The sequence below is a fragment of the Sorangium sp. So ce204 genome, from assembly GCF_051526795.1.
Classification (GTDB): domain Bacteria; phylum Myxococcota_A; class Polyangia; order Polyangiales; family Polyangiaceae; genus Sorangium; species Sorangium cellulosum_B.
Genome location: NZ_CP150317.1, coordinates 9867732 through 10329104, shown reverse-complemented (window position 1 = coordinate 10329104; position 461373 = coordinate 9867732). Strand labels below are relative to the sequence as shown.

The 461373-nt window shown below is 70.8% G+C and carries 344 protein-coding genes, 1 tRNA gene and 1 pseudogene (2 of these 346 running past the window's edge); 179 read left to right on the top strand and 167 right to left on the bottom strand.

Annotation, left to right across the window (positions count from 1 at the left end; genetic code table 11):
* Nucleotides 1-18090: the 5' portion of a hypothetical protein gene (locus tag WMF22_RS38735; RefSeq protein ID WP_438033017.1), read on the bottom strand. The gene continues 522 nt to the left of window position 1, outside the view; the window shows 18090 of its 18612 coding nt (coding positions 1-18090); its start codon is at nt 18088-18090; its stop codon lies off the left edge, out of view.
* A gap of 1306 nt (nt 18091-19396) precedes the next feature.
* Here WMF22_RS38735 and WMF22_RS38730 point away from each other — a divergent pair.
* Complete coding sequence (locus WMF22_RS38730) at nt 19397-19747, top strand: hypothetical protein (protein ID WP_437294974.1); 351 nt, start codon at nt 19397-19399, stop codon at nt 19745-19747.
* 514 nt (nt 19748-20261) lie between these two features.
* Nucleotides 20262-21389, top strand: a complete 1128-nt coding sequence (locus tag WMF22_RS38725; RefSeq protein ID WP_438033016.1) for a DUF4419 domain-containing protein — start codon at nt 20262-20264, stop codon at nt 21387-21389.
* Nucleotides 21390-21455: 66 nt separating this feature from the next.
* On the opposite strand, the gene WMF22_RS38720 is transcribed toward WMF22_RS38725, so the two are convergent.
* Nucleotides 21456-23792 (bottom strand): AAA family ATPase, encoded by a 2337-nt coding sequence (locus WMF22_RS38720; RefSeq protein ID WP_437294972.1) that lies wholly within the window; start codon nt 23790-23792, stop codon nt 21456-21458.
* Nucleotides 23793-24194: 402 nt separating this feature from the next.
* Between WMF22_RS38720 and WMF22_RS38715 the strand changes: the two genes are divergently transcribed.
* Nucleotides 24195-25979, top strand: a complete 1785-nt coding sequence (locus WMF22_RS38715; RefSeq protein WP_438033015.1) for a hypothetical protein — start codon at nt 24195-24197, stop codon at nt 25977-25979.
* A gap of 28 nt (nt 25980-26007) precedes the next feature.
* Here WMF22_RS38715 and WMF22_RS38710 read toward each other — a convergent pair whose 3' ends face one another.
* Nucleotides 26008-26553, bottom strand: a complete 546-nt coding sequence (locus tag WMF22_RS38710) for a hypothetical protein (RefSeq protein ID WP_438033014.1) — start codon at nt 26551-26553, stop codon at nt 26008-26010.
* Nucleotides 26554-26809: 256 nt separating this feature from the next.
* Here WMF22_RS38710 and WMF22_RS38705 point away from each other — a divergent pair, with 256 nt between their 5' ends.
* On the top strand, nt 26810-29320 hold the full coding sequence (locus WMF22_RS38705; protein ID WP_437294969.1) for a PAS domain-containing protein: 2511 nt from the start codon (nt 26810-26812) through the stop codon (nt 29318-29320).
* Nucleotides 29321-29335: 15 nt separating this feature from the next.
* Here the strand turns inward: WMF22_RS38705 and argF are convergent, their stop codons facing one another.
* From argF to WMF22_RS38690, 3 genes are all read right to left on the bottom strand, one after another.
* Nucleotides 29336-30271, bottom strand: a complete 936-nt coding sequence (argF, locus tag WMF22_RS38700; protein ID WP_438033013.1) for an ornithine carbamoyltransferase — start codon at nt 30269-30271, stop codon at nt 29336-29338.
* Between the two features lie 144 nt (nt 30272-30415).
* Complete coding sequence (rtcA, locus tag WMF22_RS38695; protein ID WP_437294967.1) at nt 30416-31435, bottom strand: RNA 3'-terminal phosphate cyclase; 1020 nt, start codon at nt 31433-31435, stop codon at nt 30416-30418.
* Nucleotides 31436-31487: 52 nt separating this feature from the next.
* Nucleotides 31488-32714: an RtcB family protein gene (locus WMF22_RS38690; RefSeq protein WP_437294966.1), complete on the bottom strand. Its 1227-nt coding sequence runs from the start codon at nt 32712-32714 to the stop codon at nt 31488-31490.
* A gap of 204 nt (nt 32715-32918) precedes the next feature.
* Between WMF22_RS38690 and rtcR the strand changes: the two genes are divergently transcribed.
* From rtcR to WMF22_RS38675, 3 genes are all read left to right on the top strand, one after another.
* Nucleotides 32919-34571 carry an RNA repair transcriptional activator RtcR gene (rtcR, locus tag WMF22_RS38685; RefSeq protein ID WP_438033012.1) on the top strand — a complete coding sequence of 551 codons (1653 nt, stop codon included), beginning with the start codon at nt 32919-32921 and terminating at the stop codon, nt 34569-34571.
* Between the two features lie 484 nt (nt 34572-35055).
* Nucleotides 35056-38208, top strand: a complete 3153-nt coding sequence (locus tag WMF22_RS38680) for a hypothetical protein (RefSeq protein ID WP_438033011.1) — start codon at nt 35056-35058, stop codon at nt 38206-38208.
* 14 nt (nt 38209-38222) lie between these two features.
* Entirely contained in the window at nt 38223-39281 is a 1059-nt protein-coding gene (locus WMF22_RS38675) for a formylglycine-generating enzyme family protein (protein ID WP_437294963.1), read from the top strand.
* On the opposite strand, the gene WMF22_RS38670 is transcribed toward WMF22_RS38675, so the two are convergent.
* Nucleotides 39274-39459 (bottom strand): hypothetical protein, encoded by a 186-nt coding sequence (locus tag WMF22_RS38670; RefSeq protein WP_438033010.1) that lies wholly within the window; start codon nt 39457-39459, stop codon nt 39274-39276. The two genes, WMF22_RS38675 and WMF22_RS38670, sit on opposite strands and share 8 nt — an antisense overlap.
* A gap of 182 nt (nt 39460-39641) precedes the next feature.
* Between WMF22_RS38670 and WMF22_RS38665 the strand changes: the two genes are divergently transcribed.
* The 3 genes from WMF22_RS38665 (at nt 39642) to WMF22_RS38655 (ending at nt 43696) form a co-directional block, all read left to right on the top strand.
* Entirely contained in the window at nt 39642-40979 is a 1338-nt protein-coding gene (locus WMF22_RS38665) for a GDSL-type esterase/lipase family protein (protein WP_438033009.1), read from the top strand.
* Nucleotides 40980-41248: 269 nt separating this feature from the next.
* Nucleotides 41249-41845, top strand: a complete 597-nt coding sequence (locus WMF22_RS38660) for a TIGR00725 family protein (RefSeq protein WP_437294961.1) — start codon at nt 41249-41251, stop codon at nt 41843-41845.
* A gap of 72 nt (nt 41846-41917) precedes the next feature.
* Entirely contained in the window at nt 41918-43696 is a 1779-nt protein-coding gene (locus WMF22_RS38655) for a protein kinase domain-containing protein (RefSeq protein WP_438033008.1), read from the top strand.
* A gap of 37 nt (nt 43697-43733) precedes the next feature.
* Here the strand turns inward: WMF22_RS38655 and WMF22_RS38650 are convergent, their stop codons facing one another.
* Nucleotides 43734-44513 carry a nucleotidyltransferase domain-containing protein gene (locus tag WMF22_RS38650; RefSeq protein ID WP_438033007.1) on the bottom strand — a complete coding sequence of 260 codons (780 nt, stop codon included), beginning with the start codon at nt 44511-44513 and terminating at the stop codon, nt 43734-43736.
* Nucleotides 44510-45829: a DNA polymerase beta superfamily protein gene (locus WMF22_RS38645; protein ID WP_437294958.1), complete on the bottom strand. Its 1320-nt coding sequence runs from the start codon at nt 45827-45829 to the stop codon at nt 44510-44512. The genes WMF22_RS38650 and WMF22_RS38645 overlap by 4 nt, the downstream gene beginning before the upstream one ends.
* Before the next feature lie 303 nt (nt 45830-46132).
* On the opposite strand from WMF22_RS38645, the gene WMF22_RS38640 reads away from it, so the two are divergent.
* Nucleotides 46133-47053, top strand: coding sequence for a transposase (locus WMF22_RS38640; protein WP_437294957.1), 921 nt, complete (start codon nt 46133-46135; stop codon nt 47051-47053).
* 501 nt (nt 47054-47554) lie between these two features.
* Here the strand turns inward: WMF22_RS38640 and WMF22_RS38635 are convergent.
* Nucleotides 47555-49099, bottom strand: coding sequence for a hypothetical protein (locus WMF22_RS38635; RefSeq protein ID WP_438033006.1), 1545 nt, complete (start codon nt 49097-49099; stop codon nt 47555-47557).
* A 954-nt stretch (nt 49100-50053) separates the two neighbouring features.
* Between WMF22_RS38635 and WMF22_RS38630 the strand changes: the two genes are divergently transcribed.
* The 3 genes from WMF22_RS38630 (at nt 50054) to WMF22_RS38620 (ending at nt 53383) form a co-directional block, all read left to right on the top strand.
* Nucleotides 50054-51040 (top strand): TOMM precursor leader peptide-binding protein, encoded by a 987-nt coding sequence (locus tag WMF22_RS38630; protein ID WP_438033005.1) that lies wholly within the window; start codon nt 50054-50056, stop codon nt 51038-51040.
* A complete protein-coding gene (locus tag WMF22_RS38625; protein WP_438033004.1) occupies nt 51037-52428 on the top strand; it encodes a YcaO-like family protein in 1392 nt (463 codons plus the stop codon). Before WMF22_RS38630 ends, WMF22_RS38625 begins: the two co-directional genes overlap by 4 nt.
* Nucleotides 52429-52552: 124 nt before the next feature.
* Nucleotides 52553-53383, top strand: a complete 831-nt coding sequence (locus tag WMF22_RS38620; protein ID WP_437294953.1) for a SagB/ThcOx family dehydrogenase — start codon at nt 52553-52555, stop codon at nt 53381-53383.
* Here the strand turns inward: WMF22_RS38620 and WMF22_RS38615 are convergent, their stop codons facing one another.
* Nucleotides 53384-54277 carry an SDR family oxidoreductase gene (locus tag WMF22_RS38615; RefSeq protein WP_438033003.1) on the bottom strand — a complete coding sequence of 298 codons (894 nt, stop codon included), beginning with the start codon at nt 54275-54277 and terminating at the stop codon, nt 53384-53386.
* 99 nt (nt 54278-54376) lie between these two features.
* Here WMF22_RS38615 and WMF22_RS38610 point away from each other — a divergent pair, with 99 nt between their 5' ends.
* From WMF22_RS38610 to WMF22_RS38580, 7 genes are all read left to right on the top strand, one after another.
* On the top strand, nt 54377-55288 hold the full coding sequence (locus tag WMF22_RS38610; RefSeq protein WP_438033002.1) for a LysR substrate-binding domain-containing protein: 912 nt from the start codon (nt 54377-54379) through the stop codon (nt 55286-55288).
* A gap of 185 nt (nt 55289-55473) precedes the next feature.
* Nucleotides 55474-56622: a PAS domain-containing protein gene (locus WMF22_RS38605; RefSeq protein WP_437294950.1), complete on the top strand. Its 1149-nt coding sequence runs from the start codon at nt 55474-55476 to the stop codon at nt 56620-56622.
* Between the two features lie 444 nt (nt 56623-57066).
* Entirely contained in the window at nt 57067-57711 is a 645-nt protein-coding gene (locus WMF22_RS38600; RefSeq protein WP_438033001.1) for a DUF2267 domain-containing protein, read from the top strand.
* Nucleotides 57712-57964: 253 nt separating this feature from the next.
* Nucleotides 57965-58264 (top strand): hypothetical protein, encoded by a 300-nt coding sequence (locus tag WMF22_RS38595; protein ID WP_438033000.1) that lies wholly within the window; start codon nt 57965-57967, stop codon nt 58262-58264.
* 32 nt (nt 58265-58296) lie between these two features.
* Complete coding sequence (locus WMF22_RS38590) at nt 58297-59037, top strand: phytanoyl-CoA dioxygenase family protein (RefSeq protein WP_438032999.1); 741 nt, start codon at nt 58297-58299, stop codon at nt 59035-59037.
* 115 nt (nt 59038-59152) lie between these two features.
* Nucleotides 59153-61903 carry a hypothetical protein gene (locus tag WMF22_RS38585; RefSeq protein WP_438032998.1) on the top strand — a complete coding sequence of 917 codons (2751 nt, stop codon included), beginning with the start codon at nt 59153-59155 and terminating at the stop codon, nt 61901-61903.
* Between the two features lie 130 nt (nt 61904-62033).
* A complete protein-coding gene (locus WMF22_RS38580; RefSeq protein ID WP_437294945.1) occupies nt 62034-62906 on the top strand; it encodes a DNA-formamidopyrimidine glycosylase family protein in 873 nt (290 codons plus the stop codon).
* A gap of 13 nt (nt 62907-62919) precedes the next feature.
* Here WMF22_RS38580 and WMF22_RS38575 read toward each other — a convergent pair whose 3' ends face one another.
* The gene (locus WMF22_RS38575) at nt 62920-64953 is read right to left on the bottom strand and encodes a hypothetical protein (RefSeq protein ID WP_438032997.1); all 2034 of its coding nucleotides are present in this window, start codon (nt 64951-64953) and stop codon (nt 62920-62922) included.
* A 419-nt stretch (nt 64954-65372) separates the two neighbouring features.
* On the opposite strand from WMF22_RS38575, the gene WMF22_RS38570 reads away from it, so the two are divergent.
* Together WMF22_RS38570 and WMF22_RS38565 are read left to right on the top strand one after the other, a co-directional pair.
* Entirely contained in the window at nt 65373-65639 is a 267-nt protein-coding gene (locus tag WMF22_RS38570) for a hypothetical protein (RefSeq protein ID WP_438032996.1), read from the top strand.
* A gap of 65 nt (nt 65640-65704) precedes the next feature.
* Nucleotides 65705-66211, top strand: a complete 507-nt coding sequence (locus tag WMF22_RS38565; protein WP_438032995.1) for a LamG domain-containing protein — start codon at nt 65705-65707, stop codon at nt 66209-66211.
* A 183-nt stretch (nt 66212-66394) separates the two neighbouring features.
* On the opposite strand, the gene WMF22_RS38560 is transcribed toward WMF22_RS38565, so the two are convergent.
* A complete protein-coding gene (locus tag WMF22_RS38560) occupies nt 66395-66802 on the bottom strand; it encodes a hypothetical protein (protein WP_438032994.1) in 408 nt (135 codons plus the stop codon).
* A gap of 869 nt (nt 66803-67671) precedes the next feature.
* Between WMF22_RS38560 and WMF22_RS38555 the strand changes: the two genes are divergently transcribed.
* From WMF22_RS38555 to WMF22_RS38545, 3 genes are all read left to right on the top strand, one after another.
* Nucleotides 67672-71652: a protein kinase domain-containing protein gene (locus tag WMF22_RS38555; RefSeq protein WP_438032993.1), complete on the top strand. Its 3981-nt coding sequence runs from the start codon at nt 67672-67674 to the stop codon at nt 71650-71652.
* A 274-nt stretch (nt 71653-71926) separates the two neighbouring features.
* Entirely contained in the window at nt 71927-72727 is an 801-nt protein-coding gene (locus WMF22_RS38550; protein WP_437294939.1) for a hypothetical protein, read from the top strand.
* A gap of 195 nt (nt 72728-72922) precedes the next feature.
* A complete protein-coding gene (locus tag WMF22_RS38545) occupies nt 72923-74917 on the top strand; it encodes an SIR2 family NAD-dependent protein deacylase (RefSeq protein ID WP_438032992.1) in 1995 nt (664 codons plus the stop codon).
* 14 nt (nt 74918-74931) lie between these two features.
* Here WMF22_RS38545 and WMF22_RS38540 read toward each other — a convergent pair whose 3' ends face one another.
* The gene (locus WMF22_RS38540) at nt 74932-79329 is read right to left on the bottom strand and encodes an FHA domain-containing protein (protein ID WP_438032991.1); all 4398 of its coding nucleotides are present in this window, start codon (nt 79327-79329) and stop codon (nt 74932-74934) included.
* A gap of 492 nt (nt 79330-79821) precedes the next feature.
* Here WMF22_RS38540 and WMF22_RS38535 point away from each other — a divergent pair, with 492 nt between their 5' ends.
* Nucleotides 79822-80724 carry a LysR family transcriptional regulator gene (locus WMF22_RS38535; RefSeq protein WP_438032990.1) on the top strand — a complete coding sequence of 301 codons (903 nt, stop codon included), beginning with the start codon at nt 79822-79824 and terminating at the stop codon, nt 80722-80724.
* Here the strand turns inward: WMF22_RS38535 and WMF22_RS38530 are convergent.
* The gene (locus tag WMF22_RS38530) at nt 80705-81022 is read right to left on the bottom strand and encodes a putative quinol monooxygenase (protein WP_437294935.1); all 318 of its coding nucleotides are present in this window, start codon (nt 81020-81022) and stop codon (nt 80705-80707) included. The genes WMF22_RS38535 and WMF22_RS38530 overlap by 20 nt on opposite strands.
* On the opposite strand from WMF22_RS38530, the gene WMF22_RS38525 reads away from it, so the two are divergent.
* The 3 genes from WMF22_RS38525 (at nt 81021) to WMF22_RS38515 (ending at nt 83329) form a co-directional block, all read left to right on the top strand.
* The gene (locus tag WMF22_RS38525; RefSeq protein WP_437294934.1) at nt 81021-82211 is read left to right on the top strand and encodes a hypothetical protein; all 1191 of its coding nucleotides are present in this window, start codon (nt 81021-81023) and stop codon (nt 82209-82211) included. The genes WMF22_RS38530 and WMF22_RS38525 overlap by 2 nt on opposite strands.
* A gap of 88 nt (nt 82212-82299) precedes the next feature.
* On the top strand, nt 82300-82821 hold the full coding sequence (locus tag WMF22_RS38520; protein ID WP_437294933.1) for a hypothetical protein: 522 nt from the start codon (nt 82300-82302) through the stop codon (nt 82819-82821).
* Between the two features lie 268 nt (nt 82822-83089).
* Nucleotides 83090-83329, top strand: coding sequence for an MbtH family protein (locus WMF22_RS38515; protein WP_012239717.1), 240 nt, complete (start codon nt 83090-83092; stop codon nt 83327-83329).
* A gap of 976 nt (nt 83330-84305) precedes the next feature.
* On the opposite strand, the gene WMF22_RS38510 is transcribed toward WMF22_RS38515, so the two are convergent.
* A complete protein-coding gene (locus WMF22_RS38510; protein WP_438032989.1) occupies nt 84306-85148 on the bottom strand; it encodes a PfkB family carbohydrate kinase in 843 nt (280 codons plus the stop codon).
* Between the two features lie 491 nt (nt 85149-85639).
* Between WMF22_RS38510 and WMF22_RS38505 the strand changes: the two genes are divergently transcribed.
* A complete protein-coding gene (locus WMF22_RS38505; protein WP_438032988.1) occupies nt 85640-87028 on the top strand; it encodes a M23 family metallopeptidase in 1389 nt (462 codons plus the stop codon).
* A gap of 187 nt (nt 87029-87215) precedes the next feature.
* Nucleotides 87216-88691, top strand: a complete 1476-nt coding sequence (locus WMF22_RS38500; RefSeq protein WP_438032987.1) for an ATP-binding protein — start codon at nt 87216-87218, stop codon at nt 88689-88691.
* An 87-nt stretch (nt 88692-88778) separates the two neighbouring features.
* Here WMF22_RS38500 and WMF22_RS38495 read toward each other — a convergent pair whose 3' ends face one another.
* Both WMF22_RS38495 and WMF22_RS38490 read right to left on the bottom strand, forming a co-directional pair.
* Nucleotides 88779-89678, bottom strand: a complete 900-nt coding sequence (locus tag WMF22_RS38495; protein WP_438032986.1) for an MBL fold metallo-hydrolase — start codon at nt 89676-89678, stop codon at nt 88779-88781.
* On the bottom strand, nt 89675-90859 hold the full coding sequence (locus WMF22_RS38490) for an acetyl-CoA C-acyltransferase (protein WP_437301660.1): 1185 nt from the start codon (nt 90857-90859) through the stop codon (nt 89675-89677). Before WMF22_RS38490 ends, WMF22_RS38495 begins: the two co-directional genes overlap by 4 nt.
* 581 nt (nt 90860-91440) lie before the next feature.
* Here WMF22_RS38490 and WMF22_RS38485 point away from each other — a divergent pair.
* Nucleotides 91441-92064: a peroxiredoxin gene (locus tag WMF22_RS38485; protein ID WP_437294928.1), complete on the top strand. Its 624-nt coding sequence runs from the start codon at nt 91441-91443 to the stop codon at nt 92062-92064.
* Nucleotides 92065-92359: 295 nt separating this feature from the next.
* Nucleotides 92360-94501, top strand: a complete 2142-nt coding sequence (locus tag WMF22_RS38480; protein WP_438032985.1) for a glucan endo-1,3-beta-D-glucosidase — start codon at nt 92360-92362, stop codon at nt 94499-94501.
* Between the two features lie 184 nt (nt 94502-94685).
* Here the strand turns inward: WMF22_RS38480 and WMF22_RS38475 are convergent, their stop codons facing one another.
* The 5 genes from WMF22_RS38475 to WMF22_RS38455 form a co-directional block, all read right to left on the bottom strand.
* A complete protein-coding gene (locus WMF22_RS38475; RefSeq protein WP_437294926.1) occupies nt 94686-96431 on the bottom strand; it encodes a class II glutamine amidotransferase in 1746 nt (581 codons plus the stop codon).
* A 23-nt stretch (nt 96432-96454) separates the two neighbouring features.
* Nucleotides 96455-97492, bottom strand: a complete 1038-nt coding sequence (locus tag WMF22_RS38470) for an alpha-E domain-containing protein (protein ID WP_437294925.1) — start codon at nt 97490-97492, stop codon at nt 96455-96457.
* On the bottom strand, nt 97489-99117 hold the full coding sequence (locus WMF22_RS38465; RefSeq protein ID WP_437294924.1) for a circularly permuted type 2 ATP-grasp protein: 1629 nt from the start codon (nt 99115-99117) through the stop codon (nt 97489-97491). The genes WMF22_RS38470 and WMF22_RS38465 overlap by 4 nt, the downstream gene beginning before the upstream one ends.
* Before the next feature lie 80 nt (nt 99118-99197).
* Nucleotides 99198-99665, bottom strand: coding sequence for a response regulator (locus WMF22_RS38460; RefSeq protein ID WP_012239707.1), 468 nt, complete (start codon nt 99663-99665; stop codon nt 99198-99200).
* 328 nt (nt 99666-99993) lie between these two features.
* A complete protein-coding gene (locus tag WMF22_RS38455; protein ID WP_437294923.1) occupies nt 99994-101892 on the bottom strand; it encodes a chloride channel protein in 1899 nt (632 codons plus the stop codon).
* Nucleotides 101893-102223: 331 nt separating this feature from the next.
* Here WMF22_RS38455 and WMF22_RS38450 point away from each other — a divergent pair, with 331 nt between their 5' ends.
* The gene (locus WMF22_RS38450) at nt 102224-102592 is read left to right on the top strand and encodes a hypothetical protein (protein ID WP_437294922.1); all 369 of its coding nucleotides are present in this window, start codon (nt 102224-102226) and stop codon (nt 102590-102592) included.
* Between the two features lie 103 nt (nt 102593-102695).
* Complete coding sequence (locus WMF22_RS38445; protein ID WP_437294921.1) at nt 102696-103082, top strand: hypothetical protein; 387 nt, start codon at nt 102696-102698, stop codon at nt 103080-103082.
* A 43-nt stretch (nt 103083-103125) separates the two neighbouring features.
* Here WMF22_RS38445 and WMF22_RS38440 read toward each other — a convergent pair whose 3' ends face one another.
* The gene (locus tag WMF22_RS38440) at nt 103126-103830 is read right to left on the bottom strand and encodes a hypothetical protein (protein ID WP_437294920.1); all 705 of its coding nucleotides are present in this window, start codon (nt 103828-103830) and stop codon (nt 103126-103128) included.
* A 463-nt stretch (nt 103831-104293) separates the two neighbouring features.
* Here WMF22_RS38440 and glgC point away from each other — a divergent pair, with 463 nt between their 5' ends.
* From glgC to WMF22_RS38415, 5 genes are all read left to right on the top strand, one after another.
* Nucleotides 104294-105562 carry a glucose-1-phosphate adenylyltransferase gene (gene glgC, locus WMF22_RS38435; RefSeq protein WP_438032984.1) on the top strand — a complete coding sequence of 423 codons (1269 nt, stop codon included), beginning with the start codon at nt 104294-104296 and terminating at the stop codon, nt 105560-105562.
* 196 nt (nt 105563-105758) lie between these two features.
* The gene (locus WMF22_RS38430; RefSeq protein ID WP_438032983.1) at nt 105759-106454 is read left to right on the top strand and encodes a metallophosphoesterase; all 696 of its coding nucleotides are present in this window, start codon (nt 105759-105761) and stop codon (nt 106452-106454) included.
* A 123-nt stretch (nt 106455-106577) separates the two neighbouring features.
* Nucleotides 106578-107531 carry a 50S ribosomal protein L11 methyltransferase gene (locus WMF22_RS38425; protein ID WP_438032982.1) on the top strand — a complete coding sequence of 318 codons (954 nt, stop codon included), beginning with the start codon at nt 106578-106580 and terminating at the stop codon, nt 107529-107531.
* Nucleotides 107528-108286, top strand: a complete 759-nt coding sequence (locus WMF22_RS38420; protein ID WP_012239699.1) for an RsmE family RNA methyltransferase — start codon at nt 107528-107530, stop codon at nt 108284-108286. The genes WMF22_RS38425 and WMF22_RS38420 overlap by 4 nt, the downstream gene beginning before the upstream one ends.
* A complete protein-coding gene (locus tag WMF22_RS38415; protein ID WP_438032981.1) occupies nt 108286-109260 on the top strand; it encodes an alpha/beta hydrolase in 975 nt (324 codons plus the stop codon). The genes WMF22_RS38420 and WMF22_RS38415 overlap by 1 nt, the downstream gene beginning before the upstream one ends.
* A 148-nt stretch (nt 109261-109408) precedes the next feature.
* Here the strand turns inward: WMF22_RS38415 and WMF22_RS38410 are convergent, their stop codons facing one another.
* Nucleotides 109409-110605, bottom strand: coding sequence for an endo-1,4-beta-xylanase (locus WMF22_RS38410; RefSeq protein WP_438032980.1), 1197 nt, complete (start codon nt 110603-110605; stop codon nt 109409-109411).
* Between the two features lie 245 nt (nt 110606-110850).
* Here WMF22_RS38410 and WMF22_RS38405 point away from each other — a divergent pair, with 245 nt between their 5' ends.
* Together WMF22_RS38405 and WMF22_RS38400 are read left to right on the top strand one after the other, a co-directional pair.
* Nucleotides 110851-111075 (top strand): hypothetical protein, encoded by a 225-nt coding sequence (locus WMF22_RS38405; RefSeq protein WP_438032979.1) that lies wholly within the window; start codon nt 110851-110853, stop codon nt 111073-111075.
* 93 nt (nt 111076-111168) lie between these two features.
* The gene (locus tag WMF22_RS38400) at nt 111169-111603 is read left to right on the top strand and encodes a hypothetical protein (protein ID WP_438032978.1); all 435 of its coding nucleotides are present in this window, start codon (nt 111169-111171) and stop codon (nt 111601-111603) included.
* Between the two features lie 300 nt (nt 111604-111903).
* Here WMF22_RS38400 and WMF22_RS38395 read toward each other — a convergent pair whose 3' ends face one another.
* From WMF22_RS38395 to WMF22_RS38380, 4 genes are all read right to left on the bottom strand, one after another.
* Nucleotides 111904-112914, bottom strand: a complete 1011-nt coding sequence (locus tag WMF22_RS38395) for a hypothetical protein (RefSeq protein WP_438032977.1) — start codon at nt 112912-112914, stop codon at nt 111904-111906.
* Nucleotides 112915-112933: 19 nt separating this feature from the next.
* A complete protein-coding gene (locus tag WMF22_RS38390; RefSeq protein ID WP_438032976.1) occupies nt 112934-114343 on the bottom strand; it encodes a DUF4150 domain-containing protein in 1410 nt (469 codons plus the stop codon).
* Nucleotides 114340-115413: a DUF2169 family type VI secretion system accessory protein gene (locus tag WMF22_RS38385; RefSeq protein ID WP_438032975.1), complete on the bottom strand. Its 1074-nt coding sequence runs from the start codon at nt 115411-115413 to the stop codon at nt 114340-114342. The genes WMF22_RS38390 and WMF22_RS38385 overlap by 4 nt, the downstream gene beginning before the upstream one ends.
* Nucleotides 115414-115637: 224 nt before the next feature.
* Nucleotides 115638-117548, bottom strand: coding sequence for a type VI secretion system Vgr family protein (locus WMF22_RS38380; RefSeq protein WP_437294910.1), 1911 nt, complete (start codon nt 117546-117548; stop codon nt 115638-115640).
* 256 nt (nt 117549-117804) lie between these two features.
* Here WMF22_RS38380 and WMF22_RS38375 point away from each other — a divergent pair, with 256 nt between their 5' ends.
* Nucleotides 117805-119958, top strand: a complete 2154-nt coding sequence (locus WMF22_RS38375; RefSeq protein ID WP_438032974.1) for a DUF2169 family type VI secretion system accessory protein — start codon at nt 117805-117807, stop codon at nt 119956-119958.
* Nucleotides 119959-119982: 24 nt separating this feature from the next.
* Nucleotides 119983-120165, top strand: coding sequence for a hypothetical protein (locus WMF22_RS38370; protein WP_437294908.1), 183 nt, complete (start codon nt 119983-119985; stop codon nt 120163-120165).
* 42 nt (nt 120166-120207) lie between these two features.
* Here the strand turns inward: WMF22_RS38370 and WMF22_RS38365 are convergent, their stop codons facing one another.
* Together WMF22_RS38365 and WMF22_RS38360 are read right to left on the bottom strand one after the other, a co-directional pair.
* Entirely contained in the window at nt 120208-121380 is a 1173-nt protein-coding gene (locus WMF22_RS38365) for a hypothetical protein (RefSeq protein WP_437294907.1), read from the bottom strand.
* 62 nt (nt 121381-121442) lie between these two features.
* Nucleotides 121443-121763, bottom strand: a complete 321-nt coding sequence (locus tag WMF22_RS38360; RefSeq protein ID WP_437294906.1) for a hypothetical protein — start codon at nt 121761-121763, stop codon at nt 121443-121445.
* A 427-nt stretch (nt 121764-122190) separates the two neighbouring features.
* Between WMF22_RS38360 and WMF22_RS38355 the strand changes: the two genes are divergently transcribed.
* Nucleotides 122191-124437, top strand: coding sequence for a DUF3160 domain-containing protein (locus tag WMF22_RS38355; protein ID WP_437294905.1), 2247 nt, complete (start codon nt 122191-122193; stop codon nt 124435-124437).
* A gap of 45 nt (nt 124438-124482) precedes the next feature.
* On the opposite strand, the gene WMF22_RS38350 is transcribed toward WMF22_RS38355, so the two are convergent.
* The 3 genes from WMF22_RS38350 to WMF22_RS38340 all read right to left on the bottom strand — a co-directional run bounded on the left by WMF22_RS38350 (nt 124483) and on the right by WMF22_RS38340 (nt 126847).
* Nucleotides 124483-124953 carry an SRPBCC family protein gene (locus WMF22_RS38350; protein WP_437294904.1) on the bottom strand — a complete coding sequence of 157 codons (471 nt, stop codon included), beginning with the start codon at nt 124951-124953 and terminating at the stop codon, nt 124483-124485.
* Nucleotides 124950-125570, bottom strand: a complete 621-nt coding sequence (locus WMF22_RS38345) for a TetR/AcrR family transcriptional regulator (RefSeq protein WP_437294903.1) — start codon at nt 125568-125570, stop codon at nt 124950-124952. Before WMF22_RS38345 ends, WMF22_RS38350 begins: the two co-directional genes overlap by 4 nt.
* Nucleotides 125571-125914: 344 nt before the next feature.
* Nucleotides 125915-126847, bottom strand: a complete 933-nt coding sequence (locus WMF22_RS38340; protein WP_438032973.1) for an AraC family transcriptional regulator — start codon at nt 126845-126847, stop codon at nt 125915-125917.
* A 206-nt stretch (nt 126848-127053) separates the two neighbouring features.
* On the opposite strand from WMF22_RS38340, the gene WMF22_RS38335 reads away from it, so the two are divergent.
* Nucleotides 127054-128145, top strand: a complete 1092-nt coding sequence (locus WMF22_RS38335; protein ID WP_438032972.1) for an MBL fold metallo-hydrolase — start codon at nt 127054-127056, stop codon at nt 128143-128145.
* A 173-nt stretch (nt 128146-128318) separates the two neighbouring features.
* Here the strand turns inward: WMF22_RS38335 and WMF22_RS38330 are convergent, their stop codons facing one another.
* Nucleotides 128319-130721 carry a pyridoxal-dependent decarboxylase gene (locus tag WMF22_RS38330; RefSeq protein ID WP_438032971.1) on the bottom strand — a complete coding sequence of 801 codons (2403 nt, stop codon included), beginning with the start codon at nt 130719-130721 and terminating at the stop codon, nt 128319-128321.
* 303 nt (nt 130722-131024) lie between these two features.
* A complete protein-coding gene (locus tag WMF22_RS38325; RefSeq protein ID WP_438032970.1) occupies nt 131025-131267 on the bottom strand; it encodes a hypothetical protein in 243 nt (80 codons plus the stop codon).
* A gap of 266 nt (nt 131268-131533) precedes the next feature.
* Between WMF22_RS38325 and egtD the strand changes: the two genes are divergently transcribed.
* Genes egtD through WMF22_RS38305 form a run of 4 tightly spaced genes read left to right on the top strand, consistent with a single transcriptional unit; the run spans nt 131534 to nt 136093 of the window.
* Nucleotides 131534-132499 carry an L-histidine N(alpha)-methyltransferase gene (gene egtD / locus WMF22_RS38320; RefSeq protein WP_437294898.1) on the top strand — a complete coding sequence of 322 codons (966 nt, stop codon included), beginning with the start codon at nt 131534-131536 and terminating at the stop codon, nt 132497-132499.
* Nucleotides 132496-133785: an SUMF1/EgtB/PvdO family nonheme iron enzyme gene (locus tag WMF22_RS38315; protein WP_438032969.1), complete on the top strand. Its 1290-nt coding sequence runs from the start codon at nt 132496-132498 to the stop codon at nt 133783-133785. Before egtD ends, WMF22_RS38315 begins: the two co-directional genes overlap by 4 nt.
* Entirely contained in the window at nt 133782-134576 is a 795-nt protein-coding gene (locus tag WMF22_RS38310) for an ATP-binding cassette domain-containing protein (RefSeq protein WP_438032968.1), read from the top strand. The genes WMF22_RS38315 and WMF22_RS38310 overlap by 4 nt, the downstream gene beginning before the upstream one ends.
* A complete protein-coding gene (locus tag WMF22_RS38305) occupies nt 134573-136093 on the top strand; it encodes a glycine betaine ABC transporter substrate-binding protein (protein WP_438032967.1) in 1521 nt (506 codons plus the stop codon). The genes WMF22_RS38310 and WMF22_RS38305 overlap by 4 nt, the downstream gene beginning before the upstream one ends.
* A 103-nt stretch (nt 136094-136196) precedes the next feature.
* Here the strand turns inward: WMF22_RS38305 and WMF22_RS38300 are convergent, their stop codons facing one another.
* The 3 genes from WMF22_RS38300 to WMF22_RS38290 form a co-directional block, all read right to left on the bottom strand.
* Nucleotides 136197-136409, bottom strand: a complete 213-nt coding sequence (locus WMF22_RS38300) for a hypothetical protein (RefSeq protein WP_437294894.1) — start codon at nt 136407-136409, stop codon at nt 136197-136199.
* Between the two features lie 229 nt (nt 136410-136638).
* Nucleotides 136639-137529 (bottom strand): RNA polymerase sigma factor, encoded by an 891-nt coding sequence (locus tag WMF22_RS38295; protein ID WP_438032966.1) that lies wholly within the window; start codon nt 137527-137529, stop codon nt 136639-136641.
* Entirely contained in the window at nt 137523-137780 is a 258-nt protein-coding gene (locus tag WMF22_RS38290) for a sigma factor (RefSeq protein WP_438032965.1), read from the bottom strand. Before WMF22_RS38290 ends, WMF22_RS38295 begins: the two co-directional genes overlap by 7 nt.
* 190 nt (nt 137781-137970) lie before the next feature.
* Here WMF22_RS38290 and WMF22_RS38285 point away from each other — a divergent pair, with 190 nt between their 5' ends.
* The 3 genes from WMF22_RS38285 to WMF22_RS38275 all read left to right on the top strand — a co-directional run bounded on the left by WMF22_RS38285 (nt 137971) and on the right by WMF22_RS38275 (nt 142435).
* Entirely contained in the window at nt 137971-139200 is a 1230-nt protein-coding gene (locus WMF22_RS38285; RefSeq protein ID WP_438032964.1) for a hypothetical protein, read from the top strand.
* Between the two features lie 221 nt (nt 139201-139421).
* Complete coding sequence (locus WMF22_RS38280) at nt 139422-140864, top strand: hypothetical protein (protein ID WP_438032963.1); 1443 nt, start codon at nt 139422-139424, stop codon at nt 140862-140864.
* A 38-nt stretch (nt 140865-140902) separates the two neighbouring features.
* Nucleotides 140903-142435 carry a hypothetical protein gene (locus tag WMF22_RS38275; protein WP_437294890.1) on the top strand — a complete coding sequence of 511 codons (1533 nt, stop codon included), beginning with the start codon at nt 140903-140905 and terminating at the stop codon, nt 142433-142435.
* 44 nt (nt 142436-142479) lie between these two features.
* On the opposite strand, the gene WMF22_RS38270 is transcribed toward WMF22_RS38275, so the two are convergent.
* The 4 genes from WMF22_RS38270 to WMF22_RS38255 form a co-directional block, all read right to left on the bottom strand.
* A complete protein-coding gene (locus tag WMF22_RS38270; RefSeq protein ID WP_438032962.1) occupies nt 142480-143586 on the bottom strand; it encodes a hypothetical protein in 1107 nt (368 codons plus the stop codon).
* Nucleotides 143583-144323, bottom strand: coding sequence for a hypothetical protein (locus tag WMF22_RS38265; RefSeq protein WP_438032961.1), 741 nt, complete (start codon nt 144321-144323; stop codon nt 143583-143585). The genes WMF22_RS38270 and WMF22_RS38265 overlap by 4 nt, the downstream gene beginning before the upstream one ends.
* A complete protein-coding gene (locus WMF22_RS38260) occupies nt 144320-144859 on the bottom strand; it encodes a hypothetical protein (protein ID WP_438032960.1) in 540 nt (179 codons plus the stop codon). The genes WMF22_RS38265 and WMF22_RS38260 overlap by 4 nt, the downstream gene beginning before the upstream one ends.
* A 261-nt stretch (nt 144860-145120) precedes the next feature.
* Nucleotides 145121-145420 (bottom strand): hypothetical protein, encoded by a 300-nt coding sequence (locus WMF22_RS38255; RefSeq protein WP_438032959.1) that lies wholly within the window; start codon nt 145418-145420, stop codon nt 145121-145123.
* A 149-nt stretch (nt 145421-145569) separates the two neighbouring features.
* Between WMF22_RS38255 and WMF22_RS38250 the strand changes: the two genes are divergently transcribed.
* From WMF22_RS38250 to WMF22_RS38210, 9 genes and pseudogenes are all read left to right on the top strand, one after another.
* Nucleotides 145570-147450, top strand: a complete 1881-nt coding sequence (locus tag WMF22_RS38250; protein WP_437294885.1) for a cytochrome c3 family protein — start codon at nt 145570-145572, stop codon at nt 147448-147450.
* 6 nt (nt 147451-147456) lie between these two features.
* Nucleotides 147457-147579, top strand: a pseudogene (locus tag WMF22_RS38245) (IS3 family transposase); the annotation flags it as partial.
* A gap of 353 nt (nt 147580-147932) precedes the next feature.
* The gene (locus WMF22_RS38240) at nt 147933-148955 is read left to right on the top strand and encodes a pentapeptide repeat-containing protein (RefSeq protein ID WP_437294884.1); all 1023 of its coding nucleotides are present in this window, start codon (nt 147933-147935) and stop codon (nt 148953-148955) included.
* 26 nt (nt 148956-148981) lie between these two features.
* Nucleotides 148982-149689: a DUF3540 domain-containing protein gene (locus tag WMF22_RS38235; RefSeq protein ID WP_438032958.1), complete on the top strand. Its 708-nt coding sequence runs from the start codon at nt 148982-148984 to the stop codon at nt 149687-149689.
* 5 nt (nt 149690-149694) lie between these two features.
* A complete protein-coding gene (locus tag WMF22_RS38230) occupies nt 149695-150099 on the top strand; it encodes a DUF4150 domain-containing protein (RefSeq protein ID WP_437294882.1) in 405 nt (134 codons plus the stop codon).
* A 24-nt stretch (nt 150100-150123) separates the two neighbouring features.
* Nucleotides 150124-152442, top strand: coding sequence for a type VI secretion system Vgr family protein (locus WMF22_RS38225; RefSeq protein ID WP_437294881.1), 2319 nt, complete (start codon nt 150124-150126; stop codon nt 152440-152442).
* 14 nt (nt 152443-152456) lie between these two features.
* Nucleotides 152457-154769, top strand: a complete 2313-nt coding sequence (locus tag WMF22_RS38220; protein WP_438032957.1) for a type VI secretion system Vgr family protein — start codon at nt 152457-152459, stop codon at nt 154767-154769.
* Between the two features lie 21 nt (nt 154770-154790).
* Nucleotides 154791-157622 (top strand): type VI secretion system Vgr family protein, encoded by a 2832-nt coding sequence (locus WMF22_RS38215; protein WP_438032956.1) that lies wholly within the window; start codon nt 154791-154793, stop codon nt 157620-157622.
* 40 nt (nt 157623-157662) lie between these two features.
* Nucleotides 157663-160314 carry a DUF2169 domain-containing protein gene (locus tag WMF22_RS38210; RefSeq protein WP_438032955.1) on the top strand — a complete coding sequence of 884 codons (2652 nt, stop codon included), beginning with the start codon at nt 157663-157665 and terminating at the stop codon, nt 160312-160314.
* Between the two features lie 6 nt (nt 160315-160320).
* Here WMF22_RS38210 and WMF22_RS38205 read toward each other — a convergent pair whose 3' ends face one another.
* Complete coding sequence (locus tag WMF22_RS38205) at nt 160321-161037, bottom strand: hypothetical protein (protein ID WP_437294877.1); 717 nt, start codon at nt 161035-161037, stop codon at nt 160321-160323.
* Between the two features lie 78 nt (nt 161038-161115).
* Between WMF22_RS38205 and WMF22_RS38200 the strand changes: the two genes are divergently transcribed.
* Nucleotides 161116-161916: a 2OG-Fe(II) oxygenase gene (locus WMF22_RS38200; RefSeq protein WP_438032954.1), complete on the top strand. Its 801-nt coding sequence runs from the start codon at nt 161116-161118 to the stop codon at nt 161914-161916.
* A complete protein-coding gene (locus WMF22_RS38195) occupies nt 161901-162644 on the top strand; it encodes an SDR family NAD(P)-dependent oxidoreductase (RefSeq protein WP_438032953.1) in 744 nt (247 codons plus the stop codon). The genes WMF22_RS38200 and WMF22_RS38195 overlap by 16 nt, the downstream gene beginning before the upstream one ends.
* Before the next feature lie 2 nt (nt 162645-162646).
* On the opposite strand, the gene WMF22_RS38190 is transcribed toward WMF22_RS38195, so the two are convergent.
* Both WMF22_RS38190 and WMF22_RS38185 read right to left on the bottom strand, forming a co-directional pair.
* Nucleotides 162647-163624 carry a hypothetical protein gene (locus tag WMF22_RS38190; RefSeq protein ID WP_438032952.1) on the bottom strand — a complete coding sequence of 326 codons (978 nt, stop codon included), beginning with the start codon at nt 163622-163624 and terminating at the stop codon, nt 162647-162649.
* Nucleotides 163625-163692: 68 nt separating this feature from the next.
* Nucleotides 163693-164241, bottom strand: a complete 549-nt coding sequence (locus WMF22_RS38185) for a TetR/AcrR family transcriptional regulator (protein WP_437294873.1) — start codon at nt 164239-164241, stop codon at nt 163693-163695.
* Nucleotides 164242-164540: 299 nt separating this feature from the next.
* On the opposite strand from WMF22_RS38185, the gene WMF22_RS38180 reads away from it, so the two are divergent.
* The 6 genes from WMF22_RS38180 to WMF22_RS38155 all read left to right on the top strand — a co-directional run bounded on the left by WMF22_RS38180 (nt 164541) and on the right by WMF22_RS38155 (nt 171214).
* Nucleotides 164541-165611: an NAD-dependent epimerase/dehydratase family protein gene (locus WMF22_RS38180; RefSeq protein WP_437294872.1), complete on the top strand. Its 1071-nt coding sequence runs from the start codon at nt 164541-164543 to the stop codon at nt 165609-165611.
* Nucleotides 165612-165667: 56 nt separating this feature from the next.
* Nucleotides 165668-166216 (top strand): hypothetical protein, encoded by a 549-nt coding sequence (locus tag WMF22_RS38175; protein WP_438032951.1) that lies wholly within the window; start codon nt 165668-165670, stop codon nt 166214-166216.
* The gene (locus WMF22_RS38170; protein WP_438032950.1) at nt 166213-167148 is read left to right on the top strand and encodes an MBL fold metallo-hydrolase; all 936 of its coding nucleotides are present in this window, start codon (nt 166213-166215) and stop codon (nt 167146-167148) included. The genes WMF22_RS38175 and WMF22_RS38170 overlap by 4 nt, the downstream gene beginning before the upstream one ends.
* Nucleotides 167149-167533: 385 nt before the next feature.
* Complete coding sequence (locus WMF22_RS38165) at nt 167534-168001, top strand: hypothetical protein (protein WP_437294869.1); 468 nt, start codon at nt 167534-167536, stop codon at nt 167999-168001.
* 92 nt (nt 168002-168093) lie between these two features.
* Entirely contained in the window at nt 168094-169653 is a 1560-nt protein-coding gene (locus WMF22_RS38160) for a hypothetical protein (protein ID WP_438032949.1), read from the top strand.
* Between the two features lie 37 nt (nt 169654-169690).
* Nucleotides 169691-171214 carry a hypothetical protein gene (locus WMF22_RS38155; protein WP_438032948.1) on the top strand — a complete coding sequence of 508 codons (1524 nt, stop codon included), beginning with the start codon at nt 169691-169693 and terminating at the stop codon, nt 171212-171214.
* A 38-nt stretch (nt 171215-171252) separates the two neighbouring features.
* Here WMF22_RS38155 and WMF22_RS38150 read toward each other — a convergent pair whose 3' ends face one another.
* From WMF22_RS38150 to WMF22_RS38130, 5 genes are all read right to left on the bottom strand, one after another.
* Entirely contained in the window at nt 171253-172347 is a 1095-nt protein-coding gene (locus tag WMF22_RS38150) for a hypothetical protein (protein ID WP_438032947.1), read from the bottom strand.
* A complete protein-coding gene (locus WMF22_RS38145; RefSeq protein WP_438032946.1) occupies nt 172344-173099 on the bottom strand; it encodes a hypothetical protein in 756 nt (251 codons plus the stop codon). Before WMF22_RS38145 ends, WMF22_RS38150 begins: the two co-directional genes overlap by 4 nt.
* A gap of 405 nt (nt 173100-173504) precedes the next feature.
* Nucleotides 173505-174266: an ATP-binding protein gene (locus WMF22_RS38140; RefSeq protein WP_438032200.1), complete on the bottom strand. Its 762-nt coding sequence runs from the start codon at nt 174264-174266 to the stop codon at nt 173505-173507.
* Nucleotides 174263-175750 carry an IS21 family transposase gene (istA, locus tag WMF22_RS38135; RefSeq protein ID WP_438032199.1) on the bottom strand — a complete coding sequence of 496 codons (1488 nt, stop codon included), beginning with the start codon at nt 175748-175750 and terminating at the stop codon, nt 174263-174265. Before istA (WMF22_RS38135) ends, WMF22_RS38140 begins: the two co-directional genes overlap by 4 nt.
* Before the next feature lie 604 nt (nt 175751-176354).
* Nucleotides 176355-176717: a hypothetical protein gene (locus WMF22_RS38130; RefSeq protein WP_438032945.1), complete on the bottom strand. Its 363-nt coding sequence runs from the start codon at nt 176715-176717 to the stop codon at nt 176355-176357.
* A gap of 762 nt (nt 176718-177479) precedes the next feature.
* On the opposite strand from WMF22_RS38130, the gene WMF22_RS38125 reads away from it, so the two are divergent.
* The 5 genes from WMF22_RS38125 (at nt 177480) to WMF22_RS38105 (ending at nt 183119) form a co-directional block, all read left to right on the top strand.
* Nucleotides 177480-177674 carry a hypothetical protein gene (locus WMF22_RS38125; RefSeq protein WP_438032944.1) on the top strand — a complete coding sequence of 65 codons (195 nt, stop codon included), beginning with the start codon at nt 177480-177482 and terminating at the stop codon, nt 177672-177674.
* Between the two features lie 1271 nt (nt 177675-178945).
* Nucleotides 178946-179590, top strand: coding sequence for an RNA polymerase sigma factor (locus tag WMF22_RS38120; protein ID WP_437294861.1), 645 nt, complete (start codon nt 178946-178948; stop codon nt 179588-179590).
* A complete protein-coding gene (locus tag WMF22_RS38115; RefSeq protein WP_438032943.1) occupies nt 179583-181058 on the top strand; it encodes a tetratricopeptide repeat protein in 1476 nt (491 codons plus the stop codon). Before WMF22_RS38120 ends, WMF22_RS38115 begins: the two co-directional genes overlap by 8 nt.
* Nucleotides 181055-182293: a hypothetical protein gene (locus tag WMF22_RS38110; RefSeq protein ID WP_438032942.1), complete on the top strand. Its 1239-nt coding sequence runs from the start codon at nt 181055-181057 to the stop codon at nt 182291-182293. Before WMF22_RS38115 ends, WMF22_RS38110 begins: the two co-directional genes overlap by 4 nt.
* 106 nt (nt 182294-182399) lie before the next feature.
* Nucleotides 182400-183119 (top strand): DUF4215 domain-containing protein, encoded by a 720-nt coding sequence (locus tag WMF22_RS38105; RefSeq protein ID WP_438032941.1) that lies wholly within the window; start codon nt 182400-182402, stop codon nt 183117-183119.
* 45 nt (nt 183120-183164) lie between these two features.
* On the opposite strand, the gene WMF22_RS38100 is transcribed toward WMF22_RS38105, so the two are convergent.
* The 4 genes from WMF22_RS38100 to WMF22_RS38085 all read right to left on the bottom strand — a co-directional run bounded on the left by WMF22_RS38100 (nt 183165) and on the right by WMF22_RS38085 (nt 188101).
* Nucleotides 183165-184106 (bottom strand): hypothetical protein, encoded by a 942-nt coding sequence (locus tag WMF22_RS38100; RefSeq protein WP_438032940.1) that lies wholly within the window; start codon nt 184104-184106, stop codon nt 183165-183167.
* 119 nt (nt 184107-184225) lie between these two features.
* Nucleotides 184226-184711, bottom strand: a complete 486-nt coding sequence (locus WMF22_RS38095; protein ID WP_438032939.1) for a hypothetical protein — start codon at nt 184709-184711, stop codon at nt 184226-184228.
* A gap of 10 nt (nt 184712-184721) precedes the next feature.
* The gene (locus WMF22_RS38090; protein ID WP_438032938.1) at nt 184722-185474 is read right to left on the bottom strand and encodes a hypothetical protein; all 753 of its coding nucleotides are present in this window, start codon (nt 185472-185474) and stop codon (nt 184722-184724) included.
* Complete coding sequence (locus WMF22_RS38085) at nt 185471-188101, bottom strand: TonB family protein (protein WP_438032937.1); 2631 nt, start codon at nt 188099-188101, stop codon at nt 185471-185473. The genes WMF22_RS38090 and WMF22_RS38085 overlap by 4 nt, the downstream gene beginning before the upstream one ends.
* A 208-nt stretch (nt 188102-188309) precedes the next feature.
* Between WMF22_RS38085 and WMF22_RS38080 the strand changes: the two genes are divergently transcribed.
* The 7 genes from WMF22_RS38080 (at nt 188310) to WMF22_RS38050 (ending at nt 194196) form a co-directional block, all read left to right on the top strand.
* A complete protein-coding gene (locus tag WMF22_RS38080) occupies nt 188310-188726 on the top strand; it encodes a hypothetical protein (RefSeq protein WP_044966617.1) in 417 nt (138 codons plus the stop codon).
* Nucleotides 188727-188818: 92 nt separating this feature from the next.
* Complete coding sequence (locus WMF22_RS38075; RefSeq protein WP_437294853.1) at nt 188819-189628, top strand: ParA family protein; 810 nt, start codon at nt 188819-188821, stop codon at nt 189626-189628.
* Complete coding sequence (locus WMF22_RS38070) at nt 189603-190448, top strand: hypothetical protein (RefSeq protein ID WP_438032936.1); 846 nt, start codon at nt 189603-189605, stop codon at nt 190446-190448. The genes WMF22_RS38075 and WMF22_RS38070 overlap by 26 nt, the downstream gene beginning before the upstream one ends.
* Nucleotides 190445-191362 (top strand): hypothetical protein, encoded by a 918-nt coding sequence (locus tag WMF22_RS38065; protein WP_438032935.1) that lies wholly within the window; start codon nt 190445-190447, stop codon nt 191360-191362. Before WMF22_RS38070 ends, WMF22_RS38065 begins: the two co-directional genes overlap by 4 nt.
* Nucleotides 191359-192666, top strand: a complete 1308-nt coding sequence (locus tag WMF22_RS38060) for a hypothetical protein (RefSeq protein ID WP_438032934.1) — start codon at nt 191359-191361, stop codon at nt 192664-192666. Before WMF22_RS38065 ends, WMF22_RS38060 begins: the two co-directional genes overlap by 4 nt.
* Before the next feature lie 109 nt (nt 192667-192775).
* A complete protein-coding gene (locus WMF22_RS38055; RefSeq protein ID WP_437294849.1) occupies nt 192776-193366 on the top strand; it encodes a Uma2 family endonuclease in 591 nt (196 codons plus the stop codon).
* A gap of 224 nt (nt 193367-193590) precedes the next feature.
* Complete coding sequence (locus WMF22_RS38050) at nt 193591-194196, top strand: HAD family hydrolase (protein ID WP_438032933.1); 606 nt, start codon at nt 193591-193593, stop codon at nt 194194-194196.
* Nucleotides 194197-194253: 57 nt separating this feature from the next.
* On the opposite strand, the gene WMF22_RS38045 is transcribed toward WMF22_RS38050, so the two are convergent.
* The 4 genes from WMF22_RS38045 to WMF22_RS38030 form a co-directional block, all read right to left on the bottom strand.
* Nucleotides 194254-195651 (bottom strand): MFS transporter, encoded by a 1398-nt coding sequence (locus WMF22_RS38045; protein WP_438032932.1) that lies wholly within the window; start codon nt 195649-195651, stop codon nt 194254-194256.
* Nucleotides 195652-196028: 377 nt separating this feature from the next.
* A complete protein-coding gene (locus tag WMF22_RS38040; RefSeq protein ID WP_438032931.1) occupies nt 196029-197834 on the bottom strand; it encodes a fatty acyl-AMP ligase in 1806 nt (601 codons plus the stop codon).
* Complete coding sequence (locus WMF22_RS38035) at nt 197831-198097, bottom strand: acyl carrier protein (RefSeq protein ID WP_012239660.1); 267 nt, start codon at nt 198095-198097, stop codon at nt 197831-197833. The genes WMF22_RS38040 and WMF22_RS38035 overlap by 4 nt, the downstream gene beginning before the upstream one ends.
* A 104-nt stretch (nt 198098-198201) precedes the next feature.
* Nucleotides 198202-199200 (bottom strand): helical backbone metal receptor, encoded by a 999-nt coding sequence (locus WMF22_RS38030; protein ID WP_438032930.1) that lies wholly within the window; start codon nt 199198-199200, stop codon nt 198202-198204.
* Between the two features lie 192 nt (nt 199201-199392).
* Here WMF22_RS38030 and WMF22_RS38025 point away from each other — a divergent pair, with 192 nt between their 5' ends.
* On the top strand, nt 199393-200799 hold the full coding sequence (locus WMF22_RS38025) for a serine/threonine-protein kinase (RefSeq protein WP_437294844.1): 1407 nt from the start codon (nt 199393-199395) through the stop codon (nt 200797-200799).
* 233 nt (nt 200800-201032) lie between these two features.
* Here the strand turns inward: WMF22_RS38025 and WMF22_RS38020 are convergent, their stop codons facing one another.
* The gene (locus WMF22_RS38020) at nt 201033-201632 is read right to left on the bottom strand and encodes a DUF2231 domain-containing protein (protein WP_438032929.1); all 600 of its coding nucleotides are present in this window, start codon (nt 201630-201632) and stop codon (nt 201033-201035) included.
* A gap of 472 nt (nt 201633-202104) precedes the next feature.
* Here WMF22_RS38020 and priA point away from each other — a divergent pair, with 472 nt between their 5' ends.
* Nucleotides 202105-204573, top strand: a complete 2469-nt coding sequence (gene priA, locus WMF22_RS38015; RefSeq protein WP_438032928.1) for a replication restart helicase PriA — start codon at nt 202105-202107, stop codon at nt 204571-204573.
* A 50-nt stretch (nt 204574-204623) separates the two neighbouring features.
* On the opposite strand, the gene WMF22_RS38010 is transcribed toward priA, so the two are convergent.
* Complete coding sequence (locus WMF22_RS38010) at nt 204624-205205, bottom strand: hypothetical protein (protein ID WP_437294841.1); 582 nt, start codon at nt 205203-205205, stop codon at nt 204624-204626.
* Nucleotides 205206-205565: 360 nt separating this feature from the next.
* Here WMF22_RS38010 and WMF22_RS38005 point away from each other — a divergent pair, with 360 nt between their 5' ends.
* Nucleotides 205566-206012, top strand: coding sequence for a helix-turn-helix domain-containing protein (locus WMF22_RS38005; protein WP_012239654.1), 447 nt, complete (start codon nt 205566-205568; stop codon nt 206010-206012).
* A gap of 12 nt (nt 206013-206024) precedes the next feature.
* On the opposite strand, the gene WMF22_RS38000 is transcribed toward WMF22_RS38005, so the two are convergent.
* Entirely contained in the window at nt 206025-206666 is a 642-nt protein-coding gene (locus tag WMF22_RS38000; RefSeq protein WP_438032927.1) for an RNA polymerase sigma factor, read from the bottom strand.
* A gap of 541 nt (nt 206667-207207) precedes the next feature.
* On the opposite strand from WMF22_RS38000, the gene WMF22_RS37995 reads away from it, so the two are divergent.
* The 3 genes from WMF22_RS37995 (at nt 207208) to WMF22_RS37985 (ending at nt 212057) form a co-directional block, all read left to right on the top strand.
* The gene (locus WMF22_RS37995) at nt 207208-208125 is read left to right on the top strand and encodes a prephenate dehydratase (protein ID WP_437294839.1); all 918 of its coding nucleotides are present in this window, start codon (nt 207208-207210) and stop codon (nt 208123-208125) included.
* A gap of 287 nt (nt 208126-208412) precedes the next feature.
* Nucleotides 208413-210506 (top strand): PPC domain-containing protein, encoded by a 2094-nt coding sequence (locus WMF22_RS37990; protein WP_438032926.1) that lies wholly within the window; start codon nt 208413-208415, stop codon nt 210504-210506.
* A gap of 426 nt (nt 210507-210932) precedes the next feature.
* A complete protein-coding gene (locus WMF22_RS37985; protein ID WP_437294837.1) occupies nt 210933-212057 on the top strand; it encodes a hypothetical protein in 1125 nt (374 codons plus the stop codon).
* 201 nt (nt 212058-212258) lie between these two features.
* Here the strand turns inward: WMF22_RS37985 and WMF22_RS37980 are convergent, their stop codons facing one another.
* The 3 genes from WMF22_RS37980 to WMF22_RS37970 form a co-directional block, all read right to left on the bottom strand.
* Nucleotides 212259-214253 (bottom strand): bifunctional metallophosphatase/5'-nucleotidase, encoded by a 1995-nt coding sequence (locus tag WMF22_RS37980; protein WP_438032925.1) that lies wholly within the window; start codon nt 214251-214253, stop codon nt 212259-212261.
* 91 nt (nt 214254-214344) lie between these two features.
* Nucleotides 214345-215628: a diaminopimelate decarboxylase gene (locus WMF22_RS37975; RefSeq protein WP_438032924.1), complete on the bottom strand. Its 1284-nt coding sequence runs from the start codon at nt 215626-215628 to the stop codon at nt 214345-214347.
* A gap of 202 nt (nt 215629-215830) precedes the next feature.
* Complete coding sequence (locus WMF22_RS37970) at nt 215831-216751, bottom strand: protocatechuate 3,4-dioxygenase (protein ID WP_438032923.1); 921 nt, start codon at nt 216749-216751, stop codon at nt 215831-215833.
* A 763-nt stretch (nt 216752-217514) separates the two neighbouring features.
* On the opposite strand from WMF22_RS37970, the gene WMF22_RS37965 reads away from it, so the two are divergent.
* Nucleotides 217515-217922 carry a response regulator gene (locus tag WMF22_RS37965; protein WP_437294833.1) on the top strand — a complete coding sequence of 136 codons (408 nt, stop codon included), beginning with the start codon at nt 217515-217517 and terminating at the stop codon, nt 217920-217922.
* A gap of 63 nt (nt 217923-217985) precedes the next feature.
* Nucleotides 217986-218882, top strand: a complete 897-nt coding sequence (locus tag WMF22_RS37960; RefSeq protein WP_438032922.1) for a dienelactone hydrolase family protein — start codon at nt 217986-217988, stop codon at nt 218880-218882.
* A 58-nt stretch (nt 218883-218940) separates the two neighbouring features.
* Here WMF22_RS37960 and WMF22_RS37955 read toward each other — a convergent pair whose 3' ends face one another.
* The 4 genes from WMF22_RS37955 to WMF22_RS37940 form a co-directional block, all read right to left on the bottom strand.
* Complete coding sequence (locus WMF22_RS37955; RefSeq protein ID WP_437294831.1) at nt 218941-219816, bottom strand: Uma2 family endonuclease; 876 nt, start codon at nt 219814-219816, stop codon at nt 218941-218943.
* 124 nt (nt 219817-219940) lie between these two features.
* On the bottom strand, nt 219941-221209 hold the full coding sequence (locus WMF22_RS37950; protein ID WP_437294830.1) for a hypothetical protein: 1269 nt from the start codon (nt 221207-221209) through the stop codon (nt 219941-219943).
* On the bottom strand, nt 221206-225522 hold the full coding sequence (locus WMF22_RS37945; protein WP_438032921.1) for a VIT domain-containing protein: 4317 nt from the start codon (nt 225520-225522) through the stop codon (nt 221206-221208). The genes WMF22_RS37950 and WMF22_RS37945 overlap by 4 nt, the downstream gene beginning before the upstream one ends.
* 631 nt (nt 225523-226153) lie before the next feature.
* Nucleotides 226154-226348 carry a hypothetical protein gene (locus WMF22_RS37940; RefSeq protein WP_437294828.1) on the bottom strand — a complete coding sequence of 65 codons (195 nt, stop codon included), beginning with the start codon at nt 226346-226348 and terminating at the stop codon, nt 226154-226156.
* A gap of 1210 nt (nt 226349-227558) precedes the next feature.
* Between WMF22_RS37940 and WMF22_RS37935 the strand changes: the two genes are divergently transcribed.
* The 9 genes from WMF22_RS37935 (at nt 227559) to WMF22_RS37895 (ending at nt 237774) form a co-directional block, all read left to right on the top strand.
* Nucleotides 227559-228314: a hypothetical protein gene (locus tag WMF22_RS37935; RefSeq protein WP_438032920.1), complete on the top strand. Its 756-nt coding sequence runs from the start codon at nt 227559-227561 to the stop codon at nt 228312-228314.
* 331 nt (nt 228315-228645) lie between these two features.
* Nucleotides 228646-228909, top strand: coding sequence for a hypothetical protein (locus WMF22_RS37930; RefSeq protein WP_437294826.1), 264 nt, complete (start codon nt 228646-228648; stop codon nt 228907-228909).
* 199 nt (nt 228910-229108) lie between these two features.
* A complete protein-coding gene (locus WMF22_RS37925; RefSeq protein ID WP_437294825.1) occupies nt 229109-229306 on the top strand; it encodes a hypothetical protein in 198 nt (65 codons plus the stop codon).
* A 470-nt stretch (nt 229307-229776) separates the two neighbouring features.
* Nucleotides 229777-231030, top strand: a complete 1254-nt coding sequence (locus WMF22_RS37920) for a PAS domain S-box protein (RefSeq protein ID WP_437294824.1) — start codon at nt 229777-229779, stop codon at nt 231028-231030.
* Nucleotides 231031-231113: 83 nt separating this feature from the next.
* Nucleotides 231114-231500, top strand: a complete 387-nt coding sequence (locus tag WMF22_RS37915) for a hypothetical protein (protein ID WP_438032919.1) — start codon at nt 231114-231116, stop codon at nt 231498-231500.
* Between the two features lie 259 nt (nt 231501-231759).
* On the top strand, nt 231760-233385 hold the full coding sequence (locus WMF22_RS37910) for a S28 family serine protease (protein ID WP_438032918.1): 1626 nt from the start codon (nt 231760-231762) through the stop codon (nt 233383-233385).
* A 210-nt stretch (nt 233386-233595) separates the two neighbouring features.
* A complete protein-coding gene (locus tag WMF22_RS37905; RefSeq protein ID WP_438032917.1) occupies nt 233596-234972 on the top strand; it encodes a hypothetical protein in 1377 nt (458 codons plus the stop codon).
* A 370-nt stretch (nt 234973-235342) separates the two neighbouring features.
* On the top strand, nt 235343-236044 hold the full coding sequence (locus tag WMF22_RS37900; RefSeq protein ID WP_437294820.1) for a thermonuclease family protein: 702 nt from the start codon (nt 235343-235345) through the stop codon (nt 236042-236044).
* Between the two features lie 389 nt (nt 236045-236433).
* Nucleotides 236434-237774 (top strand): cytochrome B6, encoded by a 1341-nt coding sequence (locus tag WMF22_RS37895; protein ID WP_437301659.1) that lies wholly within the window; start codon nt 236434-236436, stop codon nt 237772-237774.
* Between the two features lie 270 nt (nt 237775-238044).
* On the opposite strand, the gene WMF22_RS37890 is transcribed toward WMF22_RS37895, so the two are convergent.
* Nucleotides 238045-238947 carry an SGNH/GDSL hydrolase family protein gene (locus tag WMF22_RS37890; protein WP_438032916.1) on the bottom strand — a complete coding sequence of 301 codons (903 nt, stop codon included), beginning with the start codon at nt 238945-238947 and terminating at the stop codon, nt 238045-238047.
* A gap of 394 nt (nt 238948-239341) precedes the next feature.
* Between WMF22_RS37890 and WMF22_RS37885 the strand changes: the two genes are divergently transcribed.
* Nucleotides 239342-240217: a helix-turn-helix domain-containing protein gene (locus tag WMF22_RS37885; protein WP_438032915.1), complete on the top strand. Its 876-nt coding sequence runs from the start codon at nt 239342-239344 to the stop codon at nt 240215-240217.
* Between the two features lie 55 nt (nt 240218-240272).
* Here the strand turns inward: WMF22_RS37885 and WMF22_RS37880 are convergent, their stop codons facing one another.
* From WMF22_RS37880 to WMF22_RS37835, 10 genes are all read right to left on the bottom strand, one after another.
* Complete coding sequence (locus WMF22_RS37880) at nt 240273-241403, bottom strand: polysaccharide deacetylase family protein (RefSeq protein ID WP_438032914.1); 1131 nt, start codon at nt 241401-241403, stop codon at nt 240273-240275.
* A 67-nt stretch (nt 241404-241470) separates the two neighbouring features.
* A complete protein-coding gene (locus WMF22_RS37875) occupies nt 241471-242796 on the bottom strand; it encodes a glycosyltransferase (RefSeq protein WP_438032913.1) in 1326 nt (441 codons plus the stop codon).
* A 744-nt stretch (nt 242797-243540) separates the two neighbouring features.
* The gene (locus WMF22_RS37870; RefSeq protein ID WP_437294815.1) at nt 243541-243948 is read right to left on the bottom strand and encodes a hypothetical protein; all 408 of its coding nucleotides are present in this window, start codon (nt 243946-243948) and stop codon (nt 243541-243543) included.
* Nucleotides 243949-244260: 312 nt separating this feature from the next.
* Nucleotides 244261-245334 carry a cyclase family protein gene (locus tag WMF22_RS37865; RefSeq protein ID WP_437294814.1) on the bottom strand — a complete coding sequence of 358 codons (1074 nt, stop codon included), beginning with the start codon at nt 245332-245334 and terminating at the stop codon, nt 244261-244263.
* Between the two features lie 201 nt (nt 245335-245535).
* Entirely contained in the window at nt 245536-246819 is a 1284-nt protein-coding gene (locus WMF22_RS37860; protein ID WP_438032912.1) for a PAS domain-containing protein, read from the bottom strand.
* 44 nt (nt 246820-246863) lie between these two features.
* Nucleotides 246864-247184, bottom strand: coding sequence for a hypothetical protein (locus WMF22_RS37855; RefSeq protein WP_438032911.1), 321 nt, complete (start codon nt 247182-247184; stop codon nt 246864-246866).
* A gap of 343 nt (nt 247185-247527) precedes the next feature.
* Nucleotides 247528-249192: an IS66 family transposase gene (tnpC, locus tag WMF22_RS37850; protein ID WP_438032196.1), complete on the bottom strand. Its 1665-nt coding sequence runs from the start codon at nt 249190-249192 to the stop codon at nt 247528-247530.
* Nucleotides 249189-249611: an IS66 family insertion sequence element accessory protein TnpB gene (tnpB, locus tag WMF22_RS37845; protein WP_437294488.1), complete on the bottom strand. Its 423-nt coding sequence runs from the start codon at nt 249609-249611 to the stop codon at nt 249189-249191. The genes tnpC and tnpB overlap by 4 nt, the downstream gene beginning before the upstream one ends.
* On the bottom strand, nt 249605-249934 hold the full coding sequence (tnpA, locus tag WMF22_RS37840) for an IS66 family insertion sequence element accessory protein TnpA (protein ID WP_437294489.1): 330 nt from the start codon (nt 249932-249934) through the stop codon (nt 249605-249607). Before tnpA ends, tnpB begins: the two co-directional genes overlap by 7 nt.
* Before the next feature lie 51 nt (nt 249935-249985).
* Nucleotides 249986-251491 (bottom strand): hypothetical protein, encoded by a 1506-nt coding sequence (locus WMF22_RS37835; protein ID WP_438032910.1) that lies wholly within the window; start codon nt 251489-251491, stop codon nt 249986-249988.
* Nucleotides 251492-252089: 598 nt separating this feature from the next.
* Here WMF22_RS37835 and WMF22_RS37830 point away from each other — a divergent pair.
* Nucleotides 252090-252389 carry a hypothetical protein gene (locus tag WMF22_RS37830; protein ID WP_438032909.1) on the top strand — a complete coding sequence of 100 codons (300 nt, stop codon included), beginning with the start codon at nt 252090-252092 and terminating at the stop codon, nt 252387-252389.
* A 33-nt stretch (nt 252390-252422) separates the two neighbouring features.
* Here the strand turns inward: WMF22_RS37830 and WMF22_RS37825 are convergent, their stop codons facing one another.
* Entirely contained in the window at nt 252423-252749 is a 327-nt protein-coding gene (locus tag WMF22_RS37825) for an MYXO-CTERM sorting domain-containing protein (RefSeq protein ID WP_438037317.1), read from the bottom strand.
* Complete coding sequence (locus WMF22_RS37820; RefSeq protein ID WP_438032908.1) at nt 252652-253032, bottom strand: right-handed parallel beta-helix repeat-containing protein; 381 nt, start codon at nt 253030-253032, stop codon at nt 252652-252654. Before WMF22_RS37820 ends, WMF22_RS37825 begins: the two co-directional genes overlap by 98 nt.
* A 154-nt stretch (nt 253033-253186) precedes the next feature.
* On the opposite strand from WMF22_RS37820, the gene WMF22_RS37815 reads away from it, so the two are divergent.
* Nucleotides 253187-253576 (top strand): hypothetical protein, encoded by a 390-nt coding sequence (locus tag WMF22_RS37815; RefSeq protein ID WP_437294808.1) that lies wholly within the window; start codon nt 253187-253189, stop codon nt 253574-253576.
* A gap of 333 nt (nt 253577-253909) precedes the next feature.
* Nucleotides 253910-254509 carry an HdeD family acid-resistance protein gene (locus tag WMF22_RS37810; RefSeq protein WP_437294807.1) on the top strand — a complete coding sequence of 200 codons (600 nt, stop codon included), beginning with the start codon at nt 253910-253912 and terminating at the stop codon, nt 254507-254509.
* Between the two features lie 39 nt (nt 254510-254548).
* On the opposite strand, the gene WMF22_RS37805 is transcribed toward WMF22_RS37810, so the two are convergent.
* The 5 genes from WMF22_RS37805 to WMF22_RS37785 all read right to left on the bottom strand — a co-directional run bounded on the left by WMF22_RS37805 (nt 254549) and on the right by WMF22_RS37785 (nt 260301).
* Nucleotides 254549-255364 carry an HAD hydrolase family protein gene (locus WMF22_RS37805; protein WP_438032907.1) on the bottom strand — a complete coding sequence of 272 codons (816 nt, stop codon included), beginning with the start codon at nt 255362-255364 and terminating at the stop codon, nt 254549-254551.
* Nucleotides 255361-256755 (bottom strand): glucose-6-phosphate dehydrogenase, encoded by a 1395-nt coding sequence (zwf, locus tag WMF22_RS37800; protein ID WP_438032906.1) that lies wholly within the window; start codon nt 256753-256755, stop codon nt 255361-255363. The genes WMF22_RS37805 and zwf overlap by 4 nt, the downstream gene beginning before the upstream one ends.
* Before the next feature lie 174 nt (nt 256756-256929).
* Nucleotides 256930-257322 carry a hypothetical protein gene (locus WMF22_RS37795; RefSeq protein ID WP_438032905.1) on the bottom strand — a complete coding sequence of 131 codons (393 nt, stop codon included), beginning with the start codon at nt 257320-257322 and terminating at the stop codon, nt 256930-256932.
* Between the two features lie 26 nt (nt 257323-257348).
* Nucleotides 257349-258500, bottom strand: a complete 1152-nt coding sequence (locus tag WMF22_RS37790; RefSeq protein ID WP_438032904.1) for a zinc-dependent alcohol dehydrogenase — start codon at nt 258498-258500, stop codon at nt 257349-257351.
* Nucleotides 258501-258729: 229 nt separating this feature from the next.
* A complete protein-coding gene (locus WMF22_RS37785) occupies nt 258730-260301 on the bottom strand; it encodes a sigma-54 interaction domain-containing protein (RefSeq protein WP_438032903.1) in 1572 nt (523 codons plus the stop codon).
* Between the two features lie 197 nt (nt 260302-260498).
* Between WMF22_RS37785 and WMF22_RS37780 the strand changes: the two genes are divergently transcribed.
* The 8 genes from WMF22_RS37780 to WMF22_RS37745 all read left to right on the top strand — a co-directional run bounded on the left by WMF22_RS37780 (nt 260499) and on the right by WMF22_RS37745 (nt 269580).
* Nucleotides 260499-261734, top strand: coding sequence for an RtcB family protein (locus WMF22_RS37780; protein ID WP_438032902.1), 1236 nt, complete (start codon nt 260499-260501; stop codon nt 261732-261734).
* Entirely contained in the window at nt 261731-262390 is a 660-nt protein-coding gene (locus WMF22_RS37775; RefSeq protein ID WP_438032901.1) for a peptide chain release factor-like protein, read from the top strand. The genes WMF22_RS37780 and WMF22_RS37775 overlap by 4 nt, the downstream gene beginning before the upstream one ends.
* Nucleotides 262391-262562: 172 nt before the next feature.
* Complete coding sequence (locus WMF22_RS37770) at nt 262563-263939, top strand: sensor histidine kinase (RefSeq protein ID WP_438032900.1); 1377 nt, start codon at nt 262563-262565, stop codon at nt 263937-263939.
* On the top strand, nt 263936-264502 hold the full coding sequence (locus WMF22_RS37765) for a response regulator transcription factor (RefSeq protein WP_438032899.1): 567 nt from the start codon (nt 263936-263938) through the stop codon (nt 264500-264502). The genes WMF22_RS37770 and WMF22_RS37765 overlap by 4 nt, the downstream gene beginning before the upstream one ends.
* Before the next feature lie 246 nt (nt 264503-264748).
* Nucleotides 264749-266191 (top strand): c-type cytochrome, encoded by a 1443-nt coding sequence (locus WMF22_RS37760; protein WP_438032898.1) that lies wholly within the window; start codon nt 264749-264751, stop codon nt 266189-266191.
* Nucleotides 266192-266225: 34 nt separating this feature from the next.
* On the top strand, nt 266226-267542 hold the full coding sequence (locus WMF22_RS37755; protein ID WP_438032897.1) for a c-type cytochrome: 1317 nt from the start codon (nt 266226-266228) through the stop codon (nt 267540-267542).
* 318 nt (nt 267543-267860) lie between these two features.
* Nucleotides 267861-268352, top strand: coding sequence for a cytochrome c-type biogenesis protein (locus WMF22_RS37750; RefSeq protein ID WP_438032896.1), 492 nt, complete (start codon nt 267861-267863; stop codon nt 268350-268352).
* A gap of 241 nt (nt 268353-268593) precedes the next feature.
* Nucleotides 268594-269580 carry an MbnP family copper-binding protein gene (locus WMF22_RS37745; RefSeq protein WP_438032895.1) on the top strand — a complete coding sequence of 329 codons (987 nt, stop codon included), beginning with the start codon at nt 268594-268596 and terminating at the stop codon, nt 269578-269580.
* Here WMF22_RS37745 and WMF22_RS37740 read toward each other — a convergent pair.
* Complete coding sequence (locus tag WMF22_RS37740) at nt 269492-270313, bottom strand: ATP-binding protein (protein ID WP_438031925.1); 822 nt, start codon at nt 270311-270313, stop codon at nt 269492-269494. The genes WMF22_RS37745 and WMF22_RS37740 overlap by 89 nt on opposite strands.
* Nucleotides 270313-271899 carry an IS21 family transposase gene (gene istA, locus WMF22_RS37735; protein WP_438031926.1) on the bottom strand — a complete coding sequence of 529 codons (1587 nt, stop codon included), beginning with the start codon at nt 271897-271899 and terminating at the stop codon, nt 270313-270315. The genes WMF22_RS37740 and istA (WMF22_RS37735) overlap by 1 nt, the downstream gene beginning before the upstream one ends.
* A gap of 267 nt (nt 271900-272166) precedes the next feature.
* Between istA (WMF22_RS37735) and WMF22_RS37730 the strand changes: the two genes are divergently transcribed.
* The 4 genes from WMF22_RS37730 (at nt 272167) to WMF22_RS37715 (ending at nt 274713) form a co-directional block, all read left to right on the top strand.
* Complete coding sequence (locus tag WMF22_RS37730; protein ID WP_438032894.1) at nt 272167-272436, top strand: hypothetical protein; 270 nt, start codon at nt 272167-272169, stop codon at nt 272434-272436.
* 1 nt (nt 272437) lies between these two features.
* Complete coding sequence (locus WMF22_RS37725) at nt 272438-272971, top strand: hypothetical protein (RefSeq protein WP_437294796.1); 534 nt, start codon at nt 272438-272440, stop codon at nt 272969-272971.
* Nucleotides 272968-274107: an MbnH family di-heme enzyme gene (locus WMF22_RS37720; protein ID WP_438032893.1), complete on the top strand. Its 1140-nt coding sequence runs from the start codon at nt 272968-272970 to the stop codon at nt 274105-274107. Before WMF22_RS37725 ends, WMF22_RS37720 begins: the two co-directional genes overlap by 4 nt.
* Nucleotides 274108-274197: 90 nt before the next feature.
* The gene (locus WMF22_RS37715; protein WP_438032892.1) at nt 274198-274713 is read left to right on the top strand and encodes a TetR/AcrR family transcriptional regulator; all 516 of its coding nucleotides are present in this window, start codon (nt 274198-274200) and stop codon (nt 274711-274713) included.
* Between the two features lie 84 nt (nt 274714-274797).
* Here WMF22_RS37715 and WMF22_RS37710 read toward each other — a convergent pair whose 3' ends face one another.
* Entirely contained in the window at nt 274798-275403 is a 606-nt protein-coding gene (locus tag WMF22_RS37710) for a sigma-70 family RNA polymerase sigma factor (protein ID WP_438032891.1), read from the bottom strand.
* Between the two features lie 192 nt (nt 275404-275595).
* On the bottom strand, nt 275596-276681 hold the full coding sequence (locus tag WMF22_RS37705) for an RNA polymerase sigma factor (protein WP_438032890.1): 1086 nt from the start codon (nt 276679-276681) through the stop codon (nt 275596-275598).
* A gap of 351 nt (nt 276682-277032) precedes the next feature.
* On the opposite strand from WMF22_RS37705, the gene WMF22_RS37700 reads away from it, so the two are divergent.
* From WMF22_RS37700 to WMF22_RS37690, 3 genes are read left to right on the top strand one after another with little or no spacing between them, the layout of a single operon-like run.
* The gene (locus tag WMF22_RS37700; RefSeq protein ID WP_438032889.1) at nt 277033-278025 is read left to right on the top strand and encodes a PEGA domain-containing protein; all 993 of its coding nucleotides are present in this window, start codon (nt 277033-277035) and stop codon (nt 278023-278025) included.
* Nucleotides 278026-278055: 30 nt separating this feature from the next.
* Nucleotides 278056-279690 carry a hypothetical protein gene (locus tag WMF22_RS37695; RefSeq protein WP_438032888.1) on the top strand — a complete coding sequence of 545 codons (1635 nt, stop codon included), beginning with the start codon at nt 278056-278058 and terminating at the stop codon, nt 279688-279690.
* 37 nt (nt 279691-279727) lie between these two features.
* Complete coding sequence (locus WMF22_RS37690; protein ID WP_437294789.1) at nt 279728-281257, top strand: hypothetical protein; 1530 nt, start codon at nt 279728-279730, stop codon at nt 281255-281257.
* A gap of 197 nt (nt 281258-281454) precedes the next feature.
* On the opposite strand, the gene WMF22_RS37685 is transcribed toward WMF22_RS37690, so the two are convergent.
* The gene (locus WMF22_RS37685; RefSeq protein ID WP_438032887.1) at nt 281455-282558 is read right to left on the bottom strand and encodes a hypothetical protein; all 1104 of its coding nucleotides are present in this window, start codon (nt 282556-282558) and stop codon (nt 281455-281457) included.
* A 612-nt stretch (nt 282559-283170) separates the two neighbouring features.
* On the opposite strand from WMF22_RS37685, the gene WMF22_RS37680 reads away from it, so the two are divergent.
* The 6 genes from WMF22_RS37680 to WMF22_RS37655 all read left to right on the top strand — a co-directional run bounded on the left by WMF22_RS37680 (nt 283171) and on the right by WMF22_RS37655 (nt 289898).
* Nucleotides 283171-284208, top strand: a complete 1038-nt coding sequence (locus tag WMF22_RS37680; RefSeq protein WP_438032886.1) for a deoxyhypusine synthase family protein — start codon at nt 283171-283173, stop codon at nt 284206-284208.
* Between the two features lie 53 nt (nt 284209-284261).
* Entirely contained in the window at nt 284262-285305 is a 1044-nt protein-coding gene (locus tag WMF22_RS37675) for an NAD-dependent epimerase/dehydratase family protein (protein WP_438032885.1), read from the top strand.
* 62 nt (nt 285306-285367) lie between these two features.
* A complete protein-coding gene (locus WMF22_RS37670; protein WP_438032884.1) occupies nt 285368-286255 on the top strand; it encodes a phosphotransferase family protein in 888 nt (295 codons plus the stop codon).
* A 438-nt stretch (nt 286256-286693) separates the two neighbouring features.
* Nucleotides 286694-287947, top strand: coding sequence for a polysaccharide deacetylase family protein (locus WMF22_RS37665; RefSeq protein WP_438032883.1), 1254 nt, complete (start codon nt 286694-286696; stop codon nt 287945-287947).
* A gap of 161 nt (nt 287948-288108) precedes the next feature.
* On the top strand, nt 288109-288903 hold the full coding sequence (locus WMF22_RS37660) for a hypothetical protein (protein WP_438032882.1): 795 nt from the start codon (nt 288109-288111) through the stop codon (nt 288901-288903).
* Nucleotides 288900-289898, top strand: a complete 999-nt coding sequence (locus WMF22_RS37655; protein ID WP_438032881.1) for a HupE/UreJ family protein — start codon at nt 288900-288902, stop codon at nt 289896-289898. Before WMF22_RS37660 ends, WMF22_RS37655 begins: the two co-directional genes overlap by 4 nt.
* Before the next feature lie 72 nt (nt 289899-289970).
* Here the strand turns inward: WMF22_RS37655 and WMF22_RS37650 are convergent, their stop codons facing one another.
* Nucleotides 289971-291146, bottom strand: coding sequence for an SUMF1/EgtB/PvdO family nonheme iron enzyme (locus WMF22_RS37650; protein WP_438032880.1), 1176 nt, complete (start codon nt 291144-291146; stop codon nt 289971-289973).
* Between the two features lie 271 nt (nt 291147-291417).
* Here WMF22_RS37650 and WMF22_RS37645 point away from each other — a divergent pair, with 271 nt between their 5' ends.
* The 6 genes from WMF22_RS37645 to WMF22_RS37620 all read left to right on the top strand — a co-directional run bounded on the left by WMF22_RS37645 (nt 291418) and on the right by WMF22_RS37620 (nt 301205).
* Nucleotides 291418-294111: a penicillin acylase family protein gene (locus WMF22_RS37645; protein ID WP_438032879.1), complete on the top strand. Its 2694-nt coding sequence runs from the start codon at nt 291418-291420 to the stop codon at nt 294109-294111.
* Between the two features lie 266 nt (nt 294112-294377).
* The gene (locus WMF22_RS37640) at nt 294378-296255 is read left to right on the top strand and encodes an ABC transporter ATP-binding protein (RefSeq protein WP_438032878.1); all 1878 of its coding nucleotides are present in this window, start codon (nt 294378-294380) and stop codon (nt 296253-296255) included.
* A 137-nt stretch (nt 296256-296392) separates the two neighbouring features.
* Nucleotides 296393-297025: an RNA polymerase sigma factor gene (locus WMF22_RS37635; protein WP_438032877.1), complete on the top strand. Its 633-nt coding sequence runs from the start codon at nt 296393-296395 to the stop codon at nt 297023-297025.
* Nucleotides 297016-298347 carry a FecR domain-containing protein gene (locus tag WMF22_RS37630; protein WP_438032876.1) on the top strand — a complete coding sequence of 444 codons (1332 nt, stop codon included), beginning with the start codon at nt 297016-297018 and terminating at the stop codon, nt 298345-298347. Before WMF22_RS37635 ends, WMF22_RS37630 begins: the two co-directional genes overlap by 10 nt.
* A 98-nt stretch (nt 298348-298445) precedes the next feature.
* Nucleotides 298446-299507 carry a hypothetical protein gene (locus WMF22_RS37625; RefSeq protein ID WP_438032875.1) on the top strand — a complete coding sequence of 354 codons (1062 nt, stop codon included), beginning with the start codon at nt 298446-298448 and terminating at the stop codon, nt 299505-299507.
* 75 nt (nt 299508-299582) lie between these two features.
* Entirely contained in the window at nt 299583-301205 is a 1623-nt protein-coding gene (locus WMF22_RS37620) for a hypothetical protein (RefSeq protein ID WP_438032874.1), read from the top strand.
* 30 nt (nt 301206-301235) lie between these two features.
* Here WMF22_RS37620 and WMF22_RS37615 read toward each other — a convergent pair whose 3' ends face one another.
* Nucleotides 301236-302288, bottom strand: a complete 1053-nt coding sequence (locus WMF22_RS37615; protein WP_438032873.1) for an amidohydrolase family protein — start codon at nt 302286-302288, stop codon at nt 301236-301238.
* Between the two features lie 194 nt (nt 302289-302482).
* Here WMF22_RS37615 and WMF22_RS37610 point away from each other — a divergent pair, with 194 nt between their 5' ends.
* Entirely contained in the window at nt 302483-303283 is an 801-nt protein-coding gene (locus WMF22_RS37610) for a hypothetical protein (RefSeq protein WP_438032872.1), read from the top strand.
* A gap of 26 nt (nt 303284-303309) precedes the next feature.
* Here the strand turns inward: WMF22_RS37610 and WMF22_RS37605 are convergent, their stop codons facing one another.
* From WMF22_RS37605 to WMF22_RS37590, 4 genes are all read right to left on the bottom strand, one after another.
* Nucleotides 303310-303960, bottom strand: coding sequence for a LolA family protein (locus tag WMF22_RS37605; RefSeq protein ID WP_012239600.1), 651 nt, complete (start codon nt 303958-303960; stop codon nt 303310-303312).
* Nucleotides 303961-304007: 47 nt separating this feature from the next.
* Nucleotides 304008-306509, bottom strand: coding sequence for a cytochrome c peroxidase (locus WMF22_RS37600; RefSeq protein ID WP_438032871.1), 2502 nt, complete (start codon nt 306507-306509; stop codon nt 304008-304010).
* Nucleotides 306510-306892: 383 nt separating this feature from the next.
* A complete protein-coding gene (locus WMF22_RS37595; protein WP_438032870.1) occupies nt 306893-308353 on the bottom strand; it encodes a C45 family autoproteolytic acyltransferase/hydolase in 1461 nt (486 codons plus the stop codon).
* A 1-nt stretch (nt 308354) separates the two neighbouring features.
* Complete coding sequence (locus tag WMF22_RS37590; RefSeq protein WP_438032869.1) at nt 308355-309179, bottom strand: glycosyltransferase family 2 protein; 825 nt, start codon at nt 309177-309179, stop codon at nt 308355-308357.
* Between the two features lie 12 nt (nt 309180-309191).
* Here WMF22_RS37590 and WMF22_RS37585 point away from each other — a divergent pair, with 12 nt between their 5' ends.
* Together WMF22_RS37585 and WMF22_RS37580 are read left to right on the top strand one after the other, a co-directional pair.
* Nucleotides 309192-310529 carry an MFS transporter gene (locus WMF22_RS37585; RefSeq protein WP_438032868.1) on the top strand — a complete coding sequence of 446 codons (1338 nt, stop codon included), beginning with the start codon at nt 309192-309194 and terminating at the stop codon, nt 310527-310529.
* 12 nt (nt 310530-310541) lie between these two features.
* Nucleotides 310542-311525 (top strand): phosphotransferase enzyme family protein, encoded by a 984-nt coding sequence (locus WMF22_RS37580; RefSeq protein WP_438032867.1) that lies wholly within the window; start codon nt 310542-310544, stop codon nt 311523-311525.
* Nucleotides 311526-311988: 463 nt separating this feature from the next.
* Here WMF22_RS37580 and WMF22_RS37575 read toward each other — a convergent pair whose 3' ends face one another.
* On the bottom strand, nt 311989-313683 hold the full coding sequence (locus tag WMF22_RS37575) for an adenylate/guanylate cyclase domain-containing protein (RefSeq protein WP_438032866.1): 1695 nt from the start codon (nt 313681-313683) through the stop codon (nt 311989-311991).
* Nucleotides 313684-313840: 157 nt separating this feature from the next.
* Nucleotides 313841-314632 (bottom strand): hypothetical protein, encoded by a 792-nt coding sequence (locus WMF22_RS37570; RefSeq protein ID WP_438032865.1) that lies wholly within the window; start codon nt 314630-314632, stop codon nt 313841-313843.
* Nucleotides 314633-314973: 341 nt separating this feature from the next.
* Here WMF22_RS37570 and WMF22_RS37565 point away from each other — a divergent pair, with 341 nt between their 5' ends.
* Both WMF22_RS37565 and WMF22_RS37560 read left to right on the top strand, forming a co-directional pair.
* On the top strand, nt 314974-325296 hold the full coding sequence (locus WMF22_RS37565; protein WP_438032864.1) for a SpvB/TcaC N-terminal domain-containing protein: 10323 nt from the start codon (nt 314974-314976) through the stop codon (nt 325294-325296).
* A 13-nt stretch (nt 325297-325309) separates the two neighbouring features.
* On the top strand, nt 325310-325696 hold the full coding sequence (locus WMF22_RS37560) for a hypothetical protein (protein ID WP_438032863.1): 387 nt from the start codon (nt 325310-325312) through the stop codon (nt 325694-325696).
* Nucleotides 325697-325839: 143 nt separating this feature from the next.
* Here the strand turns inward: WMF22_RS37560 and WMF22_RS37555 are convergent, their stop codons facing one another.
* The 3 genes from WMF22_RS37555 to WMF22_RS37545 all read right to left on the bottom strand — a co-directional run bounded on the left by WMF22_RS37555 (nt 325840) and on the right by WMF22_RS37545 (nt 327932).
* Nucleotides 325840-325980: a hypothetical protein gene (locus tag WMF22_RS37555; protein WP_438032862.1), complete on the bottom strand. Its 141-nt coding sequence runs from the start codon at nt 325978-325980 to the stop codon at nt 325840-325842.
* 514 nt (nt 325981-326494) lie between these two features.
* Nucleotides 326495-326659 carry a hypothetical protein gene (locus WMF22_RS37550; RefSeq protein ID WP_438032861.1) on the bottom strand — a complete coding sequence of 55 codons (165 nt, stop codon included), beginning with the start codon at nt 326657-326659 and terminating at the stop codon, nt 326495-326497.
* Between the two features lie 187 nt (nt 326660-326846).
* Nucleotides 326847-327932 (bottom strand): DUF885 domain-containing protein, encoded by a 1086-nt coding sequence (locus WMF22_RS37545; protein WP_438032860.1) that lies wholly within the window; start codon nt 327930-327932, stop codon nt 326847-326849.
* Between the two features lie 402 nt (nt 327933-328334).
* On the opposite strand from WMF22_RS37545, the gene WMF22_RS37540 reads away from it, so the two are divergent.
* Nucleotides 328335-329564: a phospholipase C gene (locus WMF22_RS37540; protein ID WP_438032859.1), complete on the top strand. Its 1230-nt coding sequence runs from the start codon at nt 328335-328337 to the stop codon at nt 329562-329564.
* Between the two features lie 136 nt (nt 329565-329700).
* Here WMF22_RS37540 and mscL read toward each other — a convergent pair whose 3' ends face one another.
* Nucleotides 329701-330150: a large conductance mechanosensitive channel protein MscL gene (gene mscL / locus WMF22_RS37535; RefSeq protein ID WP_437294743.1), complete on the bottom strand. Its 450-nt coding sequence runs from the start codon at nt 330148-330150 to the stop codon at nt 329701-329703.
* A 328-nt stretch (nt 330151-330478) separates the two neighbouring features.
* On the opposite strand from mscL, the gene WMF22_RS37530 reads away from it, so the two are divergent.
* Together WMF22_RS37530 and WMF22_RS37525 are read left to right on the top strand one after the other, a co-directional pair.
* Complete coding sequence (locus tag WMF22_RS37530; protein ID WP_437710847.1) at nt 330479-331084, top strand: 5-formyltetrahydrofolate cyclo-ligase; 606 nt, start codon at nt 330479-330481, stop codon at nt 331082-331084.
* A 16-nt stretch (nt 331085-331100) separates the two neighbouring features.
* Nucleotides 331101-333638, top strand: coding sequence for a hypothetical protein (locus WMF22_RS37525; protein WP_438032858.1), 2538 nt, complete (start codon nt 331101-331103; stop codon nt 333636-333638).
* A gap of 314 nt (nt 333639-333952) precedes the next feature.
* Here WMF22_RS37525 and WMF22_RS37520 read toward each other — a convergent pair whose 3' ends face one another.
* Entirely contained in the window at nt 333953-334282 is a 330-nt protein-coding gene (locus WMF22_RS37520) for a PilZ domain-containing protein (RefSeq protein ID WP_437294740.1), read from the bottom strand.
* Nucleotides 334283-334484: 202 nt separating this feature from the next.
* Between WMF22_RS37520 and WMF22_RS37515 the strand changes: the two genes are divergently transcribed.
* Together WMF22_RS37515 and WMF22_RS37510 are read left to right on the top strand one after the other, a co-directional pair.
* On the top strand, nt 334485-334661 hold the full coding sequence (locus WMF22_RS37515; RefSeq protein WP_157907138.1) for a hypothetical protein: 177 nt from the start codon (nt 334485-334487) through the stop codon (nt 334659-334661).
* Nucleotides 334662-335493: 832 nt separating this feature from the next.
* Nucleotides 335494-337311, top strand: coding sequence for a hypothetical protein (locus WMF22_RS37510; protein WP_438037316.1), 1818 nt, complete (start codon nt 335494-335496; stop codon nt 337309-337311).
* A gap of 350 nt (nt 337312-337661) precedes the next feature.
* Here the strand turns inward: WMF22_RS37510 and WMF22_RS37505 are convergent, their stop codons facing one another.
* The 3 genes from WMF22_RS37505 to WMF22_RS37495 form a co-directional block, all read right to left on the bottom strand.
* Nucleotides 337662-339716, bottom strand: coding sequence for a M3 family metallopeptidase (locus WMF22_RS37505; RefSeq protein WP_437294738.1), 2055 nt, complete (start codon nt 339714-339716; stop codon nt 337662-337664).
* 129 nt (nt 339717-339845) lie between these two features.
* Nucleotides 339846-340982 (bottom strand): acyl-CoA dehydrogenase family protein, encoded by a 1137-nt coding sequence (locus WMF22_RS37500; RefSeq protein ID WP_437294737.1) that lies wholly within the window; start codon nt 340980-340982, stop codon nt 339846-339848.
* A gap of 82 nt (nt 340983-341064) precedes the next feature.
* Nucleotides 341065-341622, bottom strand: a complete 558-nt coding sequence (locus WMF22_RS37495; RefSeq protein WP_437301658.1) for a CAP domain-containing protein — start codon at nt 341620-341622, stop codon at nt 341065-341067.
* A 401-nt stretch (nt 341623-342023) separates the two neighbouring features.
* On the opposite strand from WMF22_RS37495, the gene WMF22_RS37490 reads away from it, so the two are divergent.
* Nucleotides 342024-343214 carry a hypothetical protein gene (locus tag WMF22_RS37490; RefSeq protein WP_437294736.1) on the top strand — a complete coding sequence of 397 codons (1191 nt, stop codon included), beginning with the start codon at nt 342024-342026 and terminating at the stop codon, nt 343212-343214.
* A 94-nt stretch (nt 343215-343308) separates the two neighbouring features.
* Here the strand turns inward: WMF22_RS37490 and WMF22_RS37485 are convergent, their stop codons facing one another.
* Nucleotides 343309-344352, bottom strand: coding sequence for an AraC family transcriptional regulator (locus tag WMF22_RS37485; RefSeq protein WP_438032857.1), 1044 nt, complete (start codon nt 344350-344352; stop codon nt 343309-343311).
* Nucleotides 344353-344429: 77 nt separating this feature from the next.
* On the opposite strand from WMF22_RS37485, the gene WMF22_RS37480 reads away from it, so the two are divergent.
* Complete coding sequence (locus WMF22_RS37480) at nt 344430-345455, top strand: Rieske 2Fe-2S domain-containing protein (protein WP_438032856.1); 1026 nt, start codon at nt 344430-344432, stop codon at nt 345453-345455.
* 186 nt (nt 345456-345641) lie between these two features.
* On the opposite strand, the gene WMF22_RS37475 is transcribed toward WMF22_RS37480, so the two are convergent.
* The 6 genes from WMF22_RS37475 to WMF22_RS37450 all read right to left on the bottom strand — a co-directional run bounded on the left by WMF22_RS37475 (nt 345642) and on the right by WMF22_RS37450 (nt 351288).
* Nucleotides 345642-346112 carry a response regulator gene (locus tag WMF22_RS37475; protein WP_437294733.1) on the bottom strand — a complete coding sequence of 157 codons (471 nt, stop codon included), beginning with the start codon at nt 346110-346112 and terminating at the stop codon, nt 345642-345644.
* Nucleotides 346113-346540: 428 nt separating this feature from the next.
* The gene (locus WMF22_RS37470) at nt 346541-347923 is read right to left on the bottom strand and encodes a sigma-54-dependent transcriptional regulator (protein ID WP_438032855.1); all 1383 of its coding nucleotides are present in this window, start codon (nt 347921-347923) and stop codon (nt 346541-346543) included.
* Nucleotides 347924-347925: 2 nt separating this feature from the next.
* Entirely contained in the window at nt 347926-348063 is a 138-nt protein-coding gene (locus WMF22_RS37465) for a hypothetical protein (protein WP_437294731.1), read from the bottom strand.
* On the bottom strand, nt 348060-349535 hold the full coding sequence (locus WMF22_RS37460; RefSeq protein WP_438032854.1) for an ATP-binding protein: 1476 nt from the start codon (nt 349533-349535) through the stop codon (nt 348060-348062). Before WMF22_RS37460 ends, WMF22_RS37465 begins: the two co-directional genes overlap by 4 nt.
* A 131-nt stretch (nt 349536-349666) precedes the next feature.
* On the bottom strand, nt 349667-350668 hold the full coding sequence (locus WMF22_RS37455) for a flavin-nucleotide-binding protein (protein WP_438032853.1): 1002 nt from the start codon (nt 350666-350668) through the stop codon (nt 349667-349669).
* Nucleotides 350665-351288, bottom strand: coding sequence for a glutathione S-transferase family protein (locus tag WMF22_RS37450; RefSeq protein WP_438032852.1), 624 nt, complete (start codon nt 351286-351288; stop codon nt 350665-350667). The genes WMF22_RS37455 and WMF22_RS37450 overlap by 4 nt, the downstream gene beginning before the upstream one ends.
* Nucleotides 351289-351435: 147 nt before the next feature.
* Here WMF22_RS37450 and WMF22_RS37445 point away from each other — a divergent pair, with 147 nt between their 5' ends.
* A complete protein-coding gene (locus WMF22_RS37445; RefSeq protein ID WP_437294727.1) occupies nt 351436-352338 on the top strand; it encodes a LysR family transcriptional regulator in 903 nt (300 codons plus the stop codon).
* Between the two features lie 41 nt (nt 352339-352379).
* On the opposite strand, the gene ahpF is transcribed toward WMF22_RS37445, so the two are convergent.
* Nucleotides 352380-353942 (bottom strand): alkyl hydroperoxide reductase subunit F, encoded by a 1563-nt coding sequence (gene ahpF / locus WMF22_RS37440; protein WP_438032851.1) that lies wholly within the window; start codon nt 353940-353942, stop codon nt 352380-352382.
* Between the two features lie 95 nt (nt 353943-354037).
* A complete protein-coding gene (gene ahpC / locus WMF22_RS37435; protein WP_012239567.1) occupies nt 354038-354601 on the bottom strand; it encodes an alkyl hydroperoxide reductase subunit C in 564 nt (187 codons plus the stop codon).
* Nucleotides 354602-354733: 132 nt separating this feature from the next.
* Between ahpC and WMF22_RS37430 the strand changes: the two genes are divergently transcribed.
* Both WMF22_RS37430 and WMF22_RS37425 read left to right on the top strand, forming a co-directional pair.
* Nucleotides 354734-355699 (top strand): hydrogen peroxide-inducible genes activator, encoded by a 966-nt coding sequence (locus WMF22_RS37430; protein ID WP_437294725.1) that lies wholly within the window; start codon nt 354734-354736, stop codon nt 355697-355699.
* A 140-nt stretch (nt 355700-355839) separates the two neighbouring features.
* Complete coding sequence (locus WMF22_RS37425; RefSeq protein WP_438032850.1) at nt 355840-356670, top strand: EI24 domain-containing protein; 831 nt, start codon at nt 355840-355842, stop codon at nt 356668-356670.
* Between the two features lie 66 nt (nt 356671-356736).
* Here the strand turns inward: WMF22_RS37425 and WMF22_RS37420 are convergent, their stop codons facing one another.
* The 4 genes from WMF22_RS37420 to WMF22_RS37405 all read right to left on the bottom strand — a co-directional run bounded on the left by WMF22_RS37420 (nt 356737) and on the right by WMF22_RS37405 (nt 361418).
* Nucleotides 356737-358644: a PAS domain-containing protein gene (locus WMF22_RS37420; protein ID WP_437294722.1), complete on the bottom strand. Its 1908-nt coding sequence runs from the start codon at nt 358642-358644 to the stop codon at nt 356737-356739.
* A gap of 124 nt (nt 358645-358768) precedes the next feature.
* Nucleotides 358769-359554, bottom strand: coding sequence for an ABC transporter permease (locus WMF22_RS37415; protein ID WP_437294721.1), 786 nt, complete (start codon nt 359552-359554; stop codon nt 358769-358771).
* A gap of 5 nt (nt 359555-359559) precedes the next feature.
* On the bottom strand, nt 359560-360366 hold the full coding sequence (locus WMF22_RS37410; protein ID WP_437294720.1) for an ABC transporter permease: 807 nt from the start codon (nt 360364-360366) through the stop codon (nt 359560-359562).
* Nucleotides 360363-361418 (bottom strand): ABC transporter ATP-binding protein, encoded by a 1056-nt coding sequence (locus tag WMF22_RS37405; protein ID WP_437294719.1) that lies wholly within the window; start codon nt 361416-361418, stop codon nt 360363-360365. The genes WMF22_RS37410 and WMF22_RS37405 overlap by 4 nt, the downstream gene beginning before the upstream one ends.
* Nucleotides 361419-361533: 115 nt before the next feature.
* Here WMF22_RS37405 and WMF22_RS37400 point away from each other — a divergent pair, with 115 nt between their 5' ends.
* A complete protein-coding gene (locus tag WMF22_RS37400; RefSeq protein ID WP_437294718.1) occupies nt 361534-363924 on the top strand; it encodes a protein kinase domain-containing protein in 2391 nt (796 codons plus the stop codon).
* Between the two features lie 92 nt (nt 363925-364016).
* Here WMF22_RS37400 and WMF22_RS37395 read toward each other — a convergent pair whose 3' ends face one another.
* Nucleotides 364017-365198 carry an FIST signal transduction protein gene (locus tag WMF22_RS37395; RefSeq protein ID WP_438032849.1) on the bottom strand — a complete coding sequence of 394 codons (1182 nt, stop codon included), beginning with the start codon at nt 365196-365198 and terminating at the stop codon, nt 364017-364019.
* Nucleotides 365199-365331: 133 nt separating this feature from the next.
* Between WMF22_RS37395 and WMF22_RS37390 the strand changes: the two genes are divergently transcribed.
* Together WMF22_RS37390 and WMF22_RS37385 are read left to right on the top strand one after the other, a co-directional pair.
* Nucleotides 365332-366087, top strand: coding sequence for a PP2C family protein-serine/threonine phosphatase (locus tag WMF22_RS37390; protein ID WP_272104357.1), 756 nt, complete (start codon nt 365332-365334; stop codon nt 366085-366087).
* Between the two features lie 33 nt (nt 366088-366120).
* Nucleotides 366121-366438, top strand: a complete 318-nt coding sequence (locus WMF22_RS37385; RefSeq protein WP_012239557.1) for a hypothetical protein — start codon at nt 366121-366123, stop codon at nt 366436-366438.
* 66 nt (nt 366439-366504) lie between these two features.
* Here the strand turns inward: WMF22_RS37385 and WMF22_RS37380 are convergent, their stop codons facing one another.
* Both WMF22_RS37380 and WMF22_RS37375 read right to left on the bottom strand, forming a co-directional pair.
* Nucleotides 366505-368562 (bottom strand): PrkA family serine protein kinase, encoded by a 2058-nt coding sequence (locus tag WMF22_RS37380; protein WP_012239556.1) that lies wholly within the window; start codon nt 368560-368562, stop codon nt 366505-366507.
* Nucleotides 368563-368841: 279 nt separating this feature from the next.
* Entirely contained in the window at nt 368842-370035 is a 1194-nt protein-coding gene (locus tag WMF22_RS37375) for a YcbK family protein (protein WP_438032848.1), read from the bottom strand.
* A gap of 290 nt (nt 370036-370325) precedes the next feature.
* Between WMF22_RS37375 and WMF22_RS37370 the strand changes: the two genes are divergently transcribed.
* On the top strand, nt 370326-371810 hold the full coding sequence (locus WMF22_RS37370; RefSeq protein WP_438032847.1) for an IS4 family transposase: 1485 nt from the start codon (nt 370326-370328) through the stop codon (nt 371808-371810).
* Between the two features lie 105 nt (nt 371811-371915).
* On the opposite strand, the gene WMF22_RS37365 is transcribed toward WMF22_RS37370, so the two are convergent.
* On the bottom strand, nt 371916-372914 hold the full coding sequence (locus tag WMF22_RS37365; protein WP_438032846.1) for an L-threonylcarbamoyladenylate synthase: 999 nt from the start codon (nt 372912-372914) through the stop codon (nt 371916-371918).
* A 223-nt stretch (nt 372915-373137) separates the two neighbouring features.
* Nucleotides 373138-375057 carry an ATP-binding protein gene (locus WMF22_RS37360; RefSeq protein ID WP_438032845.1) on the bottom strand — a complete coding sequence of 640 codons (1920 nt, stop codon included), beginning with the start codon at nt 375055-375057 and terminating at the stop codon, nt 373138-373140.
* A 708-nt stretch (nt 375058-375765) separates the two neighbouring features.
* On the opposite strand from WMF22_RS37360, the gene WMF22_RS37355 reads away from it, so the two are divergent.
* Complete coding sequence (locus tag WMF22_RS37355) at nt 375766-376605, top strand: hypothetical protein (RefSeq protein ID WP_437294713.1); 840 nt, start codon at nt 375766-375768, stop codon at nt 376603-376605.
* Nucleotides 376606-376728: 123 nt separating this feature from the next.
* Here the strand turns inward: WMF22_RS37355 and WMF22_RS37350 are convergent, their stop codons facing one another.
* From WMF22_RS37350 to dnaB, 3 genes are read right to left on the bottom strand one after another with little or no spacing between them, the layout of a single operon-like run.
* Nucleotides 376729-379518: a CehA/McbA family metallohydrolase gene (locus tag WMF22_RS37350; RefSeq protein WP_438032844.1), complete on the bottom strand. Its 2790-nt coding sequence runs from the start codon at nt 379516-379518 to the stop codon at nt 376729-376731.
* Between the two features lie 44 nt (nt 379519-379562).
* On the bottom strand, nt 379563-379991 hold the full coding sequence (locus WMF22_RS37345) for a hypothetical protein (protein WP_437294711.1): 429 nt from the start codon (nt 379989-379991) through the stop codon (nt 379563-379565).
* A 15-nt stretch (nt 379992-380006) separates the two neighbouring features.
* Nucleotides 380007-381509 carry a replicative DNA helicase gene (dnaB, locus tag WMF22_RS37340; protein WP_437294710.1) on the bottom strand — a complete coding sequence of 501 codons (1503 nt, stop codon included), beginning with the start codon at nt 381507-381509 and terminating at the stop codon, nt 380007-380009.
* A gap of 505 nt (nt 381510-382014) precedes the next feature.
* Between dnaB and WMF22_RS37335 the strand changes: the two genes are divergently transcribed.
* A complete protein-coding gene (locus WMF22_RS37335) occupies nt 382015-382935 on the top strand; it encodes a PfkB family carbohydrate kinase (RefSeq protein WP_437294709.1) in 921 nt (306 codons plus the stop codon).
* Nucleotides 382936-383114: 179 nt separating this feature from the next.
* On the opposite strand, the gene rplI is transcribed toward WMF22_RS37335, so the two are convergent.
* The 6 genes from rplI to WMF22_RS37305 all read right to left on the bottom strand — a co-directional run bounded on the left by rplI (nt 383115) and on the right by WMF22_RS37305 (nt 387205).
* Nucleotides 383115-383567: a 50S ribosomal protein L9 gene (gene rplI / locus WMF22_RS37330; RefSeq protein WP_012239547.1), complete on the bottom strand. Its 453-nt coding sequence runs from the start codon at nt 383565-383567 to the stop codon at nt 383115-383117.
* A gap of 10 nt (nt 383568-383577) precedes the next feature.
* A complete protein-coding gene (rpsR, locus tag WMF22_RS37325; protein WP_272104372.1) occupies nt 383578-383898 on the bottom strand; it encodes a 30S ribosomal protein S18 in 321 nt (106 codons plus the stop codon).
* 3 nt (nt 383899-383901) lie between these two features.
* Nucleotides 383902-384441 carry a 30S ribosomal protein S6 gene (rpsF, locus tag WMF22_RS37320; protein WP_437294708.1) on the bottom strand — a complete coding sequence of 180 codons (540 nt, stop codon included), beginning with the start codon at nt 384439-384441 and terminating at the stop codon, nt 383902-383904.
* Between the two features lie 108 nt (nt 384442-384549).
* On the bottom strand, nt 384550-385221 hold the full coding sequence (pth, locus tag WMF22_RS37315) for an aminoacyl-tRNA hydrolase (protein ID WP_437294707.1): 672 nt from the start codon (nt 385219-385221) through the stop codon (nt 384550-384552).
* Nucleotides 385222-385345: 124 nt separating this feature from the next.
* Nucleotides 385346-386029: a 50S ribosomal protein L25/general stress protein Ctc gene (locus WMF22_RS37310; protein WP_437294706.1), complete on the bottom strand. Its 684-nt coding sequence runs from the start codon at nt 386027-386029 to the stop codon at nt 385346-385348.
* A 213-nt stretch (nt 386030-386242) separates the two neighbouring features.
* Entirely contained in the window at nt 386243-387205 is a 963-nt protein-coding gene (locus tag WMF22_RS37305; RefSeq protein ID WP_437764627.1) for a ribose-phosphate pyrophosphokinase, read from the bottom strand.
* Between the two features lie 155 nt (nt 387206-387360).
* Here WMF22_RS37305 and ribF point away from each other — a divergent pair, with 155 nt between their 5' ends.
* From ribF to WMF22_RS37290, 3 genes are read left to right on the top strand one after another with little or no spacing between them, the layout of a single operon-like run.
* Nucleotides 387361-388362, top strand: coding sequence for a riboflavin biosynthesis protein RibF (gene ribF / locus WMF22_RS37300; protein WP_438032843.1), 1002 nt, complete (start codon nt 387361-387363; stop codon nt 388360-388362).
* Nucleotides 388363-388393: 31 nt separating this feature from the next.
* Nucleotides 388394-390571, top strand: coding sequence for a hypothetical protein (locus tag WMF22_RS37295; RefSeq protein ID WP_438032842.1), 2178 nt, complete (start codon nt 388394-388396; stop codon nt 390569-390571).
* 58 nt (nt 390572-390629) lie between these two features.
* On the top strand, nt 390630-391607 hold the full coding sequence (locus tag WMF22_RS37290; protein ID WP_438032841.1) for a hypothetical protein: 978 nt from the start codon (nt 390630-390632) through the stop codon (nt 391605-391607).
* Nucleotides 391608-391651: 44 nt separating this feature from the next.
* Here WMF22_RS37290 and WMF22_RS37285 read toward each other — a convergent pair whose 3' ends face one another.
* The 3 genes from WMF22_RS37285 to WMF22_RS37275 all read right to left on the bottom strand — a co-directional run bounded on the left by WMF22_RS37285 (nt 391652) and on the right by WMF22_RS37275 (nt 394867).
* Nucleotides 391652-392656, bottom strand: a complete 1005-nt coding sequence (locus WMF22_RS37285) for a hypothetical protein (protein ID WP_438032840.1) — start codon at nt 392654-392656, stop codon at nt 391652-391654.
* Nucleotides 392657-392697: 41 nt separating this feature from the next.
* A complete protein-coding gene (locus tag WMF22_RS37280; RefSeq protein ID WP_437294701.1) occupies nt 392698-394104 on the bottom strand; it encodes a protein-disulfide reductase DsbD family protein in 1407 nt (468 codons plus the stop codon).
* A gap of 64 nt (nt 394105-394168) precedes the next feature.
* The gene (locus WMF22_RS37275) at nt 394169-394867 is read right to left on the bottom strand and encodes a tetratricopeptide repeat protein (protein ID WP_437294700.1); all 699 of its coding nucleotides are present in this window, start codon (nt 394865-394867) and stop codon (nt 394169-394171) included.
* Between the two features lie 620 nt (nt 394868-395487).
* On the opposite strand from WMF22_RS37275, the gene WMF22_RS37270 reads away from it, so the two are divergent.
* From WMF22_RS37270 to WMF22_RS37250, 5 genes are all read left to right on the top strand, one after another.
* Entirely contained in the window at nt 395488-395763 is a 276-nt protein-coding gene (locus WMF22_RS37270; protein ID WP_437990576.1) for a hypothetical protein, read from the top strand.
* Nucleotides 395760-396095: a hypothetical protein gene (locus WMF22_RS37265; protein ID WP_437294698.1), complete on the top strand. Its 336-nt coding sequence runs from the start codon at nt 395760-395762 to the stop codon at nt 396093-396095. The genes WMF22_RS37270 and WMF22_RS37265 overlap by 4 nt, the downstream gene beginning before the upstream one ends.
* Nucleotides 396096-396329: 234 nt before the next feature.
* Nucleotides 396330-397448, top strand: coding sequence for a hypothetical protein (locus WMF22_RS37260; protein ID WP_438032839.1), 1119 nt, complete (start codon nt 396330-396332; stop codon nt 397446-397448).
* Nucleotides 397449-397614: 166 nt separating this feature from the next.
* A complete protein-coding gene (locus WMF22_RS37255) occupies nt 397615-399216 on the top strand; it encodes a DUF2254 family protein (protein WP_437294696.1) in 1602 nt (533 codons plus the stop codon).
* A 195-nt stretch (nt 399217-399411) separates the two neighbouring features.
* The gene (locus tag WMF22_RS37250; protein WP_438032838.1) at nt 399412-401043 is read left to right on the top strand and encodes a serine/threonine protein kinase; all 1632 of its coding nucleotides are present in this window, start codon (nt 399412-399414) and stop codon (nt 401041-401043) included.
* A gap of 75 nt (nt 401044-401118) precedes the next feature.
* On the opposite strand, the gene WMF22_RS37245 is transcribed toward WMF22_RS37250, so the two are convergent.
* The 3 genes from WMF22_RS37245 to WMF22_RS37235 form a co-directional block, all read right to left on the bottom strand.
* Entirely contained in the window at nt 401119-402651 is a 1533-nt protein-coding gene (locus tag WMF22_RS37245; protein ID WP_438032837.1) for a helicase HerA domain-containing protein, read from the bottom strand.
* 250 nt (nt 402652-402901) lie between these two features.
* Complete coding sequence (locus WMF22_RS37240) at nt 402902-403540, bottom strand: FxLYD domain-containing protein (protein ID WP_438032836.1); 639 nt, start codon at nt 403538-403540, stop codon at nt 402902-402904.
* A 199-nt stretch (nt 403541-403739) separates the two neighbouring features.
* On the bottom strand, nt 403740-403916 hold the full coding sequence (locus WMF22_RS37235; protein WP_437294692.1) for a hypothetical protein: 177 nt from the start codon (nt 403914-403916) through the stop codon (nt 403740-403742).
* A gap of 922 nt (nt 403917-404838) precedes the next feature.
* On the opposite strand from WMF22_RS37235, the gene WMF22_RS37230 reads away from it, so the two are divergent.
* From WMF22_RS37230 to WMF22_RS37220, 3 genes are all read left to right on the top strand, one after another.
* The gene (locus WMF22_RS37230; RefSeq protein WP_438032835.1) at nt 404839-406602 is read left to right on the top strand and encodes a DUF1592 domain-containing protein; all 1764 of its coding nucleotides are present in this window, start codon (nt 404839-404841) and stop codon (nt 406600-406602) included.
* A gap of 19 nt (nt 406603-406621) precedes the next feature.
* Nucleotides 406622-408253 carry a DUF1552 domain-containing protein gene (locus tag WMF22_RS37225; protein WP_437294690.1) on the top strand — a complete coding sequence of 544 codons (1632 nt, stop codon included), beginning with the start codon at nt 406622-406624 and terminating at the stop codon, nt 408251-408253.
* Nucleotides 408254-408449: 196 nt separating this feature from the next.
* Complete coding sequence (locus WMF22_RS37220) at nt 408450-409223, top strand: FxLYD domain-containing protein (RefSeq protein WP_437294689.1); 774 nt, start codon at nt 408450-408452, stop codon at nt 409221-409223.
* Between the two features lie 86 nt (nt 409224-409309).
* Here the strand turns inward: WMF22_RS37220 and WMF22_RS37215 are convergent, their stop codons facing one another.
* Nucleotides 409310-409876, bottom strand: a complete 567-nt coding sequence (locus WMF22_RS37215; RefSeq protein WP_437294688.1) for a hypothetical protein — start codon at nt 409874-409876, stop codon at nt 409310-409312.
* Nucleotides 409877-410476: 600 nt separating this feature from the next.
* On the opposite strand from WMF22_RS37215, the gene WMF22_RS37210 reads away from it, so the two are divergent.
* The 4 genes from WMF22_RS37210 to WMF22_RS37195 all read left to right on the top strand — a co-directional run bounded on the left by WMF22_RS37210 (nt 410477) and on the right by WMF22_RS37195 (nt 417901).
* Nucleotides 410477-412546, top strand: coding sequence for an O-linked N-acetylglucosamine transferase family protein (locus WMF22_RS37210; protein WP_438032834.1), 2070 nt, complete (start codon nt 410477-410479; stop codon nt 412544-412546).
* Between the two features lie 163 nt (nt 412547-412709).
* On the top strand, nt 412710-414344 hold the full coding sequence (locus WMF22_RS37205; RefSeq protein ID WP_437294686.1) for a DUF1552 domain-containing protein: 1635 nt from the start codon (nt 412710-412712) through the stop codon (nt 414342-414344).
* 468 nt (nt 414345-414812) lie between these two features.
* A complete protein-coding gene (locus WMF22_RS37200) occupies nt 414813-416291 on the top strand; it encodes a DUF1592 domain-containing protein (protein ID WP_438032833.1) in 1479 nt (492 codons plus the stop codon).
* Between the two features lie 14 nt (nt 416292-416305).
* Nucleotides 416306-417901, top strand: a complete 1596-nt coding sequence (locus WMF22_RS37195) for a DUF1552 domain-containing protein (RefSeq protein ID WP_438032832.1) — start codon at nt 416306-416308, stop codon at nt 417899-417901.
* A gap of 169 nt (nt 417902-418070) precedes the next feature.
* Here WMF22_RS37195 and WMF22_RS37190 read toward each other — a convergent pair whose 3' ends face one another.
* Complete coding sequence (locus WMF22_RS37190; protein ID WP_437294683.1) at nt 418071-418322, bottom strand: hypothetical protein; 252 nt, start codon at nt 418320-418322, stop codon at nt 418071-418073.
* A gap of 778 nt (nt 418323-419100) precedes the next feature.
* Here WMF22_RS37190 and WMF22_RS37185 point away from each other — a divergent pair.
* Nucleotides 419101-419973, top strand: coding sequence for a sulfurtransferase (locus WMF22_RS37185; protein WP_438032831.1), 873 nt, complete (start codon nt 419101-419103; stop codon nt 419971-419973).
* 6 nt (nt 419974-419979) lie between these two features.
* On the opposite strand, the gene WMF22_RS37180 is transcribed toward WMF22_RS37185, so the two are convergent.
* The 6 genes from WMF22_RS37180 to WMF22_RS37155 form a co-directional block, all read right to left on the bottom strand.
* Nucleotides 419980-421098, bottom strand: coding sequence for an arginase family protein (locus tag WMF22_RS37180; RefSeq protein WP_437294681.1), 1119 nt, complete (start codon nt 421096-421098; stop codon nt 419980-419982).
* A gap of 22 nt (nt 421099-421120) precedes the next feature.
* Nucleotides 421121-421789 (bottom strand): histidine phosphatase family protein, encoded by a 669-nt coding sequence (locus WMF22_RS37175; protein ID WP_437294680.1) that lies wholly within the window; start codon nt 421787-421789, stop codon nt 421121-421123.
* A 15-nt stretch (nt 421790-421804) separates the two neighbouring features.
* Entirely contained in the window at nt 421805-422572 is a 768-nt protein-coding gene (locus tag WMF22_RS37170) for an adenosylcobinamide-GDP ribazoletransferase (protein WP_437294679.1), read from the bottom strand.
* Complete coding sequence (gene cobT / locus WMF22_RS37165; protein ID WP_437294678.1) at nt 422569-423657, bottom strand: nicotinate-nucleotide--dimethylbenzimidazole phosphoribosyltransferase; 1089 nt, start codon at nt 423655-423657, stop codon at nt 422569-422571. The genes WMF22_RS37170 and cobT overlap by 4 nt, the downstream gene beginning before the upstream one ends.
* A 96-nt stretch (nt 423658-423753) precedes the next feature.
* A tRNA-Ala gene (locus WMF22_RS37160) sits at nt 423754-423826 on the bottom strand.
* A 121-nt stretch (nt 423827-423947) separates the two neighbouring features.
* The gene (locus tag WMF22_RS37155) at nt 423948-425117 is read right to left on the bottom strand and encodes an acyl-CoA dehydrogenase family protein (protein WP_437294677.1); all 1170 of its coding nucleotides are present in this window, start codon (nt 425115-425117) and stop codon (nt 423948-423950) included.
* Between the two features lie 348 nt (nt 425118-425465).
* On the opposite strand from WMF22_RS37155, the gene WMF22_RS37150 reads away from it, so the two are divergent.
* Genes WMF22_RS37150 through WMF22_RS37140 form a run of 3 tightly spaced genes read left to right on the top strand, consistent with a single transcriptional unit; the run spans nt 425466 to nt 430345 of the window.
* Nucleotides 425466-426518 carry a RimK family alpha-L-glutamate ligase gene (locus WMF22_RS37150; protein ID WP_437294676.1) on the top strand — a complete coding sequence of 351 codons (1053 nt, stop codon included), beginning with the start codon at nt 425466-425468 and terminating at the stop codon, nt 426516-426518.
* A complete protein-coding gene (locus tag WMF22_RS37145) occupies nt 426515-427270 on the top strand; it encodes an enoyl-CoA hydratase/isomerase family protein (protein WP_437294675.1) in 756 nt (251 codons plus the stop codon). Before WMF22_RS37150 ends, WMF22_RS37145 begins: the two co-directional genes overlap by 4 nt.
* Nucleotides 427271-427282: 12 nt before the next feature.
* Nucleotides 427283-430345, top strand: coding sequence for an ATP-binding protein (locus WMF22_RS37140; RefSeq protein ID WP_438032830.1), 3063 nt, complete (start codon nt 427283-427285; stop codon nt 430343-430345).
* A gap of 27 nt (nt 430346-430372) precedes the next feature.
* On the opposite strand, the gene WMF22_RS37135 is transcribed toward WMF22_RS37140, so the two are convergent.
* Together WMF22_RS37135 and WMF22_RS37130 are read right to left on the bottom strand one after the other, a co-directional pair.
* Nucleotides 430373-431176 (bottom strand): Uma2 family endonuclease, encoded by an 804-nt coding sequence (locus tag WMF22_RS37135; protein ID WP_438032829.1) that lies wholly within the window; start codon nt 431174-431176, stop codon nt 430373-430375.
* Between the two features lie 105 nt (nt 431177-431281).
* Nucleotides 431282-432412 (bottom strand): AAA family ATPase, encoded by a 1131-nt coding sequence (locus WMF22_RS37130; protein WP_437294672.1) that lies wholly within the window; start codon nt 432410-432412, stop codon nt 431282-431284.
* 182 nt (nt 432413-432594) lie between these two features.
* Between WMF22_RS37130 and WMF22_RS37125 the strand changes: the two genes are divergently transcribed.
* On the top strand, nt 432595-433209 hold the full coding sequence (locus WMF22_RS37125; RefSeq protein ID WP_438032828.1) for an RNA ligase family protein: 615 nt from the start codon (nt 432595-432597) through the stop codon (nt 433207-433209).
* Here WMF22_RS37125 and WMF22_RS37120 read toward each other — a convergent pair.
* On the bottom strand, nt 433198-433806 hold the full coding sequence (locus WMF22_RS37120) for a hypothetical protein (protein ID WP_437294670.1): 609 nt from the start codon (nt 433804-433806) through the stop codon (nt 433198-433200). The genes WMF22_RS37125 and WMF22_RS37120 overlap by 12 nt on opposite strands.
* A 215-nt stretch (nt 433807-434021) precedes the next feature.
* On the opposite strand from WMF22_RS37120, the gene WMF22_RS37115 reads away from it, so the two are divergent.
* From WMF22_RS37115 to WMF22_RS37090, 6 genes are all read left to right on the top strand, one after another.
* Nucleotides 434022-436520: a beta-glucosidase gene (locus WMF22_RS37115; protein WP_438032827.1), complete on the top strand. Its 2499-nt coding sequence runs from the start codon at nt 434022-434024 to the stop codon at nt 436518-436520.
* A 244-nt stretch (nt 436521-436764) separates the two neighbouring features.
* Entirely contained in the window at nt 436765-438510 is a 1746-nt protein-coding gene (locus WMF22_RS37110) for a protein kinase domain-containing protein (RefSeq protein ID WP_438032826.1), read from the top strand.
* Nucleotides 438511-438517: 7 nt separating this feature from the next.
* Nucleotides 438518-439498, top strand: a complete 981-nt coding sequence (locus tag WMF22_RS37105) for a hypothetical protein (protein WP_438032825.1) — start codon at nt 438518-438520, stop codon at nt 439496-439498.
* Entirely contained in the window at nt 439495-440460 is a 966-nt protein-coding gene (locus tag WMF22_RS37100; RefSeq protein ID WP_438032824.1) for a hypothetical protein, read from the top strand. Before WMF22_RS37105 ends, WMF22_RS37100 begins: the two co-directional genes overlap by 4 nt.
* A 127-nt stretch (nt 440461-440587) precedes the next feature.
* The gene (locus tag WMF22_RS37095; protein WP_438032823.1) at nt 440588-441532 is read left to right on the top strand and encodes an alpha/beta hydrolase; all 945 of its coding nucleotides are present in this window, start codon (nt 440588-440590) and stop codon (nt 441530-441532) included.
* Complete coding sequence (locus WMF22_RS37090) at nt 441529-442947, top strand: pyridoxal phosphate-dependent decarboxylase family protein (protein WP_438032822.1); 1419 nt, start codon at nt 441529-441531, stop codon at nt 442945-442947. Before WMF22_RS37095 ends, WMF22_RS37090 begins: the two co-directional genes overlap by 4 nt.
* 42 nt (nt 442948-442989) lie before the next feature.
* On the opposite strand, the gene WMF22_RS37085 is transcribed toward WMF22_RS37090, so the two are convergent.
* From WMF22_RS37085 to aroA, 15 genes are all read right to left on the bottom strand, one after another.
* Nucleotides 442990-443559 (bottom strand): PDZ domain-containing protein, encoded by a 570-nt coding sequence (locus WMF22_RS37085; protein WP_437294663.1) that lies wholly within the window; start codon nt 443557-443559, stop codon nt 442990-442992.
* A gap of 293 nt (nt 443560-443852) precedes the next feature.
* On the bottom strand, nt 443853-445406 hold the full coding sequence (locus WMF22_RS37080; protein WP_437294662.1) for an FAD-binding oxidoreductase: 1554 nt from the start codon (nt 445404-445406) through the stop codon (nt 443853-443855).
* Nucleotides 445407-445519: 113 nt separating this feature from the next.
* The gene (locus WMF22_RS37075) at nt 445520-447079 is read right to left on the bottom strand and encodes a SulP family inorganic anion transporter (protein ID WP_437294661.1); all 1560 of its coding nucleotides are present in this window, start codon (nt 447077-447079) and stop codon (nt 445520-445522) included.
* A 107-nt stretch (nt 447080-447186) separates the two neighbouring features.
* The gene (locus WMF22_RS37070) at nt 447187-447855 is read right to left on the bottom strand and encodes a carbonic anhydrase (RefSeq protein ID WP_437294660.1); all 669 of its coding nucleotides are present in this window, start codon (nt 447853-447855) and stop codon (nt 447187-447189) included.
* A gap of 658 nt (nt 447856-448513) precedes the next feature.
* Nucleotides 448514-448939, bottom strand: a complete 426-nt coding sequence (locus WMF22_RS37065; RefSeq protein ID WP_437294659.1) for an HIT family protein — start codon at nt 448937-448939, stop codon at nt 448514-448516.
* Between the two features lie 189 nt (nt 448940-449128).
* Nucleotides 449129-450070 carry a hypothetical protein gene (locus WMF22_RS37060; RefSeq protein WP_437294658.1) on the bottom strand — a complete coding sequence of 314 codons (942 nt, stop codon included), beginning with the start codon at nt 450068-450070 and terminating at the stop codon, nt 449129-449131.
* Between the two features lie 189 nt (nt 450071-450259).
* On the bottom strand, nt 450260-451210 hold the full coding sequence (locus WMF22_RS37055; protein WP_437294657.1) for a hypothetical protein: 951 nt from the start codon (nt 451208-451210) through the stop codon (nt 450260-450262).
* Between the two features lie 138 nt (nt 451211-451348).
* Nucleotides 451349-452803, bottom strand: coding sequence for an AI-2E family transporter (locus WMF22_RS37050; protein ID WP_438032821.1), 1455 nt, complete (start codon nt 452801-452803; stop codon nt 451349-451351).
* A complete protein-coding gene (locus WMF22_RS37045) occupies nt 452800-453351 on the bottom strand; it encodes an HIT family protein (protein WP_437294655.1) in 552 nt (183 codons plus the stop codon). The genes WMF22_RS37050 and WMF22_RS37045 overlap by 4 nt, the downstream gene beginning before the upstream one ends.
* A 112-nt stretch (nt 453352-453463) precedes the next feature.
* On the bottom strand, nt 453464-453850 hold the full coding sequence (locus tag WMF22_RS37040) for a YfiM family protein (protein ID WP_438032820.1): 387 nt from the start codon (nt 453848-453850) through the stop codon (nt 453464-453466).
* A 189-nt stretch (nt 453851-454039) separates the two neighbouring features.
* Nucleotides 454040-456142: a 30S ribosomal protein S1 gene (locus tag WMF22_RS37035; protein WP_438032819.1), complete on the bottom strand. Its 2103-nt coding sequence runs from the start codon at nt 456140-456142 to the stop codon at nt 454040-454042.
* On the bottom strand, nt 456025-457176 hold the full coding sequence (locus tag WMF22_RS37030; protein ID WP_438032818.1) for a hypothetical protein: 1152 nt from the start codon (nt 457174-457176) through the stop codon (nt 456025-456027). Before WMF22_RS37030 ends, WMF22_RS37035 begins: the two co-directional genes overlap by 118 nt.
* 166 nt (nt 457177-457342) lie before the next feature.
* Nucleotides 457343-458323: a hypothetical protein gene (locus WMF22_RS37025; protein ID WP_438032817.1), complete on the bottom strand. Its 981-nt coding sequence runs from the start codon at nt 458321-458323 to the stop codon at nt 457343-457345.
* On the bottom strand, nt 458307-459119 hold the full coding sequence (cmk, locus tag WMF22_RS37020; protein WP_438032816.1) for a (d)CMP kinase: 813 nt from the start codon (nt 459117-459119) through the stop codon (nt 458307-458309). Before cmk ends, WMF22_RS37025 begins: the two co-directional genes overlap by 17 nt.
* A 26-nt stretch (nt 459120-459145) precedes the next feature.
* Entirely contained in the window at nt 459146-460531 is a 1386-nt protein-coding gene (gene aroA, locus WMF22_RS37015) for a 3-phosphoshikimate 1-carboxyvinyltransferase (protein WP_438032815.1), read from the bottom strand.
* Between the two features lie 167 nt (nt 460532-460698).
* On the opposite strand from aroA, the gene WMF22_RS37010 reads away from it, so the two are divergent.
* Nucleotides 460699-461373: the 5' portion of a nucleotidyltransferase domain-containing protein gene (locus tag WMF22_RS37010; protein WP_438032814.1), read on the top strand. Its footprint extends 228 nt past the window's final position; 675 of the gene's 903 nt are visible here — the first part of the coding sequence; it begins with the start codon at nt 460699-460701; its stop codon lies off the right edge, out of view.

The window sequence follows — 461373 nt, the reverse complement described above, 5'->3', positions numbered from 1 at the left end:
CTGGAAGCCGCCGGGGACCTTCGCGAGCTTGTTCACCTCGCTGGGCAGCGGGAAGATGAACTCCACGCCCTCGTCGACCTGGATCTTCGTCGTCTTGCGGACCGTCCGCTCGCGCGGGTTGACGGGCGTCATCCTGTCGCGATTGAGCTCGAGGAAGAGGTTCATCAACGCCGGCGTGAAGGTGAAATTGAACCGCTTGCAGTAGCCGTCGAAGACGAGCGTATAAGGCGTTGTGTGCTGCCCCGCGTGCCTGCTGGAAGACGGCCGCGTCCAGCGCAGCACGGCGCGCGACGGCCCTGGGCTCCCGGCCTGCGCGCCGTGCGAGGCGGCCGCGTCCGCCGCGCTGGGCACCGCGCGCACTCCCCACGTCCCGAGCGATCTCTCCGCCGGACCGGGGTCCCACGACTGGAAAGCCCTCCCGTCGAGCTCCGACAGGTTGAGGGTGGCGACGAGATCCGAGGGCGAAAGCGGCTGCTGGAGCGGCTGGCCTTCGAGCGTCTCCCTGAACAGGCGGCGCGCCACGTCCTCGGGTCCGCGCTCGCCGGCTTGCCTGGGCGCTGCGCCGATGTCGGGGTGATCGTGCAGCCTGGCGATGTGGTCCATGCTCGCAGGGGTCAGCGGCATGGCGGCGATCGAATCGAGATCTCCCAGCGTCGGCAGCGCCAGGCTCAGGTCGCGGCGTGAGCCGAGGATCTTCTCGACCTCGGTCGCGGTCGGCGCGTGGTTGAACTCGCTGGCCAGGGATTCTGCAAGCTGCTCCTCGGTCGTCGGGGGCACGCCGAACCCGCTGAACATCTGCTCGCCGGACCCGCCGCGGCGCCCCAGGTACATCGCGTTCTCTCCGCTCCAGAAGCCCTCCGGGTGGCGCCTGACATAGAGCTCGTGGTTCTTGATGTAGTACCAGCCGCCGCGCTTCGCGGGGCGGGAGCCCGGCGCGTTGCGCATGTCCGCCTCGCCGTCGCCGGTCATCTCCGCCCGCTCCTCGTCATCCAGCGTCGCGGCCTCGGGCGCGAAGAAGCGCTGCAGGGGGTTCTGGGCGCTGAAGTCGCGCTGCAGCATCAGGCGGTCCTCGCTCGGGACGCTGGAGCCCTCGCCGCCGAACCTCCTGTCGAAGTCCTCGTCTCCGACCGCGCGCAGGAGGGTGCGGTAATTGATCGCCTGCATCGTCGTCCCGCACTCGGCGATGGTGAGGTGCTCCTCGGGGTCGAAGAACTCCCGCAGCGCCTTGCTCGCGCTCACGCCGGGCTTCAGGCGCCAGGTGAAGCTGCTCTGCTTCTCGAAATGGTCCGGGTTGAGGAAGCCGGTCCGGGCGTCCGCGAGCTCCTCCTGGACGCCGGCGTTCCGCGCGACCGCCGTGAGCGCGTTCAGGCGCGCGCTCGGCACGTTGAACGAGTAGTGGACCTTGCCCGCATGGTGGAGCTGGTCCATCCCCTGGACGTTGGCGCGCGCCAGCCGCGCCGGCTCGGACATCTCCGCGTCGGCGTCCCCGGACTCCGATCGTCCGGGCACGGCGTCCTCGGGCTCTGACGGATCGCCGTCGAGCTGCGCGCGCGCCCACTGGTCGAACTCGTCCTGCGCGCTCTCCCACGCGTCGAGCTGGTCATGGAGGCCGTGGAGCCGATCCAGGTCGAGCGATCCAGCGTCGGACGCCTCGCCCTCGCTCCGGACCTGCTCGACCGCCTCGAGCTCGGACAGGAGCTCGACCTCCATCAGCTCGGTATCGGACGGCTCGGATTCCGAGAGCCTCTCCAGCACCTCGTTCAGCCTGCGCGTGTCGTTCATGCGGAAGCGGCCGAGCCGGCGCAGCTCGACGCGCGCTGTCTGTGGATGGTCGTCGTAGAGCCGGAGCAAGAGCCTCGCGGCCTCGGGGGAGAGCACGTCGATGGCCCCGCGCAGATCGTGGGGCTGCCGGATGCGGTGGATCTCGCCGAGCCAGGGGCGCACACCCTCGTTGAAGCGGCGCCAGTCCGCCCGGCTGTCGAAGTCCTGCACGCGGGGGGCCATGCCGGTCAACGCGTCATCCGCGCCGCCCGGGGCCTGCGAAATCACCTCGGCGGAGGCGCCCGTCTGCGGTGTTCGCGCCGGGGGATACGTGCCATAGGCGAACGCCGCGAAGAGCTTCGGCATGTCCTGCGTGGCCACCCGCACGGGGAACGCTCGCCCCCAGGACTGGATCGGCACGATGAAGGAATCGCCGTGGATCGTGATCGGCCCGTCGATCGCGACCAGGTGGGGGCTCGAGGTATCAACCTCGGCGAGCCGCGGGATCGTCTCGGGATCCCGGGGCGCCGAGGCGCTGGCCTCGTGCTTCGCCGCTTGCTCCCACAGCGCCTTGCCGTTCATCACGGTCGCGAGCGCGAACCCCGCCTGGTCGGTCTTCCCGAGGGCCTCGTTGATGCGCGCGACGTCGTAGCCCCCGGGGGAGTCGGTGGTCATGAGCTTCGCGTTCGCCCCGAGCGCATCGTTCATGAGGGCCGCGGTCGATCTCGCCGAGACCAGCAGATCGCCTTGCGCCGCGGCGACGCCGGGCTCCTTGGCGCCGTCGGTCTGCTTCTCGAGCGCCGCGACGGCCGTCTCCCCGAGCAGCTCGACGAGCCCGCGGGCGAGCAGGTGGTCGAGGAGGTGGCCGTCGAGCTCCTGGGTGGCTGCGCCTTGCCCCTTCAGGCGGTCGCGCTTGGCCCTGGCGGTCTTGAGGCCGTTGAGGAGCGGTCTGTTCGGCGTCGGCCCGTGCGCTGGCAGGACGTCTCCCTTCATCTGGCTCAGGAGGAGCTCCAGGCCGTCGCTGAGCGCCCGAGAGCGCGAGCCTTGCTGTCCGAAGGTGCCGGCGCCGGGCGCGCCCGCGAGCCGGCCGAGCGGCCTGCCGGTGAAGAGCGCGACGACCAGGTGCGATGCCGAGGCGAGGTCGTTCTTGAGCGTCGTGTAAAGGACGCTGTGCAGCGCGCAGTTGGTGAAGGCCGATTGCGACAGCGAGGCAGGGTCCTTGATGAGCGTGCTCAATCGTTCGACGACGGAGCTCCTCACGCCCTGCGCATGGAGCAGCTGGCTCAGGAGCTGGGCGGCCTCCTCCCTGTGCTCGCCGTCCGCCGGGCGCGGCCATGTGCTGCTCTGCTCCTCGATCGTGCGGATCAGATCCTCGACGGTGCGCGCGTTCTTGGTCGTCTCGTCGCCGATCTTGTCCTGCTTGAGGCCGCCGGCGCTGGAGATGGGGTTGGCGGTCTTCTCCGGCTCTCCCTCGATCTCGTCGGTCTGCGGCGGCGGGGCCGCTGCATGATCGCCGCTGCTCGAGGCGTTGTACCCTGCCAGCATGTCCTCCGGGGCATTCCGTGAGGCGCTCGCGGCGGGGTTGAAGCCGGTGGTGATGGCGCTCGGGCTCGCTGCGCTCGCGGCAGGCGGCGTGCCGGTCCCCGCCGTCGCCGTGTCGGCGCTGCCAGCGGCGTCTGCCGGCGTAGCCTTCTTCTCCTGGAGGTCGATACCGAACCCGCTGTCCGCGGAGACGATCCGCCAGCGGGTACCCGCCTTGTCGCGAACCACGATCTCCTCGGAGTAGGGGAGATTGTCGACGTGACCGAGGATCTCGTCGGCCGCGGCTTCGCCGAATTGATCGACGATTTTCGGTCGTTGGTCGACCTGGAAGGACACCTCTTTCGGCTTCGCGTAGAGCTTCTCCTTGATGCGCTGGGACGCTCTTTCGAACACGGCGTCGAGCTCGCGCGGCGGAAGCACTGTGGGCGTCACCTCGACCTCGCGGAAGCGCTTGCCGTCGTGCTCGCGGTCGGTGACCCTGGTGATGCGCATGCGCGAAGGCACCAGGAGGACCTCTTTCTGCGCCTGATTGTAGGCGATCGGGTCCCCGTCCCGCTGCTGGTCGGGGTAGGCGAACATGACCGTCGGGTAGTGGCTCGTGGTGTTGATCTTCATGACGAGCCCGCCGTCCTTGACCCATTGATTCAAGGCCAGATCGGGGGTCCATGAGGTCGAGCTCGGGAGGATCTCGTCGAGCGTGCCGCCCTCGCTCAACGCGCTGGTGTCGAGACCGTTGATGACCCTGTAGAGGGTGATGTCCTCTTCCTTCAGATCCTGGGTCGCTGTGAGCAGGCCTTGAGCGACGCGGGAGAAGTCGCCGATCTTCTGGCGAAGGGTGGTAAGCTCGTCCGGCCGCAGGTCGGAGCTCAGCTCGCCGTCTTCGCCGCGCTTGCTGGTGAACGCCCCTCCGCCGGGGATCCCCCGCATCGTCTGCGCTTCCGGGGTCGTATTCGACATGTTGCGCATCAGGTCGTGGAGCGCGTCGATGTGCCGGGACGCCAGCAGGCCGGCGCCGCTCCTCTCGGGCGCGGGCTGCGACGAAGACGAAGAGGAGGGCTGCCCCGCATTCTTGGCTCTCTTGGAGCTCGCCGGGGCGTCTTGCTCGTCGTCGCTCTGCGCCTGCTGGGCTGTCCGCTTCCTCGCGCTCTCGGGCGCGGGGGTCTCGTCGGGCAGCATTCCGGTGACGCTCGCGGCCTGATCCTGGGCTGAACCGGACGCGGCGGGCGCCGTCGTCTGCCCTGGCGCCGTGGTGAACGAGCCGTAGGTAACGACGGTGAAGAGCTCCGGCATGACCTCCTTCTTCACGTCGATGGAGAAGGTCTGCCCCCAGGAATAGATGGGCACGGTGTAGTGCGTGCCGCTGTCCGTGATCATGCCGTTGATGACGACCTGGTGCGTGCTCGACGCGTCGAACGTGCCCGCGTCCTCGAACGGCCTGGACTTCGTTGGATCCTTCGCGAACTCCTTCGCACGTTCGGCGAGCGCCTTGCCATCGAGGACCGTGGCCAGGGCGAACGGGGCCTGGTCGGGTCGCGAGAGCACGTCGTTGATGCGGCCCACGTCGTAGCCGGCACCGGCGACCATGGTCTGGGCGTCGCCGCCCAGGATGTCGTTGAAGAGCGTCACCAGCGAGTTGGCCGACAGCAGCAGATCGCCGCGCTTCTTGGACGGACCGGTGGCGTCCTTGGGCCTCGTGGCTGCCTTGTCGAGGTAGCCGGGGATGGCGCTGGCGGTGTTCTCGGCGTCGGCCTTGTATTGCTCCGGGGCGAGCTTGCTGAGCATCTTGCCCATGCCCCGGGCGAGGAGGTAATCGAGGACGTGCTTGTCGGAGAAGGCGCCCCCCTTGCGCTCGACGTCAGCGCGCTTGGCCCCGGCCTTCTTGATGCCGTTCTGGAGCAGCTTGTTTCCGATCGGGGCCTGATCCAGCGGGATCTCTCCGCGGAGGACACGCTGGATGGGATCGGCGATCTTCGGGCTCGTGGCAGCGCCGTCTTCGCCCTGCGCAGGCAGCGAGAAGTCGGCGCGCAGCTTGCCTTTGCGATCGAAGAGCTTGCCCGAGAACTCGGCCGCGACCACGCGCGCGAACCCGCCCAGATCGGAGGTGAGCAGCGCGTGGAGCACGCCGTTCAGCGCGCAGATGGCGAACTGGGACTGGGAGAGGGAGCCGGGGTTTTCAATGAGCTCCGCGAGCCGCTCGATGAGCGACTCATCCACGCCCTGAGCTCGCATGAGCTCGCCGAGCAGCGCCGCGGCCTCCTGCTTGTTGTCGTCGGTGGCCGGATGGGACCATTGAGCGCTCTTCTCGTTCAGCGCCTTGAGCTGCGCGTCGATCGACGTCTTGCCGTCGGTCGCGGGGGTGCTGCCTGTCGCGGCGAGGCCGTCGGCGGCCGCGGAAGCGGCGGTTTTGCCTGGAGCTGCGCCTCCGGTGAGAGCGGCACCCTGATTCGCCGTGCTCGGAGCGCCTCCGAGCTGCTTGGTGGTGGCGGCGCTGTCGACCTGGGGGGGCGCGTCGGTCCAGCTGGGCCCCGGGGCCCCGGTCACCGTATCGGCGCTGCCCGCGGCGGCGTCCGCCTTCTTCTCCTGGAGGTCGATACCGAACCCGCTGTCCGCGGAGACGATCCGCCACGGGGTACCCGCCTTGTCGCGAACCACGATCTCCTCGGAGTAGGGGAGATTGTCGACGTGACCAAGGATCTCGTCGGCCGCGGTTTCGCCGAATTGCTCGACGATCTTCGGTCGTTGGTCGACCTCGAAGGACACCTCTTTCGGCTTGGAGTTCTGCTTCTCCTTGATGCGCTCGGAGGCTCTCTCGAACGCGGCGTCGAGCTCGTGCTTCGGGAGCCGTGTGGGCGTCACCTCGATCTCGCGGAAGCGCTTGCCCTTGTGCTCCCGGTCGGTGACCCTGGTGATGATCATGCGCGAAGGCACCAGGAGGACCTCTTTCTGCGCCTGATTGTAGGCGATCGGGTCCTCCTCCCGCTGCTGGTCGGGGTAGGAGAACATCACCGTCGGGTAATGGCTCGTGGTCTTGATCTTCATCACGAGCCCGCCGTCCTTGACCCATTGATCCAAGGCGAGCTCGGAGGTCCATGACGTCGAGCTCGGGAGGATCTCGTCGATCGTGCCGCCCTCGCTCAACGAGCTGGTGTCGAGATCGTTGATGACCCTGTAGAGGGTCAGATCCTCTCGGGGCAGGTCCTGGGTCCTTGTGAGCAGGTCCTGCGCAACGCGGGAGAAGTCGTCGACCTTTGGGCGAAGGGTGGTAAGCTCGTCCAGCCGCAGGTCGGCGCGCAGCTCGCCGTCTTCGCCGCGCTTGCTCGTGAACGCCCCTCCGCCGGTGATCCCGCGCATCGTCAGCCCTTCAGGGCTCGTGTCCGACATCTGCATCAAGTCGTGGAGCGCCTTGATGTGCCGGGACGCCAGGAGGCCGGTGCCGCTCCTCTCGGGCGGGGACTGAGCCGCCTGCGACGAAGACAAGGACGGCCCCGAATTCTTGGCTCTCTTGGAGCTCGCAGGGGCGTCTTGCTCGTCGTCGCTGTGCGCCTGCGCGGCTGTCCGCTTCCTCGCGCTGGAGGGCGCGGGGGGCTGCAGGTCGCCCGCATCGTCCTCGCCGTCCAGAGCTGGATTGTACCCTGTCGGTACGTCCGCCGGCGTCGCCTTCTTCTCCTGAAGGTCGATACCGAACATGCTGTCCGCGGAGACGATCCGCCAGCGGGTACCGTCCTTGTCGCGAACCACGATCTCCCGCTCGCTGGGGTCGGGGAGCTTGTCGACGTGACGAAGGATCTCGTCGGTCACGGTATCGCCGAATTGCGCGGCGATGTCCGGTTGTTCGTCGAGCTCGAAGTGCTTCTCCTTCGGCTTGGTGTTCTGCTTCTCCTTGATGCGCTCGGAGGCTCTTTCGAACACGGCGTCGAGCTCGCGCGGCGGGAGCTGTGTGGGCGTCACCTCGACCTCGCGGAAGCGCTTGCCGTTGTGCTCCCGGTCGGTGACCCTGGTGATGGTCATGCGCGAAGGCACCAGGAGGACCTCTTTCTGGTCCTGGTTGTAGGCGATCGGCTCTCCGTCCCGCTGCTGGTCGGGGTAGGAGAACATGACCGTCGGGTAATGGCTCGTGGTGTTGATCTTCATGACGAGCCCGCCGTCCCTGACCCATTGATCCAGGGCCAGATCGGGGGTCCACGAGGTCGAGCTCGGGAGGAACTCGTCGATCGTGCCGCCCTCGCTCAACGCGCTGGTGTCGAGATCGTTGATGACCCTGTAGAGGGTCAGATCCTCTCGGGGCAGGTCCTGGGTCGCTGTGAGCAGGTCCTGAGCGACGCGGGAGAAGTCGCCGATCTTCTGGCGAAGGGTGGTAAGCTCGTCCAGGCGCAGATCGGCGCTCAGCTGGCCGTCCGTGCCGCGCTTGCTGGTGAACGCCCCTCCGCCGGGGATCCCGCGCATCGTCTGCGCTTTCGGGGTCGTATTCGACATGTCGCGCATCAAGCCCTGGAGCGCGTCGATGTGCCGGGACGCCAGGAGGCCGGCGCCGCTCCTCTCGGGCGCGGGCTGAGCCGCCTGCGACGACGAGGAGGGCTGCCCCGCAGGCTTCGCTCTCTTGGAGCTCGCCGGGGCGTCTTGCTCGTCTTCGCTCTGCGCCTGCGCGGCTGTCCGCTTCCTCGCGCTGGAGGGCGCGGGGGTCTCATGGGGCGGCATTCCGGTGGCGCTCGCGGTCTGGTCCTGGGCTGAACCGGACGCGGCGGGCGCTGGCGCCTGCATCCCCGTGGTGATGGCCGCGGGGTCCACGGGGCGCCCCGCGGGCGTCGCCTTCTTCTCCTCCAGGTCGATACCGAACCTGCTGTCCGCGGAGGCGATCCGCCAGGGGGTGCCGTCCTTGTCGCGAACCACGATCTCCCGCTCGCTGCGGTCGGGGAGCTTGTCGACGTGACGAAGGATCTCGCCAGCCACGGTATCGCCGAATTGCTTGGCGATGGCCGCTCGATCATCGGCGTCGAAGCTCTTCACCTGCGGCTTCGCGTTCAGCCTCTCCTCGATGCCCTGGGACGCTCTCTGGAACACGTCGTCGAGCTCGCTCGACTCAAGCTCTCTCGGCGTCACCTCGACCTCGAGGAAGTCCTTGCCGTTGTGCTCCCGCCGGGTGACCTTGGTGATGGTCATGCGCGAGGGCACGAGGAGGACCTCCTTCTGGGCCTGATTGTAGGCGATCGCGTCCCCGGGCCGCTGCGCGTCGGGGTAGGAGAACATGACGGTCGGGTATTTGCTCGTGGTGTTGATCTTCATCACGAGCCCGCCGTCCTGGACCCATTGATTCAGGGCCAGGTCGGAGGTCCATGAGGTCGAGCTTGGGAGGAGCTCGTCGATCGTGCCGCCCTCGACCAGCGAGCTGGTGTTGAGACCGTTGATGACCCTGTAGAAGGTCAGATCCTCTTGAGGCAGGTCCTGTGTACGTGTGAGCAGGCGCTGAGCGACGCTGGAGAAGTCGTCGACCTTCTGGCGAAGGGTGGTAAGCTCGTCCGGGCGCAGATCGGTGCTCAGCTTGCCGTCCGTGCCGCGCTTGCTGGTAAACGCGCCGCCTCCGGGGATGCCCCGCATCGTCTGGGCTTCAGAGCTGGTGTTGGACATGTCGCGCATCAGGCCATGGAGCGCGTCCATGTGCCGCGACGCCAGGGCCCTCCCCGGCGCGGGCGGCGCCGGCTGCGACGAGGACGAAGAGGATGGCTCCCCCGCATTTTTCGCTCTCTTGGAGCTCGCCGGGGCGTCTTGCTCGTCGTCGCTCTGCGCCTGCGCGGCTGTCCGCTTCCTCGCGCTGGAGGGCGTGGGGGTCGCATCGGGCAGCATTCCGGCGACGTTCGCGGCCGGGTCCTGGGCTGTACCGGAAGCGTCGGGCACCGGCGCCTGGCTCTGGGCGGGGTCGTTCGCGGCCGGCGCTTGCGATGGGAGATAGGTCCCATACGTGAAGACCGGCAAGAGCGACGGCAAGACGTCCTTCTTCACCTTGATGGAGAAGCTCTGCTGCCAGGTGTGAAGGGGCACGACATAATGATCGCCGTCCTCGGTGATCTTGCCGTTGATGACGACCTGGTGCGTGCTCGACGTGTCGATCGCGCGCGCATCCTCGAACGGCCTGGGCTTCGTTGGGTCCTTCGCGAACTCCTTGGCACGCTCGGCGAGCGCCTTGCCGTCGAGGATGGTGGCCAGGGCAAACGGCCCCTGGTCGGGCCTCGCGAGGGCGTCATTGATGCGGCCCACGTCGTAGCCGGTCCCGGCGACCATGGTCTTGGCGTCGCCGCCGAGTATCTTGTTGAAGAGCGTCACCAGCGAATTGGGTGACAGCAGCAGATCGCCGTGCTTCTTGGACGGACCGGTGGCGTCCTTGGGCCTCGGCGTCGTCTTGTCGAGGTAACCGGGGATGGCGCCGGCGGCATTCTCGGCATCGTCCTTGTATTGCTCCGGGGCGAGCTTGCCGAGCATCTTGCCCATGCCCCGGGCGAGGAGGTAATCGAGGATGTGCTCGTCGGAGAAGGCGTTGCCTTTGCGCTCGCGGTCGGCGGATCCGGCCTTCGCCTTCTTGATTCCGTTGAGGAGCAGCTTGTTGCCGAACCCGGCGTTCTGCGCCGGGAGCTCGCCCCGGAGGACACGGTGGATGGGATCGGCGACCTGCGCGCTGACGGCGGCGCCGTTTTCGCCCTGCGCGGGCAGCGAGAAGTCCGCGAGCAGGCCCCCCTGGCGATCGAAGAGCTTGCCCGTGAACTCGGCCGCGACCACGCGCGCGAACCCGCCCAGGTCGGAGGTGAGCAGCGTGTGGAGGGCGCTGTTCAGCGCGCAGATGGCGAACTGGGACTGGGAGAGGGAGCTCGGGTCGTCGATGAGCTCCGCGAGCCGCTCGACGAGCGCCTCATCCACGCCCTGAGAGCGCATGAGGTCGCCAAGGAGCCTCTTGGCCTCCTGCTTGTTTGCGCCCGTGGCTGGATGAGACCACTGGGCGCTCTTCTCGTTCAACGCCTTGATCGTCGCGTCGATCGAGGCGTTGCCGCCGGCCGCCGGCGGGCTCTGGGTCGCGGCGAGGCCGTCTTTGGTGGTGGAAGCGCGGGGTTCACCTGGAGCGGGACCGTTCGGCGTCTGGCCTGTCGCCTGCCTGCCGAGCTCTGTCGCTGGGCGCCCGGGCGAGGCTCCGGTCACCGCCTCGGCGCTGCTCTCGGCGACGTCAGCGGGCGTCGCCTTCTTCTCCTGAAGGTCGATACCGAACCGCTTGTCCGCGGAGACGATCCGCCAGGGGGTGCCGTCCTTGTCGCGAACCACGATCTCCCCCTTGCTGGGGTCGGGGAGATTGCCGACGTAACCAAGGATCTCGTCGGCCACGGTTTCGCCGAATTGCTCGACGATCTCCGGTCGTTGGTCGACCTCGAAGGACACCTCTTTCGGCTTTGCGTTCAGCCTCTCCTCGATGCGCTGGGACGCTCTTTCGAACACGTCGTCGAGCTCGTCGGACTCGAGCTCTCTCGGCGTTACCTCGACCTCGAGGAAGTTCTTGCCGTTGTGCTCCCGCGGGGTGACCTTGGTGATGGTCATGCGCGAGGGCACCAGGAGGACCTCTTTCTGGGCCTGGTTGTAGGCGATCGGCTCTCCGTCCCGCTGCGCGTCGGGGTAGGAGAACATGACGGTCGGGTATTTGCTCGTGGTGTTGATCTTCATCAGGAGCCCGCCGTCCTGGACCCATTGATTCAGGGCCAGATCGGAGGTCCATGAGGTCGAGCTCGGGAGGAGCTCGTCGAGCGTGCCGCCCTCGACCAGCGAGCTGGTGTCGAGATCGTTGATGACCCTGTAGAAGGTCAGATCCTCTTGAGGCAGGTCCTGGGTACGAGTGAGCAGGCGCTGAGCGACGCTGGAGAAGTCGTCGACCTTCTGGCGAAGGGTGGTAAGCTCGTCCGGGCGCAGATCGGTGCTCAGCTCGCCGTCGGTGCCGCGCTTGCTGGTGAACGCGCCGCCTCCGGGGATCCCGCGCATCGTCTGCGCTTGAGGGCTGGTGTTGGACATGTCGCGCATCAAGCCATGGAGCGCGTCCATGTGCCGGGACGCCAGGGCCCTCCCCGGCGCGGGCGGCGCCTGCTGCGACGAAGAAGAGGAAGAGGATGGCTCCCCCGCATTCCTCGCTCTCTTGGAGCTCGCCGGGGCGTCTTGCTCGTCGTCGCTCTGCGCCTGCGCGGCTGTCCGCTTCCTCGCGCTGGCGGGCGCGGGGTCCTGGATGGGCGCCATTCCGGTGACGTTCGCCAGCGCGCCTGCATGGTCCGTGGAGGCGCCGTCGACCTGGGCGTCCGCGTGGACCGGGTTGTGCGCCAGGGCCCCGGTTACCGCCTCGGCGCTGCTCCCGGCGGCGTCAGCGGGCGTCGTCTTCTTCTCCTGAAGGTCGATACCGAACCGCTCGTCCGCGTCGACGATCCGCCAGGGGGTACCGTCCTTGTCGCGAACCACGATCTCCCGCTCGCTTGGGTCGGGGAGCTTGCCGACGTAACCCAGGATCTCGTCGGCTATAATTTCTCCGAATTGCTCGACGATCTCCGGTCGTTGGTCGACCTCGAAGGACACCTCTTTCGGCTTCGCGTTCAGCCTCTCCTCGATGCGCTGGGACGCTCTCTGGAACACGTCGTCGAGCTCGCTCGACTCAAGCTCTCTCGGCGTCACCTCGACCTCGAGGAGGTTCTTGCCGTTGTGCTCCCGCCGGGTGACCTTGGTGATGGTCATGCGCGAGGGCACCAGGAGGACCTCCTTCTGGGCCTGATTGTAGGCGATCGCGTCCCCGGGCCGCTGCGCGTCGGGGTAGGAGAACATGACGGTCGGGTATTTGCTCGTGGTGTTGATCTTCATCACGAGCCCGCCGTCCTGGACCCATTGATTCAGGGCCAGGTCGGAGGTCCATGAGGTCGAGCTCGGGAGGAGCTCGTCGAGCGTGCCGCCCTCGACCAGCGAGCTGGTGTTGAGACCGTTGATGACCCTGTAGAAGGTCAGATCCTCTTGAGGCAGGTCCTGGGTACGAGTGAGCAGGCGCTGAGCGACGCTGGAGAAGTCGTCGACCTTCTGGCGAAGGGTGGTAAGCTCGTCCGGGCGCAGATCGGTGCTCAGCTCGCCGTCGGTGCCGCGCTTGCTTGTAAACGCGCCGCCTCCGGGGATCCCCCGCATCGTCTGCGCTTGGGGGCTGGTGTTGGACATGTCGCGCATCAGGCCATGGAGCGCGTCCATGTGCCGGGACGCCAGGGCCCTGCCCGGCGCGGGCAGCGCCTGCTGTGACGAAGACGAAGAGGATGGCTCCCCCGCATTCCTCGCTCTCTTGGAGCTCGCCGGGGCGTCTTGCTCGTCGTCGCTCTGCGCCTGCGCGGCTGTCCGCTTCCTCGCGCTGGCGGGCGCGGGGGTCTCATCGGGCGGCATTCCGGTGGTGCTCGCGGCCTGGTCCTGGGCTGAACCGGACGTGGCGGGCGCTGGCGCCTGCATCCCGGTGGTGATGGCGGTGGGGTCGACGGCGCGCCCCGGCGGCGCCTTCTTCTCCTCCAGGTCGATACCGAACATGCTGTCCGCGGAGGCGATCCGCCAGCGGGTGCCGTCCTTGTCGCGAACCACGATCTCCCGCTCGCTGCGGTCGGGGAGCTTGTCGACGTAGCCAAAGATCTCGTCGGCCACGGTATCGCCGAATTGCTCGGTGATGGCCGATTGTTCTTCGATCTCGAAGTGCTTCTCCTTCGGCTTGGCGTTCTGCTTCTCCTCGATGCGCTGGGACGCTCTCTCGAACACGGCGTCGAGCTCGCGCGGCGGGAGCTGTGTGGGTGTCACCTCGACCTCGACGAACCGCTTGCCGTCGTGCTCCCGCGGGGTGACCTTGGTGACGGTCATGCGCGAGGGCACCAGGAGGACCTCTTTCTGGTCCTGATTGTAGGCGATCGGCTCTTTGGCCCGGCGCTGGTCGGGGTAGGAGAACATGACCGTCGGGTAATGGCTCGTGGTGTTGATCTTCATCACGAGCCCGCCGTCCTTGACCCATTGATCCAGGGCCAGATCGGAGGTCCATGAGGTCGAGCTCGGGAGGATCTCGTCGATCGTGCCGCCCTCGCTCAGCGAGCTGGTGTCGAGATCGTTGATGACCCTGTAGAGGGTCAGATTCTGCTGGGGCAGGTCCTGGGTACGTGTGAGCAGGTCCTGAGCGACGCGGGAGAAGTCGTCGACCTTCTGGCGAAGGGTGGTAAGCTCGTCCGGGCTCAGATCGGCGCGCAGCTCGCCGTCTTCGCCGCGCTTGCTGGTGAACGCCCCTCCGCCCGGGATCCCCCGCATCGTCTGCGCTTCAGGGGTCGTATTCGACATGTCGCGCATCAAGCCCTGGAGCGCGCCGATGTGCCGGAGCGCCAGGAGGCCGGTGCCGCTCCTCGGCGCCGGTTGCGCCTTCTGCGACGAAGACGAAGAGGAGGGCTGCCCCGAATTCTTGGCTCTCTTGGAGCTCGCCGGGGCGTCTTGCTCGTCGTCGCTCTGCGCCTGCTGGGCTGTCCGCTTCCTCGCGCTCTCGGGCGCGGGGGTCTCGTCGGGCAGCATCCCGGTGACGCTCGCGGCCTGGTCCTGGGCTGAGCCGGACGCGGCGGGCGCCGTCGTCTGCCCTTGCGCCGTGCTGAACGAGCCGTAGGTAACGACGGTGAAGAGCTCCGGCATGACCTCCTTCTTCACGTCGATGGAGAAGGTCTGCCCCCAGGAATAGATGGGCACGGTGTAGTGCGTGCCGCTGTCCGTGATCTTGCCGTTGATGACGACCTGGTGCGTGCTCGACGCGTCGAACGTGCCCGCGTCCTCGAACGGCCTGGACTTCGTTGGATCCTTCGCGAACTCCGCCGCACGTTCGGCGAGCGCCTTGCCGTCGAGGACCGTGGCCAGGGCGAACGGGGCCTGGTCGGGCCGCGAGAGCACGTCGTTGATGCGGCTCACGTCGTAGCCGTCACCGGCGACCATGGTCTGGGCGTCGCCGCCAAGGATGTCGTTGAAGAGCGTGACCAGCGAGTTGGCCGACAGCAGCAGATCGCCGCGCTTCTTGGACGGACCGGTGGCGTCCTTGGGCCTCGTGGCTGCCTTGTCGAGGTAGCCGGGGATGGCCTGGGCGGTGTTCTCGGCGTCGGCCTTGTACTGCTCCGGGGCGAGCTTGCTGAGCATCTTGCCCATGCCGCGGGCGAGGAGGTAATCGAGGACGTGCTTGTCGGAGAAGGCGCCCCCCTTGCGCTCGACGTCAGCACGCTTGGCCCCGGCCTTCTTGATGCCGTTCTGGAGCAGCTTGTTTCCGATCGGGGCCTGATCCAGCGGGATCTCTCCGCGGAGGACACGCTGGATGGGATCGGCGATCTTCGGGCTCGTGGCAGCGCCGTCTTCGCCCTGCGCGGGCAGCGAGAAGTCGGCGCGCAGCTTGCCTTCGCGATCGAAGAGCTTGCCGGAGAACTCGGCCGCGACAACGCGCGCGAACCCGCCCAGATCGGAGGTGAGCAGCGCGTGGAGCACGCCGTTCAGCGCGCAGATGGCGAACTGGGACTGGGAGAGGGAGTCGGGGTTTTCGATGAGCTCCGTGAGCCGCTCGATGAGCGACTCATCCACGCCCTGAGCGCGCATGAGCTCGCCGAGCAGCGCCGCGGCCTCTTGCTTGTTGTCGTCGGTGGCCGGATGAGACCACTGGGCGCTCTTCTCGTTCAGCGCCCTGAGCGTCGCGTCGATCGAAGCCTTGGCATCGGTCGTGGGGGTGCTCTGGGTCGCGACGCCGTCGGTGGTGGTGGTGGTGGTGGAAGAGCCGGTGTCCCATGGAGCGGGGCTTCCGGTGACGGTTGCACCCTGGTTCGTGGCGCTCGGATCGACCCCGAGCTCCATGGGTGCCCCGGACCGCTGTTCGACACCCCTGCCGTCCCCCTCGGAGTCGTCATCGGAGTCGTCATCGGAGTCGTCATCGGAGTCGTCCTCGGAGTCGTCCTCGGAATCGTCATCGGAGTCGTCCTCGGAATCGTCCTCGGAGTCGCCCTCGGAGTCCTCCTCGGAGTCGCCCTCGGAGTCCTCCTCGGAGTCCTCCTCGGAGTCGCCATCGAAGTCGTCCTCGGAGTCGCCGTCGTCACTGCTCTGGTCCTCGTTGCCCGAGTCCTGCGCGTCTGCGTCCTGCGCATTGTTACCGAAGAACTTCGCGTCGACGCCACGCTGGATGTCATCGAGGACGGCCTGGATTCCATCCTCGATGAACATCGCTTGCTGCTCCGGAGTGAGCTGCTCGAAGTGCTCTTCCCGCCGGGTCCTCGCCTGGTCCTCCATGGCCTGCAGCCCATCGTGGTAGGCACGGGCTTCGTCTTGATTGAGCGTCTGCCTGAAGCGCTCCAGGTTGACGAGCTCTGACTGGTAGCCCAGCACCTCGAGCGCCGCCTTCTGCTGCGCGAACGCGGTCTCATGCCGATCTCGCTTGCTCGGTGGCAGGCGATTGAAATCGGCCTCTTTGCCTTCGAGGTTGATGAGCTTGAAGGAGTCGTACTGGTTGGCATGAGAGAGCTCATGGGCGATGGTGAGCACGACGCGCAGCTCGACGAGCTCCGGCGGCAAGGTGACGGGCACTCCAAGGCCGGCCGGGACGACGGTGCTCTCGAAGGGCCCTCGGCCGATGTCCGGGTCCTCGCCCGGTTTCGTGAGCCCATCGGTGGGGAGATCGTCCTTGAAGGAGACGAAATAGTCGAAGTTCCAGCGTTCGAGGATGCTGTCGATGCCGTCTTGCGATGGCCTGGGGCTCACGAGGGGGCGTGGCACGTTCTCCAGGGCGAGCGTCACCATCGAGCCATGCACGTACTCGTCGGGGAGCGCGGTCACGACCAGATCGGAGGTGCTCTCGATGTCCTCCTCGTCGCTTCCGTCATCGAGCGACGACAGTGTCCCCGGGTTCGGGGTCGCGGAGGCTGCCGCGGAGCCCTGCGCGCTGGCCGCGGGCGAGCCGGCCTGCGCGATCATCCCGGTGGTGATGGCCGTCGGGTCCACGGGGCGCCCTGCGGGCAGCTGCGGGGCCGCCTCCGGCCGGGGCTGGCCGGGTCTCTCCGGCGCCTTTTCTTGGGCGCCCTGCGTCGGCGAAGCGCCCGGCTGAGGACTCGAGGCCTCCGGCGCCTTGGCTGTCATCTGCGTCGGGGCAGCACCGGGCCGCTCGCGCGGCTCGTTGTCCTTGGGGGCTGGCTCTGCCCCTCGCTTCGGCTGCTCGGGGGCGCGCCGCTCGGGGTCCTCGGCATCGTCCTTCGGTGACGACGCGCGATCCCCGGGCGGATCGCGGGGCTCGCCGTCCCGCGGCTCCTGATCGGGCCCTCCCGACCGCCGCTCGGAGGCACGCTGATCGGTGTCCTGGATGTCGTCCGGCGGCAGGGTGCGCGGGCCGACGAGCTCGTCGATCGCGTCTTTGCCCCTCTCCGCCAGGTCACGCTCGAACCTCTCCGCTCGGTCCTTGAGCACCCCGGCCCAGTCGTCGCCGAGCTTGCCCAGGTCGACGGTGCGAGCATTCTTGATCTGGTCGTCGCCGATCTTGTCCTGCTTGAGGCCGCCGACGCTGGAGATGGGGTTGGCGGTCTTCTCGGTGGAGCGCCAGTTGTGGATGTAGCCGACGGTGCTGGGCGCGCCCGGCCCTGTCGTCTCGATGCCGATCTGGAGGGCGCCCGGCTTGTCCGACCTGGGCGGCCGGTGGCCGATGAAGATGTGGCCGTGAGCGCCGTCTGGCAGGATGACGTCGCCGTTGAAGTCCTTGAGGCCGAGGCCGCCGATGGCGAGGTTCATGCCGTAGAGCTCGGTGTCGTCGAGCTTGGACTTGATGGCGGCGACGTGTCCTCCTTCCTCCTTGAATTTGCCCTTGCTGAGCGCGATGTGGTGCGTCCCGAAGGCGCGCGGGAACACGCCGGCCTTCGGGTTGCCGTGCCCGTCGGTGATGCCGAGGAGCTCGGTCACCGCGTACGGAGGCGTGCCCGCGGGGATCTGGATGTTGACCCGGCCGCCGTGCGACAGGAGCTTGGCGACGGGGACGTCGCGGAGCGGGACATGGCTCTTTGCGCTGTCGTCGTAGATCTCGGCGCCTTCCTGGAGCAGGTGAAAGATGTTCGTGAGCACCTCGATCGACTGGTTGTACCTGTCGAGGACATCGTCGTTCGAGAGGGTGCCGCTTCCCGTCGGGTTCGGCACGGCGCCTTGCGTGATGGCCTTGGTCGCGTCGTCGTTGGGCGTGGTGTGCTCGAGCGTCTTGGCCCATTCTGCCGCGATGCCCTGATCGATCTCCTGCTCGAGCTCCTTCTTCCTCGCCGGGTCGGTCGTGTGCCTCGCCTCCATCGACAGGGCCACCGCGGCCGGAGGCGTGCCCTCGAAGCGCTGCCCGCCCTCGCCGCTGTTCCTCTGTCGCGAGACGTAGCTCGCGAGGACGACCTTGCTCGGCTTGTGGAGCTGGTGGAAGCCGCGAAATTTCTCGGGATTGTCGTCCTTGTCGTCCGACAGGTACTGCTTGACCTGGTCGAGCGTGAGCATGCCGGAGGCGTTGAGCCAGCGCTGTCCCTGAGGGGTCGAGGAGAGCTGCTCGAAGGCGTTCCACTCGGCTTCGTTGAACAGCGGTCCTTTGGGGAAGCGCTTCCCGAGCTCCTTCTTCGCCTGCGCGGGATGGGCGGGGAAGCCGCCGCTGGTCAGCTGGTCGGCGATGCTCGGGAGGCCTCGCTTCGCCTTCTTGCGGCTGCCTCTACTCGTCGGAGTCCGCCATTTGGACTTCTTGACGGCCTTGTCCGCGATCCATGTCACCTTGCCGTCCTGCGCCGGGTCGGCCGTGGTGGACGAGCTTCCCGGCCCTGGTCCCGAGCCGCCGGGCCCCGGTTGCTGGGAGCCCTGCCCCGCGGGCTGTGACGTCGAGGCGGAGGGCTTGGCGGGCGCGGGCTCCGCGGTGGAAGCGGGTTTACCGGTGGGGGCGCTCTTCGCGCCGGTCTCGCCCGTCTTGGGGGAGGTCTGAGCTGACGTGCTGTCCTTTGCGACGGTCTCCTTCGGGGGCGTCCCTCCGGGCACCTCGCCCCCCTTGGGAGCCGTGCTTCCTGGCGCTGTTGCCTTGGTGTTCCCTTGGGGACCCTTGCCGAGGCCCGGAGATGGCTGGTCGGCAGGCTGTGTGGAGCCCTTGGGAAGGCCGCCATCGGCGGAGCGAGGCCTGACGATGGGCTCGGTGGTCTGAGGCTGTGTGGAGCCCTTGGGAAGGCCGCCATCGGCGGAGCGAGGCCTGACGATGGGCTCGGTGGCCTGAGGCTGTGTGGAGCCCTTCGGGGGGCCGCCATCGGCGGAGCGAGGCCTGACGATGGGCTCGGTGGTCTGAGGCTGTGTGGGGGCCTTGGGAAGGCCGCCATCGGCGGAGCGAGGCCTGACGATGGGCTCGGTGGTCTGAGGCTGTGTGGGGGCCTTGGGAAGGCCGCCATCGGCGGAGCGAGGCCTGACGGTGGGCTCGGTGGTCTGAGGCTGTGTGGGGGCCTTGGGAAGGCCGCCATCGGCGGAGCGAGGCCTGACGGTGGGCTCGGTGGTCTGAGGCTGTGTGGGGGCCTTGGGAAGGCCGCCATCGGCGGAGCGAGGCCTGACGGTGGGCTCGGTGGTCTGAGGCTGTGTGGGGGCCTTGGGAAGGCCGCCATCGGCGGAGCGAGGCCTGACGGTGGGCTCGGTGGTCTGAGGCTGTGTGGGGCTCTTGGGGAGGCCGCCATCGGCGGAGCGAGGCCTGACGGTGGGCTCGGTGGTCTGAGGCTGGGTGGGGAGGCCGCCATCGGCGGAGCGAGGCCTGACGGTGGGCTCGGTGGTCTGAGGCTGGGTGGGGCTCTTGGGGAGGCCGCCATCGGCGGAGCGAGGCCTGATGGTGGGCTCGGTGGTCTGAGGCTGGGTGGGGAGGCCGCCATCGGCGGAGCGAGGCCTGACGGTGGGCTCGGTGGTCTGAGGCTGTGTGGAGCCCCTGGGGAGGCCGCCATCGGCGGATCGAGGCCTGACCGGATCCTGCAGGTTCCCGGCGCTGGAGAGCGGCGGCCTCGGCGTCGCGGTCGGGGAGCTTGGCGCGCTGGTGGGTGCTCGGCCGACATTGGGGCTGTTGTTGCCGGTCGTCGTGCTCCCGAACTGGCTCCCTGATGGACTTTGCGGCGCGGCCGTCGTCGTGGTCGTCGGGCCGGGCGAGCTCGGTTTGCTTGTGCTCTTCCGCGTGACCGGATCCCAGCCGGAGAAGGGGTCTGGCTTCGGGGTCGGGCTGGGCGCCGCGGCCTGGTTCACGGCGCTGGGCGCGGCCGCGCTGCTCGACGTGCTGCCGGCGTCGGTCAGGGGATGCGCGAAATTGCCCGAGCTCTTCACCTGGGCGCGCAGCCCGGAGCGGACCCCTGTGGCTTTCGACGGCGAAGGCGAACGGCTGCGCGAGGAGCTGCGCGAGGAGGGCATGCGCCATGAATGACGCGAAATTCATGCGCTGCCAAGCGCCTCGATCCTCGCTTTCAGGCGGGATATGCCGTGCCATGTCGCTCAGCTCGGGGCCAACCGCGAATCTCTCCGGATCCGCCCTGTGGACCGGGAGATCCCGCACGTTCGCGCCATTGTGGCGCTCCCCGCCGGGGCCGAATCCGCGCATGCATCCAGGGCGACGCGGCGACAAGCATCGCGATTGCCGTCGGTCCGCCGAGCAGGTAACCTGGCGCTCTCATTGCACGCACGGATGTGTCAGTTTTACTGGAATGTTCCGCTGTGGGTGAGCGCTTGCTGCCCCTCCGCTCCCGCGTCCGGCGCGCGGCCTTGCGTCGGCGCGCCCGACGAGGTCGAGGTGCTGCCGAGGCGATTCCAGCGTTGAGCCCGCTCGCTGCGCGGCTGCCGCCGGCGCGAGTTGTCTCGCGCGGCGCGCTTGTGTACGAGGTTCCATCTACGGCAGCGCTGGCCCATGAAGCCGTCGCGCAGGGCCAGGAGGACGAGGAGCCATGAGCGTCACGACGATCGACGTTGCCGAGGTCGCGCCTTCGACGGCGCCGCTGCCCGCGTTCGACGAAGAAGCTTCGGTGCAGAGCCTGCTCGTCTCGCCCGTCGAGGCCGCCTACCGCCATCGCCTGCCCCTCGTCGGACGCACCGATGTGCACCCGCTCGTCCAGGCGGCCTATATGGCCTTTACGCAGCGTTATCCACTCGTGCTCTCGCCCGACGTGATCTGGTTCTGCCTTGCCCGGGGGTTCACGCTCCACGTTGCCGCGAACGAGGAGCAGCGGCGTCAGTTCCTCGTCGAGGACAGCGACTTCGAGCTGAAGATCGATGGGCCGGATTTCACGCTGGGTCACGTCAACCCGTGGCCCGTCGTGTTCCCGGATCTCTCCACCCAGATCGCCGCGCGGGTCGGCCGCCTGCGAGAGCTCGTGACCGCCAATTTCTCGACCACGGGACCGGTGGAGCGCGTGGCGTCGGAGCTCACGGTGATGACGCCGTTCGCGCCGCACTTCGCGTGGCAGCCGCCCTTCCCCGCGGACATGAGCTTTCCGGATCGTGGGATCCCGCGCATCTACCTGTTCGGCACGGCGGACGACTGGCGCTGGGTGCGCCACCGCGCGGCGGCGTTCGGCCCCTTCAGGGCGGAGCGCTGGGCTCACGCCCTCCTGCCGGTGCTCGACCAGATCGTCGCTTCGGCGGAGGGCCGCCAGGATCCAGCGTTCTGGCGCGCCTTTTTCCGGTACGAGAACGCCGCGGATGAGCTCACCGGGTGGATCCACGTGCTCTTTCCCTACCTGCGCGCTTGGCCCGCCGACCACTTCGTTCCGAGCTCCTTCCTCGACGGCTGGCTCGAACGGTGGCGGGCCGCGGAGGCCCGGCGCAACCCGCTCTCCGCGCTGGCGGCGCCGGAGGGGCCTGGGCTCGCTCGGATCCCGCCGGGGCTGACCAGCGCGCCCTTGCGGTTCATCGATGCGCAGCGCCGGGAACACCCCCTGGAGTTCATCAGCGGCCTCATCGGCGTCACGCAGGACCAGCACTCGCTCGCGCTCATCCCGGAGTTCGCGTGGGCCGTCGTGCATGGAGAGGAAGAGCCCGGCACCACGGCCGAGCAGCGCGCCGAAGCGCGCTGAGGGGCGGCAGGGCGCTCGGCGAGGGCCGCGCCGGCCCCTCGCAGCCGGGCGAGCCGGCCCATCGAGCTACCCGAACCGCACCTCGAGCCCCGCGCCCCCGCCCGCCACAACGACCTCCCGATCCCTGCACCCCGGATCCTCCGCCATGCGCGCCGCGATCGGCGTGATCACCCGCTCCTCGATCACCCGCTTCAGGGGCCGCGCCCCGCGCCTCGGATCGAACCCCGCCTCGGCCAGGAAGGATCGCGCCTCGGGCAGCACGCGGAGCCTCAGGTTGCGCCGCACGAGCCCGGTGCGCGCCTCGGCCTTGGCGAGCTCGAGATCGACGATCCTGAGCACGCTGTCCCGCCCGAGGCCCCGGAACTGCACGACGTGGTCGATGCGGTTCACGAACTCCGGCCGGAAGTGCTCGCGCACGCCCGCCGGCGCCCCGCGCCGCGCGCCCAGGGGCAGGGCGCGCTCGTCGTCGCCGCCGAAGCCGACCGGCGCCCGGTCGGCGACGCCGATGTTCGAGGTCATCACGATGAGCACCATCCGGAAATCGACGTGGCGCCCGTCCTCGTCCGTCAGCCGCCCCTCGCCGAGGATCGCGAGCAGGAGGTCGAACACCTCGCGGTGCGCCTTCTCGATCTCGTCGAGGAGCACGAGCGACAGCGGCTCCTGCCGCACGCGCTGCGCCAGCGTCGTCGCGTCCGGCCCCGCCGCGAGCAGGCGCGCCGACGAGCCCGGGAGCCTGTACTCGCTCATGTCGAGCCGGATCATCCGCCCCTCGTCGCCGAACATCGACCGCGTGAGCTCCTTCGCGAGCTCCGTCTTGCCCACGCCGGTCGGGCCGACGAACAGCAGCGTGCCGCAGGGGCGCTCGGGGTCGTTCATCCCGGCCTTGAAGCGCGCCAGCACCCGCGCCGCCGTGTCGCACGCCTCGTCCTGCCCGATCACGCGCCGCTTCAGCCCGCGCGCGATCGTCTCGGCGCTCGCGGGGATCTCGTCGGCGATGAGCTCGATCGGCAACCCCGAGTGGCGCGCGTAGGCCTCGGACACGTCCCGCGGGTACAGCACGCGCGAAGGCGCCCCGCCGGCCGCCTCCGCCTCCGCGCCGGCCCGCGTACCGGCCTCCTGCGCGAGCCAGTCGAAGAAGCGGAACGCCTTGCCGGGGAAGAGCACGTCGCGCCGGAACATCGCGAGGTGCTGCACCAGCCGCTTCTTGCCCGCCGGGTGCAGCCGGACGCGCGTGTCCTTCCGCGCCTCGTACTCCGCGAGCAGCGCCGGCACCGCGGCCGCGTCCGGCTCGCGCAGCCGGACGATCTGGAAGCACGCCACGAGCGAGGCCGCGCGGCGCTGGCACGCCTCGAGCTCCGGCTCGGTGCACTCCGCGATGAGGCTCACCTCCCCGGTCCGGAGCGCCGGCAGGAACACGTCGCCGATCGACGCGCCGTCCGGCTGCGGCCGGAGCAGCGGCAGGAGCGCGCCGACGTGGAGCAGATCCCCCTCGTGCGACAGCTCGCTCACGAGCCTCAGGCACCTCGCCTGCCACATGCCGAGGTACTTCATCCCGGCGAGCAGCCTGTCGGCCGACGTGCTGAACAGCCCCGGCGAGCTCGCGCGCGCCTTGTCCCTGCGCCACGCCGCGAACCGCCGCGCCAGCCGGTGGACCCAGGTCGTCTTGCCGACGCCCGGGCCGCCCACGAGCAGGATCGACGGCATCGACGTGGCGTGCGCGGCGCGCGCCGCGTCGAACAGCGGCAGCGCCCGCTCCAGCTCCTCGGACTCACCCACCGCGAGCGGCAGCCGCTGGCGCGCGGCCTTCTCGACGAGATCCTCGGAGACGGCGTGCAGCGTGGGGCGCTCGTCCTCCGGGCGCCGGGCGCTCCGGCCGGCGCGCTCCATCCGGCGCGGCGACCACGGGCGCACGTACTCGTCTCCCTCCCGGCGAAAATCGAAGAGCGATCGCGGGGACTCGCCGAGCAGCGCGCTCGTGACGAGCTGGCGGAGCACGTCGGGCGCGATCGAGAGATCCTCGAGGACCACGGACCAGCCGAAGCGGGGGAGCATCACGCGGACGCCGCCCTCGGCGAGCTTGCTCGCGAGGTACGTGAGCCGCAGCGGGATCTGGCGCCGGCCGACGACGGCCGTCCGCTTGACCGTGGTCTGCGGGTGGACGTCGACGTCCAGCGAGCGGACCTCGAACGACTCGTCCCACAGGTAGCGATCGAGATCGTCCTCGTCCGTGGCGAGCCTCGCGTGGAGCTCGACCTCGATCGCGCGCAGCACCTCGTCCTCGGAGGCGCCATAGGCGGACGGCGCCGGCCGATCGAAGAGGAAAGCCCACGTGCGCAGCAGGATGCCGGTGAAGCGGCCGTCGTGGTGGGCGATGAAATAGACGCGGAGCGATTTCTTGGTCATACGGTGGCGGTGGAAACGCGCAGCCTGACCGCGCGAGCCTACCACACCCGGGCAACACCCCGCGCCGGGAGCGTCGCTGCGTTGATCGGCCGCGCGGTGGGTTGTTTCGTTGCGCGCGCCGTCGTTTCATTGCTCCCCTCTTCCATTGTGCCATTGTGCCGATTCCGCCGCAGTCGTCCGCGCAGCGCCCCGAGGAGGCCTGTCCCGGCGCGAGGTGGAGCGGCGCCGGAATACGCTGGCGGTCAACTCAACGTCAGATCAACTCCATGCGTCGTGGTGACGGCGTGCGTCAAAGCGGCCGCGCGCCGCGACGCAGGAACAACCGTGCTGCATAATTCTCGCCGTGCGGAGATGTGTAATCTCATCCACCCTGGTCTCCTCGGGAGGTGTAGAGTGGTGTTCATGCCGCAAACGCCTTACTTCACGACGCCTCGCCGCCGCGCGGCTCGAGCCGCCGTTTCCTTGTTCCTGTCGCTTGCCCCGCTCGCGGGGGCCGTGCCCGCGAGCGCTGCTGTGGAGCAGCTGGATGGCACGCGCCTGCCCACGGCGGTCAGCGCCAACGAGATTAACCTCGTGACGGGCCGGGGTTTCCCGAGGGACGCCGTCACGCTCGATGGGCTCTTCGGGTACCGGGGAGAGGACATCGATCCCGTGGCCGACGCGAGCACGGAGCCAGGTGTCTTCTCGCCGCTCTGCGGGTTCTCGGGAGAGCTCGTGCTGCGCGGGGGCGGGTGCAAGGTCGCGTTCGGCTGGTACAACGCGAACGCGAGCGGCACGCGCCCGCCGGACAACCAGATCTACGAGCTGATCCCCGCGGACACCTCGACGGCGTTCAATTGCGAGGACAACGACTTCTGCCCGCTGGCCACGATGGAGACCACCCAGGCGGGGCAGCACGACTGGACGCCGCGGCAGTTCTCGGCGGCGGACATCCGGAACGATGCGCGGTACCAGGGTGGCCTGGTCGGCTTCGCGCTGATCGGCAAGGCGGGCACCTACTGCACCCAGACGAAGTTCTCGCAGCGCGAGCTGAACACCGTCTGCACGAGCTGCACGCCGAACGAGCCGTGGGTGACCACGCTGATCTACACGTCGACCGCCGAGCCCGACGCGTTCTATGTCGCCTTCGAGGACCTGCCCGTGACCGCGACGAGCTGGAAGGGGAACCAGGGCGGGTACGAGAACGACGGCGATTTCAACGACTTCGTCTACTACATCACGGGCGTGACCTGCAAAGGCGGCGGCGAGATCTGCGACACGGGCCTGCAGGGCGCGTGCGCCGTGGGCAGGACGGGCTGCGCGACCGAGGGCGAGGTCCAGTGCCTGCCCGTGCTCGAGCCCGGCGAGCAGAAAGAGACCTGCGACAACATCGACAACGACTGCGACGGCGAGGTCGACAACGGCCAGGGGCTCTGCGACGAGGGCTACGTGTGCAACCGCGGGGCGTGCGTGCCGTACTGCGGGCGCGGCGAGGTGGTCTGCGACCCCGGCCTCGTCTGCAACGACGACGGCTTCTGCGTGGAGCAGGCGTGCATCGACAAGGAGTGCACCGGCGGCCAGATCTGCATCGGCGGCAACTGCGTGGGCGGGTGCGACGGCGTCGTCTGCCCCGCGAACCAGGAGTGCCAGCTCGGGCGGTGCGTGGATCTCTGCGCCCACATCGAGTGCGAGGACGGCGCGGTCTGCGAGCGAGGCATCTGCCAGTCCAACTGCGGCTGCCGCACCTGCCCGACCGGCAAGGTGTGCGGGGGCGACGGCCGTTGCGTCGACACCGGCTGCGACGGCAAGACGTGCGCTGCCGGGCAGGTCTGCGTCGCCGGGAGCTGCGCCGACGCGTGCGCGGGCGCCGTCTGCCCCGGCAACGCGCCGTGCGTCAACGGGGTCTGCGGCGAGCCGGTGGTCCACGGCGGCGCCGCCTCCGCCGCGAGCGGAGGGCCGATCGGACCCGACGTGGGGCTCGACGATCCGGTGGATCTGACCACCGGCTCCGGCTCCGGCTCCGGGTCCGGCTCCGGCTCCGGCGGCGCGAGCGGCGGCACGGGCGGCAACAAGCCCGACGCGTCCTGCGCTTGCCGCGCGGGCGCGACCTCGGAGGCCTCGCCGGCCAGGGTCGGCCTGCTCGGGCTCGGTCTCCTGCTGCTCGCCGGCCGCAGGCGCCGCGCGCGCCGCGCCGCGAGCCGCCCGTAGCCGCGCCGTGGCCCGCCGCGCGCCCGCGTCACCCCGCGGAGCGCGCGGCCATCGCCGCGACGAGGCCCCCCACGACGGCCGCCAGGACCCACGCGAGGCGCGCGCCGTACGGTGACGCGGCCGCGGCGCCGGCGGGCAGCGGGAACACCACCGACCGCACCCGCCGGGACTCCGCGTCGACGAGGAGCACGCCGTCGACGTCGAACGCGACGCGGTACTCGAGCAGCTGCCGCCGCGTCGCGGGCGTGTCGATGCGCGGCGCGAGCCGGCCCGTCTTCACCTCGGCGACATACCGCCTGGGGCCGTGCGCCACGAGGTAGTCGGCGCGGAGCCCGACGCTGACCGGCTCGCCGTCGATCTGGACTCCGTACGAGACCGCGACCTGCCGGCCGACGATGGTGTAGCCGAGCTCGCGGAGGAGCGCCTCGGCGCGGGCCTCTCCCGCGGCGCCCTGCTCCCGGCACCGCGAGAGCCGGCGCCGCTGCCATGCGCGCCTCCACGTGAGCCGGAGCGTCTGGACCAACCCGAAGGAGAGCGCCGCGCTGGCCACGGCCAGGAGGAGCTCGGGCGGCATGTCGCGGAAATCCACGCTGCGCGGGTTTGCTCAGGAATCGGGATACCGGGCCAAGTTTTCTGCGCCGGATCGCCTGCGGCTCGGCTGGCGCGCATGTCCACGTGCTCCTATGACAGGGCCGCAAGAGGCATACCGCCTGCTCGTGCTCTTGTGGGGTGGCGCCGTGTTCCAAGAGCGTGCCCGGCTGATCTGGTCAGGGATGCACACCCATCGTCCGCGAGAGTACCCTCATGCTGGAGCCGAGGGTCGTCTGCCTGTGATCGAACACGAGGAGAGGCACCGTTCGCAGATCCGCGCGCTGACCGAGGCCAGCCGCGCGCTCGCGTCGGCGTGTTCGGCGCTCGCGGTTCAAGAGATCGTCCTCTCCGCGGCGGCGCGCCTGAGCGGCTCCGGCAGGGCCGTCCTGATCCTGAACGACGAGGACGGGCGCCCGGTCGTGCGAGCGGCGCTGGGGCTCGATCCGGCGCTGCTCGCCGAGCTCTCTGGCCGCCCGCTCCCGAGCGCCGACGACGGGATAGCGCGAGCGCTGGACGGCGCGGCCCACGTCGCCGCCGCGCCGCTGATCGTCAGCGGCCGTGTCTCTGGCGTGCTCGCGGTCGAGCGCGCCGCCCCGGCCTCCGGCGAGGATGCCTGGCTGATCGAGGCGCTCGCCGACCAGGCCGCGGTCGCGCTCGCAGGCCCCGCCGGCGGCGCCGCGCACGCAGGGGCCAGCGAGCCGCCCGCGCGCCTGGAGGCGGACGTACAGGACGAGCGCTATCGCCTCCTCGGTCGAGCGATCAAGGACCCGATCTGGGACTGGGATGTCCGGACGGACCGGGTCGAGCGCAACGCGACATTTCACGATGTCTTCCGCTACACGCCCGAGCAGACGGCCCCGACCGGCGCGTGGTGGGTGGACCGCGTGCTGCCGGAGGATCGCGACCGCATGGTGCGCGCGCTCGAGGAGCTCCTCCACGGGGACGCCGACACCTGGTCGGCGCAGTACCGCGTCTACCGCGGCGACGGCTCCGTCGCCCGCGTGTTCGATCGCGGCACGGTGCTCCGGGACGCGGGAGGCAAGGCGATCCGCATGGTCGGCGCCTCGGTCGACCTGACCGAGCGGTTCCGGATCGAGAGCGCGCTCCAGGACCGGGAGGATCGGCTCCGGCTGGCCACGTGGGCGGCGGACGTGGGCACGTGGCGAGTCGACCTGGAGACGCGGTACGACACGAGGGACGCGAGCCTGAACCGCATCCTGGGCCTGGACGAGCGCGAGACGACGCAGCCCATCGGCGACTGGCTGACCCGCGTCCACCCGGAAGATCTCGACGCGGTGATCGCCATGCACGAGCGGAGCGTCCGCGAGCGCTGCATCTACGACATCATCCACCGCGTCGTCCGCGCCGACGGGTCGATCCGGTGGGTCCACGATCGCGGGCGCATCGTCGCCGATCGGGACGGCTCCCCGCTGTTCCTGACGGGCGCCGTCGTCGACATCACCGAGCTGAAGCAGCTCGAGCACGAGCGCACGGAGCTGCTCCGCCGCGAGCAGCAGGCGCTCGCCCAGTCGGAGAAGGACCGCCTCCGGGCCGAGGACGCGAACCGCATGAAGGACGAGTTCCTCGCGACGGTCTCCCACGAGCTGCGGACGCCGCTCACGGCGATCCTCGGCTGGGCGCGGCTGATCAAGGACAAGGCCCTCGCCCCGGAGCGCGTCAAGCAGGGCATGGCGTCGATCGAGCGCAACGCCCACGCGCAGGCGCAGATCGTCGACGATATCCTGACGGTCTCCCGGATCATCACGGGCAAGCTGCGGCTCCGCACGATCGCCGTGGATCTCGCCGCGGTCATCGAGGCCGCCGTGGACACCATCACGCCGACGGCGAAGGCGAAGGAGATCGAGATCCGCGTCGAGCCGGGCGAGGGGCTCAGCCACGTGTGCGGCGACCCGGATCGCCTCCAGCAGGTCATGTGGAACCTGCTCTCCAACGCGGTGAAATTCACCCCGAAGCGAGGGCTGGTCGCCGTCCGGGTGGGGAGGAGCGACTCCCAGGTCGCGATCTCGGTCATGGACAACGGCAAGGGCATCGCCACGTCGTTCCTGCCGTATGTGTTCGACCGCTTCCGCCAGGGCGACTCCTCGCCGACGAGGGCTCACGGCGGGCTCGGCCTGGGGCTCGCGATCGTCCGCCACCTCGTCGAGCTGCACGGCGGCACGGTGGAGGCGGAGAGCCCGGGCGAGGGGGCAGGAGCGACGTTCACGGTGACGCTCCCCCTGCCCGCGGCGCCCTCCGCCGCGCACGAGGGGCCGCCGTCCGCGCCGGGGCGCGCCCCGCTGCGGAGCGGGGAGCCGTCGCCGCTCTTCGGCGTTCACGTCCTCGTCGTCGAGGATGAGCCGGACGCCCGGGAGATGCTCGCGTTCTTGCTGGAGGGAGCGGGCGCGCGGGTCACCACGGCCGGCTCTGCGAGCGAGGCCATGAGCATCCTGGAGCGGCTGAGGCCCGATGTCCTGCTCAGCGACATCGGCATGCCGGGGGAGAGCGGCTATGCGCTGATCCACCAGCTCCGCGCGGCGGGCCGGGACGAGATCCGGCGTATCCCCGCCGTGGCCCTGACCGCCTATGCCCGGATCGAGGACCGGAGGAGGGCGCTTTCGGCCGGCTTCCAGAAGCACGTCGCCAAGCCGATCGACCCGGCCGACCTGGTGCAGGTCGTCGCGGACCTCACGGGCCGCTCGAGCGGCGACGGGACCCCCGCCCGCTCCCGGCGCGGCGCCCTCCTCGGTTGACCCCGCGCGCCCGCTCTAGGCCAGCTCGACGCCGAGCAGCCACAGCATGAGCGCCTTCTGCACGTGCAGCCGGTTCTCGGCCTGATCCCACACGCGCGAGCGCGGCCCTTCGAGCGTCTCGTCGTCGATCTCCTCGCCGCGGTGCGCCGGCAGGCAGTGCAGCACGATGGAGTGCTGGGCGGCCTTCGCCATCACCTTGGCGTCCACGGTCCAGCCGGCGAACGCGGCGCGGCGCTTCTCCGCCTCGGCCTCGTGTCCCATGCTCGCCCACACGTCCGTGTTCACCACGTCCGCGCCCGCCGCACCCTCGAGCCGGTCGTGGGTGATCGTGACGTGGCCCGTCTTCCGCGCGCGCTCGACCTCGTCCGCGGGCGGCATGTACCCCTCGGGCCCCGCGAGCACGAGGTGGAAATCGAAGAGCGGCGCCGCCTCGAGCCACGAGCGCGCCATGTTGCTCGCGCAGTCGCCGAGGAACGCGACGCGCCGGCCGGCGATGCCGGTCCTGTCCCCGCTCGCCGCGAGCGCCTCCTGGATCGTGAAGATGTCGCTGAGCACCTGCACCGGGTGGCCGTCGTCCGAGAGCGCGTTGATCACCGGAACGCTCGCCTCCGCCATCTCGAGCAGGCGCGCGGTCGACGAGGTGCGGAACGCGATCGCGTCGCAGTACCGGGCGAGCACGCGCGCCGTGTCGCGGATCGGCTCGCCGCGGGCGAGCTGGCTGCCCTGGGTGCTCAGCACGACCGGCTGGGCGCCGAGCTGCGCGATGCCGACCTCGAACGACACGCGCGTGCGCGTGCTCGCCTTCTCCAGGACGACCGCGACGGCCCGGCCGGCGAGCATCGTCGTGCGCCGCCCTTTCGGCTCCTCCTTCAGGCGAGCGGCGAGCCTGAGCACGCGGTGCGCTTCGGCCAGGGTCGTGTCCGTGATCTTGAGGTAATCGCGCTTCGCCATTGTCCCGCCTTCCGCGTCGCCGCCGTCCGGGCGCGCCGTCGTGCCGCGGGCAGCCCGCGACGCGGGGCGCGCCGTACGCCCGTCGTGATGTGGCACAACCGGGACGCCGCCGTCAATCGGCGGCGGATCCGCCGTGGACCGCGCTCAGCGCCAGATCTCGATCTGCCACGCCGCGTCCGAGATCTGCGCGACCGACGCGCGGATCCCGAGGAGATCTCGGAGCAGCCCGAGGTGGGTCGTCGTGTGGGACGACGGGCGCACGGTCCGGAAGGCGCCGCGGCCCGCGAGGGCGATCGGCAAGAGCAGCTGATCGGCCAGGTGCTCGCCCACGGGGACGCCCGCCGCGAGGTAGTCGCGCGCCTCCTCGGCCGCCTTCGTGGCGATGGACTCCGCGCGCACGCCCTTCGCGCCGAACCCGGTGAAGACCTCGGTCACGTGCTCGCTCTCGACGGCGATGGTGAGCACGTTGCCCGGGCCGTTCCCGCCCCTCAGCACGCTGGGCTTGAAGCAGCCCGGCTCCCAGCCGAGCACCGCCGCCGCCGCGTCGAGCTCGCGCACCGCGATGGCGCCCGGGAGGTTCGACACCGTCGCGACCGCCCGCCGGGCGCGGATCTCCCCGCGCTCGAGGAGCTCGAGCGGCGCGAGCGCGGGCGCCGGCGCGATCGAGACGCGGGCCAGCCCGCCGCCGGCCGGGTAGAAGCCGGGCGTCACGAGCGTCGCGGTGACGTCCGGCCCCATCCTCCGCACGAGCGGCAGGTAGGCGAGGTCCAGGAAGTCGAACGGCGGCGCCAGCGGGTTGTGCGTGCCGCCCTCGAGCGTGAGCGCCGACGGCGCGGGCGCGCGGAGCAGCGCTGGCAGGACGGTCTGCAGCACGAGCGTCGTGCTCCCCGCGCTCCCGACCTGGAACGTGTGCTCGCCGGGGACGATCGCGGTCGGTCGAAACACGATCTCCTGCGAGCCGAGCGCGGCGCCCGACACCTCGGCGCGGCCGATCTGGGCCGCGGCCCGGACCGAGGTCAGGTGTTGCCGCATCAGGCCCGGGCGCGCGCGGCCCTTGCGGATCGAGGTGATGCGGACGGGCGTCTGGGTGATCAGCGAGAGGCCGAGCGTCGTGCGGAGGATCTGGCCCCCTCCCTCTCCGATGGATCCGTCGATGGTCAGCATGGCGGTCGGCTCTCCCCTGGATCAGCGATATCACGGCGCCGGGGCGCGCGGCTCACCCCTTCACGCAGACGACCTGCCGCAGGGTGTGGACGATCTCGACGAGATCCTTCTGCGCCCGCATCACGTCGTCGATCGGCTTGTAGGCCGCCGGCGTCTCGTCGATCACGTCCTCGTCCTTGCGGCACTCGACGCCCGCGGTCGCCGCCTCGTGGTCCGCGACGGAGAAGCGGCGGCGCGCCTCGCCCCGCGACATGACGCGGCCCGCGCCGTGGCTCGAGCTGCAGAAGCTCTCCGGGTTGCCGAGCCCGCGGACGATGAACGAGCGCGCGCCCATGCTGCCCGGGATGATCCCGAGATCACCCGCCTGCGCGCGGACGGCGCCCTTGCGGGTCACGAGCACGTCCTTCCCGTAGTGGTGCTCGCGCGCCACGTAGTTGTGGTGGCAGTTCACCGCCTCCACGGTCGCGTCGAAGGGCGGCAGCTCGCCCGAGCCGCGGAGCGCCTCGACCACCTGCGCCATCATCAGCTCGCGGTTCACCGCCGCGAAGTCCTGCGCCCACGACACCGCCTGCATGTAGTCGTGGAAGTGCCTCGTCCCGTCCGGCAGGTACGCGAGGTCGGCGTCGGGCAGGTTGATGAAGAAGCGCCTCATCTCCTGCTTGGCGAGCTCGATGAAGTAGCTCCCGACCCGGTTGCCGACGCCGCGCGACCCGCTGTGCAGCATGACCCAGACGCGGTCCTCCTCGTCGAGGCAGAGCTCGATGAAGTGGTTGCCGGTCCCGAGCGTGCCGAGGTGCTCGACGGCGTAGCCGCGCCCGATGCGCGGGTGCTTCTCGACGATCTGCCGGTACCGCGGCTCGAGCTCGGCCCACGCCGCGACCTGGGCCGGGGGCGGCGAGCGCCACGCGCCGCGGTCGTTCTTCCCGCCGTTGTCGGTGCGGCCGTGCGGCACCGCGCCCTCGATGGCCGCCCGGAGCCCGCGCAGCGCGTCCGGCAGCTGCGACGCGGAGAGGCTCGTCCGCGCCGCCATCATCCCGCAGCCGATGTCGACGCCCACCGCCGCCGGGATGACCGCGCCGCTCGTCGCGACAACGCTCCCCACGGTCGCGCCGATGCCCTGGTGCGCGTCGGGCATCACGGCGATCCACTTGTGGATGAACGGCAGCGCGGCGAGGTTCTTGAGCTGCGCCTCCGCGGCGGTCTCGAACGGCACGCCGACCGTCCACGCCTTGATGGGCACGCCCGAGTCCGTGGGGATGACGTTGTAGCTTCGCTCCATGGCAAGATCTCCGGTGAGGGGTCGAGCCCTCCGGCGCGCGCCGCGGCTCGCGTCCGCGGCGGGGTCCGTCGGTCTCTGTCGTTCCGTCGCTCTGTCGTTCCTGTGTCTGCGTATCGCACGGCGCGTGCCACTCGAAATCCAGGCGATCACGGGCCGCTGGTCCTGCGGATTAGATGTATGTATAAGATGGTTAGAGAACATTCTATGGCGCGCAAGACGACCGTGGTCCTCGGCATGCTGGGCCCGACGCTGGACACCGGGAAGACGGCGGAGCGCTGGTCGCGCTGGCGCCCGAGCGTGGCGCTGTGCCAGCACGAGGACCTGATCGTCGACCGGTTCGAGCTGCTCTACCAGCGCCGCTTCGAGGGCCTGGCCGAGACGGTGATGGGCGACGTGCGGCGCGCCTCGCCGGAGACGGACATCCGCGGTCACGTGGTCGATGTGGACGATCCGTGGGACTTCGAGGCGGTGTACGGCGCGCTCCTCGACTTCGCGCGGGCGTACCCGTTCGCGCCGGACCGGGAGGACTACCTCGTCCACATCACGACGGGCACGCACGTCGCGCAGATCTGCCTGTTCTTGCTCACGGAGTCGCGGTACTTCCCGGGTCGGCTCATCCAGACGTCGCCGCCGAAGCGCGACCGTGAGGAGCTCGCGGCCGGGTCGTTCACGATCATCGATCTCGACCTCTCGAAGTACGACCGCATCGCGTCGCGGTTCCAGAAGGAGCAGCGCGAGGGGGTGTCGTTCCTGAAGAGCGGCATCGACACGCGCAACGCGGCGTACAACCGGCTGATCGAGCGGATCGAGCACGTGGCGATCGCGTCGCGCGCGCCCATCCTGCTGATGGGCCCGACGGGGGCGGGGAAATCGCAGCTCGCGCGGAAGATCTACGATCTCAAGAAGGGCCGCCGGCAGGTCAGCGGCGACTTCGTGGATCTGAACTGCGCGACGATCCGCGGCGACGGGGCGATGTCGGCGCTGTTCGGGCACACGAAGGGGTCGTTCACGGGGGCGCTCCAGGACCGCCCGGGGCTCCTGCGCAAGGCGCACGAGGGGGTGCTCTTCCTCGACGAGATCGGCGAGCTCGGCGCGGACGAGCAGGCGATGCTGCTGCGGGCGATCGAGGAGAAGGCGTTCTTGCCTGTCGGCTCGGACAGGGAGGTGAGGAGCGAGTTCCAGCTGCTCGCCGGCACGAACCGGGATCTCGCGCTGGAGGTTGTGGCGGGGCGCTTCCGGGAGGACCTCCTGGCGAGGATCAACCTGTGGACCTTCCGGCTCCCGGGCCTGAGGGAGCGGGTGGAGGACATCGCGCCGAACCTCGATTACGAGCTCGACGCCTCGGCGCGGCTGCTCGGCGTGCGGATCACGATGAGCCGCGACGCGCGCGCGCGGTTCCTCGAGTTCGCGACGTCGCGAGAGGCGGTGTGGCCGGGCAACTTCCGGGACTTCAACGCGGCCGTGACGCGGATGGCGACGCTCGCGCCCGGGGGGAGGATCGGGGTGCCGATCGTGGAGGAGGAGATAGGGCGGCTGGTGGAGGCCTGGCGGCGAGCGCCGGCGGCGGGCGGGCGAACGTTCGCCGGGGGCGGCGCGGCGGGGGAGGGGACCGACGGGGACGATCTCGTGGTCGCGGCGCTCGGCGCGCGCCGGGCGGCGGCGCTCGACCCGTTCGACCGGGTGCAGCTCGCCGAGGTGCTGCGGGTGCTGAAGGGCGCGCGGTCGCTGTCGGAGGCGGGACGGGTGCTTTTCGCGGCGTCGCGGGCGAAGAAGAAGAGCGTCAACGACGCGGACCGGCTGCGGAAGTACCTGGCGCGGTTCGACATCGACTGGAGCGAGGTGGCAGGGGGCGCGTAGAGAGGGCTCTCCCTATCACGGGGCCAGGACCGAGCCCCGGACAACGATGTTGCGGCGACGAACCGTCGAGCCCCGCACGCGCCCGATGCGCGACGCTCCCGTGGGCCGCGCCGCGCCGCGGGCCGTGACATGTCACGCCGCGAGCCGTGACATGTCACGCCGCGGGCCGTGACATGTCATGGAGAATGGGCCTCACGGCGCGGCGGGCGGCCCGTCGTCCAGCGCGTGGAGCGCGACGGATCGAGGCCTCTCGCGCTCTCTGCGCCTGGCACATGGAGTGCTACGTGCCAGTCCGAGCGGCCGAGAAACAGCGTTGTTCACAGCGGCCTGTGCTCACGGGATGACAATGGCAAACCACGAGAACATCAATCTACCGGAGCGCATCAGGTTGTGTCCTTCTGCCGCTGGCAGAGGGAGAAGCACGACGAATGACGGTTCAAGGATCCAGGCGCGGCTCTCACGGGCTCTGGCGCTGGCGGCGAGCGTGAGCGTCGTAGCCTGTGGTACGCCGGAGGGGGAGGCCCCCGAGCAGGCCGAGATCTCCACGGCCAAGCAGGCGCTCTTGAACCAGTTCGAGATTGCGCTCGGGTTCCCAGCAGGCTTTTCACAGAGCAACGTCGCCCTCCATGCATCGCAGTCGCTGCGCATCGCCGGCGGGGTCACGCTGCGCGACGTGAACGGCGCGCCAGCGCCCGCGGTGAACGTCGGCACCGGCCTCCTCGAGGTCAACGCCGCGACGAGGACCGGGGCGCTCGTCAGCGGAGGCAATGTCTGGCTCGGGAGTCAGACGGAGGCCACCGGCACGGTCCAGGCGGCAGGCACCATCACCAAGCAAGCCGGCGCAGCGATCGTCGGGACCGAGCTGGCAGCCACGCCTCTCGGCCCGCTCGGGAACCTGCGCTTCACGATCGACTACCCGTCGCTCGTCAGCGTACCGCCCGTCGGACCGGACACGACCTCGTCGCTGGCCCCGGGAGGTTACGCGAGCGTTTCCGTCGGCTCTCGGAGCACCCTGGATCTCAGCTCGGGCACGTACTACCTCGATCAGCTCCAGATGCAGCCTCAGTCGATCGCCCGCCTCGACACGTCGGCCGGCCCGGTGATCGTCTACGTGCGCCAGCTGCTCGACTTCAAAGGGGGCGTTCAGATCGTCGGCCCGGACAGCAGCTTCTTCCTGGCCTACCTCGGGACCGGGACGGTCTCGCTCGAGTCCGCGTTCAACGGGACCATCGTGGCGCCCAGCGCGACCCTGCGCCTCGCGCCCGTCGGGTCGCCCGGACATCGAGGGTCGTTCTTCGGGCAAACGGTCGAGGCCGCCGAGGCGGGCTCCACCATCACGTTCGACCCCTTCGACCACTGGCACGATGTCCTGAACATCCACCCGGTGGTCAAGTGCGTGCGACGCTTCAAGCACCCTGCGGGGGCCGCGCTCTTCGGCTACGAGAACGAGAGCGACTTCCCGGTCACGGTGCCGCTCGGCCCCCAGAACCAGCTCGTCCCCGCGGGAGACGTGGCGCCGCCCACGACGCTCTTGCCCGGGGTGCACGACAAGGTGTTCTTTGCGCCCTTCGACCTGAGCGGCAGCCTCTCGTGGCAGCTCGCCGGAGAGACGGCGACCGCGAGCTCGTCCAGCCCCGCATGCGATCTGGGAGACGCCCCCCCGGAGCCGGAGCCCGCCTCGCCGCCCGCCCTCGTCCCGATCGAGCGCCCGGGCGTGTCGCTCGCGTCCTTGAGCGTGCAGCTCGCGCCGGAGGTGACGACGTCCGCCACGTCCCACCTGGCTTCGGAGGTGTACGGCGACTTCGTGGGCCCGCAGGTGGGCAACACGAGCAACGAGGAGGCTGGCCCCGCCGCCTTCACGTTCACGGTCACCTCGCTCAACTTCGATGAGAGCGAGGTGCTGTGTGGTACGGTCGATCCGTTCGTCGCCAAGCTCGTCATCGACGGCCAGGACATGGGGCAGACGAGCAGCGGCACGGTGCAGGTCGCCCGCGACCGGGCCACGGTCCACGTCTCGGTCGACGTGGACGACGACGATGCATGGTTCTGCCTGGGGGACGACGACCTCCGGGACTACGGGTTCGACGTCGACCTGTACACCGGCGCCACCGGCGCGAACGAGACGTGCATCGACGGCGGCCGCATGTGCTTCACCGCGACGCCGATCGCGAGCCCGGACATCTGCTTCGACTGGAACGCGCAGTTCATCGACTCTGGACCCTGGACCGGCATCGGCAGCGAGGACTACCTTCCCGGCAAGGCGATGCAGCCGGTCCCGGCGAGCTTTGCGCGCTACCAGATCACGATGACGAACTCGACCGGCGTGCTGTTCGACCGCGGCGGCGTGCTCGACGTCAACGGCTGCGTTCCGAGGTCCAAGCTCCCCGTTCGCTCGCACTGGCAGCTGGGCACCGACCTCCAGATCGCGACCCGCGTCATCAGCCAGCACTGCCTGGACCCGTCGGAGACCAACTGCGCCATGAACGGCTCGACGTTCACCGGGGCCAACGTCGTCGTGCGGCAGACCGGGCAGAGCGGCCCGGCCTCCATGTGCGCGATCTACGCGGAGGACGTCGGGAGCGTCACCGACGCGACGTGCTCGGCCCGTCCGATCGATTGGCCCACGATGCCCCCGGCGCCCCTCCGCCCGGTCTTCGTCGAGCACAACTCGATCACCCGAGCCGGCGCGGCGATCAGCCAGATGCTCAAACGTGAACACGAGAGCGATGGCGAGCTCGGCATCAAACGCGCCATGATCTTGAATCGCTACGAGGGTAATGGTCGAGTCGAGATCGTCGTCGACGAATATTGCGAGATCGACGACCCCTGCACGGGGGAGCCCCTCCTGACGAGCTGCAGGAGCCAGGACACGTTGTTCCTCGAGCCAGATGGACTGGCCGCTTCGTCGACCCGCTTCAAGTACGTCGTCGCGCACGAGTTCGGTCACTTCATTCAGGGCAGCGGTCAAGGGCTGATGAGGCCGGAGTACGGCTGCGCGGGCGACGCCGACCAGCCCCCGCTCTGCCGCTGCGATGGCGTCCCCCCCGATCAGCGGCTCCATTGCCTGCAATCGCTGGAGGAGCCGAACGCCGCGCAGGTCGAGGGGTTTGCTCAGTACTTCGCGGCCAAGGCCTTCAACGCCGACATGGAATCGGACTGCACGTTCGTTTACTACAAGCCGATATCGAACACGGCGTGCATGCCGGGCGTGACCGATTGCGAGCAGGACCCGGACACCGGGCTCTACATCAATCAGCCGCCGATCCCGGTGAGCTGCAAGCAGGCCGTCCGGTGGCGCAACACGCACTGCATTGATCAGAGCTCGTCCCCCGACCTCCTCTCGTTCGGCACCGAGTACGACTGGCTGGAGTTCCTCTACGGGGTCGACAACCATCCGACGCCGGAGCTGCGCTGGAGGATGAAGGATCTCTTCGACGCCTACGTCGCCGCGTGCAGTGAATCGGTAGAGAACATCGAATCTTGCAAGGGAAAGCGCGTCAGCTGGAATGGCGGACTGGGCCACGAGAGCCTGCTCGGCGGCGTCGCCTTGCTCGTGACGGAGGGGTTCAAGACTCAGCCCGCAGCGGATCGATTCGAAGTCGTGGGTGCGGACCTCGGGGTCAGCGACGAGCCATGAATACAAGCGGTTCGATGACGTGCGCGATCGGTGTCGCTCTCTGGGCTCTCCTGATCGTCCCCCTCGGCTGCCAGCCCGAGGCGGAGCGCCAGGAGCCCTCTGTCGTCCCGGCCAGCAACGTGGATCCGGCCGGTCCGGAGGTGGCTGGCTGGGAAGCCGCCTCCGCCGATGGATCCGTGTGTCGCCATCCGGCGGTGGTGGCCGAGTGCGCGGATGGTTGGTGTCGCATTCCGCCGGGCTGCTTCATCATGGGCTCGCCAGAGAGCGAGCTCTGGCGTGGTGAGAGCTCCGAGATCCCAAGGGCGGTCACGCTCGAGCGCGGGTTCGAGATCGGGCAGTTCGAGCTGACGCGCAAGCAGTGGTCGGAGCTCGTCAGCGTCATGCCGGAGAAGCCGGAGAAGGTGCAGGAAGGTCCGGTGACCTGCAAGGACGACGCGTGCCCGCTCCGCTATGCGACGTGGTTCGAAGCCCTGCTCTTCGCGAACCTGCTCTCCGCACGTCACGAACCGCCGCTCGCGCCCTGCTTCGAGCTCTCCGAATGTCAAGGCGAGCTGGGCCGCGGCGTGATCTGCGGTCGCGTGGAGCTCACGGGCGACGCGACGAGCGTCTACGAGTGCGAGGGCTACCGCCTGCCAACGGAGGCAGAATGGGAGTACGCCGCGCGCGCGGGGACGAGGACGGCATACTACGGAGGTGACATCACCGGAGCGAATCCGGATGCGCGCTACGACCCCGAGCCGAGCCTCGAGCCCATCGCATGGTATGACGTGAATTCGGGAGGGCGTACGCACCCCGTGGGGACGAAGCGGCCCAACCGCTGGCTCCTGTTCGACATGCTCGGCAACGTCTTCGAATGGACCAGCGATCGACCCGTCTTTCACGACGCCGAGGGGCCCGTGACGAACCCTGCCACGGAGATCGCGCTGAGGACCGACGCGGCCGATCTCCGCGTGGCTCGGGGTGGCAACGCCGCGGGCTCGCGGGATATGCTGCGAGTGGCCGGCCAGAATTACCCCGCCTCGGACGCGGTGTCCCGAGGCGTCGGCTTCCGTCTCGTCCGAACCATCAAGTGAGGCTCAGCCCGCCGGGCGCCTCGTGGCGGAGGGCCTCGTCGGGCTGGGCGTCGGCGGCCGCGAGCCGCCGCCGGTACAGCGCGACTCGCGCTGCGGGCACCTGCCCGAACGGTTGATCCCGACCGTGGGCACCGCCCGTCGCGAGGACCTGCCGTGCCCCCGTCGCGACGGGTAACATCTCTGAATATTTACCGTTTCAGTTGACAGTTTCGCTCGCCGAGGCACTTTCCTTAGCTGCCGCGTTTCGTGGCGCATCGAGCTTGACTTTACCGGTTCATTTGTCGGCATGGTTCGATGACGGAGGTGGTTGATCGTGGCGCCGAACTGCCCCAGAGTGCCCGGCGCTGGAGGTCAGTTGCGATGGCTTTGCGTTTATTTCACCGGTCACCTTTCCTGGTTCTCGCGCTGGGGGCGGCTCTGCTCCTGCCGGCCTGCGCGGACGACGACGGCGGCGGCTCGTCGGCGAGCTCCGGGGGCACGGGCGGCTCGTCGGCGAGCTCCGGGGGCTCCGGGAGCACCACCGCGCAGGGCTCGGGCGGCGCGGGCGGTGGTACGGGCGGCGCCGGGGACACGGGGGGCGGCGGCACCGGGGGCGGCGGCGGCGGTGGCGGCGGCACGGGCGGCGGCGGCGGCACCGGCGGCGGCGCGGGCGCGCAGGGGATCGTGCCCAATCCCATCATCTCTCGCGGCAAGCCGGCCTTCGCCTCGGCGGGGACGGCGTCGGTGATCAACGACGGCAAGTACAGGTCGGCAGGGACCTGGATCGCGGGCAAGCCCACCTCGGCCGCGCCCGCCTGGGTCGCCATCCAGGTCGGCACCGGGTACGAGCGGCTGCTCCTGAGCTGGACGGCCTCGTACAACTACAACTACACGGACGTGCAATACGGGGCGCCGGGCGCCTACCGCGTGGAGACGTCGAGCGACTCGACGAACGGCTCGGACGGCACCTGGACCCAGGTCGCGGAGGTGACCGACAACCCGGTCCGCACGCGCGCCCACAGCTTCGATTTCGGCGGCAAGAGCTGGGTCCGGCTCGTCGTGACCGCGGCCCCCGCGACGACCGACGACACCGGCGTGCAGCTCGACGAGATCGACGTGCACGACATCTCGAAGGGCGCGGAGGACACGTGGTTCTTCCTCGGCGACAGCATCACGGCGTACGCCTACGACCGCGACACCCCGGCCACGCAGCCGAGCTTCGCCGAGAACGTGCACGCGGCGCACCCGGCCCACTATCCGGCGATGATCAACGGCGGCATCGGGAGCGAGCTCACGAAGAGCAGCGACAAGCCCAGCGCGCTCGATCGCATCGATGACGTGCTGGAGCTGAACCCCGACTTCCACTACTTCGCCATCGGTTACGGCACCAACGACTCCTGGGGCCAGACCGACCCGAGCACCTTCAAGGCGAACCTGCAGCAGATCATCGACAAGATCGAGGCAGCGGGCCGCGTCCCGGTGCTCGCGCACATCCCGTTCTCGCCGGACGGCAACCACGACGCGGTCCCTGTGTTCAACGAGGCGATCGACGCCCTGACGCAGGAGAACGGCCTCCCTCCTGGGCCGGATCTGTATACGTGGTTCAAGGACCACCCCGACCGGTTCACCGACAAGGTGCACCCGGATCCCGCCGGGCGGGTGGCCATGAACAAGCTCTGGGCCGACGCCGTGGACGGCCTCTACCCGGCCCAGCGGTAGCGCGACAAGACGCCGGGCGACACGCGACCACGCGAGCACGCGACCACACGCGCCGTCGGCGCCGGCGCGAGCCTTGACGCCACGCGGCCGCGGGGGCTAGCTCGATCGGGGGCACGAACGGCGGCCCGGGGAGCAGCGCCCTCGGGAGGGCTCGGCCGGCCCGCGCCCTCCAGGGTGGAGCACCTGGTTCGGGATGAACGATCAGCCCAAGCTGGGCGATCGGCTCATCGGCCGGCTGAAGAAGTAGCGGGCGCCGGAGCGGAGCCGTGATGGACGACGATCGGGACGAGCGAGAAGAGGAGGACACGAAGCGGGACATCGCTCCCTACGTGCCGCGCCGCCCCGTGATGGCGGTGATCGGCAACGGCCTCGCGGTGGACGCGGCGACCGAGGTTGTGTGCGTCGAGCTCGGGCGGCGCGCCGTGGAGGCGGGGTTCCGGCTGGTCACCGGGGGGCTGGGGGGCGTCATGGCCGCCGTGTCGCGCGGCGGGCGCGCGGCGACGACGTGGCGCGACGGCGATATCCTGGGGATCCTGCCAGGGTACGAGGCGTCCACGGCCAACCCGTACGTGGACATCGTCGTCCCGACCGGCATGCAGATCGGGCGCAATATCCTGGTCGTCGCCATGGCCGACGTGGTCGTTGTCGTCGGCGGCGGCGCGGGCACGCTGAGCGAGATCGCCGTCGCCTGGCAGCTCGGCAAGCCGGTGCTCGCGCTCGCGGCGAGCGGGGGCTGGGCGAGGCAGCTCGCCGGGGGGCGCGTGGACGACCGGCGCTCGGATCGGATCCTGTCGGTCGCGAGCGCGGAAGAGGCGGTGGCGACGGCGTGGGAGACGGCGGGCCGCGGCCGCGGCCGGGGGGCGTGACAGGGCGCCGCGCGCGCGGCGCGGCCTCCGCGCGGGCCGGCCGCGCGGCAGCCCGTGCTAGCCTCCGCGCCGATGTCGGAAGCGGAAGAGGATGAGATCCAGCGGCTGAGAGCCCGCGTCGGGACGATCCTCCACGGAAAATGGCGGATTGACGCGCTGATCGGGGCGGGGGGGATGGCGGCCGTCTACGCGGCCACCCACCACGTGGGGCACCGCGTGGCCATCAAGATCCTGCACCCGGAGGGCGCCGTGTCCCGGGAGCTCCGCGCCCGCTTCGAGCAGGAGGCGCTCGCCGCGGCGCGGCTCGGGCACCCGGCCGCGGTGCAGGTCCACGACATCGACGTGACCGAGCGCGGAGAGCCGTTCCTTGTCATGGAGCTGCTCGACGGCGAGAGCCTCCGCGAGCGCGTGTTGCGGCTCGGTGCGATCGATTCGATCGAGCTCCTCGCCCACATGGACACGCTCCTCGAGGTCATCAAGGCGGCGCACGACGCCGGGATCGTCCATCGGGACATCAAGCCCGACAACCTCTTCGTGACCCGCGATGGGCGGCTCAAGGTGCTCGATTTCGGGATCGCGCGCATGAAGCAGGGCGGCTCGGGGCTGAAGACGCGGACGGGAGCGGTGCTGGGCACGACGAGCTACATGGCGCCCGAGCAGATCCTGGGGAGGAACGTGGACGGGCGGGCCGACCTCTACGCGGTGGGCGCGACGATGTTCACCGTCCTCGCGAACCGTCGAGTCCACGACGACGATGGGCTCACCGAGGGAGAGCTCCTCGTGAAGCGGGGCACGACGCCGGCTCCTCCGCTGTCGACGGTGGCGCCGGGCGTGGATCCGCGGGTCGCGCGCGTCGTGGACCGCGCGCTCGCCTTCCAGGTCGAGCGGCGCTACCCGGACGCGCAAACGATGCTCGCCGACGTGCGCGCGCTGCGACGGGGCGAGGAGCCGCCCTTCGCGACGGGGGAGCTGGCCAGGATGGACGAGCGCACGCGCGCGTACGGCCGGGCCATCCCCGACGGGCCGCCGGTGGGGGCGCAGTTCCCGAGCGCGAGCCCGCCGGGGGGGGTGATGCCGGCGGCGGTGGCCGCCTCGACGGGGGCTCCTCCGGGGCAGCCTTATCCGTGGGCGGCGGGGGCGGGGGCCGCGCTCCGGGGGCGGGGGCCGCGCGCGCCGGGAGCGACGCAGATGGCCGTCGTCGGCGGGGTGGGGGTGCTCCTCTTCTGCGTGGGAGTCGGCATGGTGCTGCTGCTCTGGCCCTCCCGCGACCAGGGCGCCGCCGACGCTGGCGACAGCGGCGCGCCGGTGTCCCTCCCAGATGTCGCGCGGGCCCGGAGCGCTGCGGCGCTCGCGGTCGACCCCGCCGGCTGCCCGCCGGGCGTGCCTTGCACCTGCCCGGGCGGCAGTCCTGGAAACGTGCCGGCGAGCTGCCTGCTGACGTGCGGCGACGCGCCCGGCTGCAAGCCGAGCTGCTCCGATCGAGAGAGCTGCGCGAGCCACTGCGCCGGTGACTGCCAGTCTTCCTGCGCGAGGAGCACGGGGTGCAGCACGACGTGCGCCGACGGCTGCTCCACCGAGTGCCGCAACGCGGAGACGTGCCAGGTCACCTGCGGCGCGGGGTGCTCGATCACCTGCGAGGACGTGAACAAGTGCGCCCACGTCGTGGGCGACAGGAGCGTCGTGAGGTGCAATCGGGTCGGAGGGTGCCAGGTGATGTGCATGGGCTCGTGCGCGGTGACGTGCTCCAATGCCGGGGGAGGATGCCCGGTGACCTGCGTGGGGCAGGGGCCCGCGGTGAAGTGCGGCGACGGCCGCAAGGCGTGCGGGGACGGCTGCTCGCTGCCGCGGTGAGACCGGGCTGGCCGGGCATGCGAGCCCTCGCCGCGCCTCAGAGCCGCGCCTTGCGCAGCGCGAGCAGCCAGTCGTTGAGCTCTCCCTGGTTGGGCGGCTCCTCCGGCAGCACGGCGTGGTCGCGGGCCGCCTCGAGGGTCGTGAAGGCGCGGGCGATCTGCTCGGCCCAGCGCTCGGCGACGTCGGGCGCGAGCGGCGCCTGCTCCCCGGCCCGCTTGGCCTCGACCAGCTCGCGCGCGGCGCTGAAACCGTAGAGATCGAGGAGCGAGGTGACGTCGGTTACGATCTCGCCCGTCCGGAGGGCGTGGGCGCCGGTCAACGTGGTCCGGAGGACGTAGAGGAGCTTCTTCGCCGACGCGCGGCCTCCCGCTTCCCAGGCCCGGAGCTGGCTCGTGGCGAAGCCGACGTAGTGGCGGAAGATCCGGCGCGAGAGCGCGGCGGCGACGAGCGGGCGAAGCGAGGCGAGGTCGGGATCGACGTGGAGCTGGAGGGGGCCGAGGATCCGCTCGATGTAGTTGCCGTTGCCCTGGAGGACGCCGATGAGGACGGGGTGGAGCTCGTTCGACGTGTAGTCGATCTCGACGCCGTCGATGACCTGCATCCGCTCGGGGCTCGCGTTGCTGCGGTGGAGGCCGAGCAGCTTCTCGGTCGGCTCGACGTGGACCGCCTTGAGGTCGAGGTCGCTGTCCGGCGAGGGGAACCCGTACGCGTGGGCGCCGCTGAGGGCGATGACGAGGTGCGAACGCTTGGCCTCCTCCTCGGCGATGACGCGCGCCGCCACCTCCTGCTGCTTTGCTTCGAGCACCTGGGGGTTCATCGGTCGTCCTTTCTCTCCTCGTTGCCGGGCGTGGGGTCGTTGCCGGGCGTGGGGGCCGCGTCTCCGTCGTCCCAGGTTGCGACAGGCGCGGGGGGAGCGTCCTTGCCGAGGGGGCCGGGCTCCGCCGCGAGGTGCCGGCGGGCGATCTCCTGGCGGACCCGCCGGAGGAGCACGTCGGCGCGGGGCACGTCGGGGTGCGGCGGCAACCTGGTTGCGAGCCGCGCGGCCTCCAGCTCGGGCGTCATCGCCTCGGCGAGCTCGATCGTGCGATCGAGCGGCCAGGCGCCGCTCTTGATGGCGAGGAGCGTCTCGCGGAGATCGCCCTGCACGACCAGGTCGACCTCGCCGTCGCGCAGCCAGCGGATGGCGGTCGCGATCAGGCGAACCAGGTTGTAGGCGTTCTTGGGGCGGAGGTCGCGCGAGAGGTCGAGCGACGTCCTGTCCGCCCGGGCGAAGGCCGCGAGCGAGGCGAAGTCGCGCGCGGGCAGCAGGCCCTGGTCGTGGAGGGAGCGGTAGAGCTGCTTGATGTACTCCTTCGCCTGGAGCTCCCTGTCGGCCTCGGTCGGCGCGGCGCGCGGGCTGACGGCGGCGAGCTTCCGGGCGACGTCGTCGAGCGACATCGCGGGGTCGTTCGCGAGCCAGTCGAGCACGCGCTCCCGGTGCTCGGCCAGCCGGTGCGCCTGCGAGAGCCGCTTGAGCTGCGAGAGCGCGTAGCGGCCGAAGCTGCCGTAGATGGCCGAGGAGACGAACGCGCCGCGCGCCTCGAGGATCCAGGCGCCGATCTCGTCGCGCGCCTCGGCGGTGCGGACGAAGAGCAGCTCGAGGGTGTTCGGGTCGGCGCGCAGGGCCTGCCGGATGGCCTTTTCGACCTCCCAGTACGAGGCGCTGCCGTCGGCGCTCACGAGGTCCCGCGGCGGCTCGGCGAGGCCCGTGGTCCAGGGGAAGGGGAGGGCGAAGACGCCGCGCCGATCGGTGTCGGACCCCTCGTTCGCGAGCCCCCACGCGCGCGACCCCACGACGGCCTCGAGGACGACGGCGGGGAGGAGCGCGTCCCAGGCGGCGCTGCGCCGCTCCGCGTGCCGCACCTGGCCGGTCTTGCGCGGGACGAGCTCGTCCCGGCGGTAGCGGACGACGCCCACGCCGACGAGCATCACGTCGAGCTCGGCGCCCGCCGAGCCGACGACGCGCCCGATGGCGCCCTGCGGGACGCGGCGCTCCCCGAGGACGCGGTCGACCCGGGTTGTCACCTCGGTGCCGTGGGGCAGAGGGACGGCGAGCGGATCGAGGTGGGTGAGGCCGCGCAGGCGGAGCTCCATGCGAGGACGCTACCATGACGGTGACGACCCGACCCAGGTTGGGAGCGACCGACCGACCCGGATCCGACCCAGGTTGGTGACGCGCCGGGTCCGACCCAGGTTGGCGGTGGGCCAGGTTGGCAGACCGAGGTTGGCGTCCCGATCTGGGTCGGACTAACCGCAACCCAGGTCGGGCTAGGAGTAGTCGCAACAGCTCCAGCTCGGGTGGCGGACCGCCAGGCGGCCGCCACCCACGAAGCTTGGTCGAGCCGCGAAATGATTGATGGAAATCCCTGGCACGGCGCTTGTCTTATTGCGCCTGTCATGAGCCAGCCCCGCGAGATCGTTGCCGGAGCCACCTACCTCATCACCCGTCGCGTCCTGCGCCGGCACCTGCTCTTCCGCCCGGATGCGGCAATCACCCAGCTCTTGGTCTACGTCCTCGCGGTGTCGACCCGCCGTTACGACATCGAGGTCCATGCGCTCTGCGCCATGTCAACGCATCTGCACCTGGTCGTGACCGACTCGAGGGGCGTCCTGCCGCGGTTCTTGCAATTCTTCCATCGCATCGTCGCGCTCGGCACGAAGGTGCTTCGCGGGTGGGAAGGCCCGGTATGGGACCACGAGGCCACGAGCGTGGTGCGGCTGCTGACGCGCGCAGCGGTGGTGGAGAAGATTGCTTATGTCATGGCGAATCCTGTTGCCGCTGGTCTGGTGCAGCATGCGCGCGAGTGGCCGGGCGCCAAGGTGGATGTGGACGAGCTCGGTCGCGGCGTGCTGCGCGCGGCACGCCCTTCGGTGTATCTCGACCCGGAAAACCCCCAGTGGCCCGAGGAAGCGACGGTCTCGCTCGCGCTGCCCCCGGCCATCGAGCAGGACAGCGCGGAGGGCTTTCGCCAGGACGTCTCTGCCGAGCTCGAGCGACACGAAGCGCGGGCCCACGCGGAGGTGCAGCGGCGAGGGCATCGCTTCTTGGGCGCCGAGGGGGCCGGCAAGGTGTCCCCTTACGAGCGCGTGACGAGCTTCGAGCCGCTGCGCGACGGCAATCCGACGTTTGCGGTGGGTCGCGAGCAGGGAGATGCGTGGCGAATCGCTGGTGCCGCTGTGCGTGCGTTTCGAGCGTCGTACCGTGCGGCACTGGAGCGATGGCGTGCCGGCGTACGCAGCGCTGTATTCCCCGCGGGGACGTGGTGGATGCGCACGTTTCACGGCGCCAGCGTGGCCGGCGTCGTGCTCACAGTGTAGAGCCACAGCGGTGGGGCGCCGCAGGGAGGTGGGCAGCACGGGCGAGGGCACCAGTGCCTTGTCGTTGGGCGCCTCCGTATGGGGACGGTGTGTGGGCGGCAGATCGTTGTGCGGCGTTGTGCGCAATAGGATGTGCTGAGACGATGCCGCTCCGAATGCGTATGAGTGGGTCCGGAGGGGTTGCGGTCGGCTCTGCGTGATCGAACGGGGAGCTTCGTACCGGAAAACGAACATAGCGATTAGCCCAGCTTGGCTTTAAGCTCGCCTAGCCGGGGTTCGATCGTGCCACGAATAGAATTCAGCTCGGCTGAAATTGCTGCGTTGCCGGCCGCAGATCAACCCGGGTCCGGCGGGTAGGCTCGCAACCTGGGTCGGGTCGCCCGCAACCTGGGTCGGGTCGCCCGCAACCTGGGTCGGGTCGCCCGCAACCTGGGTCGGAGTGGGTTGCCGCAACCTGGGTCAGGTCGCCGGCGCACCGGTCGGGTCTACCCGATCTGGCCATCACCGTTCGATCAGCAGCACCGGGCTGCCCGAGAGGGCGAGCGTCGCCTTGCCGCCGTTCGCGTCGGCGGAGGTCTTCGCGCCGTCCCACGCGTGGACCTCGAACCCCGTTGCCGTCGCGAGCTCGACGCTCGCGGACGCGTCCTCCGTGCTGCTCGCCGTCACGGCCCAGAGGGCGATCCGGCGCTTGCCGTCCTTCGTGAACACGGCGCCCCGAGCGCCCCCCGGCAGCGCGAGCGCCCTGGTCGCGCTGTCATCGTAGGACGCGCCGAAAAGGACCTCGTTGAGAGTGGTATACGCCTTGCCGAGGTCGGTCTTCGTCGCCTCATCCACGCTGGCGAGGGCGCCGACGTCGTTGTAGAGACCCATGTGCGCGAACACGTCGTCGCTCCCGTCCTCGCCGTTCGATAGAATGAACCAGTCGACGCCGCCGACGCCGTGCGCCTGCGCCATGGTCATCATCTTGATGAGGTAGTTCCGCGCGTACTCCGGGCTCCCCACCTCCGGGTACTCCGGCGTCGGCGCGAGCGGCGCGCCATTCTCCGAGACATTCCACCCCTGCACCTCCGCCGCGGCGTCGGCGAGCGTCGCGGCGAAAGCGTCCTTCGACGCGAGGAAATCGTCGACGGACGCATCCGAGCTCTTCGGGCTGAAGATCGGGTAATAGTGAAAATCGAGCACGTCGATGTAGGCGCCGCCCTTCTCCGGGTAATCTGGCGTGACCGCCCCCCCGTCGGGGTTGTCGGTGTAGCGCAGGATCGCCGAGAGGAACGAGGGGTATCCGATGCCCCCCGTCGCGATCCGCGCGTCCGGATCCGCCTTGCGCGCGGCCTCCTTCGTGACGCGTAGCATTCGTATATAATCGAATATCGATCCATTGAACCGGGGGAGATCGGCGGCCTTCGGCGGTTCGGTCCTCCAGGTCTCCGTGACGCGCCAGTCAGCCACCCAATCGGGCTCGTTCCACACGTGCCACAGCTTGACCCAGGGCTTGTAGGTGTCGACGGTCCGGTACACGTAAGAGGCCCACGCATTGCCCGGATTCACCGTTCCATCGGCCGAGAAGATCGGCTCGTAAAGGCTCTTCGGGATATAGTACTCGTTCTGCCAGTCCTCCGCGTCGGCCGGCGCCACCGTCAGATCGACCGACTCGGAGCCGATGAGAAACCCGATATGGTCCGCCATGCCCAGGGATGCGTACGATTGAATGTCCCCGACTTCGATCTCGTATCCCCACCTCGCGAAATGGGCCGCTGGCATCTTGATGCGGAGGCTGCGGACGCCTGCTCGCGCCGCGAGCGTGGCCTCCTTGTCGTCGCCCCAGTCCGCGTTGCGGTGGCCGAGGTTGGCGCCATAGCGAAACGCGTGAGGGAGCCAGCCGCTCCCGCCGTTTCCCCCGTCCCCCCCGCTCCCCCCGTATCCCGCGCTTCCGCCTCCCCCGGAGCTGATGTCGCCGCCGCCCGACTCCTCGTACCCCGGCGAGTCGTCCCCCGAACCACACGCAACGACAGCTGAAGCGCACAGCAGAACGGACCATCGATGCATGAACATTCCTCCTCCAGGTAGATCCCGGGAGGCCAGCGTAAGGGAGTTTCGCGTCCAATATCAGGAAATCTGCGAAGCAGATTGCACTGTGCTCGCCCAGAGGGCCGTTCGCCCGCTCTACAGCGGCGGGCACGGCGAGGCCGAGGAGAGCGCTCTCGCTGCCGGTGTCCGTGGGCGAGGTGCAGGAGCGCGAGGTGCTCGCCTGTCTGGCTCGCGCCGTGGCGCAGGTTGGCGATCCTGGCTGACGCAAGCGCGTCTCCCACCGGGCGCGCAGCGCGCCGGTGGGGCTTTGCTCGATCGCGCAGGAAATTGCGCGTGCGTGTCTTCCAGCCCGCTCGGCCGGTCCTGCGGTGGCCGAGCGAGAATGCCCGCTCTGCTCAGCGGTTCATGGGCCTCGAGGCGAGACAGGGCACACCTTCGCGGCTGGCACATCGCTTGCCATGGTGTCCAGACAGATGTGACCGACGGCAGAGAGGAATCGAACATGGCCGACGACTGATCGAACGATTCCAGGACCTCACGTCGGGAGAGGGCCTCGCCGAGATCCAGCTCGGCGCAGGCGTCCTCGATGTCGAGGCTGTCGGCCGAGCCGTCGTTGACGAAGGTGTGTCGAGCGATCGGCGGCTGAAATCTGGCGAAGCGGGAGACGAGCGCAAATATTTGAATGGTTGGTCGACGACCTGATGGACCTCACAGTCGATGAGCACGGCGCCGCGAAGTCCGTCGTCTTTGTCGGCATCGCCGCGTGCAGCAGCAGTAGCAGCATCCTCTGTATCGGTTGATGCGGGCGACGCTGTCCGGCCGGACAGGGCTCCTCGTCAGATGAGGAGCCTCGTCCGGCGCTCCATTGACTCCTGACGGGCTCTGCCCCAGTCATCGTTCTGCGTGCCAGCGCTGGCGGCGCGGTGAGGCCTCGCCGCCAGCTCCGCAGCGCGAAGAAGCTGATGAGCGAGTATGAACAAGCTAGACGACGTCCCCGAGTTCCCCTGTGTCAAGACCTGGTATCGGGTCGCGATCACGGATGATGCGGTGATCTTCCAGCACGGAGAGAGGGCGCTCTGCTTTCAAGGCAAAGCCGCGAGCAAGCTGCTGCCGGTGCTGCTTCCGATCCTCGATGGAACGCGTACCGTCGAGCAAGTGATCGAGTACATGGGAAAGTCCATCGAGCCTGCCACGGCGAACGCCTTGCGGTTGCTGGCCGAGAGAGGGGTGCTCACGAGCGGTGCTCCCGTCGGGGCCTCGGCGCCGCGGCCCGTCCGGGAATCGGCCCGCTTCCACGCGGCATACCGCGATGACGAGCCGGAGTCCCTCGCGCAGCAAAGGTTGAGCGACGCCAGCGTGGCGGTCGTCGGTGCCGGCGTTCTCGCCGACGAGATCGCGCGCCAGGTGAGCCTCTCCGGGGTCACCGCCGTGCAGCGGAGGCCGTTCGATGCCGGGGCGGGCGACCTGGCCTCGGCGGACCTCGTCGTGGTCGTTCCGGATCGAGGCGAGCTCGATTGGATGGCGCACTGGAACGCGGAAGCGCTGCGCCGGCGTATCCCCTGGATGCAGGTGCTCGCGTACGACAGCAGGTTCTCCGCGGTAGGCCCGCTCTACCTTCCGCACGCAACCTGCTGCTACGAGTGCTACCGGCTGCGCCTCGCTTCGAACGTCGCGTATCGCGGACACTACTGGGCCCTGGAGCGCAGCACGCCCAGCTCCCCGCTGCCGAGCGCCATGTTGGCGATCGTGAGCGGCCTCGCCGCATTGCTCGTGGCCCGCTGGATCGTCGCGCGCGACCCGCTCTTGCCAGGGCGGTTTTACGCGGTCAACCCAGGTCCAACCGTCCGCAGCGACACGCACATGGCGTACCGCGTGCCCCGGTGCTCGGCGTGCAGCGCCGCCGTCGCCGCGAGCGCCCCCAGCCCCTGGTACACCCTGCAAGCAGGAACGGAGCCATGAACATGTTTGCTCCGCTCCGCTCCCCAGGCGACGCGCCGGCGCGTTGTCACGGCACGCCGAGGCGTGTGCAACGCACGCCGCTCGCCGAGGTCGCCCGCAGGCTGCGCACCCTCGTGTCTCCCTATACGGGCGTCGTGCGCGACACCGTGGAGCTGCTCCGCGCTCCGGATGACTGCCGCTTCTTCAATTTTGGCGCCCACACGGGCGACCTTTCGGATCTGGTCGGCGCGCCGACCGAGGTCATGTCCAGCGCCGTGCATCCCGATCGCGAGGCGGCCTGGGTGGCGGCGGTCGCCGAGGCCGTCGAGCGGTATTCGTCGTTTTACGCGCCTGCGGAGGATCTCGTGTTGTCTTCGTATGAGGAGCTGGACGGGGCAGCGCCGGAGCCCGAAAGCTTCGCCCTGTTTCATCCATCGCAGCACGCGTCGAGCGACTTCCCCTATGTGCCCTTCACCTCCCGCACCCGGGTGCGGTGGGTGCGTGGCTGGTCCATCCAGGATGGGATGCCCGCGTGGCTGCCGGCCCAGCTGACGTTCATGGGATCACACCTCGCGCGCGGCGAGCCGCAGATCGCCTACTCGACGAGCAGCGGGACCGCGCTGGGCGGTACGCTGGAAGAGGCTGCGTTCAGCGCGCTGATGGAGGTCATCGAGCGCGACGCGTTCATGCTCGCATGGAACAACCGATTGGAGCTGCCGCTCCTGGATTGGCAGGGAGACGGCTCGCCTCGTCATGACGAGCGCATGGTTCCGGCCCCAGCGGGCATTCACCATGCCGCGCTCGACGCGAGCGTCTTCTTCCGCGTGCCGACCGCCATCGGCGTGACGCGATGCGCCCTGGCCGGGCAACCCGCCCTGACCGTCGGCGCTGCCAGCGCGGCGACCGGTCAGGAGGCTGCACGGAAGGCGCTGCGCGAGGCCTTCCAGACCAGGGTGCTGGCGAAGCAGCTCCTGAGCGCTCTGCCCAGGGGACGGCGCGCGCTGGAGGCGCATCAAGTCCGCACGTTCGACGATCATGTGCTCTACCATGCGCTGCGAGAGAGCGCCGCGTCTTCCGCCTTCCTCGATGCAAGCAGAGAGCGGCGCCACCTCGGCGAGGTGCCCCCCCTGGAGGGCACGGACGTGCTCGGTCAGACCGCTTCGGCCGTGCGAGCGCTCGCGCGGCGAGGCGTCGGTGCGTACCTCGTCGACATCACCTCGCCGGATGTGCGCGACGCCGGGCTGTGGGTGGTGCGCGTGATCTGCCCGGAGCTCTGCCGGCTCGACGCGCCCCACACCGCGCGGTTCCTCGGCGGCAAGCGGCTCTATCATGCGGCGTACGAGGCGGGGCTCCGCTCCAGGCCTCTCTCGTTCGCAGACATCAACGTCCATCCGCACCCGTTCCCGTGAGCTCCTGCGAGAGAGGGACGAGCGGGCGTCATCCACGGCGTCCGTCGTCGAACGAGCTGAAGGGGCGGATCGCGCTGGACGGCGGCACGGCGCCGTGCCGCGCTGACGGGGGCAACAGGGGGACATGATGAAATCGAGTCAAGCCGATGTGGCCACGGTCAATGTCGCGGAGCTGGTCTATGGAGACCAGGTGGAGCTCGATGATCCGGCGGAGACATACCATGAGGCTTCCAAGCTCCATCCGGGCATGCTCGGCGAGGAGGCCGCTGGCAGGGCGCTCCTGGAGACGAGCGCGCAGCTCCAGCGCTCGACGGCGAGGTCGACCAAGCGGTATGTGCTCGGCGAGGCGATTCGACTGCCAGGACCGGCGCTGCCCGATGTGGGCCTGACGGCGCTCCTGCGGGAGCGCAGATCGATCCGTCAGTTCAGCGGCGCGCGGATCGACGCGCAGGCGCTCTCGAGCCTCGTGTACGCCGGGTACGGCGTCACCCACACGGTCCCCGCGAGCCCGATGACGATGCGGACCGTCCCCTCCGGAGGCGCGCTTTACCCCCTGGATCTCTACTGCGCCGTCCTCGGGGTCGACGGTGTTGCCTCCGGCGTGTACCACTACGACCCCTTCGAGCACGCCCTGGAGCAGGTGCGGGCTGGCGACTGCCGGGAGGAGATAGGCGGCTCCATGGTCGCTCCCGGGATCGTGATGGGCGCGTGCGTGGTCCTGCTGATCGCGGCGATGTTCAGGCGAAACCGGTTCAAATACGGCCTCCGAGGGTACCGGTTCGCGCTGATCGAGGCCGGGCATCTGGCGCAGAACGTGCTGCTGGCCTCCCAGTCGCTTCAGGTCGGCGGCGTTCCGCTGGGCGGCTACTATGACCGCGGCATCGACGATCTCCTCGGCATGGATGGGGTGAACGAGTCCGTCGTCTACACGCTCGCCATCGGTGTTCCCGCCTGATCAGGCCTCGACCGGCGCGAGCAGCGCTGCCCGGTGGCGCGCGAGGTAGCTCCGCACGTCCTCCGCGGGCTTGCCGCTCAGCTCCTCCACCGCCCTCGTCGCCACATCGAGCGTTCCGCGGGCGATCGCCTCGTCGAAGGAGGCGAGCAGCCCGGCGATCGCGGCGGGCATCCCGGCCTTCTGCATGCCTTGCTCCAGCGCATCACGCGGCACGGGGACGTACTCGATCGACTTGCCTGTGACGGACGAGGCGATCTGCGCGAGCTCGCGCTGGGACACGGCCGCCGGCCCGGTGATATCGAGCACGCGCTTGCCGTCGAAATCGGACGCCAGCGCCGCGGCCGCGGCGCGGGCGCAGTCCTCGCGCGTGACATACCCGGCCTTGCCGTCTCCGGCCGCTGCGACCAGCTGGCCCGTCGCCAGCGCGCGCCGCAGCGATGGCACGAGGAAGTCCGTATAGAGGTTGTTGCGCAGGACGGTCGCGCCGAGCCCGCTCTCCGCGAGGGCGTCCTCGGTGACCTGGTGGTCGGGCGCGATCGTGATCGGCGAGCCGGGCCCGGGGTTGGTCAGCGACGTGTAGACCACGTGCCGCACGCCCGCCTTCGCCGCGGCCTCGAGCGCGCTCTGGTGCTGCGCGATGCGCCTGCCCGGGCGGTCCAGCGCGTCGGTGCTGATGAGCAAGAGGCGCGCCGCGCCGGCGAACGCCTCCGCGAGCGAGGCGGGAGCATCGAAGTCTGCGCGCCGCACCTCGACGCCGCGGGCGCGGAGCTCGCCGAGCTTCTCCGGGTGCCGGGTCGTGACGAGGAGCGGCCCTGCGCCCTGCGCGAGCAAGAGATCGACGACGCGCCGCCCGAGCTGGCCGTTCGCGCCGGTGACGAGGAGAGGCTGAGACATGGTGAGAGCTCCTGGTGAAGAGGTTGGGTGGATACTTGCCGCTGTCTCTAATCTGGTGCAATACGCATAAATTGGCTACTGTGTGCCGAAATGGGAACAATGGATCTGAACCACCTCTCCGTCTTCGCGGCGGTCGCCGAGACGGCGAGCTTCACCGAGGCGGCGCGCCGGCTGGGTGTGCCCAAGTCGACGGTCAGCCGGGGCGTCGCGTCGCTGGAGGCGTCGCTCGGCGTGCGGCTCTTGCAGCGGACGACGCGCACCGTGGCGCTGACGACGGCCGGGCACGCGCTGGTCGACCGGCTCGGCTCGCGGCTCAAGGCGCTGACGGAGGCCATCGAGGGGATCCCGGAGCTCGAGGACGAGCCGTCGGGCACGCTGCGCCTCACCGCGACGGCGGACTTCGCCACCGAGGTGCTGGCGGAGATCCTCGCCGCCTTCTGCCGCCGCTACCCGCGCATCACGGTCGAGATGCACCTGTCGACGCAGCCCGTGGATCTGGTGAAAGAGGGGTACGACGCTGCGTTCCGGTTCCTCACGAAGCAGCCGCGGGACTCGACGCTGGTCGCGCGCAAGGTGGGCGAGCTGCACCTCCAGTTCTACGCCTCGCCCGCGTACCTGGCCGCGCGGGGGACGCCGAGGACGCTGGAGGATCTCGCGGGGCACGATGGCGTGTCGCTCATCAAGACGAGCCCGCTCGGGCGAGACGAGGTGTCGCGGGCCCGCGCGCGGCTCCGCGTCCGGTGGCTCGTGAACGACGGGTTCTTCGCGCGCGAGGTGGTGCGCAACGGCGGTGGGATCGGCCTGCTCCCGACCTTCCTCGTCCAGCAGGACGTGCTCGCCGGGGCGCTCGTGCGCGTGCTGCCGCGCTGGACGGCGCCGACGGGCGGCGTCTTCCTCGTGTTCCCGAGCGGCCAGCACTTGCCGAGGAAGACCGTCGCGCTGCGCGATCACGTGGTCGAGGCGCTGCGGATGCAGCTCACGGCGCGCGCGGGCCGCGCAGGTGAGGGCTAGCGCCCCATCCGGTTGTCGCGAACGTTACACACGTGGTGGACCCACGGCCGCGCCGCGACGAGATGTGATCCGCGCCTCCACGCGGGCGCCCTTAAGGCTTGATTTGCCGGCAGGTCGTGAGGTTAGGCTGCACAGCCGAGGCCGCCGGCGCATCGCGGGCGGGGCACATGAACATGAGCGCACACGTGGACACTCTCGCGCGATCGCCGCTCGCGGTGGTCGAATACGGGCTGGATCTGGCGATCACGGCGTGGAACGAGAGCGCCGCGCGGCAGCTCGGGTTCTCGAGGCAGGAGGCGATGGGTCGATCCATCGCCGAGCTGCTCCCTGTCCCCGAGGGCGCGGCGTTGTGGCGGCGGCTGCTCGACGAGGACAGCGGGGAGCAGCGCCTGCGTCACGCCCGGAGGGGCGGGGGCGACGTGGCCGTCGTGTGGGTTCATCACCGCGTGCTCGATGCGTGGGGCGAGGCGGCGGGCGTGGTGTGCATCGGCCGCGATGTGACGGCCGAGATCGAGGCGTCGAGGCGTCAGGCGGAGCACCAGCACATCCTCCGTGCCCTCGTCGAGAACCTCGATGTCGTCGTCTGGGCCTGCGATGCCAGCGGCGTGTTCACCTACTACGACGGCAAGGCGCTCGCGGCGGCCGGCATGAAGCCAGGACAGCTCGTGGGGCTGAACAATTTCGACCTCTACAAGGAGCACGAGACCGGGGGGTTGCGCAGGGCGCTTCGAGGGGAGCCGATGCACAACGTCATGGAAGCGGACGGAAAGCCCATCGAGAACTGGTTCGTCCCGGTCCGAGGGGAGGGGGGCGAGGTGGACTCGGTGGTCGGCATCACTCTCGATCTCACCGAGGCACGGCGCGCGGAGAGGGAGCTCCGGGAGCGGCTGGCGATCATCGAGCGGCAGCAGCAGGTCATCCGCCAGCTCTCGACACCCATCCTGCAGGTCTGGAAGGGCGTGCTGGCGCTCCCGATGATCGGCGTGGTCGACAGCGCGAGGACGGCGGAGGTGATGGACAGCCTGCTCCAGGCGGTGGTGCGCACCGGGGCCCGCTATGCGCTGCTGGACCTGACCGGGGTCGAGGCCGTGGACACGAAGACCGCGAGCTACCTCGTCGATCTCGTCCGCGCGATCCGGCTCCTCGGCGCGGAGGGCATCATCACCGGGATCCGGCCGAGCGTCGCCCAGACGATCGTCTCGCTCGGGATCGATCTCGCCGAGATCACGACGCTTTCCGACCTCCAGGCGGGCCTGAGGCATTGCATCGGGCTCACGCTGCGCGAGGCGGCCAGAGGCGGGCGCCCCGACCCCGGGCGCCCCGACCCAGGTTGAGGTTGCCGACCCAGGCGGGCGCCCCGACCCAGGTTGAGGTTGCCGACCCAGGTTGGCGTTGAGGTCGCCAACCGAGGTCGCCGGCCCAGGTTGGGGAGACCCGACCCAGGTTGTGGACGACCCGACCCAGGTTGAGGTTGTCGGCCGATCCAGGTTGAGGTTGTCAGGGGTTGGACGACCCGACCCAGGTTAAGGTTGCCGCCGGGCGGGTTGAGGTTGCCGCCGGGCGACCCGACCCAGGTTGAGGTTGTCGGTTGAGGTTGCCGCCGGGCGGGTTGAGGTTGCCGCCGGGCGCCCCGACCCAGGTTGAGGTTGTCGCGCCCGACCCGACCCAGGTTAAGGCCGGACGCAGGTTGAGGCCGGACGACCCGACCCAGGTTGGGGTCGCCGGGGCATGCGCCTGGCATGGGCCTCGCAAGGCTCCTCTCCCGAAGGAGGCCCCTCATGGATTACGACCGCTTCATCGAGGAGGTGCAGCGCCGCGCCGGCTTCGAGGGCCGCGACGAGGCCGAGCGTGCGATCACGGTGACAGCACGGACGCTCGGCGAGCGGCTGCTCGTGGAGGAGGCGGCCGCGGTCGCCGGTGGGCTACCGGGTCCGGTCGCCGCCGCGGTGCGCGGCGCCACGTACCAGGGCGACTTCGATCGCGACGAGCTCTACGACCGCATCGCCCGCCGCGAGGGCGCGCCGCGCGGCTTTGGCATGGAGCACGCCCAGGCCGTGTGCCAGGTCATCGGCGAGGCGCTGCCCGAGGCCGAGCGCGTGCGGCTCCAGCGGCACCTGCCGGACTGGGCGGACCTCTTCTCGCCGCGCTCGGCCGGAGCTCCCCCGCCGCGGCCGGCGCACGCCGCGTCACCGCCCGAGACCGGCCAGGGCTCGACGCTGGCCACGGGGCGGCCTGGCAGCCGCCACCCCTTGAGCGAGGCGCGCCCCGAGGCGGCCCATGCGCAGTCGGTCGCCCGATCAGACGATCCCCACGCGGATACCAAACTGTCGAGCAGCCCGGGGCTGACGCAGGAGCGCCTCCGAGAGACGCTGGCTGACGGGCGCCCCGGCCCCGAGCACCCCGTCAGCGAAACGCAGCGCTGACCTGCTGGACGACGCAGCGCGGACGCCCCACCCGGCGCGGGGGCCTCCGGCGCCTGCTTGACAGCGGCCGTGCTCCCGCGAACACTTCGTCCCACGGGCTGCTCCGGGCCCGGCTCCTCGCTCGCCGCCGGCACGGCTCCGCGAGGGGCGAAGAGGGCGCTGCCCTTCGGCGGTCTTCGCTCGTGATGCTGCCGCTCTTCCGTCGGTGCCGGCCGACAAGGACCGATCTCGGCAGATCACCTGGACAGGGCCGATGGGGAACCGCCACCACCACAAGAAGCTGCGCGCCGACGTCCGCGCCAGGATGGCCCGGACCGGCGAGAGCTACCAGAAGGCGCTCGCGCAGATCCTCGACGAGCGTTCCGCGCCGAAGGCGGCGCGAAACATCGATCTCGTGCCGATCGATTACTTCGGCGCGCCGGCCGCGCTCGCGACCTTCGAGATCGCTGGAAGGCTCGCGTGTCTCGTCGTCTCGAGCCGCCATCACCCGCGGCCGTTCCCTCAAAACCCCCTCGTCGCCCTGGCGATGCGTGGGCCTCGGGCCATCCATTGAGTGATCTCCGCGATCCCGGGTGTCGCGAGGTCATGATGAGCACGTCAAACAGAGATCGAATCGACGCCTTTCGCGCGCAAGGCTTCTTCATCATGCGCGCTTTCCTCGACATCGCCGAGCGCGCCGAGCTCCGCCGCGCGTGCGACGCCGCGCTCCTCCGCACGCGAGCGCTCTCCCGGGAGACGGGTCACTCGACCCCCAGGATCTCCCTCCTCACGGACGGCGCGACCTGCTTTCAGGACGATCCCTGCGCGCTGGAGCTGATCTCCGCGTTCGTCGGCTCCCGGCGCATCTGCGAGCTGCTCGCCGGCCTCTCGCGCGCGGGAGCGGCAAATGGAGAGGAAGACGCCCCGCGCCTGAAGGACGCGCATTACTACCACGAGCAGACAAGGCGCGACTGGGACGGGGACTGGCACCGAGACAGCCAGTTCGGCCAATCCGATCCAGAAATCGAGCGAGCGATCGTCGCAACGACGACATCGGTCCACTTCAGGGTGGCGCTGGAAGACGACGATCGGCTCGAGATCGTCCCCGGATCCCACGCCCGCTGGGACACCCCGGACGAGCTCCGGATCCGCAGGGGCGCCGATCGGACCACGCCGCACATGCCGAACGCCGCGCGCGTCGCCTTGCGCGCCGGAGACGCGTGTATCTTCCACGCGTGGTCGATTCACCGCGCAACGTACCTTCGGGCTCCGCCGCGTCGCACGATCGACGCCCTTTACACCTTCGCTCGTCCGACCGTACGTCGGTGGACGCTGCCGGCGATCTGAGGTGCGGCCACCCGGCGCCCGGACACCGTGGCGCCCGCCCCCTCGCGCATGCGGGTGCCGGCGCCGCCGTCGCGGCGGCCCTCTTCTCGCGCGAGGTCGCCTATCCTTGCCGCCCATGGCGCCCCGCCCGCCCCTGCTCCACCGCCTCGCCGACGGGCTGGAGACCCGCCCCGTCAAGGCCGCGATCTCGCTCCTGATCCTCGTCTCGGTCCTGCCCATCGAGGGCCTCGACGACCAGTTCCGCCCGTATTTCCTGGCGATCTTCGGCGTCGAGCTCCTCTTCCGGGCCGTCCTCCTCCACCAGCGCGGGGACGGGCGGTCGCGCCTCGACGTGCTCCTCTTCGCCTTCGACATCATCGCCTGGGTCAGCTTCCTGCCGCTCGAGCGGATCCTCGACGCGCACGCCGCCCACGCCCTCCCCATGCTGCGGCTCTCGCGGCTCTTCCTGCTCCTGCGCTTCACGCGCGAGATCGCGATCGACCTCTACGCGATCCTGACGCGGCGCGAGCTGCTCGAGCAGTTCGGGCTCGTCACGCTCGCCGTCTGGGGGCTCGCGTTCGGCTCCTCCGTGCTGCTCAGCCACCTCGCGATCACGCACGACTACGATGGCCGCGGCCCGACCCCGGACACCGACTTCATCGACCGGATCTGGTGGTCTTTCCGGCAGATCGAGAGCGCCGACAACCTCGTCGAGAACCTCCGGGTCCACCCCGTCGTGGCCGTCGTCTCGCTCGGCCTCACCATGGTGGGCGTCTTCATCACGTCGTTCATCATCGGCATCGGCGCCAACGTGGTCGACCAGGTCGTGCGCGCGGCGCGGCGGCGGCCGGTCCGCTACGCGGGGCACGCGCTCGTGATCGGCCCGGTGCATGAGGCCGAGATGCTGGTGCAGGAGTTCGTCCGGCTGTACGAGCGCCACCGCGCGCTCCGGAGCATCCGGCTCGCGGAGCTCTGGCAGTGGCTCGTCCGCCGCGGGCCCCCGCCGACCCGCCACGCGCTCCCGCGGATGGCGCTCCTCGGCACCGAGGACGACCCGCCCGCCTACCTCTACGCGCCGGGGATGCGCTGGGTGACCTACCGCAGAGGGGACAGCGCGCAGCCGGAGGCGCTCGAGCTCGTGGGCGCCGCCGAGGCGAAGCGGGCGCTGATCCTCGCGCGGCCCGACGCGGGGCCCGACGCCGACGCCCTGACGGCGATGACGCTCTCCTCGTTCCGGACGCAGAACCCGCACGGCCACGTGTTCGTCGAGGTGCAGGAGAGCAAGAACCGCGATCTCATCCAGGAGGTGGGCGGACCCGGGACACACCCGCTCGACATGCAGCGGTTCCTCGGCTTCTTCCTCTGCCAGCACCTGCTCACCCCAGGCGTGGAGTCCCTCTACACCGACCTCATGACCGCGGACGGCTCCGAGTTCTACACGCACATCTTCCTGGGCGAGGAGGCGGTCGGCGCCGTCGGCAAGCTCGGCAAGGCGCCGGAGCACGAGCTCTCGTTCTCGGACATGGCGCGCGCCGCCTGCGAGAAGCAGGTGATCCTCGCTGGGGTGTTCCTCGGGGACGAGGCGGCGGTGCCGAAGCGCGAGGAGGGCAAGCTCGTGTCGGTCGAGGGGCTCGTGCCGTGGCTGAATCCGCTGCTCGATCCGCCCGAGGGGTCGCCGGCGTGGGCGCTCGGCGCGCGGGCGGGCCGGGTGCCGGCGCAGCGGCTCAGGGGGCTCATCGGCGTATCGGCGACCTACGCGCCGCTCCTGGACTACGGGCGAGAGCTCTACAGGGGGCGGGGGATCGAGCGCGCCGCGGCGTCGGACGGCGCGACGGCGGCGCACGCGTGGGCGGCGAAGCTCTCGCTGCACCTCGGCGAGATCGAGCGGGTGCTGATCGTCGGGTACAGCCCCGCGCTGCCCTCGCTGCTGCACGCGCTCGCGCGCTTCGTGCCGGGCATCGAGGTGACGCTGGTCCTCGGGGAGCGCGGGGACGAGCGGATGCCGCTCCCCGATCGGCTCGCCTCGCTCGGCGTGACGCCCGGCCCTGGCGGCGCGCCGCCGGGCTCGGACGGGGCGATGCTCTCGCTCCCGCGCGGGGGCAGCGCGACGGTGTACACGCAGCACGGGCACGACCTCGCCTCGCTCGCGGTGCGCTGCGTGGCGCGCGGCGCGCCGCTCTCCGCGGCGGTGTTCCTGAGCGAGCCCGAGGGGCTCGATCGCGACGCGCGCACGGCGATGCGGGTCATCCGCTTCGCGCGGGCGCTGGCGAGCCGGGAGCTCGCGCACGGCGGGGCGCTGCACGTGCTCGCGGAGTTCTCCTCGGTGGCGAAGGGCGAGCACGTCCGGAGCCTCCTTGCCCCCGACAAGTGCGGCCTGGCCGTGCGGGTCAGCCTCGTCAGCACCGAGCGCATCAAGAACTATTTCATGGTCCACAGCGCCTTCGTCCCGGGAGTAACGGCTCTTTACGATGAGCTCCTCGGCGAGGGCGGGCAGGACCTCGTCCGCATCGAGGCGCCGCCGCCCGACGGGGCGGGGCAGGCGGGCGGCGAGCTCCGCTTCGACGACATCCGCAGGGCGCTCGAGCCCCGGGGCGCCATCCCCATCGCGCTGGAGGTCGAGGAGCCGAAGGACGAGCAGCCCGGGGGCGCGAGCCCCGTCGCGCGGCGGGGCGAGCCCCGGGGCGCGAGCCATGTCGCGCCGCCGGGCGAGCGCCGGGTCGTGCACCTGAACCCGCCGCCGGAGAAGGCCTTCGAGACGTCGCTCATCCGCGTCGTGTACGCGCTCGCCCGGCGCCAGGATCTCGTGATCCAGGGGGCGCAGCGGCCGAGGCGGGGCGACGCCGGTGAGGCCGCGCTCGGCGAGGAGTCCCCGCGGATCAGCGCGTGAACAGCGCGTAACAGCGCGTAACAGCGCGTAACAGCGCGTAACAGCGCGTGATCAGCGCGCCGCCGCGCCTCTTTTTCGCGCCTCGCCCGAAGTCGCGCGATCTTCGCGGCGAGATCTGTATCCTGGAGGCGTGCCCGAGCGCCCGGACCTGGAGTACGTCGTTCCGATCCTCGCGCGCGAGCTCGCGGGCGCTGCCGTGGCCGCGGCGCGGGCCGAGAACTCGGTGGTGCTGCACGTCCTGCTCCCGGAGCGCCTCGACGCGCTCTTGCCGGGCGCGGAGATCCGGCGCGTGGCGCGGCGGGCGCACGCCGTCGTCTTCGAGCTCGGCGGGGCGCGCGCGCTCGATCTCGTGATCTCCCCGATGCTGGCAGGGCGGTTCTCGATCACGCGGCCAGGAGAGACGCGGATTCCAACCGATCTCGCCTTCTCGCTGACCCTCGGGGACGGCCGCGAGCTCAGGGTCCGAGACGACGTGCAGATGAGCAAGGTCTACGTGCTCGCGCGGGGCGATTTCGACAGGATCCCCGGGCTCCAGCGCGTCGGCCTCGACGTCCTCGATCCTCGGGTGTTCACGCAGGAGGCGTTCCGCGCCGCGGCGCGCGGGCGGCGCGACCTCGCCAAGGATTTCCTGATGGACGGGACGGCGCTCGACTCCATGGGAGACTCGTACGCCGACGAGGTGCTCTTCGAGGCAAAGATCCACCCGAAGGCGACGGTCCAGAGCCTCTCCGAGGAGGAGACCGACCGCCTGCACGTGGCGATCGCCCGTGTCCTCGGCGACGCGACCCGGACGATCGCCCGGCGCGCGCCGGCGCTGGACGAGCGGCTGCGCGACTTCCTCAAGGTCCGCGGGCGCCCGGGCCAGCCGTGCCCGCGCTGCGGCGACAAGCTCCGTCGCGCGAGCGTCCACGGGCACGACGCGATCTTCTGCCCGGCCTGCCAGCCGGAGGCGCGGCGGAGCGCAGCGGGGGATCCGCGCCGCGCCAGGCGGGAGCCGGGCTGAGGCGAGGCCGGCGTCACAGCCCTTCCGGCAGCGGCTCCGGCGGCGCGAGCCCCGCGCTCTTCGCCCTGCACGGGATGCTCACGCCCTGACAGCCGCACTGGTTCTGGCCGCCGTCGGTGATCTTGCCCGCCGTGCCGCTCTCCGTCTCGACGTTGAGATCGATGAAGTTGCACTCGATGGTGCTGCGCGCGAGCGCCACCGAGGCGCCGAAGCTCGCGACGGCGGCGCCGTCGCTCGCCTCGATGCGCACGCCGGTCAACGTGGCCTCCGAGTCGCCGGGGTCCTTGACGATCGTGACGCCGTTTCCCTGGAGCCCGCCGGCTGAGCTCCGCGTGCCGCGGACCGTTGTCTCCTCCAGGGCGGCCGCAGATCCGAAGAGGGCGAGCCCCGAATCGACGCTCTCCTCGACGAGCGACGACCGGAGCACGAGGCCGCTCCGCCCGTCCGGCGTGTCGAGCGCGTGGACCTCGATCCCCCGGCCGAAACGCCCGTCCGACGCCTGCGGGAGCGTGCGGCGGACCGCGACCCGCTCCAGCGTCGCGTCGGCGCCCTCGATGAAGACACCCGCCGTGCGGCTCCCCTCGACCACGGAGCCGCGCGCCGTGACCTCGCCGCGCAGCGGGCCGCGGGAGGCCACCGCGAGCCCGACGCCGTGCTTGCCGTCCCCGTCGCGCGGCAGGGTGTCGCGCACGAGCACGCCGTCGAGCGAGGCGCCGGAGCTCAGGATCGCGACGCCCACGTAGCGGCTCTGCTCGACGACCACGCGCTGCAGGGTCGCCTCGGAGCGCAGGCCCTCCTCGAGGTCGGCGGCGATATAGATGCCCCACCCCGTCGCCAGTTTGTCCGGGTAAGGCCGCGTGTCCCGCACGACCGTGTCCTCGACGACGGCGGACGAGCCCTGGACCCAGATCCCCGCCTCCTCGTTGGCCTCGAGGACGCTGCGCTTCAAGGTCACCTGGCTCGGCTGGCCCCGGCTGTTACGGATGGCCAGCACGCCCATCCCGGCGGCGTTGGTGTCGATTCCGGTGCTGTCGCGGATCACGCTGTCCTCGACGAGCGCCTCGGAGGCGATGAGGTACACGCCGGTTCCGTGGCTCTGCTCGATGATGGATGCGCGCACCGTGATCGAGGCCGGCGTGTTGCCCTCTCCCCTGTTCGCGCCGACGCCCGTCCCCTCGACCTCGCCGGACTCGAGGGTCCCTCGCACGACGGACGACTCGAGGGCGAGCTCGGCGCCCGCGCTGTGCACGCCGACCCGGTGGGCACCTTCGACGAGCGAGCCACGGACGGTGAGCGCCGCCGGGCCTCGCTCGTTGTCCACCTTGATGCCCTGGGCGCCCGCGCCGGCCACCCAGACCTCGTCGATCACGACGCCGCTCGCGCCCGAGACCAGGATACCTTGTCCCGCGCTGCGGATCGCGACGCCCCGTATCTCGGCCGCGTCGGCGCCCGCGCCGACGTCGATGGCCGCGGCCGTGTCCGGCCCCGCCCCGGCGATCGCGACGAGCGCCGGGCACCTCCCCCACAGCCGTACTGGCCTGTCGACGATCACGTCCTCTGGATACGTACCCGCGGCGATCGCGACGACCGCGCCGGGCGCGGCCGCGCGGAGGCCCTCGCTGACGGTCGTCCACGGCCTCTCCGGCGTGCCATCGGAGTCGCCCCCTGCATAGGCGCCGTCGACGTGCTGTGTCTCCTCGTCCAGGGCGATGTCGCCCCAGGGCGCCTCACCGCACGGCGCGACCTCGCGACAGGCGGTCTCCCCCGGCACGGCCATCGTCCCCGCAGGGCAGGGGGCATCCGGCAGGACAGGCGCGCACGCTCGGTCGCCCGGCGTGAAGCCGGCGCCGCAGGCCTCGGGCGGGATGCCCGCGGGCTCGCACCCAGAATCGGTCGTGCGCTCGCCGGCCGCGCACCCCGGCGCGGCCGCCCCTCCTCCGCCGCCGTCAGGCGTCGCGTCCGGCCGAGGTGGGGGGGCCTCCCTGTCGCAGCCAGCCAGGAGCCACGTCGCCGTGAGCAGCAGGAGCGGAGCCCCGTGTCGGTCCATGAATCCGTCCATGAACCGGACCACGACGTCGAGCAACAGTCGACTTGTCGTCCTCCACCGTAAAAAAACGCCGACCCGCCTGCGCTCACGGTCTTCTCTTCGCTCGAACGCGACCCAGGAGACGCGGAGGCTTCACACGAAGGAGAGAGCAGCGAGCGACGGCAATGCACTCCGCGTCTCTTCTTCTGCGCCTCTGTGGTGCATTTTTCTTCTCACTGCATCGGCGCGCCGGCGCGAGTCGAGCCTTCGTGCGAGGCACGGTGACAGGGAGCGGCATTCTGAGCTACGCTGAGCGCCCCGCAGGAAACGCAGCATGCTTTGCAAATTCCATCACTCTGCACATCGCCTGGCCGGCGTCGCCGTCTTTCTTCTGTCGCTGCCGGGCTGCGCCCTCGACACGAAAGGCACAGGCGGGTCAGGTGAATCCGAAGCTCAACCCGGAGGACCTGGCGGCGCTCCGGCGGAAGAACCCGGCGGAGCCATCGCCGGACAGCCTGGCGGCGCTCCCATCGAAGAGCCAGGCGGCGCTCCGGCGGAAGAACCCGGCGGCGCTCCCGTCGAAGAGCCCGGCGGAGATCCGGTCGAAGAGCCCGGCGGGGATCCGGTTGAAGAGCCCGGCGGGGATCCGGTCGAAGAGCCCGATGGCGCTCCAAAGCCGCTGTGCGGGGCGGCGGCTCCATCGCTGATCGCGTGCTTCGCGTTCGAGGGCAACCCCGACGACGCCTCGCAGCATCACTTCACGCCCGAGCGGGTGCGCAGCCTGCACTACGCGCCTGGCCGCGCCGGCCAGGCGCTCTCGGTGACGACGGGGAGCAAACTCTACTTCCGCCACGACGCCGCGTGGACCGCCTCCGCGATGACCATCGATGTCTGGATCAACCCCGCCTCTCTCCCCGAGAAGCGGCGATACACCGTGATCGACAGCGGCGGGAAGCCTTCGCTCTTCCTGATGCCGGGCGGACAGATCCGCTGCACCATGGGCGTCGAGCGGAACGTGACTTACCCCATCGTTCCCGGGCAGTGGACGCACGTCGCCTGTCTCTCCGACGGCCAGACGCAGAGCCTCTACGTGAACGGCGTCGAGGTCGACCAGAGCCCCTCTGGCCCGGTGATCGCCTCCGGCGAACAGCCCGTCCACATCGGGTCGGACGAACCCTCGGGGGAAGACGAGTTCAACGGGATGCTCGACAGCCTCCGCATCTTCGGCCGGACGCTCACGCCCCAGGAGATCTGCGCGGCTGCCGGCGGCGGCTGCTGAGCTGCGCCGTCCGGCGCGCACCCAGCGGGGGGGCTCTGGTCCGCGGGGCGGCTCATGGCCGTCACCGCAGACCGACTGGCGAGCCCCGGCGTGACCGGCCAGGGCTGCCCGAAGGAGGCGCGCTCTCGGCGCGCGGAAGGAAGAACGGAGGGAGGGAAGAGCGCGAGAGAGGAGAGAAGCGCCTCAGAAGGGGGCGTCGCGGAGCTTCTCCTTGTACTCCGCCTTGTACAGATCGTGGCAGGTCTTGCAGCTCGCCTTGGCACCGTCGATGTCGCCCTTCTTGGCCTTCTCGATGCCGTCGTTCGAGATCGCGACCCACTTGTCCATGCCCTTCGGCGGCCTCGCCGCCACGTACTTCAGCGCTTCCGCGATCTTCGCGCCGTCGCCGCTCGTGGTCGCCGACTGCATCACCGACTTCATCCAGCCCTGCATCGGACAGGCTTTCTGTCCTTTTGCACCGCAGCCGAAATCCTTCTTCTCGGCGACGGATGCGGGGAGGTCCGCGGTCCCGCCAGCGGCCCACGCGGCTCCAGCAAAGCCAATGCCGACGGTCATCAACACGGCACTCATCAGCTTCTTGCTCATCGACATCCGACGTCTCCTGTGGGTAAGGGCAAGCGCAGCGAGAGACATTGCAGTTCCGCGGGTGGAAGTCAACTGCCACCTTGGTCGCCGAGCCGGCTCGCGAACGCCGCCGAGGCGAGACGGCGTCGGGGGACAAGATCTTCATCACAAACGCCGCCGGGGCGAAGATAACGTCAGGAGAGAAAAACTTCATTCATGATGTCCGCCCAGCGCCGTCTCCGTCCTCGCTCGCGCCGCGCGGACGTCCTGACGCCACGCGGCGGGCGGAGGTGCCGGCCCGCCGGCGAGCGCGCCTCAGGGCCGCCCTCCGGGCGCGCGCCGCCTCCGCGCCGCTCCAGCGCGCCCACCCCGGGCGCCGTCGGCGGGGTCTCGCGTTCGTCGATGGCGCAGGCACGTCCCTTCGCCGGCGCGATGACGAGGTCCGCGATGCGCCAGACCGACCCATCGACATGACGCGACTACGTGGCTTATCGACATGGCGAGATGCGCTCCTCGATGGCTTTTCAGATGCCTTGAAGCGAGCCCGCAGAACATGGCACCCGGCGGCGCCCTCTCCGGCGCCGGCGGCGTTCCCCCATCACGGGCGCCCTCGTCGTCGATGGCTTACCCGCGCTCGGCGCGCCACCCGGACGGCCTGCGCACACGCACGTATCCGTCGAGGACCCTCGTTCGCGCCGGCGGGCGGCCAGCGCGTGCGCGGCGCCGGTCCTCCCCGAGCGCCCCGGCGTGCTCTTCGTGAGACTCCAGCCCTGACGCGTCGCATCGCGCGTTCGATCCGGTCGCGGTCGCGCTGGAGGTGAGTCGCCCTACCATCCCGGACCTGTATCCAGACCGGGAGGGCGGCGCGCGTGATATCGCTGGATTCACGGCCGTTGATGCGCGTCGGAGAGATCGTCGACGAGCGGTTCCAGATCGAGGGCCTCGCGGGCTCGGGCGGGATGGGGCACGTCTACCGGGCGCGCGACCGGCGAAGCGGCGACACGGTGGCTCTCAAGGTGCTTCGCCGCGCCGAGAAGGGTGAGCTCAGCCGCTTCTCCTGCGAGGTGGAGGCGCTGTCGGCGCTGCGCGTCCCCGGCGTCGTCCGGTACATCGCCCACGGCGTCGCGGCGGCCGGCAAGCCGTACCTGGTGATGGAGTGGCTCGCCGGGGAGACGCTCGCCGAGCGCATCGCGCGGCGAGGGCTCACCCCCGCCGAGAGCGTCGACGTCGTCGCGCGGATCGCCGAGACGCTCGGCGCCCTCCACGGGCAGGGCGTCGTGCACCGCGACCTCAAGCCGAGCAACCTGCTCCTCGTCGAGGGGCGGCTCGATCGCGCGATGGTGCTCGACTTCGGGATCGCGCGCTTCCGGATCGACCAGCAGCTCACCCTGCCGGGCACCGTCCTCGGGACCCCGGAGTACATGGCGCCCGAGCAGGCGCGCGGCGAGCGGCGCGTCGACGCCCGCGCCGACGTGTTCGCGCTCGGCTGCGTGCTCTTCAAGTGCCTCACCGGGCGCGCCGCCTTCCAGGGCGCCGGGGCGCTCGCCGTGATGGTCAAGGTGCTGCTCGACGAGCCGCCGCGCCTCCGCGAGGTCCGCCCGGACCTGCCGGACGAGCTCGACGCCCTCGTCACCAGGATGCTCGCGAAGCAGCCAGACGGGAGGCCCCGCGACGGCGCGGCCGTCGCCGAGGAGCTCCGCGCGATCGACCTCAGCCGCGCCGGCGCGGCCGACGGCGCCTACCCTGCCGCGCTGGCGCCCGTCCTGGAGCTCACGAGCAGCGAGCGGCGCGTCACGTGCCTCGTGCTCGCCCACGAGCGCTCGGCGCCCGAGGAGGTGACGCGCTCGCAGGAGGAGGAGCAGGCGCGGGCGACGGGCCGCGCCGACGAGCTCTACGCGCTCGCCGAGCGCTACCAGGGCCAGATCGAGCTCATCGACGCGAGATCGCCGCTGCTCGTGCTGACGAGCGCCGAGGCGGCCACCGATCTCGCCGCGCAGGCCGCGCGCTGCGCGCTGTCGCTGCGCGCGTTGCTCGGCGGCGCGCAGGTCTCGCTGGTGACCGGCCGGGCCGAGCTGACGTCGCGCATCCCGATGGGCGAGCTCATCGATCGGGCGGTCCAGCTCCTGCCGTCGCGCGGCGAGCCGGGCGCGGTCGCCGCGGTCCGCATCGACGAGGTGACGGCGGGGCTCCTGGGCGGCCGGTTCGAGACGAGCTGCGAGGGCGGCGCGCGCTTCCTCCACGGGGCGCGGGACGACCTCCGGGTGACGTCGGCGCCGGCGCTGCTCGGCAAGCCGGTGGCGTGCTTCGGGCGGGAGCGGGAGCTCGGCGTGCTCAGCGCCGAGCTCGATCGGAGCACCGAGGAGTCGACCTCCGGCGCGCTGCTGGTGGTCGCGGCGGCCGGCATGGGCAAATCGCGGCTGCGGCAGGAGTTCCTCGAGACGGTGTCGGCGCGCAACGCGCGAGCGGCCGACCGCGCGCGCGGCGGGGGCGGCGCCGACCTGGCGGACGGCGCCCCCGTGGAGGTGTGGATCGGCCAGGGGGACCCGATGAGCTCTGGCTCGGCGTTCGGCCTGCTGTCGCGCGCGCTGCGGAGCGCGATGGGCATCGTCGACGGCGAGCCGCTGGAGGAGCGGCGGCGCAAGGTGAGGGCGCGGGTCGAGCGCCACCCGGAGCTCGACGTCGGGCGCGTCAGCGCCTTCCTTGGCGAGCTCCTCGGCGCGCCGTTCCCGGACGACGACATCCGGGTCGGCGCGGCGCGGCGCAACCGGCAGCTGATGGGCGATCAGCTGCGGCTGTCGTGGGAGGAGTTCATCCGGGCCGAGTGCGCGAGGCAGCCGGTGCTGCTGATCCTCGAGGACTTGCAGTGGGGCGACCTGCCCACCCTGACCATGGTGGAGGCGGCGCTCCGGAGCCTGCGGGATCTGCCGTTCCTGGTGCTCGGGCTGGCCCGACCCGAGGTGCATGAGGCCTTTCCGGGGCTGTCTCAGGGGCGCTTCGGCAACCAGATGATGCTGCCGCCGCTCACGCGCCGGGCGAGTGAGCGGCTGGTGCGGGCCGCGCTGGGCGACGAGGCGAGCGCGGAGCTCGTGGCCACGCTGGTGGACCGGGCGGACGGCAACCCGTTCTACCTGGAGGAGCAGGTCCGCGCGGTGGCGGCCGGCCACGGCGCGGACCTGCCGGAGACGGTGCTTGCGATGGTGCAGGCGCGCATCGAGGCGCTCGACGCCGAGGCGCGGCGCGTGCTGCGGGCCGCGAGCGTGTTCGGCCAGGCGTTCTGGCCGAGCGCGGTGAGCGCGCTGCTCGGGGGCGCCGAGGTGACGCGCTGGCTCTCGGAGCTGGAGCGCCGCGAGGTGGTCCACCGGCGCGGCCCCGGGCGGCTGCGCGGAGAGGTCGAGTACCGCTTCCGGCACGCGCTCGTGCGCGAGGCGGCGTACGGGATGCTGACGGAGGCCGACCGGCGGCTGGGCCACGCGCTGGCGGGCGCCTGGCTGGAGGGCGCGGGCGAGCCCGACGCGATGGCGCTCGCGGAGCACTTCGAGCGCGGCGCCGTGCCCGCGCGGGCCGCGGCGGCGTACCTGCGCGCGGCGCAGCACGCCCTGGAGGGCAACGATCTCGGCGCCGCGATCGCGCGGGCCGAGCGCGGGCTCGAGTGCGCGCCGGAGCCCGCGGTGGTGGGGGCGCTCCGGCTGGTCCAGGCCGAGGCGCACGTGTGGCGGGGCGACCTCGCGCTGGCCGAGCAGCGGGGGACGGACGCGGCGCGGCACCTCGCGCCCGGCTCGGCGCCGTGGTTCGCGGCCGTCACGCAGGCCGTCGCGGCCGCGAGCAAGCTGGGCGGCTTCGACCGCGTGGAGCGGTGGATGGGCGCGGCGGTCGTCGTCACCGCCTCGCAGGGCGCGGAGAGCGCGAGGAGCACCTGTCTCTGCATGGGCGCCTCGACGCTGGCCTTCGCCGGACGGCCTGCGATCGTCGACGGGCTCATCGCGGAGGTGGAGCGCGCCATGGGCGACGGGGCGTCGACCGGCGCCGGCGCGGGCGCGGGCGCCGAGGTGGCCGCGGGGCTGCACCAGGCGCGCGCTTTCCGCGCGATGAGCGGGGGTGATCCCGGCGCCTGCGTCACCGGCCTGGAGGCCGCGCTCGTGGCGTTCGAGCAGGTCGGCGACCGGCGCAACGCGTGCATCACCCGCGCGAACCTGGGCTATTCCTACGGCGAGCTCGGCGACTTCGGCGGCGCCGAGGCGGCGCTCCGCTCCGTGCTGGAGGCCACGGAGCGGATGGGTCTGCACGAGGTGGCGGCGGCGGCGCAGGCCAGCCTCGGGCAGGTCCTCGCCTACCGCGGCAGGCTCGCCGAGGCGCGGGCCGTCGAGGAGGCGGCCCTCGCCTCGAGCCAGCGGCTGGGCGACCCGCGCGCCGAGGTGGTGTCGCGCTCGTACCTCGCGAAGATCGCCCTGCTCGCCGGCGATCTCGCGGGCGCGGAGCGCGAGGCGCGCCTCGCCGAGGCGCTGGAGAGCGCGTCGCCGTTCCGCGTCACGGCCATGGCGATCCGCGCCCGGGCGCTGATCGGGCTGGGGCGCGCCGCCGAGGCGCTCGCGGCCGCCGGCGAGGCCCTGGCAGCGCTCGAGTCGCTCGGCGGGATCGAAGAGGGCGAGTCGATGATCCGGCTGGTCCACGCGGAGGCGTTCTCCGCGGTCGGCGACGCGGCCAGCGCGGCGGTCGCCATCTCCTCGGCGCGCGACAAGCTGCTCGACCGGGCCGCCGGCGTCCGCGATCCCGAGTGGCGCGGGCGCTTTCTCTCACACGTTCCGGACAACGCCCGCACCCTGGAGCTCGCATCGCAGTGGGTCGGAGCTGTCGGAGCCGGGCGGAACCGCCGGAACTGAATGTGGCCGAACGTCACGGAACGTGGCCGAACGTGACGAATCGTTGCTGTCCCACGGAGGAATCCGCGGAGGACGTGCAATTTAATGGCTGACAGTCGAAGTGGTTTGCCGTACCCTGATCGTTGACGTGGAGAGTTCCCGGCTGTCGTTGTGTTGAGCGACGCGCCGGAGGGCGTGCTGTGATCGGGGAGCGTGGGCGCTCCCCTTGGCTCGCTACCTGAGGTCTCATCACGTGAAAACCAGGGCTGTACTTGGGTGCGCAGGCATCCTTTTCGTGGCTACCGGCTGCGTCGCGCCCGAGCAGGCGCTCGAAGCGGGGGATGAAACAGAGGAGCTCGGCTCGAGCGCTGACGAGCTCGCGACCGGCAATGCGCTGAGCGCGAATGCGCTGAGCGTGAATGCGCTGAGCGCGAATGCGCTGAGCGTCAACGCGCTCAGCGTGAACGCGTTGAGCCCGGTGGCGGCCTCCGCTCTCAGGGATCCTGGCGCGAGGGGCGATCTCTTCCGGTCGCTCGTGAAGTACACGGTCAGCTGCGCGCTCAAGGAGTCCCAGTCGTTCCGTTTCTCCTGGACCGACCGCGCGGGCGCGACCCACAAGGAGGTCTATCCCGGACACCTCGGCCTCGCGCCCCGGTGGGACCGCCGCCCGCTCGACGACGAGGGCAAGCGGATGGTCTCCGCGTGCCTCGCCGCCCACACGAACCGTTATGGCGTCTCGGTCAGCATCTCGATGCGCTCCCGACAGAACCCGCTGCATCACGAGGTCGGGTGCGGCGAGCTCGACGAGTACCCTCATGTCGAAGGGGCCTTCTGGGGGAACCTCTTCACGGAGACGCCGTACCTGCGCGCCTGTTACAACCCGGCGAACGTCGACGTCGCGCGCGCGGCGAAGCGCGACTGCGCCGCGGGCCAGCTCGGCGCGGACGGCGATCTCGAGGGCTGCGGGATGATCGAGATCGTCGGGCGTTGCAAGGAGTACTGCGGCAAGCTCAACCGCTCCGGGGAGTATTACAAGGAGTGCAATGATCCGGAGTTCGGCGAGACGCGTTATGTGATCACCACCGCGCTGCGGTGACCCCCCACGAGGCGCGCGACGTCGCGCTGCCGCGGCCGCGAGCGGGTGTACGAGCGCGCCTGTCGGCGCCGTCCCGAGCGCTGGTTGGGCCGAGGCGCGCGACCGGCTGCCGGTCGGCCCGCGGTACGCCTCGGGCCGCGGAAACGCGGAACAGGGCAGGGCCTGAGGTGTGCTAGGCTCGTCGGCGTTCCAACCATGGTTGTGCACCTCGGCAGCTCGGGCAGCGGAGCGGACCCAGCTCTTGAAGAGCTGCGCCAGGCCTACCGCGGCGGGGACCTCGTGGCCTTCGCGGGCGCCGGTGTCTCGGTCGCCGCGGGACTGCCCTCGCGCGAAGAGCTCATCGAGCGGCTCGCCGCGCGCTGTCGCGCGCGCGGCGCGGCGGTGGCGAGCCTCCTCGAGATCGCGACGCTCGCCGAGCAGCAGCGGTTCATCGACGCCCTCTCCGCCATCAAGGAGTGCCTGGGTCCGGTCGAGTTCGGCGCTGCCGTCGCGCGTGACCTCGACGATCGGGCCATAGAGCGTCTGCCTGACATCGCCTTGGCGATCGGGGCCCTTCGACCGCTCCTCCGCGCCCTGCTCACGACCAACCTCGATGGCCTCCTCGAGCGCGCCTTCGCCGGCGCTTGGCCAGCGGTCGCCCGCGCCACCGCGGATCTCGCCCAGCGGCGGCAGTATATCCTCAAGCTCCATGGCACGCTCGTGGATCGGTCGACCTGGGTCCTGACCCGGCAGGACTACGACCACGCCATGAACGCCGATGAGAACCTCAAGCAGGTGTTCCGAGCGCTCTTCAACACCTGCACGCTCCTCTTCGTGGGCTACCGGCTGTCCGACGATGACTTCGACGCCGTCCTCGCCCGGGTGCGCGCCTTCGCCGGCGATCAGCCGCCGAGGCACTTTGCGCTCGTCCCCTCCGACGCTGCGACACCTTACCGAAGGAGGCAGCTCGAGAAGGCCGGCGTGCGGCTCGTCCTGTATGACAATGTCGATGGACAGCACCGCGAGGTGGTGCGCATCCTCCGGGAGCTCGCGGGCGGCGAGGGCGCTGGGGCCGATCGCGCCGAGCCCCCCTTCCGCGAGGCCGAGGCAGCCGGGGCGGAGGATACGCCGGTCGAGCGGCTGCGGCAGTGTTTTCTCCTCGGGTTCAGGCTCTCGCTGGCGGCGAGGATCAAGGCGTCCAACCTGGCATCGCCGGAGCGGGCCGATGACTTTGTCGGCAGGCAGTTGAAGCGCGCCAACCAGAACGGGAGACGTCTCGGCTTCACGCAGCCCATCGCGTTGGAGTCGCCGAAGCCGGGCGAGGACAAATCTGCTTATCTGAAACGATGCTTCAAGGACGCAGCGCTGCTCCATGGGGAGCTGGGCCGGCGGCATGGAGTGGGGCCGAAGACGGCGTTCATCCTGGCGTTCGACGTCGGCATGACGCCGGAGTTCGTCGAGCACCTCGACGAGCCGTCGCGGCTCGACGTGATCGCGCGCTATCAGCAACAGCTGCGCACGCTCGGGATCTCCGATGCGAGCCTTCGCTCGCTCGAGCAGGACCTGAAGGCTGGTGACAGCGCCCGGGCGACGGACGCCGTCTTCGAGTTCAAACGTCAGGTGACGGACGCGCTGCACGAGCGGCTATCGGGCAGCGCGCCGTGCAAGGCGCGAGAGCTCGACGTGTGGCTCTATGCGAGCAACGCCGCGGCGATCGCGGCGGCGTACAGCACGGGAAAGCTGGGCCCGGCGGACATGCCGGACCTGGTGCGAACGTCGAACGACGCGGCGGAGCGGCTCGGGCTGACCGTACCGGAGCTCCCGCCACGAAAGGGGGAGAAGATCAGCGACACGGCGGATGTCTGGTTTTACCTGCTCTCGACGCTGTGCCGTGAGAACGCCGATGAGGTCCGCGAGCGCTTCGGCCCGGACGCACTGGCGATCCTCGTACTGGCCGCCAAGCTGCACATGCTGCTCATCGTGTACGCCCCGGAGGACGACATCTCCACGGCGTTGGTGGCCGCGCTCACGCGCGCCTGCCGCGCGCTCGAGGTACCCGACGACGTGTGGATGCCGCTCGTCCGGCGGATCGAGCGAAAGGAGGACTATGAGATGATAAAATCGCAGATATTCGCGTTCAAAAGGCGATTCGAGCAGCACCTCGAGTGGCGTGTCGAAGAGGCGAAACAGCGCGCTGCTCGGCACGGATAGGGCGACCTTCCCGTTCAGATCGGCGCAAACCGCAGCACCACCCCGCGCGTCGTCCCCGCCAGGAGCGCCCGCCCGTCCGGCAGGAAGGCGGCGCAGGTCACGGTATCGGAGCTCGACGCCAGATCGAACGTGTCCAGGAGCGAGGCGCCCGGGATGTCCCAGAGCTGCAACGTTCCACGCGCCGTCGCGGTGACCGCGAGGCGCTCATGAGGACAGACCGCGAGGACGCCGTCGGCGAGCTGCGATCCCGGGAAGCGTCGCTGCTCCGCTCCCGAAGGGAGGTCGCGCAGCGCGAGGCATTGCTCGGTCTGGATCGCGAGCACGGTGCGCCCGTCGCGGAGGAGCACCTGAGGCTGCGTCTTGAGCCGGTCCGGCACGGGGTTTTGCGAGAGCGTCGCGCCGCTCTCCGCGTCCCAGATCTCGAGCGTGCGGTGCGCCGTCGTGACGACCAGACGCGAACCATCGGTCGAGAAGGTCGCCCGTCTCGCGCCCGCCTTGGTCCTCCGCCACACCTCCCTCGACGCCTGGAGGTCCCATCGGAGCACCGACCCGTCCGCGTCGCAGAACACCACGCCCGTGGCGTCGGGCGTCGGCGCGACGACGACGAATGCTGCCATCTTGAGCGCCACCCACGACCACTGGACCAGCCGCTGCCGGGTGGACACGTCGTACGCGCTGCCGCCTGCTTCATCGCCCACGAACACGCGGCGCCCGTCGGCCGAGAAGGCCACCGCGTTCACCGACATTGTGGAGAGTACTCCCATCGGTCTGCCGGTCGCGACGTCCCAGAGGCGCGCCGTCCTGTCCCGGCTCCCCGTGACCGCGAGCCTTCCGTCGGGCGAGATCGCCAGGCACGTGATCGTCTCCTCGTGCTCGTAGGGAGGCCGCACCTCGCCGCGGCGGATCATGTCGAAATGGCAGATCCGCTTGTGGTGCAGCTCTATCCCGAACGCGCGCGACGCGTCGGGGGCGTACGTGACCCGCCATGTGCCGTGGAAGCCCGAGCTGCTCACCCTCAGCCCGTTCGCCAGCGCCCAGTGCTGGTGGCTCAGCGTGCTCACCGTGAAGACCCAGCTCCCGTCGTGGGAGATCGCGGCGTGGTCGATGGGACTCTTCTCTCCCCAGGCATTGGTATTCTGCCCTTTCCACTTGGGCGCTGGCGGCGCCGCGGCGGCGAGCTTTGCCGTCTCCCAGCACCAGAGATTGCCGTCGTGATCGCCGATCACGATATGCGCGCCGTCAGACGAGCACGCCGCGGCGGTAACCCGGCTCGGCCCAGGGATTTCGTACGCCACGGCGCTCGTCGCGGCGTCGATCACTCGCTTGCCGTCCACGAGCAGCTGCTCGCTGGGCAGGAACGCGACGGTCGCCGCCGCGCCTTCGACACGCTGTATCTCCACCCCCCGCGCAACGTCCCAGACGCGGACTGCAGGGGCCAGCTCACCCGCCGCGGCCGTGGCCGCGAGCCTTCCGGACCGCGAGACAGCGATGCAGCGGATGACAGGGACCGTGCGCTGCCCCTGGTCGACAGCGCTCACCTTCCAGAGGCGCGCACCCTGACCGAGGTCGTAGAGGGCGAGGCTGCCGTCGTAGCGGCCCACGAGCAGGCGCGCGCCGTCGGGCGTGATCGCGCCGACGGCCGGGACCGCGTGCTCCTCGGCGCCAGGCGCATCGAGCGGAAAGCGCCGGAGCGGCTCGCCGCTCACGGCGTCCCAGAGGGTACTATGGAGATCGTGCCCGAGCGTCCATACGCCGCTGCCGTCGGGTGTACAGAGGACATCGGTCAGCGTCGACCAGCCCTTCCACGCATAACTGCCCCACACGCTCAGGAGGCGCATCGCTCTGGTCGTGGGGCTCGCTGCAGGCGCCGGCGCGGGCCGTTCGTCCTCCGCTCGCGGAGGTGGGGGCTCGGCGGTCACCTCCGTCTGACGCTCTGTACGTTCGGGAGGCCTCGGGGCGTCGGTGCCGACCTCGATCTTCCCGTCGGCGACGTACACGACGAGCGAGCGCTGCCGCCCGTCCGGGCGTCCGAGGTGCGGCAAGATGACGGGCGTCAGCTCGCCGTCGATCAACCGCTCCCAGCCCTGCGGGCTCGCCTGCGCGCCGGCCTGGGCGATGAGCCAGTCAACGAGCGTCACGTCCCACGCGAGCGAGAGGCCGTGCTCGCTCCAGCGCTCGGCCAGACCGGCGAGCAGCACCGACTGCACATAGCCCCTCTGCTTCTCGCCAGCGCTGGGCAACTCCGAGCACACGAGATCGCACTGCTCCATGAACGCGGCGCCCAGCGCCTGCTCACCCGCGCGCAGATCGGCGAACCTCGCGGCCACGGAGCCGCTGTTCGCCGCGGCGAGCCTCACCCCCCGCACCGGTGGCGCGGTCGCGATGACGACCACGTCGCTCAGGTAGATGCGCTTGCCTCGCGAATCGGTGATGGATCCCTCCGCGAGCATCTGCACGAGCATCTCGCGCACCCGGTCGTGGCAGCCGTGCACGTTGTCCAACCGCAGCACGCACCACGGCATCTCCGCGACCCGGTGGAGCGCCACCGTGTCCGAGTAGCCGATGTAGCCTGGACGCGCGCCGATGAGGGACGCGGTGTCGGCGGGGTGGACGTAGCTCGCGAAGTCGATCGCAACCACACGGTCGCTGGCGCCGAACAACGCCTCGGCGATGACGTCGCTCAACGCTCTTGCGGACTGGGTGGCGTCACCCAGGAGCAGAACGACGGCGTTCGGCCGCGCGGGGCGGAGATCGAGCCCCCGCATCGTGACATCGAGCCGCTCCACGAGCCTGGTGGCGTCCTCCTCGGCGAGCAGCCCGCGCGACAGGAGCGCCTTGTGCAGCTTTCCGGTGCGCGCCGACAGCGCGACGGGCATGCCGATCATGCGCTGGGCGACGGCCTCGGCGTCGTCCAGCTCGACCACCTTCTTCCCCTTGGACACCGTGTATGCGACGCACTGTTCGAGCAGGTCGACGCCTTTGTCGGGGAAGTGCCTGTTGCGGAGGAACTGCTTTGCGAAGCCGACGAGCCATCGTACGACGTCGTCGCCCGCGCTCACGCCGCGGAGCTTCGCGAGCTCATCGCGCGTCGCGAACATCACGTCGAGCGTCTGCTCTGGCGTCATCTCCCTCACGCGAATCGGCTGGAAGCGACGCTCCAGGGCGGGATCTGGCTCGATGAAGCGCCGGTACTCGTCGTCCGTCGTCGCGGCGATGCACGCGATCTCTCCGCGGGCGAGCGCCGGCTTGAGCTGGCTCGCGACGTCATTGCGGCCGGCCGCGCCGCCTGCGCCGACGATCGCGTGCACCTCATCGATGAAGAGCAGGATGCCATCCTGGCTTGCCTCCGCGAGGACGGCCATCACCCGCTTCTCGAGCTCTCCATGCGCCCGGCCCGCCTCGGCGACGAGCGCGCCCAGCGACAGCGCGAACAGCCGCACACCGCGCAGGAGCTCGGGCACGTCGCCGCGCACGATGCGCACGGCCAGGCCCTCGACGATGGCCGTCTTGCCCACGCCCGCGGGCCCGAGGAGCATGGGGTTTCGCTTGGTGCGCCGGCACAGCGTCTCGAGGACGAGCGCGGTCTCCTCCTTCCGGCCGACGACGGGCGGCAGGGTGCCCGCCGCGGCCTCGTGCGTGAGATCGCGCGCGAACGCGTTCAGGACCGGCGTCGGCGATTTCGCGCGAGGACGCCACGCAGGCGTCGCACTGCGCTTCGCCGTGAGGCCGGCGGGCGCCGCCGGCGCGGAGTCGTCTTCAAACCGAGCCTTGGTGTCGCCCAGGGTGATCTCGTCGCCGTGCCTGAGCGCCGCTCCTTTCTGCACCCGCTCGCCATTGACGAACGTCCCGTTCGCGCTGCCCAGATCCCGGATCGTCCAGCCGCCAGCGCTGAATTCGATGACGCAGTGATCCTTGGAGACCTTGCTATCGTTGACGGGAACGGCGTGGGTCTCGTTCCGCCCGATCGAGGTCACCGGGCGCAGCTCGATCGTCCTCTGGCCGTCGGCCCGGTGCAGGATCAGGCGAGCCTTCGGCTGGCGCTGATCGGCGCCGATACCTCCTGGACGGACCGTGTAGCCGGCCGCCCTCAGAATGACGACGACGATGTCGTGCTCGGTCACGACCTCGGCGCATCGCTCCTCCATTCGCGCTGCTGCGCGCTGCACGACCGCGTCCCTGCTGAGGGGCAGTCCGGTCTCGCCGCGGCGCAGCCAGCCGCGCAGGTGGGACATCGCGGTTGCGGCGACGAGCCCTTCAGCGCTCGACTCGGCCATCCCGCCGTATCGGTCGAGCACGGCGAAGAGCCAGTGAAAGACGCCGAGGACCGTGCCCGCGCGCTCGGCCTCTTCGTTGGCGAGGGTGACGAGGCCCTGCGCGGCGGCGCTCAACGCGGGTTCGGGAGCGTTGCCCATGACGTACAGGAAGCCGCAGAACCATTGCCGGTGTCAAGCGCGCGTGGAGCGCTTCCGCTCGCCCGAGCGGTGGGTATGAACAGCCCGAACCCCGCCGGCGTCGGGCGCCCTGCGCGCTCGTATTTGACCTTGGAGAGCCCTGGATTCTCCGCGCTCGGCGCGTGGTGAGGCTCGACGCCGCCACGCCGACCTCCTCGCCGGAGAGCACGTCGGCGCCGTCGGTTTGCTCGGCGCCAGTGCGGGCGCCGAGCATGATTGCAGACACAAGGAGCGCGCGCGGCGGGATCATCCTATCGGTCTCGTTCATCTCGTCCTCCTTTCTCGATGGCTCGTGACAATCCGCGTCGGTGCTCGGCCGAGGCCCTGGCGCCCATCGCCTCGACGTCGATGATGCGTTTGTGCCACGGAGGCGCGCGCGTGGATGCCATCGCTGCGAGCGATCGCGCCGCCCTCCTTGGCGCGGGCGGCGTCGCCGGGCGAAGATGCGCGGCCATGGAGATGCATCAGGTCCGGTATTTCCTTGCGGTGACCGAGACCCGCAGCTTCACGCGCGCGGCCGAGCGGTGCGCGGTCTCGCAGCCCGCGCTCACGGCCGCCATCAAGAAGCTCGAGGAGGAGCTGGGCGGGCCGCTCGTCCTGCGCGAGCGCGGCGGCGCCAAGCTCACGGCGCTGGGGCAGCGCGTGCTGCCGCGGCTCCAGCGGCTGCGGGACGAGATGCAGGCCGTCCAGGTGATCGCGGACAACCACCGGCGCCTCAAGCAGGTGCCGCTCCGGGTGGGCATCCTCTGCACCATCGGGCCCGCGCGGCTCGCGGGCTCGCTGGCGGCGTTCCGCGCGGAGGCGCCGGGGGTGGAGCTGGAGATCGCGGTGGCCGTGCAGGGGGAGCTCCTGCGGCGGCTGGAGGAGGCCGAGGTCGACGTCATCGTTTCGAACCTCGGTGACGCCGTGCCGGACTGGTGCGTGGTGGCGCCCCTCTACGAGGAGCGCTACGTCGTGGTCCTCCCGCCCGGCCACCACCTGGCCGCGCGCGAGGGCCTGCGGCTCGAGGATCTGGACGGCGAGCCCTACCTCGATCGGCTCGCCTGCGAGATGCGCGAGCAGGTGACGGGCGTGTGCGCCGCGCGGCGCGTGGACCTGTACGCGGCGTACCGCACCGACCGGGAGGACTGGGTCCAGAGCCTGGTGCAGGCGGGGCTGGGGTTTGCCTTCATGCCCGAGCACTCGGTGCTCCTGACGGGCGCGTCGCAGCGCCCGCTCGTCGATCCGGCCCTCCGTCGCACCGTCGCGCTGGTGCGCTCGGGCGATCGCACGCCGGCGCCGGGCTTGCAGCTCTTCTGGGACGCGCTGCTCTCACGCGCTGCGCGGGCGCGGCCGGTCACCCCTTCGCGGCGATGATGTCCACGTGCTCGATGACGGGCGGCGCGGCGAGCAGCTCCGGCGCCTTGGCCATGAGCGCTGCGGCGATGCGGCCCGCGAGGTGCTCCTTGCGCCCCACCTCGTCCGCGAAGGTGTCGAAGATGCCGAACGTCGACGGCCCGATGCGCAGCGCGAACCAGTGAACCGTCCGCGGCTCCTCGGCGGCGAGGCCGACGGCGGAGCGGAGGAGCGCCTCGACCTCGGCCTCCTTGCCGGGCTTGGCCTCGATGCGGGCCAGGAGGGAGAGCGTCACGGCGGTCGGGAAAGCAGCGGTCATGGGATCCTCCTCTTCGGCGGCGCACGGCGCGCCGCGCTTCGGTGAAGAGAGTTGTAATGACGCGCATCCGGCCGACCATTCGATGTTCTGGATGGATCCATCAGCGCCGTGGATGGGCGCTTCACCGGAGGGATGCCGGCGGCCCTCCGCCATGGCGGCGCCACCCCCTGAGCAGGAGCTCTCCTCGGGTTCTCCCGTGTTTTCGCGCCGGCATGGGGTGTGCTCGAGGTCGAGCGTCATGCCGACGCTCGAGCACAACGCCCTCGTCGAGATGTTCCGTGAGCACCCCGAGCTCGCGCCCCACTGGCTCGCGACGCTCTTCCGCCTCGAGGTGCCGCCACACACCTCGGTCGGAGTCGTCGAATCGTCGCTCGACCAGCTCCTCCCGGTGGAGTTCCGCGCTGATCTGGTGCTCGAGCTTCGAGACGCGAGCGGCGCGCTGGTGCTTGCGATCGTCATCGAGGTCCAGCGCGACATGGATCCGGACAAGAAGTTCTCGTGGCCGACGTACGTCACGGTCGTGCGTGCCAGGAAGCGCTGCGGCACGGTCATCCTCGTGATCGCACCGGACGCCGGCGTGGCCGCCTGGGCGGCGGAGAACATCGACCTCGGCCTGGGCCTCGGCCACGTCGAGCCGCTGGTGCTCGGTCCGGCCGTCGTCCCCGAGATCACCGACCCTGCCGAGGCGGAGAAGGACGCCGAGCTGGCCGTGCTCTCGGCGGTGGCGCACGGCAATGGGCCGAGCGGGCTCACCGTGGTCAAGGCCGCGCTCGTTGCGCTTGGGCGGCTCGACCAGGAGCACGCGATGGTCTACTTTCAGGTCATCTGGAGCGGGTTGCGTGAGCCCATGCGGCGGGCTCTGGAGGCGTTGGTCATGGAACGGCAGATCGAAGACGAGGCGAGGTTTCCGTTCGTGCGGGAGCTGATGGATCGCATCAAGCTCGCGAGCCTACGTGAGGGCGAGCTCAAGGGTCTACGTGAGGGCAAGCTCGAGGGCATGCGTGAGGGCAAGCTCGAGGGGCTACGCGAGGGCAAGAGGGACACGCTGCTGCGGCTGCTTGCGCGTGCAGGGATCGCGCTGACCGTGAACGAGAGCGCGCGTATTCACGCATGCACGGACATCGCGACCCTCGACCGCTGGATCGATAACGTCCTCGGGGCGAAGACTGCGACCGACGTGCTCACCTGACTGGAGCGCGCTGACCGCGAAGACAGGCGAGGAGATCTTCTCTCTCCAGCGCGCCGCCGTCGAGGCGGGCACGCGCTACCTGCTCGCCGTGGACCCGAAGAAGGCGAGCCCGTTCGAGCGCGGGCAGCTCGTCCTCGACGAGATCACCGCGACGCTCGAGTGGCTGTTCGACGATGGCGTCGAGGACGAGAACGACGCGAGGCTCGCCAAGCTCGGACAGGCCCACGCGGGCGACCCGTCCACCGCCGACGCGCTCGCGCTGGCCCTGGACGACTACGCCGCCCTCGCGGCGCCCCAGCGCGAGGCGATGGATGGCCTCGGCGGGTTCGACGCGGCCATGCTCGACGAGGCCGCGGAGCTCGCGGCCGCGCTCCGGGAGCACCCCACCCAGAGTGCCGCGCTCGGTGAGAAGGCGCGCGAGGCGCTTGTCCTCCGCAACAAGGTGATCGGGCTGTTGAGCGCGCGGATATCGACGGTGCGCGCGGCGGCGCGGTTCGTGTTCCGGGACCGGCCGGAGATCGTGCGCGAGGCGACAAGCACCTACGAGCGGCGGCGCCGGGCCGAGGCCAAGCGCCGCGCGAAGAAGGTCGACGCGCCGGCGCCCCTGTGAGCTCGCCTTGACGGGGCGCTGTCCAGTGGCCTCGTCCCGCGTTGAGGGCCCGCGGCGTCAGGCGTCGAACCATGGGGGAGCGGATCCATGGGCCATCGGTCTCGCTGGCGTGATCTCGTGATACGGGCATCGATCCCGGCATGATGCCGTCTCGGGCGGAGACGGCCTGATCCTGCGATCCGTGCTCGGAGATTCCGGCTCGACGGCGCGGGGACCGAGGTTATGGTGCGACCCCGCAGCGCAATCGGGCCGACCCGCGGAGGGGAAGATGAACCAGGAAGAGCGGCAGGACGCAGCCACCTATCGCGTCGTCGTCGATCACGAGAAGCAGTACACCGTCTGCCCTGTCGAGCGCGCGATCCCGAGCGGGTCGCGGGAGGCCGGCAAGCAGGGATCCATCATGGAGTGCCTCGCTTATATCGAGCAAGCATGGGAGCGCCTGCGCGCCCCGGAGGAGGGATGCGCCCCGGCGGAGGTCGCCCGTGCGCGCGCGGAGTGGCTCTCCTGATGCCGGCATGAGGCGCGGGGGGCGGCGATGACAGGGGCGACGTGGCCATGCAAGCGGAGTCCGCGCCGTCCGCCCGGCAGCCTGGTCAGGCTGGACCTGGAGCACGCTGGCTGGGCGGAGAGCCTTGCGCCATGGGGGCCTGCCAAAGCGTGCCAACATGGGCCAGCGGGGAACTCCCGCGCTCGAGTAGCCGCATGAAACAAGGCAAGGATGGCCGCGGAACGGCGATTGCTGAGGGCAGGCCCGGAGGAGCGGATGCGTCACCTCTCTCGCGTCGGTGTTGCCCTCGTTGTGCTCCTGTTCATCGGCTGTTCCTCGCACGTGGACCTCGACGCTGAGAGCGCTTCAGCGGGTGGGTCCGGCGGCGCGCCGAGCGGGGAGACGACGGTTTCGCCCGGGTGCCCGAGCGAGGTGCTTGTCGAGTCGACTGCGTGTCCTGAGATCGGGAAGATCTGCACGTACACGACGGGCGATTGCGCCCTCGTGTTCGAATGCAAAGCCAATGAGGGTGATCCCGACGATACTCAGAGCAGCTGCGCAGCGCGGCCGGCAGCCTGGCTCAAGACGGAGCAATCGGCGTGCGGCGGATGCTCCGGGGCCAACGCGAGCTGCGTTCCGTGCGAGGGCGCCAGCCCAGGCGAACCGTGCGATGCTGTCGGCTATGCTTGCGAGAACGACTCCGGGGGCGGCAACTGTGGTGGGGCAATGCGCTGCAAGCACGACAAGACATGGGTTGTATCAACGCTCTACCCCTGGTGTTGCATCTAGAACACCAATCAATCATGTTGAAACCCGGAGAATTTCACGGGGAGGCGGGGAGGCGGGGAGGAAGAAAAAATGAATTTCTCCCTCTTGCCGTCTCTCGCTCCCCGCCTCCCCGCCTCCCTGTGAAATTCCTGCTTTTCTCGTGGTTTCAGCCCGTTTGTCGCTCTAGGTAACGAGCGCCGCGATCCCGCCCCGCAGAGGTGGATCCGAGTCACGGCGCGATAAGCCCCATCTGCATCTCGAGCGGATCGATCCCGCGCAGCACGGCGGCGCCGTGCGGTCCGGCGCGGCGACAGGCTTCCTCGACGGGGAGGCCGTGGGCGAGATAGTAGGTGAGGGCGCCGGCGAAGCTGTCGCCGGCGCCGTACTCGCCGAGGACGCGGTCCGGCGCGGGCGGTGCGTCGACCAGCGCGGCGCTCCCCGGGCGGAGGACGCGGACGGGCCGCGGCCCGTCGGTGAGCACCAGCGCGCCGGGACAGGGGTCGTACGCGGTGAGCGGGGCGTTCTCGCGCGGATCGGAGGCGCTGCCGATGACCACGTCGGGGGCGATCGCCGCCGCTCGGAGCGCCGCGCCCCTGCGGGCGGTCACGACGAGGCGACGCGCGGCGCGCGCGAGGCGCAGGCTCTCGGGGTCGGCGCCGGTGAAGTACACGGCGTCGCAGCCCGCGAGGATCGACCACGGGAGCGGGTCGGTCGCGGCGGGCTGGAGCGGGGCCCCGGTGACGACGATGGTGCGACGGCCCTCGGCGTCCACGACGACGACCACGCGCGGGTGATCCACGGCGCGCGCCGCCGCGTGGACGTGCACGCGCCCCGGCGCGACGCGGATGCGCTCCCCGACGGCGCGCGCCGCCGCGTCGTGCCCGAGCGCGGTGAAGAGGTGGATCTCGGCGTCGCTCCGGCAGAGCTGCGCGAAGGCGAGGCCGCCGCCCCCGCCGGGCAGGAAGCGCGCGTCGAGCAGGTGAACGATGTCGCCCGGCTGGGGGACGCCCTCGGTGCGGCCGAGCGTCACGTGCTCGACGTGACCCACGACGGCGATGCGCGGCGCTGCCATGCCGCTCGACATAACACGGCGGCGCCGCGCCGCGCGGGCGCCTCTTGGCCGCCGCCCGGCCGGAGCACGCCCACCTCCCCAGCCCCCCGCGCTCCCCGCCATGCCCGGCGACGCCCCTCGCCGGGTAGGGCCGGCGGCGCGCGCGGGAAAAGAGGATCGGTGCCTGTCAGAAGCCGGACGGCCGCGGCGTAGGAACGGGGGTGGCCGTCGAGCCACGCCCGAGCCGCGCCCCCGCGCCCTCCCGCGCGCCAGGGCCAGCCGCCGTCGCGCGCTGGTGAACGGAGACGCACGCGCGACGGCCGCGCGACGCGCGACCCGCGGCGGAGCGCTGGCCAAAGGGCTTTGTCTGCGCGGCTTCTCATCCTCATCAACGATCCATGTCCAGAGGATATCGACACCGTGCTTCATCACGCATTCGACAGATCCATCCGGTACCCTGCGGCATACCTCGCCGCCGCGCTCGTCGCGGGCCGCGGGAGGACGGGCGCATCATGAGGAGGCTCTGCAAAGGCGCGCTCCTCGCGGCGCTCGCCGCCGGGAGCACCATCGCGAGCGCGAGAGACGCGCGGGCTGCAGAGGGCGCCACCGCCTTCTGGAGCAACGCCGTCGAGGTCCATGTGTCGGGCGGCGCCCTCACCCGCGGCACGGGCTGGGGCTGGAGCGCCGGCGCCTCGTCGGTCCAGCAGATCGAGGCCGGCGACGGGTTCGTGGAGTTCTCCACGAACGAGGCGGACCGGACCAAGATCGCTGGGTTGAGCCACGGCGATGAGAGCCAATCGTTCTGGGACATCGATCACGGGGTGCTCCTTCGCGCCGACGGGGGCGTGGAGATCCTCGAGCAGGGATACGGGAAGGGCTACTTCGGGACGTACCAGGCCGGCGACGTCTTCCGCGTCGAGGTGCAGAGCGGCCAGGTCCGCTACCTGAAGAACGGGGCCGTGTTCCACACGAGCAGCGCGGCGCCCACGTACCCGCTCGAGCTGGATACAAGCCTGTACGACGACGGCGCGACCATCACGAACGCGTCGGTCTCGGGCGCAGGCGGCGGGGGGGACCCGACCACCGGCTGCGGCGAGGTGGGGCCCGGCGACGAGCTCAGCGGCACGAAGGTGCCCACGTTCTGCAATCACCCCACCACGATGCCGAACGGGGATGCGCCGCCCATGGGGCAGTACTTCGGCCATACGTGCACTTCGGTCGTGCTCCAGACCGTCTATTACACGCACACCTCCGGCAACCACAGCGGGCTCGACTTCTCCGTCCCGGCGCGCAGCCCCTTGTACTCGGTCGGTTATGGAAAGGTCATGTGCGCCGGGCCAGACGCCTGCACGGGCAGGTACCCCACCGCCCGGGGCGCGCCCTCCCAGATCGATCTCACGATCCGCTATGGCTCGGTGTACGTCATCTACGGGCACGCCGCGTCGAGCCTTGTCGCCGAGGGTGATCTCGTCGCCCCGGGGCAGGAGATCGGCGAATCGTCGGACTGGCCAGACAACGATCACCTGCACTTCGAGGTCCGCCGCGTCGCCGACAACAAGGCGCCGAACCCGGTGCCCTTCTTCTCGCCGGACATCCGGAGCTATCTCGAGGGCACCGTCACCGACGCGCACTTCTGCACGGGGCACCTGGATGATCAGGCGGACGTGGGTTTCACGTCGACCACCCAGCTCGACGAGCGGCCGTGCACGGACGCGAACGACGGCACGACCGGACCGATCCGCTGCCAGGAGGTGTGCGACTACAGCCCTGCGGACTGCGAGGTAAAAACCTACTCCAACGGGTACAGGGAGGTGCACGAGTACTGCAGCGTCTTCAGCTGCGGCGGCGGCGCCTTCGCCTGCGGGCTCCGCCGGAACACGGCCGCCCAGGCGTGCCAGTGACGCCCGCGCCGTGACGCCGCCCATCCTCGGCCAGCGCTGTTGAGCCGAGCTCGCCGGCGCCGCCGCCGGGCCCGACATCGACGGCCTCCACCCTCCGCGCCCGCGGGCGAGCGCGGAGGGCCGCGCCGCTCGGGGGGCGGCGGTGCGTCCGAGTTGCCTCGGACGCGAAATCGGATCAATCGACGCCATGGACTCCGCAGCGGCGCAGCGCGCGCCAGAGCTCGGCTCCTCGAGGCGGCCGAGCCTGAGCGCGCTCCTCGGGATCGCGACATTTCTCCTCACGGGCGCGGCGATCGCCGTGGTCGCCGCGCTCATGGCCGCCTCGGCGACCATGCAGCAGGCCACCGGGATCCTCGGCGACGCGATCGAGAGCGTCCGCCTGGTGCACAGCCTGCAGATCGACCTCCTCCGCGATGCACATCAGATCCACCGCGGCGCCGGGTCCGCCAGCGGCGGGCCGAGCTCCACCTTCCACGAGTGGGAGATCGAGCTAAGGGAGGGCCTTGCGGAGGCTCACCGTTACGTGAGCAGCCAGGAAGAGAGCGGCGTGCTCGTCGACGCAGAGCGGCGCGTCGACGAATACCTCGTCGGGCGTCGAGCCGGCGATGCCGGCGGCTCACCCCCCTCGCCGGACGCGCCGGCGCTGGCCACCGATTTGCTCGCTTTCGACGAGGCGTTCGATGCCCTCGACCGCCTGGTCGAGATCAACCTCCATCAGGCCCATGCGTCCCAGGCGCTCATCGAGCGCCTGGGACGGCGCGCGACCACCGCCGGCTTCGCGGCCGTGCTCTTCTTCATGGCGGGCGCGTCCCTGGTCCTCATCAGCGCGCGGCGGCTCGTCTACGGCCCCGTCGTCGCGATCCAGGAGGCGATCGGCCGGTACGGCGCGGGGGACCGCGCCGCGCGCGCGCCGCTCGTCGGGCCGCGCGAGCTCGGGGACATCGCGCGGGCCTTCAACGGCACGGCGGAGTCGCTGGAGCGCCAGCGCGAGGCGCAGTTCGCGTTCCTCGGCGGCGTGGCGCACGACCTCAGGAACCCGCTCTCGGCGCTCCGGCTGTCGGTCGGCTTCCTCAACGACGGAGGCCCCCCGTCGGAGCCGCGCGTGCAGCGGACCATGGCGCTCGTCGGACGGCAGGTCGATCGCCTCGAGCGCATGGTCGGGGACCTCCTTGACGCGTCGCAGATCGAGGCGTGCAAGCTCGACCTCCGGGTCGAGGAGCGCGACCTGCGCGAGCTCGTGCAGGACGCAGCCGAGCTCTACCGCCCGGTGTCGCCGGAGCACCCGATCGAGCTCTCGCTCCCCGAGGCGCCGGTCCTCGTCCGCTGCGACGCGACGCGGATCCAGCAGGTGCTCAACAACCTCCTGTCGAACGCGCTCAAGTATTCTCCCGCCGGCGGTCAGGTCGATGTGGCGGTCCACGGCGGCGGCGGCCGCGCCGAGATCGCGGTTCGCGATCGCGGGGTCGGGATCGATCCGGCGGATCTGGCGCACCTCTTCGAGCCGTTCCAGCGCCTCAAGGCGTCGGCGGGCGCGATCCCGGGGACGGGCCTCGGGCTCGCCGTGGCGAAGCGCATCGTCGAGGCGCACGGCGGCCGCCTCCTCGTCGAGAGCGAGCCAGGCGCTGGCTCGGTGTTCCGGGTCGAGCTGCCGCGCGCGTCCTGAGCGGAGAGGCGGTGCTCGAGGCCGCGACGCGCGGCGCGCCAAGGACGACGCCTCCACGACGTGACCCCGCTCCGCCCGGCCGTGCGCTCAGGCGCCCGTCCCCGCCGCGCGCCGCCATCGGTCCTCGCGGCGCGCCACCCGCCCTTCGCGCTCCAGCTTGATCAGGTGAGCCTCGAGGCTCAGCCGCGCGAGCGGCCAGATGAGCGGCGCTGTGTCTGCATAGACGACCGGCAAGAGCGCCTCGATCGACGTGCCGCCTGCCGACGTGCCGCCTGCGCCGGCCGAGCCGGCCTCGCCGGACGCCTCGAGCGCCGCGACCACCAGCCGCTCCCTTCCCAGCCGGTGCGCGATGTAGCGCCGGAACAGCGCCTCCGGCGCGCCGATCGGCCCGCCGTGCGCCGGCAGCGCGACCCGCGCCCCGAGCCCCGCGAGCCGATCGAGCTGCGCGAGGTACTCCGCCATGTCGCCCTCCCGGGGATCGATCAGGATGGTCCCCTCGCCGGCCACCATGTCGCCGCAGACCAGGGCGCCCTGCGCCTCGTCGAGGAAGCAGAGGTGGTCGGGCGCGTGCCCGGGCGTGTGCAGCACCCGCAGCGCCGTCGGCTCCGGCCCGCCGAGCCGCACCACCTCCCCGTCCGCGAGGCGGCGCGCGAGCGGGACGCCCGGGAGGCGCGGGGCCGCCTCGGCGTGCCCCCAGACCGGCAAGCCGAGCTCGGCCGCGAAGAAGCGCGCGCCCCCGACGTGGTCGGCGTGGTGGTGGGTCACCGCGATCGCCACGAGCGACCGCCCCTGGGAGGCGAAGCCGCGCGCCCAGGCGAGCCACTCGCGGCGCTCGTCCTCGTACGGCGTGGCCGGCTCGACGAGCAGCACCTCGCCGCCGCCGAGCGCGTAGCTGTTCGTGTGGGTCGCGGGCGGCAGGGTCGGCGTGCGCGCGGGGAAGGCCTCCACGCCGCGCACGCCGGGCCCGACGGGCTGCGGGCGGATCACCGCTCCACGACGACCGCGAGCGCCTCGCCGCCGCCGATGCAGAGCGTGGCCAGGCCGCGCTTCGCGTTCCGGTCCTTCATGGCGAAGAGCAGCGTCGTCAGGATGCGCGCCCCGCTCGCGCCGATCGGGTGGCCGAGCGCGACCGCGCCGCCGCGGACGTTGACCTTCTGGGCGTCGAGCCCGGAGAGCTTGTTCACCGCGAGCGCCACCACCGCGAACGCCTCGTTCACCTCGAAGAGGTCGATCTGGTCCGTCGGGATGCCGAGCTTCTTCGTTGTGTTCGCGATGGCCGCGGCCGGCGCCGTCGTGAACCACTCGGGCGCCTGCGCGGCGCCGCCATAACCGACGATCCGCGCGAGCGGCGTGAGCTTGTGCTCCTTGACGGCCCGCTCGCTCGCCAGCACGAGCGCGCTCGCGCCGTCGTTGATCGACGACGCGTTGGCCGCGGTGATCGTCCCGTCCTTCTGGAACGCGGGCTTCAGGGAGGCGAACTTCTCGGGCTTGCCGGCGGGCGGGCCCTCGTCCTCCTTCACGATCACGGCGTCGCCCCTCTTCTGCGGGACGGAGACGGGCGCGATCTCCGCGGCGAAGAGCCCCTCGCGCTGGGCCGCGACAGCGCGGCGGAAGCTCTCCTTCGCGTACTCGTCCTGCGCCTCCCGCGAGAAGCCGTGCTCCCTGGCGCACGCGTCGCCCGCGGTGCCCATGTGGAAGTTGCCGTACGGATCCCACAGGCCATCGTGGATCATGCCGTCCACGAGCTTGCCGTCGCCCATGCGGTAGCCGGAGCGCGCCTGCGGGAGGTAGTAGGGCACGTTCGACATCGACTCCATGCCGCCGGCGACGACGACGTCCGCGTCGCCGAGCGCCACCGTCTTCGCGCCGAAGATCACGGCCTGGAGGCCCGAGCCGCAGACCTTGCTCACGGTGGTGGCCGGCACCTTGCTCGGGATGCCGGCGAAGATGGCGGCCTGCCGGGCCGGAGCCTGCCCGATACCGGCGGACAGGACATTGCCGAGGAACACCTCCTCGACGGCCTCCGGAGACAGCTTTGCCCGCTCGAGCGCCGCCCGGATGGCGACCTCACCCAGGCGGGGGGCGGGCAAGGGCGAGAGTGCGCCCTGGAACGCGCCGATCGGCGTCCGGGCCGCTGCGACGATGTACACGGGGACGGGCAGGGTCATGATCTCCTCCAGCAGCGCTGATGCCATTTCATTCGATGACGCCAGCCATGCGCCTTGCGAATGTGCCTTGGGTACCTCGGTTGGCCTGGGGGGGCAAGCCGGCCCCGGGGACGCTCCGCTGCCTGCGCGGTCGCCTGCGCGGTTCGTTCGGTTCGCGGGTTCACATCGATCCTCGATCGCCCCCCTGCCTCGCTCCGCCGGCCGGGCTCTTCGCGACCGGGCTCCTCGCGTTTCCCTCGAGATCGTGTGTTCCCACCCAAGCCGCCGCGCGCCGCGCCTCGCGGGGCGGGCGCCGCGGCTGTGCGTGGGCGCGCGAAACCGGGAGAGGAACGCAGTCGTCGTGCGGGCGCTCTCGGACGGAATCAAGCTCCGCCCGAGCCGGATCCGGGCTGGCCCTGAGCGCCCGCGCCGTCCGGGCCGAGGCCCCGCCGACTCGTCGCCTGGGCGCGGCGCGCGGCGACGGCTGGCGCGGGCCGGGGGGCGCTATGTGGTACGCCGGGGACGTCGCGTGATATCGTGCGCGCCGATGGGGAAGGGGGGCTGTGCTCCCTGCGCCCGGGCGGACAAGGAGCGAACGAGCGATGGTGAATGCAGGCGATCGTGCCCCCGATTTCTCTCTCGAAAGCGACAGCGGTAAGACGGTGGGCCTCGCGGATTTCCCGGGCAAGACGGTCGTCCTCTACTTCTATCCAAAGGACGACACCCCCGGCTGCACGCGCGAGGCCCAGGCCTTCTCCGCGGCCCTGCGCGCCTTCGCCGAGGCCGGCGCCGTCGTGCTCGGCGTCTCCCGCGACTCCGTCGAACGCCACCGGAAGTTCAGGGACAAGTACGATCTCGGGGTGACGCTCCTCAGCGATCCGGATCTCGCCGCGCACAACGCCTACGGCGTCTACGGCGAGAAGTCGATGTACGGCAAGAAGGTGATGGGCACCATCCGGAGCACCTTCATCATCGGCCCCGACCGCGCGGTGAAGCACGCCTTCAGCGCCGTGAAGGTCGACGGACACGCGGACGAGGTGCTCGCGCTCGTGCGCGGAGGCGGCAGAGGCGAGGCGCCGCCCGCGCCCGGAGCACGGGCGCCCGCGAAGAGCGCGGCCAAGGCGCCTGCGAAGAGCGCCGCGAAGAGCGCGGCCAAGGCGCCTGCGAAGAGCGCCGCCAAGGCGCCCGCGAAGAGCGCCGCCAAGGCGCCCGCGAAGACGCGATAAAGGACCAGGAACCGTCGGACAACGACATAGCCGACTCGCGGCGTGCGGGCTGTCGATCGCCTGATGGATGGCATCGCGAGGGCCTCCGGCGCGGGGACGGCGGGCTCGCCAAGCTGGACGGGCCCGGCGCTTCATGAAAGAATCTGTACCGTTGCTTGCAAATCGATGAAACTACCACGACACCAGGGCTCATCTCTCGATCCGCTTCGGGGCAGGTGGAGCGATGAGCGCTGGAGCGAGGGAGCGAGGGAGCTGGATCATGATGTTGAAGCATCCGATGCTACGGACTTTTGCTTTGCTGAGTTGCCTCTCAGCGATCGCCGCGTGCGGCGATGACGCGCCGCCGCCCAAGGTGACCGACGGCGACGGCGGCGGAGGCAGCGGGGGGGAAGGCGGCGGCGGCGGCACCGGCGGCACCGGCGGCGTGCCGGTCGAGACGTGGGATCTCGACCGCAGCAAGCCGCTTTCGGACGTCGAGCCGGAGTTCACGGAGGCGGAGCACCCGCTCGCGCCGGGCGCCGTGCTGGCCGATCTCAAGGCCCCGCTCCCCACGAACGCCACCTGGATGAACTTCGCGCTCGGCGAGGGTGATCAGCGGATCAACGCCGCGCCGTACGACCTCAAGGCGGTCCGACAGGCGCTGTCGATCTCCCGGCCCGGCGTCGTGGTGGAGAACACGACCGTCACCTCGGCGGACCTGACGCAGCTCGCGCTCAGCGCGCGCCAGGCCTTCTCCGGCCACACCGTCAAGTCGGCCGATCTCCTCTCGGTCACCGTGGAGTGGGCGGCGCAGGGCGGCACGATGACGGCGCCCATCGTGTACGGGATGCCGTACGTGACGGCCACGTACGACGGGCTCGCCCCCTCCGTCCGCGCCGGCGACGGCGTGGCGATCACCGAGGTCAACGGCGGGTCGACGAGCCCCACCACGGTCACGGGCGACCGATTCGAGATCTCGCTCAACAACGGCCAGAAGTGGGTGCTCTATGCGTTCCCCGAGATCAGCCTCGAGTGGGACGCCCTCTCCATGACGGCGGACGAGCCGTATGAGGGCTCGCTCCGCCTCGCGCTCGTCCCCGGGCCGAACGCCGCGGCCGTGCTCGACGCCCACGCCGCCGTCATCCCGGTCGGCGGCGACATCGAGGCCTCGGTCACCGAGGACACCGCCACGGTGCGCCTCGTCTGGAAGACCGAGGGCGGGGGCGAGGGCGAGGAGGGCGAGGGCGATCTCCTGACCATGGCGCTGCCGCACCATCTGGATCACCTCGATATGTTCAAGGCGGCGGACGTCTCGTACCCGACCGTGATCGGCCAGATGAAGGGCATCTCCGGCGCGAGCTGGCAGCTCGAGTACCCGCTCAGCACGATCGGCTGGGACGCGCCGCGCCGCGTCTCGGACGAGTGGGGCGCGGACATCATCGCGGCCCTCGAGGAGGACAAGGGCTTCATGCCCGACGAGGCGGTCGCCGGGACAGACCCCTATTTCGGGGGCAAGCAGATCGCGAAGCTCGCGCGCCTCGCGCAGATCGCCGAGGTGGTCGGCAAGGCCGATCTCGCGGAGGAGCTCAGGGCGCGGCTCAAGTCGCGCATCAACCCGTGGCTCAACGGCCAGAACGAAAACCCCCTCGTCTACGACACGACCTGGGGCGGCCTCGTGACGACCAAGGGCCTGACGGACCAGGGCGCCGACTTCGGCCAGGGCTATTACAACGATCACCACTTCCACTACGGCTACTTCCTCTACGCGGCGGCGGTGCTCGCCAAGAACGATGAGGCGTGGCGCGAGGAGTACGGGGACAAGGCGCTCTGGCTCGTCCGGGACATCGCGAACCCGAGCGCCAAGGACAAGTTCTTCACGCCGTTCCGCAACATGGATTGGTTCAGGGGCCACTCGTGGGCGTCAGGGCTGTTCCCGTTCGCGGACGGCCGCAACCAGGAGTCGACCTCCGAGGCCGTCAACGCCTGGTACAGCATGCAGCTCCTCGGCGAGGCGCTCGAGAACGAGGACGTGAAGAACCTCGGCCGGGTGCTGCTCGCCATGGAGACGGCCTCGGCGCAGACGTACTGGCAGGTGACCGCGGACAGCACCGTCTACCCCGAGCCGTTCAAGAACAACGGCGCCGTCGGCGTGCTCTGGTCCACGAAGGCGGACTTCGGGACGTGGTTCGGTCCCAACCCCGAGTACGTCTATGGGATCCAGCTGCTCCCGATCACGCCGATCTCGGAGTCGCTCATCTCCAAGGACTGGGTCCAGGACGCGTGGCCCGTGATCTCGGAGACCACCGCGGAGGCGGAGGACCCCTGGAAAGCGTTCCTGATCGCGGCGCACGCGACCGTCGACAAGGAGGCGGCCTGGGAGGACGCGCAGGCGCTCACCGAGCTCGACGACGGCCTCAGCCGGACCGCGCTCCTCTACTGGATCGCCACGCGGCCCTGAGCCCGCCGCCCTCTCCCTGAGGCATCCCCTCAAGCTCTTCGGGAGATTCACAAGGAGGCGGGGAGGCGGGGAGGGACATCTTCAAGACACTCCCTGTCTCCCCGCCTCCCTGTTCAATTTTTCTCGCTGGAAAGGGCTGCACAATGAGGGAGTCTCAGGCCCTCTCCATCGCAGCGCCCCGTCATCAATCGATCGGCTCGACCCGAACGTCGACCGCGAGGCGCTCCGCCCCGCCACCCACGTAGATCGTGCCCGAGGTCGGCGTCGCGTCCACGTAGTTGCGCCCGACCGCGACGCGGATGTGATCGGTCTGCGTCAGGATCCCGTTCGTCGGGTCGAAGCCCTTCCACCCGATCTCCGGCAGGTACACCTGGACCCAGGCGTGCGACGCCTCGCTCTGCCGCTGGTTCTCGTGCTTCGGCCCCGTGTAGATGTACCCGCACACGTAGCGCGACGGCACGCCGAGCAGCCGCGTCAGGCAGATGAACAGGTTCGTGAAGTCCTGGCACACGCCGCGGCGGTTCGCGTACACGTCGAACGCCGTCGTGAACAGGTTGGTCGACCCCTGCTTGTACTCGTACTCCTCGAAGATCGACGCGTTCAGGTCGAGCAGCGTGTCGAGCAGATCGTAGCCGTTCCGCTCCACGAAGGTCATCGCGTACTCGCTGAGCTCCGCGAGCTCGCTCTCGGCCAGCTCCGGCGGCAGGAGGAACGGCTGCAGGATCTGGCGCTGCCACGGCATCCACACGAGCGGGATCGTCGACCGCGCGCGCAGCGGGCGGAAGCTCAGCGGATCGGTGTCGAGCATCTCCACCCGCGACCTCGACTCGATGACGAGATCATGGAACGGCGTGTCGAGCAGCACCCGCCGCGCGCGGTTGCCGAAGACGTCGTCGTACTCGCGCTGCTGGCCCTCGACCGACACGTCGATCTCGTTGTGCAGCAGCGTCTGCAGCCGGTCGTGCGCAGGCGTCAGCCGCAGGAGGTGCGTGCTGCGCTCCACCGCGGTCGCGTAGTGGTACGACGTGCGGTGCACCACCTGGAAGCGGCGGATCGCCGCGTGCACGGGGCGCCGCACCGGGCGCGACGAGAGCGGCGGCGTGGACGACGACGGCTTGCGCCGGTCGGTGCGCGGGGACGCCGTGGCCCGGAGCGCCCCCTGCCGCAGCACAACGAGGTGCCCCGGCGGCACGCGCTTCCAGGACGCCGCCCGCCCGCCCGCGTGGACCTTGAGCTCCTCCGACGAGACGATGACGCCCTTGCGGCTCTTGACCCCCCGGCGCGTCAGATCGACCTCCAGATCGCCGTCCCCGAACGCGAGGCGCTCGTACGGCGGCAGCACCTCCCACAGGAACGCGTCCCCCTCGCGATCGCGATCCGCGTAGACCACCAGATCGCGGCCGTCGGCCAGGACCGTCGTGAGGGGACCGTGCTCGTTCATCTCGTCGAACCAGTCGCGCAGCACCGCCGGATCGATGTCGCCGATGCTCCGGAGGTTCTCCGACGCCATCCAGCGCATGAGCTCGCACAGGATGAGCTCCGTGTCCGTCGAGCCGACCGGCTGGAAGAGCGACTTCGGATCGACCTCGATCCGGTCGACGAGGCTGCCGCTGTGCGCGAACAGCCAGTCGCGCCCGCCCCAGCTCCGGCTGAACGGCTGCGTGTTGGCGTCGTTGACGCTGCCCCACGTCGCCGTGCGGATGTGCAGCACGAGCAGCGACGACTCGAGGTGCTCCCACGCCTTCACGAGCTCGCTGCGGATGCTCCCCTGCGGCGGCGCCGGCTCCTTGAGCACCGAGGCGCTCGGCTCGCCGCCGGGGTAGTAACCGATGCCCCAGCCGTCAGGCAGTTTGCGTCCGGGCTGCAGGCAGGTGAGATCGAAACACGGGGCGAGCTCGCCCTCGAACGACATCGCGAGGAGATTCGGCATGGGTGCGTCGGCGACTCTGGCGGCTACTGGCTCGTGACCGTGGGGCTACTGTCGGGCGGCCCGTAACCGAGCAGCTCGCGACCGATACCGTCGCAGATCATCGCCGTCTCGTCGACCACATGGGTGAGCGCCGCGTGGACCGCCATCGGGTCGAACGCCTCGGTGGCCCTGTCGGCCACCCACTGGTGCAGGAGCTGGAGCCGCTCGAGGCTCTCGCCGCCGGGGAGCGCCACGCTGTCCGGCGGCCGGATCTCGCAGAGGCGCGCGAACGCCGCGTGGATGCAGTGCCGGATCGAGCGCGGGAAGCGCGGCTCGTACAGGAGGAACTGGGCGACAGCCTGCTCGCTCACGTGACCCTGGTTGAGCTTCATGAACGGCTCGAACCCGGAGCAGGCGCGGAGGAGCGAGAGCCAGAGCGCCGTCTCCACGACCCGGTGCTGCCTGCGCAGCGCGCCCTGCGCCTGGGCGCTCATCTCCGACGGCGGCGGCGGCGGCAGGTGGGTCAGGGCGTGGTGGTGCACGTCGAGCGTGCGCGCGGTCTGCCCGACCCGCTCGAGCAGCACGCCGAGCCAGATGAAATCGAGCGGCGTGTCGTTGAGCATCGTGCTCTGCGTGAGCCCGAGGCAGAGCTGTGTGAGCTGGCGTACGCGCCGGTAGAAGGCGTAGCGGCTCGACCTGAACTCCTCCCGCGCCTCGTCGCTGTTCACCCAGAGGTGGAGCTCGTTGACGGTCTCCCACACCTCGAGGCTGACGACCTCCCGGATCGACCGCGCGTTCCAGCGCGCGGCCGAGATCGAGCGGCGGAGGCTCGTCGGGTTGTCCTCGTCGAAGCTCATGTAGCGCTGCACGAGCTCGCCGTCGGCCGCGGCCTCCTCGCCGTGCTCGGCCCCGAAGTGCGCCTTCTGCCCGGCCACGATGATGACCGGAAGCCAGCACTGGTGCGCCGGGATCTCGGCGTCGAGCGCGAGGTTCTGCGTGACGGCGAGGATGCGGGCCATGTTCTCGGTCCGCTCGAGGTAGCGGCCGAACCAGAAGCAGTGATCGGCGACGCGGGAGATCACGGGGCCTCCGGGGGGGCAGGTCCCGGCGCGGCGCCGGGAGGGTCGTTGTTCGCGGCGGCGGGGCTCGCGTCGGAGCCGCCGATCGAGGGCGTGCGCTGCGCGCCCTCGCCTGGGCCCTTCAGGACCCAGGTGTCCTTCGAGCCCCCGCCCTGGCTCGAGTTGACGACATAGGAGCCCGCCACCAGGGCGACGCGCGTGAGCCCGCCGGGCAGCACCCACGCGCCTTCGCGGCCCGTCAGCACGTAGGGGCGCAGGTCGAGCCTCCTCGGGACCGCGGTCTTCGCGGTCGGGTCCCAGGTGGGGCTCGTCGAGAGCTCGACCCGGTGCTGGGCGATGTAGCGGCGCGGCGTCGCCTGGACGCGCGCCCGGAACTCGTCCCGCTGCGCGGCGGTCGACTGCGGCCCCATCAGCATGCCGTAGCCGCCGGCCTCGTCGACCGCCTTGACGACCAGCTGGTCGAGGTGGTCGAGCACGTAGCGCCGGTCGTCGTCGCGCATGCAGAGGTAGGTGGGGACCTGCTCGAGGACCGGCTCCTCGCCGAGGTAGTAGCGGATCATCTCCGGCACGAACGGGTACACGGCCTTGTCGTCCGCCACGCCGTTGCCGGGCGCGTTCGCGAGCGCGACGTTGCCGGCGGCGTAGGCGCGCATCAGGCCGCGCACGCCGAGCAGGCTGTCGGGGCGGAAGGCCTCGGGGTCGAGGAACGCCTCGTCGATGCGGCGGTAGATGACGTGGACCCGGCGGGGGCCGCGCGTCGTCCGGACGAAGACCTGGTCCTGATCGACGAACAGGTCGGGGGCCTGCACGAGCTCGAGCCCCATCGTGCGCGCGAGGAAGCTGTGCTCGAAATAGGCCGAGTTGTAGGGCCCCGGCGTGAGCACGACGGCGCTCGTGCCGCTCGGGCTCGCGGGCGACACCGAGCGCAGCGTCTCGGCGAGCCGGGCCGGGTAGTGGTCGACCCGCTGCACGCGCGCCTTGTCCAAGAGGTGCGGCAGGACGCGCTTGCTGATGAGCCGGTTCTCCAGGACGTAGGAGACGCCGGACGGCGTGCGGAGGTTGTCCTCGAGGACCCGGAAGGTCCCGGCCGGATCGCGGATGAGGTCGACGCCCGCGATGTGGATGCGCACGCCGCCCGGGGGCCGCAGGCCGTGGACCTGCTTCAGGTACTGCCCGGAGCCGAGCACGAGGTCCCGGGGGACGCGCTCCTCCTTGAGGATGCGCTGGTCCCCGTAGACGTCGTCGAGGAAGAGGCCGAGCGCGCGGACGCGCTGCTCGAGGCCCCGCTCCATGTGGGCCCAGTCCGCCGCGGAGAGCATCCGTGGGATGAGGCAGAGCGGGAAGATCTTCTCCGCGCCGCGCTGATCCGCGTAGACCGAGAAGGTGACGCCCTGGTTGAGCAGGGCGAGCTCCGCGAGCTGCTGCGCGCGCGCGAACTCGTTCGGCGCGAGCGCGCCGAGGAGCGTGGCAGTGCGCAGGAACTCGGGGCGAGGAGCGCCGTCTCGACCAAACAGCTCGTCGTAGGCGCCGGGGAGGGGAGTGTAGCCGGCGAAGAGGCCGGCACCCGGGTTCTCTAACAACACTGGAGTGAAGCTACCGCTGGACGGCCCTGGAGGTCCATGGGCCATTTGCGGTTTCTGCCGCGATGGAGGCAGTGGCGCGGGCGGCGCGGGCGGCGCGGGCGGCGCGGGCGGCCGATCGACTCGGCCTACTCGGCGTCGAGGATTTGCCGCTCTCTGGAGCGCGTGAGCTCGTCGACCGCGGCGAGGAAGGCGTCGTAGTCGATCGGCTTGGGCAGCACCCGAGCGACACCGAGGCTCGTCGCGTCATGTTTTGAAGACGCGGATGAAACAATGACTGGTATACGGGCCGTCTTCTCGTTGTGCCGGAGCGCCGTGAGCAGGCCCCAGCCGTCCATCACCGGCATCATGATGTCGACGACGAGCAGATCCGGCGGCGCGATCTGGTCGAGCAACGCCAGCGCCTCCTCGCCGTTCGAGGCGCAGCGCACCTCGTAGCCGCCCTCGCTCTCCAGGATCATGCTCACGACCTCCTGGATGTTCGGCTCGTCGTCCACGACGACCACGAGCTTGGCGCGGCTGTTCGGCGCGCTCGATCGTGTTCGTACTTCTGCGTTGCGCCGCACCGTCCGACCTCCGAGCGTATCGACCAGCATGCCGTTCTCCCCTGCGCTCTCCGGACCCCGAATTCTCCGGATGAACGAGAGTATTCCCCACGCGCTCCGTTCCGTCGCTGCGTGGAATCCAAGATTGAAAGCTCGGGAGACTCCCGAAAGCGGTGGGGGCCGCACGCTTGCGTCATTACGCCCGAACCACGATCGGGCGCGCGGCGCGACCGGGACATCCGCGCGCGCACGCCCATGACACGCGCGCGTCGCGCCGCGTGTCATGGGCGTGCGCGGAAAGCTGGCCATTCCCGAATTTCCAGGACGAGCGCGCCGAGCGTCCGCCAAGCGTCGTCGTTGGTCGCCTGTTCCGGAGTTCCTACTTGCCCGCGCTCTCCAGCTCCGCCGTCGCGTCGTGGTAGGCGCGCGTGACGTCGGATTCGTCCAGGATGCCGACGATCTTGCCCTCGGCGTCGGTGACCAGGAGCTCTCGCACCCGCAGCTCCAGCAGCACCTGGAGCGCGTGGTGCAGGTCCTCCGCTTCGCTGACAGAGGCGGGGCTCGCCATCATGTCGTGCGCGATCGCGAGCCCCGAGAGCTCGGGGCTCGTCGCGGTGGCGCGGAGGATCTCGGCGTCGATGGTGCCGACGACCTTGCCGTCCTCGGCGAGCACGGGGAAGGTGTCCTGCCACTCGCACGCCGCGATGCGCTCGACGACGATCGAGGCGGGGGTCCGCGCCTCGAACGACACGAACGGGCGGCTGCGGATGACGATGTCGGCGACGCGGATGCTGCGGAGCACGTCGACGATGAGCTCACCCCGGTGCGCCGGGGACTCGCGCTTGGTCGCGACCTGCGCGCGGTACAGGGTGCTGTGCCGGAGCGCCACGAAGGCGATGCCCTCGCAGAGCATGAGCGGCACGAGCAGGTCGTAGCTGCCGGCGAGCTCGCAGACCATGACGAGCGAGGCGATCGGCACGTGCGCGATCCCGCCGTAGAACGTGCCCATCCCGACGAGCGCGAACGCGCCGGGGTCGATGCGCGGGTCGCCGAGGAGGAGCTCCGCCGCGCGCCCGAAGGCCCCGCCCGTGAGCGCGCCGAGCACGAGCGACGGGCCGAAGTCCCCCGCGCTGCCGCCCGAGCCGACGGTGAGCGAGGTCGCGACGATCTTCGTGGCGAGCAGCACGAGCAGGAGCTGCACCGCGGTCCACCCGCCCGGCAGCCACGCGGCCCCCGTGATCGCGATCTGGGCCGCGCCATACCCCGCGCCGAGCATCCCGAACCCCTGCCCCGGCCTGTCGAAGCGCGGCCCGAGGAGCATGAGCAGCGGGGTCACGAGCGCGCCGAGCGCGAGGCCGCCGAGCGCGGGCTTCGCCCAGGGCGGCAGGTTGATCCGGTGCACCGTGTGCTCCACGGCGTGCAGCGTCCGGAGGAAGACCGTGGCCACGAGCGAGACGACGAGCGCGAGCGCGGCGTAGAGGGGGAGGTGGCTCGGGATGAACGGGTAGCGGGGCGCGTGCGCGAAGAGCGTCGACTCGCCGAAGAAGTAAATGAAGACGGAGTACGAGACGACGCTCGCGAGGATGGAGGGGATGAGCGCGTCGGCCTCGAAGTCGTCGCGGTGCAGCACCTCGACGGCGAGGAGCGCGGCCCCGAGCGGCGTCCGGAACACGGCCGCCATGCCCGCGGCCGCGCCGGCGATGAGCAGGATCCGCCGCTCGCGCGTGTCCACCCGGAGGGCGCGCCCGATGATCGAGCCGATCGCGCCGCCGATCTGCATCGTCGGCCCCTCGCGCCCGCCGGCGCCGCCGCAGCCGAGCGTGAAGATGGAGGCGAGCGCCTTCACCACGGGGACGCGGCGGCGGAATTTGCCGTCCAGGTGGTGGAACGCCCGGATGAAGGCGTCGCCGCCGCCTCCGCGGGTCTCGGGCGCGAGCGCCGTCGTGAGCACCCCGCCGACGAGGGCGCCGAACGCCGGCAGGACAAGGACGAGCCAGGGCCGGAACGCCCCGACGCGCGCGCTCGAGAGCACCGCCTCGCCCTTGGCGCGGAGCGGCTCGTAGCCGGTGACCGCGATGAAGAGCTCGTGCTCGGCGAGCTCGAGGGCGGCGAAGAACAGCGAGCCGGCGATGCCGGCCGTGACGCCGACGAGGATCGCGTGGAGCAGCACCCGACCGACGAGCTGGAACGGGATCAGCCCCCGCGCGCGGGGCATCGGCGTGCGCGCCGCCCCCGTGCGGCTGGGGCGTGATGGGGAGTACTCGCGGGACGACATCATGATCTCGTGGCCCAGGGCCTCCCCCTCGAGCGATGGGCCTGGCAGGAGCGGTAGCTTCCCTGATCTTCGGCGGGTTGCCGCCTGAAATCGCCGCCAGGATCGCCGTCCCGGGAGGCGTCCTCGCGGTGCCGGCCTCCGCTCGGTCTTCGCCCGGTCTCCGCCCGGTCTCCGCTCGGTCTTCGCGCGGTCTCCGCTCGGTTTCCGCTCGGTTTCCGCTCGGTCTCCGCCTCCGCTCGGCTTCCGCTCGGGCCTCCCGCGCTCCATGAGCGAGGAAGGAAGCCTGGCGCGGGCGCGGCATCCGGACCCGCCCGAGCCCGGACGAGGTGGAGTCATGACGACCGATCGGAGCACCGTCGAGTACGGCACCCTCATCACCGGAGACGCGAGCGTCACGATGGGCGACGCGGCCGTCCAGACGACGGACGAGAGCGTCCGCACGACCGCCGAGACCGTTGTCACGCCCGTCGTGGCGCTCGAGCTGGCCGCCGAGATCCTGGCGAGCTCGCTCGGTCCGCTGATCGACGAGGATTACGTGCAGGGCAAGACCCGGTTCCGGGACGTGCTCTGCGACCGGATCGACATCTCGCAGCTCGAGGCGGAGGAGCTTGTCGACGACATGGAGCGGTCGGGGCGGATCCGTTTCATCGGCGTGGCAGAGGGGCGGGGGTGGCACATCCAGCAGGGAGCGGGGTTGCGTTGATCGCCGCTGTCTCGCGCGGAAAGAAAGACGGGCTCGCCGGTGGTGCCTGACGAAACAATTCCCTTGCCGGCGTACTCGACTCGTGGCCTACGCTGAGGCGTCTATGGAGGACGGTACGAAGCCGCGCAAGGCCGTGGTCCCGAGCGCTCCGCCCGCTCCGCTCGTGATCGTGGCCGGTTGTCCTGCCGAGCTCGTCGCCGTGTGCCGGGAGGCGGGGGCCCGGCTCGGGGTGACGGTGCGCGAGTGCGATCTGCGCTCGCTCCGGGCGACGAGCGCGGCGTCGCAGCTGTACGCCGTGATCGTGGGGGAGGAGCTGTACCGGTTCGATCGGGAGGTGTTCGACGCGATCACCCGTCAGGCGCCGGCGTCGCTGGTGCGCGTCGATCGCCGGGAAGCGGACGACGAGTCGGCGCGGCGGCTGCTCGTCGATGCCGTCTTCGAGTCGGCGGCGACCGAGCCGAGCAGCGGGATCCGGTCCATCCTGACGTGAAGCGGCGCGGCGCGGCGGCGCACGGCCGCCGCCAGCGGCCGCGTCAGGGCTTGCGCTTCATGCCGGGGAGGGTGGCCTTCTCGGGCGGCGGCTCGAGGTACTCGATCTGCTCCGCGGACAGGATGCCGTACTTCGGGTTGGCCGCCGCGCCGCCGGTCGACTTCGTGAACGTCACGCCGTAGGTGCCGGTGACCTTGACCTTCGCGCCGACGGCCGGGATCGGGTTCGGCAGCTCCTGGCCCCAGAACTCGTCCGTGAGCTTCGCCTCGCCCTCCTTGCCGCGCGGCGCTTTGTCGATCGCCTCGATCATGCTGTAGATCTGCGCGAAGTTCGAGGCCCAGCCCATGACCTCGACCATGTCCTTCGTCTCGCCCTTCTCGTCGGCGATCGCGAAGCTGGGGACCGGCGCCTTGCAGTCCGGCGGGTCACCCTTGCCCGTCTTGTGCACGGCACAGGTGGGGGCCTCCGCGAGGTTCGTCTTGACGATGTAGCCGACGATCGAGAGCTTCTTGCCGTTCACGTCCTCGAAGTGGACGCGGCTCCGGAGGTCGTGCGTGACGCCCCAGACCGTGTAAGCGTCGCCCTGCTTCTTGTTCTTCGCGGGCAGCGTCGGCACCGCGGGCAGGGTCGCTTTGCGGCCGCTGAAGGCGGGCTTTGCCTGGTAGGGCTGCTCGTCCGTTCCGCACCCTGAAGTGCACGCGACGAGGAGGATGGCGGCGAGGAGGGTTCGACCGAATCGGGCGTTCATGGCATCTCCAAGGTCAGCGTGACGGGCACCTCCAGCAGGAAAGATCCAGCGCTGGAATAGCCCTCGGACAGCGGTGCGCCGCGTGCGGGTCAGGCGCCTCTCGCATGCGCGCGCGACGGCGGAAACGGCTAACACGGCCGCGAGTCGATCGTAAAGAGAAACGGAGACGTCCCCCTCTCTTCATCGAGCCTCGTCGCGCATCGGCGCGCGGCGGAGGGCGGGCGGAGGGCGGTAGAGCGCGACGGGCCGCTGCCGGCGCCGCCCGATCGCGGGGGCGGGAGGGCGCGAGAGGCGGGCTCGGCGAGGCGCGCGGCGCGACCCGCCCGGGCTCCGCCCGGCGCCGCCAGGCCGGGTTGCGCGGGTCTCCGCGGCGTTCTCCCGGTCCCGGGGTTGCCTCGAATACGCGAAGGACGTGTTTCCGCTCTTCGCGATGGCAACATCGATCGAGTACCCTCTCCGTCCCATGCGCGAGACGACCCTGCGCACCGCTTTCGAAGCCTCGAAGGTTTTGGTGATGATCCTTGCTGGCGGCGAGGGCCGCCGGCTCGGCCCGTTGACGCACGATCGGGCGAAGCCGGCCGTGCCGTTCGGCGGCCGGTACCGGATCATCGACATCGTCCTCTCGAACTTCGTCAACTCCGGGCTGCACCGCATCAAGATCCTGACGCAGTACAAGAGCGCGTCGCTAGACGAGCACATCGCCCGAGCTTGGCGCCTGTCGCCGATGCTCGACAGCTTCATCGAGACCGTCCCTGCGCAGCAGCGCACGGGCAAGAGCTGGTTCAAGGGGTCGGCGGACGCCGTCTACCAGACCCAGCACGTCATCACGGACGAGTCGCCCGAGCACCTCTGCATCTTCGGCGGCGACCACGTCTACAAGATGGACGTGCGCCAGATGCTGCACGAACACCTGACGCGCGACGCGGAGGTGACCGTCGCCGCCATCCCGGTGACGAAGGAGGAGGCTCGGGCCTTCGGCGTCATCGAGTGCGACGAGTCGGGGCGCATCCTCGCCTTCCACGAGAAGGTGCAGGATCCGCCGAGCATGCCCGGCAGGCCGGGCATGTGCCTCGCGTCGATGGGCAACTACATCTTCAAGACGAAGGCGCTGCTCGACGTCCTCGAGCACGACGCGGCGACCGAGGACAGCGCGCACGACTTCGGGCGCGACATCATCCCGCGCATGGTCCAGAGCGGCAGCCGCGTCTACGTCTACGATTTCCACGAGAACCGCGTCCCCGGCGAGGACGAGGGCGCGGGCTACTGGCGCGACATCGGGACGATCGACGCGTACTGGGCGGCCCAGATGGATCTCGTGAGCATCCAGCCGGCGTTCAACTTCTACAACCCGCGCTGGCCGATCCGGACCGGGATCAGCCACGACCCGCCCGCCAAGTTCGTCTTTCGCGACGAGGCGAACGCGCGCGTCGGCATCGCAACGGACAGCCTGGTCTCGCTCGGGTGCATCATCTCCGGCGGCAGGATCCACCGGAGCGTGCTCTCGAACCGGGTCCGCGTGAACTCCTTCAGCCACATCGAGGAGTGCGTGCTGTTCGAGGACGTCAAGATCGGGCGCCACGTCAAGCTCCGCCGCTGCATCATCGACAAGGACGTCGAGATCCCCGCCGGCGCCGAGATCGGCTTCAACCTCGAGGAGGACCGCAAGAAGTGGTTCGTCAGCGAGGGCGGGATCGTCGTGATCCCGAAGCGCGCCAAGATCGACTCCCCGTAATGCGCCTGACCAGGGCCCCGCGCGGCGCCGTCCGGGTGGCCGGCGCGTAACTCTCCTGAATTGCTTGTAAAATTCCGATCACGGCGCGCGGCGGCGCGTGGCGCTCGCCGGCGGGGCCGCGCGGCCCTGCCGCGTCCGCCGGGACGGGCCAGGGCGCCCCCCATGGAACGGGCGTCCCTGCTACGTTGGGTGTGCGATGCCGCGCACGATCATCATCGGTGACGTTCACGGCTGCCGGGACGAGCTGGCGCGGCTGATCGAGCACGTGGGCCTCGTATCGGGCGATCGGGTCGTCATGGTCGGCGATCTGATCGTGCGCGGGCCTGATCCGTGCGGAACGCTCGATCTGCTCCGGGAGCTCGGCGCGATCTCGGTGCGGGGCAACCACGAGGATCGGCTGCTCCGCTGGCGTGCTGGGCGGAGCGATCCTCGCGGCGAGCCGCTGGGGGAGCTCTCGAAGGAGACCGCGCAGCAGCTGCGCAAGCGGGACTGGGCGTGGCTCGAGACGCTGCCGTACTGGCTGGATCTGCCGGAGCACGGGCTCCGTGTGGTCCATGCAGGGTTGATCCCCGGGCTGCCGATCGAGCGACAGGATCCGCACACGTTGATGTACGTGCGCTGCCTCGGCCGCTACGGCGAGCCGGTCGAGCGCCGCGGGGGCAAGACGCTGTGGGGCCAGACGTACCAGGGCCCGCCGCACGTGGTGTTCGGCCACAACGCGCGGAGCGAGCCGCAGATGCACGCGTGGGCGACCGGGATCGACACGGGCGCGGTCTACGGGGGGCGCTTGACCGCGATGGTGCTCCACGACGGCGAGCGCGTCCCGCCGCCGGCGTCGCGCTCCGAGGTGCTCGTCTCGGTCCCGGCGCGGCGCCGCTACGTGGGGCGTTAAAAATGCTCCGCGTCTTCCAGCGGTTCCGCGCGATCGGCCGCGCCTCTCTGCGGGAATTTCGTTAGGCTCCCGTCCGCGCCGCGGCCGCTCTCCAGGCCGGCGGCCCGTCACGGAGCAAGCCAGGTGGAGCCTCGATACCCGTTCGTTGCAGTCGATGTCCCCGAGCCGGAGGCCGACGAGATCGGCGCCCTGCTCTTCGAGCTGGGCGCCAGCGGCGTCGAGCAGCGCGACGAGCAGACCCTCGTCCGCGGCGCGCGCTCGGGCCAGGTGACGCTCGTCGCCAGCTTCGAGGATCACGGCGAGGCGATGGAGGCCATCGCGGCGCTCGGGGAGCAGTCGCCGCCGCTCGCCGCGCGGCTCGAGGAGGTGGTGGGCGACGCCTGGCGCGACGCGTGGAAGGAGCACTTCGCGCCGTTCGCGCTGACGCCCACGATCACGGTCGTGCCGCCGTGGGAGGAGCGCGCGCCCGAGCGCGAGGGCGAGCGGGTGCTCCTGCTCGAGCCGGGCAGGGCGTTCGGCACGGGGCTCCACGCGACGACGGCGCTCGTGGCGGAGCTCCTCGACGAGCACGCGGCGGAGCTCCGCGGCCGCGAGATCCTCGACGTGGGCACGGGCAGCGGCATCCTCGCGCTCGTCGCGCTGCTGCTCGGCGCGGAGCGGGCGGTCGCGATCGACAACGACGAGGACGTGATCGAGGTGGTGCTCGAGAACGCGGCGCGCAACGGCCTCGAGGGCCGCATCGAGGCGAGCGCCGGCGTGGTCGAGGGGGTGACGCGGCGGTTCCCGTGGGTCGTCGCGAACATCGAGGCGCGGGTGCTGCGGCCCTTGGCGCCGGAGCTCGCGCGCGTGCTCGAGCCGGGCGGCTGGCTGATCCTGTCGGGCATCCTCGAGAGCGAGCGCGACGATCTGATCGCGCGGTACACGTCGCTGCCGCGCCAGCTCGAGCACGTCGCGACCCGGCCGGATCCCGCGTCGCCGGGCGGCGATCGCAGGGCGGGGCGGGGCGACGCGGGCGGCGAGGGCTGGGTGGCGATCCTGTTCCGCGCGCCGGGCGGCGCGGCGTCCTCGCCGGGATGAGCGGCCCGGGGCTCTTGCGGGTGCCGCTCGGCGCGATCGCGGCCGGCGTGATCGCGCTGCCGCCCGAGGCGGCGAGCTACGTCGTGCGGGTGCACCGCCTCCGCGAGGGGGATCGGTTCGTCGTGTTCGATCCGGAGCTCGGGGTCGAGGCGGAGGCGACGCTCGAGTCGATCGGCCGCCGCGGGGCGGAGGCGCGCATCGACGCGCCCCGCCCGGCCGCGCTGCGTCCAGGCCGGCGCGTGACGTGGATCCAGGCCGTGGGCAAGGGCGACAAGATGGACGCGGTGGTGCGCGACGCGACCGAGCTCGGGGCGACGCGGATCATCCCGGCGATCTCGGCGCGGAGCGTGGCGCGGCCCGCGGAGGAAAAGAGCCAGCGCTGGCGCCGGATCGCGATCGAGGCGGCGCGGCAGTGCGGCCGCGGGGACGCGCCCCGGGTGGAGGCGCCGATGAGCCTCGCGGCGGCGCTCGCCGAGGCGGGGGCGGCGCCGTCGACCGAGGGCGGCGCGCTGGGGATGTGCCTGGATCCGTACGCGGAGACGCCGCTCGGCGCGCGGCTGGCCGCGCTGTCGCCGGGCATGGAGGCGGCGTTCGCGGTCGGGCCGGAGGGCGGGTTCACGCCGGAGGAGCTCGGCATGTGCGCGGCGCTCGGGTTCGAGCGGGTGCGCCTCGGCGCGCTGACGCTGCGCACGGAGACGGTATGCGCGGCGGCGCTCGGAGCGCTGATCGCGGTGAGCGACGCGCGCGCGGGGTGATGGGGCGGCGATCGGCGAGCGGCGCGCTGGCCGGCGCTGGTCGCAGCGCCAGCGGCGCGTCGTCACGAGGCGCGGCGCGGTGGATCGCGGCGTTGCTCGGCGCGCTCGCGGCCGCGGTCTGCGCGTGCACCAACACGGCAGACGTTCCGAGGAGCGCGCACGCGCCAGTGGGCGACGGGGCCGCGCTCGGTCAAGCGCAGCCCGGCCTCGTGGCTGCAGCGCCGCCCCCGACCGTCGCCGCCGCCCCGACCGCATCACCCGAGCCGGCGCCGTGGCCCCGAGCGCGCCCGCCGCGCGTCGAGACGGACTGGTGCATCGACGGCGTCGACGCGCTCGACGAGGAGACCTGCTACGTCCTGCCCGACGCGCCGACCCGGACGCTGTTGCTCTACCTCCACGGCATCGTCCCGCCGGGGAAGGAGAGCCAGCAGAAGACCAACTTCGAGACGGTCGTGTCCCGCGCCGCACGGCGCGCGGGCGTCGCCGCGCTGATGCCGCGCGGCAAGGTCGGCCTCGCGCCGAAGGGCTACGCGAGCTGGCGGGGCTGGCCGACGGGCGGGCGGGCGTACGACGAGCACGCAGCTTCGTTCGTCGCGGTGTTCGCGGAGAAGCGGAGGAGGCTCGAGGAGCTCGCCGGCGCGTCGTTCTCGCGCGTGTACGTCGCCGGCTCGTCGTCGGGCGCGTACTTCGCCGCGGCGCTCGCGCTGCGCGGCGGGATCGCCGCCGACGGGTTCGGCGCGATGTCCGGCGGGGGAGGCCGCGCGACGCCCGAGCTCGCGACGCTCGCGCCGAGGCCGTTCTACATCGGCTTCGGCGCCCACGACACGGTGGGCGGCTCGGCCCGCGCCCTCGCGGGCGTCCTGCGCGGCGCGGGCTGGCCCGTGCGCGTCGCCGAGCACCCGGTCGGCCACGGCGCGAAGGAGGTGTATTTGGACGAGGCGTTCGCCTTCTGGCGCGAGCACGAGGCGCGCTGATCCCGCGCGTCAGAAGTAGATCCCGAGCGCGTCCTCGCCTCACGGCAGCGCGCCATCGAGGTGCTCCGGCGACGCCGTCTCTCACCCCGAGACGTAGGTCACGGTCGTGCGCGCCAAGGAGCGCCACGGCACGGTCGTGCGAGGGAGATCACTCGCGGCGATCGAGGAAGTCCATCAGCCAGGTCATTGCCGGCCGCATCGTGCCGTCCGGGTACAGGAGGCCCGTGCTGTCCCTCCAGGTGGAGCCGACGACGTAGCCCCAGAGGGTGATGCCCTTCACGGCGCTGTGGTTGTAGAACATCGGGAACTGCTCCTCCATCACCCTGCGTTGCTCGTCGTCGTCCGCGAGGTTGATGTCGTACTCGGTGATGTACACGGGCAGGCCCGTGGCGGCGAGCCTGTCGATGTAGCCCTTCACGGTGCTGGTGTCGATCTTGTACGCCTCGTGGGCCTCCGCGCCGAGGGCGTCGATCGGGGCGCCCGCCTCCAGCGCCGCCTTCACGATCTCGACGAAGTGGTTGTGATCGCTCTCGTACTCGATGTTGTTGTAGTCGTTGAGGATCAAGGTCGCGTCCGGGCAGAACTCGCGAGCCCACTTGAAGGAGTTGACGATCCAGTCATAGCCGCTCTCGCCGGCGCCTCCGATGGCGTTCATGAAGGGAGGCACGGTGTGGGGCGGCGGCTCGTTGACGACGACGATGTACTTCGTGTCGGGGTACCGCTCGCAGAACGCCTGCATCCAGTCCCTCACGGCCTGCCGCTGCTCCTCCGCCGGGAGACTCACGAGCCAGGCCGCGTGCGCGGCACCTTGCACGAAGCTGTGCTGCATGAAGGGGATGTCGTTGTCCTGCGCGTACTCGTAGATCGCGTCGAGCCTGCTCCAGTCTCGAACGCCGCGGCTCCTCTCGACAGCGGGCCACTTGCCCTCGACCTCGGGCGCGATCTGGTTCCAGTGCTGGATGAAGCCGTCGCGCACCTGGCCGTTCGTCGTGAGGTTGCCGACGAACTTGCCGGTGCTGCCGCTCGATCCACCCGACCCGTCGCTGGAACCGCCAGCCCCGGAGCTGCTCGGTCCAGCGGCTCCGGCGCCTCCGTTGCCGCCGTCGCCGGAGCCGCCCGTACCAGAGCCCAGAGCGCCCGTGCTGCCCGTGCCGGCGCCGCCGGCGCCCGTTGCGCCGGCGCTGGCGCCATCGCCCCCCGCTCCCGCCGTGCCGCCCGCGCTCGACGAGCCGCTCGGGCCATCGTCAGCCTTGTTCACCTTGCCAGAGCAGCCGGAGAGGGCCGCGATCCAGAGTGCGATCGAGGTCGTGCCGCACAGCCATCGAGAAGAACGGTTCTTGTCCATGCCAACCACCCGCAAGCTGAAGGATCGTGACCGGTGACTCCCGGAGCGGGAAAGCCGAGGGGAGCAGCGTGAGGTAGAGAGCATGCGCCCAGCGCCAGGCACGCCAGACAGACCGGCCCCCTCGAGTTCCCCTTGCCTCTCGGATCTATCACGACCCGTGCGGTGGAGCGATCCTCCACGGTCACGAGCGCGGGCGAACAGCGTGAGGAGCGACGCGCCGCACCCTCCGGGGGAGCGTCGCGCGGGTGCGGCGCGCCACGCCCGTCGGCGTTCCATCGGGCGTGTGGCTCGGCGCCCGCCTCGTCCGGGGCTCGGCGCACGCCTCGACCTGGCTCGGGGCGAGCGGCATCGCGGTCCTGGCCGCGAGCCTGGGCTGCACGGGCCTCGGCATCTCGGGTCTCCTCGGCGCAGGCGCCGGCCTGGTCCTCGGCGCTGCGTCTGCGAAAGTGCTCTTGCGCGCTCCGACGTAGCGTCCACGGGGGCTTCCATGGGATGGCGCGCTCGGCGTTCTTACATTCGCTCGGGGCTCGCGGTAGAACGCGAGGCCCGTCAGGTAAGACAGCATGATCTACAGCTTCCCAAGCTATGTGCCCGGCATTGCCATTGCCATCGCGGCGATTGCCGCGTCGATCGGCGTGCTCCTCCTGTGGCGGCGTCAGCCGCTGGTGGTCGCCTTGATCGCATTCGGGGTCTCTGCGGTAGCGGGAGGCCTCTTCGCGCCGATGCTGGCGATGGATCGGGTCGTCCTCGACGACGAGAAGCTGGAGCAGACCACGGGGTTCTGGTTCGCGCCGACCGTGAAGGGATTTCGTCTCGCCGAGGTCGAGTCCATCGCGATTGGCACCGCCAGGGATAGAAAGAATCGCGAGTACGAGGTGTGGATCGTGAAGGGGAGGGACGGCGAGACGCGAGAGATCGACCCGGGTGACCTCTGGGAGATGAACGGTCAGGACATCCTCCTGCGCCTGAGAGAAAAAGGGATCGACGTCAGGCGATGAGGAGAGGCGTGCTCGCCTCCCGCTCGGTGTCGGCGATCGTCGCGGAGGCGCCGAGGTTGCGCGGCGCCTGATGCCTCAGCCGAGCCACGCTTTTGCGAGCGCCAGCAGCCGAGCGTTCCCGGGGACGTTCGATGATGTCGGCCGCGGGGTACGGATCCGAGGTGATCGCCTCCACGCCGGGCCTGGGCGGTGTCATGCGTGTAGGCGCGACAAGACGATTCGCATCCTCACCTCGCACCACCCGCGGGGCATCCCGCGCTGACCACGCGCACATCATCCGATGACGATGACCGTCAAGTGTCAACGGATGGGAGCGTTGTCGACGTGGTCGATCCGCTCCCAGCGGCTGCCCTCGAGGCGCACGATGTCCTTCGAGCCGACGACCCAGAGCGCGCCGCCGACGCTGTCGACCGTGTGCGCGTCCTCGATCTCGGGCACGAGCCCGGTCGAGACTCGCCGGAGGCTGCCGCGCTTGTAGGTGAAGAGGCCGCGCGGATTGGCGCCGCTTGCCAGGTAGATCCGGCCGTCGTGCCTGGTGATCGACGTGAACATCTGGCGCCGGCCCGAGACCGCGACCGCGCGGAAGCCTTCGCGCCGGTTGCCGCGGAGGAGCGTGCCTTCGCGCCCGCAGATCCAGATGCGCTTCTCGTCCTCGACGAAGATGCTCACCAGCGCCGCGGCCGTGACGGGCGGGAGAGCGGTGAACGTGGCGCCGTCCCAGACGAGGATCGTGCCGCGCGTCCCGGTGACGTAGATCTCGTCCTCGCGTGGACCGTCGACGCAGTAAAAGACCTTGTGCTCCGCGGCCGGCGAGCTCGGCGCGCGCAGGAGCGCCCGGGCCCGCTCCTCGGGATCTTGCAAGAGCGAGCGATCGAGGTGATCCCAGCGGCCGGCGCCGAAGTCTCCGCCGACACGGCGATAGACCTGCCCCCCGTCGCCGCAGGCGTAGAGGTGGTCGCCGACAGGGCGGAGGCGCGCGAGGCGCCCCCAGCGCTCGGCGTCGGGCGAGGTGATGCCGGCGCCGGGGATCTTCTCGCGCGGGAACGGTGGCCGCACGAGCACGACGTCTCCCTCGGCGGAGAGCACGCAGAACGAGGTCGGCGCGCCGGGCGCGGGGGTGAAGCGGGCGATCGAGGTGACCGCGACCTGGAGGTCGTCGTAGAACCACTTCACCGGCCCCGCATCGCCGGCATCGTAACGGCAGAGCCGGGTGAACGGCGTGAAGGGCTCCTGGCCGTCTGGCACGCCGGCGACACAGAGGAAGTCCGCGGCAGCGGCCTTGGCGCGGGTAAAGGTGAGCGGCGTCGTCATGGTGATGTCTCCCTCGACCTCAGTAGCGACCGCCCGGGCGCATGCCGGTGCTGAGCGCCTCGTACTGCGGGCTCCCGGCCACGCTCGGCATGAGGGTGGTGCGGCCGAGCTGCGCGCGGTCAACCCCGGCGAAGCCCGCCTGCACCGCGGCGCGGATCTGCGCCTCGCACTCCCGGCGGAGGTTGACGACCTGATTCTCCGAGAGGTCGATGATGCTGCCGATGGCGGTCGTCCCCGGCGGCGTGCCGTTCACGCCCAGCTGGGCGATGCTCGCGTCCACGCCGTGCGCCTCCCAGTGCTCCGAGCCGTCGTCGGCGGCGTTGCCCTGGAGGCAGATGGCGGGCCCGTCGCCGAATGACGGGAAGTTGGGGATGCGCTTCATCCCCGCCTCGCCCTCGGCCCTCGTGCCATAACGAAGGGTGTAGTCGGGCACGATGTGGTGCGCCTGGTAGCCGGGTTCGCACGTGCCGCGGATAGTCCTGTATGGGCCGACGTTGCAAGGCCGGTCTCGCTCGCGCGTCACGCGCACGTTGCCCGCTGCGGCGGCGAGCCGCGCATTTTCCTCCTGTCGCGCGCGCTGCGCCCGCAGGCGCTCGGCGTTCTGCCGGATCTTCTCGGCCGAGGGCCACGGCTGCCTCACGAGCTGCTCGAGCTGCTCGGGCGTCATCTGGCGGAAGTCGACGAGGGTGCCCGCCTTGAGCGAGAGCTGATTGTTGGTGCTATCTACCTGGTTCCAGTACCAGCCGCTCGATCCATACGCGGCGCTCCGCTGGTCGGCGCTCATCTGGCCATAAAGGTGCTGATCGATGCTCCGGGCGAACATGCCTTCATCGCCGATGTAATACTGACCGGCCATCTCCCCGAGGCCTGCTCCCAGCGCACCGAGGCCGAGCAGCGCGTTGAGCCTGGCGGCCGCCCCCATGGGCCCCGCGGCGGGCGCGCTCCCCGGCGTCGTGGCCGTGCCCGTGCCCGTGTAGGCCCCCGTCGTGTCGAGAAAGGCGACCTGGACCGGGCGGTCGCTGGCGCTCATCACCCGCGTGTCCCGCACGAAGATGAGCTTCCCCTCGGTGTTGCGGTCGTTCATCCACCAGGCGTCGTCGTGGCGGATCGCGTTCCTGCCCTCGATGCGCACGGTGGGCGAGTAGGTCTTGGGCTCGCAGACGCTGCCCACCGTGCCCGATTTGACCCCGAGCCCGCTGCCCGGCTCGTCACCCTGGCACGTCGTCACCTTCGATCCCATGTTGTGCGACCGATCGCCGGTCTGCAGCACGGTGGTCGCGGTGTCCACGGCCGCCTGGTTCTGCCTTGCGTAGATCGAATAAGGGATGGGGACGAGCGCCGGGCCGACCGGCGTCTTGCAGACATCCGGGCAGGTCGAGACGATGATGCCTTCGCCTATGTCGCGGCTGCCCTCGCGCGGGATGCTCATGCGTCGCTCCCCGGGCTCACGAGCCCTCGCTCGTCACACCACGGCAGCGCCGCGGCCTCTTCGAGGCTCGCGGCAGCGAGATCGATACGATCGAAGCCCTGCGACATGGCCGCCCAGGCGCGCCAGGTGAGCTGGACAGACCAAGGCGGCTCGCCGCGGACATCGATGTGCATGCCATCGAGGTGGAGGCGCACCGGGACGCGGCGCCCCCGCTCCCACGTGAACCACGCCCAGAGCGAGCGGCCGGGCAGCGTGAACGCGAGCGCGCCGCCCCCCGGCGTGAGGCCCTGGAGCTCGACGCGCTCGTCGCCGCGGAGACGGCCGGGCAAGACCAGGCCGGGGTGCGCGGTCTGGTAGAAGCGATAGTCGAAATCGGCGGGGAGCTGAGGGTGGCGAGTCGCCAGCCAGGCGTCGTCGTAGGTGCCAGCGAAGCGGCTGCGAAACTGCCACCAGGGCGGCACGGGCCCGAAGCCCTGCGGTTCTGGCCGCGCCGCCGGGTCGCCCACAGGCTCGGCCTCGCTGTCGATGGTGGGCGCGGGGTAGGCGCGATCGGCCGGCGTGTGGCGGCGATCGAGGACGCCCCGGCCGATGGGGTTGCGCGCGTCGACGTTGCCCTCGGGATCGCCGATGACGACGCCGCCGGCGGCCGATCGGTAGTCGATGGACGCGCGGGCCGCCGGCTCTCCCGTGGAAAGCCGAAACCCGCCGGCGTCCGGCTCGAACGCGCGCGGCGCATACGCCCTCAGGAAGCGCGTGTATTCCCCGACGCGCGCGCCCACCTGCCAGACGTGCGCGGCCACGCCCCCGGGGGCGTGGCCATCAGCGAGGAGGGTGACGTCGGCCGCGGGCTTGAAAGGGATGAGCAGGCCGACCCGGAGCATCGGTGTCGCATGCGGATCACCCTCGTACTCGTCGGCGAGGATCAAGGGTTGATCGGGGGCGATCGACAGCCGGCCTTCGGGCGAGAGTAGAAGCGTGCCCCTCGCCGCGACGACGGCCATGGCTGCGCCGTCACGGTGCTTCTGCTCGAACCCTAGCGCGGCGAAGGGGGTCGCGTTGGCGGCCAACATGGCTAGCGGCGGTCGACGGCGACGCGGGTGCCGTCGATGAGGTGCGTCGCAGCAAAGGCGGTTCGATTCACGGCCAGCATGGCACTGCTCAGGTAGGATCGATGACGAGCTCGATCTTGGTCCCTGCATGGACACCAAGAAGGACGACACCGGACGGGACGCCGCGGGGTGTGGCTCGGCATGAAGCTCCGGGCTCGAACCGCTCTCTGCGACCGCATTCAGGGCTAGTTGAGATCGATCGGATCGCCGAAGACCTGGACATGCTCGCTCCCATCGACCAGGATCCTAACGCCCTTGAGCGTGATGTTGCCGTCCTTGTCCATCACGAACTTCGATTTGCCGCACGTGATTTCGATCTTCTCCCCGACGTCGATGGTCTGATTCCGGCCAATCTGCACTACCTCGTCGACACCCACGGCGCGGGCGCGGATCATCCCCACCGCTTCGCGCAGGCTGTTCAGCACGCTCTTCGTGGCGTTGTTGCCGACCGTGACGTCCTCGTTGTGGCCGATCCCCGTCGTCCGGTCGCGGCCGATCGTCGTCTCCTGATCGTTCTTGACCAGCTTGTGGAGGTCCTTCTCGGCTTGCATCCTGACGAGCTCGCTACCGGCCTTGTCCTCGAACATGATCTCGTTGTAGCCGTACGTGGACGGGCTCGAGTTGCTCTTCCAGCCGCTCTGCGTCTTGTTCATGGGCAGCGAGTAGGGCGTCTTCTGGAGGTTGGTGTACACGCGGCCGACGATGATGGGCCGGTCGGGATCGCCGCCGAGGAAGTCCACGATGACCTCCTGTCCGATGCGCGGCAGGTTGGTCCCGCCGAAGCCGGCGCCGCCCCAGGGCTGGCTGACGTGGATCCAGCACGACGAGTCGTTGTTCATCTTGCTCTCGCGGTCCCAGTGGAAGTGGGCGCGCACGCGGCCGAACTCGTCGACGTGGATCTCCTCGCCGGGCGGACCGACCACCGTGGCGCTCTCGACGCCCTGCGCGCGGGGCTTGCGCGTGCGCAGCGGCGGTCGGTAGGGCGCGTCGGCGCTCACGGCGACGCAGGAGTGCTCCCACTCGGCCGGTACCTCGCCGGAGAGCCGGGACTCGAGGACGAGCAGCTTCTTGTCGGGACCGAGCTCGCTCTTCGGGTGCTCGAGGAACGAGAGGACGGCGCCCGGTGCGGGATCGATGACGTTGGTCTTGAACACGATCTCCCGTGCCGAGGCGCGCTTCGCCTCCAGCCGACGCTGAGCGAGCGCCTCGCCCTCGGACTCGTCCGCGCGGTACTTGCCCTGATCGTCGGCTGTCGGCGAGCTCTCGCCCTTTTGACTTTCGAACAGGAACGCGCCAGGCACATAATGGAAGCGCTCCAGCTGATCTTCCACGGGGCCGGCGCCGGAGGCGGTGGCCAGGAGCTTGTAGTTCGCGGGCCTCCGGTGGTCGTGGTCGCGCACCGTGTACTTGCCGGGTCGCAGGCGGCGGCCGACGACGACCTTGGTGACGTGCTCGCGGTCGGCGTCGGTCGGGTGATCGCGGTAAGTGATGGGCACGCGGGCGACGTTCGCCTGGGGGCGGTCGTCGAGGACGAGCCGGCTCTCTCCGCCGTTGTCGAAGTAGAAGCTCACCCCGGCGTCCTCCAGCATGCGGCTGATGAAGGTGTAGTCGCTCTCGCCGTACTGGACGCGGTACTTGCGCTTCTTGTACTCGCCGGCAAGCCGCCGCGTGGGGGAGATGCCCCACTCGCCGAGGAGCTGCAGCACGATGTCGACCTCCGACTTGTGCTGGAACATGCGGTAGTTGCGGCGCTGGGTGGCGAGCCAGAGCCGCGGGACCAGGGTCAGCTCGTAGGTGGAGAGGTCGCGCTCCTCGACGGCCACCTGCTGGAGGTGACTGCACAGTCCGGACCAGACGCGGGTCTGATTCGCGTGCGCGGTGAAGGTCATGGGCTGGCCGATGACGGCTTCGAAGTCGATATCCGGGTTGTCCGATACGGCGACGATCTGGACCTCGAAGAGCGAGGACATCCGCTCGGTGACCTGGAAGCGACGCACATCGAGCATGTCGCCCGACGCGATCTGCGCCTCGACTCGGTAGACCCCCGAGCTCAGTCCGGTTCCCTCGTTTCGCATGCTCGGGTGCGTGTCGGCCATGGGCATTCCTAGCCCGGTCTACCCTGCGCTTGTAGAGCGGACAGCCGATGCTATCCGGCAGCCATCCCTGTCCGCAAGAGGGGCCCGCGCGCATCGTACGCTCAGGGCTCCGCCGGTGCGGCCGTTCAGACGGTCGAACGCCCACACATTGACGCCTCGTGTTGATGGTTGCAGTATCGCCGGCGGAGTGAAGGTCGTCTCCCTTTCGCAGCTCCCCGTTGGCCTGGTCGTGTGGCAACCTCATCCAGGCGCCTGGATGCAGACGTTCGTCTGTAAAAGCACGTTCAAGCTGTACCCCGGTGTGTGTGCCCTCGCGGCCGAGCAGGAGCCGCTCCACCTATCCGACCGCCACTGGCGCGACGACGCGTGCTGGAGTCTCTATGCGGTCTCCGACTTCGTCCCCCACCGCGCCCGGGCGGACGTCGTCCTCGTTGGCCACGCCTTCTCGCCCAGCGGCACGGCAGTCCGATCCCTCACTGCCCGCGTGATCGTGAATGACATCGACAAGGCCATCGAGGTGTACGGAGCTCGCAGCTTCACGCAGCACGGCGTCCTCGATCAGAGCTCGCGCTTCACCAGGATGCCGCTGCTCTGGGAGTACGCGGGCGGCGGCCCCGGCACCTCCAACCCCGTCGGCATGCCCCCCCATGCTCGCGACATCCACGGGCGACGCAACCTCCCCAACCTCCAGCGTCCAGGCGTTGTCGTCATCGGGCCGGACGACGTCATCGAGCCCGTGGGATTTGGACCCGTTGCCTCCGGATGGCCCACCCGCCGGCAGAAGCTGGGGCGCTACGCGGCCACGTTCCCCGGCAACGACTGGCACCGCCAGCCCCTGCCCCCGGACCTCGACGTCAGCTACTTCAACGCCGCGCCGGTCGACCAGCAGACCACCGCGCTCCGCAATGACGAGCGGCTCATCCTCGAGCATCTCCACCCCGAGCACCCGCACCTCGTCACGAGCCTCCCGGGGCTCCACCCCCGCGCCTACGTCGACCGCCCCGGCGAGCCCTTGCAGGGCGTCGCCATGTGGCCCGATCTGCTCTGGATCAACACCGACCGCTGCATCTGCACGGTGACCTGGCGCGGCCAGGTCCCGCTCCGAGAGCCGCAAGAGGCCGGGCTGATCCTGGTCGCGCTGGAGGAGCCTTATCAGACCCTCGTAAGTAACGACAGCGAGGGCGTGGCCAGCAGTTCTGGAGTGGGGCTCGCGAGCGGCCGGGCCGGCGGCGGCGCGATGAGCGAGATCGGGCTCCAGGCGCCCTACGACCAGGCGCACGATGGCGATAGCGCCGTGCACAACGAGGATGACCCTGAGGCCTGCACCCTGCCGTTGGACGTGAATCAGGATCTCGCCGTCTCCCGGCCGGCCCTACCGTTCCCCACAGTGCCCGCGGGCCAACCTGCTCCCCCGTCGAGCCCGGCGCAGCGTCTCGCAGTCCCCCCCTTCGTGCAGTCCGCGCCGCCGGCGGCCGCGGTACCCCCGTCGAGTCGGGCACAGCACCTCGAGGCCGCGGCCGCTGCGTTCGTTCAGGCCGCGCCACGAGCAGCCGCGGTACCCACTCCGGCAGCCGCGGCGCAGCCGCCCGCCGATGCGCCCACTGCCACCAGCGCGGCTTCACTGGTCGCCGCGAAACCCGCGTTGCCATTCGTGCAGGGCGAGCGAGCTGAGCCTGCGCTACGTCACCAAGCAGAGTCTTCGCCGCGAGGGGCGGAGCCGGCAGAGGCTCCTGACAAGGTGCTGCGTCCGCCGCTCGTCGCGATCCCTCCAGCGCTGTCGCCTGCGCTGCACGCGCCGCCTGCGCCTGAGCGCGATGCGAGGTCTCCCCCCCTGATGGCAAAGGAGCCCGCACCTCCTGCCATGCTCGGCCCACTGGCGAGGCCAGACATGGGGGCGATGGAGCCCTCGGCAGAGGAGGCGCCCGAGCCTGACACCCAGGCGGAAAAGCCTGCTCCGCTCCCCGCGCCGGAGGAGCCCGCACCGCCTCTCGCGGCCTACCCCATCGAGCGTTGCGCAGCCATTGCGGCCAAGCTCGCGCAGCGGCCGGCGGACTGCGACACCATCCTCAAAGCGGAGAAGCTCACGCCGAAGAATTGGCAGTCGCTGCACGAACAGCGGCTTGACGAGATCCAGGACGAGATCGCGCGCCGGAAGAAGAAGCTCCTGTCAGCGTACGACGCGGCCTACGTGGCGGCGCTCGAGAAGGAGCGCGGGCCGATCACAGCGGGCGAGTACGCACAGCTTGTGATCTCGGCCGAGCAGGGGCAGGGCCAGGCGGCACTGGCCGAGCTGGGCCTGCCGGATGAGTCGATGATGCGGATCCGGCGGGTGTGGCTGGAGAGGATCGTGAAAGACAAGAAGGCGGCGGCAGCGGTGCGGGCTGCAATGCGGAAGGCGGACGAAGCTTGAAGGCAGAAGGACGCCGAGCTGGCCGTGCTCTCGGCGGTGGCGCACGGCAATGGGCCGAACGGGCTCACCGTCGTCAAGGCCGCGCTCGTTGCGCTTGGCCGGCTCGACCAGGAGCACGCGATGGTCTACTTTCAGGTCATCTGGAGCGGGTTGCGTGAGCCCATGCGGCGGGCTCTGGAGGCGTTCGTCATAAGGGCAAGCTCATGACAGACGAATGCTGCCAAGCTCCCTGGGCAGCTCGATGTCGCCTCAGCGCCAGCGCGCCAGCTCTTTGACGTCGATGCGATAGACAGGGCTGATCCGCCCCCGCTGCTCGGGATTCGGGCAACGCAGACCGGGGACGTGGTCAACCGAAGCCAGCTGGGGGAAGCTGGTCGCCAGCTGTTGGCTGTCCCGGCCGCCCGGCTTGCGGTTGTATTCCCGCAGCAGGAATGTCACGAACTTGGCTTCGGTCCACTCCGGGTCTTGCGAGTCGAACGTGGTGAAGCGCGGTTCGCCGCCGACGTTGCCGAGATAGACGGCATTGGCACCCTGCCAGGTGGCGAAGGAGCTGTCGCGGTGGCGCTTGACGTAGTCCGGGTGATTGTAGAAATACACCCAATCGCCGGGGCGCAGCTGGTCGACGGAGTCCACGGCCAGCGCCACCCGCAGCTTGCTCACGCTGCCCTCGTCTCCCGGCGCGACCTGCACGATGTCCTCGGTGACCGTGTCGAGCGCCGCCGTGCCGACCGTCTTCATGAAGGCGCGCAAGAAGCAGATGTGCAGCGCGCTCATGCACTCGATGGCGATGGGATGGTCGTTCCAGGTGAACAGATCCTCGAGGGCGGCGGACGGGCTGAAGTCGTCGGTGTTGGCGAAGTTCATGGTGACGGAGTGGGCGGGGTGGTCGTCGTCGACGGGCGCGTCCGCCATCCATGACCGGTCCGGGAAGCGATAGACACCGCGATCCCATTCGTTGGCGTAGATGAAGCGTCGATCCTGGCCCGGACGTAGCGCGGTGTTGAGCTCGCGGAGGCTGGCGATCATCCATTGGCCGAACAGAGCCTCTCGGTGCTCGACCACGCAGGTGCGGACGATGTCGACAAGGTCGCGTGCCCGGCCTTGCATGGGCTTCGAGCGGGCGTGGTTTCTGGCCAAGCCCACGAGCAACGAGTGGCGATAGAGCCTGGGCCGGCCTGCGTACTGGGGCGGGATTTGACCTTGCTCCACCTTGGCCAGGCGCCGGAGCAGGATGCGCCGTTCTTTCTGGAGCTTTCGCGCCTTGTTGAGCACACGGCGGATGTGCTGGCGCTCGGCGGGCCAGTCGGTGTTGCCGGGCGGGGCCGTGGTGTGGTCGAGACGGACGAGCTCCTCGTCGATCCGGTCGATGCGCCGCTGGCAGCGCGCGGCTGCCCGCAACAACGCCGCCACGCTCACCGGCACGCGCGCACCCGAACCGCAGCGACACTTGCCCACGCAGCCGCGACCGGGCGCCGTCGCATCGCTTACCCGATCACCAGCTCGTCCGCGATGGCCTGCGCCTTGGCCTCGCTGGTCACATTCCGGGCGCGGAGCGTGGCGACGAGCGCCGCGTACTCCGGCTCTTCCTCGAACGAGTCGCCGAGCTCGAAGCACAGATCCACATAGCTGGTCACGTGGGCCTCGAGGTGAAGCCCGTGGCCCGCCGCCCGCTGGAGCTGCGCCTTCAGGCGCTCAATCAGCGTCTCGTCGTTCGTGCTCCAGACCTGCTCCGGATACATCACCCGCACGCGTTCGAGCAGGCGCGGCATGAGCTCGGCGTCCGAGCGCCGGGCCAGGAGCCTCATTTGCTCGCGCCGGATGGTCAGCACGGCGCAATTACGACGGCTTCGTCAACCCGTGTCAAGGACGATAAGGCGAGCAAGGCCGATCCTGCAAGCCCGACCCCGCCGAGCGCGCCTCCCTCGCGCCAACGACGGAAGGACCACACCGCCGAGCCCTCCACGTCCGCGCGAGATCGCCCCCGCGGCGCACTTCGTCCCTCGCGCCCTCGCGGGCGACGCCGACACGCGTACCTCGCGCCCGAGGGAAGCCCGGAAGCCGCTTGTCGGCCGGGAGGGCTGGCACGCCGATTGCTTATCTGTGGCGTTGGCACACATGGGGTGGATGAAACCCGCGATTCGAGCGTCCTTCGGCCTGGGGCCGCGGCACAACGATCCGGGTTTGGCACACCGGCACACCAGCCCCCGTGCCGCCAAAGGAGAAGGAAAATCCGTGCACACCCAACGAATTCTCTCCACCCTGGTCAGCGTTGGCTTGCTGGCGGCGTGTTCTGGTTCCACCGAACCGGGTGGGCCGGGCCCCGCCGGTCCCGGCGACGAGCGTCCCGCGGAGGTCGGAACCCAGGTGCAGCTCGAGCTCAGCTCGGTCGCAGCGACCGAAGTCGAAGCCCAGGTGGCCACCGCCAAACAACACAACGCGGCATCCCTCCAGGAGGCCTACGCGGTCTCGTTCTCGAACGATCTGGGCTACGGGCTCGCGGACGTTCAGAACCTCGATCTGATCCAGCGATCGGAGCTGGGTCTGAATGACGCGGAGCTCGAGGTCCTGGCCGCGAACGGCTTCGTCGTTTCCAGTCGACTTGCCTATCCCAGCTTTCCCTACGCCTACGCTGCCATCTACGTGCACGATCTGCCGGTCTTCGTGAGCGGCGACATGGTGCTCGAAGCCATGCACCGCTCGTACGACGACATCCTGCAGGCCCTGGAACAGGCCGTCTTGATCCCGCGTGTCACCCGCTTGCTCGACGCGATGCGTTCTCGCCTGGCGTCCGGAAATTCCGGGCTCTCGCAGCAGGCGGCAGCCGACGCGGACTTCTACCTGACCGTCGCGCGCAGCCTGCTGATGGGAGCGCCGAGCGAGCCCGTGGCGGGAGCCAGCAAAGCCGACGTCGCGTCCTTCCTGACTCACGCCGAAGCGGCCGACGGAGAACAGATAAAGTCCATGTTCGGCGTTTCGCGCCGCTTCGACTTCTCGCAGTTCAAGCCGCGGGGCCACTACACGGACACGGTGGCGCTCGAGCGCTATTTCCGCGCCATGATGTGGATGGGGCGCATCGATTTTCGGCTCATCGAGACCATGCCCGATGGTTCGCGTGTCTTCTGGCGCCGCCAGCTCGAGGCGGCGCTGGCGTTGCGTGACTTGATGGATGCCGCGGCGCTGGAAGACTGGTCGGGCATCGATCGAACCGTCACCGCGTTCGTGGGCGAGCACGACTACATGATCGTGCCCGAGCTGGACGAGCTGTTGAGAGGCCTGGGCGTGTCCGATGCGAGCGGGCTCGCTGCCATCGACGACTCGACGATCGCTCAGGCGATCATCAACGGGCGCTACGGCGAGCAGCGCATCGCGAGTCACATCATGCGAAAGGACGGCAGCGATTCCACGTTCCCGCTCAACGCGAGCTTTGCGTTCTTCGGGCAGCGCTACGTGATCGACAGCCACGTGTTCTCCAACGTGGTGTACGACCGCACCGCGAAGCGCGTGGTCCCGAACCCGCTCGACGCCGCGTTCGCCGCCCTGAGGAACGACCACGCGGTGAGCCTGCTCGCGAGTGAGCTCGAAGAGTGGAACTACGCCGGCGATCTGGCGGCCGTCCGCGTCATCGCGGACGCCCACCCGCCGTCGTACTGGGAAGGCAGCCTGTACACGTCCTGGCTCGGGGCGCTGCAGACGCTCTCGGCGAACGCCACGACCCTGGGGCCAGCCGCGGAAGGTCTACCCAGCGTGGCGCGCAGCGAGGCGTGGGGGCGCCGTTTGCTGAACACGCAGCTCGGATCGTGGGCGCAGCTCAGGCACGACACGATCCTGTATGCCAAGCAGTCGTACACCGGCAGCAATGGCTGCGACTTTCCGGATGCGTACGTCGAGCCCTACCCCGAGCTGTTTCAGAGGATCGCCAAGTTCGCCGGCCAGGGCCAGGCCTTGGTCGATACCCTCGACTTCAGCTTGAACGGGAACAACGCGTTGGGGGAGCACGTGAGCGCCTACTTCGGCACCCTGTCGCGCATCGCGACCACCTTGAGTGAAATGGCGGAAGCGCAGCGGACGGGCATGCCGCACTCGGAGGAGCATCTGACCTTCATCAAGCAGGCAATTCACATCGAGGGCGGTGGCAGCGGCGACCCCTGGCAAACGGGCTGGTACAAAGATCTGTTCTTCGATCCCGTCGACGGCCTGAAGAGCGACCCGACCATCGCCGACGTGCACACGGACATCGGAGGTGACCTGCCGGTCCCGCGATCGCCGTCGGTGTTGCACGTGGGCACCGGCAATCCACGCATGATGGTCATGACGGTCGATACCTGTCAGGGGCCTCGCGCGTACGCGGGCGCGGTGTTCGCCTACCACGAGCACCTGGCGGAGGGCTTCACCCGACTCACCGACCAGGAATGGGCTCGGAAGCTGCATCAGGATCCGCCGGCCGACGTGCCGTGGATGGCACCGGTGCTGGCGGAGTAGAGACCTGCGCGGCCAGGCCTCGGCGCGCTCGAACGCCGGCACCCTTCACGACCGCTCTCGCTCCAGGTTCTCGCGCAGCTTGCGCAGCCCGTCGCGCGCTCGGCCGCGCATCACGCGGCGCAGGAGGGGGAGCGCAAGCCAGCGAAACCACCACCGCTGATTGCGGCTGACCATGCGCCACGCGACGCGCGTCTCGGCGTCGGAGAGCGCCGTGAAGTCCACGCTCATGCGGGGCAAGAGGAAGCCCTCTCCTTCGGTCACCAGACGCTCTCCGACCCGCGCCTCCTTCACCTCGATGTCGATCGTGCCGGTGCGCCCGAAGGGCATGCGCACGGTCTCCTGGTAGCGCTTGCCGACCTGCCCGTGCTCCAGCGTGTCGAGCTCGCGCATGGCTGCGACGCCCGGGAACCAGGTCGGGAAGTTCTCCATGTTGGACACGTACGCGAACGTCTCGTGCAGGGGCCGGCCGATCTCCACCGAGCCCTGCGCCAGGAGCTCCGGCTGCGCGCCGCTCACGAGCGCCTCCTCGGTGCCGTCTTGATCACCATCGGCCTGAGCAGGCTCTGCTCCACGATCCGACGCATCGCGCGGACGTAGCGCGGCCGGGACCAGCCCCGCTCCTCGATGAGCTCCTGCCAGTTCCCGATCGACAGGAGGGTGGCCAGGAAGTCCGCCGCATCCGACGCCGACCACTCCTCGGCCAGCGCGCCTTCGGCCTGGAGCCGCGCCACGAAGCCCGCGCAGACGCCCGTGAAGCCGCGCATGCGGTCGCGCCACGCGAGCTCCGCGTCCTCGTCCGTGGCCCGCGCCGCGCGCATGGCCCGCGCCACGTCGGTGATGTGGGCGACGTAGCCCGCCCACGCACCGATGAACTCGGAGAGGATCGCGCGCGCGTCGGGGGCGCGCTCGCACTTTCGGACCAGGTCGGCGAACCCATGCACCTCGTCGACGTGACGCACCAGCGCGACCAGGAGCTGGGTCCTGGTCTCGAAGTGCAGATAGACCGCCTGGCGCGACACCCCGGCCGCCGACGCGATCTCCGCCATCGAGACGCCGCGGCGCCCCGGCTCGGTCACCAGCCGGCGCGCGGCCTCGAGGATCGCAGCGCGGGTTTCCCCGTCCTTGCTTGACATGGTGTCAACATGGGGCATAGTTTACACTGTGTCAAGTTCGACGGGCGCGCCGGCGTCACGGACCCGGTCGCACGATACCGACCCGTGAACGGTCACCGGCGTTTTGGCCTGCTTTTGCGGGCGGGCGCAGGGCGGTCGTCGCATGACATTTCATGCGCGACGTCGCCGTGGCCATTCCAAGCCTCTGGACCTGCTAGAACACCGATCAGCTTGGAAACCCGAGAAATGAGACGCCAAGACGCCAGAAGACGCCAGAAGACGCCAAGAAAACAATAAATCTTGGCGTCTTCTGGCGTCTCTTGGCGTCTTCTGGCGTCTCAACTTCTCGCTGTTTGCGTGCGGCTTCAACCCGTTTGTCGCTCTACTTTGCTTTCGGGTCCGCGCTGGTACGCCCCCGGGGTGCCGCCGGTCACGCGCCGGAAGGCGCGCGTGAACGAGATGGCCGAGTCGTAGCCGACGCGATGGGCGATCTCGGCGATGGGGACGCCCTCCCGCAGGAGCCCGCGCGCGCGGTCCATCCGGATCCGCGTCAGGTACTCGAGCGGCGTCTGGCCCACCGTGCTCCGGAACCTCTCCGCGAAAGCGGAGCGAGACATCCGCGCGCTGCGCGCGAGGTCCTCGATCGTCCAGCCGCGCGCGAGGTCCTCGTGCATGTCGCCGAGCGGGCGCGCGAGCTGCGTGTCCGCGATCGCCGCGAGGACGCCCCTCCTCGGCCCCTCGCCCGTCTGGAGGTAGGCCCGGACCGCGGAGATGAAGAGCGCCTCGGCGAGGCGGCGGATGATCGGGATCGATCCGATCTCCGACGAGCAGACCTCGAGGCGCAACAGCTCGATGAGCGACTGGAGGCCGTGGCTCCGGTTCTGATCGATGCGCAGGTGGATGAAGCGCGGGAGCGCGACGAGGAGAGGCTCGCCCTCCGTCGGATCCACGTCGAAGGCCACGCTCACCAGCGTGGAGCGCGCGCCTCCGCCTCCGTAGCGGATCAGATAGCCGTCCCGGCGATCCTCGAGATCGGCGCAGTCCACGGTCGCGGAGTCCAGCGAATCGGACAGCACGTAAGGTTCGCCATCCAGAACGAGGAAGAGATCGTGTGCGCCGAGCAGCCTCGGCTCCGGGAGCGCGCGCGTGCGCAGCCAGCACGATCCCGCGACGATGAGCACGAACTTGATGGGGCCGCGGTGCGCGACGCGGTGTCCCCAAGGCGCCGACACCTCGAAGCGCGTGCACAGGGCGCTCTCGACGTGCAGCGAATGAAAAAGTCGGCTGAGGGCGTCCATCGCCTCGCTCCTGCGGCGCCCATCAGGCGCCCCATCTGGACGATCGGTTTACTTTTTTGATGTTTCAGGCATGGAAAGTCTACATGCCTGGACGTACGGTGCAACGTCGAACGGGCGGCGAACACGGGCCGCCGTCCCGCCGCCGCGCGGCGAGCAGCGCTCGCGTGCCGCCGACGACCGAAGAGAGCCCGGAGAGAAGAACGATCATGCGGATGATTTCCACGCGGCGAATCGCGTCCATCGCGGCCTCACTCCTGCTGCTCGGAGGCGCTCTCACCCTCCCCGCCGCGTGCGCCGCCCCGGCCCCGCCGAGCAGCAGCGCTCCGCAGAGCCCGGCGGCTCCGGAGCAGCCCGCCGCGACGCCGGCGGCGCCGGCGCCGTCTCCGGCGGCGAGCGCGCTGAGCCCGCCCGGCGGCGAGAGGCGCCAGGCGGGCTTCTACCACACGCGCGTGGGCGACATCGACGTGACCGTGCTCTCCGACGGCACGTTCGGCCTGGAACTCTCGAATGGCCTCGTCCTCAACGCCAAGCCGGGTGAGGTCGACAAGCTCCTCGCGCAATCCTTCCAGAGGTCGCCGATCGACGTCTCCTTCAACACCTTCCTGATCCACAGGAACGGCAGGACGATCCTCGTCGACACCGGGTGCGCAGAGCTCATGGGCCCCACGACCGGCAAGCTCCCCGCGTCGCTCTCTGCTGTGGGCGTGAGCGCCGAGAGCGTCACCGACGTCTTCCTCACGCACGTTCACCCGGATCACTCCGGCGGGCTCGTGATCGGCGGGAAGAGGGCCTTCCCGAACGCCACCGTCCACCTGAACCAGAAGGATCTCGACTACTGGATGGACAAGGCGCTCGCCGCGAAGTCCTCGGGGATGCAAGCCCAGTTCTTCGCCGCGGCGCAAGCCACGTTGCAGCCGTACCTCGACGCCGGGCGAGTGAAGCCTTTCACCGGAGCGGCCGAGTTCTTTCCGGGCTTCCGCGCGGAGCCGGCGTACGGCCACACGCCCGGCCACACGCTGTACGCTCTCGAGAGCGGCGGCCAGAGGCTCCTCCTGTGGGGCGACCTCGTGCACATCATGGCCGTTCAGTTCGACGATCCCTCGGTGGCGGTGGCCTTCGACGTGAACGCGCCGATGGCCGTGGAAACGCGCAAGAAGGCGCTCGCCGACGCTGCCGACAAGGGCTACCTCATCGCGCACGCCCACGCCCCGTTTCCCGGGCTGGGCCACGTCCGGAGAGACGGAGCGTCCTACCGCTGGGTGCCCGCCCCGTACGTCGACGACGCGAAGAGGAAGTAGCGCGACGCCGCGAGGACGCACGGACGGGCTCACCCCCGCGGATGGCTAACGCGCATGGCCCCCTCTCCCGCGGTGACGTCGCTGGCGAGCGCTTCGAGCGCGCTCGCCAGCGACGTCACCGGCTTCGTGCCCCAAGCGGAAGGCATCCTACCGTAGAGCCGTGCCCTACTGAGCTACCGCCGGGAGCCGAAGCTGGTGCGGACGAGGAGCTGCGAGAAGCTCTCGAGGAACTCCTGCTTCGAGAGCACGTCGTCCCGGCTGGTGTCGCTCGTGCGCAGGAATTCGTGGATCTCCGCGTCGCCGTAGCCCATCGCCCTGAACTTCGCCTCGATCTCCGCCCGGTCGAGGAGCCCGTCGTTGTTCGCGTCGATCTCCTCAAAGACCTGGGCCATGGAGTCGCGGAACATCGCCCGCGAGATGGCTCTGCGGAACTCCCGCTCGACCATGTCGAGGAACGTGTCGTCGCCGAAGTCGGTCAACCATGGGTTCATGACCGTCGACCGCAGGACGGTGACCGCGTGCCCCGGCCCTTCGACGCCGAGGCGGCTCTTGTAGCTCTCCATGAACACCGCGCCGTAATGGACATCCTCGAAGTCCGTGGTCGTCACGATCAGCGGGTGCCCGGACGGGTCCTCGCCGGGCTTGAGGCTGAGGACCTCGTAGACGGCCTTGTTCAGGCGGTTCGCCAGCGCGAGGCTCCGGTTCATGCGTCCGTCAGGATGCTTGAAGTTGAAGGCATACGTGAGGATGTTGAGGTCCGGGCCCAGCTCGGTGAGCAGCCGCATCGCCTCGTCGTCGGCGAGCAGCGCGTCGGTGTCGCGTCGATCGATCCGCTCGCGGATGAACTGGATCTGCGCCGCGACGTCGCCTCCGGTGATCTCGGACGGGAGGCGGGGTACGGGGACCACCACGAAGTTGTCCTCCGGGCGCGCCATGCAGAGCAGGCGGGCGTAGACCCGCCGGCAGTTGAACAGCGCCTTGCGGTGGATGCTGCCGTAGCCGGTCTCGTTCGGGCGGATGACCTTGTGGGCCAGGAACACCGCGGCGACCGCGGCGCCGGGCTTCGAGCCCTCCACGCCGTAAATGCCGACGGACGGCTCGTCGTGGGCGTGCAGGATGTACGGCGCCTTGAAGGTGACCAGATCGCGCATCGCGGCGTTGCGGTAACAGAGCGCGCCGGCGGGGTACGGGATGTACCCTGATTTGTGGGGGTCGACGGTGACAGAGTCCACCTCCTGCAGGACGGCGTATTGTTGCGCCGTGTAGCGGCTGAAGCCGACCTCGGCGCGGCGCGTGGCGCCGGCGGTCCGCCCGGCGCTCGAGTCGTCCTCGTCCTCGCGGAGGATGCTGGCGTGATAGCCGCCCCAGGCCGCGTCGGCGTGAACGGTGAAGTCGAGCCCCTTGTGGCGGAGCTGCTCGCGGAGGGCGAGGATCTCCCGCAGGGGATCGACGGCGCTCTCCTCGGTGCTGCCGACCACGCCGACGACGGTGTAGACCGGCCTCCGCTCGGCGAGGCAGGCCCGCAGGACCCGCTCGAGCTCGGGGACGCTCATCCGGGCGTCCTCGTCGAGCGGGACGTCGAGCACGTTCACCGCGCCGATCCCGAGGATCGCGGCCGCCTTGGGGAAGGAGTAGTGCTTCGTCGCCGGGACCACGATCACCGGCGGGCCGCCGAGCTCGCCGGCGTAGCGCCTGAAGAATTCGTGCATGCCCAGGCTCTGCGGCGAGACCCGAGCCAGCGCCCGGGTCAAGACCTCGGGCGAGACGCCGTGTTCGGCGGTGAGCCGCGCCGGGAGGGCGAGGATGTCGTCGCTCCGCAGGTTGCACAGCGACCAGACGTCGAGCTTGCGGAGGGGGACCGCCTCGCCGATGGGCGAGCGCACGCGCAGATCTCTCGCCGCGGCCAGCGACGGGTCTTCCTCCAGCGCCGCCTGCATGGCGAGCGGATAGAGCTTGAGGTTGCGCGCCGACCAGATCGCCTCGATGTTCGCGACCGTGCCGCCGGAGGTGATGTGACCCCAGGGGCGGATGGCGCCGGCCTGGCACGCGGCCCTGTCGGGGAGCGGGTAGCCGAGCATGCGGCACAGATCGTCGCCGACGAGCAGCTCGAGGATCGTCGTGGCGGTCGAGGCCTCGAACGCCACGTTGTTGGGGTTGTACAGCATGGCCGCGAAGTAGCCGAGGACGGCCGGTATCGCGGTGTCCCAGTTCATGTGCCCTTGGTAGCGCGTGCTGAAGAACGGCATCGACTTCTTCAGGAAGCCGAGGAGCGAGCGGTAGCTGTCGGTGAGGACGCCCATCGCCTGCACGTATTCGGGCTGGCGCTTGACCGCCTCGGTGACGAGGGCCGGGTCGCCGGGGTGGAAGTTCCGCCGCCAGAACGCCTGATCGCGGATCGCCTCGACGATCAGGCGCTCGAACTCGTCCGCGTTCTCCGCCTTGGATCCCAGGAACCACGCCTCGGGCGAACGCGTGCCCGGCCCGTCCAGGTAGGGGATCTCCACGTGCCGAAGGAATTGATCGACGGCGCCGGTGGAGACCTGGGGCTCGCGGCGACGAGTGGGTCGTTTGGTCATGACTCGCTCTCCTGTCATCGGTTCTGCCCGCCGACGGCATGTTGTTGAAGACCGCTGCGCCTGCGTCGACGGTGTGGGGCCAGGAAACCCAAACGCGATCCGATGATCAAGCTCCTCGTAGCGGCCGTCCCATCGTACAGCCACGATGCGCGCACTGCTTGACATGTAGCGTTATATGCGATCTTCCTTTCGCCTGAAGAAAGCGACGCCATGTCAATAACTGATCCACGCATCGAGGGGGCCGCCGGCTGGGACGCCCAGCCGGCGGCCCATGTGGTTCAATCCTTGTGCCGAAGCGCTGGGTCAGCACGCCACGTCCATCTCGACCGGCGCTTCGTTCGAGCGCTCTTCGTTCGGACGCTCCTCGAGCAGGCCGCGCTTTCGCAGCCAGCGGGGCGTGCGCTCTCGGATGCGCTGCACGATGTCCTCGAGCTCCTCGTGCGATGGTGCGCCGATCTCGCGGAAGGCCTGACGCCCGCTACGGGCCGCCGCGAAGACACCCACCAGCGCGATCGCGTGAAAATGGAGCGTCAACCTGACCAGCAAGAGCAAGCGCGTCGTCGTCTATCTCGAGGGCGGCGGCGCCTGCTGGGACGAGGGCACCTGTTATACGCCGAGCCATCCTACCGTAGTGCTGTACCCTACTGGCTCTACCTGCCCGGCCCCCGTTTTCTGCACACCCCTTGAGTACGCCCGCGCTGCCCGGGTTTCACCGAGCATCGTCCACGGCGGCACGCCGGGGATCCATGCTTGACGTCCGCCGCTCTCTTCCCAATGGACACGCTGCCCAGCGCTCCCCCAAGGAGGTCCTGTTGAGCTCCACATTCGCGGAGGACGCGTACCCTTCACCCGATGAGCGCGCTCGGTTGCGCGAGAGCCTCACACGATCGCTGCCCGAGATCCCGCCCGTCTACTTCTACGACGATCTCGGGAGCGAGCTGTTCGAGCAGATCACCCGCCTCGGGGTCTACTACCCGACGCGCACGGAGATCGGCATCCTCGAGCAGCGCGCCGGAGACATCCTGCGCGCCGTCCGGCCGCGGCGCCTCGTCGAGCTGGGCAGCGGCGCGGGCCGCAAGATCCGCATCCTGCTCGACGCCTGGCGGTGGGTGGGCGGCGGCGAGACGTGCACGATGCTGGACGTGAACGGGCTCTTCCTGGAGACGTCGATCAGCCGTCTCCGCGCCGACTACCCGGAGTACACGTTCCGCGGCGTGCTCGGTGATTTCACCACCGACCTGCCGCGGCTCGGCCGGGGCGGGGGGCGCCTCGTGGTCTTCCTCGCGGGCACCATCGGCAACCTCTACCCCGACGAGCGGCGCGCCTTCTTCCGCGAGATCGCGCGCGTCATGGAGCCGTCGGACGCGCTCCTCGTCGGCGCCGATCTGGTGAAGGACACGGCCCGGCTGGAGGCCGCGTACGACGATCCGGAGGGCGTGACGGCGGCCTTCAACCGCAACGCGCTCCGCGTGATCAACCGGCGCTTCGGGGCGAATTTCGCGCCCGACGCGTTCGCGCACCGCGCCTTCTACGACGCGGCGCGGGCGTGGATCGAGATGCGCCTCGTGGCCTCGCGGCGGATGCGCGTGCAGATCCCGGCGCTCGATCTGCGGCTCGATCTCGAGCGCGGCGCCGAGATCCGCACCGAGGTGAGCTGCAAGTTCACGCGCGACTCGCTCCAGGCCTCGGCCCGGGCCGGAGGGCTCGTTGTGTCTTCGTGGCACACCGATCCCGACCAGCTCTTCGCGCTGGCCCTGCTCCGGCGGAGCGACGCGTGACGGAGGCCTCGTTCGAGGCGCTGCTCGCCGCCGCGTGGCGCCGCAGCGACGAGCTGTTCGCGCTCGTCCCGGAGGCGTCGATGGGGCGTCGGCCCATCGCGCTGCGACACCCCTTCTCGTTCTACCTGGGGCACCTCCCGGCCTTCGCGTGGAACCAGATCGGCCGAGGCGTCCTCGGGCTCGGGCCCATGCGGAGCGATTTCGACGTGCTGTTCGAGCGCGGGATCGATCCGGCCGACGAGGACGGCGCCCGCGCCGCGTCGAGGGACGCGTGGCCGGCGATCGCCGAGGTGATCGCGTACCGCGACGAGGTCCGCCGCGCCGTGCTGGCGCGCATCCCCGACGTGCTGGCGCGCGCCGAGGACGTGCTCGGCGCGCGGGGGCGGATCCTCCGGCTCGTGCTCGAGCACGAGCGGATGCACCACGAGACCCTGATGTACATGCTCCAGGAGCACGGCGCCGCGCGGCGCCCCGGCGGCGCGCCCGCGTTCGTGGGCGGCGGGGGGCGCGTGGCCGAGCCGCGGCACGTCCCGGCGGGCCGCGTGGTGATCGGCGCGGACTTCGAGGCGATCCCGTTCGGCTGGGACAACGAGTTCGGGCGCGCGGAGATCGATGTCCCGGGCTTCACCATCGACTCGTTGCCGGTGCGGAACGGCGATTACCTGGCCTTCCTCGAGGTGATGGAAGACGGCGCGCGGGCCGCGCTCACGCCCCGTACGTTCGTGCGCCGGGGAGGTGGGCTTTCGGTGAAGACGATCTTCGGGCCGGTCTCCTTCGAGGTCGCGTCGGGCTGGCCGGCGCAGGTCTCGGGCGAGCAGGCGCGCGCCTATGCAGCCTGGCGCGGTGGGCGCCTGGCGACCGAGGCCGAGCTGCGCCGCGCCGCGTTCGGCGAGCCGAGCGGCGGTGTGCGCGCGCGTCCGTGGGGGCACGCGCCGGGCGAGCCGCGTCATGGCCGGTTCGGCTTTCGCGGATGGTCGCCCGTGCCGGCGGGCAGCCACCCGGACGGCGCCAGCGCGTTCGGCGTCGAGGAGCTGGTGGGCAATGGCTGGGAGTGGACGTCCACGCCCTTCGCGCCCTTGCCCGGCTTCGTCGCGTACGCCCGCACGTACCCCGGGTACTCGGCGGATTTCTTCGACGGGGAGCACGACGTCGTCTTCGGCGCCTCGTGGGCGACCGACGAGGGGTTCCTCCGGCCGAGCTTTCGCAACTGGTATCGCCGGGACTATCCCTATGTCTTTTCGAGCTTCCGGGTCGTACGCGAGGCGCCACGCTCTCGGCGGCGATGATCGAGCTCGAGCAGGTGACCAAGCGCTACGATGGAATCGCCGCTGTCGACGGCGTCTCCCTGCGCGTCGAGCCGGGCGAGCTGGTGGTCCTGCTGGGCGGGTCGGGCTCGGGGAAGACCACGACGCTGAAGATGACGAACCGGCTCATCGAGCCGAGCTCGGGTCGCATCCGCGTCGAGGGCGAGGACGTGACCGCCGTGCCGCCGCACGCGCTCCGGCGCCGCATCGGCTACGTGTTCCAGCGGCTCGGGCTCTTCCCGCACCTGACGGTCGCCGAGAACGTGGGCATCACGCCGGCGCTCCTCGGCTGGGACGCGAGGCGCATCCGTGGTCGGGTGGACACGCTGCTGGAGCTGGTCGAGCTGGATCCGGCCGAGGTCCGCGATCGGCGGCCCGACGCGCTCTCCGGCGGCCAGGCGCAGCGCGTGGCCGTGGCGCGGGCGCTGGCGGCCGAGCCGGGCGTGCTGCTGCTCGACGAGCCGTTCGGCGCGCTCGATCCGATCACGCGCGAGCGCCTCCAGCGATCGTTCGCGCGGGTGCGCCGGAGCCTGGGGTTCTCGGCGATCTTCGTCACGCACGACGTCGTCGAGGCGCTGCTCCTCGGCGATCGCGTGGGCGTCATGCGCGGCGGGCGCCTCCTGCAGCTCGCGCCCGGCCGCGACCTGGTGCGCGCGCCGGCCGACGACTACGTGGCCGATCTGGTGCGCGGCCCGCTCGAGCAGGCGCGCGCCGTCGAGTCGCTGATCGCGGGCGCGCCCGCGCGAACGATCGCGGGAGGCGACGCTTCGTGAAGGAGCAGCTCGCCCTCCTGCCGCGCTACCTCGCCGCCCACCTCGGGCTCACGCTGGTCGCCCTGGCGCTGGGCGTGGCCGTGAGCGTCCCGCTGGGCGTGCTGGTCACGCGATCGCGCCGCCTGGAGGGGCCGGTACTGGGCGTGGCGAGCGTCGTCCAGACCATCCCGAGCCTGGCGCTCCTGGCCTTCATGGTGCCCGTGCTCGCGGCCCTGGGCGCGCGCAGCATCGGTTACCTGCCGGCGCTGATAGGCCTCTTCCTCTACAGCCTCTTGCCGGTCCTCAGGAACACGGCGGCCGGCCTCTCGGGCCTCGATCCGGCGGTGATCGAGGCCGCGCGCGGCGTGGGGATGACGCCCCGCGAGCAGCTCCGCCGCGTCGAGCTGCCGCTGGCGCTCCCGGTGATCGTGGCCGGCGTGCGCACGGCGGCGGTGCTGACGGTGGGCACCGCCACGCTCTCCACGCCGGTCGGGGCGCCGAGCCTCGGTGACTACATCTTCAGCGGGCTGCAGACGCGCAACACCACGGCCGTGCTGATCGGCTGTGTGGCCTCGGCCGGGCTCGCGCTGGTGCTGGACGGCCTTGTGCGTGGCCTGCTCGCCGGCGTCACGCGCCGCAGCCGCCGCCTCGTGCTGCTGTGTCTCGGCGGCTTCGCCGGGCTCGCTGTCTTCGCGGCCACCCCGGTCGTGCGGGCCCTCCTCGCGCGCGATCAGGGGTCCATCACCGTCGGCGCCAAGACCTTCACCGAGCAGTACATCCTCGCCAGTATCGTCGCCGGGAGGATCGAGCGCGTCGCCGGTGTGCCGGCGCGGACGCTGGGATCGCTCGGATCGACGGTGGCGTTCGACGCGCTGAAGAGCGGCGAGATCGACGTCTACGTCGACTACTCGGGCACCCTCTGGGCGAACGTCCTGCGACGGAGCGCGGAGCGCGCGGACCGCGCGTCGGTGCTGGCCACGGTGGAGAGGGAGCTGCGCGATCGGTACAACGTCCACGTGGCCGCCGCGCTCGGGTTCGAGAACACCTACGCGCTCGCCATGCGGCGGGCCGAGGCCGAGCGGCTGGGGATCCGGCGCATCAGCGATCTCGGGGCGCGCGCGCGATCGCTGCGGGTGGGGGGCGATTACGAGATCTTCCAGCGGCCGGAGTGGCGCGCCATCGAGCGCGTGTACGGCCTCGCGTTCCGCGAGGCGCGGAGCATGGATCCGTCGCTGCTCTACGAGGCGCTGCGAGCGGAGCAGGTGGACGTGATCACCGCCTTCTCGACCGACGGGCGGATCATCGCCGACGATCTGGTGCTGCTGGAGGACGATCGCCAGGCCATCCCGCCGTACGACGCGCTCGTGCTGGCGAGCGATCGGCTCGCGCGCACCCGCCCGGAGGCGCTGGAGGCGCTGCGCGGGCTGTCGGGGACGATCGACGCGCGGAAGATGCGCCAGATGAACGCGGCCGTGGACGAGAAGAAGGGCTCGCCGGCCGCGGTGGCCGCCCGTTTCCTCGATGAACTGCGGCGCTGAATTCTCCTGCGCTGGGCCCCCCGCGGGCCGGCCGTCGGGGCTCGCTCGTTTGGCGCGGCGGGCCGGTTGAGTCGAGGCCGCGATGACGCGGGTTCGTCGGCAGCTAGATCGTGACCTCGTCATCCCTCAGAAGCCCGTCAATCTTGCTTAGCAAATCTCGCTTGACCCGCTGCCGGTTCAGTTCGTCTTCGTAACCGGCCTTGACAGATGCCACCTTGACGACGCCCTTGATCATCATCAGAGCGTCGATCGTTCGCTGCGCCTCATCGTCATCCAGGTCGCGCCGAAAGTGGACAACCAGGCCTTTGATGCTCATTGCAATCCTACTCCCCGCACAGAGATCTCGCTGGCTTCCCGAAGAATTATAAGATTACGCAATTCACCCATGGGTCCCTACCCCCGGAGGTGTCGTGTTCAGGGGAGAGCGCTCTATGTCCTTCTCATCGGCAGGCGTTGCGGAACCCGGCCCGCCTTCCTTCGCCTTGTGCTGTCCGAAGACACCACCAAGATCACCGCCTGGGAGCTGCCGAAGGACAGCTGACGATTCAGCGAAGCTGCCGGAGGAGTGCTTCGCGCTCGGCGACGAACCGCCCACGGGGAAACTCCTGCGCGTGGGTGTTCAGCAGCCGGAGAGCCTCGACGTTCGCCGTGACATTGCGGGCCTCGATGGCCCTCTGGGCCTGGTTGATCAGGCTCCGCTCGCGCTCGCTGTCGGGCGGTCGAACGGCGCTCGCCGGAGACGCGGGCCGGCGATCGGTCGTCGTTGAGGGAACGGGCGTGCTGCTCGCAATCGCCTGAACGCGCGCGCTTCCTTGCGCGTTCGGCGACGACATCCCGCGCGCGATCGGCGCGGCCGGTGCTGGGGCGCTGTGCGCGCCTTCTCCGCCGGCGGGCGCTGCGGCGCTGTGCGCACCGTCTCGCGCAGGCGACGCGGCCGCCTCCTGCGCGGCGGGCGGGGTGGCAGGGACCGCCGCCGCCCCGTACCACGATTGCAGGTCGGGCAGGGACGACACCGAGGAGACGAGCACGCCGGTCAGCACGGCGAGCGCTCCCTGAACGACGATCCTCACGGCCAGGCGGCGCAGCCAGGCCACCCACGACGCACGACGGCCGAAGCCCAGTGCGAGCGGCACGCAGAGGCGATCGTCCCTTCCCTGCGAGCGTTGCTGCGCCTGCCACCGCTCCCGCCGCGCCCGGAGCTCCTGGTGCGCCCGAAAGTGTCGCGTCCTCACCGTGTCCAGCGGAAGTCCCTGCTCGGCCGCGATCTCGGCGAGCGGCACCTCCTGGAGATCGTGCTTGATCACGAGCTCCCGGTACTTGGGATCGAGCTGGTCTATCAGCTCCCGCATGAACTTTTCCCGCTGCCGTCTCCGGAGCAGCTCTTCCGGCGTGGGGCACTCGTCCCGGATCTCGCACTCATCGAACGACGTCAGCACCTCGCCGCGGCAGCGTGCGTCACCTCGCCGCGGCAGCGTGCGTCACGGACGTGATTGCGCGCCTGGTTGATGGCGATCGTGACGCGGTACGGGGCCGGGTCTCCCCCCGGGTCGATCCGCTTGTCGGCCTCCAGCCCGCGCAGCAGCGCTTCCTGAGCGATATCCTCGACGTTTCGCTCCGGCACGCCGTGGCGCCTGGCGAGGCGCCGGAACAGCTCGAAGCCGGGGAAGACGGTCGGTGGCTTGCCCACGGTAAGCAGCACACTTGAGCGGGCCCAAACGCTTCAAAAAAAAGAACCCACGAGCAACATTGGTCGGATAATGTAGGTCAAGGTGTCATCTTCGGCCACGCGAAGGCGGGTCGAGAGGACGACTGAGCACATTCCGTCATACGACCGCCAATTCTCGCTCAAACGGCCGTGGCGTCGCGATTCCTGGCGGTTGACGCCGAACGGCCGGCGTCAGTACCGTCCCTGGATGCGTTGCATTGCGCATTCGCTCGCGATTCTCCTCACGCTCGGGGCCGCGACAGGCTTCCCGACCTCGGCAAGCGCCGATGATGCCCCCCCGAAGGCGCAACAGACTTCACGAAGTCTGCCAGCGCCGCCGATGTCCCCTCCGAAGGCGGGACCGAGCGACAGCGCATCGGTGAAGGACCATGTTCGCCGTGGTCAGAGAGCGCGCAATGCCGGGCGGTGGAGCGAGGCATACGCTGCCTACAAGGCTGCTTTCGACGCCGCGGACCCGGCGACCAGCACCGAGCGAGAGCGGGCGGAGATCGCCGGCGAGCTCGGCCTTTGCGAGGTCGCGTTGCACAGGTACCGCGATGCGGCCGAGCACCTTGCCAAGAGCCTCGAACAGCGCGAAGCGCTGCCGGACGCGCTCGAGCGGCGATTCCAGGCAGGCCAGCGCGAGGCAGTGAAGCGCGTCGCTACGCTCGTGCTCTCGGTCGATCCGCCGGACGCCGAGGTGCTCATCGACGGCGAGCGCGTCGGACGGACCGCGCGCACCTATACGCTCTTCTTCGAGCCCGGCAAACACGTCATGGTGCGGGGTCGGGCACCGGGCCACGCAGACGCCTTTCAGGGTTTCCTCGGCGTGGTGGGCGCGGAGCACCAGATGACGATGGAGCTATCCCGCGCGGCGGCGGCGAGCGCCACGGAGGCGAGAAGCAGGAGGGACACCGCGCCAGCGACGCCGCCCGCCTTGCGCACGTTGCCCGCTGAGCGCGCGCTGTCCGCTGCGAGCGCGAAGGCGCCCAGCCCGTGGGCCTCCTGGCCGGGGACGCTGCGCATCACGGGGATCGCGGTCACGACGGCTGGCGTGGCGGTGGGCACCATCCTCATGATCCACGCCGGCAAGCTCGATGACGACCTGAGCGCCCGGCGTGACTGGCTCCAAAGCGAGCCGTCGTCGAGCACGTCGATGTGCTGGCAAGCGCCTCGGAGCTCGCCATGTGGCGAGCTGGCGCGCCTGCAGGACGCGCGAAACACGTTCGGCCGCGCCGGTCTGGCCACGGTGATCACGGGCGGTGTCGTCGGTGCCGTGACCGCCGCGTCCTTCTTCACGGACTTCTCTTTCCTGAGATTCAAGCCGGCTCAGGATCGGGTCAACGTATCGCCCGTGGCGAATGGAAACGAAATCGGCGCGCGACTCGAGGGTGTATGGTGAGCACGCGAGGGGCCGAGAGAATGGGTCCGCTGGCAGACCGAGGCGCCGTGACGTCGGCCGTCGCTCTCGCTGTCTGCGTGTGGGGAGCTAGCACGCTGACAGCTTGTGCTGCCTATCCCGAGGATTGCTCGGAGAAGCTGGCGTGTGCTCCCGATCCGGAACCTCCGCCCGACCTGTGCGCGGGAGAGCCCGGCAACGCGCCAGCGCTCGACAAGTGCGGCGTGTTCGTCAGCGAGCAGGGCAACGACGACAGCCCCGGAACGAAGGGAGCGCCGGTCAAGACGCTCCAGCACGCGATCGGGCTCGCCGCGCACGGGCGAGGGCACGGCGAGGCGCCGACCCGGCGCGTGTACGCGTGCGGCGGGGTGTTCGAGGAGGCGATCTCGCTCCCCCAGGGTGTCGACCTCTGGGGCGGCCGTCTGTGTGCCGGCGGCGACTGGTCCTACGGAGGGCCGCTCGACGGGCAGAGCGCGTTGACCGTCATCGCTCCGCCCGTGGGGATCCCGGTTCGGGTCCTCGGGGGGGAGAATGCGGTCATCGCGACGGACGATACGACGTCCGTGATCTTCGGCGTGCGCGCGGTGGCGGCCGACGCCTCCGCGAGCGACGGCAAGTCGTCGATCGCGATGCTCCTGAGCCCTGGGGCCAGGGCAATCGTGCGGGCGAGCGAGATCTTCGCAGGCGACGGAAAGGATGGGGAGCCTGGCGAGGACGCGCCGAGCTTCCGCGCGAGCGCCGGCGTGGTGGGGAACAACGGCGTAGACGCCTGCACCGCGGACGTGGCGCTGGGCGCCCTTCCGGTCGTGACCGTGTGCGACGACGGCATCGAGTCGACGGGTGGCCAGGGGGGCGATGGAGGCCTCGAGACGGGCGGCGACGGGACGTCAGGATTGCCGGAGCCGATCGGGACTCCGGACAATCGCGGCCTGGCTGGCGGTGGCGCGTCCAGCATGCCGTGCAAGGATGGCGAGAGGGGAGCAGACGGCGCCGATGCGGAGCGCGCTGCCGGAGCGGTTGACCCTGGTCGTCTGGGCCTCGACGGATGGGTCGGCGTCCGCGGGAAGGACGGGGCGAGGGGCGGTGCCGGTCAGGGCGGCGGCGGGGGTGGCGGCGGCAAGGGGCGCGACGACATGAACGCGTGTCCGGCAGGTCGACCCCAGGGCGGTGCGGCCGGCGGATCGGGCGGCAGCGGCGGCTGCGGGGGCAAGGGGGGCCAGGGGGGCGGCTACGGCGGCGCGAGCATTGCGATCGTGGCGTTGCAAGGGAGCGACCTCACGGTCGATGACGACAGCACGGTCCTCGGGGCCAAGGGCGGCAACGGCGGGGTCGGCGGAACGGGCCAGTGGGGAGGCATTGGCGCCGGCGGCGGCCTCGGCGGAAACAAGCTTCTGACCGACACGTCGCGAGGGTGCGCCGGCGGCGATGGCGGCGACGGCGGTCGCGGGGGCGATGCCGGCGGCGGTCTCGGTGGCCACTCGCTCGGCATCGCTTCCGTGGGCGCCGCCGTGACCATCTTGCCGCATGCGACGGTCTCGCCCGGCCAAGCCGGCACCGGGGGGCTCGGCGGCAATGCAACCCCGGAAAGCCACTCCGGCCAGGCGCATGACGGGACTAAGGTGTTCTGGTACCGGTTCGATGCGCCGGCCCCGGAACCGCCTCAGTGAACCGCCCTGTGCCGGTCGGCGCACGTCAGGAGATGCACATGAAAAAGAGCACCGCGGCGACCTTGGTCCTTCTGCTGTCCCCGTGGGCGATCGGCTGCGGAACTGCGCCCGGCGTGAACGACCCTGGCGTGACGCCTTGTGAAGGCTCCTCATGCGTGGGCGAGCCGCCTCCGGAGTCGGTCTGCGTCGAGCACGTCGCTGCCGATATCATCGACGACGGTTGCGGCGTGTTCGTCGCCGGAGCCTTGGGTGGGGGCGACGACAAGAACCCCGGCACGAAGGCGAAGCCGGTGTTCACCGTCGAGCGCGCCGTCGAGCTCGCGCGCACTGGACGAGGGCGCGTGTTCATCTGCAACGACGGATTCGGGGTGAATCAGATCAGGATGCCCTCCGGCGTGGATCTGCTGGGGGGCTTCGACTGCCGGCGATGGAATCGCGACCCCCGAATCCCGCTGTCCTCGTTTACTCACACGACGGTCTTCGGCCCCATGGTGATCGTCGAGCCCGCAGGCCCCGAGGACAGGGGGGCCGCGGACGGGGTGTCGACGCTCGCCGATCTCTACGTCCGCTCGGCGGGCGAGGTCGGCGTGATCATTCAGTCCAACACGGCAGTGGAGATCGTGCGGAGCGAGATCTCCACCCGCGGAGGAAATGGAGGCAGTCCTGGCGCGAAGTGGCAGCAGTACAGCCAACCGGACGGACCGGATGGCATGTTCGGTGGGGACGCGTGCTCGGCGGTCGTCGTCGCCGGCGGGCCTGCGGTCGTGAACGAATGCGAGAGCGGGCTCACGAGCGTTGGCGGCAAGGGAGGGGATGGGCTGCCCGACGGCGCCGACGATGGAGGCGACGGGGAGCCCGCCGACGCTTCGCCCTCGGGACGCGGTGGTACCGCAGAGCAGGACGACGCCAGCTGCTACGTCGGATCCAAGGGGGGCCCGGGGGCTCCGGGGAAGCAGGGCGCGCCCGGCAAGGGTATCGGACGCCTCACCGAGACCGGATGGGAGGGCGACACAGGGGGCGCAGGGACCTGGGGCACGCCGGGCCAGGGCGGCGGCGGCGGCGGCGGCCGTCGGGGCGGGCTCGCCCTGTGCGACGTGGCCTCCAAGGGAGGCCCGGGAGGAGGCTCGGGAGGGGCCGGGGGTTGCGGAGGCCGAGGAGGCCGCGGGGGAGCGAACGGACAGCCGTCCATCGCCGTCCTCGCGCTTCATGCCCGGGTGACCGTGCGCGACACCAAGATCACGGCGGACTTTGGCGGCAGCGGTGGCGACGGCGGGGAACCCCAGCGAGGCGGCCGAGGCGGCCGAGGCGTACGGGGCGGAGCGCTGGGGGACGGGTTTTACTCCTGTCTCGGCGGCCGTGGAGGCGACGGTGGGCCCGGCGGCTACGGCGGCCCAGGGCGCGGAGGCGACTCCATCGGCATCGCCTACCTCGACGAGGATCAGCTCACGCTCGAGGGCGTGACCATCGAGACCGGACAGCCGGGTAAGGGCGGCATGAGCTGGAACCACGATGGCAGCACGACGGTGGGAGAGAGCGGCCAGGCCCACCCGACGCTTCCCTTTCCCGAATAGCCGAAGTCACGCCCTGGCGAGGACGGCGCAGAGCTCCACGACGGCTACGAGGGAGCTTCGGAATCCGAGTCCACGAGCCAGCTATCCAGGAAGCTGGAGGCCCAAGCGACCATGGAGGCCGGCGGCTCGCCTTCACCGTCCCACGAAGCGACCAGCGCTTCGAGCTCACGCTTGGCAGCCATGGCGGGGAGAGTCTCCGGCGATTCGTCGTGCGGGCGCATGCGCGCAAGCTCCTCCAGCATCTTTTCCTTGTGCAGAAAGCCATCCGTCGACGCTGACAAAAAAAACGCCGCCGACTGTCGTTCTGACTCCGGCAATCTTCTAACCATCGCAGGCCACCTGAGAGTCCATCCAATCTGGTGATGCGCCCGGAGCACAGCAAGCACCGCAACAAACCGATCTGTAAGGCTGCTCTCATCGACCTTTGCGCGAGGTGCCGGCACTTCGGACGGCGATGGCTTCACCCATGTGTAGCGATCCGAAAACAGGCAGTCGTATAGCCTGACTTTCCCTGGAATCCGCAGGTTCGTCGCCACCTCCGGCACGAGTACGGTTCCGACCTCTGGCGGCATGCGCTCGCAACCAAACGTTGCTTCGATCTCGTGGGCGATCCAGTCCGCGTACGGCTGCTCGTCAGGCGACAGATCGAAGGTGACGTATCGCCGGGTTATGGTGACGGTCCTTGGGCTTTCATGGTCCGGGTTCGAGATGAGCCAGGGATCGAGCGGGCTTCGAGACACAATGAATAGCATACCCCGAAAGGAGACCGTGAAAGAGTCCCTTAGCTCCTTCACTATTTCGATCGTGCGCGGACTGTGGATGATGTAGTAAGGAGCCAGAAAGCTCACTTCAAACGAGAGCGTTCGGCCGGCAGACTGTGGCAGATTGATCGTGAAGGAATAGCAACCATCGCAGCCGCCGCTGTGGAGATGTAGCGACTGATCCGTGAGCATGCCGGGGAAGCATTCTCCGATCCGACGCCGCATGGCGTGCCAGCGCTCGTCCTTTGAAGCCTGGATCCGCGCGGCCACTAGCCGGGCGTGCTCTTCGGTCTTGTTGCGGAGCTGTTCGTCGACATCGTCGGTGATTCCAACCCCACGGGGGTAGTATCGGTAGACAATATCCAGTAGTTCGGCAAGGCTGTGTTTCATGGATTCTGGAGTCTGGCACCGAGGGGCTTGTAAAAATCGCTCTCAAATTGCTCTGTTATTCTAGCCTTGAACGTCCTACAGAATATGCCAGGAGGGAGGTTCTCGCCGTCATCCTTATTGTATACTTCATCCGCTGACCAATTCGCCACATCAGCGCTGATGGTGGCCGCCCTCTCCGCCGAGATCTTCCCCCAAACCACGCTTTTTAATGGCATCCCAATGTGAACCATGCACGCATCGTCGCCCTCTTGATTGTGGCCGAAGAACAGATATGCCTTTGCCTCCTGCCAACCACCCGCGACTGCCCCATCGTAGGCAACGATGGTAACAAAATCGAAAGCCCGCGGGTCGATCAGTTTTTTGCCTGTGCACCCCATGGTCGGAGTGCCGCTCTGCTGGCAGGGATCTGGCGGGCTCGTCGGGCTAGCTGTCGGCGTCTCCGAGCTGTCGCTCGGGCGTTCGTCCTCGTCCTCGTCCTCGTCCTCGTCCTCGTCGTCCGTTCTGTTGCACTGGAGCTTGCGCTCGCTGCCGTACTCCGGCCCGCTCGGCGGCTCCGCCCCGAAGTCCCCCGACGCGACGGAGGTATAGACAGGAACGGACGGCCCGACCGGTCCACCTGCACCTTCGCCCTTCACCCACTCCTCGCGGGGATAGCAGTATCCTACCGTCAAGTTGCAGGCCGCCAGCGTGTAGATGGCGACAGCCAGAATCGGAAACAGTATTAACTTCGCGTTCATTTTATACTCCATCGAAGCACGGGACCGACGACGACAAGCACGGACACGTAACCTGGGAGCACGAGGCTGTTCCCGCCGACCCAGTCCACATTGGCGCTCACCGACACGCCGAGGGGTCCTGCAACGTACGCGTTGGTCTGCGCATGCGCGCCTACCCCCATCCCGGCGACGTGCCCACACAATGTGCTTCCGCAAGCCGGCATGAAGTAGATCGCAACGGATGGTCCAGCGCTGAAATTGCCATTCTTCCAACCATATCCGAGAGCAGTAATGGTGCTATTGTAGACACCGGCCCCGCCTATCTGGACTGGGGGAATAATGCTGAGTAGATCGTGGACGTTTAAAATGATGTCGCCGCTGATGCGCCACGATATTCCCGCGTGCGGACTCACCGCCAGGCGTGTCACGGTGCCGGCCTGGATCCCCCCGAAGCTGATTCCAGCACTCAACTCCGAGGCGTCGGCCTGCGTCGGAACGACACTGAGCAGGAGACCGAACATTGCCGACGCTGAGATCTGCCGGTCCGTCGTCCTCATCGTCTCCCTCCCGGTCGTCCGAAACACGCGGGCAACGTGGCGACGCGGACCATTCTTCTGATCGCAGGATCGGCGTCAAACGGAATCTAGACGAGGACACCGCCACGGACGTGGGTCGTACCGTCCAGGGCGTGCGCCAGCGCGCAGCGACCTGCGCGGCTCCAGCGCGTGTCGGCCTACTGGCGCCGGCTGCCCGCCCGCGCCGCCGCGAGAGGGCGCTACCGGCCACGCGCCCCGGGCCGCCCACACACACACTTTAAATCACATCCCATTCTTTTGCTGCCATTCGATGAACGCCGCCTCATCAGGCTCATGCTTCAAGCCTTCATAAAAATGAACTCTATCAGCCATTCCTCTCGATTCTATGTGACCAAAGAAATCCATCGTTTGAGCCGTGATATCGTATTTGTCACAATAATTTTGATCTGTAAATTTTTCGTAGTATCCGCTCACCAGACGCTCTGCATCTTCGAGTGAATATCCATAAGACGATTGTAAATGTTTCACTACACGCTCAAACAAAAGAATTTCGTCTTCATCGGCTGAGATTTTCAATCCCATAAAACTTATCCTTTAGCGGATAGGACAATCAAACGCGTTTCGCAAAGTCAAGATTCTCGGAGCCCTTCCTGACTGGCTCGTCCGCGCACCGGTGGCGCCCACCTCGTTCGGTGGGCGCCGACGTGCGGCTGTAGTACTGGACTGGCACCGTGGATCTCGACCTCTCCGCCGGCCGCTGGACGTGGGCGCTCGCCGGCGCGCTTTCGCTCGCCGGGTGCGCGGCCGCGCTCTCGCCCGGCCCTCAGCGCTCGCCGTCGCCTCCGCCCTCGGCGTCGCCCCAGCCCTCGGCGCAGGCGAGCAACCTGCTGCGGCGAGACTACGCAGGCTCCGCGGCGTGCGCGGCGTGCCACGCGGAAATCCACGAGGCGTGGCGCCGGTCGCCGATGCACCGGATGACGCGGAGCGCGGGCCCGCAGGAAATCCAGGCGCCCTTCGACGGTGCGACCTTCTCGTTCAAGGGCGACACGGCCACCATGGAGACGCACGGCGGCCAGCGGTACATCCGGCTCGCCAGGGCGTCGCGCGGGGAGCAGATCTTTCGCATCACCAAGGTCATCGGCGGGCGCTACCGGGAGGATTACGTCGGCGTCGAGGTGACCGGCGTGGGCCCTCACGATCGCCCAGCGGGCGATCCGCGCGCCGAGCCGGTCATGCCGGTGTCGTGGCTGATCTCCGAGAAGACGTGGCGGTACAAGGGCTACTCCGTCATGGTCCCGGAGCGGAGCGAGCTCCGGCCGGGCACATCGTGGCGGCAGACGTGCATCTACTGCCACAACACCGCGCCGTACCTCGCCAGCCTCTACGACGACCTCCTCGACCGGCGCGCGCCCTACCAGGGGGCGGTGCCGGACCGGCTCCTGCCGGCCTCGCGCCGGTGGACGCTGGACGTGACCGATCCGGACGGGCTGCGGAGGGCGCTGGAGGACGAGATCGGGCACGTCCAGGGCGCGGCCCCGCGGCGCGGGACCCCGGACGACGAGCCGCTGCCCGCGCTCATCGAGGCGGCGCGCAAGGCGTCGCTGCGGCACGTGGACGAGGGCGATCTGATCGAGATCGGGATCGGGTGCGAGTCGTGCCACAACGGCTGCGCCGAGCACGCCCGCGACTGGACCCGCCGGCCGAGCTTCGAGGTACAAAGCCAGCTCGTCGCGGTGCGGGAGCCCGAGGGCCGGGCATCGACGCGCGCGGCCGCGCTGAACCGCGCCTGCGCGCGCTGCCACAGCGTGCTCCTCTCGGTGTACCCGTACACCTGGGAGGGCGGCCGCCGCAACGGAGATGCCGGGGGGAGCTCGATCAACTCGGGCGAGGCGCGCGATTTCCTGCTGGGCGGCTGCGCTAACGCGATGAGCTGCGCGGACTGCCACGACCCGCACGCCGAGGACGACCGCGGCGCGCTCCAGCGGATGGGGACCGTGGCGGGCAACGCGACGTGCGTCCGCTGCCACGCCGCCTACCAGGGCGGGGCGGCGCTGCAGGCGCACACGCACCACCCGCCGGACAGCGCCGGCAGCGCGTGCCTCGCGTGCCACATGCCCCGCAAGAACCTCGGCCTCGCCTACGAGCTCACGCGCTACCACCGCGTCGGCTCGCCGACCGATCGCGCGCGCGTCGAGGGCGACCGCCCGATCGAGTGCGCGCTGTGCCACGCGGACCGGAGCGTCGCGAGCCTGATCGGCGACATGGAGCGGTGGTGGGGCAAGCGCTACCGCGCGGAGGCGCTGCGGGCGCTCTACGGGCCCGACCTCCAGGTGAACGCCCTCGAGGCCACGATCGCGCGCGGCCACCCGCACGAGCAGGTGGTCGCCGCGGTGACCCTGCTGGAGCGCATCGGCGCGCCGGCCCTCCCCAAGGTCGCGGGCATGCTCACCCACGACTACCCGCTGGCGCGCTACGTCGTCGGGCACGGGATGGCCGCGGCCGCGGGGCGGCCGCTCGCGATCGACCTCGACGGGGAGCGCGACGCCATCGCCGCGGCGGCCGCGCTCTGGCTGAAGGCCGCGCCGGCCCCTCGGGGCCGCCCCTCGCCCTGAGTAAGCGGTAGCCCCTACGCCAGCGACGACTACCGCGGAGCGCTCGGGTCGCATGGGCTCATCCCGAGCATGAGCCGCGCTGGCGACTGCTGGGACAACGCCGTGGCCGAAAGCTTCTTCGCGACGCTGAATCGATGTCGAGGTGCGACTCTAGTACTAGAGGACCGAACAGGCGGTGGCGATTCAGATCCTGGAGCGGCAGGTCTCGTTCACCTGTCCGGCAGGACAGGTCGAGGTATTCGGACGACTTACGCCGCGGCGGCGAGGCGCGCCACATTGAAATCGCCGCGATCTTCGTGGGTGAGGACGATCGAGCGTACACGATCATTGTCAGGGTATGACCTTGAGGCAGATTTCGGAGAGGAATCATAGATAGCGCGTCGCTCTACAGGACGACGATCGCGGGGCAGGGGGTGACCTTGACGCGCACGCACGAAGCTGATAGGGCTCGGTGTGTGCATGGGGCAGATCTGGCAGCTCGCGTGCGTTCGGGTGAGTTCTGCGATGGGCTGGACCTCGCAGACCAGGATTACTCGGGCGTCGATCTCTCGGGCGGCCTCTTCTCGAAGTGCAACCTGGCTCGTGCCCGCCTGAACGGGGCAAGGCTCAAGGAGGCCGTGTTCATCGAGTGCGACCTCCGCGATGCCGTCCTCGCGGGCGCCGATTGTCACCATACCGCCTTCCACAAGTGCGATCTGTCGGGTGCCTCGTTCGTCGGGGCCAACGTCCAGCTCACCAAGCTCACGGAGAGCCTGGCGCGGGGGGCCCGCTTCGACGAGACGCCTATCCTCATGCTGACGGTCTTCAGGAGCGACCTGTCCGGCGCCTCGTTCGCGCGGTCGGCCATCGATCGGACGATCATCTCCGAGGCTCCGATGGACGGGATGGACCTCCGGGGAGCCGTCCTGAAGCGCACCTTCGTCTCCGACGTCGACTTCCGGACGATTGCCATCGATGGCCTGCGCCTCGAGATGGCTGTCCTCAACAAGTGCGGGTTTCATGGGATGAACCTCGCAGGGTTCGTCTTCGAGCTCTGCCAGCTCCAGGAGTCGGACTTCTCCGGAGCGATCCTGGAGCGGGCGCAGCTCGTCCAGGCGAACTTCAAGGGGGCCAACCTCTCCGGTGCCAGGCTGGACGAGGCGAGTTGCGCGCGCGCCATGTTCATCGAAGCCAACGCCGAGGGGGCGAGCTTTCGCGGCACCTCCCTCGAACAGGCGCTCTTCGACGGCGCGAACGTCTCGCGGGCCGACTTCTCGGGGGCCCGGCTCCGTGAAGCGGCGCTCCGGGGCATCAATGCGCGCGGCGGCTCCTTCGCGGGCGCTGACGTGACCTACGCCGATCTCTCGGGGTCGAACCTCGAGAACGCGAATTTCATGCGAGCGAAGATGTTTCGCGCCATCCTGCACGGCGTCAAGGATGCCGGCGCCACCATCCCCACGCGCGCCGTGGCGCTCGGAACCGATGAAGAGCGCGCGCGGGCCGAGAACTTCACCCCTTCGCTTTAGGCTTCTCGCAAGCAAGAGGAACGACCATGGTCATCGCAGCCGAAACTGTGGAGAGCTCCCCCGTGCATGTCTTGCCCACCGCGCGATCCGCGCGGGCGCTCTTCCCCACCGAGCCGGACGTGACCACGGATCTCGGCACCGTGCTGGCCCGCGCCGGGCAGAGGGTGCGGGTGGCGACGTCGACGGGCGAGCGAGACACCGAGATCGCCCCTTCCTGCATCGTCTCCCCGGCGCCCGGGGATCGCGTGCTCGTCGTGGGCTCGCGGGACGAGGCGTACGTGCTCGCCGTCCTCCGGCGCGGTCACGCCGGCGAGACCAAGCTGGTCTTCGACCGGGACGTGTCCCTGAGCGTGCCCAACGGCCGGCTCCGCGTCCTCGCCAAGGAAGGCGTCGACCTCGCATCGCCCGAGGCGCTCGGGGTGCACGTCGGCGCGGTTGAGGTCGACGCGGCGGAGGTGAGAGTGGCCTTCTCCTCGCTCCTCGATCTGGTCGGGCACTCCATCACGACGAAGACGAAGAAGGTGCGGGTGGTCGCCGAGACGTTCGACACGATCGCCGGGAGGATCTACCAGCGGGCCGTCAACTTCCTGCGCCGGACCGACGAGCTCGACCGGGTGGAGGCGAAGAACATCGACCGTCGGGCCGAGAACCTCGTCCACATCCACGGGGAGAACGCCGTCACCACGGCGGAGCAGCTCGTGAAGTTCGACGCCGCGCAGGTCCACGTCGGGTAACGACCATGTGTTTCGCCAACACGCAGATGATGGGAGTAGACATGGGCTTTCCCGACGTGTGCCTGACGCCCGCGCCCCCGGCGCCTGCGCCCGTGCCCATCCCCTATCCCAACGTTGGCATGGGGCCCACGGTGACGAAGCCCGTGCCCAACGTGCTCTTCATGTACGCCCCCGCGCACAACATGTCGAGCTCCACCGCGATGTCGAACGGCGACAACGCGGGCGTTGCCACCGGCGTCGCGTCGGGCACCGTCATGGGGCCCAACCGGCACGTCACCGCCGCGTTCACGGTCCTCGTGGGCGGCCAGCCGGCGACCCGGCTCACGAGCGTTGGTATCCAGAACAACACCAACTGCCCGGGCATGCGAGCGGTCCCCAGCCAGGTGATGGTCCTCTTGCTCGCCCCGTAGGCTCCCTGCCCTGGAGGCACCGTCATGCCCCGACTCTATGAGATCTCGGCAGGGTTCCTCCCCGGGAGCGCGATGGTGGTCGCGTTCGACGGCCACGAGGCGCTGAACCGACCTTACCGGTTCCAGATCCGGATCTCCGTACCCCTGGCCGATGGCCTCGAGCTCGGACTCGACGCTGCCACGGGCCAGAGGGCCAAGCTCACCATCCATCACGACCGCCCGGGCGCTCCCCACGGCACCTACTCGGGCACGGTGGCCGCCTTCGAGCTCGTCGAGGATCTGGCGCAGCACTCGATTTTCCGGCTCGACCTCGTGCCGAAGCTGTGGGGCCTCTCGCTGGGCGAGCACAGCCGGGTGTTCATCGACATGGCGCTCCCCGACATCCTCGAGAAGACGCTCCAGGATGGCGGGCTCTCCTCCAGCGACTTCGAGCTGCGCCTGACCGGCAAGTACCCGGCGCTCCCGCACGTGTGCCAGATCCGCGAGAGCCGTCTCGTCTTCCTGACCCGGTGGCTCGAGCGCGTGGGCGCGTACTACTTCTTCGAGCAGGGCGACGGCGGAGAGAAGCTGATCCTCACCGACAGCAAGTCGAGCCACTCGGAGGCTCGCACGGAGCCGGTGAGGTTCGTGCCGCAGAGCGAGGACGACGTCAGTGCGGGGGAGGCGCTGCGGACCTTCCGGTGGCGCCACGAGGTGACGCCCCGGAGGGTCACCGTCACCGATTACGATCCGCTCCACCCCCAGCTCGCGGTCACGGGGTCTGCGGACGCCACCCCGGCGAGCGTGGGAGGGGACGTCCACTTCTTCAAGGTCAACGAAGACCGGCCCGAGCGGTCGGAGAGCCACGCCAAGACGCGCGCGCTAGAATACCTTGCCGGGCGCACCACTTGCCAGGCCAGGGGGCGCGTGTTCGGGCTCATGCCCGGGTTCGTATTCGACCTCGTGGAGCACCCGCGCGGCGAGCTCAACAAGGCTTATCTGGTGACGGAGATCGTCCACAGGGGCAGCGAGGCCCGCGTGGCTGGCGGCCCCGTTCGTGCCGGCGGAGGCGAGACCATCTCCTCCGATCGCCCGCCGTACGAGTGCGAGGTCAAGCTGGTCGACGCGAGCCAGCACTGGACCCCGCCGTCGCTGACGCCCTGGCCTCGGATCTCCGGCACGGTGCGGGCGCGCATCGACGGGAGCGCCGAGTCGGAGTTCGCCCAGCTCGACGGGCACGGGCGCTACCTCGTGCGGCTCCTGCTCGACGAGAGCGGGTTGCCCGACGGCGCCGCCTCCACACGCCTGCGCATGCTCCAGCCGCACGCGGGCAATCCCGAGGGCATGCACCTGCCGCTGCGTAAGGCCACCGAGGTGCAGGTCGGCTTCCTGCGAGGCGATCCAGACCAGCCCGTGATCGTCGGGGTGACGCCGAACAAGACGACGCCGAGCCCGGTGGTCCAGGCCAACCACTCGCAGAACGTGATGCAGACCGGCGGCCTGAGCCGCATCGAGATCGAGGACAAGCAAGGCTCCGAGTACGTCGACATCTCCACGCCGCCGGAGAAGACCTTCCTCCACCTGGGCGCGCACGCCGGCCTGGGCTCGCACAACTACGTCCTCTCGACGAGCGGCGATACCTCGATGCACACCGGCGGCACGCGTGACATCACGGTCGGCGGCAAGCAGAACGAGTCCGTGAAGGGCAACGTCAACGAGAGCTACCACGCCGATCAGGAGACGACGGTCGACGGCTCGCTCACGGAGACCATCGACGGCGGCGCGACGCAGACCATCCACGCCGGCTCCACGCAGACCATCGACGGCGGCGTCCAGCAGACGATCTCCGGCGGCGAGCTGCGCACCGTCGACGGGGGTCAGCAGGAGACGCTCTCGGGCGGCCGGACCCAGACGATCACGGGATCGTCGGTGGAGACGATCTCCGGCGACCTGACCCAGACGATCTCGGGGGGCGCCACCATCTCGACCCCCGCGGGTTACTTCATCACCGCCGCCGGGGGCTTCGAGGTCTCGACGCCCGCGAGCATGACCATGATCGCGACCGGCGGCTTCAACCTCCTCGCCCCGGGTGGGCAGCGGCGCCTCGACAGCGAATTCCAGCTCGCCGGAGGCGAGTACAGGGTCTTCTTCGAGAAGCAGCTCACCATCACCGGGCACAAGATCGACGCCATGGGGCTGTACGTCGAGCTCATCGGCGTCAAGGCCGATGTGTTCGCTCTCAAGCACACCATCTCCAACCACATCAGGTCGACGGCCCTCGCCATGCTGACCACGGACGGGATCGGCGTGTCGAGCCACGCGTTCTCCCAGCACAAGGGCGGGTTCCACGCGTGGGGCGGCTAGGGCGGAGGCTGTGAATGGCTCTCTTTACCCTCTCCTGTGACGCCATCCCCGGCCGACCCCGCGTGCTCGCGCTGCGCGGCGACGAGGAGCTCGGGCGCTGCTTCGAGTACGACGTCTGCTTCCACCTGGAGGCCGACGACAGCCTCGACCTGAGCCCGGAGGGCCTGCGCGGCGAGCCCTGCACGCTCGCGCTCGGCTCGGACGGGACGGGGGGCGTCGCGGACGCCGGCGTGACGGAGATCGCCGGGCAGATCGCGGAGGTCGAGCTGCTCGAGGACGCCCCGAGCCCCGTCTTCCGGCTCCGCCTCGTCCCCGCGCTGTGGTTCCTGCGGCGCTCGGCCCACAACCGCGTCTTCGTCGACAAGGCCTTCCCGGACATCCTCGGGGAGGTGCTGGAGAAGGCGGGCATCGCGGCGAGCACCTACGCGCTCAAGCTCCGCAAGTCGTACCCGAAGCGTGAGCACGTCTGCCAGTACCAGGAGAGCGATCTCGATTTCATCCAGCGATGGCTGGAGCGCGAGGGGATCTACTACTTCTTCGATCACAAGCACCAGGGGAGCAAGCTCACGTTCTGCGACTCGGCCGCGGACCACGAGCCGAGCAGCGATCACCCGATCCCCTACCATCCGACGATCGGGGCCGACGTCTCGGCGACGCGGCACCTCGGCTTCTTCTGCGCCTCGCAGCGGGCGCTGCCCGCCGAGGTGGGGGAGGCCGACTACAACTACCTCACGCCCGACGCGACGATCGGCGCCTCCGAGCCCGTCGCGCCGGGGCTCTCGGCGAAGGTCCGGAGGTGGGCGCCGAACGAGCTGGATCAGGGCGGGGCCGCCCGCGTCGCCGGTCTGCGCGCCGAGCTGGAGAAGAGCCGGCGCCGGCGCTACCTGGGCGCGGGCCGGGTGCTGCTCCTCCACGCGGGCTTCACGTTCGAGATCGACCGTCACCCGACCTTCGCGCTCAATCGAGCGTACCTCGCCGTGCGCCTCCGGCGCCTCGGTCAGATCGGCGAACGGGATGGTCGGCTGATCTCCTTCTTCCAGCCGGAAGAGACGGCGGCGCTCGCGGGGGAAGCTCTCCGGATCGAGGTCGAGGCGATCGAATCGGACGTGCAGTTCCGCCTGCCGCGTATCACCCCTTGGCCTCGGGCCGGCCTCGAGCTCGGCATGGTCGACGGGCCGGGCGGCGACCGCTATGCGCAGATCGACGAGCACGGCCGCTACCTCGTCAAGCTGATGATGGACGAGAACGCGTCGCCCGCGGGCAAGGCCTCGACGCGCATCCGGATGATCCAGCCGCACGGGGGCAAACAGGAGGGTTGGCACCTGCCCCTCCGCAAGGGGACGGAGGTGCTCGTGACCTTCATCGGCGGCGATCCGGATCGCCCGGTGATCGCCGGCGCCGTCCCCAACAGGCTCACGCCCTCCCCCGTGACGCGCGCCAACAACACCCAGAACGTCATCGAGACCGGCGGCAAAAGCCGCCTCGAGATCGAGGATCGCGACGGGCAGCAGTACATCGACGTCTCGACCCCTCCCGAGGAGACGTTCCTCCACCTCGGCGCGCACGCGGGCCTCGGCGACCACAACGTCGTGCTCTCCACGAGCGGCGACGGCCTGATCCACACCGGGGGCAACCGCGACATCACGATCGGCGGCGATCAGAACGAGGACGTGAAGGGGAAGCTGACCGAGGCGTACCACGCAAACCAGTCCACCCACGTCTCCGCCGCGTTCCAGGAGACCATCGACGCCGGCGCCACGCAGACCATCCACGCCGGGCTGAACCAGACCATCACCGGCGGGCTCAAGCAGTCAATCCAGGGGGGAGAGAAGCGCACAGCGTCCGGCGGCGTCACCGAGACCATCAACGGCGGGCGCACGCAGACCATCAACGGCGGGACGACCGAGTCGATCAACGGGGCTCAGTCCCAGACCATCAACGGCGGCGCCGTGGTCATGAGCGGCGGGATGTACACGGTGAAGGCCGACGGCGGCTTCACCCTGAAGACGGACGGGCCCATGAACATGCTGGCGAACTCCTGGCTCATGAACGCCCCCGGAGGCCAGACGAACATCGACAACTTCTTCTTCGCGGTCGCGAACAAAGACACCAAGACCTACAACATCCTGTTCCGGCCGAACGCCATCAACATCAACATCGCCGCCATCGCGGCCGCCGCCACCGGCGCGCGGCTCGACAGGGTGTGGAGGAAGTTCGAGGGCGCAGGGCTCGTGCTCCAGAACAACGGCATTCAGTTGAAGTCGGGGGCGAAGATCGGCACGGTCTTTGGGGCCACCTTCGTGCTCGGGTTCGTGACCTTCCTCTGAGGCGATGGAGGGGAGGGGACCATGAAAACCGACTTCCGCTTCGTCTGTGACGCCCTCCCGGGCGGGCCGTATCGCGTCCTCTGGTTCTCGTGCGAGGAGGAGCTCGGCCGCCCCTACAGCCTTTGCGTGATGGTCGAGCCTGCTCCGGAGCAGACGGTCGAGCCCTCCGACCTCGACGGAGCCCTGGGCGAGCCCGGCAAGCTCATGTACGGCGACGGTGTGCTCCATGGGCTCTTGTTCGAGGTCGCACTGCTGCTCGCCCGCGATGATCACCGGGTCTACCGCCTCACCCTGGCCCCGAAGCTCCACGCGCTCTCCTTCGGGCACCACAGCCGTGTCTTCGTCGACAAGTCGGTGCCCGACATCATCGAGGCCATCCTCCGGGAGAACGAGATCTCGTCGTACGAGCTTCGGCTCGGCGCGGCCTACGCCCCGCGGAAGCACGTCTGCCAGTACCAGGAGAGCGATCTCGACTTCTTGCACCGCTGGATGGAGCGGGAGGGAATCTATTACTATTTCCTGCAGGAGGACGGGGGCGACAAGCTCGTCATCTGCGACGGATCCCGCCGGCACGACGACGCGCCCGCGGGGAGAGTCCGCTATTACCCGAGCGGTTTCGATGACGTCTCGGCCGGCGAGCGCATGATCACGTGGCGCCGCGTGCACGCCGGCGTGACCGCGGACGTCGAGCTCGGCGACTACGACTACCTCAAGCCGGCGCTCGACATCCGCGCCACGCAGTCGAACGTCGCCGTCGGGTTCGAGCGGCTGGTCCGGTTCGAGGACAACCTGTACGATCAGGAGGAGGCCGACCGCCTCGCCTCCGTACGCGCGGAGGCGCAGCGCACGGCCCAGGTCCGCTTCCACGGGCGCGGCCGGGTGGGCGGGCTCCACGCGGGGCTCTGCTTCGATCTCGTGGATCATCCGCGCGACAACCTCAACCAGAAGTACCAGATCTGCCGGATCGTCCACGTGGGCAGGGAGTACGGGGCCGATCCCGCGCTGTCTCGCTACCTGGGCCTCCCGGCCGACGACGACGGCTACCACGTCACCGTGGAGACGCAGCCCGGCGACGTGCGGTACAGGCCCGAGCGGCGCACGCCGTGGCCGGCGGTGCGCGGGGTCGAGAGCGCGGTGGTGGACGGGGAAGCCGAGAGCCCTTACGCGCAGATCGACGCCGAGGGGCGCTACCGCGTGCGCCTCCTGTTCGACGAGGCCAAGAACCCGGCCGGGAAGGCGTCGGCCTGGCTGCGGATGGCGCAGCCCCACGGCGGCGCGCCTGAAGGGTACCACTTCCCCCTCCGGAAGGGCACCGAGGTGCTCGTGGCCTTCGTCCACGGCGACCCCGACCGGCCCTACATCGTGGGCGCCGCGCCCGCGCTGACGACCCCGAGCACGGTCACCTCGCGAAACCCTACGCGGAACGTCGTGCAGACCGGCAGCCTGAGCCGGATCGAGATCGAGGATCGCGAGGGCGAGCAGTATATCGACGTCTCGACGCCGCCCGAGAGCACGTTCTTCCACCTCGGCGCCCACAAGGGGCTCGGCGATCACAACATCGTGCTCTCCACCGGCGGAGACGGGCTGCACAACGCCGGCGGCAAGCGGGACCTCTCCGTGGACGGCACCCAGAACGAGGACGTCACGGGCGACCTGACCGAGACCTACAGCTCGAACCAGACCACCCACGTCTTCGGGTCGTTCACCGAGACGATCAACTCGGGGATGAAACAGACCATCTCGGCCGGCTCGACGCAGAGCATCGACGGCGGCCTCGAGCAGACGATCTCCGGCGGCGAGACGCGCACCGTGAACACTGGCCTGACCGAGACGATCAACGGCGGCCGCACCCAGACCATTTCGGGCGGCACGACGGAGAAGATCGGCGGCTCGCTGGTCCAGAGCGTCTCCGGCGCCATCAACGTCTCCACCCCCGCGACCTATATGAAGAGCGCGTCGGCGGGGATCACGATGGTGACCCCCGCGTCAGGGACCGTGACGGGCCTCGGCGGCGTGAAGCTGATCGCGACGGGCGGTCAGATGACCGTGGACGATTGGTGGGAGGGCATCGGCGGGCAGAACGGGTGGGCTTACCTCTGCAAGGTCGGCATCGGCGTGATGTCGCAATCCCTCACGATCAACTGGATCCGGGGCGTGGCCGTGCACGCCGCCGTCTATGGCGTGAAGATCGATGGCAAGGTCTTCGATGCACGAAACGCCGACGCCGACGAGAAGCTTTACGGGGTGCTCTTCGCGCGTCGGACCGCGCTGAAGGCCAAGCAGTCCGGGCAGACGCAGGTGGGTGGTGGTCCGGGCCCCGGCGGCGGTCCGGGCCCCGGAGGGGGCGGCCCCGGCCCTGGTCCGGGTGGTCCCGGCCCCGGCCCCGGTGCGCCGGGTCCTGGCCCCGGCGGTCCCGGCCCCGGTCCCGGCGGTCCCGGCCCCGGCCCCGGCGGTCCCGGCCCCGGCCCCGGCGGTCCCGGCCCAGGTCCCGGCGGTCCCGGCCCAGGCCCCGGCGGTCCCGGCCCAGGCCCTGGCGGTCCCGGCCCAGGCCCTGGCGGTCCCGGCCCAGGCCCTGGCGGTCCCGGCCCAGGCCCTGGCGGTCCCGGCCCAGGCCCCGGCGGTCCCGGCCCTGGCCCCGGTGGTCCCGGCCCTGGTCCCGGCGGTCCGGGCCCAGGCCCCGGCGGTCCGGGCCCAGGCCCCGGCGGTCCGGGCCCAGGTCCCGGCGGTCCGGGTCCTGGTCCCGGCGGTCCGGGCCCAGGCCCCGGCGGTCCCGGCCCTGGCCCCGGCGGTCCGGGTCCCGGCCCCGGCGGTCCCGGCCCAGGTCCCGGCGGCCCTGGTCCTGGTCCCTCATGAAGTCCCCAGCGCTCGATGCGCCTCCAGACAAGGTGACGACGTGCGTGTCGTAAAGCCCAACCAGATCGGCATCCTCTCCCGACCCTTCGACTACAACAATCGTTACAAGCTCGGCGTGACGGGGCTCATCCTGTTTCCGTTCGCCGAGCCCCGGTATCCCTTGACCGAGTCGGCGTTGTGGCTCCTCGTCGGCAAGATCCTCAAGGAGACACCGCTCGACGCCTCCATGCCCAAGCGCAACGGCGAGATCCTGATACGCGCCACCGCCCATGCGCCGCAGGGCAAGCCGCAGCACGTGGTGCGCGCGGCGTTGGAGCTCGACGGGAGGCTCCTCAAGGAGATCGCTGTCGTGGGCGATCGGGTCTGGAAGCGAGGCGTCCCCACCGAGCCCGAGCCCTTCGTGGCCAAGAGCATCCGGTGGGAAGACGCGTTCGGCGGCGAGGAGTTCAAGCCGAACCCCGTGGGGAAGGGGTACCGGCCCAAGGAAGGTACGCCGCTGCCCAACATCGAGAACCCCAAGAGGCTCATCACGTCGATGTCGCAGGCGCCCGACCCGGTCGGCTTCGAGCCCTACGACATCACGTGGCCGCAGCGCATGCAGAAGGCGGGCACGTACGACAAGGAGTGGCTCGACAATTACTACCCGGGGCTCGCGAGAAACCTCGACTGGAGCTTCTTCAACGTCGCCCCTCCCGATCAGCAGATCCAGGGCTTCTTCCGCGGCGACGAGGAGCTGGTGCTCAGGAACCTCCACCCCGAGAAATCGGAGCTCAAGTTCAAGCTCCCGGAGGTCCAGCTCCGCTGCATGATGCGGCGGAAGCGGCGGAGCGGCGACGAGGTCGACGCCGACGTCCCCATGTCGCTCGACACGCTCTGGCTCTTCCCGGAAGCCGCGCACGGTGTCCTCGTCTTCCACGGCAGCGCGCCCATCCGCGAGGACGACGCCGCCGACGTGTCGCTGCTCTACATGGCGTGCGAGGATCTGGGCCGGCCCAAGCCGGCGGAGCACTACGCCCGCGTCCTCGAGCGGCGGCTCAGCAAGGAGCACGGCACCATCGCCTCGCTCGACGACCGGCCGCTCATGCCCGATCTGCGGGGCGGCATGAAGCGGCCGCCCTCGCCGCGCGACGAGGTGGAGGATCTCGTGGCGCACGAGAACATCACCTACAAGAACATGATGAAGAAGGGTGAGCGGCACGTGGAGGCCGCGCGCGCCCTGCTCGTCGCGTACGGGCTCGATCCGGACCAGCACGGGCCCGTCCCGACCCCTCCCATCGACACCGACGGCCCGATCGAGGAGCTTCTGGAGCGGGTCGAGCAGATCGAGAAGGATCTCCGCGAGAAGCAGAGGCAGGCCGAGGAGGCCCAGCTGGAGATGGAGGCGACGCTCGAGCAGATCTGCGCGGATAACGGTATCGACTTCAAGGAGATCAAGAAGGAGTGGCGCGGGCCGTTCAAGGGGGGGCCGCCCGAGCCGACCGCCGAGAACGACCTCGCCAGGATGCGCAAGCTGGCGGAGGACGGCCGCGCCGCCGGCTTCGACGCCAGCGAAATTGACGGGTACCTGGCCGATCCAGCGTTCGTGGAGAGGATCCGGGAACAGGACCGTGGCCGGCTCGAAGCCTACCGGATGAACGCCCAGGATCGCTCCGAGCCCGATCTGCGCAGCCCCGGGGAGAGCCGCCGCCTGTGGGAGGAGCTCCGCGCCGCGCACGCCCGCGGGGAGAGCCTGGCCGGCCGGGATCTCACCGGCGCGGATCTCGCCGGCATCGATCTCCCGGGGGCCGACCTCCGCGAGGCGCTCATGGAGCGCTGCAACCTCACGGGGGCCAACCTCTCCGGGGCCAACCTGGAGCGCGCGGTGCTGGTGCGCGCGGTCCTCGTGGATACCCGCCTCGACGGGGCCAACCTCACGGGGGCGAACCTCTCCAAGGCGGAGTGCTCCCGGACGAGCCTCGCCGGCTGCCAGCTCAAGGAAGCCCAGCTCATCGCCACTCGGCTCGCGCGTGTGAGCTTCGACGGGGCGAACCTGGAGCACGTGGTCCTGATCGAGGCTACGATCGACGCGTGCTCGTTCCGCGGCGTCCGGGGCGAGGGGCTGATGCTCGACGGCCTCGATCTCGCCGGGACCAGCTTCCGCGAGGCGTTCCTCCTCGACGCGGTGTTCATGAAGTGCGGGCTCGACCGGGTCGACTTCACCGGCGCCGAGCTCGCCGGCGTCACCCTCTTCGGCTGCCGCGCCTCCGAGGCGGTATTCGCGAAGAGCCACGCCAGGAGTTTGCGGGTGGTGGAGGGCACCGATCTCCGCGCGTGCGACTTCCGCGATGCCGCGCTGGAGGAGGCCTGTCTCCGGGGCACGAGCCTTGTCGGCTGCGACTTCAGCGGCGCGCGCGCGCCGCTGGCCGATTTCAGCGATTGCAACCTGGAGGACGCCCGCCTCTACCACCTCTCCGCGCCACAGTCGCGGTTCATCCGCGCCAACCTCACCCGGGCGAACCTGGTCGGGGCCAATCTCTTCGAGGCCATGCTCTCGAAGGCGGACCTCTCCGGCGCCGACGTCCGCGGCGCGAACCTCTACCAGGCCGATATGGCGCTGGCGCACGCGCACGAGCGGGTCCAGTTCGATCAGGCCATCGTCACGCGCATGCGCACGAAGCCGCTCTACGCGACCAAGGTCCAGGACCTCGACTGAAGCGGGCTAACGGGCGAACAAAGCCAACGCGATGCCACCCGCGAGGAGGGAAGCGAGGATGATCGCCGCCAGGCGGATCGCGGCGCGCCTGCGCTGCGTATGTCGCTTTGCCATCCGGAGCCTGAACTGCTGGAGCTCCTCCTCGTCCCGCTCTCGCGTCCCCGGCGGGAGCGCGCCGCGGAAGCCGGAGATGTCCAGGCGGCCCACGTCGGCCCGCTGGCGCCGGGCTATCTCCGACGTGAGCGCGCCGATCCGCGCCGCCAGCCGCACCATGATGGCGGCCTCGGCGGGATCCTCGACCCAGTGGTACAGGTGGACCATCCAGGCGGTCGGGGTGGTGAGCACGTTGTCAGGCTTGAGCGCCAGGAGGTCACGCCGGACCTCCTCGTCGTCGACGATCTCGCGGATCAGCCGCTCCGGCGCGCCTTCCACCACGAAGGCGTCGTCGAACGACGCGTCGCCGGTCCGGTGCGTCACCGTGAGCCCGCGCTGGATCTCCCGCCGGTCCTGGGACGTGAGCGGCCGGATCGAGAAGTTGATGAGGATCCCCTCCTCGACGGGAACAGTCGCCTCGGTCGACTTGAGATCCAGGTCCCCGTGCTCCTTCTGCGTCAGCACGACCGTGACTTGCTGATCGCCGATGTAGCCCCGGACCGCCGTGTCCGGATCGAGGATCTCGGCGCGCTCGAGGAAGCCGGCGATGTCCTTCACAGCCCTGCGCACGGGTCCGATCGTATCCGAGCGGCGCCGCATCGCCAGGTCGACGCGGCGCGCACCCTGTGGTATCATCGGCGCTCGAGCATGCACCGCGAGACCATCCTCAGCGGACGCCGGCTCTGGCAGCGAGCGCGCCCTTTCCCCCATATCGTCGGGGAGGGCGTGCTCGCACCGGACGTTTACCGCGACGTGGAGGAGGCGTTCCGCAGCGAGCTCAGCCGCGGTCTCGGCGAGGCGGCCGCCACGTCTCCCCCTACCCACCGCTTCGCGAGGACCGTCCCCGGCTACGGCGCCCACGTGAAGGCGCTGACACGGGAGACGACGGGGGCGCTCGCGCTCTTCGTTTCACGAGGCTGGCACGACATGATCGCGGGCCTCTGGGGCATCGAGGCCACGGGCGACGTCGACGCTGCGCTCCATCATCACCCCGTGGGCAGCGGAGACGGCTGGGTCCACAACGATCTCAACCCGGGGTGGTTCGTCGATCAACCGAAGGCCGACGGGGTGAACCTCTCGGATTCCGCGCTCTGCAACTACCAGCATGGGCCTGCGGATCCCCTCGGCTCGTCGTCGCTCGTCCCGCGCGAGACGGTCCGGGCGGCGGCGCTGCTCTTCTATCTGGCCAACGACCCCTGGTCCCCGGGCGACGGCGGGGAGACGGGCCTCTACTCCAGCCTTCACAGCCCGGTGTCGCGCCCCGCGGCGGTGGTGCCTCCTCTCAACAACTCGCTCCTCTGCTTCGCCTGCACCCCTTTCTCCTGCCACGCGTTCCTGAGCAACCGCCGGAGCCCGCGGAACAGCGTCATCCTCTGGCTGCACGTCCCCCGGGCGCAGGCCGAAGCGCGCCACGGCGCGCGGAGCATCGAGCCATGGCGGAGCCGATGAAGCCGGTCTGCCTCCTCACCGGCGCCGGCGGGGTGCTCGGCTCCGCGTTCTGCCGCACGCTGGCGGCCCGCTTCGACATCGCTGCGGTCTATCGCGCGAGGCACCCCGACACGCCCTCGCAGCTCGAGTGGTTGCGCGACCCGCTCGACCCCTCTCTGCGGGTGCCGGAGAACGATCACCCTGTCTTCGCGATCCAGCAGGATCTCTCGCACGAGGACGGCCCGAGCCGGGTCGTGGATCTCGCGCTCGCCCATTTCGGGCGTGTCGACGTGCTCGTCAACGCCGCGGCGGACGTGACGTTCTGGGGCCCGCTACTCGACGCGGAGCGGCAGAAGGACCGGCTGCGATCGCAGCTCGAGATGAACGTGATGGTCCCCATCCGCCTCGCCGCGCTCGTGGCCGAGCGATTCTGGCGCGACCGCCGGGACGAGAACCTTGCCCGGTCGCGGAGCGTGGTGAACGTGTCGAGCATCTCTGGAGTCCAGATCTTCAAGGGGTGCAACCAGAGCATGTACAGCGCGTCCAAGGCCGCCTTGAACTACCTCACGTGCCACATGGCGGGGGAGTTCTCGTTGTTCGGGGTGCGCGCCAACGCCGTCGCGCCTGGCAGCTTTCCGGGCCAGATCGCGACAGCGCGCGTGGTCTCTGCGATCCTCCGGCTCGCAGAGGAAGACATCGCGGGGAAGGTGCTCGTGATCGACGAGCACGGAGAGCGCCTCACGCCCTGACCTCAGCGGCGGGCGTTCTGCTCGCACCAGGCCCGGTAGACGGAGCACGCCTGCCGGAAGGCGTCGATCTGTGCGGGCTGGACAGCGAACAGCCAGCGAAACTGGACGTCGAGGTGAGCATGCTGCTCGGGCGTCAGCCCATAGCGCCGGGCGACGGCGGCGCGGCCCGCGGGATCGAGCGCGCAGTCGACGCACAGCGAAGCGTACTGCTTGAGGGTCAGGGCCATGGGTGCGTGCGGCGCGGAGGGCGCAGCAGGCGCGCCGTCCGGCGGGGGCGTGAGGGGCAGCGCGCTTGCGCCAGGGCTCCTGAACGGCAAGGCGGTCTCCATGCGGCCCTCGTGGGCTCTCGAAGGAGCGGGCCGGGCTGCGCTCGTCCAGGCGGCGGGGAGGGCCTGCGCGAAGGGAGACATCACGCTCCCGGGCAACGTGCCGTTGCCGTTGATATCGTCCGGCCCGGGAGAACGGGGCGCTCCCGTCGCGCGCTCCTCGACCGCGGGCGACAGGGGCCCCGGCGTACCGGAGCCCATGGCAAAGCGCGGCTCGTCCGCGCGTACCGCTGGAGGTGGACCAGGGTCCGGCACGGTGGGCGAGCCCTCGCTGGAGGCTGCGCTCGTCGAGGCGACAGGGGGAGCCTGTGCGGAGGATGACGTGTCGTCCTTCTTCGACGTTTCGTCGTCGTGCAGCTCAAGATGACGGGACCACTGCCCGATGGACGCGAGGTCGGGGCGCTCTGCGTCGAGGCGCTCCTTCGTCCGCCGGTACGCCTTTGCCATGACGAGCGCGAGCGACGTCTCCTCGCGCTCCACGTCGCGGCCGAGGACGTCCGTCCACTTCTTCCGGGCGGAGAGCAGGTCCTCGGGGCGCACGGCGAGCCGGTCGAGGATCACCGCCTGATCGACGCCCTTGAAATGAATCAGGTAGGCCGACACCTCGCCGAAGCGTTCGAGGGAGAGCGGCGGGTCGTTCGTCGTGTCCGGCATGATGGGGCCCTCAGCGACCAGTTCAGGTAGCGGTGGTCACCCTGACCGCGACCACCCCGATCGGCATCCTAGGCCTTTCCAAAGAGCCCGCGGAAGAGCGCGTCGAGCGCCGCCCGGGTTGTCTGCCGACCTGGCGACGTGCCCGTCGGGCTCGCGACGATCGAGAGCGCGAGCCCTTGGATGACGGCCCAGACGTGCTCCGCGGCCTGTTCGACCGGCACACGCAGCGCATCGCTCTTCGCGCAGCGCTCGACGCGGTGCCGCATCAGCGCGTACGCCTGCGAGAACATCGAAGGGAGCTCGACCGCACGCGCCATGACGGCCGCCGTAACTGCTGGATGCGCGACGACAAATTCGAGCACCTGCTCGCAGCTCGCGCGGAGGTCCGCGACGGGATCGGACGTCTGCGCGAGCGCGCGCTTCTTCGCCATGAACTTCTCGAGCGCGACGGCATGGACCGCCGACAGGAGCCCGTCACGGTTGCCGAAGTGATGGTAGAGGGTCGGCATCGTGACGCCCGCTTCCTCGCAGACCCGCCGTGTCGTGAGCGCGGACGCTCCCTCCTCTTCGAGCACGCGGTACGCGACGTCCAGCAGCGTATTCTTCACATCGGCCATCGATGGAGGGTAGCACAGCTACCCTGGCGCCCCATCGGCTATCAACTCCGACATAGCGCCGTCGCGTCCGAGCAGGCGATCGTGGATCGGATGCCCGGTCTTCGATCGCACCGTCGGGCAAGGGCGCCGCACGATGGGCGTGTTCCTCCGTTCCGTTCGAGCTGGAAACGTGCGCCTGGCAGCCTCTTCGCGGCGCGCCCGAGGCGCCCTCGGCAAATAGTATAGCGACGCTATAGACACGGAGTATAGCTGTGATATATTAACTCTCGCCGGCCGACACCGGCAGGGAGAGTGCAGAGATGGCCGAGCTCATTTTCGTCACTGGAGGTAGCGGCTTCGTAGGCGCCGCCATCATTCGGGCAATGGTCTCCGCGGGGCACCGCGTGCGTGCGCTCGCGCGCAGCGAGGAGAGCGCCCGAACCGTTTCATCGCTCGGCGCCGAGCCGGTCCGAGGCGATCTCGACGACGAGCGGTCGCTCGCGGCGGGGATGCGCGGTTCGACCGTCGTCGTGCACGCCGCCGCATCGCTGACCAGCGGCGTACGCTATCGCGACCACGAACGGACGAACGTGGAAGGCACGCGAAGGGTACTGACCTGCGCGCGCCAGGCCAAGGCTCGGCGGTTCATCTACGTCAGCGCGGCGTCCATCGTCATCGAGCCGGGCCGCCCTACCCACGGCGACGAGACGCTCCCCGTCGTGCATCACCGGTCGATGCCGTACAGCGCGACCAAGGGCCTCGCGGAGAGGATCGTGCTGGAGGCGAACGGCAGCGAAATGTCGACCCTCGCCGTCCGCCCTCCGTTCATCTGGGGCGAGGGCGCACCGTCGATCGGGCACATCGCCCACGCGTTCCACGAGGGACGCTTCATGTGGATCGGTGGCGGCGAGTATGCCTACAGCGTTTGCCACGTCGACAACCTCGCAAGCGCGGTCGCCCGCGCCGTGGACCATGGCGTGGGCGGAAAGGCCTACTTCGTGACCGACGACGACGTGACGAGCATGCGTCAGTTCTTCACGGACGTGATCGAGGCGACGGGCCAACCGGCCAACGCGCGGGCCGTCCCGTACTGGTTCGGAGCCCTGCTGGCGCGGATGATGGGCCTCGTCTTCGCGCTGTTCAGACCCGGCAAGCAACCGCCTCTCAGCCTCGAGACCGTTCGGCTGATCGGCAAGCGCCTCGAGCTCTCGAACGCGCTCGCGAAGCGCGAGCTGGGCTACGTGCCCGAAGTCTCGCGCGAGGTCGGCGTCTCGCGATTGCGAGCAACGGCGTCGAACAAGCTCGTCCGACACGGCTCGACGCACGCCGCGGCACCCAGACGGCTCGGCGAGCCATACGGGGACATCGTCGACGGGACGGCAAAGGGCTAATGTTCACCGCTCGGGTTCGAGTCCGCCAGCCCACGATCGCGATCGCAGCGGCATTTGTGATCGCCTCGATCTTGAATCCTCGAGCGGCCGGCGCGGTCGAGGCGCCATCGGCGCAGCAGCCTTCCCCGCGCGTCCTTCCAGCTTCCGAGATTCTGTGGCCGCTGCTGCAACTGGTGCCCAGTCCTGAGATCACCTTCGGCGACGGGAGAGTGTCCGGAGGCCTTCGGTGGGAGCTCAGTCCATTTCTCTACTCCTTCGGACTTCGCGAGCCGAGGACGCGCGTTCGGGCGTTCTTCGTCCCGCCTTCGGCTCGGTTCACGGGCTCATTCGAGCTCGTGGGATCGGCCGAATACGCACCCGGGCCGCCTGAAACCAGCGACTGGGTCGGCCGACTGGGCGTGCGCGTCAACGTGCCGCTCGTCGATCGAGGCGAGGCGCTGGCCTTGTCCGTGGGCACCGCGGCATTTCTGAACGATGGCCACGTGCGCCCGTCGTTCGACGTGGCCTTGTTGACGTTGTTCGGAACGTGCGGAGTGCGCGCCACATTCTCGCCGGAGCTGGCGGGACGCCAGGTGATCGTGACCCTCGCGCTGAGGTTCTTTTGAAGTCGCTGCGCGCCCTGCCGGCCGTCCTCCTGCTCGGTTGCGGCTTCCCTTTCACGTCGACAGCCCGAAACCTCTCGGCGTTGACGGCCACCTCATCGCCAGCGCCCGTGCGCTCGTTGCCCGAAACATCGGCGGCGGGCGTTTCGGTGCTCTGGGTGGGCCATGCGACCGTCCTCATACGAATGGGCGAGCGCTATGTTCTCACCGATCCGGTGTTCTCACACACCGTCGGGATGCTCTCTCCGCGCCTCGTCGAGCCGGGCATGCCAGTGAATGAAGTCCCGAAGCTGACGGCGACCCTTGTTTCGCACCCGCACTTCGACCACCTCTCGTTTTCGTCGCTCGACGCGCTCGGTGAGCGGACGGGCACCCTTCTTGTGCCTCCTGGGATCCTGGACTACCTGCCCAGGTTTCCTTTTCAGGAGCGTGGCCTCGGCACCTGGTCATCCATCGTCCTCGATGCAGTGAAAATTACGGCGGTACCCGTGCTGCATCCGGGCGGGCGATACGGTCTTGACGAATCCTCGTGCGACGACTGCGCGACGGGATTCGTGCTCGAACACAACGGATGGACGATCTACTTCGGCGGCGATACTGCTTACGCCCCGGCCCACTTCGAGGAGACACACCAGAGGTTCCCTCGAATCGACCTCGCGATCCTCCCCATCTGCCCCATCGCTCCTCGCGATTTCATGCGCAAGACGCACATGGATCCGGGCGAAGCGCTTCGCGCCTACCGAATCCTTGGCGCCAGGTGGATGATGCCGATCCACTTCGACACCTTCATCAACTCCGACGACGTCAGGGGCGACTGCTTGAACGAGCTTCACGCGAGCATGGACCAGCTGGGCATCTCCTCGGACGCCGTCGTCGAGCTGAAAATCGGAGAGCGGCGCGTTCTTCTGGAGCGGATCGTACCTCGCGACAAGTAGCCTGGAATTATCTGCGCCCGTCGACTTCGCGTGGGTGCACATGGAGCTGCGCCGGCCCGGCGTGCGGGTCGGCCGGAATACGCACTCCGGCACGCCGTGGCGCCTGGCGAGGCGCTGGAACAGCTCGAAGCCGGGGAAGGCGGTCGGTGGCTTGCCCACGGTAAGCAGCACACTTGAGCCGGCCCAACTGCTTCACAAAAGAGAGCCGAGGAGCAACTTTGGTCGGACAATGTAAGCCAAGGTATCATCCCGAGCCGCGCGGAAGCGGGTCGAGAGGACGACTGAGCACATTCCGTCATACGACCGTCAATTCTCGCCCAAACGGCCGAGGCGTCGCGATTTCTGGCGGTTGACGCCGAACGGCCGGCGTCAGTACCGTCCCTGGATGCGTTGCATTGCGCATTCGCTCGCGATTCTCCTCACGCTCGGGGCCGCGACAGGCTCCCCGACCTCGGCAAGCGCCGATGATGCCCCCCCGAAGGCGGAACCGAACGACAGCGCATCGGTGAAGGACCATGTTCGCCGTGGTCAGAGAGCAGGCAAGCTCGATGACGACCTGAGCGCCCGGCGTGACTGGCTTCAAAGCGAGCCGTCGTCGAGCACGTCGATGTGCTGGCAAGCGCCTCGGAGCTCGCCATGTGGCGAGCTGGCGCGCCTGCAGGACGCGCGAAACACGTTCGGCCGCGCCGGTCTGGCCACGGTGATCACGGGTGGTGTCATCGGTGCCGTGACCGCCGCGTCCTTCTTCACGGACTTCTCTTTCCTGAGGTTCAAACCGGCTCAGGATCGGGTCAACGTATCGCCCGTGGCGAATGGGAACGAAATCGGCGCGCGACTCGAGGGGGTATGGTGAGCACGCGCGGGGCCGAGAGAATGGGTCCGCTGGCAGGCCGAGGCGCCGTGACGTCGGTCGTCGCTCTCGCAGTCTGCGTGTGGGGAGCTAGCATGCTGACAGCTTGCGCTGCCTATCCCGATGATTGCTCGGAAAAGCTGGCGTGTGCTCCCGATCCGGAGCACACGCCAGATCCGTGCGCGGGAGCGCCCGGCACAGCGCCAGCGCTCGACGAGTGCGGCGTGTTCGTCAGCGAGCAGGGCGACGACAACAGCCCCGGAACGAAGGGAGCGCCGGTCAAGACGCTCCAGCACGCGATCGGGCTCGCCGCGTACGGGCGAGGCCATGGAGAGGCAGCGACCCGGCGCGTGTACGCGTGCGGCGGGGTGTTCGAGGAGAAGATCACGCTGCCCTCGGGGGTCGACCTCTGGGGCGGGCGCCTGTGTGACGGCGGTGATTGGTCGTATGACGGGTCGTTCGGCGGACCGAATCACCCGACGATCATCGCTCCGCAGGTGGGTATCCCGCTGAGGGTGATCGCGGATGACAAGGAGCACGCGACGTCGACGGTCTTCGGCGTGCGTGTCGAGGCGGCGGATGCGTCTGCGGACGACGGCAAGTCGTCGATCGCGATGATCTTGAGCCCCGGGGCCAGGGCGATCGTGCGGCAGAGCAAAATCCTCGCGGGCGATGGCAAGGATGGAGAGCCGGGCGAGGACGCGCCGAGCGTTCGCGCGAGCTCCGGCGTGGTGGGGAACGACGGCGCGGACGCCTGCACCGCGGATGCGGCGCCGGGCGCGCTTCCGGTCGTGACCGTGTGCGGCGATGGGATCGAGTCGACGGGTGGCCAGGGGGGCGATGGAGGCCTCGAGACGGGCAGCGACGGAGCTTCAGGGCTGCCGGAACCACTCGGGGATCCGGCCGAGCGCGGCCTGGGCGGATCCGGCGCGGTCAGCATGGCATGCAAGGAGGGGGAGAACGGCGCCGACGGCGCTCCTGCGGAGCGCGCTGCCGGAGCGAATGGCGCTGGCCTCCTGGACGAGTACGGATGGGTCGGCGTCCGCGGGAAGGATGGAGCGAAGGGCGGCGCCGGTCAGGGCGGGGGCGGGGGCGGGGGCGGCAAGGGGCGCGAGCCCGTCCCCGTGAACGCGTGTCCGGCCGGTCGGCCCCAGGGCGGTGCGGCCGGCGGATCAGGCGGCAGCGGTGGGTGCGGGGGCGACGGGGGCCAGGGGGGCGACTACGGCGGCGCGAGCATTGCGATCGTGGCGTTGCAGGGGAGCGACCTCACAGTCGATGCCAGCACCGTCCTCGGGGCCAAGGGCGGCAATGGCGGCGTTGGCGGAACGGGCCAGTGGGGAGGCTTTGGCGCCGACGGCGGACACGGCGGGCACGGTGTTGTGATCGACGCGTCGCGAGGATGCCGCGGCGGCTTTGGCGGCCACGGCGGCCGCGGGGGCGACGCCGGCGGCGGTCTCGGGGGCCACTCGCTCGGCATCGGCTCCGTGGGCGCCTCCGTGACCATCACGAAGCTTGCGAAGGTCGAGCCCGGACGAGCCGGCATCGGGGGGCCCGGCGGCAACGCAACCCCTGGAAGCAGGCTCGGCCGGGCGGACGACGGGATTATGCGGTTCTGGTACCGGTTCGATGCACCGGACCTGGAGCCGCCTCGATGAACCGCCCTGTGCTGGCGGCACACGCAAGAACACGCCCATGAGGAAAACCACCGCTGCAACCTGCGTCCTCCTGTTGTCGCCGTGGGCGACTGGCTGCGGAACTGTGCCCGACGTGCTCGATGCCGGCGCGCCTTGTGAAGGCACCTCGTGCGAAAACGAGCCGCCCCCGGAGTCGGTCTGCGTCGAGCACGTCGCCGCCGACATCCTCGACGACGGCTGTGGCGTGTTCGTCGCCGCAGAATACGGTGGGGGCGACGACGGAAACCCCGGCACGAAGGCGAAGCCGGTGTTCACCGTCGAGCGCGGCGTCGAGCTCGCGCGCGCTGGACGAGGACGCGTGTTCATCTGCAACGACGGATTCTTGGTGAATCAGATCAGGCTGCCCTCCGGCGTGGATCTCCTCGGGGGCTTCGACTGCCGGGAATGGGTCCGCAGCGATCGACCCAAGCGGTCCTCATTGCTTCACCGGCAGATATTCGGCCCCCTGGTGCTCGTCGAGCCCGCGGGCCCCGAGGACAGGGGGGCCGCGGACGGGGTGTCGACGCTCGCCGATCTCTACGTCAGCGCGACGGGCCCGGTCGGCGTGCTCGTTCAGTCGAGCACGGTGGTCGAGATCCTGCGGAGCGAGATCTCCACCCGCGGAGGAATAGCAGGCAGCCCTGGCGAGCGGTGGTCGGCCAGGCAACCGGACGGACCGGATGGCATGTTCGGTGGGGACGCGTGCTCGGCGCCCCTCGTCGCCGGCGGGCCTGCGGTCGTGAACCAGTGCGAGAGCGGTCTCACGAGCGTTGGCGGCAAGGGAGGGGATGGGCTGCCCGACAGCGCCGAGGATGGAGGCGACGGGGAGCCCGTCTACACCTCGCCCTCGCGCGGTGGTATCGGCGAGCGGGACAACCGCAGTTGCTCCGTCGGCTCCACTGGGGGTCCGGGGGCTACGGGAACACAGGGCGCACCGGGCAACGGCATCGGGCGCCTCACCGAGACAGGATGGGAGGGCGACACGGGGGGCGAGGGCACCTGGGGCACCCCGGGCCAGGGCGGCGGCGGGGGCGGCGGTCGTCGGGGCGGGCTCGCCCTGTGCGGCGTGGCCTCCAAGGGAGGCCCAGGAGGAGGCTCGGGAGGGGCCGGTGGTTGCGGAGGCCGAGGAGGCCGCGGGGGAGCGAACGGAGAGCCGTCCATCGGCGTCCTCGCCCTTCACGCCCGGGTGACCGTGCGCGACACCAAGATCACGGCGGACTTTGGCGGCAGTGGCGGCGACGGAGGGGAACCCCAGGACGCCGGCCGAGGCGGTCGAGGCGCACCGGCCGGAAAGCTGGGGGATGAGTTCACCGCCTGTTACGGCGGCCGGGGCGGCAATGGAGGGCTCGGCGGATACGGCGGCCCGGGGCGCGGCGGCGACTCGATCGGCATCGCCTACCTCGACGAGGACCAGCTCACGCTCGAGGGGGTGACCATCGAGACCGGTCAGCCGGGCGTGGGCGGCACCAGCTGGAACCACGATGGCAGCACGACGGTGGGAGAGAGCGGCGAGGCCCACAAGACGCTCAGGTTTCCCGAATAGCAGCGGTCACGGGAGGACGGCGCCGATCTCGGCGACGGCTACGAAGAGGCTTTGGGGGCCGAGTCCACGGGCCAACTTGCCAGGAAGCTGGAGGCCCAAGCGACCATGGCGGCCGGCGGCTCGCCTTCGCCATCCCACCCGGCGACCAGCGCTTCGATCTCGCGGACGGCAGCTTCGAGCTCGCGCCTGGAAGCGATGCCGCGGGGAGTCTTCGGCGGATCCATGAGCCCTCGAATTTTTTCAAGCACTCTCAGTACTTCCTCTCTGCGCAGGATCCCATCCGTCGTCATCACCCAGTAGGAAGAACCGCTCTGCACCTCAGGCATCAGTGCCCATGCGATCTGATAGAGCGCCGCTAGCACCGTAAGCACCGCAACGAGCGAATCCGTAAGCTTGCTCGCGTCGATGTCTACACCGGGGGCCGACACTTCAGACGGCGATGGCTTCACCCATGTATGCTGGTCCGAAAACAAGCAATCGTAGAGTCTTCCCTCACCGGGAAGGCGCACGCCTGCTGTCACATCCGGCACGAACACGGTCCCGATCTCCGGCGGCATGCGTTCGCAACCGAAGGTCGCTTCGATGTCACGGGAAATCCACTCCGCGCATGACTGTTCTTCGGGCGACAAATCGAAGGCAACGTAGCGTGTCCTGACGTTAACGAACTTGAGACTATCGTCCGGTCGCGATACGAAATCTGGATCGAATGGACTTCGATAAACAATGATTTTCATGCCTCGAAATTTGACCGAGAACAAGTCCATCGTTTGCTTCACAACATCGATCGTGCGCGAGCTGTGGACAATGAAGTAAGGAGCCAGGAAGCTTATCTGAAACCACAGTGGCTCACTGGTGGGTTTTCGTAGGTCAATCGTGAAGGAATAGCAGCCGTCGCAGCCGCCCGTGACGAGATGCAGCGAACGATTCATGAGCATACGAGGGAAGCGGTCTCCGATGCGACGCAGCATGGAGTGCCATCGCTCGTCCTTTGATGCTTGGATCCGCGCGGCCACGAGCCGTGCGTGCTCTTCGGTCTGGCGGATGAGCTCTTCGTCAACGTCATCGGCGATTCCAACGCCGCGGGGGTAGTATCGGTAGACAATGTCTAGCAGTTCGTCGATGCTGTGTTTCATGGATTCTGGACTCTGGCGCCAATGCCTTTATAGAAATCGCTCTCAAAACGCGATATCATTCGAGATTTGAACGTCCTGCAGAATATGCCGGGTGGGAGATCTGCGCCTCTATCCTTTTTGTACACGTCATCCGCTGACAAATTCGCCACATCGGCGCTAATACTAGCTGCCCTGTCCGACGAGATCGTTCCCCACTCTTCGCTTCGCAGTGGCATCCCAATGTGAACCATGCACGTTGAGTCGCCCTCTTTATCATGACCGAAAGCCAGATGGGTCTTTGCCTCCTGCCAACCACCTGCAACGCCAGTTCCATCGTAGGCAACGATCGTAACAAAATCAAAAGCCCGCGGGTCGATCAGTATTTTGCCTGTGCACCCCATGGTCGGAGCGCCGCTCTGCTGGCAGGGGTCTGGCGGGCTCGTCGGGCTAGCAGTCGGCGTCTCCGAGCTGTCGCTCGGGCGTTCGTCCTCGTCCTCGTCCTCGTCCTCGTCCTCGTCGTCCGTCTTGTTGCACTGGAGCTTGCGCTCGCTGCCGTACTCCGGCCCGCTCGGCGGCTCCGCCCCGAAGTCCCCCGACGCAACGGAGGTATAGACAGGAACGGACGGCCCGACCGGTCCACCTGCACCTTCGCCCTTCACCCACTCCTCGATGGGATAGCAGTCTCCTACCGTCAAGTTGCAGGCCGCCAGCGTGTAGATGGCGACAGCCAGAATCGGAAACAGAATTAACTTCGCGTTCGTTTTATACTCCATCGAAGCACGGGACCGACGACGACAAGCACGGACACGTAACCTGGGAGCACGAGGCTGTTCCCGCCGACCCAGTCCACATTGGCGCTCACCGACACGCCGAGGGGTCCTGCAACGTACGCGTTGGTCTGCGCATGCGCGCCTACCCCCATCCCGGCGACGTGCCCACACAATGTGCTTCCGCAAGCCGGCATGAAGTAGATCGCAACGGGTGGTCCAGCGCTGAAATTGCCATTCTTCCAACCATATCCGAGAGCGGCAATGGTGCTATTGTAGACGCCGGCTCCACCTATTGTTGATGATCGCGGCAATCCGCGGAGATTCGGTGAAGTTCACCGGTGAAATCCGCGCCCGGTGCCGGTGAAACCCGCACCCGACGCCGGTGAAGTTCACCGGTGAAGAGGCCGCTCAGTGCTTTTTGGTGCGGCGCTGCTTGGTGCGGATGGCACTCAGCTCCTTGGCTTCCTTGAGCCGGTAGCTCTCGGCCTCGATCTCGATCACCTCGGCCCGGTGCACGAGCCGGTCGACGAGCGTAACGACGCAGGCGGCGTGCGGAAAGACCTGGCCCCAGTCGGAGAAGGCCTTGTTCGTACTGAGCAGGATCGGCTTCTGCGCGTCGTAGCGACGGGTGACGACCTCGAATAGCAGGTCGGCGTAGCGGCCATCGTAGGAGAGATAGCCGACTTCATCGATGCAAAGAAGGGCTGGAACCGTGTAGCGGTGCAGCCGGCGCGCGAGCGCGGCCGAGGACTCCTGCGCGGCGAGGTCGGCAAGCATGTCGCTCGCGGTCGAGAAGCGGACCGTGTGACCGCGGACGACGGCCTGGTGGGCGACGTTCTTGAGGATCATGGTCTTGCCGACGCCGTTGGGGCCGACGAGCACGGCGTTGTGGCCGGTGGCGAGGAAGCCGGGAGCGAAGAGGTCGTCGACGGCCTCGCGGTCGATTTTCTTGGGCCAGGACCAGTCGAAGTCCGCCATGGGCTTGAAGGCGGCTACGCGGGAGTTTTTGAGGCGGCGATCGAGGCTGCGTTTTTGGCGCTCGCGCTCCTCAATGGCGAGCACCTCGCGAAGCCAGGGCTTTTCGGCGAGCTCCTCCCAGCAGGCCAGCAGACCAAACAGGCCGAGGCTTTTCAGGCGGGCCTTGGTCTCGGTGGGCGTTAGATCGGTCATGGCGTCGGGTCCTTCTTCAGGGCGTCGTAGGTGGCGAGCGAATGCGGCGTGACGACGAGGGCGGCGTGCTGGCCGCGCGTGACGGGGATCGAGACTGGAGGCGGCAGGTGGCGCTCGGAGCGCCGGCGGTCGATCACCTGGCGCACGGCGCCGACGTGAATGGTGTCGCGCTCGAGCACCTCGACGAGCGCCTCTTCGAGCTCGGCGGCGCCGACGGCGTCGAGCAGGTGCAGAAGCCGGGCGATGGCGCTGCCGACGTTGTCTCCGCGCTCGGCGAGGATGCGCAGGAATGCCTGGCTGCTGCGGGCGGCGCGGGCGAGGCGATCGAGGCCGCGATGCTCGCGGGCGCGGCGCTTCTCGTCGACCAGGCGCTGGATGTGCTCGGGTTGCTCGATCTGCTGGCCGCGGTCCCACGAGCGGACATGGGTCGCGACGATCTCGTTGCCGTCAGCGATGCGCACCTGTTCGAGGTCGGCGAGGACGACGAGCGTGCGGCTCGTCCGGTCGTGGGGAACAGAATAGTCGTTGAGATCGAAACGCGCGTAGGGGGTCTTTCCGATCTCGACCTCGACGCGCTCATGGGCTGGAAACGGCGTGTCGGGGTGCCCGAGCAGCACACGGCTCTCGTCGTCGAAGGCCTGCCGCACGGTGCGGGCGCGGTCCTCGACCCAGGAGCGATCGAGCGCTGCGGAGCTGGTCCACTCGGTCGCTTGTCGGTTGAGGTCGTCGAGATCGGTATAGGTCCGGGCCTCGAAGAATGCCTCGCGGACGTAGCGGATGGCGCGCTCGACGCGGCCCTTCTCGTTGCCGCGAGCGACGGCGACGGGGCGCGGCTCGAAGCGGTAGTGCGCCGACAGAGCCAGGAGCATGGGGTGGAACCGGATCGCGTCGCCGTGACGCTCCACGACAGCGCTCTTGAGGTTGTCGTAGAGCAGCACGCGCGGGACGCCGTCGATGTCGGCGAACGCCTCGACGTGCCCGCGAACGAAGAAGGGCATCGCTGCGCTGGGGAAGAAGCGCAGGAAGATCCGCCGCGAGTAGCTGAGCACCATGACGAACGCCCAGAGCGGGCGCAGCGCCCGGCCGACAGCCAGCTTGCCGAAGTGCGCCCAGTCGACCTGCGCTTGCTCGCCGGGCAGCGTGCGCAGCCGCTGGAATGCCTCTGCCGGCTTCTTGGGGCGGAGACGACCGATCACTCGGCGCAGATGATCGGGACCGCCCGGATAGCCGCGCTCCTTGAGCATGCCGAAGAGGCGACTCGAGCGCAGCGAGGGATACTTGCCGAGCTGCTCGACGATGAAGGGCACGAACGGGTCGACCATCGACGGGCGCGGCGCGACGACCTTCGGGTCGACGCCCGCTTGCCCGAGCACGCGCTGAACGGTGGTGTGGTGCAGCCCGAGCTGAGCGGCAATGGTGCCCACGGGCCACTTCTCACCGTGGTAGAGGCGCAGCACCTCGGCCTCCTTCTCTTTCGCGATCACCGCCGCCTCCCGTCACCGCGGAGGGCTTCGTGGGACGCGGGGAGCGCGTCGGTGAACAGCTGACCGAGCGCGCCGCTCGCGCAGGGCCCAGGGCGGAAGCCGCGCTCCGCAGAGCGAGCAGCGGCCGACATCTCGGATCCAATCGTCATTGTTGTCCTTTCGGCCGGGGGTGATCTCCGGCGCGAGCTGGGACATCGACGCGGCCGCGGCTTGTGTCACCCTGTGATGCGTCACTTTCTGCGCGGAGAACTTGTCCCGCTGCCGGTCCCGATACCGGGCCTGGCGAGCGGCATGGAGGCGGCGAGCGCGAAGCTGCGTCTGGTAGGCCGCGCCGGCGCGGCGGAGCGACTCACGACGCTGGAGCGGGCGGCAGTCGGGGCAGAGGCGCTGGCCGCGATCGCAGCGACGGCAGAGGCGAAGCTGGACGCGGCAGCGGGCGCAGTGGGCGAGGCGGTAGGCGGACGAAGGCAACGGGCTCCATGACGCCGCTTTCTGGACCTGGAGCCCGGCTTGTGATGAAGGTGGGGGACTCCGGCAACGCGGAGCTCCAGAAGGCCCGAGGGTGGCAGCCCTCGGGCCTTCGACTTTTCGGCGGGCGTAACGTCTACGCCGCGGAGGCGAGCGTGGCCCAGATCGGCGTGGGGACCGGCGGTGAACGGTGAACGCCGCCGATCATGGGGCCGCGGTCTTCACCGATCGGACGCGGGACGCGATGCTCACCGACACCTATCTGGACTGGGGGAATAACGCTGAGCAGATCGTGAACGTTTAAAATGATGTCGCCGTTGATGCGCCATGATATTCCCGCGTGCGGACTCACCGCCAGGCGCGTCACGGTGCCGGCCTGGATCCCCCCGAAGCTGATTCCGGCGCTCAGCTCGGATGCGTCTGCCTGCGTCGGAACGACGACACTGAGCAGGAGAGCGAACACTGCCGACGCTGAGATCTGCCGGTCTGTCGTCCTCATCGTCTCCCTCACGGCCGTCCGAAACACGCGGGCAGCGTGGCGACGCGGGCCATTCTTCTCATCACAGGATCGGCGTCAAACGGAATCTAGACGAGGACACCGCCACGGACGTGGGTCGTACCGTCCAGAGCGTGCGCCAGCGCGCAGCGACCTGCGCGGCTCCAGCGCGTGTCGGCCTACTGGCGCCCGCTGCCCGCCCACGCCGCCGCGAGAGGGCGCTATCGGCCACGCGCCCCGGGCTGCGCCTGTCGGCTGCAGGCCCGACCGAGCGCGGCGCCGCGCGCAGACAGCGGTGACCGCGCGCTGTGACGGCGACGCGCGTGGCGCGCCATGACATCGCTCGCGCAGCCACGCCGCCCGCGAGCACGGCGCCTGACGGTGGCCTGCGCGTGCGGAGCCGCTGACGCCCGGGAAGGCGCATGCTCGGGCATCGAGCGCAGAATCTCTCACCTCGTGCGACCCCTCGGCGCGCCCGCCGAGCTCCGTGCACCACACGGCGGCTCTGGCCCTCCGCGGCACCAGCCCTCGGCGGCACCACGGTACGGCCGCAGCCCCGGCGGCACCGTTGGCGGAGGCAGCGGTGGGCTCCCCGTCGGGGTCGCCTTCACCGAGACGTCGGTGTCTGAGGAAGGGGACCGGGGGGAGGGGGACCGGGGGGAGATCGATGTTCGCCCCGACGCCCGCCGCACCGAGCTCGCGGCACATGCGAGAGCCGAGCCGCTCGGTCGCACCGTCCGACCGCTCCTCTGGTACACTCGCAGGGTGCGTCCCGCTCGCTATCCCTTCTCAGCTGCCGAGATCCTCCGATCCGTCCCGCAGCGCGACCGCGCCCTGCTGCTCCGGCTCGGCCTCGACCTGGACAACCCCGCCGACGCGGAGCTCTTCGTCGAGGGCGTGCGCGCCGCGGACGACTCCATCGCGGCCCAGGTGCGGTGGGAGCGGGAGCGGCTGGGCTGAGGGCCGCCCGTTCCGTTGACTGCGGGAGCGCATCGATCGCCGGCTCGGCCCAGACCTCGCATCCTGACCCGCTGTTGACGCTCCCGGTAGTTGATGGGTGGGGGCCGTTTTTCGCTCACGCAGAATGATGGTTCGCTCACGCGCGCGATGGTCATCGCCCGCCCATCCGGTGCTCGGAGTCCCCGCCGGAGACTCCGTCCGCCCATCGCCCGCGCGAGGCGGCCGCCGGGGCGCGCAGGGCGCGTCAAGGGCGGCGCAGCCGCCGAGCCCTGCGAGGGAACCCTCGACGCGTCCGAGCACCCCGGCACGCTGGGGACGCGATGAGCCGATCATCACGCCCGTGACCGAGGCCCGCTCACCGTTGCGATGGGCATCAGCCAGCCCGAGCGAGAGAGCATTAACCAGCTTGATTCTCAACACCCGGGCCGCTTCTTCATCCCCGAGGGCGAGGGCGCGGCTGATGGTGCCGTCGAGCGAGGCGACCACGGCGACCCAAGGCGACGGGTCGGCCGGCGCAAACTCTCCGATCCCAGGGCTTGCCGGCTGGGCCCGGGTTGGGTCCATGCCTTCCGAACGGGTGCGATCGGTGATCTGGTGCCCCCAAGATCCCGGAGAATGCGACGGTTCGGCACCGCAAATTCGTTCCTCCAAGAAAAGACGAGAGGCACCCGTCTTCTGGTGGACGTGGCTCCAAGAAAAGATGAGTGGCACCCGTCTCCGGGTGGACGTGGCTCCAAGAAAAGATGAGTGGCACCCGTCTCCGGGTGGACGTGGCTCCAAGAAAAGATGAGTGGCACCCGTCTCCGGGTGGACGTGGCTCCAAGAAGAGACGAGTGGCACCCGTCTCCGGGTGGACGTGGCTCCAAGAAAAGATGAGTGGCACCCGTCTCCGGGTGGACGTGGCTCCAAGAAAAGATGAGTGGCACCCGTCTCCGGGTGGACGTGGCTCCAAGAAAAAGACGAGTGGCACTCGTCTCCCGGTGGACGTGGCTCCAAGAAGAGACGAGTGGCACTCGTCTCCGGGTGGACGTGCCTCCAGGAAATGACGAGCGGCACTCGTCTCCGCGCTGGAGATGCCGCCCTTCGACGCCGCGATCCCTGGCCGGTCCTTCTCGCCCGCGCTCCGGCGTCGGCCTCCCCCTCAATGCGGCGTGTCCCATTCCCGTCGAGAGATCCAGATCGCCCTTCGCGAGGTGCGCGCGGCGTTCGCTTCGCCCCCGTCGCTTTTGTGAGCCACCGGGACCCGCTCGCGACCACCTAGTCCAGTTCCCGTGGTCTTGCCCAGCGCAGCCCTCGCCCCCCGGCTCACCCTCGTCCGCCCGAGCTCCCTGGCCGGCCTGGACGACGCCGGCCTCGCCCGCGCGGCAGCCGAGGGCCAGCCAGGCGCGGCCGGCGCCGTCTGGGACCGCTACGGCGCCGTGGTGCACGGCCTGCTCCGCCGCGTGCTCGGGCCGGGCGGCGACGTCGAGGATCACGCCCAGGAGACGTTCCTGCAGTTCTTCCGGGAGGTGAAGAACCTGCGGGATCCCGCGGCGCTGCGGCCGTTCCTCCTCGGCATCGCCGTGCGCGTCGCGCGGTCGGCGCTGCGGCGCCGGCGGCTCCGGCGCTGGTTCTCGCTCACCGACAGCGGCGCGCTGCCGGACGAGCCGGCCGAGGGCGTCGACGAGGGCGCGCGCGAGGCGGTCGCGCGGCTCTACGCGCTGCTCGACAGGCTGGACGACAGGGCGCGGCTCCTCTTCGTGCTGCGCCACATCGAGGGGCTGGAGCTCGCGGAGACCGCGCAGGCGAGCGGGATGTCCCTGGCCACCGCCAAGCGCCACCTGGCCAAGGTGACCGCGCGCGTCCACGCGATGGCCGAGCGGGATCCGCTCCTCGCGGCGTACGTCGAGCCCGCGGAGGAGGCGAGCGATGGCTGATCCGAAGCCCGGGGTTCCCCCGGAGGTCGCCCTGCGGCGGCTCGCGGCGCTGGCGCGCGAGGCGGGGGCGGCCTCGCCGGCGGACCGCGCGCTCGCTCGTGGCCGCGCGCGGCTGATCGACGAGGTCGAGCGCCCCGTGCTGCCGCTCGCGCCGCGGCGGCGCTGGCTCCTGCCGGCGGCGCTGGCGCCGCTGCTCGTGATTCTGGGCCTCTGGGCGCTGCGGCCGGCGGCGCGCCTGTCGTACCAGGTCGACGGCGTCGCGCCGGGAGACCGCGCCGAGGGCGCGGCGCTCGCGGACACCTACGTGCGCGGGGGGACCAGCGGGGCGACGGCGCGCTTCAGCGAGGGGACGACCGTCCGCTTCGCGCCGGGGGCGCGCGGGCGCATCGCCGCCGTGACGGCGCGCGGCGCGCAGATCCACATCGAGGGCGGCGCCGCGCACTTCCGGGTCGCGCACCTGGCCAAGGCCGAGTGGGTCGCGGCGGCAGGGCCGTTCACCGTCAGGGTGACGGGCACGGAGTTCGACCTGAGCTGGGAGCGCGAGCGGCTCGAGCTGACGATGCAGAGCGGCTCGGTCGTGGTCCGCGGCCCGCTCGTCGCGGGTGGCGTCGCGCTCCAGGGCGGCCAGCGCCTGGTCGCGGACGTGGTCCGCGGCGAGCTCACGATCGCGGACCTGAGCGCCGCCGGCGCGCGCGCGCCAGGAGGCGGCGCGCTGCACGAAGCCGGCGCGCCGGCGAGCACCGACGTGCTGGAGGACGCCGGGGCGCCGGCCGAGATGGGCATGCTGGAGGACGCCGGGGCGCCGGAAGAGACGGGCGGGGCAGCCGCGGCGGGAGCAATGGCCGCAGCGGGAGCAATGGCCGCAGCGGGAGCAACGGCCAGTGCGGGAGCGCCGGCCGCGGCGGGAGCACCGGCCGCGGCGGGAGCACCGGTCACGACCGATCCGATGGCGGCGCTCGCGCCAGCTTCGGCTGCGGTCCCTGCGCCCGCGGCGCCCGCGCCCGCCTCGGGGAGCTGCAGCGAGCATGTCGCCCGCGGCGACTTCGCCGGGGCGATCGCGGTGGCGGAGGCGCGGGGCATCGACGCGACGATCGCCGCGAGCCCGCTCCCCGAGATCGCCGCGCTGGCCGACGCCGCGCGCTACACGGGGCGGAACGACCTCGCGCGGCGCGCGCTGCTCGCCGAGCGCTCGCGCTTCCCAGGCTCGCCCGAGGCGCGCTCGGCCGCGTTCCTCCTCGGTCGCATGGCGGAGGCGGGCTCGCCCGCGGCGGCCATCGACTGGTACGATCGGTACCTCGCCGAGTCGCCGGCCGGCTCGCTGGCCGCCGAGGCGCTCGGGCGGAAGATGATCGTGCTGCGCGCCTCCCAGGGCGACGGCGCGGCCCGGCCGATCGCCGAGCAGTACCTCGCGCGCCACCCCCACGGGGCGTTCGCGGCCGCCGCGGCGGAGATCCTCCGCCGCCCATGAGGCGCAGCGGGTTCGGTCCTGCCCTTGCGCTGTGCGCCGCGCTCTCCGTGTCCCGGGAGGCGAGCGCCGCCGAGGCGATCGGCGTGATCGTGGTGCGCGCGCCGCACGCCGGGAAGGTTGTCGAGGAGGCCACGGTGCGGCTCGAGGGCGAGCTGCGCGCCGTGGGCTTCTCGGTCCGCTCCCTGGAGGGCGCGCCGGGCGTCGACGGGCGCGCGCAGATCGAGGGCGCGGGCGGCGCGTTCGCGGCCATCGCCATCCTCGAGACCGACGGAGGGGCCGTCGCCGACGCGTGGATCGCGGATCATGCGACGAAGGAGACGCTGGTCCGCCGCGTGGAGCTCGGCGTCCCCGGCGCCAGCAACGCGGCGAGCGATCTCGCCGTGCGGTCGGCGGAGCTGCTCCGGGCCAGCCTGCTCGAGCTGAGCGGCGAGCAACGGCGCGAGCTGCCCGAGCGGGTGGCGCGATGGATCGCCGATGCGGCCGCGCCGGCGGGGCGCGAGGAGGCCACCGCGCTCGACGCGGCGCTTCTGCAGCCGCGAGCGGCGGTCGCGTCCGCGGATCGAGCCACGGCGGCGAGCGGGCCAGCCGCACCCGCGGGCGGATCCCGGGCGGCGGCGCGCGGGCCGGTCGCGCCCGCGGGCGGATCCCGGGCGGCGCGCGGGCCGTCCGCGCCCGGGCGACCCGACCCCGGGAGCGCCGCGCCCCGGGCCCCCACGTCCGACGAGCGCCGGCTGAGCGTCGAGGCGGGGCTCGCGGCGCTCGCCGGCGACGTCGGTGTCGTCCCCGGGCCCTACTTCCGCGTCGGGCGCGATCTGACGGCGAGCGTCTCGCTGCGCGGGACCCTCGTGCCGGCCGTCGTGGCCAGGAACCTCGACGCTCCCGGCGGGCGCGTGGCGCTGCGGCAGACCGCGGCCATGCTCGGCCTGGCGTACGCCGCAGGCCCCGAGGCGTGGCGGATCCATCCGGTGATCTCGCTCGGCGCGGGCGTCTACCATGTGACGGTCGCCGGCCGGGCGAACCCTCCTTACCGCGACCGGCGTCAGAGCTGGCTCACTGCCGGCGTCTCCGCAGGGGGCGGCGTCGGCGTCCGCGTCTTACCGTACCTCGCCGTCCACGCGGCGCTCGACGTCTTCGTGCTCGCAAGAGCGCCTGTCTTCACCATCGCCGGTGTGGAGGTGGGCCGCACGGGGCGCCCGGCGCTGCTCCCGAGCCTCGGCCTGCGGGTGAGCTTCTGAGTCGCCGGATCCTTATGGATCGTTGATTTTGGTGAGCCACGGAGAGGAGCTCGCGCCCACTTACCAGAGCGAGGCACATCCCGGCTTCGCTTCGAGAGGGAGAGTCATGCGTCATCATCTTCTTTCGCGCCGTCCGCTGCTCGCCGTCGCAGGGCTGTTCTTGATGCAGGCCGCGTGCGAGGTGCGCTTCATCGAAGGGGTCGACTCGCCAGAGGAGAGCACGGGCACGGGGGCGTGTGTCGAATGTTGTTCCTCCTCGACGGACTGCACGACCGGAGGTAGCGCCGTTGGCGGGTCGAGCGCCGTGGGCGGGGCGAGCGCCGTGGGCGGGGCGAGCGCCGGCGCGGTGTGCGGAGACGGCATTGTGGACCCGGAGTGGGAGCAGTGCGACGACGGCAACACGGCTGACGGAGACGCCTGCTCGAGCGACTGCCAGCTCCGCGCAGCGGGCGCGGGCGGGGCGAGCGCCGGCGCGGTGTGCGGAGACGGCGTTGTGGACCCTGAGTGGGAGCAGTGCGACGACGGCAACACGGCTGACGGAGACGCCTGCTCGAGCGACTGCCAGCTCCGCGCAGCGGGCGCGGGCGGGGCGAGCGCCGGCGCGGTGTGCGGAGACGGCGTTGTGGACCCTGAGTGGGAGCAGTGCGACGACGGCAACTCGGCTGACGGAGACGCCTGCTCGAGCGACTGCCAGCTCCGCGCAGCGGGGAGCGCGGGCGCGGTGTGCGGAGACGGTGTGGCGGAGCCGCCGCGGGAGCAATGCGACGACGGCAACACGGCGGATGGAGACGGGTGTACGAGCGACTGTCAGATCGGCCCGGCATAGCGCCGTGAGCGTCGTGGGGCGGCGCGGCCCGCCGCCTTCACCCGATCACGGCAGCACCACGCGCCTCGGGCACTCGCCGTCGCCCTGGAAGTCGCCGAGCGTGCGCGCCTGCGCGACCACGTAGTCGTACGCCGTCTCGATCGGGCCGCCGGGCGCGCCGGCGAGGTTGTACTCGTCGCCGAACACGTCGGCGGCGTTCACCCGCTTGAGCTCGTCGATCGTCGTCTCGCCGTCGGCGTCGAGATCGCTGTCCGCGATGTACTGCGCGTAACGCTTGGTCAGCTCCACGCCCGCGGTGATGTTGTCGAAGAACCAGTGGTCGCCGTGAATGGTCGGCTTCACCGCGACCGTGCCGCTGGTCGGCACGCTGAACCCGTTGAGCCCGTCCTCGGTCGCGCAATCGTCGAACGACGTCCCGGCCGAGAGGCCCCAGCTGAAGCGCACCCGATCCGCGGGGACGCACGCGCCGCCGGGCGGCGGGCACGACTCGCCGCCCTCCTTCTCGATGAAGCCCTCGAAGAACAGCGAGTAGCCGCCCTCGACCATGAGATCGACGTCGGCCGCCGTGGTGGGCGGCAGCGTCTTCACCCCCGCCTTCGCGTTCGGGAGGTCGAACCCGAAGCGGTCCCAGCGCACCGCGCTCACGCCCTGGAACTCCGCGATCACGTACCTCGTCGCCGGGGCGTTCTTGAGGTCGAGCACGAACACCGATTCATCAGCCAGCGTCTCCTTGGCATTGGAGCGCGCCGCGCGCACGTTGCCGATCGTCACGAGGAACCGCTCGTACGTGACCTTCCAGCCGTCCGCGATGTTCTCCTCCCCCGTGCCCGGCTCGAGGCCCTCGGGGATTGTGTCCTCCGGCTCCACGAAGATCTGCACGGCGCCGGTCTCGGACGTCGCGCCGCTGTCATCGCCGCACCCGGCAACGAGCCCGAGCGCGAGCGCGCACGCCGTCACCATGAACCCTGTCACGTTCAGTCTCTGCATGATCAAGCTCCTGAGTCGTCTCGAAGTCCCGACGAGCGCGCACGGGCGCGCCCGGCGAGCGCAGGCCCGCGCTCCTCGCGCGCCCAGCGCCCGCATCACCCTCTGGCCTCGTGAGATGCTCAGACCGCCGGCGGGGAGCTCTTCGGCGCCAGGATCAGCAAGGGGATGGGCCGGACCTCGGGCGAGGGCCGGATCGAGGCGAGGCGGACGACCTCGAGCAGCGTGGCGTCCGCCACGCGGTGCACGGGCGCGCCGAGCTGGCCGCGCAGCGCGAACGCGTCGCAGTGCTCGTCGCCCTCGTGGCGCGGCGCGAGCGCGTCGCACAGGTCGTCTCCCCCGCCGGGCCGCGCCCCGGGCGCGCCGGGCTGGTCGCCGGGAGGACGGCGCTCGGCGTGCAGCGCCGACGCGGCGACGGCGACCGTCGCGGCGTGGACGAGCTCGCCGTGCTCGCAGCGGGCGTGCCGGACGAGCAACGCGTGCGTCAGGCCGCACAGCTGCGCCGCGAGCGCGAGCGCCACGAGCCAGCGCGCTCGCCACCGGCAGGCGGGGCTCCGGCCAGGCCGCCGCCGCGCTGCGGCCATCGCGCGGGCCGGACGGGGGCTCACCGAGACCGCCTCATGGCGGCGCCGACCAGAGGAACTGCGGCCGGTGCACCGCGATCATGTCGTAGCGCAGCCGCTGGTGCGCGGGCGACCCCGGCGCGATGGCCACGCTGGTCGCGCCTCCCTCGGCCAGGGCGTCGAAATCGACGCTCGCGAGCCACTCGTCCACGACGTCGAAGCGGACCGCGAGGCGGACCGGCGCCGCGCCGACGTTCGCGGCGACCGCGAGGCTCGGGACCGCGAGCAGCCCCTGGCGCTGCGGCACGACGTCGACGTCGGCCTCGAAGTCGAGCGCCTCCGCGCCCCGCGTCGCGCGCCCGCGCAGGTGGACGGAGCTGACGCCGGGAGCCTCCGGCGCCGGCGCGGGCGACGACTCCGTCGAGAACCAGTGGATGCCGTAGTTGAACGACACGCTCCGGATCTCGCCCTCGAAGCCGTGCACCTGGCCGAGCGGCTGCGGCGCGGGGTCGAGCAGGTTCACGCGCGTGATCGTGGTCAGCTCGGCGATCGCGGTCTCGCAGAGCGTCGACGCGCCGGAGTCCGCGGCGCAGAAGTAGGCGGGGCCGAAGGCGACCGTCGCCTCGTCGAGCGCGATCGTCCACGCGCCCGCGGCGATCTCCCCGGGGACGTCGGCCTCGGCGTGCGCGGCGTACGTGACCTCGGGCTGGCCGGTGCCGGCGCAGGCGATCACGGAGGACGCGGTCGACCCGAGGAGGACGGCGGCGAGGAGGCGGCGCGCGGCCGGGGCGAGGTTCGGGGCGTTCATAGCGAGAGCGTCACGTTCGCGAGGAGGGAGCGCGGCGACCCGGCGCTGATGTGCCGGGCCGGCAGCTCCGAGGGGATCGACGGCCGCGACGCGCCCGCGGCGCCCGGCCAAGTCGACTTGAACGAGTACTCGGCGTCGGCGTACTCGGCGTCGAGCAGGTTCTGCGCCTCGACCCCGACCTCGATCCAGGGGCCGCCCTGCGCGGCGTCTCGGCCGACGCGCAGGCTCCGCCGGAGCGAGAGGGACGCGTCCACCACGAAGACCGGCGCGGCGGTCTGCGCGTACGGCAGCGGGCGCGGCGAGAGGAACGTCGCGCCGTAGCCGAGCCGCCCCTCGACGGGCGCGCCGGCGATCGTGAAGAGCGGCCGCTTCAGCGCGAGGTCGGCGCGCACAACGACGGGCGGCACGAACGGGAGCTGCTGCCCCTTCACGTACGGCGGCGACGGGTTCTCGGGCGTTGGCGGGGGCGGCTCGTCCAGCGTGGCGTGGACGAACGTCGCGCTCACGCCCGCCGTGAGCGCGGGGCTCGGCGCGGCCTGCAGGTAGGCGACGAGCCCGCGGCGGGTCGTCCGGCCGATGCGCACGAGCGCGCCCTCCGCCGCGTCGAACGCGAGGTCGTAGGAGAGGCGCGTCTCGTAGGCGGCCGCGGTCACGCTGAGGCCGCCGCCGGGGCGCAGCGTGGCGCCCGCCTCGTAGCTCTTCACGGTCGCGAACGGCGCGTTGTCCCCGTCCTCGAGCAGCCGCGCCTGCGGCGAGCGGTAGCCGTGCCCGTACGAGGCGGAGACGCGCAGCGCGGGCAGCGGGTCGATCTCCAGCGTCACCCGCGGCCCGGCGGCCAGGCCCGCCGCCGTGCGACGGAACCCCTCGATGTGCGTCTCCTTCTGCGCCGCCGGGATGAAGTTGCCGATGCGATCGTCCACGTCGAAGACGAGCAGGTCGGCGCGCAGGCCGCCGCGGAGGCGCGCGTGGCGCGACAGCTCGAGCAGCGCGTCGGCGTGGGCGCCGACCCCGGTCACCTGGATCGACGCGTCGACGCGCTGATCCCACGTCTCGTTCTGCGGCGGCTGGAGGAGGTTCTGCGCCTGATCGACGCCGCTCGTCTGCACCTCGGCGCCGACGGCGATCTGCCCGGTGAGCCAGGGCGCGATCGGGATCCGCGGCGTGCGGTAGGCCAGGCCGCCGCCGATCGCGGCGTCCTGGTTCGACTGCTCGACGAGGTCGCCCCTGCCGACCCACTCGGGCCGCCGGCGCGAGCGCTGCGTGTAGCCGGTGAAGTTCATCCGGCTCCGGTACCCGGACGTCGCCGCCCAGAGCCAGGCGCTCTTCTGCGAGCCGTCGTCGTCCGATCGCTCGACGCCCAGCGCGAGCTGTAGCCGGGTCGACGCGGCCGACTGCGCGCGGGCCGCGAGATCCGGGTAGGCGTCGTGGAAGCCGACGCGCCCCGCCTCGATGTCGTCGCGCCGGAGCACGCCCGCGAGGTTCGCGCGGCCGCCGTGGGCCGCGACGTGCAGCAGCGCCGAGTACTCGTCCGGCAGCGGCACGCGGTACTGGCCGACGGCGCCCCCGGAGATCGCCCCGCGCGTGCCGTCGCCGAAGCCGTCGGTCGCGCGCACCACGGCGGCCCCGAACGTGTCCTCCGACTGCGCCTCGGGCGCCCAGATCGCGAGCAGCCGCCGCGTGCCGAACGAGCCGAGCGCGCCCTTGAGCTGGAGCCCGCGCTCCTCGACGCCGAGGTCGAAATACGCGCTGCCCGCGACCGCGAAGTCGCCCTGCTGCGGGTCGTAGACGCCCTCGACGACGCGGAGCGACCGCACCACCTCCGGGATGATCACGCCGAGGTCCGCGTAGCCCTGGCCGTGCACGTGCGAGCGCTGGTTCAGCGGGATCGGCCCGACCCGGAGCTCGACGTCCTGGCCGTGCTCCGCGTCGAAGCCGCGGAGGAAGATGCGCTGCGCGACCGCCTCGCCCTCGGGGTGCGCGACGTGGACGCCGGGCGCCGTGCGGAGCAGATCCGCGGCGGTGGTGTGCGGCGCGGCGGCGAGCGCCGCGCGGCCGATCCGGAAGTCGCTCGCGGCGCGGCGCGGCGGGTTCGGGCGGCCCTGCACGTGGATCTCGATCGGCTTGCCGGGCTCGGCCACCGCGTGCGGGCCCGCGACGCCCCCGGCGAACTCCACCGGCTTCGGCGCCGCCGGCCGGGGCGGCGGGGGCGCCGCCGGGTGATCCGCCGCCTCCGGCGCCTCGGCCGGCGCCGGCGCGGGCTCCTGCTCGTGGGGGCCGGGCGCGAAGTGGAACGGCACCCGGATCCGCGCCCGCAGCGGCGCGCCGCCGCGCATCGCCGGCGAGAAACGCCACCGCCGCACGGCCTTCATGGCCGCGTCATCGAACGCCGCGCCCCCGGACTCGGCCACGACCGCGTCGCTGACCGTGCCGTCCTTCTCGACCGTGACGAACAGCGTGACCGTCGTGTCGATGCCCTCCGCGAGCCGCTCGGGCGGGTACTCCGGATCCACGTGCTCGAGGATCTGCGGCGCCACGGGCGCTTCGGGCCGCGCCTCAGGCTGCCCGAGCGCCGGAGGCGCGGCGAGGGCGGCCGCCGAGAGGCAACAGAGGAAGGACAGCCAGCGCATGAGCAACCGAGCTGAACGCGACTACCACGCCGCACAGCGGCGCCGCAAGCGCCGCACCGCCGCGCAGCGCGCGCAAACGACGGTGACGGAAGCGCGCGACGTCGCGCGACGTCCGCGCGCCTCCTTGGCTCCTCGGGTCCTCGGCGACACGTCACGGCGGTGCAGCGGCGGTCTCGCCGCGGGGCGCGGGGCCGTGTATCGTCTCGTCATGCCGAATGAGACGCTCGTCCAGGCGGTCAAGACCATCGTCGCCCTCGCGCGCGGTGGCGACCTCGACGCGGCCTACAAGGGATACCGCGACCTCTTCCAGAAGCCGGAGTTCCTCAAGCAGCGCCCCGAGGATCAGCGCCAGGTGCTGCGGCTCATGATCCTCGCCAAGGGCGTCCCGTCGACGCCGACCGAGGCGATGATCGACGCCCACCGCGCCGCGGTCCCCGCGCTGACCGAGCTCGTGTCGATCCACGGCGATCCCGGCGACCACGAGCTGCTCGGGCTCTGCCACGTCGTGCTCGGCAACGTCGAGAGCGCCGACAAGATCTTCCGCGCCGGCCTCAAGATCGAGCGCGAGCGCAACCCCCAGAGCGATCTGTGCGGCACGCTGATGAAGCGGATCTCGCTGCTCTAGTTCGCGCTCGTCAGGGACGGGACTAGTTCTCAGCAGCACCCGTCCTGGTAGGATGGCCCCGGGCGCCATGACAGCGCGCCGTCAGGGAGTCCATGCACGTCATCGCGGTCGCGAGCCAGAAGGGCGGCGTCGGAAAGACCACGATTTCCCTCAACCTCGGGCTCGCCCTCGGGCGCGCGGGCAACCGCGCGTTGATCCTGGAGCTCGACGCGCAGGGGAGCCTCGGGCTGTCGCTGGGCCTCGCCGACCGCGCGCGGCCGGGCGTCGCGGAGCTGCTCACGGGCGCCGAGCGGCTCGAGTCGGTGCTGCTCCGGACGCGCGAGCCAGAGCTCCAGGTGCTCACCGTCGGCCGGGTCGATCCCACGACCGTCGCGGGCTTCGAGGACGCGCTCGCCCGCGGGCCCGTGCTCCCGAGCGTGCTCGCGCGGCTCTCGCCGGACTTCGACATCGTGGTCGTCGATTGCCCCGCGGGGCTCGGCAAGGTCACGACGCGGGCGCTCGAGGTGGCGACGCACGCGCTCCTGCCGCTCCAGGCCGAGCCGCTCGCGCTCCGATCGGTCGGCCAGCTGCTCGCGGTGATCGACCGCGTCCGCGCCGAGAAGAACCCGCACCTGTCGCTGCTCGGCATGGTGCTGTCGATGTTCGACCGGCAGGCGTCCGCGTCGCTCGACGTCGCCGAGACGCTCTGGACGAAGTTCCCCGACGGGATCATCCTCGACACGGTCATCCCGCGCGACGAGGCGTTCCTCGAGGCGTCTCTCCGCGGGGCGCCGCTCCTGCTCATGCAGAAGCGCCCTCCGCCGCTCGCGCGCGTCTTCGATCAGCTCGCGAACGACGTGCTGGTTCGCCTGGACCCCACCTCGCCGGACGATGACGATGGCCCGATCTCGCTCCTCCTTTGATGTCGACGGCGCCGTCGTCACCGCGGCGGCGCTGGTCAAGCGGTCGAGGTCGCGGAGGCCGCGGGCGGCGTCGGTCGCGCCCGCGGCCGAGCCGCTCGTGTCGTTCGAGTCCCGGCCGCCGTCCTCGCGGGCGGAGCCGGAGCCGATGTCCTCGTCGCCGCTCTCGCCGTCGTTCGAGGAGCTCGCGCCCTCGAGCGACCTCCTGCCCCTGTCGAGCCCCCTCTCGAGCGCGGGCGCGGGCGGCGAGCTCGGGCTCCGGGGCGCGCTGCCCTCGTCGGCCGACGACGTCGACTCGCGGCGCGGCGGGCCGCTCGACCTGCGGCCCCTGGGCTCGCCGCCCTCGTTCGCGGCGGCGCGCGAGCCCCTCGAGGAGCGGCTCGACGGCGCCATCGAGGCGCTCTCGTCGGGCCGCGCGCCGCGCTTCCCGGACCTCGCCGCCGCGGGCGGGCCGGTCGCGCGCTGCGAGCGGGTGATCGAGTGGATCGCCGAGGCGACGGGCGCCACGGACGTGTTCCTCGCGGACGCGGCCGGGCTCCCGTTCGCCGGCGCGATCCGCGACACGGAGGCGAGGCTCGCCGCCTCGGGCCTCATCGCGTCGGCGATCGGCTCGCTCGTCGCGGCGCTGCCCGGCGCCCCGTCGCAGCGCTTCGAGCTCTGCGTCGGCGACGGGCCGTTCTTCCAGCTCATCGGGTTCCAGGTGCGCTCCGCCGCGTACATCGTCGGCCTGATGCGCCCGGGCCCGCTCACGCCGCGCGAGGCGCACGCCGTCCGGATCGCGTGCCGGCACGCGATCGACGCCGCTGTCGGGGTCATCGGGTGAGCGCGGAGCACGGCGAGCCCTCGTTCGGTCGTGGCGCCGCGGCCGGCGCGGGCGCGCTGGACGACGACGACCCGCTCGCGCCGATCGCGCTCGACGGCATCGGCTACGGCGTCGGCGGCCTCGACGCCATCGTCGTGTTCCACCTCGGCGACGCGCGCGTCCACGCCGTGTTCGTCCGCGAGGGCGCGGCCCTCTCCCCGAGCGACGTGGCCGCGGGGCTGCGCGACGCGTACCTCGGGAGCCAGCTCGCCGCGCAGCGGCTCGTCCCGGAGCGCGAGGGCTCGATCCGCCCCGCCCGCAGCCGCGGCGCGCGGTCGTCGAGCAAGCCGCCGCGCTCGCAGGGCCGCGCGGAGGAGCTCCCGGACCCCGTGGTCACGCTGGAGCTGAGCGGCCGGACCGTCCTCCTGCGCCGCGTCCGCGCGTGCGTCGTCGCGAGCCTGTTCGACGGCACGATGCCGCTCGGCATGGCGCGGCTCGTGGCGCAGCAGCTCGCCGCGACGCTCGCGCCCGAGCTGCCGCTCGAGGAGCCGCCCGAGGAGATGCTGAGCGACCCGTCGGGGCTCTTCGAGGAGCCGCTCAGCGCGGACACGGTGGACGATCTCGTGCGGGGCGTCGCGCGCTCGGCGCCGCCGAGGGGCTCGTCCAGCATCCCGTCGCGCCGGACGGGCGGGACGCCGCCGCCCGTCGATCCGCCGTCGGCCGAGGCCGCGCGGATCCAGCGGCTGCTCGCGCTGCTCGAGGCGCGCGCGCCGGAGCCTCACGTGGCGCGGCTCCGGCTCGCCCTGCGCGCCGGGCTGACGCCGCTCGCGCTCGAGCACCCCGACGGGCTCGGCGCGGAGGCGATGGTGCTCGTCGAGACGGCGGTCGCGGACATCCTCGGCCTGGAGCGCGCCGCGCTGCGGAGGCTCTTGTGACGGCGCTCCGGCACGGCCTGCGGGGCCGCATCGACGGCCCGCTCGGCGATCTGGTCGGCCCGATCGTCCCGCACGGGCTGCTCCACGTGGCCGATCAGCTGGTTGTCGCGCACTCCCACCACTTCGCGCTCTTCCTGGAGCAGACGATCTTCGACGCGCTCGGCGGGGAGAGCCGCGGCGTGCGCCGGCAGGCGGCGTTCGAGGCGGCGCACGCGCTGCTCGGGCCGCTGTACGAGGACCGCCACGGAGCGTCGCCGCGGGAGAAGCTCGAGCTCGCGGGCGAGCTGTTCGCCGCGATGGGGCACGGGCGTCTGCGGTTCGAGGTGAGCGCGGAGGGCGGCGCGGTGCACGCGGCCTCGCTCTTCCACGGGACGAGCTTCCTCGCGAAGTACGGCGGTCGGATCCAGAACCGGCTGGCGGTGGACGCGTTCGCCTCGGGCTACTGCGCGGCCGCGGCGAGCCTCGCGTTCCCGTCCGACTGGGGGCGGCTCGACGCCGACGAGGTGACGTGCGTCGCGCGGGGCGACGCGACCTGCACCTTCCTGCTGACGCGGCGGTCGGAGCGGCCGCGCTTCGGCGAGGCGCTGACGCGCAAGCAGATCGAGGCGGCGCGGGTGCGCTGGGAGACGGACGGCGGGCCGCTCTCGCGGGCGCAGCGCGTCGAGGGCGCGACGCTCGAGGAGCTCGGGGCGCTGCGGTCCGACGAGCGCGGGCTCATCTCGGCGTACGGGGTGAACCTGGCGCTCTTGCCGGTGGGGTACATCGATCAGAAGACCTTCGACACGGTGCACCTCATCGAGCGGCGGACTCCCGAGCTGGTCCCTGTGTTCGAGGCGCTCGTGCGGGAGGCGGCGCAGACGGGCGCGTTCCACCTGCTCGGGGGGATGCTCTCGTCCTCGTCGTTCGAGGCGGCGTGCGGCCCGGTGGGCAGGGATCAGCACGAGCGCCTGGAGCAGCTGCTAGGGCTCACCCGCGCGCTCGGCTGGGGGGCGCTCTCCGCGCCGGAGTTCCAGCCGGGCCGGGCGCTCGTGCTGCGGGCGCCGATCACGCACGAGAGCGCGTATTACGCCATGAAGCACGGGTCCACGGCGCGGGGGCGGCTCCTGTTTCAACAGGGGACGGCGCTGGCCATCATGCAGCTCCTGCACCGCGTCGATTTCGGGACGGTGCGGCCGATCGACGCCGAGACGTACGGTGGGCTGTTCAAGATGGGGACGCGGTTTCGCGTGCAAGAGACGAAGTCGCCACTCAGGGGGGATGGCGCGTGCGAGGTGCGGGTGGAGGCGGTCGAGGACAGGTGGTGAAGGCGGCCGCTCCCTCCGCTGTCGCTGGCGCATCGACGTCCGAGCCGGCGGGAAGGGCGGCTCGCGCGCCGCGTGACAGCGCGTTAGATTACGAGGAAGGAGGTCGACCATGGCCGAGCCCGCGCGAAAGCTGACGTTCACGTTCGCCGAGTACCTCGCCCGCGAGCAGGCGAGCGAGGCGAAGCACGAACATGTGAACGGCGAGATCTTCGCGATGGCCGGGGGCACGCCGGAGCATGGGCTCATGGCGGTCAACGTGGCCAGCGTGCTCCGCAGCCAGCTGCTCGAGCGACGCTGCCGTGTGTACAACTCCGATGTACGGGTGCGTATCCCGGCGACGGGGCTCGCGACGTACCCGGACGTCAGCGTGGTGTGCGGGGGGCTGGAGCGCGATCCTCAGGACGAGAACAGCATTCTGAACCCAGTCGTGCTTGTGGAAGTGTTATCGCCGAACACCGAGGCCTACGACCGTGGCGATAAGTTCGCTCATTACCAGGCCGTCCCCTCGCTGCGCGAGTACGTGCTCGTCTCGTACCAGAGGAGGCGCGTCGAGGTGTTGCGCCGCAATGACGATGGCACCTGGACGCTCCATGACGTGCGGGAGAGCGGCGTCGCGGAGCTGTCGTCGATCGGGTGCCGTCTTCCGCTCGACGAGGTGTATCGGGGCGTCTTCGAGGAATCAGCGGGAGAGGCGGGGTGAGCGGGAGCCCGGCGACTCGCCCGGCGAGGCTCGTTTTCGGCTGGCTCGGCGCCGAGCTCACGGCAATGCGAATACGATAGAGATGATTGCCGCTCTTGATCACGCAAAGCCCGAGACGGTCTTCGCCCGCGGGCAAAGCGAAGCATGAGGTTTTGAGCCGCGAGCTCTCCGGGATGGCCGGTGCACCGGCGGCAGGCCTGCCGATGTGCTACGAGGTGCGGCCCATGCCAGGACTCGTATTCCCCTCAGGCTCGTTTGTCGCCTACCTCTTTGATTGCGACGGGACGATCGCGGACTCCATGCCGCTCCATTACCAGGCGTGGCTCGAGGCGCTCGCCCCGCATGGGTGCGAGTTCTCCGGCGAAGATTTCTACGGCTGGGCGGGGATGCCGACCGACCGGATCGTCGAGCGCCTGAACGCGAAGTACGGGCTGCGGATGCCGGTCGCCGAGGTCTTCGCGGCGAAGGAGGCGGCGTACCACCGCCTGATACCGACCGTGCGAGGCGTGCCTGAGGTCGTCGCCGCGCTGCGCGACGCTCCTCCGGGCGTGAAGCGCGCCGTCGTCTCGGGGAGCCCGCGGGCGTCGGTGGAACGGACGCTCGAGTTCCTGGGCCTCCGCGGGTACATCGACGTTGTCGTCGCGGCGGAGGATTACGCGCGGCCCAAGCCGGCGCCCGACCCGTTCCTCGAGGCGGCGAGGCGCCTGGGCGTCGAGCCCGCGCGGTGCCTTGTCTTCGAGGACGCCGCGCTGGGGATCCAGTCCGCGCAGGCGGCGGGCATGCCGTGGGTCTTCGTCGATCCCCGGGCGCTCGCCGCCGAGCGCGGGTGAGCGGGGCGGAGCGGGCCGGCGGGCGATACCTCGCCTGGCTCGCGTGGAGGCCGCGCGTCAGTGCGCCGCCGCGCGCCGCTCGGGCCGCGCGTTCCACAGCCGCGTGGCCAGCGCGAAGCCGACGAGCGCGACCGGGAGCATGGCCGCGGGCCATGGCATCCAGTTCCCCGGGGTCTTCGCCGCGTCGCCCGAGGGCAGGATGCTCGCGTAAAGGAACGATTGCGCCGCGGTGCCCAGGTAGACGAAGCCGTCGATGATGCCGGTCGCGACGCCGGCGTTCTTCCTCCCGCCGAAATCCATGCTCGCGGTCCCGGACAGCATGCCGTGGACGCCGATCACGCAGAGGGACATGAACACGACGGTCCACCCGGCGATGGGGAAGCTCAGCGTGAAGAGGACGATGACCGCGCCGAGCACGAGGCCTGCATACAGCACCGAGGCCACCGGGCCCCGGCGCGAATCGAAGACATGATCGGAGATGAAGCCGGCGAACACGCCGCCCAGGATGCCGGCGATGCAGAGGAGCACGCCCCAGTGCGCCGACACGAAGCCCTGGAGCCCGGTCTTGTCGGCGAAGATGAGGTACCACTTCATGACGGCGTTGCGGAGGAAGCCGCTGCAGAACTCGATGGCGACGATGAACAAGATGACCCGCTGCGAGAACATGCGCCGCGCGACCGCGATCGCCCCCAGGCGCTCGCCTGTGTCGCCCGAGGACGCGTCGGCTGTGTCGAAGTCCCGGAACCCCGCCTGGCCCGGCGTGTCGCGGATGAGAAAGACGTCGAGCGCCAGAAAAACGAGCAGCAGCAGGGCGGGGACGTGGAACACCCACGGCATCGGCAGGTGTTTGGCGACGAATCGACTCCAGTCGTAGGCGAAGTAGAGCCCGAGCGAGATCAGGATACCGAAGACGCCGCCGAGCATCCCGCGCTCGCGGACGTGGAACCAGGGCGCGTTGACCTTGACGATGGATACGGCGCCGAAGCTCTGGAAGTACATGTTGGCGGAGAAGAGCACCGTCATCGCGGTGATGGCGGCGCCGTGGTCGAGCCGTCCTTCCAGGGCGAGGCGGACGGCCACGCCCATCAGGACGTTCATGAGCGCGGATCCGCCCGCGGCGATCAGGATGGTGGCGCGCCCGCCCCACCGGTCGGTGAGCGGCCCGTTCAGCAGGAAGGCGACCCCATAAACGGCCGAGCCCCAGCCGTCGATGTTCCCGAACTCGTGCTTGCTGACGAGGTGCAGCGCGTCGAGCTCCGGCGCGTTGGCGGAGAGGTTGTACCGCCCCATGTAGAGGAAGGCGTACGTGAGCCCGAGCGGAAACCAGTTGAAGAACCGCCGGCGCCGGAACTCCTCCGAGTGCCCGAGATCGATCTTCGGCAGCCGCCGCATGACGACCGCGATGGCCGCGAGCAGGAGCACGATCGGCAGCAGCTGATGGAGCCACGCAGGCATCGACGCCCTTCGACGATAACGGCCCTCCGCACGAGCGGCCATGCCTTCGCGCTTCCCGCGCGCGCCCGCTCGCTCGAACTCCGTCCGTGAGGTCCCAGCGCATGCAGTGACGTGTCGCTGTCCCGAGATCTGCCCGAGCCGCCGTCAGCTGCCGTGGAGCCATCGGCCCGCTGTCCCGCGAGCTGCCGGAGGGGGCAGGGAGCGCGTGCGGCGCGCGTGGGGACGGGCCGTGTCTGAGCATGGCCGGTGAATCGCCCCTCAGGGGCGATTCACCGGCCATGCGAGTTCGGCGGGGCCCCGCGCGCGCCGCACGCGCTCCCTGCCCCCTCCGGCAGCCCCTGCAGTCTCCAGGGGCCTCTCCCGAGGCCCCTCCAGGATCACCCCCCCCGCCCGCGGAAGATCGCGTGGCGGAAGAAGTTGATCTGGCTCTTGGCGAACTCCTTCGCCGCGTCCAGCCGGTCCCCTTCGCGCGACGAGCTGCGGATCAAGAGCTCCCCGTTCTCGTAGAGCTCCCGCGTCTTGCTCCGCTGGAGCTTCCCGCTCGAGGTCTTCGGCAGGATGCCCGACCCGACCGCCACCACGTCATCGACGGTGAGCCCCATGGCCTGCTGGACGACGCGGCGCACCTCGCCCTTCAGCGCCTGCTTCTCCTGCTCGTCCGACGCCGGGGTCTCGAAGACGATGACCACGCGCTCGCGGTCGTTGTGCGGCTTCATCGTCCCGAACGCGATCACGTTGCCCTTGCGGACCCCGGAGACGCGGCTCGCCTCCCACTCGAGATCCTGCGGGTAGTAGTTGCGCCCGTTGACGATGATGACCTCCTTCGAGCGCCCGCAGATATAGACCTTGCCCTCCGCGAGGTACCCGAGGTCGCCGGTCCGCAGCCAGCCGCCCGCGAACGCCTCCTTGGTGAGATCCGGGTCGTTGAAATAGCCGGGCATCACGCTCGGGCCCCGCAGCCGGAGCTCCCCGACCTCGCGATCTCCGAGCGGGCGGGCGCTCTCCGCGTCGTCCGACGCGAAGACCGCGATCTCGTGCCCCTCGAACGCCGACCCGCACTGCACGAGCGACGACGCGCCCTCGCTGTCGGCCGGGACGGGCGTCGCCTTGCCCTCCTTCCAGAGCGTCTCGCCGTCCACCGGGTCGGTCTGCAGCCCGGCCCCGAGCGCGCTGAACGACACCGCCAGCGTGCTCTCGGCCATCCCGTACGAGCAGACGAACGCCTTCTCGTCGAAGCCGACCGGCGCGAACTTCTCGGCGAACGCGCGCAGGTTGTCGGCCCGGATCGGCTCGGCGCCGCACCCGGCGACCCGCCACGTCGAGAGATCCAGCCCCGCCATCTCCTGCTCTCGGATCCGCTTCACGCAGAGCGCATAGGCGAAGTTCGGGCCGAACGACACGTTGCCCCGGTGGCGCGTGATCGTCTCCAGCCAGCGCACCGGGCGCTTCAGGAACAGGAGCGGCGGCAGGAACGTGATCGTGTTGACGTAGTAGAGCGGCGCGATCACGAAGCCGATGAGCCCCATGTCGTGGTAGAGCGGCAGCCACGACACGCCCGTGTCGACCGACTCGCGCACCCCCAGGCCGAGATCCACGATCGCCCGGACGTTCGCCGCCAGGTTCGCGTGCGTGAGCACCACGCCCTTCGGGCGCGACGTCGAGCCGCTCGTGAACTGGAGGAAGCACACGTCGTCGAGCTCGACCTTGACGGGCTTGAGCTCCTCGCGGGCGCCCCGGAGGCCCTCCACCGCCACGATCTGCTCGAGCGCCGGCGCCTGCGCCTGGATCGTGCCGAGCATCCGCTTGATCTCGGCGCTCGTGAGCAGCACCTTGGCGCCGCTCTTCGCGACGATGTGCAGCGTGTTCTCGAGGTAGCCGGTCAGCTTGCCGAGGCCGGTCGGCGGGTAGATGGGCACCGGGATGACGCCCGCGCGGATCGCGCCCAGGAAGGCGAAGATGAAATCGGCGTTGTCCGGCAGGATCAACGCGACGCGATCGCCCTTCTGGAGCCCCAGCGCCTGGAGCGCGCCGCCGAAGCGCGCGCTGGCCCGCTCGATGCCCCCGTGCGTGAAGAACGGCTCGTTCTCGCTGGACTCCTCGATGAAGCGATAGCCCGTCTTCGTGCTCGCCGCTGCGTCCTCGATCGCCTGCGCGACCGTCCGCGGTTTCCAAACAGCCGTCATCCCGAGAGCCTTCCTTCGTTCTTGAGCCGGAGCTCGATGGCCTTGACGACGTCGGCGACCGTGTCGACCTCGCGCAACATGTCGTCGGGGATCGAGAGGTCGAACTTATCCTCCATATCCGCGACGATCTCCATCACTCCCAGCGAGTCGAGGCTGAGGTCGGCGACGAGGTGGCTCGACTCCTCGATCTTTACCTCGCCGGCCGTGTGTCCTTCCAGGAGCTGGATGATCTCTGCCCGCAACGTCTCCCGTGTCCACGTCATCCTACGCTCCTACCCCAACTGCGGCGTGGCGAGGAGGGGCTTGCTCGGCCGCAAGGCCGCGGAAATTCGGCGTCGCACCCCCTGACCCGACGCTGGCGCGTGCATCAGGGACGGGCGGCGTCGACGATCTCGCGCAGCCGACTGAGCCCCTCGAGCGCCCTCGCGCCGTACCACATGAGGTCCTTGCCGTCGCACCTGATCACGTGGCCACGGCGGGCAGCGGGGATGTCGAGGGAGCGAAATATTGCCGCGTCGGCGTCGCTGAAGGCGTGCGGCTCATCGGGCAGCAGGACGAGCTCCGGGGCGCGGGCGATCACCTCGTCGAGGATCACGCGGGGGTAGCGGAGGTCGCGGCCCTCGACGCGCTCGGGGGGCAGCGGCGGCGCCTTGCCCAGGTCGGCCGCGAGCGGGTAGCGCCGGGGCCGATCCTCGAAGACGTTCTGCGCGCCCACGAGATCGAGCATGTCGGAGAGGAACGTGTCGCCGTGGACGGTCATCAGCGGGTCCATCCAGATCGGGACGAAGGCGCGGACCGGCGGGCGCTCGCGGCGCCGCGCCTCGGCCGCGGCGTGGGCGCGGTAGGCGGCCGCGACCAGCTCGCGCGCGGCGGCCGGCGGCGGCTGGCCCGGGGCGCCGTGCTCCACGTCCGCTGAGGGGGCGGGCGCGCCGGGCCTCGCCGCGGCGTGCCCGAGCAGGCGCGCCAGCCGGGCGAGGTGCGCCACGCCGTCGGCGACCCGCTTCGGGAACGAGACGAGCACCCGGAGCCCCGCGGCGTCGAGGCGCTCGATGTCGCGCTTGCTGTTCTCCTCCTGGTTCGCGACGACGACGTCGGGGTCGAGCGCGGCGATGCGGTCGACGTCGGCGTCCTTCGTGCCGCCGACGAGCTCGATGCCCTCGACGTCCTCGGCGGGCGCGACGCAGTAGCGGGTGCGGCCGACGAGCCGATCCCGGGCGCCGAGCCGGAGGAGCGAGTACGTGTCGCTCGGCACGAGCGAGACGATGCGCCGCGGAGGGGAGCGCCACTCGTGCTTGCGCCCCCGGTCGTCGACGATGCGGATGAACGACCCGGCAAAGGCCGGTCCCCAGCCTGCGCTGAACGCCATGCGCCGGATGTAGCCCGCCGCCGCGCGCGCTGCACGCGAACTGACGTGAACTGACGTGAACTGACGTGAACTGACGTGAACTGACGGTGAACTGACGTGGACTGCGCCGCGCCTGAGCAGCGCGCCCCAGGGCCTGAACAGCGCCGCGTCCACTTAGTTGGCCCGCCCGGGCGAAGTCTGCGACGACGGCTCGTGCAGATCGATCGCCTCGATGTGCGTCGCGGAGGCACGCTCCCGTACCCGCCTTCCGGCCTGCCTGCTCTCCCCCTCGGTGCCGCGCGCGAGGAGACCCCTCGCCGCCGGGCGGCGCCCCGCGGGGGGCGGCTGCTGCCGTGCCAGATCGGTCGCTACACGCTGTTCGATCACATCGGCCAGGGAGGGATGGCCGATCTCTACCTGGCCCGGGTGCGCACGGACCTCGGCGCCGCGCGCCTCGTCGCCATCAAGGAGGTCGCCCCGAGGTTCGCGCACGACCCGCGCTTCGTCGAGATGCTCGCGAGCGAGGCCAGGCTCGCTGCGGGGCTGCGCCACGCGTCCATCGTGCAGGTCGAGGACCTCTGCCGCGAGGACGGCTCGCTCTTCATCGCGATGGAGTACGTCGAGGGCCTCGACCTGCGCGAGCTGCTCCGCCGCTGCGCGCGCCAGAAGGTGAAGTTCCCGGTCGCGTTCTCGCTGCTGATCATCGCCGAGGCGCTCCAGGCGCTCGCGTACGCCCACCGGAAGGGCGTCGTGCACCGCGACGTCTCGCCGTCGAACGTGCTCCTGAGCTTCGAGGGCGAGATCAAGCTCTGCGACTTCGGCATCGCCCGCGCGCACGAGCGCTGCGGCGCCATGGACGAGGCGCTGCAGGGCAAGGCCGGCTACATGAGCCCCGAGCAGGCCCGGGGCGAGGCGCTCGACGCGCGATCCGACGTCTTCGCGGCGGGCATCCTGCTCTGGGAGCTGCTCGCCGGCCGGCGGATGTACAGCGCGGGCCCCGGCGCCGCGCTCTCCAAGGAAGCGGCGCGGGGCGATCTGCTCGAGCTCGCGCGGCGCGCGTCGATCCCGCCGCTCGTGGAGCGCGGGCTCCCCGACGAGGCGGCGCTCCACGCGATCGTGGCGCGGGCGCTCGCGGTCGCGCCCGACGAGCGCTACCCGAGCGCGGCGGCGATGCTCCAGGACATCGCCGCCTACGCGGCGGCGGCCGAGCTGACGGCGAGCCCGCTGCGCTTCGGGGCGTGGCTGCGCGACAACTTCGGCGCGGAGCTGGTCGCGCCCCGCCGGGCGCGCGAGCGCGCGGTGCGCGCGCTGGAGCTCGGTCCGCCTGCGGTGATCGAGCCGATCGCGACCGCGGCCATCGCGCCGAGCGCGATGGACATCGGCGCGCAGGGCGCGATGGCGATGGCAGCGCCGCCGGTGATGGAGGCCGCCGCGCCGCCCGCGAGGGCGGCCGGCGCGCAGGGCGCAGAGCCCGCCGCGCCGGCCCTGGCCGAGCCCCCGCCCTGGGCCAGGGCGCAGCCTCCGCTCGCTCGCCCGCGGCAGCGCTGGCTCGTGCACAACGCGCTGCTGTTCGCCCTCGCCGCGCTCGTCATCGCGGGCTGCTATCTCGCGGCGCGCTAGAGCGACAAACGGGTCGAAGCCGCACGCAAACAGCGAGAAGTTGAGACGCCAAGAGACGCCAAGAGACGCCAGAAGACGCCAAGATTTATTGTTTTTTTGGCGTCTTCTGGCGTCTCTTGGCGTCTTCTGGCGTCCATTTCTCGGGTTTCCAAGCTGAACGGTGTTCTAGCGCCCGCGCGGGCGAGGAGGACGTCGCATCTCGCTCCCGTCCGGCGCGCCGGCGCCCCTCGCCGTCAGACCGCGTCGGCGATCGGCGCTTCGGGCACGGGCACCTGCATCTCCGGCCTCCGCTCGCACGCGTCGCTGCCGATGCCGACGCCGTAGCGGTAGATGAGCTCTCCGCCGAGCCAGCCGCTCGCCCCCGCGAGGCCGAGCCCCGCGGTCGACAGCGCGATCCCGAGCGGCCGCAGCCCGATCGCCCGGGAGGCGAGCGAGGCGCCGTACAGGCCGGCGATCGCGAGGTTCACGGCGCCGTGGACGAAGCCGATCCGCTTCGCGGGGCCGAGGGTGGTGCTCCAGTCGGCGAGCCCGGCGAAGGTGGCCACGAGCGCCCCGCCGAGGCCGATGGCCGCTGTCGCGTCCGCTCCCCGATGGAGACGACGCCGCCTGCGGCCGACGCCGGCGAGATCGAGCACCAGCGCGCAGGACCAGGCGCCGATGGGGATGGTCACGAGCACCGGGTGCAAGGGGTGCCCGAGGAACTTGCCATGCAGCACCTTGGCGACCGTGGGCGCTCGCCTCAGGGCGGACTGGATGCCGCGCTGAAGCGGGTCGGCCATCCGGTCGATCCAGTCCTGCTCCTCGATTCCCCCCAAGACTGCGCTTCCGATCATGTTCCCCTCCTCCGAGGCGCGTGGCTTCGCGGATTTCCAGCGCATGGCGCCCGCCCCGCCGACCGTCCAGCGGTGAACCCCTGACCGGATCCCGAGCAATCGGCGGACCCGCGGGAGCGGGTCGGGCGTTCCCATCCCCTCCCGCGGCGCGTGCCTCTGCGGCGCTCGAGCAGGCCGCGCAGTTCGCTTCTGCAATGATGTTTTGCCGAAATTTCAGGTTCGAAATCAGCGAGCGCCCCATCTGAAGTGAAATACGTTCGAATCGCGGATCCCGCGGATGGCATGGACGGTGCTCTATGTCCGGCCAGCGCTGCCGGCGCGGCCTTCCCCCCCCCGAGGCCCCGGCGGCGCTTTTTTTTTGGAGTCTTTCCTTTCCGGGCGCGGCGCCCGCGCGCACGCCCTGCGTTCCTCGTCCCGGGCGGCGTTCTCTGGTATCTCGCCCGTGCCGCGCCGCGCGCGGCCTCCCGGAGCGATGCCCCTCCTCGCCGACGTCGCGGTGCCCGTCCCGCTCTCGCAGGCCTTCACCTACGAGGTCCCCGCCGCGCTCGCCGGCGAGGTCCGACCGGGGGCGCGCGTCCTCTGCGAGTTCCATCGGCGCAAGCTGCTCGGCGTGGTGCTCGCCGTCAGCGAGCGCAGCGCGGCCATCGATCCGTCCAAGATCAAGCCGCTCGCGGCGCTCGTCGACGCGCGCCCGGCGCTGCCGGCGGAGCTGCTCGCCTTCCTGCAGGAGCTCGCCGCCTACTACTTCGCGCCGATCGGCGAGGTGCTCCGCCTCGCGCTGCCGGCGATCGAGCGCGAGCAGGTGCGCGCGCTCAAGGCCCAGGGGGAGCTCGACGGCGTCCTCGACCTCGGCCGCGCCAAGCAGGTCGGCGGCCGCAAGGTCGCGTACGCGAGCGCGACCGACGTCGTCGAGGAGCCCGGCACGCTCCGCGGGCAGGCCGCGGCGGTGCTCGCGCTGCTCCGGGCGAACGGCGAGCAGCCGGTCGCGCGGATCGAGGAGCGCTTCGGCAACGCGCGCAGCGCCCTGAAGAAGCTCGCCGAGCGCAACCTCGTCACCCTGGACGAGCGCGAGCCGCCGCGCGACCCGTTCTTCCGCCGCGCCGAGGAGCGCGACGTGCCCCCCGAGCTCAACGCGGCGCAGGCCGAGGCCGCGGCGCGCATCGACGCCGCGCTCGCGGCGCTCGCGCCGTCCGGGGGAGGGGAGCACCCCGCGATCGCCCAGCAGGAGCCGCCGCCCGCCGGGCAGGAGCCGCGGCCCGCCGGGCAGGAGCCGCGGCCGAGCGCGTTCCTCCTCTTCGGCGTGACCGGCTCCGGCAAGACCGAGGTGTACCTGCGCGCCATCAAGAGCTGCCTCGAGCGGGGCCGCGGCGCGCTCGTCATGGTGCCGGAGATCGCCCTCACCCCGCAGCTCGTCGCGCGCTTCCGCGCCCGCTTCGGCGACGAGCTCGCCGTGCTGCACAGCGGGCTGAGCGACGCCGACCGCCACGCGATGTGGGCGAGCCTCCACGGCGGCAAGGTGCGCGTCGCCATCGGGGCGCGCTCCGCGCTGTTCGCGCCGGTGCCGGACCTCGGCCTCATCCTCGTCGACGAGGAGCACGACGGCTCGTTCAAGCAGGAGGAGGGCGTGCGTTACCACGCGCGCGACATGGCGCTGCTCCGCGCCCACCGCGCGGGGGCGGTGTGCGTGCTCGGCTCCGCGACCCCTTCCATCGAGTCCGTCGCGCTGGTGCGCCGCGGCAAGCTCGCCGAGCTGCGCCTGCCGGACCGCGCGCACCGCGAGGCCAGCCTCCCCGAGGTCTCGCTCGTCGATCTCCGCCGCTTCCGCGCCGGCCCCTCGGGCGATCCGCTGATCTCCTTGCCGCTGCACCGCGCGCTCGAGAAGACGCTCGCGGCGAAGGAGCAGGCGATCCTCTTCCTGAACCGCCGCGGCTTCGCGCCGAGCGTCGTCTGCGGCTCGTGCGGGACGCTGACCACGTGCGACGCCTGCTCGGTCGCGCTGACGTACCACCGCGGGCGGCGCCGCGACGCGCGCGCACCTTCGCCGGGCGACGCGCGCGCGCCTTCGCCGGGCGGCGCGCCCGCGCCCGCGGCGCCGCTCGACGAGCGGCCGGAGGGCGGGCGGCTGCGCTGCCACTACTGCGACTATGCGGGGCCGCTGCCGGACCGCTGCGGCGCGTGCGGCGCGCGGAACCTGCTGCTCGAGGGGCTCGGCACCGAGCGGCTCGAGGCCACGATCGCCGGCGCGTTCCCGGAGGCGCGCGTGGCGCGCCTCGATCGCGACGTCGCCGGCAAGGATCGCTCGCAGGCGATCCTCGCGAGGATGCGCGAGGGCAAGATCGACATCCTGGTCGGCACGCAGATGGTCACGAAGGGCCATGACCTGCCCAACGTGACGCTGGTCGGCGTGGTGAACGCCGACGCCGCGCTCGGGCTGCCCGACTTCCGCGCGGCCGAGCGCGGCTTCCAGCTGCTCGTGCAGGTGGCCGGGCGCGCGGGGCGGCGCGACCGCCCCGGCCGCGTGCTCATCCAGACGCGCAACCCCGAGCACCCGGCCATCGCGTTCGCCGCGGCGCACGACGTGCCCGGCTTTCTCGAGCGGGAGATCCGCGACCGCGAGGAGGTGGGTTATCCGCCGGCCACGCGCCTGGCGCTGCTCCGCATCGACGCGGTCGACGAGAGCGTGGGGCGCGGCGCCGCGGCGAAGCTCGCGGCCCACGCCCGCACCTGCCCCGAGGGGGTCGCCCGGCGCGTCGAGGTGCTCGGCCCGTCGGCGGCGCCGATCGCGCGGCTGCGCGGGCGCTACCGGTTCCGGGTGCTCCTCCGGGCGCGCGATCGCGGTCCGCTCCGTGGGGCGCTCGCGGCGCTGGCCGGGCTGATAAGGGATGGCCTTGACCGGAACGCCCGGGTGATCATCGACGTGGATCCGGTCGCCATGCTGTGACGGGCGATCTCCCTGGGAGACGGGCGCGCTCGCCGCGCCGGCGGCGCTCTCTACCCGGATCCACGCGCGGTGAGCTCGCCGAGCGCGTCGCGCGACGCGCGCGAGAGCCGCTCGAACTCCGCGCCCAGCCAGTCGAGGAACGCCGCGTCCCACGTCGGCCCTTCCGGGCGGGACGCGACCGCCTCGGCGAGCTCACGGTCCCAGCGGCCGTAGACGTCCCGGAGGAGCGCGTGCGCCCGGCGGCCCTCGGCGGACGCAGGATCCGCCTGGCCGTCCGCGCGCTCGGCGAAGGCGTCCTCGCAGAGGAAGTAATTGCATGTCGCAGCCCGCCGCTCGGCGGGGACGGAGCAGCCGCGCGCGCCGTGATAGACGCACTTCGATTGCCGCGGGGCCGTGCGCTCCTCCCGCTTCCGCACGCGCCGGAGCTCGAGTCCGCGGCTCACGGGGAGCAGGTTGCCTGCGGCGATCTGCTCGAGCAGCCAGCCACGGCCGTCGAGGGAGACGATGCGCCCGATGTCCGTCCAGTCGAGCTCGGGCGGGCTGACGCAGCACCCCGCGGGGCCCTGCGGGCACTGGGCGCACAGCGTCGAGTGCAGCCGGGTGTGCTCTCCTGAAAGCTCCAGACGGATCATCGAACCCCTTGCCGTCCCCCGAAGGGGCCGAGACACGCGCTCGCTACAGCGCACATCCTGCCAGCGAACGCGCCAGGAATGGCAGAAGCGCCCCGCGGCTGCAACCGGCGCAACCGACGCAACCGACGCAACCGGCGCAACCGGCGCAGACCCCGCGTCGACCCGAGCGGCGGCCAAGCGCCCCTCCTCACAGGCATAAGCGATCGAGGAGCGCGAGAACTCGCACTCCCGGGCGCTCTTGGAGGAGCTGAATCAGTTATAGTAAGTAACGGACATCGACGTGCGCCCCGCGCGAATGCAGGGAGAAGCGTGCGATCATGCTTTTCCGGTCGCGGCGGGAGTTGATAGGCTGCGCCGGCCATGAGCGATGCGCTTCCCAAGGAGGTCGGTCGGGCCATTCGCGTGCTCCGGCAGCTGCACGGGCTCACTTACGCCGAGTTCGCCGAGAAAGCGCGCCTCTCGGCGACCTACCTGCGGCAGGTCGAGCGCGGCGAGCGCGATCTCGGGCTCGGCGCGCTGGCGCTCATCGCACAGGGGCTCAACTGCGATGCTCGGCTCCTCCTGCCCGGCGACGGGAGGAGCCCGGTCTCCGCGGTCGTCGCCGATCGCTTCGATCGCGCGCCCGAGGCGCTCCAGGAGGCGCTCCTCTTCCTGTTGATCGAGCCCGACGACTCGCCCAAGAAGCAGGCCATCCTCGCGCTCATCAACGAGGATCCGGAGCGCGCGCGGCTCCGCTCGCGGCCTCGGCCCGAGGAGCGCGGGTCGCGCGGCTCGGCCCCCTCGTCATCGAGCCGGCGCGGACGATGAGCCCCTGAGCCGTCACGTCCGCGCGGGCCAGCCCGCGACGCGAGGTGGCCCGGCGCCGGGCTCCGGCGAGCCGCCGCCCCGCGCCTCTTCGCCCGGCATCGACGCGAGGCGCCGCGTGGCCAGCTGCTGAAACGCGGCGAGCGCCCGGCTCCGCCGCTTGTACGCCGTCGAGAGGGGGATTCCCGCCCGGCTCGCGAAGGCCGCCATGGGGACGCCCTCGATGTCGTGGGCCATGAGGATCGCGCCGAGCTCGGCGTCGAGCTCGCGCAGGACCGCGCGCGCGAACAGGCGATCGCACGCCGAGATGAGCTGCTCCTCGGCCGAGGGCTCGTCGAGCTCTGCGTCGAAGTCGTCAGGCAACGGATCCTCCTTCCGGCGCCGCTCGCGCAGCCCGTAGTGGGACGCGGCGTGGACAGCGATCTTGTTCAGCCAGCGGTCGGACGGCCCGAGGTCCGGATCGTAGTTCCCGAAGCTCTCGTGCGCCGCGAGCATCACGTTCTGGGCGATGTCCCAGCGATCCCGGCGCGGAACCCCCAGGAGGCGAAGCCATCGCCGCACGAGCACGATCGTTTTCTTGTTGAAGATCCGCCAGTAGGCCCCTTCTCTGTCGTTCGGCGGCCCTGAACCATGGCCTCCACGCCCCGTTCCCGACATCGCGTAACGATCGTTATCACAAGAAACGGAACTTGCAAAAACTGGTCGTGGCGATCACAGGCGAAATTTGATCGAAAAAGTGGTCATATGTATGTACATGTGGTCATCTCCTGCGCCGGCCTCCGCCTGGCCAACTGCGCGCATGCAGGCCGAATCGCTCGGGAAAGCGCCGAACGACGATGGTTCTCGCGATGTAACGATCGTTCCTCGCCCGAACCTGGGTCAGGGGACCTCCCGGCGACGTCGGCAACGATGGTGCTCCCTCCCGGCTGATGAAGCGCGATCGCCGGGCGGGCGGGCGGGCGGACTCGGCGGCCGCGGCCTGGTGCGCCGCGGGGGGCGGGCGCCTCCTTGCGCGGGTAGGCAGGCAGGCGAGACGCCCCCGCTTTCCTCGCTGGACTCCGCCGCATCGCGCCGGTAGACAGGCGGCGTTCGATGCACAGCTTCCATCGAAGGATGCCGGCCCCACGGCGGAGCGGCGCGCCCTGTGGGGGGCGTGTCGCGACCGTCTGCGCGGGCGCTGGCGAGGCGCCCATCGCTCATGTCGGCTGACGCGGGGAAGCCAGGGACGGCGCGCGGCGACGACGCGGCGCCCGCGGCGAGCGACGCGGCAGGGGCCCCGGCGGCGCGCCAGCGGGTCGCCTACTTCGGGCGGCCCGGGACGTTCAGCCACGAGGTCGCGTCCCGGCGCTTCGGCGCGAGCGCGGACCTCACGCCCCGGCGCACCATCTCGGAGGTGTTCGACGCCGTGGCCGGCGGCGCGGCGACCTACGGCGTCGTGCCGATCGAGAACGCGGTGGGCGGACCGATCTACGACACCGTCGATCAGCTGATCCGCCGCGAGGGCACGGGCGCGGCGCTCGTCGTGTGCGAGGAGCTCTCGCTGCACGTCACGCTGTCGCTCCTCGGCAGGGCGGGCGTGGCGCCGAAGCGCATCTATTCGCACTTCGTCCCGCTCAAGCACTGCGGCGACTGGCTGCGCGAGACCTACCCTGACGCGCAGATCCTCGAGGCCGAGAGCACCGCCGAGGCGGTCGAGCGCGCCGCGCAGGACGGCGAGGCCTGCGCGATCGGCAACAGGGGCGCGGCGGCCATCTACAAGCTGGAGATCCTCGTGCCGAAGCTCGGCGCGAAGGGCGAGAACATCACGCGCTTCTTCATCGTCGGGAAGGCCGCGGAGCCGCCGGCCTCGGGGGGGCGGACGCTGCTCCTGTTCGGGCTGGACCACCGCCCGGGCGCCCTGGTCGCGGCGCTCTCCGCGCTCGGGAGACACCACATCAACCTCACGCGCATCGTCTCTCGCGCGCTGCCGGACAGCCCTGAAGAGTACCTCTTCCTCGTCGAGTGCGAGGGCAGCACGGAGGAGCCCGCGTTCAAGGAGGCCCTCGCGCTGCTCGAGCAGCACGCGACGGGCGTACGCTCGCTCGGCTCGTTCCGCGTCAGCCAGAAGTACGAGTAGGCGCCCCGGGCCGACCCGGTGACGATCGCCGACCCGCGCGGGCCCTGTCCGCGCGGCGCGGCCGGAACGTCGGATGACCGAGAGTCCACCGCGGCGGACGCGCGCCAGCCGCTCGTCGCGTGGGCGCCCCCACGCGCGGGGAGGACAACGCCGCTGCGAAGATGGGAATATCTTTGCGCGGGGTATCCCGCGTGACTCACGCGCTCTTTTCAATAACCACTTACCCCTCGCCTGTGACTAGAACGCTCGACAGGTGCGCTCTCGCACTCCTCACTAGGCAGGGTGGCATGGATCTACATTGGCGATGGCTCTTCGTGGTGGTGCCGGCGCTCATGGGTTCTCTGGAAGCGTGTGATGTGGGCCCATCGGAATCGGAGTCGACGGTCGACAGCGAGATGCAGAGCGGCGGGGCGAGCCAGAAGCGCCTCCCCGCCGGCGCGAGCTGCAGCTGCGATGCGGACTGCGACGGCGAGGCGGCCGTCTGCATGCTCGGCATCTGCATGCAGCGCGCGGAGGGGCTGTGTACGGCGCCGAACAGCGAGCAGGGCTGCGCGCCCGGCGCGCGCTGCTTCAACACGGACATCCTGGCCGACTCGGGGGTGTGTTATCCCCTCTATGATCCAGAGACCTGCGATGGCGTGCAGAGCCGTCATGGCCTGTGCTCTCCCCGGCGCGGCGGCGGGTGCAACGCGGCCTGCGGCGCGGCGTGCGCGGAGGACACGGTCGGCGCCGGGGAGATCGGCGCGGCCTGCGGCGCCGACGAGGCGTGCTCGCTGCGCGGCGCGACCTGCTATCGTGACGAGGATCCCTCGGCGCCGAACGGCTGGGTGGAGGGGTACTGCCTCGCCTTCGACTGCGAGAGCGATGACGAGTGCGGGCCAGGCGCGGGCTGCTTCCCCGCGGCGGAGGGCGGCTCGCCGGTGTGCATGAACACCTGCGGCAGCGATCTCGACTGCCGGCCTGGCTACGTGTGTCACACCGTCGACGGCGACGGCAGGTCGGCCTGCTACGCCGGCTGCGACGGCGCGTCGACCTGCCCGGAGGGCACGACCTGCCTCGGGGAGCTCTGCGTATCGGACGATGTCGCGTGCTCACCCGACGTCCCGTCCGGCTGGTGTCCGGAGGGCAGCTCCTGCGACGGCGGCGCGTGCCGCAAGGGCCCCTCCGCCTGCGGCGCCGAGGGCGACGTCCTCGAGCCCAACGACGACCTGGGAGCAGCGGTGATCGCGCCCATGGGCGTCACGGGGGACCTCACCCTCTGCGAGGGGGACGAGGACTGGTTCAAGATCGTGGTGCCGGAGCGGACCCTCGTCCGCGTGGGCATCCGGTTCCGTCAGGCCGCCGGGGACATCGATCTGGTGGTCTATGACGGCGTGGGCCGCCTGCTCGGCGCGCGCGACGGCGCGCAGTACCCGTACGCGTACCGCGATCAGGAGACGGACACCGAGTTCTACGGGTTCTACTCCGAGCGGGGTGGCGCCGAGTACTTCGTCCGGGTCGTCGGCCACGACGGCGCGCAGAACGTCTATGGCCTGGACGTGACGTCGACTCCGTATGTCGACGGCCCGAGCTGCGTGGACGCCGGCTTCTCGTTCGACGAGTGCGCCGGCTTCGGCGAGCGCGGCGGCGGGCTCTTGCCGTTCCCGTTCCCCGACCTCGACGACTCGGCGGTCGGCGGCGGTTACATCTGGGAGACGTTCAGCAATTACCGCTTTGCTCGGCGCGAGCTCATCATGCTCGTCCGGGACGCCCTCGCGGAGACGCTGCACGCGTTCCCGGGCACGACGCCGCTCTCGCTGATCGACGTCTGCCAGATCAACGGCGTCACGCCCGGCTACGACGTCGACAGCCCGCGTCACCCCGAGTCGACGCACGACCAGGGGGGCAACATCGACATCGCCTATTTCCAGACGGACGGATCGAACGATGGGGAGATCATCTGCGGAGACGGGTCGAAGCACGAGGACGGGTACTGCTCTTCGGCGGCGAAGCGGAAGCACATCGTCGACCTCGAGCGGGAGGCGTTCTTCATGGCCAGGCTGTTCCGCTCGCCCCGCACGCGCGTCATCGGCGTGGACAAGGTCATCGCGCCGTTCCTGTCGAGGACCGCGGCCAAGCTGAACGCCCTCCCGGCGCGGGATCGGCGGAAGATCACCGACGACGAGCTCGCGAGCTTCTCGGACCGGATGGCGTACGGCGCGGGGTGGCCGTATCACCACCACCACATCCACCTCAGCATGGACTGGTGGCCGAAGAAGACCGCGGCCGGCGGCGGCACGCCGGAGGCGTCGTTCGCGGCGCCGCCCGCCATCCATCGTTCGCCCGCGCTCGCGGCCGAGCAGCGGATGGTGTGGCCCCCGCGGCCCGCGATCGTGCGGTGAAAGGTCGCTTGCGCGACTCGCCTCCCTCCTGGAAAAGTGCGCTGTATCCACAACGCACTCATGCATCGAAGGATGCCTCGTCTTGCTCCACAGCCGCTGCCTGCGGGGCCTTCCACCAGGCGACGTGCAACAAGCGACCGATGCCGGCCTGAGCCATGGGATTCCCGGCGTTGATCGAGGTTCTTCGCACGTGGATCCGGGGTGGCGTGCAGGCCCCTGTCACCCTCGATGCCTGACGCGCCGATGCGCGTGAAACAGCAAAGGATAACTACATGAGGGTAGGAATGTGGGATCAGCTCGGGTCCCATCTTCCACGCCCCGCGCCGCCATGCTTTACTGTCGCCGTTCTTGGGAAGATGTTGCCGCCTTTTCGGCGCCTTGTCCGCCGGACGGACAGGTCATCGACCACCTGAGGAGAGCTGCTTTATGAGCAAGGAACGAGATACCGAGACCCAGGGCCCGTTGTTCAAGGTCGTTGACCGGCGGCAGGCGCTCCTGGGGCTGGGAGTGATTGCCGTCACCGTGTCGTGCGGAGATGGCGGCGAGTCGGGTGACCCCAGCGGCGCCGGCGGAGGAGCTGCGAGCTCCGGGGGCAACGGGACCACGGGTCCGGGCTCGGGCTCGGGCTCGGGCTCGGGCTCGGGAGGCGGGGGGGCCGACCCTGCCACCACCACGGCGGGCTCGGGCGGCGCGGGACCGGGCAGCACCAGCTCCACGGCGGGCTCGGGTGGCTCAGGCGAGGGAGGCTCCGAGCCGGGCACGGGAGGTGGTGGTGGCGCCGGCGGCGGCGACAGCATCATTGCGCCGCCGTTCGACGATGTGCCGATGTGCAGGGCGATCAACAAGACGGACGGCGCCGGTCAGGGCCCCTTCTTCATTCACGAGCTCGAGAAGAACGACGACATCTCCCTGATCCGACAGGACATTCGTGGTCGCTACAACGAGAGCGCGCCGGAGGGCGTGGAGATGCACCTCCACCTGCGCGTTGTCGACCTGAGCGCGCCCGGCTGCGATGGCAAGGGCGTCGGCCTGCCCGATGTGGACGTTTACATCTGGCACACGGACGGGCAGGGGTTCTACAGCGGCTTCGGGACGAGGGGTGCTGCCAGCGAACAGAAGCCCGACTCGCCCTATGCGGGCAGGCCGGGTCAGAACGATCTCAACAACACGGACCGCTTCTGTCGCGGCGTGCAAACCACGGACGCGAACGGCGTCGTCTCGTTCCGGAGCATCTTCCCCGGCTGGTACAACGGCCGCGACGTTCACATCCACTTCGTCTGCTTCAAGAAGGGGTCGATGTCGAAGGGGCGCACCACGTACCAGGGTGGAGACCACATCTTCACGACGCAGTTCTACTTCGATCCCGCCTTCACCGACTCCGTTCATACCAAGTACGAGCCGTACAAGGCGCGCACCACCGGCAACCTGGCGACCTACTACCAGGGCGCCATCAAGGCCGACGAGGCGGGCAACAGCGGCCTTCGTGCCAAGGCCGTGATGGACGGGGACATCGTGATCGCCCAGATGCAGATCGCGGTGAATCCGGGCTAGGCAGGGCGGGCTCGCTCCCTTCCCACAGCTGCGTCGACCGACCGGCGGGCGCTCCTCGCCGGTCCACGCCTTCGGCGACGGCGCTCTCACCCGCGAGAACGTGACGTGGCCTGGCAACGCCGGCGACGGCTATGCACGCTTCCTCTATGCACGAAGGCCGCGCAGCTGAAGGGCGAGCTTGCGCATCTCCAGGAGGCCCGATCAGGGCACGACCGTGATCCGGTCGAGCGCGGGCGGGGAGACGGGTGAGCTCGCCGCGAAGTAGTCCCGCAGCGCGTCCAGATCCAGCGCGCCGCCGAGCCGATCGGTGCCGTCGTTGAGCACGGTGAAGCCGTCGCCGCCCGTCGCCAGGAAGCTGTTCACCGTCACCCGGTAGGTCCGCGCCGCCTCGATCGGGACGCCGTTGATCCGGATCGAGGCGATGTCGACCTTCGCGCCGATGGGCGCGCTCTGGCTGTACGTGTACGTGAAGCCGTCCGAGACCTGCAGGATCAGGCTCTGCTGCACGCCCCCCGCGTCCAGCCGGAACTGCTGCTCCAGCAGCGTGTCGATCTGCGCCCCCGTGAGGGTCATCACGACAAGGCTGTTGCCGAAGGGCTGCGCCGTGAACACCTCACCGAACGTGACCACCCCGTCGATGACCTCGGTGGACGAGGCCGCGTAGGTGAGGTCCGCGCGGATGCCGCCCGGGTTCATGAACGCGATCTCGGCACCGCCGGTCCTCGCGTCGCGCGTGGCGGCGAGCTGGGCGTCGGCGATCACCGCGCCCATCGTGAACAGCCCGGCGCCCATGGCAGGGACCGCGCGGTCGAGCGTCGCGGTGATGGTGCCGACCTGCACGTTGGCCAGCGGCGCCGCGAGGTCCTTGTAGCGTGTCACCAGGGTGCTCACGCCCGCGTCGGGCGCTTCGCGCGTCACGATGACGTTGTTCGCCGTCTTCGCCGTCACGTCGCCCGTGCTCTTGCTGATCTCCAGATCGATGTCCGTCACCAGGCGGCCGAACGACGCCGCGCTCGTCACGATCTTGTCGCCGAGGATGCAGTTGTACGCCTGATGGGTGTGCCCTGAGACGATCACGTCCACGGCAGGGTCGATGTTCGTGGCGATGTCGACGATGGGGCCAGAGAGGCCCGGGCACTCGTTGTAGAGGCCGGTGGGGAGCCCTCCCTCGTGGAGCAACACGACGATCGCCTCGATGCCCTGCGCCTGGAGCTCCGGGACGATGTCGTTCACTGTATCGACCTCGTCCATGAACGTCAGCCCCGCGACGCCGATGGGCGTCACGATGGTCGGCGTGTCCTCGAGCGTCATGCCGATGAAGGCGACCTTCACGCCGTCGAACTCGCGGACGTCGTAGCGCGGAAAGAGCGTCTTCCCGGTCGACGGATCCACGACGACGTTGGCGGCGAGGAACTTGAATGTCGCGCCAACGAAGGGGGTGCCGTCGCTGCAGCCGTCGACCGGGCTGCACCCGCCGTGCTGCATCCGGAGGAGCTCGGAGGTGCCCTTGTCGAACTCGTGGTTGCCGACGCCGTTGATGTCGAGGCCGAGCAGGTTCATGGCCTCGATCGTGGGCTCATCGTGGAACAGCGCCGACACGAGCGGGCTCGCGCCGATGAGATCGCCGGCCGAGACCACCACGGTGTTCGGGTTCGTGGCGCGGAGCGCGGCGACGCGGGACGCCAGGTAAGTGACGCCGCCGGCGTCCACGGTGGTGCTGGTGGGTGTGGCAGATACGGTGATCCTGCCGCTGCTGCCCGTGGGGGGCTCCAGGTTGCCGTGGAAGTCGTTGAGGGCGATGATCTGCACGCTCACGGTGTCGCCGCCGGAGCCGCCGGAGCCGCCAGCGCCGCCGGAGCCGCCGGTGCCGTCCGAGCCGCCGGTACCGCCGGAGCCGCCGGAGCCGCCGGTGCCGTCCGAGCCGCCGGTACCGCCGGAACCACCTGAGCCGGCATCGCCGCCGGAACCACCTGAGCCGGCATCGCCGCCGGAGCCACCCGAGCCGGCAGCGCCGCCGCCCGAGCTGGTACCCGTCGCGCCGCCGCTGCCGCTGGACACCGAGGCGGTGTTCGTCGCCTCGTCATCGCCGCAGCCCGCGCTGGCGACGGGTGGCACGCACAGCGCGGCTCCGAGGAGCGTGACCCGCCACGCTCGTGCGCATCGCCCGAGGACCCACGAAGCTCCGCTCGATCTCATCTCTGCTCCTCCACGCCGCTGCGCTCGCCGCTCCATGGTGCCACATGCTGGATTCCCCTGGAAACGGCCATGTGAACGCCGCGCGGCGGGCTCATGGCCGGCCGCGGCCGCGGCTCCAGAACGCTACGACGTCCTCTGGCAGCTCGCGCTCGCGCAGGACCCGGAGGTCGTCCGCGTCGACGCCGAGCACAGCAGGGATGCCGCGGCTGCAGTGGCGGGACCACATGCTCAGCGTGTAAGCCCCCGTGTCGCGGATGAGCACGAGATCACCGGGCGACAGCTCCGGAAACGCGAGCTCGCGGGCCAGCACGTCGCCGCCGAAGCAGAGCGGGCCGCCGAGGGTGCACGGCGAGAGCGGCCCCCCCTTGGGTTCGGCCTCGGGATCGAGCGCCATGAAGTCATGGTGCCAGTCGTCCGGGTGATACGCGCGGCGCAGCAGGAAGTCGGCGCCGAGGTGAAGGATCGCGGTGCGCCCGGCCGAGTCCTTCTTCACGTACTCCACCCGCGAGACCGCGAAGCCGCAGCCCGCCTGGATCCAGCGCCCGAACTCGGTGATCAGCGCGGTCTCCTCCTCGAAGAGCGTCGGCACCTCGCGCCGCAGCGCGGCCGCGTAGTCCTCGAGCGCCGGGGGGCGGTCCGTGCTCCTGTAGGCGACCGGCAGACCGCCGCCGATATCCATGGTTCCGGCGGCGAGCGGGCCCATCGCGCGCCGGAGCTCCTGGCGCAGCGCCTCGACGCGGCCGATCCCGTCGATGAGCTGCGAGAGCGCGCACCCCTGCGAGCCGACGTGCACGTGCAGCCCGGCGAGCCACGGGTACCGCGCGAAGGCGGCGCGCACCGCGTCCGCCTGTTCGAGGGGGACCCCGAACTTGGAGCGCCGATCCGCGACGCTGGTCAGGGCGATGCTGGAGGCCCCGACCTGCGGATTGATGCGCAGCCCGATCCGGCTGGCCGCCCCCCCGTGACCGACGAGCTCGTCGATGCGCCCGAGCTCGTCGAGGTTGTCGGCGTTGAGCCGCACGCCCAGGCGGAGGGCCTCCGCGATGTCGGCGCGGGACTTCGCGGGAGAGTCGTAGACGATGCGGTCGGGAGGGCAGCCGGCGGCCAGCGCGAGCTTCACCTCCTCGAGCGAGGCCGCCTCGAGCCCAGCGCCGCAGTCGACCGCCGCCCGCAGGACCTCCACGAGGGGGTTCGCCTTGATCGCGACGGTGTGGAGGGCGCCCGGCGGAAACGCCGCGCCGATCCGTCCGATGCGCGCCCGCATGCGCCCCAGGTCGTGGAACAGGACCGCCGGCTCCACATCCATCCCGCGGCGCCGCGCTTCCCGGAACGCGCGCGCCATGCTCCCGGGATCCAGCCGATCCGTGTCGCTCATGGAACCTCCCTGCCGCAGTCTGGCGCCCCCGAGGGCGATTGTCCGCCCCGCGCCGGCGCGGCGAACGGCAGAGGTGCCCTGTTTCCTCGAAATTTCGTGACGCTCGGCGAGCAGCGGGCAGGCGCGGTCCCGGCTCGCCGAGGGGTGGCCCGGGTCGAGCCGGGGGCGTGACGCACGGCCCCCGGGCGGGACACCCGTGCGCTCAGGCCTCGACGATGATGTTGAGAATGCTGGTGATCAGCCCCGAGGTGTACGTGGCCGGCATGACCACGCCGCCTGGCGGCGGATTGAGGCTGGATGCCGCGAGGTTCGCCGAGCGAGCCGCGTAGGCTGGCTCCTTCTGGAAGACCTCCGCGCTGAGGTCCGCGTCGAAATAGAGCTGCGTCGTGATCAGCCTGGTCGTGGCTCCGTTGATGCGAGCGACCATGTGGACGTGGACCGGCCGCCCCGCGTCCGACCCGGGATAGATCGACTTGAAGCCCACGATCCCGTTGCGGTCCGAGAGCTGCACGCCGCGGCAGAACCGATCCTGGCTCTCCGGGGTGTGATCGGCCGCGCCCGTGGGCGGCGTGGAGGGGCTCGGATGCTCGAAGCCGCTGGTTCGCCCATCCGCGTCACAGTGCCAGATGTAGACCTCGGCGTCGGGGATGGGCTCGTTGTTGTTCCGGGCGTCGAGCAGGCGGACATGGAGCCGGAGCTCGCAGCCGGGGTGGTCGTCCCGGATGTCGCTGCGAAACAGGCTGATGTCGTTCGGGATCTCGCTGTCGTCGATGAAGAACGGACCCCCGATGTCCGTGGCGGTCAATCGGCAGCTGCCGGCGCCCTTGAAGATCGACGGATCCAGCGCGTCGGCGCCGCCCGCGCCCACGCCGCCGACGGCGCTGCTCGAGCTGGTGGCGATGGGGCCGGCGGTGCAGCTGCCCGAGCTATCAGGGCCGCTCCACGTGCTCCCCTCGCCGCCGGTGCCGCTCCCGCTCAGGTCGCCGCCCCTCTCGTCGTCCTCCCTGCAGGACACGAGTACGGGCCTGGTGATGGCGAACGCCCCGAGCTTGACGAGGGGCTGCCGACGGTTGAAGACCCAGTCGAGCAGCTCTCGCGGCACGGCTCCTTGGCTATTGCGCATACAACGGTCTCCTTCGATGAGTCGCTGATCTGACCCGTGCAATCACCCTGGCTCGACCGGACAGGGAGCGGCGTCCCGCGCCGGCGCTGCCCATGCTGGCGCCGTGGCTGACGGCGGGGCCGTGGTCGACGCCGCCAGCGCCGCCGGTCGCCGGGGAGGCGCTCGTCGGCGCCGTGTCATCGTCATCGGGCGCATCATCGCCGTCCCCGGTCTCGGACTGGCACGCCACCATGACGAGCGGCGGGATGAGCGCGCCGAGGAGGGGTCGGGGAGCACGGGTACCGAAGCTGCCCGAGGACAGGCTGCCCCACCCGCTGTTCACGGTGAGACAGTGCTTCAAGGACATACGGGCTTGGCCCTCCTAAGTAAGAACCGGGCGACGCGCCGAGGTGCGCGGTAGCGGAGCGACGTACCGCAAATCGTCTCTTTCTCGCCCCGTCTGGCGCTGCCGTCGCAGAACCAGGGCTCTCGTCGAAGCAGCCCTGATGAAGAAATACAGTGCGCGCGGTGCGCACAAGGTTTCCTGGGTGACTCAGACGAATTCCCGGAACGCGCCGATGTGATCACGGCACGGGCTCGAGGAGGGGCCAGGCCGGTCCTTGGAGGCCGCCCCGGGGCACCTGACCAGCGCGCAGCCGGGCCTGGAGGGCTCGGGGGCGCCGCCGGGGACGCGCTCTCCTGTCGGAAGACCGACAAACACTTCTGATTTTGCCGTTTGTGGTGTACTAGGCGCCCCCTCGAGAGCTCGATCCGGACCCCCTGCATGACCCGCATCCTCCTCATCGACGACTCCGCCGCGATGCGGACCTACATGCGCGCGGCGCTCGAGGGGGCGCCAGAGCTCGGGCCGGCGGTCGAGGTCGCCGAGACGGCGAGCGGGTTCGAGGCGCTCCGGCGGATGCACGGGGGCGCCTACGACGCGGTGATCCTCGACATCCACCTGCCGGACATCGACGGCCTGGAGCTCATCCGTTTCATCCGGCAGAGCCGGCACCATCGCGACGTCGCGGTCGTCATCGTCTCGTCGATGTCCTCGCCCCGCGAGCGGGAGCGGGCGTTCCGGCTCGGCGCCAATGCGTTCGTCGCCAAGCCGTTCGCCCCGGATACGCTGGTGGCCGCCGTCCGGCGGGGGGTCGCGTCGAGCCAGCTGGGCCTGCGCGTCGCGACGTAGGCGGGCGCGACGCCTCGCGGCGAGGCTTCCGGCGCGCCGCTCCGAGCTGGTAGGGTGCGCGCCATGACGCTCCTGTCCCACCTACGCCGCTTCCGCGTGGCTGCGCCGCTGGCGCTGCTCGTCGCGACCGCCTGCTCTGCCTCGTCTCCCGCGCCCCGCGTCGAGCCGCCGCCCGCGGCCGCGGCGCCGGCGTCGCCCGGCGCGCCCGGTGAGGTCGGCCCGACAGGGCTGCTCTCGGAGGAGGACTTCAAGGCCCTCCACCAGCTCAGGGCGGACAAGGCCCCGCCCGCGCGAGGACAGACGGTCGAGGTGGCTGGCACGAAGGCGTACCTGAGCCTGCCGCGGGACGCGAAGCCGCCGATCGCGGGCGTCGTCGTCATCCACGAGTGGTGGGGCCTGAACGAGCACATCAAGCACTGGACCGATCGCCTCGCGGAGGACGGGTACGCGGCGCTCGCCGTGGATCTCTACGGCGGCAAGGTCGCGACCACGCCGGACGACGCGATGGCGGCGATGAAGGCGGTCGACGAGGCGAAGGGGATCGAGGTCGTGCGCGCGGCGCACCGCTTCCTCACGACGGACGCGCGCGTCCTCGCGCCGCGCACGGCCTCGATCGGGTGGTGCTTCGGCGGCGCGTGGTCGCTCAAGCTCGCGCTGAACGAGCCCGAGCTCGACGCGGCCGTGATCTACTACGGCCGGCTCGTCACCGACCCCGCGCAGCTCAAGGCGATCAAGGCGCCCGTGCTCGGCATCTTCGGCAACCAGGACAAGGGCATCCCGCCCGAGGTCGTCAACGACTTCGACAAGGCGCTCCACGACGCGGGCATCGAGCACGAGGTGCTCCGGTACGACGCCGACCACGCCTTCGCGAACCCGTCGGGAGAGCGGTACAACACGAAGGCCGCGGCGGACGCGTGGGAGAAGGCGCGGCGGTTCCTGGCGGCGAAGCTGAAGGGGTGATGAGCGGCGGGGCCGGCGAGGAGGGCTCAGGCGGCCATTCCCCTCGCCGGCCAGGCGCTCAGCGGGACCTGAGCCGCTCGATCTCCGCGCGCGCCTGCGCCAGCTCCTTCTCTGTCTCCTCGCGCAGGCGCTGCTCCTCCTCGCGCAGGTGCTGCTCCTCCTCGCGCAGGCGCCGCTCCCTGTCGAGCTCCGCGGCCAGCTCCTCGGTGATGCGCTGCGCGTCCTCCTGGTGGGAGATGACCTGATCGAGCATCCCGCCGAGGCGGGCGATCATCTCGTCCGCGTCCTCGAGAGGGGCGTTGCCCGCGAAGAAGCGGAGGCGAGGGCCGTCGAGCAGCAGATCGAGGCCGAGCACCTCGGAGGCGAACCGGCCAGCCTGAGGCACGATGCGCTGGTAGGCGCGCGGGCGTGAGGGATCGCTCTCCTGGGCCGCGGGCAGCCTGTAGGCGTGCAGGCGCAGGCGGGCGCGATCGAAGAGGAAGTACTCGTGGATGCCGAGCCGGGCGTAGCGGTCGACGTTGAGCTTGTGATCCTTCGTGCGGCTGCCGGCGACGTGGACCTCGATCACGAGATCGAGCCCCTTGCCCTCGTGGTCGACCACCCACCGCATGCGCTCGTGGGGCTCGACGTCGACCACGGCGAGCAGGTCGGGCGCGAACCGCGGCTCGCCGGGGTAGAAGACGGCGAGCTCGGAAGAGAGGTAGATCTTGCGGGCGGTGCGGCGGAAGAAGCCGTCCAGGGCGTCGAGCGCGTCGCGCTTCGCCTTGCGGTGCGCGTCTCCCTCGGGAGGCATGAGCTCCAGCGGGACCTCGGCGGGGAGCATGTCGACGACGCGCGCGCGCTCGGACGGGGTCATCCGCGCCCACTGCTCGCTCGTCGGCGCGCGCGGATCGGCAGGGTCGAAGAGATAACCGGCAGGGAGGGCCTGAACCACACGCAAAGCCTAGCTCAACCGACCTCGCTCGGGGAGGCTCCCAGGGCGCCGCGCGCCAAGGGCACCCCGTACGGCCAGGCATCGTTTTCCGTTCGATTTTCAGGGGCGGTCGTCGCTCATCGCCTCAGCGGAGCTCGCGCAGCGCTGCGATGAGCTCCGCCAGCGACGTCGCGTCGCTCCGATCGAGCGCCACCGAGCCGGCGGCGAGCGCCTCGGCGAGCGCGCGCGAGCCCCCGGCCTCCGGCGCGGCGGCGGCGACGGCCGACTCGGCGCGCGCTATCTCCGTCACGAGCGCGCCGATCGCCGCCGGGTCGATCGCCGCCGCCCTCGCCGTCGCGGAGAGCGCGCCCGCGGCGCTCTCGACCTGCTCGACAGAGGCGCGCGCCGAAGCGTGGAGCTCCGCCAGGCGCAGCCGCTCGAGCAGCGCGCCGTAGGCCGACTCCATCGCGGCGAGCTCGCGCAACGCGAGCGCCGCCGGGCCCTCCGCTCTTTCTGGACCGGTGGCGCCGTCTTCGCCGGGCGCACCGTCTTCATCGGCCGCGCCCGGCGCGCGCCGCTCCGCGATCTCCACGACCTCGGCGCGCGCCGCCCGCACCTCGCCGAGGAACGCCTCGATCGACGCCGCCGCCGGCGCGAGCGCGCCCGCGCCCAGGGTCGCGAGCGCCTGCGCCGCCTCGCGCGGCCGCCGCCGCAGCAGCCGCCGGAGCGGCGCGTTGCACGCGATCCGCAGCGCCGCGGCCTCCGCGGCGGCGAGCACCCGCTGGCCCATCGACAGCTTCAGCGCGGCCTCGTCGCACGCGCGCGCGAGGTCGTCGGCGAGCGCGCTCGCCTCCGGTCGCCGCTCCGACCGCGGCGCGTCCCGCGCGCCGGCGCGCTTCGCCTCGAGCGCGGCGCGCGCGCCGGCCAGCGCGCCCACCGCGGCGCGCAGCCGCGCGACGGCGTCGTCGGCCGCCGCCGTCTCGGCGGCGAGGTCGTCTCCCTCGGCGTACGCGCGCTGGCTCGCCGCGAGCAGCCGGCGCCGCTCGTCGCCCGCCCGCAGCGCCGCGGCGCTCCGGCGGGCCCGCGCCGCCCCGAGCGCGGCCGCGGCGCGCGCGCCGAAGGTCCACGCGCACGCCGCGGTCGCCCCGAGCGCGGCCGCGGCGGCGATCCCCACGGCGGCCGTCGGGACGGCCGCGCCCGCGCCCGCGCCCACGCGCAGCCCGACCATCCCGGCCGCGAGCGCGCAGGCCGCCGCGCCCGTGCCGACCGCGCGCGCGCCGCGCTGGCGCGGCGCGGCCTCGAGCGCCGTCACGCCGAGGTAGGCCACCGAGCCGAGCGCCACGAGCAGCAGGACGAGCGACAGCGGCGACGTCAGCGTGACGAGGAGCCAGCCGAGCAGCGAGACGTCGATCATGGCAGCGCGCCGCTCGCCAGCGCGACCTCCCGGTCCTTCGCGCCGATCGACCCCGGCGCGCTCGTCACCTGGAACGACGCCCCGTCCCACACGATCGTCGTCACCACGAAGCGCACGTCCCTCCCCGGCGGATCGCTGCGGAACCGGACGCGCCACTCGAGGCGCGCGAGCTCCGGGGCGGGCAGCTGCACCGCCGCGAGCCCGACCGCCGGCGCGAAGGTGCCGTCGCCGAGCGCCGCGTCCACCTGGCCGTCCCGCGCCGCGAGGGCGAGCTCCGCGGCGTAGTCCTCCCAGAGCACGACGCGCAGCGCCCCGGGGCCGCTGAAGAGCTGGAGCTCCTTCAGCTTGCGGGCGAGGCTCTCGGCCTCGGCGCCGGCCGCGGGGGCCGCGCCGCCGCCCCCGGCGAGCAGCCGGCCGATGCGCGCCGCCGACAGGAGCCGCGCCCACGCGCGCGGATCGTCGGGCCCCGGCGTGCCCTCCGCGGCGGCGACCTTGCGCTGGATGCGGAGCGCCTCGTCGACGCGCCCGCTGCCCGCGGCCGCCGCGGCGAGCCGCAGCCAGCCCTGGGGCTCGGCCGGCGCGAGGTCCGTGAGCGTCGTGTACTGGCGGTACGCCGCCGCGTACCAGCCGTGCCGGAGGTAGACGTCGCCGAGCATCGCGCGCGACGCGGGGCTCGTCGGATCGAACTCGACGACCTCCGAGTACGTGCGCAGCGCGTCCGCCTCGAAGCCGCTCGACGCGAGCACGTCGCCGAGATCGAGCGCGAGCGCCGGGCTCATGAAGCCGCGGTCGCGCAGCCGCCGCCCGTAGGCGAGCGCCTCGTCCTTCCGGCCCGCCTCCGCGAGCAGGCGCACCCGCCGGATCTCCCCCTCCGGATCGTCGGGCCGGTCGGTGAGCGCCTGCCGCACCAGCGCGAGCCGCTGCTCCACCGCCGGGAGCGCCGCGAGCCGCTCGTCGAGGAGCGCCCAGCTCACCCTGGGATCGACGCCCCCGAACAGCGTGCGCCGCACCGCCGCGGAGATCGCCGGGTCCACGCTCCGCCTGAGGAGCGCGTGCGCGATGAACCGCTGCGCCTCGGGCTCGCCTTCGAACCGGGCGAGCAGCGCCTCGGCGCCGCCCTCGGTGGACACCTTCGCCTGGAGGAGCGAGAGGAGCGCGGCCCTCGATCGCCAGTCCGGCAGCTCGCAGGTCGTGAGCGCGCCCTCGTAGCGCGCGATGAGCTGCTCCGCCGTCGTGGCGCGGGCGAGGCGCTTCGACCAGACGACGATGCGCTCGGCGAGCGGCCGCCGCGCTGTGTCGCTGCACGGCGCCATCGCGACCTGCGGGCGCCTCGGCGGCGGGGAGGTCCGTGAGGCGGGGCGCACCGCCGCCGGCGCTGCCTTGCGGGCCTTGTCCAGGCGCAGGAAGGCGTCGGGCGGCGTGATCGCACCGCCGCCGCCCGCCGCGCGCTTGAGGCCGGTCGCGCCGATCGTTGCGAGCTCGGACGGCTCGCCGGCCGCCGGCGCGCTCATGGGCGCAGCCGGCGGGCGGGGGGCGACCGGCCGGTTCGCCGCGGCCTCCAGCTTCTGCCGCAGGGGCTCTTGCTTCGCCTCCTCGGCCGGGCGCGCCGCCTCGGGCGCGGGGGGCGGGGCCGCCAGCGTGGCGCCGGGCGAGGCGACATCTCCCTTGGGGCTCTGGTCCCGCTCGTTGCCCTGCTCGGCGATCGCCGGCGCCATCGCTGGCGCTGGCGCCGCGGCCTGCGCCCTCGCGCCGTGGCCGCCTTCCTTCGCCGGGCTCTCCTCGTAGCTCGCGCTCGGCTCGCTCCTCGAGCACCCGGCGGCGACGGCCGCGGAGGGCGGCGCGAGCAGCGCCGCGAGCTCGCGCTCTCGCTGGGGCGTGAGCGCCGTCAGCCGCTCGCCCCGGAGCGGCGAGCGCCGCCGCCGGATCCCCTGGTTCACGTAGGCCTGCTCGCTCTCGAGCGCCAGCGTGCTCGTGAACGGCGTGATCAGCCCGTAGTCGAGCCCGAGCTCGACCACCTTGCCCCGGTGCGCCTCGATGTCGTCGCCGTCCGCGAGCAGCCGCCGCACCTTCTCGGCCGCCCAGAAGCGCGGCACCAGCGCCGCGCCGACGCCCCGATCGAGCTCGATGGGGTGCTCGCGGGTGTACTCCTTCCCCGCGAGCCGCCCCTTCACGATCGCCTTCGTGGGCAGCGCGTGGTGCGTGCGCGCGAGCAGCACCACCTCCTCGCCGCGCGACACCTTGCCGCTCGCGGTGAGCATCGGCTCGTCGAGCCCCGCGCCGAGGTCGATCGCGAGATCGGTGATGGTCGGCGTCTTGATGGCGCCGGCGAGGCGCAGCACCTCGGACGTCGAGCCCTCGGCCTCGTCGATCCGGAACGCCTGTCCTCCCCCGGCGCGCGCGAGCTCGCGGAGCAGCGCGTGGTTCGAGTTCTCGCCGACGCCCACGGTGAAGAAGCGCGCGCGCGAGCCCGTGAGCGAGCGCCGGAGCCGCTCCGCGAGGCGCGCGCCCGTCACCTCGCCGCTCGTCGCGAGCCCGTCGCCGATGTAGATGACCGCCGGCTGCTCCTTGCCGTGCACCCGCCCGAGCGCCGACTCGAACAGCGCGCCGAGGTCGGTCGCGCCCCCGGTCGCGTGCTCGGCCAGCCGCGTGAGCGCGGCGGAGATCTCCTTGTCCGACGCCTCGGCCAGCCCGTCCTTCGGGTGCAGGACCGCCGGCGCCGAGTCGAGTGCGATCAGCGCGAAGTGGTCCGACGGCGACATCGCCCGCAGGATCGCCTCGGCGGCCGCCGCCTTCTGCTGCCGCGCCGACTCGTCGGCCGACGCCGACGTGTCCACCACGACGACCAGGTCGGCGGGCAGCTCCTTGAGCTCGGCCCAGTCCACGTCGGGCACGTACCTGGCCATCACGTAGTCCGCGCGGTCCTCGCCCGCAGCGAAGCGCGACACCCGCAGCGGCGACGGCTTCACCTTGACGGAGGCCTCGAGCTGGAAGTCCGCGCGCGGCTCGTAGCCGCTCCGCCGCATGCTCACCCGCCGCCCGCCGTCCTCGACCACCGCGTCGGCCAGCGTCGCGATCTGCAGCCCCTGGCCGGCCTGGCCGAGATCCACGGACAGGGAGAACTCGCCGATCTGCACGGGATCGCTCGCGCGCATCGGATAAACGTAAGCAAGCTTACCAGATGGCGCGCTGAGCATCTCCACGTAGCGCAGCACGACGCGCCGGGAGCCGCTGGCGGGCACGGGGAAGATGCGGGCGCGGTAGCTGTGTCCGTCGACCCACTCGAGCAGGGCCGGCTCGTGGCCGGTCTGCACGGCGGTCTGGTACCGCTGCGCCGCTTCCTTCCGCTCGATGACCTCGCCCTCGACGAGCACGCCGTTGGTTTCCACGGCGAACGAGCTCACGATCGCCCGCTCGGGCACGGTGAACCAGTACCAGCCCTCGACCTGTCGTCCGCCCGGGTTCGAGAAGGTCTGGTCGACCTCGGTCTCGGCGATGCCGTCGCGCAGGACGGCCCGCACGGCCTGCCGGCTGATCTCGAGCGTGCGCGCCTGCGTCCCGGGGGCGCCCTGCAGGTCGACGCCGTAGATCCGGCCCGATCCGCTGCCTTCGCCTGCGAGCGGCCGGTGGTCGCCCATGCCGCCGGTCCAGTCCTCCCAGTAGGCGAGCGGCGCGACCTTGGGCGCGCCGCTGCCGGCGACCGTCGCCTGCTCCCCTGCGTGCACCTCGACGCGCCCGCCGGGGGCCGCGACGACGGCGAGCCCGCGCGCCACGTACACGCTCACGGCGTCGCCCGAGCGCCTCATCGACAGGCCGGCGTCGGCCGCCGAGACGTTGACGTCCCCGAGCGCGTGCGAGAGCCCGCTGCGCCCTTCGGGCGGCGCGTCGAGCCAGACCTCGCCCTGGGTGATCGAGAGCCCCTCGGCGCGGAGCGCGATCTCCGAGTCTGCGCGGAGGAACACCGCCGAGCCGTCGGCGAGCCGGACGAGCGCCCGCGCGCCCTTTCCGGTCGCGAGCTTCGCCCCGACCGGGACCGGGATCCCGGACACCACCGTCGACTTCCTTTCGCCCTGACCGCTCGCCGCGAGCGTCACCTCCCCCGAGGACAGCTCGAGCCGCGCGCCGATGGCGCTGGTCTTCTCGGGCTTCGTCTCGTGGGTCAGGACGAGCGCGGTCACGCTGGCGGCGAGCGCGAGCGCCCCGAGCGCGAGCCGGAAGCGCAGGCCGCGCCTGCGGCGCGCAAGCTCGGCCCCCGCCCTTGCTGCGCCCTCTTCTGCCGGCGTATCGGCCGGCTCTACCTGTTCGTGCGACGACATCCAAGACCTCCTCGCCGCGGTGGCCCTCGCCCCCGGGAGCCCTGCGCGGGGCCGCATGCAGACGTCCCATGCCCCCCGGCGATCTGCCGAAGCGATCGCGCTGGTCATCGTAACGGGAAAGCGCGGAGGAAGCGTAGCCCCAAGCCGGAGCGGGATGGCGAGCGGCGCGCATCCGGCTGCCGCCTGGTGTGGGGACGAACTGCGAGCCGCACAGACGCCAAGAGAAGAAGACTTAAACGCAAAGGCGCAAAGGCGCAAAGGCGCAAAGAGAAGAGAGAAAAGCTCGTGAAAACGCCAGGAGGAGATTGCAGCGCCCGCGCTCCAAGGGAACGATGGAGAAAATATTCTCTCTTGTCTTTTGGCGTCTTTGCGTCTTTGCGTTCAACTCTTCCTCTCCATCCGACCGAGGGCCTCACGCCCTGCGCAGAGCGCCCGGTGTTCCGCGAAGCTGGAGGCACCTCCGAAGACGTTGCGGCGGAGCGCCTGCTGGAGATCGGCGAGGATTGCGTCATCGCCACGAACTTTCCGTGCGGCGCTGGGATCGCGGTCAAGTTCGATGAGATGGGCTGCGCCGTCGGGACACAGGATCCTGACATCGACGCGAGAGCGGCGTCCTGCGTCATCGAGGCCATCACGCCTGCGCGAGATAGACCGCATGGCCACCGCCGCGCTGCGCGCGGCGGCACGACGGAAGAAGAAACTCGTCGAGCGTGACGTGATGGCGCGCATCGTCGGCGACCTGGGACGGACGGCAGCTGACGCTGACCGAGACGATGGCCGCCCCTCGGCGCCGGCGGAGGAACACCTCGTCGGCGCCGGTGGCCACGAACGATGGTGGCCATCGCGAGGCGGCCTGCGGCTCGCGCTCGAGCGATGGCCGTCAGGAGTCCTGCATGCAACTGAGCACGTCCGCGATGGCCATCAGTGAGCCTGCTCGGCGGACCACAAGCCAGCCTGAGCGTCAACAGTGCTCTACCGCGGAGTACACCTCCCCCTCCGCGGCGGTTTCCCGTGGAGAGTCGCTGTGCTATCGTTGCCTCTCCTTATGAAGGGCCGTCGCGACAAAATGTACTCTACGGCAGCTGCCTGGGTACGGTCCAATCCCCGCGCACGCGCCCCGCTCAGCCGCTCTCTCAGGAGCGACTACAGGTGGATCGCTGCTCTCGGCGACACCTGGGGCGGCACTCTCGATGCCCTCGGCGCCCCGTGCTACCTGGTCCGGTGCGTCGCCGGACCTTGGCTGAGGGACGTCGAGGAGCGCGAGCGCCGCTACCGCGCTGCGTGCGAGGCGCTCCGCCGTGAGGCCCCGTGGACCGGCGCCTGGCGCGCGCTCCAGGCCACCGGGCGGCCGGTACGGGCGGCGGCGCCGCGGCACAAACTGCGGGCGCTCCCAGTGACGCACGAACTCGGCTCTTCTGACTGTCCGCATCGCAACTTTAGCATTTAGGGCGCACATAATGACTCGAGACAAAGCAGCAACAAGACAACACATTGCAACCGACTGGAGGTGTCACATGCCGAGCGCTCGAAGAATGTCGTCCCTGGCTTGGAAGCTTATGCTCTGCACCGTTGGCTCCGGCTGCGAGTCGTTCATCGGCGCAGATTGGGACAGATACCAAAGAGCAGAAGGGGGAAGCGCTGCAACGCCTGGGGAAGGTGGAGGCGTAGCGTCCGGCAGTCAAACATCCGGCAGCGCCGGCGCTGCGGGGTCCGGGGAAGGTGGAGGCGCGGCGTCCGGCAGTCAAACATCCGGCAGTGCCGGTGCTGCGGAGTCCGGGGCCGGCGGAGTCGACGTGCCTGCCTGTCCGGATGGCCTGACAGACTGCTCCGGCACTTGTACTAACCTGGCGTACGATGAACAAAATTGCGGCCACTGCGGGAGCAACTGTCTAGGTCAACCGTGCGTAGACTCGCTCTGCGCACCAATTACGATTGCAACTGACCAGAGTAAGCCAGCGTACATAGCCGTCGACTCCACCCATGTTTTTTGGACCACCGAGGGAACCGGCGCGGACGGCACGGTAATGAGGGCTAGCTTGCTCGAGGGCCCCGCCGTCGTCCTCGCCGATATGCTGCACATCCCGACGGGCATTGCCGTCGATTCCATCAACGTTTACTGGGCTGCGCGTTACGCGACCGCAGTGACAATGGTCCCAAAGGCCGGTGGCCTCCCCGCATCTCTTGACAACCTCGACGAGCCTGGGTCGATACGAGTGGCCGTTCACTCCTCAACCGCATATTACACGACGCCATTTCGCGTGGGATCAATTCTAATAGGCGGAATCCCCTCCGATATGAATGTCATTTACAGTGGCTTCGATATATACGGCATGGCCGTCGACTCCACTTTTGTCTACTGGACGATTCGCAGGGACACCGATCCGGGAACGGGGATGGTAATGAGAAGCTTCAAAGACGGGAGCGCCCTTTTTCCACTCGCCGTCGGGCAGAATTATCCGATTAACGTCACCGTAGACTCTGCCAGCGTTTACTGGGCGAACAGCGGTGAACGGGGCACATCTTTGGGCTCAGTAATGAAGGTGCCGATTACTGGAGGCACTCCCACTGCCCTCGCCACAAATCAGGCTGAGCCGCATGACATTGCCGTCGACTCCAGCGATGTCTACTGGACAAACTCCGGCGATGGTACGGTCATGAAAGTTCCAGTGGACGGCGGTACTCCCACAGCTATCGCTAGGGGGCAAAGTGGACCACGCGGCATCGCCGTTGACAGCACGAGCGTGTACTGGACGAATTACAGTGGCGGTACGGTCATGAAAATCCGGAAGTAGTCGGGTTCGGGTCGCCCCAACCTGGGTTGGGGTGGGGGCGGGGGGACGCTACGCGGCGGGTCGCGTTGTGCTCCGCATGGAAGCTCTCTATGCTCGGTCCATGCAATGGACACATCGATTGCTTGTAGCTTCCGTCGCGAGCTGTCTCGGCTGTGAAGCGAGCCACCCCGAGGGAGGCGTCAGCGCCGGCGGCGCGGGTGTTCCGGACGTCTCGAGCGGCACTGGAGGCTGGGATGACGCCCGGGACCCGGACTTCGGTAGGATCATCGCTTCGGAGGGAGAGTTCGATCCCATCCCGCTCGAGGGCCTCACGCCCTGCGCAGAGCGCCCGGTGTTCTGCGAAGCTGGAGGCACCTCCGAAGACGTTGCGACGGAGCGCCTGCTGGAGATCGGCGAGGATTGCGTCATCGCCACGAACTTTCCGTGCGGCGCTGGGTTAGCGGCCAAGTTCGATGAGATGGGCTGCGCCGTCGGGATACAGGATCCTGACATCGACGCGAGAGCAATGTCCTGCGTCATCGAGGCCGTCACGGCGGAGCGATGGGCTTGCGCCACGGGCATGATCGTGCGCGCGGGCGCCTGGACTTGTGAATGACCGGCGCTCGCCTCGACACGCCATCCAGCGCCGCCAACGCCCAGGAGTGGGGTCAAGCAAGTCGATCCGCCACGGGGTTCCGGGCGCATGATCCGGGATGGCTCACCCGCGACGTGGACATCTTGCTGCGCCACGCCGCTCCGAACGCCGATCGGGCACGCTGCCGCAATGATCACATCCTGGCGATGCGGCCGCAGCGATGAGCGAGGACGCTCCCGGCGCGGCGTTGCCCGAGGGACTCTGCAAGGTCGAGGTGCAGGACGCCCGCCGCGACAAGCGCCGCCTCGGGTCCGTGGTGAACAAGGCGGTCTTCCCACCTCGGCGTGAGCTCCTCCCGACGAACGCGGCCGCCGCCCGCCACGGCGGAGCGGTGAGGCGACGAGGGGCGCCGGCATGATGAGGGACAGCGTGCAATGCAGCACTCGAGCCCGGGAGCGCCGCGCAATGGCGCGGAAGCAGGCACGGCCTGTGCCGGCGCTGGCCGGCGGCGCGCCTGCCCGACGGCGGCCGGCGCGCAGCGCCAGGAGGGCCACGCTGGTCGTGGTGCGACACCAGGGCAACAGCGCTGCTCGTCCAGGAGCAGCGATGCTCGCGAGCCGCTGAGCGGCTCGCCTGCCCGGCACATCGGCGGTATCACCGCCGCGATCCCTGCCGCCGCGGCGGTGACGCGATATCAACCCCGAGCTCGGTGGGCTGGCGTCGCGCTCACGACGCCGGCGCGACAGCCGCGGACGCGACAGCCGCGCACTCACCACGACCTCGTGGTCTGATGTGGTGTGCCTTGCGTCCATCGCGCGGCGCGCTGCGGGGCGCCTGGCCGAGGGGGGTCGACGGCCCGCGGCGGAGGTGATAGGCATGCTCTTCATCATGCCTGAAGCCTCTCGGGTGGACGACCTCGACCGCTTCTTAGAGCTCTCTGTCGACATGGTGGGAATCGCCGGATTCGACGGTTACTTCAAGCGCATCGGCCGGGCGTGGGAGCAGACGCTCGGCTTCTCGCGCGAAGAGCTCATGGCCACGCCCTTCCTCGACTTCGTTCATCCCGACGATCGCGAGCCCACCGTGGCCGCGTCGGCGAAGCTGCTGTCCGGCGACTTCACCGCGACGTTCGTGAATCGATATCGATGCCGTGACGGCTCGTATCTGTGGATCGAGTGGAACTCGGCGATCTACCCGGACGCTGAGCTCGTCTATTTCGTCGCGCGCAACATCACCGAGCGCAGGCGCGCCGAGGAGGCGCTGGTCGCGGCCGAGTCGCGGTACCGGGCGGCGATCGACGGGAGCCTCGACGGGTTCAGCGTGCTTCGTCGCACGTTCGGCGAGCCGGGCGAGACCGTTGATTTCGTGTTCACCGAGGCCAACCTGCTGGTGAGCCAGGTGACGTCGAGGCCGCGCGAGGAGATCATCGGCCGGCGGCTGGTCGAGGTCTTTCCCACGGTCCGCGATTCCGGGCTCTTCGAGAAATACGAGCGCGTTTTTCGGACGCGCGAGCGGCTCCTCGAGGAGACGGAGAGCGTGCTGCCCGGGGGCGAGAGCCTGTGGCTGCAATACCAGATCGTCCCGCTCGACGATGGCGTCGCGGTGACGGTCAGGGACATCACCGCGTCCAGGCGGCTGGAAGCGGAGCTCCGGGAGGCGCTCCAGCGCCGGGAGAGCGACGCCGAGGAGCTCCAGCGGAAGAACCGCCAGCTCGCCGAGGAGAACGCCGAGCGCAAGCGCGCCGAGGCGCTGCTGCGGCAGCAGCAGGAGACGATGCTCGCGATGTCCACGCCGATCATCCAGGCGTGGGAGGGCGTGCTCGTGCTGCCGGTCATCGGCACCGTGGACACCGCGAGGGCGGCGCAGATCATGGAGCGGCTGCTCCCCGAGATCGTCCGGACACACGCGCGCTTCGCGATCCTTGACCTGACCGGCGTCAGCGCGGTGGACGCCGCGACCGTGTCGCACCTGCTCGCCGTGGTGCGCGCGGCGAGCCTCCTCGGCAGCCGGTGCCTCGTCTCCGGGATCTCGCCGGCGATCGCGCGGACCATGACCGAGATCGGCGGCGCGGAGGGGGCGTTCCTGACCTTCGGGCTGCTCCAGAGCGCTCTCCGTCACGCGCTCTCCCGCTGCAGCGCCTAGCGGCGCCTCCGTCGCTTCTGCTGGACCGGGTGGGGTGGGGTCGAGCGCCCTGTTCGCCTCGGCCATGGAGAGGAGATCCCGCGATGGAGAGCTACCAGGCGCCCAGTGTCCGTCGTCGACCCATGAATCAGCTGCTCAGCGCGCTCCTCGTCGCTCTCGGAGTACTGGCTTGGCCGCGTCTCGCTCAGGCGACGTACAGCATTCATTGTTCGAATACGCGCGTCACGCTGATCGTCAACTACGGCGGCGAGGGCGAGCTCGTCGCGATCACCTACTCGGCGCAGGACGCGCCAGCCCCAGCCTACCTGGAGCCGACCTTCTGGCGCATGGCCGGACAGCAAGTGCTTGCACTTCGCAAGCGCGCGGACGCTGACAGGCGGCAGTTTCATCTCGGCATTCGCGGCAGGCACGCGGTATTGATCTTCCGGCAGCAGCGCCATTTCCTGCGCTGCGACTGGGATACCGAATGACGTCGGGGGCGCCGCGGCGGCGTTCCGCGAGCAGCGTCTGATCGCGCTGCGGCTGATTCATGAGCGCGACCAGATCGATCATGGCTCCGTGGAGCTCGCCTCGACACGCCACCGCGGGCTGCCAACGCCCAGGAGTGGGGTCAAGCTAGTCGATCTGCCACGGTGATCCGGGCGCCTGATCCGGGATGGCTCACCCGCAACGTGGAAATCTTGCTGCGCCACGCCGCTCCGCACGCCGATCGGGCACGCTGCCGTCACGATGGCCGACCGGACGATTCAGAACAGCAGTGCGGCCTTCTTGATATCGCTCGCGCTGGCGGCCGTCGCCGCCTGCGGAGACGACGGCAGCGGAGAGGCGAGCGCCTCGACGACATCTTCCGCGAGCTCGAGCACAAGCGCGAGCGCCGGGACCGGCGGCGGCTCGATCGGCGAGGGCGGTGCCAGCGGCGGCGCGACAGGGGGCGGCGGCGCGACGGGCGGCGGCGCGGGCGGCGTGGGCGGCGCTGGCGGGTCGGCCGGCGGCGGCGGGTCGGCCGGCGGCGGCGGGTCGGCCGGCGGCGGCGGGTCGGCCGGCGGCGGCGGCGCCGCGGTGGACATCCTGGATCAGCTGCGCGCGCTCGACGTCGCCGACGTCACGGAAGAGGCGTCCAAGATCCCCGGCTATCGGTTCTTCGTCATCGAGCTCGAACAGCCTGTCGATCACGATGCCCCGGGGGGCGAGCGCTTCCGGCAGCGGCTCGCGCTGCACCACCGCGACTCGAGCGCGCCGCTCGTGCTCGCCGCGACCGGCTACTCGCTGTCTCTGCCCGAGCAGTACATCGAAGAGCCCACCGCGCTCTTGAACGCAAACCAGATCTACATCGAGCACCGGTTCTTCACGCCGTCACGCCCGGAGCCGGCGGATTGGACCAAGATGACGATCGAAGCGGCGGCCGCCGATCACCACCGCGTCGTCGAAGCGTTCCGCACGATCTACACCGGGAGATGGATCTCCACGGGTGCGAGCAAGGGGGGAATGACCTCCGTCTACCATCGTCGTTTCTACCCCGATGACGTCGACGGCACGGTGGCCTACGTGACTCCGCTCAGCCACGGCGTGGAGGATCCACGCTACATCGATTTCCTGAACCAGGTCGGCGAGGCCGACTGCCGCGAGCGCATCGCCGCGTTCCGGCGCGAGGTGCTGCTCCGGCGCCCGGCCATGCTCGAGCGCGCGGAGACGGAAGCGGACGCGCTGGGCGTGACGTACGACCTGTTCGGCGTGGAGGCGCAGCTCGAGAGCGCTGTGATATGGCTCCCATTCTACTTCTGGCTCTACTCGCACGAGGTCACCTGCGGCCAGATCCCGGATGTGTCGGCGTCCGACAATGACCTGTGGCTCGCCCTCGGCCTGATCTCTCCCGTGAGCGCCGGCGCCGATGCTGCGTATCTCGCCTTCGAGCCGTACTACTGGCAATGCTATACAGAGCTCGGCGCCCCCAAGCCCGACACCGCGGATATCGCTGACCTGCTCACGTTCGACTGGGGGTCGGTCGACCGCCTCCCGAGCATCCCCGTCGAGCCGGAGTTCTCGCCTGCCGCGATGGAGGACGTCGCGCGCTGGGTCGCCGCCGAAGGCAGCGAACTCCTGTTCGTCTACGGCGAGAACGACCCCTGGTCTGCCGGGGCCTTCGAGCTCGGCGCGGCGGTGGACTCGTATCGCTATTTCGCGCCTGGCGCCAACCACGGCGCGCAAATCGGCGGCCTCGCCCCGGCCGACAGGGACGCCGCGGTGGCGACGCTCGCCCGGTGGGCGGGTGTGCCACGCTCGCTCGTGACGGCGCAGCCCTTGCGCGCTGCCGTTCACCGCTCTCCGCGCATGCTCCGCCCGCGATTCGCTCCCTGATCTCTTGTCTTCTTCGATCGCGACGCTGCTCGCGGAGCCGCCGCCCAGCACCGTGATGTCCTCGCCCTCGAAGAGCTTGCTCCAGCGAAGGGCGCCGGCTCGGTCGTGCTTCTTCACCACGACGGCTTGGGAGCAGGGGTATCCGGGGCCCCTGGCCCTCACGCTTCCAGGCGATCACGACGATGTTGCCGGCGATCGCCGAGGGCGCTGGTGCGGCTGGATGACCCCGGGTTAACCTCGACCGATGACCACCATCCTGGCGATGCGGCCGCAGCAATGAGCGAGGGCGCTCCCGGCGCGGCTTCGCCCGAGCGACGCTGCAAGGTCGAGGTACAGGACGCCCGCCGCGACAAGCGCCTCCTCGGATCCGTGGTCATCGCGTCGCTCGTCGGCACGTTCGCCGCGCCGTGGGGGCTAGCCGCGCTCGGGATGGAGAAGGCCTCGCTCGTCGCCGCGCTGATCGGCCTTGGCAGCTACTTCGTCAGCGCTTTGTCGTTCGCCGGCGCGGACCGCGGACCGGGCGAGCGCCGCCTCCGCGACGGCAGGGTGAAGATCGAGGGCGAGCGGCTGCTGATCGCGGAGGGAGCGAAGGAGAGCAGTCTGCCGCTCGCGCGCCTCGCCGGCGGCTGGACGGAGCGGACGCCGAACGGCCACGCCGCGGTGCTGTCGTTCTCGGATGGGCGCGTCGCCGCCGTCGAGCAAGCCTCGGAGGAGGAGGCGATCGACCTCTTGTCGCGGGCCGGGGCGGGGGCGCAGGCGCGCGCGGTGCGGATGCGCACGTACCGCGAGGACTCCAGCGGTCGCAAGATCGCGGGCTGTCTCCTGGCCGTCTTCGTCCTGATCCTCGCCCCGGGTGCGCTGGTGCTGCTGATCCTGCTGTTCACGGCCATCGAAAGGTGGTCTTTCGCGCCCCTCGCTCCGATGGTGGTGGCAATGGGCGGGCTCGCGCCGCTCCTGGGCGTCGCGGCCTGGCTCTGGTCCAAGGTGACGCCGAGCTGGGTGCATATCGGCACCGACGGCGTGATGCTCAAGAGCGCGTTCCGGCGGCGGTTCCTCCCGCACAGGGCCATCGTCCAGGTCGCTCACACCCAGGGGGGAGTTGGCGGCGCCTATCATTTCGTGAAGATCGCCCTGCGGCACGGCGAGTCGATCGCCGTCCCGGCGGCCAGCTCCGCCGAGGCCACGGCGCTGATCGAGCGTATTCAGGCCGCTCAGGCCGCCGTCGCGATGCAGGATCGGGCGCGGCTGCTGGAGGTCATCGCGCGCAATGGCCGGCCGCTGGCCGAGTGGAAGAGAGCGCTGGGGTCGCTGGTGGCCAGGACCGGGTACCGGACGGCGGGGAACGACCTCGAAGAGGTGCTGCGCATCGTCGAGGACGGTTCTGCGCCGCCGGAGCAGCGCGTCGCTGCGGCGCTCGCGGCGCGCCCGCACGGGGGTGCAGCGGTGGAGAGACGGATCCGCGTCGCCGCCGAGGCGAGCGCCGAGCCGACGCTGAGGCTGGCGCTGGAGAAGGTGTCCGCGGGCGAGGACGAGGATGATCTGCTGGAGGAGATCGGCGCCGGCGACGCCCGGAAGGCGGCGGGATGAGCGGTGCTATGAAGAAGAGAAGAATTGAACCCAAAGGCGCCAAGGCGCAAAGACGCCAAGAGAAGAGAGAAAAGCTCGTGATGGCGCCAGGAGAAGATTGCAGCGTCGGCGCTCCAAAGGAGCGAAGGCGGAAATATTCCTTCTTGCCTTTTGGCGTCTTTGCGCCTTTGCGTCTTTGCGTTCGATTCTCCCTCCCCATCCGACCGGCGCCTCAGGCCACCTCGCGCCCCGCGGGTCAGGCGCGGCGAGCGCTTTCCTAGGGTCAGGGCCCTCTCTATATCTTCATGGAACAGGCCGCCTGGGCAGGGCGAAAGTCCCTGCGATGCGCGAACGGCGGTTTCTGTGGGGCTATCCATCATAGGAGGGGGCGATGGCAGGATTGCTTCCGGAGTTCCGGAGGTTCATCGACTACGTGTCTCTTGTCTCCCGGAGGCGGGGGCCGCGCCGGGAGCTGCCGGGCGACAGGTTCCTCGCCGAGGTGGTGAGGACGGTCGACGGCGACACGCTCCGCGTGCGCGACGAGCGCGGCGTGATCCATCCTGTCCGTATGCTCTCCATCGATACGCCGGAGACGCACTTCCTCGGCGCCTCGCAAGGTTACTGGGCCGAGCTGGCCGCCGAGCGGCTCTCCGAGCTGGTCCCCGACGGCGCCGAGGTCGAGATCCAGGCGGACGAACAGCCGTTCGACGCCTACGGTCGCGTCCTCGGATATGTCCTGTCGCGCGGTCGGCTCATCAACCGGCAGATGCTGGAGGAGGGCCTTGCGACGACCTACATCGTCGCCCCGAACCTCCGTCATGCCCGGGAGCTCTCCGAGGCCGCGCGGCGGAGCTTCGCCGAGCGCCGCGGCATGTTCGGCGACGCCAGCATTCTGCTCCCGTACGAGTTCCGGTGGAGGATGCGAGGCCAGTCGAGCGCGAAGCTCGTCGGCAGCCTGTCCCGAGGCGAGGTGTACGATCTGACGGAGCGGGAGCGGGTCCCCGTCTGGGATCGGGTGTTCTTCTTCGAAGCGAAGGACGTCAGGGCGCCGTTCTTCCGCGTCAAGCCGGATCCGGGCGAACAGGGCGGCTGAACGGACCGCCGTGAGGCGTGCACGCCCCGGTCGCGCACACGGCGCGACGCGGGCCATGATGCCACGGATCGTGGCAGTTTGCCTCGCGCCGCCCGCACATCGGCTGGACGGAGCGCGCTCGTGAGCTCCGTGGGCACGGTGATCCGCGATGGCGCGAGGCGTGCTCGTTCGCCGATCCGAGCTGACGACGTACCCCTCGTGAAGGAGCCGCTCGTATGCCTGTGAAGAGAATGGATATCACGTGCGTGGTCGCGTGCACTGCCGCGCTCTCGCTCGGCCTCGTGAACTGCGCCTCGACGCCGGGGGCGGTACCTCTGGCGCCTGACAGCACGCGTGGCACGCCGCCGGGGACGGCCGAGGCGGTCGCGCCGACGGGCCCGAGGGCGCCCATGAACGCGTATCCGCCGCCCGGCCCCGCCACGCCGCGCACGAGCTACCTGCCGGTCGACGACAAGGAGCCGTTCGCCGCGCTGATGGCCCGGATGAAGGCCGACAAACCCGCGGTGATGAAGCGCCAGAAGACGCTGCTCGAGGCGCGGTACGACCTCTCGGACCGCCCTGCGCCTGGGGTCACCATGTCGCGCGGAAAGCCCGTCCAGGGCGGCGTCCGTGTGAAGCTCGAGAAGGGGACGACGTGGGAATCGCTGGCCGCGCTCACGCCCGACGCCATCCGGGACCAGGGCCTCTGGCCGCAGGGCTTCCTGCCGCTGCCCCACCCGAACCACCCGGAGGGAGGGATGGTCTTTCCAAAGTTCCAGATCGACGAGGTCAAGCGTCAGGAAGGGCGCGATCTCACGCGCTTCGATCTCGACTTCGACCTGCCGGATCACATCGTCTCCGAGTTCCCGGCGCCGATCTACCTCACCACGCGGCCTGACCTGGGCGACGTCTCCAGGGGGCAGCTCGTCACCATCGCCAATTTCTACGAGCTCTTCAACGGCATCTTGACGCCGAAGCAGCTCGAGGGGCTCCGGCTCCTCGTGACGCCGTTTCCGCAGCAGCAGTTCAACGCGACCTCGGATCGGCGCTCGGAGAGGGCGAGCCTCGGGGTCGCCTGCTTCGACTGCCACGCGAACGGGCACACGAACAACGCGACCCACCCCGTGGGCGACACCCGCCCGCAGGAGTTCCGCCACCGGGTCGACACCCCGACCCTGCGCGGCGTGAACATCCAGCGCCTCTTCGGCTCGCAGCGCGCGCTCAAGACCGTCGAGGACTTCACCGAGTTCGAGCAGCGAGGGGCGTACTTCGACGGTGACATCGTCATCGCCGTGAAGAAGGGGATCAACATCCTCGACCGCGGGCACCAGGTCCACGCGATGTCCGAGTTCCAGGAGATCCTCGACTTCCCCCCGGCGCCGAAGCTCACGTTGAACGGGCGCCTCGACCCCGCGAAGGCCACGCCGGAGGAGCTCCGCGGAGAGCAGATCTTCAACGGCAAGGGCCAGTGCGCGACGTGCCATGCAGCGCCGTACTACACGGACAACCTGATGCACAACCTGCGGGCGGAGCGCTTCTTCAAGCCCGTGCTCATCAACGGACGGATGGCGACCGCGGACGGCCCCATCAAGACGTTCCCGCTGCGCGGCATCAAGGACAGCCCTCCCTACCTGCACGACGGGCGCCTGCTCACGCTGGAGGACACCGTGGAGTTCTTCAACCTCGTGCTCGGCACGAAGCTGACGGCGCAGGAGAAGGCCGACCTCACGGCGTTCCTGCGGGTCCTTTAGAGCGACGGTCACCCGCTTCGGAGACGGGCCCACCTCGACGTTTTCGGTGCTCAGCGCCCTTTCGTGCGCTCCCGCGCCGAAAACGCCGATCTGGGCCCGTGTCCTGTGCGGGAGACCGCCGCTCTGCTCGGCATGGTGCCGAGGTGGGAGCCAGGGCGACCGACGATGAGGCTCACGATCGATGGATCCGGAGGACCGGGAACGCCGACGGCCAACCGCTCACTTCACATAGAAGGCGCGCACCGGCGCTGCTGCGGGCCGGCGCCCGGGTCACCTCAGGTAGTCGGAGATCGCGTCGTACCAGCGGCCCGCCATCCGGGCGTAGCCAGCCTTGTTGGGATGGACCCCGTCGCCGAGCTCGGACGTGGGGAAGTCCTTGAACTGATCGACGAACACGACGTGCGCGCCCTTGCTGGCGCGCGCCTCGACCAGCGCGGGGATCTTCGCGTTGTACGTGCTCACCGCGTTTGCGCCGCTCGGGAAAGGAATGATGTTGCTCACGACGATCAGCGCGTCGGGCGCCTCGGCGATCAGCTCGTCGATGAGCGCGCCCAGGCGGGTGTCGGCGCCGTTCGGCTCTCGATACATGTCGTTGGTGCCGGCGTGGAGCAGCACGATGTGCGGCATCTCCCGGAGCCCCGGGGTCGGGATACGATTGGCGATCTGCTGGATGGTCTCTCCGCTGATTCCCTCGTGATTGCGGGGGAACGGCTTGCCATCGACCATCGCGGGGCCGTTCGCCTGCTGCGTGCCCGTGAAGGTGACCTCGTGGCCGTCCTGCGTGGCAAGGTGGAAGAGCTCGACCCGGTACCCGCCGTCGAAGCCGAGACCGAAGGTGATCGAGTCCCCGAGGGGCAGGATCTTGCAGGCGCCCGTCGCAGGGCAAGGCTGGAACCCTGTATCCGGAGAGCCCCCGCTGCCGCTCGTTCCTTCCGCTGCGCTGCTGCTGCTGCTCGCGCCCCCGGCCCCTCCGGCGCTGCTCGAGCTGCTGGAAGAAGCCCCGCCGCCCGAGCCGCTGGTCGCCGTCGTGCTGCTCGCTCCGCTCGTCGTCGAGGAGACTCCCGAGCCCTCACCCGCGCTCGTCGTCTGGGCGCTGCTGGAGGAGGAAGAAGCCCCTCCTCCGGTGCCGCCCGAGCCGTCGGACGATCCATCGGAAGCGCTGGAGCAGGCCATGGAACCGACCAAGAGAAGGCCCACGAGCGGAATCCCGCGGGCAAAGGTGCCGAATGCGCCACGGCGGGCGAGCAGCGAAGAGGTCGAGGTAGACATGTGAGCCCCGCTCCCGGTCAGCGACCGAAGAAAATTGTGTTGTAAGCAGAGGGGGCGGGAGCTCGGCGCAATGCCACACCACCCGCACAGCCTCTGCGAGGAAGTGAAGGGAAGGGTACGTGGCGCTCGCAGAGAGGTCGTTCAAATTCCCGGCGAAGGTTTTCAGGATCCCGACGCGCGGGACCCGATCCACCCGGCGCCAGCGATCCGAGGTGTGTGTGCGCTCACATGCCCGGCGCACGAGGGGCTTGACCCCCGTGTTCCTCGACGCTGACGATGCTCCGGGACGACCCCAGGCATGACCGCGGAGTTCTCAGCAAAGTACGGCGCGGCGCTCACCGGATCGGACTGGGTGGGGGTGCCCCTCCGGATCGGGTATGTGCCCGAGAGCGGCCGGCTCGAGGGGCTCGAGGCGGCGAGCGACGCGGTCCTGGTGTGGACGGGAGGCCCCTCGCAGGTCGACATTCGCTTCGCGGAGCCGACCTCGGGTGAGGTCCGGGAGCATTCCTTCGAGCGGCTCTCGGGGATGATGGACCTCTTGCCGCGGAGGACCAGGCTGTACAGCGTCGAGTGGCGGGGGCGGCCCTCCGTGTGCACGTCGGTGAACTTCCCCGAAGCATCCATGCTGGCTCTCTGTGCGTCTCCGTCCGCCGTGCTGGTGCCGGAGCGGGAGCCGCGGTTCGGTCTTGTCGACGCCCATGTCGTCGACCTGGTCCGTCGCCTGCAGGCGCAGGCCGAGGGGCAGGAGTACTTCGGGGCCGTCTACGTGCAGTCGCTCTGCCTGGCGCTGGCCTCCTACCTGTCGGCGCGGTACGGAGCGGGATCAGGGGCGGAGATCTCGCTGCGCAACGCGAGCCTCTCGAGGAGCCAGCGAACTCAGATCGAAAAATTCGTGGACAGCGAGCTCTCCTCGAACTTCGGGCTCGTCGACCTGGCGGGGCTGGTGGGCTACTCGCCGGACCATTTCTCGCGCCTGTTCAAGAGCGCCTTTCACCAGACTCCCCACCAGTACGTCATCTCGCGCCGCATCGAGAAGGCGATGACCATGCTCCAGGACGAGCGGCTGTCCATCGCGGAGATCGCGCTGGAGTGTGGCTTCTCCAATCAGGGGCACCTCACGACGGCGTTCAAGCGCCGCACGGGGACGACGCCGGGCGCCTACCGAAAGAAGTGAGCGCCCGGCCGCGCCGTCCGCGGCCTGCATGAGCGGCCGCGCGCGGGTCCCGCGATCACTGGATCAGCGGGGCCGGCGGGCCCTCGGCTTCATCCTGGGATCCATCGAGCATCATGCCCGGATCGACCGGCGCCACCGCGCTTCGCAGGGCGAGCTGCCGCTGCAGCAGCTGCTTGGTCCGCAGGACGCCGGACACCGAGCGGATGAGGCTCCGGTGATCCGCGCCGAAGTCGATCCGCGGCACCGAGAACGGCGCGTCCGCGGAGCTACGGAATCCGCTGGCCGTCGCATGGTCGCCAGGCCAGTTGGTCACGGCGCCCAGGAAGCCGAGCCGGCGAAGCGTCGCGCACTCGCGCGGACCGAAGTCCGTCCCCACGTGCCCGTTCGGATAACCGAAGATGGGGACCGGGCGCCTGGCCTCGGCGCGCAGGCGCGCCCAGGACACGTGGATCTCGTGCCTCGATTGCGCGTCGCTCGTCCTGGAGAGCACCGGATGGGTGACCGTGTGCGGTCCGAACGTGATGCCGCGCGCCTCGCACGCGCGGACGTCATCCCACGACATGGGCGCGTACCGCGCGGGAGGGCGCACCGGGAGATCGACCTCGGCCGCGGCGGCGAGCCGCTGGATGGCGCGGAGCTTCTCGGTCTCGGGCACGCGCTTGCAGCGCTCCATGAAGCGCCGCGCGAGCTGCGCCCGCGGGACGCCGTCGTCCAGGCGGATGACGTGGCGGAGGCCGCCCACCATCACGCTGAGCTCGCGGCGCCGCGTCGCCTCGAACACGTGCTCCACGCGGTGCCACCAGCACCACAGATGGCCGTCCAGATAGCCGCTCACCACGAAGATGGTGGCCGGGCAATCGAACTCCGCGAAGATCGGCGCGGCGACCGTCGCCTGGTCGATCGTGCCGTCATCCATCGTGAAGGCGACGGCCCGGTCGATGGGCGGCTCCTCGCCCGCGAGGCCTCGGAACACCCGCTCGAGCGACACGAGCGGATACCGCTCTCTCCTCAGGAACTGCAGCGCGCGCCGGAGGGCGCGCGGATCCAGGCCCTCGATCCCGCGATCCGGGTCGGAGAACCGATGCATCACGATGATGGTCGAGTGGCCGTGCATCATCGGCGTGAATGGCCGCGTTGCCCACGGCGTGGCCAGGAGATCGGAGAGCCATCGCATTGCGTTCGACATGAGTCGTCCCCCCTCGAGAGCGTTTGAAAGCAGCAGCGTTCGGCGACGGCGGCGCTCCGCCGCCCGATCAGGTCGGGAGCGGCGCCGGCGAGCGCGACGGCGGGTGATCGCCGAGAGCTCGCCCGCCGTGGCGGTGTGGGGCGGCCGCGGTTGCGCGCGGCGTCTGGTCCGCGCCCCAGATCCGGGCGAGCAGGGTGCTCGGGCGGACAGCGGCGACACGCCGCGAATGCCGCAGGAGCAGCAGCGCGTACAGCTCCATGTAGCGCTCGGCCATCCGGATGGCGGAGTAGCGCCGGAGCGCGAGCATCCGGCCGCTCCGGCCCATGTGCGCGGCGCGGGCCGCGTTGGCGTGGAGCTCCGAGAGCCTCGCGGCGAGCGGCGTTACCTCGTCGGACGGCACGAGGAAGCCCGTCTCCCCGTGGACGAGCACGGTGGACACGCCGCCCACGTCGGTCGCAACGACCGGAAGCCCCGCGGCCATCGCCTCGAGGAGCGCGAGCGGCAGGCCCTCGGAGAGGGACGGCAGCGCGAACACGTCGAGCGCGGCGAGGAGCGCCGGCACGTCGTGGCGCTCCCCTGTGAACAGCACGCGCTCGGACACCCCGAGCTCTCGCGCGAGGGCGTCGAGCCGCCCGCGCTCGGCGCCCTCGCCGACGAGGAGCACCCGCCCGTTCCGGGGCAGCGACGCCGCGGCGGCGCGCACGAGCAGCGCGTGGTTCTTCACGGGAGAGAGGCGCCCCACGCTCCCGACGACCCAGGCGTCCCGTGGAATCGCGAGCTCGGCCCGCACCCGCGCCCTCGCCGCCGGATCCGGCGCGAACCGCGACAGATCGATGCCGTTCACGACGACATGCAGCTTCGGCGGGTCGACCTCGCGCCGGCCGAGGACGACCGCGGCGGTCGGCTGCGACACCGCGACATGAGCATCGACGAACGCGGACGCGGCGCGGCGCAGCCAGCTCCGTCCTTGCATGTCCTGGGACACGCCGTGCTTCGTGTGGATGACGGGGACCCGGTGCAGCCATCCGGCGGGCGCCGCGTAGACGAGCGAAAGGTGGTTGTGCGCGTGGACGAGCGTGACGCCCTTCGCCGCGAACAGCGCGGCGAGGCGGGCGGTGAGCGCCGCGTCGAACCCCGGGCATTTCGGCGCGAGGTGCACCTCGACCCCGCGCCGCCGGAGCTGCTCGGCGCGCGGGCCGTCGGGATCCTCGGCGATCGCGACCGCCAGCACGTCATGACCCGCGGCGCGCTGGGACGCGGCGAGATCGACGACCACCTGCTCGGCGCCGCCGGTCTGGAAGCTGCTCACCACGTGCGCGATGGCGAGCCGCCGGGAGGTCCGTCGATCCTTGAGACCACGAGCCTCGATACCGCAATCGGTCTGTACGACCATACCCCTCTCCCCCCATCGAGCAGACTGTCGATCTCTCGACTCGACCGCTCATCGAGCGCCAGGCATGCCTCGCTGTCCTCCCGCCGCGCCGTGGCTCTCCGGTACGGAACACACCGTCCAGGCCATCGCAAGAGCGAAACCGGGACGGATGGGGCCTCGACCTGGCAGATCGACACGAGCGCTGCAACACGCCGCATGATTGCATTGCGGACGGCAGGGGCGCGACTCGAATACACTATACGTCGAATTCGCGAGCTGACAAGCACATCGCACAACAAACGAGAAGACCGGAGTAGGGGGCTGCAAAGCTCAATAAGGACATGGACAGCGGCCCAGGAGTGGTGATCCGTCCCAGTCTTCGACTGGCCACGTCCCCCGCGGGCTCTCGCCGGCCCAGGTGCTCGCCGAGAGCCCGCGTGGGCGGCGCGGTCGCTGGCCCATAAATTCTTTTATTTTCGCCAGGTTACAAAATCGTCGCCGGCCGGTCACGAAAGGTGAGCCGCGCCTGGCTCGCCCGAGCACTGTAGAGGGCGCGCCGCGGCCCGGGCCGGGGGGCGACCTGGGATGGAGCGTGGTTGGCAGCCGTTCGCCCTGCGGCGGCGCCGGGGGTGACTTCGGATCATCGTCTCCTCACGGAGCATGGGAGACCGCGATGGATATTGCCGTACGGAGGACACCTCGATGCAGACCGCGGACGGCGCAGCAGCGCGCGTCTGGGGGGGGCTGCGCCGATCGCGGCCCGCGTCAACGGACGCGCGCCGGTGCTTCTCGGAGGTAGTCGAGCAGCCGCGCCTCGTCGCTGCCGATCATCCGATCGATGCCGTCCTCGCGGAAGTGGCGCTGGATCTGCAGCGCCCCCGCGGTCGTCCGCACGAGGATGGCGACGCGCCGGAAGCGGCCCATCACGGGCGGCCGGATCCGCTGCATCGCCGCCTCGAACTGCGGCTCGTTCCGCCCCACCGCGGCGCGCAGATCGATGAGCAGACACAGCCGATGGCGGTCGACCCGGTCGAGCGCGCGGCTCACCTCCATCCACAGCTCCTCGAACTGCGCGACAGACTCGGACGGCAGCGCGCTCCGCGTCACCCGGGCTATCTGCGAAGCCGGGTCGATCGTCACCGTGTGGTGCGGGTTGCGGAGGAGCTCGAGCATGGCCAACGACCATTCTATCAGACCCAGAGCAGCGGAGCGAGCGAGCGTGCCGAGCACCCCGGGCGGAGCTGCCGAGTCCGCCGGCGTGGCCTGGTTGTTCCTTCGGCGCCGCCGGAGGCGCCGCCGGAAGAGACGCCTCGGACACGTACTGGAAACCTGCTCGGCGAGCCCCACCGCGTGAATCGCGCTGACGCGCAGTGGCAAACCCTGGACAGGAGCGGCGAGGGATGCGCTCGGCCGGCGGAATGGTCCAGGGGCCCCAACGCTTCGCCGGGTGACGCGGGCGCGCGCGGCGCCGGCGCGCCGATCCGCTCACCGGATCGCGAGCGGGATGCCCGGTGATCCGGACGCGCCCCGGAGGGGCAGCGGGCTGTAAACGTAGAAGAACTCGTAGGGGCTCTTGTGGCCGTGGGGCCGCTCCTGGAGCTCCGCGGCCAGATCCGCGGCCAGCTCCGAGAGCACCATCACCTCGTGCATGAAGATTCCGCTCTTCACCAGCAGGTGATGGTGCACCGGGAAGACCACCCCCGGCGCCACCGGAGGCTTCGGCGGGGTGACCTCGATGCCGAAATTGTCCGACCCGACGCAGGCGATCCCCTTCGACGCGAGCCACTTCGCGACCTCGATCCCGATCCCCGGCTGGGCCAGCCCCACGCCTGGCTGCGTGTAATAGCCCTCGGTGCCGAGCTCCCAGTTCTCCTCCCAGCCCGTGAAGATCAGCACGACGTCGCCGACGCCGATGTCGCGCTCGTCCATCTTCTGCGCGCGCAGCGTCTTCTTCACCATGGCCAGCGTGATCTCCTGGCCGAACGCGAGCGTCTGCCCGCCGTTCGCGTAGCGCTTGACGTCGAGGAGCACGCCGCGCGTGACGAGCGGCTTCACGTGCTCGACGCCGAGGTGCGCGAGCCCGTCCTCCGTGAGGATCTCGGCGCCGGTGAACTGGTTGTAGAAGAGCGCGTCGGCGGGGTCCGTGCTCCCGGGCGGGATGTAGCCGAAATGGCCCAGCGCGTCGAACTCCGTCCCCATCTGGCCGAACTCCCCGTGCATCACCTCGGAGTTCGTGACCTGCTGCTGGATGACCGAGATCGGCCCCGCCTCGACGGAGAGCCCCTGGTTGCCCGGGAACGTCGGCATCCCCGGCTCGTAGACGTGACCCAGACGATAGACCTTGCCCTCCTTGATCAGGCGCTTGCCCTCGAGGACCTTGTCCGGCGTCTGCGTGTTGGAGGCGCCCGCCTCGTCGTCAGGGCCCCAGGGCGAGGGACCGGGCATCGGATCGTAACTCTGCAGCATCGGCACGCCGCGGGCCAGCGCTGCCCCCGCGACCAGGCTGACGGCCATGGTCACCACGATCGCGCCACGCAACGGCATCACTCCAGGCTTCATAGGCAACCTCCTGGGTCACATCGCACGTTGTACCGACAGCGCTTCGCGCTCTGTTATGGGCGCGGGCGCATGTCATCACTAGAATACACCGTCAGGGGCGCGAGAAACCTGCTCTTCCGAGGTCCTCCCGGATTCCGCCGATGCCGTGAAGGCCCTGTGCGTATCCGCGTACACCCGGTCGCTCGGTGGGAGCGCGCTCGGTCACCAGCGGAGCCGGCGCCCCAGCGCGTAGGCGATGCCGCTCTCCAGGGTCCCTTTGGTCACGATGCCGCTCAGATCGGCGCCCATCGTCGTGAGCGTCTGCGCGATCTGCGGCTTGATCCCGGTGAGCACGACCCGGGTGCCGAGCAATCTCGCGGCCCGGGCCGCGTCGACGAAGGATTGCGCCACCCGCTCGTCGACGACCTTCACCCCGGTGATGTCGAGGATGGCGATCTTGGCCTGCCGGTCGGCGATCCCTTCGAGCAACGTCGTCAGGATCTGCTCGGCGCGCACGGGGTCGACGCTCCCGACGATCGGCATCGCGACGACGCCGGGCGCCAGCGGCAGGAGCGGCGTGATGAGCTCCTGGATCGTCGCCTGCTGCATCTCGATGAGCCGCCGCTGCATCTCCGCGCGCTCGGCCTCGGCCTGCTTGGCTCGGCTGATGTCGACCGAGATCGTCCCGACCGCGTAGATCTTCCCCTCGGCGTCGCGGATGGGGAACTTGGTCGACAGGTAGGTGCGCGGACCGTTCGGGTAGACGAGCACCTGCTCGGATGCGCCCGGACGCCCGGCGGCCGCCACCTCTTCATTGGCCTTTCGTATCGAGGCGGCCGCCGGCGCCGGGAGAAGGTCGTAGACGACCCGCCCCAGCAATTCCTCGCGGCTCATCTTGTAAAACGACTCGATTTCGCGGTTCACGAGGAGGAGCCGGCCCGCGGCGTCCACGGCGACCACCATGGACGGCGTGTATTCGAGGAACGCATGGAGCAGGCTCTCACTCCGCTCGAGCATCCGCTCCGTATGCTTGCGCGCGGTGATGTCGTGCGCCGACCCGAGCATCCGCCGCCCCGGTGCCTCCGGATCGCGGCCGAGCGCGACGCCTCGCTCGAGGAACCATCGCCAGCCGCCGTCGCGACCGCGCACGCGGTACTCCACCGTGGCCTGCTCCCCGCTCTCCGAGGCGGCCATGCGAGCCCGGTACTCCTCGATGCGACCGATATCGTCCGGATGGACTACCGGGGACAGGCCGTCGCCGTCGGGCGAGCCTGCCGCGGCTCCGCCGCCCTCTCCCAGGAGATCGGCGAGCTCCCGGTTCCGGTAGACGTACCGCCCCTCATCGAGATCGAGCACGTAAACGAGGCTGGGCAGCGCGTCGAGCAAGCGCTCCGGGGAGCCGCGGCCGGTCGCCTCCAGCTCGGCGACGCGGGAGCGCAGGCGCTGCACTTCCTTCTGCAACGCGTCCAGCTCCGCCTCGAGCGTCACGGTCTTCTGCGCGTCCATCGACCTTCCAGGGCGAGGTTATCTCAGTCTGGGGCTGAGGTGGATCACAATTTTCCTGGGTATCCTGGCTCCAGCACGATCGCGCGCGACGCCTCGTCGAGCGCGATGTCGGCGCGGGGGATCTCGCCCGTCAGGCGGTCGAGCCAGCGGGTGATCAGGTGCACCTCCTTGTCGGAGAGCTCCTTCCCGAGCTGGTGTCTCGCCATCATCCTCACGGCCTCCTCCAGCGAGGAGACCGATCCGTCATGGAAATAGGGGCCTGTCTGGGCGACGTTGCGCAGGCCGGGCACCCGGAAGACCATCCAGTCGACGTCCCGCCGCGTGATCTCGTAGCGGCCCCTGTCCTTCGTGTCGGGCCACGGCAAGGGCCAGCGGCGGGCGAGCTGCGGTGTCAGGTCGGGAGGGCCGTATCCCGGGCCGCCAGCCGCCGGCGGCGCGCGTCGCGGAGGCGCCTTGCCGGCAAGACGGCCAGCGCGAGCGCGAAGGCCATGAGCGTGGAAGCGCTGCGCGTCGGCTGACCTGGACCGCCGATACGGCGTAACCACCCGGCCATCGCCATGGGCACGGCCCCTTGCGGCTCTCACCGGGGTCGACGATGCTGGGCGCGGGGCGGCGTCGGTCCACGACTCGGCGCGGGCACAGGCGGTTCTGCACGGGGGGCCCGCCGAGGTGGCCTCCGCCTGCGTCGCCGGCCGAAGTTCGCGTTGTTCAGGTCGCGCCGGCGTCGCCGGCGCTCGGAGCAGCGCGCGACGATCTCGCCCATGCGTCGGGCAGCAACTCGTCCAGCCGGTCGCGCGGCCAGCCCGCCTGCAGCTTGCCGATGACGTCTGTCGCCCAGGCGAGCGGGTTGACTCCGTGCATTCGACACGAGCCGAAGATCGTGTAGCCGATGGCCAGGCGCTGAGCGCCCTTATCGGAGCCCGCGAACAAGTAGTTCTTTCTTCCGAGGGCTACACGTCTTAGCTGCCGCTCGACCTCGCCGTTGTCTATCTCAAAGCGTCCATCCGTGAAGCAGCGCCGCCACGCTGCCTCCTGGTTGATGGCATACTGGGTAGCCATGTAGAGCGGTGTGCCTGGCACGAGCCGCAGGTGCAGCTCGTGAATCCACTGATACAGCTCGTCCACAACGAGGAGCGACCGCTCCTGCCGGTGCGCCAGGCGCGCCTCCGTGGACAGCGCCTCATCTTTGCAGGTCGCCTCGATTCGGTAGATGGCCTTGAAGTACGAGAGCGCTACCGCCGCTCGCGCGTCGCCGCCCTTGGCCGCCTTCTCGAACTTGGCGCGGATGTGCATCCCGCAGCCGAGCCGACGCTCCTCGGGCACGATCATCTCGCCGTCGTCGCCTCCGCGGAGCATCGCGCCATAGCCCGCGTATCCATCGCCCTGCAAGTAGCCGGTGAAGCCCTGCAGCAGCGCGGCTGGATGCTTCGCCTTCCAGTCCGGTGCGTACAGGAACGCGACGAGATCCGCGCCGACAAAGGCCCAGATATGGCCTCGCTTCACCCCCGACGGATGATCTCGATCCAGCACCCGCATCCCCGTGTCGTCGGCGCGCAGATAGAACGAGTCCAGCACCCGCTCCCCGAGCCTCTCGGCCACGGGAGCGAGCACATCGAGCGCGAACGCGGACCAGTCTCCCAGCGTCGACGGCGACAGCGACACGCCGAAGCGCGCGTACTGCTGCGTCTGCCGGTACAGCGGCATCGAGTCCTCGAACTTCTCGACAAGGATGCTGGCGAGCAGCCCCGGTCCTGGGCGCCCTCGGTCCATCACCTTCTCGCTGTCCGCCGTCGTTACGCCCTGCTCGGGGCAACGCGGGCAGGCGAGCTTCTCCCGCTTCTCCTCGATGATCTTGAACTGCGCCGGCACGAACTCGAGCACTTCGCTCGTGCGATGGCCAATGCACTTCTTGTCCGCGCCGCACTGTGGGCACGTCCGCTCCGCCTCGGGGACGGGCACCATGCGCGTCTCACGCGGCAGGTGCTCGGGAAGTGGCGCGCGCCCGCCCCGTCCTCGCGGCGGCTTCGGCGGCTCAGGGGGTTGCGGCACCAGCCCCTGCTCCGGCTGCGGCGGAGCGTCCGCGCCGGGCTCCGAGCCCGCCGCCCCCGGCGGCGCTTCCGCCCCGAGCTCGGCGAACATCAGCATCAGCTGCTCGGTCGAGACCTGCTGGCTCTTGCGGCCGTACAGCTCGCGCAGCGCGCTCGCGAGCCTCGCCGAGAGCGCGGTGTTCTTGTCGCGTAGCTGGACCAGCAGCCCGAGCACCAGGTCGATGAGCTCCGGAAGCTGCCCGGCGGCCGCCAGCTGCTCGAGCTTGCGCCGCACATCCGCCAGATCGGCGGGCAGTTGTGCCTGGGACTGAAGAGGACTGGTCACGTGGCGCGGGGGATAGCTATCCCCCGCGCATCCATCAAGCTTTGCTTCGACGGAGCAATTTTTCTCACGCTGGGCCTCCAGCGCTTGCGCCGCACGGCCTCGGACAGGTCGAACCCTTCGAGCATCAGCGACAGCTCGGCCGCATCGACCTCAACGTGGGTGGTCCCCTTGGGCAGGTCGCGGGCGAGATGGAATCGCCCGCGGGCCAATTTCTTCGCCACGATCATGTAGCCAGTGCGGTCCCAGAACAAGACGCGCATCTGGTCACCTCGCCGATTCCTGAACACGAACAGATGCCCACAGATCGGATCGGCTCCGAAGCGCTGAGAGACCAAGGCCGACAGCCCATCAAAGCTCTTGCGCAGGTCCGTGGGCTCGGCTGCGATGTACACGCGCACCGACGGCGGCAGCGTCAGCACGGCGTCTCCTCGGCCGCGAGCGCCAGGACCCGCTCGAGCGTGGCCGGGTCGAAGCCCGGCCGGACCCGCACCACCCGCCCGTTGGGCAGCGCAATCTCGATCGGCTCCGGCGCGACGACCGATGCGTCCGTCACCACGTGGACCGGCAGAAAGCGCGGCGCTTCGGTCAACGACGACGGCGAGGGCTGGTCAGCTCGCAGCTTCCAGCGCCACCAGTACAGCTGCTTCGGCTTGTACCCTTCGCGCCGCGCGAACTTCTCGGCGCTCAGCCCGCTGCGCTCCCATCGCTCCACCCGCTCGGCCCACTCCACCCTCGTCGCCATCGCTTCCTCCTTCGTCGCGATGGGAACTGGTAACCGGCCCCGACGGGCTGATCACGATGGCGTTGGTCGGGCGGTTACGATACGGCAGCCGCCACCCCCGCTGGCGTCGGGCCCAGGATTGCCCGTACCAGCGGACGTCGTGCTACTGCCCGCGTTCCCGCCGCCGCCCGCAACACTGCTGCTCGCGCCGCCGCCGCCGGCATCACCGCCAGAGCCGCCGCCGCCCGCAACACTGCTGCTCGCGCCGCCGCCGCCGGCATCACCGCCAGAGCCGCCGCCGCCCGCGCCGCTGCTGCCCCCGGGCGCGCACTGGCCGGCCTCGCAGGAGCCGCTCAGGCAATCGGTGTCGGCCACGCACGCCGCGCCGTCCAGGGACGGCAGCGCGTACACATAGGCCGCGCCGCTTCGGTTCAGAGGGGCGCTGTGGTACGGCGCCCCGACGATCACGCTCCCGCCGGCGTATCCCGTGCTCCACCCGAAAAAGTCCAGCGTTTGCCCATCCGACGGCGCGAGCGTTCGCGCCTCCGTCCATGTCCCTTCTCCTCCGTGAAACACGGACACGATCCCCTTGTTGTCAGCCACGCCGACGAACCCGGCGACCACGGCGTTGCCCAGGAGCTGCACCCCTGTCGCCTCGCTCCCTCTCAAGGCGGGCACGAGCTTCGCCTGCTCGGTCCAGGCGCCGCCGCTCCGCGTGTAGATGTACACCGCGCTCTTGGCTCCGATCGCCGCGGTGTCCCCGGCGAGATCGACCGAGAAACCGAAGGACGCGCGGGCGCTCATGTCATGCGGCAGGAGCTTCGCCTGTTGCGTCCAGCTCTCCCCATCACGCACGAACACGTAGGCCGAGCCGGCGAACTCGCTGCCTTCGGGCGAATCCGCCGCCGCGCCCACGATCGCCGTGTCGCCCGACACAGCGACCGACCAGCCGAATCCCCGAGGGCTGTCCTGAGGCACGAGCTCCACCCGCGGCGACCACGCGCCGCCCGTCCTCGTGAAAGCAAATGCCTTGCCCAGCACGATGTCGATGTCCTCTCCCACCGTGCTCGCGACGACCGTGTCCCCACCGACGTCGACCGCCATCCTCGAGAAGCTCAACGCCGGATCCTCGGGGACGGTCAGCTTCGCTTGCTCCGACCAGGCGCCGTCGCTCCGGACAAACACATAGACGCGCTCTTCGTACGGCCGCGCCTCATAGTTGGCGCTGGCCATGACGGCGGCGGTATCGCCGTCGAGGGCCACCTGACGGCCGAACGCCATGCCGTTCTCGCCGTCGCTGGGCACGAGCGTGGCGTCGAGCGTCGCGGCCCCGCCGGTCACGGTGTAGACGTGCGCAGCGCCGCGGGTCAGGTTGTTCTCGTCGGGGGTTCCGATCAGCGCCGTGTCGCCGCTGCCCGCGACAGCGAACCCGAACACGCGCTGGAGGGCCGGCGCCTCCTCGGTCAGCTTCTGGTCCTCGGTGACGGTGAGCGCCGTGCGCGCGGCCGCGAGCGGTCCTTCGTCGGGGCCTGGTGCGGCGCACGCCGCAGCGCAGAACGCTGTTGGAATCATGAGCATGCGTTCGATTCGCCAAACCTTCATCGGGTGCACCTCGAAGCGCGGAGCGTAGCCGGAGCGCTGCCTCGTGGGAATCGGGGCGGAATCGCAGCGGTCCCGTGCCGGGCGCTGGCGCTGGCGCCTCCTGTGGTCAGCTGGAGGCGAAGACTCGCAGGGTGGGGGGCTCTGCTCCACGTCAGGTGGACGCCTCTCGCGACATGAGAGGCGACCTTCCGCGCCCGACTCCGCCGATGAACCGATGCCGGCAGAGGGGAGCGAGGAGCCCCATGCGGTGGACCTGACGCTTCTCTCCGGGCCGGCGCTGCGCTAGAACAGCGATCAGCTTGGAAACGCGAGAAATGAGACGCCAGGACGCCAGAAGACGCCCAAAGACGCCAGAAGACGCCAAAAAACAATAAATATTGGCGTCTTCTGGCGTCTCTTGGCGTCTTCTGGCGTCCCAACTTCTCGCTGTTTGCGTGCGGCTTCAACCCGTTTGTCACTCTAGTGAGGCAGTATGCAGAGCGTGTTGGAAGCGTTCACTGCGTGCGGGTGGGCGGCGTGGCTCGCCCTCCTGGCCGGGATATCCGGCCTCGCGATCGGCCTCGCGGGGGCGGCGATGCTGGCGACGAAGGCGCGGAGCATGGCATGGATCCCGGGGGCCATCGCCGTGCTGCTGGGGCTCAGCGCCGTCTCGGTGGGGCTGCTCGGCCGTTCCATTGCAATCGCCCGCGTGGAAGCGGCGCTTGGTTATCAAGGCGTCGAGATCGACGCCACGCAGCGCGAGCTGATCCGGCGCGTCGGCACGGAGGAGGCCAATCAGTGCGTGAACATCGGCGCCTCGCTGGGCGCCCTGCCGTTCGTGATCGGCGCGGCCGCGGTCGGGATCGGGCTCGCGCTGCGCAACAGGCCGGCTTGATGGATCCAGGCTACCGAGTACACGCGTGACAGCTCACGCAAGGTGAATACTGCCTGAATGGCCATGACGCCGACGACCGGCACTTGCTGGGACTCGGCACTTCCGGCGCGCTCTGAAGGCCCAGAGCATGAGGTTGAGGAGCGCGAAGCCCGCTCCATCCGGCCGGTGGCCGCCAGGCGTGCTGCACGCGCAGCCGGCCGAGTCGTCGGCGCTGCCCGTGCTCGGATCGGCGCCATCGCCGCCCGTGCCCGAGGTTCCACCGCTACCGGCGCTGGTTGCGCCGCCGCTCGTGCGAGTCGCAGTTGAGCACGAGGTTGTTGCTGCCGCGCTGGATGAAGATGCCGGCGCCCATGATGTGATGGACGTCGAGCGCCTCGAAGATGTTGTTGCTGCCCTGATTCCACACGCCCCAGGACTCGTGGTTCAGGTTGTTGTTCTGGCGAACGCCCTTGATCTCGAGCCCCTTGAGGTGAATGTAATTGCCGGAGACGAGGATGCCCTTGATACGGCAAGAATCCCGGATGCCGTCGAAATCGAAGACGGGCTTCTCGCCGGGCGCCGCCCAGTACTTGATGAGATTGCCGGCGCTCCCACCAGCCCGAGGTCGTCGAGGTCGAAGCCCGACGAGGCCGGGGGAAAGCACACCCAAACGTCTTGGAGACGTCAAGCCCAAACTGCAGGACCTCCGGGTTGACAGGTCCAGCGTCTCCGCGGTATCGGCTAGCGGTGCGCCGCCGGAGCACACGGGGAGTGGATCCATGCGACGATTCGCGATCTCTCGTTGGCTGATAGCGTGCTTGGCGAGCTGTACGTCGGCGCCGCCGTCCACGCCGGGGGACGGGGTCGTCGAGGGGCCTCCGCCGCCTGCGCCGTCGTGCCCGACCCAGAAGCTCGCGTTCACCCGGGAAACAGGGTGCGTGAACGATGGATCTCTGGAGTTTTGCCTGCCGTCGGACGACGCGGCGCTCCTCGCGCGCGTGCGGGGCATCGCGCCCGCGATCCGGGCCGGCTCGTCGAGGGGGCGCGCCAGGTGCGATGTGCCCGCAGAGACCCTGTACTTCTTCCCCACGGGAGACGCCGAGTGCACCGCGCGCCATGGCGCGCTCGAGGACGCGGCCTGGGACCAGGTCTGTCGTATCGCCGCGCTGCCCGAGGTGCGGGAGATCGTGCCGACGTGGTACGAGTGAGCGCTGGGATGCACTCCTGCGCTGGCTCGCCGGCTGAGCGGCCCGGCCGCGCGGATCGCTGGTAGAACCGCGCCGCGGAGAGGGCCGCCCGCCATCCCCCGGGCGTGAGGGGGGGAGCAACCCGATCACGGACGCGCGAGGCCGGCCGCTCTCGGGTCACTTGACACCGCTCGGGGGCGGCACCTTGTTCGCCGTGCCCCGCCCGGCTCATGCGCTCTCGGCGGAGCGCGTGGCGCTCGTCGCGGCGAGCGGGCACGCCGGTGAGGCGCTGGGCTTCCATTGGCGGTTGCGGTTACGGCGAAACTCCAGCTCCGGGAAGAGGAGGGTGCACACATGGCTGATCGCTGGGAGGACCCTGTTCATACGACGAGCTTCGGATTGCAGCTGGTCGAGCCTCATACCTTGCGGGAGAACCGCGGCTCGTTCATCGGGCTCGGCATCGCCCTCCTGGTGCTCGGCGCGCTCGCGATCCTCATGCCCGTGATCGCCTCGCTGGTCACGGCGGTCGCCATCGGGGCCGTGCTTGTGGCGAGCGGCCTCTTCCAGGGCCTCCACGCCATCCAGCACCGACAATGGGCCAACGCCGGCTGGTCGCTCGCGAGCGCCCTGCTCCAGATCGCCGCGGGTGTCCTGATCGTGGCCTTCCCGGTGACGGGCACGGTCACGCTGACCTTGATCCTCGCGGCCTTCTTCTTCGCGGAAGGCTTCCTCAAGATCGTCCGCGCGCTCCAGCATCGCGAGATGCCCGCCTGGGGCTGGCTCCTGTTCGACGGGCTGCTCGCGCTGGCGCTCGGGGTCCTGATCTGGTGGCGCTGGCCGAGCACCGCGGCGTGGGCGATCGGGCTGCTCGTCGGCGTCAACGTCCTCGTCAGCGGCACGTCGATGTTGCTGATCGGGACCAGCGCGCGACAGCGGCCGGTGGCCAGCATGTGACAGGCGCGCCGGGCCGGAGGCCGCGCCAACGCTCGTCCCTCACTGGCCGCCACCGCCCGTGGCGAGCAGCCAGGTCTCCACGGCGTGCGCGAAGCCCTCGTCGGCGTTCGACAGCGTGATGAAGTGGGCCTGCCGCTGCACGACGGCGCGCGCCTGCCCCATGGCGATGCTGAGCCCGCTCTCCCGGAACATGAGCACATGATCGGGCAGCTCGCCGATCGCGGCCATGGCCGCGCCGGAGAGGCCGAGGCGCGCCGAGAGGGTCCTCGCGACCTCTCCGGAGTTGGCCCGCGGGTGCATCACCTCGATGCAATGGGGCACGGCGCATGACGCCGAGAAGAACGCGCAGGCCCCCTGGAGGTCCGACTCGCAGCGCTCCAGCACCCCGGCGTCGTCGCTGACGCCGACGATCTTGACCGCGCTGTTCACGACGCCTTCCCAGCGCTCGACGACCCTAAGGACACACTGCGCGACCGCCTGCTCGCGCGCGACGTGCGGCGCGTCGGCGCGGCGCACAAGCCAGTCGTCGCCCTGGTAGACCCAGACCGCGGCGCCGTGCCGCTCCAGGGTCGCGATGACGACCGCGGCCGCGCCGTTGTCGAGCGGGTGCTGCTCGATCACGGAGAGATCCGGCCGCACCAGCAGGGCGCCGCCGAACGCGGCGACCGGCGTCGCGATCCCCAGCCGCCCGAGCAGGCCGCGCAGGCCGCGCGGCGAGCGCCTGCTCATCAGCGCGAGGTCGATCCCGGCGTCGCGGAGCCGACTCACCGCCTGCTCCGCCCTGCGGGTGAGCACGCCGTCGGGCGTGAGGAGCGCGCCGTCCACGTCGGCGAGCAGCACGCGAATCCCGGTCATGCGGCCTTCCTCGCCACCGGGGTGGCCAGGGCGGGCGTCCGCCACCCGCCGAGGTCGGCGGCGAGGCGGTCGGCTTCCGCCGGGCCCCAGCTGCCCGGCTCGTAGGGCGAGAGCGGCGTCGCGTGGTCGAGCACCGGATCGACAACGGCCCATTGCGCCTCCACTTCGGCCTGGCTCGCGAAAAGGGTCGGATCGCCGGCGAGCGCGTCGCCGAGGAGCCGCTCGTAGGGCCCCAGCGCCTCGGACAGGTCGTTCATCACGAGCAGCTCGGTCGGCTGTCCGGCCATCATCTCGCCGGGCGCCTTGATCCGCACGCCGACGGCGAGCTCCGGCGCCGGGGCGAGCCGGATGCGCACGTAGTCTGGATCCCCGCGCCCGACATCGTCGAACACGGCGTGCGGAGGCCGGCGCAGCAGGACGAGCACCTCGGTCGCCGTGACAGCGAGGCGCTTGCCGGCGCGGATGCAGAACGGCACACCCGCCCAGCGCCAGGTGTGGATGCGCAGCCGCGCGGCGCAGAACGTCTCGACCTGCGACCCTGGCGCGACGCCCGGCTCGCCGCGATACCCCTGGTATTGACCGCGGACGACGTGCGCCGGATCGAGCGGCGCGATGGCCCGCAGCAGCCGGACGCGCTCCGCACGCACGGCGTCCGCGTCCCCGGACGGGGGTGGATCCATGGCGAGGCACGCGACCACCTGCAAAAGGTGGTTTTGCAGGACGTCGCGGATGCACCCGGTGGCGTCGTAGAACCGGCCTCGGCCCTCGATGCCGAACCGCTCGGCCATGGTGATCTGGACGCTCTCGACATGGTGGGAGTTCCAGACCGGCTCGAGCAGCGCGTTCGCGAAGCGGAAGTAAACGATGTTCTGGACCGGCTCTTTGCCGAGGAAATGGTCGATCCGGAAGATCTCCTCTTCCGGAAAGACGCTCGCGAGCGTGCGGTAGAGCGCCCGAGCGGACTCCAGATCGTGGCCGAACGGCTTCTCGACGACGAGCCGCCCGTGCCGCACGCACCCGGAGCGGTCGAGCGCCTTGACGACCTCTTCGAACAGGTCGGGCGGCACGGCCATGTAGTGGAGCGGCCGCTGCGCGGTGCCGAGCCGCTCGCGGAGGCGGTGGAACGTCGCCGGATCGGCGTAATCCCCGCTCACGTACGAGAGCCGCCCGCACAGCTCGCGATACACGCCGGCCTCGAACACGCCCGCCCTCTCGAGGCTCTCGCGGACGCGGGCGTAGAGCTGATCGAGGCCCCACGGGCTCTTGGCCACGCCGACGAGCGGCACCTCCAGCTTGCGGCGGCGGATCAGCCCGGCCAGCGCCGGGAAGATCTTCTTGAAGGCCAGGTCGCCTGTCGCTCCGAAGAGCACGAGCGCGTCGGCGGCGTTCATGCCGCCTGCTCGGCGGCGCCGGACATCACGCGCCGCGTGCCCGAGCTCTCCTTGCCTTCCATCCATCCAGTGCGCATGCGCTCGGCTCCTCGCGTCTCGCCATGGCCCCGGGGGGCCATGGTCCCGATCCGGCATCGCGTGTGCCACGCTGGATCGGCGCGAGCACGCCTTTCGTCACGCGCGCTGTGACGCCGTGCGCCTGGCCCTGCCTGCCCTGACGGCCCGCCTCTTCAACAGGAGCGGGAGGCTCTCGATCACGTCGACCCGATCCGCGATGAACAGCGCGACCCAGTGGGAGAGCCGGTGATCCGGGACGTTGTAGGCGATGCGGCGCAGCGCGCCGCTCGCTCCTCTCGGCGGCAATGCCGTGCTGAACACCGGCGTCGGGCGGGCGCGCCCGGGGTGCCTGAGCAGCGGCCCCTCGATCGGCTGCTGCTCGGGCTCGAGCCAGTGCGCGCTCTCCAGGAGGCGCGGCGGCACCTCCCTCGGGACGCCGGGCCTGTCCTCGAGGCAAAGATCGACTCCCCAGTACGGCAGCTCCCTCGGCAGCACGATCTCGGCTTCCATGATCGCCCCCTCCTCGATGGCGGAGCTCACTTGGCCCCCCGCGGAATGAGCACGCATTTGAGGATCCCGTCGGTCCTCGCCGCGAACACCCGGTACATCTCCGCGGCCGCCTCGAGCGGGGCGCGGTGGGTGATGAGCGCCCTCGGGTCGATGTTCCCGCTGCGGATGTGCTCGAGCAGGCGGGGCATGTACCGCTTCACGTCGCACTGTCCGGCCTTGATCGTCAGGCCCTTGTTCATGGCCGCGCCCACGTCGAGGAGGTTCCACGGCGGCCCGTAGACGCCGACGATCGAGACCCTCCCGCCGCGGCGGACCGACTGGAGCGCCCAGTTGAGGGCGACGGGCGACCCGGCCTCGAGCTTGAGCGCCTTGCCCAGCACGTCGTGCAGCGCCGAGCCGTTCGCCTCGAGGCCGACCGCCTCGATGCAGACGTCCGGCCCGCGGCCGTCGGTCATGTCCCGGAGCGCGGACACGACATCCGGGGTCTCGCTGAAATCGAGCGTCTCTGCCTTGTTGTGCCGGCGCGCGAAATCGAGGCGGTAACCGACCGAATCGACGGCGATGACCCGGCGCGCGCCGAGGATCCATGCGCACCGCTGGGCCACGAGGCCGACGGGCCCGCAGCCGAAGACGGCCACGGTGTCCGCGGGGCCGATGTCCCCCATCTCCGCGGCCTGGTACCCCGTGGGGAGGATATCCGAGAGAAAGAGCGCGTCCTCGTCCGAGAGGTCGTCGGGGATCTTCATGGGGCCGACGTCGGCGAACGGGACGCGGACGCGCTCGGCCTGGCCGCCCTGGTAGCCGCCGGTCGTGTGTGAATAACCGAAGATCCCGCTGGCGAGCGTGGTGAGCGGGTTCGTGTTCTCGCACGCGGAGGTGCGCTCTCGCTGGCAGAAGAAGCACGTCCCGCAGGCGATGTTGAAGGGCACCACGACGCGGTCGCCGCGCTTCAGCGTTTGCACCGAGGCCCCGAGCTCCTCCACGACGCCGGTGAACTCGTGGCCGAAGATGGTCCCCACGCGCGTGTCAGGCACGTAGCCATGATAGAGGTGCAGATCCGAGCCGCAGATCGTGGCGCGACTCACGCGCAGGACCACGTCGTTCGGGTGTTGAACCCGAGGCTCCGGGTTTTCCTCGACGCGGACGTTCTTCGGCCCATGGTATGTGAGCGCCAGCATTCGCACGACCTCCCACGCTGCTCGACGGGGCAATGCAAGGGCTGAACCAGGCGCGCGCGCTCGTGGGTGCACCTGGCGTAGGCATCGGCTCTCCGGGCTTCGAGCGCCTTCGGGCGCCCGGCCTCGGGACATCGAGGACATCGCTGCTGGCGCCGGCGGCCCGGGCGCCGCTCGCGCCATCCGCGGTCGTTCGTCCTCTTCTTCTCTTTCTTCGGCAGCGGCGGCAGCTTCAGCCTCTTCGGATCGCCGAGCGCGCAGGCGCGTCCTTGCCGAGGTGATACGCCGCCATCTTGCGCTTCAGGGTGTTCCTGTCGATGGCGAGCGCGCGCGCCGCGCGCGAGAGGTTGCCCTCGTGCACCTCGAGCGCGCGCCCGATCGCGGCGCGCTCGGCCGACGCCACGACCTCCGCGAGCGGCGCGACCTCCTCGCCGCCTGCCTCCGGCGCCGTCGCTCGCGCGATCCCGCCTGCGCCGCCGCTCGCCGGCCGCGCCGCCGGCGACGCGATCTCCGGCGCGAGATCGCCCACGTCGACCGTGTGCTCGCAGAACACGCCCCACCGCTGCACCTCCGCGCGCAGCTCGCGCACGTTGCCCGGCCAGGTGTGCTGGTAAAGGCGCCTCAGCGCCTCGCGCGTCACCTCGAGCCCGCGCCCCTTGCGCCGCGACCGCACCTCGTCGAGGAACGCGCCGACGAGCACCTCGATGTCGCCACCCCGCGCGCGCAGCGGGGGAACCTCGATGATCGCGCCGCGGAGCCGGTAATACAGATCCTCGCGGAACGTCCCTTCCTCGACCATCGCCGCGAGATCGCGGTGGGTGGCCGCGAGGACGCGGACGTCCAGCTCGATCTTCGCCTCGCCGCCCACCCGCCGCAGCGTCCCGTCCTGGAGCACGCGCAGCAGGGACGCCTGCACCCGCGGGGACAGCTCGCCGATCTCGTCGAGGAACAGCGTCCCGCCGTGCGCCTGCTCGAAGACGCCGCGCCGCCGCCCCGCGGCCCCGGTGAAGGCCCCCGCCTCGTGGCCGAACAGCTCGCTCGCGAGCACGCCCTCGGCGAAGACGCTGCAGTTCTCCGCGATGAACGGCCCTCGCGCGCGCGGGCTGTGCTCGTGGATCGCCCTGGCCGCGAGCTCCTTTCCGGTCCCTGTCTCGCCGACGATCAGCACGGGCACGTCGGTCGCGGCGACCCGGGTGATGCGGGCGCGGAGGAAGCGCATCGGCTCACTCTCGCCGACGAGCACCGTGTCGCGCGCGCGCGCCTCGGCCCGCAGGCGCACGACCTCCTCCCGCAGCGCGCGGATCTCGGGGAAGCCCTCGATGTCGAGCCGGACCTCGCGTACCGGCCGCGGGTGCGGGTGCGGCACGAACGCCGCCGGGATCACCTGGAGCATGCGCGCCGGCAGGATCCCCGCCTGCACAAGGATGACCCAGAGCGTCTGCGCCTGCGGCGTGCCGGCCGAGAGAAGGACGTCCGTCGCCCACGCCGCCGGCGGGAAGGCGCGCTTGAGCTGCGCCGAGAGCTTGCCGAGCGCCCGGAAGAGCTTCGCGTGGTCCGACGGATCGTCGACGTCCACGACCCGGAGCTCGATCCGCGGCGCGCGCGCCCGCGCCCGCTCGACGAGCGCCCGCGACGGCGCCTCGCCCGCCGGGATGGTGAGGACCACGATCGCGTCGTAGCGGCTCTCTTCCTGGTCGAGCAGCCGCAGCACCGGCCCGCGATCGCCCTCGGGCCGGCGGCCCTGGTGCGCCGGCGCCGGCCCGAGCGTGCCCGCGTCCGACCACGTGAGGAGGAGGCGATTCACTGGTGCACCGTACACCAGGAGTGATGCACGATGTACCACTTTGTCTGGTGCGTGGCGCACCACGTTGAGGCGTTCTGCCGGCGTCGCCGCGGGCCGCGCGCTGGCACGGAAGCCGCAAGTCTCCTCCGCATTCCCATGGGCATTCCCGTTCCCCTCCGCGTTTGCGTCCGCCTTTGCCTCCTGCCCCGGAGATCTCGATGAAAGCCCCCGCCGACAGCGCAGTCCTTCCTGCCCACGCCCGCCTGGTCGCCCGCGACGACGTCTGGCTCGAGGGCAACGCCGTCCAGCAGCTCGCGCGCGTCGCCGCGCTGCCGGGCTGCGTCCGCGCCGTGGGCATGCCGGATCTGCACGCCGGGCGGGGCATCCCCATCGGCGCGGCCTTCGCCTTCGCGGACCGGGTCGTCCCGGAGCTCATCGGCGGCGACGCCGGCTGCGGCGTGCGGCTCGTGGCGACGTCGATCGGCCGCATGGCGCCGGACGTCCTCGAGCGGCGCGCGCGGCAGGCGATGGCCGACGAGCCGCTCGCCGAGTGCGACCCGCGGGCGGTGTTCGAGCGGGTCTGGGAGCGCGGCGCGCGCGGCTTTGCCGAGGTCGACGGTGTGCCCGAGGCGCTCGCGCGGCTCGCGGCGGCGGAGCCGGAGGACGGCCTTCGCCCGAGCGGGGACGCCTCGCCGTACCGCGCGGGCTACGAGGGCGCGCTCGGCTCGGTCGGCGGCGGGAACCACTTCCTCGAGGTCGCCCGGGTCGGCGCGCTGCGGGACCCTGCGGCGGCGAAGGCCCTCGGCCTCTCCGCGGGGGAGCTCGTCGTCGTGGCGCACTCCGGCTCGCGCGGGCTCGGCGGCGCGCTCGGGCAGCGCTGGGGCGGCGCGGTGCTCGAGGGGGACGCGGCCGAGCCGTACCTCGGCGAGCTCGCCGGCGCGTGCCGCTTCGCGCGGGCGAACCGGCTCCTGCTCGCGTACCGGATGCTGCGCGCGCTCGGCGCCTCGCGGGCGTCGACGATCACGGGCGGGCTCGACCTCACCCACAACGACGTCGCGCGTGAGGCCGTTGGCGGCGAGCTGGCCTGGGTGCACCGCAAGGGCGCGGCGCCCGCCCGGGGCAGCGACTTCACCGTGGTGCTCGGGTCGCGCGGCGCGCCGTCGTGGGTGATGCGCTCGTGCGACGCCGAGGCGGGGCTGCGCTCGGTCGCGCACGGCGCGGGCCGCAAGATGGGGCGCAGCGAGGCGCGCGAGAAGATCGCGGCCAGGTACCGGCGGCGCGAGCTCGCCCGCACGGAGCTCGGCGGCCGCGTCGTGTGCGACGACCCGGCGCTGCTGCTCGAGGAGCACCCGGACGCGTACAAGCCGATCGAGCCGGTGATCGAGAGCCTCGTCGAGGCCGGCCTGGCGACGGCGGTCGCGCCGCTCGTGCCGGTGCTCACGGTGAAGCGATGAGCCGCTGGTGGGTGCAGATCAGCGCGGGGAGGGGGCCGGTCGAGGTGCGGCGCTTCGTGGCGCGGCTCGCCGAGCGCATGGAGGCGCTCTGCGAGGAGCGCGGGCTCGCGGTGGTCGACGTCACGCTGCACGGCGACGAGGACGCGCCGGCCTCGGTCGAGATCCTGGTGGAGGGCGACGCGCGGCGCTGCCTCACGGGCGAGCTCGGGACACACGCGCTGGTCGAGCGGAGCGCGGCGCGGGGGAGGGCGGCGCGCAAGCGGTGGTTCGCGGGGGTGGCGGTCCACGCTGCGGGGGCGGACGCCGGGGCGGGCGAGGGCGTGGGCGTGGGCGTCGACCTGCGCGAGCTCGAGATCTCGGCCTGCCGCGCGAGCGGGCCGGGCGGGCAGCACGTGAACAAGACCCTGTCGGCGGTCCGGATCCACCACCGGCCGAGCGGGATCACGGTGCGCGTCGCCGATGAGCGCTCGCAGCGCGCGAACGTCCGCCGCGGGGTGGAGCGCATCGCGGAGCGGCTCGCCGAGCGCGCCGCCCGGCGCGTCGCGGAAGGGGAGGCGGCGCGCTGGAGCGAGCACGACCGGATCGTCCGGGGAGAGCCGGTGAGGACGTACCGGGTGGGGCGGAGGAGCGCGCTCGTGGTGGCGGAGGGGCGGTGAGGGGAGCGGCATCGCGTCTTGTTGGACAGGCGTAGTCTGTCCCGCTCACTGCTTGAGCCTGTCGAGATCGCCGCCCTCGCGGGGCGAGGCCGGCGAGGGGGCAGCGCGGGGACGCGCCGGCGCGACGAAACGCCGCGGTGACTTGGTCCACTTCCTGCGGTAATAGCGTCCCATGAGCGTCCTCATGCGGGTCGGCCGCTTGGATGCGGCCACGCCCACGACAGCAGGTTCGGCGGCTCCCATCCTGGCACGGCGCAGGAAGGCCGCGCCTGCCGAAGAAGAAACGGAGCTTCAACTCGGGCTGTCCTGGTTGCTCAAGCTGCGCTGGGGCGCGGTCGCCGGACAGCTCATGGCCCTGGTCTTGGTCCGGGTGATCCTCGCGCTCGACTTGCCGTATGTGCCGCTCCTCGGCTTGGTGTCGTTCACTGCCGCGACGAACGCTGGCCTCCTGCTGTGGGGACAGCCGTCTACCAGCTCCTGGAGACTCCCTGCGGTCCTCGCGATCGATGTCGTCGTCCTCACGCTGATGCTGGCAGCCTCTGGAGGGGCGAGCAATCCCTTCACGGTCTTCTTTCTGGTGCATGTGGCGCTCGCGGCGCTGTTGCTCGATGCCCGGCTGGCCTGGACGGTCGTCGTTCTCACCATCGCGGGTTTCGCCGCACTCTTCTTCATCCCGTCACAACACCTGGCGTTCCATGAACACGGGCCTTGGTCGACGCACCTCGTCGGGATGTGGATCGCCTATGTCCTCGCAGCAGGGTTCGTGGCGTACTTCGTCGGGCGTGTGTCGCGAGCGATCCGGGGCCGGGATCAGCGCTTGGCAGAGATTGCAAGCCTCGCCGCGCAGAACGAGCGCCTCGCCACGCTCTCGAGCTTCTCCGCAAATGCCGCGCACGAGCTCGGCTCACCGCTCGCCACCATCGGCCTCGCCGCGAAGGAGCTGGCGATCGGGCTTCGGCGCGAGCATCGGAGCAGCGGGCTGGCCGCGGACGCCGACCTGGTGTGTCGCGAGGTGGCGCGTTGTCGCGAGATCCTCGCCGCCATCTCCGCACGCGCGGGCGAATCCGTCGGCGAGATGCCGGTTCGGGTGACGCTTGAACGGGTGGTCGCGGAGCTCCTTCGTCTCATGTCCCCGGTGCTCATCCCGCATCTTCGCCTCACGTACGACGACGACGCCAGCAGCCATGCCGCGCTCGTGGCCCCGGTCAAGACCCTCGCGCAGATGCTCCACAACCTGATCCGCAACGCGTTCGACGCCCAGGAGGACGCCGATGTCGAAGAGCCTGTCGAGCTACGCATCGTCGCGGCCGAGCGCCTCTGCTTCCATGTGCTCGACCGGGGGAAGGGGATTCCGGCAGACATCCAGGCGAAGCTAGGTGAGCCCTTCGTGACGACGAAGGCGGACCGCGGCGGCTTGGGGCTCGGAGTCTATCTCGCGCGGGCCTACGCGGAGCGCACCGGCGGATACCTACTCTTCCAGGCTCGGCCAGAAGGGGGCTCCGACGTGGAGCTCTGCTTCGCTCGCGATGCCCTGCGGGGGGCAGCATGAGCCAGACCGCGCATCGTGAGGGCGGCCATGGGACCGAGGGCCGCTCTGTCCTCGTGGTCGATGATGAGGATGCCTTTCGTGACCGCCTCGTACGCGCGCTTGCAGAGCGAGGCTTCGAGGCGGCCGGAGTGCCATCCTCTGAGGAGGCGATTCGCCACGCTCAGCTCGAAACTCCTGAGTGCGCGGTCGTCGATCTCCGCATGCCGCGCACGTCGGGCCTCCATGCCGTGCGGAAGCTCCACGAGCTCGACCCCACCACCCGCATCGTGGTCTTGACCGGTTACGGCAGCATCGCGACGGCCCTGGACGCCGTTCGGTCGGGGGCCGTCCACTATCTGACGAAGCCCGCCGACATCGACGAGATCGTCGCGGCGTTCGACCACGACGGGTCGCCCGCCGACGAGCCGCCGCCGACCTCGGTCCCGTCGCTCGAACGGGTTGAGTGGGAGCACATCGACCGGGTGCTCGTCAGCTGTGGTGGCAACATCACCCAGGCGGCGGCGCTCCTCGGGCTGCATCGTCGTTCACTGCAGCGCAAGCTCGGTAAGCGCCCGAGCCCGTGATGCCCGTGATGATCGAGCGCCGGCTCGCGAACGCCGCGCGCTCGGAGCGAGGGGCCGCGCCGAGCGGAGGCCCGGGAGCGCCTTCGGGATGAGCCTGCCGCGATAATACACGTCGCGCTCGACGGCACGCGGCCGCCGACGCCGCGACGCGGCGCGCGGGCATCGCGGCTGGAGCCGCGCGGCATTTCGTCGCGCGACCCTTGGCCACGCTGAAAAGCAGGCCGAGCTCGTGCACATAGGCGAGGCATGGACCTGCCTGTATTCCACCTCGACTTCCTCAACAACCGCATGCTCATCGCGATCATCGCGGTGCTGCACGTGGTCATCAACCATGGGATGGCGGTCGGTGGCATTCCGCTGGTGGCTTACCTCGAACGACGGGGCGTCCAGACCGGCGATGAGTCCTGGGACGCTCTGGCGCACCGCCTCCTCTCCTTCTTCTTCATCGTCACGACGACCGTCGGCGCGCTCACCGGCGTGGGTATCTGGCTCTCCGCGTCGCTCGTGAACCCGTACGCCATCGGGAGCCTGATCCGGGTCTTCTTCTGGACGTGGTTCACCGAATGGCTCGTGTTCGTGACAGAGGTCGTCCTCATCCTGGCCTACTACCTGAGCTGGAAGAGGTGGACCGGGCCGCGCAAGCGGGCGCACGTCAAGCTGGGCGCTGCGCTCTCCATCGCCTCATGGATCACGATGGCGCTGATCGTGTCCATCCTCGGATTCATGATGGACCCCGGCTCGTGGCGCACCGACCGGACGCTCTTCAGCGGGATGTTCAACCCGATCTACCTGCCGCAGCTCGCGTTCCGCACCCCCCTCGCCATGGTCATGGCAGGCGCGTTCGGCCTCGCCGCGTTGTTGTGGGTCACCGAGCGCGGATCGGTGCTTCGCGCGCAAGCGGTCAGGTCGATCGCCCGCTGGTCCCTGTTCTGGACGCTCCCCTGCGTCGCGGGCGGCTGGTGGTATGCGCGCGTCGTCCCCGCGGCGATGCAGGCGAACCTCCCCGTCGCGCTCCTCACGCAGATGCTCGAGGGATGGGCGCGCACTGCGCTGTGGGTGCTAGGTGGCGCCTGCATCGCTATCGCGCTCGTGATGGCCTGGGGGGCCGCTCGTCCGGCCAGCCTTCGTCGCTGGGCGTTCGTCGTACCCGCCGTGCTCACCGTCCTGCTCCTCGGCACGTTCGAGCGCGTGCGCGAGTTCGTTCGAAAGCCGTACGCGATCGCCGGGTATCTGTACGCGAACGGCCTCCGTGAGGAAGACTATCCGCTGCTGCAGCGCGACGGGCTCCTCGCGCACGCGACGTACACGGCGGTCCGCCGGATCACGCCGGAGAATGAGCTCGAGGCCGGGCGCGAGATCTTCAATCTCGCATGCACGCGATGTCATACGGTCGACGGCGTGAACGGCATCCGTGGGCTCCTCGAAGGCATGTACAGCAACCGCGATTCGTGGGACTACGCGGAGCCCTGGCGGCGTGATGCCATCGCCAGCTACATCGGGGCGATGCACAACGCGCGGCCCTTCATGCCGCCATTCCCCGGGAACGAACAGGAGAAGCAGGCTCTCGCAGCGTGGCTCGAGGGCCTTCAGACCCAGCGCGACGTCATCGAGGGAGCGCAGGTCACGGGGGTCGCGGCACCACCGCGGCCGAAGCGGCGAAGCGACGGAACGCTCGCCGTCGACCCGTGACCGCTCCCCTCAAGAATTCAAGGATTCGCAGGACATGAACCCGACACCGATCCCGAGAGACATTCCCCTCCCGCTCCCAGCAAGTCAGGGGCTGCTGGAGGGGCTGCTCGTCATTGCCTTCATCGCCCACATTCTGTTCGTCAACCTGATGGTGGGCGGCTCGCTCCTCGTGCTCGGCTTCGAGATCCGCGGCCTTCGTGACCGCGACTTCGACAAGCTCGCACGCGCGCTCGCGGCGACCGTCACGGTCAACAAGAGCCTCGCCGTGGTGCTCGGCGTCGCGCCGCTCCTGCTCATCAACGTTCTGTACACGATCCACTTCTACACCGCGAACGCGCTCACGGGCACGGCGTGGATCCTGTTGATCCCGGCGATCGCGACGACGTTCCTTCTCCTCTACCTCCACAAGTACTCGTGGGATCGGCTCGAGACACAGAAGGGGCTTCACATCGCGATCCTCGGGCTCGCGGTAGCGCTCTTTCTCGTCATCCCGCTCGTGTTCTTGGCGAACGTGAACCTGATGATGTTCCCGGAGCGCTGGACCGGGGTTCGAGGTTTTCTCAGCTCGCTTCTGCTGCCGAACGTCTTCCCTCGATACTTTCACTTCCTCTGCGCGTCGCTCATCCTGACGAGCCTCTTCGGAGTCTGGTACTTCGGCCGGAGCAAGTTTCCAGCCGAGGAGACCTTCGAACGGCTCACGCGACCGCGGCTTCGGCGCATCTTCTACTCCGTCGCGTTCGCCGTCTCTCTGGCGCAGTTCATCGTCGGGCCGCTCGTGCTATTCACGCTCCCTTCGAAGGGCTTCCACGTGTCGGTCGTGACCCCGATCCTGATCGGCGCTGGCGTCGCGGTTCCCGCGGTCTGGATGATGTGGAAAGAGCTGTCGGTCTCCGAGCCGCATGGCAAACGCCTGCCGCTCATCGTCGGGTACATCTCGCTCACCGTGTTTTGCATGGCCCTCGGTCGACACATGTACCGGGGCGTGGCTCTCGCCGAGCATCGAGCGGAAATGCAGGTGGTGACTCGCCAGTGGGTCGATGACTCGGCCCAAGCGGCGTACGACCTTCGCGTGGGACGTGAGCGCGCCGCCGCGGGCGTCAGCGATGGGCAACACCTCTTCCACAACACCTGTGGCGCCTGTCACGGCGTCGACCGTCGGATCGTCGGGCCGTCGCTCACCGAGATCGCTCAGATCTACGCAGGCAACCCGAACGGCATCGTGACGTGGGCCCGGGCACCGGGGAAGAAGCGCGCTGATGCGCCTCAGATGCCACCGTTCGCCTCGCTCGGGGACGAGCGCCTCCGGCAGATCGCCGAGTACATGCTGGAGACCGGGGCAGCGGCGCACTGATCGCTGCCGCGGTGAAGAACTCCTGGCGCCACGCTCGTGCATGGCGCCGGCGTCCAGTCCTCCGGGCCTGAACCTGCTGAAGCTCCGCATCGTGAAGATCGAGGCCGTGCGTGTTCACGATGCGCGCATGCGGCCGCGTGGTGACCAGCGCGACATCGTGTCGCAGGGCCGTGGAGGCCGGTAGCGGTAGTCTGTTTCGCCATGAGCCAGCGAGAGCGCCGCGGCGCTGCGAATGCCCCCGTCCGTCCCCCTCACGGCGCGCGCGACGTGAGCTCGCCTCTGCGTGTCCGATCGCCGCGGAGTTGTCGCTGGCGCCGCGTGGCAGCGCTGGCCGTCGCCCTCGCTGGCGTGGCGCTCACCGGCAGCGCCGAACCCGCGCCGCCCAGCCAGGCCGCCTCCGAGCTCGTCGACTCGACCCCGGCGCCCGGCGAGAGGGCGCTCGCGGCGCGCCTGCTCGCGCCTTGTTGCTGGGATCAGACGCTCGATGTCCACGAATCCGAGCTGGCGCGCGATCTTCGCCGCGAGATCCACGCGCGTCTCCGTCGGGGCGAGGTGGCCGACGCCATCGAGCAGGACCTCGTGGCGCGTTACGGCGAGCGCCTCCGCGCGGCGCCCTCGTCAGGCGCGCTCGGCCAGGTCGCGCTGGGATTGATGCTGGGCATCGCGGCGACCTTCCTCGGCATCTTCGCCCTGCTGCGATCGTGGCGGAGCAACGCTGCGCAGGCCGCTCCGTCCGGAGGCACCCTCGCGGCTGCTCGCGACGAGTACGACGAGCGCCTCGACGACGAGCTCCGGGAGCGCGACGCATGAGCGCACCCGTCTTTCCGGTTGATTGGAGAGGAGGCTCAGCAGGGACATCTCGTTATGACCGCGGCGCAGCGGCGGCGGAAAACTCTTCACCCGGATACCGCCGGCGCCCCTTGAAAGACGGTCACGAGGTGCGACAAATTGCTGCACCCAGGAGAGCCGAGCTTCGAGTAGGCTCCGCTCCGGTGCGGTGGTGACGACGTTGTGGCTTCGTAGCTTGAAAGGTTGCCTGATGATTTGTTCAATGGCTCGTGTCACGTGCCTCGGCGTGGCCTGTCTCGCGGCTCTGAGCGGGTGCGGCGGGAGCGATGAGGCCGTCATCTCGAAGACGTTCGCGCTGAGCTTCGCCGCCAAGGTCGGCGACAGGCCGTTCTCCTGCACCGACACGTTCGATGGAGTCGGCACGACCGCATCGTCGGTCAACGCGCTCGATTTTCGCATGTACGTCTATGACGTGCGGCTCGTTCGCGGCGACGGGTCCGAGGAGCCCCTCGCGCTCGAGCAGGATGGCCAGTGGCAGCGCGACAAGATCGCGTTCCTCGACTTCGAGGACGGCACGGGCTCCTGTGAGACCGGCAGCCCGGAGACGAGGACCGAGGTTGTGGGCACCGCGCCCGCCGGCGATTACGCCGGTGTCAGGTTCAACGTGGGTTTGCCCCCGGAGATGAACCACCTGGACGCGGCGACGGCCCCGGCGCCCCTGAACATTCCCGGCATGTGGTGGTCGTGGAAGGGCGGCTACAAGTTCGTGCGCCTCGACCTCGTCTCGACGATGAACCCGACCTATTTCTTCCACCTCGTGCCACGTCGCAGGGTCATGGGGCCACCCCGTCGCAGGGTCATGGGGCCAGGGGGAGACGCCGTGATCGGTCTCGACCATGCCCGAGACCGCGAAGCGTGTCGAGGTCCCCGGAGCCGGGCGCGCAGCGACCGGCGACGTCTCTCTTTTCGCAGGGTCATGGGGCCACCCAGGCGCCCCGGTAGATCCCGAGCAGGGTCCGCGACGCTCAGGAGCTGGCAGGTACACCCCGCCCCCGGCGAGACCCGCGCTCCCGTCGACGAGGGTGGGCGAGGCACGCCGATCGGAGCGAGGGGTCAGAGGCGCGGCCCCGGGCTCGACGTCCTCGCCGGGGCCGCAGCGGTCATCGCCGCCTGCTGCGTGGGTGGGTGGGTGGCTTGCTGCGCGCGGGCACCGGCGCGGCCGTGGCGCTCTCGTCGAGCTTCGGCTTGAGCCGCGGTCTGTACGACTCCCCCTCGATGATGAAGTCGAACGCCGCGTTCTTGAACCGATCGACGGCGCTCTGCGCGAGCAGCACGTCGTCGAACATCGCGAGCCACTCGGCCGTGTCGCGATTGCTCGTGACGATCATCGAAGCGTTGCCTGTGCGTTCGAGGAAGAGCTGGTACACGTCGCGGCTCTCTTCCTTGTTCATCGCCTCGAGCGCGAAGTCGTCGAGGATGAGCAGGTCGACGGTCGTGAGCGCGACCATCTCGGCGTCGCGTGAGTTGTCGAGTCTGCTCTGGCGCAGCCTGCGCAGCATCGCGTCCGCGCGCAAGAAGCGCACGCTGTAGCCGTGCTGGCACGCGAGGTGTCCGAGCGCGTTCGCGAGGTAAGTCTTGCCCACGCCGACAGAGCCGAGGATGACGATGTGCTTGTGCTCTTCGAGGAAGCGTAGGCTCGTGAACCCGCCGAGCAGACGCTTGTCGAAGCTGACCTTCGCGGTCTTGTCCCAGAGCTCCAGGCGCATGGCCGGATCGAGCCCGGCGTCGCGTACGCGGCTCTCCGTCGCGCTGGCCTCGCGACGCGCGATCTCGTCGGTGAGCAGCATGAGCAACAGCTCCTCGTGTCCCATCGACTGCTTCTCGGCGACCAGGAGACGCTCGCGCAGCGTCGCCGCGATGCGGCCGAGACGAAGGCGCTTGAGCGCTGTGATGAGCGCAGGGTCGACATCACTCGAGCTCATCACGAGTCCTCCTTGGTCGCGGCAGCCGCCGGCATGCGCGTCGCGAAGTGCTCCGTGCTGCGCGCGAACCGCGGCGCGGGCAGCGCAACGACCGTCCGCTGCCCCGTGGACGGTGACGCCGGCGTCTTCGCGGTCTCGAGCATGCGCGCCACGCGCTGCACGTCGACGACATCAAACGCGAGCGCGCTCTGGCAGATCGCCTCGACACGCCCGTTACCGAACTTCTTGCACAGACGCAGCAGCGCGTAGACCAGCCGCATGCGCGTCCAGGGCAACGGCACCGCGAGCAGTCGCTCAGCGTAGACGCCGACGTGCACTCCGCACTTCTTCGCGCTCGCGATGAGCGAGGCGACGTCGCGCACCGCTGCGACGTCCTTGCCCATGGGGTAGTCGCTCGGATCGGTGGAACGCTTGCCCGGCGCGACGCGCGCGTGCACTTTCACGAGCTCCGTGCCGGCGTAGATCCTCACCGACGCGCTGTCGGCGCGGACGCGCACCGTGCTGCCGACGTGGCGGGTGGGCACGCTGTAGAGCGACCGGAGCACCTGCACGTGATGATCGGGGTGCACCTTTGCGTCGGTCCAGTACGGCACGTCGAACGGTGCTGCCGGCGCCGGCTTCATGCCGCTCCTCTCGCGCGCCTCGAACACCTCGCGCGGTACCTCGCGCGTCGTGCCGTGGACGCGCGCGCCGGCGACGTCGCGGCACCACCGCTCAGCCGACGCGCGCGCGTCCTCGAGGCTCGTGAACGATTCGCCGTCGAACCAGCTCTCCCGCACGTAGGCGACCTGATTCTCGACACGTGCCTTGTCTCTCGGCGACCTGACACGCGCGGCATCCACGAACAGCCCGCGCGTCTGAGCGTAGTCGAGGAAGGCCGGCGCGAGCACGGGGGCGAGCTCGTCGGCGCGCAGCACGATGGCCTTCATGTTGTCCGGGATGATCACGCGCGCCATCGCATCGAAGAACCGCCACGCCGCATCCAGGCCCGCGCACACCGCCACGGTGGTCTGCTCGAACGACGGCCACACGAACTGGTAGCGGCTGTACACGAGCGTCACCACGAGCACCCACAGATTGCGAACTCGCTGCGTCGCAGGATCGAACAGCCTGCCCATGAGGCCGAAATCGACCTGCGCGACCTCGCCGGGCTCGGTATCAGCGACACGAACCGTCGGCGTCTTCTTGCGCCACGCGAGCTCCTCCTTGGCGAAGCGCCAGAGCGTGTCGTAGCTCGCCGTGACGCCGTGGTCGCGCTGGAGCAGCGTGTGGATTTTCCGCAGCTTCAGCGGGCGAGATTGGGCGAGCCAGGCCTCGATACGCACGCGATGCGCGTCGATCTGCTTCCTCTCGTCGCTCGCGTCGGGCACCGGGCGCGCCTGCACGCGCTGGGCGATCGCATGAATCTCCTCGTCCGTCGGCTCGCGGTCGCGCGGCAGTGGCAGCGTCGCTGCGGCCTCGAAGTACCTGCCGACCGTCTTGCGATCGAACCCCGTCTCGCGCGCCACCTGACGCGCGCTTTGCCCCGCCGCACGACGGCGGAGCATTTCCTTGATGTCAACCATGATCAGCTCTCGGTAGGGCATCGGGCTCCTTCCGACGGCGACCCGCGCCGTCGTCGGAAGGAGCCCGTCTCAGATCCCGACCGCGGCGTCCCGAGCTGGCCCCATGACCCTGCGAAAAACCTCGGAAGCTGGCCCCATGACCCTGCGAAAAACTAGGTCACGCCCCCGCGCGGGTGGCCCCATCCTCCTGCGATTGGGGTGGCCCCATGACCCTGCGAAAAACGCCGTCAAGTGGCCCCATGAGCCTGCGAACTGGCACACCTCGGGAGCACGAAGTGCGAGGGGACCGTGAGCGAGGGGTACTCGTGCGCCGCTGACAACCTCGCCGATATACGCATCGACGGGGTCGACCCGGAGTCGAGCACCATCGTCTTCGATCTCGCCAGGTTCTATGCCGGGTCCGACCTCGACCACCAGGTCGACGGCGAGACGGATCGCACCTCCGGTTGCATGTCCTTCGAGGGCGATCCAGAGTGCCCGCCCGTCTTCAGCGCGCTTGGCATGGGCTTCGATGGCGTGAACCCGTCGGCTGCGCAGACCGCTTTCCGGGTGGAGTGAGATGTACATCCTCAGAACGGCGACCTGTCTGCTCGCGCCGCTATGGGTCTGTGCGCTTGCCGGCTGCGGTGCCGCCGACGAGGACATGGACGAGCCGAGCGACGCGGAGATCCTCCCGGGCGACCCTCGCTTCGAGCGCGATCCGGCGCTCGACGTGGAGAACATCAGCGCCGCTGTCGAGAAGCGCAGCCACAACATGGGGCAGAACTGCATCGGCTGCCATCAGCCCCACGGCCCCGGCAAAGGGCTCTTCACCGCGGCCGGGACGGTGTACGCGCCGTCGGGTACGCCGGTGACGGGCGGGACGGTCGAGCTCCGCACGGCCGGCGGAGGCGAGGGAGATCTCGTGCTCTCCGTCGCCATCGACGGGAACGGGAACTTCTTCACGACCGAGCCGCTGCCCTTCCCGGACCAAGCGCTGTTCTTCTTCGTGCGGTCCCAGGACGGCGAGGGGACGAACGAGATGCCGTTTCCATCCATCTCAGGAGCGTGTAATCTGTGTCACAACGAACAGCGCCGCATTCTGCTGGAGTGATCCGCGCAATCGCGTCGGCGGGGCTCGTCGCGCTCGCGGTGGCGTCGTGCGGGGGCGAGACGGAAGCGACCCAGCCGGTCGACGGCTACGAGCTCGCCTTGCCCGTCGGCTTCCCGAGGCCGTGGGTGCCGCCCGACAACCCGATGACCGAGGCGAAGGTCGCGCTCGGGCGCGCCCTGTTCTTCGACGAGCGCCTGTCGGGCAACGGGACCATGGCGTGCGCCTCGTGTCACGAGCGCGACAGGGGGTTTGCCGACGGCAAGCCCACCCCGACCGGCTCGACAGGGGACACGATCCCGCGCAACGCGATGGGGCTGGCCAATGTCGCCTATTTCCCGCTGCTCACGTGGGGCAACCCCACGCTGTCGTCGCTCGAGGAGCAGGCGCTCGTCCCGATGTTCGGCGAGAGCCCGGTCGAGCTCGGGATCACCGGGGCCGAGGACGTCGTGCTCGGCCGGCTCCGCGGCGACGAGGCGTACAAGGCCGCGTTCGCCGCCGCCTTCCCCGGCGAGCGCGAGCCGATCGCGTTCGATTCCGTCGTGAAGGCGATCGCGACGTTCGAGAGGACGCTCATCTCCGGGCGCTCCGCGTACGATCGCTATACCTACGGCGGAGAGGCGGGCGCGATGTCCGAGGCGGCGGTGCGCGGCATGGATCTCTTCTTCTCCGAGCGGCTCGAGTGTTATCACTGCCACAGCGGGATCAACTTCACGACCGCCTTCCGGAGCGCCGAGACGAAGCAGGCGGAGATGGATTTCCACAACACCGGCCTCTACAACCTCGGCCCGGACGGGGGCTATCCCTCCGGCGGAGAGGGGCTGTTCGAGTTCACCGGCGATCCGGCGGACAAGGGGAAATTCCGCGTTCCTTCGCTGCGCAACGTCGAGCTGACGGCGCCGTACATGCACGACGGGAGCGTGGCCACCCTGGAGGAGGTCGTCGATCACTACGCCGCGGGAGGCAGGACCATCGACGACGGGCCGTTCGCGGGCGTGGGCAGCGAGAACCCGAACAAGAGCACGCTCGTCAGGGCGTTCACCATCACGCCGGAGGAGAAGGCGGATGTCGTGGCCTTCATGAAGAGCTTGACCGATCCGGAGTTCGCAGCCGTGGTGGACGGCGCGCAGGCGCCGTAGCCAGGCGGGTGGCAGTTACATCGGTCACATCGGCCGGCCCCCGCTCGCGCGGACGATCTCCCCCGTGACCGCGGTGTTCGCCCGGCGCTCGTGGCCGCGCTGCTGGAGCGGACCTTCGAGCGGCTGGTGGGGCACGTGACCGCGCGCGTGCTCGCCGCGAGGACGGCGCGCTCGGCGGTGAGGGCGCTGGTGGAGGCGCACTTGACCTGGGTGTTCGACCACGAGGCCGAGGCGCGCTTCATGTACCAGGCGCTGGCGCTGGAGCTCGACGGGCATCACCGCGCCGCGCTCCGGGAGACCAAGGCGCGGCTCAAGGCGGAGACGATCGCGCACCTCTCGGAGCTCGGCGTCTTCTCCGGGGCGCGCTCGTCCGAGGTGATGGTCGACGTCGTGCTGCTCGGGCCGGCGCACCAGGCCTGCCGCGCCTACCTCTCCGCGTCCGGCGCCGTGGACCCCGCGTGGATGAAGGCGACCCTGCCCGAGCTCGCATGCGCAGCGATGGGCAAGGTCGACCCGGCGCAACGGGCGCCCCGGACAGGGCGGCGCGCCGCAGGCGTGGAGCCGCGCCAGCAGGCCGGCGGGAGAAGGAAAGGCAAACCAGGTTGAGGAGGTGTCCGCCCTCGAGCCCGAGGCGGGTCGCACCGCTGGTGCGCGCCCTCCAGAGCGGCGATCGTTCGCTCCGCCTCATGGTCATCCACGTCGCGCCGGAAGTGGACAACCTGGCCTTTGATGCTCATTGCGACCCCGCTCTCCGGGCGAAGCCTCCATGGTTGCCCGAAGCCCGAGGATGTCGCGCAGCGCATCGATGGCCTTCGCGCGTCGCTTGTAGAGCGTGGAGAGAGGCAGCCCCGCGTCTTCCGCCACCTGGGCCATCGGGATCCCATTCAGATCGTGTGCCACGAGAACGAAGCGCAGCTTCGGATCGAGCTCGTTCACCGCGTCGATCGTGCCCGCTCGGATGCTGTCGGATTCCAGCGTAGCGGCGGCGTCCGGCGCGGGATCGGCAAACTCGATCAAATCGACGAGCTGCTCCCTGCGGTGCTTCCTGCGCTCGTGATAGTGCCAGGCGACGTGTACGGTGATCGCGTTCAACCAGCGTTCCGGCCTGCCGCGCTTCGGATCGAACCTGGGCCAGCTCTCCCAGGCGGTGAGCCAGACCTGCCCTGCCACGTCGGTACGATGGCACGGTGGGACCCCCAGCCTCCCCAGCAAGCTCGGCACGGCACGAACGAGCGCCGGGCAAAACAGGCGCGCGTGCGCGGCGGCTCGCTCGTCGTCATTCGACGGACGACCCATGATTTCACCCTCCCCCGACCGCGATGGAGAGCCCGAGCGGTGAGACGAGCCACATCGCACCCAGCATGTCCTCCATGTTCCCTCCTGAACCGTGAGCATTCCTGTCCGACGCACGGCGGACCTCGGCCTCGTGCTGCCCGGCGACAGCACCGGCTCCGCCGCTGGCTTAGGTGCTGATGGACAGCCGACCCGTCAGCGAAGCTGCCTGAGCATCTCTTCGCGCTCCACGGCGAGCCGACCGCGCGGGAACTCCTCCGCATGGGCCTCGAGCAACCGGTGCGCCTCGAGATCCGCCTCTGGGCTGCGAGCCACGATGGCCGTCCGGGCCCGGCTGATCAGGCTCCTCTCGCGTGCGCTGATCGCCGGCTTCGCGTGCGCCGTCGAGGACGACGCACGCGGAGCAGCCGTTACCGACGGAGGAGGCGTCGCGGTCGCACCGGCGCCATCCTGTCCGGCGCCGCGCTCCACGGGGAGCGCAGCGGCCTGCGCTGCGGGTGATGCGGAGGACGTCCCCGCCTGCTCGGCGCGGCGCTCCGCGGGGAGCGCCGCGGAGCCCTGCCCAGTCAGCTCGGGCCAACCGTCATCGAGAGCCGAGCGAACCCACGACTGCAGCGTGGACGAGGAGGTCACGGCAGCGACCATGGCGCTCATGAGCACGACGCTCGCCCCCTGCGCCAGGAGCCTCCAAGTCCAGCGGAGCAGGGAGCCGATCCACCCCTGGCGTGGAGTGAGCCCGAACGGAACGACGCAGGGGGTCTCGTCCCATCCGCGCGAGCGTTGCTTCGCCCTCCGGCGTTGCGCCGCCTCCTCCAGCTGCTCGAGGGCTCGACGGTGCAGCGTCTTCACGGCGTCGGGGTGGAGCCCGAGCTCCGCGGCGATCTGGGTCAGCGGGATCTCCTCGAGATCATGCCTGATCAAGATGTCCCGGTACTTCGGCTCGACACCGTCGATGAGCTCCCACAACACCGCTTCCCGCTCGCGCCACCTGAGCAGCTCTTCCGGCGTGGGGTGCTCGTCGTGAAGCTCGGGATCGTGAGACGGCGTCAGCACCTCTCGCCGGCGGTGCGCGCTTCGAAGATAGTCGCGCGCCTGGTTGGCCGCGATCGCGACGCGGTACGGCGCCGGGTCCCCGCCTGCTTCGATCCGTCCCTCCGCGTCGAGCCCCCGCAGCAGCGCGTCCTGCGCGACGTCCTCGGCATCGCGCGCCGGGACCCCGAAGCGCCTCGCCAGGCGCCGGAAGAGCTCGAAGCTGCTGAAGGCCCCCGCTCGCTTGCCCATGCCGGTAGCACGTCTGAGCGACCCTCCCGGGGTCAGAAAAGTGAACGGCCCGGTCCATTTTGGTAGGACAATACGCCCCCAATGTGCCACGTGCTCGTTAGTTCAGTGATAGGCACCTGGAAGAGATGGCGACATTGCTGGTTCGCGCTGAAATTTCTCGCGGTAAATGCACGCGCAAGGCGATTTCATCCGCCATTGACGCCGAGCAGTTGACGCAACTACCGTCGTGACATGCGTTGCGCTCCACAGTTGTTTTCGATTCTCCTTGCGGTCGGGGCATCGACATGCCTTACGAGCGCGGCGCGCGCCCAGGGCGGCCCATCGACGACAAGGTCGGGAGAGCGCTCGACGGTGAAGGACCATGTTCGCCGTGGCCAGAGGGCGCGCGCGGCGGGGCAATGGACCGAGGCACACGCCGCCTACAAGGCGGCCTTCGAGGCCGCAGACCCAGCGTCGAGCACGGAGCGTGAGCGCGCGGAGATCGCCGGGGAGCTCGGCCTTTGCGAGGTCGTGTTGGGCAAACACCGCGACGCGGCCGAACACCTCGCCTGGAGCCTCGAGCAGCGCGAGGCGCTGCCGGCCGCGCTGCAGAAGCGATTCGAGGAAGGGCAGCGCAAGGCAACACCGCATGTCGCGAAGCTCCGTGTCTCCGTCGACCCGCCGGACGCCGAGGTGTTCGTCGATGGCAAAGCCGTCGGCCGCATCGCGCGCGTCTATACGCTGTTCGTCGAGCCGGGGCTGCACATGGTGCGGGCCCGAGCTCCGGGCGGCGAAGATGCGTTTCAGTCCGTGCGCGCTGTGGCGAAGGCGGAGCACGAGCTCTCTCTTCATGTGTCGCGCGCGCCGGTGAGCAGCGCCGAGGAGGGCGCTCCGGTGTCAACGAACGAAACGCCGCGCGCCCCGCGCTCTCCGGCAGCTGCGCAGACGCGGCCTCCCAGCCCATGGGCTTCCTGGCCGGGGACGGCGCGGATCGGCGGCATCGTGGTGACGACGGCAACGGCGGCGGCCGGCGCGGTCTTTCTCCTGCGCGCTCACGTCATCCATGGCGATCTGCGCGAGCGAGACGTCACGCGTCGCGCGCTGGGGTGGACGTCCCACACGTGCCGGGATGCCAATGCACCGGCGTCGTGCGCCGGCATTCGTGACCAGGTGAACGAGCGGGATCTGTTCGCGACCCTCGGCACGGTGTCGCTGGCGACGAGCGCCGTGTTCGGCGTGGCGACGGCGGCCTCGTTCTTCACGGAGGTTGCCCTTTTCGGTGGTGCGCCAAAGGCCACTGGCGTCCGCCTCGTGCCGGTGACGACGAGCGACCGGGCGGGTGTGCTCCTCGAAGGAACCTGGTGAGGGGGAGGCAGGGGTATGCGTTCTAGATCGATGGGTCGCCGTCGAGAGGTCCTCCGCTCGCTGGCGTCGGTCGCGCTCGGCTTGGCGAGCGCCGCAGGGAACATTGGCTGCTACTCCGGCAGCTGTGCGGACAGCTACTGGTGCGAGGTTCCGCCGCCGGAGCCGTCTCCTTGTGACGGGGATCCGAAGACGGCGACGGCGCTCGACATGTGCGGCGTGTTCGTCAGCGAGCTGGGCGACGACAATAGCCCCGGCACGAAGGACGCGCCGGTGAGGACGTTGCAGCACGCGATCGGCCTCGCCGCGCACGGGCGAAGCCACGGCGAGAAGGCGACCCGGCGCGTGTACGCGTGCGGCGGGTCGTTCGAGGAGGCCGTATCGCTCCCCCAGGGTGTCGATATCTGGGGCGGCCGTCTGTGTGCCGGCGGCGACTGGTCCTACGGAGGGCCGCTCGACGAGCAGAGCGCGTTGACCGTCATCGCGCCGCCCGTGGGGATCCCGGTGCGCGTCCTCGGGGGAGACGATGCGGTCATCGCGGAGGAGGATGCGACGTCGGTGATCTTCGGCGTGCGCGTCGAGGCGGCGGACGCCTCCGCGAGCGACGGCAAGTCGTCGATCGCGATGATCCTGGAGCATGGGGCCAGGGTGATCGTGCAGGGGAGTGAGATCCTCGCAGGGGACGGCAAGAACGGCGAGCCTGGCGAGGACGCGCCGAGCTTCCGCGCGAAGGCCGGCGTTTTGGGGAACGATGGCGTGGACGCCTGCATCGCGAACGTGTCGCTGGGCGCCCTTCCGGTCGTGACCGCGTGCGGCGACGGGATCGAGTCGACGGGTGGCCAGGGGGGCGATGGAGGCCTCGAGACGGGCGGCGGTGGAACGTCAGGACTGCCGGAGCCGGACGGGAATCCGGATAACATCGGCCTGGGTGGTTTCGGCGCGTCGTCCAGCATGGCGTGCAAGGCAGGGGAAGAGGGAGCAGACGGCGCCCCTGCAGACCGCGCTGCGGGAGCGGTTGGCGATGGCCTCTTGGGCTTCGATGGATGGGTCGGCGTCCGTGGGGACGACGGGAAGCCGGGCGGCGTCGGCCAGGGCGGCGGCGGAGGTGGCGGCGGCGCGGGGCGCGGCCCCATGAACGCGTGTCCGGCAGGTCGGCCCCAGGGCGGGGCGGCCGGCGGATCAGGCGGCAGCGGCGGGTGCGGGGGCAAGGGGGGCAAGGGAGGCGACTACGGCGGCGCGAGCATCGCAATCGTGGCCTTGCAGGGGAGCCATCTCACGATCGATGCCAGCACGGTCCTCGGGGCCAAGGGCGGCAACGGTGGGGTCGGCGGAACGGGCCAGCCTGGCGGCGGCGGGTCATTCGGCGGTTACGGTGGAAAGCCCCTTGCGGGTCTAAGTGACATGTTGCCCGCGTGCCGCGGCGGAACCGGAGGCAACGGCGGCCGCGGGGGCGATGCGGGCGGTGGCGCCGGGGGCCACTCGCTCGGCATCGGCTCCGTGGGCGCCTCCGTGGCCATCTTGGAGACGGCGACGGTCTTGCCCGGACAAGCCGGCACCGGGGGGCTCGGCGCCAATGCACCCCTGGAGAGCAGGCTCGGCCTGGGGCAAGGCGGGATTGCGCAGTTCTGGTATCGGTTCGATGCACCAGACCCGGGACCGCCTCAATGAACCGCTCTGTGCTGACGGCGCACATCAGGAGACGCCCATGAGGAAGACCACCGCTGCTGCCTTCATCCTTCTTTTGTCGCCGTGGGCGGCCGGCTGCGGAACCGCGCCCGGCGTGAACGACCCTGGCGTGATGCCTTGTGAAGGCACCTCGTGCGAGGACGAGCCGCCTCCGGAGTCGGTCTGCGTCGAGCACGTCGCCGCCGATATCCTCGACGACGGCTGCGGCGTGTTCCTCGCCGGAAACTACGGTTTTGGCGACGACAGGAACCCCGGCACGAAGGCGAAGCCGGTGTTCACCGTCGCGCGCGCCATCGAGCTCGCGCGCGCTGGACGAGGGCGCGTGTTCCTCTGCAACGACGGATTCATCGTGGAGCATATCAGGGTACCCTCCGGCGTGGATCTCCTCGGGGGCTTCCACTGCCGGAAGTGGGTGCGCGACCCCCTGCGCCCGCGGACCACGTTTTCTCACGCCACGGTCTTCGGCCCCATGGTGATTGTCGAGCCCGCGGGCCCCGAGGACACGGGGGCCGCGGACGGGGTGTCGACGCTCGCCGATCTCGAGGTCGCCTCGGCGGGCCCGGTCAGCGTGCTCGTGCAGTCGAGCACGGCAGTGGAGATCCTGCGGAGCGAGATCTCCGCCCGCCAAGGAGATGGAGGCATTCCCGGCGAGAAGTGGCAGTACAGGCAACCGGACGGACTGGATGGCAATTTCGGTGGGCACGCGTGCTCGGCGACCGTCGTCGCCGGTGCACCTGCGGCCGTCAACCAGTGCGAGAGCGGGCACACGAGCATCGGCGGCAAGGGAGGGGACGGGCACCCCGACAGCGCCGAGGATGGAGGCGATGGGGAGCCCGCCGACCTGTTGCCGCCCGCACGCGGTGGTATCGGGGAGCAGGACAACCGCAGTTGCAGCAACGGATCCGAGGGGGGCCCTGGGGCTTCGGGAACGCAGGGCGTGCCGGGCAAGGGCATCGGGCGCCTCACCGATACAGGGTGGGAGGGCGACACGGGGGGCGAGGGGACCTGGGGCACGCCGGGCCAGGGCGGCGGCGGCGGCGGCGGTCGTCGGGGCGGGCTCGCCGTGTGCGGCGTGGCCTCGAAGGGGGGCCCAGGAGGAGGCTCGGGAGGGGCCGGCGGGTGCGGAGGCCGAGGAGGCCGCGGGGGAGCGAACGGACAGCCGTCCATCGGCATCCTCGCGGTTCACGCCCGGCTGACCGTGCGCGACACCAAGATCACGGCGGACTACGGCGGCGACGGCGGCGACGGCGGGGAACCCCAGGACGGCGCCATAGGCGGCCGAGGCGCAGGGGGCGGAACGCTGGGAGATGAGCTCGTCGCCTGCTTCGGCGGCCAGGGCGGCGACGGAGGGCCCGGCGGCTACGGCGGTCCCGGGCGCGGCGGCGACTCGATCGGCGTCGCCTACCTCGACGAGGACCAGCTCACGCTCGAGGGCGTCACCATCGAGATCGGACAGCCGGGCAAGGGCGGCACCAGCTGGAACTACGATGGCAGCACGACGGTGGGAGAGAGCGGCGAGGCTCACAAGACGCTGCGGTTTCCCGAATAGCCGAAGTCACGTCATGGGAGCTCAGCACGGCCTCCACGACGGCTGCCACGATTGCAGGGAGGCAGGCAGCCAAGCGATCTGCCGTGACGCCAAGAAACCATGGGAGCAGGAGGGGACATGCCGGGATGGCCTTCCCGCTCTCCTCTTGGCGATCTCAGCGGCTTTCCCGCTGATGGGGACACCTTCCAGCAGTCGTGCTACGACGAAGCTACGGGCTCCGAGTTCACGGGCCAATTCGCCAGGAAGCTCGAGGCCCAGGCGACCATGGCGGCCGGCGGCTCGCCTTCGCCGTCCCACGAAGCGACCAGCGCTTCGAGCTCGCGCTTGGCAGCCATGGCGCGGAGAGTCTCCGGCGACTCGTCGTGCGGACGCATGCGCGCAAGCTGCTCGAGCATCTTATCCTTGTGTAGGAAGCCATCCGTCGATACTGAAGCAAAAACCCCCACGGACTGTCGATACGATTCTGGCAGTCGTAGAACCGCTTCGGGCAACGTGAGAGTCAATCCAATCTGGTGATGCGCCCGGAGCACGGTAAGCACCGCGATAAACCGTTCCGTGAGGTTGGTCACGCCGACACTTACGCCGGGTGCCGGCACGTCGGACGGCGAGGGCTTCACCCATTCGTGTTCTGAGAAGAAACAATCGTATACCCTGACCGCCCCAGGAATCCGCAGACCCGTCGCCACCTCTGGCACGAACGCGGTTCCAACCTCTGGCGGCATGCGCTGGCAACCGAAGATCGCTTCGATCTCATGGGCAACCCAGTCCGCGTATGGCTGCTCGGCGAGCGACAGCTCGAACGTGACGTAGTTCCGCTTGATGGGGACCGTCCTTGGGCTTTCGTGGTCCGGGTTCGAGATGAGCCTCGGATCGAGTGTACTTCCTGAGACGCGGAAGTGCATGCCCTGAAAATCGACTATGAAAAGGTCCCTTATCTGCTTTACTATTTCGATTGTCTGCGAACGGTGAACAATGTAGTACGGAGCCAGGAAGCTCACTTGGAACCACAGCGTTCGGCCGTTGGATTCTGCCAGATCGAGCGCGAATGAGTAACATCCGTCGCAGCCGCCGGAGGGAAGATGAAGCGACTCGTTCATGACCATGCCTGGGAAGCGCTCTTTGATGCGACGCAGCAGGGTGTGCCAGCGATCGTCCTTTGATGCTCGGATTCGCGCGGCCACGAGCCGGGCGTGCTCTTCGGTCGCATTGCGTAGCTGAATATCGACATCGTCGGTGATTCCAACCCCGCGTGGATAGTATCGATAAATGATATCTAATAGCTCGTTGAGGCTGTGTTTCATGGGTCCATCATCTTGGCGCCGAGCCCTTTGTACTGGTACCGGCCTGGAGCCATCCGAGGCTCACACCGGCGCTGAGCTCGGATGCCTCTCCTTGCGTCGGTACGACGACGAGCGGGGGGACGACCAGGACCACCCATGGGATCCGCAGGCTCCGTGCGCCCATCGCCCCTTCTCCCCTCTTCGCAACGGACGAGCAACGTGACGACGCGGGCGATTCTTCCGATAATAGGGATCCGGCGTCAGACGGAATCGGGAAGAGAGGACGACAATGGCCGCGGTTCGTTCCGTCCAAAGCGTGCAGCGTTCTCAGCTGCCTGCGCGGATCGAGCGCTCGTCCACCTGCTGGCGCCGGCCGCCGGTCCAGGTCGCTGTGAGAGCGCGCTGGTCGGCACGCGGTCTGGGCTGCACGACGTCGCGTGAGAGCGCAGACAAGGTGGACCGCCCGCCGCGACGGGCTTGACACGATCCGCGTGATTCATGCTACGGTGCTCCCGAAGCCACCCGACGCTGCGATGGCGGCCCGGCCTGCGCCGGTCCGTAGCGCGTCCCTGGTGGCCTGCGCGACCCGAGACCACCGGGACGACCTTCGTGGTCGCTGAGGCTCGGCAAAGCATGGTTGAGACGAAATCGGGGGCCACGACGCTGCCCCTCCTCACGTTCGTTCTCCGCAATTACAAGAATTTCAACGCCCGCGCGACGCGCGACGCGCTCCTCGCCTACTGGGAGCACATCGAGCGCGGGGGGAAGATGTTCTGGGCCGTGGCCGGGGCGATGTCCTCGGCCCAGCTCGGCATCACGCTGGCGCCGGCCATCCGCGCCGGCCTGATCCACGGCATGTCCGTGACAGGCGCCAACCTGGAAGAGTCGCTGTTTCGCCTCGTGGCGCATGACGGCTACCGTGACTTCCCCGACTACCGTTACTTCACCAAGCAGGACGACACGCGCATCCTCGAGAACCGGATGCGGCGCGTGACCGACACAAGCATTCCCGAGGACGAGGCCTTCCGCGCGGTGGAAAAGCACATCGTCCCCAGGTGGGAGCGGGCGACGGCGAGCGGCGAGCGCCGCTTCTGGCACGAGTACTTCTACGAGCTGGTCCAGGCGGTCGAGCCCGCGCTCCACCGCGGACCGCCCGAGGAGTGCTGGTTGCTCGCCGCCGCGGAGGCCGGGCTGCCGCTTGTCGTCCCGGGCCACGAGGACTCGACCTTCGGCAACATCTTCGCATCCTACGTGAAGCGGGGCGAGTGCAGCGCGAGCATCGTGAAGTCAGGCATCGAGTACATGGCCGAGCTCTACGACCAGTACCGTGCGCTCAGCGCGGGCGCGGGCGTGGGGTTCTTCCAGATCGGCGGGGGCATCGCGGGGGACTTCCCCATCTGCGTGGTGCCGTCGCTCAAGTACGATCTCGACGAGCCGGCCCGGCCCTGGGCCTACTTCTGCCAGATCTCCGACTCGACGACGTCCTACGGCTCGTACTCCGGCGCCACGCCCAACGAGAAGATCACCTGGGACAAGCTGACCGAGGACACGCCCATGTTCGTGATCGAGTCGGACGCGACCATCGTGGCGCCGCTCCTGCTCGGGGCGCTGCTCGAGTGCAAGCGCCACCCGGCCGAGGCTCGGGCCATCATCGAGGCGCGCGGCGCGTGAGCGCCGGCGGCTCTCATTCCTGATTCCTGTCCCAGAAGCGAGGTTGTGAGACGATGAGCAAGAAGAAGGTCCTGATCACGGGCGGCGCGGGCTTCCTCGGGATCAATCTGGTGCGGCACCTGCTCGAGCGCGGTTATGACGTCACGTCGCTCGACCTCCTGGACTTCGACTACCCCGAGCGGTCGCGCATCCGCGAGGTGCGTGGCGATATCCGTGACGCGGCGGTCGTCGACGCGGCGGTGAAGGGGCACGACTTCGTCGTGCACACGGCGGCAGCGCTGCCCCTGTACACGGCGGAGGAGATCTACACGACCGACGTGATCGGCACGCGCGTGGTCATGAGCGCCGCGCGCCGCCACGGCGTCGAGCGCGCCGTGCACATCTCCTCCACGGCCGTGTACGGCATCCCCGACCACCACCCGCTCTGCGAGGACGACCGGCTCGACGGCGTGGGCCCGTACGGGCAGGCCAAGATCCAGGCCGAGGTCGTGTGCCTCGAGGAGCGCGGCCGGGGGCTCGTGGTGCCCATCATCCGGCCCAAGTCCTTCATCGGCCCGGAGCGGCTCGGGGTCTTCGCCCTGCTCTATGACTGGGCGCTCGACGGCAAGGGCTTCCCCATGATCGGCGACGGCAAGAACCGCTACCAGCTCCTCGACGTGGCCGATCTCTGCGAGGCGATCACCCTGTGCATGACGAAGGACGCGTCGATCGCCAACGACACCTTCAACATCGGCGCGAAGGAATTCACCACCATGGGAGAGGACTACCAGGCGGTGCTCGACGCGGTGGGCAAGGGCAAGAAAATCGTGCCCTTCCCGGCGGCGCCGGCGGTGCTCGGCCTGCGCGCGCTCGAGGCGATGGGCGTGTCGCCGCTCTACAAGTGGGTCTACGAGACGGCGTCCAAGGACTCGTTCGTGTCGATCGAGAAGGCCGAGCGGGTGCTCGGCTTCACGCCGAGGTACTCGAACAAGGACGCGCTGGTGCGCAACCTCGAGTGGTACCGGGCGCACAGGAGCGAGTTCGAGAGCCGCTCGGGCGTGACCCACCGCGTGCCCTGGAAGCAGGGCGCGATAGGCCTGTTGAAAGCCTTCTTCTGAGGGGCGCGCGGCGCCGGGGAGAGCGAGATCATGAACACGAGTCACCCGCAGCGGACCTCGGGATGAGCATCGACGACGACGCCCCTCTGCTGCAGGTGATGAGCCATCTCGGCCTGACCCGGGATGCGCTGCTCGGCATCGGCGGTGAAGCCTGCGTGTTCGCGCTGGGCGGCGAGCGGGTCGCGCGCGTCCACCATCCCGGGACCGTCCGGGAGACGATCGTTCGACGAGCCCAGCTGCTCGAGGACTTCCACCAGGGCGCGAGCGCGGTGCCGTTCTCGATCCCGCGTGTCCTGGAGATGACCGAGCTGCACGGCCGCCTCATCACCTTCGAGCCGCGGTTGCCCGGGCGGCCCCTCTTGCAGGTGCTCGGCGAGGCGGCCGGCGCCGAGCGGGAACAGCTCATCCTTCGCTTTCTCGAGGCCTCGACGCGCCTGCGAGCCCTGCGCGTGAGCGCTGCGTGGTACGGCGACCTCTGCGAAGCCGAGCCGATCCGGACGCCCTCTTACCGCGCTTACCTCGAGCTGCGCGCAAGGAAGAGCCTGACCTGCGCCGGGAGCGCGTTCGACGGCATCGATCCGGCGCCTCTGGCCGCCGCGCTGCCCGAGCCGGAGCGACCGAGCTTCGTGCACATGGACTTCTATCCAGGCAATGTGCTGGTCGAAGGCCAGGAGGTGAGCGCCGTGATCGACTTCGGGGGCCTACCCATCGTGGGAGACGCTCGGCTCGATCCGCTGTCGGCCGTCATCTACCTCACGCCGTTCATCACCACGACCGCCACGGATCGCGACCGGCGCCTCGCCCGGGAGTGGCTGCTGGCCCAGCACCTCGACGCGCTGTTCGAACCCGCCGAGCGATGGCTCGCCGCCCGCTGGTCGTTCGCGACCGACGACGTGCGCCTGCATCGATGGTGTCGACGCGTGTTGCTCGGACACCAGGGAGATCCGTGAAGCGGACCCTTGGACCCACGCGGCGGGCGGTGCTTCCGGCCCTATGCACGGGCCCGCCCGCCTGCTTTGCCGATCGTCCAGGCGGGTTGGAATCCACCTGGCGAGTCAGGGTGACAGCCCTGCACATGAGGCCGACGCGAAGCCCGGTACGCTCCGGCAGTCGCCGCGTCGCTAGAAAGATACGGCGGAGCGCTTCGCTGACGCGGCCCTTGCTACCTTTGGTAACGTGTCAGGGCCGCTCGCTACTTTTGGTAACGTGTGAGCCGCTCGCTACTTTTGGTAACATATGAGCCCTTCATGCGATGCGTCGACCCGCGTGCGTCGCGCATAATCCTTTGAGCGCCTTCCGGGAATTTGTATCCTCACCCCATGCTGAAATCTGCGCGATTCCTCCACTTCGAGAATTTTCCTGCGTCATCGTCCTTGGCGCTCGGTGCGATGTTGTTGCTGGGCACGCTGCACGTCAGCGGCTGCGGCGGCGATGACGACGGGGGGGAGACCTCCGGCGGCACCACCGGCGGCCAGCAGACGACGAGCAGCAGCGGCGGCGGCAGCAGCAGCAGCGGCGGCACGCCGGGAAGCTCCTCCTCCAGCGGCGGGGATCCCGGCGCGACCTCGGCGTCCGGGGGGGGCAACGGTGGTTCGGACCCGGCCGGCACCGGCGGCTCGGACCCGGCCGGCACCGGCGGCTCGGACCCGGCTGGCACCGGCGGAGCGGGTGCGGGTGGAGGAGGGACGGGCGGCGGCGGTGATGGAGGATCGCTGCCCGACTCCGGCATTCCGCCGGCGCCCGGCGCCGGCAATGCGCCGAAGCCGGCCGGCGCGGCGGGCGGGTTCAAGGTCATCGACTGGGCCGGCTTCGCGGGCGCCGTGACGTACAGCTTCGACGACTCGAACCAGACGCAGATCCAGAACTACGATGCGATGAACGCGCTCGGCGTGCCGTTCACCTTCTACGTCTGGACCGGCAAGAGCGAAGCGAGCAATCCGGTGTGGCAAAAGGCGCTGACGGATGGGCACGAGATCGCCAATCACACGGCCAGCCACGCGATGGACGACCCCGGCGGCTCCGCGACGGACTCCGCGCAGCAATGGATCAAGCAAAAGTTCGGCATCACCGCGTACACGATGGCGGCTCCGTACGGCGCGAGTGGATACACGAGCATCGCCCAGTCGCGCTTCCTCATCAATCGCGGCGTGTCCAACGCCCTGATCGGCCCGAACGACAGCAGCAATCCGTTCAGTCTGCCCACCTACATTCCCCCGACCAACGCTTCCAAGGCGCAGATGGACTCGGAGGTCGCGAGCGCGCGAAGCGGCAAGAAGTGGCGCACCTTCTGCATCCACGGCTTCACCGGCGGAAGCGACGGCGCCTATCAGCCCATCCCGTTCCAGGCCTGGGTCGATCACGTCAAGGCCGTCAAGGCGTACGGCGACGTGTGGATCGGCACCATGGAGACCATCGGCGCGTACTGGCGTGGCCAGAAGGCGATCACCGACGGCACCAACACCAAGAACGGGAACGACACGACCTACAACTGGACGCTCCCCCAGAACTTCCCTCCGGGCAAGTACGTGCGCGTGACGGTCACCGGCGGCACGCTCAAGCAGAACGGCGCCCCGCTCAAGTGGGATCCGCACGGCTACTACGAAGTGGCGCTCGACGCGAAGTCCGTCACGCTGTCGCCCTGACGCGAGCCGCCCGAAGCCCCGCGCCGCTGCCGGCGCGGCTTCGGGCGGAGCCGACCTCACCCGGGGCAGGCCCCGCAGCGGGGGCTTGACGTCTCCGGAGCGTTTGGGTCTCCTCTCCCCCAGCGAGAGCGCGTTTCATGCCTGACATCAGCAGTAGAACCATGGGGAGCTTCGCTCGGCTGCTCCGCGAACCGGTCATTCATTTCCTCTTCATCGGCGCGCTGTTGTTCCTCGGCCACCGGCTCGTCGCCGGCGATCCCAGGGAGATCGTCGTCAGCGCGGGGCTGAAGGCGGATCTGGAGCGGCAGTTCCGCGACACCATGGGGCGGGCGCCGACGGAGGCCGAGCTGGCGGCGGCGCTCGACGGGTGGAAGCGGGACGAGGTGCTCTACCGTGAGGCGCTGCGGGAGGGGCTCGATCGGCAGGATGCGACGGTGCGGGTCGCGCTGGCCGAGCGGCTGCGGACACGGGCGGCTCAGCCGATGGCGGCACGGGAGCCGACGGACGCAGAGCTGGACGCGTGGCTGGCTTCTCACCGGAGCAAGTACGAGACGCCGCTGCGGTACGATTTCGAGGTCGTCACCTTTCCCAGGAGCGACCCGGCCGCAGAGGAGCAGCGGTCGACGTATCGACGGGCGCTGGCCGACGGTGCGGACCCGAGGACGCTCGGTCGTCCGATCGTGGGTGGCAACCTCACCCGCGATTCACTCGCAGCCAAGTTCGGTCCCGCGGTCTCCGAGAGCATCTGCAGCTCGCCGCTCGCCGCGTGGCAGGCCGTGGAGACCCAGGACAGCCTGCTGCTCGTGCGGGTCAACCAGACAAGCGGGGGGCTGCCCAGCCGCGAGGCGATCCGCGCGACCCTCACCAGCGACTGGGTCGCCGCAAGGAAGAAGGAAGCCGTCGACGAGCTCGTCGAGAGCCTCCTCGCGCAGTACAGGTTCAAGGAGAGCCCTTGAATCGTTCTCGTCTGCTCCGGCTGGCTCGGTCCCTGCCGTTCTTGCTGGCCCTGCTCCTGGCGCCCGTCCCCGCGGCCGGCCACGCGCTCAACTCAGCGCTCCTCTCGCTGACGGAGGTGGAAGGTCACGAGGGGCGGTTCCGCGTGCGCTGGGAGGCGAGCTCGTCCGCGCTCCGCTCCGACCTCGCGACGCCCGCCGTGTTCCCCCCGGCCTGCAAGCTCGACGGTGCAATTCTCGACTGCGGTCCATCCGGCCTGGTCGGCGCCATCGAGCTCCCCTGGCTCGAGGGGACCGAGACCAACGTGATGGTGGTTGTCGAGTGGCGGAATGGAAGCCGGCTTGTCCGGGTGTTGACCGGCGACGACCCGAGCCTTCTGGTCTACGGTATTCCCGCCTCCGCCGGGCTCGGCGCGCTCCGGCCGATCATGGTCGATTACACGTGGCTCGGCGTCGAGCACATCCTGACCGGGTTCGACCATCTCCTCTTCGTCATCGCGCTCACGCTCCTCGTGCGCGGCGGCCGGAAGCTGCTCGGCGCCGTCACGGCCTTCACGGTCGCGCACAGCCTGACGCTGGCCTGCGCCGTGTTCGGCTGGTTGACGCTGCCGGCCCCGCCGGTCGAAGCGGCCATCGCGCTCTCGATCGTGCTGATCTGCGGCGAGTGCATCCGGTCGACCGACTCGCTCACCCGCCGGGCCCCCTGGGCCGTCACGTTCGCCTTCGGGCTGCTCCACGGGCTCGGGTTCGCGTCGTCGCTGCTCGACATCGGGCTGCCGGAGAGGCATGTGCCGATTGCGCTCCTGTTCTTCAACGTGGGCGTGGAGCTCGGTCAGCTCGGCGTGATCGCGCTGGTGATCGCGCTGCGCCTCCTTGCCGCGCGCGTCCCCACGCAACCAGCGACGGTGAGGCGCGGCGTGGTGTATGCGATGGGCGCAATGGCAGGCTACTGGTCGATCGAGCGCGTCGTGGCGATGCTGACGGACGCCAGCATGTAGCGGAGCCCGCGGGCGGCGGCGTGGAGGTGGCCCCTTCGCGCTGCGCCGCGGGCCCGGCGGGCGCCTCGCCGCTCACCGCTTCTTCTCACCGCTCCCTGGCGCCGCCGGCGCGCCGCCCCCGGGCGTCGCGTCCACGGCGCCCGGCCCGAGCAGCGTGCCGCACATCGTCTTGCACCGGATGTCGGTCGGCTTGCACTCGCACTTGCCCTGCTCCTTGAGCTCGAGCTTCCCGCGCATCTCCTCGACCGTGAACTGCGCCATCCGCTCGACGCGAGACATGTCCCACCCCTCCTGGACCTGCCGGGGCGTCCGCGGCTCGGTGGCCTTGCCGTCGGGCTCGGCGCAGCAGCGGAAGCTCAGGAAGTAATAATAGAACCCCTCGTCGTGGGTGTAGATCTTCGGCCGGCACTGGTTGCGCACGCCCTTGTACCAGGGGCCGCCGGTGTGGACGCTGTCGAACTTGCCGCGCCAGCCGCCGCTCGTCTCGCTCGCCACCACCTCGTCGGTGTTCGCGGGCAGGTCGGCGACGCCATAGTCGCTGATGCATTCGGGCTGCGACCCGCTCCGCACCCCTTTCCAGAGGCGGGCCAGCTCGCCCGGGTCGCGCTTCGCGACCTTCTTCATGTCGGGATCGTCCCAGAGGTGGTCGCCGTTGCACTTCGTCGCGTCGCGCGAGTACCCGTACGGGAACGGCTTCATCTCGGGGCCTTCGCAGGCGAGCGTCCACTCCGACTCGGTGCAGAGGCGCTTGCCGACGGCGGCGCACTTGACCTGCGCCTGGTGGAAGCGGTTCATCACCTCGGGCCGCTCCCCCTTCTTGTTCGGCCACTCGTACGTGTCGATGCAATAGCGCTTCTTCGTCTTGTCGCCCGTGCAGCGGGCCGGGGTGGGGGCGAACTCCTCGCAGACCGTCTTCTTGTTCGACTTGTCGTACCAGCTGCGGAGGCAGCTGTGCTCGACCTCGCTGCAGTACTCGCCTTCCACGAGCTTCATGTCGGCCGGGCACGCCTGCTCCTCGGCGGCGGCGGTCTCCCCGCCGGCCGTCCCCGCCTGGGCGGCGGGCGCGCCGGCCTCCGGGGCGGCGGGCGCCGCGGCCCCGGCCTCGGCGGGGGACGGCGCGGCCGCGGGCGGGCCGCCGTCGTGCGCGCGCGGGGACGGCGCCGTCTGGGCGGGCTCCGGGGGCGCGCCGGAGCAGGCGGCGGCGAGCGTCAGGGCGGGGAGGGAGAGGGGGAGCAGGAGGCGTCGCATGCCCGGCGTCATAGTCGAGATCGCGGCGAGGGGAACCAGGCTCGCGCCGTTGGATCGGCGCCGCGCGCCCCGGCCGAGCCGGAGGCGGTCCGGCGGGGGCCGTGCGCGCTCCGGGCGGCGGCGCGCGGGGCGCGCTCCGGGAGCCCCGGCTCTCCGACTCGACGCTGCCGGATCTCGCCCTCTGCTCCGGCAGGCCATCGACGCGCACAGCTCGCCGTTCCCGCCGGAGGCGCGTGATATCGTGCGCCCGAAGGCAGAAGGAGTATCGCTGATGATGCGTACGGCTCGTTTCGGTTCGCTGGTCCTCGCGTTCGTCTTTGCCGCTTCGGCGGCCGCCGTCTCGTGCGGCGACGACGGCGAAGCCCCGTCCAGCGCGGCAAGTGGCAATGGCGGTGAAGGCGGCGCGGGAGCGACGGGGGGCGGGGGAGCCGCGGGCGGCGGCGCAGGGGGATCGGACCCCAGCGGCGTGGCGATTCCCGATCTCGACGGGGATGTCCGGGCGGTGACCGACGAGCTCGGGGTCCTTCACCTCGAGTGCGCGTCCGACGACGACTGCTTCGCCGCGCTCGGTTACTTCCACGCTCAGAACCGCTTCTTCTTCATGGATTTCATCCGCAACCTCGTCGAGGGGTCGCTCGGCGGGCTGGTGAAGGCGGGCGCGCGGGTGCTCGAGCAGGACTATCAGAACCGCCATTTCTTCACGACGCGCGACGGCGAGCCGCTCGAGAGGGCGCTCTACGAGCAGGCGAGCCCGAAGGTGAAAGGGCATTTCGACGCGTATGCGCGCGGCGTGAACGCCTGGCTCGCCGACATGCGGAACAAGAGGAACGGCGCGACGCTGACCGTCGAGTACAACCTCGCGCTCATGGTGAAGGACCCGATCCGCGACTGGAGTCCGGAAGACAGCGCCGCCGTCGGCCTCTACGTGCTCAACGACCTCTCGAACAACAGCGGGGAAGAGCTCGAGCTCGCGGCGCAGGTCCCGCTGTTCGACGGGGCGCTCGCCGTCGATCTGTTCTCGCCCGCGCCCGTGTTCGACGCGTCCACCGTGCCCGCCGCGCAGACGGCGGACCTCGTGCGGCCGTTCGCGCCGGTGGCCGTGTCGCGGCTCTCGCCGCACCGGGCGCTCCTCACGGGCGCCGCGAAGCGCGCGGCGAAGGTCGGCGACGGCCGGCGCAAGATGGCGGGCGACGCCGGGTCGAACAACTGGGCTGTCGGCCCGGGCCGCACCGAGAGCGGCCACGCCATCCTGGCGAACGATCCTCACCTGTTGCTCGGCAATCCCAGCATCTGGTTCCCCGTCGAGCTCGACGCCAAGAGCAGGGGCGACGGCGAATACCACGTCGCCGGAGGCACGTTTCCGGGCATGCCGAGCGTGATGATCGGACAGAACGAGTCCATCGGCTGGGGCGTGACCACCGCGTACTACGACCTGGCCGACGTCTACCTGGAGACGCTCACCGGGGACGGCGCGTCGGTCGATTTCAAGGGGGAAGACGTGGCGATCGTCGAGAAGAAGTTCTCGTTCAAGGACGCGGCCTCCGGCGAGACGATCGAGAAGACCTTCCGCTGGGTCCCGCACCACGGGCCCATCGTGAGCGAGGACGCGGACGCCGGCACCGCCGTGACCATCCGGTGGCGCGGGCACGACGGCGGGACGGACCTCGACGCGTTCTTCGCCCTCGGGCGCGCTGGGAGCGTCGCCGAAGCCAGGAGAGGGCTCGAGGCGGCCAGCTCCGCCAGCCAGAATTTCGTCGTCGTCGACATCGAGGGCAACATCGGCTGGTTCCCGTACAGCAAGGTGCCGGCGCGGCCCTGGGCGTCGCCCGAGGTGCCCGCGTGGCTGCCGCTCCCGGGTGACGGGAGCGCCGAGTGGGGCGACCCGATCCCGTTCGCCGAGCTGCCGCAGCTCCTCAACCCGCCTCGGGCCGCGATCGCGACGGCGAACGGCGACATGACGGGCGCGACCGCCGACGGCGATCCCACGAACGACGGGCAAGGCGCGCTCCAGGCGTGGGGCAAGGCCGACGGGACGCGCGAGCAGCGGATCCTCGATCTGCTCGACGAAGGCGGCGACGCGCATTCGCCCGACACCATGACGGCGATGCAAGGCGACACGTACTCGCTCTATGGCAGCTTCGTCGTGCCTGCCGTGCTCTCGGCGGCGGAGCTGGCGACGTTGACGGACGAGGAGCAGGCCGTCATCGACGCGCTCGCCGCCTGGGACCACACGTGTCCGACAGGGCTCGACGGGCACGATCCGGTGGACGCCGGCAAGGTGGACGACGCGACGCTCGCGGCCGAGTCGATCGGCTGCACGGCGTTCCACGCGACGTTCTATGCGATCGTGAGCGAGGCGCTGGGCGACGAGGCGGCGGCCGCGGGCCTCGATGAGCCCGGGTTCGGGCTGACCGTCGTGGCGCGCGCGCTGCGCGATCCGGCGCGCCTGAGCTCGGGCCCGCTGCTCTGGGACGACGTGACCACCGACGGTGTGGCGGAGACGCAGGACGACATCTTGCTCCGGGCGCTCACGAAGGCGGCCGCCTCGCTCGCGGTCATCGGCCCGGCGGACGACTGGCGCTGGGGCCGCGTCCACACGCTCACGCTCCGCAGCATCTTCGATAACTTCAACCTTGCCGTGTACAATGACGGGCCTTACGCCGCGCCGGGCGGGCTCTTCACCGTCAACGTCGCCAACCCGAGATCGCGCGCGCTCCCGCCGGACGGCGGAAAGCCCAGCTTCGCCTTCGCCAACGGGCCGTCGATCCGCCTGGTCATCGACGCGGATCCAGCGGGCCCGAAGATGCGCTTCGGGCTCCCCGGCGGGTCGGACCTCCACCGCGACAGCGCCTTCTACAACAACCTCCTTCCGCAATGGCTCGACAACGAGCCGCTCGAGTTCCACTTCGGGCCGGGCGCGGTGACCGATCCGGCGAGCGTGGTGGACGTCTCGCCGGCGCGCTGACCCCGCGCGATCGCGCGGCGGGCCCCCGGCGGCGCCATGTCGCCGGGCGCCGCCGGCGCGAGCGCGCGAGTCATCGCGGCCGCCGCCCGCGCCGGCGCGTGATCCAGACTCCCAGGATCCCTCGGCTCCGCAGGTTCCTGGGACACCGATGATTCCATTCGAACGCGCAGAGAAGACCGTTGCGCCTAGGGCTATCCCCTGCTCGTATCCGGCCGCGCCTGGCGCCCTTCTCCTGCGCTGCGATGAGGCGCGAACGAGCATTGGCCGTGAAGCGATCCCTGATCCGTGACCTGCGCCGGAGTCTGAATTACTTATCTCCCCATCGCGCGAGGCTCTCCGTGTGCCTCGCGCTCACGCTCGTCTCGGGCGGCCTGCCCGCGCTCGAGCCGCTCGCGCACCGCGCGATCTTCGACCAGATCTCGGCGAGCGCTGGTGTCTTCGGCCCCGGGAGCGGGCCGGCCGCGCCCGGGGAGCAGAGCGTCCGGGCCCTCGCCTGCCTGACGCTCGCCCTGTGCGCGCTCGTCGTCCTCCGGCAGATCGCGGAGGGCCTGGGGGCGCTCGCCGTGTGGCGGGTGCGGCTCCGCATCAACCGCGACCTGCTCGACGAGACAACCGCGCGGCTGCACGCGCTGCCGCTCTCGTACCATCAGGAGAGGGGCGTCGGAGAGACGATGACGCGGGTCGATCGCGGCATCACGTCGCTCATGGACTGCCTTGCTTCGGTCGCGTTCCAGCTCTTCCCCGCGCTCGTCTACCTCGTCGTCTCGCTCGGGATCATGCTCCGTCTGAGCCCGCTGCTCGCGCTTGTCGCGGTCGCGTTCATCGTGCCTCCGCTCCTCTTCGGCAGGGCCACGACCGCGCGCCTCGTGGAGCGCGAGCGCGAGGTGCTCGACCGCTGGTGCGGGATCTACAACCGCTTTCAGCAGGTGCTCTCGGGCATCAAGACGGTCAAGGCGTTCGCGCGCGAGGCGGACGAGCACGCCCGGTTCATCCGCTCCGTCGAGGAGGCGCAGGGCGAGGTGCTCCGGAGCATCCGCCTCCAGACGCGGCTCTCCGCGGGCCGGAGCGTCTGCGTCAACATCGGCCGTGTGGCGCTGCTCGGCGTGGGGGGCCTCCTTGTCCTCCGCGGCGAGCTCGGGGTGGGCACGCTCGTCGCGTTCCTCGGTTATGTCGGCGGCCTCTATGGCCCCGCGCAGACGCTCCTCGGCGTCTACGAGACGGCGCGCCGCGCCGAGGTCGGCCTGGCGGCGATCTTCGGCGTGCTCGACGCCGAGGTCGCGGTCGCCGATCCGGAGCGCGCCGTGAGCCCGGAGCACATCCGCGGCGACCTCGAGCTCGACCAGGTGAGCTTCCGCTACCAGGACGCCGCCGGGCGGGCGGTCATCGACGGGGTCTCGCTCTCGATCCGGGCCGGCGAGTTCGTGGCGGTCGTGGGCCCGAGCGGCGCCGGGAAGAGCACGCTCGCCGATCTGCTCCTGCGGCTCCACGATCCGACCTCCGGGGCGATCCGCATCGACGGGCTCGACCTCCGGGCGCTGTCGCAGCGCGCGCTCCGGCGGAAGCTCGGCATCGTCACGCAGGAGCCGTTCCTCTTCGAGGACACCATCGAGGCGAACCTCCGGTATGGCTCGCCCGACGCGACGAGCGAGGCGCTCCGCGCCGCGGCGCGCGCCGCCTGCGCGGAGGAGTTCATCGAGCGGCTCCCCCTCGGGTACCAGACCCTCGTCGGCCGCGGCGGCGTGGCGCTCTCCGGCGGGGAGCGGCAGCGCCTCGCGATCGCGCGCACGCTGCTCAAGGACCCGTCGGTCGTGATCCTCGACGAGCCCACGAGCAGCCTCGACATCGAGAGCGAGACAGCGGTGCAGCGGGCCATCGAGGGGCTCTCGCGGGGCCGCACGACGCTGCTCATCGCGCACCGGCTCTCCACGACGATGCGCGCCGACCGCGTCGTCGTCATCGAGGGCGGGCGCGTCGTCGAGCAGGGCCCGCCCGCGGCGCTCCTCCGCCGCGGCGGGGCGTACCGCCGGATGATGGATCTCTGGCGGGCGCACGAGCCCTCCGGGGCGAGAGGCCTCGGCCACCGAGCGGGTGTGCTGGAGCCAGCGCTGATCGAGGCCGCGGCGGCGTCCGGCGCGGTCGCGTGAGCGAAGCCCGGCGCGATCAGGCGGGCGGAGCCCGAGGCGCCGGGTCAACGCATGATCCAGGAGCCGGGGCGCGGGGCGGCGCCGCACGCTCGCCCTGAGCCGTCGCGGCGGGGGCCGGCCATCTTAGAGGCTACCCGATGTCCGTGCACCTCCGCGTCGTTCGAAAGCCCCGTCCACCCGACGGCCCTGCCGGCGCGCAGATCACCTCACCCGACATCCTGCGCGGCCTGCACGCTCGGAACCCCGCGGCGGAGCGCCGCCTGCTCGACACCTACGCGGGCCTCGTCGAGCGGATGCTCTTTCGCATCCTGGGCGACGTCCGGAGTTTGGAGGACCTGGTCCAGGACGTGTTCGCCCGGGTGTTCTCCCGCATCGACGACGTGCGCGAGCCCGAGGCGCTGAAGCCCTTCCTCACCAGCGTCACCGTGTTCGTCGCGCGCGAGGCGCTCCGCAAGCGGCGCAGGCACCGCTGGCTCGCGTTCTTCGCGAGCGACGAGCTGCCGGAGGTCGCGGCCAGCGCCGATCCGGAGGCCCGGCAGGGCGTGCGTGCCTTCTACCGCGCCCTGGAGACGCTCGACGCCGACGATCGGCTGGCCTTCACGCTGCGCATCGTCGAGGGCCAGGAGCTCACGGAGGTGGCCGCTGCGTGCAAGGTGTCGCTCGCCACCGTCAAGCGCCGGATCCAGCGCGCGGAGCTCGCGTTCGTCGAGCGCTGCAAGAAGGATGAAGTTCTTTCTTCCTGGCTCGCGGAGGGCGACCGATGGACCTGAGGACCAAAGACGTCGCGGCCGTGGGGCGCCGGGTCGCCGCGCACCAGGATGCCGCGCTCGAGCGGCTGGTGCGGCCGTCGACCGCGGATCGACTCGAGGCGATCTACCGCAAGGAGGCCGCGCTCTCGCTGAGCGCCAGGGCGGCTCCCCGCGCGCGGCGGCTCGGCGTCGCGCTCGCCGCGGCGTGCGTCGCCGCCTCGGTATTCTGGTTCGTGTTGCTCCGGCCGGGCGACCCGTTGACGTACCGGGTCGCGGAGGCGCCGGGCGCCGTCGGCCGGTGGGTGGCGGCGGACGCGTCGCAGGTCGGGCTCGACTTCTCGGACGGGTCGCGCGTGGACCTCGCGCCCGGGACGCGCGCCCGGGTGACCGAGGTCGGCCCCCGGGGCGCGAGCGTCCTCCTCGAGCGCGGCTCGCTGCGCGTGCGTGTCGTGCATCGCGACGACACCCGGTGGGTGGTGGCCGGGGGGCCTTTCGAGGTCCACGTGATCGGCACCGAGTTCGACATCACGTGGAACACGGAAGCCGAGGAGCTCACGGTCGCGATGATCACCGGCCGCGTGCGCATCCTGGGCCCATGCGTCGACCCCGCGGGGCGCGCCCTCGCCGCCCCCGAAGCGACGCGGCTTTCGTGCGCGGCGCCTCGGTCCGTCGCGCCGCGGGCGTCGTCGCCGGCGCCTGAGCCGGAGGCCACCCCCTCCGCGCAGCCTCCCGCGCTCCTCCCGGGCGCGAGCGCCGCCGCATCCGCCCCCGCCCCCGCATCCGCGCCCGCGCCTGCGCCCGCGCCCGCCCCCGCGCCACCCTCCCTCGGCGCGCCGCGGCCCCGCACGGGCGAGCCTCTGGCCGACGCCCCCGCCGAGCGCTGGCGCGCGCACCTCGCCGCGGGCAAGCTCGGCGAGGCGCTCGCGGACGTGGAGCTCCTGGGCATCGACACGGTGCTCGGGCGCGCCGGCGGCGCGGAGCTCGTCGATCTCGGCTCCGCGGCGCGGCTTTCCCGCAAGCCGGACGTCGCGGCCAGGTTCTACGAGGCGGCGCGGCAGCGGTTTGCCGGGAGCGACGCCGCGGCCGCGGCGGCGTACCACCTCGGCCGCATGGCGTTCGACGGGCGCGGCGCCTGGGCGGAGGCCGAGCGCTGGTTCGCCGTGTACCTCGCGGAGCGGCCGCGCGGCGCGCTCGCGCCGGAGGCGCTCGGCCGCTCGATAGAGTGCGCGAGGAACCTCCAGCTCCGCGCGCGCGCCCGCGAGCTCGCCGCGCGCTACCTCGCGGCGTACCCGAACGGCGCCCACGCTGGGCTCGCGGCGACGCTCGCCGATGGGGCCGATTGAGGGTTCCGCTCGGCAGCCTGCGCGCTGGATCGAGCCTCCTCCCGCGGAGGTCGCGGCCGCCGCGCCGGCGCCGCCTGCGCTCGCCGCGGGCGCGCGCCGTGGCGAGCTCGATTGGCTGCGCGCTCGTCGCTTTGCTGGCGTTCGCGGCGTTCGCGGCGTTCGCGGCGCCGTGCTCCGCCGAGGAGGCGCCGCCGATCACGGTCGTCGCCGGCGCCCGCGGGGCGCTGGCGTACCGGCTCTCGCAGGAGCTCGAAGCGGCGGGCCTGCAGGTACACGTCCAGGCGGGCCCGGTGGCGGCTGGTTCCGGCGGGCTGCTCATCGTCATCCCCGAAGGCGAGGACGGAGCCATCGAGATCTGGTCGGACTCGAGCGGGCGCGCGGACCTTGTCGCGAGCGTGGCGCCCGACGGCCCGCTCGACACCCGGGTGCTCCGCGCGGCGGAGCTGGTGCGGGCGCTCCGGTCGACGGCGTCGACGGCCGGGGCCCCCGCCGGAGCCGTCGCACCAGCGTCGGCGGCCGTCGCGCCGGCCCCGGTCCAGCCCTCTCCCGCCGCGCCTCCGGCCGCGTCGCCCGGTGAGGCGTGGCGGAGCCCGCCGCTCCGCGCCTGGGCGCCGCCCTCGCCGCCGTTCGCGGTGCCTGCGGCGCCCAGGGCCCCGCTCGTCGAGGTCGGCGTCGCGATCGCCGTGGGATGGCAGGCGCCGGGCGCCTCGCTGGCGCTCGATGCCTCGCTCCGGATCTGGCCCTCGCCCCGGATCGGCGCCGGCCTCCTGGCGGACCTGCCGATCCTGGGTCCCGAGATCGAGGCGTCGGAAGGCAAGGTTCGCTTTCGCCGCTCGCTCTTCGGCGCCGAGCTCGCCCTCGCGCCCATCGAGAGGAGCCGCCGGTTCGGACTCGTCCTCTCCCCCGGCGTGGGTCTCGGTTACGTGAGCGCGTCCGGCGATGCGAGACCGCCCTATATCGACAGCGATGAATCCACGTTCACCGCCTTCGTGTACGGGCGAGGCGAGGCGCGTTTACGGCTCGTCGACTCCGTGGTTCTCACGGCGGGCGCGCTCGGCGGCGCGGCGATCCCGCCTGTCGACATCCGGTTTGCAGGACGGGTGATCTCGACATTCAGCCCGCTCGCGTCGTTCTCGCTCGGTGTCGTCGTCCAGCGGTGAGCCGCCGCCACGACAGGCGGCCATTCATAGGAGCAAGCCACGCGCACTTCTTCAATCGAGATCGGAGAGGCCTCCTTGAAACAGCTCCTCGTACCTGGATGCACGGTGCTCATGACGCTTGTCGCCGCATGCGACAGAATCCCGCTCGATCCCATACGCGATGAGGGCGCCGGGGGTGGCGCGACCGGAGCGGGCGGGGCCGGCAGCGGCGGCGCAGGCGGCAGCGGCGGCGCAGGCGGCAGCGACGCCGCCGTCGGCAGCGGCGGCGCAGGCGCCGGTGGCGCGGGCGGCAGCGGCAGCGCAGGCGGCAGCGACGCCGTCGTCGGCAGCGGCGGCGCGGGCGCCGGCGGCGCCGTCGGCAGCGGCGATCCTCTGTGGAGCCGGCACTTCGCCTCGAACCCACGCCAACCCCAGGTGTGGGTGGGCAGCCGCATCGCCGTGGACGAACCCGGCAACCTCGTCGTCGCGACGACGGTCGCCGATGGCGTCGACTTCGGCGACGGTCCGCTCTCGACCGGGGGCGCCCTGGCCTTCTCCCTCGCGAGATTCGACGGCGAAGGAGAACCGCTCTGGCACAAGGAATTCTCCGGTTCCGTCTACCCGCATGACGTCGCGGTCAACCAGGCGGGGCTCATTGCCACGACGGGGGTGGTTTACGGGACCGGCGTCGACTTCGGAGGTGGTTTGCTCGTGGGGCAGGAGTCGGGGGGCGACGCCTTCGTGGCCGTCTTCACGGCAGACGGAGATCACGTCTGGTCGGCTCGGATCGGCGTCGATGGTGATCAATGGGCGGACAGCATCGCCATGGATGCAGCCGGGAACGTCGTCGTGGCGGGGACGTTCATGGGCCAGATCAGCCTCTGCGGCGCCTCGCTGACCAGCGCCGGTGACATGGACTCGTTCATCGCGAAGCTCGACCCTGCGGGGAATTGCCTCTGGAGCAAGCAGCTCGGCTACACGGAGATCCACAACGTCGCGCTCGACGCGTCGGGCAGCGTCGTCCTCGCCGGCAGCTTCGGCGCCTATTTCGCCGAGGCGATCGACCTCGGCGGCGGGCCGCTGACCACCGCGGGCAGCGAGGATATCTTCGTGGCGAAGCTCGACGCGGCCGGTGAGCACGTCTGGAGCAAGCGCTTCGGCGACGAGGCGCTCCAGAGGGCGTACGGCGTCGCGGTCGACGGCGCTGGAAACGTCGTCCTCAGCGGGACGTTCCTCGGGAGCGTGGATTTCGGCGCAGGTCCGCTGGTGAGCGAGGGAGGGTACGGTCCTCTCGAGCCCGGCTCTGTCACGTGGGGCGGCAACGCCTTCGTGACCAAGCTGAACCCGGCAGGCGAGCTCCTTTGGGCCAAGCGCCTCGGGCAGTATGGGCCGCAGACGGCGCTGGACGTCGCGGCGACCGCGGACGGCGAGCTCGCGATCACCGGCTTGATCTACGGCGACGTCGACTTCGGCACGGGCCTGATGGACTGCACCTACGGCGACGCCTTCGTCGCGAAGCTCGATGCGGCCGGCACGGTCCGCTGGGTGAAGCACACCGGCGGCAGGGAGCAACAGTACGGCTATTCCACGGCCATGGACGCGACCGGCGACGTGTACGCCGCCGGGCCGTTCCTTGGCACCATCGACTTCGGCACGGGGCCGCTGTCGGCTCCGACGTCGACTACCCGGGCGATCTTCCTCGCGAAGTTCGGCCCCTGAGGCCGCGGGCGGCGGTCCGCGAGGTGGCCCTCAGCGCAGGCAGGCGCCGAGCCATCGCGCGGCGTTCTGTCCGAGGGCGGGGACGAGGAGCTCGGGGGGCAGGTGAAGGCCTTGATAGGTGCCGATGGTGCGGGCCGGTTGATCGGCGGTTTGACGAAAGAAGCGAAACTTGTCCTCTTTCAAGAGACCCATGTTCGACTCCACCTGCAGGTCCCACAGCTCCATGGACATGGGGTCGAGCCCGCTGGTCACGAGATCGGTCCCGAACAGGAAGCGCTCGGGCCAGCGAGAGAACAGCCCGAGGAGCCGGGCGCGCTCCCGCTCGAGGCTCGCGAACCCCTCTGTCGCCGGGCCGGCGGAGCCATGGCTCGTATCGACGAGGAGGCGCGGAAACGCCTCCATCAGGGACTCCATGCGCGCGAGGTCGGTGCGGCTGCCGCAGAGGTGCGCGCACACGAGCCGCAGGTCGGGGAAGGCGCGCAGGACCGCCTCGAGCTCGCTCCTGTAACGGACGGTGTTGGCATGAAGCAGAACCGGAACCGCCTGATCCGCGAGCGCCTGCCACATCGCCTGGTGCGAGGGGTCGTCGAGGGGACGCTCGTGGAAGAGGTTGTGCCCCTGGTAGAGCTTCACGCCGCAGGCGCCTCGGCGGCGCAGCTCGGCCAGGTACGCGAGGTCGTCGTGACCCAGATCCAGGGTGACGAAGGGGATGAGCTTTCCACGGTGAGCCGCCGCGGCGTCGAGGACGATGTCGTTGCCCGCGCGGTAGCCGGAGAGGCCAGCACCGCCGCGGCCGCTCGTCAGGTCCGGGCTCGCCAGGATGACGGCGCGGTCGACGTGATGCTTGGCCATGTGCGCGAGCAATGGTGCCACCGCGTTGGCCTCGGTCAGGTGCACATGGATGTCGATGACCTCCTTTGGGGCCGGCGGAGGCGGCGGCGAGCGGCACCCCAGGACGGCGGCGAGCGCGGCGCCCCACGCGATGCACCGGAAGCGAGCGGCGCGCGAGTTTATCGAAGGAGGGTGATGAGCGCGGCGGCGACCACGAGTGCGATGAGCGACGATTGAACGATGCGGATCCATCGCCAGCAAGGATACGCCGTGGCGAGGATGGTGCCATGAGAAAGGAGGGAGACATGAAATATGAAAAAAATGAAGAATGATGTGAGCTGATGATTCGATTCTGAGCCTGCTTTGTGCGAACGCTCGATGTTCGCGCCTCGAGGGCGAAGCTTCGCCCTGAGGTCGTTGTTCATTTGTGCCCAGTGGAGTTATCTATGTCGCTCATTCCTAGCTCGGTTCGTCTCATGGGGTTCGCGGCGCTCTGCGCGTCTTTGGTTGGAACGACATCTTGCTCGCGCTGGCTCGACGATGGCGCGGGCTCAGGCGCCGACGGAGGCGGCGGCAGCGATGCCAGCGGCAGCAGCGGCAGCGGCGGTACTGGCATCAGCGGCAGCGCCGTCAGCGGCAGCGCCGTCAGCGGCAGCGGTGGTAGCGGTGGCGCCATCAGCGGCAGCGGCGGCAGCGGCGGCAGCGGCGGCAGCGGCATGGGTGGGGCTGGTGCAGGCGGGGCCGCGACCGGGGGCGGCGGAGCGTCTGTTTGCGCAGACGACGCCTACGAGGCGAACGACGCGTCCACCTCTGCGGCTCCGCTCGCCTTTGACCATACCGACGACAGCCTCGGTCCCAGCGCGTGGTTTTCGAAGATCGACTTCGTCCTCTGCCAGGGCGACGAGGACTGGTACCTGCTCGACACCACCTCTCTCGGGATCGAGGAGGTCAACTGGAGCCTTCGCGTCCTGGCCTCCGGGGCAGGGCTGTGCGGCTCGGGTTGTGAGCAGTACACTCCGCCCCCCGGTCCAGAGAACACGTTGATCGTGGAGGTCTACAGCGCTGCCACGATGGAGCTCCTCGGCGCTGAGGAGAGCGATCATGGACGGGTGTGGCTCGATGGAGGGGGCGCGGATTCGGCGAACGATCTGCTGCTCCGCATCTATGGGCCGCCCGAGGCGAACTACCCGTACGACATGAGCTTCGTCGCCAAGTCCTACGAGGGGGAGGACGAGTGCGAGTGCTGATCTTCACCTAGCGCCGCGGCGCCCGCTCAGCCCTGCTTCGGCGCCTTCATCCGCGCCGGATCCACGCTCACGTCCCGCGCCACCTTGCCGAACGCGATGACGCTCCGGTCGCCGTTCCGCTCCTCGATGACCACGCGCCGCACCGACCACAGCTCCGGCCCCGAGGTCATCTCGAGGCTGCGCACGTGCTTCGCCACCTCCTCGGCGCGCGGCCGCGCCGCCAGCGTGATCCCGTCCGCGCGGCTCGGGATCGACAGATCGTAGCGCGCCCGCAGCTTCCCGAGGTCGCCGCCGAGCAGCACCAGCAGGTCCGACAGCACCGCCCCGAAGCGCCCCGCCGCGCCGCGCCCCGCGCCCGCCGCGCCCTTCGGCGTCGCGAAGCCGAACCCCTCGGGCGTGATCCAGTAGGTGATCGCGTCCGGCGGCTTCAGCTCCCACCGGAGCCGGTCGGGCAGCACCAGCGTCATCTCGCCGTCGCTCTTCACCGCCGTCGCCAGCAGGCCGATGCTCCGCTCCTGCGTGAACGGCGCGACCAGCGTCTTCACCGACGCGCGCGCCCGCGTGATCTCGGCGAGCGCGTCGCCCACCTCGTCCGCGCGCGCGCGGCGCGCGTGGCTGCCGATCGACAGCGCCCCGCCGCACGCCGCGAGCCCCATCAAGAAAGATCGTCGCTGCATCCTCGCCTCGTCCTCTGACATGGTCATGTCAGACGAGCGGGCCGCGCTCAATCCGCAATGGGCTTCGGCGTGTTGGGCCCGCTCTCCGGCAGGTCCGGCTTCGCGATGTACTCCTTCGGGAGATCGCCCGTCAGGCACTTGAGCCACACGACGATCTGCTCGACCTGGGCATGGGACAGGTCCTTGCCGAGCTGGTGCTTGCCCATGAGCCGCACCGCCTCCTGCAGCGACGAGACGGACCCGTCGTGGAAGTACGGCGCCGTCATGGCCACGTTGCGGAGCGTCGGCACCCGGAAGACCATGAAATCGGCCTGCTTCTTCGTGATCTCGAAGACGCCGCGGTCCATCGTGTCGGGCCACGACCGCACGAGGCCGAGCTTCTGGAACATCGTCGCCCCGACGTGCGGGCCGAAGTGGCACGTCACGCAGCCGACCTCGACGAACGTGTTGAACCCTTCCTTCTCCGCGTTGGTCAGGGCCTCGGGCTCCCCTTCCAGGAACAGGTCCCACCGCCCGCGCGTGATCAGCTTGCGCTCGAACGCGCCGATCGCCTTCGCTGTGTTGTTGGCGTTGACGGGCCACGGATCGTTCGGGAACGCCCTGCCGAACGCCTTCACGTACTCGGGGATGGAGCGCAGCGTCGCCTCCAGCCGCACCGGCGTCATCGCCATCTCGCTCGGGTTCATCATCGGCCCGTTGGCCTGGGCCTCGACGTTGTCGAAGCGCCCGTCCCACATGAGCGAGAAGAACCCCGCGGAGTTGTACACGCTCGGCGTGTTGCGGCGGCCGCTCTGGTGCGCGTGCCCGATCGACACCTTGGCGCCGTCCGCGCCGTAGCGATCGAGCGGGTGGCACGAGTTGCACGAGAGGTCGTGGTTCTTCGAGATCCGCGTCTCGTAGTAGAGCATCCGGCCGAGGTTGATCTTCTCGTCCGTGAGCGGGTTGCTCGAGGACGTGATGACCGCCGGCAGCGGGTTGAAGCTCCCGAGCCGCTCCGGATCGATCTGCACGACCGGCTCGACCGGGGCCGCGGCGGCCGCGCCCGGCGCCGCGGTGGCCGCGGCCGGGGCGGCGGCCGCCGGCGCGGGCTGCGTCCCGCCGGTCGCCGGGGCGGACGCGGACGCCGTCGTCTTCTGCACCAGCCAGGCGCCGACGCCGGCGCCCGTCGCCGCGACAAGCACCGCCGCCGCCACGAGCGGGGCCGCCTTGCTGCGGGGGCGCACGTGGGCGGTGGGCTGGTCACCCGCCACGATGATCGTCTTGTGGAAGGGCACGGAGGTGCCCGAGACCGTCCTCGAGGGCGGCGGGCCGTCCGGGAGCCCGCGGATCAGGAGGCCGTGCGGGGTCGCGTGGTGGCCGCTCTGGGTCGCGTGGTGGCCGCTCTGGGTCGCGTGGTGATGACCGCTCTGGCCGAGGGCCCCGCTGTGCGTGACGTGCTCGGGCCAGCTGCGGGGCGTGCCCACGGGCGTGGGCGGGCGCCGCGTCGAGATCTCGCCGGGGTCCGGCCAGTTGCGCGACGTGCTCCCGGGCGTCGGCGTGCGGCTGCGGGGCGTGCCCACGGGCGTGGGCGGGCGCCGCGTCGGGGCGTCGGGGTTCGGCGGCCCCTGCGAGGGCGGCGGCATGTCGGCCTGCACCGAGTCGGGGAGGGGCCGCAGCATGCTCTCGTGGATCGAGATGCCATGCGGCAGGAGCATCCGGCACTCGTCGAGCATCTCCGCCGCGCTCTGGAAGCGGACGTTCCTGTCGATCTGGAGCGCGCGCTGGACGATCTCGGCGACCTCGTAGGGCACCCAGGGCGCCAGCGTCTGGATGGGCGGCGCCGGGGTCGAGCAGATCGCGACGATGAGCTCGCCGAGCCCCCGCGAGTTCCTGTAGGGGGTGCGCCCGGCGAGCATCTTGAAGAGGACGATGCCGAGCGACCAGACGTCGGTCCGGCCGTCGACGTCCCGCATGTTGCGCGCCTGCTCGGGCGACATGTAGATGGGCGAGCCGATCAGGTTGCTCGTGGCCGTGAGCTCCTTCTGTTGCTCGAAGCTGTCGTCCTGGATCTTGGCGACGCCGAAGTCGAGCAGCTTGACCGCGTACTCGCCCCCGTCGCGCCGCGCCAGGAACAGGTTGGCGGGCTTGATGTCGCGGTGGAGGACGCGCGCGTCGTGCGCCTTGATGAGGCCCATGCACGCCTGGGCCACGATGCAGAGCGCGAGCTCGGGCGGCAGCGGGCCGAGCCGCCGGAGCATCTGGTCGACGTCCTCGCCGTTGAGCAGCTCCATCACGAGGAAGGGCAGGCCGGTCGCGCGGTCCCTGCCGCTGTCGAGCACGCTCGCGATGTGCTCGCTGTCGATCGCGCCGGCCGCCCTGGCCTCGCGCTCGAAGCGGGCCATCACCGCCTCGTCCTGCGCGAGCTTGCTCGTGATCACCTTGACGGCGACGCGGCGGCCGGTGCCCAGGTGCCGTGCCTCGTAGACCGCCCCCATCCCGCCTTCCCCGAGCAGCCCGAGGATGACGTAGCGTTGATCGAGGGTCGTGTTGATCAGGTTGATGTCCGTCATGGTCTGGTCGACCCGGTCGCCGCTCCGATGCCGCGACCTTGGCGCCCCGAATCGCATTGTCGGACGGAAGGTCGCGCTAGGCAATCTTGCGGTAAGGCCACGCTGGATGAGAGGTGTCCCACCTCCGGTGTATGGGCGTGGGAGAGAGGGACCCCGAAACCACGCTGAAAACTTGCGATTGCGCGCCGGGTATGTCGCCGCTGCGCCGGCGGGGAGGGCCTTCGTAGGCGCGGCGGCGCGGCGCTTTCGTGCTCGCCGCGGGATGAGGCGCGTCCCGGGCGCGGGGCTGTCGCGCTCGCTCGCCACGTCCGCGTCACGGCATGGAGACGGCGCCGCCGCGCTTGCGCGAGGGACGGAGCGGTTATTTAGTTGCGTCTCTTAATTTAAGGATTGTCGTTGCCGCGCTCCCCGCCTTCGTGGGGTGATCCGGCGCGCTCCCAGGCGGCGTAGTCGCCGCTCGTGAGCAGCGGATCCTCGGGCAGGGCGTCGGGCTCGGCGGTGTCGAGCGCCGGGTCGAACGCGGGGTCGAGCAGCCGGGTGAGGTCGAAGCGGAGGAAGCGGCCGGCGAGGTGGGGGCCTTCGCTGACCCAGAGGACGCGCGCCGTGGCGTCCATGACGACCGCGTGGGTGGCGATGAGCGCGTCGATCGCGCGCCGGTCGCCGAGCGGCAGCGGCGCGCCGCCGCGCCCGCGCCGGTCGCGCAGCACGTCGATCGCCGCCTCGATCGTCGCGCCCTCGGGCAGCGCCGCGAGCCGCTCGTCGAGGCGGTCGCGCCGCGGGCGGGTCGAGGTCTCGGCCTGGACGCGGAGGTTGCGCGGATCGCCCGCGAGCGGCCCCTCGAAGTGGTTGGTGAGCGGGACCTTGCCGCGGCCCCGGCGCGCGTGCAGCGGCGCGCCGGGCGCGCGCTCGGCGATCGCCGCCTCGCCGCCCGCGTCGACGAGCATCACGAGGTGGGAGACCATCGGCGCGCGCGCCTCGAGGATCGCGAGCGCCTCGTCGACGCTCTGCGCGCGGCCGAGCACCTCGCGCATCGTGTGGACGACCGGCTCGCCCGCCGCCCGCGGCTCGCCGGCCCGCCCGCCGTGGACGACGAGCGCGAGGCCCGCGGCGTTCATCCCCGTCACCGCGCCGATCAGGCCGGGCCAGGACACCGAGGCGTACGGGATCTTCCCCTGCTCGTGGACGAGGAACACCGCCTTGCCCTCGTCGAAGGCGGGCCCGGCCTCGAAGTCGAAGTTGCGGGCGAGCACCGCGTGCCCGTCCGCCGACGCCGTCCCGGTGAGCGCGAAGCTCGTGCAGCCGATGAGCGGCGAGTGCTCGAACGAGAGCGCGATGTCGTAGAGCGACTGGAGGAAGACGAAGCGGTGGTACGTCGGGAGGACGCCGTCGAACGGGTCGGGCGAGAAGGCGCGTGCCTGCGCGGCGATCTCGCGCCGGACGCCGTCGGTCATGCCCTCGTCGACGCCGCGGAACTCGAGGCGCGACAGGTCCATGATGAGCCACCGGAGCGGGGCGACCGGCACGTGGTGGTGGAACTGCTCGTAGAGGGTCCCCTCGTTCTGGATCATCTCCGGGTAGAAGAGCCGCCCGTGCTGGTGCCCGATCTCCTCCGGCGACCCGGAGAGGCGCGCCTCGAGGATCCGCCCGCGGCGGCGCACGTAGGCCGGGCCGAGCACGCGCAGCCCCCCCGGCCTCGCCTCGGGCTCGCCGGCGGCCGCGCGGATCGGGGGCGGCTCGATCCGCGTCGCGGCGGCGATGCCGAGGTGCGCGAGGACCGGCGCGGCGAGGAGCGCGGCGGCCGCGAGGAGCTTGCGGCGGTGGCGTGCGAGGCGCGGCGGCCGCAAATCAGGGAGGCGCCGCCGCCGGCTGCCGCGGGTGGGGGTCGAGCTCCGTGGCGAGCGCGCTCGCCGCGGCAGGGCGGACCGGGTCGGGGGCCAGCACCGGCTCGGCAGGCACGTGGCGGAGCCCGCGCGTGAGCGCGAGCGTCGCCACCACCCGGCGGATGATCCGCGCCGGATCGCGCACGCTGTCGAAGTGGGTGAGCCGCTCGCCCTCGGGCGGGTAGATGACCCGGATCGGCGCCTCGACGAGGCGAACGCCGGCGGCCACCGCGCGCAGGAGGATCTCCGCCTCGAAGGCGTACCCCTCGTCGCGGGCGCCGAGCGACAGCGTCGTCCGGAGCGGGTAGCGGCGCAGGCCGCACTGGGTGTCCGCGAACGGGCGGCCGGCGAAGAGGGAGAGGAAGAAGTTCGAGATCCGGTTCGAGATCTGGTTCGCGCGCGGCGCGCCCGCGCCCGCGAGATCCCGGATGCCGAGCACCAGCGCCTCGGGGTCGGCGTCGGCCTCGATGAGGCGCCGCGCCTCTTCCGGCGGGTGCTGTCCGTCCGCGTCGATGGTGACCGCGACGTCGAAGCCTGCGGCGAGGGCGAACTCCATCCCGGTGCGCAGGGCGGCGCCCTTGCCCAGGTTCTCCGGGTGGCCCAGCACCGTGGCGCCGGCCGCGCGCGCGCGCTCGGCCGTCCTGTCGCTCGACCCGTCGTCCACCACGATCACGGTGCCGGCCAGGCCGTGGACCCGGAGCGCCTCTCGTGTGACGTCCCCCACGTTGCGCTCGGCCTGGTAGGCGGGAATGATGGCGCAGATCCGCATGAGACAGAGCGCGATTACCATGGTGTGCCCTGGATGAACAGCGGCAGGCGCCCGGAGCGCCGTCCTGGCCTGCTCCTGCTCCGTTGCCGTCCTGCGTTCCGTCGCGTCTGGATGAGCGAGGTCGTCTCGCTGCTGGGCGACTGGATGAGCTTCGTCGCTGTGAGCCTGCTCGCGCTGGGGGGCGAGGGGGGCGGGGTCGTGGCGCTCGCGCTCGTGATGGTGGGGCATCACCTGCCGATCGCGCTGTTCGCGCCGGTGGCGGGGGTGCTCGCGGACCGGCTGGATCGGCGGTGGCTGCTCGTCGCGACGAGCGTGGTGCAGAGCGCGCTCACGGTCGGGATGCTGGGGGCCGCGGTCATGGGCAGCGTGGTCGGGGTGCAGGTCCTCGTCTTCGTGCGCGCGTCGGTGGGGGCGCTGCGCTTGCCGGCGCAGACCGCGGTGCTGCGCCATGTGGTCGAGGAGGACGAGCTGCTCGAGGCGAACGCGATCACGTCGGCGACGTGGAGCGTGATGTTCGCGGTCGGGATGGCGTTCGGGGGCCTGATCGCGGGGCTCGGCCCTGCGGCGGCGCTCGCCCTGGACGCGGCGTCGTTCGGCCTGGCGGCGCTGTTCCTCCGGGGGCTCCCCCCGATGGTGGCGGAGGGGCGGCCGGCGGAGGGCGGCATGCTGTCGGCGCTCGCGTCGGTGCGCCGCGACATGGTCCACGCGTGGCGGCACGCGTGGGAGCGGCCGCCGCTGCTCGCCGCGGTGCTCGCGAAGACGCCGGTCCACATGGCGAACGGCGGGGCGCTCCTCTTGCTCAACCTCGTCGCGACGCAGCTCCCCTTCGCGGGCACGGGCGCGCTCACGCTGGGCGTCCTCCAGTGCGTGCGCGGCGCGGGCACCGGGGTCGGCCCGCTCGCCGGCGTCGCGCTGGTCCGCCGCGGCCTGCGGGGCGAGCTCGCGGCGACCGGGGCCGTCTGGGTGACGTTCGGAGCGATCGCGCTGTTCGCTGTGACCCGCCACCCGGCGGCGTTGCTCGCGGTCGTGCTCGTGTGGGGCCTGGGCAGCGGGGCGAACTGGGTGCTGTCGAGCACGGAGATCCAGCGGCTCTCGCCGGATCGCTTCGTCGGCCGGCTCTCGGCCGTCGACAACCTGGCCCTCACGGTGGGCCTGTGCGGGACGTTGCTCGGCGGGGCGTTCCTGGTGGAGCGCGCCGGCGTGCCCGCGGTTTCCGCCTGGCTCGGCCTCGGCGCCGGCGTCGTCACGTGGCTCGGCGCGCAGTGGATGCTGCGCCGGCGGGCCGCGGCGGTTGCGGCGGTTGCGGCGGTCGCGGCGGTCGCGGCGGTCGCGGCGCCGCCTCCCTTGCCCTCCGAGACCGAGCGCAGCTAGCTTCTCGCTCCGATGATCCCGGACGTGTGGGCGCCCCTGAGCGGCCTCTCCGTGCGCCGCTGCGAGGACGAGGGCCTCATCAACGGCACCTGGCTCGCGGGCGACCCTCCGCGGTACGTCGTCCAGCGGGTGAGCCCGATTTTCGCCCCGGAGGTCCACGACGACATCGAGGCGGTGACGGCGCACCTGGCGGCCCGCGGTCTCGCGACGCCGCGGTTGCTGCGCGCAGGCGAGGGCGCCCTGTGCGCGCGCGATGCCGAGGGTGCGGTGTGGCGGGTGATGGACTTCGTCCCTGGCCGCACGCACCACCGGGTCGGCTCTCCTGTGCTGGCGCGCGCCGCGGGGGAGCTCGCGGCCCGGTTCCACCGGGCGGTGGACGATCTCGAGCACGTGTACCGCCACGTCCGCGCGGGCGCGCACGACACGGCGCTCCACATGGAGCGGCTGGACGGCGCGGCCACCGGGGGTGAGGGGCGGCGGCTGGCGGACGCCATCCTCGACGCGTTTCGCACGTGGCGCGGGCGGCTCGACCTGCCGGTCCGGCACTGCCACGGCGACCTCAAGATCTCGAACCTGCGCTTCTCCGAGGCGGGGGAGGGGATCTGCCTGCTCGATCTCGACACGCTGGCGCTGCAGTCGATCGACGTGGAGCTCGGCGACGCGTGGCGGTCGTGGTGCAACCCGGTCGGGGAGGACTCGACCGAGACGCGCTTCGATCTGGAGGTCTTCGCCGCCGCCGTGGCGGGCTACCGCGAGGCGAGGCCGTTCGGGGCGGAGGAGCAGGAGGCGCTCGTCGACGCGGCGGAGCGGATCGCGCTGGAGCTCGCGGCGAGGTTCTGCCGGGACGCGTTCGAGGACCGGTACTTCGGCTGGGACCCGTCGCGCTTCCCGACGCGCGTCTCGCACAACCTGTACCGGGCGGCGGGGCAGCTCTCGCTGGCGCGCTCGGCGCGGCGCCAGCGCGGAGAGATTGCGCGGCTTCTCGCGGGGGGCTGACGAGCGCGGCTGCGCGGGAGCGGGCGGGCATGTCGGGAGATGGGCCGTGCCTGGCCGGATGTGCCTGAGCCACCGCCGGACCGAACTCGCGCTCGATGAACGCGACCTCCTCGGGCTGAGTGCATCGTGGATGGTCGACGAGGCACCGCGCGAAGCGCGGTCGGCACCAGCGGTTCCTTGGGCGGGAGACAGAGAAAGAGAGAGTACACAGGGAGACGGGGAGACGGGGAGGAGAGAGATATAAACAGACCAAGGTGGAGAGGCGAGAGGTGGGGACCATTCTCGCCTCCCCGCCTCCCCGCCTCCCTGTGAATCTTTCCTTCTTCCTCTCCGCCCAACATGCATTGATGAGAACGTCGTCGCTGAACGCTTCGAAGGGATCGGAGGCGTTTGGTGCTAGCCCGCGGTCACGCGCACCCCCGCCGCGCCGAGCGCCTTGATGCGCTATCGCCCCAGGCGCTCGTCAGAGATCCGCCACCGCGTAGGTCATCACCGGCTGCACTCGGCCTTTGACCGTGATCTCGCTGATGGGACGTGTGTTGAAGGCGTCCTTCACGAGGAGGTGCGTGTCCTCGCTGAGGAGCACGCTCACGCCGAGCTCCTTGGTCGCGCTCTCCAGGCGCGAGGCGAGGTTCACGGCGTCGCCGATGACGGTGTATTCCATCCGCGCTTCACTGCCGATGTTGCCCGCGACGACCTCGCCGGTGTGGATCCCGACGCCGGTCTTCAGCGCCGGGATCCCCCGTTTGGCGAGCCGCTCGTTGAAGCGCTCGAGCGCGGCGCGCATGCGGACGGCCGCGCGCACGGCGCGCACGGCGTCGTTCGGCCTGGGGACGGGCGCGCCGAACACCGCCATGATCGCGTCGCCGATGTACTTGTCGACGACCCCGCCCTCGTCGAGGATGATGGCCACCATCTCGGTGAAATACTCGTTGAGGAGCCCCACGAGCTCATGGGCGTTCATCCTCTCGCTGATGGTCGTGAAGCTCCGGATATCGCAGAAGAGGATGGAGACGGTGAGCGTCTCGCCGCCGAGCTGCACCTTGCCGGCGAGCAGGTGCTCGAGCACGGATTCGGTCATGTACTTGCCGAAGGTGCTGCGGAGCTTGTCGCGCTCCTTGAGGCCGTCCACCATCGAGTTGAAGCCGGTCGCGAGGTCCTCCAGCTCGTCGCCGGTCCTCACCGCCTCCACATGGACATACCGCTGTTGCTCGAGGTGCTTGAGGGCGACGTTCACGCGGGAGAGCGCGCGCGACATCGTGGTTGCGAGGCGCGCGCCGAGGATCAGCGAGAAGAGCGCCGCGAGGGTGAGCACGCCCGCCGCGAACATCAGGTTCTGGCGCACGATGTTCCGGACGTCGCTCACGTCGAGCGCCATGACGATCGAAAAATCGCCGGCCTTGCCCCGGAGCGATCGGGGCGCGAAGCGGGAGAGGGCCCACAGCGAGCTCGCGTGCTCGACGATCGTGGGGTGGGTCTCGTCGCCGATGACGGCGCCCTGGAGCAGCTCGGTCGGGAAGCGCGCCGTGCCCGTGACCCGCTTGCCCGACGGATCGACGAGCGCTATCTCCACGCCGAGCCTCGTCGCCGCTTCGTCGAAGTAGGTGTGATCGATGGGGATGCAGGCGAGCACCGACCCGGCGTCGCTCCTCGCGTGCTGGGCGATCATGTACGCAGGCGGCGAGCCTGGCTGTCCATCACACCCATGGACGAGCACGCCCCGCAGGTCGTCCATCTCGGCGAGGCCCGAGAGGCCCTCGGCGAGCCCGGGGACCTCGTCCGTGCTGGGGGGCGGCGCGTCGAGCCCCCTCGCCGCGACCAGCTCGCCGAGCTCGTCGAAGGCGACGATGGCGACGTTGGGGTGAGCGTCGGTGACGTCCTCGAGCGCCGTCCCCACGGCCGACTCGCTCCGCAGCCGGAGCCCCTCGACCAGCTCGCGCGCACGAGACGCCTGGCGTGAGCTCGCCGAGATGGCGCGCTGCTGCTGCCTGAGCTCCAGCCGGAAGTTGCGGATCGCCTGCGGGACGCGCTCGCTGATCTGCGCGAGGAGCTGCCGGTGCATCACCCAGGAGAGCACGGGGAGGGCCGCGAGGGTCGCGAGCGAGGAGAGCGCGACGAGGACGGTGAGCTTGGCGCGCACGGTGCTGAGGCGGAACATGAAGACCTTCATCAAAGCAAAGTCGGCTTCCGCTGGACAGCGCGTCGACATGTCGATCTGACGTCGAAGTTCGAGCGCTCCTTGAAGGAGACCAGAAGGGCCTCGGTGAAGACGGCCAAGATGTAGCGGGCACTGGTGATGAGCGTGGCGGTGCGCGTCAGCACATCTGTGGGCGTGGCCGGCGCCACGTCGCTGGGCACCGCCGGCGGCTGGGGGCCGTGGGCGGGGCCTGCTCGGGCGTCGCGCGCCCGCGCAGGGCCCGCTCGCGATCGCTGTTGAGCTTGTCGACGTAGGCGAACAGCCGCGCCTCGTGGTCGGCCGGCAGCTTGCTGCCCTCTTCCTGGATCTCGTCCCGGAGCGCCTCCCGGAACCGCCCGAGCAGCCCGACGGCGGCGCCACGGAGCGGGCCGGTGGCCGAGGCGTTCTCGCCCGTCGCGAGGAGCGTGGCGCGCCTGCGCAGCAGGCCGTCGATATCGTCGCCGGCGGCGACGAACGCCTTCACCCAGTCGTGCAGGGTCCCTCCGCCGGGGGTCGCGGCGGCCTTCAGCTCCGCCTTGAGCCGGGTCAGCTCGGGCCGGTTGTCGAGCGCCGCCGACGCCTCGTCCGCGTACGGCGCGCGGAGCACGTCGAGCTTCGGGACGAACGCCTGCTGCGCTGTCGCCGCCGCCTCCTTGAGCGCCGCCGGCAAGGCGGGGTGCGCCTCGACCGCCTTGCACAGGAAGAAGACGGCCGCCCCGAGGCCGTCGTGCCGGGCGTCCGCCTCCGCGAGCTCCCTGGCGAGCGGCGCCTGCGTGCCCGCGGCCTCGGGGATCGCGTCGATCTCCCTCTGCTTCGCCCTGAGCCGCGGCTCATACAGCTTGCCTGTCGCCGACAGGCGCAGCTCATCGGCCTTGTCGGTCAAGAGATCGCGCAAGGCGAGCTTCAGGTCCCCGATCGTGAGATTGCGCAAGGTCACCTCCGTGAATGGCGTGATCGGCCACCCCCACGGCCGCACGGGCGGCCGGGAGGGCGAACCAAGGAGTGTTGCGTGAGCGTCACAGGATAATGAACTTCTCCGCATCCGGTAGTCCGAATTCGATGGCTCGGAGACGGAGCGCCCACGGGTGCGCTGAAATCGTGCTGGGACCCGGCTTGGTTTGGCGCTTTCCCCGGCGAGACCGCCTCGTTTGTTATCGGTTGTAATTGCTATTTACGATCGCTTTGCTCCCTTCGCGCCCGCGGAGGCAAGCGATGACGTCCGGGTGGATGAGACGGGTGTGGCGGCGGTGCGCGGGTTGCGTTCTCTTGCTCATGGTGGTGAGCGCGCCCCTCGGCGCGTGGGCTCAAGCGTTGACGTTGCGCCGGATAGGCGATCCCTTGCGCGCGCGGCTCACCGGCGCTCGCGGCGGCGCCGAGCCCGCGGCGGCGCTCGCCGGGGACGCCGCCGTGCTCGCGAGCGCGGCAGACCCCGCAAGCGGCCCCGACGGCCTCGCCGTGGTCCCGATGGTGGCCTTGCCTGTGGACGTTCGCGCCGATGGCGCCGGCCCGGGGGCGGACCCGTGGGTCCTGTTCGACGGCCGCGGCGATACGGGGCTTCGCAGCGAGACCGGGGAGAAGGTGCGGATCCGGGTCTCGTTTCCGCAGCCCACCGCGCTCGAGGCGCTCGCGCTGTACGGGCGCAGCGAGGGCGCGCTCACGGTCCGTGCGGAGGACGGCGCCGAGCTTCAGGCCGCCTCCGGCCTCGTCGACGTGCCGCTCCACGACACGGGCGAGCGCTGGACGCGCCTTCCCATGGCGGTCACGGCCCAGCACGTCGTCATCGAGTGGCTTCCTTCGGGGGAGCGCGGGCCGCAGGAGATCCTGTTCTGGAGCGCCGGCGCGCCCACGCGCGGCCTCTCCGAGGTGGAGCTCGCCGATCGCGTGCTCGCGGGGCGGCTCGCCGGGGCCTACCAGTTCGCTGCGACGTCCGAGCGGGCCACCGTGACGCGCACGGGCGGCGAGCAATCGCTGTCGCTCCACGTGGACACCGATCCACGGGCGCTCGCGCGCGCGTTCCTCGTCTACCAGCTGGAGGGCCGCGGCCACTGGTCGAGCGTGAACCGGCAGATCAACGGCACGGCCCCGCGCGGCGGCTCCCTGGCGGCGGCGCCGGCGACCGGAGGTCTGCAAGTCGAGGAGATCGCGCCCGCGTGGCTGAGGCGCGGCGAGAACGTGGTGCGGTTCCGGCCCTCCGCGGAGCAGGAGCACGGATTCACCGTGAGCGCGCTCCGGGTGGTCGGGATCCCGCACGCCGGTGTGGTCGAGGCGCGCTCCGCTGCCGGGGAGCGTTCCGCTGCCGAGGCGCACGCCCGGCCGGCCGGCGGTGAGCGCGCGCCTCGCACGGAGGCGCTGCGCCTCGATTTCGGCGCGCGCGTGGCGCCGCACGCGCTCCTCTTCCAGCTGACCAGCGCGGGCGCCGGGGAGCTCCAGATCGCGCCCAGCGAAGGCGCGAAGGGGCTTCGCTTCGACCTCAAGGACCTGCCGCCGGGCTGGCACCGGTTCGATCTCCCGGAGTCGGCGACATGGCCGGGGGCGGCCTCCGTGCAGATCGCGCGGGCGAAGGGCAGCCACGTCGAGGTGTCGGACGTCGCCGTGGTGGCGAGCCCCGTCCCGTCCCGCGCGCGGCGGATCGCGCTGAGCACGCCGCTGCATGGCGAGTGCGCCGAGGGGAGGGCCCATGTGCGCGGGTTCCTCGATCTGGCCGGCGAGGACGCGTCGAGAGCGCGGCTGTTCGCCGGCCCGGAGCCGGTGGCGCTGGGCGACGACGGCAGCTTCGAGCTCACGCTCCCGGAGCCCGAGGGGGCGAGTCACCGGACGTGGACGGCGCGCCTCGAGGCGCGGCTCGAGGACGGCACGCGCCTCGGTCGCGCGCTCGAGCTCGGTCCGTGCGCCGCGGGCGCCGCCCCGAGCGGGCTCGTCGTGGACCACGGCGCGCCCTATGGCGCGGTGGTGAGCCCGGACAAGGGCGCGGTGCTCTCGTTCGCGGGCGCCACGCTCGATATCCCGCCTGGCGCGCTGGAAGAGACGACGCGCATCACGATCCGCCCGCTGACGCCCGTCCAGGTGCAGCCGATGGGGCGCGCGATGCGCAATGTGACGCCCGAGGGGCGCGCGTTTCGCTTCGGCCCGCACGGGCTCAAGTTCAAGAAGCCGGTGAAGCTGACGTTGCCTGTCGACTCTGCGGCGATCCCGAGCGGCGCCAGGGCCAGGGAGATCTTCGGTTTCTACTTCGACGAGACGGTCCAGCGATGGACGAAGCTCGGGCGCGTCGAGGAGGGCGGGGCCCGGGAGCTCACGAGCTTGACCGATCACTTCACCGATTTCGTCAACGCGGCGATCTCCATGCCGGATCAGCCGGGAGCGCAGTCGTTCGATCCCAACGCGATGAAGGGGTTCCAGCTCGCGAGCCCGTCCGCGGGCGTGTCGTTCATCGAGCCGCCGGAGGCGAACGGCCAGGGCACGGCGCAGCTGTCGTTCCCGATCGAGGTGCCGCCGGGCCGGCACGGCATCGCGCCGGACCTGGCCGTCACGTACGAGAGCGAGCTGGGCAATGGCTGGCTCGGCGCGGGGTGGGATCTGCGCTTCTCGGCGATCGAGATCGACACGCGGTTCGGCGTGCCCCGGTACACGGGCGACGAGCTCTACACGCTCGACGGCCAGATGCTGCGGGCCATCCCCGAGCAGCCGGGCAGGTACGAGCGGCGCGTCGAGGGCGCGTTCGATCGCATCGAGCGCCTCGGGGCCGATCCCGGGAGCTTTCACTGGGTGGTCACCGACAGGGACGGCACCCGGTATACCTACGGCGAGAGCGCGGGCGCGCGCCTTGCGGACCGGTCCGGCGAGGCCGGGATCTTCCGCTGGAACCTGGAGCGGGTGGAAGACACGTTCGGCAACCGGATGCGGATCTCGTACTTCGAGGACGCGCCCGAGGGCGAGGACTGGGTGCAGCTCTATCCGCAGCGGATCGACTACACGGAGCACGAGAGCGGCTTCCCTGGAGCGCACTATCACGTTGTCTTCTCCGTGGACGACGGAGCGCAGCGGAGAGACGTCGTGAGCTCGGCGCGCGCCGGCTTCGAGGTGCGGACGACGCGGAGGCTCACGCGCGTCGACGTGACCATGGGCCAGGCGCCCGACGCCGAGGAGATCATCCGGAGCTATCATTTCGCGTACGACACGCCGGACCCGCGGCACCATCACAAGTCGCTGTTGAAGAGCATCGCTGTCCATGGAAACGGTGGTGAGGAGCCGCTCTACGAGCACAGCTTCGAGTACTTCGGCCTCCAGCAAGAGGACGGCGAGCTCCAGGTGTTCTCGGCGCCGACGGAGTGGAGCCGCCCTGCGGAAGGGCGCGATGGCCTCGGGGCCACGAGCTCGGTCGAAGGGGGGCTCAGCGCGTTCGTCGGCGTGGGGCCGACGGTGTGTGATCCGCACGTTGGGCTGGGGGTCTCCGTCTCGTTCGGGGCGGACGACGAGGACGTCGCGTTCACGGACATCAACGGCGACGGGCTCCCGGATTTCGTGGGCAGCAACGGCGTCTGGCTGAACTCGCTCCCGGATCGGTCGAGCGGAAACGCGTTCTCGCCGGAGAGCGCGGGCAGCACGCACCAGATCACGGTCGGTCTGCAGGGGGCGATGCACCTGTTCCAGGAGCTCGGAGGTCTCGGTCTCAACCGCGCCTGGAGCACCGCGACCGCGCAGAGCCTGCTGCTCGACATCAACGGGGATGGCTTCCCGGAGCTGCTGGATGGGAGCGGGGCGGCGCTGAACCCGAACAACGCGCGGCTCGGGCCGGGCGCCCGCGGCGCCGGGTTCACGATCGACGAGGATTTCAGCGATGGCGAGCAGGTCGAGGCGCTCCGCAACGCGTTCTACCGGACCAGCCCGCTGGTGAAATGGGTGCCGCCGTATGACGGTGTCGTCATCATCGACGGCGGCGTGTCGCTGGCCGGGGGCGGCGCGGGAGACGGGGTGACGGCGTCGATCACGAAGACGACGCGGGCGCCGCGGCCGGACAGCCTGGGGCACCGCGAGCACCAGCTGCTCTGGAAAAAGGACATCGGGCCGAGCGATCCTGCGTGTGTCCCCGAGGGCCAGGCGGGTTGCGGGAGCGGTATCCGCATCCAGGTCCGCCGGGCGGACGCGCTCTTTTTCCGGGTGGACCCGAAGGAGGACATCGAGGGCGACATCACGCGCTGGAACCCGCGCATCCGCTACACGGAGCTCTGCTCGTCGGAGCGTTGCGTACCGCTGTTCCCGGGCGAGACGACGCGCGTCAACGCGCTCGGGCGTCCGGTCTTCATCTTCACCTTCGCGGACGACTTCTCCGTGCTCGACCGGAGCGTTCCGGGCTGGGCCGCAGGGGCGGACGGGCAGGTCACGGTGCAGGCGAGCTTCGTCCGGACCGACGCGGATGACGCGTTCGATGTGCGGCTCGTGCGCCAGGACGTCGACTCGGGGCAGAGCGTCGAGCTCCATCGGACCACGGTGTCGGGCGCGCAGCTCAGCACCGAGATCGCGTGGCCGGTGGCCGTGCTCCAGGGCGATCTCCTGTTCTTGTACGCCGAGCTCGGCGAGAACGTGGTCGACCCGTCGCGCGTGCAGTACCAGGGGTTCGCCCGGTACACCGAGGTGTGTGGCCACGACGCGGATCCTGGGAGCTGCCGCGCTGTGGGCGAGTGCGCGCCCAGGTCCGGTGCTCCGTCCGGAAAGAGGGTTTGCGGGCTCGACGCGTCGCCCGGCGACGGCGGGCCGATCTCGGTGCCCGAGGAGTCGATCGTGGCGCCCGTGCAGCTGAGCGACAGCACGATCGGCGGGACGGCGCTTCCGCTGTCGCAGCTGGAACAGGTGGACGCCCGCATGGTGGGCGGCTTCCGCGGCTTCAGCTATGGCGAGTGGACGACGGAGTACCCGTTCGACGAGAACCAGCTCCGCCGGAGGCCGGAGGAGAACAGGCCGCCTTATTTCACGCGCGTCGAGCCGCACTGGGAGGGGTACCACGCGGGCTGGTCGCCGGGCGAGGCCGGGTTTCCTCTCGTGGGCAGCGTCAGCGGCCCTGTGTTCCGGGGCTCGGGCGCGGACATGTACATCCGGGCCGGGGAGCTCAAGCCGTCGCGCATCGGCGGCGTCCGGCCGGAGGACGTGGCCAACGTCCCCGGCCTGAGGAAGAGCCACAACGGCTCGTCCTCGGGGGAGCTCGCGCTCATCGGGTCGTTCCAGGTGACGACCGGGACCACCGAGTCGAAGCTGGAGCTCGTCGACGTCAACGGCGATAGGCGGCCTGATGCCGTCACGCAGGGCGGCATGCGCATCCAGACGTGCGGCAGCGGCGGCCGGTGCGACGGGCAGCAGCCGGGGCAGTATGGCGCCCTGACCGTCGACGGGCCGGGGGACATCCGGGTCATCGAGACCATGAGCGCGCGGTTCGGGTTCGGCTTCGGATCCGCGGCGTCCGCGATCGCGGAGAAGATCGAGGCGAGCGCCGAGACCAAGGAGGTGCTCAGCGTGCTGCCCTCTCTCGGCAAGAGCTGGGGCACGTCGCAGACGACGAAGGACCTGCTCGACGTGAACGGCGACGGGCTTCCGGACAAGGTGAGGAGCGCGGGCGGTGTTCTCCATGTGCAGCTGAACCTCGGCTACCGCTTCGGGGACGAGCGCCTCTGGGCGGCGCTCGATCCGAGCGGCGATCCGTTCGAGCCGCTGCCGGAGGTCGGCGGGGATCCGCTGACCGCGCTGAGCCGGGTCTGGTCTCCGGAGCAGCTCGAGTCGGTGCGGGTGCAGGACAACACGACGAACAGCCTGCAGGTGGGTTATGCGGGGATCGGCGGCGGCATCGCGCACACGGTGAGCCGGACGCTCGTCGACTTCGTGGACCTGAACGGCGACAGGCTGCCCGACCGGGTGAGCAAGCAGCCTGGACAGGGTTATTACCGGGTGCGGCTCAACCTCGGCGACCGCTTCGGGCCCGAGGAGAGGTGGAGCGCGCCGGCGGTGAGCGGCGGGCTGCCGTGGGGGGTCGCGCTGGAGAAGGAGTTCACGAAGGAGATCAACGGCAGCAACGACGCGCTGTCGTTCTCGGAGACGACGGCGTTCAACGCCGGGTATGGCGTGCCGATCAAGATTCCGACGCCGTACGTGTGCATCGTGCTCGAGATCGCGGCGCAGCTCGGCTTGAGCGACGGGCGGAGCGAGCTCGGATGGGAGGATGTGGACGGCGACGGGACGGCGGATCACGTGCTGAAGCTGAGCGAGGGGATGCTGCGCGAGAGCGACCCGGCGCTGCGGGCGCGGCTGAACCTGACGGGCAAGACCAACCGGCTGTCGCGGGTGGTCCGTCCGCTTGGCGGCAGCATCCGGCTGGACTATGCGCGTGAGGGGAACAAGGTGGCGTATGCGAGCAGCCCGGACGAGCTGAGCGTGGACATGCCCGGCAGCAAGTGGGTGCTGTCGCGGGTGGAGGTGGACGACGGCATGGGCACGCCGGCCTACGTGCACACGTTCGATTACCACCAGAGCGGTTTTTACGACCGGGCGGAGCGGGAGGACTACGGCTTTGCGCAGGTGACGGCGACGCGCGAGGACGGCTCGCAGATCGTGACGCGTTACCACAACCAGGACTATTACCGGCGCGGGCTCGTGGCCGAGGTGGTCGAGCAGGACGCGGAGGGGCGGCTGTTCAGCCGGCAGCAGGTGGCCTATCGGGTGCCCGGGGCGCAGCCGATGCTGACAGGCTCGTTCTTCCCGGCGGAAGAGCTGCGGACGATGTCGTGGTACGAAGGCAAGACGACGGATCCGAGCGCACCCGGCAAGCAGACGAGCGAGGAGCGGGACTGGGACGACCGCGGCAACCTCATCGAGGTGATCGAGCACGGCGAGCCAGGCACGCTGGAGGACGACGTCGCGACCACGATCCACTACGTGACGTACGACGGGCCGCACGTGGTGCGAGCGGACAGCGTGGAGGCGCGCGACAGCGCGGGGAGGCTGCTGCGCGAGCGCACCGCCGGGTACGACGAGGTGACCGGGGCGGTCGAGTGGATCACGAACACGGTGATCGGCGGCAAGGATCCGGCGACGGGCGCGCCGTACACGGGAGACGCATCGACGAATCCAACATGGGAGTTCGCCCACGACGCGTACGGCAACCTGGAGCAGGTGATCGAGCCGCGGGCCTTCACGCTGACGTACGAGTACGACGATGTGGCGGAGACGTACCTCTCCCGGGTGGACGACTCGTTTGGTTACTTCTCGGAGACGTGGTCGGACTACCGCTACGGCGCGGTGAGCGCGGTGCGGGACGTCAACGGTCATGAGGTCCACTACGACTTCGACGCGTTCGGACGGCTGCGGGCTGTGTTCGGTCCGGACGACCCGCTGACGGCGGCGGAGGCGACGATCACGTTCGAGTATTCGCTCCAGCCGGGGGAGAGCGTCGCCATGCCGGCATGGGCGCGGACGCGGCACAAGGACGTGCAGCACCCGGGGGATCCGATCGACACGGTGACGTTCGTCGACGGGCTGGACCGGGTGATCCAGACGAAGAAGGACGTGGAGAAGGATCCAGGGACGGGGGCCGCCCCGACCGTGGGCATGAGCGTGAGCGGCCGGGTGGTGCTGGACGAGCGGGGGCGGGTCTGGCAGCAGGGGCAGCCGGTGTTCGCGACGGGGGAGGCGACGGCGTTCGTGGACGTGGCGCTGAAGCACCCGACGACGTTCGAGTACGACGTGCTCTCGCGCATCGTCGAGCGGAGGGAGCCGGACGAGGCGGCCGAGGGCGGCGAGGCGGTGACGACGACGAGCTACGATATCGAGGAGCTCGATGGCGTGGCGATGTTCGTGGCGACGGAGGTCGACCCGAAGGGGAAGGTGCGCAAGGCGTACCAGGACGTGGAGAACGCGATCGTGGCGGTCGAGGAGCGCAATCGGCTGCGCGGGTCGGAGGCGTGGACCACCCTGATGACGCGGTATGGGTACAGCGCGGTCGACGAGCTCGTGCGGGTGACGGACACGCGCGGGAACGTGACGACGGCGGCGTACGACACGCTGGGACGGATGGTGACGCTGACGAGCCCGGACATGGGGCGTACGGAGTGGCGTTACGACCGGTCGGGCAACGTCGGGGCGCGGCAGACGGCGAAGCTGGCTGCGGAAGGCGCGGGCAAGCTGATCCGGTACGAGTACGACTTCAACCGGCTCAGGCGGGTGAACTACCCGGACTCGACGGACGTGACGTATGTGTACGGCGCGCCGGACGAGGCGGGCGACGAGCACGGCAACCGGGCCGGGCGGCTGGTGGAGGAGCAGAGCGAGGCGGGGACGAGGACGTTCTGGTACGACCGGCTGGGGAACGTGGCGAAGCTGGCGACGGAGTTCCCCCGGCTGCGCGAGCCGCACCGGGGGCCGTACCAGGCGATGATGGAGTACGACTTCGACGCGTTCGGGCGGCTGCTGTCGCTGAAGTTCCCTGGCTCCGGTGCGGAGGTGGTGACGTACGGCTACGACCGAGGGGGCCTGGTCCGGTCGGCGGTGGGAACGAACACGCAGATCAACCCGCAGCACCCGGACGAGCCTGCGGTGACGCAGTACCTGCAGCACATCGGGTACGACGAGCTCGAGCAGCGGGTGAGGGTGGTGCACGGCAACGGGATCGCGACGTCGTACAGGTATTACGAGAAGTCGCGGCGGCTTCAGGAGATCAACGCGGACCACCGCGACAGGTACCTCGTGGAGCGAGGGCAGCCGGCGAGGGCGTTCCAGCGGATGCGGTACGAGTACGACGTGGCGGGCAACCTGGAGCGGGTGCGGAACGAGGCGCCGTACGAGCAGGACATGCCGGGCTCGGTGCTGGTGGGGCCGACGACGCACGACTACGGGTACGACGACCTGTACCAGCTGATCTCGGCGCGGGGGACGTACCAGGACCGGAGAGACTGGCAGTACCGGTACCGGCTGTCGTTCGCGTACGACGAGATCGGCAACATCCTGACCAAGGACCAGGCGAGCTCCCGGTACGTGCCGCAGGCGTGTCCCACGCCGGTTCCGGCTGGGTGTGACGGATGGCGGGACGATCATGCAATCCGGGAGCAGACGTACCGGTCGGAGTACCAGTACCCGGGCCCGCAGCCGCACGCGCCGAAGCGCATCGAGGAGCAGCGCGTGGCGGAGTCGGCCCCGTGGTCGCGGGTGATCAGCTACGACGCGAGCGGCAACCAGACCGGCTGGACGTACCCTGGCTCGGGCACGCGTGCGACGGAGTGGAACGAGGAGAACCGGGTCGCGCGGGTGACGCAGAACGGTCAGGTGCTGTCGCGGATGCTGTACGACGGTGACGGGGAGCGGCGGGTGCACCTGCACCACGTGAGCGGCGAGGAGGAGACGGCGTACCACGACCAGCACCTGACGCTGCGGGACGGGCGGTTCGTCACGAAGCACATCTATGCGGGGCAGACGCGGATAGCGAGCAAGATGGATCCGGACTGGTTCCGTGACCCGCCGACGCTGTACTACCACCCGGACCACCTGGGCAGCACGAGCTTCGCGTCGAACAACGAGCAGACGCTGACGCAGCGGGACGAGTACTTTCCGAGCGGGGAGCTGTGGATCGACGCGTCGGACTCGCGGTACGAGCTGAGGCGAGCGTACGTGTTCACGGGGAAGGAGCTCGATCAGGCGACAGGGCTGTACTACTTCGGGGCGCGGTACTACGACCCGAGGAGCAGTGTGTGGCTGAGCCCGGATCCGATCCTGGACGAGTACATGGAGGGGGGGACGAGCGGCGGGGTGTTCAACCCGGGGAACCTCGGGCTGTACAGCTACACGCTGAACAACCCGGTGAACCTCGTCGACCCGGATGGGAGGAGCGCGCAGGGGGCGCACCGGAACTTCCCGCCTGGGGCCAATGGGTGCAGGCACCCGAGCTGCTTCAACGGGCCGGCGGGGCAAAAGTTCCACCAGGAGCAGATGCTGCAGCGGATGAACGCTGGCGCTGCGGCGGCGGGTCGCACGTCTCGCGGCATCGGGGACGGGATGCGCCGGCTGCTGTTCAGGTTCGTCATGCAGCAGCAACAGGCTGCTCGGCCGGCGGCGCAGCCGGCAGCCGCGCCGGCGCAACCGCCGCAGGCTGCACAGCCGGCGAAAGCGGCGCAGCCTGCGCCGGCGGCGAAGCCGCCGCAGGGGGCGGAGGCGGCGAAGCCGTCACAGGCGGTGCCGCCCGCGCAGCCGTCTGCTACCAGTAGTAAAGGAGGAGGAGCGGGTTCGTCGTCGTCCGCAAAACGAGCAGCGGCTTCCATGCGTCGGGTCGGCGAGGTGCTTGATACTGTTGACGATGTGATGGCCAACCCTAACCTGTTGGACGGTATGAAACCCCAGGATCTCATGCTTCGGCTGGGGGGAAAGCCACCTGGAAACTGGCGAGTAGAGAAGTTGGCGCACGGAAAGCACGCGGGGCAGGGATTTATGTTGCGTCAGTACAACTCAGGCGGGAAACCGACCGGTCGAATGATTCAGTGGCACCCCGGTGGTGGTCATCATGGACCACAGCCATATTGGAAGGTTAATGCTGGTCACAGTCCGGTTCGAGTGGGACCTCAATTCTAAATGGAGGCGATGCGTGGAGTTCGATGTTTCTGTGAAAACGTCGCAGCTGATTGAGGTGCTCATGTTGTTGGCAATGAGTCCTGAGGGGCAAATTTCCGCGCTGCCTCCATTTGTGGATGCTTCTGATGAGTTGGCTCTTCTATTTGGTGAGCAGTGCGACGCACTCGATGATGACGATCTGAAGCGTGGGCTTGGAAATGCTGGGGCAACGCTTGTTGAAGAAATAAAGAAAATATTCGAAATTATGATGGGGCGACCTGAGCTCTATTCACTGAGTGCGCTCCAGGAGAGGCAGGAATGGAAGCGCGTTCGAGAACTGAGCAGTGAGGCGCTCATGTCCGCAGGGATCCCGCTGAGAGCTCCTGTTCTAAACTGGGTCACCTATGTCCCAGGGGGATGAGGAGAAGATCGATGTCGTGACGATGTGTGTTGAGAGGGGGCGTTCCGCGACATCTTACGCATTTCGTGTGGGTCGGGCTTGGGGCGAAGTTCACTTGCTGGCGGGACCGAGGTGAAGACGGGTATGGCTCGGGTGCAGCAGCGTCAGCACCACGTCTCCTCGGTGGCGAACGCCAGGTCCCGCTTGAGCGTGGCCGGGTCGAAGCCCGGCCGGACCCGCACTGCCCGCCCGTTGGGCAGCGCGATCTCGATCGGCTCCGGCACGACGGCCGATGCGTCCGTCACCGCGTGGACCGCCAAAAAGCGCGGTACTTCGGTCAAAGACGACGGCGAGGGCTGCTGATGGCCGGTCAGCGCGCAGCCTCCAGCGCCACCAGTATGGCTGCTTCGGCTTGTACCTTTCGCGTCGGTCGAACTTCGCAGCGCTCAGTCCGCTGCGCGCCCTGGTGCGGTCGGCCGTGGGAACGAACACGCAGATCAACCCGCAGCACCCGGACGAGCCTGCGGTGACGCAGTACCTGCAGCACATCGGGTACGACGAGCTCGAGCAGCGGGTGAGGGTGGTGCACGGCAACGGGATCGCGACGTCGTATCGGTATTACGAGAAGTCGCGGCGGCTTCAGGAGATCAACGCGGACCACCGCGACAGGTACCTCGTGGAGCGCGGGCGGCCGGCAAGGGCGTTCCAGCGGATGCGGTACGAGTACGACGTGGCGGGCAATCTGGAGCGCGTGCGGAACGAGGCGCCGTACGAGCAGGACATGCCGGGCTCGGTGCTTGTGGGGCCGACGACGCACGACTACGGGTACGACGACCTGTACCAGCTGATCTCGGCGCGGGGGACGTACCAGGACCGGAGAGACTGGCAGTACCGGTACCGGCTGTCGCTCGCGTACGACGAGATCGGCAACATCCTGACGAAGGACCAGGCGAGCTCCCGGTACGTGCCGCAGGCGTGCCCCACTTCGGATCCGTGCGACCCATGGAAGGAGGGCTACGCGATCGGGGAGCAGACGTACCGGTCGGAGTACCAGTACACGGGCCCGCAGCCGCACGCGCCGAAACGCATCGAGGAGCACCTGGTGGCGGAGGCGCACCCGTGGCTGCGTGAGAGCCGGTATGACGAGGGCGCGCCGCGGGCCCTCCGCCGCTCAGGGCGACGGCTGTGCCGGCACGAAGCGCTCGATGACCGCCCCGCGAAGCAGCTTCGGCGGCAGGATGCCCTGGGCGAGCACGAAGTCGTGGAACCGCTGCGCGTCGAAGCGCGGGCCCATCATGGACTCGGTCTCTCGCCGCAGCTCCATCAGCCGGGTGAACCCGTAGAAGTACGAGGTCGCCTGCCCCGGTGCGCGGAAGGTGTAACGCTCCACCTCGGATTGCGCGAGGGGCGGCGAGAGGACCACCTCTTTCTCCAGGAAGGCCCGCGCGGCGGCCGGCGTGATCTTGCCCGCCTGGAGCTCCGGGTCCAGGAAGCCGCGGGCGGCACGGACCAGGCGGTGTTGCAGGGAGACGAGCTGGCCCTCGGGCGGCATGAACGGGAGCAGGATGGCCTCCGAGTAAAGCGCCCACCCCTCCATGTTGGCGCTGTTCTCCGCGAAGACGGCGCGGGCGAGCGAGACGCCCCGCTCGACGAGCGCGGCGAACTGGAGCTCGTGCCCGGGGCGCGCCTCGTGGGCGGTGAGCGTCCATGACGCCGCGGCATGGGTGAAATCGTCGATCCTCCGCAGCTGGTCAGAGGGCCCTGGCAGGCTGAGCGGAAGCACGAACTCCCCCGCTTCTCCCTGGTTGTCGAGCAGCCGCGGCGGCCGCATGCGCGGCGCCGGCATCTCGGCGCTCTCGGCGGCGGTGCCGAGCCGGACGCGCGCCGGCCGCTCCGGCAGCGTGACGAGGCGCTCCTTCCGGATGATCTCTTCGATCTGGGCGAGCCGCTCCTTGTAATGCGGCAAGATCGCCTCGCCCACGAGCTGCTCTTTCTTCAGGGCGCGGATCACGTCCCGGTAGTCCGCGCTCGGCAAGTTGCGCGCTTTCGCGATGGGCAGAGAGAGCTTCTGCATCTGCGCCTTCAGATCGTCGAAGGCGGCGTGGGCCAGCCGGGCGAGCTCGGCGGGCGGAATGTCGACGCCATGCAGCTCGAGCATGTACGCGTAGAGCGGCGGCGGCAGCGCGAAGTCGGTCCGCGCCTTCGGGAGGACGTCCTTGCGCAGCGCCGCGTCGTACGCGGCGCCCTGACGGTGCACGCGGCGACGAGCAGGGGCGCGAGGGCGCGGAGCGGGCGCAAGGTCATGAGGCACCTCTCGCACAGGCGCCCTGGAGCGCCAACCGGAAGCAGAGGAGCAACGTACCCGCGCACCGAAGATGTTTCAGATGTTTCCCGCAGCCTGCGGCGTGAGCGCGGACCCTTCGGCGCATGGACAAGTTGTTGAATTGACACCGCTTTTCAGGGGACGTCGGAGCGCGTGGAAAAGTTTCAGTCAACCCGGGTCAGGTCGCCGCAGCTGGGGCTTGACGTCTTCGGAGACCTTGGATCTCCTTCTCCGGTGGCAGATTTCGGTAGATGAATTCAGGATAGTGAAACTGGCCCCGCGCGGCCGCGTCGGCCGGCACAGCGCTGAGCCGCATGGGAAAGCGAGCGGTGGAACATGGCAGACATTCGTCATCTGGTCATCGTGATGCTCGAGAACCGCTCCTTCGATCACATGCTGGGTTACCTGCGCGGCACGGGCATGGACGTCGATGGGGTGATCGGCGCGACGAACTCGGACGATAACGGCACGCCGATCACTGGATATCATCTCGAGAGCACGAGAGTCCGGATCCGCCCGCATCACCACCGGACGGAGGTCGTGAGGCAAATCAACGGCGGCGCGATGGACGGCTTCGTGAAAGGCTACAGCACGAACAGCCACGTCGCAGAGATCATGAGCTGGTACGACCAGCGCGATCTGCTGACGTACGATAGCCTGGCGCGGCAGTTCGTCGTTTGCGACCGGTGGTTCGCTTCGTTCGCGGGCCCGACGTGGCCGAACCGGTTCTTCGCGCTCTGCGGGACCAGCGGCGGGCGCACGGGCAACCTGCAATGGATCGACCACGCGACGTTCTTCGACCTGTTGCCGGTCGACTCGTGGCGCTACTACTCGCACGACATCGCGTTCTTGCGGACCGTCGAGAAATACAAGGGCCACCGCGGGCTGCCGATCGCGAAGATATCCTCGTTCTACAGGGCCTGCCGTGAAGGCACGCTGCCCAGCGTCTCGTGGATCGACCCGAACTTCACGCTGGTCGACGTGGACGCGCTGCTGAACTGGGCGAACGACGACCATCCCCCGGCCGACGTGGCGCGCGGTCAGAACCTGATCGCGCGCATCTACAACCACCTGATCGCGAGCCCGTCCTGGCCGCACGTGGCGCTGGTCGTGACCTACGACGAGCATGGCGGGTTCTACGACCACGTGCGCCCGCCGCCGTCGCCCGCGAACGAGGCGGCGCCGTTCGATACGCTCGGCGTTCGCGTGCCGGCCCTCGTCGTCTCGCCGTGGGCTCCGCGCGGCGTGCCGTTCCACGGAACACTCGATCATGCGTGCATCGCGCGCACCGCGCTCGAGCTGTTCGCGCCCGATCGCGTGAACGCGCTGAGCCCTCGGGTCACCGCGTCTCCGAGCCTGCTCTCCGTGCTCAGCGAGCCGAGGCCACGCACCGACCAGCGCAGGCTCGATGGGATCCCGATCCTGGAGACGGCGGTCGCCCCGATCCACATGGGCTCGACCGCCCCGCCCGGCTTTCACTCGATGGAGCTCACCGACGCCCAGCAGGAAATTCTGACGCTGAAGAAGGCCGTGCTCGAGGCCGGCGTGCCCGTCGAGAACCATTGAGCCAGAGCGCGGCCATCCGCGGCCGCGCGCCCCTCCGAGCGACACCGGCGTCGACGCGCCCGGCCTCGACGGGGAGCCCGCTCGCCGGCGAGCCGCGCCAGCTGCGCCGCCCGCGCGGCGACCTCTCCGTTTCGCGTCACGCGCCCTTCAGCGCCGCCGTGCAGTGCCCGCAGCGCACCGCCTTGATGGGGATGCTCATCGCGCACTCGGGGCACTCCTTCGTCGTCACCTCCTCCGCGTGCTGCCTGTGAAGCTTCCCCATGAGCCGCACCAGGAGGAAGACGCAGAGCGCGACGATGAAGAAGCTCACCAGGCTGTTGATGACGACCCCGTACTGGAGGAGCACCGCGCCGGCCTTCACCATCTCCTCGGGGGTCGCGTACGGACCGGGCCCGCTCGGCGACTTCAGGACGATGTAGTGCCGGCTGAAATCGATGCCGCCCGTCAGGAGGCCTATCGGCGGCATGATCAGGTGATCCACGAGCGTCTTGACGATGTTGCCGAACGCCGCGCCGATCACGACGCCCACGGCCATGTCGACGACATTGCCACGAATCGCGAACTTCTTGAAATCCTCCCAGAACATCGCTTCCTCCGGCGTCGGGGGCTCTTGCCCCCGCGATCGCACCGCTCCGGTATCGTCTCTCCGCGATCAGGATGTTACCAGCCGCCTGTGCGGACCGCGCGGCAGCGGCGGTCGCCGCCATCCGCGCAGCCGCCGCCAGCAGCACGAACGGTGCCACCGGGCTCGTCCGTGGGCTCTCCCTGGCCAGCCGCTCGCGGCCGCCGCCCCGCCCTCCGTGCAAGGGCGCCACACCTTGGGCCAACTGCGCCACCTCACACCGATTTCGCACATGGCGGTTCCCCGGCCCGGGGCGGCTCTCTAGGATGCGCGCCGGAGGAACCACCGAGCCATGGACCCCGACGCCGAGGCCGCCCTGCGCTACCGCGCCAAAGCCGAGCTGCGGAAGCGCGCTCGGGCCGTCCGCAGCTCCATCCCCCTCGACGCCATCCTCGAGCGATCGCGCCGGATCCAGCGCGCGCTCGCGGAGCTGCCGGCCCTCGCCGCGGCCCGGCGGGTCGCGCTCTTTTACCCGATCGAGGGGCGCAACGAGGTCGACCTCCGGGAGCTCGATCCGCTGCTGCGCGCCCGCGGCGCCCGGGTCGCGTACCCCTCCATCGACCCCGAGTCGCGCGCCATGACCTTCCGCTTCGTCGAGGACCCCGAGGCCATGGAGGAGCGCGGCCTCGGCTTCCGCGAGCCCGACGCGACCGACGAGGAGGCCGCCGCGCTCGACGTCATCGTCGTGCCCGCGCTGCAGATCGACGCCCGAGGGCACCGGATCGGCTATGGCGCCGGCTACTACGACAGCACCCTGCCGCGCTTCTGCCCCCCGGCGCATGCGGTGGGCGTCGTGTTCGACTTCCAGCTCGTCGCCGAGGTGCCGGCGACCCCGGGCGACGTCCCGCTCGGGACCATCGTCACCGACGCCCGCGTGCTCGCCGCCGAACCCGCCTAGGATGCCCAGGGCGCAGGTGGGAGAGGACAGCGCGAGCGACAGGCCCGTCCTCCTCGCGGCCATCGCCTCGGGCGCGATGATCGCCCAGCAGGTCGCCGGGCGGGCGACCCGGGACGCCCTCTTCCTCGCCAGCTTCGGCGCGGCCGACGTCCCCAAGGTCATGGCCGCCGGCGCGGCCCTGTCGTTCGGCGCCGTCGTCCTGCTCTCGCGCGCGCTCCTCCAGCTCTCCCCCGCGCGCGTCGTCCCGGCCACGTTCGCTGCGAGCTCCGTGCTCCTCGCCCTGGAGTGGGCCCTCGCCCGGCGCGCGCCCGGCGCCGCCGCCCTCGTCTTCTACCTGCACATCGCCGTCTTCGGCGCGACGCTCATCTCCGCCTTCTGGTCGCTCGTCAACGAGCGCTTCGACCCCCACACCGCCCGCCACTCCATCGGGCGCATCGCGGGCGGCGGGACCGTCGGCGGCGTGATCGGCGGCCTGTTCGCCTGGCGCGCCAGCCGCCTCATCGACGCCCCGACGATGCTCCTCGCCCTCTCCGCGGTGAGCGCGCTCACCGCCTGGGCCACCCACCACTTGGGCGCCGGCCTCGCGCGCGCGGCCGGCGCCACCGGCGGGGCGGGGCGCACCCAGGTTGAGGCAGGGCGCACCCAGGTTGAGGCGGGGCGCACCGAGGTTGAGGCGGGGCGCACCGAGGTTGAGGCGGGGCGCAAGGCGGGGCGCACCGAGGTTGAGGCAGGGCGCACCCAGGTTGAGGCGGGGCGCACCCAGGTTGGCGCCGGCGGGTCGGGGCTCGCCGCACTGCGCAACAACAGCCACCTGCGCGACCTCGGCCTGCTCGTCGGGCTCGGTGCCGTGAGCGGCGCGCTGTTCGACGTGGCCCTCAGCGCCGAGGCGGCCGCCGCGATGACCGACCGCAACGCGCTGCTCTCGTTCTTCGCGCTCTTCCACCTCTCGGTGAGCGTGCTCTCGTTCCTCGTGCAGTCGCTCGCCGCCACGTTCTCGCTCGACCGGCTCGGGCTCGCCGCCACCATCGGCATCCTCCCGGCCGCGGTCGTCGCGAGCACCCTCTCTCTCGTGGTCGCGCCGCGGCTCTGGGCCGCCTCCATCGTCCGCGCGACCGAGGCGGTACTCCGGAACTCGCTGTTCCGGTCGGGCTACGAGCTGCTCTACACGCCCCTTCCCCCGGACCAGAAGCGCTCGATCAAGACGCTCATCGACGTCGGCTTCGACCGCATCGGCACCGCGGCGGGCAGCGGCCTCGCGATGGCCCTTCTCGTGCTCGCCCCGGGCGCGTCGCTCCCGCTGCTGCTCGGCCTCGGCGCGGCGGCCGCGGGCGTCACGCTGCTCTTCACGCCTCGGCTGCACCGGGGCTACGTCGCCGCGCTCGAGGGCAGCCTGCGCTCCGGCGCCGTCTCGCTCGACCCGACGAACGTCGTCGACGCGACCACCCGCCGCACCCTGAGCGGCACCGTCGACGCGCTCAGCCGCGACAGGGTCCTCGCCGAGCTCGCCGCGCTCCGGAACGCCGCGGCGGCGCGGCACGACGCCGGGCGCGCCTCCGTCGACGGCGAGCGCACGTCGCACCCCGGCCCGCCGCTCTCCGGCCGCGCGTCGCTCTCCGGCCCCGCCCCCGGGGACTCGCCGCGGCCTCTGGCGGGTGATCGCAGGGGCGCCGACGGGCCGCTGTCCGCGCGCGCCGCGTCGGCCGCGCTGGCGTCCGATCCGGTGCTCGCCGCCACGGCCGACCTGCGCTCCGGCGATCCCGAGCGGGTCCGCCGGGCGCTCGTCCGGGAGCCGGACCCGGCGCTCGTGCCGCACCTCCTCCCGCTCCTCGAGCGCGAGGGGCTCACCTCCGAGGCGATCCGGGCGCTCCGCGCCGTCGCCCCCCGCGCGACCGGCCAGCTCACCGACGCGCTCCTCGATCCGTCCGTGAGCGTCGCCCTCCGGCGCCGCATCCCGCGGGTGCTCCAGGCCTGTCCCACCCAGCGCGCCGCCGACGGCCTGATCCTGGGCCTCGCCGACGAGCGCTTCGAGGTGCGTTTCCAGTGCGGCGTCGCGCTCGCGCGGCTCCTTCAGCAGCGCGCGCCGATCCACCTGCGGCGCGACGACGTGATCGAGGCGGCGATGCGGGAGATCGCGATCGGTCGCCGGGTGTGGGACGCCCAGCCCCCCAACGTTGCGCCCCCGGTCGAGGCGCCGCTGGCCGAGCGATTGCTCGTCGAGCGGACGAGCCGCAGCCTGGAGCACGTGTTCCGCGTCCTCTCGCTCTGCCTGGAGCGCGAGCCGCTCGAGATCGCCTACAGGGCGCTCCACGCCGACGACGCCCATCTCCGCGGGACCGCGCTCGAGTACCTGGAAAACGTCCTGCCGGCGCCCATCCGCGAGAGCCTCTGGCCGTACCTGAGCGCCCGCGCGCCCGCCCCTCCCGAGCCAGGTGCTGCCGAGCCGCGCGCGCCGCGCCTGCCCGAGCACGCGCTCGACGAGCTTCGCCGCTCTGCCGCCAGCATTCCGCGCGCGTCGATCTCCGCTGCGCGCCGGCGGCGAGAGCCCCGCACGTAGCGCGTGCACCACCGCTCGTCGCTCCAGCGAGCGACAAAAAGAAAAAAGCGTCGCCGGGGCCCAGGGGGGGAGAGGCCGCACCAGCAACGCTCGTCCGTGAATTAGCAGCTCACATGCCACCGCGAGAAGACGGAAATAGATTTAAAATTCGCATAGATGTCCCGGGCACATCCTCCCGGTGTTGCAATCCTGCGATTTCATCCTTGCAGCCAAGCATGGTGCCGTGGACGTCCCCCCATCCGTCTCAAGGCGTTCCCCCCGCCCGTCGTCCCCATCTCCATCGCCCCCTCTCTGCCCCATCCCGAGCCGCCGCTCTAATGGAGGGGTTGGTGGCGGTGGGCGCGCTGGTCGAGGTGCTCGGCGATGGTGAGCCGGTCGGCGTCGCTCATGACCACGAAGCGGACGGCGAGCAGGTTGTCGCGGTCCCAGACCGGGCGGGCGCGCAGCCGGATGGGGCGCCCGACCCCGAGGTCGAGCTCGAACGGGGTCACGGCGGGCAGCGCCCGGCCTGCCAGCGCGGGCGCGCGCTCGACGACCATCCCCGTGGGGGAGAGATCGATCGCGCGACACCGGTGCCGGTGGCCATCGACGAGCGCCGAGACGGGGAAGTCGACCTGAGCGCGCGCGCCCTGCCTCCGATCCATGGGAGCCTCCTTGGTGTCCTCGTGACGCGGCGAGCCTAGGTCGCGGGGCTCGTCCGGGCCAAACATCGGGCGGGCGAGCCCCGCGGTCCGCTCGCGGCGCCGGGGCGCGGTCTCCGCGCGGTCCGCTCGCGGCGCCGGGGCGCGATCTCGGCGCGCGCGGGATCGGTGCGATATGCTGGCCCGGCGAAAGGAAGGTGTGGCGATGCCCACGTGCCGGGAATGCGATAACGAGGTCGACGAGCTCAAGACGATCAAGGTCGGAAGCAAGAAGAAGAAGGTCTGTGAGGACTGCGCCGACCGCGCGGCGCAGGAGGGCGCGATCGCCGAGGAGAGCGAGGCGGTGGTGCAGCAGATGATGGGCTTCAAGGGGAGGCGCTGACCGCTCGCCCGCTCGCGCGACCGCCCATTCCCGCCCATTCCCGCCCATCTCCCCCGCGCGGCGAGCAGCGCGATGCCGCGCGGACGCCGCCGATCTCGCCGCCGAACGCCGGCCCGTCGTCCCTCTCCACGATCTCCCGCGAGCCCGCGTCGCGCGCGTCGACCGCGGCAGGCCAGCCGCGACGCGCATGGCTGATCCTCCGACAAGCGATCGAGCAGGGCTGTTAGCTGGCTTCTTGCTTGCGGTGCAGCGGTGTCGCCGAGGAAGCGCGCGACCTCCTCGGGTCACAGGCGCCGCGGCCGAGATAGCGAATGCGGGGGTAAGGTAGGTAAAGGTCGTTGGTCGACATGGAGAACGCTGTCGCATTGGGAGTTCACCCACATTTCCCGGGGATTTCGTCTGCATTCAAGCGAGCGAACGACCACTTCTCTATACCTTCCTTACATCAGCGGACGGACTGCGCATTGCAGTTTTGCATCGAAAATTTGCAACCTTGATGTGAAAAGCGGCCGAGGTGTGCGACCTAATTGGGTGTTCGTTTCGTTTTCGAAAGCATTTCATCTTGACCCGTCGTGTTAATCCGGGAATAAGTTGTTTCACGAGAGCGCCGGTATCCGCCCCTCTGGTGCTGAGTGGTCTGCACCGATGGTTCGCGGCGCGAAGGCACGCAGCGGGAGGCTCCTCTTCTGCCCCCTGATGCTTTCGCCCGTTACGGTCCTGTTCACCACAGGGGTTCGACGACGCCGGGGGAGATAAAGCCATGCATTCAATTTCTCAAGGCTTTGGGTCGCTGTCGATTGCCGCCGGTAAGGTCATCGCTTCCCTGTTGGCGATGTCGATCGTCGGCTTCGGCTGCGCGCCGCTCGACGAGGACGTGACCGCAGAGGAGCTGGACGCGGAGGAGCAGGCAGCCGGCACGAAGTATCAAGTCGGTCCCACGCGCACCTACAAGACCATCGGTGAGGTAGCCAGCAGACTGCAGCCGGGCGACGTGGTGGAGGTCGACGGCAACGCGACGTACTCGGGCAACATCAGGCTCACGAAATGGGGCACGCCCACCTCGAAGATCACGATCCGCGGCGTTCGCGTCGGCGGGAAGCGCCCCGTCCTGAAGGGCGGCACCAACACGATCGAGATCAACGCGAACCACATCGTCTTCGAGGGGTTCGATGTGACGGGCGGCACCTCGAGGTGCATCTTCCAGCACGGGCACGATGTCACGATCCGTGACTCCGTGATCCACGATTGCCCATCGCACGGGATCCTGGGCGCCGACAGCGATTCGGGTACGCTGTTGGTGGAATACGTGGAGGTCTATAAGTGCGGTGCCGGTACGACGAAGCACCCGATCTACATCGCAACGGATGAGACCGCTTACCCGGGCTCCGTGTTCCGGATGCAGCACAGCTATGTCCACGATGCAATCGGCGGCAACGCGGTGAAGACCCGCGCGGAGCGGAACGAGATCTATTACAACTGGATCGAGGGCGGGCTCTACAAGGACCTCGAGCTCATCGGCCCCGACGGGCAGGATCCGAAGCTCGCGCGGGAGGACTCCGATGTGGTCGGCAACGTCTTCCGCAAGACGCATACGCAGTTCGTGGTGCGCGTCGGCGGCGATGGCACGGGCGACACCAACGGGCGGTATCGGTTCGTGAACAACACGTTCCTGCTGATGGCGGGGTCGAGCGCGGCGATTCACCTGTTCGATGGCATCGAGAGCATCGAGCTCCACAACAACATCTTCCATCGCGTCGGGGGCGGGAGCGTTCAGGTCTTCCGTGACGACGCGAGCTGGACGACCGGCAGCCCGCTCATCAAGGGCGTCAACAACGCCGTGCCCGCGGGCACGGCGGTGCCTTCCGGCTTCACGGGGACGCTGATCGTGAGCGATCCCGGCTTCGCGAGCATCGGCAACCGCGACGTGACGCTGCTCTCGACGAGCCCGCTGCGGAACGCGGGCGTCAGCTCGACGACGGGGATCTCGGGGCGCACGTTCCCGTCGCCGCTCGCGATGCCGCTGTTCCACCCGCCGAAGGGGGCGCTCGCGGCCGTCGGCTCCGCGCAGCGGCGGACGGCCGTGGGCGCGGTCGACATCGGCGCGTTCGAGTTCGGGACGACGACCACGACGCCGACGCCCACGCCGACCACGCCGACGCCCACGCCGACGACGCCCACGCCGACGGCGCCGGTGTGCTCGGTCGTCAACGCTGGCAAGTGGTTCAATTCGCAGCTGCCTTCGACCCAGCGGGGCACCTTCACGGCGACCTGGGACGTGACGCCGAGCGCGTCGAAGATCGACGCTGTGGTCGGCCTCTCGAGCGGCTCCGCGAGCCAGTGGACCCAGCTCGCCGCGATCGTCATCTTCGACGAGGAAGGCAATGTCCGCGTCCGGAACGGCGCGAGGTACCAGGCGCTCCGGGTGTTCCCGTACACCGGCGGGACGACGTATACCGTCCGGATGGTGGTCGACGTGGCGGCGAAGCGGTACTCGGTGTACATCCGGCCGAAGAACGGCACCGAGGTGCAGCTCGCGAGCAACTACGCGTTCAGGTCCGAGCAGGCCAGCGTCGCCTCGCTCGCGAACTGGGCGATGACGCAGACGATCGGAACGGCCACGCTGTCGGCCTGCAACTTCAAGATACAGTGATCCCACGGGGGGCCGGCGCGAGGAGCGCCGGCGCTTCCTCGGGGCGGTCGTCCGAGGGGGCCCGGCGCGGGGACCCCGCCGGATTCACCTGAGAAAAAGCTCCTCCGGCTTCGCCGGAGGAGCTTTTTCATTTGGGCTCAGACATCGGCGCCTCCCGGCGCCGCGCGAAGAACACCGTCTCCTCGCGCCCACGGAGGTCGATGGGGCGCAGGCGATAACCACGCTTCGCGCCCTGAGCCTGACCGAACGAGCCTGGGTAACGCCTCACAAAAGCGCCGCTCGGTCACATGGCGAGAGAGGGAGTTGAGGGTGTAGCCGTGATGGAGGCGGCGCCGGGCCGCCCCCGAGGCTCAGGCGAGGCCGCTGCGCTGGAGCAGGGCGTCGAGGGTGGGCTCGCGGCCGCGGAAGCTCCTGTAGAGATCCATCGGGTCCTGCGTGTCGCCGAGCGCGAGGATCTGGCTCCGGAACGCGTCGCCCACCTTCCGGCTGAACAGCCCCTCTTCCTGGAAGCGGGAGAACGCGTCGGCGTCCAGCACCTCGGCCCATTTGTACGAGTAATAGCCCGCTGCGTAGCCCACCGGGCTCGAGAAGAGGTGCGAGAAGCCGGCGATCATGGCGTAGCCCTCGGGCAGCGGGACAGGCGAGTAACGCCCGAGGACCTCGCGCGCGAACTCGACGACATCGCCCTGCTCTCCGGTCCAGTCCATGTGGAGCGCGAGGTCGATCTCGGCGAAGCCGAGCTGGCGCATCGTCGCGGCGCCCGCGCGGAACGTGCGGGCCGCGCGCATCCGCTGGAGCAGGTCGTCGGGGACGGGCGCGCCCGTCTCGTGGTGGCGCGCGAAGAGATCGAGCGCGTCCCGCTCCCAGCACCAGTTCTCCATGATCTGCGAGGGGAGCTCGACGAAGTCCCAGGCGACGTTGGTGCCGGCGAGGCTCCGGATCGGCACCCGGCTCGAGGCGTGGTGCATCATGTGGCCGAACTCGTGGAACAGCGTCTCGACCTCGCGGTGGTTGAGCAGCGCGGGGCGGCCGCCGACCGGCGGGGTGAAGCTGCCCGCGAGGACCTCGAGGTGGCGCACATCCTCGCCGGCCGCGCGCCCGTCCTCGCTCGGCGCGCCCGTCACGAGCCCGTGCATCCAGGCGCCGTCGCGCTTCTGCTCGCGCGGCACGAAGTCGAGATAGAAAGCGGCGCTCTGGGCGCCGTCCGGCTCGACGAGCTGGTAGGCGCGGACGCTCGGGTGCCACGTGGGGGCGGCCTGCCAGGGCGCGATGCGCACGCCGTAGAGGCGGTGGGCGACCTCGAACAGGCCGGAGACGACGCGATCCAGCGGGAAATACGGGCGGAGCGCCTCGTCGTCGAAATCGTAGCGGGCGCGGCGGAGCTTCTCGGCGTAGTAGGCGACGTCCCACGGCGCGAGCGGCGGCGCGTCCGGGCCCTCGATCTCGCGGCGGAAGGCGGCGAGCTCCTCCTTCTCGCGGGCGAAGACCGGCTCGGTGCGCGCCCGCAGCGTGTCGACGAAGCGCCGCGCCGCGGCGCCCGTCTTCGCCATCCGGTCCTCGAGCACGAGATCGGCGAAGCTCGCGTAGCCGAGCAGCCTCGCCTTCTCCCCGCGGAGCTCGAGGATGCGGCGGATGAGCGGCCGGTTGTCGTGGTCGCCCTCCGTCGCCCGCGTGTTGAAGGCGCGGTAGAAGCGCTCGCGGATAGCGCCGTCGTCGAGATGCGTGAGCACGGGGATGTAGCTCGGCGCCTGCAGCGTGAAGCGGTACCCCTCGATGCCCCTGTCCTTCGCGCCCTGACGGGCCGCCTCGACCGCGCTCGGCGGCAGGCCGGCGAGGCGGGCGGCGTCCTCGACCACGAACTCGAAGGCGTTCGTCGCGTCGAGCACGTTCTGCGAGAAGCGCAGGGTGAGCGTGGCGAGCTCGACGTCGATCTCGGAGAGGCGCTTCTTGCCGGCCGGGTCGAGCTCGGCGCCGCTCCTCCGGAAATCGTCGAGGGTCTTCTTCAGGAAGCGATGCCGCGGGCCCGTCAGCGCCGCGGCCTCGGGCGTGGCCGCGTACGCCTTGAGCGCGCCGTAGACGCCCTCGTTGAGGGCGATGCCGCTCAGGAACTCGCTGACCTCCGGCTGGACGGCGTTGTACGCGGCGCGCAGCGCGGGGGTGGTGGACGTCGATTCGAGGTGGGAGACGACGTTCATGGCGCGGTCGAGCCGCTCGGTGACGGCCTCGAGCGCGGCGAGGGTGTTGTCGTAGGTGCGGGGGCCGGGCGCCGCGACGAGCGCGTCGAGCCGGGCGCGGGCGTCCTGGAGCAGCGCGCGCACCGCGGGCTCCACGTGCTCGCTCCGGATGCGATCGAACGGGATCTCGAAGCCGAGAGTGAGCAGGGGATTGTCGGTCGCTTCGGTCATATCGTTCCTGGTTGGGCTGGATGGGGCCGGCGGACGGGCGCGGGCCGGCGACCCTCGGCCGGTCCGCGCAGCACTACCTTGGTAAAGGCGCCGGCGAGGGTTGGCCAGTAGTTCGTCGTCCAAGTTCGGCTAAGCGCCCAGCCACCGCGCGACGATCGTGGCGAGCACGTCGGACGTCCCCGAATGGATGCTGCCGCCCAGGGCGTCGTCGACGGCGGAGGGGAGGCCGCTCTCCTCGAGGTAGCCAGCGCCGCCGCGGAGCCGGAGGTCGTCGAGCGCGGACGCCACGGCCGAGTCCGCCGTGTGCCACTTCGCGAGCGCGGCCTCGGCCTGGCCGCGCTCGCCCTGGTCCAGCGCCCACGCGGCGCGGTAGGTGAGCAGCCGCGACGTCTCCAGCCGCAGCTTCATCTGCGCGAGGCGGTGCGCGACGGCCTGGTGGCGGGCGATCGCCTGGCCGCCGATCTCGCGCTCGCGGGCGAAACGGACGGCCTCGCCGAGGGCGCGCTCCATGGCGCCGAGGCGGAAGGCGAGGATGAGCGCGCGCTCGAAGGTCATCGCGATCTGGAAGACGGCGAGGCCGGCGCCGGCGCGGCCGAGGAGCGCGTCGTGGCCGACCTCGCAGCCGGCGAACGAGACGGGCGCGAGCCGCGCGCCGCGGAGGCCCGCTGTCGCGAGCGGCGCGCCGGGGAGGACGCGCGCGGCGCCCTCGCCCCCGGCGCGGGGGACGAGCAGCGCGGTGAGGCCGCGCGCCGGGGCCCCTCCGGCGCGGCCGCCGTCGCGCGCGATCGCGAGGTACACGTCGGCCCGGTCGGCCCAGGTCACGTACCGCTTGTCGCCGGTGAGCCGGTAGCCGGCGTCCGTGCGGTCGGCCCTGGCCTGCACCGAAGCGACGTCCGAGCCCGCGCCGGCCTCGGTCGCGGCGACCGTCGCCATGCACGCGCCGCTCGCCATCCGCGGCAGCCACGCGCGCTGCTGCGCGGGCGTGCCCACCCGCGCGAGCAGGAGCGCCACGCCGAAGAGGTGCGCCCCCGCGGCGAGCAGGACGCCGCCGTCGCGCAGCGTCGCGCCGAGGCCCTCGTAGGCGAGCGCCGTCGTGACGAGGTCGAGGCCCTCGCCGCCGAGATCGCGGGCGATCGGCAGGCCGAGGGCGCCGCCCCGGGCGAGGACGCGCATGCGATCGTCCGGGGCCGCGGCGTCGGCCTCGGCGCCGAGGGCGCGCATGCGGTCGTGGACGGCGCGCTGGGAAGGGGTCCACCCGAAGTCCATCGCCGCTGGGATACCAGAGCCGGCGAGGGGCGGGGAGGAGACGAGGACGGCGCGCCGTCCACGACCGCATGCGCGCGCGAGCTCAGTAGGGGCGCTCTCCGGCGAAATTGCCGGGAGGATCGTAGTTGCACACCCAGATCTGCCAGGTGCCACCGCCGAACGGCGAGCCGGTCGTGCAATCGGCGACCCCGCAGCCGAGCCGCAGGGAGTCGGCCCATACCACCTGCGTGTAATGGCCGCAGGTGGAGCTGCAGGCATTGCTCGCAAGGTCGTAGTTGGCCGCCTCGTCGACCCACGAGGCGACGACATCCTCCGGTGTGGGTGACGAGCCGGTCGACGCGAAGATGTTCTCTCCATAATCGCTCGCGCTATGGCCGAACATGCACTGGGCAGCATAGGCCTGAGCCACCGCGGCGATCTCGGGCGACCACGAGAGAGGGGGCACCGGCTGATCGGCGGGCGGGTCGACGGCGGCGCGCGCGGCATTGTGGGCCGCCGTCATCCCGGTCATCCTGGGCGGCTCGCCGGCGGCCTGGCCGCTCGTCGGGCCCTCGTCGTCGGACGAGGCGCCGCAACCGGCCGTCAGGGCGAGCAGGAGAGAGAGCTGCACGAACCGGGGGAGCCGTGGGCCGAGCGTCATCACGGGGCCATTGTCCTACGGCTCGGCCGAGCTCTGCAACGGCGATTCGATGAAGGCTGGTTGAACCGACGACGTGCCGTGTCATGGCGCGCCCGCGGCCTCCCCTGGACGGCCGCGACCGGGCGTTCTTCCTACCTCTGCCGTCGGCATGAACATCAACGGATCTCGTCGTGGATGGCTCCCGTGCTGACGGGCTTCGCCCTAGGGTGACGTCGAGACGAGCAACAATTCCGCAGCATGGGCCTTGTCATGTGGGTCGATCTATGAGCTATTGTCGCCCTGCTTCGGAGGCGGCTGCATGCCGAGCTCGGAGGCGAGCGTGCTCCCTCATGGGGTTTCGCCGCTCTCCGTGGCAGTCCCGCACCAGCGGCACGCCCGACAAAGAACCAAGGAGTTTCCCGATGAATATCCGTGTGACGTGGCGAATCGCGGCATTCCCGCTGGCGCTGGCGGGGCTCTCCGTCATCCCGGCGATGGGGTGTGACAAGGTCTCGGAGCTGCAGAATGAGGTCTGCTGTCGCGACTTCACGCCGGGCGCCGATCTCGCCACGGTGAAATGGGGTCTCGAGGGCGAAGCAGAGCTCAATTATGGTGCCTTCATGCAGTCCGTGTCGGACTTCACGGGCGCCGCGGGCGCCATCGTGGCGGACGTGACGAGCGCCTGCCAGGCGATTGCGCTGGACCTCGGCGCGGACGTCGCGACGATCACGGCGACGAAGCCGAACGAACGGGCGGAGCAATGGTGTGAGCTCGCCGTCGACGCGCTCGGGGACGCGACGGCCGGCCTGTCGATCACCTTCCAGCCGCCGAGCTGCACGGTCGACGCGAGCGTGCAGGCGAACTGCGAGGCGAGGTGCAGCGCCAACGTCGAGTGCCAGCTGACCCCGGCGGAGATCGTCGCGCGCTGCGATCCCGGTCAGCTCTCGGGGCGGTGCGAGGGGAAGTGCACCGGCTCGTGCGAGGGCTCGGCCAACCTGGCGGTCCACTGCGAGGGGACGTGCCAGGGGACGTGCGAGGGCACGTGCGACGGCGAGTGCTCCGCGACGACCGCCGGCGGCGACTGCCGCGGCGAGTGCCAGGGCACCTGCACGGGCGAGTGCCGTGGCTCGTGCTCGTTCGCGGCCGAGGCAGAGGTGCAGTGCAACGCCGATTGCTCGGGCTCGTGCGACGTCCAGTTCAAGGCGCCGAAGTGCAGGGCCGAGCTCAAGCCGCCGAGCGCCGAGTGCCAGGGGTCCGCGGAGTGCAGCGGCTCCTGCGAGGCGAGCGCGAGCGCGAAGGCCAGCTGCAAGGAGCCCGCGGTCAACATCGAGGGTGGGGCCGAGGTCGAGGCGGCGATCGCGACGCTCAAGGCGAACCTGCCGCGGCTGCTCGTCGTCGCGCACGCGCGCGGCGAGCTGCTCCTCGCCAGCGCCGAGGCGGTGGTCCAGGCGGGCGGCAACCTCGAGGGCGCGGCCACCGGCAGCGTGAAGGCCGGGGCGTGCCTCATCCCGGCCACCAACGCGATCACGCAGGCGGTCGAGAACATCCAGGCGAGCCTCACGGGCAGCGCCAGCGTGATGGCGAAGCTGGAGATCGCTCCCCCGAGCCCTTGAGCGCAGGGCCCGTGAGCGCAGGCCCGGCAGCGGCGCAGGCCGCGGCCGGGCGCGCGTGAAGGAGCCCGTCAGGCCAGCTGCTGGCGCAGGCCGCTCACGGCGGCGCTGCGCCCCTGGTCCGGGCGCGGAACGCCTCCGGCGTCACGCCGGTCCAGCGCCGGAACGCCCGGTGGAACGCGCTCGGCTCGGAATAGCCGAGCAGATACGCCACCTCCCCGATCGCCATGTCCGCGTCGAGGAGCGCCGCAGCGCGGCCGCGCCGGACCTCGTCGAGCAGGGTGTGGACCGACGTCCCCTCGTCGCCGAGGCGGCGCTGGAGCGTGCGCGGGCTCATCCGCAGGCGCGCCGCGAGCGCGCCCAGGTCGGCCCCCTCGCGCAGTCGTTCGCCGAGGAGCGCGCGCACGCGGTCGGACAGCGCGGGCGGCGCCGCGCCCGGCAGGCGCGCCGCGGCGGCGCTCATGTGGCGCTCGAGGAACGCGGCGAGCGCCTCGTTCGCGTGCGGCAGCGGCCGATCGAGCTCTTCGACTGGCAGGACCAGCTCGGTCGCCGGCGCCCCGAACAGCACCGGCGAGCCGAGCCGCCGCGCCTTCTCCTCCGGATCACCCGCCGGCGCGTGGCGAAAGCGCACCGCGTACGCCTGGATCGGCGCGCCGCACATGCGCCCGGCGTTCACGAGCGCGTCGAACGCGAACATCTCCGCGAGCTGGCCGTGGGCCGGCCGGTCGGGCCCGAAGGGCACGAACCCGAGGTGCGCGCGGCGCCCGTGGATCTCCAGCGTGTGGCGCTCGCCCTCGTTCCATATCTGCTGGTAGCGGAGCATCCTGCGGAACGACTCGCCGAGGGTCGGGCTGCTCATGGCCAGGAAGCCGAGCGCGTCGAAGTGCTCGGGCTCGAAGCGCGCCGCGAAGTCGAGGCCGAGGTGCGGATCGGCGGTCGCCGCCACGGCCGCCTCGATGAGCGCGTAGAACGCCGCGAGCGGCACGCGGGCGTCCGGATCGGCGAGCGCCGCGGCGGCGAGCCCCGCGGCCTCGAGCAGCGCCCGCCGATCCGCCCCGCGCTCCGCGGCGTGGTCCGCGAGCTGCGCGGCGGTGCGGGCCCAGATCGTCGGGGCGGGCGCCCGCGGGGCCTGGCGCCGCATGTCAGCCCTTGTGGCGCGCGCTGTCACTGCTCCACGGCCGGGCCGGCCCCAGGTTTCCCGGCGATCGGAGGAGCATCATGCGAAAGCACGGTATCGAGGAAGGGCGCGGCGCGTTCGTCGAGGGCGCCTGGTACATCATCGCGGACGCGGCTCGCGTGGGCAAGCGGCCGGTCGCAGTCGAGCGCTTCGGGACGCGGCTCGTGCTGTTCAGGGACGAGCGCGGCGCCCTGGTCGCGGCGCGGGCGCGCTGCCCGCACCGCGGCGCGGACCTCGGCCTCGGGCGGGTCGTGGACGGGGCGATCGAGTGCCCGTACCACGGCTTCCGGTTCGCCTCGGACGGGCGCTGCGTCGCGATCCCGTGCGAGGGGCGCGGCGCGAGCGCGCGCGGCGCGGGGGATGCGCTCGCGCTGACCCGGTACGAGGCGCGGGAGCACCGGGGCTTCGTGTGGCTCTTCTGGGGCGAGCGGCCGGCCGAGCTGCCGCCGGTGCCCTGGTTCGATGGCCTGCCGCCGGACGAGCGGCACGCCCACACGGCGTCGATGGACTGGGACGTTCCGTTCGCGCGCGCGATGGAGGGCATGCTCGATGTCCACCACCTGCCGTTCGCGCATCGCCCCTGGGTCCCCGGCGTCGGCGCGATGCTCGACCCCTGCGAGGTCCGCGTGGAGGGCGACGTCATCCACGTCGAGGCGGTGCTGCGCCACGACGACGGGGAGCCCTGGGACGGCCGTCGGGGGTGGAGGTTCGAGCTGGAGGTGCGCTTCCCGGGCGTGCTGCGCCTCTCGTTCGGGAAGCGCGTGGTGGGCATGGCGGGGTGCGCGCCGATCGACGCGGAGCGGACGGCGATCGTGGGGCGGTATTACGTGCCGATCCCGGTGATCGGGCGGCTTCTCGCGTGGCTCGGGTTGCGGGCGGAGTTCTGGCTGATCCAGCCGGGCGACGAGCGGATGCTCGCGTCCTCGGAGCCGCGCGACGCGGATCTCGACGCGTGCCGCTTCGTGCGCGCGGACGCGGGGATCCTCGCGTGGCACAAGATACGGCGGGCGCGGCTGAAGGCGCAGCGCGCGAGGGAGCCGCGCCGGCTGCCGGTCGAGGCGGGGTGAGGCGGCGCCGGGCGACTCACGATCGCACGGATCTGCTCCACGACGATGTTGAAAGCCTATCCAACGGTCAACTGGCGCGCTCCTGACAAGGGTCGTGTGTGGGCCAGCTGCTCGTCGATGGGCTCCCACCTGCGCGCCATCTCGTGATGTCCGTGATCGCGAGATGCTCCCCAGCGGCGTGGTGCGTCAGCCGCGCATCGATACGAGGGTCTGGACCACGATCCGCAGATCGTCCACGTCGAGCGGCTTGTCGAGCACGGCGTCGGCGCCCAGGCGGTAGGCTTCCGCGTGCGTCTCCGGGTCGCCGAACGCGGTGATGAGGACCACCGGCGTCGTCCAGTCGTCGCGGCGCAGCCCGGCCAGCAGATCGAGCCCGCTCGCGCCTGGCATCCGGATGTCGCTCACCACGACATCGACCGGGGCGCCGTTCCCGGAGACGAGCGCTTCGCCCATCAACTCGAGGAGGTGCTTGGCGTCGTGCGCCTCCAGGACCTCGTAGCCGTCGCGGCGGAGGGCGGTGGCGAGGAGCAGCCGCAGCTCCCTGTCGTCTTCGGCGAGCAGCACGCGGATGGGGGGCGCGCCGGGGTGGACGCGCGGCACCGGCTCAGGGGGCGTATTCAGGATCGAGGCAAGACCGCGCATCGAGTCGGGGGGCATCGGGCTCTCTCCTTGGTGAGAGGCCTGCATTGCAGGCCGCGTGCCGCCCACCGGCGGCCGCCCCGAACCGACCGGGGTTGGGGTGGCCGGAACCGACCCAGGTTGAGGTGGCCGGAACCGACCGGGGTTGGGGTGGCCGGAACCGACCCAGGTTGGGGTGGCGGGAACCGACTGGCCGGAACCGACCGAGGTTGGGGTGGCGGGAACCGACCGGGGTTGGGGGGGGCTGGCCGGAACCGACCCAGGTTGGGGGGCCGGGTTGGGGTGGCCGGAACCGACCGAGGTTGGGGTGGCCGGGACTGGCGGCGACCCCCCGTGGGCCATCCAGGGTGGGGCGCCGTTCCCCGCCCGGGGTATTCCTCCGCGCCTCGGCGCGCCTCGGCGTGGGCTTCGAGCTTCAGGTCGCCCGACTCACCCCGCCCACCCTCTCAGCTCCCCTTCGTCCCCCCGGTGCCCGGCTCCCACCGCTCCAGCTTCCGGTGCAGCGTCTTCCGGTCCAGCCCCAGGATCCTCGCCGCCAGCGTCTTGTTCCCGCCCGCCGCCTCGAGCACCCGCAGGATGTACCGCCGCTCCACCTCCTCGAGCGGCACCAGCTCGGACGGGTCGTCCCCCGCCACGAGCACGTGCGACGGCCGGTGCTCCCGGATCTTGGCCGGCAGGTCCTCCACCGTGATCTCCGGGTACCCCGTGAGCGCCACCGCCCGCTCCATGCAGTTCTGGATCTCCCGCACGTTGCCCGGCCACGTGTACGCGAGCAGCCGCTCGGCGGCCGCCGGTGACAGGCCGACCACCTCCTTGCCCCAGCGCGTGGCGAAATCCTCGATGAAGCGCTGCGCGAGCAGCAGCACGTCGCTGCCCCGCGCCCGCACGGGCGGCAGCTCCACGTGGAGCACGTTGATCCGGTAGTACAGGTCCTCCCGGAAGCGGCGCGCCTCGACGGCCTCGTCCAGGTCGCGGTTCGTCGCGGCCACGATGCGCGCGTCGAACGGCACCTCCGCGCTCCCGCCCACCGGGCGCACCCGGCGCTCCTGGAGGGCGCGGAGCAGCTTCGGCTGCACCGCGAGCGGCAGCTCCCCGATCTCGTCGAGCAGCAGCGTCCCGCCGTTCGCCTCGACGAATAGCCCGGAGCGCGCCGCGCGCGCGTCGGTGAACGCCCCCTTCACGTGCCCGAAGAGCTCGCTCTCGATCAGCGACTCCGGCACCGCCGCGCAGTTGATCGCCACGAACGGCCCCTCCTTGCGGCGGCTCCGCGCGTGCATCGCCTTCGCGACGACCTCCTTCCCCGTCCCGCTCTCGCCCGTGATGAGCACCGTCGCGTCCGCGTCGGCGATGCGCTCGATCAGGTCCTGCACGCCCCGCATCGCGGCGCTCCGGCCGATGAGGTCCGGGAACCCGCCGGGCCCGGCCACGGCGCGGCGCAGCCGCCGCACCTCGGCCTTGAGCGCGTGGTGCGCGATCGCCCGCTCCAGCGCCAGCGCCAGCGCCTCGATGTCGACCGGCTTGGTCACGTAGTCGTACGCGCCCGCGCGGATCGCCTGCACCGCGGTCTCGATGCTGCCGAACGCGGTGATCACCACGACCGGCACGTCCGGCCGGATCTCGGCCGCCCGTCCGCAGACCGCGATCCCGTCCATCCCGCGCATGTTCAGATCGGTCAGGATGACGTCGAAGCCCTCGTCCGCCTCGAGCAGCGCGAGCGCATCCGCCGGTGAGGTCCGGGTCGTCGCCTCGACGCCGCGCGACCGCAGGTCCGCCGAGAGCCACGCGCACATCGCCTCGTCGTCGTCGATGATCAGCGCTCGCCTGCCCATCGTCACCTCGATGGCTCGCCCGCCATCTCTCCTCGATAACTCGCGTAGTACAGCGCCCCGCCCGCGGCCAGCCGCGGCGCGGCGGCCGCCCCGCCGAGCGCGCCCTCGCCCTCAACCCGCGGCCGCCGGGCTCGCGTCATCCTGCGTCCTCCTGGCCGCTCGGCGGGAGGTACACCGTGAACGTCGAGCCCTTGCCGAGCTCGCTCTCCACGCCGATCCAGCCCCCGTGCTCGCGCACGATCCCGTAGGACACGCTCAGCCCGAGGCCCGTGCCCTCGCCGACGTCCTTCGTGGTGAAGAACGGCTCGAAGATGCGGAGGATGTTCTCGGGCGCGACCCCCTCCCCGCCGTCGGTCACCCGGACGGCGACGTGCTCGCCCTCGGCGCCGCCGTGATCGGCCGGCGGGCGCGCGCGGGCGCGCTCCACCCGCACGGTGAGCTCGCCGCCCCGCTTCATCGACTGCATGCCGTTCATGATGAGGTTCGTGAGCACCTGCTGCATCTGACCCGCGTCCACCTCGGCGCGCGCCGCCCCGCCGCTCGCCTCGTCGAGGTGGAGCGTCACGCTCCGCTTCCGGGCGAGGGGCTCCAGCAGCGCCAGCGTCTGGCGCGCGATGTGCGCGAGATCGGCCGGCGCCTTCTGCGCGACCCGGCGGCGCGCGAAATCCAGCAGCTGCCGGATGATCTTCGTCATCCGGTCCGCCTGCTCGGCGATGATGCGCGCGCTCTCCGCCGCCTCCTCCTGCGGCAGGCCGCGCGCGATCATCTTGGCGCGGCCGCCCACCACGTTGAGCGGCGTGCCGAGCTCGTGCGCGAGCCCCGACGCCAGCTTGCCCACGGTGGTGAGCCGATCCGCGTGCCGGAGCTGCTCCAGCGCCGCGATGCGCGCGGTCGTCTCGCGGCCCGCGCGCTCGCGCGCCTCCGCCAGGTGCTCGCACATCGCGTTGATCTCGTGGGCGATCCGCCCGAGCTCGTCGCGCTGCGGCAGGAGCAGCGGCCCGCCGAGGTCGCCCTCCCCGATCCGCCGCGCCTTGTCGACGAGCCGCCGCGTCGGGCGCCCGACGAGCACCTGCCCGAAGGTCATCGCCAGGAGCCCGCTCAGCGCCGCCAGGGCGATGATGGTGGCCACGGTGTTGACCACGCTCGCCTGGACGTACGCTTCTTCCTCCTCGAGCGACTCGGAGATCTCGATGGCGCCGACGCGCTCGGGCTCCACCCCGACGGGCGCGTACGTGTAGAAGCGCCCGCTCCTGTCGCCCTTGCGCTCGATCCGGAACACCTCGGTGCCCCGCGAGAGCTCCTCGATCTCGGCGGCGGGCAGCGCGGGCGCGAAGCGATCCCCGGCCGGCGCGTCGAGCCACACCCAGCGGAAGCGCACGCCGTCCTCGCGCTCGCTCATCTCGTCGAGCAGCTGGAGCGCCTCCCCCATCCCGTCCCGGCGCCACGTCTCGACCACCGCCGCGCGGAGCGCGATGCCGATGAGGTGCTCGTCGCGCCGCATGTCCGCCTCGAAGAGCGCCCGCTCGCGCCGGACGGAGAGGTAGCCGTACAGGCCGAGCGCCGCGCACATCACGAGCACGAGGGCGAGGGTGAGCTTGCTGGCGAGTCGCATGAGGTCGCCGGTAGGATGCAGGACGCGTACGCGTTCTCAAGGTGCCCGTCCGCACGTTGACCCGCCCGGGCCCGCCCCGGATCGCCCCGATGGGGCAAAACTCCCCTGGACGGGCCCCGCGGGCCGCGGCGTCACCCGCGCGCCACGTCCTCCCACGAGCCGGTCGCCGCGAGCTGCGGCGCGGGCACCGGCGCCGACCAGCGCAGCGGCAGCGCGTCCTCCCGAAAGGCGCCCTCGGCCACGCGGAACCGCAGGAGCCGCTGGGCGCCGGCGAAGGCCGAGAGCTCCGGCCCGTCCCAGAGCACCTCGGCCTCGCCGGTCAGCGACAGCACCCCGCCGGAGGCGAAGTCGACGAACAGCACCCCGGCGCGCGGGCAGAGCGCCAGGTTGCCGAGCGTGTTGAACGCGAAATTGCCCGTGAAATCCGGCGAGGTCAGGACGGTGTGGCCGTCCTCCTCGGTCACGCGCACGAAGCCCGGCTTGCCGCCCCGGTGGGACACGTCGGCGCCCTCGATCGCGTCGCCTCCCCGCGCGGCCGGCGCCGCGGTCGCGATGAAGAACGTGTCCGCGCGGCGGATCAGCGCCGCCGCGCCGGCGGACAGCGCCGGCCCTTCCGCCCGCGCCGGGGGCGCGGCGGCCGCCTCCGGCCCCCTCACGAGCTCGGGCTCTCGCGCCTGGATGTACTGCGCGCAGTTGCCGAAGCTCTGCCCGACCTCGACCACGAAGCCACGCTCGTCGGCCGCCGTGATCGTCCCGTTCATCCGGTTTCGGCGGCGGGTCTCCAGCTGGATGCCGAGGAGGCCGACGGGCGCGCCGGCCACGAGGTGCGGGCCGAGCGCATCGCCGGCTCCCGGGCGAGCGTTCACCGCGAGCGTCCGCCGATCCGGGGACGAGATGAACCCCGGCGGCCCCACGACGATCGAGGCCCACGGCCGGCGCTCGGCGTCGAGGGCCCCGACGAGCAGGAACGGCAGCTGCGCGAACAGCGCGCGGTGCTGGTCGGGCATGAAGTCCCGGATGATCCGGCGCCCGGCCTTCTCGGCGCGCTCGCGCGCCCCGGCCCGCGCCTGCACGGCCATCTCGCCCGGGTGATAGGGCGAGCCCTCCCTGGTCCACCCGGGCAGGGAGGTCACGACAGCGCCTTCTTCATCGGCACGAAGCCGGGCAGCCCCTCCACGCGGGCGAGCCACGCGCGCAGGTTCGCGTACGGATCGAGCGACACGCCGCCCTCCGGCGCGTGCGCCGTGTAGGTGTAGATCGCGATGTCCGCGAGGGTCGGCTCGTCGCCGGCCAGGAACCGCTGGGCCGCGAGCTGCTGGTCGATCACCGCGAAGAGCTGGGCGGCGATCCCCTTGGCCTGCTCGACGTCCAGCTTGCGGCCGAACACGCTCGCGGCGCGCGCCGTCGCGGGCCCCGCCACGAGCTGCCCGGCGGCCACGGAGAGCCACCGCTGCACGTGCGCCGCCGCCACCGGATCGCGCGGGAACCAGCGCCCCGACGGGTCGTACCGCGCGGCCAGGTACACGAGGATCGCGTTGCTGTCGGCCAGCGTCACGTCGCCGTCCTCGATCACGGGCACCTGACCGAACGCGTTCTTGCTCAGGAACTCGGGCGTCTTGTGAGCGCCGCCCTTCAGGTCGACGTCGATCCTCTCGAACGGCAGCCTCAGCAGCGACAGGAACAGCTCCACGCGGTGCGCGTGTCCCGAGAGCGGATAGCGGTAGAGGCGGATGGGGCTGGCAGGGAGGGTCATCGAGGTGTCCTTTCGGCTGTGGATGTCAGCGGGAGCGGCGCAGTCCGCGTGGGGCTCCCGCGCTCGCCGAGCCAGGATGCCCATTCCCGTGGCCAAGGGTAATGCTCGTCCTTGACAAGGGACCATTCCGGAAACTGGAATAATCCGATGGACCGCCTCGACTCCATGCGCGTGTTCGTCGCCGTCGCCGAGGAGGAGGGCTTCGCGCCGGCCGCGCGGCGGCTGTCCATGTCGCCGCCGGCGGTGACCCGGGCCATCTCTGCGCTCGAGGAGCGCATCGGCACGCGGCTCCTGCACCGCACCACGCGCGTCGTCCGCCTGACCGAGGCGGGCGCCCGGTACCTCGCGGACTGCAAGCGGATCCTCGGCGAGATCGAGGAGGCCGAGGCGTCGGCGGCCGGGTCCCATACCGCGCTCCGAGGGCAGATCGGCGTCACGGCGCCGGTCCTGTTCGGGCGGATGTTCGTCGCGCCCGCCCTCTTCGATTTCCTGGCTCTCCATCCGCGCGTGTCGGCGTGGACGCTGCTCGTCGACCGCGTTGTCGACATGGTCGACGAGGGGCTCGACGTCGCCGTCCGGATTGCCCATCTGCCGGACTCGTCGCTCAGCGCGATCCGCGTCGGCTCCGTGCGGCGGGTCGTCTGCGCTTCGGCGGAGTACCTCGCCGCGCGGGGCGAGCCTGTGACGCCGGCCGATCTGGCGCGTCACGACACCATTGCTTTCTCCTGGACGGGCTCCCCGGTGGAATGGTCGTTCGGGTCGGGCGCGCGGGTCGAGCGGGTCTCTCCGTCATCGCAGCTCCTCGCCAATACGGCCGACGTCGCCATTGCAGCGGCCGTGGCCGGGCGAGGGCTGGCGCGGGTGCTCTCGTATCAGATCGACCCGGAGCTGCGCGCCGGGCGCCTCTCGATCGTGCTCGCTGCGCACGAGCCCCCGCCGGTCCCCATCCATGTCGTCCACCCGGAGGGCCGGCGGGCGGCGGCCAGGGTGCGCGCGTTCGTGGATTTCCTTGTCGATCGGCTCCGGTCCGAGGCCTGGCTGAGCTCGTGATCGCGGGCGGGCTCGCGCGTCGAACCTCGGCCGGAGGGCGCTCACTCCGCCGGCGCGGTGGCGCGGATGAGGTGCTCGAAGGCCCCGAGGGCGGCCTTCGCGCCGTCGCCGAGGGCGACGACGATCTGCTTGAACGGCGTTGTCGTCATGTCGCCGGCGGCGAAGAGGCCGGGCACCGACGTCTGACCGCGGTCGTTGACGACGACCTCGCCGAGGCCGTTGAGCTCCACCGTCCCCTTGATGAACCCGGTGTTGGGGAGCAGGCCGATCTGCACGAACACGCCCTCGAGCTCGATCTGGTGCTGCTCCTTCGTCTCGGTGTGCTCCCAGCGGAGCCCGACGACCTTCTGCCCGTCGCCCACCACCTCGGTCGTGCGCGCGCGCGTGACGATCTCGACGTTGGGCATGCTCTTGAGCTTGCGAACGAGGACCGCGTCGGCGCGGAGGGCGGGGGCGAGCTCGAGCAGGGTGACGTGGCCGACCACGCCCGCGAGATCGATCGCCGCCTCGACGCCGGAGTTGCCGCCGCCGATGACGGCGACTCGCTTGCCCTTGAACAGCGGCCCGTCGCAGTGCGGGCAGTACGTCACGCCCTTGGTCCGGTACTCGGCCTCGCCGGGGACGTTCATGTCGCGCCACCGGGCGCCCGTCGCCAGGACGACGCTCTTCGCGCGGAGCGTGGCGCCGCTCGCCAGGCGCAGCTCGAACGGTGAGCCGGGGGTGATCGACTCGACGCGCTCGTGCTTGAGGAGCTCCACGGGGTACGCGCGCACGTGCTGCTCGAGCGCCGCCGCGAGCTTGGGCCCGTCGGTCTCCACGACCGAGATGAGGTTCTCGATGGCGAGGGTGTCCATCACCTGCCCGCCGAAGCGCTCGGCGACGATGCCGGTGTCGAGGCCCTTGCGCGCCGCGTAGATGGCCGCCGAAGCGCCGGCGGGCCCGCCGCCGACGATGAGCATGTCGAACGGCTTGCGCTGGTCGAGCGCCTCGGCGCGCCTCTTCACGGCGGAGCCGTCGTCGAGCTTGGCGAGGATCTGCTCGATCTCCATCCGACCCTGGCCGAAGGGCTCGCCGTTCAGAAAGACGGTCGGCACGGCCATGATCTTCCGCTGCTCGACCTCGCCCTGGAAGAGGGCGCCATCGACGGCGACGTGGCGAACCCTCGGGTTCCTGGCCGCCATCAGGTTCAGCGCCTGCACGACGTCGGGGCAGTTCTGGCACGATTGAGAGAAGTAGGTCTCGAACCGGAGCTCGCCGTCGATCCGCGCGATCTGCTCGAGCGCCTCCGCGCTCACCCGCGGCGGATGGCCGCCGACGTGCAGGAGCGCGAGGATCAGCGAGGTGAGCTCGTGACCGAGCGGGAGCCCCGCGAAGATGACGCGCGGCTCCTCGCCAGGGGAGTGGATGCCGAACGACGGCGTGCGCTGGGCGCCCTCGCGCCGCTCGTGGAGCTCGACGAGGGACGAGGCGCTCGCGACGTCGCGCAGGAGCGCGCGCATCTCCTCCGACCCCTGCGAGTCGTCGACGAAGGCGGTGACCGCGACGGGACGGGTCAGCCGTCCGAGGACGTCGCGGAGCTGGGTCTTGATGGAGTCTTCGAGCATGGCTGCGTTCCTTCCGTCGAATACGAGCGGGTCACGAGGCGCGTGACGAGAGATGACGGGCGTCGCCGCGGCACGCGCGGCGACGCCCGAACGCCTCAGATCTTGCCGACGAGATCGAGCGACGGCTTGAGGGTCTTCGCGCCCTCGTCCCACTTCGCCGGGCAGACCTCGCCCGGGTGCGTGGCGACGTACTGGGCCGCCTTGACCTTGCGGAGCATCTCCGCCGCGCTGCGGCCGATGCCGAGGTCGTGGATCTCGTAGACCTTGATGACGCCGTCGGGGTTCACGAGGAACGAGCCGCGGAGCGCGAGGCCCTCCTCCTCGATGAGCACGCCGAAGTTGCGCGAGAGCGTGGCGGTCGGATCGCCGACGAGCGGGTACTTGACCTTCTTGATCGCCGCGGACGTGTCGTGCCACGCCTTGTGCGCGAAGTGCGTGTCCGTGGAGACGCCGTAGATCTCGACGCCCAGCTTCTGGAACTCGCCGTGGAGATCCGCGAGGTCCTCGAGCTCGGTCGGGCACACGAAGGTGAAGTCCGCCGGGTAGAACACGAAGAGCGACCACTTGCCGAGGACCGACTCGTGCGAGACGTCCACGAACTTCCCCTGGTGGAACGCGGTGGCCTTGAACGGTTTGATGCGGGTGTTGATGAGCGACATTCTCTTTTCCTCGTTTCGGGGCGGGGGCGTCTCGTGCCCCCGCGCCGGCGAGAGGCAACGTGGTCGTTCTGCGCCCGCGGTGCCAATCGAACGATTTTATGAAACGTTCACTTTTTGTGATACTCCTCGGCCATGGACCTCGAGCAGGTGACGCTCACGCAGCTCCGCTACGCCGTGGCGGTGGAGCAGACCCGCAGCTTCCGCACCGCGGCCGAGCGCTGCCACGTCTCGCAGTCCGGGCTCAGCATGCAGGTCCAGAAGCTCGAGGAGCTCCTGGGCGCCGTGCTGTTCGACCGCAGCAAGAAGCCCGTCCTCGTGACCGAGGAGGGGGCGCGCGCCATCGCTCAGATGCGCGAGATCCTCCGGGAGACGGAGCGGCTCGGTCAGATCGTCGCCGGCGACGACGCTCCGGCGGGGCGCTACCGGCTGGGGATCATCCCGACCCTCGCTCCCACCGTGCTGCCCCTGTTCCTCGATCCCTTCGTGAAGGCACACCCGCGCGTCGAGCTGTTCATCGAGGAGCTGAAGACCGAGGAGATCATCGAGCGGCTCGCCGCCGACACCCTCGACGCGGGGCTCGCCGCGACGCCGCTCCACGCTCCGGGGCTGAGCGAGACGCCCCTCGGGCACGAGGCGATGGTCGCCTATCTCCCCGAGGGCGACCCGCTGCTCGACCGCAAGACGGTCACGCAGGCGAACCTCAGCGATCGCGAGCTGTGGGTGCTCCCGGAGGGGCACTGCTTCCGGAGCCAGGTGCTCTCGTATTGCAGGAGCGGTCAGGCGAGGCCCCCGCGCGGCGTTCAGCTCGAGAGCGGCAGCTTCGAGACGTTGATCGGCCTCGTCGACACCGGGCTCGGGGCGACGGTGCTGCCCGCGCTCGTGGCGCAAGGGCTGCCCCCGGACAAGCGCCGCGCCCGCGTGCGGCCCCTCTCCCGGCCGATCCCGCTCCGGGAGATCGGGCTCGTCACGTCGCGGACCCAGCTGCGCAGGCGCGTCACCGAGTCGCTCGCGGCCGCGATCCGCGAGCACCTCGGCCGCGCCCTCGGGCCCTCGCCCCCGGGCGGGAGCGTGCTCGATCCGCTGCTCCCCGAGGGCTGACGAGGCAGGCTCGGAGGTCATCGACGCATCGACGATGAAGCAGCCTTCGCCGCACAGCCGGCGGGAGCTCGTCCAGCGGCGGACGCCAGCGCGCGGAAGGTGTTGACCGGACGCACGACCGCTGGGACGTTCGTGGCCGGATGATCCTCCCCGATGCTCCCCGCGGCTCTCCCACGGCGCTCGCGCAGCGCCCGACCGCGGGGCTCGTGCCGCTCGAACGCCCCGGCTTCGGCGCGGGCCTCAAGGCCCTGCTGGGCGGCTACGGTTACCTCTTTCGCACGCCGGACCTCTGGCCGCTCGCGCTCGTCCCCACGGGCATCGCGCTGGTGCTCATGGTCGTGCTCTCCATCGCCGGCGTGGAGCTCGCGCCTTCGCTCGTCGAGCTGATCGTGAGGGAGCCGGGGACGGGGTGGCCCTGGACCGTGCTCATGGCCGTGCTGCGGATCCTCTCGCTCGCGGTGGTGCTCGTGGCCGCCCTCGTCGTCTCGTTCGGGCTCGCGAAGCCGCTCTCGGGGACCGCGCTGGAGCGGATGGTGCGCAGGGCCGAGGCCGATCTCGGGGCGCCCCCGTGGCCGGAGGTCGGGTTCTTCGCGGACATGTGGCGCGCGCTGCAGTCGTCGCTCGTGGCGCTCGCCGTCACGCTCCCGATCCTTCTCGTCCTCGGCCTGGTGGGTCTCCTCTTCGCGCCGGCGAGCGTCGTCGTCGTCCCGCTCCAGCTCGCGGTGACGGCGCTCGCGGGGGCGTGGGACCTCTGCGACTGCCCGCTGTCGATCCGCGGCGTGCCGGTGGCAGAGCGGATCGATTTCGTGCGCCGGAACCTCGCCGCGGTGATGGGCTTCGGCTTCGGCCTCGCGCTGCTCTCGTTCCTGCCTTGCGCGCTGCTCATCGTGCTCCCGGCCGGCGTCCTCGGGGCGGCGCGGCTCGTCGTCACGCTGGAGCGCTGGGAGGCCACCAAGCGAGCGCCGCGCTGAGCTGATCGCAGCGTCGCGGTGCACGGCGAGGAGCTCAGGCGACGCTGCGCGACGCCGCGGTTCCGATCACCCGTCGCGCGGGGCGCGCGTCCCCTCCGCGTCGTCCGCGCGCTCGCGCCCCGCCCTGCGCTTGCGCCGCCGCTTGACCGACACCCCGCTCGACTGCATCGCGAAGAGGAGCGCCTCCCGCAGGTTCGAGAGCGTCTTGATGTTCGACAGATCGAGCCCCAGCGACACAACCGTCTGCGCCACCTCGGGCCGGATGCCGACGACGATGCCCTGCGCCCCGAGCAGCGCCACGGCGTCGATGAGCCTCAGCACGTGATCGGCCGTGGCCGCGTCCACGGCGCTCACCCCGGTCAGATCGATGATCGCGTGACGGCAGCGGGTCCGCGCCACGGCCTCGAGCAGCACCTCCATCATCTGCTGGGCGCGCTCCTCGTCGAGGACGCCGAGCACCGGCATCGTCAGCACCCCCCTCCAGACCTCGATGATCGGCGTCGACAGCGCCCGGATCGCCTCCTGCTGCTGCTCGATGATCGCGAGCCGCTCGTTCAGCACGGCCTGCTGGCGCTTCTTCTCGGTGATGTCCGTCGCGCCGCCCGCCATCTGGAACGGCACGCCCTTGTCGTCCCACTCGGCCATGCCGCGGGCGAACACGTCGCGGTACTCGCCGTCCTCGCGCCGCAGCCGGTACTCCGCCTCGAACGGCCGCCGCTCCTCGAGGTGAGCCCTCAGCGCGGCCTGCACCGCCCCCTTGTCGTCGGGGTGCACGCGCTCGAAGAAGCTCGCGAACGTCCCGCCCCACGCCTCGCGGCGGACGCCGAGCATCTGGAGCATGCGATCGCTCCACTCCACCGTGTCCTCGCGGATGTTCCAGAACCAGACGCCCTCGTTCGACGCCTCCGCGCAGAGCCGGTAGCGCGCCTCGCTCCTCCGGAGGGCGGCCTCGGCGCGGCGCAGCTCGGCCACGTCGGTGGTGCCGCCGATCCACCGGAAGATGTTCCCCGCGGCGTCGCGCTGCGGCAGCGCGCTGACCACGTGCTCCCGGTACGTCTGATCGCTCGCCCGCTTCAGGCGGAACTCCGTGTTGTACGGCTCGCCCGTCGTGAGGCTCCGCGTCCACGCCGCCACCGTCTTCGGGACGTCGTCCGGGTGCAGCACCGCGAGCCAGCCCTCGCCGATCATCTGCTCCTCCGTGCGGTCGAAATAGTCGAGGACCGCCCGGTTCACGAAGTTCAGCTGGCCGTCCGGGCGCGCGGTCCACACCTGGAGGGGCATCGCGTTCCCGAAGAACCGGAGCTGCGCGTCCAGGTCGCTGAGCGGCGCGTCCAGCAGCCCAGCCCCGCTCGCCGGGCCGCCGGCCCCGCGCACCCGGCTCGGCGGCGGCGCGTCCCGCCCGTCCGGCTCCTCCGCCTCCTCCTGCCCGGCCCAGGAGGCGTCCCCGAGCGCGCGGAGGAGCGGCTCCTCCAGGTCGAGCGTGCGCTCCGCGCGGCTCTCCGCGATCCGCGCGCGCACGAGGCGGAGCAGCTCCCTCCGCACCTCCTCCTCGATCCGGCCGCGCAGGTAGTCCTTCGCGGAGGCCCGCGACTCGGCGAACCGCACCGACTCCGCCGGCAGCTCCGCGACGTCCAGGAAGATCCCGAGCGGCGCGCAGGGCCTCGGCGTGATGCGCAGCGCGAGGGTCGCGTCGAGCCGGTGCTCCTTCGCCTCTCCCTCCGCGTCGACCCGCACCGTCACGGCGTGCGGGATCGCGACATCGAACGCGCCGCTCATGCTCCGCGTCGCCGCCGGCTCGCCGACCTCGAAGTCCATCGTGAGCCGCGACGGCCTGCCGAGGACCTCGAGCTCCCGCTCCGCGCGGCGCCCGACCGGGAGGAGGGCGATCACCTGGCGGCGTATCACGTCCTCGGTCATCGCGAGATCGACGATGCTCCGACCCAACTCCTCGAGCGTCAGCCCTCCGTCCTTCACCGCGTCTCCTTCCCGATCCTTCCCGATTCCGCTCTCCCCCCGTGTCCGTTAGCCCTCCTCGCGCCCGGAGGGCAATCGTGTGACGTTAACGCACCGCGCCGCTCGCCGGAAGCCCTCGCGAGGCTCAGCTCGACGCCGACGTATACCGGCCGATCGCCCGCTTCCACACGCCGCGCGCGACGGCGCCGAACGCGAGCGCGCCGAGCGCCGCGGCGGCGGCCGTGCGCGGGGCGATGGTGCCGAGCATCGCCTCCGCCGGGTACGTGGTCATCAGCCCGAGCGGGACGATCACGGTGAAGACGACGCGCCAGAAGCCGCTGAAGATCGTGACCGGCCAGCGCGCGAAATCGAAGATGGAGTTGAAGAGGTAGGCCAGGTTGTCGAGGCGCACGACCCAGAACGCGGCCGAGATGACCAGGATGCAGATGGAGTAGAGCACCAGCGTCGCCGTCACGAGCAGGCAGAGCGCGAGCGCGACGTGGGCAGGCGCGGGGGCGCGCCCCATCTGGGCGAACGCGTAGGCGAAGATCGCCACCGCGGCCGCGGCGTCCACGACCTTGCGGATCTCGAACCGGGCCGTGGAGACGAGGAACTGCGCGTCGGCCGGCTTGAGCAGCGTGAAGTCGAGCGTGCCCTTCCGGATCTGGTCGACAACGCTGATGAGCGACGGGTTCACGGCCCCCTCGAGGATGCCCTTCAGCAGCGTGAACCACCCGACGACGACGAGCGCCCGCTCGTACGTCCAGCCCTGCACCGGCGGCCGGGCCGCGAGCGCGATGTGGAGCGGGACCAGCCCGACCACCGTCCACACGACGGTCATCACCGCGCCGAGGAGGAACTCCCACCGGTACTGCATCCCGAGCGCGATCGACACGCGCAGCTGCGTCGCGAGCAACCGGAGGTAACGCACGCCGCTCACCCGCCGAACGCCGAGAACCGCCGGACCCCCGCGCGCCACGCGACGAGCGCGGCGGCGGCGGACGCGGCGGCGAAGGCCCACTGCACAGCGAGCTCGGTGAGCGCGCGGCCCGGGTCGAGCAGGCCGGTGATGAGCTCGACAGGGAACGCGAGGCTGTAACGGAACGGCAGCACCCGCGCGAGATCGGCGAGCCACGAGGGGAACAGCTCGATCGGGACGAGGTAGCCGGCGAGGACCATGAAGGCCGCGAGGTAGACCTCGAACACAGCGGTCGAGCTGTCGATGACGAACGCCAGCGAGCCGATCAGCGCCATGGTGAAGAAGTTGATCGCCCAGGCGCCGACGAGGGAGAGGACCCAGAGCCCGAGCTCGATGGCCGTCGGCTGGAACCGCTCTCCCGACGTCGTGACGAGCGCGACGACCGCGATGGGCAGGCAGAGCGCCGCCCGGAGCGGCAGCGCGGCGAGGTTCTCGGCGGCGTACGAGAAGAGCGGGTGGATCGGCCGGAGCAGGCGCTGCGAGAGGGCGCCGCTCTTGATGTCCATGTTCATCTCCCAGACGAGCCACGAGCCGGTCAGCTGCCGGACGATGAGGATGGCCAGGAAGTACGCGGAGAAATCGCTCGCCCCGAAGCGGCCGACCGGCGCGCTCGCGGCCACCGCCGACCAGAGCGCGAGGCTCACGAGCGGCATCGTCGTCGTGAGCATCCAGATCAGCATCTCGGCCCGGTACGCGAGCGCGGCCGCGATCCCGACGCGGAGCAGCGTCGGGAACGCCCGGGCGGCCCGAGCGAGCCCGCTCATGACGCGGCCCCGCCCGTCGAGCCGGGCGGCCCGCCCTCCGGCGCGCTTTCCGGCTCTGCCGAGGGCTCCGCGCCCGAAAAGAGCTCGCGCATCACCTCCTCCAGGGGAGGATCCTCGACCGTGAGATCCGAGATGTCGGTGTGGCCGAGCAGCCAGGACATGGCCTCGCGCAGCTCCGCCTGCGGCACCTGCAGCACCGCGTGGCCAGGATCGAGCGAGAGGACGGCGCCCACCCGCTCGAGGAGCGCCTGGTCGACCGGATTCTTGAAGTGCAGCGCGATCCGCTTGTGGGGCCGCATGCTGCGGACGAGCGCCGCGAGGTCGCCGTCGTAGCGCAGCCTGCCCTTGTCGATGACGATGACCCGCGGACAGAGCGCCGCCACGTCGTCCATGTAATGAGACGTGAGCACGATCGTCGCCCGCCGCCGCTCGTTGTAGCGGCGGATGAACTCGCGGACGCCGAGCTGCATGGCCACGTCGAGCCCGATCGTCGGCTCGTCGAGGAACAGGATCTCCGGCCGGTGCAGCAGGGCCGCGGCCAGCTCGCACTTCATGCGCTCGCCGAGCGAGAGCTGCCGCGTCGGCTTCGTCGCGATCTCGGCGATGCCGAGGAGGTCTTCCAGCTCACCGAGGGTCTCCTTGAAATCCGCGTCGCCGATCCCATAGATCGCTCGGTTCACCGCGAAGGTCTCGGCGGGCGGGAGGTCCCAGAGCAGCTGCTGCTTTTGCCCCATCACGAGGGTGATCCGCTTGAGGAAATCGGGCTCACGGTGCCGCGGGACGAAGCCGGCGACCTCGACCTTGCCGCCCGACGGGTGGAGGAGCCCGGAGAGCACCTTGAGCGTCGTCGTCTTCCCGGCGCCGTTCGGGCCGAGGAAGCCGACCCGCTCGCCGGGCGCGATCGAGAACGAGAGGTCCTCGACGGCGTGGACGACCTTGGTGCGGCGCCGGAAGAGCGAGCGCACGGTGGCCGAGAAGCCGGCGGCGCGCTCGTGGACCTGGTACGTCTTGGAGAGCGACTCCACCACGATGGAGCTCGACGCCTCGGCCATGGGCGGCGGAGACTAGCACCTCCGTGCTGGGGCTCCCGTGACGGTCGGCGCTCGACCGGCCGATCCCGTGGGCTAATCTCGTGACGCGGGGGGCAACGGCCGCCGGAATTCCCCTATGCCGCAGAGCTTCAAGGACGACACGATCCACGATCTTCCGCTCGCGGCGAGCGGCGCGCGGCAAGCGGCCGACCCCGCGGACGCCGTCGCGACCGGCCCGCGGCAGGTCCTCGCAGGCCGGTACGAGCTCCTCGGGCTGGTCGGCATCGGCGGGATGGGCAGCGTGTACCGCGCCCGCGACCTGGAGCTCGAGGAGCTCGTCGCGGTCAAGGTGCTGCGCCGGGAGCTCAGCGTCGCGCCCGAGGTGACCGAACGGTTCCGGCGCGAGGTGCGGCTCTCGCGCAAGGTCACGCACCCGAACGTGGCGCGGGTCTTCGACATCGGCGAGCACGACGGCGACCGGTTCCTGACGATGGAGTTCGTCGACGGCGAGCCGCTCGCCGCGCTGCTCGCGCGCGAGCGGCGGCTCGGCGTGACCCGCGCGCTGGACGTCGTGGAGGGCGTCTGCGCGGGCCTCCACGCCGCGCACCGGGCCGGCGTCATCCACCGGGACCTCAAGCCGGACAACGTGCTGCTCGGGCGCGACGGGCGCGTCGTGCTGACCGACTTCGGGATCGCGCGCGCGGTCGCGAGCGGCGAGGCGGGCAAGACGCTGGGCGCGGTCATGGGGACGCCGGCGTACATGGCGCCCGAGCAGGTGCAGGGCGCCGACGACGTCGACGCGCGCGCCGACCTCTACGCCCTCGGGGCGATGCTCTTCGAGATGCTCACGGGCGAGCGCGCGTGGCAGGGCGACGCGCCGCTCGCCGTCGCCGCGGCGCGGCTCTTCGCCGACCCGCCGGATCCGCGGCTCCGGCGCCCCGACCTGCCCGACGCGCTCGCGCGCGTGGTGCTCCGCTGCATGGCGCGCGAGCGCGGCGACCGGTATCCGTCCGTCGAGAGCGTCGTGCACGACCTCTCCTCGCTCACCCGCCCGGCCACGGTGACGCCGCCGGCGTTCACGCCGCCGCAGGAGCGGACGGCGGTCTCCGGGGTGACCCCGGGGGCGGGGGCCGAGCACGGCGGCAAGAGCGTCGTGGTCCTGCCGTTCGCGAACCAGGGACCTGCGTCGGACGCGTACCTGGCCGAGGAGCTGACGGACGATCTCGTCGACACGCTCTCCATGACGCCGGGCCTCCGGGTGAGGCCGCGCGGGGCGCTCGGGCGGCGCCCGTCCTCCGAGCTCGATCCGCGCGAGGTCGGGCGTGAGCTCGGGGTGCAGGTGGTCGTCGGGGGCTCGGTGCGGCGGCGCGACGGCACGGTGCGGATCAGCGCGCGGCTCATCAGCGTCGCCGACGGGTTCCAGCTGTGGGCGAAGCGCTTCGATCGCCCCGAGGCGGAGGTGCTGCGGATCAACGACGAGGTGGCCGAGGCGGTCGCGGGGGCGCTGACGCTCGACGGGGCCGCGCCGAGCCGCACGTCGCCGAGCGATCCCGTCGCGCTCGACCTGTTCCTGCGCGGGCGCCACGAGTACCGCAGGTTCTGGCCGGAGCACCAGGAGCGGGCGATCGCGCTGTTCGAGCAGGCGCTCTCGCGCGCGCCCGAGGATCCGATGATCCTGTCGGCCTACGCGCTCGCGCGCTCCCGCTTCTGGTTCTTCACGGACCGCGGCGGGGAGCTGGCCACGGAGGCGGCGTCGCGCGCCGTCGCCGCGGCGCCCGGGCTGCCGGACGCGCGGCTCGCGATGGCGTCGGTGCGGTTCCAGCGCCTCGACGTGGTCGGCGCGATGCGGGAGCTCAAGGCGGCGCTCGCGTGCCGCTCGGGCAACGCCGAGGCGGAGGGCCTCATCGGCCACATCCTGCTCGAGTGCGGCGCCTTCGAGGAGGGCGCGCGGCGCGCGCGGTCCGCGCTGGCGCGCGATCCCGAGGTGGTGCTGGCGGCGCAGGCGCTGGCGCGCGCGTACACGCTGCTGGACAGGTGGTCGGAGGCCGACGACATGATCCAGGCGCATCCGATGGTGGGGAGCGGATCGGGCTACACCGTCCTGCGGATGCGCCGCGTGCTCTGGCAGCGCGACCCGGAGGTGGTCGAGAAGCTCTCTCAGAGGCGGGTGAGCGAGGCCTTCCCGGACCTCCCCACGCCGTTCGCGCAGGTGATCGATGACCTCATGGAGGGGCGGCTCTCGGACGTCCGGCCCGTGCAGGTCGAGGGGGAGCGCCCGCCCGTCACGGCGCTGCGGCGCACATCGTTCATCCGGCAGCTCCAGGCGGAGTTCGCGGCCTTCCTCGGCAAGCGAGAGCTCGCGCTGGACGCGCTCGAGCTCTCGCTGGCCGACGGCCTGTTCGACCTGATCTGGCTCGAGCGCTGTCCCGTCCTCGAGCCCCTGCGCGACGAGCCGCGGTATGCGGCCGTCCACGCGGCGGTGCAGCGGCGGGCCTCCGCGGTGGTCGCGGTCTACCGCGAGCGCTGAGGCGAGGCGCTCGGCTCGGCGCGCGGAAGAGCGCTCGGCTCGGCTCGGCGCGCGGAAGAGCGCTCGGCTCGGCTCGGCGCGGGAAGAAGCGCTCAGCTCGGCGCGCGGAAGAGCGCGAGCACGCCGGTGTAGAGGGCGAGCCTTGCCTGGCCCCGGGCCCAGGGGGCGATCTCGAAGCTCGAGTGCATGCCGGCGATCGGGAGGTCGGCGAAGCGCTGGCGCAGGATGCGCGCCTCGACGTCGAGCGTCCCGTACAGGCCCTGGCCGCGCCCGGCGCAGGTCAGGTAGAGCGCGAAGCGGGGGGCCGACCCGAGCGCGCTCCGGGACACCTGCCGGGCGATCCCCTCGAGCCCGGCGCGGCCGATGGCGGCGTCGCGCACCGCGAAGGCGAGGCGCGCGCCGGGCCTCGCTTCGTCGCCGAGCAGGAGCCCCCGCCGCGACGGATCGATGCCGCGGACCGGCCGCAGCACGTAACGCACGGAATCCGGCGCCTCCGCCTCGGCGTCGCCGCGGTCGGCGCCCGGCGCGCCCGGTGGATCGAGCGGCGGGTCGGCCAGCGCGGCGAGGATGAGCTGCTGCGCGCTGGGCGGCTCGCCGAGCGTGGCGGTCGCGGCGGAGAGCAGGTCGAGCGCCGGCCGCCCGCCGGCGCGGAGCACGACGCCGCCGCTCGCCTCGTCGATGCGGTGGAAGCCGGAGAGCAGCCTGGCGGCGGGCGAGGCGTCGACGAGCGGCGGGGCGAACCCGGTGATGGCGAGGCCCGTCGCCGGGCCCTCGATGAGCTCGCCCTGCGACGTCACGCCGATGGCGGAGCCGGAGGCCGTCCCGGCGCCGAAGAGGCACGCGTTCGGCGCGGACAAGGCGAGCGCCTCGAGCCGCTCGGGCGCGAACGCCCCGGGCCGGGCGAAGAGGATGGCCGTCGCGGAGCGCTGGCCGACGGTGCGGGCGAGCGCCTCGCGCAGGAGGCGGCTCGGCTCCTCGGCGCGCTCCGGCAGCGCGAAGGGGGTGACCTGCCCGCCGGACCACAGCACGCCGCTCGCGCCGGTGTCCCCCTCGATCTCGCCGCGCTCGCTGAGCACGCCCGCTGCCGGCACGACGCAGGCGGGGACGCCGCGCCAGGCGCCGCGGACGAGCTCGGCGATGCCCGAGGCGCGCTGGGCGAGCTGTCCGGAGACGAAGACGACCCCGCCCGACGGCGACGGGACCGCGCTGCGCAGGTCCGCCAGGTGCTGGAGAAGGCCGTCCGGCCCACAGGTCGCGGAGAAGCTTCGTGCCATGGCTGGCTCGCCCATCCTAACCGAGCCTCCGCCCACTCGACAGGCCCCGCCCAAGAAGTTTATCGTGCGACAGTCGCGCCGGCGCCTCGGGGATTTCCTCACGGGACGGCGAGCGAAGGACCGGGCAAGCTCGATGAGGATCCAATCATTTGGCCGCACCGATGTCGGGCGCCACCGGCGCGCCAATGAGGATGCGTTCTTCCGGGACGACGAGCTGCGCCTCTACATCGTCGCGGACGGCATGGGCGGGCACGCGGCCGGCGAGGTCGCGAGCGCCGAGGCGGTCGAGACGATCTACGGCATGGTGAAGCGGGGCCTGCCCGCCATCGGCGATCCGAACGAGCCGCTGACGCAGCCCAAGGCGCGCGCCGTGCTGCGCATCCTCGAGGGCGCGATCCAGGCGGCGACGTACATGGTCTTCGCGATCGCCGAGCTCGATCGCGACAAGAGCGGCATGGGCACGACGATCAGCGCGGCGCTCATCGTCGGCGGCGCGCTCGTGACCGGCCAGGTGGGCGACAGCCGCATCTACCAGGTCCGCAACGGGACCGCGGTGCAGATGACCGAGGATCACACGCTGATCGCGTGGCAGATCAAGAACGGCCTCATCTCCGTGGACGAGGCCAAGAGCTCGCCCCACCGCAACGTGATCACGCGCGCGGTCGGCAACCGGGACTACGTCGAGGTCGACACCTCGATCGTCGCCGTGGAGGAGGGCGATCGCTACCTGCTCTGCTCCGACGGGCTGCACGGGTACCTCCACGCCGAGGAGGAGGTCGCGAGCATCGCCTCGAAGGGCGGCGACGTGGCGGTCGACCTCTTCATCGACCTCGCGAACCGGCGCGGGGGGCGGGACAACATCACCGCGGTGCTGGTCGAGGTGGGCTGACGCGCCCGCGCCAAAGTCGGCTACGCTGCCCGCATGGCGCTGAAGGACAGACTGGTCACCGAGGGCATGAGGCTCGCCGCGAACCCGAACGTGGCGAAGCTGATGCAGGACGAGCGGTTCATGCGGCTGTTCATGACGGCGATGAGCGTGCCCGGCCGGGTCTCCTCGTTCACCGCGGAGCAGAAGGAGACGTTCGCCAAGGCGATGGGCCTCGCGTCTGTCGAGGAGGTCCGCGACCTCAAGCGCACGGTGGCCTCGCTGGAGCGCGAGGTAGCGACGCTCGAGCGCGAGATCGCGAAGCTCCGGCGGGACGGGGAGCGCGAGCTCGCGAAGGTCAGGCGCGAAGGCTGAGCTTGTAGGGCGAGGGCGAGCGGCGCGGCGCGCGCTGCAGAAGCGCCGCCGCGCCCCCGCGACGGGTCACTTCGTGTCGCCGCGCGCGTAGATGCTGGCGACGTAGTCGAGCACGTCGCGCGCCGAGACCTCGTTGTACCCGAAGTACTTGATCATCCGGGTCTTGATGATGTCGATCTTCTCCTGCGTCTCCTTGTCGATGACGCTCGACACGAGGGTCTGGAGCTTGATCGCGTCCTTCTGATCCTCGAACAGCTTGAGCTCGAGGGCGCGGCGCAGCCGGTCGTTCGTGTGCCACTCGAACTTCTTGCCGTCGACCGCGAGCGCGCCGATGTAGTTCATGATCTCGCGGCGGAAGTCGTCCTTGCGGTTCTCGGGGATGTCGATCTTCTCCTCGATCGAGCGCATCAGCCGCTCGTCGGGCTCGACGTCCTCGCGGGTGAAGCGGTCCTTCACCTTCTCCTTCAGGGTGTAGGCCTTGATCGAGTCGATGTAGTTCGCCGCGAGCTTCTGGATCGCGTCCTCGTCGGCGCTGATCGCCCGCTGCACCTCGTTCTTGACGATCTCCTCGTACTCGCGCTTCACCATGCCGATGCACTCGGTGTAGCGCTTGCGCTGCTCGTCGTTCGTGATGAGCGAGTGGTGCCGGAGGCCCTTCTCGAGCTCGCTCATGACCATGAAGGGGTTGATCGTCCCCTCGCCGAGGTCGTTGACGAGCGCGTTCGAGATCTTGTCCTGCACGTAGCGGGGGCTGATGCCCTCCATGCCCTCGCGCGACGCCTCCTTGCGGAGCTCCTTCACGGTGTCCTGCGTGTAGCCGGGCAGGACCTTGCCGTCGTAGAGCTTCATCTTCTGGACGAGCGACAGGTTGTGCTTCTTCGGGTCCTCGAGCCGGGTGAGCGCGGCCCACATCGCGGCGACCTCGAGCGTGTGCGGGGCGATGTGCTTGCCGCGGATCTTCTCCTTGTTGAAGTCCTTCTCGTAGATCCGGATCTCCTCCGACACCTTCGTGATGTACGGGATGTCGATCTTGATCGTGCGGTCGCGGAGGGCCTCCATGAACTCGTTGTTCAGGAGCTTCTTGTACTCGGCCTCGTTGGTGTGGCCGATGATGACCTCGTCGACGTCCGTCTGGGCGAACTTCTTCGGCTTGATCTTGTGCTCCTGCGACGCGCCGAGCAGGTCGTAGAGGAACGCGACGTCGAGCTTCAGCACCTCGATGAACTCGACGATGCCGCGGTTCGCGATGTTGAACTCGCCGTCGAAGTTGAAGGCGCGCGGGTCCGAGTCCGAGCCGTACTCGGCGATCTTGCGGTAGTTGATGTCGCCGGTGAGCTCGGTCGAGTCCTGGTTCTTCTCGTCCTTCGGCTGGAAGGTGCCGATGCCGACGCGGTCCTTCTCGCTGAGCACGAGGCGGCGCACGCGCACGTGCTGCATCACCTTCGACCAGTCGCCGCCGTACTTGTCCATCAGGCGGTTGAAGATGAAGCGGCACGCGGGGTCGAGGTCGCCCTCGGTGCGGACGTGGTGCTGCGCGCTCGAGAGGCCGAGCTCGCGGAACGCGCGGTCGCGCCACGCCGGCGGGACGAGGCGCAGCGGCTCCTCGTGCATCGGGCACTTGAAGCGGGCGCTCTCCGTCCCGGCCATGCCGACGTCGTCGAGGTTCACCCAGTCGAACGTGTAGAGCGCGCCGTCGGGGGTCGTCGAGTAGTGCTCGATGCCCTTCTTGAGGAGCCGGGCGATCGTCGACTTCGACGAGCCGACCGGGCCGTGCAGCAGGATGACGCGCTTCTCCGGGCCGTACCCCTCGGAGGCCGCCCGGAGCACGTGGACGAGCCGCATGAGCGGGATGTCGAGCCCGTACACGGCGTCGGCGCCGCCGTGCATCTCGTCCTTGAAGAAGTTGTACCGGATGAGCTTCTTCTTGTTGTCCGTGTACTCCTCGATGCCGTAGCGGATGATCATGTCGTACGCCCGCTGGAACGCGTTGCGCGTCACCTGCGGGTTCTGGCGCACGATCTGGAGGTACTCTTCGAACGTGCCCTCCCACGCGAGATCGCGGTAGAGCGCGAAGTCCTGCATCGCCGCGATCTTCTCAACCATCCCTGTCCGCAACTCGCCCATTTCGCACCCTTTTTCTCCAGGGCGACCGCGGGGCGGCCTTGGCCGCCGGAGGTGCGGGGGACAGATCTCGGCTCGCCGAGCTCCGCCCCCGTCTCGCGTCGCGCGCCCAGGGGGAAGACGCCAAGCTTAACACCGATCTCGGGGAGGCAAGTCACCGCGCCCCGAGGCGCGCCGCATCATCCGGAACGGGAGCGCGCATCCGGAACGAGAGCGCGCGGCGGAGCAGCCGGTCGCGCCGGTGGACGTGCGAGGTGCGAGGGCGACCGCGGGGAGGCGACGTCAGCGAGGCGTGGCCCCGCCGGAGCGCGCGCCCTGCGCGCTTCCCCAGGAGAGCCCGCCGCTCTCGACGACGCCGGGCCAGGAGTCGACGTATTCCGACGGCTCGCCGGGGCCGGAGATGTCGATCCAGAAGACGCGCCCGGCGCCCGGGCGGCGCACGTCGACATGGACGAACTTGCTGTTCGGGTAGAACCCGCAGCCCACGTCGTCGAGCGTGCGGCAGAACTGAAACAGCGCGGTGTTCGGGACGCCCCTCACGAGGATGTCCATGGCGCGCCCCTCGGCGTGCTGGCTGTGGTGGGTGCCGGAGCTCGGCTTGCGCGCGGCCGGCGCGTCGCGCGTCGTCGGCGCCCGCGGCCTGTACCCGCTGAAGATGTAGAGCCCGCGGCGCGGGAAGGCGTCGGCGATCTGCTGGAGCAGCCAGAGCAGGCGCGGGTGGACGAGGCGGACCTGGGGCACCCACTCGAGCGCCCGCTGCCATGTGTCGGCGTCGGGCTCGTCGGGGAGCTCTGCGCCCGGGTCGGGCGCGTCGGGCGGACGGGCCATGATCGACAGCCGATCCAGCGCGCCGGGCGCGACGGAGCCGTCGCAGCGCACCAGCTCGAAGGCGTCGTGCTGGCCGCCGTACCGGGCGAACTGGACCGGGCCTCTGCGGCAACGCCAGTCGATCGGCTGCTTCTTCGGCGGATCCCAGAGCAGATCGAAGCCGTTCGACGAGAGGCTCGGCCCCGTTGTCGCGAGCACCGGCGGGCCGAGGATCGGATCGAGCTGGCGGAACCACGCCGGCGCGGCCGGATCGAGGTGGAGGGTGCCGGGCGGCTCGAAGGGGGTGAAGGGGGACCAGGCGCTCGCGAACGCCGTGGAGCCGAGGGCGGGGGAGGCGAGCGCGTGCTCGCCGAGCGCGTCCGGCCGCGCGCCGCCCCAGGCGAGCTGCCACCATGGCTGCTGCCGCCATTTCCCGTAGGCGCTGCTCAGGTAGAGCCGGAACGGTCCGGGGCGCTCGACGGCGGCGTTGTGGAAGGCGCGGAGGAGCGGCAGCTCCGGCGCGACCGTCTCGTTCAGGTTGAAGCTTGCGCGCTTCGGCGGCTCGTCGAGCAGGCTGGCGCCGGCGCGCTGGGGGGCGGCGACGAGCGATGTAGCGAGGCCGAGGGCGGTCGCGAGGCTGAGGACGGCGGCGCGGGACGTTGCCGGCATGGGATCGATGAGGGGGCGCGGGTCGAGCGAGGAAGGTAGCTCACCCAGCGGGCGGGCGACCCTGATTTGCCACAAACCGCCAGCTTGGGGGATGAAAACACACCCGCCGGGGCGAACCTTGGGCGTCAACCAAGCTTCGCGCCGCGTTCTCCTGCATCCGAACGTTTACGTGGTCGTGGTCGTGGTCGTGGTCGTGGTCGTCAACGATCGGCCGTGAACGACCACGACCACGTCTGAGGATCCCGCACATTTCTTGATCCGTTTCGGACCCGCCAAGCGTCTGAAATGTCATGGGAAATCCCGATGTGCCGGAAGCGATGCCGTCGATCGTGCGCGAGTTCGAGACGGTGCAGCTGGGCGATGCGCGCCTGCATCAGCGGGTCCGGGCTGTGGTGGCACGGCTGAGCGTCGCGCCGGGCGAGAGCTTCCCGGACTCGCTGAAGACCGAGGCCGAGCTGGAGGGCTTCTACCGGCTCCTTGGCAACAAGCGCGTGTCGTATGGTGCGCTGGTGCAAGCCCACAGCCAGCAGACCCTCGAGCGGATGGCCGGTCACGGCACGGTTCGCGCGGTGCATGACACCACCGCGGTCGCCTTCGACGGCGACGGAGCACGCAAGGGGCTCGGTCCGCTCAACGGCAAGGACACGCAGGGCTTTTTGGCGCACGCAACGCTCGCCGTGGCCACCGACGCGATCAACCAGCCGCTCGGAGTGCTGGGCCTTGCCTGCTGGGCCCGCAAAGCCTCCACCCTCTCCAAGAGCTCACGCAAGAAGAACAGGACCGGCAGCGACTATGCGCGCGTGACCGACAAGGAGTCGACGCGCTGGCTGCGGCAGGTAGAAGCGGCCGAGCAGGCCGTGGGCGACCGCACGTCGCTGCTGCACATCATGGACCGCGAGGCCGACGCCTACCCGCTTCTGTGCGCCATGGTCGAGCAGGGCCACCGCTTCGTCGTGCGCATAGCGCGCGATCGAAACGTGTCGGAGCTGGCCGAGGACGAGGAAGAAACGCTCGACGACAGCGCACGGCTACGGCTGAGCGAGGCGCTGGTCGAGCTGCCGATCCAGCTCAGTCGCGAGGTCGTGCTCACCCAACGCCGCGCCGGCCCTGTCCCGGCGAGCAAGCGCGCGCACCCCGAGCGCTCGGAGCGGAGCGCCACGCTGGGCGTCGGCGCCCGGCGCCTGGCGCTGCGCCGTCCGTACTACCTGCCCGAGCTGGCCGAAGAGCTCGCGGTCAACGTCGTGCTGGTACAGGAGATCGACACGCCAGCGGGCGAGGAGCCGGTCGCATGGGTGCTGGCGACCAACGAGCCCATCGACACGCCCGACCAGATCGCAGCGATCGTCGACCATTACCGGGCACGGTGGCTCATCGAGGAGTTCTTCAAGGCCCTGAAGACCGGCTGCGCCCTCGAGACGCGCCAGCTCGAGAGCTTCCGGAGCCTGACCAACGCGCTGGCGCTGTTCGCCCCGATCGCGTGGCAGATGCTGCTGCTGCGCTCTCTGTCACGCCTTGAGCCCAACGCGCCCGCGGAACGAGCCCTGAACCCGACGCAGCTGAAGCTGCTGCACCAGCACCAGCCCAAGAAGTTGCCGGCTCAGGGGGCGACCGTAGTCGATGCGCTCTACGCCGTTGCCGGTCTTGGTGGACACCTCAAGCGCAACGGCGCCCCCGGCTGGCTGACGCTTGCGCGCGGAATGCAGACCTTGCTCATGCTGGAGACGGGCTGGAACGCCGCCGTTGCCAACACCGCGAAAACTAAGGGGGAAATGTGATCAATCCTCAGACGACCACGTAAACGTTCACGACCATGTTCACGTCCACGTTGACGTTGGTGACCCGATGGGCGGGCTTCGTGCCCTGAGCGTGCTGGCGCTCGTTCAGGGCGCCGCGGAGGCGCGCGTCAGCCTGTCGCGCACCGCGTCCCACGCGGGATCCTCGGGCACGGCGGCGATGACGATCACGTCGCAGCCGGCGTCCTCGAGCCGGTGCAGCGCGGCGTAGAGCGCCGCGGCATAGCCGGCGGGATCGCCGGGGAGGAGCTCGGCGTGCGGCCCGGTCGCGGTTCGGCGGCCGTGCTCGACGGCGCCGGCGCGCGACCCGGCCTGCGCGGCGCGAGCGAGCTCGCCGCGGACGGCCTGCGCGGGGACCAGCGCGACCTGCGCGCGGGGGGCGTAATGGCGCGCGTGGGTCCCCGGGGACGGGGCGCGCTCGGCCGGGGCGGTGATCAGCCCGGCGGTCATCTGGAGCGGCGCGAGCGGCACGAGCGCGGCGATGGCCTCGGCCGTGACGTGCCCCGGGCGGAGCACCCGCGCCGGCGAGCGCGTGACGTCGACGATGGTGGACTCGATGCCGACGGCGGTCGGCCCGCCGTCGAGGATCGCGTCGATGCGACCGCCGAGGCTCTTCTCGACGTGCTCGGCGGTGGTCGGCGAGATCTCGGTGGAGCGGTTGGCGCTCGGCGCGGCGATCGGCAGCCCGACCGCGTCGAGCAGGGCGCGCGCGACCGGGTGGACGGGGACGCGGATCGCGACCGTCGGCCCGCCGGCGGCGACCACGTCGGCGACGCGGTCGGGCCGGCGCGCGACGATCAGGGTGAGGGGCCCCGGCCACATGGCCTGTGCGAGCCGCTCCGCGTCCGGCGGCCAGCCGTCCGCGAGGGCGCGGGCGGACGCGACATCGGGGACGTGGACGATCAGCGGGTTGCCGGGCGGCCTCCCCTTCGCCTCGAAGATGCCCCGCGCCGCGCGCGCGTCGTCGGCGCGCGCGCCGAGGCCGTACACGGTCTCCGTGGGGAAGGCGACGAGCCCCCCGCGGCGGAGGATCTCGGCGGCCCGTGCGATGGATGCCGCGTCAGCGGCGAGCCGCTCGGTTCGCATGCGCCGCGGTCCATGTTGCCCGGGCGCGCGGGAGGCAAACGAAAACCGACGCGCGCTGTGCAGGCCGCTGGGCGCGCGGTGCGGGCGCCGTCGCGCTCACGGCTCGGCCGTGCGGCCGGCCGCCGGGACCGTGCTCGCGGCGGCGATGAGCTTCTTCACCAGCTCGGGGACGCCGGCCAGCCAGTCGTAACCCACGGTCAGCGTCGCGTCGGTCTCGCACGCCTCAGGCGCGCTTCCGGCGCCCTGCTGTCGGCGGGAAGAGCGACGAGAGCTCCAGAATCGGAATCACTCGCTCTCGTCCGTTCACCTCATGGACAATCTCATGCGTGTCGAGCGGGGGCACGAGCGCGCTCTTTGCCCGCTTCCGTAGCCTGCCGATCCCTGCGGAGCTCTCCTCGTAGATGTCTCCGACCCGTCCGACCGACCAGCAGATGATGACGTCGATCGCTTCGAAGAAGTGATGTATGGGGTTGTTCGCTGATACGTCCAGCTTGAACTCCACCCGGACATGCGCTTTCTTGTCGCTCAGCAGCCTCGGCTCCCTGAGCTTGCCGATCGCGTCGACGCCCTCTGTCGCGTCGTACTCGATGATGTGGATCGGCATCTCGAAGCGCCCGGAGATCAGCCCGTACACATAGAAGAGCTCCTGCTCCGAGCGTGGAGCCTTGAGGAGGAGGGAGTGATCCTCGCCGAGCTCGGGCAGCCCTCTGACCTCCATCGGATCGATGCCATCCTTCTTCGAGCTCAGGCCGATCCATTGCTCCACATCGTCGAGCCGCTTCGCCATCTGGGCGATCTCTCGGTCCTTGCGCCGCTCGAGGGTCGCGCTCTTCAGTCGCTCCACCCACTCCCGGAAGCTCGCCTGCCGCAGCGCCTGCTCGAGCACGGCCACGAGCGCATCCTCGATCTTCGCCTCGAGGCTCGCCTTGTTGGAGACGTCGTTCCGGTTGGCGGTCAGGCGGAAGCTCTGGTGGTTGATGAACACCTTCCAATTTCGCAGGTTGGTGATCTCGAACCGTAGCCTGGAGGACGCGGCTCGATCGAGCGCCTTGCGCAGCAGATCGTTCCGCTGGGTGATGGGGATGAAGTCTCGGCACAGCCAGAGGCCGAAGCGCTGCTCGAAGCCGTAGATGCCGGGATGCCCCGACCACATCGCCTCCATATAGGTCTGGAGCTGGCGGCGATGCCCCTCGACGCGCGCCACGATGGCGATCCCGTCCTCGGTCGTCCAGTTGGCGGGCGAGGTGAGCCGGATGGCGCTCGTGTCGTCGCGCACCCGGGTCGCGCCGACGGTGCTCTCGTAGGTGTCTGCGAAGCGGTGGCCATAGGCGAGCAGCCCGGGCTGGCTCCTGAACTCGTCGATGTCGTCCTTCCAGGCCAGCAAGAACTCCTTGTCCCGGTTCGTCGGTCCCAGGCCGATGGGATAGTATGCCTTTTCCCCGTTGGTCCGGAGTCGGACCTCGATCGGACGGATCTCGCTGTCCTGCGGCCGCAGGTCGTCGAGCATCGGATCCTGCGTCGCGATAGCCCGGTGGAAATCAACTCGCCTATCGTAGAGCCCGGAGCGGATGTCTCCCACGGCGGTGAACCAGTCACAGTAGGATTCCACCCTCGTCCGGTTGAGCAGCTCGGCCCGATCCTCGAAACGAACTTGCTCGATGAGGATGATCGTGCCGGTCGCCTCCTGGAGCCCGATCTCCTCGATCTCCTGGTAAAGGAGATCTTCGGGCCCCAGCGCGTGCTCGGGAATATCAGCTTCGGCCCTCTCGAATGGCATGTCGAGCGTGGTTGCGCACCAGGCATCGGAAGGGCTGGTGCGAGTGGCGACCGAGAGCCGTCGGCAGTCGAAGAAGAGCTTGGTTCCATGCCCTTTGTACCCGATCGGCTGCGTCGACGTCGGTTTCGCCGACGCTCCAACGCCCCAGAACGCCTCCAGGCGCTCTCTGTCCATGCCCTCGCCGTCGTCGGCGATGGTGACCGTCACCTCGTTGCGCTGGTCCTTGGCCGTCTTCACCCAGACCCGCTCCGCGCCGTGATCTTTCGCGTTCGAGAGCGCTTCGCGAAGGATCTCCAGCGCGCTCACCTTGTTCTCGGCGAGCTCGCGAACGAGGTTCCGGATGTCGAAGTTGCGGCGGATGGCCATGCGAGCTCCTCGTGAGCGCCCGATCCTCGGGCGATGTGCACACTACTCCATCCACAAGTCCCCGGCTATGGACGCCAGGCGGAGCGCCTGAGCAGGTCGAACGTCCCAGACCTTCGCTCGTCGACCATCTCGGGCGTGCCGAAGCGCAGCGGGTATCGCGCCTTCGACAAACCGCGCCGAGCTGTTTCGCTGCACCTCTGCCGTCGACGTGCTCGAGTGCCCGGCGTGCAAAGGCTGGATGAAGCTCGTCACCATGATCACCGAGGCAAGGAGCATCGCCCGCTTCGTCGCCGCGCTCCGCGAGCCGGTCGGCGTACCAGGTACGCGCTGCTCATTGGATCAACCGGTGTGCTGCCGAGGCGTCTCGACCCCTCCGGCCGCTCGTTCGGAGGCCCCCCGCGTGGTCTCGACCCATCGCGAGGCTCCTCTTGAGCCGATGGCCTGGTCGAGACCACGCCGTTTGTATGAAAAGATCCATTTCTTTCGATCGGGACCTGTTCCCGGGCCGAAAAGATCCTCCGCGCTCGATCGCGACCTGTCCGCGGCCTCGCGACGAGCGCCAGCGCTGGTCGTGACCTCCGGGACAGCATCTTTTTGACCGGCCGGGTCGGTCCTGCGCCGTCGCGAACCGGCGGGTCGCTTGACGGGCTCTGCAGCTCCGCGATCTCCTGGCCGGACGCTGTACCCCGGTCAAGGAGGTCTTACGCGATGTTGAAGCACCTGATGATCGAAGAGATGGTCGCGCTCGTGTCCCCGTGGGTCGAGAACGCGCAGCGGAAGCGGCTGTTCCTCTCGATCCCCGAGATCGCCGGCCTGCACCCGAAGGCGGTCGCGGCCCACGACGCCGTGCTCGCGGTGCGCCCGACCAAGGCGGGGCCGTCGGGCGAGATGAACGCCTTGAACGATGAGCTCGCGCGGATCGACGAGCGCCACGATCACCTCGCCAAGGCCGTCTGCTGGGGCATCGACGCGCACCGCGAGCACTGCCTCGGAGAGGACCCTCCGGACAGGGAGCGCGCCGCGACCTGCGACCAGGTGCAGCCGAAGCTGTTCCCGAAGGGGCTCACCATCATCAAGGCCTCGCCGACCGCGGAGGCGGGCAACACCGCGCGTGTCGCCCGGCTCCTCGACGAGGAGCCGTCGATCGGCGAGTTCCTGAAGGGGATCCCGGCGCCCGGGAAGACGACGCTGCTCCACACGGCGCAGCGGTGGATTACGACGGGCAAGGAGCTCGAGGCGATCGAGCACCGGCGGGACGAGCTCGCCGCGAAGGAGAAGACGGCGCCGGTGACCAAGGCGACGATCGCGGCGGCGCGCAGCCAGTGGTTCCGGGTCGTGTCCGCGGTGCTCTCCAACCTGGAGCTCTCCGACGCGCCCATCGAGGCGATCGAGACGATCCGCGGGCCCGTGCTGAAGGCCTCGGAGCGGGCCGGCAAGCGGTACGGCGGGGCGCCCGCGGGCCAGGGGTCGAGCGGGCGGGAGACGGAGGAACCGGCGGTGGGTGAAGAAGAGGGACAGGAGGCGGCGCGAGGGGCGGCGAGCTCGTGAGCTGAGCCGACCCCGGCGAGCGCCGCGCGAGGTCAGCTGCCGGCCGGCTCGCAGCAACGCGTGCTGCCCTCCTTCCCGCGGGGCTGCGCTGCCGTGCCCGGCGCGCCACGGAGCTCGCCGCGCTCACGGCGCCGCGGCGCGGCCGAGGGAGCGGCCGTCGCCGTCGGCGTCGATCCAGAGCGGCGCCGTCATCGCGAACGGCAGGATCTCGCCCGGGTCCCCCGCGAGCACCGGCTCGAGCGGGCGACGCCCCCGGACGATCGCGACGACGAAGGTGTCCTCGGCGACGGAGATCGCGCCGCGCGCGCTCTGCCCGGACCCGCGGTCGCCGCGCGCCGCGCCGGCGCGGGCGTCGGGCCGCGGCGGTCGTCGCCCGCCGCCGGCCCCGAGGACGATGGGGATCGCGATCTCGTCGAGGAGCGCGCCCGCGGGCGTCGTGCGCGCGCCCTCCAGCGGGATCGGCGCGCCGCTCGAGACGCCGCCGACGAGCACGTGGAGCTCGCGCGCGTCGACCCACGGGGCGCGCTCGACGCGGATCGAGAGCGACAGCGGCCCGCCGCGGGACCCGCGCCGCACCGAGGCGACGCCGCCCTGGCGGGTGTCGCCGAGGCGCATCGTCACGAACGGGCCGTTCGTGATCACGACGTCGCGACGGCGCCGCAAGCCCGCGACGAGATCGGCCACGTCGAGCCGGCCCGGATCATCGTCGGCCACGGCGACGTAGGTGCGCGGGGTACCCGCCTCCGCGCCGTGCAGCCCGTGGCTGTCGCTGGTCGCTGTCGGCGTGACCGGGCGGGACGCGCGGAGCAACACCCAGAGATCCTCGAGCGCGCGGTCCCGCGCGGCCGCGTCACGCCCGGTCCAGACCTCGACGGCGTCGGCGCCAGCGCCGTCCCCGACGATCTGCGCGAGCAGGCTCGGGCCCTGATCCGGCGCGGCCTGCGGCGCCCCGGATCCGTGCAGCGGTGAGCCGCCGCCGTGCTGCCGGCTCACCTGGACGACGCGCTCGCCGGGCAGCGCGCGCACCTCGCGGAGGATCTCGCTCGCGGTCTCGTCGACCCACCGCAGCGCGCCCTCGCGGGGCGCGGCCGCCTCCCCGCCGAGCGGGAACACGCCGAGGCTCCCGAGCCCGGCGCCGCTCCGGCCGCTCGTGAGCTCCACGCCCGGGAGCATGCGCAGCCGCGCCTCGAGGCGCAGCGCGGCGACGTCCCGCTGGAGGTCCGAGGCGAGGTTGTGCTCGCTCGCCACCGCGCACTCCACGCCTTCCGCCGCGTTCCAGACGAGCCGCGCGGCCGAGGAGACGCCCGCGTCGGCGCTCCGCGCCGTGTGCTGCCGGAGGTCGCAGGCGATGTAGCCCGACGTGTCGACCACCCGCTCCAGCGTGAGATCGAGCCGCGACGTTCCGCCGTCCGCGATGTCGACCGTCGCCTCGGCGAGCGCATACTCGGGCCCGCGCGAGGCGACGACCCGGACTCGCCCAGGGGGAAGGGAGACATCGAGCTCGCCCAGGAGCGCGAGCCGGGGCGGCGAGAGGGCCTTGCCGGTCGCGGCGTCGAAGAGGCTGACCTTCGCCGGCGCGAGCGGACCGAGGGGATCGGGGTCCGCGGCGGGCGCGGAGGCGCCGCCCTCGTGCACCCCGAGGTAGAGCCGGCCGGCGCCGGAGAGCGTGAGCCGCACGGGGGCGATCTCGCCAGCGCGGATCCGGATCCGCGCGCCCCCCAGCGCGCGGCGGCCGCTCCCTTCGAAGCCGACGAGGTAGAGGCCGGGCGGCGCCTCGGCGGCGAGCGGCGCGCCATCGCTGGTTCGCAGCCACAGATCGAGCGCGGCGGCGGGCGGCGCGGCGCCGTCCTCGGCCTCGGCGATCGGCGTCAACGTCGCCTTGCCGGCGAGGGGCGGGAGCGGCGCGCCGCGGCCGTCCACGAGCTCGAGCGCGACGCCGCCGGGCGCGCCGCCGCCGAGAAAGAAGAGCTCCGTCGCGACGGCGAGCGCGTCGCCGCGCGGCGCGATCGCGAGGATCCGCTGGTACGCGGCGCGCCCGCCGGGCGGCAGCGCGGCCTGCCGAGCGAACGTCACGTCGCTGAAGCCTTCGCCGCTCCGCGCGCGGACCGCGGCGCCATCCACCGGGGCGAGCGCGTACGCGACGCCGGCCCCGACGCCGGCCAGGTACGGCGCCTCGTGCTCGCCGCGGAGCCCCGGCGCCATGCCGGGCGCGACGTGCTCCGCCGCGCCCCAGTGGACGACGTCGCCGAGGTCGAGCGCCTCGACCGGGCGGTCGCCGTCGTTCCGGAGCGACGTCGTGATCATGACCGCCCGGTCGCGCGGCCGGAGCGTGTAGCGGGTGGTGACGGAGAGCGCGCCGCCGGCGAGATCGCGCCTGCGCACCTCGCCGCGCGCCTCGATCCAGGCGGCGCCGTCCTCGCCGCCGCCCGTCGTGATGTCGCGGTAGATCACCTGCCGCGGCGGCGCGCCGAGCCGCGTGACGATCTGCCCGAGCTCGTCGCGGCGCGCCCGCGCGTCCGCCGCGTCGACGAGGTTGCCGCCGCTCTCGGCGAGGCCAGCCCCGGGGCCGGGCTGATCGACGACCACGGCGATCTCGTCGTTCTCGAGCACGTAGTCGCCGGGCCGCCCCGCCGCGAGCGGACCGGAGAGCGCGTCCGCGGGCCCCGCGATCCGCCGGACGCGCGCCGGCCGCGCGGCGCCGCCGTCCGTCGGGCAGAGATCACCCTGCTCCGCGCCGCCGCGGCCCCACCGGCAGAGCATGCCGAGGCGCTCGACAGCGCCGGAGGACACGACGACGCTGCCGCCCTGCACGGGCGGCGCGCAGGTCGCGGAAGCGAGCGCGAGCGCGAAGAGGCGCGCCGCGCGCCCCGCGGGGCTTCTGGGGGTGCGGGGGCACTCGGGCGAGCGGGTCATCGATCCTCTTCCGACTCCGATGCGCGGCCGCGGCGCGCCTTGGGTCAGGAGCGCTCGGTGGCGAGGACGAAGAGGGCGGCGAGCCCCAGGCCGACGCCGAGCGCGCGGCGCGCGGTGAACACCTCGCCGAAGAGCAGCGGCGCGAAGAGCGCGGCGATCGCGATGCCGCCGGCGAACACGATCGGCCCCGTCGCGGTCACCGGACCGCCGATGCGGAGCGCCATGAAGGTGAGCGTCGCGACGCCGCTGATGCACAGGCCGGCGGCGCAGGCCCAGAGCACCCCCTGGGCCGTCGGAGGCGTCTCCGCGCCAGGGCGGATGAGGAGGAAGACGAGGATCCCGACGGCCGCCGTGCCCTCGAGGCACAGCGCGCCAAGGACGTCTCCGATCCGGCCTGCCGCCGCGCGCAGCATCAGGTAGTGACCGGCCATGCAGAGCGCGGCGAGGAGGGCAGGGACGTACCAGGCGGTCATGTCGTGCGTCGCAGCCTACTCGTCGTCGACCATCTCCGGGTAGTCGCCGGGCGCGAGGTTGTCGAACCGGGTGCACGACGAGGTGAACCGCGTGAGCACCTTGCCCGTCGGCCCGTTGCGCTGCTTGGCGACGATGATCTCGGCGATGCCTTTGTGGTTGGTCGTCTCCGGGTTGTAGTACTCGTCGCGGTAAATGAAGATGATGTTGTCGGCGTCCTGCTCGATGGCGCCCGACTCGCGGAGGTCCGACAGCTGAGGGCGCTTGTCCTTGGTGGTCCGTGTCTCGACGGCGCGGTTCAGCTGGGAGAGCGCGATGACCGCCACCTTGAGCTCCTTCGCGAGCTGCTTGAGCCCGCGGGAGATCTCGCTGATCTCCTGCTCGCGGCTGGCCACGCCGTCCCGGCCCTTCATGAGCTGCAGGTAGTCGATGACGACGAGCCCGATGCGCCGCCCCGAGCTGCCGTCGCTGGGCGGCCGGTCGTACTCGGCCTGGATGCGCCGCACCTTGGCGCGCAGCTCGAGGAGCGTGATGGCCGGCGTGTCGTCGATCCAGATGGGCAGCGTGGACAGGAACGAGGCGGCCTCGGTCAGGCGGCGCCAGTCGTCGGGCTGGAGGAAGCCCTGGCGGAGCTTGCCGACGTCGACGCGCCCCTCGCTGCAGACCATACGTGTCGCGAGCTGCTCGCGGGGCATCTCGAGCGAGAAGACGGCGGCGCCGAAGCCGGGGTCGTGCCGCTCGACGCCGTGCCCCGACTGGTCCGGCCCGGGGGAGCTCACCGTGCGCGGCGACGCCACGTTCACGGCGAGGTTGAGGACGAACGACGTCTTGCCCATGCCGGGGCGGGCGGCGATGATCGAGAGGTCGCCGTCGTGCAGGCCCGCCGTCTTGGCGTCGAGCTTCTCGTACCCTGTCGAGATGCCGGTGATCCGGTCGCCGCGCTCGGCGGCGGCGGTGATCTGCTCGAACGCGGCCTTGAGCACCTGGGCGATCGGCTGGGTCGCCGTCCCCTGGGGCGTGCGCGCGAGCTGGTAGACCGCCTGCTCGGCGCCGTCGATGAACTCCTGCACCACCCCGACGTCGCCGTACCCCTCGGCCGCGACGCGCTGGCACGTGGCGATGAGCTGCCGCACGCGCCATTTCTCGTAGACGACCCGCGCGTGCGCCGCGACGTGCGCGACCGCGGGCGTCGCGTCCGCGAGCTGGGCGAGGTACGCCGCGCCGCCCACCTGGGCGAGGCGCTCCCGGTCGCGCAGCCACGACGCGACCGAGACGATGTCGATGGGCGTGCCGGCGGCCGCGAGCTCCTGCGCGGCCTCATAGACGCGGCTGTTCGCCTCGCTGTAGAAGTGGTCCGCCTTCAGGATCTCGAGCACCCGATCGAGCGCGTCGCGGTGCAGCAGGATGGCGGAGAGCACCGCCGCCTCGGCGTCGAGGTCGTGCGGCGGCACGCGTCCGGCGACGATGGGAGGCTCGATCCTCTGAGGCCGCTGGCCCCGGCGCTCCATCATTCTCATCATCCGTGCTTCTCCTCCCCACCGATTCCCCCCATCCCGCCCCGAGCTTTTCCACAGGTGCCGAAATGGGCGACGCCCCGGAGGGGAAACGTTCCTCCGGGGCGTCGGGTGCAGGGTCGGTTTCCGTCTACCAGAACATGGGCAGCCCTGAGAAGGGTTTCTGTTTGCATTGCAGTGAGCGTTCGTGCGGTCGGCATCCCAATGCAGGTTCCACGTCGAGGGGGCGCTCTTCCATGATCGGAGGCATCTTCGGAGGCTTGCTCGGACGCAGGCTCGAAGGCTCGCTCGGACGCTTTCGCGGAGGCCTCCTCGGCGGTCGTTGCCGTGGGGCCTCGCGGCGAGGCGCTGCCGCCGGCGAGGTATGGAAATTGAGCAACCCCGGTCTCATCGCCATTTCTTTTCGCGCTTGACTCAGCTGCGATGACGCTTCGCGCCTCGGCGTGAGCCATCGCGGGGAGCCGCCATTGTGGATCACAAAACACGCCATACAAGGATTGAGCCCGCCGAGGTGGTCTGCGTCGGTGAAGCGCTGTGGGATCTCTATGCGCCCGAAGGCATTCCGCTCGAGCAAGCGAAATTGCTGCGCCGTGTGCCGGGGGGCGGGGCGGTGAACACCGCGACGGCGCTCGTCCGGCTCGGGATACGCTCGGGGCTGTGCGCCGCGCTGGGCGATGACGCGATGGGGCGCGGGCTGAGGGACGAGGTCGCGGCGGCCGGCGTCGACGTGGGACGGCTCTCGCTGAGCGCGGCGCGCACAGGCCTCATGCTCGTGGCGATCGAGCGCGGCGAGGCGCGCTTCGCCGGGTACAGGCAGGGCGAGAGCGAGGCGCAGGCGCTCGCTCTAGCGCTGCCGGAACGATGGCAGACCCGGGTCGTGCACTTCACCGGGATCGCGCCGGTGCGCGGGGCGAGCGGCGCGCTCGCGCGGGCGGCCGCGAGCGCTCGCCGCGAAGGGTGCGCCGTCGCGGTCGACGTCAACGCGCGCCCGCGGATGTGGCCGCGCGCCGAGCGCGCCGCGTCCGTTCCCGGCGCGGAGGCCGGCGCCGCGCCGGTTTCCGGCGCAGGCGTGCGTGGCTGCTTCCGCCTGTTCGGGCAGGCGGACCTCGTGAAGTGCAGCGCCGGCGATCTCGACGTGCTGGGGACGACGGCGCGCGCGCTCCGCGAGCGCCTCCGCCCCGAGGCGACGCTGGTCGTCACCGATGGCGCGCGGGAGACGCTCCTGCTCGGCCCCGGGGGCGAGCGCGCCGTCGCGCCGCGCCCGGTGCGCCCGCACGATCCGACGGGCGCGGGCGACGCCTTCTGCGCCGGGATGCTGGCGAGCCTCGTCTGGGAGGAGCGAGCGCGGTGGGGGGACGGGGCGCTCATGCTGCGCGCGGTGGCGCGGGGGCACGACGTCGCGCGGGCGTGGGTGAGGCGGAAGCGCGGCTGAAGGGGCGCGGGGGCGCGGCCGAACGAGGCGCGGGGGCGCGGCCGAACGAGGCGCGGGGGCGCGGCCGAAGGAGGCGCGCGGGGGCGGCCGAAAGAGGCGCGCGGGGGCGGCTGGAGAGGGGAGGGGAAGCGCGGGAGCGCCGCGGGAGCGCGGGTCGAGCCGCGCTCCCTGGCGCCGCGCTACTTGGCGGCGACCGTGACCTCGACCGACGCCGTGATGGACGGGGCGAGGCGGATCACGACGGGGTGGGCGCCGAGCGACTTGATCGCGTCGGTCTCGATGCGGCGCCGGTCGACGCTGAAGCCCTGCGCGGCGAGCGCCTCTTCGATGTCGCGCGCCGTGACCGAGCCGTACAGCTTGTCGCCCTCGCCGACCGGGCGGCTGATCGTGAGCTTGACCTGGTTGAGCTTGGACGCGAGCTGCTCCGCCTCGGAGCGCGTCTTGGCGGCGCGCGACTCGGCGACCCGCTTCTCGTGCTCGATGCGGGACACGTTCTCGGCGGTGGCGCCCACCGCGAGGCCGCGCGGGATGAGGTAGTTGCGCGCGAAGCCGGGGCGAACCTTCACGAGCTCGCCGCTCTTGCCGACGTTGTGGAGGTCCTCCGTGAGGACCACATGGATGTGGGTTGCCATGATCGACCTCCTACGCCGTGACGGTGAACGGCAAGAGCGCGATGTTGCGCGCGCGCTTGATCGAGAGGGTCACCTTGCGCTGGTGGCGCGCGCAGTTGCCGCTGATGCGGCGCGGGACGACCTTGCCGCGCTCCGAGATGAAGTACTTGAGCGCCTGCGGGTCCTTGTAGTCGATGACCAGCGCCTTGTCCGCGCAGTAGCGGCAGACGCGCTTCCGGCCCGTGCGGCGGCGCCCGGGGGCGTCGGCGTTCAGGTCGGGCGTGCGCCCGAAGTCGCGATCGTCGTAGTCAGCGCCGCCGTTGCGGCCCATGTCACTGTTGCGGCCGTTCATAGCTCAGCTCTCCTCCTCGTCGGCGGCGCCTTCCGCCTCAGCCTCTTCGGCATCGTCGAGATCGCCCGCCGGGGCCTGCTCGGAGCTCCGGTCGATGCGGCGCTCCGGCTCGATCAGGCCGAGCTGGCGCTCGCGCGAATCGTCGCGGTCGTCCTCCAGCGGCGTGAGCTCGAGGCGCTCGAACTTCACGTCCTCGTCGGCGATCGTGACGCCCTCGACCTCGACGTCGTTGCGCACGAGCACCGTCTGGTACTTCAGCACGCCGTCGGAGAGGCGCAGGTTGCGCTCGACCTCGGAGACGACCTTCCCGCCCCCGAGGTACTTCAGGTACACGTAAACGCCGCGGCGGTGCTTGGCGATGTCGTACGCGAGGCGGCGGCGCCCCCACGTCTCGACCTTGGTCAGCCGGCCCGACTCGCGCCCGACGACCTCGGCGAGGCGCGACCCGATCCGCTCGGCGCCGTCGGCGTCGATGTCAGGTCGCAGGATGTAGATCGTTTCGTATTCTCTGGCGCGCCCGGGCGCCGTTACCTGTCGGCTCATTCAGTCTTCCCTCTCGGCCAATGGCCCCGGGGCGGCGCCCCGGAGCGAGGAAAGGAACAGCCTGTCGAGCGACGCACCGGCGAGCTCGGCAGGCTGTCCCGTAGAGGATCAGGGCTTCTGCGTCGGGGGGAGGGGACCCTTCCCTTCCTTCGCGGCGGGGGCTGGATCCGTCGACCCATCCCCCTCGCCCTTCTGCCTCTTGCCCGGCTTGGGCCGGGTGTTTCGGACGTTCATCGCGGCCTCGAAGCCGCGGGCGGCGACTTCTAGCACACTTTGGACAGCTTGCTTCAAGCAGTCGGGCAGGCTCGCGCGCTCGACGGCGTCGAACCCCGACAGGACGTAATCCGCGACCTCGCCCCGGAAACCCGCAGGCGGCCGTCCCACCCCGAGGCGGACGCGCCCGAAGTCGCCCGTCCCGCCGTGCGAGATGATCGAGCGAAGCCCGTTGTGCCCCGCGTGCCCGCCGCCGACCTTGAGGCGAACCGTGCCGAACGGCAGGTCGAGCTCGTCGTGGAGCACGATCAGCTCGGAGGGCGCGACCTTGAAGAAGGCCATCGCCGGCTGCACGCTGCGCCCCGACTCGTTCATGTAGGTCATCGGCTTGAGCAGGATCGCCTGCTGCCCGGCGATCTCTGCCCGCGCGTGGACGCCCGAGAACTTCTCGCGGAACGGATCCGCCCGGACCTCGTCGGCCAGCGCGTCGATGGCCATGAAGCCGACGTTGTGCCGGTGAGCAGCGTATTCCTTGCCCGGGTTCCCCAGGCCGACCACGAGCAGCATGACGAGCTGGTTCTGCTGAGTCCCTGGAATGGGGGAGGTGAGGCAGGCGAAGCAGGTGAGGCGGCGGGCAGGGCGGGCCGCGCGCGCCTCGCTGTGCGGAGGCGCGAGGCGGCCCGCTCCCGGATTACTTCTTGTCCTTCTTGTCGGCCGCGGGGGCCGCGCCCTTCGCGGGGGCAGCCGCGCCGGCGGCCGGCGCAGCGGCCGCGGCAGGCGCGCCGGCGGCGGGCTTCGCCTCTTCCTCGGGGCCAGCCTTCTCGGGCGCGTTGACGACGGCGATCGTCTGGTCGTCCGCGAGGAGCGTCTTCACGCCCTCCGGCAGCTTCAGCCCGCTGGCCTTGTACGAGTCGCCCAGGTCGAGCTCGGTCACGTCGATCTCGATGAACGACGGGATCTTCTCCGGCAGGCAGCGCACGGGGATCGTGCGGAAGATCTGCTGGAGCACGCCGCCGGTGACCACGCCCTTCGGCTTGCCCACGCAGCGGAAGGGGATCTGCACGTCGACGGGCTGGTCGAGCTTCACCTGGATGAAGTCGGCGTGGACGAGCTCCCGCGAGATGGGGTGGTAGTCGTAGTCGCGCACCATGACGGTGAGCGTCTGGCCGTTCTCGATGGCCAGCTCGACCACGGAGTTCTTGCCGTGGTCGGAGCCGAGCACCTGAAGGAGCGCCTTCGGCGAGATGGCGACCGACTGCGGCGCGAGCTCGCGCCCGTAGGCGATGGCGGGAATCTGTCCGGCGCGGCGCAGGCGGCTCGACGCGCTCTTGCCGCTATCCTCGCGCCTCGTGGCGTTGAGCTTGATGATGTCCATGACGACGGCTCCAGAAGTGATCCAGGGGTCCGCGGTGCGCGGCTCCACCCCGGCGTAGGGTGCGGCGCTATAGCAGAACGGAGAAGAGGAAGTCGAGCCTTCGTCGCCGGAGGGCGCGTTTTGTGTCTTTTGTGAGTTCTTTGGTGTGTCCTGGCGAGGGGGCGCGGGCGACCTGCGTCGCCGTGCGTCCCGCCGCCGAACGCGCGCGGCCGGTCAGACGAAGAGCGAGCTCACCGAGTCCGAGTGATGGATGCGGCGGATCGCCTCGGCGAGCAGCCGCGCCACCGAGACGACCTTGAATTTACCGGAGGCCCTCGCCTCGTCCGAGAGCGGGATCGAGTTCGTCACAACGACCTCGGTGAGGGGCGAGTCCTTGATGCGCTCGACCGCCGGCCCGGACAGGACCGGGTGCGTGGCGCAGGCGGCGACGCTCCTGGCGCCCTGCTTCATCAGGGCGTTGGCGGCGTTCACCAGGGTGCCGGCGGTGTCGATGAGGTCGTCGAGGATGAGGCAGTTCTTGCCGGCCACCTCGCCGATGATGTTCATGACCTCGCTCTCGTTCGCCCGCTCGCGGCGCTTGTCGATGATCGCGAGCGTGCCCTGGAGGCGCTTCGAGTAGGCGCGGGCCCGCTCCACGCCGCCCGCGTCCGGGGAGACGATGACCACGTCCTTGCCGTAGTGCTCGCGGAGGTGGTGCTCCAGCAGCGCCGGCATCGCGAACAGGTGGTCGAACGGGATGTTGAAGAACCCCTGGATCTGACCGGCGTGCAGGTCGAGCGCGACGATCCGGTTCACCCCGGCGGCGACGATGAGGTCGGCGACGAGCTTCGAGGTGATCGGCGTCCGCGGCGCGACCTTCCGGTCCTGCCTGGCATAGCCGTAGTAGGGGATGACCGCCGTGATGGAGCCGGCCGAGGCGCGGCGGAGCGCGTCGACCATGATCAGGAGCTCCATCACGCTGTCGTTGACCGGCGAGCAGGTGGGCTGCACGACGTAGGTGTCGACGCCTCGGACGTTCTCCTGGATGACGCAGAACGTCTCGCCGTCCGAGAAGCGCGACACGCGCGACTTCCCCATCGGTTGCTCCAGGACCTGACAGATTTCCTGGGTAAGGGGGAAATTGGCGTTGCCGGAGAAGATACTGACTCTCTTGAACACGGCGCGCCTCCAGCCCATTTCGGGGAGCGCGGCTCTATCAGTCGGACATGGGCACGTCAAGCGACTCTGTACAGCGATCGCTTGGCTGTACGTGCGTATCGTGACGGGCGGCGCTGCTCTCGCCTGCGTCCACCCGCATTTCGTTCGGCGCTGCTTCGGGTTAGGTAGCGGCCGTGGAGTCTTTCGCTGCCGCCGCTTCCGGGCAGGGCGGGCGCGCCGCGGCCGGGCCGCGGGGCAGCCTGGTGATCATCGGCAATTTCGACGGCGTTCATCTGGGGCACCAGGCGCTGCTCGCCGACGCGGCGCTGGACGCGGAGCGGCGGGGGCTCGAGCCGGTGGCGCTCACGTTCGCCCCGCACCCCGCGAGCGTCCTCGGCCGGACCCCGCCGGCGACGCTGACGGCGCTGCCGCGCAAGATCGAGCTCATCCAGCGCGTGCAGCCGGCGATACGGGTCGACGCGGTGACGTTCGACCGCGCGTTCGCGGCCCAGACGCCGGAGGAGTTCGTGCGGCGCGTGCTGCTCGATCGGCTCGCGGCGCGCGTGGTGCTGGTCGGCGCGAACTTCCGGTTCGGCCGCGGGCGCGCCGGGGACTTCACGACGCTCGGGCGCCTCGGCGAGGATCTCGGCTTCGAGACGCGATCGCACCCGCTCGTCGGCGACGCCGAGGGGGCGTGGTCGAGCACCCGCGTCCGAGCGGCCATCGCGCGCGGGGATCTCGAGTCGGCCGAGCGGATGCTGTCGCGCCCGCACATGCTGTCCGGCGTCGTCGCGCAGGGGGCGAGGCGGGGCAGGACGATCGGCTTCCCCACCTGCAACATCGACGAGATCGAGGAGGCGCTCCCGCCGTTCGGCGTGTACGCGACGCTCGTCGATCGGGTGACCCCGTCGGGGCGCGCGGTCGCGCTCGCGCGCGGCGTGGCCAACCTCGGCGTCCGCCCGACGGTCGAGGCGTCGAGGCAGGCGCGCCCGAACCTCGAGGTGCACCTCTTCGACGTCGACGCGGATCTCTACGGCGCGGCGCTGCGCGTGCACCTGATCGCCCGGCTGCGCGAGGAGCGGCGGTTCTCCGGGCTGCCGGAGCTCAAGGCGCAGATCGCGCGAGACGCCGAGGCGGCGCGCGCGCGGCTCGCGTCGATCAGCGCGGATCCGGCGGCGGAGGGGGCGTTTCGCTGAGCGGTCCGGCGAGGGTGAGCGAGCGTCGGATGTGGTAGCGTCGGCGGCGATGGAGCGCCGGGAGCTCGACGGGCTGACGCGGGAGGAGCTGATAGCGCGCGCCGAGGGGCTCGGGGTGCCGCGGCCGCGCCTGCTCACGAAGGTCGAGCTCATCGACGAGATCGTGGCGCGCACCGCGCAGAGCGAGCCGGAGCGGGCCCGCCTCCGCGGCTTCCTCGGGCGGGCGCGCGATCTGCTCTCGCGCGTGGTCGAGCGGGGCCTGCACATGCCGGAGACCGCGCGCGCGCTGCGCGGCGAGGCGCCGCCGGAGCAGTGGCCGCCGCCCCCGCCCCCGCCGCCGCCGCGGTCCACCACGACGCTCGCCGAGATCTATGCGTCCCAGGGGCACACGGACCGCGCCATCGCGATGCTCGACGAGATCCTCGCGCGAGCGCCGGAGGACGAGGACGCGCGGCGGCTCCGGGAGAGGCTGATCGAGAGCGCGGCACGCGGGCAGGGGGCAGGCGTGGAAGCGCGGGACGCGGACGCGGAGGATGCGGACGCGGAGGACGCAGCCGCGGAGGATGCGGACGCGGAGGATGCGGGCGCGGAGGGCGCAGCCGCGGAGGATGCGGGTGCAGCCGCGGAGGATGCGGGCGCGGAGGATGCGGGTGCAGCCGCGGAGGATGCGGGCGCGGAGGGCGCGGACGCGGAGGACGCGGACGCAGCCGCCGCGGAGGCTTCCCCTGCTCCGATCGCACGAGACGATGGCGCGACCGAGCCAAGCGGGGCCGCCATCGCGAGCGAGCACCAGGGGGAGCCCGGACCCGTCGCCGGAGCGCCTGGCGGCGTTCCGGTGCAGCCTCCGCGAGATCCTTCGCCTGCAGGTGCCGGAGCGACGGCGTCGCCCGTCGCCGCAGGGGAGGTGCTGGGTCTTGCGGCGGCCTTGCGCGACGAGCGGGCGGAGCTCCCGGCGCGGTACGACGTCGACGAGATCGTCGGCATCGCGGTCGATCACGAGACGATCTACCTCTACTGGGAAGTGCGTCCCAGGACGCTCGCGCGAGCGCGGGCGCGTCGCCCGGAAGGGCAGCTCGCGATCCGCGTCGTCGCGGTGCTCCCGAGCTGGGAGCGGCCCGTGGTCGAGCAGCGGGATCTCGCCATCGACGCGCTCTTCGGGGACATGTTCGTGCGCGACATCCCGTCCGGCGCGAACCTCCGCATGTGCACGGGCTGGCTCGCCGGCGAGGTGTTCGAGCCTTTCGCGGTCGGCCTCGAGGTCGCTGTGCCACGCGCGTTGCCGGCCTCGCCGAGATCGCCCTCGGAGGAGTCGCCGGTCTCTGCGCCAGCGCTGACGGGTGAGACCTCGGGTGAGCCACCGGCCTCTGCGCCAGCGCTGGCGGGCGAGACCTCGGAGGAGCCGCCGGCCTCTGCGCCGGAGCTGACGAGCGAGATCACGCAGGGCAGCCCTACCGCGGCGATGAACGTCGCGGAGCGGCACCTCGAGGGCGGCGTCGGCGATGCGGCATCCCCGGCGCTGATTGCCGCGGGGACGCCGTCCCTGTCGATCCCCGGCACCAGCGGAGAGCACGGCGAGCCTGTCGTCGTGGTCGGCGCGAGCGGAGGCCCGGTGACCACGGCTCTGCCGGCGCCGAGCGCGCCGGTCGCCAGCGGTGACGCAGAGGTCGAGGCGGCTGCGGCGGCGATGGTCACGAGCAGCGACGTGGAGCCTGCTGCGCCGGCCGCGATCGGCGGCGTGGCCGCCGAGGCTGTCCGAGCAGCCGCGCCCCACGACCTCGAGGCGGCCGCGGCTGGGCGCAGCGCGACGCCCGTCGCGGAGCCGACGCTCGCGTTGCCCGATCAGGCGCCGGCGCGCTTCTCCTCGGGAACGGCGCCGACGCCGGAGGCGATCGCGCAGGCGGTCGCGGCGACCCGCGGCGGGGCGAGCGAGGGACCAGCCCGCTTCCCGTCAGGAACGGCGCCGACGCCGGAGGCGATCGCGCAGGCGGTCGCGGCGACCCGCGGCGGTTCGAGCGAGCTGCTCCGAGGAGGCGGCGGGAGCGCGGGACCTCACGCCAGCGAGGCGCTCCGGCGCACGAGCGCGGAGCGGGGCCTCTCCCCGGGCGGCGGGCCGCGCCCTGGCGCGGATCGGGTCCGATCCCTCGGCGGTGGAGCGGAGCTCTGGCGGAGCTTCGCCACCCGGGCGCGCCCGCCTTCCCGGGGCCGCTGAGCGACCTGGTCGACCCGCCGCACGCAACTCGGGACGCGCGGCGGTCGACCCACCTCGCGTGCACCCGAACCACCGATCCATCGCAAGCTCCGCTCTCTTCCTCCTCGGCGCGCTCGCCTGCGCCCTGTTCACCCGGCAGGCGCGCGCCGAGCTCCCCCTCGACGACGAGCCCACGGCGCTCGACCCGCGCGTCGACCGCATCGACACCGCGCCCCACGAGCTCTGGGCTGCGTCCCCGGGCGGCGCGCGGCCGCTCTGGCTCGCGGTGGAGCTCGGGATCGCTCGGCTCGAAGGGGGCGAGCGCTCCCTCACCGGCATGCTGCTCGCGAGCATCCCCCTCGAGCGGCTGTCGGCCCGCCCTGGCGCGCCGTCTCCACCGCCCGCCGTCGCCGAACCCGCGGCGCCTTGGCTGAAGCCTGCCCCGGCGACCCCGAGCCCGCCGCGCGCGGCGCCGGAGATCGAGCTCCCCGAGCCGCCTCCTCCCGCGCAGCCAGCCGAGGCCGAGCCGCCGCTCCCGCTGCCGGTCCGGGTCACGCCGGCGATGGCCCGCGCGATCGTCGAGGCGGCGCTGCGGCGATCCCGCCTCCTCGATCCCGAGGCGCGCATCGACGCGATCGCGTCGCGCGCGCGGACGTCGTCGCTCTTCCCGGAGCTCCGGCTCCGCGTCTCTCGGCTCGTCGATGAGGCGGAGAGCCTGGCCCCCACGGAGTACGATCCGGCGCGAAAGACGGCGTCCGGCGGCACGAGCCTGTGGCTCGAGGCGCGCGCGACGTGGCGGCTCGACCGGATCGTCTTCGCCGACGAGGAGATCGCGCTGGAGCGCCTCCGCCGCGAGCGCGCCGAGCTGCAAACGAAGCTCACGGCGCGCGTCCTCGAGCTGCTCTTCGCGTGGCAGCGCGCCGTCGCGCTCGCGGCCGATCCGGGCCAGAGCCCCGAGGAGCACCGCGCCGCGACGCTCGCGGCGCTCGAAGCGGAGGCGTCCCTCGACCTGCTCACCGGTGGCTGGATGACGCGGTGGCGCGCTGCGCGCGAGTGAGCCCGCGCGCCTCCGCCTGCGCAGGGCGCCCGCGCGCGGCAGGGCTACAGGATGGTCTGCGAGAGCGTCACCGCGCGCCTGCCGGTGCCGGCGTCTCCGTCGGGATCGGTCACCGTCACCTCGACCTCCACGACCTTCCCGAGCAGCTCCTCGATCTTCCGCTCGCCATCCAGCCGGAACCGCAGCCCGGCGAGCGTGCAGAAGCCGCCTTCGTCGGGATCCAGGGTGAAGATGACCTCGAGCGGCTCGATCGCATAGCCGAGCTCGGGCACGACGCCGTTCACCACGGTGAGCGAGCCGGATCGGCGCAGGTTCTTGAGGCGGATGGCGACGAAGATGTGGTAGCCGCCTTGAGGTCCAGCCTCCACCTGGACCTCGTCGAGGTCATCGAGCGGGAAGTAGTCGGCCTGCCCCTCCCCGACGATGACGACCGGCTCGCCCCCGGCGGCCGGCTTGCAGAGGTCCGGCTCCGCGCCCGCGTTCCACGAGGTGCTGTAGGGATCGAGCTGCCGGGGATCCACGTCGGGGGCGCTGCAGCCGCCGGCCACGCAGGTCTGCGGCGCCGGGCAAGTGGCCGCCCCGGGCGCGACGACGCACTCCCGCTCGAGGCGCACCCGGAGCAGCAGCGTGCGGCCGCCGATCACCCGGGTCGACGCGGTGCGGGTGAGCAGCGGCCTCTCGGCGTCCTCCGCTCCGAACGCCTCCAGGGAGATCTCCACGGCCGTGCCGTCCTCGAGATCGCTGAAGAAGAACTCCCGCGGGAAGAACAGCTGCCCGTTCTTCTGCGCCAGCGCGTCCTCGTGGACCACGTCTCCGCCGGCCCGCAGGACGACGCGCAGCAGGTCGATGTCGGCGCCTGCGCGGAGCTCGCTCGTCACCCCGAACACCACGGTCCCGGTGGTGGGCCCCGCCGCGCCGCAGCCTGCGACGAGCAGGGCGCAGAGCGCGACGGCGGCGAGCAGGATGGTGCGGATGTTCGTGGCGGCCTGGCAGCGATGGGCGCGGCGCCCGTCGCTCCCTCCTCGCGGCGTTCGGTCCTCTTGAGCCATGCCGGCGGCGTGTGCGGCGCGCTGCTGCCAGGCGCGGCGCGCTACTGGATGCCTTCGAGCGCGGCCAGGAACACGTCCGGGCCGACGAAGTCGTTGAAGCGCTTCCGCTCGGCGCCGGTGGAGTCGTACAGCACCACCGTGGGCAGGCCGACGACCTTGTACTTGCCCTTCACCGCGTCGATCTGCGGATCCTCGTCGTCCGTCGCGTCGACCTTCACCGCGACGAAGTGCGCCGCCTTGGCCATGACGCGGGGATCCGAGAAGGTCTCCTTCGCGAGCTGCTTGCAGGCGCCGCACCACTCCGCGGTGAAGTCCACGAGCAGCGGGCGCCCTTCCGCCTTCGCCTTGGAGACGGCCACCGGCTCCTCGTGCAGCCACGTGAGCTGCGGCGACACGGCCTCGCCGGCCACGGCCGACGGGACGGGCGAGGCGAGCTTCGGCAGATCCAGGCTCGCGACGAGCAGGAAGCTGCTGGCCACCGTGAGCGCGATGCCGACCCCCTTGCGGGCCTTCACGCCGGCGCCGCCGTCGTCCCAGGAGAGGTGCACCGCGCCGAGCGCGAGGCCGACGGCGACGAGGCCCGCCATGATGGCCATGAACTGCGGCGTGGGCTGCGCGAGCGACGACAGCGCCGGGAAGGTCGTCTTCAGGAAATAGAGCGCGACGACCATCATCACGATCCCGAAGAACGACTTCACCCCCAGCATCCACTTGCCGCCCTTCGGCAGCGCGAACGCGAACGCGCCGACGAGCCAGAACGGCAGGCCGAGCCCGAGGGAGAAGGTGGCGCCGACCAGCGCGCCGAGGCCGACATTCTGGGTCTTCCCGATCCAGAGGATGATGCCCGTGAGGACGGGCCCGGTGCACGGCGCGGCGACGAGGCCGCTCACGAGGCCGAGCAGGAAGGCGCCGCCGTAGCCGATGCCCCCGACCTGCGAGAGCCGCTGCATCAGGGTGTCCGGCAGCGTCATCTCGAACGCGCCGAACATCGACAGCGAGAGCGCGATGAACACCGCCGCGATGCCGACGATGACCCACCTGTTGGAGAGCACGCCGCCGAACAGGCTGCCCGTGAGCGCCGCGGCCACGAGCATCGTCGTGAAGAGCACGACGATCCCGAGCACGAAGCTCGTCGAGAGCAGCATCGCCTCGCGCCGGGACTTCGCCTCCCGCGCCCCGAAGATGCTCACCGTGATGGCGATCATCGGGTACACGCAGGGGGTGAGGCACGTGAGCAGCCCGCCCCCGAGCGCGGCGAGCGCGGCGAAGAGCGGGCCAGCCTCCAGACCGCGGGTGAAGAGATCGCGCTCATCGCCGGCCAGCGCGATCGCCGGGGACGCGAGCGCGGAGAGCGCGGCCAGCGCCGGGAGCGCGCGTCCGAGCGCGCCGCGTCGGACACCCGCCGGCGCGGCGCCGGCGCTTGCCTTGAAACGAGTCGAAGCGGTCATCACCAAGGTTCTATAGCAAAGCGATCGGGGTCGTGCGGCAGGCCGCCGTCCGTTCAGGCCGGCATCAGCGTTCCGCGAGGGACGCGAGCGTCCGGCGCGCCGCCTCGATCTCCGCGCCGAGCGCGATCGCGACCGCGGCCCTCCCCGAGGTGCTCCGCTGGACGAAGGCTTCCAGGTATTTCCTGGCCTCGTCCCAGCGCTGGTCGAAGTAGGCCATCTGCCCGAGCACGAACCGGCCGTACCCCTGGCCCGCCGGCACCTCCGAGAGCCGATCGATCAGCGCGCCGAGCCCCTCCACCGCCTTGCCGCTCTCGCACTGCACGACGGCGAGGTGCCCCTGATAGAGCGGCTTGTCCCGCGTGCCCCAGCGCGCCGCGCGTGTGAGCGCGCCGATCGCCTCGTCGTACCGGCGCGCCAGGTGATACACGCTGCCCAGGGTCCACCAGTGGAACGCCCTCCGGCTCGCCGGCCCCGTGCGCGCCGCCAGCCGGAGGTGCCCGACGGCCCCATCGATGTCCCCGAGGGCCTGCTTCGCGCGCGCCGCGTCCTGGTGGGCGACGTCGCTCAGCACGCCGAGCGCCAGGATCTGCTCCGCCACCTCGGCCGCCCGCTCGAAGCGGCGTGTCTCGAAATACGCGAGGTAGAGCTGCCGCAGCAGCATGGCCTGCGTCGTCCTGTCGAGCGGCCCCCGGAGCGACAGGCCCCGCCGCGCCCAGAGCGCGCGCGATCGCGGGGTCGCCGCGCCCAGCGCGCGCCGCAACATCTCCTCCGCGGTCAGCGCCGCCGCGGGGGCGCGCCGTCGCGGCGCCTTGCTGGGCCGTTTCTCTCGTGGAGCCTTGGGGCCAGCGTCATTCCCGCTGCCCGCAACGGACGGCGCCGTCGCTTTCGTGCGTCGCCGCGTACCCCCGGAGCCCGTAGGGACGGATCGAGCGCCGTCCACGCTGTCACCGTGCTCGCTCGCCTTGCGCACAGAAAGCAATCCTAACAGACCTGCACACGCGTTCCAGCAATACGCGACGTTTCCATCTTGACTCGGGCCACATGGCTGGCAGGTGGCCGGTCGTGGACGACGGCGGGGTGCCGGCTGGGGTTGGCCGTGCGCCAGTACGGGCTGTCGGCTTCGGCTGGACCTTGTTGCGCCCCATCGAGCGTGGCGCCATCGTCGCGGCCATGCGTCGCCGTCCTGGCTCAACTTCCCTTCAAAGGAGGCGGTATTCCGTCTCCACGGTTTCCGGCAACCTGGGTCGGGTTCTCAACCTGGGTCGGGTCCTCAACCTGGGTCGGGTCCTCAACCTGGGTCGGGTCCTCAACCTGGGTCGGGTCCTCAACCTGGGTCGGGTCCTGGTCCTCAACCTGGGTCGGGTCCTCAGGCTCGCGCCATGCTTGGCCTTGCTCGCCGGCCTGCCGCTCCTGGCCGGGTGCGGGCACCCGGCCAGCCGCGACGAGTGCGAGGCCATCTTCCGGAGGAGTGCCGAGATCGAGCTCCGGGCGCAGAACGTCGTCGACCCGAAGATCGTCGAGGAGCGCACGGCGGCGGTGCGGGATGCCCGCGGCAAGGAGCTCATCGACAGGTGCGTCGGGCGCCGCATCACCGATGCGGCGATGGTGTGCGTCCGGCAGGCAACGACCCCGGAGCAGGTCGATACGTGTCTGGAGTGACGCGCCCCGCGACCCGCGCCGACGTCCTGGCAACCCTGGCGATCGTCCTGCTGGTGCTCGGTATCCTTGTGGGGCGCGCCGCGCTCCGCCGCGCCGCTCCACGTCCGTCCGCCGAGGCGTGCGCCGCGCTCCTCGATCGGTACGTCGAGCTCGTCCTGCGCGCGGCCAACCCCGAGCCCGCTGCGTCCCAGGTCGCCGAGAGGACCGCGATGGCGCGCGCGGCCGCCGGGGAGCGCGGCTTCGTCCGCTGCGAGGCCGACCTCACGCAGGCGGAGGTGGCGTGCGCCCTCCAGGCGGGAACTGCGGACGACCTGGAGCGCTGTCTGCCCTGACGCGACCAGCGCGCGGTCCGCGGAGGACCAGCCCCGACATGCTCCCCTGCCGAGAAGACGGTGAAGGAGCGGCGGAGGACGGGCGGAGGACAGCGGAAGCGCGGCGGAGGAACGTGAAGGGACGCCGGCGCGCTGCGAATCGTTCCGGGCGCGCCGCGCTGTGATAGTCTCGGCCGTGGCGAGCGCTCCCCGCTGGCGCGATCTCCTCACCTCCCCACCCTCGGATTGCCTGTCGTGAAAGCCCCGTCGCCCTTGCTCGGCTTCAACAACAACGTCCGGCACAAGGGGCGGTTGTTCCACATACAGACTGAGGACTCGGGCATTCGCCATCCTCACATCATCACGCACCTCTTCGCCGACGGCGGGCGCATCCTCAAGACCACGAAGACCTCGTACGCGGAGCACGTCGGTCAGGCCTCGCTCGCGGAGACGGTCCGCGGTCTCATGAAGGAGCAGCACAAGGCGATGTTCATCGCCCTGCGCGACGGTCACTTCGACTACCTCTTCGACGACACCGCCGCCCCGCCCGTGTCCGCAGGCGCCGTGTCCGCAGGCGCCGCCCCCGCCCCGTCGCATCCGGAGGCGAGCAAGCCCGCGCGGGCGTCGTCGCCGTCGTCGCCCGAGGTGACGGGCGCGCCGAAGGCGCCCCCGCCGTCCCGGCCCCTCACGCCGCCCGTCATGCCGCCTGTCGTGCCGGATGCGTCGCCGCGCCCGAAGCCGGCAGCCGCGCCGACGCCGGCGCCCAGGCCCGCCGCGCCGCCCGCGAGGCCAGCGGCCGCGCCCCTCGCCGCGGCGCCGCGCGCCCCGGCGGCCGAGCCGGCGCCCGCTTCGGCCAGCGGGCGCCCCCGGCTCGAGCTCGATCCCGTCGCGCTCCAGGCGCTCGGCGGCGGGCGCGCGGCCAGCCCGCTCGCCGGCAGGGCCGTACGCCCGGCGTCGCCCGCCGAGATCAAGCCCGAACAACCGTCCATCGATCTCGATCTCGACGCGCTGGAGCGCGCTGCAGCCGAGGCACAGACGCCTTTCTTTCAGCAGATCCAGGACCTCCCGCCGCCGCCTGCGTCGGTGATCGGGCGGCGGGCGGAGTCCGCGGCCTCTGGCGCCGGGGTCTACAGCAATGTCCACCCCGAGCAGGCCGTCGCGCCGCCCGCGCCCCAGGTCGCGGTCGAGCATTTCTCGGGCGGTCCTGGCTCCGGCCGCTACGCAGCCTCGCGCCCGGCCAGCATCTTCGCGACGAACCGGCCGGCGGAGGGCGCCTCGATCTTCGGTGAGGACCTGATCAGCGAGAAATCGCTCGACGAGGTGATCCTCAGCTACCTCGCGGAAGATCTCGACAGCCCCCCGGAGAAGAAATAGCCGGGCTGCCGCCTGGCGTGGCGGACGCGTGGAGCAGGTGCGTGGGGGGCAGCGTGGAGCGGGAGGGCAGGCAGGTCGGCAAGCAGGTCGACCGAGCGGCGGTCACCTGATGAGACCCGATCGGACCGCAGACGACGCCGAACGACAGCGTCGCAGGGGCGCGACCATGGCCCGCATCTGGCTGCGGCCGATGTCGTATCTCCTGGGCGTCAGCGTCGCGACCCTCGCCGTCGTCCACCTGCTCGACGTCGCGCGGCACGAGAACGCGCACCTCTCGCTCTGGGAGGTGTTCGCGCGCATGTCGCCGAGCGACGCCGAGCACATCATGGGCGGCATCGGCGAGGTCATCGCCGCCATCCTCGGTATCGTCATCACGGTCGCGTCCATCATCGTGCAGCTCGCCGCGAACCGTTACACCCCGCGGATCACCGAGATGTTCTTCCGCGACCGGACGAACATGCTCGTGATGGGCTTCTTCGTCGTCAGCGCGGTGTTCTCGCTGTGGGTCAACTTCTCGATCCGCGTCGGCGGGGGCGGCTCGACCGAGGACGCCTTCGTCCCCACGTACGGCGTCGTCGTCACGATGGGGCTGCTCACCGCGAGCCTGCTCATGATGGCGCCCTACTTCGGGTACGTGTTCGACTTCGTCGAGCCCGACAACGTGGTCCGGCGGATCAAGACGAGCGGCGTCGAGCAGGCGCTGCGCCCCGCGGGGGGAGAGAGCGAAGCCGAGGTCGACGAGCGGCGGGTGACGGCGCTCTCGTCGCTGGAGCAGCTCGCCGACGTGGCGCTCAACGCGCTCGACCAGAAGGACAAGGGGATCGCGTCGAAGACGATCGACTCGCTGTCGGAGCTCGTCGTCGCGTACCTGCCCCACAAGGCGACGCTCGATCCGCGCTGGTTCCAGATCCGCGATCGCCTCGCGAAGGACACCGACTTCGTGAGCATGAACGCCGAGGCGCTCGGCAAGCTGTCGACCGCGCGGACCTGGCTCGAGTACAAGGCGCTCCGCCAGTTCTTGATGGTCTATCGCGAGGCGCTCACGGCGATGCCCGACCTCATCACGCGCATCGCCATCGACACGCGCTACATCGGGCAGACCGCCATCGCCGCTGGAGACCGGGCGGCCGTCGCGGTCGTCGTGAAGTTCTTCAACACCTACATGCGCAGGTCGCTCAACGCGAAGGACATCGCCGCGGCCTACAACAACCTGAACCAGTACCGCTACCTGGCGGAGGAGCTGCTCAAGGCGGGGTGGGGGGATCAGGTCCTCGAGATCGCGCGTCATTTCAAGTACTACGCGCAGACGGCGCACGCGATGGGGCTCGCGTTCCTCACCGAGACCGTCGCGTTCGATCTCTGCGTGGTCAACGAGCGCGCGTACGACCTGCACGCACCTGCCCGGGACGAGCTGCTCCAGCTCTTCCTCGAGGTCGACAAGGAAGCGGAGCTCGATCAGCAGGAGCCGTCGCTCCGCGGCGTCCGCAAGGCGCAGGTCAAGCTCGCCACGTACTACCTGCAGAAGGGGGAGGAGGCGCTCGCGCGGAAGATCTACCGCGACATGCGCGACGAGCGGCCCGACAGGCTGCGATCCATCCGCGCGGAGCTCCTGGCCGTGACGAGCAACGAGTTCTGGGAGATCAACGACCGGGGCGCCGTGTTCGAGTACATCGAGCCCGAGCGGCGCCAGCTCATCCACCGCTTCTTCGAGTGGTTCCCGGCGACGACCATGCGCGAGCCGATCCGCGAGGAGCACACGCAGGAGTGAGCGAGGCGTGAGCGGCGCCCTCTCGGTGAGGCGGAACCCAGTGCACGCAGGCTGGATCTGCGCCGGGCATCGACGCGGTGATTCCTGCGGCGCGCGGGCGGCGGTAGGATCGGGCATGCCTTGCTTGCACCCTCTCCACCCCGAGCAGGAGGGCTAGCCTCGACGGAGTCGAGATCGAGCGCTGCACACAACGAGATGCCCGCCTCCCGCCCGCGTCGCAAGAACGCCGAGTCCGATCCGCCGCCGGAGCTGTTCGCCGGCAAGTACCGGCTCATCCGGATGCTGGGCAAGGGCGGTATGGGGGAGGTGTGGCTCGCCGAGGAGGGGCCTCCCGACCTCCGGCGCCACGTCGCGCTGAAGCGGCTGGTCGCGAGGCCAGGGCTCGGCGAGAGCGCGAGGGAGTCGTTCTTCGCCGAGGCCCTGGTGATCGCGCGGCTCGATCACCCGAACGTCGTCCGGCTCGTCGAGTTCGGGGAATTCGAGGGCTCGGTGTACCTCGCGCTCGACTACATCGACGGCCCCGCCCTCGATCGCGTGCTCAGGAAGGTGGGCGCGTTCTCGCCGCGCGCCGTGGCCTACATCGGCCGGGAGATGGCGAGGGCGCTCGAGGCGGTGCACGGCCTGTGCGAGGACGAAGGGCAGAGCTACGCGGTCGTCCACCGCGACGTCTCGCCGTCCAACATCCTGATCGGGCGGGACGGCCGCGTCTGCCTGACCGACTTCGGCGTCGCGCGGATACCGGGCCTCGCGGACGAGCAGTCCGAGAGCAGCGTGTTCAAGGGGAAGCTCCCGTACATGCCTCCGGAGCAGGCGCGCGGGGAGCCGTTCGACGGGCGCGCGGACGTGTTCTCCCTGGGGATCACGCTCCTGGAGGCGCTGCTCGGCAGCCGCGTGCGCAAGGCCGAGACGCAGAGGCAGCTGATCATGGGCGTCGCGTCGCTGCCGATCCCTCGCGCGCGCGAGCTCCTGCCCGACCTGAGCGCGCGGCTCTCGGCTGCGCTCGACGCGGCGACCGAGTTCTCCGTCGAGAAGCGGACCGCCAGCGCGGGCAAGCTGGCCGGCGATCTGGAGCAAGTGCTCCGCGACATGGGCCACGGCGCCGAGGAAGAGGCCCGGAGCGAGCTGAAGGAGCACGTCGAGGCCTGCATCGCGAAGACGGGCTCGCTGAGCGGCGCCGGTTACCGCGCCTCACCGTCGCTCCCTCCGGAGAGCGCGCCGAGACAGAGCTCGCCGGGCCTCGGGCGAAAGGCGCCGGCGGTCGGGAGCACGTCCGCTGATCGCAGGTCGGTCCGCCCCTCATCGCCCGATGGACGGCACGGCGCTCCTGCGGCGGGCCGCAGCGACGCCCCGCTCCCCCTCGGCGCCGCGACGGGCTCGCTCTCGGTGCAGTACCTCGATTTCGACGGCCCGGACGAGGTTCCGCAGCGCCCGCGCCTGCACGCGATGTCGACCACGCCGGAGGGGGAGCTCCAGCGAGGGCTGGCCGCGCCCCAGGCTGCGAACGGCGTCGCTTCCACGGCGAGCACGCCGCCCGTCGCGCGCAGGCCATCCGGAGCGAGCACGCCGCCCGTCGCGCGCAGGCCATCCGGAGCGAGCACGCCGCCCGTCGCGCGCAGGCCGCCCGGAGCGAGCAGGCCGCCGCCAGGCAGCGAGCCGACCGCGGTGCCGGCGGTGCACGCAGGCGGGGAGGCGGCGCCTGGTGAGGAGCCCGCGTCTACCGGGCTCAGCGCCGAGCAGCTGCGGCGCAAGCGGACGATCTTCTATGCAGGGCTGTTCGTGCTCGGGACGCTGGCGACGCTCCGCCTGATCTTCGTTTCCTCCTGCTAGCGCGGCTCGGGCGGCGCCTGCGCGCCGCGCGCGTCCGGGCGCCCCCGCGAGGGCTCGGCTCGGAGCTGCCTCTCGTCAGCCGCTCTGGATCGCGCGGAGCACGGCCGCCTCGTTGAGCGCGTGGCGGCCGCCCTGGAGCGAGGCGAAGCCCGCGCGGGCGAGCGCGGCGAGCGCGTGCGCGGCGCGCCGGATCTCGACCTGGCTGCGCGAGCCGCCGCGGGCGGCGAGCTCCTCCGCGGTCAGCGCCGCGCCGCGGGCGAGCAGCTTCGCGGCCAGCGCGACGTGCGCCACGGACCGGGGGGATCGGCGCCGCGCGTGGCTCCTCGCCGCGCTCACCATCTGCTTGACGCCGCGCACCTCGAGCATCGTGGCGGCCGGCATCGCGAGATCCCGGAGCGACGGAGAGGCCGGCTTCGCGGTGATCTTCACGGCCGCGCCGCCCGACGCCGCGGCGGGCGCGAGCGCGGGCGCCCCCGGGACGCGGTCCAGCGGCGCGCCGAGCGCGGCAGCCGCGGGGGCGCGCGGAGCGGCAGCCGCCGGCGCCTGCGCGACCTCGCCATGGCCAACGCGCGCCACGATCTCGCTCTGGATCACCACCTTGACGACGCCGGCCACCTGAAGCGCGGTGCGCAGCCGCTCGGCCTCGGCCTCGGCGGCCCTGCGCGCCTCGTCGGCCCGGGCGAGCTGCTGCTGGAGCCGGCGGATCTCGGCCCGCAGCGCGGCGCTCGGATCCGGGCCTTGCTGGCTCGCGCTCTCGGCCGCGAGCGCCTCGCGCAGCTCGTCGAGGAGCGTGCTCAGCGTGGCGTCCGCGACGCGCGGCGCGCCGCCGGGCTCACCGGTCCAGCTCGGCGCCTCGCCGCCGTGGGCGGTGTGGCGGGCGCGCCAGCGCTCGAATCGCCCGGCGGCGGGCAGGAAGAACTCGCCGGCCGGGAGCGCGCGGAACTCCTCGAACGTGTGCCCGTCGACGAGCGCCCTCACCGCGTCGTAATCGCGCTCGATCTCGAAGCCGCCGATGGCGGGGAAGTTGAGCTGGCTCATGAGCTCCTTGGAGACCGCCTGCGTGCGCTGGCTGGCGACGACGAGGAGGACGCCGCGCTTGCGGCCCTGCTTCGCGAACCGGTGCAGGATGTCGGAGGTGAGCGACGCGCCCGATTGCGGCGCGAAGATGTGCACCTCCTCGATCACGACGGCCGCCGGGGCGCGGCGCTCCGAGAGGAGGACCCAGAGCCGCTCGAGGAACGGGAGCGCGGCCTCTTGCTGGGAGCGGCTCGTCGGCTGATCCGACAGATCGACGATGAGGCCGAGCCCTTCGTCGAGCACCCTCGCGAGCGCGATCTCCGCCGCGCGCTCGCCGGAGGGCAGCGGCAGGTCCGCGTGGGCGCCGCCGAGGACGAGGACGCGGAACCGCTCGCGCAGCGTGTAGAGCTCCCCCTCGGGATCGATCGCGACGACAGGGATGCCGGCGGCGAGCAGCTCCTCGCAGAGGACCCCGACGCCGAAGCTCTTGCCCCGGCCGGAGGAGGCCCAGATGCCGACCCGCAGCCCGGTGCGCGCGTAGTCGGAGAGGTCGAGCTGGTAGCCGTCGCAGAGGGAGAGGATGGGGCTCACTGGTTCGCTTCGGGCCGGGGGTCGGGTCGGCACGCTCGTGGTGAACTGTAGGCGAGCGCGCGGACGCGCGGGAGGCGGGGGCAGCATCGCGGCGGCGTCCAAGGCCACAGGGCATGTCGCGCCTCGCTGCGATCGGGCGCGACCCGCGCCACGGGCTCATCCGCGCTGTTCGGCTCGCTGCGGCGTACTCTCCTGCGCCTCATTGGCCTGCCCCCGGCCGAATCCGTATCACGCGAGCCGGCACCCCGCTTCACGGAGGAACCGAAACCGTCGGATAGGCGACGTGACCAGCGCCGACATCGCCCACGATGGTCGTCTCGAAGGTCCAGATCCCGCCGGGCGGAATGTCGGCGGCCGCGCTGCTCGTCGCCATGCCGAGCGGCCGTCCGGCTCGATTCACCGGGAAGACCGTTATCCTGGGATCGCTCACCGCCACATCGAGTCGGTTCTCGAGCGTGCCCGTGTAGGCGCTCCCGGCGCCCCTGCCGACGGTCTTCACCTCGCTGACGGCGACGGCATCGACAGGGACCACGTCCACGGTGAAGGCCGGAAACCTGTGCTTCAGATACCCGAGCTCCTCGATCACGAGCTCACCAGGGAGATCCGCTGAGCCGGTCATCGCGATCTCGCCCGGCGCGATGCAGGGGATCATCACGCCAGAGCCGTCGTCCAGCCGATAGAGCCGACCGCTGAGCAAGCTGCCGCCCCAGGTCGTCACGAGCTGTTCGGCCTTGTCGATGAAGTAAAACATCAGGCCGGCGTCGCAGGACGGGGTCTCCCCGTCATTCCTGACCGCGGCGTAGAGCTCGGGGCCCGTCGCCCCCTGCACCAGGGTGAAGGCAACCAGCTCGAGCCCAGCCCCGTCCTCGTCCATGTCGGTGCTGGACAAGCCCTCCGGCACGAAACGCAGGTCCCCGCCGCTGCCGCGTCCGCTCCCGCCGTTGCCCGCCCCATCCTCGGGGGGGCTCCCCGAGCATGCCAGAGGGAGGGTAAGAGCGGCAGCCCCGATGACGGCCAAGGACTTCGATTGCATCGTTGTGCAGAGGGCGAGGGGCCGGGAAGCTGGCTTCCGAGGGCTCACGCTAGCGTCACACCGCCTCACGGGCAAGCGCCGACCTTCTGAAGCTTGGAGATCGAGTGTTCAAGTCCACGAACCCACGACTCCACGGCGACGACACCGCGTCTTCATCCGCGGCATCCCCCGCGTCCTCGGCGGCCGCCGGGCGAATCTCCTCGACGAGCGCCTCGACGCGCCCGGTCGACACCCGCGCAACATCGACCCAACGCCTGGTCGAGCGGGGCCGCGCGCCCGCTCTCGCGAAGGCGCCCGAAAAAAGAGAGGCCGCGCCCCTCCCATGAACCGCGTCGACGACATCGCGAGCAAGCCCGGCTTTTCGCGCCAGAAGTGACCGCCCTGACCGCAAATGACCCGATTGGCGTGATGGTCCTCACGTTGGGTGATGCGGCGCGTTGCCCACGAATGACACGAGGCTTGGAATGCCATGGTTGCACATTTGGGGACCTGCTGGATTCGTGAGACCCGTGCGCCCGTGCAAGAAGCGCCGGCCTCTCGCGGCCGAGCGAGCTCTCGTCGAGCACTCCTTACCTGTTGGCGATGGGCCGCTCGATCCCGGCGGCAGATGCTCCGTTCCCGTTGGCGCTATGCAGCATGGTTGCATCTCGCGGACGAACTTTTTTTTGTTTGAGATATCGCGTGGATGGAGCTCTATCTGGAGGAAGGTTAAATCGCCCGCGCGCCGCTGGTGCGCGCAGGGCTCGACGTCAACGGCGAGCTGCGGCGTAACCCATGGGCACGGCGAGGCACATCCCCCGACCGTCGACGGCGCCTCGTGCGATGTCGTGGTCCACGCGTTCTCTCCGCTCCCCGGCGCTCGCGCTCGATGAGGCGGCCGAGGAGAGCGTGCTTATGGCTCCGATCGCGCCGCCGCGCCGCGTCGCAATGACGCGCTTGGCGGCCCCTGCAGTGGCCCGCGCGCGCCGCTGTTCCGCGACGAACTCGGCGTCCGCGCGCCAATCGGGCAGCTTCTCGAGGTCGAAGAGGGCATCAGGGCGCCGCTCGTACGCCGGCGTTTCACTATCACGTCTCCAGAGGAAGCGGTCGGCCAGACGCGCGTGATCTCGCGGTTGGCGACCCTCGGGCTGATCCATAACTTTTGATCCGCTCCCATGATCACTTCGGCGCGGACCGGGAATAGTGAGGTCATGCGAACGTTACGGCAACTATCGTACATTGGTACGACAACATTTTTCACCTCATTGACCTTCCTCGCCGGGTGCACCGGCGAGATAGCGCCCGGCGGTGGTGAGATCGCCGGCGGCGGGGAGACGTCGGGCAGCGGCAGCGGCAGCGGCAGCACCGGTTCGGGGGGCACGGACGACCCCGACAACGGTCCCCCCGAGGTCTGCATCCCGGGCATCCCGATCACGAGCCAGATCCCGCGGATGCTCAACCGGCAGTACGACAACACGGTGCGGGACCTCCTCGGCGTGACCAGCGTCGAGGGCGAGCTGCCGTCCGAGAAGCTCGGGGACGACTTCGACGGCGCGATGACCTCTGACGCATGGCGCCTCTATCAAGAGGTTGCCGAGAAGATCGCCAAAGCAGTGATGGCAGGGCCGAACAAGTCCAAGTTCATCAGCTGCGACCCTGCGGCGGCCGGCTGCCTGGAGCAGACCATCAAGACCTTCGGCCGCAAGGCGTTCCGTCGCCCGCTGACCGATCTGGAGGTGGCGCGATTCCAGAAGCTGGGCCAGATTACGCCGGCAGGAACGCCCGCCGAGGTCGCCGAGGCAACGCTGATCGGCTTCCTCGTCTCGCCCTCGTTCCTCATGCTCCCCGAGCTGGCGACCGACCCGGATTCGGCGACTCAGGCCCTCAAGCTCTCCAGCTACGAAGTGGCGACGAAGCTTTCGTACTTGCTCTGGGGCTCCGCTCCGGATGACGTGCTGAGCGCGGCGGCCGACAACGACGAGCTCCAGACCAAGGAGCAGATTCTGGCCCAGGCGCAGCGAATGATCGCCGTGCGCGAGAAGACCGGGCCGCTCGTGACGGCGTTCCACCGCAACTGGGCGCAGATGAACAACGGAAACGCCCACTGGTGGACGATGGATCACGACGTCGAGACGTATCCGTTGTACTCAGCGGCCGCCAAGCCCAGCTGGCAGGCTGAGCTCGACGCCTTCTTCGAAGACGTGGCGTTCGAGGGCGGTTCGTTCAAGGACCTCCTCCTCAGCAACGTCGCCTTCGTCAACAAGGACAACGCGGCGATCTACGGGCTCGATCCTGCGAGCTACGGCACCGAGCTGACCAAGGTGGAGCTCGACGCTACACAGCGGCCGGGCTTCCTGACGCGCGTCGGGTTCTTGAGCTCCTACGCGGGCTACGACGCAACGAGCCCGATCCTGCGAGGCGCGTTCATCTCGGTGTACCTGCTCGGCGTCAACCCGGGTCCGCCCATCCCCGGCGCCACCATGCAGACCGTTACCGGCGACTTCGAAACGCAACGCGCGAAGGTCGAGAAGCTGACGGAGCCGGCCAGCTGCAAAGGCTGCCACTCGGTCATCAATCCTCCGGGCTTCGTGATGGAGAACTTCGACGGCATCGGAAAGTGGCAGACGACCGACCCGCTCGGCGGCGCGATCGACGCGAGCGTCACGACGAACACCATCGACTTCGGCGACGGCAACGTGAAGGAGATCTCCTCTCCGCTGGCGCTCATGCAGGAGATCGCTGAGCTCCAGAAGGCCAAGCAGCTCTACGCTGAGTCGTGGGTCTCCTATGCCTTTGGGCGGGATCCGAACGGGAAAGACAAGTGCGTCGTCGATCAGATCGACACCAAGCTGGCTGAGGGCGGCTACAGCATTCTCAATCTTCTGGCCGATCTCACTCAAGCGGATTCGTTCCGCGTGCGCGTCCGCGAAACGCCGTGAAAGCTGAGGAAACTTGACCATGAGCAAGCAACTGAACCGCAGAATCTTCCTTCGTGGCCTGGGCGGAGCCGCCCTGGCCGCGCCGTTCCTCAGCTCCGTGTGGGAGCGCGACGCAAAGGCCCAGACCGCTTCCGGTGGGAAAGCGTTCATCGTGATGTTCACCCACTACGGGTGCGTCACGAACAAGTGGTTCCCCACGAAGACCCAGGGTGAGCTCACGGCTGCCGACCTCGAGGCGACGAGCCTCGCGGCCCTCGCTCCGTATGCGAAGAAGCTCCTCATGCCGCGCGGCATCCGCTCGATGAACGAGTGGACCGCCAACATGAAGCGTGGACAGGGGAACGACTCCCACACGCAGATCGTGGGGTCGTTCTTCACCTGCCAGCCGGTCACGCCGAACAGCAACGACCCGTTCAGCTTCAACCAGGCGACGAAGTTCAACGCGAAGCCTGTCGGTCCCTCGCTGGATCACATCATGGCCCAGCAGCTCAGCCCGAATGGCACTCCCCTGCTCATCGCCACGGCTGGCCAGAATGACAACGCTCAGTCGGCGATCTCCTACTCCGCCGCCGAGACCATCCACAAGGGCCTCAACGCGTCGCAGGCCTTCAGCAGCCTCACGGGCCTCTTCCAGGCGGGGCAGCCGATGTCCCCGGACACCTACGCGGCGCTCCGCGGCAAGAGCATCCTCGACCTCGTGAAGGACGATCTGCAGACGCTCGAGCGGTTCGACATGAGCCAGGCCGACAAGCGCAAGCTCGCGGCCTGGAAGGAGCTCCTCAACCAGACAGGAACCGTGGTGGCCTCCGCGCAGTGCAACGAGGAGCTCGGCGTGATGCTCGGTGCGACGTCCGCGAACGCCCAGAAGGCGTCGTCGGGTGGCCTGGGCGTCGACGTCCTCACGACCAAGGTCTCCGGCGATCTGGACGGCGCGGATATCAGCTCGGCGATCGCGGCGCTTGCGGCCGCCTGCAATGCCAACCCCGTCATTTTCCTGAAGTACCCGGGAAATTACGGTTTCAAGGGGCTCGGCATCACCATGGAGTCGCACTCCCTCTCGCACCGCCTGGACAATGCAGGCATGCAGGGCAGCTGCCTGCCCAACGCGCTCGAGTGGCTCGTCAAGGTGGACACCTATTACGCGCAGAAGTTCGCGAAGCTCGTCGGAATGCTCGACAGCATCCCCCAGGGGAACGGGCAGACGGTCCTCGACACCAGCGTCGCTATCTGGTTCAACGAGATGTCGGACGGCAACGCGCACAACCTCAACAACGCTCCGATCCTTCAGGCCGGCAGCGGCGGCGGTTACTTCAAGACCGGCCAGATCATCAACGTCGACCCCGCGTCGACCCCGACGGTCGGCAACAGCATGTCGCAGTGCGCCAACGGTACCGGCCAGGTCGACGGTACGAGACAAGGCACCGGGACCGATCCGAAGGTTGGCAACGCGCCGATCAACAAGTACTTCTGCAACATCATGAACGCCATGGGCGTGAAGGCGGGTTCGGACGGCTTCCCCGCGAAGAACGGCTCCTCGGAGGTGACCCACTTCGGCTATTCCGACAAGACGGAAGAGTTCATCGGTGGCAAGGGCGCAGTCTCCGGCGCCAAGATCAGCAATCCGGGCGGGTTCACGGAGCTCAAGGCCTGAGCACTCTCGGGCCCAGGTCCTGAACACCCCGACGAGCTCGGGTCCAAAGACCCCTTCTTACCGAAGGGGTCTTTGCGTTTGTGCGCCGTCGGTGACCACCGGCGCCCCGAGATTGCCGTTCCTTGTGGTGCGCCTTACTTCATGGCTCCGTGCTGTCCAACGATGGCGGGCAGCGATAGGCTGGGCATCTCTTCTCATGTTCATGCTGGCGAAGCGCTTCCTCCTCCCTGCCGCTGTGCTCCTCCCGCTGGCCTGCTCGAGCGAGGCGAGCGACGGTGGCGCGGCGGGCGGGGACACGGGTGACGACGCGCTCGTCGTCCCGGAAGACCTCACCATCATGGCGCTCCCCGGCGGGAATGGCGTGCTCAACGTGATCGCGCTGACTCTCCGCAAAGGTCCGACCAACACCGAGCTCTACGCCGCCCTGAGGAACGACGGGGATACCCCGGCCTGCAGCGCCGCCCTCTCCGTCGAGCTCTACAACAAGGCCCAGCAGTCCGTGGCATCCGGGATCAACGGGCTGCTGACTCAGCATTTCTATCGCGTCACGGATGGCTCGGACGCGATCGCTGCGTGTGTGGGTCCAGGCGACGTGACCATGACCGCGGTGACGGATCTACCCTCGGATATCGTGATCGAAGATGTGGGGTACGTCGTCTACCGGTGCCCCTACTTCGCTCTCGACGTCGTTCCCATCGATGGCCTCACCGCCAGCGAGGTGAAGGCCGTGACGGGCGGCGCCGGCACGATGTACACGGGCACGCTCTTCAACGGGCTCGACGTGGCGGTGAGCGATCCCTCCGTCACGGTCTTCTCGGTCAATCGCGTCGGGCGTCCGCTCGGCGTGGCGATCGCCAGCGGCACGGTCCAGATTCCGCCGGGTGGCAGCTGGGCCTTCGAGACGAGCACCGTGGACACGCCCGGCGCTGATCAAGCCGCATATCCGGCAGGCGCGATGGCAAAGCAGTAGACCATCCGACGGGTCGCTCGGCTATCCCCTGACACGATGCGCCCGTGGGGCGCCGCGACCCGTCGGCGGCTACCCGCCAAGCCCGGCTATTCCTGCGCGCCGTCGGCGATCCACTGCGTGAGCGCTTCGAGGTAGTCGGCGGGTATGCACGCGGCATCCCCATCGCTGACGCATTCAAGGGGCATTCGCGGAGTTGCGCCGCACGGCCCCTTCAGGATCTTGATGAGCCCGCTCTCTTCCGGATTATCGATATTGATGAGATCGCCGCAGTTCTTGGTGATGTGGGAGCTCACCCTCGTGTGAAGCTCTTCGTCGATCATCAAGTCCAGGGGGTTCATCTCGTCGTTATGGCAACCCGCCCCCCAACAAGCGTTTTGTACAACGTACTGGAACGTCTCGAACGTCGGTGCTTGCTCGCTGCCGCTGCCGGTCGAGCCGCCGTCGCCACCGGTGCTCGCGCTGCTCGAGCTAGCTCCGCCCGCACCGCCGGACCCGACCGCGCTTGACGTAGACACACTGGCGCTCGTGCTTCCGGCATCCGTGCCGCCGGCGCCTCCAGCGCCGGTATCGTCAGGGTCGTCGGAGCAGCCTGGGAGCGGTGACAGGATGGCGACGAATGCTGCCGCGATGAAGCTTGAGAATCGAAGGTTCATGGTTCACGACGAGGATGGTGAGAGAGAAGGTTGAGCTCTCGTTCCCGTGGATCGAAGCAAAAGGCTTCGAGCTTCGGATTGCGGAGGCGACGCGCGATCCACGTCGCCCGCAGGCAAGAGCAGTGCGAGACGTGGAACGTCCTCTTGTGCGGGTAGAATGAGCAAACGCCATCCGAAAATCAAGCGGTTCGTGGAGGCCATCCTGGCGTACAGCCGTGCTGTACGCGTCGATTGGCACTCGTGCCTTGTGCGCTCAAGCCGGTCTCAGGTGCCCTGAGCGCCTCTAAAAACCTCCCGTCACCAGGCAGACGAGGGCGGGCGCTTCGCGTCGTTGCGCCTCGTCGTACCATGTCAGCAGGGCTCTTCGCCGCGCCAGGCGTCGCGCCCGAGCTCGGCTGCTTGGCTTGGTCCGGCTCGATCGACGTCGGGAGCGGCGAGGAGCTCCAAGCGCGATCCGAAAGTCAAGGTCCTCGAAGTGGCCCTTCCATCGTACAGCCATGCTGGACGCGCCGGTCGACGTGAGAACCGGCTTGCGCTCAGCGCCCGGGCGCGGCCATCCTGCTCGGCGAGATCCCGCACTCTTTTGACAAGGAACTCCCCGTGACCGCCGCTTCGCTCTTCGAATTGGCAGTGCAGTTTCATCGGGCCGGGCAGGTCGATCGCGCAGAGCTCCTCTATCGCGGCGCGCTCGAGCAGGCGCCCGGGCATGGCGATGCGCTGCTTCTTCTCAGCGTGATCACCGTCCAATCCGGTCGGCTCGCGGAGGCCGCCGCGCTCCTCGAGCGAGCCGTCCGCGTCGCCCCGAACAACGCCCTCTACCTGTCGCATCTCGGCGACGTGTATCGCTGCCTCGGCCGGAGGCCCCAGGCGGTCGCCGTGCTGCTCATGGCCGTCGCGCGGAAGCCCGACTTCGCCGAAGCGGTGTTCAACCTCGCTCTCACGTTCGAGGAGCAAGGGGACCTGGACGCGGCTGCGGCGTGCTACGAGCGCGCCCGCGATCTCGAGCCTGGGTTATTGCAGGCTGGCGAGCGCCTCGCGAGCCTGAGGGAAGGACGGGGTGCTGCCGCCGGAATCGGTCCGGCGGCGGCGCGCGGCCCCGAGTCGAGCTTGAGCGCATCCGATGCCCTGGCGGCCCTCGGCGAGACATTGCGCCTCGGCGGCCGGTCGGACGACGCCGCGGTCTGGTACCGCGTGGCGCTGAAGCTCAATCCGCGGATGGCCAACGCGTACACTGCGCTCGGCGCGATTCACGCGGACGCCGGCCGCTTCGACGAAGCGATCGACGATCTGCGTCGAGCGCTCGAGATCGACCGAAGCTTCCATGTCGCTCGGGATTATCTCGCCGCGGCGCTCGGCGAGTCGGGGCTCCTCGACGAGTCCCAGGCGATGTACCGCGAAGCGGTCGCCCTGTGCCCCGACGACCCCGTTGCGCACAGCGCTCTTCTCTTCAACATGCCGTTCTGGCCGAACGTCACCGACAGCGACATCCTCGCCGAGGCGCGCGCGTGGAATGCCCGGCATGCCCGCCCCCTCGCCGCGCAGGCTCCCCCTCACAAGACGGATCGCTCGGCCGACCGGCGGCTCCGCATCGGTTACGTGTCACCCGACTTCCGGACGCACGTCCAGTCGCTCTTCACGATCCCGCTGTTCCAGAACCATGACCACCGGCAGTTCGAGATCTTCTGCTACTCGAGCACGGACAAGCCGGACAACCTGACGGATCGCATCCGCGGTCACGCCGACGTCTTTCGCGAGGTCGCGGCGCTGGACGACGCTGCCTTGGCCGAGGTCATTCGACGGGATCAGATCGACATCCTGGTCGATCTCACCATGCATATGACCGACCGCCGCGTCCTGGTCTTTGCCCGCCGGCCCGCTCCCCTTCAGGTGTGCTGGCTGGCGTACCCCGGGACGACGGGCCTCGAATCGATGGACTATCGCCTGTCCGATCCCTTCCTCGATCCCCCCGGCGCAAACACGGGCGTCTACACCGAGGAGACCCTTCGGCTCCCCGACTCCTTCTGGTGCTACGACCCGCTCACCGACGTGCCCGACGTGCCCGACGTGAGCGCTCTCCCCGCGCTCGCGGAGGGGAGGGTCAACTTCGGCTGCTTGAACCATTTCAGGAAGGTGAATGAAGGGGTGCTTCATGTCTGGACGAGGGTGCTGGCCGCGGTGCCCAGGTCGCGGCTCATGCTGATGGCGCCTCAGGGACGGGCGCGGGACCGGGTGCGCTCGATCTTCGAGGCAGGGGGTGTCCAGCTCGATCGGATCGAGCTCGTCGATCGGTGCGGGCGGCTCGACTATCTGCGAAGGTACCGCGAGATCGACATCTGTCTCGATACGTTCCCTTCCAACGGCCACACCACGAGCCTCGACGCGCTGTGGATGGGCGTCCCGGTGGTGACCCTCGCAGGTGAAACCGTGGTCGGCCGCGCCGGCGTCTGCCAGGCGATGAACCTGGGTTTGCCGGAGCTCATCGCGACGACGCCGGAGCACTACGTTCGGGTCGCCAGCTCGCTCGCCGAGGACCTCGAGCACCTGGGCGAGCTTCGTCGAACGCTGCGCGATCGCATGAAGCAGTCGCCGCTCATGGACGGCCCGCGCTTCGCCCGCAATCTCGAGTCGATCTACCGCGACATCTGGCGCCGTTTCTGCGCTCGAGCCTGAGCGAAGGCCGCTCGACGAGCGCGCCCGGCCGAGCGAAATACAAATACGTTCGCGGGTCGGCGGGCATTGTAGGGTGATGGAGACGCGGCAAACGCGGGCATTCGGAGGGCGTTCCGAGGGGCAGCCGGGCGTTTGTACTCACTGAGGTAGGAAAAATTCGACCATGGCAAAGCGCGTGAACCGAAGAATTTTCCTCCGGGGGCTGGGCGGGGCTTGCGTCGCGGCGCCGTTCCTCGGCTCGCTCGCCGACCGCACCGTGATGGCGCAGCCGGTCACGCCGCCGAAGCGGCTTATCGTGATGTACACGCACTTTGGTTGCATCACGACGCGGTGGTTCCCGAAGAAGTCGCACGGCCCGCTCACCGCTGCGGACCTCGAGTCGACGACGCTCAAGCACCTGGCGCCTTACGTCGACAAGCTCCTCATGCCCCGAGGCATCCGCGCGATGAACGAGTGGACGGTGCGCATGGATCGGGGGCAGGGGAACGATCGCCACTTGCAGGTGAACGGGTCGTTCTTCACGTGCCATCCGGTCACTCCCAACAGCAACGACCCGTTCAGCTTCGACCAAGCGACGAAGTACAACGCCAGATCGACCGGTCCCTCGCTGGACCACGTCATCGCACGACAGCTCAGCCCGGACGGCGAGCCCCTGTTCCTTCGCGTGGGGAATTCCAGCGACATCCCTATCTCGGCGATCTCGTACTCGGCGCCCGAGACCTTGTATGCGGGTCTGGGCGCGCCGACGGAGATCCTGGCCAAGCTCACGGGCCTGTTCACGGACCCCCTCCCGTCTCCGGACACGTACAAGGCCATGCGGGGCAAGAGCATCATCGACATCGTGCGGGACGATCTCGACACGCTCGCGCGCTTCGACATGAGCCGGGCGGACAAGAACAAGCTGGAGGCCTGGAAGGCGCTCCTCGACGAGTCCGTGAAGACCGTCGCTTCCGCGCAGTGCACCACGTCCCTCGCCACGGCGCTCGGCGCGACGCAAGGGAACGTCGACCTGGTGAGCAACACCCCGAGGCGCGACGACGTGCTGACGCAGCGAATCTCCGACGGTCTGGACGGCGCGGACCTCTGGTCGAACCTCGCCGTGCTCGCGGCGGCGTGCAACGCGAACCCCGTCATCTTCCTGAAGTATCCCATGAACTACGCTTTCACGGGGCTCGGCCTGACGATGGAGAGCGGCAGCCTCTCGTATCGCGTGGGCAGCGCCAGCATGCAGGGCACCTGCGTCCCGGGTGTGATCGACATGCTCCTCAAGATCGACGACTACTACGCGAGGAAGTTCGCCCACCTCGTCGAACAGCTGAACCGTATCGACGAGGGCGACGGGACGCTCCTCGACAACAGCGCGGCCGTCTGGTTCCAGGACGCGTCGGACGGCTGCGCCCGCAACCTCAACAACCTGCCGATCGTCCAGGTCGGCAGCGCCGGCGGCTATTTCAAGACCGGCTGGGCCGTGAACGTCGAGGATGGCTCGCCCGATCTCACGACAGGCAACAGCGAGATCCTCTGTGCCGACGGCGCTCTGGACGAGGTGGACGCGACCACCCAGTCCACGGGGACCGATCCGTCGCTCGCCAACGCGCCGATCAACAAGTACTTCTGCAGCTTGATGAACGCCCTCGGCGTCAAGGCAGATACGGATGGCTTCCCGGCACCGGGCGGTTCGGAGCCGGTGACCCACTTCGGCAGGTACGACCGGACGGAAGACTTCATCGGCGGCGGGACCATGCCCCCCGCCATCCACGATCCAGGGGAGTTCGCCGCGCTCAAGGCGAACCCCTGAGCGGCCTCGTTCCCGAGCCTGTCGCGCGCTCGAGTGATGAATGCGCCGCGTGGGCCCGGTGCTCCGGCGCTCCGCGCTCATGACACGTTCTCATAAAGCCATGCGCGAAGATTCCACCGCGCGAGCGGTCTCCGCGGCGCTTGCGGGCGCCAGCTCCCCGAGCGGGGGCTCGCCGGTTGGACCCGCGTTGGAATCATGCGCTGGGGGATCAGCTCGGCGCAGGTCGGGGATAGTCACATTATGCGAACGCTGCGGCAACTAGCGTACATCGGTACGGCAACATTTTTGACGTCATTACCTCTTCTCGCTGGTTGCACTGGCGAGATAGCACCCGGTGAACCTGGGGTCTCCTCCAGCGGAGGGGAGTCCTCTGGCACCGGTACGGGGGGCGGGCCGGAGGAGCAGGACCCCGGCAACCCAGGTATCTGTACTCCCGGGATCTGGGCCACGTCCCAGATCCCGCGGCTCTTGAACCGGGAGTACGACGCGGTGGTGAGGGATCTGCTCGGTGTGACGAGCGTGCCGAACGCTCCCACGGGCAACCCGTCCTCGCTCCTCGTGTCCGACTTCGAGGGCAGCATGACGGACATCGCCTGGAACTCCTACCTCGTGGCCGCCGAGAGCATCGCCGCCGAGGTGATGGCCGGGCCGAACAAGTCCAAGTTCATCGCCTGCGATCCGGCGGCGGCCGGGTGCCTCGAGTCGACGATCCGCGATTTCGGCCGCAGGGCCTTCCGGCGCCCTGTGACGGACGAAGAGGTGCAGCGCTACATGCGGTTCAACGCGCTGGAGCCCAAGGGCACGCCCGCGGAGGTCGCCGAGGCCATCCTCTTCGCCATGCTCGCTTCGCCCTCGTTCATCACGGTCCCCGAGCTGACGGACGACACGGAGAACGGCGCGATCAAGCTCTCCAGCCACGAGGTGGCGACGCGGCTCGCGTTCCTGCTCTGGGGATCCATTCCGGATGACGCCTTGAACACCGCCGCTGACGCGGGTCAGCTCACCACCAGGGAGCAGATCCTCGCGCAGGCGGAGCGGATGGTTCAGGACCGCGCCAAGACGGCGCCGATCGTGGCCCTGTTCCATCGTGCTTACGCGGACATCCGCCAGGGATCGCACTGGGGACAGGTCGAGCACGACACGACCAAGTTCCCCGACTACTCCCCGGCCATCGTCGCTCCGATGCTGGCCGAGATCGACGCCTTCTTCGAGGAGGTGGCGTTCGAGGGGGGGTCGTTCAAGGACATCTTCCTCAGCAACGTCGGTTACGTGAACAAGGACACCGCTCCGATCTACGGGCTCGACGCCGCCGACTATGGCGCGGAGCTGACGCGGGTGGAGCTCGACCCGAACGAGCGGCCGGGGTTCTTGACCCGCGTCGGGTTCCTGAGCTCCTACTCGTCCTTCGGCGCCACGAGCCCGATCCTCCGGGGCGCGTTCGTCGCCAACAGGCTGCTCGGGCTCACCCTGAAGCCGACGCCCGGCGCGGACCAGACGCCGCGGCCCCCGGGCCCGTTCTCCACGGAGCGTGAGGCCATCGAGGCGCTGACCTCCCCTGCGGGGTGCGTCGACTGCCACAGCAAGCTCGTCAACCCGCCGGGCTTCGTGCTCGAGAGGTTCGACTCCGTTGGCAAGGTGCAGACGAAGGATCCGCTCGGCGGCGACATCAACGCGACGGGCGACGTCTACTTCAGCGACACCAACACGAAGACGATCACGACACCCCTCGAGATGATGACCGAGCTTGGCGCTGGTGCGATCGCCAAGCGTCATTATGCCGAGCAGTGGGTCTCCTGGGCCCGCCGGAGGGTGCCGAACACGAACGACGCCTGCACCGTCAACGAGCTCAGCGACAAGCTGTCGAGCGACGGCTATACCATCATCAATTTGCTCACGGATCTTACCCAGTCCGATTCGTTCCGCCTGCGCACCGTCCTCGGGGATTGAGAAGGAATACGACCATGATGAAGAACCTCAACCGAAGAGTATTCCTCCGAGGCCTGGGTGGAGCCGTCGTCGCTGCACCTTTCCTGGGCTCCGTCGCCGAGCGTGACGCCGAGGCGCAGTCGGCCGGCGGCGGCGCGCCGAAGCGGCTGATCGTGCTCTTCACGCACTATGGCTGCCTGACGAACCGGTGGTTCCCGAAGAAGTCCCATGGCGAATTGACCGCCGCCGATTACGAGGCGACGACGCTCAAGCACCTCGCTCCTTTTGCAAGGAAGCTCCTGATGCCGCGTGGCATCCGGGCGATGAACGAGTGGAGCTTCGGGCGGACCCACGGCCAGAACAACGACCCCCACGGTCAGGTCATGGGGTCGTATTTCACCTGCTACCCGGTGACGCCCGAGAGCGACAAGTTCAACGCGAAGTCGACCGGGCGGTCGCTCGATCACATCGCCGCGGAGCAGGTCAACCCCAACGGCGCCGCTCCCCTCGTCATGCAGATCGGCGGGGTGCGGCAGGACTCGTTCTCCAATTTCTCGTACGACAAGCCCAAGCAGATCTTCCCCGGCATCGGCTCTCCGACGACGATCTACAACAACCTCACGGGCCTCTTCGGCCAGGGCCCCGTGTCGCAGGATACGTACAAGGTGGCCCGCGGCAAGAGCGTGATCGACGTTGTGCGGGAGGACATTGACAGCCTCGCGAGGGTCAGGATGAGCCAGGCGGACAAGCAGCGGCTCTCCGACTGGAAGGACCTCCTCCACCAGACCACGAACACGGTCAGAGCCCAGTGCAGCGCCGACCAGGCAGAGGCGCTCGGCTTGACGGCCCAGTCCGTGCAGGCGGCCTCGCAGGGGGGTGGCCTCGGCGTCGACCTGTCGAAGTCGACGAACGTCATGATGGACCTCGCGGTGCTTTCGGCCATCTGTGACCAGAACCGCGTCATCTTCATGAAGTTCCCCGGGGGCATCACGTTCAAGTGGGACGGCATCGATCATTCGAAGGATTCCCATGGCATCTCCCACCGCGTCGGCGACGCCAACATGGGTGGTGATTGCGTTCCTGGTGTCATCGAGATGATTCAGCAGATCGACGACTGGTACGCGAAGAAGTTCGCCTACCTCGTCGGTCGGCTCGACAGCATCGAAGAGGGCGACCGGAAGCTCCTCGACAACACCGCGACCGTCTGGTTCCAGGAAGACTCCGACGGCAACAGCCACAACCTCAACAACCTGCCGATCCTCCAGGCAGGGAGCTGCGGCGGCTACTTCAAGGTGGGTCAGGCCGTGAACGTCGAAGGTGGCAAGGCTGACCTGGCCGGCGGTAGCAGCGAGGCTGCCTGCGGGCCGGGCCAGACGAAGCTCGAGTTCGGCGAGATCGATGGCACGGGGACTCCGCCGGATGTCGCCACGCAGCCGATCAACAAGTACTTCTGCAACCTGCTGAACGCCATCGGGGTGAAGGCCGGCGCGGACGGCTTCCCGGCGATCGGCGGCTCGGCAGAGGTGACCCACTTCGGCAAGCACGACGACACAAAGCTCTTCGCCAGCGAGAACAATCCAGTGTCCATCAAGGACGCTGGCGAGTTCAAGGCGCTTCGCGCGAACGGCTGATCGTCGCTCGCGCCGGGGCTGCCGGATCGAGCGAAATGAAAAAAAAGGCCCCTCCACTCAGGAGGGGCCTCTTGCCTGGCGCTGGGCTGCAGCGACCGCGATGACCTCGTGTCATCAGCACAACGACGCGGAGCTCCGGGGCGGAGCCCGCGTCGTTGTCATCGGCCGCTCACCGCTGCTGCTGCGCGCCGTCGGCGACCCACTGCTCGATCGCGTCGATGTATTCCGGGAACAGGCACGTATATTCCGGGCCGGGAGTGCTGACGCATCCATTGGGCATGCGGGCGATATCCCCGCAGGGGCCTTTGAGGATCTTGACGAGGGCGCTCTGCTCTGGATCGCCGGGAGTGACGAGCGGAATGTCTCCGCACGCCTCGGAGATGTGCGTCGTCAGGGTCGTGTAAAGGGTGTCGTCGTCCACCAGCGTCGGTCTCGCCTCGCCGTTGTGGCAGCTCGCGGTGGAGCAGCCAGCTTGCGCGACGACCGCCCGGACCGTTTCAAAGGTTGGCTCGACCGCTGAGCCGCTACCACCGGTTCCAGCCGAGCTCGAGCTCGAGGACGTGGCCCCTCCGCCGCCATCCCCGCCCGAGCCCTGCCCGCCGGACCCGGATGCACTCGAGGTAGACCCTCCACCGGTCGTGCCGGCTTCCGAGCTGCCGGTGCTTCCATCATCGGAGCAGCCTGAAAGAGGTGACAGGAGGGCGACGAACGCTGCGGCGGCGAAGTTCGAGAGTCGAAGTTTCATGGATCATAATTAAAATGGTTGGAGAGAAAAGTATAGCTCTCTCGCCGGTCGCGACAAAGGGAAAGGCTTCGATCCGTCGGACGTTCGAGGTGAGGCGTGATCGATGAATGGATCTTGTGAAGCCGAACTTTTGTGAGCACGTCGCCAGGGGTGTCCTCCGGGGTGGGTAGGTGCTGCGGCGGGTCGGACGAGCCGATGCGTTTCAAAATCAAGCGGTTTGAGGCGGCCATCCTCGCATGCAGGGATGCTGTACGCGCCGATTGGCATTCATGCCTGATGCCCTCGAGCCCGATCTCGACTGTCAAAAGTGCTTGCAAATGCCGTCACTCTGGGGTGCTCCGTCGAGCGCCGGAGTCGCGTGCGGCTCCACAGCGCCATCGGGTACAGCCGAGCACGTCGAGCATGGCGAGGACGCGATGTGGCCGGGCGCGAGCAGGGTGGGTACCCTTCGCCCATGAGCGATCCCTTCCTCGTGCCCCCCGGTCCGCTCGTCGATGTCGCCTGGCTCGCGGCGCACGCGGGTGATCCCGGCGTCCGCGTCGTCGATTGCCGCTGGTACCTCGGCGGTCGCCGCGGCGCCGACGAGTACGCCCGCGGGCACATCCCGGGCGCTGTCCACCTCGACGTCGATGCCGATCTCTCCAGCCCGGCGCACGGCGGACCTGGCCGCCACCCGCTGCCCGACGCGGCGGCGTTCGCGCGTGTCCTCGCCCGCATCGGGGTCACCCCAGGCTCGGTGGTCGTCGGCTACGACGACGCCGGGGGCGCCATCGCCGCCCGTCTCTGGTGGCTGCTGCGCTACTTCGGTCATCCAGGCGGGCGCGTGCTCGACGGGGGACTCCAGGCGTGGACCTCCGCGGAACACCCGCTCTCGATCGAGGCACCCACGATCGCGGAAGCGCCCGCCATGGATCTCGCCCCCGGCGGCGCCCCGGTCGCGGACAAGGCGGCTGTCGACAGGCTGCGCCGCGATCCGGCGGCGGTGATCCTCGATGCGCGCGCCCGCGAGCGCTACGAGGGGCAGAGCGAGCCCGTCGATGCCCGCCCGGGCCACATCCCCGGCGCCCGCTCCGCCCCCTTTGTCGAGAACCTCGGCGCCCCCGGGGGCGCCTTCCGCGAGCGCGCGGAGCTCGAGCGGCGCTACCGCGACCTCGGCGCGCTCGATGCGGCCACCGTGGTCTGCTACTGCGGCTCCGGCGTCACCGCCTGCCACGACCTGCTCGCCCTGATGACGCTCGGCCGCGAGGACGCGATCCTCTACGAGGGGTCCTGGAGCGATTGGGCCCGCGACGCCGCCCTGCCCGCGGCCAGAGGCCCCGAGCCCTGAGCGGCGTCAGGCGAGCGCGCGGCCGACCGTGGCCTCGATCGTCTCGCGCAGGTAGCGCGCCGCCAGCGCGACCGTGCGCGCCGCGCTCTCCGGCGTCGGCTGGAGCGCAGGCGCGACCTCCATGACGTCGCCGCCGATCAGGCCGACCTCGCGCCCGAGCCGGCGGATGAGCGCCACGACGAACTCGGGCGACAGGCCGTCCGGCTCCGGCGTCCCCGTGGCGTCGGCGTACGCGGCGTCCGTGCCGTCGATGTCGTTCGAGAAATACACGCCCTCGACGCCGGTGCTCTTCACGTGGGCCACGATGGCGTCGAGCGCCGCCGCCGGATCGGCGCGGCACTCGGCCGCCCAGAACTGCCGCACGCCGTAGCGGCTCTCCCAGTGCTCGCGCGGCTTCTGCGACGCGCGGACCCCCACCTGCGTCAGCCGGCCGCCCCGCCCGACCAGCTCGTTCGCGTGGTACGACCACGTGGCGAAGCAGTACGCGATCCCGAGCCGCTCCTCGAGCAGATCGGTGTGCGCGTCCGGCTGGACGATGCCCCACGGCCGCTTCCGCGCGCGGGCGAGCGCGCGCGCCACCGGCAAGGCCGTGGAGTGATCGCCGCCGAGCACGATGGGGGCGACGCCCGGGTTGATCGAGAAGACGAGATCGAGCGCGCGCTCCGCGATGGAGAGCGGCGAGACCGGCAGCCGCGACGCCGCGGGCTCGGGCACGCCAGGGTAGAGCGCGCGGCGCGACGCGGCCCTCTGCGCCTCCGAGAGCATGTCGTCGTGCAGGAGCTGCGGCACGACGAAGACGTCGCCGATGTCGACGAGCCCGACCTCGCGCGCGCGCTCCGGGAAGTCCGGGAAGGCGTCGAGCAGCGCGGTCCGGATCGCCTGCGGGCCCATGTTGGAGCCGCGGAGGAACCCCGCGCCGACGTCGGACGGGATGCCGAGCAGGACGGCGCGCGCGCCGGCGATGCGGTCGAGCGACGCGCGGAACCGCGCGAGGACCTCCTCCTCGGTCGCGGCGCCGTAGAGCCGCCGCTGGACCTCGAGCTGCTGCGCGCGGCCGGTCGAGACGAGGTAGAGGCCTCCGGCCGCCGGGCGCAGCAGGAGCGCGAGCTCTTCTTGCGGGGTCATGCCCGACGAGGGTACGCGCCCCTCAAAGGTCCGCCAGCGAAAGGGCGGACGCAGGGAGAGGGAAGCGCTCGGCCGTGAGGTGAGGGACCGGCGCGCTCATCGCCGCGGGCCAGCTGGCGCCGCACGCGACGACCCGGAGCGCGCGCAGTACCCCGGCGTGCGCGACAAGGAGGTGCGGGCGCGCGCGGGACGCGACGTCCGCGACGTCAGCGACGTCAGCGACGTCAGCGACGTCAGCGACGTCCACGCCGGCCGCGCCGGCCGCGCCGCCGAGCTCGCGCCAGAACGAGCGCACCCTGGACTCGACCTCGAGCGCCGACTCGCCCCCGGGCGGCCCGACGCGCTCCCAGCCGTCGAGCCACGCGGCGTACGCGGCCGGGTCGTCGCGCTCGATGTCCGCAAAGGCGCGCCCCTCCCACGCGCCGTAGGAGATCTCGAGGAGGCGATCGTCGATCGCGCGCGGCACCCCGAGGCGCGCCGCGAGCTCGGCGGCCGGGAGCGCGCAGCGGGAGAGCGGCGACGAAAAGACCACGCCGGGGCGGACGCGGAGCTCGCGGAGCGCGCGCTCGATCGCGGCCGCTGCAGCCTCCGGGGGGAGCTGCGCGGCGACGTCGAGGCGGCCGTAGCAGACGCCGGAGAGCGCGACGGGGGCGTGGCGGAAGGCGATGAGGCCGTGGGCGAGGGGATCCACGCGCGGGCCCGCGGCTCAGCCGCCCCGCACGAGCGCGAGGGCGAGCAGCGCGGCGCACTCGGCGATCTGCTGCGCCGCGCCCAGGAAGTCGCCCGTGAGCCCGCCGGCGCGGGCGCGGAAGCGGAGGCCGCAGATCGCCGCGGCGGCGGCGGCGGCGACGAGCATGCCCGCCGCCTCGGCCGCCGTGAGGGCTCCGGCGGCGTGCGCCGCGGCGAGCGCGAGCGCCGGCCAGAGCGAGCCGAGCAGCGCCTGCGGGAGCGCCGCCTGCGCCACCGGGCGGCTGCGCGAGCCGCTCTGGGTCACGTAGGGCAGCGCGACCATCAGCCAGATCGGCGGGGTGCGCGAGAGGCACTGCGTCAGCACGAGGGCGACGGGCGCCGCGGCGTCGAGCCGCGCGAGCAGGGCGACGCGCAGCACGAGGACCACGATCAGCGCCGCCGCGCCGAACGCGCCGATGCGGCTGTCCTTGAGGATCTCGAAGATCCGCGCGCGGTCGAAGGCGCCGCCGAGCGCGTCGGCCGTGTCCGCGAGGCCGTCCTCGTGGAACGCCCCGGTCAGCAGCAGCCCGAGGGCCACGGTGACGCTCGCCGCGACGAGCGCGCCGCTCCGATCGACGAGCAGCCACACAGCGGCCTGGACGGCGCCGAGCGCGGCGCCCACGAACGGGAACCAGGCAGAGGCCCAGCGCCAGTCCGCCTCGGCGTAGGGGAAGCCGCCGACCGGGACGCGCGTGAGGAAGGTCGCCGCTGCGCGGGCGCCGCGCAGCACCGGCGGCGCCGTCATGGAGTCCCGGGCCGCGCGCGATCCGGCACGCTCGCGCTCGCGAACGTCGCCATGCCGGCGTGGAGGGCGCAGGCCGCGTCGAGGAGGGGCAGCGCGGCCAGCGCCGCGCTCGCCTCGCCGAGCCGCATCCCGAGGTCCAGCAAGGGGCGCGCGTCGAGCGCCGCGAGGACGTGGGCGTGGCCGCGCTCGGCCGAGCGGTGGGCGAAGAGCATGCCCGACCGCGCCTCCGCGCACATCCGGACGAGCGCGAGCGCCGCCGTCGAGACGATGAAGCCGTCGACGAGCACCGCCATGCGCAGCTCGATCGCCCGCGCCATGGCGCCCACAAGCGCGGCGATCTCCTTCCCGCCGACCGCCTGCACGACGCGGTGCGGATCGGTGCGCTGGACGCCCGAGACCTCCTGCGCGCGTCGCGTCGCGTCGCGCACGACCTCGATCTTGCGCGACAGCGCGTCGCCGGAGACGCCGGTCCCCGCCCCGACGACATCCTCCGGCGCGATCCCGAGGAGCAGCGCCGTGATGGCCGCCGCCGCCGTTGTGTTGCCGATGCCCATGTCGCCGAGCAGGACGACGCGCGTGTCGCCCCCGAGCGCGTCGATCTCCGCGGCGCCCGCGCGGAGCGCGCGCTCGTAGACGGCCTCCGAGAGCGCGTCCTCGATCCGCAGGTCGCCGATGGGATCGTCGGCGACCGGATCGCGCCGCAGCCGCGCGCCATCGCCGCCGTCGACGCGCTCGTACGGGTGGGCGACCCCGACGTCCACGACCCGCAGATCGACGCCGAGGTTCCGGCAGAGGACGCTGGCGGCGGCGCCGCCGCGCACGAAGTTCGCCACCATCGCCGCCGTGACCTCTGGCGGGTACGCCGACACGCCGTGCCGGGCGACGGGGTGATCGGCGGCGAAGAGCACCGCCGCCGCGGGCCGGCTCGCAGGCGCCCCGCCCTGGATGCCGGCGAGCGCCACGGCGAGATCCTCGAGCACGCCGAGGCTGCCGCGCGGCTTGGTCAGCGTGTCTTGCCGCGCGCGCGCCGCGCCCACCGCGCTCGCGTCGAGCTCCGGGAAGACCCAGTGAGGCAAGAGAGCCATGTCCGGGTTCTCTACTCCGACACGCCGGCGAGCGGGCACGGCGATGCGGACTCCTTACGGGAACTTACAGGAACAGGAGTCCTTCGGTCCTATCGGTGGAGCTGAGGGGGATCGAACCCCTGACCTCATGACTGCCAGTCATGCGCTCTCCCAGCTGAGCTACAGCCCCGGTCGTTGGGAGCGGCATATCTACAGCCTCTCGCGCCGCTTGTCTCTACTTTTTTTCGACCGGCGCGCTTTTGTGTCCAAGGGCGTCGGTTCGCGGCTGAGCCGCCGGGCCGCGGGGGCGCTCAGAAGTTCATCAGCTTTGCCAGGTAGTACTTCATCGTCTCGGTCGTCCCGCCGCCGATGCGGAGGAGCCGCTGATCGCGCCAGGCGCGCGCGATCGGGAAGTCCTCGATGTAGCCCCAGCCGCCGTGGAACTGCAGGCAGGTGTCCACGACGTCGTTCGCCACGTCGCCGGCCAGGATCTTCGCCATCGAGATGAGCTTCACCGTGTCGAAGCTGATCGGCACCTTCCGCACGTACCGCTCGTCGTTGTAGTGGTCGACGCACTTGTAGGCGAACGCGCGCGCCGCCTCGCAGCGCGTGTACAGGTCCACGAGCTTGTGCTGCCACGACTCGCGCTTGATGATCGGCTTGCCGAACGCCACCCGCTCGCGCCCGTACTCGACCGTGCCGTCGAGCGTCATGAACGAGCTCGCGATCGCGCTCACCGCGGCGACCAGCCGCTCGGTCTGGAAGTTCTGCATCAGGTACGCGAAGCCCTGATCGGGCTCGCCGAGCAGGTAGCGCCCCGGCACCCGCACGTCCTCCAGGAAGAGCTCCGCGGTGTCCGAGGACTTGTTGCCGATCTTCTTCAGCTTCTTCGCGACGTTGAAGCCGCGGAGCGCCGTCGGCACGAGGAAGAACGAGCAGCCGTGGGCGCCCCTGTCCGGCGACGTCTTGGCGAGCAGCGTGACGAAATCGGCGCGCGTCCCGTTCGTGATGAACGTCTTCTGCCCGTTCAGCACGTAGTCATCGCCCTCCTTGCGCGCGATCGTCCGGATCCCGGCCACGTCGCTGCCGGCCGCCGGCTCGGAGACGCCGAGCGCGGCGATCTTGTCGCCCGCGAGCGCCGGCTTGAGGAACTCCTCGATCTGCTCCTTCGTGCCGATGTCGCTGATCACCGGGGTCGCCATGTCGCTCTGCACGAGCAGCCCCATCGAGACGCCCGCCATCGTGCAGCGCACGAGCTCCTCGGCCTTGGCCGCCGAGAACCAGTAGTCGAGCCCGGCGCCGCCGTGCTCCTCCGGGAAGTGCGCGCCCAGGATCCCGAGCTCGCCGGCGCGCTTGAACACCCAGCTGGGAAAGCACTCCGACGACTCCCACTCCTCCACATGAGGAGCGAGCTCCTTCTCTGCGAAGGCCCGCACCGTCTTCCTGAACTGCTGATGTTCTTCCGTGAACGGCTGCCACATCGCGAACCCCTCCTCGCCGGCACGACCGAGATGATTCGTACACGAAACATTTTTCAGCGCAAGCGCCGCACCTCGGCGTCTCTGCCGCGCCTGGTCCGCCGCACGGCCGCGCGGGGAACCCCGCGGAGCGCGCGGCGTCCCGCGGGGCGGGGGACGCGCGGAAATGCGCGGCGTCCCACGGAGACCGCGCAGGGCCTCATGGAAAACGAGGGCCGATGGCGCGGCGCGCGACCGTGCGGGGCGCGGCGCGAGCGGCGCGAGCGTCAGAAGAACCGCCGAAGAGCGAAAAATGAATCGGCACGCGCATCCATCCACGCAGTCTGCGGGCTCTGCTAGCCTCCGGGCCACATGCGACTCCTCGTCCTGTCCCGCAACGCGTCCCTCTATTCGACGAGCCGGATCGTGCTCGCGGGGCGCGCGCGTGGTCACGACGTCAGCGTCATCGATCCGCTCGATTTCCAGATCGTCGTGTCGCGCGGCCGCCCGTCGTTGCTCGTCGGTGGTTCGGCGGTGCCCCGCTTCGACATCGTGATCCCGCGCATCGGCGCCAGCATCACGAACTACGGCCTCGCCGTCGTCCGTCAGTTCGATCTCATGGGCGTCCCCGTCCTGAACGGCGCCGTCTCGATCGCGAGGAGCCGCGACAAGCTGCGCGCGCTCCAGCTGCTCACGCGCCGCAAGCTCAACGTGCCGATCACCGTGTGCGCCCGGAGCCCGGCCGGCGTCGAGGCGGCGCTGTCGCTCGTCGGCGGCTGCCCCGCGATCGTGAAGCTCCAGCAGGGGACCCAGGGCATCGGCACGATGCTCGCCGAGACGCCCCACGCCGTGCACGCGCTGCTCGAGACGTTCTGGGCCATGGGCCAGGACATCGTGCTCCAGGAATACGTGCGCGAGTCGAAGGGGCGCGACATCCGGGTCATCGTCGTCGGCGGCCGCGTGGTCGCCTCGATGCGCCGCGTCGCCAAGCCGGGGGAGTTCCGCTCGAACCTCCACCGCGGCGGCAAGGGCGATCGGGTGAAGCTGCCGCGCGCCTACCGGAGCGTCGCGATCCGCGCCGCGAAGGCGATGGGCCTCGAGGTCGCCGGCGTCGACATGCTCGAGGCGCGCTCCGGGCCCAAGATCCTCGAGATCAACAGCTCGCCCGGCCTGGAGGGGATCGAGCGCGCGAGCGGCGTCGACGTCGCGGGCGCGATCATCAGCTACGCCGAGCGGTACGCGGCGGAGCAGCGCGGCCTCAGCCGCCGCACGCTCGAGGCGCGGATCGCCGAGGTGATCCACGACGAGCGCATGCCGGCGCCGCGGCGGCTCAGCCGCGCGGCGGCCGAGAACGGGGCGGGCGCGAGCCGCCGGAAGGCCGCGGCGCTCACCGGCGGGAGGGGCGCGCGGAGGGCGCTCTCGTGACCCTGCGGGTCGAGGCGGCCGGCGATGCGGTCGTCCTGACCATCGATCGTCCCGAGCGCAGGAACGCCATCGACAGCGGCTTCGCGGGCCGCCTCGGCGAGGCGATCCGCCGCGCCAGCGCCGACCCGCGCGTTCGCGGCGTCGTGCTCACCGCGGCGAGCAGCGACGTCTTCGTGGCGGGCGGCGACATCCGCGAGCTCCACGCGCTCGCCGCCGGCGGCGCGGAGGGGGGCGAGGTCCTCCGGCTGTTCGAGGGCCTCGCGGCCTTCGAGGAGAGCGAGGTGCCGATCGTCGCCGCCGTGCAGGGCGACGCGCTGGGCGGCGGCTGCGAGCTCTTGCTGCTCTGCGATTTCGTCGTCGTCGAGGAGCACGCCGCGCTCTCGTTCCGGCACGTCAAGATGGGCCTGTCCCCGGCCTGGGGCGGGCTCACGCGGCTCTGCGAGCGGGTGGGGCCGCTCGCGGCGGCGCGGCTGCTCCTGACGGCGGAGAGGATCGACGCCGCCGAGGCGCTCCGCGTCGGCCTCGTGAGCGAGGTCGTCCCCACCGGCGCGGCGCGGAGCCGGGCGATCGCGCAGGTCGGCCGCATCGCCGAGGGCCCACGCGCGTCGGTCGCGGCCATGAAGCGGTCCCTGCACAAGGTGCGCGAGGCGCTGCGCGCCTCCGCCGCCGAGGTCGAGCGACGGGCGTTTGCCGAGCAGTGGAACGGCCCGGAGCACCGGCGTGCGATGGATGCGTTCCTGAGCAAGAAGTGACGGTGGCGCGGCGTGGAGAGCGCGGAGCGGCAGGACCCTGAGGGCGCCGAGCCCCCGCTGCAGGGCGCGGAGCCCCCGCTGCAGGACGCGGAGCCCGCGCCTGCGAGCGCCGAGGCCGCGCCTGCGAGCGCCGAGGCCGCGCCTGCGAGCGCGCTGCTCCCGCCCGCGCCGCCGACGATCGAGCACTTCATCGGCCGCCGCCCCCACCTGCGGGCGCTCCAGCGCGCCGCCGAGGCCCTCGTGCTGGAGCGGCCCGTCGCCGTGCTCGTTCACGGCGCCGCGGGCATGGGCAAGAGCGCGCTCATCCACCACTTCTTGATGGGGCTCCGCCGCGACAAGGGGCCGATCGTCCTGCGGGGGCGCTGCGCGCTCGCGGCGACCGAGTCCTACAAGGCGTTCGGGGGCGTGATGGAGGCGCTGAGCCGCTTCCTCCGGCGGGTGTCGGACGACGAGGCGGAGCGCCTCCTGCCGCGCGACGTCCGCGCGCTCGCCCGGGTGTTCCCGGTGCTCTCGCGCGTGCCGGCCGTCGCGTCGGCGCCGCGCCCGAGCGAGTCGCCCGACGCGCAGGAGCTGCGTCAGCGCAGCTTCGCCGCGCTCCGCCAGCTGCTCTTTCGCATCGCCGAGCGCAGCCCGCTCGTCGTGGCGATCGAGGACCTGCAGTGGAGCGACATCGACAGCGTGGCGCTCCTGCTCGAGCTCACGCGGCCTCCCGACGCGCCCGCGATGATGTTCCTCGGCAGCTTCCGGGACGAGGACGTCGCCACGAGCGCGCCGCTCCGCGCGCTGCTCGACGGGATGGGCCTCGAGCGCCGGGACGCCGAGGCCGAGGCCGCCGCCGCGCGGGGGCGGATCGAGCCGGCGCGCCGGGACGGCGAGCTGCGCGAGCTCGAGGTCGGCCCGCTCTCGCCGCTCGAGGCCGAGGAGCTCTCGCTCGCGCTCCTGTTCGCGCGCGACGACGTCACCCGCGCGCGGGCGGACGCGATCGCCCGCGCCTCGCGGGGCAACCCGCGGCTGCTCGGCGAGCTCGCCCGCGACGCGCAGGAGCTCTCGGGCGAGGACGGCGCCCGGGGCGACGCCGCGTGGGGCAGGGCGCTCGACGCGCGTCTGCGCCGCCTGCCGGCGCAGGCGCTCCGGCTGCTGGAGGTGATCGCGGTCGCCGGGGAGCCGATGGACGCGGCGGTCGTGGCGCGCGCGGCGAAGCTCCGCGACGACGAGCGCGCCCCGGCGATGACGCTGCTGCTCCTGGAGGACCTGATCTCCGCGCGGCGCGCCGGCGAGGGCGAGCTCGTCGAGGCGTCGCACGACAGGGTGCGCGCGGCCGTGGTCGGCCGGCTGGGCCCGGAGCAGCTCGCGGCGCGGCACCGGAGGCTAGGGCGGGCGCTCGAGGCGCTGGGGACGGCGGACGCGGAGGCGCTCTCGCGGCACTGGCTCGGCGCGGGGGACGCGGCGCGGGCGGGGCGGCTCGCCGAGCGCGCGGCCGAGGAGGCGGCGGAGGCCCTCGCGTTCGAGCGCGCGGCGCGGCTCTACGAGCTCGCGCTCGGCCTGCGCTCGCGCGAGGCGGATGTCCCCGAGGCCGAGCGGCGCGCGCTCGGCGTGCGGTGCGCCGACGCCCTGGTCAACGCGGGCAAGAGCGCCGAGGCGGCGAGGATCTACGCGGCGGCGGCGGAGGGGGCGGACGGCGCGCGCTCGCTCGAGCTCCGCCGGCGGGCCGCGGAGCAGTACCTGCGGAGCGGGCACATCGACGAGGGGATCGAGCTCGTCCGCGCCGTCCTCCGGGCGGTTGGCCTTTCGTTCCCGGAGACGCCGCGGCGCGCGCTGGTGGCGCTGCTCCTGCACCGGGCGGAGCTGCGCCTCAGGGGCCTCCGGTTCCGCGAGCGGTCCGAGGCGGAGGTGCGGCCGGAGGACCTCGCGCGCATCGACGCCTGCTGGACGGTGACGGTGGGGCTGTCCGGCGTCGACATGGTCCGGTCCGCCGAGTTCTCGGCGCGCGCCCTGCTGCTCGCGCTGCGGGCCGGCGAGCCGTACCGCGTCGGCCGCGCGCTCGCGTTCGAGGCCTCGTCCGCGTGCATGATGGGGGCGCCGGGCCGGGCGCGCGCGGAGGAGCTCGTCGCCGCGGTGCGGGCGCTCTCGGAGCGGCTCGACAGCCCGCACCTCCTCGGCCTGTCGATGATGGTGTCGGGCATGCTCGAGGCGTTCACGGCCGGGCGCTGGAAGGCGGCGTCCGCGTGGTACGAGGTCGCCGACGAGCTCCTGCGCGACCGCTGCGCCGGCGTGTCCTGGGAGCTCGCGACGACGCAGCTGATGGCGTCGTGGGCGCGGTACTACCGCGGGCAGATCGACGCGCTCGCGCGGACGACGCCGGCGGTGCTCCGCGCCGCCGAGCAGCGGGGGGATCTCTACGCGGCGGCGATCTTCAGCGTGCAGGCGACGTGGGTGGCGCTCGCGTCGGACGACGTGGCGGGCGCGCGCGGCGCGATCGCGGTGGCGCTGTCGAGGTGGACGACGTCGGGGTTCCACCTCGAGCATTTCGTCGGGCTGCTCGGCGAGACCTACGTCGACCGGTACGCGGGCCGCGCCGGCGCCGCGATGAAGCGCCTCACGGACGCCTGGCCGAGGCTCGAGGGCTCGATGCTGCTGATGATGCAGAACAGCCGGGTGATGGCCCACGTCGAGCGCGCGTGCACGGCGCTCGCCGTGGCCGAGGCGGCGCCCGAGCCGGAGCCGCTGATCCAGGCGGCGCTCCGGGACGCCGCGGCGCTCGCCCGGGAGAAGACGGCGTGGTCGGACCCGTTCGTGCCGCTGATCCGCGCGGGCGCGGCCGAGCTGCGCGGCGACAGGGAGGCGGCGATCGCGCAGCTGGAGGCGGCGGCGGCCGGGTTCGACGCGGCGGACATGCCGCTCTATGCGGCGGCGGCGCGGCGCCAGGCGGGCGAGCTGCTCGGCGGGGAGAAGGGGCTCCAGCGGCTCCTCGTGGCGGACGCGGTGATGGCGCGGGAGCGGATCAAGAGCCCGGCGCGGTGGGCGGCGATGCTGGCGCCGGGGTTCGGAAGGGGCGAGCGGGTCGGCTGGGGATGACCGTGGCGGCCGGCGGCCGCGTGGTCGCTAGCCCGAGCTGCCGCCGGGCAGCGGACCGAACTGCTTCTCGTACGCCGCGAGCCGGGCGGCGAGCTGCTTCGCCTCATCGCTGGCGGCGCGAGCCTGCTCCTCGGCGGCGCGGGCCTGCTCTTCGGCGGCGCGGGCCTGCTCCTCGGCGGCGCGGGCCTGCTCTTCGGCGGCGCGAGCCCGCTCTTCGCCGGTCTGCAGCACCCGTCCATGGGCATCGATCCAGCGCAGCCAGTCGACGGCGAGGCCGCGGTACGTGCCGCGGCGCACCCCGAGGCGCAGGCCGAGGCACGCGCTCACGACGTCGCCGTTCGCCTCGGGCGGCATCGGCAGGTAGGACCGCGTGGCTCGATCGAGCACATACGCCTCGAGCACGCCCGAGAACGGATCGAACAGGTAGTACTCCGGCACGTGCAGGAGCTTCGCGTAGATCCGCATCTTGTCGCCGCGATCGACGGCCTGGGTGCTCTCGGAGAGCAGCTCGATCACCACGTCGGGCGTCCTCCCGTCCTCCTGCCAGACGACCCAGGATTTGCGCTCGCGCCTGTTGGTGTCGAGCACCACGAACACGTCGGGGCCTCGGAAGTCGTTCTTCTTCGCCTGCAGCTCGCTGAAATAGATGGCCATGTTGCCGCCGACGTACACGTCGTCGCGGTCGCGCCAGGACAGCTTCAGCACCTCGATGAGCAGGTCCATCTGCGCGCGGTGGCGCTCGGATTCCATCGGCTCTCCGTCGTCGTACGGGAGCTCGTCCTCGCCGGGCGGGGGAATCGGGATGAAAGAATTCTCGCTCTGGAAGGGCATACTTCGCTCCAGGCGCAGCGTACCCCATGCCGCGTGCGGGCGCAGCCGGGCGGCTCGTGCCGCTCCATCCGGCGGCTCCGGCACGAGGGCAGGCGACGTCAGGCGTCAGCGCACCGCCAGCACCACCTCGTGGGCCTCGGTCCTCGCCGGGATCTCCCAGCGCTCGATCATCCGGCGGATGACGGCCTCGGGCACCGCCGCCTCCCGCGCCCGGTTCTGCGCGAACAGCGTCGATGCAGGCACCTCCACGTAAACGACGCGGATCCTCGCCCCGTAGTCGGCCGCCATCTGCAGCAGCGGGCCGCGCCGCTGCCGCGAGAGGTTCGTCGCGTTCCACACGAACCGCTCGCCGCGCCGCAGGTATTCCTTCGCCCGCTCGCGCGCGGCCTGGACCACCTGTCCCTGCGTGTCCGCCGGATCGATCTCCAGCTCGCTCCGCAGCGCGTCCAGGGAGACGACCGGCCAGTCGGCGAGGTGGTGGCGAACATAGGTATCCTTCCCGGCGCCCGGGAGCCCGCTCATCACCACGACCTCGGAGCGCGTGTCGTCGTAGACCTCGACGTCCGGGTGGCGCCCGCCGGCGGGATCGGAGCGGAAGTACACGAAGCGCGTGTGAGCCGAGGCGAAGGACCGCGGCGCGGTGTAACACCCCTCCTCGCGGCAGAACTCGCGGAAGAGCTCGATGTTGTCGACGACGCGCCCCATGTCCGCGCAGACGCGCCCTCGGATGTCGGCCTCGGCCACGAGCGCGAGCAGGTCGCAGCGCGCGTGGAGGCTGATCTCGGCGGCGACGCGCCGCGCGTCGTCGCGCTCGATGAGATAGAACGGGATCTGGTGGTAGCGCACGAGCGCGCACACATGCTCGCGCAGCGCGAACGGCGCGCCGAGCTCCCAGAGCAGGCGGCGCGCGAGGAGCTCCCCCGCGCGTGAGTGGCCCTTCGCCGTGATCCGCCCGTCCTCCTCGCGGGTGGTCGCCGGCTTCGCCACGTCGTGGAGGAGGCACGCGAGGTACACGACGCGCTGCTCCTCGGCCGGCAGCGCCTGCCACTCGGGCAGCCCGAGGAGCGTCTCCAGCACCATGCGGGTGTGGATCCAGACGTTGCCCTCGGCGTGGTGGATCGGGTCCTGCGGGCACGCCTCGAGCGCGCGGACCCAGTCGAAGACCTGGAGCTCGTCCCAGGGGACACGCCCCGGATCGGGCGTGAGCAGGTCGAGGAGCGAGGACGCGGAGGACATGACGGAGGACCCCTGGCGAGCGCGCAGTCAACGCCGCGCGCCGCGCGACGCGCAGCGCGCGTGAGGGCCGTAGCATGTCCGCGAAACGACGCCGGTGCTACCCTGGCGCCGCCATGTCCGCCAAATACCCTCGCTCGTTCCACCTGCCGTGGTCCCCCGGCGGGACGTCCGACGACAAGAGGATGGCAGACGTGTCGGGGCTGCTCGGCGTCGAGATCGTCATCACCGAGAAGTGCGACGGGAGCAACCTCACGTACACGCGGGCGAGCGTCTTCTCCCGCTCGCACTCGGGCCCTCCGTCCCACCCGAGCTTCGACCTCGCGAAGGCCACGCACGCGAGCATCGCGCACCTGCTCTCGGAGGGCATGTCGCTCTTCTGCGAGTACTGCTATGCGATCCACTCGATCGAGTACGAGGCGCTCCCGGGGTATTCGCTGGTCTTCGGCGTGCGGGACGACGTGCGGGGCCTCTTCTGGGAGTGGGACATGGTCGTGGCCCAGGCGAACGATCTGGGGCTCCCCACGGTGCCAGTCCTGTTCCGGGGCACCGTCGAGGGCGAGCGCGAGCTCGAGGCGCTGACGACCGCGCTCGCGCGCGAGCCCTCCGCGTTCGGCGGCCCGCGCGAGGGCGTTGTGGTGCGGGCCGCCGGCGAGTTCCCGGACGCGGCGTTCCAGCGGCGGCTCGCCAAGTGGGTGCGGCGCGGGCACGTGCAGACGGACGAGCACTGGATGCACCAGGAGATCCGGCCCCAGCGGCTCGCGCCGGCGCCGGCGCCGGCCGACGCGTCACCGCCGTGAGGCCAGCGCCGCGAGCCGATCGCAGAGGCCCTCGCGGATCGGGCCGTAGGCCCTGCGGTACTCCTCCCAGTCGAGGCGCTCGTCCGCGGCGATCTCGCGCCAGTACGGGTTCGCGGCGCCGTAATCGTGGAGGACGCCGGACTCGGCGATCTGCACGGCGAAGAGCGGCACCCGGAGGGCGTGGAAGAGCTTCTTCTTCGAGGCCTCCGGCTCGTCGTCGAAGCGGGCGCCGGCCTTCTTGAAGTCGGACGCGGAGCGGCTCGCGGCCGACGCGGCGAGCTTCTTCCTGTCGAGCTTGAACGGGAAGGGCGGCCTTCCCTCCTTGAGCCGGTGCTCGGGCGGCAGGAACAGGCACTCGAGCGCGAAGACGCTGTGCTCGGCGATGGCGTCGCGGAAGGTGTCGAGGCCGTGGACGACGACGTTGACGCCCGGCGCAAAGGCGAGGTCCCGCCGCGCGTCGCGCCGCGCGAGGACGGCGACGAAATCCTCGTCCGACGTCGCGGACGCGGTGCCGTACACGCGCGATCCGGCGCGGAACACGCTGTGGACCTCGCCGTCTTTGCGGCCGAGGACGCGGAGCACGGTGGAGAGGCTCATGGCAGCGGCCTCGCTCGAGGGACGGCGAGCATCGCGCCGTTCCCACCCCCGCGCAACGGGCGGCGCGCCCTCGACCACCGCGACGCCCGCCCGCCCGCTCGCGAGCGCGAGCTCTCGGCGACCGTGACTCTCCTGTGAACCTGGTGTTTCCTCGACCGTGGTTGTCCCGTGCGCGGCGCCGCCTCGCCGGCGCCTCCGCGCTTCCAGGAGGGTTCATGGCCGTCGCTGACTCGCGCTCCGCTCGCCCCCAGAAGACCGATCTCCTGCCCGAGGCCGTCGAACGGCGGGTGGCGGACGCCCTCGCCGCGCTGTCGCTCGAGCAGAAGGTCCGCCTGCTCACGGGCGCCGACTTCTGGAGCACGCACCCCGAGCCCGCGATCGGCCTGCGCCGCATGGTCGTCTCGGATGGCCCGGTCGGCGTGCGCGGCGAGCGCTGGGACGAGCGCGACCCCTCGGTGAGCCTCCCTTCCTCCACCGCCCTCGCGGCCACGTGGGACGAGGCCTTGCTGGAGCGCGTCGGCGCCGCGCTGGCGTCGGAGGCGCGGCGCAAGGGCGTCGACGTCGTCCTGGGGCCGACCGTCAACCTGCACCGCAGCCCGCTCGGCGGCAGGCACTTCGAGTGCTTCTCGGAAGATCCGCTGCTGACCGGCCGGATCGGCGCCGCCTACGTCCGAGGGCTGCAGGCCCACGGCGTCGGCGCCACGCCCAAGCACTACGTCGCCAACGACTCGGAGACCGAGCGGTTCACGGTCGACGTCCGGGTCGATGAGCGCACGCTGCGCGAGCTCTACCTCGCGCCCTTCGAGCGGATGATCACCGGCGCGGGCGCGTGGCTCGTGATGGCCTCGTACAACGCCGTGAACGGGGTGACCCTGACGGAGAGCGCGCTGCTCGCGTCGCCGCTCGGGGACGAGTGGGGCTTCGACGGCGTCGTGGTCTCCGACTGGACCGCGACCCGCTCCACCGAGGCCGCGGCGCGCGCGGCGCTGGACCTCGCCATGCCGGGCCCGGGAGGGCCGTGGGGCGCGGCGCTCGTCGCCGCCGTCCGCCGCGGCGCGGTGCCCGAAAAGGCCATCGACGACAAGGTCCGCCGCCTGCTGCGCCTCGCCGCCCGGGTCGGCGCCCTCGAGGGCGTCACGCCGGCCGCGCCCGCCCCGACCCCGCTCTCCAGCGCCGAGGCCGGGACGCTCGCCCGCGAGGCTGCCGCGGCCGGCATGGTGCTCGTGCGCAACCAGGGCGACGCGCTCCCGCTCGACGCGGCCAGCCTGCGGCGCATCGCCGTGATCGGCCCGAGCGCCGCGGCGGGGCGGATCCAGGGCGGCGGCAGCGCCAGCGTCCACCCGCACTACGCGGTCTCGCCGCTGGACGGGCTGCGCGCCGCGCTCGGCCGGCGCGCCGAGGTGCTCCACGCCGTCGGCGCCCGCATCCACGAAGGGCTCGTACCGGTGGCCGGCGACCAGGTCGTCGACCCCGTGAGCGGCCAGCACGGCGTCCACGTGCGGCTCCTCGACGCGAAGGGCGGCGTCCTGCACGAAGAGCACCGCGACGTCGGGCGCCTCACGTTCATCGGGGATCAGCGCGCGAACGAGGCCGCGACGATCGAGGTGACGGCGCGGTTCCGCGCCGCCGGGGCCGGGCTCTACCGGATCGGCGTGGCCGGCGTGGGCGTCTACCGCCTCACCGCCGGCGGGCAGGTCCTCTTCGACGAGGTGATCTTGCCGGACAAGGACGACATGGCCGCGGCCCTGCTCGCCCCGCCGCAGCGGGCGGCCGAGCTGTCCCTGGCCGCCGGCCAGGAGATCGATCTCGCCCTGACGCACACCGTCCCCGTGGGCACGCTCGCGGTGGCGTTCTCCCTGGGCGCCGAGGTTCCGGCGCTGTCCGACGAGGAGGAGCTGGCGCGCGCCGTGGAGCTCGCGCGCTCCGCCGACGTCGCGATCGTGGTCGTCGGCACCACCGAGGCGATCGAGAGCGAGGGCTTCGACCGGAGCACGCTCGGGCTCCCCGGCCGCCAGGACGAGCTGATCCGCGCCGTCGCGGCCGTGAGCCCCCGGACGATCGTGCTTGTGAACTCCGGCGGGCCGGTGACCATGCCGTGGCGCGACGAGGTGGCCGCGGTGCTCCTCACGTGGTTCCCGGGCCAGGAGTTCGGCGCCGCCGCCGCCGACGTGCTGCTCGGCGCCGTGGAGCCCGGCGGCCGCCTGCCCACGACCTGGCCCGCGCGCGCGGAGGACGTGCCCGTGCTCTCGACGAAGCCCGAGAACGGCAAGCTGGTCTATGCCGAGGGCCTGCACATCGGGTACCGGGCCTGGGCGCGCGCAGGCGTCACCCCGGCCTACCCGTTCGGGCACGGCCTGGGCTACACGCGGTGGGAGATCCTCGACGTCGAAGCGCCCAGCGTCGCCGCCGGCGCGGCGCTCGAGGCGCGGGTGCGCGTGCGCAACGTCGGGACGCGCCGCGGGCGCCACGTGGTCCAGCTCTACCTGTCGCGGCCGGTCTCCGAGGTCGAGCGCCCCGCGCTCTGGCTGGCCGGCTTCGCGTCCGTCGAGGCCGAGCCCGAGCAGACGGTCGACGTCGCCGTCACCGTCGAGCCGCGGGCCTTCGCGCACTGGGCGGCAGGCCGATGGCAGGTGGAGCCCGGCGTGTACACGCTGCATGCTGGACACTCGGCCGCCGTCCTGACGAGACAGATCGCGGTGCACCTGCACGGGTGAGAGCGCGGCCGCGCGGCCCCGTGGTGCAAATTGCCCCAGCGTGACCGATGCGCGCGGCCGATTCCCGGCCGGAAAGGGGAATCCGTGCTCGTCGTGTCGTCTCGCCCCGAGGGCGCGCGGGTGAGCGTCGAGCTCGCCGGACGCTGCGCGCGGCGGACGTGGTCTGGGTGTTTCGCCGCGCAGGCGCCGGCGGAGGTGAGGAGACGGCTCCTGGTTCGCCGCTTGCTTTCCAGGAGGGCGACCCATGATGGACGAGCACCATGTCCCCGGCCAGAGCGGATGGCTCGCGCTCGCCGGGAGAGGCGATGAGAGCACGGGCGGCGTCTCGTCGAGCGTCCGTGGATCGCCGCAGCGGGAGCGCGCCGTGGGCGAGGTCCTCGCGGGCAAGTACCAGATCGTGGGCCGGCTGGGCGCGGGGGGCATGGGCACGGTGTGGCGCGCGCGCAGCCTCTGGCTCGACGTCGACGTGGCGATCAAGGTGCTCCACGAGGAGCAGCTCGACGGCCACGCCGCCGAGCGGTTGCTCCGCGAGGCGCGCGCGACGGCGAAGCTCGGCCATCCGGCGATCGTGCGCGTGTTCGATTTCGGCGAGACCGACGCGGGCGAGCCGTTCCTGGTGATGGAGCTGCTCGAGGGCACGCCGCTCTCGAGCTGGCTGGAGGCGAGGGGCCGGGTGCCGGCGGAGCAGGCGGTCCAGATGCTCTTGCCGGTCGCGTGTGCGCTCGCGACGGCCCACGCGCAGCGCATCGTCCATCGCGACATCAAGCCTGCCAACATCCTCATCGTGCCCGACGGCGCGGGCGGCCACGTCCCGAAGGTCGTCGACTTCGGCATCGCCAAGCTCGCCAACGCGGCGAGCCCTGCGATCACGCAGCGAGGGATGATCGTCGGCAGCCCGGAGTACATGTCGCCGGAGCAGGCCGACGGCCAGCTGGACGTCGGGGAGCAGACCGACGTCTGGGCGTTCAGCGTGGTGATGTACGAGCTGATCACCGGGCGGCGGCCGTTCAGCGGGGAGACGCTGAGCGCGGTGATCGTGGCGATCTTCAGCAAGGAGCCGGTGCCGACGACGGAGCTCGGCGCCGGCGACGAGGCGCTGTGGGCGATCCTCCAGCGCGGGCTGGCCAAATCGCCGGCCGATCGATGGCCCAGCATGCGCGCGCTCGGCCGCGCGCTCGCTGCCTGGGCCGTCGAGCGCGGGGTGACGGCGGACGTGGCGGGCACGTCGCTCGCACACCAGTGGCTCGCGCGAGGGGCCGAGCCGCCGCTCGCGGCGGAGAAGGCGGCTCCGATCGCCGCGCCTGCGGGAGCGGCCTCCGGGGCGGAGGTGGCGGCGCAGCGCCCGGCCGGCGCGCGGGAGGCGCCGGGCGCGCTGCCGGCGCTGCCGGCGCCGGTGGCCACGCCCGTCGCGCGCCGGGGCGGCACCATCAAGATGGCCGAGGCATGGCGCGGAGCTCGGCTCGGGCTCACGGCCTCGCCGTGGCTCCAGAAGGCGCTCGTGGCCGGGGTCCTCGCCTTCGCCGCGCCTCTGGTGGTCGTCCTGGGGCTGGGCGCGCGGGGTGGGAGCGCGAGCGCGGGCACCGCTCGGCCGGCGGTCATGACGGCTGCTCCTGCCGTCGCCCTGGGCGCGTCGGAAGCGCTGCGGGGGACGGCGTCCGCTGCGTCCTCGATCGGCGTCGCGCCCCCCGATGCCGGCGCGCGGCGCGCGGCTGCTTCCGAGGCGGCCATGAGGGGTGCGGCGGCGGACAGCGCGCCTGTCGAGCGGGACGAGCCGAGCGATCCGTGGGAGGAGCCGAGTGATCCATGGGATGAGCTCGTGCCGGCGCCTGCGGAGCCGCGCGCTCAGGTGGCCGAGCCGGCCGTGCAACGGATCGCGCCGCGCGCTCAGGTGGCCGAGCCGCGCGCTCAGCGGGTCGAGCCGCGCGCTCCGCGAGCGCGCCCGCGGCCTGATTCCACGTCCATGCCGCTGCCGGCGGCGCCCGACTTCTGAGGTGGTCATGCGCACTCCCGGGGTGAAGCACCGCTCCCTTCGTGGTTCTGGCGATCTGATGCTCCTCCTGGTCACGCTCGCTGCAGCGGCGCTCGGGCCGGGAGGCTGCTCCGCTCTGATCAGCGAGGAGCTGTCCGACAAGGCCGACGAAACAGAGGGCGCTGGAGGGCTCGAGGACCAGGTCGGCGACGGGCGTGGCGGGGGTGACCTCATCGGGAGCAGCGGCGCGAGCACGAGCAGGACCACCGTGGGCAGCGGTGGCGACGAGAGCGCGACAAGCAGCGGAGGCAGCGGAAGCGCAGGCAGCGGGAGCGGCGCTGTCCCGAGCAGCGGGAGCGGCGCTGTCCCGAGCAGCGGGAGCGGCCCCCAGCCGAGCAGCGGGAGCGGCGCTGTCCCGAGCAGCGGGAGCGGCGCTGTCCCGAGCAGCGGGAGCGGCGCTGTCCCGAGCAGCGGGAGCGGCGCTGTCCCGAGCAGCGGGAGCGGCCCCCAGCCGAGCAGCGGGAGCGGCGCTGTCCCGAGCAGCGGGAGCGGCGCTGGCCCGAGCAGCGGGAGCGGCGCTGGCCCGAGCAATGGGAGCGGCCCTGGCCCGAGCAGCAGTGCAGGCGAGGGCAGCGGAAGCGGCGCTGGTACGAGCGATGGGAGCGGCGCTGGCGCCGGGGGCGGGAGCGGTCCTGGCGCGAGCGTCGGCGTAGGCGAGGGCAGCGGAAGCGGCGCTGGTGGGAGCGGCGCGGGAAGCGACGGCAGCGGAAGCGGCGCTGGCGGGAGCGGCGCGGGAGGCGAGGGCGCGAGCAGCTGGAGCGGCGCGGGAGGCGCTGCAGCGAGCAGCGGTGCAGGCACCGAGACGACCTGCAATGGCCATTACGCCGATTGCGACGGGGACCCGGCGCGTCATTGCGAGACCAACCTGTGGAACAACGACGATCATTGCGGCGCCTGTGGCAACCGATGCCCCGCCGGTACGAAGTGCCGGCGAGGAGACTGCTCATGAGCGCGCGCCCCGCACAGCGCTCCGCGCGCCTCGGCCTCGCGCTCGCCGCGGCCTTGCTCATGGCCTCGGCCCCGCTCGCCGCGTCGGCGCAGGGCGCGGGCGATGTGGAGTCCGCGCGCGTGCTGTTCGTCCAGGGGGCCAAGCTGGCGAAGCAGGGGCGCTGGGAGGAGGCGCGCGCGCTGTACGCCCGATCGCTCCAGATCAAGGCGGCTCCCCTCACGCGCTACAGCCTCGGCGTCGCGCAGAAGGAGACCGGGCACCTCGTCGAGGCGCTCGGCAGCTTTCGCGCATTCCTGGCCGAGCCGCCGACGCCGACGACCTCTCCTTACGTCGGGCCGGCGCGCGAGGCGGTCGCGGCGCTCGAAGGGCACATCGGCCGAGCGACGATCTCCGTCAGGCCCGCCGAGATCGGCGGGCTGACGCTGGCCATGGACGGGAGGCCGCTGAGCGCGGCCCCTGGTCAGGTCATCGAGCTGGACCCGGGCGCTCACGAGATCGCGGCGAGCGCTCCGGGGTTCCGCGCCGCGGTCGCCCGGTTCAGCGTCGGCGCGGGCAGCTCGGTCGAGGTCCCGATCGCCCTGGCGCGAGCCACGACCGAGACGAGGCAAGCCTCGGCTGCTGAAGGCGCTCTGCCTCCCGTGGCCGGCGCTGCCGATGCATCATCGAGCCGGACGCTCCCCCTCGTCGTCCTGGGCGCGGGCGGCGCGCTCTTCGCCGGCGGAGCCATCCTCGGGCTCTCGGGCCTGAAGCAGGCAGGCGACGCGCGCTCGAGCACGGGCGCGGACGCGGGCGCCGCGCGGGCCAAGGGGATCGCCGGCGACGTCCTCGGCGTCGCCGGCGTCGCGACGGTGGGCGTCGGGCTCTACCTGCTGCTGAAGGAGCCCGCGCCGAGCACGACCAAGGCGGGCTCCGTGACGCCGTGGCTGAGCGCGTCCGGCGCGGGCATCGAGGTGCGGCTCTGACGCCGCGCGGCTTGCGCTGACCCACCGCCGGCGGCGAGCGCTCGACGCCAGGACGCGGGGCAAAGACGCAGAAGAGAGGCGGCGAGGGGTATTCCCGGCGGAAGCGCGGACATGGTACTGCGCGCCCATGCGCTCGCTCGTGACGGTGCTGTCCCTGGCCGCGCCCCTGGCCGCGGGCGCATCCGCCTCGGCCAACGGCGACGGGACCAGCTCGCCGCCCCCCGCGGCCGCGCCCGTGGCGAGCGCTCCTTCCGCAGCAGCACCCACGGCGAGCGCGCCCCCTGCGGCCGCGCCCGCGGCGAGCGCGGCCGCGTCCCCGCAGGATCCGGCGGCGGCCCGCTGGTGTGCGCCCGAGCTCGCGTCGCTGCCCGGTGAGGTGTGCGCCTTCCTGCCGGCCAGGCCGGCGCCTGGCCCGCGGGTGCTCGTGATCTTCCTGCACGGCGTCGTCCAGCCCGATTCCGGGTGGCAGTGGGCGCAGCAGCGGGGCGCGGCGCGGGCCGGCGCCCGGCACGGGGCCGCCGTGATGATGCCGCGCGGCCGGCGCGGGATCGGTCCAAGAACGATGCCAAATTCGATGGAAGACTGGTGGTGCTGGCCCACCGCCTCCGCCGCGCAGGCGGCCCACGAGGACGCCCTGCTCGCCGAGTGGGACGCGGCGCGCGCGGAGCTCGAGCGGCGCGCGGGCGCGCGCTTCGAGCGGGTGCTCGTGTTCGGCTTCTCGAACGGGGCGTACTACGCGACGTCGCTGGCGATGCGCGGGCGGCTGCCGGTCGACGGCTACGCGGCGTTCGCAGGCGGATCGGCTGCGCGCTACCTGCAGCGGGCGGCCGCGCAGACGAAGCTGCGCGCGCCGGTGTTCGTCGGCTGGGGCGGGAAGGACCCGGCGCACAAGGACCAGGTGGCGCTCGCGAAGATGCTCCGCAGGCTGAAATGGCCATCGAGATCGCTCGGCAAGCCGCGCGCCGGGCACGCGATGACCGACGAGCAGGTCGACGAGGCGTTCGCGTTCCTGAGCGGCAGGCGACGCGGCGACAAGGCGCCCGGCAGAGGGCGAGGAGCGCGGGCGCGATGAAGGACCCGCTGACGACCGCGCTCTCCCCCGATTTCCTCGAGCGCGAGGCGGCCCGCCTGGGCGCGCTGCTCGCGGATCACGTGCGCAGGGCGCAGCGCCGGGAAGGGCCGGTGCTCGTGCAGCGATCGATCGAGGAGATCCTCGCCGCGCTCGACTTCGATCGCACGGTCGCGCACGGCGGCGCGGATCTCGCCGCCCTCGTCGCCACCGTCCTCGACAACAGCAACCGGCTGCACCACCCCCGCTACTTCGGCCACCAGGTGGCCGTGCCCATGCTGTCGTCGTCGCTCGCCGACCTCGTGCACGGCGTCCTGAACAACGGCATGGCCGTCTATGAAATGGGGCCTGCCGGCACCGCGATCGAGCGCGGGCTCCTCCGCTGGATGCGGGGCAAGATCGGCTGGGGCGCCGAGGGCGACGGCGTCATCACCCACGGCGGGAGCCTGGGCAACCTGAGCGCGCTGCTCGCGTGCAGGGAGCGCGTCGCCCCGGGGAGCTTCAAGGCGGGCGTCCCGCCCGGCCTCGTCCTGCTCGCCTCGGAGGCGGCGCATTATTCGGTCGCGCGCGCCGCCGCCATCCTGGGCCTCGGCGTCGATGCCGTCGTGAAGGTCGCCGTGGACGACGTGCTCCGGATCGTCCCGCGGGCGCTCTCGCGGGCGTACGAGGACGTGAAGCGGGCGGGCAAGCGGGTGCTCGCCGTGGTGGCCAACGCGGGCGCGACGCCGAACGGGGCCTTCGACCCGCTGCGGGAGATCGGCGCCTTCTGCCGGCGGGAGGGGCTCTGGCTCCACGTCGACGGCGCCCACGGCGCGGCGGCGCGCTTCACCGAGCGCTACCGGGACCTCCTCGACGGCGTCGAGCTCGCCGACTCGCTGGTCTGCGACATGCACAAGATGCTCGGCACATCGACGCTGGCCTGCGCGGTCCTCGTCAAAGATCCCGCCGCGCTCGCCGGCACCTACGAGCAGTACGCGCCGTACCTGCACGGCGACGACGAGCGGCAGGGCGTCGATCTCTCCAAGCTCACGTTCGAGTGCACGAAGGCGCAGCTGTCGCTCAAGCTGTTCTTCAACCTCGCCCTCGTCGGCGAGGCCGGCCTGTCCGCGCACGTCGAGCGCCTCTTCGACGCCGCCCGGCGCTTCCACGGCCTGCTCGCGCGCCGGCCGGCGTTCGAGTGCTTCGGCGCCCCGCAGGCCAACATCCTCTGCTTCCGGATCGGCCGCGACTCGGCGACGCAGGATCGCGTCCGGCGGCAGATCGTGGAGGAGGGGAGCTTCTACATCACGCGAACCACGCTGCGCGGCGAGTCGTGGCTGCGCCTCGTCATCATGAACCCGCAGACGACGGACGGGGACATCGAGGCGCTCGCGGCGCGCATCGAGGCGCTCGTCGCCGAGCGCGCGCCGCCGCCCTGACGAACGCGCGCCGGGCCGGGGCCGCGGGCGGACGCGAGGCGGTCAGCCGCCGCCTCTGGACCTGGTCGCCGCGGCTGACGGGGGCGCCGGAGCGTCGCCGGTCGGCACCTGGAGCATCGCATAGTTGATCGTGGTCTCGTTGCGGAGCACGGTGAGCACCACCATGTCGCCGGGCACGCGGGCGCGCAGGTAGCCCTCGAGGCCTGCCAGCGAGTGGACCGGCTGCCCGTCGACAGCGAGGATGACGTCGCCCGGCTCCAGGAGCGGGGACGTGAAGCTGCGGATATCCATGCTCGCGATCCTCGCGCCCTCCCCCGTCGTCGGCTGGATGGTGAGCAGCCAGGGCGCCGGGACGGAGGTGGCTGTCGTCGCGCGGCTCGACCGGTTGTCGCGTTTCTCTGGCCTTGCGGCCGCCGCCGGGCTCGCCGGCGCGCCGGCGGGTTGCTGCGTGTCCTCGACGCGCTGCTGCGAGGCCTCGACGCGCGGGCAGTCGCCGCGGCACGCGCTGACCGCCAGCGGGACGAGCGGCGTGAGCACCCCGGAGAGGCGTCGAGCCCACCCGTACGCGCCTCGCGCACGGAGGGGCTGATCCCGCTGTCGACTGCCATGCATGGCCCCGGCGTCCTCCGCGTGTTCGCCACGCGTCCGCACGCGTGCTCACATCGCTCACGTCAGCTCACGTCGCTCATGTCGAGAGCTGCAAGATCCCAACCACCGATTCCCCGCTGCTGTCCGGGCCGTTGTTCGGCGCGCGGCGAAGACCGGGGCGAGGCGGGCGCGGAGAGCGTTCTTCTCTCTCTCTCGCTGCGCCCTCGCTGTTCCGTCTCTCGTCAGCCCGAGCGGCGTCCTCGCGCCTTGAACTCACCGGAAAGCAGGGAGGGTGTCCGTCCCTCGGCGCGCCGTGCTCACGGGCTGGCGGGCCGTGGCGCCGCGCCGAAGTGCGCGGGGAACACCCGCTCGAGGAACTCGTTGCGCAGGAGCCCGTCGGGATCGACGAGCCGCTTCAGGCGGACGAACTCCGGGAGCGCGTGCGCGTACATCGCCTGGAGGTCCTCCGCTGTCGCGTGGACGTTCTTCACCAGGTAGACGCGGCCGCCGAGCTCGAGCGCGCGCGCGCTGAGCTCGCTGAGGCGGAGGCCGATCCGGTGGGCGCTCTCTTCCTCCGAGGCCTCGAACGCGAGCGTCACCGCGAACCCGTCGGTCCCGTGGTTCGCCGAGAGGAGGAACTGATCGCCCTGGATGTGGAGCACGTCGAGCAGGAGCGGCGGTATGCCGTCTCGGCTCGCGATCTCATCCACCTTGCCCAGGAAATCGACGAGCCGGCGCAGGCTGTCCTCCTGGTCGCCCGGGTCGTAGGGGATCATGAACGCTTGCTGCACCGTGAGCATGGGCATCCCGAGGGTCTGCGCGATGCGCTTCGCGCGGACGTTGCCGTCCATGAAGAACAGGTAGCCCATGAGCTCATCGACGTACGGGCGTGAGACATCGAAGAGGAAGCGGTCGATGAGCGTCCAGAGGCCCCGGCTCACCACGGAGGCGCGCATCAGCCACTCGATCGGGACGCGGAGCGCGTGCCGGGGGCGATGGATCAGCAGCGGGCGGAGCTCGTGCGAGGTCCCCGGGACGTACCGCGACCGGAGGACCATGCTCCTGCTCCCCTCCAGGGTGTGGAAGGCGATGGAGAAGAGCGCCTCCGGGATCCACCCGTCCTCGTCCGCGGTGCCGCCCTCGGACTGCAGGAGCTGCTCCGCGCGCGGGAGGAGCGCCGTCGCGAGCTCCTCGAGCGAGGCGCAGCGCGTCGCCTCGGTGACGACCCGGATCGGCGTCCCTGCCGGGGCGACGCGCGCGACGCGGTAGGTGACATCGATCACCGCGCCGAGGTAGCCGAGCCCGCCGATCACCGCGTGGAACAGCGCGCTCGTCGCCTCATCGCGGCTGAGGGAGAGCAGCTGTCCGTCGAGGGAGAGGAGGGAGAGCCGCTCGACGTAGTGTCCCTCTTTGCTGGCGATGCCCGAGAAGCGCGAGAGGCAGTCCCCCGAGACCGTGCCTCCCGCGGTGGCGTGGCTCGTCGAGACGACCGTGTAGGGCACGAAGCCGCGGGCGGCGAGCGCGCGGGCGATGGCTCCCCAGGTCGCGCCGGCGCCCACGGTAATCCGCGCTCCTTGCGTGTCGATCTCGATGGATCGGAAGTGGTGCATCGAGATCACGATGTCGTCGTTCAGCGCCTGACCGTCGAACGACTGCCCTCCGGCGCGGAACGTGATCCTGCGCCCTGTCCGCCTCGCCATGCGGAACAGCACCCTCAGCTCCTCGATCGACGCCGGGAAGTACACGTCTCCGCACGATCGGTGGAGCCCGCTGTAGCCCTGGAGCCCGAAGAGCGGTCTCCGCCGGATCTCGTCGAGCCGTGGCGTAAGAATCTCGCCCGTCGTCCTGGCCCGATCGAGAGCAGCGCGCATCCGACCAGCTTCGCTCGAGGCGGCTCGGCGGTCCAAATTAGCCGCTGTTTTCGCGCGCCCCCGGGGAGGGGGCTCGTCGCGCGGGGCGGGGACGTGCAGGTGTCTGGGTGTCTCTAAAAGCCGCGGAGCTCGACGTGGATATTTCGCCGATGCGCCGATTGCTGGAAGCGCCGGATCAGCTCCGCGACGTCATGGTCGATGTAGGAAACCCCCTGGGCGTCCACGACCACGTGGGTGTCGCTCGGCAGGCGCTCGAGCAGCGTGACGAGGTTGCCCTGGGTGAAGAAGTAGGCCGCCTTGTTGAACCGGATGGTCACGCGAGCGCCCTCGTGGATCACGTCGAAGACGCGGGACATCTGGGTCCTCAGCACGAAGAGGACGCCGACCGCGAGGCCGATGGCGATGCCCTTCAGGAGATCGGTCAGCACGATGGCCACGATCGTCACCACGAACGGGATGAAGTGGTTCCAGCCGAGCTGGCGCATCTCGGCGAAGATCTTGGGCTTGGCCAGCTTGTAGCCGGTCACGAGCAGGATCGTCGCGAGGCACGCGAGCGGGATGCGCGAGAGCAGCCCCGCCGCGAAGACCACCGCGAGCAGCAGGAGCGCGCCGTGCGCGAAGGCGGAGACCCGCGTCCGCGCGCCGGCGTTCGTGTTGGCGCTGCTGCGGACGATGACCGACGTCACCGGGAGACCGCCGGCGAACCCGGAGAGCATGTTGGCGAGGCCCTGCGCGACGAGCTCCCGGTTCGGCGGCGACTTGCGGTGCCACGGATCGATCCGATCCACGGCCTCCAGGTTGAGCAGCGTCTCGAGGCTGGCCACGATCGCGAGCGTCACGCCCAGCACCCACACCTCGGGCCGCAGGATCGCCGACCAGTCCGGGAACTGGAGCGCGCTGATCAGGTCGCCCGTGGGCAGCGTCACGAGGTGCTTCTGCTCGAGGGCGAGCGACGGGATCGCCACCTTGAACAGCTCGTTGCCGAGCGTCGCGACGACCACGGCGATGAGGGGCGCGGGGAGCCAGGAGATCTTCGCGAAGCGCGACTTCTCCCACCCGACCAGGATGGCGAGGCAGACGGCGCTGAGGAGGAACGCGCCCCACTCGATGGCCTGCGTCGCCTGGCCGAGCATCGTGAAGGTGTTGCCGCCCTCGGCCTGGAACGACTCGGAGGCGAAGTTGTCCTTGTCGAAGCCGACGGCGTGGGGGAGCTGCTTCAGGATGAGCAGGACGCCGATGGCCGCGAGCATCCCCTTGATGACCGAGGAGGGGAAGAAATGGCTGATCGCGCCGGCCCTCAGCACGCCGAGCCCGAGCTGAAGGACGCCGCCGATCACCACGGCCATCGCGAAGGCCTGGAAGCTCTGCAGGCTGGTGATGCCCGCGAGCACGATGGCGGCGAGCCCCGCCGCCGGGCCGCTCACGCTGAGCTGAGCGCGGCTCACGAACGGGATGACGAGCCCGCCCACGATGCCGGCCACGATGCCGGAGAGGAGCGGGGCCCCCGACGCGAGCGCGATGCCCAGGCAGAGCGGCAGGGCGACGAGGAAGACGACGAGGCCGGCGGGGATGTCGTACTTGAGGTTCGCGGTGAGGCGCGGGTCGAGCGGCGGCGCGCTCTCCGCGGGCGGCGACTCCGGGCTCGCACCCGGGCTCTCGGAACTAAGCGTCACGGCGCCGGCGGGACTCACCCCGGCGCCTGCATGGATGGTATTCGGAAGCTGCATCGAACGGGCCCTCTCGATTCGAGTTAAGACGTGGATCGGCGACGAACCGGCGCTCAGACGGCCCGCCGGTAGACCGTCGACTCCGGCAGCGCCGACGGGGGCGCCGCCTCACAGATCAGCCCGAACTGGCCGGTCGAAGCCTCGAATTGAAAGACCTGTCCGGTCTCGATCTTGAAGACCCAGGCATAGAGAGAGAGCTCGCCGCGCGCGAGCCGCGCGCGGATCGTCGGGTGCGTCCGGAGGTTCTCGATCTGGGCGAGCACGTTCTCCTCCACCGTGATCGTCAGCCGATCCTCCCCCTCGATGTGCGGGTAGTTCTCCTGCACCAGGCGGCGCGTCAGCTCCGCGTGCTGGAGCCACCCTTTGACCGCCGGCAGCTCGTCGAGGCCCCCGGGATTGAGCAGCCCGCGCATCGCGCCGCAGTGCGTGTGGCCGCAGACGATGATGTGCTTGATCCCGAGGTGCGCGACCGCGAACTCGATCGCGGCGGACTCGCTGCCGTTGCTGGCGCCGTACGGCGGCACGATGTTGCCGACGTTGCGCACGATGAAGATATCGCCCGGCTGGGTCTGCGTGATGAGGTTCGGGTTGATGCGGCTGTCCGAGCACGTGATGAACAGCGCCTCGGGCCGCTGACCCCTCGCCAGGCTGCGAAAGAGGTCTTGATGTGTACCGCACACCTCGGCATGGAACTTGTGCAACCCGTCCGCGAGCTTCTGCATGGAATAAACCCTCTCGTTGACCGCGCCGTTCCGGCGCGGCGATCGTCGTGAACACCTCCGATTCCAGCGACTCCGAGCCGGACCGCGAGCGGCCTCAGCCACGGAGCTAGCCTGTCAGTTCAGGAAGCGTGGTGGAGGACGACGGAGGGGAGGGTGGGGGACGGGGGAGGGGACGCGGACGGGCCGGAGATCGGCGACGAGGACGGCGCGCGGCCGCGCCGCGCCGGCGCGCGGCGCCGGTCGCGAGGCGACCGAACGATGGGCCCCGTCGCGGAGCGGCGGCTGCAAGGCCTCGAGGCCCCCCGCCTCGTTCTCGCTGGCCCCGGTACGAAACGATCCCGAAACATCGGAGTTGCCGCCTTCGATGATGCTGATATTCGCCCGTCCCAGCGCAGCCGGGGCGAGGATCAGCATGAAGAGCAGCGCGATCCGAGGGAAAAATGACCGGAGAGCCAGCATCGTTCGAGGAGTGAGAGGCTGTCGGCCCCGGGAACCAGGGAGGCGCCCTGTCTATTCCCTAACCTGGCAGCGGTCTCGGTTCGTCGCAAGACACAACGAGGTGCAGACCGTGTGTGGCAGAATGTCCCGATCTGGGACGGACGTCTCGCGCCTGAGCCAGCACGGCCCCACGTCCAGATACCCGTACCAGCGACAGAATTCAACCTGCCGTCAATGCCGTCACGATGGCGTCGCGGAAGCCGCGCATCTCGTGCTCACCCGCATATTTATAACGAGGCCAGAAGAAGCCCTTGAGACCGTCCCTCCGACGGCGCGGGACCACGTGGATGTGCACGTGGGGGACGCTCTGACTGACGCGGTTGTTGATGGCGACGAAGAAGCCCTCAGCAGAGCATGCGGACTCAACAGCGCGCGCGAGGCGCTGCGCGGCCGCGAAGAGCGGACCGACGAGCGACGCCGGAACGTCGGTGAGCACCTCGTGATGGGCGCGCGGGACGAGCAGGCAGTGGCCGGGGAAGAGCGGATGGTGATCCAGGAACGCCATGACCTCCGGCTCGTCGAGCACGACGTGGGCCGGCGTTTCGCCCCGGGCGATGCTGCAGAACACGCAGGGGCGGGGCGGCATGGCGGGCCTCGCGCTCTTCGATGACGCGCCACCTGCCTGTCGTCAATGCCGGGGCGCGGGGAAGCGCGGGGAAGCGCGGGGAAGCGCGGGGAACGGAGCGCGTCCGCGGTCACGCCGGGAGCGCGCGACCGCGGTCACACAGGACGGGCACGGGTGCGCAGGGGGCGCGCGATCAGTGATCAGCGGTGATCAGTGGCTAGCGAGGATGTCGTCGATCGAGCCGTGGGCGGCAGGCTCGCGCGTCCAGTAGTCGAGGAGAAGGCCGCCGGCCGTCATCCACGCTCGGTCGAAGCGGCCGTCCTGCGACGTGACGCGCACGACGTGGTCGCCGCCGTGGAAGGCCCAGTGGCGGCCCGTGTGGTCGAAGTGGTCGATGAGGGCGCCCTGCCGCGTCTTGACGTGGAGCGCGTCGGAGGGATCGTCCCACGAGGTGTCGATGATGAGCTCGTAGACCTGCCAGATGTTGCCGGACGGGAGCACTCCCCAGTCCACCTGGACCCCGGAGTCGTTCGGGAGCCCGAAGACGAAGCAGCGGGGCATGCGCCGCGCCGCGTGCCAGAGATCGCCGTTGCGGCTCGGCTCGTGGTGGAGCGTGACCAGCGTGTCGCGCGCGAGGCCGAACGCGTCGTTGTCGCCGGGGCTGTCCCACACCCGGCGGAAGAGGTGCTGGCAGAGCTGGTCGGCCCCGGCGGAGAACCCGACGGTGAGCAGGCCCCGCTGCCGGCGCTCGTGCAGGAGGCGCCCGAACTTGCCGGGCTCTCCGTCGAACATCGCGCCGAGCTGCTTGTAGCGCCAGAGCCCTGTCGTGCTGTAGCCGCCGCCGAGGATCACCACCTCGGACGACGCGAGGTAGCGCCAGAGGACATCGACGTCCTCCCTGCGCAGGTCGCTGCTCCAGTAGAACGGCACGTGCTCGAGGCCGAACCGCTCGTAAAACCGGAAGAACCAGCTGAAGTTGCCGTACGCGAACTCCTGCCGCTCGCGCTCGTTGCCGTCGCGGGGCGCCTCGGACATCGGCAGGAACAGGATGCGCTTGTTGTCCCGCCCCGACAGCGCCCGCTGCGCGATGTAGTGATCGTGGATGAAGTTGCAGCGGTTATGGGAGCTGTAGAGCAGCGCGGTTCCTCTCATGAGGGCGCGCATCTGAGCCGCTCGCCGCGCCCCGCGTCAAGGGGCCGCTCTCGGCGGGCGGGCTCGGCGCGCCGACGGCGAGGCGCGGCGCTGGTCGGCCTCGGCCGCTCGTCGATCGACCACGCACCACGCACCACGCACCACGCACCACGCACCACGCACCACGCGCGGCGCACCGCGCGCCGCGCGTCAGCCGCGCCGCACCTGCTGCATCTTGCGAGGGATGGCGCCCGAGCGCATCAGCATCTCGAACGCCTCCTTCTCGAGCATCGGGTGGACGCCGCGCGGCGGGACGCCCATGGGGCTCTTCTTCTTCGTGACGAAGCCGCTCAGGTACTGCGGGTTGAGCGCGCTCAGGCTCCGCAGCGTGGTCTTCATCTGCTTCGTGTTGTTCGCCCACGCATAGGCGAACGCGCGCGAGCGGAGCAGCTGCGGCTTGAGCTCGGCGAACGCCTCGTCGTTCGGATCGAAGGTCTCGAGCAGCTCGACCGCCTTGCCGGCCTGGCCGGTCCGGGCCCACGCCTCGCCGACGATGGCGGCCATCATGGCGCGGATCCTCGGCTCCTTGTGGCGGGTCATGTCGATCTTGTCGACGAGCGCCCGCGCCTCGTCCGTCTCGCTCAGGATGAGGTGGATCATGCCGCGCTGGGCGCGCGCCTCGTCGGCCATCGGGGCCATCACCTTGTCGAGGTTGATGGTCTCCAGCGTCCGGAGCGCGGCCCGCGGGTCCTCCTGCATCTGGAGCTGCGCCTTCGCGAACGTCGCGGCCGTGTCGTCCTTCTTGAAATCCGTGTCGAGCTTGGCGATCGCGTCCTTGCGGGCCTCGGCCGAGTCGGCGGTCTGCACGATCTTCGCGACGGCGCGCGTCCGGGTCGCGAAGCGCAGCGCCCACACGATGACGCCGCCGACGATGACCGTCAGGACGCCGGCGACCGCCTTCGGCCAGATCCCCGGGATGGCCAGGGCGATGGCCCAGACGATGAGCGCCGGGATGCCGACGCGGATGGCGAGCGAGCGCGGGTTCAGCTGGGAGAGCGGGTCGGCGGGGGGCTTTCCGCCGCTGCGGAGGGCGGCGATGGCCTGCTCGCGCTGCTGCTTGGGGCTCTGCTTCTTCGGGGTGGGTTTGCCGGGGGTCTTCATCGAGGTCGTGGAGCTGATTTCCTGCGCGGGGCGCGGGGTCTCATAGCCGGCTTGCGGGGGAGCGGCCAGCGGAGGCGGACGGACGGGCCGATCGGCCCCGGGGAGGGGGCACGGGCGGCGGAGGAGGGTGATGAAGGGCTAGCTCGCGGCCGTGTCGGGGTCGCTGCTGCGGGCGCTGGGCTCGCCTTCGGGCTCGGGGGCGGGGACGGGCGTGGAGGCCGGGCGGGCGGGCTCGAAGCCGCGCAGCGGCGGGAGCGGCTCGATCGCGGGGGCGATGATCGGGACGCCGCGCTGCGGCGGGATCGTGGCCGTCGGATCGGCGAGGCCCAGCGTCGACTCGCGGAAGTGGAGGAAGATCGTCTGCGCGAGCGAGAGGCAGGGCACCGCGAAGAGCGCGCCGGTGATCTGGAAGAAGTGCTCGCCGACGAGCAGCGCGAGCACCACGAGGACCGGGTGGATCTTCGCCGCGTCGCCGATGATCTTCGGGTTCAGGAAGTTCGCCTCGAGCTGGTGGATGCCCACGATCCACGCGAGCACGCCGACCGCCGTGCCGAACGACTGCGTGAGGCCGATGAGGACCGCGGGGATCGAGCTCAGGATCGAGCCGAAGATCGGGATGAGCGACATCACCGCCGCGAGGACGGAGAGGATCGGCCAGTACTTGAGGTCGAAGAGCCAGAAGCCGATCGCGGAGAGCACGCCGTTGACGAGGCAGATCAGGAGCTGCCCGCGGACGACGCCGGAGAGCCCCCGGTCGAGCCGGCGCAGGAACCGATCGAACGAGTCGCGCGAGGTCGGGTGCCAGAGCTCGCGGAAGAAGCGCAGGATCTTCTCGTGCGTCAGGATGATGTAGCCGGCGAGCATCAACGTCATGAAGAGGTTGAAGATGCCGCGCGAGATGGCCGTCGCGATGGCCTGCCCGATCCGGAGGACCGCGAGCGAGTTCTCCTTCAGGTAGGCGGCCCCCTTCTCGTAGCCCTCCTGGAGCATGTTCGCGCTGGAGAGCCCGCGGCGCCTCGGGCGCGCCTGCGCGATCTGCCAGACGCCGTCGCGCGTCTCGCGGACCTCGACGTCGTCGGCGATCTGCACGTCGAACGAGCCGTCCGGCCCGGGCAAGATGCGGATCGGCGGGCGATCGACGCCCTCGTCTCCTCCAGGCGCCTCGATGGATCCAGGCGGCCGCGCGGCCTGCTCGGGCTCCTGGTCGGGCGCGATCGCCGGCGGCGCCTCGGGCTCGCGGCCCGACCAGCGGTTGAGCCGCGCGTCGAGCGCGGGCAGGTACTCCTCGCGCAGGCGCGCGGCGAGGCGCGGGGCCTCGGCGGTGAGCGCCTTCCCCTCGGCGATGAGGCGCGGGACGCTGAGGGCGAAGAAGCCCGCGATCCCGGAGAGCACGAGCGCGTAGACGACGAGGATCGCCGCCCACCGCGGGACGCGCGCGCGCTCGAGCCGGAGGACCGCCGGCGTGAGCACGTAGGCGACCACGAGCGCGAGCACGAACGGGAGCAGCACCGCGTGGGACACGATGAGCAGCGCCGCCGTGAGGACGGCGCTGACCGTCAGGAACACGGTGCGCTGCGTGGGGCCTTCGCTCACAGCGCCTCGCCGCGCGCGGCCCGGCCGTGGGTGCCCTCGTCGACGAGCGACGCGGGGAGGTCGGCGAAGAAGCCGAGCAGGTGGTCCCGCGTCGCCTCGAGCGCCTGCGGGACGACGCGGGCGTCGGCGATCACCGGCATGAAGTTGGTGTCGCCTGGCCAGCGCGGGACGACGTGGACGTGCAGGTGCTCGGCGATGCCGGCGCCCGCCGCGGTGCCAAGGTTGATCCCGACGTTCATGCCCTCGCACTTGAGCGCGGCGCGCAGGCGGGTCGTCGACTCGCGCACGAGGCGGAAGAGGGCCTCGTGATCGGCCGGATCGAGCGCGTCGAGCGAGGCGACGTGCGCGTGCGGGACGATGAGGAGGTGGCCCGACGCGAACGGGTAGCGGTTGAGCATGACGAACGCGCGGCGGGTCGTCGCAACGACCAGCCGGTCGCGCTGTTCTTGCTCGGATGCGCGGGGGATGCCGCAGAAGATGCAGTCGGCCTGGCCCTTCGGCGCAAGGATGTACTCGATGCGCCAGGGCGCCCACAGGGGGTTGCCCATGTCGCGGAGACGCTAGCACGGCGGCAACGCGCGCGGGACCACCGCTCGCTCGTCGCCGCGCCGCGCTCTCACCGCACAGGCGCCGCTCCGTCGCAGTGCCGCCGATGCGGGCTCAGAACTGGATCGGCGTGGCCGCGAGGTCGAACCAGAGCGAGAGGCCAAGCCCGGCGGAGGTGCCGAGCGCATCCCAGACGACGTCGCGGACCGAGGGGGTGCCGTGCCCGGCGGCATCGTAGACCTCCTTCGCCAGCCCGGCGCCGAGCGCGAGCGCGGCCCCCAGCGCGAGCCGCTGCCGAACGTCGTTCGTCGCGAGCGAACCGAGCGCATACCCGCCGCCGGCAAGGGCCATTGACGCGCAGAAATGGCGCGCCTTGTCATCGCCGAACCACGGGTCGGCGGCCGCGGCGCGGGGGCCGTCGGCGCGGGCAGGGAGCGCGCTGAGCACCAGGGCGGCGAGGATGGGCGCCCCGAGGGCGGAGCGCGCGAGGAGGCCTCTCATCGCGGCATCGTCCGCGGCCTCGCGGAAAAAGCAAGAGGCGAGGCCCTGGGGAGGGCCTCGCCTCTCGTCGACATCGGGTCCACACGGCGAGCCGGGGGCACCGGGGCGCCCTCGGCCCGCCGCACCTGACGTGCGGCGGGTGAGCGCCTGGCGCGCGGCCGCCTCAGCGACGCCGCGCGCCGATCCGCGTCACTTCAGGTCCAGCTTGGCGCCGAACTTCTCCTTGATGAGATCACCGATCGTCCCGGCCACCGGCTTGTCGTCGTCGTCCTTGCGCTTCTGCTGCTGCTGCCGGACCGGGGCGGGGCGCTCCATGCCGATGTTCTTCATCGTCAGGAAGAGCCTGCGGTCGACCGTGTCGAGCGAGGAGATCTCGGCCTTGACCTTGTCGGCGACCTTCAGCTTGCCTTCCTCGGGCTCCTGCACGTCGCCCTGGGAGATCAGGCCCTCGACGCCCTCGCGCAGCCGCACGAACACGCCGTAGTCGACGATGCTCACCACCTGGGCGTCGTCGAGGACGCGGCCGGGCGGGTACTCCGTCAGCATGCTCGGCCACGGGTCGTCCCAGAGCTGCTTGATGCCGAGGGAGACCTTCTTCTCGTCGTGGTTGATCGAGAGGATGATCGCCTCGACGTCATCGCCCTTGTGGTAGAGGTCGCTCGGGTTGTTGACGCGCACCGACCACGAGAGATCGCTCTTGTGGACCATGCCGTCGACGCCCTCCTCGATCCCGACGAAGACGCCGTAGTCGGTGAGCGACCGGACCTTGCCCGCGATCTTGTCGCCGGGGTGGTACTTGTCCGTGAACAGCATCCACGGATCGGGCTCCAGCTGCTTGAGGCCGAGGCTGATGCGCTTCGCGCGCGCGTCCACCTCGAGCACCTGGCACTCGAGCTCCTGGCCCACCTCGAGCAGCTTCGACGGGTGCTTGACCTTCTTGGTCCAGCTCATCTCGCTGACGTGGATGAGGCCCTCGACGCCCGGCTCCAGCTCGACGAACGCGCCGTAGTCGGTGATCGACATGACCTTGCCGCGGACCTTCTTGCCCGCCGGGTACGCCTCCTCGGCGTGGTTCCAGGGGTCCTCCTGGGTCTGCTTGAGGCCCAGGGAGACGCGCTCGGTGTCGGCGTTGTACTTGAGGACCTTCACGAGGACCTCGTCGCCGACCTGGAACACCTCGCTCGGGTGGTTCACGCGGCCCCACGACATGTCCGTGATGTGCAGGAGGCCATCGATCCCGCCGAGGTCGACGAACGCGCCGTACTCGGTGATGTTCTTGATGGTCCCCTTGACGGTCATCCCTTCCGTCAACGTCTCGAGCGTCTTGGCCTTCATCTCGTCGCGCTCGCGCTCCAGGAGCACGCGCCGCGAGAGCACGATGTTGCCGCGCTTCTTGTTGAACTTGATGACCTTGAACTTGTAGGTCTGGCCGATCAGCTTGTCCAAGTTGCGGATCGGGCGGAGATCGACCTGAGAGCCCGGGAGGAAGGCCTTCACGCCGCCGCGGATGGTGACCGAGAGGCCGCCCTTCACGCGCTGGCTGATCGTGCCCTCGATGAGCTCGTCCGCCTCGCAGGCGTTCGAGATCTCATCCCAGACCTTCATCTTGTCGGCCTTCTCCTTCGACAAGGTCACGAGGCCGTCGTCGTTCTCGCGGCTCTCGATGTAGACGTCGACCTTGTCGCCCGCCTTGACGGCGCTCTGGCCCGCGGCGTCCGCGAACTCGCGGAGCGCGATCACGCCCTCGCTCTTGCCGCCGATGTCGACCACGACGGAGTCGCGGTTCACTGCGACCACGGTGCCGGAGATGATCTCTCCTTCACGCGCGAAATCGCCCCCTTCCACGCTCTGTTCGAAGAGCGCGGCAAAGCTCTCCATGCTCGCCCCGGACGAGCCTGCCTCCATATGGATGTTACTAGTCATGTTGTTCGTTCTTGTTTCCTTTCCTTCCCTGGGATTCGCCGCGCGGGCGCAGGCGTGGACCCTAGGTGCCACGCACGAGCGGCGGAGGGGCAGGCACACGCGTACCGATGCACCCGGGCCCCTCGGGAGAGGCGAGCCTGTAGTCTGAGGAGGGGCCTCTGTCAATGCAACGACCGAGCCACTGGAGGTTTTTGTAGGTCCGGTCCGTTTTGGTGGGAAGGATGTGCCCGCCCGCCCAAAGCAGCGTGATCTCAGGGCGCGCCGCCCGGCGCGCGCGTTCCGGCGTCGAGCGCGTCGAGCGCGTCGCGCGCGGCGCGGGCGCGGTGTGCGAGCTCTGCGCAGGCGCGATCGAGGCCCTCGTGGGGCCATTTCGTCCGGATCTCGACGCGATCTCCCTGCGCGAGCGCCTGGGCTCCATCGAGCGCGGCGCGAGCGTCGGCGATGTCGGGGAGCAACGCGAGGGCGAGCTTGAGGCTGCCGAGCAGCGCCTGGGTGTCCGGGACGAGCGCGGCGGCGGCCTCGCCCGACGCCGGCGCAAGGAGCATCGAGAGCGCGGGCTCCGCGCCGAGCGTGAGGGCGCCCGAGGCGTGGTCGATGCGGCGGAACAGCGCTCCGGCTCGCGGCAGCACGCCGGAGACCGCGGTGGCGGCGCCGGACCACGCGGCGCTGGTGAGCGCGAAGGTGACGGCGCCCTGCTCGGGCAGATCGAGGCGCCGCCACTCGTCTGCGTCGGGCGACGCGGGCAGCGCGGCCTTCACGATCTCGACGTCCGTGCCGAGGACGATCGTGCCGTCGTCGGCCTGGCCGAGCACGGCGCGCGGCCCGACGAGGAGGAGCTCGCCCTCGCGGCGGACGCCGGTCCAGCCCTCGTCGCGGGCGACCTTCTCCATGCCGGCGACGAAGCGGCCCTTCGGGATGCGCCCGCCCGCGAGCGCGACCCAGCTCGCGGCGTCGGTCGACGCGACGACGATCTCGCGCAGATCCGACGGGAAATCGAGGCCGGTGGCCGCCTCGATGCGCGCCTTGCGCGACGCGGTCCGGGGCGCGTCGTCGAGCAGCGGGAGGAAGTGCTGGCGCACGGGGCCGAAGAGCGCGAGGTCGGCGGTCTCGAGGCGGACCACGATGTTCGCGTCGCCCGGGATGTGCTGCCGGGCCGTCGGCACATAGCGCCAGAACAAGAAGTAGACGCCGAGCGCCGCGCCGGCGAGCAGCGCGGCGAGCGCGATCGCTGCCACGAGGCACGCGGCCCCGCGGGGGCGGCCAGGGCGCTGCGGGGCGGCTTCGCCGGGCGGCGCGGGGCGCGCGTCCGCGGGGGCGGCGTCGCCCTCGGGCGCCGGCGCGGGCGCGGCGAGGTCGTCGGTCACGGTCGGTCGGATCGGTTCTTCGATCAGGGTGTCAGGCATCGGCTAGAGCGACAAACGGGTTGAAACCACGAGAAAAAGCAGGAATTTCACAGGGAGGCGAGGAGGCGGGGAGCGAGAGACGACAAGAGGGAGAAAATCATTTTTCTTCCTCCCCGCCTCCCCGCCTCCCTGTGAAAATTCTCCGGGTTTCAACGTGATCGTTGTTCTAGCCCGGGGAGCGCCCGGACAGCAGGGCGAGCACGAGGGGCGCGGGGAAGAGCCAGCGGAGGCGCACGGTGCTCTCCACCTGCTCGATCGAGAGCTCCTTCATCAGATCTGCGTATCGACCCTCCTCGACGTTGTCGCGGAGCACCTCGAGGAACCGGCGGGCGCGCGCCGCGCCGGCCGCGTCGACGCCGACGAGCTCCACGTCGAGGCGCACCCCTTCGTCGTGGAGGGACGCCACGGCGCGGACGCGCGCGACGCCCGCGACGAGCGCGCCGATCGACGGGAAGCGCCGCGCGAGGTAGGGGGGGAGCCGGCGCGCGCGCAGGTCGAGGCTCACGAGCCCCTCGGCGGCCGGGTCGCCGCGGCGCGCGTCGGGGCCGTCGCGGAGGAGGCGCGCGACGCTGCTCACCTCGACCGCCGACACGAGCGCGACCGCGCGATCGCCGAGCGCGATGATCCGCGCCGTGTCGGCGCGCGATCCCGCGACGCCGCCGCGGCGGTCGAAGACGGCGACGCGGTCGACGGCGCCGCCCTCCTGCGCCGCCGGCGCCGGCTCCCAGCGGCCGGGATCGGGCGTGAGCCCGGCCATCCTGCCCTCGAGGACGACCACGCGATCGCCCTCCTCGAGATCGGCGAGCCGCAGGCCGAGCCAGACGACGTCGGCGCGCTGGAGGGCGCTCTCCAGCGCCTCGTCGGGCACCTCGTCGAGCGCGCGCCGGGCGAGCTCGTCCGAGGCCGCCTGGCCCAGCCCTTCGCGCATGCGGGCGACGTCGACGCGCACGACGAGATCGAGATCGGCCGGGAGCAGATCGGCCGGCTCGATGCGCCGGACGACGCGCGGGCCTGCAGGGCTCGCGGCGCGCGTGGGGTGGCCGCCGCCCGCGAGCCCCGGCGCGGCGTCCCCGCAGGCCGGGAGCCCGAGCGCCATCAGGGCGGCAGCGGCGGCGACGGCGGCGCGGACCTCAGCCGCCGCGCGCACGGAGCTCCACGAGGGTCGCCATCTCGTCGATGATCTCCTGCGGGCTCCTGTGCCCGGAGTCGACGAGGATCGCGTCGTCGGCCTTGCGGAGCGGCGCGACGGCGCGCTCGCTGTCGGCCTTGTCGCGGCGGAGCACGTCGGAGAGCGTCGCCTCGAAGCTGACGGGCATGCCGCGCGCGACGAGCTCGTCGTACCGCCGCTTCGCGCGGATCTCGGCCGGCGCCGTCAGGAAGAACTTCACCTCGGCGTCCGGGAACACCACGGTGCCGATGTCGCGCCCCTCGAGCACCACGCCGCCGCCCGCGCCGGCCTGCCGCTGCATCGCGAGCAGCGCCTTGCGCACCGCGGGGATGGCCGAGACCCGGCTCGCCCCGAGGCTGATCTCGGGCGCGCGGATCGCGCTGGAGACGTCCTCGCCGTCGAGCAGCACGCGCATGCCGCTGCCCCCCAGGCTCGACTGGGCCGGGGCGTCCGCGGGCGGGGGGGCGGAGGAGTCGGGCGGCATGCCGTGCGGGCTCCGCTCCAGCGCGATGCGCCCGCCGCGCGCGAGATCCTCGGCGAGCGCGCCGATCTCGCCCTCCTCTTCCCACGTGAGGCTCGCGCGGCGGGCCGCGAGCGCGACGGCGCGGTAGATCGCGCCGGTGTCGACGAGCAGGTAGCCGAGCCGCTCGGCGAGCCCGCGCGCGACAGTGCCCTTGCCGGCGCCGGCCGGTCCGTCGATCGCGACGCGCAGCCGCCGGGGCTCGCCCCGGACCGGGAGGTGGTGCGCGTCGTCCTGTCGTTGTCGTTCGGTCACCTGCGCTCCTCCTCCTCTCTACTCGTCTACTCGCTCACCGATCCGCGGGCGCCCTCGACCTCGATGCGCGCGCCCAGGGCGCGCAGCGTCCCGACGAAGAGGGGAAAGCTGGTCGCGATGCAGCCCGCGTCGCGGACGCGCGTGGGCCCGCTGGCGGCGAGCCCGAGCACGGCGGCCGTCATCGCGATGCGGTGATCGCCGCGGCTGTCGACGTCGGCCGCGTCGAGCGGCCGGTCGGGCCTGCCCTCGACGAGCAGCCCGTCGGTGCGCTCCTCGCAGCGCAGGCCGAAGGCGCCGAGCACGGACGCCATGGCCGCGATGCGGTCGGTCTCCTGCGAGCGCAGCTCCCGCGCGTCGAACACCTCGGTGAGGCCGCGCGCCCGCGCGCCGAGGCCGAGCAGGATCGGCAGCTCGTCGATGGCGCGCGACGCGAGCTCGCCGCCCGCGCGCCCGGCGCGGAGGCCGGCGCCGGAGGAGGCGGGCGCGACGTGGACGTCGCCGGTGGGCTCGCCGAGGGCCTCTCCCTTGATCTCGACGGCGACGCCGCCGTCCATGTCGCGCAGCACCTCGAGCAGCCCGGTGCGCGTCGGGTTGAGGCCCACGCGCCGCGCTGTCACGCGGCTCCCCGGCACGATCTGCGCGGCGGCGACGAGGAACGCGGCCGCGGAGAGGTCGCCGGGCACGTCGAGGTCGAACGCCGGGAGCGCGCCGGAGAAGCGGGCCGCGTCGAGGCAGACCATCGCGCCGACCGAGTCGATCGGCACGCCGAGCGCGGTGAGCATGCGCTCGGTGTGATCGCGCGAGACGATCGGCTCGCGCACGAACGTGGGGCCGTCGGCGTAGAGGCCGGAGAGGAGGAGGGCGCTCTTCACCTGGTCGCACGGGACGGGGATCTCGTGCTCGATCGACGAGAGCACGTGCGGCTCGGGGAGCGGCCCTATGTCGAGCGGCGCCGTGATCTCGCCGATCTTGCGCGGATCGAGCTGCCCCTCGATGCGCCCGCCGCGGAGCCGGAGCGGCTTCGCGACGCGCTCCATGGGGCGGCGCGAGAGCGACGGGTCGCCGACGAGCCGCGCGGCGAAGCGCTGGGCGACGAGGATGCCCGCGAGGAGGCGCATCGTGGTGCCGGAGTTGCCGCAGTCGATGGGGCCGTCGGGGGCGCGGAGGCCGGAGAGCCCGGCGCCGTGGACGACGAGGTCGCCCGGCGACGGCTCCTCGACGCGGACGCCCATGGCGCGCAGCGCGCCCACGGTCGAGAGGACGTCGCCGCCGAGCGTCCCGCCCCGGATGCGGCTCTGCCCGGTGGCGAGCGCGGCGAGGAGGAGCGCCCGGTGGGCGATGCTCTTGTCCGCAGGGACCGGCACGCTCCCGATGAGCGGCCGCTCCGCCGGGTGGACGATGAGGTCGGGCACGGGTTGCCGTGTAGCAGAACGGCGGCCGCAGGCACAGCGGGCGGGGCGCCGAGGGCGGGGCGCGCGGGGTGGGACGACGCGGGGTGGGACCGCGCGGGGTGGGACGACGCGGGCGCCTCGATGTTAGCGTCGCCGCGTCGCGGTGGGGATCGACAGGAGGAAGCGGCATGGACGAGGCAGTGGACGTGGCGGCGCGCGTGGCGGCTCGGCTCGGCGCGATCCCGGGCGTTGTGGCGGTCGTGCTGGGCGGATCGCGCGCTCGCGGCGCGGGCCACCCGGACTCGGACGTCGATCTGGGCATCTATTACGAGCCCGAGAGCCCGCCCGACCTCGCGGCGCTGCGCGCGCTCGCGCGGGAGCTCTGCGCGGGCGGCGCCGAGGGCGACGTGGCGCCGCTCGCGCGGGAGCTCCACGGGGGCGCCGCCGAGGACGTCGTCACGCCGCCTGGCGCGTGGGGGCCCTGGATCAACGGCGGCGCGTGGCTGGAGATCGAGGGGCACCGGGTCGACTGGCTCTACCGGGATCTCGCGCGTGTGCGGCGCGTGATCGAGGAGTGCCGGGCGGGGCAGGTGACGTGCGACTACCAGCCCGGTCATCCGCACGGCTTCCTCAGCGCCAACTACCTGGCCGATGTCCACGACTGCCGGCCGCTCTTCGATCCGGAGGGCGCGTTCGCTCCGCTGAAGGCGCTCGTGACGCCGTATCCGCCGGCGCTGCGGAGGGCGCTCCTCGAGAGGTTCCTGTGGGAGGCCGGCTTCGCCATCGACACCGCGAGGAAGGCCGCGCGGCGCGGCGACGTGTTCTACGTGAGCGGCTGCCTGTTCCGCGCCGCGGCCTGCCTG

Coding starts and splice junctions, on each gene's coding strand:
- WMF22_RS38725 (WP_438033016.1), top strand. CDS start 20,262: ATGAGCGTCACGACGATCGACGTTGCCGAGGTCGCGCCTTCGACGGCG.
- WMF22_RS38720 (WP_437294972.1), bottom strand. CDS start 23,792: ATGACCAAGAAATCGCTCCGCGTCTATTTCATCGCCCACCACGACGGC.
- WMF22_RS38715 (WP_438033015.1), top strand. CDS start 24,195: ATGCCGCAAACGCCTTACTTCACGACGCCTCGCCGCCGCGCGGCTCGA.
- WMF22_RS38710 (WP_438033014.1), bottom strand. CDS start 26,553: ATGCCGCCCGAGCTCCTCCTGGCCGTGGCCAGCGCGGCGCTCTCCTTC.
- argF (WP_438033013.1), bottom strand. CDS start 30,271: ATGGCGAAGCGCGATTACCTCAAGATCACGGACACGACCCTGGCCGAA.
- rtcA (WP_437294967.1), bottom strand. CDS start 31,435: ATGCTGACCATCGACGGATCCATCGGAGAGGGAGGGGGCCAGATCCTC.
- WMF22_RS38690 (WP_437294966.1), bottom strand. CDS start 32,714: ATGGAGCGAAGCTACAACGTCATCCCCACGGACTCGGGCGTGCCCATC.
- rtcR (WP_438033012.1), top strand. CDS start 32,919: ATGGCGCGCAAGACGACCGTGGTCCTCGGCATGCTGGGCCCGACGCTG.
- WMF22_RS38675 (WP_437294963.1), top strand. CDS start 38,223: ATGACGTGCGCGATCGGTGTCGCTCTCTGGGCTCTCCTGATCGTCCCC.
- WMF22_RS38670 (WP_438033010.1), bottom strand. CDS start 39,459: ATGTTACCCGTCGCGACGGGGGCACGGCAGGTCCTCGCGACGGGCGGT.
- WMF22_RS38665 (WP_438033009.1), top strand. CDS start 39,642: ATGGCTTTGCGTTTATTTCACCGGTCACCTTTCCTGGTTCTCGCGCTG.
- WMF22_RS38660 (WP_437294961.1), top strand. CDS start 41,249: ATGGACGACGATCGGGACGAGCGAGAAGAGGAGGACACGAAGCGGGAC.
- WMF22_RS38655 (WP_438033008.1), top strand. CDS start 41,918: ATGTCGGAAGCGGAAGAGGATGAGATCCAGCGGCTGAGAGCCCGCGTC.
- WMF22_RS38650 (WP_438033007.1), bottom strand. CDS start 44,513: ATGAACCCCCAGGTGCTCGAAGCAAAGCAGCAGGAGGTGGCGGCGCGC.
- WMF22_RS38645 (WP_437294958.1), bottom strand. CDS start 45,829: ATGGAGCTCCGCCTGCGCGGCCTCACCCACCTCGATCCGCTCGCCGTC.
- WMF22_RS38640 (WP_437294957.1), top strand. CDS start 46,133: ATGAGCCAGCCCCGCGAGATCGTTGCCGGAGCCACCTACCTCATCACC.
- WMF22_RS38635 (WP_438033006.1), bottom strand. CDS start 49,099: ATGCATCGATGGTCCGTTCTGCTGTGCGCTTCAGCTGTCGTTGCGTGT.
- WMF22_RS38630 (WP_438033005.1), top strand. CDS start 50,054: ATGAACAAGCTAGACGACGTCCCCGAGTTCCCCTGTGTCAAGACCTGG.
- WMF22_RS38625 (WP_438033004.1), top strand. CDS start 51,037: ATGAACATGTTTGCTCCGCTCCGCTCCCCAGGCGACGCGCCGGCGCGT.
- WMF22_RS38620 (WP_437294953.1), top strand. CDS start 52,553: ATGATGAAATCGAGTCAAGCCGATGTGGCCACGGTCAATGTCGCGGAG.
- WMF22_RS38615 (WP_438033003.1), bottom strand. CDS start 54,277: ATGTCTCAGCCTCTCCTCGTCACCGGCGCGAACGGCCAGCTCGGGCGG.
- WMF22_RS38610 (WP_438033002.1), top strand. CDS start 54,377: ATGGATCTGAACCACCTCTCCGTCTTCGCGGCGGTCGCCGAGACGGCG.
- WMF22_RS38600 (WP_438033001.1), top strand. CDS start 57,067: ATGGATTACGACCGCTTCATCGAGGAGGTGCAGCGCCGCGCCGGCTTC.
- WMF22_RS38595 (WP_438033000.1), top strand. CDS start 57,965: ATGGGGAACCGCCACCACCACAAGAAGCTGCGCGCCGACGTCCGCGCC.
- WMF22_RS38590 (WP_438032999.1), top strand. CDS start 58,297: ATGATGAGCACGTCAAACAGAGATCGAATCGACGCCTTTCGCGCGCAA.
- WMF22_RS38585 (WP_438032998.1), top strand. CDS start 59,153: ATGGCGCCCCGCCCGCCCCTGCTCCACCGCCTCGCCGACGGGCTGGAG.
- WMF22_RS38575 (WP_438032997.1), bottom strand. CDS start 64,953: ATGGACCGACACGGGGCTCCGCTCCTGCTGCTCACGGCGACGTGGCTC.
- WMF22_RS38560 (WP_438032994.1), bottom strand. CDS start 66,802: ATGTCGATGAGCAAGAAGCTGATGAGTGCCGTGTTGATGACCGTCGGC.
- WMF22_RS38555 (WP_438032993.1), top strand. CDS start 67,672: ATGCGCGTCGGAGAGATCGTCGACGAGCGGTTCCAGATCGAGGGCCTC.
- WMF22_RS38545 (WP_438032992.1), top strand. CDS start 72,923: ATGGTTGTGCACCTCGGCAGCTCGGGCAGCGGAGCGGACCCAGCTCTT.
- WMF22_RS38540 (WP_438032991.1), bottom strand. CDS start 79,329: ATGGGCAACGCTCCCGAACCCGCGTTGAGCGCCGCCGCGCAGGGCCTC.
- WMF22_RS38535 (WP_438032990.1), top strand. CDS start 79,822: ATGGAGATGCATCAGGTCCGGTATTTCCTTGCGGTGACCGAGACCCGC.
- WMF22_RS38525 (WP_437294934.1), top strand. CDS start 81,021: ATGGGATCCTCCTCTTCGGCGGCGCACGGCGCGCCGCGCTTCGGTGAA.
- WMF22_RS38530 (WP_437294935.1), bottom strand. CDS start 81,022: ATGACCGCTGCTTTCCCGACCGCCGTGACGCTCTCCCTCCTGGCCCGC.
- WMF22_RS38515 (WP_012239717.1), top strand. CDS start 83,090: ATGAACCAGGAAGAGCGGCAGGACGCAGCCACCTATCGCGTCGTCGTC.
- WMF22_RS38510 (WP_438032989.1), bottom strand. CDS start 85,148: ATGGCAGCGCCGCGCATCGCCGTCGTGGGTCACGTCGAGCACGTGACG.
- WMF22_RS38505 (WP_438032988.1), top strand. CDS start 85,640: ATGAGGAGGCTCTGCAAAGGCGCGCTCCTCGCGGCGCTCGCCGCCGGG.
- WMF22_RS38500 (WP_438032987.1), top strand. CDS start 87,216: ATGGACTCCGCAGCGGCGCAGCGCGCGCCAGAGCTCGGCTCCTCGAGG.
- WMF22_RS38490 (WP_437301660.1), bottom strand. CDS start 90,859: ATGACCCTGCCCGTCCCCGTGTACATCGTCGCAGCGGCCCGGACGCCG.
- WMF22_RS38485 (WP_437294928.1), top strand. CDS start 91,441: ATGGTGAATGCAGGCGATCGTGCCCCCGATTTCTCTCTCGAAAGCGAC.
- WMF22_RS38475 (WP_437294926.1), bottom strand. CDS start 96,431: ATGCCGAATCTCCTCGCGATGTCGTTCGAGGGCGAGCTCGCCCCGTGT.
- WMF22_RS38465 (WP_437294924.1), bottom strand. CDS start 99,117: ATGGCCCATGGACCTCCAGGGCCGTCCAGCGGTAGCTTCACTCCAGTG.
- WMF22_RS38460 (WP_012239707.1), bottom strand. CDS start 99,665: ATGCTGGTCGATACGCTCGGAGGTCGGACGGTGCGGCGCAACGCAGAA.
- WMF22_RS38455 (WP_437294923.1), bottom strand. CDS start 101,892: ATGATGTCGTCCCGCGAGTACTCCCCATCACGCCCCAGCCGCACGGGG.
- WMF22_RS38450 (WP_437294922.1), top strand. CDS start 102,224: ATGACGACCGATCGGAGCACCGTCGAGTACGGCACCCTCATCACCGGA.
- WMF22_RS38445 (WP_437294921.1), top strand. CDS start 102,696: ATGGAGGACGGTACGAAGCCGCGCAAGGCCGTGGTCCCGAGCGCTCCG.
- WMF22_RS38440 (WP_437294920.1), bottom strand. CDS start 103,830: ATGAACGCCCGATTCGGTCGAACCCTCCTCGCCGCCATCCTCCTCGTC.
- glgC (WP_438032984.1), top strand. CDS start 104,294: ATGCGCGAGACGACCCTGCGCACCGCTTTCGAAGCCTCGAAGGTTTTG.
- WMF22_RS38430 (WP_438032983.1), top strand. CDS start 105,759: ATGCCGCGCACGATCATCATCGGTGACGTTCACGGCTGCCGGGACGAG.
- WMF22_RS38420 (WP_012239699.1), top strand. CDS start 107,528: ATGAGCGGCCCGGGGCTCTTGCGGGTGCCGCTCGGCGCGATCGCGGCC.
- WMF22_RS38415 (WP_438032981.1), top strand. CDS start 108,286: ATGGGGCGGCGATCGGCGAGCGGCGCGCTGGCCGGCGCTGGTCGCAGC.
- WMF22_RS38410 (WP_438032980.1), bottom strand. CDS start 110,605: ATGGACAAGAACCGTTCTTCTCGATGGCTGTGCGGCACGACCTCGATC.
- WMF22_RS38400 (WP_438032978.1), top strand. CDS start 111,169: ATGATCTACAGCTTCCCAAGCTATGTGCCCGGCATTGCCATTGCCATC.
- WMF22_RS38395 (WP_438032977.1), bottom strand. CDS start 112,914: ATGACGACGCCGCTCACCTTTACCCGCGCCAAGGCCGCTGCCGCGGAC.
- WMF22_RS38390 (WP_438032976.1), bottom strand. CDS start 114,343: ATGAGCATCCCGCGCGAGGGCAGCCGCGACATAGGCGAAGGCATCATC.
- WMF22_RS38385 (WP_438032975.1), bottom strand. CDS start 115,413: ATGTTGGCCGCCAACGCGACCCCCTTCGCCGCGCTAGGGTTCGAGCAG.
- WMF22_RS38380 (WP_437294910.1), bottom strand. CDS start 117,548: ATGGCCGACACGCACCCGAGCATGCGAAACGAGGGAACCGGACTGAGC.
- WMF22_RS38375 (WP_438032974.1), top strand. CDS start 117,805: ATGCAGACGTTCGTCTGTAAAAGCACGTTCAAGCTGTACCCCGGTGTG.
- WMF22_RS38360 (WP_437294906.1), bottom strand. CDS start 121,763: ATGAGGCTCCTGGCCCGGCGCTCGGACGCCGAGCTCATGCCGCGCCTG.
- WMF22_RS38345 (WP_437294903.1), bottom strand. CDS start 125,570: ATGTCAAGCAAGGACGGGGAAACCCGCGCTGCGATCCTCGAGGCCGCG.
- WMF22_RS38340 (WP_438032973.1), bottom strand. CDS start 126,847: ATGGACGCCCTCAGCCGACTTTTTCATTCGCTGCACGTCGAGAGCGCC.
- WMF22_RS38335 (WP_438032972.1), top strand. CDS start 127,054: ATGCGGATGATTTCCACGCGGCGAATCGCGTCCATCGCGGCCTCACTC.
- WMF22_RS38330 (WP_438032971.1), bottom strand. CDS start 130,721: ATGACCAAACGACCCACTCGTCGCCGCGAGCCCCAGGTCTCCACCGGC.
- WMF22_RS38310 (WP_438032968.1), top strand. CDS start 133,782: ATGATCGAGCTCGAGCAGGTGACCAAGCGCTACGATGGAATCGCCGCT.
- WMF22_RS38300 (WP_437294894.1), bottom strand. CDS start 136,409: ATGAGCATCAAAGGCCTGGTTGTCCACTTTCGGCGCGACCTGGATGAC.
- WMF22_RS38275 (WP_437294890.1), top strand. CDS start 140,903: ATGAAAAAGAGCACCGCGGCGACCTTGGTCCTTCTGCTGTCCCCGTGG.
- WMF22_RS38270 (WP_438032962.1), bottom strand. CDS start 143,586: ATGAAACACAGCCTTGCCGAACTACTGGATATTGTCTACCGATACTAC.
- WMF22_RS38265 (WP_438032961.1), bottom strand. CDS start 144,323: ATGAACGCGAAGTTAATACTGTTTCCGATTCTGGCTGTCGCCATCTAC.
- WMF22_RS38260 (WP_438032960.1), bottom strand. CDS start 144,859: ATGAGGACGACGGACCGGCAGATCTCAGCGTCGGCAATGTTCGGTCTC.
- WMF22_RS38255 (WP_438032959.1), bottom strand. CDS start 145,420: ATGGGATTGAAAATCTCAGCCGATGAAGACGAAATTCTTTTGTTTGAG.
- WMF22_RS38235 (WP_438032958.1), top strand. CDS start 148,982: ATGGTCATCGCAGCCGAAACTGTGGAGAGCTCCCCCGTGCATGTCTTG.
- WMF22_RS38230 (WP_437294882.1), top strand. CDS start 149,695: ATGTGTTTCGCCAACACGCAGATGATGGGAGTAGACATGGGCTTTCCC.
- WMF22_RS38225 (WP_437294881.1), top strand. CDS start 150,124: ATGCCCCGACTCTATGAGATCTCGGCAGGGTTCCTCCCCGGGAGCGCG.
- WMF22_RS38220 (WP_438032957.1), top strand. CDS start 152,457: ATGGCTCTCTTTACCCTCTCCTGTGACGCCATCCCCGGCCGACCCCGC.
- WMF22_RS38215 (WP_438032956.1), top strand. CDS start 154,791: ATGAAAACCGACTTCCGCTTCGTCTGTGACGCCCTCCCGGGCGGGCCG.
- WMF22_RS38200 (WP_438032954.1), top strand. CDS start 161,116: ATGCACCGCGAGACCATCCTCAGCGGACGCCGGCTCTGGCAGCGAGCG.
- WMF22_RS38195 (WP_438032953.1), top strand. CDS start 161,901: ATGGCGGAGCCGATGAAGCCGGTCTGCCTCCTCACCGGCGCCGGCGGG.
- WMF22_RS38190 (WP_438032952.1), bottom strand. CDS start 163,624: ATGCCGGACACGACGAACGACCCGCCGCTCTCCCTCGAACGCTTCGGC.
- WMF22_RS38185 (WP_437294873.1), bottom strand. CDS start 164,241: ATGGCCGATGTGAAGAATACGCTGCTGGACGTCGCGTACCGCGTGCTC.
- WMF22_RS38180 (WP_437294872.1), top strand. CDS start 164,541: ATGGCCGAGCTCATTTTCGTCACTGGAGGTAGCGGCTTCGTAGGCGCC.
- WMF22_RS38165 (WP_437294869.1), top strand. CDS start 167,534: ATGCGTTGCATTGCGCATTCGCTCGCGATTCTCCTCACGCTCGGGGCC.
- WMF22_RS38160 (WP_438032949.1), top strand. CDS start 168,094: ATGCTGACAGCTTGCGCTGCCTATCCCGATGATTGCTCGGAAAAGCTG.
- WMF22_RS38155 (WP_438032948.1), top strand. CDS start 169,691: ATGAGGAAAACCACCGCTGCAACCTGCGTCCTCCTGTTGTCGCCGTGG.
- WMF22_RS38150 (WP_438032947.1), bottom strand. CDS start 172,347: ATGAAACACAGCATCGACGAACTGCTAGACATTGTCTACCGATACTAC.
- WMF22_RS38145 (WP_438032946.1), bottom strand. CDS start 173,099: ATGGAGTATAAAACGAACGCGAAGTTAATTCTGTTTCCGATTCTGGCT.
- WMF22_RS38140 (WP_438032200.1), bottom strand. CDS start 174,266: ATGACCGATCTAACGCCCACCGAGACCAAGGCCCGCCTGAAAAGCCTC.
- WMF22_RS38130 (WP_438032945.1), bottom strand. CDS start 176,717: ATGAGGACGACAGACCGGCAGATCTCAGCGTCGGCAGTGTTCGCTCTC.
- WMF22_RS38115 (WP_438032943.1), top strand. CDS start 179,583: ATGGCTGATCCGAAGCCCGGGGTTCCCCCGGAGGTCGCCCTGCGGCGG.
- WMF22_RS38110 (WP_438032942.1), top strand. CDS start 181,055: ATGAGGCGCAGCGGGTTCGGTCCTGCCCTTGCGCTGTGCGCCGCGCTC.
- WMF22_RS38105 (WP_438032941.1), top strand. CDS start 182,400: ATGCGTCATCATCTTCTTTCGCGCCGTCCGCTGCTCGCCGTCGCAGGG.
- WMF22_RS38100 (WP_438032940.1), bottom strand. CDS start 184,106: ATGCAGAGACTGAACGTGACAGGGTTCATGGTGACGGCGTGCGCGCTC.
- WMF22_RS38090 (WP_438032938.1), bottom strand. CDS start 185,474: ATGAACGCCCCGAACCTCGCCCCGGCCGCGCGCCGCCTCCTCGCCGCC.
- WMF22_RS38085 (WP_438032937.1), bottom strand. CDS start 188,101: ATGCGCTGGCTGTCCTTCCTCTGTTGCCTCTCGGCGGCCGCCCTCGCC.
- WMF22_RS38080 (WP_044966617.1), top strand. CDS start 188,310: ATGCCGAATGAGACGCTCGTCCAGGCGGTCAAGACCATCGTCGCCCTC.
- WMF22_RS38075 (WP_437294853.1), top strand. CDS start 188,819: ATGCACGTCATCGCGGTCGCGAGCCAGAAGGGCGGCGTCGGAAAGACC.
- WMF22_RS38070 (WP_438032936.1), top strand. CDS start 189,603: ATGGCCCGATCTCGCTCCTCCTTTGATGTCGACGGCGCCGTCGTCACC.
- WMF22_RS38055 (WP_437294849.1), top strand. CDS start 192,776: ATGGCCGAGCCCGCGCGAAAGCTGACGTTCACGTTCGCCGAGTACCTC.
- WMF22_RS38050 (WP_438032933.1), top strand. CDS start 193,591: ATGCCAGGACTCGTATTCCCCTCAGGCTCGTTTGTCGCCTACCTCTTT.
- WMF22_RS38045 (WP_438032932.1), bottom strand. CDS start 195,651: ATGCCTGCGTGGCTCCATCAGCTGCTGCCGATCGTGCTCCTGCTCGCG.
- WMF22_RS38040 (WP_438032931.1), bottom strand. CDS start 197,834: ATGACGGCTGTTTGGAAACCGCGGACGGTCGCGCAGGCGATCGAGGAC.
- WMF22_RS38035 (WP_012239660.1), bottom strand. CDS start 198,097: ATGACGTGGACACGGGAGACGTTGCGGGCAGAGATCATCCAGCTCCTG.
- WMF22_RS38030 (WP_438032930.1), bottom strand. CDS start 199,200: ATGGCGTTCAGCGCAGGCTGGGGACCGGCCTTTGCCGGGTCGTTCATC.
- WMF22_RS38020 (WP_438032929.1), bottom strand. CDS start 201,632: ATGATCGGAAGCGCAGTCTTGGGGGGAATCGAGGAGCAGGACTGGATC.
- priA (WP_438032928.1), top strand. CDS start 202,105: ATGCCCCTCCTCGCCGACGTCGCGGTGCCCGTCCCGCTCTCGCAGGCC.
- WMF22_RS38010 (WP_437294841.1), bottom strand. CDS start 205,205: ATGATCCGTCTGGAGCTTTCAGGAGAGCACACCCGGCTGCACTCGACG.
- WMF22_RS38005 (WP_012239654.1), top strand. CDS start 205,566: ATGAGCGATGCGCTTCCCAAGGAGGTCGGTCGGGCCATTCGCGTGCTC.
- WMF22_RS38000 (WP_438032927.1), bottom strand. CDS start 206,666: ATGTCGGGAACGGGGCGTGGAGGCCATGGTTCAGGGCCGCCGAACGAC.
- WMF22_RS37995 (WP_437294839.1), top strand. CDS start 207,208: ATGTCGGCTGACGCGGGGAAGCCAGGGACGGCGCGCGGCGACGACGCG.
- WMF22_RS37990 (WP_438032926.1), top strand. CDS start 208,413: ATGGATCTACATTGGCGATGGCTCTTCGTGGTGGTGCCGGCGCTCATG.
- WMF22_RS37985 (WP_437294837.1), top strand. CDS start 210,933: ATGAGCAAGGAACGAGATACCGAGACCCAGGGCCCGTTGTTCAAGGTC.
- WMF22_RS37980 (WP_438032925.1), bottom strand. CDS start 214,253: ATGAGATCGAGCGGAGCTTCGTGGGTCCTCGGGCGATGCGCACGAGCG.
- WMF22_RS37975 (WP_438032924.1), bottom strand. CDS start 215,628: ATGAGCGACACGGATCGGCTGGATCCCGGGAGCATGGCGCGCGCGTTC.
- WMF22_RS37970 (WP_438032923.1), bottom strand. CDS start 216,751: ATGCGCAATAGCCAAGGAGCCGTGCCGCGAGAGCTGCTCGACTGGGTC.
- WMF22_RS37965 (WP_437294833.1), top strand. CDS start 217,515: ATGACCCGCATCCTCCTCATCGACGACTCCGCCGCGATGCGGACCTAC.
- WMF22_RS37960 (WP_438032922.1), top strand. CDS start 217,986: ATGACGCTCCTGTCCCACCTACGCCGCTTCCGCGTGGCTGCGCCGCTG.
- WMF22_RS37950 (WP_437294830.1), bottom strand. CDS start 221,209: ATGATCGACGTCTCGCTGCTCGGCTGGCTCCTCGTCACGCTGACGTCG.
- WMF22_RS37945 (WP_438032921.1), bottom strand. CDS start 225,522: ATGTCGTCGCACGAACAGGTAGAGCCGGCCGATACGCCGGCAGAAGAG.
- WMF22_RS37925 (WP_437294825.1), top strand. CDS start 229,109: ATGAGCGAGGACGCTCCCGGCGCGGCGTTGCCCGAGGGACTCTGCAAG.
- WMF22_RS37920 (WP_437294824.1), top strand. CDS start 229,777: ATGCCTGAAGCCTCTCGGGTGGACGACCTCGACCGCTTCTTAGAGCTC.
- WMF22_RS37915 (WP_438032919.1), top strand. CDS start 231,114: ATGGAGAGCTACCAGGCGCCCAGTGTCCGTCGTCGACCCATGAATCAG.
- WMF22_RS37910 (WP_438032918.1), top strand. CDS start 231,760: ATGGCCGACCGGACGATTCAGAACAGCAGTGCGGCCTTCTTGATATCG.
- WMF22_RS37900 (WP_437294820.1), top strand. CDS start 235,343: ATGGCAGGATTGCTTCCGGAGTTCCGGAGGTTCATCGACTACGTGTCT.
- WMF22_RS37895 (WP_437301659.1), top strand. CDS start 236,434: ATGAACGCGTATCCGCCGCCCGGCCCCGCCACGCCGCGCACGAGCTAC.
- WMF22_RS37890 (WP_438032916.1), bottom strand. CDS start 238,947: ATGGCCTGCTCCAGCGCTTCCGATGGATCGTCCGACGGCTCGGGCGGC.
- WMF22_RS37885 (WP_438032915.1), top strand. CDS start 239,342: ATGACCGCGGAGTTCTCAGCAAAGTACGGCGCGGCGCTCACCGGATCG.
- WMF22_RS37880 (WP_438032914.1), bottom strand. CDS start 241,403: ATGTCGAACGCAATGCGATGGCTCTCCGATCTCCTGGCCACGCCGTGG.
- WMF22_RS37875 (WP_438032913.1), bottom strand. CDS start 242,796: ATGGTCGTACAGACCGATTGCGGTATCGAGGCTCGTGGTCTCAAGGAT.
- WMF22_RS37870 (WP_437294815.1), bottom strand. CDS start 243,948: ATGCTCGAGCTCCTCCGCAACCCGCACCACACGGTGACGATCGACCCG.
- WMF22_RS37865 (WP_437294814.1), bottom strand. CDS start 245,334: ATGAAGCCTGGAGTGATGCCGTTGCGTGGCGCGATCGTGGTGACCATG.
- WMF22_RS37860 (WP_438032912.1), bottom strand. CDS start 246,819: ATGGACGCGCAGAAGACCGTGACGCTCGAGGCGGAGCTGGACGCGTTG.
- tnpA (WP_437294489.1), bottom strand. CDS start 249,934: ATGGCGACGAGGGTGGAGTGGGCCGAGCGGGTGGAGCGATGGGAGCGC.
- WMF22_RS37835 (WP_438032910.1), bottom strand. CDS start 251,491: ATGCTCATGATTCCAACAGCGTTCTGCGCTGCGGCGTGCGCCGCACCA.
- WMF22_RS37830 (WP_438032909.1), top strand. CDS start 252,090: ATGCTGGCGACGAAGGCGCGGAGCATGGCATGGATCCCGGGGGCCATC.
- WMF22_RS37810 (WP_437294807.1), top strand. CDS start 253,910: ATGGCTGATCGCTGGGAGGACCCTGTTCATACGACGAGCTTCGGATTG.
- WMF22_RS37805 (WP_438032907.1), bottom strand. CDS start 255,364: ATGACCGGGATTCGCGTGCTGCTCGCCGACGTGGACGGCGCGCTCCTC.
- zwf (WP_438032906.1), bottom strand. CDS start 256,755: ATGAACGCCGCCGACGCGCTCGTGCTCTTCGGAGCGACAGGCGACCTG.
- WMF22_RS37795 (WP_438032905.1), bottom strand. CDS start 257,322: ATGGAAGCCGAGATCGTGCTGCCGAGGGAGCTGCCGTACTGGGGAGTC.
- WMF22_RS37790 (WP_438032904.1), bottom strand. CDS start 258,500: ATGCTGGCGCTCACATACCATGGGCCGAAGAACGTCCGCGTCGAGGAA.
- WMF22_RS37780 (WP_438032902.1), top strand. CDS start 260,499: ATGAAAGCCCCCGCCGACAGCGCAGTCCTTCCTGCCCACGCCCGCCTG.
- WMF22_RS37775 (WP_438032901.1), top strand. CDS start 261,731: ATGAGCCGCTGGTGGGTGCAGATCAGCGCGGGGAGGGGGCCGGTCGAG.
- WMF22_RS37770 (WP_438032900.1), top strand. CDS start 262,563: ATGAGCGTCCTCATGCGGGTCGGCCGCTTGGATGCGGCCACGCCCACG.
- WMF22_RS37765 (WP_438032899.1), top strand. CDS start 263,936: ATGAGCCAGACCGCGCATCGTGAGGGCGGCCATGGGACCGAGGGCCGC.
- WMF22_RS37760 (WP_438032898.1), top strand. CDS start 264,749: ATGGACCTGCCTGTATTCCACCTCGACTTCCTCAACAACCGCATGCTC.
- WMF22_RS37755 (WP_438032897.1), top strand. CDS start 266,226: ATGAACCCGACACCGATCCCGAGAGACATTCCCCTCCCGCTCCCAGCA.
- WMF22_RS37745 (WP_438032895.1), top strand. CDS start 268,594: ATGGCTCGTGTCACGTGCCTCGGCGTGGCCTGTCTCGCGGCTCTGAGC.
- WMF22_RS37740 (WP_438031925.1), bottom strand. CDS start 270,313: ATGAGCTCGAGTGATGTCGACCCTGCGCTCATCACAGCGCTCAAGCGC.
- istA (WP_438031926.1), bottom strand. CDS start 271,899: ATGCCCTACCGAGAGCTGATCATGGTTGACATCAAGGAAATGCTCCGC.
- WMF22_RS37725 (WP_437294796.1), top strand. CDS start 272,438: ATGTACATCCTCAGAACGGCGACCTGTCTGCTCGCGCCGCTATGGGTC.
- WMF22_RS37710 (WP_438032891.1), bottom strand. CDS start 275,403: ATGGGTCGTCCGTCGAATGACGACGAGCGAGCCGCCGCGCACGCGCGC.
- WMF22_RS37705 (WP_438032890.1), bottom strand. CDS start 276,681: ATGGGCAAGCGAGCGGGGGCCTTCAGCAGCTTCGAGCTCTTCCGGCGC.
- WMF22_RS37695 (WP_438032888.1), top strand. CDS start 278,056: ATGGGTCGCCGTCGAGAGGTCCTCCGCTCGCTGGCGTCGGTCGCGCTC.
- WMF22_RS37690 (WP_437294789.1), top strand. CDS start 279,728: ATGAGGAAGACCACCGCTGCTGCCTTCATCCTTCTTTTGTCGCCGTGG.
- WMF22_RS37685 (WP_438032887.1), bottom strand. CDS start 282,558: ATGAAACACAGCCTCAACGAGCTATTAGATATCATTTATCGATACTAT.
- WMF22_RS37680 (WP_438032886.1), top strand. CDS start 283,171: ATGGTTGAGACGAAATCGGGGGCCACGACGCTGCCCCTCCTCACGTTC.
- WMF22_RS37675 (WP_438032885.1), top strand. CDS start 284,262: ATGAGCAAGAAGAAGGTCCTGATCACGGGCGGCGCGGGCTTCCTCGGG.
- WMF22_RS37670 (WP_438032884.1), top strand. CDS start 285,368: ATGAGCATCGACGACGACGCCCCTCTGCTGCAGGTGATGAGCCATCTC.
- WMF22_RS37665 (WP_438032883.1), top strand. CDS start 286,694: ATGTTGTTGCTGGGCACGCTGCACGTCAGCGGCTGCGGCGGCGATGAC.
- WMF22_RS37660 (WP_438032882.1), top strand. CDS start 288,109: ATGGGGAGCTTCGCTCGGCTGCTCCGCGAACCGGTCATTCATTTCCTC.
- WMF22_RS37650 (WP_438032880.1), bottom strand. CDS start 291,146: ATGCGACGCCTCCTGCTCCCCCTCTCCCTCCCCGCCCTGACGCTCGCC.
- WMF22_RS37645 (WP_438032879.1), top strand. CDS start 291,418: ATGATGCGTACGGCTCGTTTCGGTTCGCTGGTCCTCGCGTTCGTCTTT.
- WMF22_RS37635 (WP_438032877.1), top strand. CDS start 296,393: ATGTCCGTGCACCTCCGCGTCGTTCGAAAGCCCCGTCCACCCGACGGC.
- WMF22_RS37630 (WP_438032876.1), top strand. CDS start 297,016: ATGGACCTGAGGACCAAAGACGTCGCGGCCGTGGGGCGCCGGGTCGCC.
- WMF22_RS37615 (WP_438032873.1), bottom strand. CDS start 302,288: ATGGATCCGCATCGTTCAATCGTCGCTCATCGCACTCGTGGTCGCCGC.
- WMF22_RS37610 (WP_438032872.1), top strand. CDS start 302,483: ATGTCGCTCATTCCTAGCTCGGTTCGTCTCATGGGGTTCGCGGCGCTC.
- WMF22_RS37605 (WP_012239600.1), bottom strand. CDS start 303,960: ATGCAGCGACGATCTTTCTTGATGGGGCTCGCGGCGTGCGGCGGGGCG.
- WMF22_RS37600 (WP_438032871.1), bottom strand. CDS start 306,509: ATGACGGACATCAACCTGATCAACACGACCCTCGATCAACGCTACGTC.
- WMF22_RS37590 (WP_438032869.1), bottom strand. CDS start 309,179: ATGGTAATCGCGCTCTGTCTCATGCGGATCTGCGCCATCATTCCCGCC.
- WMF22_RS37585 (WP_438032868.1), top strand. CDS start 309,192: ATGAACAGCGGCAGGCGCCCGGAGCGCCGTCCTGGCCTGCTCCTGCTC.
- WMF22_RS37580 (WP_438032867.1), top strand. CDS start 310,542: ATGATCCCGGACGTGTGGGCGCCCCTGAGCGGCCTCTCCGTGCGCCGC.
- WMF22_RS37575 (WP_438032866.1), bottom strand. CDS start 313,683: ATGTTCCGCCTCAGCACCGTGCGCGCCAAGCTCACCGTCCTCGTCGCG.
- WMF22_RS37565 (WP_438032864.1), top strand. CDS start 314,974: ATGGTGGTGAGCGCGCCCCTCGGCGCGTGGGCTCAAGCGTTGACGTTG.
- WMF22_RS37540 (WP_438032859.1), top strand. CDS start 328,335: ATGGCAGACATTCGTCATCTGGTCATCGTGATGCTCGAGAACCGCTCC.
- mscL (WP_437294743.1), bottom strand. CDS start 330,150: ATGTTCTGGGAGGATTTCAAGAAGTTCGCGATTCGTGGCAATGTCGTC.
- WMF22_RS37530 (WP_437710847.1), top strand. CDS start 330,479: ATGGACCCCGACGCCGAGGCCGCCCTGCGCTACCGCGCCAAAGCCGAG.
- WMF22_RS37520 (WP_437294740.1), bottom strand. CDS start 334,282: ATGGATCGGAGGCAGGGCGCGCGCGCTCAGGTCGACTTCCCCGTCTCG.
- WMF22_RS37515 (WP_157907138.1), top strand. CDS start 334,485: ATGCCCACGTGCCGGGAATGCGATAACGAGGTCGACGAGCTCAAGACG.
- WMF22_RS37510 (WP_438037316.1), top strand. CDS start 335,494: ATGTCGATCGTCGGCTTCGGCTGCGCGCCGCTCGACGAGGACGTGACC.
- WMF22_RS37505 (WP_437294738.1), bottom strand. CDS start 339,716: ATGACCGAAGCGACCGACAATCCCCTGCTCACTCTCGGCTTCGAGATC.
- WMF22_RS37500 (WP_437294737.1), bottom strand. CDS start 340,982: ATGGACTTCGGGTGGACCCCTTCCCAGCGCGCCGTCCACGACCGCATG.
- WMF22_RS37495 (WP_437301658.1), bottom strand. CDS start 341,622: ATGACGCTCGGCCCACGGCTCCCCCGGTTCGTGCAGCTCTCTCTCCTG.
- WMF22_RS37490 (WP_437294736.1), top strand. CDS start 342,024: ATGAATATCCGTGTGACGTGGCGAATCGCGGCATTCCCGCTGGCGCTG.
- WMF22_RS37485 (WP_438032857.1), bottom strand. CDS start 344,352: ATGCGGCGCCAGGCCCCGCGGGCGCCCGCCCCGACGATCTGGGCCCGC.
- WMF22_RS37480 (WP_438032856.1), top strand. CDS start 344,430: ATGCGAAAGCACGGTATCGAGGAAGGGCGCGGCGCGTTCGTCGAGGGC.
- WMF22_RS37475 (WP_437294733.1), bottom strand. CDS start 346,112: ATGCCCCCCGACTCGATGCGCGGTCTTGCCTCGATCCTGAATACGCCC.
- WMF22_RS37470 (WP_438032855.1), bottom strand. CDS start 347,923: ATGGGCAGGCGAGCGCTGATCATCGACGACGACGAGGCGATGTGCGCG.
- WMF22_RS37465 (WP_437294731.1), bottom strand. CDS start 348,063: ATGACGCGAGCCCGGCGGCCGCGGGTTGAGGGCGAGGGCGCGCTCGGC.
- WMF22_RS37460 (WP_438032854.1), bottom strand. CDS start 349,535: ATGCGACTCGCCAGCAAGCTCACCCTCGCCCTCGTGCTCGTGATGTGC.
- WMF22_RS37450 (WP_438032852.1), bottom strand. CDS start 351,288: ATGACCCTCCCTGCCAGCCCCATCCGCCTCTACCGCTATCCGCTCTCG.
- WMF22_RS37445 (WP_437294727.1), top strand. CDS start 351,436: ATGGACCGCCTCGACTCCATGCGCGTGTTCGTCGCCGTCGCCGAGGAG.
- ahpF (WP_438032851.1), bottom strand. CDS start 353,942: ATGCTCGAAGACTCCATCAAGACCCAGCTCCGCGACGTCCTCGGACGG.
- ahpC (WP_012239567.1), bottom strand. CDS start 354,601: ATGTCGCTCATCAACACCCGCATCAAACCGTTCAAGGCCACCGCGTTC.
- WMF22_RS37430 (WP_437294725.1), top strand. CDS start 354,734: ATGGACCTCGAGCAGGTGACGCTCACGCAGCTCCGCTACGCCGTGGCG.
- WMF22_RS37425 (WP_438032850.1), top strand. CDS start 355,840: ATGATCCTCCCCGATGCTCCCCGCGGCTCTCCCACGGCGCTCGCGCAG.
- WMF22_RS37410 (WP_437294720.1), bottom strand. CDS start 360,366: ATGAGCGGGCTCGCTCGGGCCGCCCGGGCGTTCCCGACGCTGCTCCGC.
- WMF22_RS37405 (WP_437294719.1), bottom strand. CDS start 361,418: ATGGCCGAGGCGTCGAGCTCCATCGTGGTGGAGTCGCTCTCCAAGACG.
- WMF22_RS37400 (WP_437294718.1), top strand. CDS start 361,534: ATGCCGCAGAGCTTCAAGGACGACACGATCCACGATCTTCCGCTCGCG.
- WMF22_RS37395 (WP_438032849.1), bottom strand. CDS start 365,198: ATGGCACGAAGCTTCTCCGCGACCTGTGGGCCGGACGGCCTTCTCCAG.
- WMF22_RS37390 (WP_272104357.1), top strand. CDS start 365,332: ATGAGGATCCAATCATTTGGCCGCACCGATGTCGGGCGCCACCGGCGC.
- WMF22_RS37385 (WP_012239557.1), top strand. CDS start 366,121: ATGGCGCTGAAGGACAGACTGGTCACCGAGGGCATGAGGCTCGCCGCG.
- WMF22_RS37380 (WP_012239556.1), bottom strand. CDS start 368,562: ATGGGCGAGTTGCGGACAGGGATGGTTGAGAAGATCGCGGCGATGCAG.
- WMF22_RS37375 (WP_438032848.1), bottom strand. CDS start 370,035: ATGCCGGCAACGTCCCGCGCCGCCGTCCTCAGCCTCGCGACCGCCCTC.
- WMF22_RS37370 (WP_438032847.1), top strand. CDS start 370,326: ATGGGAAATCCCGATGTGCCGGAAGCGATGCCGTCGATCGTGCGCGAG.
- WMF22_RS37365 (WP_438032846.1), bottom strand. CDS start 372,914: ATGCGAACCGAGCGGCTCGCCGCTGACGCGGCATCCATCGCACGGGCC.
- WMF22_RS37360 (WP_438032845.1), bottom strand. CDS start 375,057: ATGGCCATCCGCCGCAACTTCGACATCCGGAACCTCGTTCGCGAGCTC.
- WMF22_RS37355 (WP_437294713.1), top strand. CDS start 375,766: ATGTTGAAGCACCTGATGATCGAAGAGATGGTCGCGCTCGTGTCCCCG.
- WMF22_RS37350 (WP_438032844.1), bottom strand. CDS start 379,518: ATGACCCGCTCGCCCGAGTGCCCCCGCACCCCCAGAAGCCCCGCGGGG.
- WMF22_RS37345 (WP_437294711.1), bottom strand. CDS start 379,991: ATGACCGCCTGGTACGTCCCTGCCCTCCTCGCCGCGCTCTGCATGGCC.
- dnaB (WP_437294710.1), bottom strand. CDS start 381,509: ATGATGAGAATGATGGAGCGCCGGGGCCAGCGGCCTCAGAGGATCGAG.
- rplI (WP_012239547.1), bottom strand. CDS start 383,567: ATGGCAACCCACATCCATGTGGTCCTCACGGAGGACCTCCACAACGTC.
- rpsR (WP_272104372.1), bottom strand. CDS start 383,898: ATGAACGGCCGCAACAGTGACATGGGCCGCAACGGCGGCGCTGACTAC.
- rpsF (WP_437294708.1), bottom strand. CDS start 384,441: ATGAGCCGACAGGTAACGGCGCCCGGGCGCGCCAGAGAATACGAAACG.
- pth (WP_437294707.1), bottom strand. CDS start 385,221: ATGCTGCTCGTGGTCGGCCTGGGGAACCCGGGCAAGGAATACGCTGCT.
- WMF22_RS37310 (WP_437294706.1), bottom strand. CDS start 386,029: ATGGACATCATCAAGCTCAACGCCACGAGGCGCGAGGATAGCGGCAAG.
- WMF22_RS37305 (WP_437764627.1), bottom strand. CDS start 387,205: ATGGGCTGGAGGCGCGCCGTGTTCAAGAGAGTCAGTATCTTCTCCGGC.
- WMF22_RS37285 (WP_438032840.1), bottom strand. CDS start 392,656: ATGGCTCAAGAGGACCGAACGCCGCGAGGAGGGAGCGACGGGCGCCGC.
- WMF22_RS37280 (WP_437294701.1), bottom strand. CDS start 394,104: ATGACCGCTTCGACTCGTTTCAAGGCAAGCGCCGGCGCCGCGCCGGCG.
- WMF22_RS37275 (WP_437294700.1), bottom strand. CDS start 394,867: ATGTTGCGGCGCGCGCTGGGCGCGGCGACCCCGCGATCGCGCGCGCTC.
- WMF22_RS37255 (WP_437294696.1), top strand. CDS start 397,615: ATGGCCCGCATCTGGCTGCGGCCGATGTCGTATCTCCTGGGCGTCAGC.
- WMF22_RS37250 (WP_438032838.1), top strand. CDS start 399,412: ATGCCCGCCTCCCGCCCGCGTCGCAAGAACGCCGAGTCCGATCCGCCG.
- WMF22_RS37230 (WP_438032835.1), top strand. CDS start 404,839: ATGATCACTTCGGCGCGGACCGGGAATAGTGAGGTCATGCGAACGTTA.
- WMF22_RS37225 (WP_437294690.1), top strand. CDS start 406,622: ATGAGCAAGCAACTGAACCGCAGAATCTTCCTTCGTGGCCTGGGCGGA.
- WMF22_RS37220 (WP_437294689.1), top strand. CDS start 408,450: ATGTTCATGCTGGCGAAGCGCTTCCTCCTCCCTGCCGCTGTGCTCCTC.
- WMF22_RS37215 (WP_437294688.1), bottom strand. CDS start 409,876: ATGAACCTTCGATTCTCAAGCTTCATCGCGGCAGCATTCGTCGCCATC.
- WMF22_RS37205 (WP_437294686.1), top strand. CDS start 412,710: ATGGCAAAGCGCGTGAACCGAAGAATTTTCCTCCGGGGGCTGGGCGGG.
- WMF22_RS37195 (WP_438032832.1), top strand. CDS start 416,306: ATGATGAAGAACCTCAACCGAAGAGTATTCCTCCGAGGCCTGGGTGGA.
- WMF22_RS37185 (WP_438032831.1), top strand. CDS start 419,101: ATGAGCGATCCCTTCCTCGTGCCCCCCGGTCCGCTCGTCGATGTCGCC.
- WMF22_RS37180 (WP_437294681.1), bottom strand. CDS start 421,098: ATGACCCCGCAAGAAGAGCTCGCGCTCCTGCTGCGCCCGGCGGCCGGA.
- WMF22_RS37170 (WP_437294679.1), bottom strand. CDS start 422,572: ATGACGGCGCCGCCGGTGCTGCGCGGCGCCCGCGCAGCGGCGACCTTC.
- cobT (WP_437294678.1), bottom strand. CDS start 423,657: ATGGCTCTCTTGCCTCACTGGGTCTTCCCGGAGCTCGACGCGAGCGCG.
- WMF22_RS37155 (WP_437294677.1), bottom strand. CDS start 425,117: ATGTGGCAGCCGTTCACGGAAGAACATCAGCAGTTCAGGAAGACGGTG.
- WMF22_RS37150 (WP_437294676.1), top strand. CDS start 425,466: ATGCGACTCCTCGTCCTGTCCCGCAACGCGTCCCTCTATTCGACGAGC.
- WMF22_RS37135 (WP_438032829.1), bottom strand. CDS start 431,176: ATGCCCTTCCAGAGCGAGAATTCTTTCATCCCGATTCCCCCGCCCGGC.
- WMF22_RS37130 (WP_437294672.1), bottom strand. CDS start 432,412: ATGTCCTCCGCGTCCTCGCTCCTCGACCTGCTCACGCCCGATCCGGGG.
- WMF22_RS37125 (WP_438032828.1), top strand. CDS start 432,595: ATGGCAGACGTGTCGGGGCTGCTCGGCGTCGAGATCGTCATCACCGAG.
- WMF22_RS37120 (WP_437294670.1), bottom strand. CDS start 433,806: ATGAGCCTCTCCACCGTGCTCCGCGTCCTCGGCCGCAAAGACGGCGAG.
- WMF22_RS37115 (WP_438032827.1), top strand. CDS start 434,022: ATGGCCGTCGCTGACTCGCGCTCCGCTCGCCCCCAGAAGACCGATCTC.
- WMF22_RS37110 (WP_438032826.1), top strand. CDS start 436,765: ATGATGGACGAGCACCATGTCCCCGGCCAGAGCGGATGGCTCGCGCTC.
- WMF22_RS37105 (WP_438032825.1), top strand. CDS start 438,518: ATGCGCACTCCCGGGGTGAAGCACCGCTCCCTTCGTGGTTCTGGCGAT.
- WMF22_RS37100 (WP_438032824.1), top strand. CDS start 439,495: ATGAGCGCGCGCCCCGCACAGCGCTCCGCGCGCCTCGGCCTCGCGCTC.
- WMF22_RS37095 (WP_438032823.1), top strand. CDS start 440,588: ATGCGCTCGCTCGTGACGGTGCTGTCCCTGGCCGCGCCCCTGGCCGCG.
- WMF22_RS37090 (WP_438032822.1), top strand. CDS start 441,529: ATGAAGGACCCGCTGACGACCGCGCTCTCCCCCGATTTCCTCGAGCGC.
- WMF22_RS37085 (WP_437294663.1), bottom strand. CDS start 443,559: ATGCATGGCAGTCGACAGCGGGATCAGCCCCTCCGTGCGCGAGGCGCG.
- WMF22_RS37080 (WP_437294662.1), bottom strand. CDS start 445,406: ATGCGCGCTGCTCTCGATCGGGCCAGGACGACGGGCGAGATTCTTACG.
- WMF22_RS37070 (WP_437294660.1), bottom strand. CDS start 447,855: ATGCAGAAGCTCGCGGACGGGTTGCACAAGTTCCATGCCGAGGTGTGC.
- WMF22_RS37065 (WP_437294659.1), bottom strand. CDS start 448,939: ATGCCGCCCCGCCCCTGCGTGTTCTGCAGCATCGCCCGGGGCGAAACG.
- WMF22_RS37060 (WP_437294658.1), bottom strand. CDS start 450,070: ATGAGAGGAACCGCGCTGCTCTACAGCTCCCATAACCGCTGCAACTTC.
- WMF22_RS37055 (WP_437294657.1), bottom strand. CDS start 451,210: ATGAAGACCCCCGGCAAACCCACCCCGAAGAAGCAGAGCCCCAAGCAG.
- WMF22_RS37045 (WP_437294655.1), bottom strand. CDS start 453,351: ATGGGCAACCCCCTGTGGGCGCCCTGGCGCATCGAGTACATCCTTGCG.
- WMF22_RS37040 (WP_438032820.1), bottom strand. CDS start 453,850: ATGAGAGGCCTCCTCGCGCGCTCCGCCCTCGGGGCGCCCATCCTCGCC.
- WMF22_RS37035 (WP_438032819.1), bottom strand. CDS start 456,142: ATGGCCCCACGAGGGCCTCGATCGCGCCTGCGCAGAGCTCGCACACCG.
- WMF22_RS37030 (WP_438032818.1), bottom strand. CDS start 457,176: ATGCCTGACACCCTGATCGAAGAACCGATCCGACCGACCGTGACCGAC.